General features: G+C 58.7%; 453 protein-coding genes, 9 tRNA genes and 6 pseudogenes (1 of these 468 running past the window's edge). 260 read left to right on the forward strand and 208 right to left on the reverse strand.

Translation table 11 applies throughout. The features are described 5' to 3' along the window. A protein-coding gene (locus IOD40_RS03690) for a polysaccharide biosynthesis protein (RefSeq protein WP_198474468.1) crosses the window boundary here: on the reverse strand, nt 1–35 show its 5' end (the start). Its footprint begins 1,243 nt before the window's first position; 35 of the gene's 1,278 nt are visible here — the first part of the coding sequence; its start codon is at nt 33–35; its stop codon lies off the left edge, out of view. 15 nt (nt 36–50) lie between these two features. Then, entirely contained in the window at nt 51–857 is an 807-nt protein-coding gene (locus IOD40_RS03695) for a WecB/TagA/CpsF family glycosyltransferase (protein WP_198474470.1), read from the reverse strand. Between the two features lie 177 nt (nt 858–1,034). Here IOD40_RS03695 and IOD40_RS03700 point away from each other — a divergent pair, with 177 nt between their 5' ends. Both IOD40_RS03700 and IOD40_RS03705 read left to right on the forward strand, forming a co-directional pair. Next, nucleotides 1,035–2,558: a GumC family protein gene (locus IOD40_RS03700; RefSeq protein ID WP_198474472.1), complete on the forward strand. Its 1,524-nt coding sequence runs from the start codon at nt 1,035–1,037 to the stop codon at nt 2,556–2,558. Continuing rightward, on the forward strand, nt 2,558–4,261 hold the full coding sequence (locus IOD40_RS03705) for a hypothetical protein (RefSeq protein WP_198474474.1): 1,704 nt from the start codon (nt 2,558–2,560) through the stop codon (nt 4,259–4,261). The genes IOD40_RS03700 and IOD40_RS03705 overlap by 1 nt, the downstream gene beginning before the upstream one ends. A 31-nt stretch (nt 4,262–4,292) precedes the next feature. Here IOD40_RS03705 and IOD40_RS03710 read toward each other — a convergent pair whose 3' ends face one another. The 5 genes from IOD40_RS03710 to IOD40_RS03730 are packed head-to-tail and all read right to left on the reverse strand — an operon-like array spanning nt 4,293 to nt 9,368. Next, nucleotides 4,293–5,273 (reverse strand): polysaccharide deacetylase family protein, encoded by a 981-nt coding sequence (locus IOD40_RS03710; protein ID WP_198474476.1) that lies wholly within the window; start codon nt 5,271–5,273, stop codon nt 4,293–4,295. A gap of 8 nt (nt 5,274–5,281) precedes the next feature. After that, nucleotides 5,282–5,914, reverse strand: coding sequence for a sugar transferase (locus IOD40_RS03715; RefSeq protein ID WP_198474478.1), 633 nt, complete (start codon nt 5,912–5,914; stop codon nt 5,282–5,284). After that, on the reverse strand, nt 5,911–6,321 hold the full coding sequence (locus IOD40_RS03720) for a DMT family transporter (protein WP_198474480.1): 411 nt from the start codon (nt 6,319–6,321) through the stop codon (nt 5,911–5,913). The genes IOD40_RS03715 and IOD40_RS03720 overlap by 4 nt, the downstream gene beginning before the upstream one ends. Before the next feature lie 4 nt (nt 6,322–6,325). After that, nucleotides 6,326–7,693 carry an NAD(P)/FAD-dependent oxidoreductase gene (locus IOD40_RS03725; protein WP_198474482.1) on the reverse strand — a complete coding sequence of 456 codons (1,368 nt, stop codon included), beginning with the start codon at nt 7,691–7,693 and terminating at the stop codon, nt 6,326–6,328. Next, nucleotides 7,683–9,368 (reverse strand): glycosyltransferase, encoded by a 1,686-nt coding sequence (locus tag IOD40_RS03730; protein WP_198474484.1) that lies wholly within the window; start codon nt 9,366–9,368, stop codon nt 7,683–7,685. The genes IOD40_RS03725 and IOD40_RS03730 overlap by 11 nt, the downstream gene beginning before the upstream one ends. A gap of 181 nt (nt 9,369–9,549) precedes the next feature. On the opposite strand from IOD40_RS03730, the gene IOD40_RS03735 reads away from it, so the two are divergent. Then, nucleotides 9,550–10,713 (forward strand): Gfo/Idh/MocA family protein, encoded by a 1,164-nt coding sequence (locus tag IOD40_RS03735; RefSeq protein ID WP_325099656.1) that lies wholly within the window; start codon nt 9,550–9,552, stop codon nt 10,711–10,713. Here the strand turns inward: IOD40_RS03735 and IOD40_RS03740 are convergent. The 6 genes from IOD40_RS03740 to speB all read right to left on the reverse strand — a co-directional run bounded on the left by IOD40_RS03740 (nt 10,708) and on the right by speB (nt 16,478). Beyond that, a complete protein-coding gene (locus tag IOD40_RS03740; protein ID WP_198474486.1) occupies nt 10,708–11,481 on the reverse strand; it encodes a carbon-nitrogen hydrolase family protein in 774 nt (257 codons plus the stop codon). The genes IOD40_RS03735 and IOD40_RS03740 overlap by 6 nt on opposite strands. Further along, on the reverse strand, nt 11,478–12,281 hold the full coding sequence (locus IOD40_RS03745) for an ABC transporter permease (RefSeq protein ID WP_198474488.1): 804 nt from the start codon (nt 12,279–12,281) through the stop codon (nt 11,478–11,480). The genes IOD40_RS03740 and IOD40_RS03745 overlap by 4 nt, the downstream gene beginning before the upstream one ends. After that, the gene (locus tag IOD40_RS03750; RefSeq protein ID WP_198474490.1) at nt 12,278–13,135 is read right to left on the reverse strand and encodes an ABC transporter permease; all 858 of its coding nucleotides are present in this window, start codon (nt 13,133–13,135) and stop codon (nt 12,278–12,280) included. The genes IOD40_RS03745 and IOD40_RS03750 overlap by 4 nt, the downstream gene beginning before the upstream one ends. Beyond that, nucleotides 13,132–14,157, reverse strand: a complete 1,026-nt coding sequence (locus tag IOD40_RS03755) for an ABC transporter ATP-binding protein (protein WP_198474492.1) — start codon at nt 14,155–14,157, stop codon at nt 13,132–13,134. Before IOD40_RS03755 ends, IOD40_RS03750 begins: the two co-directional genes overlap by 4 nt. A 104-nt stretch (nt 14,158–14,261) precedes the next feature. Continuing rightward, complete coding sequence (locus IOD40_RS03760) at nt 14,262–15,350, reverse strand: ABC transporter substrate-binding protein (RefSeq protein WP_198474494.1); 1,089 nt, start codon at nt 15,348–15,350, stop codon at nt 14,262–14,264. 69 nt (nt 15,351–15,419) lie between these two features. After that, nucleotides 15,420–16,478 (reverse strand): agmatinase, encoded by a 1,059-nt coding sequence (gene speB / locus IOD40_RS03765; RefSeq protein WP_198474496.1) that lies wholly within the window; start codon nt 16,476–16,478, stop codon nt 15,420–15,422. A gap of 147 nt (nt 16,479–16,625) precedes the next feature. Here speB and gcvA point away from each other — a divergent pair, with 147 nt between their 5' ends. Beyond that, nucleotides 16,626–17,609 carry a transcriptional regulator GcvA gene (gcvA, locus tag IOD40_RS03770; RefSeq protein ID WP_198474498.1) on the forward strand — a complete coding sequence of 328 codons (984 nt, stop codon included), beginning with the start codon at nt 16,626–16,628 and terminating at the stop codon, nt 17,607–17,609. A 2-nt stretch (nt 17,610–17,611) separates the two neighbouring features. After that, nucleotides 17,612–18,796, forward strand: a complete 1,185-nt coding sequence (locus tag IOD40_RS03775) for an aminotransferase (RefSeq protein WP_198474500.1) — start codon at nt 17,612–17,614, stop codon at nt 18,794–18,796. On the opposite strand, the gene lpdA is transcribed toward IOD40_RS03775, so the two are convergent. From lpdA to IOD40_RS03815, 8 genes are all read right to left on the reverse strand, one after another. Beyond that, entirely contained in the window at nt 18,793–20,190 is a 1,398-nt protein-coding gene (gene lpdA / locus IOD40_RS03780) for a dihydrolipoyl dehydrogenase (RefSeq protein ID WP_198474502.1), read from the reverse strand. The genes IOD40_RS03775 and lpdA overlap by 4 nt on opposite strands. A gap of 4 nt (nt 20,191–20,194) precedes the next feature. Next, nucleotides 20,195–21,541, reverse strand: coding sequence for a dihydrolipoamide acetyltransferase family protein (locus tag IOD40_RS03785; RefSeq protein WP_198474504.1), 1,347 nt, complete (start codon nt 21,539–21,541; stop codon nt 20,195–20,197). 3 nt (nt 21,542–21,544) lie between these two features. Continuing rightward, nucleotides 21,545–22,558 (reverse strand): alpha-ketoacid dehydrogenase subunit beta, encoded by a 1,014-nt coding sequence (locus tag IOD40_RS03790; protein ID WP_198474506.1) that lies wholly within the window; start codon nt 22,556–22,558, stop codon nt 21,545–21,547. 307 nt (nt 22,559–22,865) lie between these two features. Next, nucleotides 22,866–24,098 carry a 3-methyl-2-oxobutanoate dehydrogenase (2-methylpropanoyl-transferring) subunit alpha gene (locus IOD40_RS03795; RefSeq protein WP_198474508.1) on the reverse strand — a complete coding sequence of 411 codons (1,233 nt, stop codon included), beginning with the start codon at nt 24,096–24,098 and terminating at the stop codon, nt 22,866–22,868. A gap of 252 nt (nt 24,099–24,350) precedes the next feature. Next, complete coding sequence (locus IOD40_RS03800; RefSeq protein ID WP_198474510.1) at nt 24,351–25,436, reverse strand: sulfate/molybdate ABC transporter ATP-binding protein; 1,086 nt, start codon at nt 25,434–25,436, stop codon at nt 24,351–24,353. Nucleotides 25,437–25,446: 10 nt separating this feature from the next. Beyond that, nucleotides 25,447–26,340, reverse strand: coding sequence for a sulfate ABC transporter permease subunit CysW (gene cysW, locus IOD40_RS03805; protein WP_198474512.1), 894 nt, complete (start codon nt 26,338–26,340; stop codon nt 25,447–25,449). Continuing rightward, a complete protein-coding gene (cysT, locus tag IOD40_RS03810; RefSeq protein WP_198474514.1) occupies nt 26,333–27,172 on the reverse strand; it encodes a sulfate ABC transporter permease subunit CysT in 840 nt (279 codons plus the stop codon). The genes cysW (IOD40_RS03805) and cysT (IOD40_RS03810) overlap by 8 nt, the downstream gene beginning before the upstream one ends. 61 nt (nt 27,173–27,233) lie before the next feature. Then, nucleotides 27,234–28,253, reverse strand: coding sequence for a sulfate ABC transporter substrate-binding protein (locus tag IOD40_RS03815; RefSeq protein ID WP_198474516.1), 1,020 nt, complete (start codon nt 28,251–28,253; stop codon nt 27,234–27,236). A 367-nt stretch (nt 28,254–28,620) separates the two neighbouring features. Between IOD40_RS03815 and IOD40_RS03820 the strand changes: the two genes are divergently transcribed. The 4 genes from IOD40_RS03820 to IOD40_RS03835 all read left to right on the forward strand — a co-directional run bounded on the left by IOD40_RS03820 (nt 28,621) and on the right by IOD40_RS03835 (nt 32,441). After that, nucleotides 28,621–29,622 carry a sulfate ABC transporter substrate-binding protein gene (locus IOD40_RS03820; RefSeq protein ID WP_198474518.1) on the forward strand — a complete coding sequence of 334 codons (1,002 nt, stop codon included), beginning with the start codon at nt 28,621–28,623 and terminating at the stop codon, nt 29,620–29,622. Nucleotides 29,623–29,713: 91 nt separating this feature from the next. Continuing rightward, nucleotides 29,714–30,535, forward strand: coding sequence for a sulfate ABC transporter permease subunit CysT (cysT, locus tag IOD40_RS03825; protein WP_198474520.1), 822 nt, complete (start codon nt 29,714–29,716; stop codon nt 30,533–30,535). A 2-nt stretch (nt 30,536–30,537) separates the two neighbouring features. Then, a complete protein-coding gene (gene cysW, locus IOD40_RS03830) occupies nt 30,538–31,419 on the forward strand; it encodes a sulfate ABC transporter permease subunit CysW (RefSeq protein WP_198474522.1) in 882 nt (293 codons plus the stop codon). Beyond that, nucleotides 31,419–32,441 carry a sulfate/molybdate ABC transporter ATP-binding protein gene (locus IOD40_RS03835; protein WP_198474524.1) on the forward strand — a complete coding sequence of 341 codons (1,023 nt, stop codon included), beginning with the start codon at nt 31,419–31,421 and terminating at the stop codon, nt 32,439–32,441. Before cysW (IOD40_RS03830) ends, IOD40_RS03835 begins: the two co-directional genes overlap by 1 nt. A gap of 23 nt (nt 32,442–32,464) precedes the next feature. On the opposite strand, the gene IOD40_RS20170 is transcribed toward IOD40_RS03835, so the two are convergent. Beyond that, complete coding sequence (locus IOD40_RS20170; protein WP_267905054.1) at nt 32,465–32,590, reverse strand: hypothetical protein; 126 nt, start codon at nt 32,588–32,590, stop codon at nt 32,465–32,467. A 158-nt stretch (nt 32,591–32,748) separates the two neighbouring features. Then, entirely contained in the window at nt 32,749–33,516 is a 768-nt protein-coding gene (locus tag IOD40_RS03840) for a hydroxypyruvate isomerase family protein (RefSeq protein ID WP_198474526.1), read from the reverse strand. 99 nt (nt 33,517–33,615) lie between these two features. Between IOD40_RS03840 and IOD40_RS03845 the strand changes: the two genes are divergently transcribed. Together IOD40_RS03845 and IOD40_RS03850 are read left to right on the forward strand one after the other, a co-directional pair. Beyond that, the gene (locus tag IOD40_RS03845; protein ID WP_198474528.1) at nt 33,616–35,652 is read left to right on the forward strand and encodes an acetoacetate--CoA ligase; all 2,037 of its coding nucleotides are present in this window, start codon (nt 33,616–33,618) and stop codon (nt 35,650–35,652) included. Nucleotides 35,653–35,755: 103 nt separating this feature from the next. Then, nucleotides 35,756–37,216: an amidase gene (locus tag IOD40_RS03850; protein ID WP_198474530.1), complete on the forward strand. Its 1,461-nt coding sequence runs from the start codon at nt 35,756–35,758 to the stop codon at nt 37,214–37,216. Here the strand turns inward: IOD40_RS03850 and ggt are convergent. The 3 genes from ggt to IOD40_RS03865 form a co-directional block, all read right to left on the reverse strand. Next, nucleotides 37,213–38,952, reverse strand: coding sequence for a gamma-glutamyltransferase (gene ggt / locus IOD40_RS03855; RefSeq protein WP_198474532.1), 1,740 nt, complete (start codon nt 38,950–38,952; stop codon nt 37,213–37,215). The two genes, IOD40_RS03850 and ggt, sit on opposite strands and share 4 nt — an antisense overlap. A gap of 79 nt (nt 38,953–39,031) precedes the next feature. Next, the gene (locus IOD40_RS03860) at nt 39,032–39,910 is read right to left on the reverse strand and encodes an amidohydrolase family protein (RefSeq protein ID WP_198474534.1); all 879 of its coding nucleotides are present in this window, start codon (nt 39,908–39,910) and stop codon (nt 39,032–39,034) included. 65 nt (nt 39,911–39,975) lie between these two features. Beyond that, nucleotides 39,976–41,688, reverse strand: coding sequence for a thiamine pyrophosphate-requiring protein (locus tag IOD40_RS03865; RefSeq protein ID WP_198474536.1), 1,713 nt, complete (start codon nt 41,686–41,688; stop codon nt 39,976–39,978). Nucleotides 41,689–41,799: 111 nt separating this feature from the next. On the opposite strand from IOD40_RS03865, the gene IOD40_RS03870 reads away from it, so the two are divergent. The 12 genes from IOD40_RS03870 (at nt 41,800) to IOD40_RS03920 (ending at nt 53,280) form a co-directional block, all read left to right on the forward strand. Then, a complete protein-coding gene (locus IOD40_RS03870; RefSeq protein ID WP_198474538.1) occupies nt 41,800–42,261 on the forward strand; it encodes a DUF3237 domain-containing protein in 462 nt (153 codons plus the stop codon). A 199-nt stretch (nt 42,262–42,460) separates the two neighbouring features. Next, on the forward strand, nt 42,461–43,378 hold the full coding sequence (locus IOD40_RS03875) for a methylenetetrahydrofolate reductase (RefSeq protein WP_198474540.1): 918 nt from the start codon (nt 42,461–42,463) through the stop codon (nt 43,376–43,378). Nucleotides 43,379–43,411: 33 nt separating this feature from the next. Then, nucleotides 43,412–44,302: an NAD(P)-dependent oxidoreductase gene (locus IOD40_RS03880; RefSeq protein WP_198474541.1), complete on the forward strand. Its 891-nt coding sequence runs from the start codon at nt 43,412–43,414 to the stop codon at nt 44,300–44,302. 94 nt (nt 44,303–44,396) lie between these two features. Beyond that, the gene (locus IOD40_RS03885) at nt 44,397–45,374 is read left to right on the forward strand and encodes a VOC family protein (RefSeq protein WP_198474543.1); all 978 of its coding nucleotides are present in this window, start codon (nt 44,397–44,399) and stop codon (nt 45,372–45,374) included. 3 nt (nt 45,375–45,377) lie between these two features. Beyond that, nucleotides 45,378–46,109 carry a PIG-L deacetylase family protein gene (locus tag IOD40_RS03890; RefSeq protein WP_198474545.1) on the forward strand — a complete coding sequence of 244 codons (732 nt, stop codon included), beginning with the start codon at nt 45,378–45,380 and terminating at the stop codon, nt 46,107–46,109. Continuing rightward, the gene (ligK, locus tag IOD40_RS03895; RefSeq protein ID WP_198474547.1) at nt 46,109–46,783 is read left to right on the forward strand and encodes a 4-carboxy-4-hydroxy-2-oxoadipate aldolase/oxaloacetate decarboxylase; all 675 of its coding nucleotides are present in this window, start codon (nt 46,109–46,111) and stop codon (nt 46,781–46,783) included. Before IOD40_RS03890 ends, ligK begins: the two co-directional genes overlap by 1 nt. Next, on the forward strand, nt 46,776–47,855 hold the full coding sequence (locus tag IOD40_RS03900; RefSeq protein WP_198474549.1) for a 4-oxalomesaconate tautomerase: 1,080 nt from the start codon (nt 46,776–46,778) through the stop codon (nt 47,853–47,855). Before ligK ends, IOD40_RS03900 begins: the two co-directional genes overlap by 8 nt. Before the next feature lie 34 nt (nt 47,856–47,889). Continuing rightward, complete coding sequence (locus IOD40_RS03905) at nt 47,890–49,104, forward strand: LysR family transcriptional regulator (protein ID WP_198474551.1); 1,215 nt, start codon at nt 47,890–47,892, stop codon at nt 49,102–49,104. 177 nt (nt 49,105–49,281) lie between these two features. Continuing rightward, on the forward strand, nt 49,282–51,117 hold the full coding sequence (ilvD, locus tag IOD40_RS03910; RefSeq protein ID WP_198474552.1) for a dihydroxy-acid dehydratase: 1,836 nt from the start codon (nt 49,282–49,284) through the stop codon (nt 51,115–51,117). A 156-nt stretch (nt 51,118–51,273) separates the two neighbouring features. Then, a complete protein-coding gene (locus tag IOD40_RS03915; RefSeq protein ID WP_198474554.1) occupies nt 51,274–52,476 on the forward strand; it encodes a hybrid nucleoside-diphosphate sugar epimerase/sugar transferase in 1,203 nt (400 codons plus the stop codon). Nucleotides 52,477–52,712: 236 nt separating this feature from the next. Further along, on the forward strand, nt 52,713–53,126 hold the full coding sequence (locus IOD40_RS20395; RefSeq protein WP_456061949.1) for a DUF7657 domain-containing protein: 414 nt from the start codon (nt 52,713–52,715) through the stop codon (nt 53,124–53,126). Then, nucleotides 53,119–53,280 (forward strand): hypothetical protein, encoded by a 162-nt coding sequence (locus tag IOD40_RS03920; RefSeq protein WP_198474556.1) that lies wholly within the window; start codon nt 53,119–53,121, stop codon nt 53,278–53,280. The genes IOD40_RS20395 and IOD40_RS03920 overlap by 8 nt, the downstream gene beginning before the upstream one ends. On the opposite strand, the gene IOD40_RS03925 is transcribed toward IOD40_RS03920, so the two are convergent. From IOD40_RS03925 to IOD40_RS03950, 7 genes are all read right to left on the reverse strand, one after another. Next, a complete protein-coding gene (locus IOD40_RS03925) occupies nt 53,277–53,531 on the reverse strand; it encodes a DUF982 domain-containing protein (RefSeq protein ID WP_198474558.1) in 255 nt (84 codons plus the stop codon). The genes IOD40_RS03920 and IOD40_RS03925 overlap by 4 nt on opposite strands. A gap of 91 nt (nt 53,532–53,622) precedes the next feature. Beyond that, on the reverse strand, nt 53,623–53,898 hold the full coding sequence (locus IOD40_RS03930; RefSeq protein ID WP_198474560.1) for a hypothetical protein: 276 nt from the start codon (nt 53,896–53,898) through the stop codon (nt 53,623–53,625). A gap of 57 nt (nt 53,899–53,955) precedes the next feature. After that, a complete protein-coding gene (locus tag IOD40_RS03935) occupies nt 53,956–54,336 on the reverse strand; it encodes a DUF6481 family protein (protein ID WP_198474562.1) in 381 nt (126 codons plus the stop codon). A gap of 372 nt (nt 54,337–54,708) precedes the next feature. After that, the gene (locus IOD40_RS03940) at nt 54,709–54,918 is read right to left on the reverse strand and encodes a cold-shock protein (RefSeq protein ID WP_198474564.1); all 210 of its coding nucleotides are present in this window, start codon (nt 54,916–54,918) and stop codon (nt 54,709–54,711) included. A gap of 608 nt (nt 54,919–55,526) precedes the next feature. Next, on the reverse strand, nt 55,527–55,895 hold the full coding sequence (locus tag IOD40_RS03945; protein WP_198474566.1) for a site-specific integrase: 369 nt from the start codon (nt 55,893–55,895) through the stop codon (nt 55,527–55,529). Between the two features lie 97 nt (nt 55,896–55,992). Beyond that, nucleotides 55,993–56,127, reverse strand: coding sequence for a hypothetical protein (locus IOD40_RS20175; RefSeq protein WP_267905055.1), 135 nt, complete (start codon nt 56,125–56,127; stop codon nt 55,993–55,995). Between the two features lie 370 nt (nt 56,128–56,497). Further along, nucleotides 56,498–56,572: transfer RNA gene (locus IOD40_RS03950), tRNA-Thr, on the reverse strand. 160 nt (nt 56,573–56,732) lie between these two features. On the opposite strand from IOD40_RS03950, the gene IOD40_RS03955 reads away from it, so the two are divergent. From IOD40_RS03955 to IOD40_RS04010, 12 genes are all read left to right on the forward strand, one after another. Then, complete coding sequence (locus tag IOD40_RS03955) at nt 56,733–56,912, forward strand: hypothetical protein (protein WP_198474568.1); 180 nt, start codon at nt 56,733–56,735, stop codon at nt 56,910–56,912. Between the two features lie 140 nt (nt 56,913–57,052). Further along, a complete protein-coding gene (gene murA / locus IOD40_RS03960; RefSeq protein ID WP_198474569.1) occupies nt 57,053–58,342 on the forward strand; it encodes a UDP-N-acetylglucosamine 1-carboxyvinyltransferase in 1,290 nt (429 codons plus the stop codon). A 109-nt stretch (nt 58,343–58,451) separates the two neighbouring features. After that, nucleotides 58,452–58,889, forward strand: coding sequence for a DUF2948 family protein (locus tag IOD40_RS03965; RefSeq protein ID WP_198474571.1), 438 nt, complete (start codon nt 58,452–58,454; stop codon nt 58,887–58,889). Nucleotides 58,890–58,903: 14 nt separating this feature from the next. Continuing rightward, the gene (gene hisD / locus IOD40_RS03970) at nt 58,904–60,202 is read left to right on the forward strand and encodes a histidinol dehydrogenase (protein ID WP_198474573.1); all 1,299 of its coding nucleotides are present in this window, start codon (nt 58,904–58,906) and stop codon (nt 60,200–60,202) included. A gap of 3 nt (nt 60,203–60,205) precedes the next feature. After that, nucleotides 60,206–60,688, forward strand: a complete 483-nt coding sequence (locus IOD40_RS03975) for a UPF0262 family protein (RefSeq protein WP_198474575.1) — start codon at nt 60,206–60,208, stop codon at nt 60,686–60,688. Between the two features lie 17 nt (nt 60,689–60,705). Continuing rightward, the gene (locus tag IOD40_RS03980) at nt 60,706–61,149 is read left to right on the forward strand and encodes an arsenate-mycothiol transferase ArsC (RefSeq protein ID WP_233713834.1); all 444 of its coding nucleotides are present in this window, start codon (nt 60,706–60,708) and stop codon (nt 61,147–61,149) included. A 93-nt stretch (nt 61,150–61,242) separates the two neighbouring features. Continuing rightward, nucleotides 61,243–61,461 (forward strand): translation initiation factor IF-1, encoded by a 219-nt coding sequence (infA, locus tag IOD40_RS03985; protein ID WP_006200926.1) that lies wholly within the window; start codon nt 61,243–61,245, stop codon nt 61,459–61,461. Nucleotides 61,462–61,496: 35 nt separating this feature from the next. Beyond that, nucleotides 61,497–62,123, forward strand: a complete 627-nt coding sequence (locus tag IOD40_RS03990) for a Maf-like protein (protein ID WP_198474579.1) — start codon at nt 61,497–61,499, stop codon at nt 62,121–62,123. Between the two features lie 2 nt (nt 62,124–62,125). Next, nucleotides 62,126–62,329, forward strand: a complete 204-nt coding sequence (gene yacG / locus IOD40_RS03995; RefSeq protein ID WP_198474581.1) for a DNA gyrase inhibitor YacG — start codon at nt 62,126–62,128, stop codon at nt 62,327–62,329. A gap of 162 nt (nt 62,330–62,491) precedes the next feature. Beyond that, nucleotides 62,492–62,567, forward strand: a tRNA-Phe gene (locus IOD40_RS04000). Between the two features lie 442 nt (nt 62,568–63,009). After that, nucleotides 63,010–64,134 carry an efflux RND transporter periplasmic adaptor subunit gene (locus IOD40_RS04005; protein ID WP_198474583.1) on the forward strand — a complete coding sequence of 375 codons (1,125 nt, stop codon included), beginning with the start codon at nt 63,010–63,012 and terminating at the stop codon, nt 64,132–64,134. Continuing rightward, nucleotides 64,131–67,226: an efflux RND transporter permease subunit gene (locus IOD40_RS04010; protein WP_198474584.1), complete on the forward strand. Its 3,096-nt coding sequence runs from the start codon at nt 64,131–64,133 to the stop codon at nt 67,224–67,226. Before IOD40_RS04005 ends, IOD40_RS04010 begins: the two co-directional genes overlap by 4 nt. A gap of 345 nt (nt 67,227–67,571) precedes the next feature. On the opposite strand, the gene IOD40_RS04015 is transcribed toward IOD40_RS04010, so the two are convergent. After that, nucleotides 67,572–68,456: an SH3 domain-containing protein gene (locus IOD40_RS04015; RefSeq protein ID WP_198474586.1), complete on the reverse strand. Its 885-nt coding sequence runs from the start codon at nt 68,454–68,456 to the stop codon at nt 67,572–67,574. Nucleotides 68,457–68,722: 266 nt separating this feature from the next. Here IOD40_RS04015 and IOD40_RS04020 point away from each other — a divergent pair, with 266 nt between their 5' ends. Both IOD40_RS04020 and IOD40_RS04025 read left to right on the forward strand, forming a co-directional pair. Next, nucleotides 68,723–69,847, forward strand: coding sequence for a 5-methyltetrahydropteroyltriglutamate--homocysteine S-methyltransferase (locus tag IOD40_RS04020; protein WP_198474588.1), 1,125 nt, complete (start codon nt 68,723–68,725; stop codon nt 69,845–69,847). Nucleotides 69,848–70,150: 303 nt separating this feature from the next. After that, on the forward strand, nt 70,151–71,767 hold the full coding sequence (locus tag IOD40_RS04025; protein WP_198474590.1) for a globin-coupled sensor protein: 1,617 nt from the start codon (nt 70,151–70,153) through the stop codon (nt 71,765–71,767). A 60-nt stretch (nt 71,768–71,827) separates the two neighbouring features. On the opposite strand, the gene IOD40_RS04030 is transcribed toward IOD40_RS04025, so the two are convergent. From IOD40_RS04030 to IOD40_RS04040, 3 genes are all read right to left on the reverse strand, one after another. Then, nucleotides 71,828–72,112, reverse strand: a complete 285-nt coding sequence (locus IOD40_RS04030; RefSeq protein ID WP_198475305.1) for a PRC-barrel domain containing protein — start codon at nt 72,110–72,112, stop codon at nt 71,828–71,830. Nucleotides 72,113–72,217: 105 nt separating this feature from the next. Beyond that, a tRNA-Met gene (locus IOD40_RS04035) sits at nt 72,218–72,294 on the reverse strand. A 248-nt stretch (nt 72,295–72,542) separates the two neighbouring features. Continuing rightward, entirely contained in the window at nt 72,543–73,187 is a 645-nt protein-coding gene (locus IOD40_RS04040) for a glutathione S-transferase family protein (protein ID WP_198474592.1), read from the reverse strand. A gap of 166 nt (nt 73,188–73,353) precedes the next feature. Here IOD40_RS04040 and IOD40_RS04045 point away from each other — a divergent pair, with 166 nt between their 5' ends. Beyond that, a complete protein-coding gene (locus IOD40_RS04045; protein WP_198474594.1) occupies nt 73,354–74,307 on the forward strand; it encodes a Gfo/Idh/MocA family protein in 954 nt (317 codons plus the stop codon). A gap of 56 nt (nt 74,308–74,363) precedes the next feature. On the opposite strand, the gene mnmA is transcribed toward IOD40_RS04045, so the two are convergent. Next, complete coding sequence (gene mnmA / locus IOD40_RS04050) at nt 74,364–75,554, reverse strand: tRNA 2-thiouridine(34) synthase MnmA (RefSeq protein WP_198474596.1); 1,191 nt, start codon at nt 75,552–75,554, stop codon at nt 74,364–74,366. Nucleotides 75,555–75,820: 266 nt separating this feature from the next. Here mnmA and sciP point away from each other — a divergent pair, with 266 nt between their 5' ends. After that, complete coding sequence (gene sciP / locus IOD40_RS04055) at nt 75,821–76,096, forward strand: CtrA inhibitor SciP (protein WP_024849925.1); 276 nt, start codon at nt 75,821–75,823, stop codon at nt 76,094–76,096. A gap of 182 nt (nt 76,097–76,278) precedes the next feature. Here the strand turns inward: sciP and IOD40_RS04060 are convergent, their stop codons facing one another. Continuing rightward, nucleotides 76,279–76,656, reverse strand: coding sequence for a flagellar export protein FliJ (locus tag IOD40_RS04060; protein ID WP_198475307.1), 378 nt, complete (start codon nt 76,654–76,656; stop codon nt 76,279–76,281). Between the two features lie 432 nt (nt 76,657–77,088). Between IOD40_RS04060 and ctrA the strand changes: the two genes are divergently transcribed. Beyond that, nucleotides 77,089–77,784 carry a response regulator transcription factor CtrA gene (ctrA, locus tag IOD40_RS04065; RefSeq protein WP_198474598.1) on the forward strand — a complete coding sequence of 232 codons (696 nt, stop codon included), beginning with the start codon at nt 77,089–77,091 and terminating at the stop codon, nt 77,782–77,784. Between the two features lie 127 nt (nt 77,785–77,911). On the opposite strand, the gene IOD40_RS04070 is transcribed toward ctrA, so the two are convergent. Both IOD40_RS04070 and chpT read right to left on the reverse strand, forming a co-directional pair. Then, entirely contained in the window at nt 77,912–78,280 is a 369-nt protein-coding gene (locus tag IOD40_RS04070; protein WP_198474601.1) for a response regulator, read from the reverse strand. Between the two features lie 116 nt (nt 78,281–78,396). Continuing rightward, entirely contained in the window at nt 78,397–79,026 is a 630-nt protein-coding gene (gene chpT / locus IOD40_RS04075) for a histidine phosphotransferase ChpT (RefSeq protein ID WP_198474603.1), read from the reverse strand. A gap of 275 nt (nt 79,027–79,301) precedes the next feature. Between chpT and IOD40_RS04080 the strand changes: the two genes are divergently transcribed. Continuing rightward, on the forward strand, nt 79,302–79,889 hold the full coding sequence (locus tag IOD40_RS04080) for a DUF1134 domain-containing protein (protein ID WP_198474604.1): 588 nt from the start codon (nt 79,302–79,304) through the stop codon (nt 79,887–79,889). 122 nt (nt 79,890–80,011) lie between these two features. Next, nucleotides 80,012–81,145, forward strand: a complete 1,134-nt coding sequence (locus IOD40_RS04085; protein WP_198474606.1) for a coiled-coil domain-containing protein — start codon at nt 80,012–80,014, stop codon at nt 81,143–81,145. Between the two features lie 5 nt (nt 81,146–81,150). Here the strand turns inward: IOD40_RS04085 and IOD40_RS04090 are convergent, their stop codons facing one another. The 7 genes from IOD40_RS04090 to IOD40_RS04120 form a co-directional block, all read right to left on the reverse strand. Beyond that, on the reverse strand, nt 81,151–81,948 hold the full coding sequence (locus tag IOD40_RS04090; RefSeq protein ID WP_198475309.1) for a TrmH family RNA methyltransferase: 798 nt from the start codon (nt 81,946–81,948) through the stop codon (nt 81,151–81,153). Nucleotides 81,949–82,071: 123 nt separating this feature from the next. Further along, nucleotides 82,072–83,274, reverse strand: coding sequence for a metalloregulator ArsR/SmtB family transcription factor (locus tag IOD40_RS04095; RefSeq protein ID WP_198474608.1), 1,203 nt, complete (start codon nt 83,272–83,274; stop codon nt 82,072–82,074). A gap of 94 nt (nt 83,275–83,368) precedes the next feature. After that, the gene (locus tag IOD40_RS04100) at nt 83,369–84,130 is read right to left on the reverse strand and encodes a 3-hydroxyacyl-CoA dehydrogenase (RefSeq protein WP_198474610.1); all 762 of its coding nucleotides are present in this window, start codon (nt 84,128–84,130) and stop codon (nt 83,369–83,371) included. A gap of 112 nt (nt 84,131–84,242) precedes the next feature. After that, nucleotides 84,243–85,649: a GGDEF domain-containing protein gene (locus tag IOD40_RS04105; RefSeq protein WP_198474612.1), complete on the reverse strand. Its 1,407-nt coding sequence runs from the start codon at nt 85,647–85,649 to the stop codon at nt 84,243–84,245. 80 nt (nt 85,650–85,729) lie between these two features. Next, entirely contained in the window at nt 85,730–86,911 is a 1,182-nt protein-coding gene (gene choV / locus IOD40_RS04110; RefSeq protein ID WP_198474615.1) for a choline ABC transporter ATP-binding protein, read from the reverse strand. Further along, nucleotides 86,908–87,762 carry a choline ABC transporter permease subunit gene (gene choW / locus IOD40_RS04115; protein WP_198474617.1) on the reverse strand — a complete coding sequence of 285 codons (855 nt, stop codon included), beginning with the start codon at nt 87,760–87,762 and terminating at the stop codon, nt 86,908–86,910. Before choW ends, choV begins: the two co-directional genes overlap by 4 nt. A gap of 74 nt (nt 87,763–87,836) precedes the next feature. After that, the gene (locus tag IOD40_RS04120; protein ID WP_198474619.1) at nt 87,837–88,784 is read right to left on the reverse strand and encodes a choline ABC transporter substrate-binding protein; all 948 of its coding nucleotides are present in this window, start codon (nt 88,782–88,784) and stop codon (nt 87,837–87,839) included. Between the two features lie 199 nt (nt 88,785–88,983). Between IOD40_RS04120 and IOD40_RS04125 the strand changes: the two genes are divergently transcribed. The 17 genes from IOD40_RS04125 to IOD40_RS04205 all read left to right on the forward strand — a co-directional run bounded on the left by IOD40_RS04125 (nt 88,984) and on the right by IOD40_RS04205 (nt 109,048). Beyond that, complete coding sequence (locus tag IOD40_RS04125; RefSeq protein WP_198474621.1) at nt 88,984–89,598, forward strand: thymidine kinase; 615 nt, start codon at nt 88,984–88,986, stop codon at nt 89,596–89,598. Nucleotides 89,599–89,686: 88 nt separating this feature from the next. Continuing rightward, a complete protein-coding gene (locus IOD40_RS04130; protein ID WP_198474623.1) occupies nt 89,687–90,706 on the forward strand; it encodes a fatty acid desaturase in 1,020 nt (339 codons plus the stop codon). A gap of 108 nt (nt 90,707–90,814) precedes the next feature. Continuing rightward, nucleotides 90,815–91,903, forward strand: coding sequence for a hypothetical protein (locus IOD40_RS04135; RefSeq protein ID WP_198474625.1), 1,089 nt, complete (start codon nt 90,815–90,817; stop codon nt 91,901–91,903). A gap of 178 nt (nt 91,904–92,081) precedes the next feature. After that, complete coding sequence (locus IOD40_RS04140; RefSeq protein ID WP_198474627.1) at nt 92,082–93,224, forward strand: hypothetical protein; 1,143 nt, start codon at nt 92,082–92,084, stop codon at nt 93,222–93,224. An 11-nt stretch (nt 93,225–93,235) separates the two neighbouring features. Beyond that, nucleotides 93,236–95,146: an AAA family ATPase gene (locus IOD40_RS04145; RefSeq protein ID WP_198474629.1), complete on the forward strand. Its 1,911-nt coding sequence runs from the start codon at nt 93,236–93,238 to the stop codon at nt 95,144–95,146. A gap of 63 nt (nt 95,147–95,209) precedes the next feature. Further along, nucleotides 95,210–95,620, forward strand: a complete 411-nt coding sequence (locus IOD40_RS04150; RefSeq protein WP_198474630.1) for an endonuclease domain-containing protein — start codon at nt 95,210–95,212, stop codon at nt 95,618–95,620. A gap of 70 nt (nt 95,621–95,690) precedes the next feature. Next, complete coding sequence (locus tag IOD40_RS04155) at nt 95,691–96,983, forward strand: DUF6638 family protein (protein WP_198474632.1); 1,293 nt, start codon at nt 95,691–95,693, stop codon at nt 96,981–96,983. Nucleotides 96,984–96,986: 3 nt separating this feature from the next. Beyond that, the gene (locus IOD40_RS04160) at nt 96,987–98,102 is read left to right on the forward strand and encodes a DUF2333 family protein (protein WP_198474634.1); all 1,116 of its coding nucleotides are present in this window, start codon (nt 96,987–96,989) and stop codon (nt 98,100–98,102) included. A 302-nt stretch (nt 98,103–98,404) separates the two neighbouring features. Then, entirely contained in the window at nt 98,405–100,084 is a 1,680-nt protein-coding gene (locus IOD40_RS04165; protein ID WP_198474636.1) for a formate--tetrahydrofolate ligase, read from the forward strand. Between the two features lie 106 nt (nt 100,085–100,190). After that, nucleotides 100,191–100,901, forward strand: coding sequence for a phosphatase PAP2 family protein (locus IOD40_RS04170; protein ID WP_198474639.1), 711 nt, complete (start codon nt 100,191–100,193; stop codon nt 100,899–100,901). A 222-nt stretch (nt 100,902–101,123) separates the two neighbouring features. Then, nucleotides 101,124–103,313, forward strand: a complete 2,190-nt coding sequence (locus tag IOD40_RS04175; protein WP_198474641.1) for an anthranilate synthase — start codon at nt 101,124–101,126, stop codon at nt 103,311–103,313. 4 nt (nt 103,314–103,317) lie between these two features. Further along, on the forward strand, nt 103,318–104,226 hold the full coding sequence (locus IOD40_RS04180) for a cation diffusion facilitator family transporter (protein ID WP_198474643.1): 909 nt from the start codon (nt 103,318–103,320) through the stop codon (nt 104,224–104,226). A gap of 98 nt (nt 104,227–104,324) precedes the next feature. Continuing rightward, nucleotides 104,325–105,095: an SDR family NAD(P)-dependent oxidoreductase gene (locus IOD40_RS04185; RefSeq protein ID WP_198474645.1), complete on the forward strand. Its 771-nt coding sequence runs from the start codon at nt 104,325–104,327 to the stop codon at nt 105,093–105,095. Continuing rightward, complete coding sequence (locus tag IOD40_RS04190) at nt 105,092–105,997, forward strand: 2-dehydro-3-deoxygalactonokinase (protein WP_198474647.1); 906 nt, start codon at nt 105,092–105,094, stop codon at nt 105,995–105,997. Before IOD40_RS04185 ends, IOD40_RS04190 begins: the two co-directional genes overlap by 4 nt. A 201-nt stretch (nt 105,998–106,198) precedes the next feature. Beyond that, on the forward strand, nt 106,199–106,561 hold the full coding sequence (locus IOD40_RS04195; protein WP_198474649.1) for a GtrA family protein: 363 nt from the start codon (nt 106,199–106,201) through the stop codon (nt 106,559–106,561). Between the two features lie 3 nt (nt 106,562–106,564). Beyond that, entirely contained in the window at nt 106,565–107,512 is a 948-nt protein-coding gene (locus tag IOD40_RS04200) for a glycosyltransferase family 2 protein (RefSeq protein WP_198474651.1), read from the forward strand. A gap of 93 nt (nt 107,513–107,605) precedes the next feature. Continuing rightward, on the forward strand, nt 107,606–109,048 hold the full coding sequence (locus IOD40_RS04205) for a glucosyltransferase domain-containing protein (protein WP_198474653.1): 1,443 nt from the start codon (nt 107,606–107,608) through the stop codon (nt 109,046–109,048). 48 nt (nt 109,049–109,096) lie between these two features. Here IOD40_RS04205 and IOD40_RS04210 read toward each other — a convergent pair whose 3' ends face one another. From IOD40_RS04210 to IOD40_RS04245, 8 genes are all read right to left on the reverse strand, one after another. Next, on the reverse strand, nt 109,097–109,642 hold the full coding sequence (locus tag IOD40_RS04210) for a gluconokinase (protein ID WP_233713835.1): 546 nt from the start codon (nt 109,640–109,642) through the stop codon (nt 109,097–109,099). A gap of 6 nt (nt 109,643–109,648) precedes the next feature. Next, complete coding sequence (locus IOD40_RS04215) at nt 109,649–109,966, reverse strand: hypothetical protein (RefSeq protein WP_198474655.1); 318 nt, start codon at nt 109,964–109,966, stop codon at nt 109,649–109,651. 11 nt (nt 109,967–109,977) lie between these two features. Continuing rightward, nucleotides 109,978–110,742, reverse strand: a complete 765-nt coding sequence (locus tag IOD40_RS04220) for an amino acid ABC transporter ATP-binding protein (protein ID WP_325099662.1) — start codon at nt 110,740–110,742, stop codon at nt 109,978–109,980. 22 nt (nt 110,743–110,764) lie between these two features. Next, a complete protein-coding gene (locus tag IOD40_RS04225) occupies nt 110,765–111,565 on the reverse strand; it encodes a transporter substrate-binding domain-containing protein (protein ID WP_198474657.1) in 801 nt (266 codons plus the stop codon). Nucleotides 111,566–111,600: 35 nt separating this feature from the next. Continuing rightward, the gene (locus IOD40_RS04230; RefSeq protein ID WP_198474659.1) at nt 111,601–112,257 is read right to left on the reverse strand and encodes an amino acid ABC transporter permease; all 657 of its coding nucleotides are present in this window, start codon (nt 112,255–112,257) and stop codon (nt 111,601–111,603) included. A gap of 10 nt (nt 112,258–112,267) precedes the next feature. Beyond that, a complete protein-coding gene (locus tag IOD40_RS04235) occupies nt 112,268–112,939 on the reverse strand; it encodes an amino acid ABC transporter permease (RefSeq protein WP_198474661.1) in 672 nt (223 codons plus the stop codon). Between the two features lie 191 nt (nt 112,940–113,130). Next, nucleotides 113,131–114,150, reverse strand: a complete 1,020-nt coding sequence (locus IOD40_RS04240) for a LacI family DNA-binding transcriptional regulator (protein ID WP_198474663.1) — start codon at nt 114,148–114,150, stop codon at nt 113,131–113,133. Between the two features lie 152 nt (nt 114,151–114,302). Continuing rightward, nucleotides 114,303–116,099 carry a feruloyl-CoA synthase gene (locus IOD40_RS04245; RefSeq protein ID WP_198474665.1) on the reverse strand — a complete coding sequence of 599 codons (1,797 nt, stop codon included), beginning with the start codon at nt 116,097–116,099 and terminating at the stop codon, nt 114,303–114,305. A gap of 117 nt (nt 116,100–116,216) precedes the next feature. On the opposite strand from IOD40_RS04245, the gene IOD40_RS04250 reads away from it, so the two are divergent. Both IOD40_RS04250 and IOD40_RS04255 read left to right on the forward strand, forming a co-directional pair. Beyond that, the gene (locus IOD40_RS04250) at nt 116,217–116,987 is read left to right on the forward strand and encodes a crotonase/enoyl-CoA hydratase family protein (RefSeq protein ID WP_198474667.1); all 771 of its coding nucleotides are present in this window, start codon (nt 116,217–116,219) and stop codon (nt 116,985–116,987) included. Nucleotides 116,988–116,989: 2 nt separating this feature from the next. Then, nucleotides 116,990–117,472, forward strand: a complete 483-nt coding sequence (locus tag IOD40_RS04255) for a MarR family winged helix-turn-helix transcriptional regulator (RefSeq protein ID WP_198474669.1) — start codon at nt 116,990–116,992, stop codon at nt 117,470–117,472. Here the strand turns inward: IOD40_RS04255 and IOD40_RS04260 are convergent. Further along, entirely contained in the window at nt 117,469–118,383 is a 915-nt protein-coding gene (locus IOD40_RS04260) for a LysR family transcriptional regulator (RefSeq protein WP_198474671.1), read from the reverse strand. The genes IOD40_RS04255 and IOD40_RS04260 overlap by 4 nt on opposite strands. 124 nt (nt 118,384–118,507) lie before the next feature. On the opposite strand from IOD40_RS04260, the gene mdlC reads away from it, so the two are divergent. Further along, nucleotides 118,508–121,612: a benzoylformate decarboxylase gene (gene mdlC / locus IOD40_RS20280; RefSeq protein WP_325099663.1), complete on the forward strand. Its 3,105-nt coding sequence runs from the start codon at nt 118,508–118,510 to the stop codon at nt 121,610–121,612. A gap of 203 nt (nt 121,613–121,815) precedes the next feature. On the opposite strand, the gene IOD40_RS04275 is transcribed toward mdlC, so the two are convergent. The 4 genes from IOD40_RS04275 to IOD40_RS04290 all read right to left on the reverse strand — a co-directional run bounded on the left by IOD40_RS04275 (nt 121,816) and on the right by IOD40_RS04290 (nt 125,784). Further along, entirely contained in the window at nt 121,816–123,111 is a 1,296-nt protein-coding gene (locus IOD40_RS04275) for a TRAP transporter large permease (protein WP_198474673.1), read from the reverse strand. Further along, nucleotides 123,108–123,608, reverse strand: a complete 501-nt coding sequence (locus tag IOD40_RS04280) for a TRAP transporter small permease (protein WP_198474675.1) — start codon at nt 123,606–123,608, stop codon at nt 123,108–123,110. Before IOD40_RS04280 ends, IOD40_RS04275 begins: the two co-directional genes overlap by 4 nt. 87 nt (nt 123,609–123,695) lie before the next feature. Beyond that, nucleotides 123,696–124,712: a TRAP transporter substrate-binding protein gene (locus IOD40_RS04285; protein ID WP_198474677.1), complete on the reverse strand. Its 1,017-nt coding sequence runs from the start codon at nt 124,710–124,712 to the stop codon at nt 123,696–123,698. A 55-nt stretch (nt 124,713–124,767) separates the two neighbouring features. Further along, nucleotides 124,768–125,784: a TRAP transporter substrate-binding protein gene (locus IOD40_RS04290; protein ID WP_198474679.1), complete on the reverse strand. Its 1,017-nt coding sequence runs from the start codon at nt 125,782–125,784 to the stop codon at nt 124,768–124,770. Between the two features lie 295 nt (nt 125,785–126,079). On the opposite strand from IOD40_RS04290, the gene IOD40_RS04295 reads away from it, so the two are divergent. Together IOD40_RS04295 and IOD40_RS04300 are read left to right on the forward strand one after the other, a co-directional pair. After that, nucleotides 126,080–127,264 (forward strand): alpha-hydroxy acid oxidase, encoded by a 1,185-nt coding sequence (locus IOD40_RS04295; RefSeq protein ID WP_233713836.1) that lies wholly within the window; start codon nt 126,080–126,082, stop codon nt 127,262–127,264. Between the two features lie 134 nt (nt 127,265–127,398). Continuing rightward, complete coding sequence (locus IOD40_RS04300) at nt 127,399–128,781, forward strand: FAD-binding oxidoreductase (RefSeq protein WP_198474684.1); 1,383 nt, start codon at nt 127,399–127,401, stop codon at nt 128,779–128,781. Between the two features lie 39 nt (nt 128,782–128,820). On the opposite strand, the gene IOD40_RS04305 is transcribed toward IOD40_RS04300, so the two are convergent. Together IOD40_RS04305 and IOD40_RS04310 are read right to left on the reverse strand one after the other, a co-directional pair. Then, nucleotides 128,821–129,843 (reverse strand): LLM class flavin-dependent oxidoreductase, encoded by a 1,023-nt coding sequence (locus IOD40_RS04305; protein ID WP_198475317.1) that lies wholly within the window; start codon nt 129,841–129,843, stop codon nt 128,821–128,823. A gap of 170 nt (nt 129,844–130,013) precedes the next feature. Beyond that, nucleotides 130,014–130,652, reverse strand: coding sequence for an outer membrane protein (locus IOD40_RS04310; RefSeq protein ID WP_198474686.1), 639 nt, complete (start codon nt 130,650–130,652; stop codon nt 130,014–130,016). A 334-nt stretch (nt 130,653–130,986) separates the two neighbouring features. Between IOD40_RS04310 and IOD40_RS04315 the strand changes: the two genes are divergently transcribed. The 3 genes from IOD40_RS04315 (at nt 130,987) to IOD40_RS04325 (ending at nt 133,749) form a co-directional block, all read left to right on the forward strand. Next, the gene (locus IOD40_RS04315; protein ID WP_198474687.1) at nt 130,987–131,940 is read left to right on the forward strand and encodes an ABC transporter substrate-binding protein; all 954 of its coding nucleotides are present in this window, start codon (nt 130,987–130,989) and stop codon (nt 131,938–131,940) included. A gap of 139 nt (nt 131,941–132,079) precedes the next feature. Next, nucleotides 132,080–132,952, forward strand: a complete 873-nt coding sequence (locus IOD40_RS04320) for an ABC transporter permease (protein ID WP_198474689.1) — start codon at nt 132,080–132,082, stop codon at nt 132,950–132,952. 2 nt (nt 132,953–132,954) lie between these two features. Further along, nucleotides 132,955–133,749, forward strand: a complete 795-nt coding sequence (locus tag IOD40_RS04325; RefSeq protein ID WP_198475319.1) for an ABC transporter ATP-binding protein — start codon at nt 132,955–132,957, stop codon at nt 133,747–133,749. Nucleotides 133,750–133,815: 66 nt separating this feature from the next. On the opposite strand, the gene IOD40_RS04330 is transcribed toward IOD40_RS04325, so the two are convergent. Continuing rightward, nucleotides 133,816–134,061 (reverse strand): hypothetical protein, encoded by a 246-nt coding sequence (locus IOD40_RS04330; RefSeq protein ID WP_233713837.1) that lies wholly within the window; start codon nt 134,059–134,061, stop codon nt 133,816–133,818. A 315-nt stretch (nt 134,062–134,376) separates the two neighbouring features. On the opposite strand from IOD40_RS04330, the gene IOD40_RS04335 reads away from it, so the two are divergent. After that, nucleotides 134,377–134,571 carry a hypothetical protein gene (locus IOD40_RS04335; RefSeq protein WP_198474691.1) on the forward strand — a complete coding sequence of 65 codons (195 nt, stop codon included), beginning with the start codon at nt 134,377–134,379 and terminating at the stop codon, nt 134,569–134,571. Nucleotides 134,572–134,604: 33 nt separating this feature from the next. Here IOD40_RS04335 and IOD40_RS04340 read toward each other — a convergent pair whose 3' ends face one another. Continuing rightward, a complete protein-coding gene (locus IOD40_RS04340; protein ID WP_198474693.1) occupies nt 134,605–134,826 on the reverse strand; it encodes a hypothetical protein in 222 nt (73 codons plus the stop codon). Nucleotides 134,827–135,083: 257 nt separating this feature from the next. On the opposite strand from IOD40_RS04340, the gene IOD40_RS19975 reads away from it, so the two are divergent. Further along, on the forward strand, nt 135,084–135,587 hold the full coding sequence (locus IOD40_RS19975; RefSeq protein WP_325099666.1) for a recombinase family protein: 504 nt from the start codon (nt 135,084–135,086) through the stop codon (nt 135,585–135,587). Beyond that, complete coding sequence (locus IOD40_RS19980; protein WP_233713838.1) at nt 135,509–135,883, forward strand: hypothetical protein; 375 nt, start codon at nt 135,509–135,511, stop codon at nt 135,881–135,883. Before IOD40_RS19975 ends, IOD40_RS19980 begins: the two co-directional genes overlap by 79 nt. Nucleotides 135,884–136,045: 162 nt before the next feature. Here the strand turns inward: IOD40_RS19980 and IOD40_RS04350 are convergent. From IOD40_RS04350 to IOD40_RS04365, 4 genes are all read right to left on the reverse strand, one after another. After that, a tRNA-Arg gene (locus IOD40_RS04350) sits at nt 136,046–136,122 on the reverse strand. Nucleotides 136,123–136,321: 199 nt separating this feature from the next. Then, nucleotides 136,322–136,639, reverse strand: coding sequence for a hypothetical protein (locus IOD40_RS04355; RefSeq protein ID WP_233713839.1), 318 nt, complete (start codon nt 136,637–136,639; stop codon nt 136,322–136,324). Nucleotides 136,640–137,391: 752 nt separating this feature from the next. Continuing rightward, nucleotides 137,392–139,161 carry an SLC13 family permease gene (locus IOD40_RS04360; protein ID WP_198474695.1) on the reverse strand — a complete coding sequence of 590 codons (1,770 nt, stop codon included), beginning with the start codon at nt 139,159–139,161 and terminating at the stop codon, nt 137,392–137,394. A gap of 892 nt (nt 139,162–140,053) precedes the next feature. Continuing rightward, nucleotides 140,054–140,815 carry a sulfite exporter TauE/SafE family protein gene (locus IOD40_RS04365; protein ID WP_198474696.1) on the reverse strand — a complete coding sequence of 254 codons (762 nt, stop codon included), beginning with the start codon at nt 140,813–140,815 and terminating at the stop codon, nt 140,054–140,056. 420 nt (nt 140,816–141,235) lie between these two features. Between IOD40_RS04365 and IOD40_RS04370 the strand changes: the two genes are divergently transcribed. Next, on the forward strand, nt 141,236–142,531 hold the full coding sequence (locus tag IOD40_RS04370; protein ID WP_198474698.1) for a DUF2254 domain-containing protein: 1,296 nt from the start codon (nt 141,236–141,238) through the stop codon (nt 142,529–142,531). Nucleotides 142,532–142,658: 127 nt separating this feature from the next. Then, on the forward strand, nt 142,659–143,849 hold the full coding sequence (chrA, locus tag IOD40_RS04375; protein WP_198474700.1) for a chromate efflux transporter: 1,191 nt from the start codon (nt 142,659–142,661) through the stop codon (nt 143,847–143,849). A gap of 99 nt (nt 143,850–143,948) precedes the next feature. On the opposite strand, the gene IOD40_RS19825 is transcribed toward chrA, so the two are convergent. Beyond that, complete coding sequence (locus IOD40_RS19825; RefSeq protein ID WP_210336811.1) at nt 143,949–144,092, reverse strand: hypothetical protein; 144 nt, start codon at nt 144,090–144,092, stop codon at nt 143,949–143,951. Between IOD40_RS19825 and IOD40_RS04380 the strand changes: the two are divergent. Further along, nucleotides 144,067–144,456, forward strand: a pseudogene (locus IOD40_RS04380) (cell wall hydrolase); the annotation flags it as partial. The gene IOD40_RS19825 and the pseudogene IOD40_RS04380 sit on opposite strands and share 26 nt — an antisense overlap. A 140-nt stretch (nt 144,457–144,596) precedes the next feature. Here IOD40_RS04380 and IOD40_RS04385 read toward each other — a convergent pair. Then, complete coding sequence (locus IOD40_RS04385; RefSeq protein WP_325099667.1) at nt 144,597–145,643, reverse strand: acyltransferase family protein; 1,047 nt, start codon at nt 145,641–145,643, stop codon at nt 144,597–144,599. A 192-nt stretch (nt 145,644–145,835) separates the two neighbouring features. On the opposite strand from IOD40_RS04385, the gene IOD40_RS04390 reads away from it, so the two are divergent. Continuing rightward, entirely contained in the window at nt 145,836–146,432 is a 597-nt protein-coding gene (locus IOD40_RS04390; RefSeq protein WP_198474704.1) for an IMPACT family protein, read from the forward strand. A 22-nt stretch (nt 146,433–146,454) separates the two neighbouring features. Here IOD40_RS04390 and IOD40_RS04395 read toward each other — a convergent pair whose 3' ends face one another. Genes IOD40_RS04395 through IOD40_RS04405 form a run of 3 tightly spaced genes read right to left on the reverse strand, consistent with a single transcriptional unit; the run spans nt 146,455 to nt 148,558 of the window. After that, nucleotides 146,455–147,078: a class I SAM-dependent methyltransferase gene (locus IOD40_RS04395; RefSeq protein WP_198474706.1), complete on the reverse strand. Its 624-nt coding sequence runs from the start codon at nt 147,076–147,078 to the stop codon at nt 146,455–146,457. A gap of 8 nt (nt 147,079–147,086) precedes the next feature. After that, a complete protein-coding gene (locus tag IOD40_RS04400; RefSeq protein WP_198474708.1) occupies nt 147,087–147,755 on the reverse strand; it encodes a pseudouridine synthase in 669 nt (222 codons plus the stop codon). A gap of 59 nt (nt 147,756–147,814) precedes the next feature. Further along, on the reverse strand, nt 147,815–148,558 hold the full coding sequence (locus tag IOD40_RS04405) for a GntR family transcriptional regulator (protein ID WP_198474710.1): 744 nt from the start codon (nt 148,556–148,558) through the stop codon (nt 147,815–147,817). Nucleotides 148,559–148,754: 196 nt separating this feature from the next. Here IOD40_RS04405 and IOD40_RS04410 point away from each other — a divergent pair, with 196 nt between their 5' ends. From IOD40_RS04410 to IOD40_RS04425, 4 genes are all read left to right on the forward strand, one after another. Next, nucleotides 148,755–149,903, forward strand: a complete 1,149-nt coding sequence (locus IOD40_RS04410) for a 5-methyltetrahydropteroyltriglutamate--homocysteine S-methyltransferase (protein WP_198474712.1) — start codon at nt 148,755–148,757, stop codon at nt 149,901–149,903. Between the two features lie 430 nt (nt 149,904–150,333). Further along, nucleotides 150,334–152,001, forward strand: coding sequence for a 2-isopropylmalate synthase (gene leuA, locus IOD40_RS04415; protein ID WP_198475326.1), 1,668 nt, complete (start codon nt 150,334–150,336; stop codon nt 151,999–152,001). Between the two features lie 130 nt (nt 152,002–152,131). After that, nucleotides 152,132–152,887 (forward strand): alpha/beta fold hydrolase, encoded by a 756-nt coding sequence (locus IOD40_RS04420; protein WP_198474714.1) that lies wholly within the window; start codon nt 152,132–152,134, stop codon nt 152,885–152,887. Nucleotides 152,888–152,975: 88 nt separating this feature from the next. Further along, nucleotides 152,976–153,569, forward strand: a complete 594-nt coding sequence (locus IOD40_RS04425) for a hypothetical protein (protein WP_198474716.1) — start codon at nt 152,976–152,978, stop codon at nt 153,567–153,569. Nucleotides 153,570–153,579: 10 nt separating this feature from the next. On the opposite strand, the gene IOD40_RS04430 is transcribed toward IOD40_RS04425, so the two are convergent. After that, nucleotides 153,580–154,482 (reverse strand): metallophosphoesterase family protein, encoded by a 903-nt coding sequence (locus tag IOD40_RS04430; protein ID WP_198474718.1) that lies wholly within the window; start codon nt 154,480–154,482, stop codon nt 153,580–153,582. Between the two features lie 74 nt (nt 154,483–154,556). Between IOD40_RS04430 and IOD40_RS04435 the strand changes: the two genes are divergently transcribed. Continuing rightward, a complete protein-coding gene (locus IOD40_RS04435; protein WP_198474720.1) occupies nt 154,557–155,030 on the forward strand; it encodes an NUDIX domain-containing protein in 474 nt (157 codons plus the stop codon). Here the strand turns inward: IOD40_RS04435 and IOD40_RS04440 are convergent, their stop codons facing one another. After that, the gene (locus IOD40_RS04440; protein ID WP_198474722.1) at nt 155,031–156,020 is read right to left on the reverse strand and encodes a glutathione S-transferase family protein; all 990 of its coding nucleotides are present in this window, start codon (nt 156,018–156,020) and stop codon (nt 155,031–155,033) included. Nucleotides 156,021–156,297: 277 nt separating this feature from the next. Here IOD40_RS04440 and IOD40_RS04445 point away from each other — a divergent pair, with 277 nt between their 5' ends. Further along, on the forward strand, nt 156,298–156,834 hold the full coding sequence (locus IOD40_RS04445) for a GNAT family N-acetyltransferase (RefSeq protein ID WP_198474724.1): 537 nt from the start codon (nt 156,298–156,300) through the stop codon (nt 156,832–156,834). Between the two features lie 22 nt (nt 156,835–156,856). On the opposite strand, the gene IOD40_RS04450 is transcribed toward IOD40_RS04445, so the two are convergent. From IOD40_RS04450 to IOD40_RS04465, 4 genes are all read right to left on the reverse strand, one after another. Then, a complete protein-coding gene (locus IOD40_RS04450; protein ID WP_198474726.1) occupies nt 156,857–158,926 on the reverse strand; it encodes a hypothetical protein in 2,070 nt (689 codons plus the stop codon). A gap of 75 nt (nt 158,927–159,001) precedes the next feature. Beyond that, a complete protein-coding gene (locus IOD40_RS04455; RefSeq protein WP_198474728.1) occupies nt 159,002–161,797 on the reverse strand; it encodes a DUF4159 domain-containing protein in 2,796 nt (931 codons plus the stop codon). Then, a complete protein-coding gene (locus IOD40_RS04460) occupies nt 161,797–162,705 on the reverse strand; it encodes a DUF58 domain-containing protein (protein ID WP_198474730.1) in 909 nt (302 codons plus the stop codon). Before IOD40_RS04460 ends, IOD40_RS04455 begins: the two co-directional genes overlap by 1 nt. After that, complete coding sequence (locus IOD40_RS04465) at nt 162,705–163,715, reverse strand: AAA family ATPase (protein ID WP_198474732.1); 1,011 nt, start codon at nt 163,713–163,715, stop codon at nt 162,705–162,707. Before IOD40_RS04465 ends, IOD40_RS04460 begins: the two co-directional genes overlap by 1 nt. Nucleotides 163,716–163,829: 114 nt before the next feature. On the opposite strand from IOD40_RS04465, the gene IOD40_RS04470 reads away from it, so the two are divergent. From IOD40_RS04470 to IOD40_RS04480, 3 genes are read left to right on the forward strand one after another with little or no spacing between them, the layout of a single operon-like run. Continuing rightward, nucleotides 163,830–164,465: a DUF1285 domain-containing protein gene (locus IOD40_RS04470; protein ID WP_198474734.1), complete on the forward strand. Its 636-nt coding sequence runs from the start codon at nt 163,830–163,832 to the stop codon at nt 164,463–164,465. After that, entirely contained in the window at nt 164,462–165,094 is a 633-nt protein-coding gene (locus IOD40_RS04475) for a CoA pyrophosphatase (RefSeq protein WP_198474736.1), read from the forward strand. Before IOD40_RS04470 ends, IOD40_RS04475 begins: the two co-directional genes overlap by 4 nt. Further along, nucleotides 165,091–166,359 carry a CCA tRNA nucleotidyltransferase gene (locus tag IOD40_RS04480; protein ID WP_198474738.1) on the forward strand — a complete coding sequence of 423 codons (1,269 nt, stop codon included), beginning with the start codon at nt 165,091–165,093 and terminating at the stop codon, nt 166,357–166,359. The genes IOD40_RS04475 and IOD40_RS04480 overlap by 4 nt, the downstream gene beginning before the upstream one ends. On the opposite strand, the gene IOD40_RS04485 is transcribed toward IOD40_RS04480, so the two are convergent. From IOD40_RS04485 to hemF, 3 genes are all read right to left on the reverse strand, one after another. Beyond that, complete coding sequence (locus IOD40_RS04485; RefSeq protein ID WP_198474740.1) at nt 166,356–166,541, reverse strand: DUF1059 domain-containing protein; 186 nt, start codon at nt 166,539–166,541, stop codon at nt 166,356–166,358. The two genes, IOD40_RS04480 and IOD40_RS04485, sit on opposite strands and share 4 nt — an antisense overlap. A 147-nt stretch (nt 166,542–166,688) precedes the next feature. Next, nucleotides 166,689–167,429, reverse strand: coding sequence for an alpha/beta hydrolase (locus IOD40_RS04490; protein ID WP_233713842.1), 741 nt, complete (start codon nt 167,427–167,429; stop codon nt 166,689–166,691). A gap of 303 nt (nt 167,430–167,732) precedes the next feature. Continuing rightward, nucleotides 167,733–168,647: an oxygen-dependent coproporphyrinogen oxidase gene (gene hemF / locus IOD40_RS04495; RefSeq protein WP_198474742.1), complete on the reverse strand. Its 915-nt coding sequence runs from the start codon at nt 168,645–168,647 to the stop codon at nt 167,733–167,735. Nucleotides 168,648–168,761: 114 nt separating this feature from the next. Between hemF and IOD40_RS04500 the strand changes: the two genes are divergently transcribed. Then, complete coding sequence (locus IOD40_RS04500; RefSeq protein WP_198474744.1) at nt 168,762–169,019, forward strand: hypothetical protein; 258 nt, start codon at nt 168,762–168,764, stop codon at nt 169,017–169,019. Here IOD40_RS04500 and IOD40_RS04505 read toward each other — a convergent pair. Then, nucleotides 168,994–169,473, reverse strand: coding sequence for a tRNA (cytidine(34)-2'-O)-methyltransferase (locus IOD40_RS04505; protein ID WP_210336788.1), 480 nt, complete (start codon nt 169,471–169,473; stop codon nt 168,994–168,996). The genes IOD40_RS04500 and IOD40_RS04505 overlap by 26 nt on opposite strands. Before the next feature lie 336 nt (nt 169,474–169,809). Between IOD40_RS04505 and IOD40_RS04510 the strand changes: the two genes are divergently transcribed. From IOD40_RS04510 to IOD40_RS04545, 8 genes are all read left to right on the forward strand, one after another. Next, nucleotides 169,810–170,073 carry a hypothetical protein gene (locus tag IOD40_RS04510; protein WP_198474746.1) on the forward strand — a complete coding sequence of 88 codons (264 nt, stop codon included), beginning with the start codon at nt 169,810–169,812 and terminating at the stop codon, nt 170,071–170,073. 12 nt (nt 170,074–170,085) lie between these two features. Next, nucleotides 170,086–171,954 (forward strand): ABC transporter ATP-binding protein, encoded by a 1,869-nt coding sequence (locus IOD40_RS04515; protein ID WP_198474748.1) that lies wholly within the window; start codon nt 170,086–170,088, stop codon nt 171,952–171,954. Continuing rightward, nucleotides 171,951–173,843, forward strand: a complete 1,893-nt coding sequence (locus IOD40_RS04520; RefSeq protein WP_198474750.1) for an ABC transporter ATP-binding protein — start codon at nt 171,951–171,953, stop codon at nt 173,841–173,843. The genes IOD40_RS04515 and IOD40_RS04520 overlap by 4 nt, the downstream gene beginning before the upstream one ends. 4 nt (nt 173,844–173,847) lie before the next feature. Continuing rightward, complete coding sequence (locus tag IOD40_RS04525) at nt 173,848–174,174, forward strand: DUF6665 family protein (RefSeq protein WP_198474752.1); 327 nt, start codon at nt 173,848–173,850, stop codon at nt 174,172–174,174. A 219-nt stretch (nt 174,175–174,393) separates the two neighbouring features. Next, a complete protein-coding gene (gene petA / locus IOD40_RS04530) occupies nt 174,394–174,957 on the forward strand; it encodes a ubiquinol-cytochrome c reductase iron-sulfur subunit (RefSeq protein ID WP_325099668.1) in 564 nt (187 codons plus the stop codon). 22 nt (nt 174,958–174,979) lie between these two features. Further along, nucleotides 174,980–176,272, forward strand: a complete 1,293-nt coding sequence (locus IOD40_RS04535; RefSeq protein ID WP_198474754.1) for a cytochrome b — start codon at nt 174,980–174,982, stop codon at nt 176,270–176,272. A gap of 29 nt (nt 176,273–176,301) precedes the next feature. Continuing rightward, nucleotides 176,302–177,129 (forward strand): cytochrome c1, encoded by an 828-nt coding sequence (locus tag IOD40_RS04540; protein WP_198474755.1) that lies wholly within the window; start codon nt 176,302–176,304, stop codon nt 177,127–177,129. Between the two features lie 98 nt (nt 177,130–177,227). After that, complete coding sequence (locus IOD40_RS04545) at nt 177,228–177,773, forward strand: adenine phosphoribosyltransferase (RefSeq protein WP_198474757.1); 546 nt, start codon at nt 177,228–177,230, stop codon at nt 177,771–177,773. A 35-nt stretch (nt 177,774–177,808) separates the two neighbouring features. On the opposite strand, the gene IOD40_RS04550 is transcribed toward IOD40_RS04545, so the two are convergent. From IOD40_RS04550 to IOD40_RS04580, 7 genes are all read right to left on the reverse strand, one after another. After that, nucleotides 177,809–178,276 carry a MaoC family dehydratase gene (locus tag IOD40_RS04550; protein ID WP_198474759.1) on the reverse strand — a complete coding sequence of 156 codons (468 nt, stop codon included), beginning with the start codon at nt 178,274–178,276 and terminating at the stop codon, nt 177,809–177,811. Continuing rightward, complete coding sequence (locus tag IOD40_RS04555) at nt 178,273–178,734, reverse strand: MaoC family dehydratase (RefSeq protein WP_198474761.1); 462 nt, start codon at nt 178,732–178,734, stop codon at nt 178,273–178,275. The genes IOD40_RS04550 and IOD40_RS04555 overlap by 4 nt, the downstream gene beginning before the upstream one ends. A gap of 57 nt (nt 178,735–178,791) precedes the next feature. Then, nucleotides 178,792–179,895, reverse strand: coding sequence for a redox-regulated ATPase YchF (gene ychF, locus IOD40_RS04560; RefSeq protein ID WP_198474763.1), 1,104 nt, complete (start codon nt 179,893–179,895; stop codon nt 178,792–178,794). Between the two features lie 73 nt (nt 179,896–179,968). After that, nucleotides 179,969–180,559, reverse strand: a complete 591-nt coding sequence (locus IOD40_RS04565; RefSeq protein ID WP_198474765.1) for an exopolysaccharide biosynthesis protein — start codon at nt 180,557–180,559, stop codon at nt 179,969–179,971. 124 nt (nt 180,560–180,683) lie between these two features. Beyond that, complete coding sequence (gene pth, locus IOD40_RS04570; protein WP_198474767.1) at nt 180,684–181,403, reverse strand: aminoacyl-tRNA hydrolase; 720 nt, start codon at nt 181,401–181,403, stop codon at nt 180,684–180,686. Between the two features lie 25 nt (nt 181,404–181,428). Further along, entirely contained in the window at nt 181,429–182,040 is a 612-nt protein-coding gene (locus IOD40_RS04575; RefSeq protein WP_198474769.1) for a 50S ribosomal protein L25/general stress protein Ctc, read from the reverse strand. Between the two features lie 157 nt (nt 182,041–182,197). Then, a complete protein-coding gene (locus IOD40_RS04580; protein WP_325099669.1) occupies nt 182,198–183,418 on the reverse strand; it encodes an MFS transporter in 1,221 nt (406 codons plus the stop codon). Nucleotides 183,419–183,535: 117 nt separating this feature from the next. Between IOD40_RS04580 and IOD40_RS04585 the strand changes: the two genes are divergently transcribed. Beyond that, a complete protein-coding gene (locus IOD40_RS04585) occupies nt 183,536–184,354 on the forward strand; it encodes an AraC family transcriptional regulator (protein ID WP_198474773.1) in 819 nt (272 codons plus the stop codon). Here the strand turns inward: IOD40_RS04585 and IOD40_RS04590 are convergent. From IOD40_RS04590 to lgt, 6 genes are all read right to left on the reverse strand, one after another. Then, the gene (locus tag IOD40_RS04590; protein WP_198474775.1) at nt 184,351–185,283 is read right to left on the reverse strand and encodes a ribose-phosphate pyrophosphokinase; all 933 of its coding nucleotides are present in this window, start codon (nt 185,281–185,283) and stop codon (nt 184,351–184,353) included. The genes IOD40_RS04585 and IOD40_RS04590 overlap by 4 nt on opposite strands. A gap of 149 nt (nt 185,284–185,432) precedes the next feature. Further along, nucleotides 185,433–185,981, reverse strand: coding sequence for a hypothetical protein (locus IOD40_RS04595; protein ID WP_198474777.1), 549 nt, complete (start codon nt 185,979–185,981; stop codon nt 185,433–185,435). Between the two features lie 69 nt (nt 185,982–186,050). After that, nucleotides 186,051–187,202, reverse strand: a complete 1,152-nt coding sequence (locus tag IOD40_RS04600) for a M24 family metallopeptidase (protein ID WP_198474779.1) — start codon at nt 187,200–187,202, stop codon at nt 186,051–186,053. Then, nucleotides 187,202–187,996: a peptidoglycan editing factor PgeF gene (gene pgeF, locus IOD40_RS04605; protein ID WP_198474781.1), complete on the reverse strand. Its 795-nt coding sequence runs from the start codon at nt 187,994–187,996 to the stop codon at nt 187,202–187,204. Before pgeF ends, IOD40_RS04600 begins: the two co-directional genes overlap by 1 nt. A gap of 99 nt (nt 187,997–188,095) precedes the next feature. Further along, entirely contained in the window at nt 188,096–189,181 is a 1,086-nt protein-coding gene (locus IOD40_RS04610; protein ID WP_198474783.1) for a class I SAM-dependent methyltransferase, read from the reverse strand. Then, nucleotides 189,178–190,011, reverse strand: coding sequence for a prolipoprotein diacylglyceryl transferase (gene lgt, locus IOD40_RS04615; RefSeq protein WP_198474785.1), 834 nt, complete (start codon nt 190,009–190,011; stop codon nt 189,178–189,180). The genes IOD40_RS04610 and lgt overlap by 4 nt, the downstream gene beginning before the upstream one ends. A gap of 142 nt (nt 190,012–190,153) precedes the next feature. Between lgt and IOD40_RS04620 the strand changes: the two genes are divergently transcribed. The 3 genes from IOD40_RS04620 to IOD40_RS04630 all read left to right on the forward strand — a co-directional run bounded on the left by IOD40_RS04620 (nt 190,154) and on the right by IOD40_RS04630 (nt 191,667). Then, a complete protein-coding gene (locus IOD40_RS04620) occupies nt 190,154–190,462 on the forward strand; it encodes an accessory factor UbiK family protein (protein ID WP_198474787.1) in 309 nt (102 codons plus the stop codon). A gap of 343 nt (nt 190,463–190,805) precedes the next feature. Then, on the forward strand, nt 190,806–191,306 hold the full coding sequence (locus tag IOD40_RS04625; RefSeq protein ID WP_198474789.1) for a type III secretion system chaperone family protein: 501 nt from the start codon (nt 190,806–190,808) through the stop codon (nt 191,304–191,306). Nucleotide 191,307: 1 nt separating this feature from the next. After that, a complete protein-coding gene (locus tag IOD40_RS04630; RefSeq protein ID WP_198474791.1) occupies nt 191,308–191,667 on the forward strand; it encodes a tRNA-binding protein in 360 nt (119 codons plus the stop codon). A 21-nt stretch (nt 191,668–191,688) separates the two neighbouring features. Here the strand turns inward: IOD40_RS04630 and IOD40_RS04635 are convergent, their stop codons facing one another. The 3 genes from IOD40_RS04635 to IOD40_RS04645 all read right to left on the reverse strand — a co-directional run bounded on the left by IOD40_RS04635 (nt 191,689) and on the right by IOD40_RS04645 (nt 194,413). Continuing rightward, entirely contained in the window at nt 191,689–193,005 is a 1,317-nt protein-coding gene (locus IOD40_RS04635) for an ATP-binding protein (RefSeq protein ID WP_233713866.1), read from the reverse strand. A gap of 119 nt (nt 193,006–193,124) precedes the next feature. Beyond that, complete coding sequence (locus tag IOD40_RS04640; RefSeq protein WP_198474795.1) at nt 193,125–193,829, reverse strand: response regulator; 705 nt, start codon at nt 193,827–193,829, stop codon at nt 193,125–193,127. 56 nt (nt 193,830–193,885) lie between these two features. After that, a complete protein-coding gene (locus IOD40_RS04645) occupies nt 193,886–194,413 on the reverse strand; it encodes a MarR family winged helix-turn-helix transcriptional regulator (protein WP_198474797.1) in 528 nt (175 codons plus the stop codon). 243 nt (nt 194,414–194,656) lie between these two features. On the opposite strand from IOD40_RS04645, the gene IOD40_RS04650 reads away from it, so the two are divergent. Both IOD40_RS04650 and IOD40_RS04655 read left to right on the forward strand, forming a co-directional pair. Further along, nucleotides 194,657–195,550 (forward strand): branched-chain amino acid aminotransferase, encoded by an 894-nt coding sequence (locus IOD40_RS04650; RefSeq protein WP_198474799.1) that lies wholly within the window; start codon nt 194,657–194,659, stop codon nt 195,548–195,550. 140 nt (nt 195,551–195,690) lie between these two features. Then, a complete protein-coding gene (locus tag IOD40_RS04655) occupies nt 195,691–196,329 on the forward strand; it encodes an MBL fold metallo-hydrolase (RefSeq protein ID WP_198474801.1) in 639 nt (212 codons plus the stop codon). 83 nt (nt 196,330–196,412) lie between these two features. Here the strand turns inward: IOD40_RS04655 and IOD40_RS04660 are convergent, their stop codons facing one another. After that, nucleotides 196,413–196,625 (reverse strand): cold-shock protein, encoded by a 213-nt coding sequence (locus IOD40_RS04660; protein ID WP_024849017.1) that lies wholly within the window; start codon nt 196,623–196,625, stop codon nt 196,413–196,415. Nucleotides 196,626–197,233: 608 nt separating this feature from the next. Between IOD40_RS04660 and IOD40_RS04665 the strand changes: the two genes are divergently transcribed. The 5 genes and pseudogenes from IOD40_RS04665 (at nt 197,234) to IOD40_RS04680 (ending at nt 201,556) form a co-directional block, all read left to right on the forward strand. Beyond that, nucleotides 197,234–197,446, forward strand: a complete 213-nt coding sequence (locus tag IOD40_RS04665; RefSeq protein ID WP_198474803.1) for a cold-shock protein — start codon at nt 197,234–197,236, stop codon at nt 197,444–197,446. Nucleotides 197,447–197,658: 212 nt separating this feature from the next. Continuing rightward, nucleotides 197,659–200,230: pseudogene (uvrB, locus tag IOD40_RS04670) on the forward strand (excinuclease ABC subunit UvrB); the annotation flags it as partial. Between the two features lie 89 nt (nt 200,231–200,319). After that, a pseudogene (locus IOD40_RS20340) lies at nt 200,320–200,520 on the forward strand (hypothetical protein); the annotation flags it as partial. A 244-nt stretch (nt 200,521–200,764) separates the two neighbouring features. Beyond that, on the forward strand, nt 200,765–201,190 hold the full coding sequence (locus tag IOD40_RS04675) for a VOC family protein (protein ID WP_198474805.1): 426 nt from the start codon (nt 200,765–200,767) through the stop codon (nt 201,188–201,190). 12 nt (nt 201,191–201,202) lie between these two features. Beyond that, a complete protein-coding gene (locus tag IOD40_RS04680; RefSeq protein WP_198474806.1) occupies nt 201,203–201,556 on the forward strand; it encodes a DUF1428 domain-containing protein in 354 nt (117 codons plus the stop codon). Nucleotides 201,557–201,636: 80 nt separating this feature from the next. Here IOD40_RS04680 and IOD40_RS04685 read toward each other — a convergent pair whose 3' ends face one another. Together IOD40_RS04685 and IOD40_RS04690 are read right to left on the reverse strand one after the other, a co-directional pair. Then, on the reverse strand, nt 201,637–201,867 hold the full coding sequence (locus IOD40_RS04685; RefSeq protein WP_198474808.1) for a hypothetical protein: 231 nt from the start codon (nt 201,865–201,867) through the stop codon (nt 201,637–201,639). Between the two features lie 49 nt (nt 201,868–201,916). Continuing rightward, nucleotides 201,917–202,078: a hypothetical protein gene (locus IOD40_RS04690; RefSeq protein WP_198474810.1), complete on the reverse strand. Its 162-nt coding sequence runs from the start codon at nt 202,076–202,078 to the stop codon at nt 201,917–201,919. Nucleotides 202,079–202,183: 105 nt separating this feature from the next. On the opposite strand from IOD40_RS04690, the gene IOD40_RS20285 reads away from it, so the two are divergent. Then, entirely contained in the window at nt 202,184–203,029 is an 846-nt protein-coding gene (locus IOD40_RS20285; RefSeq protein WP_198474811.1) for an EamA family transporter, read from the forward strand. Between the two features lie 126 nt (nt 203,030–203,155). Beyond that, nucleotides 203,156–203,548 carry an acyl-CoA thioesterase gene (locus IOD40_RS04700; protein WP_198474813.1) on the forward strand — a complete coding sequence of 131 codons (393 nt, stop codon included), beginning with the start codon at nt 203,156–203,158 and terminating at the stop codon, nt 203,546–203,548. Nucleotides 203,549–203,551: 3 nt separating this feature from the next. On the opposite strand, the gene IOD40_RS04705 is transcribed toward IOD40_RS04700, so the two are convergent. Further along, nucleotides 203,552–203,917: a winged helix-turn-helix transcriptional regulator gene (locus IOD40_RS04705; RefSeq protein ID WP_233713843.1), complete on the reverse strand. Its 366-nt coding sequence runs from the start codon at nt 203,915–203,917 to the stop codon at nt 203,552–203,554. A gap of 89 nt (nt 203,918–204,006) precedes the next feature. Between IOD40_RS04705 and IOD40_RS04710 the strand changes: the two genes are divergently transcribed. Then, nucleotides 204,007–204,612, forward strand: coding sequence for an NADPH-dependent FMN reductase (locus IOD40_RS04710; protein ID WP_198474816.1), 606 nt, complete (start codon nt 204,007–204,009; stop codon nt 204,610–204,612). A 53-nt stretch (nt 204,613–204,665) separates the two neighbouring features. On the opposite strand, the gene IOD40_RS04715 is transcribed toward IOD40_RS04710, so the two are convergent. Then, entirely contained in the window at nt 204,666–205,979 is a 1,314-nt protein-coding gene (locus IOD40_RS04715) for a hemolysin family protein (protein WP_198474818.1), read from the reverse strand. A gap of 138 nt (nt 205,980–206,117) precedes the next feature. Further along, nucleotides 206,118–206,732: an extensin-like domain-containing protein gene (locus IOD40_RS04720; RefSeq protein ID WP_198474820.1), complete on the reverse strand. Its 615-nt coding sequence runs from the start codon at nt 206,730–206,732 to the stop codon at nt 206,118–206,120. On the opposite strand from IOD40_RS04720, the gene IOD40_RS19985 reads away from it, so the two are divergent. The 4 genes from IOD40_RS19985 (at nt 206,665) to IOD40_RS04740 (ending at nt 209,105) form a co-directional block, all read left to right on the forward strand. Then, on the forward strand, nt 206,665–206,940 hold the full coding sequence (locus IOD40_RS19985) for a hypothetical protein (RefSeq protein WP_198475359.1): 276 nt from the start codon (nt 206,665–206,667) through the stop codon (nt 206,938–206,940). The two genes, IOD40_RS04720 and IOD40_RS19985, sit on opposite strands and share 68 nt — an antisense overlap. 64 nt (nt 206,941–207,004) lie before the next feature. After that, complete coding sequence (locus tag IOD40_RS04730; protein WP_198474822.1) at nt 207,005–207,355, forward strand: DMT family protein; 351 nt, start codon at nt 207,005–207,007, stop codon at nt 207,353–207,355. Between the two features lie 188 nt (nt 207,356–207,543). Beyond that, on the forward strand, nt 207,544–208,017 hold the full coding sequence (greA, locus tag IOD40_RS04735; RefSeq protein WP_198474825.1) for a transcription elongation factor GreA: 474 nt from the start codon (nt 207,544–207,546) through the stop codon (nt 208,015–208,017). A gap of 5 nt (nt 208,018–208,022) precedes the next feature. Then, complete coding sequence (locus IOD40_RS04740) at nt 208,023–209,105, forward strand: glycosyltransferase family 4 protein (RefSeq protein WP_407649080.1); 1,083 nt, start codon at nt 208,023–208,025, stop codon at nt 209,103–209,105. A 41-nt stretch (nt 209,106–209,146) separates the two neighbouring features. Here the strand turns inward: IOD40_RS04740 and IOD40_RS04745 are convergent, their stop codons facing one another. After that, nucleotides 209,147–209,620, reverse strand: coding sequence for an Lrp/AsnC family transcriptional regulator (locus IOD40_RS04745; RefSeq protein WP_198474827.1), 474 nt, complete (start codon nt 209,618–209,620; stop codon nt 209,147–209,149). A gap of 249 nt (nt 209,621–209,869) precedes the next feature. Between IOD40_RS04745 and trxB the strand changes: the two genes are divergently transcribed. Next, a complete protein-coding gene (trxB, locus tag IOD40_RS04750; RefSeq protein ID WP_198474829.1) occupies nt 209,870–210,844 on the forward strand; it encodes a thioredoxin-disulfide reductase in 975 nt (324 codons plus the stop codon). 27 nt (nt 210,845–210,871) lie between these two features. After that, nucleotides 210,872–211,768 (forward strand): LysR family transcriptional regulator, encoded by an 897-nt coding sequence (locus tag IOD40_RS04755; protein ID WP_210336791.1) that lies wholly within the window; start codon nt 210,872–210,874, stop codon nt 211,766–211,768. A 262-nt stretch (nt 211,769–212,030) separates the two neighbouring features. On the opposite strand, the gene IOD40_RS04760 is transcribed toward IOD40_RS04755, so the two are convergent. Then, nucleotides 212,031–214,079, reverse strand: a complete 2,049-nt coding sequence (locus IOD40_RS04760) for an elongation factor G (RefSeq protein ID WP_198474833.1) — start codon at nt 214,077–214,079, stop codon at nt 212,031–212,033. Nucleotides 214,080–214,289: 210 nt separating this feature from the next. After that, nucleotides 214,290–215,492 (reverse strand): pyridoxal phosphate-dependent aminotransferase, encoded by a 1,203-nt coding sequence (locus IOD40_RS04765; RefSeq protein ID WP_198474835.1) that lies wholly within the window; start codon nt 215,490–215,492, stop codon nt 214,290–214,292. Between the two features lie 186 nt (nt 215,493–215,678). On the opposite strand from IOD40_RS04765, the gene IOD40_RS04770 reads away from it, so the two are divergent. Beyond that, nucleotides 215,679–216,575, forward strand: a complete 897-nt coding sequence (locus IOD40_RS04770; protein ID WP_198474838.1) for an EAL domain-containing protein — start codon at nt 215,679–215,681, stop codon at nt 216,573–216,575. Continuing rightward, entirely contained in the window at nt 216,572–217,414 is an 843-nt protein-coding gene (locus tag IOD40_RS04775) for an EAL domain-containing protein (RefSeq protein WP_198474840.1), read from the forward strand. The genes IOD40_RS04770 and IOD40_RS04775 overlap by 4 nt, the downstream gene beginning before the upstream one ends. Nucleotides 217,415–217,427: 13 nt before the next feature. Here IOD40_RS04775 and IOD40_RS04780 read toward each other — a convergent pair whose 3' ends face one another. Then, nucleotides 217,428–217,664, reverse strand: a complete 237-nt coding sequence (locus IOD40_RS04780; protein WP_198474842.1) for a hypothetical protein — start codon at nt 217,662–217,664, stop codon at nt 217,428–217,430. Between the two features lie 428 nt (nt 217,665–218,092). Here IOD40_RS04780 and IOD40_RS04785 point away from each other — a divergent pair, with 428 nt between their 5' ends. After that, complete coding sequence (locus IOD40_RS04785; RefSeq protein ID WP_198474844.1) at nt 218,093–218,782, forward strand: lytic transglycosylase domain-containing protein; 690 nt, start codon at nt 218,093–218,095, stop codon at nt 218,780–218,782. An 84-nt stretch (nt 218,783–218,866) separates the two neighbouring features. Further along, nucleotides 218,867–219,331 (forward strand): hypothetical protein, encoded by a 465-nt coding sequence (locus IOD40_RS04790; RefSeq protein ID WP_198474846.1) that lies wholly within the window; start codon nt 218,867–218,869, stop codon nt 219,329–219,331. Nucleotides 219,332–219,347: 16 nt separating this feature from the next. On the opposite strand, the gene IOD40_RS04795 is transcribed toward IOD40_RS04790, so the two are convergent. From IOD40_RS04795 to IOD40_RS04805, 3 genes are all read right to left on the reverse strand, one after another. Continuing rightward, the gene (locus IOD40_RS04795; RefSeq protein ID WP_198474848.1) at nt 219,348–219,671 is read right to left on the reverse strand and encodes a hypothetical protein; all 324 of its coding nucleotides are present in this window, start codon (nt 219,669–219,671) and stop codon (nt 219,348–219,350) included. 101 nt (nt 219,672–219,772) lie between these two features. Then, nucleotides 219,773–223,252: a carbamoyl-phosphate synthase large subunit gene (gene carB, locus IOD40_RS04800; protein ID WP_198474850.1), complete on the reverse strand. Its 3,480-nt coding sequence runs from the start codon at nt 223,250–223,252 to the stop codon at nt 219,773–219,775. Nucleotides 223,253–223,482: 230 nt separating this feature from the next. Next, nucleotides 223,483–223,710, reverse strand: a complete 228-nt coding sequence (locus IOD40_RS04805; protein ID WP_198474852.1) for a hypothetical protein — start codon at nt 223,708–223,710, stop codon at nt 223,483–223,485. A 177-nt stretch (nt 223,711–223,887) separates the two neighbouring features. Here IOD40_RS04805 and IOD40_RS04810 point away from each other — a divergent pair, with 177 nt between their 5' ends. Then, nucleotides 223,888–224,061 (forward strand): hypothetical protein, encoded by a 174-nt coding sequence (locus tag IOD40_RS04810; RefSeq protein WP_198474854.1) that lies wholly within the window; start codon nt 223,888–223,890, stop codon nt 224,059–224,061. A 97-nt stretch (nt 224,062–224,158) separates the two neighbouring features. Next, the gene (gene ypfJ / locus IOD40_RS04815; protein ID WP_198474856.1) at nt 224,159–225,070 is read left to right on the forward strand and encodes a KPN_02809 family neutral zinc metallopeptidase; all 912 of its coding nucleotides are present in this window, start codon (nt 224,159–224,161) and stop codon (nt 225,068–225,070) included. Nucleotides 225,071–225,225: 155 nt separating this feature from the next. Here ypfJ and carA read toward each other — a convergent pair whose 3' ends face one another. Further along, the gene (gene carA, locus IOD40_RS04820; RefSeq protein WP_198474858.1) at nt 225,226–226,443 is read right to left on the reverse strand and encodes a glutamine-hydrolyzing carbamoyl-phosphate synthase small subunit; all 1,218 of its coding nucleotides are present in this window, start codon (nt 226,441–226,443) and stop codon (nt 225,226–225,228) included. Nucleotides 226,444–226,631: 188 nt separating this feature from the next. Here carA and IOD40_RS04825 point away from each other — a divergent pair, with 188 nt between their 5' ends. Next, nucleotides 226,632–227,081 (forward strand): GatB/YqeY domain-containing protein, encoded by a 450-nt coding sequence (locus IOD40_RS04825; RefSeq protein WP_198474860.1) that lies wholly within the window; start codon nt 226,632–226,634, stop codon nt 227,079–227,081. A gap of 98 nt (nt 227,082–227,179) precedes the next feature. After that, a complete protein-coding gene (locus IOD40_RS04830) occupies nt 227,180–227,848 on the forward strand; it encodes a 5-formyltetrahydrofolate cyclo-ligase (protein WP_198474862.1) in 669 nt (222 codons plus the stop codon). Between the two features lie 3 nt (nt 227,849–227,851). Here IOD40_RS04830 and IOD40_RS04835 read toward each other — a convergent pair whose 3' ends face one another. Next, the gene (locus IOD40_RS04835) at nt 227,852–229,513 is read right to left on the reverse strand and encodes a Na/Pi cotransporter family protein (protein ID WP_198474864.1); all 1,662 of its coding nucleotides are present in this window, start codon (nt 229,511–229,513) and stop codon (nt 227,852–227,854) included. Nucleotides 229,514–229,757: 244 nt separating this feature from the next. Between IOD40_RS04835 and dnaG the strand changes: the two genes are divergently transcribed. The 3 genes from dnaG to IOD40_RS04850 all read left to right on the forward strand — a co-directional run bounded on the left by dnaG (nt 229,758) and on the right by IOD40_RS04850 (nt 234,856). Further along, entirely contained in the window at nt 229,758–231,716 is a 1,959-nt protein-coding gene (gene dnaG / locus IOD40_RS04840; protein WP_198474866.1) for a DNA primase, read from the forward strand. 410 nt (nt 231,717–232,126) lie between these two features. After that, nucleotides 232,127–234,136, forward strand: a complete 2,010-nt coding sequence (rpoD, locus tag IOD40_RS04845) for an RNA polymerase sigma factor RpoD (protein ID WP_198474868.1) — start codon at nt 232,127–232,129, stop codon at nt 234,134–234,136. Nucleotides 234,137–234,292: 156 nt separating this feature from the next. Next, nucleotides 234,293–234,856 carry a GNAT family N-acetyltransferase gene (locus IOD40_RS04850; protein WP_198474870.1) on the forward strand — a complete coding sequence of 188 codons (564 nt, stop codon included), beginning with the start codon at nt 234,293–234,295 and terminating at the stop codon, nt 234,854–234,856. Here the strand turns inward: IOD40_RS04850 and IOD40_RS04855 are convergent. Beyond that, a complete protein-coding gene (locus tag IOD40_RS04855) occupies nt 234,840–235,439 on the reverse strand; it encodes a TetR/AcrR family transcriptional regulator (RefSeq protein ID WP_198474872.1) in 600 nt (199 codons plus the stop codon). The genes IOD40_RS04850 and IOD40_RS04855 overlap by 17 nt on opposite strands. A 70-nt stretch (nt 235,440–235,509) precedes the next feature. On the opposite strand from IOD40_RS04855, the gene IOD40_RS04860 reads away from it, so the two are divergent. From IOD40_RS04860 to IOD40_RS04875, 4 genes and pseudogenes are all read left to right on the forward strand, one after another. After that, entirely contained in the window at nt 235,510–235,935 is a 426-nt protein-coding gene (locus IOD40_RS04860) for a VOC family protein (RefSeq protein WP_198474875.1), read from the forward strand. Between the two features lie 69 nt (nt 235,936–236,004). Continuing rightward, nucleotides 236,005–236,628, forward strand: coding sequence for a glutathione S-transferase family protein (locus IOD40_RS04865; protein WP_198474877.1), 624 nt, complete (start codon nt 236,005–236,007; stop codon nt 236,626–236,628). Between the two features lie 9 nt (nt 236,629–236,637). Next, a pseudogene (locus tag IOD40_RS04870) lies at nt 236,638–237,059 on the forward strand (secondary thiamine-phosphate synthase enzyme YjbQ). Nucleotides 237,060–237,119: 60 nt separating this feature from the next. After that, entirely contained in the window at nt 237,120–237,398 is a 279-nt protein-coding gene (locus IOD40_RS04875; RefSeq protein WP_198474879.1) for an HlyU family transcriptional regulator, read from the forward strand. A gap of 268 nt (nt 237,399–237,666) precedes the next feature. Here the strand turns inward: IOD40_RS04875 and IOD40_RS04880 are convergent, their stop codons facing one another. Further along, on the reverse strand, nt 237,667–239,679 hold the full coding sequence (locus IOD40_RS04880) for an OmpA family protein (RefSeq protein WP_198474881.1): 2,013 nt from the start codon (nt 239,677–239,679) through the stop codon (nt 237,667–237,669). A 167-nt stretch (nt 239,680–239,846) separates the two neighbouring features. Here IOD40_RS04880 and IOD40_RS04885 point away from each other — a divergent pair, with 167 nt between their 5' ends. The 4 genes from IOD40_RS04885 (at nt 239,847) to IOD40_RS04900 (ending at nt 241,857) form a co-directional block, all read left to right on the forward strand. Further along, nucleotides 239,847–240,290 (forward strand): YcgN family cysteine cluster protein, encoded by a 444-nt coding sequence (locus IOD40_RS04885; protein WP_198474883.1) that lies wholly within the window; start codon nt 239,847–239,849, stop codon nt 240,288–240,290. A gap of 72 nt (nt 240,291–240,362) precedes the next feature. Beyond that, on the forward strand, nt 240,363–240,776 hold the full coding sequence (locus tag IOD40_RS04890; protein WP_198474885.1) for a ketosteroid isomerase-related protein: 414 nt from the start codon (nt 240,363–240,365) through the stop codon (nt 240,774–240,776). A 4-nt stretch (nt 240,777–240,780) separates the two neighbouring features. Then, on the forward strand, nt 240,781–241,362 hold the full coding sequence (locus IOD40_RS04895) for a GNAT family N-acetyltransferase (RefSeq protein ID WP_198475336.1): 582 nt from the start codon (nt 240,781–240,783) through the stop codon (nt 241,360–241,362). A 120-nt stretch (nt 241,363–241,482) separates the two neighbouring features. Beyond that, nucleotides 241,483–241,857, forward strand: coding sequence for a hypothetical protein (locus tag IOD40_RS04900; RefSeq protein ID WP_198474887.1), 375 nt, complete (start codon nt 241,483–241,485; stop codon nt 241,855–241,857). Between the two features lie 106 nt (nt 241,858–241,963). Here IOD40_RS04900 and IOD40_RS04905 read toward each other — a convergent pair whose 3' ends face one another. Continuing rightward, nucleotides 241,964–242,692, reverse strand: a complete 729-nt coding sequence (locus tag IOD40_RS04905) for an SIMPL domain-containing protein (RefSeq protein WP_198474889.1) — start codon at nt 242,690–242,692, stop codon at nt 241,964–241,966. A gap of 106 nt (nt 242,693–242,798) precedes the next feature. On the opposite strand from IOD40_RS04905, the gene IOD40_RS04910 reads away from it, so the two are divergent. Further along, nucleotides 242,799–242,874, forward strand: a tRNA-Ile gene (locus IOD40_RS04910). Between the two features lie 209 nt (nt 242,875–243,083). Beyond that, nucleotides 243,084–244,397, forward strand: coding sequence for a tyrosine-type recombinase/integrase (locus IOD40_RS04915; protein ID WP_198474891.1), 1,314 nt, complete (start codon nt 243,084–243,086; stop codon nt 244,395–244,397). A gap of 57 nt (nt 244,398–244,454) precedes the next feature. On the opposite strand, the gene IOD40_RS04920 is transcribed toward IOD40_RS04915, so the two are convergent. Then, nucleotides 244,455–244,817, reverse strand: a complete 363-nt coding sequence (locus IOD40_RS04920; protein WP_210336792.1) for a hypothetical protein — start codon at nt 244,815–244,817, stop codon at nt 244,455–244,457. A gap of 494 nt (nt 244,818–245,311) precedes the next feature. Here IOD40_RS04920 and IOD40_RS04925 point away from each other — a divergent pair, with 494 nt between their 5' ends. The 30 genes from IOD40_RS04925 (at nt 245,312) to IOD40_RS05070 (ending at nt 276,589) form a co-directional block, all read left to right on the forward strand. After that, nucleotides 245,312–245,491, forward strand: a complete 180-nt coding sequence (locus IOD40_RS04925) for a helix-turn-helix transcriptional regulator (protein WP_198474895.1) — start codon at nt 245,312–245,314, stop codon at nt 245,489–245,491. Nucleotides 245,492–245,552: 61 nt separating this feature from the next. Further along, nucleotides 245,553–246,227: a DUF1441 family protein gene (locus IOD40_RS04930; RefSeq protein ID WP_198474897.1), complete on the forward strand. Its 675-nt coding sequence runs from the start codon at nt 245,553–245,555 to the stop codon at nt 246,225–246,227. After that, nucleotides 246,227–248,350 carry a terminase gpA endonuclease subunit gene (locus tag IOD40_RS04935; protein ID WP_198474899.1) on the forward strand — a complete coding sequence of 708 codons (2,124 nt, stop codon included), beginning with the start codon at nt 246,227–246,229 and terminating at the stop codon, nt 248,348–248,350. The genes IOD40_RS04930 and IOD40_RS04935 overlap by 1 nt, the downstream gene beginning before the upstream one ends. A gap of 100 nt (nt 248,351–248,450) precedes the next feature. Continuing rightward, nucleotides 248,451–248,666, forward strand: a complete 216-nt coding sequence (gene gpW, locus IOD40_RS04940; protein WP_198474900.1) for a gpW family head-tail joining protein — start codon at nt 248,451–248,453, stop codon at nt 248,664–248,666. Next, on the forward strand, nt 248,666–250,351 hold the full coding sequence (locus IOD40_RS04945; protein ID WP_198474902.1) for a phage portal protein: 1,686 nt from the start codon (nt 248,666–248,668) through the stop codon (nt 250,349–250,351). The genes gpW and IOD40_RS04945 overlap by 1 nt, the downstream gene beginning before the upstream one ends. Next, nucleotides 250,348–251,658 (forward strand): S49 family peptidase, encoded by a 1,311-nt coding sequence (locus IOD40_RS04950; protein ID WP_198474904.1) that lies wholly within the window; start codon nt 250,348–250,350, stop codon nt 251,656–251,658. Before IOD40_RS04945 ends, IOD40_RS04950 begins: the two co-directional genes overlap by 4 nt. A 25-nt stretch (nt 251,659–251,683) precedes the next feature. After that, a complete protein-coding gene (locus tag IOD40_RS04955; protein ID WP_198474906.1) occupies nt 251,684–252,130 on the forward strand; it encodes a head decoration protein in 447 nt (148 codons plus the stop codon). A gap of 36 nt (nt 252,131–252,166) precedes the next feature. Next, nucleotides 252,167–253,264 (forward strand): major capsid protein, encoded by a 1,098-nt coding sequence (locus IOD40_RS04960; protein WP_198474908.1) that lies wholly within the window; start codon nt 252,167–252,169, stop codon nt 253,262–253,264. A gap of 71 nt (nt 253,265–253,335) precedes the next feature. Further along, the gene (locus IOD40_RS04965) at nt 253,336–253,638 is read left to right on the forward strand and encodes a hypothetical protein (RefSeq protein ID WP_198474910.1); all 303 of its coding nucleotides are present in this window, start codon (nt 253,336–253,338) and stop codon (nt 253,636–253,638) included. A gap of 16 nt (nt 253,639–253,654) precedes the next feature. Continuing rightward, nucleotides 253,655–253,942: a hypothetical protein gene (locus IOD40_RS04970; RefSeq protein ID WP_198474912.1), complete on the forward strand. Its 288-nt coding sequence runs from the start codon at nt 253,655–253,657 to the stop codon at nt 253,940–253,942. A 1-nt stretch (nt 253,943) separates the two neighbouring features. After that, nucleotides 253,944–254,342, forward strand: coding sequence for a hypothetical protein (locus tag IOD40_RS04975; protein WP_198474914.1), 399 nt, complete (start codon nt 253,944–253,946; stop codon nt 254,340–254,342). Next, nucleotides 254,339–254,989: a hypothetical protein gene (locus IOD40_RS04980; protein WP_198474916.1), complete on the forward strand. Its 651-nt coding sequence runs from the start codon at nt 254,339–254,341 to the stop codon at nt 254,987–254,989. The genes IOD40_RS04975 and IOD40_RS04980 overlap by 4 nt, the downstream gene beginning before the upstream one ends. Nucleotide 254,990: 1 nt before the next feature. After that, nucleotides 254,991–255,536: a hypothetical protein gene (locus IOD40_RS04985; protein WP_198474917.1), complete on the forward strand. Its 546-nt coding sequence runs from the start codon at nt 254,991–254,993 to the stop codon at nt 255,534–255,536. 47 nt (nt 255,537–255,583) lie between these two features. Next, nucleotides 255,584–256,396 carry a phage tail tube protein gene (locus tag IOD40_RS04990; protein WP_198474919.1) on the forward strand — a complete coding sequence of 271 codons (813 nt, stop codon included), beginning with the start codon at nt 255,584–255,586 and terminating at the stop codon, nt 256,394–256,396. A 69-nt stretch (nt 256,397–256,465) separates the two neighbouring features. Then, nucleotides 256,466–256,915: a phage pre-tape measure protein gene (locus tag IOD40_RS04995; RefSeq protein ID WP_198474921.1), complete on the forward strand. Its 450-nt coding sequence runs from the start codon at nt 256,466–256,468 to the stop codon at nt 256,913–256,915. A 35-nt stretch (nt 256,916–256,950) separates the two neighbouring features. Next, nucleotides 256,951–257,259, forward strand: coding sequence for a hypothetical protein (locus IOD40_RS05000; RefSeq protein WP_198474923.1), 309 nt, complete (start codon nt 256,951–256,953; stop codon nt 257,257–257,259). Nucleotides 257,260–257,328: 69 nt separating this feature from the next. Continuing rightward, the gene (locus IOD40_RS05005) at nt 257,329–262,431 is read left to right on the forward strand and encodes a tape measure protein (RefSeq protein WP_198474925.1); all 5,103 of its coding nucleotides are present in this window, start codon (nt 257,329–257,331) and stop codon (nt 262,429–262,431) included. A gap of 65 nt (nt 262,432–262,496) precedes the next feature. Then, entirely contained in the window at nt 262,497–266,210 is a 3,714-nt protein-coding gene (locus IOD40_RS05010; RefSeq protein ID WP_198474927.1) for a hypothetical protein, read from the forward strand. Between the two features lies 1 nt (nt 266,211). Then, entirely contained in the window at nt 266,212–267,027 is an 816-nt protein-coding gene (locus IOD40_RS05015; RefSeq protein ID WP_198474929.1) for a phage BR0599 family protein, read from the forward strand. Nucleotides 267,028–267,095: 68 nt separating this feature from the next. After that, the gene (locus IOD40_RS05020; protein WP_198474931.1) at nt 267,096–267,332 is read left to right on the forward strand and encodes a hypothetical protein; all 237 of its coding nucleotides are present in this window, start codon (nt 267,096–267,098) and stop codon (nt 267,330–267,332) included. Between the two features lie 189 nt (nt 267,333–267,521). Beyond that, nucleotides 267,522–270,341 (forward strand): phage tail protein, encoded by a 2,820-nt coding sequence (locus tag IOD40_RS05025; RefSeq protein WP_198474933.1) that lies wholly within the window; start codon nt 267,522–267,524, stop codon nt 270,339–270,341. A gap of 55 nt (nt 270,342–270,396) precedes the next feature. Beyond that, complete coding sequence (locus IOD40_RS05030; RefSeq protein WP_198474935.1) at nt 270,397–271,320, forward strand: phage tail tube protein; 924 nt, start codon at nt 270,397–270,399, stop codon at nt 271,318–271,320. 17 nt (nt 271,321–271,337) lie between these two features. After that, nucleotides 271,338–273,701 (forward strand): hypothetical protein, encoded by a 2,364-nt coding sequence (locus IOD40_RS05035; protein WP_198474937.1) that lies wholly within the window; start codon nt 271,338–271,340, stop codon nt 273,699–273,701. A gap of 177 nt (nt 273,702–273,878) precedes the next feature. Beyond that, a complete protein-coding gene (locus tag IOD40_RS05040; RefSeq protein WP_198474939.1) occupies nt 273,879–274,634 on the forward strand; it encodes a hypothetical protein in 756 nt (251 codons plus the stop codon). A 1-nt stretch (nt 274,635) separates the two neighbouring features. After that, the gene (locus tag IOD40_RS05045; protein ID WP_198474941.1) at nt 274,636–274,896 is read left to right on the forward strand and encodes a hypothetical protein; all 261 of its coding nucleotides are present in this window, start codon (nt 274,636–274,638) and stop codon (nt 274,894–274,896) included. After that, nucleotides 274,896–275,258, forward strand: coding sequence for a hypothetical protein (locus IOD40_RS05050; RefSeq protein WP_198474943.1), 363 nt, complete (start codon nt 274,896–274,898; stop codon nt 275,256–275,258). Before IOD40_RS05045 ends, IOD40_RS05050 begins: the two co-directional genes overlap by 1 nt. Before the next feature lie 10 nt (nt 275,259–275,268). Further along, the gene (locus IOD40_RS05055) at nt 275,269–275,553 is read left to right on the forward strand and encodes a hypothetical protein (protein WP_198474945.1); all 285 of its coding nucleotides are present in this window, start codon (nt 275,269–275,271) and stop codon (nt 275,551–275,553) included. Beyond that, nucleotides 275,546–275,713 (forward strand): hypothetical protein, encoded by a 168-nt coding sequence (locus tag IOD40_RS05060; protein WP_198474947.1) that lies wholly within the window; start codon nt 275,546–275,548, stop codon nt 275,711–275,713. Before IOD40_RS05055 ends, IOD40_RS05060 begins: the two co-directional genes overlap by 8 nt. Nucleotides 275,714–275,796: 83 nt before the next feature. Then, nucleotides 275,797–276,129 (forward strand): hypothetical protein, encoded by a 333-nt coding sequence (locus IOD40_RS05065; protein WP_198474949.1) that lies wholly within the window; start codon nt 275,797–275,799, stop codon nt 276,127–276,129. Next, the gene (locus tag IOD40_RS05070; protein WP_198474951.1) at nt 276,122–276,589 is read left to right on the forward strand and encodes a hypothetical protein; all 468 of its coding nucleotides are present in this window, start codon (nt 276,122–276,124) and stop codon (nt 276,587–276,589) included. Before IOD40_RS05065 ends, IOD40_RS05070 begins: the two co-directional genes overlap by 8 nt. A 375-nt stretch (nt 276,590–276,964) precedes the next feature. Here IOD40_RS05070 and IOD40_RS05075 read toward each other — a convergent pair whose 3' ends face one another. From IOD40_RS05075 to IOD40_RS19830, 46 genes and pseudogenes are all read right to left on the reverse strand, one after another. Next, a complete protein-coding gene (locus IOD40_RS05075) occupies nt 276,965–277,186 on the reverse strand; it encodes a hypothetical protein (RefSeq protein ID WP_198474953.1) in 222 nt (73 codons plus the stop codon). Beyond that, a complete protein-coding gene (locus IOD40_RS05080; protein WP_198475361.1) occupies nt 277,183–277,359 on the reverse strand; it encodes a hypothetical protein in 177 nt (58 codons plus the stop codon). The genes IOD40_RS05075 and IOD40_RS05080 overlap by 4 nt, the downstream gene beginning before the upstream one ends. Continuing rightward, nucleotides 277,356–277,784, reverse strand: a complete 429-nt coding sequence (locus tag IOD40_RS05085) for a hypothetical protein (protein ID WP_198474955.1) — start codon at nt 277,782–277,784, stop codon at nt 277,356–277,358. The genes IOD40_RS05080 and IOD40_RS05085 overlap by 4 nt, the downstream gene beginning before the upstream one ends. Further along, on the reverse strand, nt 277,781–278,422 hold the full coding sequence (locus IOD40_RS05090; RefSeq protein WP_198474957.1) for a DNA methyltransferase family protein: 642 nt from the start codon (nt 278,420–278,422) through the stop codon (nt 277,781–277,783). The genes IOD40_RS05085 and IOD40_RS05090 overlap by 4 nt, the downstream gene beginning before the upstream one ends. Then, nucleotides 278,419–278,613: a hypothetical protein gene (locus IOD40_RS05095; protein ID WP_198474959.1), complete on the reverse strand. Its 195-nt coding sequence runs from the start codon at nt 278,611–278,613 to the stop codon at nt 278,419–278,421. The genes IOD40_RS05090 and IOD40_RS05095 overlap by 4 nt, the downstream gene beginning before the upstream one ends. Next, nucleotides 278,610–278,891 carry a hypothetical protein gene (locus IOD40_RS05100; protein WP_198474961.1) on the reverse strand — a complete coding sequence of 94 codons (282 nt, stop codon included), beginning with the start codon at nt 278,889–278,891 and terminating at the stop codon, nt 278,610–278,612. Before IOD40_RS05100 ends, IOD40_RS05095 begins: the two co-directional genes overlap by 4 nt. Continuing rightward, nucleotides 278,888–279,103, reverse strand: coding sequence for a hypothetical protein (locus IOD40_RS05105; protein WP_198474963.1), 216 nt, complete (start codon nt 279,101–279,103; stop codon nt 278,888–278,890). Before IOD40_RS05105 ends, IOD40_RS05100 begins: the two co-directional genes overlap by 4 nt. Next, on the reverse strand, nt 279,100–279,330 hold the full coding sequence (locus tag IOD40_RS05110; RefSeq protein WP_198474965.1) for a hypothetical protein: 231 nt from the start codon (nt 279,328–279,330) through the stop codon (nt 279,100–279,102). The genes IOD40_RS05105 and IOD40_RS05110 overlap by 4 nt, the downstream gene beginning before the upstream one ends. After that, nucleotides 279,330–279,572: pseudogene (locus IOD40_RS05115) on the reverse strand (DUF2312 domain-containing protein); the annotation flags it as partial. The gene IOD40_RS05110 and the pseudogene IOD40_RS05115, both read right to left, overlap by 1 nt. Before the next feature lie 147 nt (nt 279,573–279,719). Further along, nucleotides 279,720–280,238 (reverse strand): hypothetical protein, encoded by a 519-nt coding sequence (locus IOD40_RS05120; protein ID WP_198474969.1) that lies wholly within the window; start codon nt 280,236–280,238, stop codon nt 279,720–279,722. Further along, a complete protein-coding gene (locus IOD40_RS05125) occupies nt 280,235–280,456 on the reverse strand; it encodes a hypothetical protein (protein ID WP_198474971.1) in 222 nt (73 codons plus the stop codon). Before IOD40_RS05125 ends, IOD40_RS05120 begins: the two co-directional genes overlap by 4 nt. Further along, complete coding sequence (locus IOD40_RS05130) at nt 280,453–281,271, reverse strand: thymidylate synthase (protein ID WP_198474973.1); 819 nt, start codon at nt 281,269–281,271, stop codon at nt 280,453–280,455. Before IOD40_RS05130 ends, IOD40_RS05125 begins: the two co-directional genes overlap by 4 nt. A gap of 3 nt (nt 281,272–281,274) precedes the next feature. Beyond that, nucleotides 281,275–281,745, reverse strand: coding sequence for a dihydrofolate reductase (locus IOD40_RS05135; protein WP_198474976.1), 471 nt, complete (start codon nt 281,743–281,745; stop codon nt 281,275–281,277). Continuing rightward, on the reverse strand, nt 281,742–282,656 hold the full coding sequence (locus tag IOD40_RS05140) for a BRCT domain-containing protein (protein WP_233713844.1): 915 nt from the start codon (nt 282,654–282,656) through the stop codon (nt 281,742–281,744). Before IOD40_RS05140 ends, IOD40_RS05135 begins: the two co-directional genes overlap by 4 nt. Further along, nucleotides 282,643–282,804, reverse strand: coding sequence for a hypothetical protein (locus IOD40_RS05145; protein WP_198474980.1), 162 nt, complete (start codon nt 282,802–282,804; stop codon nt 282,643–282,645). Before IOD40_RS05145 ends, IOD40_RS05140 begins: the two co-directional genes overlap by 14 nt. 1 nt (nt 282,805) lies before the next feature. Next, nucleotides 282,806–283,012, reverse strand: coding sequence for a hypothetical protein (locus tag IOD40_RS05150; RefSeq protein ID WP_198474982.1), 207 nt, complete (start codon nt 283,010–283,012; stop codon nt 282,806–282,808). Next, nucleotides 283,009–283,434 (reverse strand): beta-sandwich lipoprotein, encoded by a 426-nt coding sequence (locus tag IOD40_RS05155; protein ID WP_198474984.1) that lies wholly within the window; start codon nt 283,432–283,434, stop codon nt 283,009–283,011. The genes IOD40_RS05150 and IOD40_RS05155 overlap by 4 nt, the downstream gene beginning before the upstream one ends. 27 nt (nt 283,435–283,461) lie before the next feature. Continuing rightward, nucleotides 283,462–284,301, reverse strand: a complete 840-nt coding sequence (locus IOD40_RS05160; protein ID WP_198474986.1) for an HAD family hydrolase — start codon at nt 284,299–284,301, stop codon at nt 283,462–283,464. A gap of 5 nt (nt 284,302–284,306) precedes the next feature. Continuing rightward, on the reverse strand, nt 284,307–284,522 hold the full coding sequence (locus IOD40_RS05165) for a hypothetical protein (protein WP_198474988.1): 216 nt from the start codon (nt 284,520–284,522) through the stop codon (nt 284,307–284,309). Further along, complete coding sequence (locus IOD40_RS05170; protein ID WP_198474990.1) at nt 284,519–284,875, reverse strand: beta barrel domain-containing protein; 357 nt, start codon at nt 284,873–284,875, stop codon at nt 284,519–284,521. The genes IOD40_RS05165 and IOD40_RS05170 overlap by 4 nt, the downstream gene beginning before the upstream one ends. Further along, the gene (locus tag IOD40_RS05175; RefSeq protein WP_198474992.1) at nt 284,872–285,228 is read right to left on the reverse strand and encodes a hypothetical protein; all 357 of its coding nucleotides are present in this window, start codon (nt 285,226–285,228) and stop codon (nt 284,872–284,874) included. Before IOD40_RS05175 ends, IOD40_RS05170 begins: the two co-directional genes overlap by 4 nt. After that, complete coding sequence (locus IOD40_RS05180) at nt 285,228–285,422, reverse strand: hypothetical protein (protein ID WP_198474994.1); 195 nt, start codon at nt 285,420–285,422, stop codon at nt 285,228–285,230. The genes IOD40_RS05175 and IOD40_RS05180 overlap by 1 nt, the downstream gene beginning before the upstream one ends. Beyond that, on the reverse strand, nt 285,419–286,000 hold the full coding sequence (locus tag IOD40_RS05185; protein WP_198474996.1) for an HNH endonuclease: 582 nt from the start codon (nt 285,998–286,000) through the stop codon (nt 285,419–285,421). Before IOD40_RS05185 ends, IOD40_RS05180 begins: the two co-directional genes overlap by 4 nt. 188 nt (nt 286,001–286,188) lie before the next feature. After that, nucleotides 286,189–286,635, reverse strand: a complete 447-nt coding sequence (dut, locus tag IOD40_RS05190; RefSeq protein WP_198474998.1) for a dUTP diphosphatase — start codon at nt 286,633–286,635, stop codon at nt 286,189–286,191. A gap of 111 nt (nt 286,636–286,746) precedes the next feature. Beyond that, a complete protein-coding gene (locus IOD40_RS05195; RefSeq protein ID WP_198475000.1) occupies nt 286,747–286,983 on the reverse strand; it encodes a glutaredoxin domain-containing protein in 237 nt (78 codons plus the stop codon). 6 nt (nt 286,984–286,989) lie between these two features. Further along, a complete protein-coding gene (gene nrdJ / locus IOD40_RS05200) occupies nt 286,990–289,002 on the reverse strand; it encodes a ribonucleoside-triphosphate reductase, adenosylcobalamin-dependent (protein ID WP_198475002.1) in 2,013 nt (670 codons plus the stop codon). A gap of 99 nt (nt 289,003–289,101) precedes the next feature. Then, a complete protein-coding gene (locus tag IOD40_RS05205) occupies nt 289,102–289,455 on the reverse strand; it encodes a hypothetical protein (RefSeq protein ID WP_198475004.1) in 354 nt (117 codons plus the stop codon). Beyond that, nucleotides 289,452–289,688: a hypothetical protein gene (locus tag IOD40_RS05210; protein ID WP_198475006.1), complete on the reverse strand. Its 237-nt coding sequence runs from the start codon at nt 289,686–289,688 to the stop codon at nt 289,452–289,454. Before IOD40_RS05210 ends, IOD40_RS05205 begins: the two co-directional genes overlap by 4 nt. Continuing rightward, the gene (locus IOD40_RS05215) at nt 289,685–289,864 is read right to left on the reverse strand and encodes a hypothetical protein (RefSeq protein ID WP_198475008.1); all 180 of its coding nucleotides are present in this window, start codon (nt 289,862–289,864) and stop codon (nt 289,685–289,687) included. The genes IOD40_RS05210 and IOD40_RS05215 overlap by 4 nt, the downstream gene beginning before the upstream one ends. Next, the gene (locus IOD40_RS05220) at nt 289,861–290,232 is read right to left on the reverse strand and encodes a Clp protease/crotonase-like domain-containing protein (RefSeq protein ID WP_198475009.1); all 372 of its coding nucleotides are present in this window, start codon (nt 290,230–290,232) and stop codon (nt 289,861–289,863) included. Before IOD40_RS05220 ends, IOD40_RS05215 begins: the two co-directional genes overlap by 4 nt. After that, nucleotides 290,232–290,516, reverse strand: coding sequence for a hypothetical protein (locus IOD40_RS05225; RefSeq protein ID WP_198475011.1), 285 nt, complete (start codon nt 290,514–290,516; stop codon nt 290,232–290,234). The genes IOD40_RS05220 and IOD40_RS05225 overlap by 1 nt, the downstream gene beginning before the upstream one ends. Next, entirely contained in the window at nt 290,513–290,746 is a 234-nt protein-coding gene (acpP, locus tag IOD40_RS05230; protein WP_198475013.1) for an acyl carrier protein, read from the reverse strand. Before acpP ends, IOD40_RS05225 begins: the two co-directional genes overlap by 4 nt. Before the next feature lie 55 nt (nt 290,747–290,801). Further along, nucleotides 290,802–291,233 (reverse strand): hypothetical protein, encoded by a 432-nt coding sequence (locus tag IOD40_RS05235; protein ID WP_198475015.1) that lies wholly within the window; start codon nt 291,231–291,233, stop codon nt 290,802–290,804. Then, nucleotides 291,233–291,469, reverse strand: coding sequence for a hypothetical protein (locus tag IOD40_RS05240; protein WP_198475017.1), 237 nt, complete (start codon nt 291,467–291,469; stop codon nt 291,233–291,235). The genes IOD40_RS05235 and IOD40_RS05240 overlap by 1 nt, the downstream gene beginning before the upstream one ends. A 60-nt stretch (nt 291,470–291,529) precedes the next feature. After that, a complete protein-coding gene (locus IOD40_RS05245) occupies nt 291,530–291,979 on the reverse strand; it encodes a hypothetical protein (RefSeq protein WP_198475019.1) in 450 nt (149 codons plus the stop codon). A gap of 290 nt (nt 291,980–292,269) precedes the next feature. Beyond that, complete coding sequence (locus IOD40_RS05250; RefSeq protein ID WP_198475021.1) at nt 292,270–292,806, reverse strand: HNH endonuclease; 537 nt, start codon at nt 292,804–292,806, stop codon at nt 292,270–292,272. Between the two features lie 750 nt (nt 292,807–293,556). After that, complete coding sequence (locus IOD40_RS05255; RefSeq protein WP_198475023.1) at nt 293,557–294,702, reverse strand: helicase HerA-like domain-containing protein; 1,146 nt, start codon at nt 294,700–294,702, stop codon at nt 293,557–293,559. Next, entirely contained in the window at nt 294,699–294,935 is a 237-nt protein-coding gene (locus IOD40_RS05260) for a hypothetical protein (RefSeq protein ID WP_198475025.1), read from the reverse strand. Before IOD40_RS05260 ends, IOD40_RS05255 begins: the two co-directional genes overlap by 4 nt. A gap of 232 nt (nt 294,936–295,167) precedes the next feature. Further along, on the reverse strand, nt 295,168–296,109 hold the full coding sequence (locus IOD40_RS05265) for a hypothetical protein (protein ID WP_198475027.1): 942 nt from the start codon (nt 296,107–296,109) through the stop codon (nt 295,168–295,170). Nucleotides 296,110–296,156: 47 nt separating this feature from the next. Then, a complete protein-coding gene (locus tag IOD40_RS05270; protein ID WP_198475029.1) occupies nt 296,157–296,816 on the reverse strand; it encodes an antirestriction protein ArdA in 660 nt (219 codons plus the stop codon). A gap of 96 nt (nt 296,817–296,912) precedes the next feature. Further along, nucleotides 296,913–297,563, reverse strand: a complete 651-nt coding sequence (locus tag IOD40_RS05275) for a hypothetical protein (protein WP_198475031.1) — start codon at nt 297,561–297,563, stop codon at nt 296,913–296,915. Nucleotides 297,564–297,773: 210 nt separating this feature from the next. Beyond that, the gene (locus IOD40_RS05280) at nt 297,774–297,935 is read right to left on the reverse strand and encodes a hypothetical protein (RefSeq protein ID WP_198475033.1); all 162 of its coding nucleotides are present in this window, start codon (nt 297,933–297,935) and stop codon (nt 297,774–297,776) included. Between the two features lie 3 nt (nt 297,936–297,938). After that, on the reverse strand, nt 297,939–298,121 hold the full coding sequence (locus IOD40_RS05285; protein ID WP_198475036.1) for a hypothetical protein: 183 nt from the start codon (nt 298,119–298,121) through the stop codon (nt 297,939–297,941). Continuing rightward, complete coding sequence (locus tag IOD40_RS05290) at nt 298,118–298,408, reverse strand: hypothetical protein (protein WP_198475038.1); 291 nt, start codon at nt 298,406–298,408, stop codon at nt 298,118–298,120. The genes IOD40_RS05285 and IOD40_RS05290 overlap by 4 nt, the downstream gene beginning before the upstream one ends. Nucleotides 298,409–298,420: 12 nt before the next feature. Continuing rightward, a complete protein-coding gene (locus IOD40_RS05295) occupies nt 298,421–298,693 on the reverse strand; it encodes a hypothetical protein (protein ID WP_198475040.1) in 273 nt (90 codons plus the stop codon). Nucleotides 298,694–299,713: 1,020 nt separating this feature from the next. Beyond that, nucleotides 299,714–300,127: a hypothetical protein gene (locus tag IOD40_RS19830; RefSeq protein WP_210336793.1), complete on the reverse strand. Its 414-nt coding sequence runs from the start codon at nt 300,125–300,127 to the stop codon at nt 299,714–299,716. Between the two features lie 54 nt (nt 300,128–300,181). Between IOD40_RS19830 and IOD40_RS19835 the strand changes: the two genes are divergently transcribed. Then, nucleotides 300,182–300,433 carry a hypothetical protein gene (locus IOD40_RS19835; RefSeq protein ID WP_210336794.1) on the forward strand — a complete coding sequence of 84 codons (252 nt, stop codon included), beginning with the start codon at nt 300,182–300,184 and terminating at the stop codon, nt 300,431–300,433. A 149-nt stretch (nt 300,434–300,582) separates the two neighbouring features. Here IOD40_RS19835 and IOD40_RS05305 read toward each other — a convergent pair whose 3' ends face one another. The 3 genes from IOD40_RS05305 to IOD40_RS05315 form a co-directional block, all read right to left on the reverse strand. Further along, nucleotides 300,583–303,051: a DUF5906 domain-containing protein gene (locus IOD40_RS05305; RefSeq protein ID WP_198475044.1), complete on the reverse strand. Its 2,469-nt coding sequence runs from the start codon at nt 303,049–303,051 to the stop codon at nt 300,583–300,585. A 281-nt stretch (nt 303,052–303,332) separates the two neighbouring features. Continuing rightward, nucleotides 303,333–303,686, reverse strand: a complete 354-nt coding sequence (locus IOD40_RS05310; protein WP_198475046.1) for a DNA ligase LigA-related protein — start codon at nt 303,684–303,686, stop codon at nt 303,333–303,335. Nucleotides 303,687–303,729: 43 nt separating this feature from the next. Continuing rightward, nucleotides 303,730–304,041, reverse strand: a complete 312-nt coding sequence (locus tag IOD40_RS05315; protein WP_198475048.1) for a helix-turn-helix domain-containing protein — start codon at nt 304,039–304,041, stop codon at nt 303,730–303,732. A gap of 140 nt (nt 304,042–304,181) precedes the next feature. Between IOD40_RS05315 and IOD40_RS05320 the strand changes: the two genes are divergently transcribed. From IOD40_RS05320 to IOD40_RS05365, 10 genes are all read left to right on the forward strand, one after another. Further along, nucleotides 304,182–304,691 carry a hypothetical protein gene (locus IOD40_RS05320; protein WP_198475050.1) on the forward strand — a complete coding sequence of 170 codons (510 nt, stop codon included), beginning with the start codon at nt 304,182–304,184 and terminating at the stop codon, nt 304,689–304,691. 74 nt (nt 304,692–304,765) lie between these two features. Continuing rightward, nucleotides 304,766–306,073, forward strand: a complete 1,308-nt coding sequence (locus IOD40_RS05325) for a DUF2800 domain-containing protein (protein WP_198475052.1) — start codon at nt 304,766–304,768, stop codon at nt 306,071–306,073. A gap of 39 nt (nt 306,074–306,112) precedes the next feature. Further along, the gene (locus IOD40_RS05330) at nt 306,113–306,781 is read left to right on the forward strand and encodes an ssDNA-binding protein (protein WP_198475054.1); all 669 of its coding nucleotides are present in this window, start codon (nt 306,113–306,115) and stop codon (nt 306,779–306,781) included. 62 nt (nt 306,782–306,843) lie between these two features. Continuing rightward, entirely contained in the window at nt 306,844–307,086 is a 243-nt protein-coding gene (locus IOD40_RS05335; protein WP_198475056.1) for a nucleoside hydrolase, read from the forward strand. Next, complete coding sequence (locus IOD40_RS05340; protein ID WP_198475058.1) at nt 307,083–307,670, forward strand: 3'-5' exonuclease; 588 nt, start codon at nt 307,083–307,085, stop codon at nt 307,668–307,670. The genes IOD40_RS05335 and IOD40_RS05340 overlap by 4 nt, the downstream gene beginning before the upstream one ends. A 72-nt stretch (nt 307,671–307,742) precedes the next feature. Then, nucleotides 307,743–309,812 (forward strand): hypothetical protein, encoded by a 2,070-nt coding sequence (locus tag IOD40_RS05345; protein ID WP_198475060.1) that lies wholly within the window; start codon nt 307,743–307,745, stop codon nt 309,810–309,812. 2 nt (nt 309,813–309,814) lie between these two features. Further along, on the forward strand, nt 309,815–310,114 hold the full coding sequence (locus IOD40_RS05350) for a VRR-NUC domain-containing protein (RefSeq protein ID WP_210336795.1): 300 nt from the start codon (nt 309,815–309,817) through the stop codon (nt 310,112–310,114). Next, a complete protein-coding gene (locus tag IOD40_RS05355) occupies nt 310,111–310,677 on the forward strand; it encodes an HNH endonuclease (RefSeq protein ID WP_198475064.1) in 567 nt (188 codons plus the stop codon). Before IOD40_RS05350 ends, IOD40_RS05355 begins: the two co-directional genes overlap by 4 nt. After that, the gene (locus IOD40_RS05360) at nt 310,674–312,164 is read left to right on the forward strand and encodes a DEAD/DEAH box helicase (RefSeq protein WP_198475066.1); all 1,491 of its coding nucleotides are present in this window, start codon (nt 310,674–310,676) and stop codon (nt 312,162–312,164) included. Before IOD40_RS05355 ends, IOD40_RS05360 begins: the two co-directional genes overlap by 4 nt. A gap of 129 nt (nt 312,165–312,293) precedes the next feature. Then, nucleotides 312,294–313,055 (forward strand): helix-turn-helix domain-containing protein, encoded by a 762-nt coding sequence (locus IOD40_RS05365; RefSeq protein ID WP_198475068.1) that lies wholly within the window; start codon nt 312,294–312,296, stop codon nt 313,053–313,055. Between the two features lie 182 nt (nt 313,056–313,237). Here IOD40_RS05365 and IOD40_RS20290 read toward each other — a convergent pair. From IOD40_RS20290 to IOD40_RS05385, 4 genes and pseudogenes are all read right to left on the reverse strand, one after another. Next, nucleotides 313,238–313,728: pseudogene (locus IOD40_RS20290) on the reverse strand (tyrosine-type recombinase/integrase). 332 nt (nt 313,729–314,060) lie between these two features. Further along, nucleotides 314,061–314,369 carry a hypothetical protein gene (locus tag IOD40_RS05375; protein ID WP_210336796.1) on the reverse strand — a complete coding sequence of 103 codons (309 nt, stop codon included), beginning with the start codon at nt 314,367–314,369 and terminating at the stop codon, nt 314,061–314,063. Between the two features lie 24 nt (nt 314,370–314,393). Then, a complete protein-coding gene (locus IOD40_RS05380; RefSeq protein ID WP_198475072.1) occupies nt 314,394–314,654 on the reverse strand; it encodes a helix-turn-helix transcriptional regulator in 261 nt (86 codons plus the stop codon). After that, nucleotides 314,654–314,974: a hypothetical protein gene (locus IOD40_RS05385; protein WP_198475074.1), complete on the reverse strand. Its 321-nt coding sequence runs from the start codon at nt 314,972–314,974 to the stop codon at nt 314,654–314,656. The genes IOD40_RS05380 and IOD40_RS05385 overlap by 1 nt, the downstream gene beginning before the upstream one ends. Before the next feature lie 140 nt (nt 314,975–315,114). Here IOD40_RS05385 and IOD40_RS05390 point away from each other — a divergent pair. The 4 genes from IOD40_RS05390 to IOD40_RS05405 all read left to right on the forward strand — a co-directional run bounded on the left by IOD40_RS05390 (nt 315,115) and on the right by IOD40_RS05405 (nt 317,166). After that, nucleotides 315,115–315,213: transfer RNA gene (locus IOD40_RS05390), tRNA-Met, on the forward strand. A 92-nt stretch (nt 315,214–315,305) separates the two neighbouring features. Then, on the forward strand, nt 315,306–315,914 hold the full coding sequence (locus IOD40_RS05395) for a hypothetical protein (protein WP_198475076.1): 609 nt from the start codon (nt 315,306–315,308) through the stop codon (nt 315,912–315,914). Beyond that, on the forward strand, nt 315,914–316,360 hold the full coding sequence (locus tag IOD40_RS05400) for a ParB N-terminal domain-containing protein (protein WP_198475078.1): 447 nt from the start codon (nt 315,914–315,916) through the stop codon (nt 316,358–316,360). The genes IOD40_RS05395 and IOD40_RS05400 overlap by 1 nt, the downstream gene beginning before the upstream one ends. Continuing rightward, entirely contained in the window at nt 316,360–317,166 is an 807-nt protein-coding gene (locus IOD40_RS05405; RefSeq protein WP_198475080.1) for a hypothetical protein, read from the forward strand. Before IOD40_RS05400 ends, IOD40_RS05405 begins: the two co-directional genes overlap by 1 nt. A gap of 318 nt (nt 317,167–317,484) precedes the next feature. Here the strand turns inward: IOD40_RS05405 and IOD40_RS05410 are convergent, their stop codons facing one another. After that, the gene (locus IOD40_RS05410; protein WP_198475083.1) at nt 317,485–318,507 is read right to left on the reverse strand and encodes an acyltransferase family protein; all 1,023 of its coding nucleotides are present in this window, start codon (nt 318,505–318,507) and stop codon (nt 317,485–317,487) included. A gap of 263 nt (nt 318,508–318,770) precedes the next feature. On the opposite strand from IOD40_RS05410, the gene IOD40_RS05415 reads away from it, so the two are divergent. Continuing rightward, nucleotides 318,771–319,580 (forward strand): glycoside hydrolase family 108 protein, encoded by an 810-nt coding sequence (locus IOD40_RS05415; protein ID WP_198475085.1) that lies wholly within the window; start codon nt 318,771–318,773, stop codon nt 319,578–319,580. Nucleotides 319,581–319,866: 286 nt separating this feature from the next. Here IOD40_RS05415 and IOD40_RS05420 read toward each other — a convergent pair whose 3' ends face one another. Together IOD40_RS05420 and IOD40_RS05425 are read right to left on the reverse strand one after the other, a co-directional pair. Continuing rightward, on the reverse strand, nt 319,867–320,676 hold the full coding sequence (locus IOD40_RS05420) for an IclR family transcriptional regulator (RefSeq protein ID WP_198475087.1): 810 nt from the start codon (nt 320,674–320,676) through the stop codon (nt 319,867–319,869). Between the two features lie 73 nt (nt 320,677–320,749). Continuing rightward, the gene (locus IOD40_RS05425; protein WP_198475089.1) at nt 320,750–322,270 is read right to left on the reverse strand and encodes an aldehyde dehydrogenase (NADP(+)); all 1,521 of its coding nucleotides are present in this window, start codon (nt 322,268–322,270) and stop codon (nt 320,750–320,752) included. Nucleotides 322,271–322,720: 450 nt separating this feature from the next. On the opposite strand from IOD40_RS05425, the gene IOD40_RS05430 reads away from it, so the two are divergent. The 10 genes from IOD40_RS05430 to IOD40_RS05475 all read left to right on the forward strand — a co-directional run bounded on the left by IOD40_RS05430 (nt 322,721) and on the right by IOD40_RS05475 (nt 331,080). Continuing rightward, the gene (locus IOD40_RS05430; protein WP_198475091.1) at nt 322,721–323,848 is read left to right on the forward strand and encodes an iron-containing alcohol dehydrogenase; all 1,128 of its coding nucleotides are present in this window, start codon (nt 322,721–322,723) and stop codon (nt 323,846–323,848) included. A gap of 29 nt (nt 323,849–323,877) precedes the next feature. Next, nucleotides 323,878–324,627: an SDR family oxidoreductase gene (locus IOD40_RS05435; protein WP_198475093.1), complete on the forward strand. Its 750-nt coding sequence runs from the start codon at nt 323,878–323,880 to the stop codon at nt 324,625–324,627. A 97-nt stretch (nt 324,628–324,724) separates the two neighbouring features. Next, on the forward strand, nt 324,725–325,690 hold the full coding sequence (locus IOD40_RS05440; RefSeq protein WP_198475095.1) for a tripartite tricarboxylate transporter substrate binding protein: 966 nt from the start codon (nt 324,725–324,727) through the stop codon (nt 325,688–325,690). 67 nt (nt 325,691–325,757) lie between these two features. Next, nucleotides 325,758–326,228, forward strand: coding sequence for a tripartite tricarboxylate transporter TctB family protein (locus IOD40_RS05445; protein WP_198475097.1), 471 nt, complete (start codon nt 325,758–325,760; stop codon nt 326,226–326,228). Nucleotides 326,229–326,237: 9 nt separating this feature from the next. Beyond that, nucleotides 326,238–327,731, forward strand: a complete 1,494-nt coding sequence (locus IOD40_RS05450) for a tripartite tricarboxylate transporter permease (RefSeq protein ID WP_198475099.1) — start codon at nt 326,238–326,240, stop codon at nt 327,729–327,731. Between the two features lie 95 nt (nt 327,732–327,826). Beyond that, nucleotides 327,827–328,762: a DUF5996 family protein gene (locus IOD40_RS05455; RefSeq protein ID WP_198475101.1), complete on the forward strand. Its 936-nt coding sequence runs from the start codon at nt 327,827–327,829 to the stop codon at nt 328,760–328,762. A 260-nt stretch (nt 328,763–329,022) separates the two neighbouring features. After that, entirely contained in the window at nt 329,023–329,457 is a 435-nt protein-coding gene (locus tag IOD40_RS05460; protein ID WP_198475102.1) for a hypothetical protein, read from the forward strand. A gap of 10 nt (nt 329,458–329,467) precedes the next feature. Then, nucleotides 329,468–329,983, forward strand: coding sequence for a hypothetical protein (locus IOD40_RS05465; RefSeq protein ID WP_198475104.1), 516 nt, complete (start codon nt 329,468–329,470; stop codon nt 329,981–329,983). 137 nt (nt 329,984–330,120) lie between these two features. Beyond that, nucleotides 330,121–330,774, forward strand: a complete 654-nt coding sequence (gene mobA / locus IOD40_RS05470; RefSeq protein ID WP_233713847.1) for a molybdenum cofactor guanylyltransferase MobA — start codon at nt 330,121–330,123, stop codon at nt 330,772–330,774. Between the two features lie 21 nt (nt 330,775–330,795). Continuing rightward, nucleotides 330,796–331,080: a hypothetical protein gene (locus tag IOD40_RS05475; RefSeq protein ID WP_198475106.1), complete on the forward strand. Its 285-nt coding sequence runs from the start codon at nt 330,796–330,798 to the stop codon at nt 331,078–331,080. On the opposite strand, the gene IOD40_RS05480 is transcribed toward IOD40_RS05475, so the two are convergent. Further along, nucleotides 331,027–331,842 (reverse strand): TrmH family RNA methyltransferase, encoded by an 816-nt coding sequence (locus IOD40_RS05480; RefSeq protein ID WP_198475108.1) that lies wholly within the window; start codon nt 331,840–331,842, stop codon nt 331,027–331,029. The genes IOD40_RS05475 and IOD40_RS05480 overlap by 54 nt on opposite strands. A gap of 171 nt (nt 331,843–332,013) precedes the next feature. On the opposite strand from IOD40_RS05480, the gene IOD40_RS05485 reads away from it, so the two are divergent. Continuing rightward, nucleotides 332,014–332,098 (forward strand) — tRNA-Tyr (locus IOD40_RS05485). Here the strand turns inward: IOD40_RS05485 and IOD40_RS05490 are convergent. Then, on the reverse strand, nt 332,077–332,496 hold the full coding sequence (locus tag IOD40_RS05490) for a hypothetical protein (RefSeq protein ID WP_198475110.1): 420 nt from the start codon (nt 332,494–332,496) through the stop codon (nt 332,077–332,079). The genes IOD40_RS05485 and IOD40_RS05490 overlap by 22 nt on opposite strands. A gap of 25 nt (nt 332,497–332,521) precedes the next feature. On the opposite strand from IOD40_RS05490, the gene IOD40_RS05495 reads away from it, so the two are divergent. Beyond that, a tRNA-Gly gene (locus IOD40_RS05495) sits at nt 332,522–332,595 on the forward strand. Nucleotides 332,596–332,668: 73 nt separating this feature from the next. On the opposite strand, the gene IOD40_RS05500 is transcribed toward IOD40_RS05495, so the two are convergent. Genes IOD40_RS05500 through IOD40_RS05535 form a run of 8 tightly spaced genes read right to left on the reverse strand, consistent with a single transcriptional unit; the run spans nt 332,669 to nt 335,874 of the window. Continuing rightward, nucleotides 332,669–333,847, reverse strand: coding sequence for a site-specific integrase (locus IOD40_RS05500; protein ID WP_198475112.1), 1,179 nt, complete (start codon nt 333,845–333,847; stop codon nt 332,669–332,671). Continuing rightward, the gene (locus IOD40_RS05505; protein WP_198475114.1) at nt 333,840–334,097 is read right to left on the reverse strand and encodes a helix-turn-helix transcriptional regulator; all 258 of its coding nucleotides are present in this window, start codon (nt 334,095–334,097) and stop codon (nt 333,840–333,842) included. Before IOD40_RS05505 ends, IOD40_RS05500 begins: the two co-directional genes overlap by 8 nt. Beyond that, a complete protein-coding gene (locus IOD40_RS05510; protein WP_198475116.1) occupies nt 334,097–334,375 on the reverse strand; it encodes a hypothetical protein in 279 nt (92 codons plus the stop codon). The genes IOD40_RS05505 and IOD40_RS05510 overlap by 1 nt, the downstream gene beginning before the upstream one ends. Beyond that, nucleotides 334,372–334,590 carry a hypothetical protein gene (locus tag IOD40_RS05515; protein ID WP_198475118.1) on the reverse strand — a complete coding sequence of 73 codons (219 nt, stop codon included), beginning with the start codon at nt 334,588–334,590 and terminating at the stop codon, nt 334,372–334,374. The genes IOD40_RS05510 and IOD40_RS05515 overlap by 4 nt, the downstream gene beginning before the upstream one ends. Next, entirely contained in the window at nt 334,587–334,802 is a 216-nt protein-coding gene (locus IOD40_RS05520; protein ID WP_198475120.1) for a helix-turn-helix domain-containing protein, read from the reverse strand. Before IOD40_RS05520 ends, IOD40_RS05515 begins: the two co-directional genes overlap by 4 nt. Next, complete coding sequence (locus IOD40_RS05525; protein ID WP_198475122.1) at nt 334,789–335,370, reverse strand: phosphohydrolase; 582 nt, start codon at nt 335,368–335,370, stop codon at nt 334,789–334,791. The genes IOD40_RS05520 and IOD40_RS05525 overlap by 14 nt, the downstream gene beginning before the upstream one ends. Continuing rightward, nucleotides 335,370–335,630: a hypothetical protein gene (locus IOD40_RS05530; RefSeq protein ID WP_198475124.1), complete on the reverse strand. Its 261-nt coding sequence runs from the start codon at nt 335,628–335,630 to the stop codon at nt 335,370–335,372. Before IOD40_RS05530 ends, IOD40_RS05525 begins: the two co-directional genes overlap by 1 nt. 4 nt (nt 335,631–335,634) lie before the next feature. Next, on the reverse strand, nt 335,635–335,874 hold the full coding sequence (locus IOD40_RS05535; RefSeq protein WP_198475126.1) for a hypothetical protein: 240 nt from the start codon (nt 335,872–335,874) through the stop codon (nt 335,635–335,637). 461 nt (nt 335,875–336,335) lie between these two features. Between IOD40_RS05535 and IOD40_RS05540 the strand changes: the two genes are divergently transcribed. Beyond that, nucleotides 336,336–336,977 carry a hypothetical protein gene (locus tag IOD40_RS05540; protein WP_198475128.1) on the forward strand — a complete coding sequence of 214 codons (642 nt, stop codon included), beginning with the start codon at nt 336,336–336,338 and terminating at the stop codon, nt 336,975–336,977. 103 nt (nt 336,978–337,080) lie between these two features. Here IOD40_RS05540 and IOD40_RS05545 read toward each other — a convergent pair whose 3' ends face one another. The 3 genes from IOD40_RS05545 to IOD40_RS05555 all read right to left on the reverse strand — a co-directional run bounded on the left by IOD40_RS05545 (nt 337,081) and on the right by IOD40_RS05555 (nt 338,437). Beyond that, a complete protein-coding gene (locus IOD40_RS05545) occupies nt 337,081–337,320 on the reverse strand; it encodes a hypothetical protein (protein WP_210336797.1) in 240 nt (79 codons plus the stop codon). Then, on the reverse strand, nt 337,320–337,610 hold the full coding sequence (locus IOD40_RS05550) for a hypothetical protein (protein ID WP_198475132.1): 291 nt from the start codon (nt 337,608–337,610) through the stop codon (nt 337,320–337,322). The genes IOD40_RS05545 and IOD40_RS05550 overlap by 1 nt, the downstream gene beginning before the upstream one ends. An 80-nt stretch (nt 337,611–337,690) precedes the next feature. Further along, complete coding sequence (locus IOD40_RS05555; RefSeq protein WP_233713848.1) at nt 337,691–338,437, reverse strand: XRE family transcriptional regulator; 747 nt, start codon at nt 338,435–338,437, stop codon at nt 337,691–337,693. Between IOD40_RS05555 and IOD40_RS05560 the strand changes: the two genes are divergently transcribed. Both IOD40_RS05560 and IOD40_RS05565 read left to right on the forward strand, forming a co-directional pair. After that, entirely contained in the window at nt 338,436–338,678 is a 243-nt protein-coding gene (locus tag IOD40_RS05560; protein WP_233713849.1) for a hypothetical protein, read from the forward strand. The two genes, IOD40_RS05555 and IOD40_RS05560, sit on opposite strands and share 2 nt — an antisense overlap. Then, on the forward strand, nt 338,675–338,947 hold the full coding sequence (locus tag IOD40_RS05565) for a hypothetical protein (RefSeq protein ID WP_198475134.1): 273 nt from the start codon (nt 338,675–338,677) through the stop codon (nt 338,945–338,947). The genes IOD40_RS05560 and IOD40_RS05565 overlap by 4 nt, the downstream gene beginning before the upstream one ends. Before the next feature lie 5 nt (nt 338,948–338,952). Here IOD40_RS05565 and IOD40_RS05570 read toward each other — a convergent pair whose 3' ends face one another. Continuing rightward, on the reverse strand, nt 338,953–339,240 hold the full coding sequence (locus tag IOD40_RS05570) for a hypothetical protein (protein WP_198475136.1): 288 nt from the start codon (nt 339,238–339,240) through the stop codon (nt 338,953–338,955). 151 nt (nt 339,241–339,391) lie between these two features. On the opposite strand from IOD40_RS05570, the gene IOD40_RS05575 reads away from it, so the two are divergent. The 14 genes from IOD40_RS05575 to nusG all read left to right on the forward strand — a co-directional run bounded on the left by IOD40_RS05575 (nt 339,392) and on the right by nusG (nt 347,588). Next, a tRNA-Met gene (locus tag IOD40_RS05575) sits at nt 339,392–339,466 on the forward strand. A gap of 200 nt (nt 339,467–339,666) precedes the next feature. Beyond that, nucleotides 339,667–340,158 carry a hypothetical protein gene (locus tag IOD40_RS05580; RefSeq protein WP_198475138.1) on the forward strand — a complete coding sequence of 164 codons (492 nt, stop codon included), beginning with the start codon at nt 339,667–339,669 and terminating at the stop codon, nt 340,156–340,158. Next, nucleotides 340,155–341,027 carry a ParB N-terminal domain-containing protein gene (locus IOD40_RS05585; protein WP_198475140.1) on the forward strand — a complete coding sequence of 291 codons (873 nt, stop codon included), beginning with the start codon at nt 340,155–340,157 and terminating at the stop codon, nt 341,025–341,027. Before IOD40_RS05580 ends, IOD40_RS05585 begins: the two co-directional genes overlap by 4 nt. Beyond that, nucleotides 341,027–341,521, forward strand: coding sequence for a GcrA family cell cycle regulator (locus IOD40_RS05590; protein ID WP_198475142.1), 495 nt, complete (start codon nt 341,027–341,029; stop codon nt 341,519–341,521). Before IOD40_RS05585 ends, IOD40_RS05590 begins: the two co-directional genes overlap by 1 nt. A 110-nt stretch (nt 341,522–341,631) precedes the next feature. Further along, nucleotides 341,632–341,859 carry a DUF2312 domain-containing protein gene (locus tag IOD40_RS20000; RefSeq protein WP_325099675.1) on the forward strand — a complete coding sequence of 76 codons (228 nt, stop codon included), beginning with the start codon at nt 341,632–341,634 and terminating at the stop codon, nt 341,857–341,859. After that, complete coding sequence (locus IOD40_RS05600; protein WP_198475146.1) at nt 341,859–343,088, forward strand: SAM-dependent methyltransferase; 1,230 nt, start codon at nt 341,859–341,861, stop codon at nt 343,086–343,088. The genes IOD40_RS20000 and IOD40_RS05600 overlap by 1 nt, the downstream gene beginning before the upstream one ends. After that, nucleotides 343,085–343,366 (forward strand): hypothetical protein, encoded by a 282-nt coding sequence (locus tag IOD40_RS05605; protein ID WP_198475148.1) that lies wholly within the window; start codon nt 343,085–343,087, stop codon nt 343,364–343,366. The genes IOD40_RS05600 and IOD40_RS05605 overlap by 4 nt, the downstream gene beginning before the upstream one ends. Next, a complete protein-coding gene (locus IOD40_RS05610) occupies nt 343,366–343,809 on the forward strand; it encodes a hypothetical protein (protein ID WP_198475150.1) in 444 nt (147 codons plus the stop codon). The genes IOD40_RS05605 and IOD40_RS05610 overlap by 1 nt, the downstream gene beginning before the upstream one ends. Beyond that, entirely contained in the window at nt 343,802–344,332 is a 531-nt protein-coding gene (locus IOD40_RS05615; protein WP_198475152.1) for a hypothetical protein, read from the forward strand. Before IOD40_RS05610 ends, IOD40_RS05615 begins: the two co-directional genes overlap by 8 nt. Beyond that, nucleotides 344,329–345,015 (forward strand): hypothetical protein, encoded by a 687-nt coding sequence (locus IOD40_RS05620; RefSeq protein WP_407649087.1) that lies wholly within the window; start codon nt 344,329–344,331, stop codon nt 345,013–345,015. The genes IOD40_RS05615 and IOD40_RS05620 overlap by 4 nt, the downstream gene beginning before the upstream one ends. Then, nucleotides 345,012–345,875, forward strand: coding sequence for a helix-turn-helix domain-containing protein (locus IOD40_RS05625; protein ID WP_198475154.1), 864 nt, complete (start codon nt 345,012–345,014; stop codon nt 345,873–345,875). The genes IOD40_RS05620 and IOD40_RS05625 overlap by 4 nt, the downstream gene beginning before the upstream one ends. After that, nucleotides 345,856–346,314, forward strand: coding sequence for a hypothetical protein (locus IOD40_RS05630; protein ID WP_210336798.1), 459 nt, complete (start codon nt 345,856–345,858; stop codon nt 346,312–346,314). Before IOD40_RS05625 ends, IOD40_RS05630 begins: the two co-directional genes overlap by 20 nt. Then, nucleotides 346,307–346,939, forward strand: coding sequence for a hypothetical protein (locus IOD40_RS05635; protein ID WP_198475158.1), 633 nt, complete (start codon nt 346,307–346,309; stop codon nt 346,937–346,939). The genes IOD40_RS05630 and IOD40_RS05635 overlap by 8 nt, the downstream gene beginning before the upstream one ends. Continuing rightward, nucleotides 346,908–347,588, forward strand: coding sequence for a transcription termination/antitermination protein NusG (gene nusG, locus IOD40_RS05640; protein ID WP_198475160.1), 681 nt, complete (start codon nt 346,908–346,910; stop codon nt 347,586–347,588). The genes IOD40_RS05635 and nusG overlap by 32 nt, the downstream gene beginning before the upstream one ends. A gap of 282 nt (nt 347,589–347,870) precedes the next feature. Here the strand turns inward: nusG and IOD40_RS05645 are convergent, their stop codons facing one another. Both IOD40_RS05645 and IOD40_RS05650 read right to left on the reverse strand, forming a co-directional pair. After that, nucleotides 347,871–348,185 (reverse strand): hypothetical protein, encoded by a 315-nt coding sequence (locus IOD40_RS05645; RefSeq protein WP_198475162.1) that lies wholly within the window; start codon nt 348,183–348,185, stop codon nt 347,871–347,873. Nucleotide 348,186: 1 nt separating this feature from the next. Continuing rightward, entirely contained in the window at nt 348,187–348,474 is a 288-nt protein-coding gene (locus IOD40_RS05650; protein ID WP_233713850.1) for a helix-turn-helix domain-containing protein, read from the reverse strand. Between the two features lie 86 nt (nt 348,475–348,560). Between IOD40_RS05650 and IOD40_RS05655 the strand changes: the two genes are divergently transcribed. The 26 genes from IOD40_RS05655 (at nt 348,561) to IOD40_RS05775 (ending at nt 372,591) form a co-directional block, all read left to right on the forward strand. Continuing rightward, nucleotides 348,561–349,127: a hypothetical protein gene (locus tag IOD40_RS05655; protein WP_198475164.1), complete on the forward strand. Its 567-nt coding sequence runs from the start codon at nt 348,561–348,563 to the stop codon at nt 349,125–349,127. 147 nt (nt 349,128–349,274) lie between these two features. Continuing rightward, complete coding sequence (locus tag IOD40_RS05660) at nt 349,275–349,910, forward strand: hypothetical protein (protein ID WP_198475166.1); 636 nt, start codon at nt 349,275–349,277, stop codon at nt 349,908–349,910. Continuing rightward, nucleotides 349,907–351,898, forward strand: a complete 1,992-nt coding sequence (locus IOD40_RS05665) for a phage terminase large subunit family protein (RefSeq protein ID WP_198475168.1) — start codon at nt 349,907–349,909, stop codon at nt 351,896–351,898. Before IOD40_RS05660 ends, IOD40_RS05665 begins: the two co-directional genes overlap by 4 nt. A gap of 9 nt (nt 351,899–351,907) precedes the next feature. After that, nucleotides 351,908–353,536, forward strand: coding sequence for a phage portal protein (locus IOD40_RS05670; RefSeq protein WP_198475170.1), 1,629 nt, complete (start codon nt 351,908–351,910; stop codon nt 353,534–353,536). Then, complete coding sequence (locus tag IOD40_RS05675) at nt 353,529–353,771, forward strand: hypothetical protein (RefSeq protein ID WP_198475172.1); 243 nt, start codon at nt 353,529–353,531, stop codon at nt 353,769–353,771. The genes IOD40_RS05670 and IOD40_RS05675 overlap by 8 nt, the downstream gene beginning before the upstream one ends. A 14-nt stretch (nt 353,772–353,785) precedes the next feature. Further along, nucleotides 353,786–354,856 (forward strand): head maturation protease, ClpP-related, encoded by a 1,071-nt coding sequence (locus IOD40_RS05680; protein ID WP_198475174.1) that lies wholly within the window; start codon nt 353,786–353,788, stop codon nt 354,854–354,856. Between the two features lie 14 nt (nt 354,857–354,870). Continuing rightward, on the forward strand, nt 354,871–355,509 hold the full coding sequence (locus IOD40_RS05685; RefSeq protein WP_198475176.1) for a head decoration protein: 639 nt from the start codon (nt 354,871–354,873) through the stop codon (nt 355,507–355,509). Nucleotides 355,510–355,524: 15 nt separating this feature from the next. Continuing rightward, on the forward strand, nt 355,525–356,550 hold the full coding sequence (locus IOD40_RS05690) for a major capsid protein (RefSeq protein ID WP_198475178.1): 1,026 nt from the start codon (nt 355,525–355,527) through the stop codon (nt 356,548–356,550). Between the two features lie 2 nt (nt 356,551–356,552). After that, on the forward strand, nt 356,553–356,936 hold the full coding sequence (locus IOD40_RS05695; protein WP_198475181.1) for a hypothetical protein: 384 nt from the start codon (nt 356,553–356,555) through the stop codon (nt 356,934–356,936). Beyond that, nucleotides 356,936–357,745: a hypothetical protein gene (locus tag IOD40_RS05700; protein WP_198475183.1), complete on the forward strand. Its 810-nt coding sequence runs from the start codon at nt 356,936–356,938 to the stop codon at nt 357,743–357,745. Before IOD40_RS05695 ends, IOD40_RS05700 begins: the two co-directional genes overlap by 1 nt. Continuing rightward, nucleotides 357,746–358,261: a baseplate assembly protein gene (locus tag IOD40_RS05705; RefSeq protein ID WP_325099672.1), complete on the forward strand. Its 516-nt coding sequence runs from the start codon at nt 357,746–357,748 to the stop codon at nt 358,259–358,261. A 27-nt stretch (nt 358,262–358,288) separates the two neighbouring features. Beyond that, nucleotides 358,289–358,684, forward strand: a complete 396-nt coding sequence (locus tag IOD40_RS05710) for a GPW/gp25 family protein (protein WP_198475185.1) — start codon at nt 358,289–358,291, stop codon at nt 358,682–358,684. Between the two features lie 17 nt (nt 358,685–358,701). Then, the gene (locus IOD40_RS05715; RefSeq protein WP_198475187.1) at nt 358,702–359,577 is read left to right on the forward strand and encodes a baseplate J/gp47 family protein; all 876 of its coding nucleotides are present in this window, start codon (nt 358,702–358,704) and stop codon (nt 359,575–359,577) included. Continuing rightward, nucleotides 359,574–360,401 (forward strand): phage tail protein, encoded by an 828-nt coding sequence (locus IOD40_RS05720; RefSeq protein WP_198475189.1) that lies wholly within the window; start codon nt 359,574–359,576, stop codon nt 360,399–360,401. The genes IOD40_RS05715 and IOD40_RS05720 overlap by 4 nt, the downstream gene beginning before the upstream one ends. After that, complete coding sequence (locus tag IOD40_RS05725; protein ID WP_198475191.1) at nt 360,398–360,904, forward strand: hypothetical protein; 507 nt, start codon at nt 360,398–360,400, stop codon at nt 360,902–360,904. Before IOD40_RS05720 ends, IOD40_RS05725 begins: the two co-directional genes overlap by 4 nt. A gap of 2 nt (nt 360,905–360,906) precedes the next feature. Then, nucleotides 360,907–364,146 (forward strand): DUF4815 domain-containing protein, encoded by a 3,240-nt coding sequence (locus tag IOD40_RS05730; RefSeq protein WP_198475192.1) that lies wholly within the window; start codon nt 360,907–360,909, stop codon nt 364,144–364,146. A 2-nt stretch (nt 364,147–364,148) separates the two neighbouring features. After that, nucleotides 364,149–364,901 (forward strand): hypothetical protein, encoded by a 753-nt coding sequence (locus tag IOD40_RS05735; protein ID WP_198475194.1) that lies wholly within the window; start codon nt 364,149–364,151, stop codon nt 364,899–364,901. 445 nt (nt 364,902–365,346) lie between these two features. Then, complete coding sequence (locus IOD40_RS05740; RefSeq protein WP_198475196.1) at nt 365,347–365,907, forward strand: DUF4376 domain-containing protein; 561 nt, start codon at nt 365,347–365,349, stop codon at nt 365,905–365,907. 111 nt (nt 365,908–366,018) lie between these two features. After that, nucleotides 366,019–367,260: a phage tail sheath family protein gene (locus tag IOD40_RS05745; RefSeq protein WP_198475198.1), complete on the forward strand. Its 1,242-nt coding sequence runs from the start codon at nt 366,019–366,021 to the stop codon at nt 367,258–367,260. 51 nt (nt 367,261–367,311) lie between these two features. After that, the gene (locus tag IOD40_RS05750) at nt 367,312–367,824 is read left to right on the forward strand and encodes a phage major tail tube protein (RefSeq protein WP_198475200.1); all 513 of its coding nucleotides are present in this window, start codon (nt 367,312–367,314) and stop codon (nt 367,822–367,824) included. 80 nt (nt 367,825–367,904) lie between these two features. Further along, nucleotides 367,905–368,201 carry a phage tail assembly protein gene (locus IOD40_RS05755; RefSeq protein ID WP_198475202.1) on the forward strand — a complete coding sequence of 99 codons (297 nt, stop codon included), beginning with the start codon at nt 367,905–367,907 and terminating at the stop codon, nt 368,199–368,201. Then, on the forward strand, nt 368,198–368,362 hold the full coding sequence (locus IOD40_RS19840; RefSeq protein WP_210336799.1) for a hypothetical protein: 165 nt from the start codon (nt 368,198–368,200) through the stop codon (nt 368,360–368,362). Before IOD40_RS05755 ends, IOD40_RS19840 begins: the two co-directional genes overlap by 4 nt. Before the next feature lie 48 nt (nt 368,363–368,410). Further along, nucleotides 368,411–370,786: a phage tail tape measure protein gene (locus IOD40_RS05760; protein ID WP_233713851.1), complete on the forward strand. Its 2,376-nt coding sequence runs from the start codon at nt 368,411–368,413 to the stop codon at nt 370,784–370,786. Continuing rightward, nucleotides 370,786–371,226: a phage tail protein gene (locus tag IOD40_RS05765; RefSeq protein ID WP_198475351.1), complete on the forward strand. Its 441-nt coding sequence runs from the start codon at nt 370,786–370,788 to the stop codon at nt 371,224–371,226. Before IOD40_RS05760 ends, IOD40_RS05765 begins: the two co-directional genes overlap by 1 nt. A 2-nt stretch (nt 371,227–371,228) precedes the next feature. Next, a complete protein-coding gene (locus tag IOD40_RS05770; protein ID WP_198475204.1) occupies nt 371,229–371,453 on the forward strand; it encodes a tail protein X in 225 nt (74 codons plus the stop codon). Between the two features lie 7 nt (nt 371,454–371,460). Then, nucleotides 371,461–372,591, forward strand: coding sequence for a phage late control D family protein (locus tag IOD40_RS05775; protein WP_198475206.1), 1,131 nt, complete (start codon nt 371,461–371,463; stop codon nt 372,589–372,591). A gap of 120 nt (nt 372,592–372,711) precedes the next feature. On the opposite strand, the gene IOD40_RS05780 is transcribed toward IOD40_RS05775, so the two are convergent. Next, a complete protein-coding gene (locus tag IOD40_RS05780) occupies nt 372,712–374,451 on the reverse strand; it encodes a hypothetical protein (protein WP_198475208.1) in 1,740 nt (579 codons plus the stop codon). A 214-nt stretch (nt 374,452–374,665) separates the two neighbouring features. After that, nucleotides 374,666–374,971, reverse strand: coding sequence for a helix-turn-helix domain-containing protein (locus tag IOD40_RS05785; RefSeq protein ID WP_198475210.1), 306 nt, complete (start codon nt 374,969–374,971; stop codon nt 374,666–374,668). Between the two features lie 1,086 nt (nt 374,972–376,057). Here IOD40_RS05785 and IOD40_RS05790 point away from each other — a divergent pair. The 4 genes from IOD40_RS05790 to IOD40_RS05805 all read left to right on the forward strand — a co-directional run bounded on the left by IOD40_RS05790 (nt 376,058) and on the right by IOD40_RS05805 (nt 379,512). Continuing rightward, nucleotides 376,058–377,509: a hypothetical protein gene (locus IOD40_RS05790; protein WP_198475212.1), complete on the forward strand. Its 1,452-nt coding sequence runs from the start codon at nt 376,058–376,060 to the stop codon at nt 377,507–377,509. Between the two features lie 443 nt (nt 377,510–377,952). Continuing rightward, nucleotides 377,953–378,762 (forward strand): glycoside hydrolase family 108 protein, encoded by an 810-nt coding sequence (locus IOD40_RS05795; RefSeq protein WP_198475214.1) that lies wholly within the window; start codon nt 377,953–377,955, stop codon nt 378,760–378,762. Continuing rightward, nucleotides 378,762–379,013: a hypothetical protein gene (locus IOD40_RS05800; protein ID WP_198475216.1), complete on the forward strand. Its 252-nt coding sequence runs from the start codon at nt 378,762–378,764 to the stop codon at nt 379,011–379,013. Before IOD40_RS05795 ends, IOD40_RS05800 begins: the two co-directional genes overlap by 1 nt. Nucleotides 379,014–379,164: 151 nt before the next feature. Beyond that, the gene (locus IOD40_RS05805; protein ID WP_198475218.1) at nt 379,165–379,512 is read left to right on the forward strand and encodes a DUF1515 family protein; all 348 of its coding nucleotides are present in this window, start codon (nt 379,165–379,167) and stop codon (nt 379,510–379,512) included. Nucleotides 379,513–379,545: 33 nt separating this feature from the next. On the opposite strand, the gene IOD40_RS05810 is transcribed toward IOD40_RS05805, so the two are convergent. Both IOD40_RS05810 and IOD40_RS05815 read right to left on the reverse strand, forming a co-directional pair. Further along, nucleotides 379,546–379,689 carry a hypothetical protein gene (locus IOD40_RS05810; protein ID WP_198475220.1) on the reverse strand — a complete coding sequence of 48 codons (144 nt, stop codon included), beginning with the start codon at nt 379,687–379,689 and terminating at the stop codon, nt 379,546–379,548. 831 nt (nt 379,690–380,520) lie between these two features. Continuing rightward, nucleotides 380,521–380,793 (reverse strand): hypothetical protein, encoded by a 273-nt coding sequence (locus IOD40_RS05815; protein ID WP_210336800.1) that lies wholly within the window; start codon nt 380,791–380,793, stop codon nt 380,521–380,523. Nucleotides 380,794–381,372: 579 nt separating this feature from the next. On the opposite strand from IOD40_RS05815, the gene IOD40_RS05820 reads away from it, so the two are divergent. Next, nucleotides 381,373–382,518 (forward strand): GGDEF domain-containing protein, encoded by a 1,146-nt coding sequence (locus tag IOD40_RS05820; RefSeq protein ID WP_198475224.1) that lies wholly within the window; start codon nt 381,373–381,375, stop codon nt 382,516–382,518. 215 nt (nt 382,519–382,733) lie between these two features. Here the strand turns inward: IOD40_RS05820 and IOD40_RS05825 are convergent, their stop codons facing one another. Further along, nucleotides 382,734–385,067, reverse strand: a complete 2,334-nt coding sequence (locus IOD40_RS05825; RefSeq protein WP_198475226.1) for a P-loop ATPase, Sll1717 family — start codon at nt 385,065–385,067, stop codon at nt 382,734–382,736. Between the two features lie 391 nt (nt 385,068–385,458). Here IOD40_RS05825 and IOD40_RS05830 point away from each other — a divergent pair, with 391 nt between their 5' ends. Beyond that, on the forward strand, nt 385,459–386,127 hold the full coding sequence (locus IOD40_RS05830; RefSeq protein ID WP_198475228.1) for a DUF1236 domain-containing protein: 669 nt from the start codon (nt 385,459–385,461) through the stop codon (nt 386,125–386,127). A 421-nt stretch (nt 386,128–386,548) separates the two neighbouring features. Here the strand turns inward: IOD40_RS05830 and IOD40_RS05835 are convergent, their stop codons facing one another. The 6 genes from IOD40_RS05835 to IOD40_RS05860 all read right to left on the reverse strand — a co-directional run bounded on the left by IOD40_RS05835 (nt 386,549) and on the right by IOD40_RS05860 (nt 392,668). Continuing rightward, nucleotides 386,549–386,770 (reverse strand): hypothetical protein, encoded by a 222-nt coding sequence (locus IOD40_RS05835; protein WP_198475231.1) that lies wholly within the window; start codon nt 386,768–386,770, stop codon nt 386,549–386,551. A gap of 769 nt (nt 386,771–387,539) precedes the next feature. Further along, complete coding sequence (locus tag IOD40_RS05840) at nt 387,540–387,989, reverse strand: pyridoxamine 5'-phosphate oxidase family protein (protein ID WP_198475233.1); 450 nt, start codon at nt 387,987–387,989, stop codon at nt 387,540–387,542. A gap of 131 nt (nt 387,990–388,120) precedes the next feature. Then, nucleotides 388,121–388,573: a MucR family transcriptional regulator gene (locus tag IOD40_RS05845; RefSeq protein ID WP_198475235.1), complete on the reverse strand. Its 453-nt coding sequence runs from the start codon at nt 388,571–388,573 to the stop codon at nt 388,121–388,123. Nucleotides 388,574–389,474: 901 nt separating this feature from the next. Next, nucleotides 389,475–390,281, reverse strand: coding sequence for a SapC family protein (locus IOD40_RS05850; RefSeq protein WP_198475237.1), 807 nt, complete (start codon nt 390,279–390,281; stop codon nt 389,475–389,477). A 94-nt stretch (nt 390,282–390,375) separates the two neighbouring features. Next, the gene (locus IOD40_RS05855) at nt 390,376–392,157 is read right to left on the reverse strand and encodes an autotransporter outer membrane beta-barrel domain-containing protein (protein WP_198475240.1); all 1,782 of its coding nucleotides are present in this window, start codon (nt 392,155–392,157) and stop codon (nt 390,376–390,378) included. Between the two features lie 241 nt (nt 392,158–392,398). Next, nucleotides 392,399–392,668: a helix-turn-helix domain-containing protein gene (locus IOD40_RS05860; protein WP_198475241.1), complete on the reverse strand. Its 270-nt coding sequence runs from the start codon at nt 392,666–392,668 to the stop codon at nt 392,399–392,401. A 349-nt stretch (nt 392,669–393,017) separates the two neighbouring features. Between IOD40_RS05860 and IOD40_RS19845 the strand changes: the two genes are divergently transcribed. Continuing rightward, entirely contained in the window at nt 393,018–393,167 is a 150-nt protein-coding gene (locus IOD40_RS19845) for a hypothetical protein (protein ID WP_210336801.1), read from the forward strand. A gap of 254 nt (nt 393,168–393,421) precedes the next feature. Here IOD40_RS19845 and IOD40_RS05865 read toward each other — a convergent pair whose 3' ends face one another. Further along, on the reverse strand, nt 393,422–394,723 hold the full coding sequence (locus tag IOD40_RS05865; RefSeq protein ID WP_198475243.1) for an NCS2 family permease: 1,302 nt from the start codon (nt 394,721–394,723) through the stop codon (nt 393,422–393,424). A 145-nt stretch (nt 394,724–394,868) separates the two neighbouring features. Beyond that, the gene (locus IOD40_RS05870) at nt 394,869–396,437 is read right to left on the reverse strand and encodes a VOC family protein (RefSeq protein WP_198475245.1); all 1,569 of its coding nucleotides are present in this window, start codon (nt 396,435–396,437) and stop codon (nt 394,869–394,871) included. A 173-nt stretch (nt 396,438–396,610) separates the two neighbouring features. Here IOD40_RS05870 and galE point away from each other — a divergent pair, with 173 nt between their 5' ends. The 4 genes from galE to IOD40_RS05890 all read left to right on the forward strand — a co-directional run bounded on the left by galE (nt 396,611) and on the right by IOD40_RS05890 (nt 401,641). Continuing rightward, nucleotides 396,611–397,657, forward strand: a complete 1,047-nt coding sequence (galE, locus tag IOD40_RS05875) for a UDP-glucose 4-epimerase GalE (protein ID WP_198475247.1) — start codon at nt 396,611–396,613, stop codon at nt 397,655–397,657. A gap of 63 nt (nt 397,658–397,720) precedes the next feature. Beyond that, nucleotides 397,721–398,191 carry a MarR family winged helix-turn-helix transcriptional regulator gene (locus IOD40_RS05880; protein ID WP_198475249.1) on the forward strand — a complete coding sequence of 157 codons (471 nt, stop codon included), beginning with the start codon at nt 397,721–397,723 and terminating at the stop codon, nt 398,189–398,191. Then, entirely contained in the window at nt 398,188–399,450 is a 1,263-nt protein-coding gene (locus tag IOD40_RS05885) for a multidrug effflux MFS transporter (protein ID WP_198475251.1), read from the forward strand. Before IOD40_RS05880 ends, IOD40_RS05885 begins: the two co-directional genes overlap by 4 nt. 295 nt (nt 399,451–399,745) lie before the next feature. Further along, a complete protein-coding gene (locus tag IOD40_RS05890; RefSeq protein WP_325099673.1) occupies nt 399,746–401,641 on the forward strand; it encodes a polysaccharide biosynthesis protein in 1,896 nt (631 codons plus the stop codon). Here the strand turns inward: IOD40_RS05890 and IOD40_RS05895 are convergent. Further along, entirely contained in the window at nt 401,638–402,768 is a 1,131-nt protein-coding gene (locus tag IOD40_RS05895) for a DUF2793 domain-containing protein (protein ID WP_198475253.1), read from the reverse strand. The genes IOD40_RS05890 and IOD40_RS05895 overlap by 4 nt on opposite strands. Nucleotides 402,769–403,084: 316 nt before the next feature. Between IOD40_RS05895 and IOD40_RS05900 the strand changes: the two genes are divergently transcribed. Together IOD40_RS05900 and IOD40_RS05905 are read left to right on the forward strand one after the other, a co-directional pair. Beyond that, nucleotides 403,085–404,734 (forward strand): thiamine pyrophosphate-binding protein, encoded by a 1,650-nt coding sequence (locus IOD40_RS05900; RefSeq protein ID WP_233713852.1) that lies wholly within the window; start codon nt 403,085–403,087, stop codon nt 404,732–404,734. 118 nt (nt 404,735–404,852) lie between these two features. Beyond that, nucleotides 404,853–405,029, forward strand: coding sequence for a hypothetical protein (locus tag IOD40_RS05905; RefSeq protein WP_198475255.1), 177 nt, complete (start codon nt 404,853–404,855; stop codon nt 405,027–405,029). 64 nt (nt 405,030–405,093) lie between these two features. Here IOD40_RS05905 and IOD40_RS05910 read toward each other — a convergent pair whose 3' ends face one another. After that, complete coding sequence (locus tag IOD40_RS05910) at nt 405,094–406,020, reverse strand: manganese catalase family protein (protein ID WP_198475257.1); 927 nt, start codon at nt 406,018–406,020, stop codon at nt 405,094–405,096. A gap of 351 nt (nt 406,021–406,371) precedes the next feature. Between IOD40_RS05910 and IOD40_RS05915 the strand changes: the two genes are divergently transcribed. Continuing rightward, nucleotides 406,372–407,562: an aminotransferase-like domain-containing protein gene (locus IOD40_RS05915; RefSeq protein ID WP_198475259.1), complete on the forward strand. Its 1,191-nt coding sequence runs from the start codon at nt 406,372–406,374 to the stop codon at nt 407,560–407,562. Between the two features lie 87 nt (nt 407,563–407,649). Here IOD40_RS05915 and IOD40_RS05920 read toward each other — a convergent pair whose 3' ends face one another. Next, nucleotides 407,650–408,627 carry a LysR substrate-binding domain-containing protein gene (locus IOD40_RS05920; protein ID WP_198475261.1) on the reverse strand — a complete coding sequence of 326 codons (978 nt, stop codon included), beginning with the start codon at nt 408,625–408,627 and terminating at the stop codon, nt 407,650–407,652. Between the two features lie 89 nt (nt 408,628–408,716). Between IOD40_RS05920 and IOD40_RS05925 the strand changes: the two genes are divergently transcribed. The 6 genes from IOD40_RS05925 (at nt 408,717) to IOD40_RS05945 (ending at nt 417,288) form a co-directional block, all read left to right on the forward strand. Beyond that, a complete protein-coding gene (locus IOD40_RS05925) occupies nt 408,717–411,089 on the forward strand; it encodes a DUF1989 domain-containing protein (protein ID WP_198475263.1) in 2,373 nt (790 codons plus the stop codon). Nucleotides 411,090–411,255: 166 nt separating this feature from the next. Beyond that, complete coding sequence (locus IOD40_RS05930; protein WP_198475265.1) at nt 411,256–412,941, forward strand: sodium:solute symporter family protein; 1,686 nt, start codon at nt 411,256–411,258, stop codon at nt 412,939–412,941. A 10-nt stretch (nt 412,942–412,951) separates the two neighbouring features. Further along, nucleotides 412,952–413,083, forward strand: a complete 132-nt coding sequence (locus tag IOD40_RS19850) for a putative transporter small subunit (protein ID WP_210336802.1) — start codon at nt 412,952–412,954, stop codon at nt 413,081–413,083. A 627-nt stretch (nt 413,084–413,710) separates the two neighbouring features. Further along, nucleotides 413,711–414,445, forward strand: coding sequence for a L,D-transpeptidase (locus IOD40_RS05935; RefSeq protein WP_233713853.1), 735 nt, complete (start codon nt 413,711–413,713; stop codon nt 414,443–414,445). A gap of 177 nt (nt 414,446–414,622) precedes the next feature. Further along, a complete protein-coding gene (locus IOD40_RS05940) occupies nt 414,623–416,137 on the forward strand; it encodes an MFS transporter (RefSeq protein ID WP_198475267.1) in 1,515 nt (504 codons plus the stop codon). Beyond that, nucleotides 416,134–417,288, forward strand: a complete 1,155-nt coding sequence (locus tag IOD40_RS05945; protein WP_198475269.1) for a M20 aminoacylase family protein — start codon at nt 416,134–416,136, stop codon at nt 417,286–417,288. The genes IOD40_RS05940 and IOD40_RS05945 overlap by 4 nt, the downstream gene beginning before the upstream one ends. 507 nt (nt 417,289–417,795) lie before the next feature. Here the strand turns inward: IOD40_RS05945 and IOD40_RS05950 are convergent. Then, nucleotides 417,796–418,764 carry a LysR family transcriptional regulator gene (locus IOD40_RS05950; RefSeq protein WP_198475271.1) on the reverse strand — a complete coding sequence of 323 codons (969 nt, stop codon included), beginning with the start codon at nt 418,762–418,764 and terminating at the stop codon, nt 417,796–417,798. A gap of 14 nt (nt 418,765–418,778) precedes the next feature. On the opposite strand from IOD40_RS05950, the gene IOD40_RS05955 reads away from it, so the two are divergent. From IOD40_RS05955 to IOD40_RS05980, 6 genes are all read left to right on the forward strand, one after another. Continuing rightward, nucleotides 418,779–419,909 (forward strand): C4-dicarboxylate TRAP transporter substrate-binding protein, encoded by a 1,131-nt coding sequence (locus IOD40_RS05955; protein ID WP_198475273.1) that lies wholly within the window; start codon nt 418,779–418,781, stop codon nt 419,907–419,909. 20 nt (nt 419,910–419,929) lie between these two features. Continuing rightward, entirely contained in the window at nt 419,930–420,454 is a 525-nt protein-coding gene (locus IOD40_RS05960) for a TRAP transporter small permease subunit (RefSeq protein WP_198475275.1), read from the forward strand. An 87-nt stretch (nt 420,455–420,541) separates the two neighbouring features. Next, nucleotides 420,542–421,867, forward strand: coding sequence for a TRAP transporter large permease (locus IOD40_RS05965; protein WP_198475277.1), 1,326 nt, complete (start codon nt 420,542–420,544; stop codon nt 421,865–421,867). Between the two features lie 26 nt (nt 421,868–421,893). Beyond that, nucleotides 421,894–422,598 (forward strand): cyclase family protein, encoded by a 705-nt coding sequence (locus IOD40_RS05970; protein WP_198475279.1) that lies wholly within the window; start codon nt 421,894–421,896, stop codon nt 422,596–422,598. 53 nt (nt 422,599–422,651) lie between these two features. Beyond that, nucleotides 422,652–424,055: an amidase family protein gene (locus IOD40_RS05975; RefSeq protein WP_198475281.1), complete on the forward strand. Its 1,404-nt coding sequence runs from the start codon at nt 422,652–422,654 to the stop codon at nt 424,053–424,055. Nucleotides 424,056–424,823: 768 nt separating this feature from the next. Further along, nucleotides 424,824–425,150 (forward strand): phosphoadenosine phosphosulfate reductase domain-containing protein, encoded by a 327-nt coding sequence (locus IOD40_RS05980; protein WP_198475283.1) that lies wholly within the window; start codon nt 424,824–424,826, stop codon nt 425,148–425,150. Nucleotides 425,151–425,380: the final 230 nt, after the last annotated feature.

The raw sequence follows: 425,380 nt of genomic DNA on the forward strand, positions 1-425,380 counted from the left end.
TTCTTGCGGGGAATGTCGAGCTGGGTGCTTGCCATATTGCGCCCGCAGACTCAGACGTAGTTCTGGCGGCCGGTGGGCGCGCGATCTTCGTCCGGTCGAAATGCGCCGGGAAAGGCCCATTGGCGGGCGATATTCCAGCAAAACAAAGGGTTCAGGAACAGATAGCGCCGCCACAGCCGTGTCGGTTCGCACAGCAGGCGAAACAGCCATTCCAGTCCTCGGTCCTGCATCCATGCTGGCGCCTGTGGCTGAGTTCCAGCATGGAAATCAAACGCCGCACCGACTGCTATCACCGGGCAGGAGAGGTCTTCGGCGTTTTCGAAAGCGAACACTTCCTGGCGTGGACAGCCGAGCCCGACGAAGACGATGCGTGCCCCGGTCTCCTTGATCGCAGCGATGACCTCGGAGTTTTCAGCGCTGTCCGCCATGCGAAAGCGCGAGGTTGCGGTCCCGACGATACGAATGCCTGCAAACTTCTCCCGCAGGTTTATCTCAAGCCGCTCCATCACCTCGGGGCGGCTGCCATAAAGGAATATCGGCACACCCTCACGTGCCGCGGCTTCGCACACCCGAAGCATCAGGTTTGGCCCGTAGACGCGATCTTTCAGTCCAGTGGCATGCAGAAGATTGAGCGCCCAACGAACCGGCTGGCCGTCAGGAACCACCATATTCAAATGATTAAGCCGGTAGCGATGGGAGGGATCTTGCACACCTGTCATCACGCCGTGGACAGCCAGGGCGGTGACAGAGAACGGCTTTCCGGAATTCGCTGCGTCCATTATACGCGTTACAGCGCCCTGATAGTCGGTGGCGTTAACCCCAACCCCGAGAATCGGCAGCTTTTCGCCACGTTTCATTGTTTAATCCTCGCGTCATGCAGAGGATTCCATGCAACGAACGTGCCAGTGCCTGGTGATCCGAATTGACACGCTGGCGGGTCGTGGCATGCGGCTTGCTGAGGGGATTTATGCAGGTGCTCCTAACCGGCCTTCAGTCGGTGGGGTGACACAATCTGGCACAGGACACATTTCGCGATGCGCAGATTCCGGCTGGACAGAGACGACATTCGGCCTCCAGAAAAGGTCGAACTGATTGACTATCGGGGCTTCGAAACCACCGAGCGATCTGAGGCACCGTTTGTCTCCGACGTTCGCGTTGTATGGTCGGCCGTTTCAACACGTGCTCGGCTGGTGGCAGCGTGCACTATCGGTGCGCTCTTTCTTGCGTTGGCCTATATCTGGATCGTGCCGCCCGTCTACGAGGCGACCGCCGATGTGTTGATCGATCCGAGACGGCGCGCCGTCTTTGACCAGGAGATTGTCCCCGGAGGCATGGGGCAGTCATCACTTGGGGCAGACACCTTCCTGCTGGACAGTCAGGTCAATGTCATGACCTCGCAGCCCATCTTGCGACAGCTGATCACCGAGCTGAATCTGCTGGATGATCCGGATGCGGTCGCAAGCTCAAGCAGTTCGATCTTTCGCGATTTCGCACGTCTGCTGTTGCGTGGGCCACGAGCCGCTTCGACTGCAGGGCTGAGCGATGAAGACAAGGCCGTGCGGGCGCTGCAAGAGGACGTTGAAGTTTACCGAAAGGGGAACACCTACGTTCTTGGCGTGACCGTCAAATCGAAGGATCCAATCCAGGCTGCTGACATCGCCAACAAGCTGACTGAACTCTATATCGCAGATCTCAGCCGTAACACGCGTTCGCAGATTTCCGAGGTGGAGGAGCAGCTTGGCGGACGTCTTGAGGAGCTTCGGGAAGCCGCGCTGGCATCGCAGCGAAAAGTTGAAGAATACCGGGCCCAAAATGGTCTGTTGAGTGCCGAACGCGTCACCGTCGTTGAGCAGCAGCTGCGTGACCTCAACCAGCAGCTCAGCGTCGTGTCGACGACCGCGAGCGCCGCGAAGTCGCGTTGGGAAGAAGTGTCTCGCATGCGCGGGCAACCGGTGGAACGGGTTCTGGCCGCAGGTTCGCTAGACTCGCCGCATCTTGATTCCTTACGCCAGCAATACTCGTCACTGACTTCACGGGAAGCCTCGCTTTCAGCCACGCTGATGCCGCGCCATCCGTCCTTGCAGGCGCTGAGAGATTCCAAGTCGACTGTTCAGGCCGATATCAAGCGCGAAGTCGATCGGTTGATCGCGCGCTACCAGGTAGAGCATGATGTTGCGGCAGCAAACGAGCGCGCAATCCGTCAGCAGATAGCACAGCTGGAGGCGGCGACCGTCGCGACCAATCAGGCGAGTGTAGAGCTGCGGGATCTCGAGCGCCAGGCCGCATCCGACGCAGCCATTTACGAGCAGTTCCTCGTGCGGTCGAAGGATGCACGCGAACAGGTCAATCTCCCGAACGATGTGGCAAGGGTGATTTCGCAAGCGAGCCCCGACTTCACGCCTAGCTGGCCGAAGCCGTTCCTGCTGCTTGGCGCGGCACTGGTTGTAGGCCTCGGTCTAGGGCTTTGCCTTGCGCTGGCAATGCAGCTTTTTGGTGGTGCGGGGCGAGCAACCTCGGATAAGCCGTCCTCCGGATCGCTTCTTGGTGGCGTACGCTAATGGCTGAGGTCGTTCGGGACTTCCGTACCAGCGACAAGTCAATGCCCGGGACCAATTTCGCTGCCGTTACGGTTCTCTGCGTCACGGCAGCAATCGCTTCTGTTCTCCTCACGCTCGTGCGCGAACTGCCGATCGGCACCTATTATTGGGACATCTACTTCTTCGCGGACGCAGCTCATCGCATCCGTGGAGGAGAGGTGCCGCATCAGGACTTCTTCCTCTCCGTCGGCGCCCTGCCGTACTACCTCTATGAATTGCTGTGGCGCGTGTGGCCCGATGGTCAACCTCTGCTTCTCGGGCAATATTCGCTGCTGATCGTCACTTTGCCGCTGATGCTTGCGGTGGTTCTTTCTGCCGGTGTTTCCGCTGGGAGGGTTGTAGCAGTCGTCCTGCCGTTTGCGTTCTTCAGCCTTGCGCCGATTAACTCCAACGAATTCGTTTCCGTGCCGTCGGTCGATGGATACGGACTCTACAATCGGCAGGCAGGGCTGCTCCTCTATGTCCTTGCATCCGCTTTGGCGCTGGTAAGGCGGCACCTGGTCCTTGGCACGATTGTCGGATTGAGCGCAGCAGCGCTGTTCTTTCTGAAGATTACCGGCTTTGTTGCGGGCGCTGGTTTCGTGGGCGTGGCCGTCCTCGCGGGGAGGCTTGGTCCCAAGGCGATCGCTGCCGGTCTCGTCGCCTTCCTGGTCCCGCTCGCGCTCGTCGAACTCGGTCTCGGCATCGTCTCGCTCTACATCGCCGATGTCTTGGCGATGCTGTCCCACAATAGCGGCGGCTTTATCGGGAGATTTTTGCGTCTGGTCTCGCATGAGCTTGACGTTCTGGCCCCGGCCGCTGTCTTGTGCGGCGCGCTCGCCTATCTGGAGCGGGGCAGGCTCGTTGCTGCACTGACGACACCTTTTCCGGAAAATGTCACGGGGCTTTTCTCGCTGACATCCGTCCAGCTCGCGTTGATGACGGGATTCGCGATCCTGTTCGAAATGCAGAACACAGGGTCCCAGGAGTTCATCTACCTGTGGCCGCTGTTATCCGGGCTTCTCATCCCGGGACATCAACTGGAGGGGCGCTGGCGGGTGGTCATCATTACGCTTGTCGCGGTCACTGCTTTGTCGTTGATCACGAAGACAGTGCACAGGCTCGGGAGAGCGCTTGCGATCATGCCGACCCAGATCAGTCTTGACCTGCCTGAGCTGGGCATACTGAACAGTGTTTCAGCTCGGGACGACTATATCCGGCGCGCGGAAAAACTGCGCGCACACTTCGCGGACAACGTCAATGGATACCGAACATTGATCAGCGAGGGCGAAGATCCTTCATTTCTGTATTACACGACGCCTGACACCCAAATTCTTTACCTCATCGATGTTGCTGAAGGCATCAAAGCGATCAGGCACCATGAAGAGGCGACCGGAAACCATTACGCCAGTCTGGCGGGATTGGATTACGTGGATCCGCTGCCCATGCTGATGGGGCGTCAGGGTGCCAAGGCGATGCCAATGGGACTTGATCCGACCCGCGGTTATCCGGCTGCTCGCCACGATGACTATCGTGCCGGTCTTGCACAGGTGGACGCAATTCTCGAACCGATCTGTCCGCTGGTTGATCAGCGAGCCGCGATCCGGGCCATTGCTGAGCCCGTCCTGGAAGGACGGCGAAAGGTTCAGATCGACCCGTGCTGGGTGCTTTACGAAAAGCCGTGATGGGCGGAGCGCTGGCGGTTCAACCTGGTCTTCAGGTCGCGAGTGTAGCACTGTCCGCTTCAAAGGATGGCGTGCGATCGTGCAGCCGACCGCGGCGCAGCTCATGTGCATGCTCCCGCATCGTCATGACGCGGTGTCCCTTGGCGAGGTCGGAGAGAACCATATCGATGATGGCGAGCTTTCGCGCCGAAGGGAGCCGCATGCCCGGAAAACGCGACAGGATGTGGAGATCGTCGCAGCCAAGAAAATCGAGCGGATGCAGCAGCACCGAGGGCTGGACACCGAAGAGGCGGCACGCAGACAATGCGGCTTTCCAGTAAGCAGTCGCAATCGCTCCTGAATGCGTTGCTAGAAACGACAGATAGGTCAGATGAAAGGGCGCACGGATCAGCGGTGTCGTGGTCACGGGAATTTCGACCATTCGTCCCGTGGACAGGTTCCATTCATACGGATTGATGGGACGAAGCCCGTCGGCCAGCGAACCGAACAGCAGGGAACGCTTCTTGCGTTCCTCCGCCGACAGATCAGAGCGCGTGAAATAATAGGCTCGGGCAAGCGGCCCCAAAAACGTCGGCAGCGTCGAGGCGTCATATTCATATCCACGCTCGCACAGTGTTTCGAGAAGTGGCGTGGACAGGCAGAAGCTCGGGCCGCGAAACCCGATAGTGCGCTGGCCCGTCGCGTCGCCGATGGCATCTTCAGCTTGCGCAATCTCGGCACTCATCGCCTCACGCGAACTTCGCGAGAGCCACGGCTCATGGTGAAACGAGTGGTTGGCGATCTCGTGGCCGGCCTCCGCGATGCGGCGAAGCGCCTGTCGGTTCTCCTTCAAGGCTGCATCCTGCCCAACGATGAAAAAGGTGATTTTCAATCCATGATGATCAAGTCGATCAAGGATGCGAGGCGTGACGAGATCCAGATAGGAGGGGAAAGTCTCCCAACCAGCGATCCCCGCCGTTTTCATATAGGTCCAGAGGTTGTCCAGATCGAGCGACAGGCTGGCGGGGCGCATAACGTTCCTCAAAAAGCGTTGCGGTAAGCGCTGGCTGCGAAAAGAGTCATCAGCAAGATACGGATGTCGAACCAGAACGACCTGCGTTGCAGATATTCAAGATCGTGGGCGACGCGGTGCTTCATTTTCTCAAGCGTGTCGGTTTCGCCACGAAATCCTTTGACCTGGGCCCACCCCGTGATGCCGGGAAGCGTATCGTAGCGATCCCAGTAGCGGTCGACACGGGGAGCAAACTGTTCATCCAGCGCGACCGGATGCGGCCGCGGACCGACCAGCGACATGTCGCCAAGAAGCACGTTGAGCAGCTGAGGCAGTTCATCAAGATTGACACGGCGGAGGATGCGACCCACCCGGGTGATCCGCTCATCGTCTCGCATCGCCTGACGAAACTCGTCGTTGTTCTCGTCTCGCATGGTGCGGAATTTGTAGATGCAAAAGCGCGTGCGCCCGACGCCATAGCGCTCCTGCCGGTAGAACACCGGCCCCGTGCTGTCGATACGGATTGCGATGGCGACGAGCGCCAAAAGCGGAGCGAACACCACGAGCGCAAGAAGCGCGCCGACGATGTCGAAAGCGCGTTTGGCAATCGGGCTGGAGCGTGGCAGTGGCCGCGCATATTCGACTGTGTGGCCTGTCCTCATCTTGCTGCTACTTCGACATGCTGAGCGCCGCTGGTCTCCTCGGCCGGAGACTCGTGATTGGCGGAGGCGATCAGGGAAACACCGGCAATAACAAGGGCAGCCCCGAAGCCAGCCTTGAGCGAAAGCGGATCTCCGAAAAAGACCACGGATGCCGTCGTTATTCCGACCATCGACAGGGAAATGACGAACACATAGGACATCATCAGGCTGAGGTCTCGCAGAGCGAGTAGATAGCACCCCAGAAGAAGGACACATGCCATGCCGCCTGCCCACAGATAGGGATTGACGGCGAAGCGCAGCAGCGTCTCGAAGGTGCGTTCCTGCGGGAACGCACCCATTGCCAGCTTGAACATGACGTTCGACGTGATGTTCGAGAGCACGGCGATGATCAGGAATATCCAGGCCATGTTTCTATTCCGCGGGGATGGCAAGAGGGGGATTGTTGTTCGCAGCGTCGGGTAAGGCCGGTGCTGCAGCCAGTCGCTGGAGCTGCGGCACGGCGCGATCAGCGAGCCCGATCGCCTCGTCCACATTGAGATTGCCGTTGATGATCTGTGCCGAATTGACGATGTGAAGGCCGGGAACAGATGTCTCCATCGGAGGCACTGCCTTTGAATAATTCAGGGCCTGAACCGCCATCACATTGCGCGCCCGCGAGACGCGGAATGCCACGACATCGTCATCGGTGATATGCGGGTACATGCGCTTCAGATTGCTGATGCAATTTTCACGCAACACTTCCTCGCTCTCATCGAAAAGCGGATGATCTGCCGGGAGGTAGTGCGGCAGGTAGACGAGGCTGAGGCCGTTGAAGGTCTCTGGATCGACCACTGCCGTCATCTCGATGACGCCCGTGAACGGTACCGTCTCGTCCGCGACATAGGTCAGGTATCGACCTCTGAGCGGCTTTTTGAGGACCACCGACGCGCAGACAACGCCTTGATATCGAAGGGCGTCGAGCCGATCGCGCTCATGCTGTGTCAGGGCGGCGCACATGCGAGCCGCATGATCGCCTGGAACGGTTACCACCACACGATCAAACGTATCGGTTCCAACTGATGTGCGAACACTGATGCCGTGCGGGGACTGCGAAATTTCGCGAACCGGCGCGCTTTCTCGGCAGATTACTCCGCGGCTTTCGAGATCAGCGACCAGCGTATCGATGATGCGCTTGTATCCGCCTGTGACGTAGCCGAACATCTCCTTCTCGATACCGGCCCGGCGCGCGCTGTAGAAGCGGTTGATCACCGACCAGATGAAAGAGGCTGAGACGATCTTGTGGTTTTCGCCGAGCTTGGCGCGCAGGAGCGGCTTCCAGATGCGCTCATAGGTGCACTCGCCAGACAGCTTTTTAAGCCAGGCAGCGACAGGTATGCTCTCAAGCGCAACGCCGTTTTTCAGGCGGGACGCGTAGAGGATTGTGAAGGCGAGCCGAGCCTTGTCGATCAGACCAAGAGGCGGAAAACGCAGGAAGTCGATCGCGTTGTTCAGTGGATGGAACCGGCTATTCTCATAGAAATCGGTCCGGGTCGTGCGCCAGTTCATATCGTCGGCCAGCCCGATATCCTTCAACAGATCGCGCATGTGCAGGTCGGACATCAGGGTGACGTGATAGTGCCGATCCCAGGTGACCGGCCCGACCGTCCACGCGTCCGCCAGCCCGCCGAAGCGGTCAGACGCTTCCAGGATTGTGATCTCTCGGTCTTGCCTTGCCAGCTTGTGCGCCAGGGCCAGCCCCAGCATTCCTCCACCGACAATGCACCAGCGTTCACGAGCCATATTGCGAACTCCCATTTGCCGGCGATGGAATGGACGTGGAGAAAGAGCTTTCGCCGCGCCGCTCAGTAACCAGACGGCGGATAAGTCCCAGATGATTGCGGATCACCCGCAAGACCTTCATCTTCGACTGACCGATCAGGCGAGTTTCCAGAACAGCCGGGAATTCGACGATGTGCGCCTTGGATTGATCCAAGCGCACGAAGATCTCCATGATGCCCATGAAGCCTTCGTCATCGAGCTTCATTCCCAGCATCTTCGAGCGGCGATAGACGCGGAAGCAGGCCGTGTAGCTTGAGAAGGCGTGATTGAGGATGCGCTGGTAGATCATGCACACGCCCTTGGAGAGGGCGAGACGCCATGCCGGCACGTTCATCACTCCGCCATTGCGGTGATAAGGAGACGCCTGAACCATGTCGACGTCTTGCTTGAGCAGCGGGATCATCTCGGCAAGCAGGTGCGGATCGAACGAGCAGTCGCAATCGATGCCGCAGACAATCTCATCCTTGGCGGCGCGAATGCCCGTCATTGTCGCTGCGGCGATGCCGCGATTGGTCTTGTGACGGATCAGTTGAACGTCGTCGCGCCTGCCGAACAGTTCGTTCAGCTTTTCCCAGGTGCCGTCCTTGCTACCGTCATCGACGAAGACGTAGGAGAACTTATAGACGTCGGCATTGTCCCGAGCGACCGACGCCAGCGTGCTCGCAAGGTAGGGGAGTGTCTCCTCCTCATTGTAGCACGGAGTGACGATAGTCACGGACTTCACGTCGCGCGCGCTGGAGTGAGTATCAATCCTGATCGGAACTGTCGTGGAGGGGACACGGGCGGGCGCCTCCTCGATAGGAAACTCCAATGTCTCGGCGATGCCGCGGAACGAGTAGCGCTCGAGCCAGGTTTCGATGCGCGCGCGCATCTCGTCCAGATTTCGGTACTGGCGCATGCGCGAAAGCCGCGTGGTAGCCGAAACGCGAGGCTGCTCGGGGTCCAGTTCCCAGGAGTGAAAATAAAAGTGCCAGGGCGCGTCATTTTTCGCGTGCCACGACGTGACGCGGTTTTCATGAAGCGAACGCGGCAGCTGGCGCATGTAATTTCCGCCCGTGACCGGATATGGCACGCCGAGCAAGGTGTCCGAGGAAAGCGGAACCTCCATGATCGACCAGCCTTCGCCCTTGATTTCATGCGTCCTGCGCAGATCAGGCCGGCTGATGAAACGCGCACCAAACGGACGCAGGCTCGAATCGTACTTGACCCCTTCCTGTGCCAGCATTCGGTAGGGTTCGACGTCATCGGCAGGTAAGGAGCCCTCGGCTATGCGATAGCCGATGATTTTCTTGCCCGTCGCATTTTCGATCACGTCACGGGAACGCCGGAAGTCATCGCGCAACTCGTTGAGGCTCATCTGGCTGAAATTGCGGTGCAGATAGCCTTTGCTCGCGACTTCATGGCCACGACGCGCGACCTCCGCCAACAAGTCCGGGTTCTGCTCCGCCAGCCAGCCGACAACGAAGAAAGTGGCCTTGGCGCCATGACGATCGAGCAGATCGAGCGTCGATAGCGCAGATTTTTCAACGCGACGCTCGAAACGGGGCCAGTAGCGGTGAGGTATCACCTGACGCATTGGCGCGACCTGGAAGTAATCTTCCAGATTCACGGAAAGAATATGTTCCTGTCGATGCATGTTGCCACTCCCATTTGCGACCAGGCTGTCGTTTGGCCTGATCGCCTTCTTGATGGTTCAAGCAAGGGTCATGCCAGTGATGGGGTGTTTCAGTTTGAGGCACGCTGATGAGGAGCAGGTTTATCTTGGTATTGAATCGGTTTAGGGATTGGGTTGGAGCTTCGCACGGAGGAGGAAAAGCGTGGCAATCGAGGGAAATTTCCGCGAGGCGGATCGCCCGATCCGTTACGGTATGGTCGGCGGCGGGCAGGGCGCATTCATAGGCGGGGTTCATCGCATTGCGGCGAGGCTAGATGGCGAGTTTGAGCTTGTTGCAGGGGCGCTCTCATCTGATCCAGAACGCGCGCGTGCTTCGGGAAGAGAGCTAGGGCTTGATCCAGAACGCTGCTACGCCTCATTCGAAGAGATGGCCAAGGCAGAGGCAGCGCGCGCCGACGGCGTTGAAGCCGTATCGATCGTGACTCCGAACCACATGCACTATCCGGCGGCGAAAGCCTTCCTGGAGGCTGGCATACATGTCATTTGCGACAAGCCGCTCACGTCGAACCTTTCCGATGCGATGAAGCTGGCGGAGTTGGTGAAGAACAGCGGACGGTTGCTGGTGCTCACCCACAATTACACCGGCTATCCGATGATCCGACACGCCAGGCAGATGATCGCGGAAGGGGCGCTGGGGACACTTCGGGTCGTTCAGGCTGAGTACCCGCAGGATTGGCTGACTGAGGCGGTCGCTTCAAAACAGGCTGATTGGCGAACCGACCCATCCAAATCCGGCGCTGGTGGAGCGCTGGGCGATATCGGAACACACGCTTACAACCTTGCGCGCTTCGTCACGGGTCTGGAGCTTGACCGGCTCTCGGCAGACCTTTCCTCATTTGTCGAGGGTCGTCAGCTTGATGACAATGCGCACGTCATGCTGCGTTTCAAGGGTGGAGCGAAGGGCATGCTCTGGGCGAGCCAGGTTGCGCCGGGCCATGAAAATGGTCTCAAGCTGCGCGTCTATGGCTCAAAGGGCGGGTTAGAGTGGGAGCAGGAGCATCCCAACCACTTGTGGTTCACTCCCTTCGGAAACGAGAAGCGCCTGATAACGCGGGGCGGAGTAGGGGCTGGCGCTGCCGCTGGCCGGGTGACCCGAATTCCAGGTGGCCATCCGGAAGGATACCTTGAGGGCTTTGCCAATATCTACGCAGAGGCGGCCCGCGCGATCCGTGCACTGCGCGAGCCGGGAAGCTCCATCCCTGACGATGTGATTTTCCCCACGGTAGCGGATGGTGTCGAAGGAGTAGCCTTCATTGAAAGCTGTGTCCGGTCTTCAAAGGAAAATGGCGCCTGGACAACCCTATAGGCGAAGATCTGCCAGATAGCTGTTCTGCTCCTTGGCCTCGACATAAGCGTCGGGGTCAAGTTGCGCGATCAGAAGCTCTTCGTTGCTCGTATCGCTTTTTGCCAGTGGCGTGCCGTCCGGCGCGGCGATGATCGACAGGCCGGCATATTCATAGGAACCATCTTCGCCTGCATGATTGGCATAGGCGACGAATATCTGGTTTTCGAATGCACGGACCGGGATCATCGAGCGCGATATGAACTTCGCGTAAGGGCTTTCTGGCAGGGCAGTGGGCACAACGACCAGATTGCAGCCTGCAAGCGCAAGCCGCCGAACATTTTCCGGGAACTCGACATCGAAGCAGATGAGCATGCCCACCTTCATTCCAGCGAGTTGGAATGTGACCGTCGACGGGTCCGCTGCCTTGCAAAGCGCTCGTTCGTAGTCACCGTACAGGTGGGATTTGCGGTAGACGACGGATTTGTTTTTTCCGTCAATGAAGATGGCGCTGTTCCAGACTGACTCGTTGTCCGCTTCGGCAAACCCTGTCACGAGCGCGGTGCCCGTCTGGGCGACGATGGAGTAAAGCCGTTTAAGCGACGGCCCATTCGCAGGCTCTGCCAGTCTGGTAATGGCATTGCCTGCGCCATAACCGGTCAGCGCAAGTTCTGGGGCAATTACGAGATCTGCGCCTTGCCGGGCTGCATCCCGAATGCCCTTTTCGATTGCCTTCAGATTGGCTTCTACATCACCCGGCGCCGCTCGCATCTGCAGAATTGCCAGCTTCATTTGTCTCCCCCCGACAAAGCGCCCAAGAGCTTTGGCAGGTCACCAAAGCGGGCGATCAGGCTGAAGATGATAGCAGCAAGAACGACGAAGAAAATAGACACCGACGCCATCGTCGGCGTGTAGCCGTAGCGCAGGGCGTTGAAAATCTTGATCGGCAGCGTTTCCATCGTGAAGCCCACGGTCATGTAGGCGATGATGTACTCGTTGAGCGACAGCACGAAAGCGAAGGCAAAGCCCGAGATCAGGTAGGGCAGGATCAGAGGCAGAACCACAGTTCGCAGGATCGTGCGGTCATTGGCACCCATTGTGGCAGCCGCTTCAACCAGCGAACGATCGATCGAGGCAAACCCGAGCGATAGCGTGACCAGCGGCAGGGTGATGAAGAAGATGGCATGGCTGATTGCAGCCGTCCAAGGTTGGCCGTAGGCACCTATTGTTGCCCAGAAGGTCAGAAAGCCCAGCGCTGTGATGACCGGCGGCAGGATGAACGGCGCAACGCCGAGAAGCCGGAATACATTGGCCCAAGGCGCAATGCGCCGCCAGAGGAACCAGGAGAGCGGCAGCGCCATCAGGACAGCCAGCGCAGCGGAGGCTGCAGCAAGCGTGACTGAGTTGATCAGGGCAGCACGCCAGCTGTCATCGGTAAAAATCTGCTGGTACCAGTTGAACGAGAAGCCTTGCGGAGGAAAAGTCAGAGCCTGCTTCTCGTTGACCGAAACCCCAGCAACGACCACCAGCGGCGCTGCAAGGAATATACCAACGAACGTGAAAATAATCCGGCGAAGGGCGGTTGCGCTCATGCTTCCGCTCCCTTGCGTGCTCCGACCAGAAGCGTGAGCCCGACGAAGGCGAGGGACATCAGGACGAGGAAAACAGCCATCGCCGCCGCAAAAGGCATGTTCGACTGGTAAATCGCCTGGTCGGTGATCAACACGGAAAGCGTCCAGTGCTGCGGGCGCCCGAGCATCTGCGGCAGAAGATATGATCCCAGCGCGAACACGAAGACCATGATCAGCGTTGCCGTAATGGTGCTCCGCATTGCTGGTACGATCACATTGAAAAACGAGCGCAGCGGTGAGGATCCAAGCGTGCGTGCGGCCTCCATCAAGGTTGGATCAAGGCGCACGATGGCGGGATAGAGAACGAGGATCGTGTATGGAAGCGCCTGATACACCATGCCTGTCAGGACCGCGCCGAAGTTCGGCATGAGAGCGTGAGGTTCGCTCATCAGGCCAAGCCAGACGAGGATGTTCGTGAGGCCCGCTGTGCGTGAAAACAGCGTCGTCCAGGCAAAGCCGATAATGACTTCCGATAGCGATAGGACCGAGAGGATCGCCACCAGCCAGACGATCTGCACTCTCCGAGACGCTTGCGAAAGTAGCCAGGTAAAGGGGAAGGCGAGGATGACGCAGATGATTGCAACGACAATCGCCAGCATGATCGAAAAGCTCAGCACTCCGCCAAAAAACGCTGACAGGAAGCGTTCGTAATTGTCGAAGATGAAATCGCGCGAGTAGAACCCGGCCGGATCGCGGCGGAAGAACGAAACCGCGATCATCGTCGAAAACGGGATCACGAAGAACACCAGCAGCATGATTGCCGGAAAGGCAATCGGCGCGTAGTCAGCGAGGCTCCGAGGCGGTTCGCGTCTCATCCCTTCAGCACCACGCAGCTTTCAACGGGAAGATGGATGCCGACATTGTCTCCGGCTACGTAAGGCGTGCGTTCCCGGGGCGTCGTGACTGCCACGATCGAAGTGCCTTCTACATCGACAAACGTCTCGATTGTTCCGCCAAGATCGCGAACGAAAGTTACGGTGCCCGTCAGAGTGCCCTGATCCGGCGATACGAGGCGAATATCTTCAGGTCGCACGGACAGATGTCCACCCCGCGGTCCGACGGCCATTCCAAGGCTCGGAAATGACCGCCCCAAAAGATCGCCATTGCCCTTCAACGGAAGGAGGTTCGTCATTCCGATGAAGTCGGCAACAAATGCATCAGAGGGCTTGCGATAAACCTGAATGGGCGACGCAGCCTGACGAATGCGGCCTTCGCCCATCACGACAACGAGGTCGGCCATGGTCATGGCTTCACGCTGGTCGTGGGTAACAACAATGGTCGTGATGCCAAGCGACTGCTGCAACTGGCGTAGTTCAACCTGCATCGCCTCGCGCAACTTGGCATCAAGCGCGGACAGCGGCTCATCGAGCAGAAACAGCTTGGGGCGAAGGGCGAGAGCGCGCGCGATCGCGACGCGCTGACGCTGGCCACCGGAGAGCTTCGCGACCGGGCGATCCGCAAGCCCGGGCAGGCGCACGAGTTCGAGCAGCTCTTCCACGCGCCTTTTCTGCTCTGCCTTGTCGACGCCGCGGATACGCAGCGGGTAGGCAATATTTTCCCCAACATTCAGATGCGGGAACAGGGCAAGGGACTGAAAGACCATCCCGAAATCGCGCTGGTGCGTCGGAACGCCGGTCATGTCCTTGTTGTCGAGCACGATCGCGCCTTCGGTAGGCTCTTCAAGGCCCGCTATCATGCGCAGAAGAGTGGTCTTTCCGCAGCCCGAAGGGCCGAGAAGACACACAAACGTGCCCTGAGGCACGGAAAGATTCACGCTGGCGACCGCGTTCACGGAGCCGAAGCGCTTGGTAAGGTCCTGTAGCTGGAGCCCCGACATGCAGTCACCCTCTCAAGGGCCGCGGGCGGCAAACAGGCCGCCCGTCAGCGTGTTCCAGATTTCCTCGTGCCATCAGCTCGAGGAAATCACAAGGAAATCCGTGATCAGCCAGCGATCATCTCGGTCCACTTCTGGTTCAGCCAGTCGGCCTTGGAAGTGTACAAATCATAGCGAGGAATGATCGGATCGATTTCCGACGATACGGCAGCGAACTCTTCGTCCGCGAGATCAAGGAGGTCACGACGGATGGTTGGCGCGGTGCCTACCTTGCGCGAAAGTTCGGCCTGGATCTGCGGCTGGCACATGTAGTCGATGAACTCGTGCGCCTCGTCGACCTTCTTCGATGCGCGTGACAGAGCCCAGCAACCGGAGTCCAGAATGCCGCCTTCCTTCGGGAAGGTCGAGCGAACCGGCTGACCGTCAGCAGCGGCAAGGCCGGTGACGTCGTGGTAGTACTGGCCCATCGGGATTTCGCCCGACTTCAGCGCCTGTTCGAACTGGGCTTCATCGCGGTACCAGAGGCGAACGTTAGGGCGCACTTCTGCGAGCTTTTCGAAGACCTTGATCTGGCCTTCCTCGGTGTCGAGCGCATTGGTGCCGCCAAAGAAGGTCTTGGCCGTCACTTCGAGCAGGAACGAGTTGGAGACCAGCGCGAGAAGCCCAATCTTGTCCTTGTTGGCCTCGTCCCAGAGTGCGGTCCAGCTTTCGGGTGCATCCTTGTAGACGTCGGTGTTGGTGACGAGCGTGATGTACCAGGCGACGGCACCGATGCCGGCGACGCGGCCGTCCGGGTATTTGTTGACGAACTGGTCGAGCAGATTGCCGGCGTTCTTCATCCTGGCGGTATCGATCGGCGTCCAGAGCTCCGTCGCCTGACCCTTGAGCATCGCAACCTGCGACATCATCGAAAGGTCGGCAGGGGCCTGACCCGCGCGCGCTGCCTGTTCGAGCTGGACAAGCCAGGCTTCGCCCGTTGGCTCAGCAATCGATTCAACCGCGATGCCGGTTGCTTCGGTGAAGCCGGGGAAGATGTGCTTGTCGAAAGAATCCTTGAAGTAGCCGCCATAGACGCCGACCTTGATCGAGCGGTCTTGGGCACGAAGGATCGTCGGCATGGCAAGCACGCCAGCTGTCGCAAGGCCAGCTCCCAGGGCCGCGCGCCGGCTGATCTTCGTTGCGAGAATATTGGTCATCCGTGTTCTCCTCTATATCGGAAGGCTAAGGGCCAACCGCTTTGTCTTATGGATAATATATTTGTCGTTTTAGCGCGACTTGCCTGCCATCGTCGGGCTGAAAACCATCAGGCTCAGAATTTCGAACAACATCTGGGCACCTGCATGAGCGGTATTGGTTGTGGAGTCGTATTGTGGCGCCACTTCAACGACGTCGCCGCCCATAATGTTCACGCCCTTCAAGCCGCGGATCAGCTCAAGAATTTCGCGGCTCGATGGCCCGCCAATTTCAGGTGTGCCAGTGCCCGGCGCGTAAGCAGGATCCAGGCTGTCAATGTCGAAGGAGAGGTAGGTCGGGCCATCGCCAACGACTTCCAGGGCCTTCTTGATGATCGCCGGGATGCCCATGGCTGGCATTTCTTCCGCGTGGATCACCGTCATGCCGGATTCGTAGGAGAACTCCCACAGATATTCGGACGAGCCGCGAATGCCGATCTGGATGGTGCGTGTGGGGTCGAGCACGCCGTCGAGCACCGCGTTGCGGAACGGGCCGCCGTGGTGGAACTTGGTGCCGTCGAACGCACCGGACGTGTCGCAATGGGCGTCGATGTGGATCATGCCGACAGGGCGATCCTTGCCAACCGCCTTCAGGATCGGATGGCTGATCGAGTGGTCACCGCCGACTGACAGCGGCATGACACCGGCGGCAACGATCTTGCCGATCCAGGCCTCAATGTCCTGATGGCTTTGCTCTAGCATGTAGCGGCTGCGGAACGGAACATCGCCTACGTCTGCGACGCGCAATTGCTGAACCGGCGCACAATCGAGCACATGATTGTAAGGTCCCACACGTTCGATGGTGCGCACGGCGCGGGGGCCGAAGCGCGAGCCGGGGCGGTTCGTGACGCCAAGGTCCATCGGCATGCCGACAATAGCGACGTCCAGATTGCTGAAATCGGGGTTCTGCGGATCGACTTGGCGGAATGGTGCGTCGAGGAACGTCGGAATGCCAGCAAACGGCGCAACGCGCGTGTTGCCCGAGAAGATGCGATCTGCGACGCGCTTGAAGCGCGGGTCATAGATGTCTCCACCACCGCCTTCGCTGTAGCGTTCGCGAAGTTTGAACAGCTCTTCTTCGTTCCAGCTCATTTCCCGACCCCGTTACTTGTCGCTGGCCTCGTCGACGACGTTCCTCACACCAGCGTGCAAAAAATAATGGTGCGTCATAAAACTTGGAAGTTCAATTGATATTGTTGTACGCTGCTGTGTGAGAAATATTCACAATCGGGGACATTTTTGGTCAAGCGACTACCGCCGCTAAATCCCTTGCGGGCTTTTGAAGCAGCTGCGAGGCTCGGTTCGCTGACGCGCGCTGCCGGCGAACTCAATGTCACCCATGGCGCTGTCAGTCATCAGATAAAAGCATTGGAAGGTGCGCTCGACGTTCGCCTCTTTGAGCGCGACGGTCAGAGATATCGATTGTCACCGCAGGGCGCAGAACTTTTGCCCGCGGTATCTGCCGCATTTGATCAGATCGCAGCAGCAACAGCGCGGATGGAGCGTCCGGTCACGGCGGGCTCGCTCTCCATAACCTGCGTGCCGGCGCTGTTGTCGCTGTGGCTCATTCCGCGCCTTGCAAGCTTCACTGCGCGCTTTCCGGAGATCAGGTTGAAGATGGAGGGGGTCAACGATGCGGCCGCCATCCGCTCGCCGGATGTCGACGTGTCGATCCTCTATGGCGATGGCACCTGGCCTGACTGCTGGGTGAAGCGCTGGTCCCATCTCGACCTTTTTCCGGTCCTCAGCCCGACCTTGATGAACTCGAAACCGGTGCGAACGGTCCGCGACCTTGGCAATCACGTTATCCTTCATGCCGACGATGGGCGGGAATGGCATCAGTGGCTGGCTGCTGCCGACGCGCTCGACCTGTCGCGCGGACCGCAGCATCATCTGAGCGATGCGAGGCTGGCAACGGAGGCTGCGCTGCACGGCCACGGCATAGCTCTTGGCGATACCATGACCGCTGCCAGCCTGTTGGCGAAAGGGCAGCTTGTAGCACCGTTCAATCTTGCGGTGCCCGCGGCTGATGCCTTCTATGTCGCCTGCAGAAGCGATCTGCGCGCTGTGCCGGTCGTCAGCGTGTTTATCGACTGGCTGTTCGCACAGCTGGAGGAAGAGGATGCACGCGCCGAGCCGCAAGGCTTGGCGTTACGAACCAAATTGCGCAGTGCAGATGGTACGCGCAGCAAGCGAAACAACAGTCCGAACGCAAAGACATGAGCATGACGTCAGCACACATCTTGAAGCCGTCCTTCAATCCGCTGGTCGAAACGCTGGCGCCACCTCCCATTCCTTCGGTTCAGGCTTGGGCGCGCAGCTATGATGGCGCCCATGGGGAACTGATTGATCTGTCACAAGCTGTCCCCGGTTACGCCCCGCATCCGGATCTGCTCAAATGGCTTGCTGAAGCAGCCGGCTCACCAGCCTGCGCCGGCTATGGCGCAATTGAAGGCGATCGTGAGTTGCGTACTGCCTATGCTGCGCACGTCTCTGCTCTCTATGACGGCAGCTTGTCCGCCGGAAACATTCATCTGACAGCGGGATGCAACCAGGCATTTGTCGCGGCAGTGACTGCCGTAGCCGGTGCCGGTGACGCGGTTCTGATGACCAATCCGTGCTATTTCAACCACGAGACCACGCTGCAGATGATGGGGATCGAACCGCGATATTTCCCATGCCATGCGGAGAACGGTTTCGTTCCGCGAGTGGAGGATATTGCGGCGGCTTTGGACGGGGTCAAGGCATTGGCGCTTGTGACGCCCAACAATCCGACCGGCGCTGTTTATCCTGCCGAGCTGATCGAGGAGATTTTCGCGCTATGCCGCGAGAAGGGTGTCTGGCTTCTCCTGGATGAGACGTATCGCGACTTCATCGAGCCGGGGGCCGGTCGGCCCCACGGCTTGTTCGATCGTGCAGATTGGCGCGACAATCTGATCCAGCTCTACAGCTTCTCGAAGTCGTTCTGCATTCCAGGCCACCGCCTCGGTGCAATCACCGCGAGCGAAGCGGTGGTGGAGCAGGTGGCAAAGGTGATGGATAATCTGCAGATCTGTGCGCCTCGAGCACCGCAATTCGCGGTAGCCAAGGGTTTGCCGGCGCTGGTCGACTGGCGCGAGGAAAACCGGCTCGAGATCGGCCGCCGCGCAGCCGCCATGCGCCAAGCGTTTGCGGGGCAGAACGGCTGGGAGTTGCAGGCGCTGGGCGCATATTTTGCATTCGTTCGCCATCCCTTAGATGACATGACATCGGCGCAGGCGGCCGAACGTCTTGCGAAGGATTATGGCATCGTGACCATCCCCGGCGCCTACTTCGGAACGGGTCTCGAGCGACATCTTCGGGTAGCGTTTGCCAATGTCGATGCCGAGCAGATCGCGGAAGTCGGCGAGCGCCTGCGCCAGATCGACTAGATGTGAAGCGCATGGCCGAGGGCTTTCAGGGCAGCTTCCTGAAAGCCTTCGCTTTGCGTTGGATGGGCGTGGATCGTGCCGGCAATGTCTTCAAGCCGCGCGCCCATCTCGATGGCGAGTGAAAATGCAGCCGACAATTCGGAAATGCCGGCTCCAACACCCTGAATGCCAAGCACCAGATGGTTGTCGGCTCGAACAATTACACGCACGAAACCGCCTTCGTTCTGAAGCGTCATCGCCCGTCCATTGGCGGCGAATGGGAACAGACCGATCTTGGTCTCGATCCCGGCGCGTTTGGCCTCATCCGGTGAAAGCCCGACGCTGACGATTTCGGGATCGGTAAAGCACACGGCGGGAATGGCGCGCTTGTCCCAGCTGCGGCGTTTGCCAGCAATGATTTCCGCCACCATCTCGCCCTGCGCCATCGCGCGATGGGCGAGCATCGGCTCGCCGGTGACATCGCCGATCGCATAGATGCCGCGCATCGAAGTGCGGCATTGATCATCAACGCGAATGAACGGGCCGCTCTTGTCGAGGTCGATCTCGTCGAGGCCCCAGCCGCTGGTGACGGGTTTGCGACCGACCGTGACGAGCACCTTGTCGGCGGGGATGGTCTGCAGGCTCTCATCCGACCGTTCGATCACGAGCCCGCTGCCGTCTGACGACAGGCCCTTTGCCTTCACATCGGTCATCACGGTGACGCCGAGTTCATCAAGGCGCTTTTGCACGGGACGCGTGAGGTCGGCGTCGTAGAGCGGCAAGATACGCGGTAGGGCTTCGACGACGGTGACTTTCGACCCGAGCTTGGCAAATGCCGTGCCAAGTTCCAGCCCGATATAGCCGCCGCCGACAACAGCCAGCGCCTTCGGGACTTCGCGTAAAGACAGCGCTTCGGTCGAGGAGATCACCTTGCCGCCAAAGGGCATGAACGGAAGTTCGACCGGGGCTGAGCCGGTGGCAATGACGATTGTTTCGGCGCGGATGACCTGAATGCCGGTTTCCGTGTCGACCTCCAGCGTCTTGCCATCGCGGAACCGTGCACGGCCGACCACAGCCTTGACGCCAGCCTTTTTCAGAAGCCCAGCGACGCCCGAATTCATCCTGCCGACAATGCCGTCCTTCCACGCAATCGTTTTGGCGAAGTCGATCGAGGGGTCGCTTACCTTGATGCCGAGCGTTGCCTTGTCCGATGCAAAATGCGTTGCGGCGAAGAATTCATCGGCGGCGTGGATGATCGCCTTGGAGGGGATGCAGCCGACATTGAGGCAGGTGCCGCCGGCCTTGACCGCTTCGATGATCACCGTGTCGACGCCGAGTTGTCCGGCGCGGATGGCGCAGATATAGCCGCCGGGGCCTGCACCGATGACGGCGAGCTTGCAGGAGATTTCCTTCATCGCCTCACTCCACGAAGATCAGGGCAGGGGTTTCCAGAAGCGCCTTGATGCGCTGGATGAAAACGGCAGCGTCCCAGCCGTCGATGACGCGATGATCAAAGGACGACGACAGGTTCATCATCTTGGCCGGCACGAATTGCGCGCCATCCCAGACGGGCCGCACCATGATCTTGTTGACGCCGATGATCGCGACTTCCGGGTAGTTGATGACGGGCGTCGTCGCGACACCGCCCATGGCACCAAGCGAGGTGATGGTGATGGTCGAGCCCGACAGTTCCTCACGTGTCGCCGTGCCGGATTTCGCAGCATCAGCGAGGCGGTTCACTTCGACGGCGCAGTCCCACAAATCGCGAGCCTCGGCATGGCGAACGACCGGCACGACGAGACCGGATGGGGTCTGCGCAGCAATGCCGATATGCACCCCGCCATGGCGGTGGATGATGCCGGCGTCATCATCATAGAGCGCATTGATCTGCGGCTGCTCGGCAATCGTCTTGACCATCGCCCGCATCAGGAATGGCAGGATCGTCAGTCTCGGGCGATCCGCACGCTTTTCCGCGTTAAGCCGGGCGCGCAGGTCTTCGAGCGCGTCGACATTGACCTCTTCGACATAGGTGATGTGCGGAATGCGCTGCTTGGACCGCGCCATCTTCTCGGCAATCTTGCGCCGAAGCCCGACGACCTTGATCTCCTCGACAGACATATCCGGCTGCTTGCCGGCTGGCGCTGACTGCTGCGGGCCGCGAGCAAAGAACTGGTCGAGATCGTCATGCGTGATGCGTCCGGCAGGACCGGAGCCGTGGACCCGGCGAAGGTCAATGCCCGCTTCCTTTGCGCGTAGGCGCACGGCAGGAGAGGCCAGTGGGCGTTCACCTTCGGGGCGATGGGCTGAGGCGTTGGCGCTTGCGGAAAGGGTGTTACCCCCACCCCTAGCCCCTCCCCACAAGGGGGAGGGGGATTCCGTTTTTGCGGTCGCTGTCTCTGCTTTCGACGGGGCAGGCGCACTCGGCGCTTCGGCAGCTACAGGCCCGACCGAAAGTTCCCCTCCCCCTTGTGGGGAGGGGTTAGGGGTGGGGGTATCGGCGCCCCCCGCCTCAACAGCAACCTCGCCCGACACATCAATCTTCACGATCGGCGATCCCACCGCGACAGTGTCGCCGATTTCGGCGCCGAGCCACGAAATTGTGCCTTCGACCGGCGATGGGATTTCGACGGTGGCCTTGTCGGTCATGACGGCGGCGAGGATGGCGTCTTCGCGGACGATATCGCCAATCTTCACGTGCCATTCGACGAGTTCGGCCTCAGCGACACCTTCGCCGACATCAGGCATCTTGATGATGAATTCGGCCATCTCTTACGCCTCCATCACCTGAATGAGCGCTTCGCCGACGCGCTTGGGGCCGGGGAAATAATCCCACTCCTGCGCATGCGGGTAGGGCGTGTCCCAGCCGGTCACGCGCACGATCGGCGCTTCGAGATTGTAAAAGCAGTGCTGCTGTACGAGCGCGGCAAGCTCTGCCCCAAAGCCGGAGGTCAGCGTTGCCTCATGCACAATCACGCAGCGCCCGGTCTTGGTGACGGAGGCGACGATGGTGTCGAGGTCGAGCGGCAAAAGCGTGCGCAGATCGATCACTTCGGCGTCGATGCCGGCATCGTCGGCGGCGGCCTGCGCGACATAGACCATGGTGCCGTAGGCAAGCAACGTGACAGCGGACCCTTCGCGGCGGATTTCTGCCTTGCCGAGCGGGACGGTGTAGTGACCATCCGGCGTTTCCGACAGCGGATGTTTTGACCATGCGGTGACGGGCCGGTCGTGATGGCCATCGAACGGGCCGTTATAGAGCCGCTTGGGTTCAAGGAAGATCACCGGGTCGGGGTCCTCGATCGCGGCGATTAGAAGACCCTTCGCGTCATAAGGGTTCGACGGCACGACAACTTTCAGGCCCGACACATGGGTGAACAGAGCTTCCGGGCTCTGGCTGTGGGTTTGGCCGCCAAAGATGCCGCCGCCGGTCGGCATGCGCACGACAAGCGGGCAGGTGAACTGGCCGTTGGAGCGATAGCGCAGACGTGCAGCTTCCGAGACGATCTGGTCATAGGCCGGATAGACATAGTCGGCGAACTGAACTTCGACGCAGGGACGCAAGCCATAGGCGGCCATGCCAATCGCTGCGCCGACAATACCGGATTCGTTGATCGGCGCGTCAAAGCACCGGCTGTTGCCGTATTTTTGCTGGAGACCTGCGGTGCAGCGGAAGACCCCGCCGAAATAGCCAACGTCCTCGCCAAAGACGACAACATTGTCATCGCGCGCCATCGACACATCCATCGCTGAGCGGATTGCCTCGATCATCGTCATGCGTGGCATGGGCGGTGCTCCGTGATCGAAGGTTGGCGCTGCCCCTCATCCGCCCTTCGGGCACCTTCTCCCCGCTGGCGGGGAAAAGGGAAAGAGGAGACGTCGCGGCAGTCGGTCCTCGCCCCGTTCACGGGGAGAGGATGCCGGCAGGCAGGTGAGGGGCTGCTGGGCGGTGTTGCCCCCTCCGTCGCTTCGCGACACCTCCCCCGCTTTGCAGGGGAGGATCCCGCTGCCGCGACGCAGATCCTCACCCGTTTACGGGGGAGGTGGTCCGAAGGACCGGACGGGGCGATGACGAATGCCAAGCTTCCCATCCTCACACCCCCGCCTGCTGGCGTTGACGCCGCAGATGCGGCGGCATTTGTTCGTAGACGCCTTCGAACATGTCGCGGGTGGAAGGCTTGCCGCCGGAATGCAAGGTGCCGTGCTGTTCGGCTTCCTTTTGTGCGGCGATGACCGTGTCGAGGATTTCGGCCTCGGTCTGTTTTTGGCGCTCGTCGGACCAGACACCGCGCACGATAAGGTGGTTTTTCAGCCGGATCACAGGATCGCCAAGCGGCCAGGCGTCGGATTCGGTTTTAGGGCGATAGGCGGACGGATCGTCCGAGGTGGAATGCGCCCCGACGCGGTAGGTGACGTATTCGATCAGCGTTGGGCCGAGATTACGCCGCGCGCGCTCGGCGGCCCATTTGGCGACGGCGTGGACGGCGAGGTAATCATTGCCGTCGACCCGCAGCGCCGGAATGCCAAAGCCAAGGCCTCGCGCAGCAAACGTGCCTGAGCCGCCCCGCGCAATGCCCTGAAAGGTCGAGATGGCCCACTGGTTGTTGACGATGTTGAGAACGACCGGCGCGCGGTAGGTCGAAGCAAAGACGAGCGCGGCGTGAAAATCGCTCTCGGCGGTCGAGCCATCGCCGATCCAGGCGGCGGCGATCTTGGTATCGTTCTTGATGGCAGACGCCATTGCCCAGCCGACCGCCTGAATGAACTGGGTGCCGAGATTGCCCGAGATCGAGAAGAAGCCGTGGTCTTTCGCCGAATACATGATCGGCAGTTGGCGGCCCTTCAGCGGGTCGGCTTCGTTGGAGTAGATCTGGTTCATCATCTCGACCATCGGATAGCCGCCGGCGATGAGGAGGCCAGCTTGCCGATAGGTCGGGAAATTCATGTCGCCGTCTTCGAGCGCCTGACGGAAGGCGCAGCTGACGGCTTCTTCGCCCATATGCTGCATGTAGAACGAGGTCTTGCCCTGGCGCTGGGCCATCTGCATGCGCGCATCAAAGGTGCGAAGCGTCATCATGTAGCGAAGACCAGCGAGCAATTCGTCGTCGGTGAGTGTGCCGGCCCAGGGACCGACCGCCTCGCCATTGCGATTTAGGACGCGAATGATCGAATAGGCGAGATCGCGAATGTCTCGCGCATCGACGTCAACAGCCGGGCGCTCAACGCTGCCTGCGCGTGGAATGGGAACGTGCGAGAAGTCGGGCGTGTCTCCGGGGCGCACCTCCGGCTCCGGCACGTGAAGGCTCAGCCTGCCTGCTTCGGCCATGATCGCTCCTCGCCTGCCGATGCGTTATCGTCAGCTAATGCAAAGATTTCGTCTTTGTCTATGAGGGGTAACTGGGCAGATGGCGGTGACAATCAAGCAAAAGCGGTCGTTTGCCGACTTCCTTTTCGAACTGTTCAATGATCGGGGAGTTGTCGTTCCCGATATTGCTGCGGACGTGCAAAGAACGAACAAATATTGCTGCAAAAAAATGCGGCCACGGGGCGTGTCCGCGAGTTGGGAGGCGAATTTTTGTCAGGCCGCGACCGGCTGCGGCAATGCCACTTCGTTCGGAGCCTCTATATCATCCTGAAACAGCTTCCACCGGCGCGGGCGGAATGCGATGCGGGAGCGCGAGGCTGCAGGATGGTCGACCGGCAGTTCGATCTCGACGCGGTGACCCGCGCCGCCGATTGCGAGTTCAACCCGTTTGGTGCCAGCAACGCGGCGGCTGACGCCTGCCGTGCCTGCAATGCAGCCGCCGCAACCATCGAGAAGCTCGATGTCGTGCGGGCGGAAATAGAGTTTGGCACTGCCGCTCGGAACGTTGTGCGCCTTGAGGCCGATACTCCGGTCTTCGAACCAGACTTCGCCGTGCTCGACACGGACCGGCAGCACGCTGGAATCGCCGATGAAGCCATAGACGAAGGGCGAGACCGGGTTGTCATAGACCTGATCGGCCGTGCCGACCTGCTCGATCTTGCCCTGGCTCATCACGACGACGCGATCAGCAAGTTCGAGCGCTTCTTCCTGATCGTGGGTGACGAAGACGGTGGTGTGGCCAGTCGCGTCGTGAATCTCGCGCAGCCACCGGCGCAGCTCGCGCCGCACCTGTGCGTCGAGTGCACCGAACGGTTCGTCGAGGAGGAGAACGCGCGGCTCAATCGCCAGCGCACGGGCGAGCGCCACACGCTGACGCTGGCCGCCAGACAGTTGGCTTGGGTAGCGGCCGGCAAGACCTGAGAGCTGGACAAGGTCGAGCAGCTCGAGCGCACGGCGCTTAATCTCGTGTTTGGGCGGGCGCGTTGCGGCGGGGCGGATGTTCAGGCCGAAGGCGACATTGTCTTCGACGGTCATATGCCGGAACAGCGCGTAGTGCTGGAAGACGAAGCCGACATTGCGCTCACCGACCGATTTCAGCGACGCATCTTCGTCGCCGAAGAAGACGTTGCCACCAGTTGGGAAATCGAGCCCGGCAATGAGGCGCAGGAGCGTTGTCTTGCCGGAGCCGGAGGGGCCGAGCAGGGCGATGAGTTCGCCGGAGCGGATGTCGAGCGAGACGTCTTTCAGCGCGGTGAAGCCGCCGAATTCCTTCTGGACGTTGCGGATGCCAAGTTCCATGGCTCTCTCCTCAATGAGTTCTGCTGCCGGTCGCGAGCTGGTCGGCAAAGCGCCACTCGAGCCAGGATTTTGCGACAAGCGTGACCAGCGCGAGGCCTGCGAGAACCGAGGCGAGGCTGAACGCGGCGACGGACATGTATTCGTTGTAGAAAAGCTCGACCTGCAGCGGCATGGTCACCGTCTCGCCGCGCAACTTGCCGGAGAGGACGGCGACAGCGCCGAACTCGCCCATGGCGCGGGCGTTGCAGAGAAGAACGCCGTAAAGCAGCGCCCATTTCACGTTGGGCAGCGTCACGTACCAGAACGCCTGCCAACCCGACGCACCAAGCGATATCGCCGCTTCCTCATCGCCATTGCCCTGATCCTGCATCAGCGGGATGAGCTCGCGAGCGATGAATGGGAAGGTGACAAAGATCGTTGCCAGCACCACGCCCGGTACCGCGAAGATGACGCGGATGCCGAAATCTTCGAGCAACCAGCCACCAACGGCGGAGTTGGAGCCGAGCAGCAGGATGTAGACAAGACCGGCGACGACCGGCGAGACCGAGAAGGGCAGGTCGATCAGCGAGATCAGGAAGGCGCGTCCGGGGAAGCGATACTTTGCGATAGCCCACGCCGCCGCGATGCCGAAGACGAGGTTGCAGGGCACGGCGATCAGCGCGATGAGCAAGGTCAGCTTGATTGCTGCCAGAGCGTCGGGATTGCTGAAGACCTCGAGATATTTGGCGATGCCAAAGCGGAAGGCTTCAACGAAGACGGCAGCGAGCGGCAAGAGCAGGAAGACCGCTAGAAGAACCAGCGTCAGCCCGATCGCGACAAGTCGGAAGTTACGCGGTTCGGTGACGGGTGAGCGGAAGGCAAGCGCGCGATCGTTTCGCGTTGCGTGAAAGACGGCGTCAGCCATTGCCGAACCTCCTCTGACTCCAAACCTGAATGAGGTTGATCGCGAGCAGGATCGCGAAAGATGCGAGCAGCATCACTGCGGCGATGGCGGCTGCGGCGGCGTAGTTGAACTCTTCCAGCCGAAAGACGATCAAAAGCGGCAGGATTTCGGTCTGGCGCGGCAGGTTTCCTGCGATGAAAATCACTGAGCCATATTCACCAACGGCACGCGCAAAGGCGAGCGAAAAGCCGGTGAGGATGGCTGGAAGCAGCGCCGGCAGGATCACGCGGCGAATTGTTTGCTCACGCGATGCGCCGAGCGTGGCGGATGCTTCCTCGATCTCCTTGGAAAAGTCCTGCAGGACTGGCTGCACCGAGCGCACCACGAAGGGCAGGCCTATGAAGACCAGTGCGATCCAGATGCCGAGCGGCGTATAGGCGATGCGCCAGCCATTGGGCGCAACGAGGCTGCCGATCCAGCCATTGGGCGAATAGATCGAGGCAAGCGCAATGCCGGCGACAGCGGTGGGCAGCGCGAAGGGCAGGTCGACCATCGCGTCCAGCGCACGCTTGCCGGGAAAGCCGTAACGCACCAGGACCCAGGCGACGAGCACGCCGATCACAGCGTTGAACGCGGCGGCAAGCAGCGATGCGCCGAAGCTGAGCCGCAACGCTGCAAGAAAGCGAGGGCCGGTGACGATCTCGGTGAAGGTCTGCCAGTCGAGTTCAAATGTTTTCAGGAACAGCCCGGCAATCGGGATGAGCACGATGATCATCAAATAGAATATCGTGAAGCCGAAGGTCAGCCGGAACCCCGGTATGATGCTTGGCTCGCGAAAGCGCAGTGTCGTCATGAACGGGGACCCCTCTCAGCTGCAGTTGAGGAGTGAGACACCCCCCAACCGCACAATCTTCCTAGTTGCTGGAATAAATCTGATCGAAGATGCCGCCGTCGGCGAAGTGCTTCTTTTGCGCTTCCGCCCAGCCCCCGAATGTGTCGTCGATCGTGACGAGCTTTAGATCTGGAAAGCGCTTCACGTCCTCTTCCGCAGCGTGTTCGGGATATTGCGGGCGGTAGTAACTGGAGGCGATGATTTTTTGACCTTCCGGGCTGTAGAGATAGTCCAGATATGCCTTCGCCAGTTCTCGGGTGCCTCGCTCATCGACATTCTTGTCAACGATGGCCACTGGCGGTTCCGCAAGGATCGAAAGGGGCGGCACGACAATTTCCACGCTGCCCGGCTCAAGTTCTTCGATGGCCAGGAAGGCCTCGTTTTCCCATGCAAGGAGGACGTCACCAAGACCGTTCTTGACGAACGTGTTCGTCGAACCTCGCGCGCCACTGTCCAGCACTGGAACGCGCGCGAAAAGTTGACCTACGAACTCTTTCGCAGCCCCTTCGTCGCCTCCGCTTCGCTCAAGTTGATAAGCCCATGCCGCCAGATAGTTCCAGCGTGCACCGCCCGAGCTTTTAGGATTTGGCGTGATGACCTCGATATCGTCCCTTATCAGGTCGTTCCAATCCTTGATGTTCTTCGGATTGCCACTGCGAACGAGAAAAACAATCGTCGAGTAATAGGGCGAAGAGTTCTTGGGAAATTCACTTTGCCATCCTTCGTCGATCAATCCTGCTTCCTGCGCGGCGAGGATATCGCTTGCGAGCGCCAGGGTAAGGACATCGGCCGGAAGGCCATCAATGACAGTGCGCACCTGAGAGCCGGACCCGCCATGCGTTGCGCTCACGGTGACGTCTTTTCCGGTTTTCTCCTGCCAGTGCTTTGCGAACGCGGCATTGTATTTGCGATAGAGTTCGCGGGTCGGATCGTATGAAACGTTGGTTAGCGCATCTTGAGCCGAAGCTGCAGAGATTGCGCCAAGCTGAGCGGAGACTGCAATTGTTGCGGCCACGATAAAGGAAGTTCGGTTGAGGCTCATGTCGTCCCTCCTGTCAGAAACATGATTACTCTAGAGGCTTCGCTTCCGTTTGCTGCGCTTCGAAACCGTTAAACTTCCCCGCCTGATTGTATTTTCTGTTCCCTGTCACGGAAGATCGCGACAACGATTTTCCGCGTTTGTGCGTAAAGATCTGGAACGCCGTCATCCTTGGATCGCAAAACGGAAGACGCCGGCCCGCTGTTCCGCGCTTTTGTCAATATTAGAATGATGTTCTACCAGCGGATGTAAACTGGAACCAAATTCCGTCGATCGTCTTCCTGCTGAATGCACATGCCTCAACCGGATAGGTGTTTGCGACTATCTTCTTTCGATACGGATCCGATCCATTCGCCCGCAGGGAGCTGTCATGAAACGTCTTCTTCTCGTTACTGCCGCGCTAGCCGCTCTGGCCTCTGCGCCTGTCCAAGCCCAGACAGCCGACAAGATTCTGAACTCTTCCTATGACATCGGGCGGGAACTGTTTGCTGCGGTCAATAAAGCCTTTGTTCCGGCTTACAAGACCTCGACCGAGCGCGACGTGACCATTGATCAGTCCCATGGCGGCTCCTCGGCGCAGGCACGAGCGATTTCCGAAGGTCTTGAAGCCGATGTTGTGACCTTCAATCAGGTTTCCGACATCGACTTTCTGGTGAAGCAGGGCTTCGTGTCAGGCGACTGGCAGAGCGAATTTCCAAACAATGCTTCGCCCTACTATTCCTTCCCATCCTTCCTCGTTCGCGCTGGAAACCCGAAGGACATCAAGGATTGGGACGATCTTGCCCGCGACGATGTGCAGGTGATCTTCCCGAACCCGAAGACGTCGGGAAATGCGCGTTACACCTATCTTGCCGCGACCGCCTATGCGCTTGAGGCTTTCGATGGCGATCAGGAGAAGGTGCGTGAGTTTATCGGCAAGATCTTCGACAACGTTCCGGTGTTCGATACGGGCGGTCGCGCTGCCACTACGACATTCGTTGAGCGCGAGATCGGCGACGTCATCATCACGTTCGAGGCAGAAACGCGCGGCATTGCCAGAGAATTCGGCGTCGACAGGTTCGACTCTGTGGTGCCTTCGGTCAGCCTGCTCGCGGAATTCCCGGTCGCGATTGTTGACAAGGTTGCAGAAAAGCGTGGGTCGACCCAGCTCGCCAACGACTATCTGAACTTTCTCTATTCCGAAGAGGGACAACGTATTCTGGCTCAGCACGGCAATCGCGTCCACGATGAGAAGGTCAAGGCCGAGTTTGCGGACCAGTTTCCTGAAATCAGGCTCGTGACTGTCGAGGACGTTTTTGGTGGCTGGGAGAAGATCGGCGAGGAGCACTTTGCCTCAGGTGCCGTACTCGACCAGATCTATGGCGAGCGCTAAGTTTCACAAATCAATGTAGTGATGACCGGTGGGGATATCCCGCCGGTTCCTTTATGATGATGACGCCACGCGCCATGGAAGGGGGCAGCTTTTGAGACGCCGCGTATTGCCCGGTTTCCCACTGTCGCTAGGAATTACGCTTTTCTACGTCACCTTGATCGTCGCATTGCCGATCGGCGCATTGATATTCAAGGCGGCGAGCCTGGGGCCAGAGGATTATTGGCGGATCATCTCGTCGGGACGTGCTGTTGCTAGCTATCGCATTACCGTGCTGAGCGCGCTTGGCGCAACCCTCGCCAATCTGATCTTCGGCCTCGCCCTGGCCTGGGTGTTGGTGCGCTACGATTTCCCGGGAAAACGTCTGGTCGACGCGATCGTGGATTTGCCATTTGCATTGCCAACTTCGGTTGCAGGCATCGCACTGACAGCAATGTTCGCGCAAAACAGCTGGCTCGGATCCGCGCTCGCGAATATCGGGATCACGGTCGTCTACACGCCTCTCGGCATCATGATAGCGATGTTCTTTACGAGCCTGCCGTTCGTCGTCCGGACTGTGCAGCCGGTTCTGGAAGATCTGGATCCTGCGCTTGAAGAGGCGGCCCAATCACTCGGCGGTTCTGACTGGAGCATTTTCCGGCGTGTGATCCTTCCTCTTCTTACGCCTGCGCTTCTGGCTGGTCTTTCGCTCTCATTTGCTCGAAGTCTTGGCGAATTCGGTGCTGTCATCTTCATCGCCGGAAATCGGCCGAACTCGACCGAAATTACCTCGCTGCTCGCCTTTATAAGGCTTGAAGAATACAACTATCAGGGAGCGGCGGCGATCGCATCCGTCATGCTCTTCGCCGCATTTGTGATGCTGGCCGTGACCAACTATTTGCAAGCGCGCGCTTTGCGCTACACGGTGAGGAGCTGAAGATGATGGTCCATCACTCCGCCAGCACACCGCCACGGGTGGGCGACCGCCCTGGTATCAGGCGCGCGCTCATCGGCTTCGTCCTCATCTTCGGGACACTTCTTGTTCTTGCGCCGCTTCTGGTGATTTTCTCGCAAGCGTTTTCGCTGGGCTTAGGTCATTTCGCGGAGACGATTTCGCATCCGGATACGCGCCATGCCATCTACCTGACCGTGGCAACGGCGCTACTTGCGGTTCCAATCAACACGGCGTTCGGTATTGCCGCGGCATGGGCGATTACGAAGTTCGACTTCTGGGGCAAGCGCTTCCTGCTGATCGTCATCGAGATACCTTTCTCGGTTTCGCCGATTGTTGCCGGTGTTGCCTATCTCTTCGTCTACGGTCTTCAGGGGCTGTTCGGACCCGCGCTGCAGGCGGCGGATGTGAAGGTTCTGTTTGCCCTGCCTGGAATTGTGCTGGCATCGATGTTCGTCACCGCACCGTTTGTGGCGCGCGAGTTGATCCCGCTGATGCAAGCCCAAGGTCGCGAACTGGAAGAAGCCGCTACGTCACTGGGCGCATCCGGATGGCGCACGTTCCTTACGGTGACGCTTCCCAATATCCGCTGGGCGTTGCTTTACGGCGTGGTGCTCTGCAACGCACGCGTTATGGGGGAGTTTGGTGCTGTCTCGGTTGTGTCGGGCAAGATACGCGGGCAGACCAACACGCTGCCCCTTCACGTTGAGTTGCTCTATCACGATTATAATACGGTGGGAGCGTTCGCCGCCGCGTCGATTCTGACAGTGCTGGCACTCTTCACCATCATCGCGAAGGTTCTGCTTGAACGACAGGGAGCAGGGCGTGCGGGCCGGCCCGCACTCGCAGCCAACAAGGTTGGAACGTAATGAAGATCGTTCTCGAGAATGTAGTCAAGGAATTCAACACGTTTCGCGCGGTGCGCGGGGTCTCGCTGGAGATCGGCAGCGGCGAATTGGTGGCGCTGCTGGGGCCTTCGGGTTCGGGCAAGACAACGATCCTTCGCATGGTGGCCGGGCTGGAATTCGCCGATCAGGGGGCGATCTATTTTGGCGATGAGGATGCTACCAACATTCCGGTCCGCGAGCGCGGTGTTGGTTTCGTGTTCCAGCACTATGCTTTGTTCCCGCACATGACAGTCGGCGAGAACATCGCCTTCGGGATGAAGGTGTCAAAGAAGGCGCGGTCGAAGCAAGAGATCACGGATCGGGTCAACGATCTGCTCCGTCTGGTCAAGCTTGAAGGTTTGAACGACCGCTTTCCGAGCCAGATTTCGGGCGGGCAGAAACAGCGCGTTGCACTTGCGCGGGCGCTCGCCGTCGATCCAAAGGTGCTGCTCCTTGACGAGCCGTTCGGCGCACTGGATGCGAATGTACGTCATGATCTTCGACGCTGGCTGCGCGAAATTCATGACGAGCTGGGCATCACGACCCTGTTCGTAACGCATGACCAGGAGGAAGCGCTCGACCTTGCTGACCGCGTCGTCATCCTCGATCAGGGGGCGATTGTTCAGGAGGGCACGCCAGAACAGGTGTGCCGTGAGCCAAACTCGGCCTTTGTCATGAAGTTTCTGGGCGACACGAACCGGATCGCAGCCACTGCGGTAAATGGTGTAGTAGATCTCCCTGGTGCGCGCCTAACCGCGCCCGGGGTGGTCGATGGACCGGTCGACATTCTTGCCCGCCCCGGCGATTTGAGCTGGTCCGCGACGGGCGAAGGAATTCCAGTTAGCGTAATCCGCGTGATCGATCGCCCGGAGGGTCGTCGTTTTCTGGTGCGGACAGAAAATGGTGAAACCCTTGAACTTGATGTGCCGGTTAGCACGCGCGCTGCGTCAGGGGATCGTGGCTTCGTGCAGGTTCTGCAAGGCAATGCCTATCCGCGTTCGTGACGCGGATAGGGAGAATTTCATTGTCAGCCAAGAAGGCCGAACACCACCGCAATTGCGAAACCAACAGCCAGTGCAAATGCAAAGTAGCTGAGGACACCAGCTGAATATGCGTGGCGAGGCAGACGTCTTGAGCTTTCAGAATGGGCCATGGGACCTCCGTTTCCAGCTCAGTCTACAAAATTGGTAGACTTTGTCGATTTCCTTTTTTCACGCTTTGCACGAGTTTTTTCGCGCGGGTTGCCGAGGCGTATGCGTCGGCATCATCCGCACTAATGCACGAAAAGTCGTTTGGTTCGGCGTGCCGCGTTCACTTCATCCAGTGAAGAGTGGATGAAGTTTCCTTGCTTGGGCGATACTCGGCACCAACCCAGCCGGTGTAGCCGGACGCATCAATGGCAGCGAATATATGCTCATAGGCTATCTCGCCTGTGCCCGGTTCGTGGCGACCGGGATTGTCTGCAAATTGTAGGTGCGCGATGCGGGGCAGGGCTGAGAGGAACCCTTCGATCAAATTCCCTTCCGTGACCTGGCGGTGATAGAAGTCGAATTGAATTGCGAGGTATGGGCGCTCTGCCAGATCAAGCAGCGCGATGGCGTGCTCGGTCCTGCTTGCCAAATAGCGCGGTACATCACGCTGGTTGCAGGGCTCCGTCATCACGGTCACTCCCATTGGCGCAAATGTATCGGCAGCCAAACGAAGGTTATGCACGAAGGTGTACTCCGCCTCCTGCTGGGTAATTTCTTCAGGCACCAGGCCCATCAGGACGTTGACGCGCTTGCAGCCAAGGATCTCGACATAGGACCTGGCCTTGGCGACCGCGTCAGCGAATTCCGCTACCCGACCCGGAACACACGCAAGTCCGTTACCGCCTTTGATAAGGTCGCCAGCCGGAACATTGATGAGGACGATCTCCACTGCCGCGCGCTGCGCCCGCTCGAAGATCTCTTCGGCAGAAAACTCATAGGGAAACTGAATGTCGACCCCTTTGAAGCCAAGATCCGCAGCGGCCTGGAACCGGTCAAGAAATGCGTGCTCCTGCAGCATCATCGAAACGTTGATCGAGAAGCGTGGCATCCTATCCTCCATTAATTTTACGGTGCCAGTGGACCGCCCCGCTGAAGGCGAGTATTACAGGCCCACGATCTGAATTGTATACATTCTGAGGAGGGGTGAATGGTCAAGGAAGGTGATTTCCTGTGGGAAGGCAGCGATGCCTTCAAGGAGGCAACGGGAGTTGCGGCATTCATCCGTTGGCTGAGAGATGAGCGGGGCCTCGATTTCGCCGACTACCGCGAATTGCAGATCTGGTCCGCCAAGGAGATCGAGGCCTTCTGGGCCGCAATCTACGACTATTTTGAGGTCATCTCCGACACGCCCTATGAGAGCGTTCTCGTCAAGCGCGAGATGCCGGGCGCGCAGTGGTTTGTCGGTGCCCGCGTCAACTACGCCGAGCACATCCTGCGTCACGAAGGCGACGATCCCGAGAAGGTGGTTGTACACCATCTGTCCGAGACGCGTGAACTGGCAGGCATGAAGTGGCGCGAGCTGGGCGACATGACCCGCAAGATCGCGACCCGGCTGCGCGCAATGGGCGTTGTGCCTGGCGATCGCGTGGTCTCCTACATGCCGAACATTCCGGAGACGATGGCAGCGATGCTGGCCGTGACGGCGGTTGGGGCAATATGGTCCTCGGCTGCGCCGGAATTTGGCGTCGGCACTGTTGCCGACCGTTTCTCGCAGATTGCGCCGAAGGTGCTGTTTGCCGCTGACGGCTACCGTTTTGCCGGCAAGGACTTTTCGCGTCGCAAGGAAGTCGCCGACATCGTTGATGGCCTCTCAAGCCTCGAGCAGGTGATCTGGCTTGACTATCTGAGCGATGAAGGCGCGCCTTCGTTCGACGGAAAGAGCGTGACGCTTTTCAGCGATGTGCTGAACGATGCAGTCGTTGCGCGCGAAGACTTCCGCTACGAGCGCGTCGCGCACGACCATCCGCTGTGGATCCTGTTCTCGTCGGGCACGACCGGTCTGCCGAAGGCGATCGTTCAGAGCCACATCGGCATCATTCTGGAACACTACAAGTCGGCGGTCTTTCACCTGAACCTCAATGCGGACTCGCGCATGTTCTTCTACTCGACCACCGGTTGGGTGATGTGGAACTCGCTGATGTGGGGCCCGCTCGTGGGCGGCAGCGTCGTTCTCTACGACGGTAGCCCGACCTATCCGGGTCCGGACCTGCTCTGGAAGCTCGCTGCCGACACCAAGACGACCTCGTTCGGTGCGAGCCCAACCTTCGTCGAGAACATGCGCAAGCATGGCATCGTGCCGAAGGAGCGTTTCGATCTCGATGCGATCGAAAGCATCATGCTGGCAGGTTCTCCCGCCACGCCGGAAAGCTTCAAGTGGCTCTACGATGCGGTGAAGGAAGACCTCTGGGTCACCTCCCAGTCGGGCGGCACCGAGTTCTGCTGTGGCCTTGTCGGCGCAACGCCGACACAGCCGGTTTACGCCGGAGAAATTCAGGCTCCATGCCTCGGCATCGACGTTCGGGTGTTTGACGACGCCGGCAATTCGATGGTCGACGAGGTAGGCGAACTGGTTGTTGCCAGCCCGATGCCGAGCATGCCGCTGTTCTTCTGGGGCGATAGCGAGTTCAAGAAGTACAAGGAAGCGTATTTCGACACCTATCCGGGTATCTGGCGTCACGGCGACTTCATGAAAATTAATAGCCGGGGCGGTTGCTTCGTCTACGGTCGTTCGGACTCGACGCTGAACCGTTTTGGCGTGCGTATCGGCTCGGCCGAGATCTACCGTACCCTTGAGGGCATGGAAGAGATCGAGGACAGCCTGATTGTCTGCATCGAGGAGCCGAATGGTGGGTTCTACATGCCGCTGTTCGTGCAGCTGAAGGAGGGCGTTGTCTTTGACGAGGCGCTCGATAAGGCGATCCGCAAGCGCCTGCGCGAAGAGCGCAGCCCGCGCCACGTGCCGGACGAAGTGCACGCCGTACCGCTGACGCCGTACACGCTGACCGGCAAGAAGATGGAAGTGCCGGTGCGCAAGATGCTGATGGGTTGGCCGGTGGCCAAGGCCTACAGCGCCGATGCGATGCGCGATCCAAAGGCGATGGAATGGTTCGTCGACTTTGCCGCCAAGCGATTGGCCGAAAAGGGCGAGAGCATGTACGGCAGCCTCGCCAACGAAACGAAGTAAGATCCTAAAATGCGCCGCAGTGAAAATTGCGGCGCATTTTTTCTGGTGTCGACCTTGCGAGGAGGCGGGGCGACGTACGGTTTTGCCTGCATGGGAGGATGATGTGGGTTTTGACGTTTTCGCCATGTCTGCACGCCAGACGGCGCAGAGGATCGCAGCTGGGGAGATTTCGAGCGTCGAGGTGCTCGATACCTATCTTGCCCGCATCGCGCGGCTGAACCTTGATCTGAACGCCCTCGTCGCCACTGATTTCGAGCGGGCGAGGGCGCGTGCGGTCGAGGCGGATGCGGCGCTGGCGCGCGGCGAGAACTGGGGGCCGCTGCACGGCGTGCCGATCACGCTCAAGGAAAGCTTTGACGTCGAAGGCCTGCCGACGACCTGGGGTGAGCCGTCGCTGCGAGACAATTATCCGAAGCAAAATTCGGCGGTGGCGAAAGCGCTGGTCGATGCCGGCGCGATCATCATGGGCAAGACCAATATTCCCTGGATGATCAGCGACTGGCAGACGTTCAATGACGTCTATGGCGAAACGAAGAATCCGTGGGATCTGTCGCGATCGCCAGGTGGTTCATCAGGTGGTGCAGCAGCGGCTGTCGCGGCGGGTTTGACAACATTTGATGTCGGCAGCGACATTGGCGGGTCGATCCGCAACCCTTCGCATTATTGCGGCATCTTTGGCCACAAGCCGAGCTTCGGTCTCGTGCCGCAGGATGGTCACGCGCCGCGCGCAGATGAGCCGGGCGTCGACATCAACGTGCTCGGTCCTTTGGCACGCAACGCCGATGATCTCGAATTCGTGCTCGACATACTGGCGCGGCCGGAGGGAGAAGATGGCACGGCGTGGAAGCTGGATCTGCCACAACCGCGCAAGATTGCGCCGTCCTCGCTGCGGGTCGCGGTGATGCTGGATTCGCCGGTATCGAAGGTTGATCAAAGCGTGGTCGACGTGTTGACCGTTGCGATTGCCAAGCTGGCCGAGCGTGGCGTCGTCTTCGATTTCGAAGCCCGTCCGGAGATCGACTTTGCGCGGGCGCATCGCCTGTTCATGCAGCTGTTGCGCAGCGCGATGGCGGCGGCAGATGACGATGCCAAGCATGTGCGCTTTCGCGAGCTGGCCGCCTCCTATGCCGACGATGACGACGGCTATGACGCGATGATGGCACGGGCTGCGGTGTGGAGCCGCCAGCAGTGGTTTCAGGCTCACAAGGAGCGCAATCTCATTCGCGCGGCGTGGAAGACGTTCTTCGAACGCTTCGACCTCATCATCATGCCGATGGCGGCAACCGCAGCCTATGTGCGCGATACGAAGACGCCGCGACAGGTGCGCAAGCTTACGGTCAACGGCGAAGAGACGTTCTTTCGCGACCAGTTCTTCTGGGCGGGGCCAGCGTCGCTGTCTTATCTTCCGGCGACGATGGCGCCGGCTGGCTTCACCGATGCCGGCTTGCCGGTCGGCATGCAAATCATCGGGTCTTATCTGCGCGACCGCGAGACGATCGCTCTTGCAAAGCTCGTCGGTCAGGTTGTTGGCGGCGCGGTGCCGCCACCTTCCTGTCGCCACTAGTCGCCCATCACCGTGCCTTCGCGGCGCTTGTCGGCGGCACCGATCAGGCCCTCGTCGGTGATCTGGATGATATGCAGGCCGGAATTGAGGTTGGCGATGGCGACCTCGTGGCCGAGCGCGGTAAGTTCGGCTGCAAGCTCTTCTGCGCCTTCGCCTTCCTCGACGCTTGTGCGGCCGTTAAGATTGGTGACATGGCGAAGGTCGATCGCCTCCTGCGGGTCCATGCCCCAATCAAGGATCGCGATCAGCGACAGCGCTGTGTAGTCGATGATCGCAGCGCCGCCAGGGCTTCCGGTCAAAAGCACCGGCTTGCCATTACGCAACACGATGGTCGGCGACATGGACGAGCGCGGGCGCTTGCCGGGTTCAACGCGGTTTGCCACCGGGGCGTCGTTGGCCTCTGGCGTAAAGGCAAAGTCGGTCAGCTCGTTGTTGAGCAGAAAGCCGCGAGTCATGACGCGGTTGCCAAAGCCGCTCTCGATGGTGGTCGTGGCCGACAGCATGTTGCCCGCCTTGTCGACGATGACGAAGTGCGAGGTACCCTTTCGCGGGCGCTCGCCATCGGGCGTCAGGTTATCGTCGCTGAGGCCGGGCGGTGTGCCGGCGTTGGCAACGCCCATCGATTTTGCCGGATCGATCAGTTTGGCTCGCTCAGTGAGATAGGCTGCGTCGAGCAGGCCGTCAGGGATATCGACAAAATCGCTGTCGGCGACATAGAGGCCGCGATCGGCGAAGGCGAGGCGAGAAGCTTCGGCGAAGAGATGGCGAAACGCTGCGCCGTCTTCCATCGCTGCGAGGTCGAAGTTGGAGAGCATGCCGAGCATCTGGCCGACGGCGAGCGCGCCCGAGCTTGGCGGGCCCATGCCGCAGACGTCATAACCGCGATAGTCGGCGCAGATCGGCTCGCGCTTGACGACCTTGTAGGACGCAAGATCCTCGGCGGTCAGGAGGGTTGGATTGATGTTGGTGGTCAGCGCCGCGACAATGTCGCGCGCAATCTCGCCTGTATAGAACGGCGCGGCGCCCTCTTTGGCGAAAAGCTCGAGCGTTTGCGCATAGGGGGGGTTCTTGAGCGTGGAACCTTCCGCGATCGGCTTGCCGCCGGGGAGAAAATAATCGGCAGTGGTTATGAAGGTGTCGAGGCCCTTGGCATCCGCGACGGCCTTGGCAAGGCGCGGGCTGACCTCAAAGCCTTCGGTCGCGGTCTGGATTGCGGGCTGCATCAGCTCGGCCCAGTCTAGGCTGCCGTGGTCGCGATGAAAGGTTTCGAGCAGCATTGGGGTGCCTAGAACGCCGGCTGAGCGTCCGCCAATGACGGCTGTTGCAAAGTCCATGGCTGTACCATCGGCATTCAGCCAATATGTGTCGGTCGCGGCCTTGGGCGCGGTTTCGCGGGCATCGTAGGTGGTGATATCGCTGGTTTCGGCGTCGAAATAGACAAAGAACGCGCCGCCGCCGAGGCCCGAGCTTTGCGGCTCGACGAGGCCGAGCATCGTCTGGACGACAACCGCAGCATCGGCCGCTGTGCCGCCGCTAGCCAGCACCGCATGTCCCGCTTCGGTGGCGAGCGGATGCGCGGTCGCGATCATGAAATCTTTGGCGGAGACGGACGATTTTTCGGCGATGGCCGTCGTCGCTTCAGGTTGCGGCCGGTCCTGCGCAACCGCGTAAGTCGCGGCGAAGGTGGCGCATAAGAGCGCGAGGCCGCTTGATCTCAGGTGAGGGAAAAAGTTCATCGCCGTCTCCTCCTGCCGCGTGGAAATCCAGCATGACAGGAGGAGTATGGCGTAGATGGCTGGCCGGAGCCAGCGCTGCTTACTTGAGGTTCAGCAGCTTGGCCGCGTTCTCCTTGAGAACCAGCGGCACGACTTCTTCACGGATTTCGAGCTGAGCGAAGTCCGAGAGCCAGCGATCCGGCGTGATTGCCGGCCAGTCGGAACCGAACAGCATCTTATGCTTGAGGATCGTGTTGATGTACTGAACGAGGATCGGTGGGAAATAGCGCGGCGACCAGCCGGAGAGGTCGATATAGACGTTCGGCTTGTGCGTTGCGACCGAGAGCGCCTCTTCCTGCCACGGGAAGGACGGGTGCGCGAGAATGATCGGCATGTCCGGGAAGTCGACGGCGACGTCGTCGAGATACATCGGGTGCGAGAACTTCAGGCGCATGCCCATGCCGCCGCGCATGCCGTTGCCAACGCCGGTCTGGCCGGTGTGGAACAGCGCGATGCAGTTTTCCTCGGCGATGGCTTCGTAGAGGTCATAGGCCATACGATCGTTCGGGTAGAAACCCTGCATGGTCGGGTGGAACTTGAAGCCCTTGATGCCGTAATCGCGGATCAGGCGACGGGCTTCGCGTGCGCCGACCTTGCCCTTTGCCGGGTCGATCGATGCGAACGGGATCAGGATGTCGCTGTTTTCAGCGGCAACTTCTGCGATCTCTTCGTTGGCGTAGCGGCGGAAGCCGACCTCACGCTCGCAGTCGACGGCGAAGATGACAGCGGCGATCTTGCGTTCGCGGTAGTAGGCTGCCGTTTCCGGGATGGTGGGCAGCATGCCCTGCGCGCCAGCCGGATTGCGGAAATACTTCGCCATCGCCGCCTGGAATTCGTCATAGCCGTCATCACGTGGACCACAGCAGGGTTCCTCTGCGTGCGTGTGAAAATCAATGGCGACGAGTTCGTCGAGGTTCATAGCGGGCTCCTCCCGTGCGGCTAGTTTTCGGTGCTGGTTGTATACAGTCGAAGGTTTGTGTCAACTCATCCGATCGTGACTTCCACGAGGGCAAGGGTGCGATTTGTCTCGATGTGGCGGATCGCTTCGGTGAAGGCCTCCGACAGCTTATCCGGTTGATCGACCTTGATGGTCCAGGCGCGGCTCGCCTGCGCAACCTTCGTAAAATCCGGGCTCGGCTGCAGCGAAGTGAGGGGCATCTGGTTTGCCTTGGCAGCGTATCCGTCGGGGTAAAGGTCGAGGACCGAATAGCGGACGGCGGCCCACTCGCTGTTGTTGACGATCACGACCAGGATCGGCAGCCCGAGCGCTTCGGCGATCTGATGGCAGACGACGGGGTTCGAGAACATGTACGAGCCGTCGCCCATCGTTGCGACGATGAGTTTGGTACGATCAGCAAGCTGCATCCCAAGAGCGGTCGGGAACGACCACCCCAAACCGCCTGCATGGGGTTCCTGATGCCATGAATTGTGACGGTCCAGATTGATCGGCGCCAAGGGGGCACCGAGTTCAGAAAGGACTGACGCACCTTTGCCGGCAATGGCGTCCGACAGGCATTTCGAGACGTAGGCCTTGCTCATCGGGTAGCTTGGAGCGGCTGACTTTTCAATCTTCGCGCGGACCTCCCTGACGCGGCTGGCAAGCAGTTCCTTACGCCGCATGCGAGCGTTGACGTGGCGGCTGAGAAGCGGGCGCATCGCCTCTTCCAGCTCGATCAGTCCGTCAGCAGTGGCGCAGCCTATCGAGACATCAGAGCGGAAGGTTCGAACAGGCGTGCGCGTGAACAGCGGGTCTGGTCCAAGGTGAACGACCTTCACGTCCTTGCGCGGCTGGTGGACATCCGGGGACCAGGGCGCAAGGCTGTCGATGACCAGGATGACGTCTGCTTCTTCAATCCAAGGCAGAGGATCGGCCCCGACGTTGCAGGGATGCTCGCTGGCGATCGCTGTGGCAACCGCCCACCACTGGCAGACTGGGATGGACCACTCTTCAGCTAGTTGAGCCAGAGCGATGAAGCCGGCGTCGCTGCCTGCACCACGTTGAGCAATGATCAGCGGTGCCTGCGCGCTGGCGAGTAGCTTTGCCGCCTCGGCAATAGAAGAGGGGTTCGGCGCAACGGAGGTTGGTTGAACTGTCGCAGGTTCACTCAAGCCTTCCGAAGACGTTGGTTCACACAGCACTTCCCGAGGAAGGCTCAGATAAACGGGACCCTTCGGCAGAGAGTTCGCGATGGCGTGGGCCCGGTCGAGCAGGGGGCCGATTTGCTCCGGGAACTTCAGCTCATAGTCCCACTTGCAGGCCTCCCGCACGAGTGCGGTCTGATCTCGCATCTCCTGTCCCCAGCCGATCGGAACCGTCCGGGCGCCGAAGCGGCCGCCTTCCATGACAGGGGTTCGGCCGGACATCAGCAGCATTGGCACCTGATCAACGGCAGCGTTGATGGCGCCGATAGATCCGTTCGCGAGGCCGACATTCGTATGAAGAATGACTGCCTGTGCCTTGCCTGTAGCAAAATAATAGCCATGGGCCATGCCCATCGCCGCGTGCTCATGCGGGATGACAATTGCTTCAGGCAGGTCGAGGTCTTTGGCTGACGCCTCGGCCAGACCCTCAATGATGGGAGGAAAATCCGTTCCGGAATTGCAGAAGACATAGTCGACGCCGAGCGCCTTCAGTCGGGTGAAAAGCGCGGCCCCCGCGGTCATCTGCGAAAGCTCTCTCGAACGATTCTGCAGCATGGTACCTCCTTTACCTGGCTACACGCGTATGAAACAGCTTTGCCGACTGGCCGCAAGGGTTGCATACAATTCATGCGCCAACTAGCGTGCTGGAATTTTACGGAGGATCAGATGCTCGTGCAGCCCAAGCTTATCCATTTCTGTGACGTTGTCGCCCAGTTAGGCAAGCCGATGGAGCTTGGCGATGGCAGGGGCGGCAAACGCCGCATCATTCCGATCATCGGCGGAACCGTCACCGGCGAGCGGGTAAACGGCAAGATTCTCAACCTGGGTGCTGACTGGCAGACCGTGTTCGCGGATGGCAGCGCGGAACTCGATACCCGATACACAATGGAGACCGACGACGGCGCACTGATCGATATTCGCAATTTCGGCTATCGGCGTGGTCCGGCTGAGGTCTTGGCGGCGGTTGGGCGCGGAGAGGACGTCGATCCGAGCCTTTACTATATGCGTACCCAGCCGCAGTTCGAGACGGGCGACGCCCGTTACCGCTGGATCAACACCACCATTTTTGTCGGTACCGGCGCGCGGGAGGCATCGAGCGTTCGCATATCCGTCTACGAAGTGGTCTGATCGGCGGGATCATTAGGATCCTTTGGAGCGGCAACGACATGGCATGTCGTCTTTCAGGGCGTCCCGTGCAGCCAAACCTGTCAAACGGTGAAAAAAGCGGTTCGCGCTGCTACGATTTCTACATCTGGCGGAATTGCAGTTGCGGCCGAATTAGTACCTATTGTATACAGGTCGCATTCAACTGACTGCGGAGGAAGCTGTGTCGTTGCTAAATATGTTCAAGCGTTCGGATGGTGGCGACAGCGGCGTCGCACCGGAAGCTGCCGGTTTCCTGTCCGGATATTCCATCGAGGTCATGCCGCGGACGGCCGCGAAGGTTGACGATTTCCGTGCGATTCTTCCCACTGGCACTCGTGTCTACATCGCACATATCGACGGAACTCCAATCGAAGAGATGGTTGCGGCCGCCAAGCGTATTACCGATGAGGGCTTTACGGTGATGCCGCATTTCCCTGCACGCATCATCAAGGGCCGCGATACGCTTGAGGACTGGATCAAGCGCTACGTTAATGATGCAGGTATCGACCAGGCTCTGCTTCTGGGTGGCGGTATCTCCACGCCTCACGGGGATTATGACAACTCCATGCAATTGATGGAGACGGGTCTTTTCGATCAGTATGGCTTCAAGCGCCTGCACATTGCCGGTCACCCGGAAGGCAATAAGGATATCGATCCGAATGGCGGTACGGCGAATGTCGATGCTGCTGTGAAGTGGAAGCAGGAGTTCTCGAAGCGCACCGACGCCGAGATGGCAATCGCAACGCAGTTCGCGTTCGAAACGCAGCCGGTGATCGAGTGGGCCGAGCGCCTCAAGGCCAACGGTGTCACGTTGCCAATCCACGTCGGTATCGCAGGTCCGACCAAGCTGCAGACGCTGATCAAGTTCGCTATTGCCTGTGGCGTCGGGCCATCGCTGCGCGTTCTGCAGCGTCGCGCGATGGACCTTACCAAGCTGATGGTTCCGTTCGAGCCTACCGACGTTCTGAACGAGATTGCGGCTTACAAGACCAAAAATCCGGATAGCCTGATCTCGCAGATCCACGTGTTCCCGCTTGGCGGCATCAAAGCCAGCGCCGAATGGTGCAATCAGAACAGTGGATCGACGCCGGTAGCTTGATCGACAGTTGAGCACGGGCGGCATAATTACATCATGAAAATAGCATTCGTCGGATTCGGCGAGGCCGCCCGCGCCTTCACGCAGTCCCTGCGTGAAGAGGGTGGTCTCGCTTTTTGTGCATACGATATCCTTTTGGGCAGCAATGCCCCGAAGGAGGCCTCGCTGCGCGAGGCTGCATCCTCGCTTGGAGTGGCGCTTTGCTCGAATGTCGAGGAAGCTGTCGCTGACGCGGACTGGGTTGTCGCGGCCGTGACGGCAGCAGACAGCCTTGATGCCGCAAAGTCAGTCGCCGGACTTCTGAAGGCCGGTCAGGTTTATATCGACATCAATTCGGTATCCGCAGGTCGCAAGATCGAATCTGCCAAACTGGTAGAAGAAGGCGGTGCCACTTATGTCGATATGGCCGTGATGGCTCCGGTCTTTCCGCGGCTTCACAAAACGCCCGTCCTTCTCGCGGGGCCGGCCTGTAATTCCCTTGCGGCAAGTTTTGCCAAGCTCAATTTCGATTTCAAGATCGCTGGCGACGAGATTGGCGCGGCGACGTCAATCAAGATGCTCCGTTCCATGTTCGTGAAGGGGCTTGAGGCAATCACCGTCCAGACGCTTCTCGCTGCACGTGCAGCCGGACGCTTCGATGAGATTTATGCCTCGCTTTCCGCCTCGTTCCCGCAGCTGGGATGGCCGGACTTTCCTCTCTACCAGCTTGAGAGGGTGACCCAGCACGGGGTGCGCCGCGCGGCTGAAATGGTCGAATCGGCAGCTACACAGGCTGAGTTGGGCTTGGCCGCAGGGCAGCAATTGGGACTGGCGATCGCATCTGTGCAGGACGTAATCGGTCAACTGGGCGTTCGTGTTGACGAGAACAAGGGCGATCTGGCGTCCGCACTTGATGATGTTCTCGGCTCACTTAAAACTCGCTTGTAGCTAAAACTTATGGGGCGGATTGGCCTTTCGATTGGCCTCCGCCGCACTTCAGGGCTAGGTCAGGATAACCAATCCGACCTTGAGGAGAAGCCGTATGAGCGGTTCCGAGCCCTGCTATGACATCGCGCATCTGGCGCATGTGGAAGTCTTCACTGACAAATTCGAGGAGAGCCTCGATTTCTTCACGCGCGTCTATGGCCTGAAGCTTTCGGGTCAGGATGAGACGAGCGCGTATCTGCGCGCTTGGGATGAATACGAATTCCACTCGATGAAGCTGACGCGATCTGACACGACGGGCATCGGTCATGTCTCGTATCGATGCTCATCGCAGGCGGCGCTAGAGCGCCGCGTCAAGGCAATCGAGGCCTCGAAGTACAAGGTGATCGGCTGGGTCGAGGGCGACATCGGCCATGGCGGCAACAAGGCCTTCCAGTTTGAAGATCCGTTCGGCCACATCTTCGAGATCTACTACGACACGCGTCGTTATGTTCCGGATGATGCCGACAAGCCGGCATTGAAGAACAATGCCAGCCGCTTCCATGCGCAGGGTGTTTCTCCGCGTCGGCTCGATCACGTCAATCTGCTGGGCGAGGATGTTCGTGAGTTCCGCGAGTTCATGGAGACCTGCCTGGGCTCGCGCGTCACCGAGATGATCCAGCTGGATAATGGTCGGCTCGGTGGTGTCTGGTTCTCCTGCAACAACAAGACCTACGACACGGTCTGCTCCGAAGAGCGCGGTGGCGGCGATGGTCGTCTGCATCATGTCACCTACGCCACGGATCAGCGCGAGGATATCCTGCGTGCTGCCGACATCTTCCTGGAGAACGGCGTCCACATCGAAACCGGTCCGCACAAGCACGCGATCCAGGGCTCGTTCTTTCTCTACGTCTGGGAGCCTGCCGGCAATCGCATCGAACTGGCGAATGCCGGTGCTCGTCTGATCCTCGCTCCCGATTGGGAGCCGGTCGTCTGGACCGAAGCCGAGCGCAAGCGCGGCCAGGCCTGGGGACTAAAAACAATTGAAACTTTCCATACTCACGGCACGCCGCCGGTTCAGAAGAAGGAGGCTTGAGCCATGTCCAAGAAGACTGCTCTTATCGTATCCGCACATTCCGCTGACTTTGTCTGGCGTTGCGGTGGTGCCATCGCACTGCACGCATCGCTTGGCTACGACGTCACAGTTGTCTGCCTGTCCTATGGCGAGCGCGGTGAAAGCGCTAAGCTCTGGAAGAACGAGGGGATGACCCTCGAGACCGTCAAGAGCGAGCGCAAGCGCGAAGCCGAGAACGCGGCAAAAGCTCTGGACGTTCATGACATTCAGTTCTTCGACCTCGGCGACTACCCGCTGGAGATGACCCGCGAGGCCAAGGATCGTCTGGTCGACGTGATGCGCGACGTTCAGCCGTCCTTCATGATGAGCCACTCGAAGTACGACCCGTACAACACCGACCACATGTATGTGTCGGAGTGGACGCTCGAGTGCCGCGCCATCGCGCAGGCATGGGGCCACAATCCGGGCCAGAAGATCCTCGGCGCACCGCAGGTCTACCTGTTCGAACCGCACCAGACCGAACAGATGAACTGGAAGCCGGATACCTTCCTCGACATTACCCCGGTTTGGGAGAAGAAGTGGGCCGCTATTCAGTGCATGGAAGGTCAGGAGCACCTCTGGCACTACTACCGCAACGTTGCCGAAAACCGCGCCAACCACTTCATGCGTAACTCTGGCGGCCAGTCGGGCGGCCGCAAGGCGAAGTACGCTGAGGGCTTCCAGTCGATCTACCCGCGCACGGTGGACGAGCTCTAATGGCAGGGATCGTCGTTCAGAACATCGAACGCGCAGATCAGTCGGTCATTGACCGGCTGGCTGCGTGCGGCGTTGCCACCGTTCACGAAGCGCAGGGCCGCAAGGGCCTGATGGCCAGCTACATGCGCCCGATCTATCGGGGCGCACGTCTTGCCGCGAGCGCGGTGACCATCTCCTCGCCTCCCGGCGACAACTGGATGCTTCACGTTGCAATCGAGCAGCTGAAGGCCGGCGACATCATGGTGCTGGCTCCGACCAGTTCGTGCGACGACGGATATTTCGGCGATCTGCTGGCAACGTCCGCACAAGCGCGGGGCTGCAAGGGCCTGATCATCGACGCTGGCGTGCGGGACATCTCCGATCTGACCGAGATGAACTTCCCGGTCTGGTCGAAGGCAGTGTTCGCGCAGGGCACCGTCAAGGAGACGCTGGGTTCGGTTAACGTGCCAATCGTCTGCGCTGGCGCCTATGTGCGTCCGGGTGACGTCATCATCGCTGACGATGACGGCGTCTGCGTCGTTGCGCGTGAGGAAGCCGAGGCTGTTGCAGCCAAGGCCGAAGCTCGCGTTGCTGCCGAAGAAGACAAGCGCAAGCGCCTTGCTGCCGGCGAGCTGGGTCTCGACATCTACAAGATGCGCGAACGCCTTGCGGAAAAAGGTCTGAAGTATGTCTGAGACACCTTCACGCGACGAGGATATGGGCATCCGCTGCATGTGGATGCGTGGCGGCACGTCCAAGGGCGGGTATTTCCTCGCGGAGGATCTGCCGCAGGACACGGCTGCGCGCGACGCCTTACTCCTGCGCGTGATGGGGTCGCCAGACCTGCGACAGATCGACGGGATGGGCGGGGCTGACCCGCTCACCTCGAAGGTCGCCGTGGTCAGGAAGTCGGAGCGCGAAGGCGTCGACGTCGATTACCTGTTCCTGCAGGTTTTCGTCGATCGCCCGATCGTCACCGACGCCCAGAACTGCGGCAACATCCTCGCCGGCGTCGGCGCGTTCGCCATCGAACGCGGGCTGGTCGACGCCAAGGACGGTGAGACCGACGTTCGAATCTTCATGGAAAACACCGGTCAGGTTGCGATTGCGACCGTGTCCACCCCGGGGGGCCGCGTCACCTATCGTGGCGAAGCCAAGATCGACGGCGTTCCCGGTACCTCGGCAGCTGTGCCGATCGAATTCATGGATACGGCAGGCTCGTCTTGCGGCGCGCTCCTGCCATCCGGCAAGGAAGTCGATGTCATTGATGGCATCGAAGTCACCATGATCGACAACGGCATGCCGTGCGTCGTCATGCGGGCTGAAGACCTTGGCGTGACTGGCTATGAGACCCCCGTGGAACTCGAAGCCAATGCCGAACTTCGCCAGAAGGTCGAGGCGATCCGTCTCAAGGCCGGCCCGATCATGAACCTTGGCGATGTGGCGGAAAAGTCCGTGCCCAAGATGACGCTGGTTGCACCGGCGCGTGAAGGTGGTGCGATCTCGACGCGCACCTTTATTCCGCATCGTGCGCATTCCTCCATCGGCGTTCTTGGTGCGGTTAGTGTCGCGACCGCTTGCCTACTGCCGAATAGCCCGGCGGCGGCTATTGCGAATGTCGGATCCGGCCAGACGCGGACGCTCGCCATCGAACATCCCACAGGCGAAATGAGCGTTGTAGCGACGCTGGATGAGGCCGGTGGTGTGAAATCCGCAGCGATCCTACGCACCTCCCGTAAGCTGTTTGACGGCATTGTTTTCGCCTGATCGCCAAACGCGTGACCTTGCGGTAGATAGGGGTATGATCGCATACCCCAATCTCCGCCATATCCGTCTGTTCGCGTTCGCAGTTGAGACCGGATCTCTGTCGAAAGCTGCGGAGGCTGTACGCGTCTCTCAACCTGCCGCATCCCAGGCGATATCGCGGCTAGAAGAGCATTTCAGCGGGGATCTTTTCGAACGACGCGGCAGCGGTGTGTTCTTGACGGAGCGTGGCAAGGTCGTTTCCGTTCGTGCCACCCGGATTATCGAGCTTTTGCGGTCCGCCAACGTAAAACTCGCCAAGCAGTCACGCATCGGTCGTGGCCTGGCGCAGGACCTTCTGGAAACCCACGCGACTATTGCTCATTTGCGTGCCCTTGCAGGCTTTGCACGCGTTGGTAGCTTTTCAGCGGCGGCGCGGATGCTCGGTCAGGCTGAACCGTCGGTGCAGCGTGCCGCGAGGGAGTTGGAACGTATTGGCGGTGTTCCGCTGTTCGACGGTCGACAGCAATCCGTTCGCCTCACCACCGCTGGCCAGATGATCGCCTCTATCGCGGGGCTGGTGCTGCGCGAGCTTGAAAGTGCCGTGGAAGAGGTTCGCGAGCTGGATGGCAGTTTTGACGGTCGTGTGGTCGTTGGTACGCTGCCCCTTGTTCGCACCTCCATCATCCCGGATGCCATTGCACGGTGCGCGGCACAGCGCCCCGGGGCGTCGTTTGAAATCCTTGACGGTTCCTACGAGGCTTTGCTTCACAGTTTGATGATCGGTGACCTTGACCTCCTTGTGGGCGCGCTACGCGATGATAAGGTCAAGCGTGGTATCACGCAGGAGGCGCTGTTCGTCGACGGCCTATCGATCGTGGCAAGAGCGGATCACCCGTTGTTCCGGCTCGAAAACATCAGCTATCAGGATCTTGTCGGATACCCTTGGGCTCTGCCTCGCCGAAGTACTCCTACCCGTGTCATTTTCGATGCTATTGCAGCGGAACATGGGTTTGGGCCGCGGGATGGTGAGGGAATTGTAGAGACCGGCTCATTAGTCGCACTACGTGGTATTCTCGTCCAGTCCGATCGCCTTACCATCCTGTCTCGGCACCAGATCCGATATGAGGAGGAGGCTGGTCTTCTAAGGGTTCTGCCGGTGGAACTGCCAGCGACCGAACGTCCGATCGGAATTGCGAGTCGGACAGGCTGGAAACCAACCGCGTTGCAGGCTGAATTCCTTGCGGCCTTACGTGACGTTTCTTCTGCGTGACGGACCGCCGAGGCAATTGGCCAAGCTGGACATTCGCCCTGGATTGAATGAATGTGGCTGTTGAGCCCTGCAGATACGGGAAAGGCTGGACATTCTTGAATTCTAGCCTCAATCAACTGATCTGGAAACGTGCGCGTCACGTTGGCGAGCTGACTAAACTCTAACCTTGGAATTGACATGCCTCCTTATCGCTCCCGCACAACTACCCACGGTCGCAACATGGCCGGCGCGCGCGGCCTTTGGCGCGCCACCGGCATGAAGGATGGCGATTTCGGGAAACCAATTATCGCGGTCGTAAACTCGTTCACTCAGTTCGTACCGGGGCACGTGCATCTGAAGGATCTGGGCCAGCTCGTAGCGCGCGAGATTGAGGCTGCAGGTGGCGTCGCCAAGGAATTTAACACCATTGCTGTCGATGACGGTATCGCAATGGGTCACGATGGCATGCTCTATTCGCTGCCTTCACGCGAGATCATTGCTGACTCCGTAGAGTATATGGTCAACGCACACTGCGCTGACGCAATGGTCTGCATCTCGAACTGCGACAAGATCACCCCGGGTATGTTGAACGCCGCAATGCGTCTCAATATCCCGGCGATCTTCGTTTCCGGCGGTCCTATGGAAGCGGGTAAGGTTGTCTTGAATGGCAAGACCCAGGCGCTCGACCTTGTCGACGCGATGGTGGCTGCTGCGGACGACGCGATGTCCGACGACGATGTCAAGGCGATTGAGCGGTCGGCTTGCCCGACCTGCGGTTCGTGCTCGGGGATGTTTACCGCAAACTCGATGAACTGCTTGACCGAAGCTCTTGGCCTTTCTCTGCCAGGTAACGGTTCGACGCTGGCAACGCACTCGGATCGCGAGCGCCTTTTCCTGGAAGCAGGACGGGTCATCGTCGACGTCTGCAAGCGCTACTACGAGCAGGATGACGAGAGCGTCTTGCCGCGCAACGTCGCGAACAAGAAGGCGTTCGAGAACGCGATGTCGCTCGACATTGCGATGGGTGGTTCAACGAATACCGTCCTGCACATTCTTGCTGCAGCGCATGAAGGCGGCATCGACTTCAACATGGAGGATATCGATCGGCTGTCGCGCCACGTTCCCTGTCTGTCGAAAGTGGCGCCGGCAAAAAGCGACGTTCACATGGAGGACGTTCACCGTGCCGGCGGCATCATGCGCATCCTTGGTGAACTGGAGCGCGGTGGTCTGATTCACCGTGACACGCCGACTGTTCATGCGCCAACGCTCGGCGATGCAATCGACCAGTGGGACATCACCCGCACCAACGACGAAAAGGTCCACGAGTTCTTCAAGGCCGCTCCTGGTGGCGTTCCGACGCAGACGGCGTTCAGCCAGTCTTCACGCTGGAAGGAACTCGATACCGACGGCAAGGATGGAGTCATTCGCTCAGTCGAGCATCCGTTCTCCAAAGATGGCGGCCTTGCCGTTCTAAAGGGCAATATCGCTCTCGACGGCTGCGTCGTGAAGACCGCTGGTGTTGACGAATCGATCCTTGTCTTCTCAGGCCCGGCGGTTGTCTATGAGAGCCAGGACGCTGCTGTTAAGGGGATCCTCAGCAACGAGGTGAAAGCGGGCGACGTCGTCGTAATCCGCTATGAAGGCCCGAAGGGCGGCCCCGGCATGCAGGAAATGCTCTATCCGACAAGCTACTTGAAGTCGAAGGGCCTCGGAGCAAGCTGTGCGCTGCTGACGGACGGCCGCTTTTCAGGTGGCACCTCAGGCTTGTCCATTGGCCATGCCTCGCCGGAAGCAGCCCAGGGCGGCGCGATCGGTCTCGTTCGCAATGGCGACATCATCGACATCGATATTCCAGGACGCAAGATCAGCTTGCGTATTTCGGACGAGGAACTAGAAGTCCGCCGCGCCGAGCAGGATCGCCTCGGCTGGAAGCCTGCAGAACAGCGCAAGCGCAACGTTACCACGGCGCTGAAGGCCTACGCTGCCTTTGCCTCGAGCGCCGATAAGGGCGCCGTTCGCGTCCTGCCAGAGTAAGCTGTCGCGCTTGAATTTCTCGCGCCGCGTCCTTCCGAGGGCGCGGCGTTTTCTTTTGGCTGGCGAACGGCGCATTGCGTCGAGCGAAAGCAATCGGCTAGTTAGCCTGAGCAAGCCATGTACGCCAAAGAGCCGCACCGGGAGCCGGGCAGACGCATGAAAATCGCTGTAACGGGTGCCACCGGTTTTGTCGGACGCAGCCTTGTGCCGCTGCTTGCAAAGCGCGCTGAGCTGCTTCTCATCGGCCGGGACATCGCACGGATCCGGATGCTCTTTCCCGGGCAGGCCGCCTGTTCCTATGACGGCCTGGCCGACCAGGCAAAGGGCTTTGACCTCCTCATTCACCTTGCGACCATCAACAGCGATTCCGACGCCGGGGAAGCGGACTTCGAAAAGGTGAATGTGGATCTTTTGCTGGAAATGGCCGAGGCGGCCCGCCGGGCGGGCGTGAAGCGCTTCGTGAACATCTCCTCGCTCCACGCTCTCGATGCAAACAACCGTTCGCCCTATGCGAGCACCAAGCGAAAGGGGGCCGAAGCGCTTCTTAACGTCGAAGGCATGGAAACGCTGACACTTTATCTGCCCGCCGTACATGGCGATGGCTGGCGGGGAAAGATGGCGTTCCTCAACCGGCTGCCGGAGGTGTTTGCCAAGCCGCTTGCTGTTCTTTCTGGCGCGCTCAAGCCCACGGTGGAGGTGACGACGCTCGCCGAGTTTATTTTGAACCGTGCCGCAACGCACGAGGATAGGGAAGTCGCGCTCTCCGAAGGCCAGGAGCACAATCCCGTCTACAATTTCGTCCGCCGAACTGTGGACCTTGCCTTTGCGCTGGTCGTCATCCTCTTCTTCTGGTGGGCACTGCTGCTGATCTGGCTGGCAGTGAAGCTCCAGTCGCCCGGCCCGGGAATCTTCGCCCAGCGACGCATCGGACAGAACGGCACGGAGTTCACCTGCTACAAGTTTCGTACGATGCGCCTTGGCACTGTCCAGGCCGCAACCAATGAGGTCTCGGCGAGTGCTGTCACAAAGCTTGGCCATTTCTTGCGTCGCACCAAGCTCGATGAGCTGCCGCAGGTCGTCAATATCCTGAGCAATGAGATCAGCCTGATTGGCCCACGGCCGTGTCTGCCCGTACAGCGGGCGTTGATCGAGGAACGACGCAAACGCGGCGTCCTGCGTTTGAAGCCGGGAATCAGCGGCCTGTCACAGGTGAATGGCATCGACATGAGTGAGCCCGTACGCCTCGCGAAACATGACGCGCGGTATCTTGCCATGCAATCGCTGCTGCTCGACCTAAAAATCGCCTTAGAAACTATACTCGGCAGGGGCGGGGGTGACCGGGTCAGAGATCGACGCTAATGGCGCGAACCACGAATGGCAGCGTAGACGCTGCCAGAGATCTACGAAGGTGGGGGCCTTTATGAAAATCGACTTTGCAAATCCGCGATGGGAAGCCGGATTTCCCTACGCATATCTCAGAGCCGTACCTGTTTGGCTTGGGCTTTGCTTGTGCGTCGCATTTATCGGATACGTTGCGTTAGCCCTGACGCCGTCTCATTACGCTCTTTGGCCTCCAGCACCTTGGCGTCGAAGATATTCGACCTTTACTCTTCGAAGCTCGAAATGTCCGATCCGATGAGTGGATCGCGTTCACGCCGCTGGTTCAGACGGCGGTAAGGGGGGGATTTGATACGGTCAATCAGGTCTCGCCCTACCATGAGACGCTCAAAGGCTTCTGGGCGCTCCCCATCCTGGATTGGTCACTGATCGTGAAGCCTCAATTATGGGGCTTTTGGCTTCTCCCGCCAGCCTATGCATATTCCTTCTATTTTGCATGCCTTTGGGCGTCGTTCCTTCTCGGTTATTCCGTACTGTTCAATCAGCTTGGCGCGCCACTTCGTATTGCGGTGGTAAGTGCAGTGGCCGTCGTCGGCGCCGGATCCTGCTTTGCCGTTGCCGACAGCCGCGGGCACGTGTACTCCTGCTTTTTAAGGAGAACTCATGGCTAGACCACCGAACTACAGTCACGAGCGAATGGAGCGAGATCGCGCCAAGGCGGCTAAGAAGGCTGAGAAGCAGGCGGCTAAGGCTAACGCTCGTAAATCCGATGAAGGTACATCGGAGAAAAATGAAGACCCTTCGGAAAGCACGCCGAGCGACTAGGCCTTTTCGTCGTAGAGAATGCCGGCCTCGCGAGCGACTGCTAGGACCGCGCGACGAGCGGCCATTGTCGTCTTGCCGCCGAGGCTGGCATCAGAACACGCTTGCAGTGCTGCGCGATATTTCTCGCTGCGCTTTGCATTCCAGCTTCCCAGAAGAAATTGGTAAGCTTCGGTGGGTGTACGCAGCGTGTGTACGGCACCTGTGGCATCTACCTTGACGGTGATGTGATTCTCAAAACGATTGCTATCCATGGCCTCAAATAGGCTATGCGCCGAACTAAGGCCAGCACCGTCTCGGTTGGTTGACACGCGATTGTCGCCGGACTTGAGTAAAGCCATAGCGTCAGGCACGATCGTAACTGAATGATGTCAGAAGCGTAGTTACGAAATTGCTCGCGCGTTCCTTGACGAGCACTTCTGTCCACTCGTCGGTACCGCGTAGCCTGAGATCAGTACGAATACTTTCTACCGCGGCTTCTTCAATTCGTTTGATATGCGTCTTGAATTCAGTTTCGCCACCAGCATGATACATATCACGTATGACCATGCGCAGAATTTCCTGAATTGCAATTTGCCAAGCCGTATTGATCGCTTGTAGCTCGTTTCTATCCGGTGCCATATATGCTCCGATCGCACGAGTTTAGGGACACTTCTGCGCGGACAGCCGACAAAAGCCCTAAGCCTGCCTGGCCTTGCGCGCCGCATATCGCCTGTCTCGTTCGGCCTTGCGTGCGGCCTCATCTTCCACCAACCGCGCAATGCGAGCGTTTTCGGCACCCTTGCGGGCCTCTGTCTCTGCCGTTGCTGCGGCTGCGGCGGTGGCTTTTTCTTCGGCAGCAACCAATTCCAACCGGGTCTGCTCTTCAAGCTTCAGCCTGTTCCTTTCGGCACGGCGTGCGTCACGAGCTTCCACCAGTGTAATTCGCTCAGCCTGTCGGGCCAGACGCGTGGGCTCGGCAATCTCCTTTGCGGTCTTATAGGCCTCAAGGAGGTGCGCCTTGGCGTCCGCAGCGGTGGAACGTCTGTCGGCGAAATCGTTGTTTCGAAGGTTTCTCAAATCTTTTCCCTTAAAGAGGCAGTTGTCGAACAGCCTGTTGTGATGAGTAGGGCCAGCAGGTGATATGAGCGTGGGTTAGCTACGGGTGCTCTTTGCGAGGGGTAACTAAGAAGTCAGGACGTCTGCGCTTCGCACGATGCTACCGCGCGCGAGGGCCCTGCCCATGCCTGAATCTGAAACGGACTTGATCCGGACTTCGCCGGGCAACTAAGCCCGCAAGCGATACTTGCTGAATGTTTCAGTCATCAGATCAGCCACGTGCGGCCATGCGGCCAAAATGAAAAGGCCAAGCGGTTTGCCTGGCCTCAGAATAATGACGTGCTTCCTGCGATGCCAGTACATCCGTGGTCAAAGAGAAGCAGCTACCTATAATTAAACGGACTGCAGATTGCAGGCCGACATCTTGCCCGACTTCACGTCGCGCTCAAGATCGAAGCCGATCTTCTGGCCTTCAATGAGTTCGCGCATCCCAGCACGTTCGACAGCCGAGATATGAACAAAGGCATCTGCGCCGCCGTTGTCAGGTTGGATAAAGCCGAAGCCCTTGGTGGAATTGAACCATTTTACTGTGCCGATGGTCATGATGAATCCTTTCAAGCTTAGATTGAGGAGCTGCGCAGCAGGCGCCGCGCAGATGAAACCGAATATTTTGAAAGAAAGGATCGCTTAAAACGCGGTGCCAGTCGCGAAGTAGACAAAACTCGGCAAGCAAAAGATCGATTTTTGTTACATACGCGCTCGCAACTACCAAGTCAACGTTTAGTTTTATGATGAGATGTTTCGCATCTACGGGATGTGTTTGCGCCGATATGGCAGCTTTGCGGAACGGTGATGTCCCGTGAGAAAGGCCCTCCGTGTCGCCTTGGATGGCCTCTCGACGTCAGATTTCGGTTCGCTTGGCTAGCTGCAGCGCGTCCTCACGACGCGCGGTACAGAGCATGGACGATATCGACATCACCCAGTTCGCCGCTCTTCTGCGAACATTCAAGCAGCATGGCCGGCAGGTGGTCATCGCAGTGCACGAACGGAGCCTATTCGACTAGCTGTCGCGCGACCTCAGTCCCGCCGGCATGCAATCGCATGTAGGTCCAAAGCCCTATCGATACACGTTAGCAGGGCGCGCAAAGCAGTCACCGCTTGTGCCGCCACCCGATGACGTTCCTCCCCCCGTTGCAGCGCGCAATTAAGCTTCAACCAAAGTCGCCTTCAAGCTGCCTAGCGATATCGTCCGGGATCACATCCGAGTAGTAGGCCTCGATCATTTTCACCGATGTCCGCATATTGATGGCAAGTGTATAGATATCCGTTCCCTTCTGTAGCTGCCGCGTCGCGTAGGTATGGCGGAAGCTATAGGCAGTGCGGGCGCGCCCGAACGGATCGGTCTTCAGCTCGGCTGCTTCCGGGAGCGCATTCAGGCCCTTTTTGAACGATTTGGCGCGCTCACCGATAGCATTGCCGAAGACTGCCTCGTCCATCCGAGGTTCGCGATCGTGAACTGCAACGTAGGCGTCCCACAAATTGATGAAGTGGTCGAGTGCATTGACGTTGGAAACCAGCACTTGCGGCTTCTCCCTCTGCCGCGTGCAGCAATACGGAAACGCTGCTTTGAAATGGGTTTCTTGCGCTCCTCTTTGAAGCCGAGAATGTGGCCCCAATTCAATTGTGCATCTCAGTGGGGCGCGTACCCGTAGCGATGCCTATGAAGCAGTCGAGTACGAGTCGCTCGTATTTAATGCGATGCTCGAGTGCAGGCTCCTCCTGCCACAGATGTGACGGACGAGGCTTTGCCATGTAGCAGGCCTTCCTCGGCGCGCCAGACTGGCCGCTGATAGTGTGGGGCCGCAAGTTTGGCCGCCTCATTTGGATCGGTTGTTTTCCGATCCTCTTCTGGCCCTGACCAGAAATAGAGAATCGCACCCAGCAGTGGGGACTGTCATTTCGAAGGAGCACCACGTAGGGCGTTTTGGACGGTGCATTCATCAGAGTCGCCACCGGTGAGTTACCTTGGTGTGCTGCTGTGCTAGGTGCGTGCTAATAAGCGCGCAGCAACGTATTCCCAATTTATTGGAAAAAGCTGTAACAGGGCAAACACGTGCTGGCGGCGTGCTAGTTCTTTCTGGATATCTTGGAATCCAGAATATCTAACAATTTCAAGGGGAAATGGTGCTGCGAGAGAGGATTGAACTCTCGACCTCTCCCTTACCAAGGGAGTGCTCTACCACTGAGCTACCGCAGCCGGTGTTTGAGTGTGGCGGCCTTCTGCCATAAGGAATCGAAGAGTGCAAGCACCCTTCTGCACCTTTTGTGGAAGAACACTCACTTTGTGCAAAAAGCGGTATCTGCTATAGGCTCGCGTCGCCAGAAGGACATAATTGATCCCTAGCGGAGAAGTAGGTTTGACCTCCCAAGACGATCACAAGCGTAAACAGACCACTGCACAGGACAGAAAGCGGCAGCGACTCGCCGAACAGTTGCGGGCGAATCTGCAGCGCCGCAAGGCACAGGCGCGCTCCCGGCGGGAGGGGGAGGCCGATTCGCGGCCCGAAGGGTTGCTGCAGGAAGATGGCGAGGCCTAACAGAGCAATGGATCAGTGCTCTGTCACAGGCCGTCTCCGTCATTTTTCCGCTTATTGTTGAACAGAACCGCCGGTCCGGTTAGACCAGCCGGCTTCAGACATGAACGGCCTGGGCTGTGCCCCGGCAAAGGGGATGACCCATGGATCGCATCAGGATTGTCGGCGGAAATCAGCTGAATGGCAGCATCCCGATTTCGGGAGCGAAGAATGCGGCGCTGCCCTTGATGATCGCCTCGCTCCTGACTGAGGAAACGCTGACGCTCGAGAACGTGCCACATCTGGCCGATGTTGAGCAGTTGATCCGGATCCTAGGCAACCACGGCGCAGATTACATGGTCAATGGCCGCCGCGAAGCGCAGCAGGCAGGCTATTCACGTACCGTAAAATTCTGCGCAAAGAACATCGTCGACACCACCGCGCCCTACGACCTTGTCTCCAAGATGAGAGCGTCATTCTGGGTTATCGGTCCCTTGCTGGCCCGCATGGGCGAAGCAAATGTCTCGCTCCCTGGTGGATGTGCAATCGGAACCCGACCGGTTGACCTGTTCATCGAGGGCCTCGCTGCGCTGGGCGCGCAGATCGAGATTGAGCAGGGTTATGTTCGCGCCCGGGCGCCAAAGGGCCTGATTGGCGCGCGTTACGCTTTTCCGAAGGTTTCGGTAGGCGCAACGCACGTCCTGATGATGGCTGCGAGCCTTGCACACGGTCAGACGATCCTTGAAAACGCGGCGCGTGAGCCGGAGGTGGTCAATCTTGCCGAATGCCTCAACGCCATGGGCGCCAAGATCCATGGCGCTGGCACCTCGACTATCACGATCGATGGTGTGACCTCGCTCTCCGGAGCGACGCATCAGGTGATTCCCGATCGTATCGAGACCGGTACCTATGCCATGGCAGTTGCGATGACCGGTGGTGATGTTGTGCTTGAAGGTGCGCGTGCGGACCTTCTGGAAAGCGCGCTTGAGGCGATCGCCGCGACGGGCGCTGAGATCACGCCACTCAATACGGGCATCCGCGTGCGGCGCAATGGTGCGGGCATCAATCCGGTCAATATTTCGACAGAACCGTTCCCCGGCTTCCCGACGGATCTGCAAGCCCAGTTTATGGGCCTGATGACGATGGCGAAGGGCCGCTCGCACATCACTGAGACGATCTTCGAAAACCGCTTCATGCATGTGCAGGAACTTGCGCGCCTTGGCGCCAAGATCTCACTTTCGGGCCAGACTGCCATTGTCGATGGCGTCGATCGACTCAAGGGTGCTCCAGTGATGGCGACCGATCTGCGCGCGTCTGTCTCGCTGGTCATTGCGGGGCTCGCCGCCGAAGGTGAGACGATCGTCAATCGTGTCTACCATCTTGATCGCGGTTTTGAGCGGCTTGAGCAAAAGCTCTCAGGTTGTGGGGCAATAATCGAGCGCATCAGCTCCTGATTTTCCGTTGGCAGAAGCGGTGGGTGGACTTGGTGGTGTTGCGCTGTCAGTAAAGACGGCCTAACACCGGGGTAGGCCCCGTGTGCAGCCATTCGGATAGTTTGCGTCCATGTCTCAACTGAAGCTTGTTGCTCTAGACACCGAGGATCTCGAGATCATTTCGGCCCACGTGCAGGACGCGGTGACCAAGGTTGGTGACCTGTCCTACACGGCGAAGGAGAAGCGCTTCCTGGTGCCGCTCAACCGTTTCGTGTGGGAAAACGGGACACGGATCTTCCGCCAGCACAATGAGCGCCGCCAGTCGGTCTTGCACTTCGATGGCGTGACAGCAGTCAAGACGGCGGGGATTTCGCGCGAAAAAGGCGAAGACGTTCTGTCATTGCTCGCGGTGCGTTTCGAGCCCGGAGCAGATGCTCCCGCGGGCGTGATTGAATTGACCTTCTCGGGCGAGGCGGCGATACGCTTGCACGTCGACTATATCGAAGCCCGCATCGCGGATCTCGGCGGCGCCTGGGAGGCGCTTGGTCGTCCGCGACACAGGGGCTGAACAGGAACTTACGAATGCCGCTTCGTCTAGACTTTACCCAGCCCGATTTTGAAACAGCGTTTTCCGCCTTTCTCGCAACCAAGCGTGAGGTATCCGAAGATGTCGACGCCATTGTGCGCGACATTATCGAGAGGGTCCGCACCGAAGGCGATGCAGCGCTCATCGATTATTCGAAGAAGTTTGATCGGCTCGACCTGGCCGAGGTCGGAATCAAGGTGACGGCTCAGGAAGTCGAAGCTGCGGCTGCCTCCGTGGATGATGAGACGCGCCAGGCACTGGAGCTCGCGCATAAGCGGATCTGGTCTCACCACGCACGCCAGATGCCTGAGGATGATCGCTATATCGATCCGATCGGCGTCGAGCTTGGCTCGCGCTGGACGGCTGTTGAGGCGGTTGGCCTCTACGTCCCCGGCGGTACGGCAAGTTATCCGAGCTCCGTGCTGATGAACGCCGTGCCGGCGAAGGTCGCCGGCGTCGAGCGCATCGTCATGGTGGTCCCCACGCCTGATGGTGTTCTAAATCCGCTGGTCCTTGCAGCAGCAAAGCTGGCAGGCGTATCGGAAATCTACCGCGTTGGCGGAGCCCAGGCTGTGGCGGCGCTCGCGTATGGAACCGAGACGATCACTCCGGTTGCGAAGATCGTGGGACCGGGAAACGCGTTTGTCGCGGCGGCGAAGCGTCGGGTATTCGGAACGGTGGGCATCGACATGATCGCCGGGCCGTCGGAAGTGCTGGTCATTGCCGATGGCGCGAATGATCCGGCATGGATCGCCGCTGACCTGATTGCCCAGGCTGAGCACGACACGGCAGCGCAGTCGATTCTGATCACGGACGATGCTGCTTTCGCGGATGCGGTGGAAAAGGAAGTCTCTCGCCAGATCGCGATATTGCCGCGGGGCGAGACCGCAGCACAGAGCTGGCGCGATTATGGTGCGATCATCCTGGTGCCGGACTTGGAAGCGGCTGTGCCACTGGCCAATCGCATTGCAGCGGAGCATCTGGAACTCGCCTTCGAGGATGCCGATGCCTATGTCGATAAGATCCGCAATGCAGGTGCGATTTTCATCGGCCGTCACACACCTGAAGTCATCGGTGACTATGTTGGCGGATCGAATCACGTTCTTCCGACTGCCCGTTCGGCCCGTTTCTCTTCGGGACTGACCGTGCTGGACTTCGTCAAGCACACGTCCCTTCTGAAGCTTGGACCCGACCAACTGCGCCAGATCGGACCGGCTGCGGTCACCTTGGCCAAGGCGGAAAACCTTGACGGCCACGCGGCCTCGGTCGCGATCAGGCTTAATCCAGAAGGCTGAGAGATGAGCAGCGACCCCCGCAACGCGAGGCTGGTCGATGTGGAGCTGGACGAATCCATTGGTCGCTCCACACCAGACGTCGAGCACGAGCGGGCGGTCGCCATCTTCGATCTGATCGAGGACAATTCCTTTCGGCCCGCGGGCGATACGGGTGAGGGGCCTTACAAGCTCAAGCTGTCGCTGGTCAGTTCAAAGCTCGTGTTCTCCGTCACGCGCGAGAACGGCGAGGCAGTCATCACCCATATTCTTTCGCTGACGCCTTTTAGGCGGGTCGTGAAGGACTATTTCCTGATTTGCGAGAGCTATTACGAGGCCATCCGATCCTCGACGCCCTCCCACATTGAGGCAATCGATATGGGCCGGCGTGGTCTGCATAATGAAGGTTCGCAGACACTCGTCGATCGGCTCGCCGGGAAGATAGAGGTCGACTTCAATACCGCGCGACGTCTCTTCACGCTCGTCTGCGTCCTGCATTGGCGGGGCTAGCGATGGAGGGCGAGGCCATGCGTCCCCGCTCCATACTGTTCCTGTGCGGCATGAATGCCATCCGCTCGCCAATGGCTGAGGCGATTGCACGGCAAGTCCTGCCGCCGAGCATATTTCTGGCCTCGGCAGGCGTGCGGGCAGGCCAGCGTGATCCCTTCGTCGACTCGGTTCTGGAAGAAAAAGGTTTGTCCCTTGGCGAGCGGCTTCCGCAACGCCTCGAGGACATGGAAGACGACTATTTCGACATCATCGTCACCCTCTCTCCTCAGGCGCATCACGCTGCACTTGAACTTACCCGCTCCATGGCGGTAGAAGTCGAGTACTGGCCTATGGCGGATCCCTCGACAGCTACAGGAACGCGGGAGCGGATCCTGGAGGCGTATCGCGATGTCCGCGATCGGCTTGAAGCGCGGATCGTCGCCAGGTTCACGGGTACGAGTGGTGAACAACCCGGGAATTAAGCGTGTTCACAAATGAGGCGCAATCGTATAGGTTCCGCCCAAAATTAAGGCTGGCTGTAGGCCGGTCCATTCATTCCAACTCAAAGGTATCGGATGCCGAAGGAAGAAGTACTCGAGTTTCCGGGTGTGGTCACTGAATTGCTGCCGAATGCGATGTTCAGGGTTAAGCTCGAAAACGAACATGAAATTATTGCCCACACCGCTGGCCGCATGCGCAAGAACCGCATCCGCGTACTGACCGGTGACAAGGTGCTGGTCGAAATGACCCCTTACGACCTGACTAAAGGTCGTATCACCTATCGCTTCAAGTAATTCGCATCTTTCTCCCGCTAGTTGACGGGCCTGTAATGACTGTTTCCCAGAAGCTGGTGTTGGCGTCTGCATCGCCAAGAAGGATTGAGCTTCTTCAGCAGGCCGGAATCGAGCCCGATCGTCTGCTGCCAGCCGAACTTGATGAGACGCCGCTACGCGCGGAACATCCTCGCTCGCTTGCGAAGCGCTTGAGCCGGGCGAAAGCTGAGACGATTCTGGAGATCCTGAAGAGTGAGGGGGGGAGCTCCTCCTTCATTCTTGCCGCGGATACCGTGGTTTCAGTTGGGCGTCGCATTCTGCCCAAGGCTGAAGTCAGCGACGAGGCGGCCTACTGCCTGCGTCTGCTCTCCGGAAGATCGCACCGTGTTTACACCGGCGTCTGCCTGATCAATCCGACCGGCAAGATTCGCCAGCGACTGGTGGAGACCCGTGTCCGTTTCAAGCGCCTTTCTAATGAGGAGATGGAGAGCTATCTCGCCTCTGGCGAATGGCGCGGCAAGGCGGGCGGGTATGCGGTGCAAGGCCTTGCAGGAAGTTTCGTCGTAAAAATCGTCGGCTCCTATACAAATATTGTGGGCCTGCCGCTTCAAGAAACGGTAGGGCTGCTTGGCGCTGATGGCTACAAGGTGCTCGCCAACTGGAGCGCGGGAGCAAGGGTGTGAGCATGACTGGCAATTCGAATACCGGCAATGTGACGCCGCTTCGGCCGAAGCTTTCGTGCCCTGAGTGCGGAAAGCCGGCCACGCGCGCCGACTATCCCTTCTGCTCACCCCGCTGCAAGGATGTCGATCTCAATCGCTGGCTTAGCGGATCCTATGTCATTCCGGCGACGGAAGAGGAGGCGGGCTCGGAAGACGAGCAAAAGTGACGCGTTTCTGCCGTGTTTGTGAGAGTTTCGACGCTTTTGAAAAAATAGCTGAAAAACCTCGCTCAAGGCGCTGGACAGGCAGAAATCTCGTGCTATAACGCACCCGATTTCGACGGACAGCCAACCCCGCCGAAACAGAAACCTCAAGGGTTTCTACAGGTTGCCCAGATAGCTCAGTTGGTAGAGCATGCGACTGAAAATCGCAGTGTCGGCGGTTCAAATCCGTCTCTGGGCACCACTTGGTTTTCCCATGTCATGCTCCCCTTATATTCCTGATTTACGTAAGCTCTTTTCGGGCTTTGGCCCGTTTGTGTGCCAGTGACATCAGGCAGGCCGTAGCGAGGGGAGTTGTGGACGCAGCCTTGATCCTCTTGGCAAGCTTTGCCGGTGCGAGTGTTTAAGTCCGCCAGGCCGGAGCGTACAAGCGCAATATAATCCTCGCCATAGCTGAATCGAAACAAAGAGATCCTGGGCTTGCGAGCCGGGCATTCATTGAGCTTCGGGATGTCCGCGATCTGGATCTGCAATATCGGCACGCAGTTGGCGTGGCAAAGACTTTGAAGGTTCCTGTTGACTTTACGTTCTGGGCAGAACACTACGCGCATCCACTTGCGTAAGGCCGAAAGAGTGTCAATCTAGGTCTTTGCTGTTCCCACCGTTTAACCAGCGAGCGTCCCCCTATGATCAAACGCCTCGTCATCGCGATCATTCTTCTTACGGTAGTTGTCGGCGGACTCGTCGGTTTCAACAGGTTTCGGGATCAGGCGATCGAGAACTTCTTCGCCAATATGCCTGTTGCGGTTGTCTCCGTTTCGACTGTCGAAGCTAAAGCCGACAAGTGGACCCCCGTCATCGAGGCGATAGGTTCAGTGCGCGCTAGCCAAGGCGTGGACTTGACCGTCGAAGCGACGGGCATCGTCACCTCGTTGAATTTCACTGCGAACCAGAAGGTGTCGCAGGGCGACATGCTCGTACAGCTTGATGATTCGATCCAGCGTGCTGATCTTGAGGCGGCCAAGGCACAGGCAAATCTGGATCGTCAGACTCTCGCCCGCACCGTCGAACTGCGCGATCGGCAGGTCGGTTCGAATGTGGCGCTGCAAGCTGCCGAAGCAGCGGCCGCCGCATCCGCCGCTCAGGTGGAGCGACTTGAAGCGGCTTTGCGCCAGAAGCAGCTCCGTGCGCCCTTCGATGGCACCATCGGCATTCCGCGCATCAATGAGGGGCAGTATCTTTCCCCGGGCGTCGCTGTGGCTACGCTGCAGGATTTGAGCCGGATGTATGCTGACTTCACGGTGCCTGAGCAGACGCTGGGATTGCTCTCAATTGGCCAGAAGATCCGTGCAACTGTCGAGGGTGAAGACGAAGAGTTTGCCGGCGAGATCATCGGTATCGATCCAAAAGTGGACCCTGCAAGCCGCCTTGTGTCGGTGCGTGCCGAAGTGGAAAACGATGGCGGCAAGCTCGTCCCCGGTCAGTTTGCGCGTGTGCATGTCATTCAGCCGGACGAAGAGAACATCATCTCTCTGCCTCAGACGGCGATTGTTACAAGCCTTTACGGCGATTACGTCTACGTTGTGCACAAAGCCGAGGGCGATGAAGAAAAGCTCGAAGCCCGTCAGGTTTTCGTCGAGGTTGGGCGTCGTTCAGGCGCCGGCGCTGAGATCCGTGAAGGTGTGAGCGAAGGCGATGTCATTGTTACGGCCGGCCAGAACCGCCTGAACAACGGTTCGGTTGTCCAGATTGATAATACGCTCAATCCTGCGAATGGCTTTTCCGGGTCCAACCAGGCGGCGCAGCAATGAGTTTCTCAAACATATTCATCCGGCGCCCGGTCTTATCGACCGTCCTGGCGCTTCTCATCCTGCTCCTCGGCTTCCAGGGCCTGTTCAATCTTCAGGTACGTCAGTACCCGGAGGTTGAGGAGACTGTGGTGACGATTACCACGGTTTATCCTGGTGCCAGCGCTGACCTGATCCAGGGTTTCATTACATCGCCGATTTCGGCCGCAGTAGCGACGACCGAGGACGTGGACTACATCACCTCGCAGAGCCGGCCTTCGGCCAGCGTGGTGACTGTGCAAATGCGCCTTGGTGCGAACCCTGACATCGCGCTCACCGAGGTGATGTCCAAGGTTCAGCAGGTTCGCAGCCAGTTGCCGTCCGAAGCGGAAGATCCGACCATCGTGAAGGGCACGGGCATGCAGTTCGCCACGATGTACCTGGCGATGCAAAATCCCAATATGACCGCCGAACAGGTCACAGAGTACCTTGAGCGCGTTATTCGACCGCGAATGTCGACGATTCCCGGCGTCGCCGAAGTCCAGATTATGGGCGCAGCGAACTATTCGATGCGCGTTTGGGTCGACCCGATAAAGCTGGCTGCCCGTGGTCTTACCGCCACAGAGGTTCTCGCCGGTATCAACGCGGCAAACTTCCTCGCGGCCCCTGGTAAGACGCGCAACGAGTATGTTGCATACTCGATCACGATGGAGTCGACGCTGCAGACGCCGGATGCGTTTGGAGCGCTGCCAGTCAAGGCGCAGGGCGATGAGGTGGTGCGGCTGCGCGACGTTGCCGAGATCGAGCTCGCGGCGGAAAATTCCGACACCATCGTCAACTTTAACGGTGAGCCCGGCACGTTCCTCGGCATCTTCCCGACGCCCGGTGCAAACCCCCTCGACACGGCTCAGGCGGTCATTGACGAGTTGCCTGCAATTCGAGCCAGCTTGCCTGACGGCATGACACTGTCGCTCGTCTACGACGCAACCGAATCCATCAGTGCGTCGATCGAGGAGGTGTTCAAGACCATCGGTGAAGCGGTGATCATCGTTATCGTCATCATTCTCCTCTTCCTCGGGTCGTTCCGATCGGTCTTGATGCCCATTGTGACGATTCCGCTGTCGCTGATCGGCGTCTGCTTCATCCTCTTCGTGCTGGGCTACTCAATCAATTTGCTCTCGCTGCTGGCGATGGTGTTGGCGATTGGCCTTGTCGTCGACGACGCGATCGTGGTGGTAGAGAACATTCACCGCCACATCGAGGACGGGCTTAGCCCCAAGCAGGCCGCGTTCGTCGGGATGCAGGAAATTACTGGTCCTGTAATCGCGATGACCATCACGCTGGCGGCAGTTTTCGCGCCGCTGGCCTTCATCGGTGGCCTGACAGGCTCCCTGTTCCGGGAATTTGCAATGACTCTTGCCGGAGCAGTAATCATTTCCGGCGTCGTCGCGCTTACGATCACGCCGATGATGTCGGCGCGCCTGTTGCGGCGCGGCAATCACAGCCGTTTCCAGAAGATCGTCGACAACACGTTCGATCGGGTCTCAGGACGCTATGAGCGGCTGGTGACTGGCTCGCTGAAATATCGGCCGGTCACCCTCCTGATGGTCATCGTGCTGGTCAGCCTGACCGGGTTCCTGTTCTTCAACACCTCGACCGAACTTGCGCCGGAAGAGGACGAGGGTGCTCTGTTCTCGCTGATCACCGCGCCGCCTTATGCGACCACGGATTACACCAAGGCGTATGTCGATCAGATGCGGGAACTGACCAAGGATCTGCCGGAGCTTGATGCCAACTTCTCGATCGTCGGGTTCGGTGGCGCGACCAATTCCGGCATCGCGGTATGGGCTTTCAAGGATTGGGGGGATCGCACCCGGTCGCAGAAGGAGATTCAGCAGGACATTCAGGGCCGTCTTGGCAAGGTTGCGGGTGTCGAAGCGCTTGTTTTTGCGCCACCATCATTGCCGGGTGCGGGCGGGGGATTGCCGATCTCGATGGTCATCCAGTCGACGGGTGAGTCCAGCCGGGTCTATGAAGTCGCAGAGCAGATCCGCCAGAAGGCACAGGAGAGCGGCCGCTTCATTGTGGTGCAGAACTCCCTGAAATTCGATGCGCAACAGGTTGTCGTCACTGTGGATCGCGATCGCGCAGCTGCGTTGAACCTGCCGGTCCGAGACATCGGAACAACCCTCAGCCTGCTTGTCGGCGGTGGTGCGATCGCACAGTTCGACCGCGATTCCAATTCCTATGACATCATCATGCAGGTGCCGCAGGAGTACCGGGATAATCCGGAGCGTCTCGGCGATTTCTTCGTTCGCAGCGTAACCGGCGAGATGGTGCCGTTGTCGGCGGTTGTCGAGATCCGGACCGGGGTGAGCGCCGCAGCAATCGAACAGTTCAACCAGCTGAACTCGGCAACTATCTCCGCGCTCCCCATGCCCGGCGTCACCACGGGTGATGGTCTGAAAGTCATTGAAGACATTGCGCGTCCACTGCTCCCGGACGGCTTTTTCATCGACTATTCCGGGCAGTCGCGACTGGAGATCGAGCAAGGCAACACGATCCTGATCGCGTTCGCCTTGGCGGTGGTTGTCATCTACCTCGTTCTCGCAGCACAGTTTGAGAGCTTCCGCGACCCGCTCATCATTTTGATGTCGGTGCCATTGTCCATCTTTGGTGCGATAGTTCCGCTGAACCTTGGTTTGGGGACGCTCAACATCTACACGCAGGTGGGCCTCATCACGCTGGTTGGGCTCATAACGAAGCACGGCATTCTGATGGTAGAATTTGCCAATCAGCAGCGTGAGGAACACGGGATGGGGCGGTTCGAGGCAATTGTGGCTTCGGCGAAGGTCCGGTTGCGCCCGATCCTGATGACTACGGCGGCGATGTCACTGGGCGTTGTCCCGCTGATCATCGCATCTGGTGCGGGAGCTGCTGCGCGATATTCGATGGGCCTTGTGATTTTCACCGGCGTTATCATCGGGACCATCTTCACGCTGTTCGTGGTGCCGATGTTCTATACGTTCATCGCGCGTAAGGAGCTCGCGCATGAAGACGATGAAGCTCCGGTTTCCCATCGTCCAAGTCAGGCGGTGGAGAGCACCCGAGCCTGATGATTTCAACCTTCGAAAAGCCCGCGGAGTGCGGGCTTTTTTTATGGCCGGCGCGAGGGCACGAAGATGCCAGGCAGGCACGCCGGTCTCGCCGCGCGGCGGGTCAATTTTATTGGAGCATGGAACGAAAAGAAAAAGGCCTGCCGAGGGAGGAGGTTCGGCAGGCCTGATCTGAAATGCAGACGGGAGGAGGTGTCTGCATTCGATACTGACTCTCTGGGAGGAGGTAGATCGTCAGTGACACTGACCTATCCTCTCGGCCTGAGGATCGCAACCTTCTAAAGTGCATGGGAGGTTTGCAAGCTGCGCATGTCCACCGAAGAGCTGCGTTTCGGCGTCTCCTGCTCAACCGCCATACGGCACGACATCGAGGATTTCAAACCGCTCGCTCTTGCCGATGCGAATGATGTTGAGCGTACCCTCTCGCGTAGCGCGCAGATCAGCTTCACCGTTCGAGCCGGTCGGCTTTCCTTCACGAAACTCGATCAGGCGGAATCCTCCATCAGGAAAGAAAACCGCTACATCCGAATTCGCGTCATCGATCTTTGCCACCGTGACCGCGCAGCTTTGCATAGGCTGGCCGGTGTAGCGGGCACAGGGCACATCGGTTGGCGCCTCGACAGGCGGAGAATAGGAAGACGCCGAATCGTCGTCCGTACCGCCCTCGCGCGGCGCGGGAATGGGAACAGCAGCGACCGTAGAGGGCAGGGGCGCTGCGTCAGGCGGGCGCAGGCGATCAGCAAGTTGCTGCACCGCCGCCACATCCTGCTCCGACCACCCGCCAGGTGTGTTCGGCTCGCTGCTGAAGCGCTCCTCAAGGCCAAGAGGAAGCATACTCTCGCCAGCGGCCTGCACGCGGTCCGTGGCTCCGTCCGTGAGGGGCTCACTTCCGCTCTGCGTTTCTTCTGTATTCTCGCTGCCAGGGATCTCAAGCGCCAAGAGGTAACGTGCCGGTGCCCATCCGGAAACCTCCGGGTTTTCGGCCGGCGTCAGGCGGCACCACTCATAACCGTTGAACATCCGGCACTCGAACAGCTCGACAAGTGAGCCGTTGGGCATGCGCGTGATGACTTTTCCGAGGGGGGATGCTTCCGCGCGAATGTTCAGCAGGTCGTCGACGGCAAGTCCGGAAATAGCTGCGGGGCCGGGACCCAGAGGTGCCTGGGCAAGCGCTGTGCTTACCAGCAGGGACGGCAATGAAGCTGCAAACAATGTCTTCAGGCGTAGCATGGTCGACCGATTTACCTAGGATGTCCCGAAGAGTGCTATCGCGCTTCAGGGCAGCAATATGGCCATTTGTGGGCTGTCCACGCAACCCTGCCGATCGTGTCTCCAAAAGAGGTTGGAAGATCGATACAGAGTTGTCGAAAAAGCATATAAACATTCCTTTATGTCATATTGACATCTGACGTTCCGCCCGCGATGAAGGCGTATCACCTGCCTGCGACATGGGAGTCGCGAACGGGTGCTCCATATTTACAAGAATGGATTCGACCATGTCTGAGCTTACTCCACCACCCTACCGCGCTGATCATGTTGGCTCGCTTCTGCGCCCTGCGAGCGTCAAGGACGCGCGTAAGCGTCTTGCGGCAAACGAGATCACTGCGGAGGAGCTGAAAGCTGTCGAAGATGACGCAATCCGCGACGCTGTGAAGCTTCAGGAGGAGGCAGGCCTCAAGATCGTCACGGATGGCGAGATCCGCCGCTCATTCTGGCACTACGATTTTATGCAAGATCTTGTCGGCTTCAAGTTCGTCGAACGTGATGCGATTACCGGCATTCACTTCAAGGGCGCCAATACCCGTCCGATCTTCCCGACGATCACCGGTCCGGTCGACTTCTCCGAAGATCATCCGATGCTGGATCACTTCAAATTCCTCGCCGCAGAAACGAAAGTCACGCCGAAGATCTCGATCCCGGGACCGAGCTGCTGCCATTTCCGCGTTGCAAAGGACGATATCAGCTATCAGCCTTACCGGGACGATCTGGAGTTGCTGCTGGCAGATCTGGCGAAGGCATACAGCAAAGCTGTGAAAGCGTTCTACGATGCTGGCTGTCGCTACCTTCAGATGGACGACATCTATTTCGCCTATCTTTGCGATCCGAACATCCGTGAGCAGAAGAAGCAGGAAGGCATCGATCCGGACTGGCTGATCGACCGTTATGCATGGATGATGAACGAGGCGATCAAGGACCGTCCGTCCGACATGCTCATCGGCATGCACATGTGCCGTGGCAACTTCAAATCGACCTGGGTTGCGGAAGGTGCGTACGATCCGGCCGCTGACGCGATCTTCAACAAGACCGGCGTCGATCTGTTCTTCATGGAGTATGACACTGATCGCGCTGGCGGGCTTGAGCCACTGCGTCTGCTCGCAAAGGGCAAGCAGCGTGTCTACCCGGGCTTCATCACGACCAAGACCGCCGAGCTCGAGGCCCTTGATGATCTCAAGCGCAAATTCGATGAAGCGTCGAAATATGCGGACCTTGACCAGCTTGGCATCGCTCCGCAGTGCGGCTTCTCTTCCACAGAGGAAGGAAATACCATCACTGAGGACGATCAGAAGCGTAAGCTGGACCTCGTTGTCCGCACCGCGGAAGCAGTATGGGGTTCCGCCTGATCTTCTGGGCACGACACTGAAGATATTTCCGAGAATGAAGCGCCCGGTTCAGCCGGGCGTCTCTTATTCCGGCGCGTGTTCGGGTAAGTAACAGGAACATACTATTTCTGGTTGTATTAGGTATTAATATTTAAGTTACCAATAAGATTAATGATTGCTCATATGCGGCAGTTGCGACTGCCAAACTCTCTGGGTGGGGGAGAGCCATATGGGCGGATTTTTTGTCGGCAAGTTTCGCTGCGCTTCCGGACATCTGGAGCTGTCTCGCAAGAATGCATCAGGATGTCTTGATCGGAGCGACTTATGAGCCAGCAGTACGATATGGGTGCCCTGCGCGAGCGCCTGCAGTTTATCGGTTTGGACCCGGCATCCCGCGACCGCCTTCGTGGCCTCAAGGGCGTCATTGACGAATCGATCGGGCCCTCGCTGGCAGTCTTTTACGAACGAGTGCGATCAACCCCGCAAACCGCCCGCTTCTTTAACGATGAACGCCATCTGCAGTCTGCGAAAGAGCGACAGGAATCGCACTGGTCGCTGATTGCCAATGCCGAGTTTGACGAGCGATACGTTGCCGGCGTGACTGCTGTCGGCAAGGCCCATGCGCGTCTTGGCCTGGAGCCTCGCTGGTATATTGGCGGTTACGCTTTGCTGGTTGAGCAGCTCGTCACGTCGGTCCTGCAGCATCGCTGGCCGACGCCCTTCGGCAGAAGCAAGGCCGCAGGGATTGCCAAGGAGGTCGGCGTCGTCATCAAGGCGGCGATGATGGATATGGACTACGCCATCTCCGTCTATCTGGATGAGCTTGCCGAAGCGAGGGCCGCAGCGGAGGCTGAAAAGCAGCGGGCGCAGGCGGATCGCCTTGCCGCTCTCGAGAAGCTGGGAGCAGCTCTCGACCAGCTCGCAGAGGGGGATCTGCAAAAGCGCCTGGCGACGGATCTTCCGCAGGAATTTGTCGGCATGGCCGACAACTTCAATCAGGCCGTCAATGCTCTCCACAATGTAATCGCAGACGTTCGCGCTACTTCGCGCGCCATCGTCGGCGGCACGGAAGAGATCGCCAACGCCGCTGAAGATCTATCGAAGCGCACGGAGCAGCAGGCCTCTAGCCTTGAAGAGAGCTCCGCGGCTTTGCATGAACTTGCCGAGAGCGTGCGCACCACCGCTGACAATGCAGCGCGGGCCGCGAATACCGTCGGCGAGACACAGTCGGAGGCACAGGAATCCGGACGTGTGGTTGCCGAAGCCGTTGATGCGATGGCGAAGATCAACTCGTCGTCGAAATCGATAGCCGCGATTGTCGGTGTCATTGACGAAATCGCATTCCAAACCAACCTCCTCGCACTTAACGCAGGCGTCGAGGCCGCGCGGGCAGGGGAGGCCGGACGAGGATTTGCAGTCGTTGCGCAGGAAGTCAGAAGCCTTGCTCAGCGATGTGCCGAATCGGCGAAGGAGATCAAGGCCTTGATCACGAACAGCGAGGAGCACGTCGCCTCTGGTGTCTCGCTGGTTGGAGCAACCGGTGAAGCGCTTGATCGAATTGTCGAGCGGATCAGCGAAATCAACGCGTTGGTAAATGGCATAGCCGGTGCTGCCGCCGAGCAGTCGCGCGGAATCGGCGAAGTCAATTCGGCAGTCGCCAACCTCGACAAGATCACGCAGCAAAACGCTGCAATGGTCGAGGAGACTTCTACTGAGTCAAAGCGGTTGAGGGCCGAGGCTGTCGAACTGTCAGGCACGCTGGAACGCTTCCGCGTTGCCGAGCGTCCGCGAGCGCAGCAAAGGCAATCGCAGGAGCCCCAAGCGTCACCGCGTGGCAGCGCAACGCGCAACCGCCCCGTTCAAGCGCTGATCCAAAGCTCCTCCCGTGCCGTACAAGAGGCTATCGACGCTGAAGAAGACGCGAACTGGGCAGAGTTCTAAGGGATCGCTTGCGGCGCGGTCCAAACGACCGCGCCATAAACTTGCCGGCTGGCTAGAGGATCAGTCGTGATGCTCTGGCATCGCCTTCAGTTCGTCCTTAGTCCAGCTTGTGACTGCATGCACGTCGCCACTTTCGTCGCGCATGAAATCAAGCTGGCCTGCCGGAACGGCAATGCGTTTTGACCCGATGCCGAGAAAGCCACCGACATCAATCGCGACACTGTTTCCGTGCAGGTGCGAAACAGACCCGATCTTCTCGTCCTCAGGGCCGTAAATCGTTGCGCCTACCAGAATGTCCTCATTGAGTTCATCCGCGCGCAGGCGTTCATGCTTGCTGTGATCCATCATTCCAGACTCCTTGGTTTCTGGAATGACCAACCCCCGGCGAGCCGAAAACGTTCCCGGAGATCTGATGCGGAAAACTATCTAAAAAAAACTCTGGCTGGAAAATGGTAGCGGAGGAGGGACTCGAACCCCCGACACAAGGATTATGATTCCTCTGCTCTAACCGACTGAGCTACTCCGCCACGGCAGGGTTGCGTGGCTGTTTGGGCCGGGGCAACCTTGAAGGTGGCGCGGATATACGGTGGGGGTGGCAGGACTGTCAAGCGCTCTCCGACGGAAGTTCCAAGATTTTCCAGCTTTTGTTGGATCGCGCAAAGAGGGGGCCGAAAAACGCGGCTCGGGGAGAGGTTGAGCGCTCCTGAAAAGGAGACGGCTGAACTGCATTCGTCAGTATGTGCGAATCGGTCGGCGCGAACATGAAACACCTGATTTACTTCAACTGTGGCATCAGCTTTTGCAGCGCTGGCACCGTCGCGGCGAGTTCTGCATCCAGTCGGTGCGCACGGGTGAGTGCTGGTCTTTCGCCAATGCGTTCAAGGTAATCGGCGAAGGCAGTGCGGTGCGGAAGGACCTTGATGACATTCATGGTGAATTCGATGCTGGATGCCAGCTGGATATCTGCGGCAGTAAAAGCGCCTCCCGCCGCATAGGGGCGCTGCTGCAGGATACGTTCGAGATAAGTGACCATGTCATCGAATGTGCCGAATGCGTGGTCGTTGCTGCTGTAGGAGAGGCCTTGGGCTCGCATGGTTATGCACGGGTCGAGCACGGCAGACAGGTAGGCTGTCATTGTCAGGTATGGGCCACGCTCAGGGGCGTCTAGTGAAGGGGCGAGTCGGGCCTTTGAAAACCTGTCAGCCAGATAGATCGAGATGGCCGCGCGTTCGGTGATGATAACGCCTTCGTGTTCAATCGCTGGTACCTTCTTGTTCGGCTGGATGCTTCGGTAGTCTTCTGGCACTCCGCTCTCCGCGCGGATGTCGATGTGAATGAGTTCGTAGTCTGCTTCCAGCTCCTCAAGGAGCCAGAGAATGCTCGATGAACGCGACCATGGTGCATGGTAGAATTTCAACATCGGATTTTCTCCCAGAATACGAGGCGAGTATGCGCCAGCCTTGCTGACAACGATCTGTCAGCATTCGCTCCGGTCGAGGCGTCGATCTTTCGGTGGTTGCCGGGGGTTGAGTTAGAGCGACCACCCGACTATGTCTCGGCGAACGAATTTGCCGGTATAAAAGCATATGAAACCGCGTATCGCAGTCCTCGGATGCGGCTATTGGGGCTCCAATCACATCCGCACGCTCAAATCGCTGGGCGCGCTTCATGCCGTCTCGGACGCCAATATCGCCCGGGCCGAAGGCTTTGCCAGCGAGCAGGACTGCCTGTTCCTGGAGCCCGAGGAGTTGTTCAAGCGCGATGATGTCGATGCTATCGTCATGGCTCTGCCGCCGCAGTTTCATGCAGAGAACGCAATCAAGGCGGTCGAGCACGGCAAGGATGTTCTGGTTGAGAAGCCTATAGCCCTAAACGTGGCGGACGCTGAGCGCGCTGTTGCGGCAGCCAAGGCCAATAACCGGATCTTCATGGTCGGCCATGTCCTGCGCTTCCACCCTGCGTTCGAGAAGCTGAAGGCGCTGATTGATGACGGCGAACTCGGCACTGTGCGATATATCCACTCGCACCGTCTGGGCCTCGGCAAGTTCCATACGGAAAGCGATGCGCTATGGGATCTGGCGCCTCATGATCTCTCGATGATTCTCGCCATTACGGAGTCTGCACCGACGGAGATTCGGGGCGAGGGGGCAGCGGTCCTCGATCATCTGTCTGACTTCGCCCATCTGCATATGCGCTTCCCGGGCGGTCTGAAGAGCCACCTCTTTGCATCCCGGCTTAATCCCTACCGCGAGCGCCGGCTCACCGTCGTCGGCACGAAGGCAATGGCGGTCTTCGATGATATGGAGCCATGGGACCGCAAGCTGGCGATCTACCGCCATGCGGTGTGGCAGGACAGCGGCCATTGGGCGTTCACGATGAACGAGCCGAATTACGCCGAGGTCGCCTCGGGCATGCCGCTGACGCGTGAGTTGGATCACTTCATCGATTGCATCGGTACGCGCGCAGAGCCGCGAACGGGCGGCGAAGAGGCCGTCAACGTCCTGCGCATTCTTACTGCAGGTTCAATCAATCACGATTGAAAAAGCAATGGCCGCCACGCGGCGGCCATCTGGCAATTCTCGGCGACGTTACGGGCTCAAGCCGTTCGGTGCATCGCCGGTGAAGCGGTCAGGCGCATCAACATCTCCTCCGCCTCAGCGCCGCGCTCGGTGCGTTCAATGAAGCCGCCACCGTAGACGCGCGCATTGTCGCCGTCGTGAGAATATAGAACGCATGCCTGTCCGGGAGCGACGCCGCTTTCGCCGTCCGCAAGCTCCACCCAGACAGTGCCACTGCGCTGGTGAACGATTGCGGGGCGGGGCGGACGGGTTGAGCGAACTTTGGCGTAAAGCTCGATCCCGCTTTCCGGGATATCGGTGATGCTGCCATCCCCAAGCCAGTTAACGTCACGCAGGTACAGCTTGTGCGTCTCCAGCGCAGTGCGCGGGCCCACAATGACGCGGGCGTTGTCGGCATCTAGGTGCACCACATAGAGTGGCTCGCCGGAAGCAATGCCGATGCCGCGCCGCTGGCCGATGGTGTAGCGCAAAATGCCTTCATGCTGGCCGAGGATGCGTCCGTCGATATGAACGATGTCGCCTGGGGTTGCAGCGGCAGGCTTCAGCTTGGCGATGATGTCGGTGTACTTGCCCTGCGGGACGAAGCAGATGTCCTGGCTGTCTTGCTTGTCGGCAACGGAAAGGCCCATCGCAAGAGCTGCTTCACGCACCTGCGGCTTGGACATGCCGCCAAGCGGAAAGCGCAGGAAATCAATCTGCTCCTGAGTGGTCGCAAAAAGGAAATAACTTTGGTCGCGATCAGCATCGACCGGGCGGTAGAGCGCGCGATGTGCGCCGTTCGGGGCCGAGCGTACATAGTGGCCAGTTGCAAGGGCATCTGCGCCAAGCTCGCGAGCCGTCGACAGAAGATCAGCGAACTTTACGGTCTGATTGCAAGCGACACAGGGGATCGGCGTTTCGCCTGCCACGTAGCTTTCCGCAAAAGGATTGATGACGGCTTCACGAAAGCGCTGTTCGTAGTCAAGGACGTAGTGCGGAATGCCAAGCGTTTCAGAAACGCGGCGCGCGTCATCAATGTCCTGGCCTGCACAGCAGGAGCCGGCGCGGTGGACCGCTGCGCCATGATCGTAAAGCTGAAGCGTCACTCCGACGACGTCATAGCCTTCCTGTTTGAGAAGGCCTGCGACGACGGATGAGTCAACGCCACCCGACATGGCAACGACAACGCGGGTGTCTTCGGGGCGTCGGGGCAGGTCTAGGCTGTTCATAATGAAACTATCCTTGACAAGGGGGCGAGGCTGCTCCTCCTTCCTGTCATGACGCTAATGACTCCGCTGGCACCATAGGTCAAGCACAGACCGGGCCTGCCAAATCAGCTGCAGCCAGCTCATTTCAATTTGTTTCAATTCCACCCCTAAAACCTAACGGGGGATTCATAAACGTTACCTATGCCTTAGCGAGCGCTTAGGCAAATTTTAAAGCCGTCGCGCTAACTTCTCCGTGATTGGGTCCTTGAGTTTGTGTAGAGAGTACCATGACCGATCTGGTTAGGCCGCGGGTCAAGTATGTCATCGGACCAGATGGCAGCCCGCTTACGATTGCTGATCTTCCTCCGTCCAATACGAGGAGATGGGTGATCCGCCGAAAGGCAGAAGTAGTTGCAGCCGTTCGCGGCGGGCTGCTCAGCCTGGAGGAAGCGTGTCAGCGCTATAAATTGACTGTGGAAGAATTCCTGTCCTGGCAGGCTTCCATTGACGAATATGGGCTTGCGGGACTGCGCACAACGCGGATCCAGCAATACCGGCACTAGCCATCTCGCGACGCCATCAACGGCAAGCTCGCGGGCTTTCAGTTCCGAAGTGGAAACACAAGGATCTGAGGAAGTGACAATCAAACCCGGCGCTCGCCGGGTTTTTTTGTGCATGCCCTGACCTGAGCCCATAAAAAAACCGGCGAGACGCCGGCTTTTTAAGAAAGATCTTCAGGGTAGGGTCAGCCGATCATTGCTGAACGATCTACCGCATCCGCCTCACGACCGCGCCCGTCACGGCTTTCCAGCATCTGGGCCCGCTCCAGCTCTGCCTCCGCTTCCTCAAGAAGAGCGCGTGCTGCTTCCTGCTGTTGACGAAGGTCTGCCTGGGAATTGAGAAGGTTGTCCCGCCGCTGGCGCGCTGCCTTGGCGAAGGTTGGGTAGGCGAAGTGGCTCTCGTCAGTGATCCCAGCCTTCTTCTCTTCCGATGCGATCTGCAGTTCTAATTCTGTGGCCATCCGATCAAAATCGGCGATCATCATATCCAATTGCGCGAGCTGCTTGCGCTTTTCATTGACTTGAAACTGCTTCAGCCGAACCAGGTTCTCACGTGACTTCATCACTCGCTACTCCTGCACGCACCGGTTGACCAAACATGGCATACCGGCCGACTCTGCCCCCTCGGACTGAAACGAGTCCGGAAACAAATTACTAAGAACTCTATCGCGCGGTAACCATTCGTTTACGCGCATTGTTAATCATACGTGAAAGGGCTTAAGGGCGGGTAAAGACGCCGAGGCCGTTCACCGTCGCAAAGTGACTCATGATGAAGAGCTTGGCGACAGATGTTAAACTAGTACGTTAGAAGTCGATCCTGGAGATTTGCCTTGGTTATCAAAGGGATGCAGCCGGTAGCTGACGCGAACGAATATCGCTTGCAAAGCTGAATCAGATTTTGTTAACCATTATGTGGCAGTATCCGATTCAGGCAATGACCGTTCCGACACCGGACGCTGGCCTAACCCGGATTCGCGGCGGGAAAGGGGACATATATGCGCGTTCTGCTCATTGAAGACGATAGTGCGACGGCACAGAGCATCGAGCTGATGCTCAAATCGGAGAGCTTCAACGTCTACACCACCGACCTCGGCGAGGAAGGGGTCGACCTTGGCAAGCTCTACGATTACGACATTATCCTGCTGGACCTTAACCTGCCGGACATGTCGGGTTACGAGGTTTTGCGCACGCTGCGTCTGTCGAAGGTCAAGACGCCGATCCTGATCCTGTCCGGTATGGCAGGTATTGAGGACAAGGTGCGTGGCCTCGGTTTTGGTGCCGACGACTACATGACGAAGCCGTTCCACAAGGACGAGCTCATTGCGCGTATTCACGCTATCGTGCGTCGCTCCAAGGGGCATGCACAGTCGGTCATCACCACTGGCGATCTGATGGTGAACCTCGACGCCAAGACTGTTGAAGTTGGCGGCCAGCGCGTGCACCTGACTGGTAAGGAATACCAGATGCTGGAGCTGCTCTCGCTGCGCAAGGGCACGACCCTGACCAAGGAAATGTTCCTCAACCACCTCTATGGCGGTATGGACGAGCCGGAATTGAAGATTATCGACGTCTTCATCTGCAAGCTGCGCAAGAAGCTCGACGCAGCATCCGGTGGACAGAACTACATCGAAACTGTTTGGGGCCGTGGCTATGTGCTGCGCGAGCCTGAGGATATGCGCGAAAGCGCCTAACCGGATCTATCGGGGCGATCGTCAACGTCCCTTGCACGATGGACGGTCGCTGAGACGAGCGTCCAGGGAATGCTTTTCAACGGGCTGCTGACCAGGTCAGTGGCCCGTTTTCGTTTCGCACAGCCGCTCAGGCCGCCGCGCTCATTTCGCGGAAGCTGGCAAGCAGTTGATTACGGTCGAATGGTTTGAGGATGTAGCCTTGCGCGCCCGCACGCTTAGCCCTCATGATCAGTCCTACATCGAATTCAATCGCGCAGATGAGGATCTGAGGGCGTTTGGGAGCTGGCATCGCCGCTATGCGTCGAATGAGCTCGATCGTATCGATATCTGGCAGGCCGTAGTCGACGACGATGATGTCCGGCAGATCTGCCGCGCAGTGTGCGAGGGCTTCGTGCCCGTCTGCAGCTTCGATGACGTGCATGTCACTGCTCGCCAGGATGCGTTTGGCGATTTTGCGGATGACGGATGAATCGTCAACGATCAAACAGCGCTTCATTAGGCACACCCCCGCGTCCTATGCCGGAGCGACCCGGCATCAGGAGAGTCTAGGCCGCTGAAGTAAACAACGACGTAAGGGGCGTGCTGAAAATGCTGTTAACGGATCAGCAGAGCCTATTCGGCTGTCAGCGTGATTTCCTCTGCCGAAGCGCGAATGTTGATGGTCATGCCGGCCTCGCGCGCAAGCAGGATCGTGTAGTAGGGCTGGATGGCGTGGGCGTCGATCGGCTCTTCAGGCTTCACCCCGGAGTGCAGCTCCAGGAAGCGAGCGGGTACACGCACCATCGGGCCATTTGCTACAAGCGTGAAACGCGGCGCGGTCTCGAGATCGTGCAACTCGACGGAGAGCTTGCCACCGCGCGGAATCGCTGCATTAGCAATCAGGATAAGGTTCAGTAGTAGCTTGACCTTATTCTTGGGCAGATATGCCCTGCCGCCGCTCCATTCGAATTCCGGCTTCTCGTTGGCAAGGAACGATTTTGCGACAGCTTCGGCATCACCTGTGTCGATCTGCATTCCGGCAGAGCCGGCAGCTCCGAAAGCCAGTCGCGCAAACTGCAGACGCGCGGAGGCGTTCTTGGCGCTGCTGCGAATGAGGCGCATTGCGTCTTCGTCCGCGCCACCCTCATCAAGCAGCTCAAGCCCGTTATTAATTGCTCCAACGGGAGAAATGATGTCGTGGCACACCCTGCTGCAGAGAAGCGCTGCAAGTTCCGGCGCGGAAAGGGTGAGAATGTCGGCCATCGAGTCAGATCCCTCTTAGCGAAGTAAATCGAAGTCCGGAGAGCGCAGCCAAATTGAACCTTGGCGAATCACCTGCCGGGCGGTCGCACATTGGTTACACAGCGCTGCTTCGGGAACAAGGAAATGGCACGACAGCGCGCGGATGAGCCTCTTAGTGAATGGTTAATGATTGGATAAGGTTTCGGCCTTAGTTTTTCCTGGTTCGGCGAGTGGGTGTAGTTGATTTGCCGACGGATTGATCCGCCGGTTCCGCCCGACAAAGGAGAATGGAAATCATGTCCTTCAGGCTTTTCCCTCGTGAGCTGTTTCGGCTGACAGTCGGAGCGTTTCTTGCGATGGTCGTTGCTGTGACGGCACCGGCATCGGCCCAGACAACAAGCGAGACCTATTCCGTTCAGGAAATTGTTGATTCAGGACATCAGTTCTTCGGGGCGACCTCCGGTGGCCTCGCCGGTGGCATCGAGCAGATATTCTCGTCCTATGGGCTGCCAAATGGCTACATTTTGGGCGAAGAGGGGTCGGGCGCCTTGATCGGAGGCCTGACCTACGGCGAAGGCACGCTTTACACGAAGAACGTTGGCGATCACGGTGTTTTCTGGCAGGGGCCATCGATCGGCTGGGATTTTGGTGGCCAGGGTTCACGCGTGATGATCCTGGTCTACAACCTTAATGGTCTGCACGATCTCTATAACCGTTACGGCGGTGTGGCTGGCTCGGCTTACGTCGTCGCCGGCGTTGGATTCAACGTTCTGAAAAACGGCAACACATTGCTTGTCCCGGTCCGCACGGGTCTCGGCGCGCGTCTTGGCGTCAATGTCGGATATCTGAAGCTGACGGATCGCCCGACCTGGAACCCATTCTAGGTCACGGTTCGGCGTAATTCGTCTGAACGCGGCGCACGGCGCTGGATTCCACATGCGCGAATGTGGCACATAGAGCGCTAGGAGCCGCGCCTGTCGGGCGTGGCATGGAGTGACGGATAATCGTGATCCAGACTGCGCTCTTCTTCATTCTGGGCTTCCTGACGGCGACCTTCATTGCAGTGCTGGTGGCGCCTGCGATCTGGAAGCGCGCGGTAGATCTCACGCGGCGCCGGATCGAGGCGTCGATGCCTCTGAAGCTCAACGAGATCAGAGCGCAAAAGGATATGGTTCGCGCCGAAGCAGCTGCGGAGATCCGTAAGCTCGAGATGACGATCAAGTCTCTCAAAGAGCGTGAGATCGAGGCTAGCCTCGAAGCCGAACGGCGCGACCAGGAGATCAGAGAATTGACCCGCGAACGTGCTGAGCGCATCGAGAAGATCGAAGAACTGGTCGCGCGCGCCAGTGAACTCGAGCAGGCTTTGTCGAGCAGGGTTCACGAGATCGAGGCCTTGGGAGAGAGGCTTGCGACACAGGAGCGCCTGATCGACGAAAAGGCGGCCGAGATCAGCAAGCTCGCAGAGATGTATGACGAAGCGAGTTTTGCTGCCTCAACCAGGCAGATTGAGCTTGTGGCGCAGGAGGCGAAGATCGAGCAGGTCCGGCAAGATCTCTCTACGGCCAAGAACGACCGCAACAAGGCTGAGCAGCAGGCGCGCGAGGCGTCCGCCGATCTGAAGGCACAGAAGGTTGAAACTGCGGAGGCGCAGAAGAAGGCGACGTCCCTGCAGAAGCAAGTTGACCGGCTGTCAAAGAATCTTGCCGAGCTCGAAGAGAAGCTTGAGCGGCGCGAGCGTGAACTGGCACGGCTCAAGGAAAAGCGGAAGAGCGATGGCAAGTCGGATCGCGCGCTGCAAATTGAGTTGCGCGAGGAGCAGGATCAGCGCGCAGCTCTGGAAGAGCGTATATCGGTGCTTACCGCGGAAAATCGTGAGATCCGCAGTGAATTGGGCAAGCTGCGCCGGGAAGGGCTCGACGTCGCTTCTGTTTCGCAGGCAAACGACCGGCTGCGCAGTCAGATAAGCGAGCTTGCGGCGGAGGTCGTTGCGCTTACGCTACGGGTCGAAGGGCCGGATTCGCCGATTTCTCGCATTCTCTCGGAAGGCGGCGCCAATGAAGGGCAGGCTAGCGGCATCAGCCTGGCCGACCGTATCCGCCTGCTTCAACAAACGCCCTCCGCAAAGCGTAAGGCGAGCTGATCGCTTTAGCCGCGCCACAGTCGATGAAGTGCGATTGCTGAGGCAGCGGCGACATTAAGGCTATCAAAGCTATCCGACATCGGGATACGGACCGTATCGAGACGCTGTATCAGATGCGGCGGCAGGCCGTCGCCCTCGCTTCCCAAGAGGAGAGCGTTTTTCTTCGCCGGGGGCAGGGAAGTGATTTCGTGCTTTCCTTTTGGTGCGAGCGCGACCTGCCGAAAGCCATGCCGATCAAGCGCTTGAGAAAGCGCTTCAGCGCTTCCTGCGTAGGCGAACGGGACCTTCAAGGCGGCACCGACGGACACACGTATGGATTTCCGATAAAGTGGATCACAGCAAGTCTGGTCCAGCAGAACCGCATCAGCATTGAAGGATGCGGCATTGCGGAAAATTGAACCGACATTGTCGTGATTGGATATTCCTACCATAGCGACGACGAGTGCATTGTCGGGAAGGTTGAGCAGCAGCTCGTCGGGTCCGATCTCGGGGCCGCGGCGGCCAAGTGCCAGTATTCCACGATGAATGTGGAAACCGGCGATTTTGTCCATGACGGCCTGCGAAGCAACGTAGACCGGAACATGCGCTGGCGCTCGCGACAGCGTCTCAGCCATGCCAGCCAGCCGGGATTCGAGTACGAGAACGGAGAAGACTTCGTAACGCTTCGCCGCGAACAGCACGTTCAGGACGACCTTGCCCTCGGCAATGAACATGCCCTGACGTCCGATGAGATCGCGCTCACGGATGGCGTGATAAGCTTCGACGCGCGGATCATCGGGGTCGACGATCGGAACTGGCTGCACAGGCATCATGTCTCAAGCGAAATTTTCACGATTGCGCACCCATAGCTGACAGTGCGCAAAGGTGAAATGCCTGACGGGTTTTCTCTGCGGCTCAAGCTCCGAGGATGACGCTAATTGTGTCGATCACGCGGCTTGCTTGTCGCCAAAAAACTGGTCGAGGGTCAGCAGGACCATCCGTACCTTCTCGCATGAGGTCGAGTAGTAGATCATCTGCCTGTCGCGCCGTGTGGTTACAATTCCCATGGCGCGTAGCTTGGCGAGGTGTTGTGACAAGGCTGACTGACTAAGCTCCACCTTCTGGGCGAGGTCGCCGACGGAGATTTCTCCCTCCAGAAGATGGCACAGGATCGCAAACCGCTTTCCGTTGCCGATAGCCGACAAGAATTGCGCCGCGGAGTCGGCGTTATGTACTAGTTCCAACGAAACCATTATTCCCCCACAATCGCACCAAGCATCAGCTACCAGGGGGGCAGTGGCGCTGATGTACGAAGAAGCGCGGGGCGAGCGCGCCGTGTATACAGATAGCGCATTTTGGCTGATATTGACAAGAGCTAATAGAGAAGCAGGCCCTCCCACCCGCACAGTGTCAGCCATATTCTCTAATTTCATTCGAAGTTCTGACGCCATGTAAACAGGTGCATCAAAGGGGATGTGAAGGACATGATCTCCCGAACATAGATTAAATCCATCCGGATCGATTCCGGTGATCTTCCAGGGCAAAGGTGACGCAGCTTTGCCGTAGTGCTGAGCGAAAAGCGCAAGCGTATCTGGATGATTCCGATTTAGCTGTTGCATGGCCTCTTCTGCTAATGCCGAAAATTCATCAAGCGCTTGCATGGCGACAATGAACTGGTCGGGGGAAATTATGTAAGCCTTGCCAAAACCACCATTTAGTTGGGCCCGAACAGGTTCGAGACGGAAGAAGGCGAAATCGGGAAAAGATGAGTAGAGCTTTGCCTTCGGGTTCTGCGACAGGAACCGGCGTCGTGCACGCGGAAGATCCGTTTCGTCAGAAATCCTTCTCGCAACGCAGCTAAGGCTCATCCGTGGATAGGCGAGGGGATCGCCCTTCTCAGGCTCCCCAACAAGGAGTGAGCAATGCGGGTCGGCGAGAAGGCCACGTGTATGCGCAGCAAGAGCTGAAATCAGGATAATGGGGGCCCCGTCTATGTCCGTCGCCATCGCGACTCGGCTGACCGACGGATGCCCGGTTTTCGGATCGAGAAATGCGAGCGCAGCATAACGGGCTGTTCTAAGCAACGTTTTCGCCAGGCGGATCGCCTGTTCGTCGACGGGTTGCAGGCGGTCATTCTTCGTATCTGTCATGATCCTTCGCTCATATTACTTTCGGGATGGATATGAGCTGTCAATCTCTAGGCGCCGGCGGCCGGTGTTTTATCACCACCGCCGGCCGAAGATTTTACCGTGGTGCCATACGGATCGCGCCGTCCAGGCGGATCACTTCGCCGTTCAGCATCTGATTTTCGACGATGTGCAGGGCGAGCGCGCCATATTCCTCTGGATCGCCCAGACGTGACGGGAACGGAACCTGCTGGCCAAGCGAGAGCTGTGCTTCTTCAGGCAGCGCTGCAAGCAGCGGCGTGCGGAAAATGCCCGGTGCAATGGTCATGACACGAATGCCTGAGCGCGACAGATCACGAGCGATCGGCAGGGTCATGCCGACAATACCACCCTTTGAGGCAGAATAGGCCGCTTGGCCGATCTGGCCGTCATATGCAGCAACGGAAGCAGTATTGACGATCACGCCACGCTCTTCTCGTTCAACCGGGTCAAGCTTCTCAGCGCGAACTGCAAACAGGCGGATCATATTGAAAGTGCCGAGGAGGTTGACCGTCACAACCTTGCGGAAGACTTCCAGCGAGTGCGCGCCTTCTTTGTTTGTGGTGCGTGCAGCCAAGCCAATACCTGCGCAATTGACAAGAATGCGGGCATCGCCAAGCTTCGAGGCTACCTCAGCAAATGCTGCTTCAGCATCGACTTCGCTGGAGACGTCGCATTTGACCGCAATGCCGCCAATGTCGCGCGCAACCGCCTCAGCTTTTTCGATAGCGACGTCGAACAATGCGACTTGGGCACCCTTGGCCGCCAGAGCGCGAGCGGTTGCCTCGCCAAGGCCCGATCCGCCACCCGTTACGACTGCTACCTGTCCCGATGGGTTCATAAAGATTCCTCCGCGGAATTGTTATAGAGAAGAACAATGTCGCATCTTAACGGCCAACGTCGCCGCGAAACAAGTGCACGCCTCATTTTGACACGTTTGCGGTTTTCCCGGATCAGGCGGCGAGTTTAATTTCAATACAATTGCGGCCGCGCTCCTTCGCCAGATAGAGCGCGTCGTCGGCACGGGACAGGAGATTGAGGAAACTCTCGGTGTTGCCGGGAGACTTCAGAGAAAGCCCAAGGCTGGCTGATGTACTGACAATGGCACCATCCGGATGGCGCACTCTCACACTTTCGATCGCCAGCCTGATCCGCTCGGCAACCGCCAATGCTTCCTCTTCTGACACACCTGGCAGGATAGCGGCGAACTCCTCACCGCCGAGTCTGCCAAACAAGTCGCCCGGCCGAGTAGCCTTCATTGCAGCATTGCCAACCTGCGCGAGAACCTGATCTCCCACGAAATGACCGTATCTGTCGTTGATGCTTTTGAAGTGATCGACGTCCAGCATCAGGACCGCGACGGAGCCGTTTGCGTTGATAAGCATCGCTTCCGCGCGCTCTAGAAATGTACCACGGGAAAGCGCCCCCGTGAGCGAATCGAAGGTTGCAGCGTGATTAAGGCGTTCGAGGAGTTCTTCACGTGCGGCGTTGACGCTGGCTACGGCCAAAGGGCCAAGCGCGATGAGCGCGATAGCGATGCGGAGCGAGATGTTTGCTGCCAGTGGGTCATCCCTCAGGGTGACGTACTGGAACCCGTGGACGAGGGCGATGATCTGGATGACGCTGAAGCAGAGCGTGAGGGTGGCCGTGGTGAAGAGGCTATAGCTCAGGGCGCACCAGATAAGTGCCGGAATCGGGTAGGCAAAGGCGCCGGGCCCGCCAATGATTTGCGAACAAAGGGTGAGCACGACCAGCGAGATGACGGGCAGCGCTTCAAAGAAGGTATAGTGACGGCGGCCTCGGAGCCAATCCGGTATCCCTTGCCACGTCAGTATTGGGGGTAGGATGATCAGCATGTTCACCAACTCGGTCGTAAACCAGCTGGTGAAGCCGACAATCAAGCTGCGCTCGAACAGCATCAATGCTGCGCCTGCGCCGACTGCGGCGGCGCTTGCTGCGGCCAGTACGGATATTGCGAGCAGGCACACGATTGAGATCGGGCGGGACAATTCGCGGTCTTCTGGCGCGAGTCGCATGAAGAGTTGATATCCGACGACCGCTCCGACGATGTTCGCAATAGTCAGCCGAAGCGAGATATCGAAATTATTACCAGTGATCAGGTCAGCTGCAATGAACGCGACAAACGCAGCGAGCCAATTGGTCAGGGTCGACAAACGCGGATTGCGAACCATCATCGCGAGGAGGATCGCATTGGCTGGCCATATTGCCGCTAGAAAGCCGACAGGGCGTGACAGGATCCCGAAAAGCGAGGCGGTGAAAACAACTGTCGCCACCAGTAAGACATCAGTCAGTGGCTTGGATAGAAATTCCACCGAATACGTCTTTGGGGACGTCTTCATTCTGCTAACTCCGTAGATCCTCAAGGCCGATCATTGTTGAGCGTTACTTGAAAAGAGTTAACTAATGAAGCCCGGATTGACTATCGGCGAAGAACCGCTCCGAGTACATCTCGCACGCCGATTGCTCCCAGAAAACGCGAAGATTCATCGAATACAGCGACGGGCGCCGTTTGTGACTGCTGCATGGCTTTCATAACCGATCGCAAAGTTGTGCCAGGTTTTGCCCAGTAAACGTGGTGGGCATCCGGCGGCAGTGCATCAAACGGATCACAAGCAGCCCAAAGCGCGGGTTTGCCATTTCGTTCAGCGTCGATAACCAAACGATTTTTGTCGAGGCGGAAGCGAGTGGTCTGGCGTCGGTCAAGCCACACCCAGCCGTCGGAATCCGTCTCCAGGTCGCGATGGTCGCGCATCACGTTCCAGGCTGTCAGCACCGAAAGCGGGTTCACGTTAGAGATGAACTCTCTGACGTAGTCGTTGGCGGGGTTGAGCACGATCTCCTCGGGCGCGCCCGTCTGAACGATCCGGCCACCTTCCATGATGGTGATGCGGTTGCCGATTTTCAACGCTTCTTCCAGATCATGGCTGACGAAAATGATCGTCTTCTGCAGTCTGCTTTGAAGCTCGATCAACTCGTCCTGCAGCTTTGTGCGGATGAGCGGGTCGAGAGCAGAGAAAGGCTCGTCCATCAAAAGAATCGGCGCTTCCGTGGCAAAGGCGCGAGCAAGCCCGACGCGCTGCTGCATCCCGCCGGACAGCTCATGGGCGTATTTCTTCGCCCACTGCGACAGGCCGACCAGCTCGAGCTGGTGCGCAACGCGCTCCTGTCGTTCAGCCAAAGGTACGCCAGACAGTTCAAGTCCAAACCCGACATTTTCTTCGACGGTACGCCAGGGAAGCAGTGCGAACTGCTGAAAAACCATGGCAACCGATTCGCGGCGTATCTTTCTAAGATCAGCCGGTCTGCACGAGGCTACATCGGTCACCTTGCCGCCGCCATGAACGAGGACTTCCCCGCGCGTGACCTGGTTGAGACCGTTCACCGCACGTAGCAATGTCGACTTTCCCGAGCCGGAAAGCCCCATGAGGACAGAAATCTCACCCTCGTTCACGGTCAGGCTGGCGTCCGCGCAACCGAGCACCGCGCCCGTCTTGGTCAGGATCTCGGCCCGTGTGGCGCCTTCGTCGATCATCTTGACCGCCGTCGCCTGCTCGTCACCGAAAACGATGTCGACGTTTCGAAATTCTACCGCGGCAGTCATTTTGTACCCGCTGGCCCGATGCGGGCAATTCGATCAAGAATGATGGCAAGGACTACGATCGCAAGACCTGCTTCAAGTCCAAGCGGAATGTTGACGGAGTTCAAGGCACGAACGACCGGGCGCCCCAGGCCATTGGCGCCGATCAGCGCGGCGATGACGACCATTGAGAGGGACAGCATGATGCATTGGGTGAGGCCGGCCATGATCGTGGGCAACGCGGATGGAAGTTCCACCTTCCAGAGCAATTGGCGTTTCGTTGCTCCAAACGCCTGTCCGGCTTCGAGCATCGGTTTCGGCACCGAGGTGATGCCGAGATAGGTGAGACGAATCGGGGCAGGGGCCGCAAAGATGATCGTCACAATCAGGCCAGGCGCTATGCCAAGGCCGAACAGGATCAAGACCGGAATCAGGTAAACGAATGTGGGCAGCGTCTGCATCAGATCGAGGATCGGCTGCAGCACACGATAGACGCGTTCATTATGTGCCGCCCAGATGCCGATAGGAACACCGATGGCCATTGAACACGCGGCAGCCGAAACGACGAGGACGAGCGTTTCGATCGTTTCCTTCCAAAGTCCCTGATTGATGATGAAGAGGAGGCCAAGAGCGATACCGATTGCAAGGGGCAGAGATCGCTTCAGGAACCAGGACAGCGCCGCGATGAGGACAACTACGATGATAGGCGGCACCCACAGCAGCACATTTACCGCCCCGTTGAGGACGGAGGACAGCACGCTGGCGAGCGAGTCGAAGAACCAGGAAAAGTTCGTCGTCAGAAAGTCGAAAAACTCTCGCCCCCAACGCCCGATCGGGATCTTCCAACTAGCGACCAGTTGCGAAATCGGGTCCACAGTCCTCTCCGGTGATGTTTCTGAACAAGTGCGGCGGCAGTTTAATGCCACCGCGTTAGCAAATTGTGCCTGTTCTAGAGACCAAGGCTCGACTTAACGGCAGCAAGGCCGTCGGACCCGTCAAAAGTTGTGACCCCGGCGAGCCACGGCTCGATAGCGGACGGGTTTGCCTTCAGCCATTCGGCGGCTGCAGTGTTGGGCTCCTTACCGTCATCCAGGATGGCGCCCATGATCTCGTTTTCCATCTGAAGGGTGAAAATGAGGTTGGTCAGGAACTTGCCGAGGTTCGGGCACTCGGTTGCCAGGCCTTTGCGGGTGTTAGTCAACACAGTGGCGCCGCCATAGTCAGGCCCGAAGACGTCGTCGCCCCCGGCAAGGTACTCCATCTCGATGTTGGAGTTCATGGGATGTGGTTCCCAGCCAAGGAACACCATATCCTGCTTGGAACGCGCGCCGCGCATCACTGCAGACAGCATGCCTGCTTCGGAACTTTCAACAAGCTCAAACTTGCCGAGAGCAAACTGATCTGCCTCGATCATGTCGAGGATCAGGCGATTGCCATCGTTGCCGGGCTCAATACCGTAGATCTTGTTGTCCAGCTTGTCGGCAAATTTCGCGATATCATCGAAAGTCTTGAGACCGGAGTCAAACGTATATTTCGGCACGGCCAGCGTGTACTTTGCGCCTTCAAGGTTTGTAACGAGCGTTTCGACCGAACCTTCTTCACGGTAGGGAGCGATGTCCGCTTCCATCGTCGGCATCCAGTTGCCGAGGAAGACGTCGATATCGCCGTTCTTCAGCGACGCGTAAGTCACCGGGACCGATAGAATTTGGACTTCCGGCTGATAGCCGAGCGCCTCAAGGATGACCGTTGCGGTTGCAGTGGTGGAGGTGATGTCAGTCCAGCCGACGTCCGAGAAGGTGATGGCCTTGCAGCTGTCCGGCTCTGCCGCCAGCGCAGCTGTCGTGCCAAGCGCGCCAGTCAAGGCGATGCTGAGCATCAGGGATTTGCAACGCGACATTTGGAGTCTCCCATTGTGATTGGCTGGCTGCGTGTGCGCCCGTGACATGATTTTCTCACATTGAGCCAAACATCATTTTTCTGCTGTTGCAAGGCGAGTGACGTTACGTTGGGCGTCGGACCGTTGCCTTGTTGCGACACATCACAGCTTTGTTGCGCCTGCGTCTCCCCACAAGCTGTCCAATTGGTTTAGTAGGCTGATGGCTAAGCTCTATTTTCATTTCTCGGCGATGAATGCCGGAAAATCGACTCTGCTGCTCCAAGCGTCCTACAACTATCGCGAACGCGGCATGGACACGATGCTGTTTACTGCCGCTCTTGATGAGCGTGCGGGTAAAGGGCTGATTGCGTCGCGGCTGGGAGTATCGGCTGAGGCGTTCACCTTTTCTGCGGATGACGATCTGTTCGAACAGGTGCGAAATTGGCTGATGGCTCATCCTCTCCATTGCGTGCTCATCGATGAAGCACAGTTCCTGACCGAAAAGCAGGTCTGGCAACTTGCAAGGGTCGCCGATCGTCTGGACGTTCCGGTGATGTGCTACGGACTTCGCACGGATTTTCAGGGCAAGCTGTTTCCGGGTTCACAGGCTCTATTGGCATTGGCTGACGAGTTGCGTGAAATACGCACGCTTTGCCGCTGTGGACGAAAGGCGACAATGGTGGTTCGGCTTGGACCGGACGGAAAGGTCCAACGACACGGTGCCCAGGTCGAAATCGGTGGGGAAGACAAATATGTGTCCCTTTGCCGTCGCCACTGGGAAGAAGAGGTGGGCCGTGTCACACCAGAAGATCTGATCGGTTTTTTGAGGCAGTAGCGTCTTACCCCTGCGGCTAAACAGCACTGTTGCCGTTCGATTAGCTGAGCTCTCTTGAGCACCGTTCTGCGGAATGCAAGGAAGCCGGATGAATATTACGTTTCCGCACCCTGCCGCCGCCTCTGACCTTCGCCGCTGGTCCAAGCTCCTCGCTGGATATCGCACGCCTGATCGTAAACGCAGCGCGTTCGAACTCGGCATCACCATGGCGGCGTTTGGCCTGCTTTGGACACTGACTTATCTTTCAGTGCGCTACGAATTCTGGCTCGGCATGGTGTTCGTTTTTCCTGCTGCGGGCTTCTTGCTGCGTCTTTTCATGATCCAGCACGACTGCGGACACGGATCATTCTTCGCGCACCGCCATCTTGACGACTGGACGGGGCGCATCATCGGCGTGCTGACTCTGACGCCGTACGGCTATTGGCGCCGCGCCCACGCGACCCATCATGCTACTGCGGGCAACCTCGATGAACGCGGGCTGGGCGATATCACTACGCTCACGCTTTCGGAATACCGTTCGCTCTCACCCTGGGGGCGGTTGGGGTATCGGCTTTATCGTCATCCGCTGGTGATGTTTGCCATTGGGCCGATCTGGGTTTTTGGGTTGAAGCAGCGACTGCCGGTCGGGCTGATGAACGACGGACGCGGACCCTGGATATCGACGATGGCCACAAATCTTGCGATCGCCCTCTTGGTTGCGGTTCTCGTCTGGCTTGTCGGGCTCGTCCCGTTCCTGCTGGTGCATCTGCCAATCGTGTTCTTCGCTGGCGTCGCAGGCATCTGGCTGTTCTACGTTCAGCACCAGTTCGAGGATACGCATTGGTCAGGTGGACAGGACTGGGACTTCCGTCATGCTGCGCTTCACGGCTCCTCTTATTATGACCTGCCGCCTGTCCTGAACTGGCTGACCGGAAATATCGGCATCCACCATGTGCATCACCTTTCAAGCAAGATACCTTGTTATCGTCTCCCAGAGGTTCTGCGGGACTTTCCGGAACTGAAAGAAATTGGCAGGATCACCGTTCGCGATAGTCTTCGCTGCGTCAAACTCGCCCTTTGGGACGAGGAGCGAAACCAGATGATTTCGTTCCGGGAAGCGCACGCCTAAGAACAACCAGAGCGTTTATCCTGGCGTTCCTTCTTTCCAACGTTGTCTGCGCCACATATATTCCGCACACGTAAACTTGAATGTCCCTTTGGGTCCGGAGCACAGCGCATGGCAACGTTGCAGAATTTTGATGCCGAGATTTCTCGTACGAAAAGCGCTGTTGAAGATATGCGCTCCAGGATCGAGCAGTCGAGCGTGGTTCTCGATAAGTTTGCCCAGGCGGATCAGACGATTGGCGCAGCCGATTTCGATATCGAGAATGCGCGAATCCAGGACGTCCTGTCCCAGCAGAAGGTGATGGAAGGCAACATCGCCGACCTCATCATCGGCCTCGAGGACGCGACCAATGTCTTCGGCGCTGAATTCGAGAGCATGAAGAGCTACACGGCGTGGGAAAATTTCGTCGGTATCTTTTCCGCGCAGAAAAAGCAGCGCATGCGTACTGAACGGGTGCGCAACATGTCGCTTGCTGGCAACCTTCAGGAGCTTCTGTCGAAGTCGGATACGATCGTCGGCATCCTTAAAAATCAGAAGAACATTCTCGACCAGCGCTACAAGACCTCGGAAGCGAGCCTTGCGCAAGTGATCGAGCGTCGCAAGCGCACGATTCAGAACCTGACGGACACCCAGCGCCGGATCGAAGAACTGAACCCGATGCTGCTCGACATCGAGAACCGCATCGCGGCCTCGACCGACCAGACCCAGCGCACGCAGCTTGAAGGTGAGCGCTCGAAGCTTGCCACCGAGTATAATGAGCGTCAGGCCAAGGAGCAGGAACTGCTCGCGGAGAGCCAGACGCTGGAGCGCTACACGTCAATGTTCCAGACCTTCGTTGACTCGCTCAATAACCAGCTCGCGGCGCAGAACACGCTGATCAACAAGCTGACCATCGACATCGAACAGCGCATCGTTCTCTACAAGGCGCTGGAAGATTCGCTGAAGACGGCCGCGCAGCAGGACGTCGCGCACAAGATCAATACGCTAGGCAGCCAGGTCGATAACACGGCCGAGCAGACGATGGCCGGAATCGGCGCAGCAGCGCAGAAGCATATCGGCGATCTACTTGAGCTTCATGAGAAGAACATGGTTGCGACGGCAGACATCCAGCGCCGCAAGAAGCTGGCTGACGAGGCTTTCGCGAGGCGTTTTGATGACGTCCTCCGCAAGCACAACGCCGCGGACTATGTGAAGCAGTAAAGCGCACGAGGCCGCTCGCGACAGTGCCAATGATGCTTCAGCGCCTAGAGCATAAAACGGGTGCCAGCCTGAGGATGGCCAGGAGACGTCTGGCGAGGTCTGAAGTTCTGAGTGGCGGATCCTGTAAAACGCAGAGGCGATGGGCGAACATGCCATTCAAGAAGATGGGATGCGCGGGATGACTGCGAATGATCCTGCCACGCGCTACTTCGATGCGATCAGCGGAGCGCTTGCGGGCCTTGACGTGTTCCTGCGTGACGACAGTTCGCGTTTCGGACGGCACGACCTCATCGCAAAAGTGATGAGCGAATATATCGGCAGGTTGGAGAATTCCTTCAGCAGCTGGCGAAACCGCCTCGGTTTCATGGAAACGTTTCGGATATCACGGGCGGAGAGCGGTTATCCGGTTTTCCAGAACGTCCTCGAGCTTGAGAACGATCGCCGAAATGCGACACAGAGGCTTGCGGCTATTCCTGAGCCGGAAGCCCTGCGGGCAGAGATGGCCGATTTCATCCTGCGTCAGAAGGCGATGCCTGATGCGCTGCGACGGGCAATGGCCGAGCGCCTCTATCTCGAACAAGTGTCATCCGGGCAGGTTTTCGCGCCATTCGCGTTGCCGAAGACGATCAGGGTTTCGGTAAATCCAAAGACGCAGCGGCCGTTCTATGTCGTTCACTGGGGCGCGTTTGATGGGAGTGCCAATCTCCCGCTCGTTTACATGGCGACCGTTGAAGACTCGTCAGACGGAATTGTGAGGCAGCTGGTTGGTTCCGATGGAAAGCTCAACACGTCGGTTCCAATCCCGCTGCCCGTAGACGGGCTTCTCAACCCTGAGCTTGCGCATCAGTTTGATGATTTCGCGGAGAAAAATTCCGCTTATTCGCTGTCTCCTACGACGATTGCCACCAATCTCGACAAGGATTTTGAGACCCTGCATCCGAAGCAGCTTCGGCGTGTCGTGCTCGGGCCGTTTTATTCGGCGGGCATCACCGAGCATAATTCTACGGTTTCTGAAGTCCTGTCGAAGGTGCGCAAGCAGGAGAATGCCTGGTTGCTGACATGGACGGTGCAGGAAGTCTTTTCCAAGGCCGAACGCCCGGCTCAGCGAGGCCTCTTCTCCCGGCAGCCCGCTCGCGAGGAATTCTACATCAATACGGATGATCTCGAGGCTGCGCGCATGGGGGTCTCATCCTACGAGAAGCACGCGCTGATTCCGCATGAGGCCTATCAGGCGCTGTACGCTGCCGGCGAGGCGCAGCAGATATTCTCCGGGTATCAGGTGCATATCATTTCTAATGGCCAAGTGATCACCGACGTCTAGAGGTTGATGAGATGGATGCTGGACTGACCACCTTGCTGGAAGCGGACATCGAAAAGCATCGTCCACTGGCGCAAAGCTTCATCACCCGGTTTGTGGTTCTGGAAGATCCTTCCGATCGCTCGACAACTGAACTCGCTGGAACTGGCCGCCGGTTTGTGTCGACGGTCTCGACCGGCACGGTGCGCAGGACCCGCGAAGTGGAACTGACCAGGACCGTCCAGGCGATCAGGCCGGACGATCAACTCCTGTCGATTGCCCAGCACACATTGCTCTATCGGGCGAGGCGGGGCCTGGCGGTTGCAATGGCCGTTGCCGATACCTTCGCCAAATCCACGGCGCTCGAAGACCTTCAGGCGAAGAATTCACGCTCACCGCTCGAGGGCGAGGACGCGTCGACCTACAAGCGGTTGCTGTCTGCAGGTGCATTCGTCGCGGCCTTCACCTTCGCATCCTACCTTCTGCAGACACTGGAAAGCGATGCCGACGCGCCGAGCGACGTGCGCGAGCCAGACTACGTGTTTGACACTCAGCAGGATGCGCTGAAGGGGCTGGTGGCGGGCCTTGATGCCGCGCTCGCCGGCGCAAAGGATGAGCATGATCTGGCGCCGCGCGCTCGGGCATACGCTACCGCGGCGATCGAAGGCCTGCTGCAGCGCAAATCGCGTTTCGATGGTCTCGGCGCGTTCGAGGCCGTTCATATCAGGGTTGAGAAAGACGACTTCACGATTGACGGTTTCGACGTTGCGCCGGGACGCAAGACCAAACCGCTGGTGATGCAGTTTCGCAAGCCGGAGGAAGTGGTCGGTAACCACATCGCCAAATATCAGGCGTTGAAATTGGCGAAAATGCTGATGGCCTACGATTTCGACCGCCAACTCAATCCATTTGTCGAGCTTGGCGGTTTTCTGTTCACCTTCATCGGTGACGGCGCGCCGGGCACGGGCAAGACGACGCTGATCCAGATGATCGCCGGCATCGTCAACGACTATGCGCAGATCGCAGGTGTTCCGTTCCACTACGAGAATTTTGGTGTCGACCAGATTTCGTCCTATCAGGGCAAATCGGGCCAGAACTGCCGTCAATTCATCAACAACGTGCTCAACCCGCGCTCGATCGGTTTTGGCACGATCGACGACATCGATCAGGTCGCGGCCAAGCGCTCGGATGACCGCGCATCGGCTGGGCAGCATGAAATCACCGGCGTTCTGATGGACGCGTTTTCGGGCGCAAGCACGGTCGTTCGCGGCAACTGCGCCTTCGGCATGTTCTCGAACTATCCGGAAAACGTCGACGATGCGCTGCGCCAGCGCGCGGGTGCGCGATGGCTGGTCGACGGGCCGCAGACGCGCGACGACTATATCGACATTTTTGTCCTTCTCGCCGGCAAGAACCACAAGATCCCGCTGGGTGAGCACGAGCTGTTTTCGGCGCAGGAGATTAAGCGTGCGGTCGAGACTGCTTACGAGCAACATTCGAAGCCGCAGGAAGAGAACCTGAAGAAGGTCTATGATCGCTTCATAGACGAGCGCGGCGAACCGAAGACTCTCGCCGACGTTGGTGATTATCTCCATCGGATCAAGGAAGCCGAGCCGCGCCTGACCGGCCGTGCGATCAAGAACGTCACCGACGCGATCAAGATGCGGGCGATGGATATCGAACTCCCCGACGAATGGTTCGAGACCCGCGAGGCATTCATGGGCAAGTCGTATGATGAGAAGATAGCGATGATCTCTGACCTGCGTCGCCCGTTCACGATGGACATGGTGATGCAGGAGATCAACCGTTACGCCGATTCCGAATTCCGCTACGCTGACAAGTCCGACGATGCGGGTGTCGAAAAGCTGATCCGCGACGCAAGACTGCGCGAGCGCGCCATCGCTGAAATTGAATCTCTCAAGGCACGGGGTTTGTGGAGAGCCTGATGATCTTTCCCTTCTCCCCGTTCACGGGGAAAAGGTGCCCGCAGGGCGGATGAGGGGGATGCAATGCGCGGAGCCAATGTTCTCAAAACCAGACGGGCGAGGCAGCTTCGCAAGATGGGCAATGAGGCTGAAGACCTTTTGTGGAGCGATCTTCGGGCGAGACGTTTAAACGGATACAAGTTTGTCAGGCAGCTGCCGATCGGCCCTTTCTTCGCCGACTTCGCCTGCAGGGATCGAAATCTGGTTGTGGAAGTTGATGGCAGCCAACATGCCGAACAGCGAACGGACCGCTTCAGGGACGATAAGATGAACAGGAATGGGTGGTCGATCTTGCGTGTTTGGCACGCCGACGTACTGGCAAACCGGCACTCAGTGCTGGAAACGATCGCTGCCGCTTTGGACGGGCGTTTGAACGAGACGATGATTTCGCTGGAAGCAAAATTCCTTCCTGCTGATCGGGAGGTCGCATCGTGATTCATATGTCGGTGCGGGCCCCCAATCCGCCCTTCGGGCACCTTCTCCCCGTTGACGGGGAGAAGGGCAAGTGAACCTACTTCTCGACAATGAGCTGATCTATGGCCGCTTGCTGCCAATTGAAGAACCGCATCTGACCGAGCGGTACAACAAGGCCTTGCGCGCGTTTGGTCTTAAGCCGACGACGCTTACGCGGATTGACATCGACCGTTCGGGTTTCTCGCCGCAAATTGCAGATGAGTTGGGAGATCCAGACTACCTTGATCCCAACGGCGTCAATCGGCGCTTCATCATCCTGACACCCCAGCAGGTCAGCCTGCCGGTGGTGCACACGGCGTTCTCGAATACATCGCAGCTTCTCTACGAGTTCATGACCGCGAACGCACGGGTCATCAACGCGTTGACCATCAAGGATGTGATCTATGGCGAGATCGAGGATTCCGTCGCCAAGGTCGAAGACATTGAAGATCTTTTGTCGGTGAACCAGGTTGAGTTCCGGGTGCTGTCGGCAGAAGACGTCACCGGAAAGGCCACAGAGCTTGCAACCCTGATCGACAGGCTAAAGCAGGAGCCCGATTTCTGGCGCGATACCGGGGCGCTGGAACACATGATTGAGTTGGCGAAGGTGACAGGCGACATCAGGCAAAATGCGCTGGTGCCCGAGCATATCGTGTTTCGTCATTCAGCCTACTGGACCAGTCATTTCGGCGGACTGTACGTTTTTGTAGACCCGAATATGACGACGGTCATCAGCGATCCTTCCGCGCCTGGCTTCCGGCGTTCCCGTCCGTGGCAGGTGAGCTATTTGTCGCTTCATGATCATGAAAGGGTGTTCCGCTTCCTGCTGGAAACGGGTCGGATCGAACTGCCGCGTGCGTCCTGGATAGATCAGTCCGGCTACCTGGAACATCGTGCCGAGATGGTTTTGCGCAAGCTGATCCACCAGTCTGATCCCTCGCGTGATCTGACACAGCTCGACAGGGTCTGGCTGCAGACCTGGATCCATTCGCATGCGGATCAGATCAACAGGGAGGGGACTTTCCCATTCCTGAACGCAATGAAGCGTGAGCTGGCACAATATGGGCAAATCAAGATCGATGAAGTGCCCGCGCAGAAGCGATTCCTTTTGGTTCGCGCAAAGCCAGATCATCCTGATGCATGGCTGACAAACCGATTGATCTCTGACTTCGTCCCATTCGACTTCATGTCGCGGTACGTATTTAACAAGCAGGGATTTTACCGCGATTACCAGGACTTTAATCCTGTGTGGCGGCGCCACGTTGTCGAGATGCTTAAAGACACGTATCTGAAGGATAAGGCGGGCTATCGCCGACGCCTTTTTGGCCTCAAGGACCGAGGGTGAGCCATGTTGGACCCGATCGTTAACTTCTTCACCCGAGTTTTCCAGGCGATTGGCAAGGGGATCGGTCTCGTCATCGCCTGGATATGCTGGCCGTTCGTCGCGGCGGGGCGCTGGTACGCCGGACGAGGCTGGATGATCAAGGGGCCGATCGGCGTGCTCTTGCTGGTTGTCGTCGGACTTTATGGCTACTTCGGGTGGGTCACGCAGCACTGGGCGAACTTCAATCCCGACTATCCGCAGCAATATGCTTCGTTCAGCCGGGCTCCCGCAGCCAGCGCCGCGATGCCGGGGGAGAACAGCGGCAGCGCCAGTTCCTGTGCACCCTCTGCAATCACCACCGTTACCGCGGATCTGATCGATTTCACGGTCAACCAGAATCCCTGGATTTCCTCGATGGTAGTTTCCAAGCTCGGCTTCTTTGGGCTTGATTGGCGCCGCACACCCTTCTTCGACAACCAGGCTGCGTTCCAGCTCGGTATCAATCAGGTGGTTCGCCGGACCACGACCGAGTTGGTGGATACGCTGGGACGCGTGCGCGGGACATCGCAAATCGACCAGAATCTGCAGGATGCGCGTACCGCGATGGCATGGAGCGAGACTGCCTGGTACGTCGGCATGCGCGGTCCGACGCGCCCGTCGCCTAGTGTCTATCGCGAAGGCATGCAGAAGCTGCGAGCGTTCAATGCAAACCTTGAGGCGTGTAACGCGACCTTCGATGCACGTGCCGACAATCTCATGCAGTTCATCGATCGCATTGCCGGTGATATCGGGTCGACATCCGACATCCTTCGTCAGCGGATCGAGGCTTCAGATGCAGGCTGGTTCGATGTGCGGGCCGACGACCGCTTCTGGTTCGCCTATGGTCAGCTTTATGCCTATTACGGCATCCTCTCGGGGGCACGCGCAGACTTTGCGTCTGTCATCGCCGAGCGCAACCTCACGGCGCTGTGGACGCGGCTGGAGACACAATTGCGGGCTTCGCTGAATGTGCAGCCGAGGATCATCTCCAACGGAAATGAATCAAGTGCATTCTTCCCGTCCCACTTGGCAACGATGGGCTTCAACCTGCTGCAGGTTCGCTCAAATCTTGTGGAACTCCGACAGGTTCTCGACAGATAGTCGCGACACCGTAACATCATACTGACAAACTTTGGCAGAACGGGCGCGGCTGCGCCTGAAACTGGTACATTTGGGGGAGTGCTGCTGACGAAAAACCAATTCTGCGCAAGCTGCCACTTGGCAGTTCCAGCCGAATTGTATACAGCTTGTTTTTAGTCATGGAGTTTGCCGTCGTGTCGCAATTTGCGCATCCGGCGGCATATTCAAGATGGCGCAGATGGGTCGCTTGAGGCTTTGATGCGCGTGAAAGGCGGGCCGTACCCAAGCGGTCCGTATAGTAACCTGGGGAGCGAGGACTTTTTATGGCCGAATTCAAATCCGACATTCAGATTGCACGCGCTGCTAACAAGAAGCCGATCATGGAGATCGGTAACAAGCTTGGCATTCCGACCGAGCACCTTCTGCCTTATGGCCATGACAAGGCAAAGGTTTCTGCCGAGTTCATCAAGTCCGTTCAGGGTAATAAGGACGGCAAGCTGATCCTCGTCACCGCGATCAACCCGACCCCTGCGGGTGAAGGCAAGACCACGACCACGGTTGGTCTGGGCGATGGCCTGAACCGCATCGGCAAGAAGGCCATGGTCTGCATTCGCGAAGCTTCGCTTGGGCCAAACTTCGGCATCAAGGGCGGCGCTGCCGGCGGCGGTTATGCGCAAGTCGTGCCGATGGAGGACATGAACCTCCACTTCACGGGCGACTTCCACGCGATCACCACTGCACACAACCTGCTCTCTGCGCTGATCGATAACCACATCTACTGGGGCAACGAGCTAGGCATCGACACCCGTCGTGTCGCATGGCGTCGCGTCATGGACATGAACGATCGCGCTCTGCGTCAGATCGTTGCTTCGCTGGGCGGTGTTGCCAACGGTTACCCGCGTGAGGCAGGCTTCGACATCACCGTGGCTTCGGAAGTCATGGCAATCCTTTGCCTTGCGACCGACCTGAAGGATCTCGAGAAGCGCCTTGGCGACATCATCGTCGCTTACCGTCGTGACAAGAGCCCGGTGTTCGCTCGCGACCTCAAGGCGGACGGCGCAATGGCGGTGCTCCTCAAGGACGCTATCCAGCCGAACCTCGTTCAGACCCTCGAGAACAACCCGGCATTCGTGCACGGCGGCCCGTTCGCCAACATCGCGCACGGCTGCAACTCGGTTGTCGCTACGACGACCGCTCTCAAGCTGGCTGACTACGTCGTCACCGAAGCGGGCTTCGGCGCTGATCTTGGCGCTGAGAAGTTCTTCGACATCAAGTGCCGCAAGGCTGGCCTCCAGCCGGCAGCAGCCGTTATCGTCGCGACTGTCCGTGCGCTCAAGATGAACGGCGGCGTTAAAAAGGACGATCTCGGCAAGGAAAACGTCGATGCAGTCATCAAGGGCTGCCCGAACCTCGGCCGTCACATCGAGAACGTGAAGCAGTTCGGCGTTCCGGCTGTTGTCGCGATCAACCACTTTGGCACCGATACCGACGCAGAAATCCAGGCTGTGAAGGACTACGTGAAGCAGCAGGGCGCTGATGCGATCCTGTGCCGTCACTGGGCTGATGGTTCGGCTGGCATCGAAGAACTTGCGCACAAGATCGTCGAGATTGCCGAGTCGGGCCAGTCGCAGTTCGCTCCGCTTTACCCGGACGACATGAAGCTGTTCGACAAGATCGACACCATCGTCAAGCGCATCTACCGCGGCTCGGAAGCTGTTGCGGACAAGAGCGTGCGCGATCAGCTTCACCAGTGGGAGCAGCAGGGTTACGGCAATCTGCCGGTTTGCATGGCCAAGACCCAGTACTCGTTCTCGACCGATCCGAACCTGCGCGGCGCGCCCACCGGCCACGTCGTTCCGGTCCGCGAAGTTCGCCTGTCGGCAGGAGCCGGCTTCGTTGTAGCGATCTGCGGTGAGATCATGACCATGCCAGGTCTGCCGAAGACGCCTGCTTCCGAGCGCATCTTCCTGAACGAAGAAGGTTTCATCGAAGGCCTCTTCTAAGCTTTCGACCTTTGCTAAGCGAAAGGCGCTGTCAGATGACGGCGCCTTTTGGTTTTTCGCCATGGCCCTCTTCAAATCGGCAGAAATGGCCTAAATCGAAGCGATGATGAATTCGAACGTAACTGACTTGGTCAGCGGAATGCGTGACGAGCGAAGGACGACCTATCCGGTCCTGGCAGTCGCAATCGTCGCAATTGCTGCATTTGTGATCCTCGCCGTCGTTGTCCGCATAAACGGGACCGTTTATCTGGACGAGAAGATTCTGCTGTTCTTTCGCGATCCGGAAAACCTTGCCGTCCCCATCGGGCCGCGATGGCTTGAGCAGACCGTTGTCGAGCTGACAACGCTTGGCGGCTATCCCGTGTTGGTGACGCTCGTGAGCGCGGTTGTCGGGTTTCTTCTGGTGTCAGGGCAGTTTGGACCGGCGATTTTCACTGTCGGGGCAATAGTGTCCGGAACGATTGTCAGCAGCATGCTGAAATATGTGATCGAGCGGCCTCGTCCAGAAGTCGTGGATCATCTGGTGCATACGTTCACTGCGAGTTTTCCGAGCGGCCACGCCACGATGAGTGCCGCCGTTTATCTGACGCTGGCCGCACTAATCATCCGCCTCGTCGACCGCTTCATTGTTCGGCTTTACGTGCTGTGTGTGGCGATACTGCTCACCTTCATCGTGGGCATGAGCCGGATTTATCTCGGCGTACATTGGCCAAGCGACGTGCTGGCTGGTTGGTCATTGGGCACGGCATGGGCCAGTTTGTCCTGGCTGGCCGTTTCCGGCCTGCGCGAGGCCAGAAGGCATGAGAAGGCTGAATGATGTTGAGCGACGGCGATACCACCTTGCTGCGCGGAACAATAATCGCTAATGAAGCTGCATGAACACGATTTCGACCGCAAACCTTTGGTGGTGGGGCTGCTAACAGCGGCCGGTTGAGCGCGTGTGCGTGAAAATGGGGATGGCCGCAACGGATTTCCGGGCGGCCATTTTGTTTTCAGGTTGGTTCGGATCCGTAACGCCGCAACGGACGGAGACAGGTGAATGACGGTCCAACTGACTGAGGACGGTGGGGAGCGATACGTAACCCAGGGGGGCGTAACGATTACCCGCCGCCGCCACGAAACCGCATATGCCGGCGCCATCGAGGCGTACATTGACGGGCTCGACTCGCGGCGCGGCTGCGTGTTTTCCTCCAATTACGAATATCCGGGCCGTTACACCCGCTGGGATACGGCGATCATCGATCCGCCGCTGGTCGTCAGCGCCCGCGGCCGGGCCATGAAGATCGAAGCGCTAAACAAGCGCGGCGAAGTCATGTTGCCGATCATCCAGAGCTCGCTTTCCGGGCAGGCGGATATTTCGATTGATGACGTGAGCGAAACCCTCATCGCTCTGACGGTTGCCGAGCCAACGCGGGTGTTTGCGGAAGAAGAGCGCTCGCGCGCACCAACTGTCTTCACCGTCTTGCGGGCTTTGGTTGATCTCTTTCGGTCGCCTGAGGACAGCAACCTCGGGCTGTACGGTTCGTTCGGCTATGACCTTGCGTTTCAGTTCGACAACATCGAGATGAAACTGAAGCGGCCGGAAAGCCAACGCGATCTGGTGCTATACCTTCCCGACGAAATTCTCGTCGTCGATCACCATCAGGCCAAAGCGTGGCATGATCGCTACGACTATTCTGGCGAAGGGTTCTCGACCGAGGGCCTGGAACGGACCGCGCAGGAGTTGCCGTTCAAGCCATCGGAGGTGGTGCCGCCTCGCGCAGATCACGAGAGGGGCGAGTATTCGCGTCTGGTCGAGCGGGCCAAGGAAAGCTTCAAGCGTGGTGACCTCTTCGAGGTCGTCCCAGGTCAGATGTTTTTCGAGCGATGCGTTTCCAAGCCGTCGCAGATCAGCCGCCGCCTGAAGAAGATCAATCCTTCGCCATACTCGTTCTTCATCAATCTCGGGGAGGGTGAGTATCTAATCGGCGCCTCGCCGGAAATGTTCGTTCGGGTCAACGGAAGGCGGGTGGAGACGTGCCCGATCTCCGGCACGATCAAGCGCGGCGACGACGCAATTGCCGACTCAGAGCAGATACTGAAGCTTCTCAACTCCAAGAAGGATGAGTCGGAGCTCACCATGTGCTCTGACGTCGACCGGAACGATAAGAGCCGGGTTTGCGAACCGGGCTCGGTACGGGTCATCGGGCGGCGTCAGATCGAGATGTATTCCCGCCTCATCCATACGGTCGATCACATTGAGGGCCGCTTACGCGAGGATATGGATGCCTTCGATGCGTTCCTGTCTCACGCCTGGGCCGTTACCGTCACCGGTGCGCCAAAACTCTGGGCCATGCGTTTCATTGAAAATCATGAGAAGAGCCCGCGTGCCTGGTACGGGGGAGCCATTGGAATGGTTCACTTCAACGGCGACATGAACACTGGCCTTACGTTGCGTACGATCCGCATCAAGGATGGAATTGCCGAAGTGCGCGCCGGTGCCACCTTGCTTTATGATTCCGATCCGGCTGAGGAAGAGGCCGAAACCGAATTGAAGGCATCTGCCATGCTGACTGCAATCCGCGAAGCATCGACCGCCCATGCTTCAGTTGCCGAAATCGAGCAGACAAAAGTGGGTGAGGGCGTCTCTATCCTGCTGGTCGATCACGAAGATTCTTTCGTTCACACGCTGGCGAACTATTTCCGCCAGACCGGCGCTACTGTTTCGACAGTTCGCTCTCCAGTGGCGGAAGAGGTGTTCGATCGCGTGAATCCGGATCTCGTCGTCCTGTCGCCGGGGCCCGGAATGCCGAAGGACTTTGACACCAAGGCGACGATTTCAAAGGCTCGCAAACGCGACCTGCCGATCTTTGGGGTCTGTCTTGGCTTGCAGGCGCTGACCGAAGCGTACGGCGGCGAATTGCGTCAGCTTTCGGTGCCGGTTCATGGCAAGCCCTCGCGTATTCGTGTGAACGAGGCAGGAACCGTGTTCAATGGTCTGCCGAAGGAGATCACGGTGGGCCGTTATCACTCGATCTTTGCCGATCCCGCTCGCCTGCCCGATGACTTCATCGTGACTGCTGAGACTGATGATGGTGTCATCATGGGCATCGAACATAAGAGCGAGCCGGTCGCGGCGGTGCAGTTCCACCCGGAGTCGATCATGACGCTCGGCCAGAACGCTGGCATGCGAATGATTGAAAACGTCGTGGCGAAAATGCCGCGCAAGGCGCGCATGAAGGCAGTCTGAGCCAATGGAAGCCAAGCGACGAGTCAGGCGTCTAGCCGGATGGTCGATCATCATCGCTTTTGCGGTGATGGGGCTGAAATTCGTCGCTTGGCGGATGACCGGTTCAGTCGCGCTCTATTCGGACGCGCTTGAATCGATCGTCAACGTTATCGCAGCAAGTGCCGCGTTCTGGGCCATTTCCGTCAGCCACAAGCCGGCGGATCAGGATCACCAGTACGGGCACCACAAGGCCGAGTATTTCTCCGCGGTCTTGGAAGGCGTCCTTATCGTCGTCGCGGCTCTGCTGATCCTGGCAGAGGTGTGGCGATCCTTCGAGGCCTACGCTCCCCTGGAGCAGGCATGGGAAGGTATCGCCGTCAACGGTCTTGCGGCCGGTATCAATGCGATCTGGGCATTCATCCTGATACGCGCCGGACATCAGCATTCCTCGCCCGCGCTGGCGGCCGATGGACGCCATATCATGACCGACGTCGTTACATCGGTCGGTGTCTTGGCAGGTTTGATAGGGGCAGTTGTGACGGGCTGGTATGCGCTGGACCCGCTGCTGGCGATGTTGGTCGCGCTGAATATTCTTTACCAGGGATGGAAGGTGATCACGTCCTCGCTCGACGGACTGATGGATCGCGCTGTAGCGGTCGAGCAGCATCTCCACATCCGGGACGTCATCTCGGCCAACTCCAAGGGGGCTCTCGAGGTTCACGATCTCAAGACTCGCATTGCAGGGCGAGCCACGTTCATCGAGTTTCATATGGTGGTTGATGCGCAGATGACCGTCGGCGAGAGCCATGCAATTTGCGACCGGATCGAGGATGCGCTGCAGCTCGAAATCCCGTCCGTGCGCGTTGTGATCCATGTGGAGCCGGAGGATGAAGCGAAGCTTCCCGTGGGCACGGCCGCCATTCCTTTCGCGTAAGTCGCAGCTTTAGATAGCCATGCAACTGGTCACGCAGCGTTACTTGCTATGACCTGCAAACCCCGTCATCTTCCCCAGCGAGGATGACGGGAGGATCCATGAAATTTTCTGCGACTTTTCACGACCTGACCGGCAAGTCAGTCTTCATTTCCGGCGGCGGGTCCGGAATTGGCGAGTTTCTGACGGAGGGCTTCATCGCTCAAGGTGCGGAAGTCGCCTTTGTTCAGAGGTCCGATTCCGCGGCGTTTTGCGACCGGCTCGAACGCACCTACGGTTCTCGCCCGCTCTTCATTCCGTGTGATGTCACGGACATTGAGGCGCTTCAGGCTGCCATCCACAAGGCGGCAGAGGTGAATGGCGACATCGAGATCCTCGTCAACAATGCCGCCTGGGACAACCGGCATCCCAATGAAGGCTTCTCAGTCGAGGACTGGGACTACATGCAGGCGGTCAATCTGCGCCACTACTTCTTCGCCATTCAGGCGGTGATCCCGGGGATGCGTCGGCAACGCGGTGGCACCATCGTGAACTACTCTTCGATCTCTTACATGATGGGCAACGGCGGTTATGCAGCCTATACAGCCGCGAAGGCAGGTGTCACCGGGCTGACGCGTGGCCTGGCGCGCGATCTCGGCAAAGACAACATTCGCGTCAACGCCCTGATGCCCGGTTGGGTGCTCACAGATCGCCAGCGCGAATTGTGGGTGGATGAGGCCTCGCTCAAAGCGCATATCGACCGACAGTGCCTCAAACTCGAGATACCCCCCGAGGCCATGGTTGAACCAACGCTGTTTCTGGCATCCGCGGCATCGACCGTGATGACCGGTCAGGCGGTCGTCGTAGATGCAGGCGTCGTGGTCACCGGATGAAGCCGTTCATCGCTGCAGTTGATTGGGGAACGTCATCGTTCCGGATTTGGCTTCTCGACAGCGCCGGACATATCCTTGCCGAGGATCGCAGTGACGAGGGGATGATGAAGGCCCGTGAGATCGGGTTCCCGACGGTGCTGGATAGACATCTGACACGGCTGTCCGCGGATCCAGAGCTGCCTGTCATGATCTGCGGTATGGCCGGCGCGAAGCAGGGCTGGCAGGAGGCGCCATATGTTGAAACGCCGGCCTCCCTTGATGATCTCGTCGGCAGATCCGTAAGAGTATCGGCGGATTATCCGATCCACATATTGCCAGGTGTCTGTCAGCGAAGCTTCGATGCTCCTGACGTCATGCGCGGTGAGGAAACGCAGCTGCTCGGCGCTTTTTCCAAAGGAGGGGCTTCAGGCATCGTCTGTTTGCCCGGCACACATACGAAATGGGTGCTGATGGAGAAGGGGATAATCCGGCGTTTCACCACCTTCATGACAGGTGAAATCTACGCCGCAATTGCCGGGCACACGATCCTAAAGCTTGCTCTGGCGGAGGGAGAGGACGCTGATCCCGAAGGAGTAGCCTTTACCAATGCTGTGTTACGGGCGGTGGAAAAACCCGCACTCGCGACCTCGCGCATCTTCGCGATCCGCTCCGCCCCGCTCTTGAATATTGCGGGCACAGAAGACGCTGCCGCGAAACTGTCTGGCGAACTGATCGGACTGGAAATCGCCGGTGCATTGGCGCAGTTCGGTGAACTTTCCAAGGTGGAATTGATCGGAAGCGGAAAGCTCGCAACCCTTTATCGCGCAGCACTGGAAGCCGCGGGGTTAAGCGTTCACCTGACCGATGCCGACCAAGCCGTCCGAGCCGGCCTCCTGACCGCAGCCAGGCGGCATAATAGCTAAGGTGGCCTATGACCAACAAGTGCCATCCGCTTTCTGAGGTTAACGTGATTAAGATTACGGAAGTGCTTGTTCGAGACACGCTGCTCGTTTAGCTAAGCGCATATGCACCACGCCGAAACGTGACTGTCGCGCATGAAGGCAGCCACACGAAGATGATAGGCGGTTCGCAGGTTAGCCACCCGGCTTGGGCTTAGTTAAGAAATGGACGCACTCGAGCAATTTCTGCGATACAGCCTGATCGGCGTAGCGAACACCATAATTCATGCATTCGTGATGGCTTTCGCGATCAAACGCATGAAGTCTGCGATTGCCATTGCGAACTCATTTGCATTCGTGACAGCAGTTACATTCAGTTATTTCGCGAACGCAACTTGGACATTTTCTGTATCTCCGTCTTGGCCAACCTATCTTCTATTTGTAATTTTCATGGGAGCTCTGGCGTACGGCATGGGGAAAGCCGGAGATAAGCATGGAATGCACCCGGTCGTTATTTTTGTTGCCTTTACATCATTAAGCTTGGCCGTTGGCTTCATCTACTCAAAACTTGTCGTATTCGGGGTCTGAAGCATGATCAGCTTGGTAGTGCCGGTGTTCAATGAGGAAGAGGCGATACCGGCTTTTTATGACGCCGTGCGTCAAGTTGTGATGCCGGACGATCTCTCTGTTGAGATAGTCTTTATTAATGACGGGAGCACTGACGGAACAGAGCAAGTCCTGGATGGTCTCGCTGCAAACGATCCGAGCGTCAAGATCCTGAATTTTACAAGGAATTTCGGCAAGGAAGCTGCCCTCTTTGCTGGCCTGGAGAATGCTAGCGGTGCCGCTGTGATCCCTATAGACGTGGATCTGCAGGATCCGATCGAGATCGTTCCTCAGCTTGTAGCCAAATGGCTGGAAGGCTACGACGTGGTTCTTGCCAAGCGCGTGGATCGCAGTTCGGATACGCTTTTGAAGCGTGGTACCGCTGAGTTGTTCTACCGGGTGCACAACGCGATCAGCAAACCTGCGATAGAGCCAAACGTCGGCGACTTCCGGTTGCTTTCGCGTGATACGGTGAATGCGACCCTGCAACTGACAGAGCGAAATCTCTTTATGAAGGGGGTGCTCTCTTGGGTCGGCGGAAAAACAGCGGTTGTTGAGTACCACAGAGCCCCGCGAGTCGCTGGAAAGACGAAATTCAATGGATGGAAGTTGTGGAACCTCGCCATTGAGGGAATGACCTCATTCTCGACTGTTCCTCTAAGAGTATGGACCTATGTGGGGTTGGCAGTCGCAAGCTTTTCTCTGGTATTCGCGATCTGGACTGTGTTTCAGACGGTGATATTTGGCAATCCAGTTGGGGGATACACCTCAATCTTCGTCTCAATTCTCTTCCTTGGTGGGGTGCAATTGATCGGGATTGGTGTTCTTGGTGAATATATCGGCAGAATTTACGCGGAGACGCAAGGAAGGCCGAGATATGTGCTGAAGAGTGTTTCCAAAAGCGACGCAGGTCATCCGGATATAGTCGATTAGCGTGATCCAGCAAGCGCGGTGGTATGAGGCTCTTGCCGATCATCCGACGAAAGAACCGCTCCCACGGTAGGACACGGGCTTCAGGGAAAAAGAATGCTTAAAATAAGCGAAGATTTGAGGTCAGGTCGCTTTCTGGCGCTCCTCGCAATTTCGTTGATTGGCTACAGCAGTATGATCGTATTGCAGGCCTTCAATGCGGACGATATCATCCAAGGCCAGCCAATATCGGGCGATACGAACACGTTCCTCGCGCAAGGGCGTTGGGGCTACTACTTCGTCTACCATGTCTTGCAAGATGCGAACCCTCTCGGACCGTTCTCTCTGATCCTCGGCGTGATTTTGCTGGCGATTAGTGCAGCGATCGGCGCGTCCACACTTCAATTCCGTAGCCGTGCGGCCTCTGATCTTTTTGTGGTTCTATCGACCATCTCGTTATACTACGCCTCAGTACTTTCCTATGACAGCACCCGTATCGCCTATCCGCTATCGACGCTGATGGCGATTGCTGGTGTCAGTCTCGTGTGGCGCGGCAAATATCTGGTTGCGATTGCGTTATTCGCTGTCTCTCCAGCGATATACCCGGCAAGCACGCAGGTCACACTTACCTTTGCTTCTGCGGTCGTGCTGATGTCGGCCTTGCGCGGGATCGATCTAAAGCGGACCTTATGGAAGACAGCAACTTTCGTTATCTGCCTCGCTTGCGGGCTAGGCCTTTACATTGCCCTCACCAAATTGAGTCCTTGGGTGTCCGGAATCCCGCTTTCGGGACGCTCCGCGATTGATCCGATTGGCGCACTTTCAGAATACCGGCGGATCGTAAAGCTATTCTTGGGGCATTCGATCCCCACAGGACATCAAATGCCCTACTTTAGTCCCGCGATGAAAGCCTTCATCTGGGCGTTGATGGCATTGTTTGCAATTACGCTGATATTAAACAGTAACAAGTTCAAAGCACCGCTTATAGCCGCATCGGCACTAGGTCTCATCCTAAGTCCGTTTGCGCTGGCATTCGCGACTCCGCTGGATGAGTTCTCGCCACGCGCCTTGGTCGCATTCTCCGTCGTTCATGCACTATTTGCTGCGGTTTGTGTCGAGTTCCTGCCCTTGAAAGGGTTCAAGACTTTAGCAAACGTGTCCGCTGTCGCAGCTTGGGGGTTCATAATCTTCAGTGCAATCCAGATAAACGGTAGCGCGTTTGATGAGTATCTGTCGTCAAGAAATGATGTTCTTGCGACGAACCGGATAATCACGAGAATAGACGAAGTCGTAGCTAATTCCGATATTCCGATGGGGGGCCCGATCCCGATTGCCGTTCGGCATGAAGCGCCAACGAATATGTCGCCACGGGGCGCTTGGGGAAACGCTCGTACCACAGCTTGGTCTAAGGAGTGGGTCTTTCGGCAAATAGACCCACGCTTTGCTCCCGTCCCGCCAGATGTTGCAGAGACGCTTCTACGAGCCGCCCCTGAAACATATTGGCCTCAGCCAAACTCGGTATATGTCCAGGATGGCGTCGTCGTCGTAATAATCAATTGAGGAACGCAGCGTCCTCTGCCCAACGTCGAGAAGGTTGAGCAGGGGGTCTCATGCTTGGGGGCAGGAGGAGAGGGGGGCGAAGTTAGACGCTAGTTCGTAGACGATCTGGTCGAGCGGCAAGGTGGCGTCCATGGTGATGGACGCTTCGTCCGCTGCCGGGGGCTCCAGGGTGGCGAACTGGCTGTCTACAAGGCTCGCCGGCATGAAATGACCTGGACGGCTGCTGACCCGGCGCCACGACTCTTCGCGGCTCAGCACAAGATGAACGAATACGAGATCTGGCGCGAAGCTGCGCAATCGATCACGGTAGATGCGTTTTAAAGACGAGCACGTCGCGACTACCAGCTCTCCAGCACGCACCTCATCTGCGATGGCACCGCCGATCGTGTTCAGCCAGCCTGCGCGATCCTCATCGTCCAGCGGTATGCCCGAGGCCATTTTCGCGACGTTCGCTTCCGGATGAAGACGGTCGCCCTCAATAAAGCGCGCGCTTAACTTCCGGGCGAGGAGAGTTCCAACCGCAGTTTTTCCGCACCCGGTGACGCCCATGACGATAAGCGGCGGAACCACGGCGGTAAATTTCACAAGCGCCATAATTTGCTAAACAACCTCGAAGACGTGGTGATGCACGCGACCTTCGAACATTGTCAGCAATTGCGCCGTCACGCCACGACTTTCAAAGCGAACCGGCGCCTCGAGCGCTGCGGCGAGCGCGGCTTCATCGTCAAAGGCCATCGACAGGACCATCGGGTATGACGGAGCGCCTTCGTCGCGTTCCCTGGCAAACAGAACGCGGACTTCGCGGACGCCGGGAAACTGTTTCCACAGCGGAACCAGATTGGCTTCTACGAAGGAGCGGAATTCCTGTTCGCGGCCAGTAAGGATCTGGCCGTCGAACAAAGCCTGTCGAATGATCATCGGTGAGCGCCTTAGGTGTGGCTGATCTGACCCAGGAAGGTGCGTGTCCGCTCCTGCTTCGGATTGGAGAAGAATTCCTCCGGCTCGCCGACTTCGACGATCTCGCCCTTATCCATGAAGATGACCCGGTCAGCTACCTTGCGGGCAAAACCCATCTCGTGGGTGACCACCATCATTGTCATGCCTTCATTGGCAAGGTCGATCATGGTGTCGAGAACTTCCTTGACCATTTCCGGATCAAGCGCCGAGGTGGGTTCATCGAACAGCATGATCTTGGGATTCATGCAAAGAGCACGAGCAATAGCGACGCGCTGCTGCTGTCCGCCGGAAAGCTGGGCCGGGTATTTGTCTGCCTGCTCGGGGATGCGAACGCGCGCCAGATATTTGCGGGCTGTCTCCTCGGCTTCAGCCTTGGAGACGCCGCGCACCTTGATCGGGGCGAGGGTGCAATTCTCCAGCACCGTCATGTGCGGAAAAAGATTGAACTGCTGGAAGACCATGCCGACGTCGCGGCGGACCTTCTCAACATTTTTCGGTCCGGCAGTCAGTTCGATACCATCGACGAAAATCGTGCCTTTTTGCACGGTCTCGAGCTGGTTCACGCAGCGGATAAGCGTCGATTTGCCGGAACCCGAAGGGCCGCAGACCACGATCTTTTCCCCGCTGGCGACGTCAAGATTGACGTTTGTCAGGGCATGGTATTCGCCATACCACTTTTCCACGCCCTTCATGCGGACAGCGGGCATGTCTGCGCTGGTGGTGTTTGTCGCGGACATACCCGCTCTCCTTATGTCTGATTTACTCGGACTTCTGCAGGAACTCTGGCAGCGGCGTCTGAACCCACTTCTCGTGGAGTTCGTTCAGCTTGCCGTTTTCCTTGTTCTTCGCCAGGAACGCGTTGATGTATTCCATCAGCTCGGTCTGGCCCGGACGGGTGGCGATGCCCTGGCTCTGCTGGCGCAGGGAGAGCTTGACGTCAAAACGGCCCGGCGCAACCGTGTCGAGCTGTGATACGACGACGTTCGACGCACCCATCAAAGGTACCTGGCCCGACAGGAGCGCCTGAACAGCGGACGCATCGTCATCGAAGCGCTGAATGTTGGTGCCCTCCGGAGCAACTGCGGTCAGCGAGGTGTCCTGTGTCGATGCGCGCGCGACTGCGACGCTCTTTCCAGCAAGATCTGCCGGATCCTTGATCTCGGTGTTGACGTCGCCATAAACGAAGATTTCTATGCCGGCATAGCCCTGCGAGAAATCGACCTGCTCGGCGCGCTCAGGCGTGATGCCCAGCGAGGCAACGAGGATGTCGACCTGGCCCGAGAGGAGGTAAGGGATGCGGTTCGGGCCGGTCACAGGAACCAGATTGACCTGGACGCCCATATCTTCGGCCAGAAGCTTGGCAACATCGGCGTCATAGCCGTCCGGCTTGCCCTGATCGTTGATGATACCGAACGGGGCGAAGTCGACGAGCATGCCGATGTTCACGGTACCGCGCGACTTGATTTCTTCAACAGACTGCGCCGAGGCAGTGGAGGCAACTGCTCCCAGGCTGAGCGCTGCGCCCAGCGCAATGCCAGCAATCTTCCCAAAAATATTCATTTCGGTTTCCTTCCCTTTAAAAACGTAGGCTCCCATCAGCGACGGGCTGTCGCTGCGAAACGGTTCTCCATCCGGCGGGCGTAGATCGACAGAGGCCAGCAGATGATGAAGTAGGTTAGCGCGACGAGGCCGAACACCTTGAAGGGTTCGAAAGTCGCGTTGTTGATGATCTGGCCGGCACGAGTGAGTTCAACAAAGCCGATGATTGATGCCAGCGACGTGCCTTTGATCAGCTGAACGAGGAAGCCAACGGTGGGGGCAACCGCGACGCGGGAAGCCTGTGGCAGCACTACGGACTTCATCCGGTCGAAGTAAGACAGGCCCAGCGCCCAGGATGCTTCCGTCTGCCCGCGTGGCACCGCCTCGATACATCCGCGCCAGATCTCTCCAAGGAAGGCAGACGCATGCAGGGTCAATGCAAATGCAGCTGCGATCCAGGGATCGATGCCAAAACCGAAGATGCTCAGCCCGAAGAACACCAGGAAAAGCTGCATCAGTAGCGGAGTGCCCTGAAACAGGCGGATGAAGCCAAGGCACAGATACCGCACCACCTTGTTGTCGGACACTCGTCCGAGTGCGATCAACAGCCCGCCAATTGCGCCGCCAGCAAAAGCGACTGCCGACAGCAGCAGGGTCCACTGTACTGCGAAGACGATGAACCAGAATTCGTTAGGCCCGAAGGGACGGATCATGATTTTCTCCCTAGCGCGCCAGCGGGTAGTTGAACGCCCAGCGCTGGATCATCGAGAAGAGACCAGAAAATGCGAGCGCGAGAACAAGGTACATTGCGGTAATGACGAGATAAACTTCGAAGGCCGCAAATGTCTGTGACTGGATGTTATTGCCTGCAGCGGCAAGATCGGTCGCTGAAATCACCGAAACCACGCTGGACGTCAGCATCAGATAGATAAACTGGCTGGTCAGCGCGGGGTAGATCGTGCGCAGCGCAGGTTTGATGATGATATAGGCGAAGATCTGGCTACGGCGCAGGCCAAGTGCGGTGCCAGCTTCGATCTGGCCGCGGTTGATCGATTCAATGCCAGCGCGGACAATCTCGGTCGCATAGGCACCGACGTTCACCGTCAGCGCGATCAAGGCGGCGACATTTGGCGACAGGCGAATGCCAAGGCTCGGCAAAGCGAAAAAGATGAAGAAGATCTGTACCAGAAACGGAGTGTTTCGGATCAGCTCGATGTAGCAATCAATGATGAAGCGAATCGGTTTCGGTCCTGCGGTCTTGCCGATCGCGCACACGACCGCGACGATGGTGCCGAGTACCATCGCGCTGAACGACAGCTGGACTGTTACGAGAGCTCCCTCGAGCAGCTGATCGAAATTGGCAAAAACTGGTGCAAACTTGAATTCGTAACCCATGACGAACCTCCCGGGACATCCGCCATGCGGAACGGCCTCGTCGCGCCATTCGTCAGCGCGTTTAGATCGATCTAAAAGAGAAGATTATTCTGAGTCAAGCAGGTAGATTGCCGGACGCAGTTTACCTTTGGTTGGTCTGGGGAGTGATATGTGAACGTCGGACCGGCCTAACTAGCGAGAATCCTTACGAATCACGCTTCGGCAAAATCCCGTACAGGGCCGCAGGAGCCGCGCTGAACAAAATACGTTGGCTCCACTCTACTGCTGTGGACAGCCTCCGGTGCAGAGATGCGGCGCAGGAAGAGTTCGGCGGCGTTTTTGCCCACGTTGAAAGGCTCGGTAGCCACGGATGCAAGGCCCGGAATCACCAGGTCCGCCTCGGCAACGTTATCAAATCCAATCAATGAAACGTCCCGGCCGGGCAACACGCCCAGATCGCACAGGCCGCGATGAAGGCCGAGAGCGAGGACGTCGTTGTGGCAAATCAGGGCGGTGGGACGTGTCCGCTTTCCCATGATCTCGGGTGCTGCCATGCGGGCGGCCTGATGGGTTGATTCAAGGTGCCGCACGAAGAGGGGCTCAATGCCTTTGGCACTCATTGCTTCGCGAAACTTGGCCAGACGCTCCTTGTGGGCGGAGTGAAACAGCGTGCTTGCCACGTAGCCAATTCTGCGATGACCGAAGTCATAGAGACAATTTACGGCTTCGTGCATGCCATCGTGCTGGTCCATGCCGGAATAGTCGGTCGAGGTGTCGGGGACAGTACGCAGTGTTTGGACGAGGGGGATCCCCCATTTCAACGCGTCTTCGATGAAGCGTTTTTCGGTTCCGGCGGCGGGGCACACGATCAGGCCATCCACCCCGTGTTCTCTTGCGCGGCCGACGAAGAGATCCTGCTTGGCAGGGCTGTCGTAGGAGTTGCCGAGGATAACTGCAAACCCGGCTTCTTCCAGCACCGTCTCGATCCCGGCCAGCAGCACTGCGAAAAACGGGTTGGTCAGGTTTGGGATGATGACGCCGACGGTGTGGCTTCGGGCGGCGCGCATGCGAGCAGCCCCAAGATTGTAGACGTATCCCAACTCGGCAATGGCATCCTCGACCGCCTTGCGGGTTGATGCGCTGACGAGGGGGCTGCCGCGAACCACAAGTGAAGCCGTTGCGCGGGAGACGCCAGCATGTTGTGCTACATCAACGAGAGTGACCCGCTTCATCGCCTGACTTTTTAGATCGATCTAATCGATTTGTAGCGAGAATTAGCCTTATCGTAAAGAGCGGGTTGTGGAGCGCTTTACCAAGAGAGGCGGACACACAAAAAAGGCGCGTGAGAAACGCCCACGCGCCTTTTCCATGAATTGTTCGAAAGTCAGATCGATAGAACCCGATCCGAGCCGGCGTAGATTTCTTCAACGAGCTGCGCCCGATTTCGGAGAACCGCGCGCTGGTTAATCGAGCCCTTGTCGGTGACTTCGCCCGCCGTCGTGGACGGAACTTCGGGGCAGATGATCATCCGAGCGATACGGTTCGAAGAGCCCGTCGACTTCGCAGCCAGCGATACGAGCTTCTCGCGCATTGCCTTACGATGTGCCTGATCTTCTGCAAGCTCGGGGTCGCGCAGAAACGCGATGGCACCGAGATACGGACGGTCAGGTCCGGCAAGGGCGACGTCTCGGATCAGATCACCGAAATGGTCGATGATCGACATGCGCAGCGCGCCGGTCGCGACCCAGGTGCCCGTGTCCAGCTTGAAGTTCTCGGCGGTGCGGCCGTCGAACTTGAAGCCCTTGGAGATGTCGTCCATGTCGATCGGGAGCAGGGCGTCTCCGAGCCGGTAGAAGCCTTCCTCATCGAATGCTTCTTCCGTCAGCTTCTGCTGGCGCCAGTAGCCAGGCGTAATGTTGTCGCCCTTGAGGCGCGCGTCATACTTGCCTTCGTACGGTACGAGCTTCAGCGTGACACCCGGAACTGGCAGGCCAACATTGCCTGCGCCTTCCTGTGGCCAGGTGCAGAACATGGCGGCTGGAGCGGTCTCGGTTGCACCGAGGCCCGTGCCGATCAGCACCCGCGTGCCGGTGGTAGCGACGGCCATACGCTCAAGAGCCTCCCAGCTATGCTGCGAGAGCGATGCTCCAGCGTACCAGAACATCCTCAGATTCTTGAAGAAGTTCTGGCGGAGAGCCTCGTCCTTCTCGAGCTCGGGTATGAGCATGTCGAAGCCGGTCGGGACGTTGAAGTACCAGGTGGGCGAAATCTCCTTGAGATTGCGCACGGTCTTGCCGATGTCGGCCCTGGTCGGGCGGCCGTCATCAAGGTACAGCGTGCCGCCATTGGTCAGGACCATGTAGAAGTCCTTGTTGCCGGCGGCCGTGTGGTTCCACGGCGCCCAGTCCAGAAGAACCGGCGGCTCGGTCTTCATGAACGAGAATGCCTCGCGGATCGCTGCCTGATTGGAGCAGATCATGCGGTGAGTGTTGATCACAGCCTTGGGCGTTCCGGTCGAACCCGATGTGAACAGGAACTTCGCGATCGTGTCGCCGGTAATGGCAGCGTTTGCCGCCTCGACAGCGTCGCTCGGTACCGAGTTCAGAAGGTCAGCGAACGGAATCGCGCCCTCAGCTGCGTCATCTGCAATGAACGGGATATCAGGCACAGCCGCGCGAATTGCAGGTGCAAATGCCTTGGCGTCCGCAGCGTAGATGAGGCCCGGTGTGATTGAAGCCAGCACGTCCTTGAGGCGCGCATAATCGCCGCCCGTCAAGGAATACTGCGGTGACAGCGGTGCGTAAGGCACGCCCACATAGACTGCCGCCAGACCGAGAGTTGCGTGCTCGATGTCGTTGCCTGACAGGACCGCGAGCGGCCTTTCCGGCGAAAGATTCTTGTCGAGCAGATACTGGCCGATACGGCGTACGTGATCCAGCATCTGGCCATATGTGATCGTGCGCCAGCCATCACCGCTCTTGCGATCTGCGATGAAAACGCGGTCGGGCGTCTCCGCCGCATATTTTACCAGAGCATCGGTAATACGTGTCGGATAGCTCGGCTGTGGCATTCGGTCGGTGACGTAGATCGTACCGTCATCCTTGACCGTCACGACCGGCGAGTAGTTGTGAAACTCTACCGGGCGCATAGGCGCGTGCTTCCAGTCCTGCGAGTCGGACATGCTGCCTCCCTGATCCTCAACCCAATTGCGCGAAATGTTGCGCCTACCCTTGCGGGTCCTGTCTGATATGTTGCATAATTGTTCACTCGGAAACAAGAGTGCATTTGGAGGAAGGTCATGGCGTTTGTGGAATACAGCATCGAGGACGGCATCGCGCGGCTGACGCTGACGCGGCCGGACAAGCGCAATGCCCTGAACGATAAGATGCTTGAAGATCTCGAAGTGGCGGTGGACCAGGCCGCAAATGAGGCGCTAGCGGTCGTCATCTGCGGCCAGGGCGAGCATTTCTGTGCCGGTCTCGATCTTGCTGAACATTCGACCAAGACGCCGATTGAGGGCATTGATGGGTCCCGCAACTGGCACCGTGTTTTCCAGAAGATACGCGGCGGGCGAATCCCGTATGTTGCGGCTCTGCACGGCGCAGTGATCGGCGGCGGGCTGGAACTCGCCTCGGTCGCGCATGTTCGCGTAGCGGATGAAACCGCATTCTTTGCGCTGCCTGAGGGGCAGCGCGGTATTTTCGTGGGCGGAGGCGGCTCGGTGCACACCTCGCGCATCATGGGCGTGCCGCTGATGACCGACATGATGCTCACCGGCCGCGTTTTGAGCGTCGATGAAGCTCGTCAGGCAAGCATCGTCACCTATGTTACCTCGGCTGGTGAGGCTCTGGAAAAGGCGACCGAGCTTGCAAAGAAAGCAGCTTCGAACGCGCCGCTGTCCAATTACGCCGTCATCAACGCGCTTCCACGCATTCGCGACAGCGGATACGATGAGGGCCTGTTCTTCGAATCGATGATTGCCGCCTTTACGCAGACCACGCCAGAGGCTCATGAGCGTTTGAAAGCGTTCCTGGAAAAACGCGCTGCCCGCATTGCTCCAAAGGATTGACCTTGGCGAAAGGCGAGTCAGATTTCGCGGCCGAAGCCGAACTGAACCTGGGGGAGTTTGAAGCCTCGGCCAGTTTCATGCTTCGGCTAGCGGAGCTGGCTTCCTACCAGGCGGTATCGTCACTTCAGACTGAAGTTGAACTGAGCTTGCCTGAACAGACCGTGCTGGTGGCGATCATGATGAACCCTGATGCTCGTCAGGGTTCGATCGCGGATCGCCTGCACATTCGCTGGCCCAACATGACCAAATTGGTTGCGCGGCTCGAGAAAAAGAAGCTGATCACCCGGAGGGTCTCGGCGGAAGATCGACGTGTCGTGACGCTTACCGCGACCAATGAGGGCGTCGAAGTGGCACGAGGCGTGCGTGAAAGGCTGATCGCATATGATAAGCGCGCACTCTCCATGCTTGATGAAAGCGAGTGCGCCCAGTTGGTTGCGTTGTTGCGCAAAGTGGTCGGCTGGCCGTCTCCCGCGGCCAAAAGCTAAGCCTCGTCGCTCGGCAAGGCCAGTTCACGAATGGCCTGAACCAGTATTTTCGCTGGCGGCGGAACGATCCCCCGTCGACGGCGATAAATCCGAAACGAGCGCTTCCATTGCATGTCAGGCGCAGCGATTCTCACCAGGCCTTCGGAAGAGGGCTGATCGGATAGCCGCGGAGCGGGCAGCCAGCACAGAAGATCCTGGCTAAGGGCTGCTGCGCGGATCACTCCGATCGATCGCGAGGCAAGCGCGGGAATACGCGGCTCGATGCCCTTGTCATGAAACCGTTGGTACCACTCCTTTGCGATCGGAGTTCCCATCGGCGGCAAAATCCAGTCCGCATTTCCCACTTCTTCCAGGCTCACATGCTCACGAGAGGCCAGGGGGTGGGAGGGGCGAGCGTAGACGTGGACGACATCCCTGAGAATATCAGGGGTCGCGAGCGTGATTTCGTCGTCGACGTAGGGATCTGGCGAGACTGCGATATCGATGACGCCGCTCTTCAGTTCCTCTAGCAGCAAATCTTCCATTTCCTCGACGATCTGGAAGCGGACTTCTGGATGGCTTTGACGCATCTTTGCAATGGCAGAGACGATGAAACTCGGGACCACGCTGGCGACGCCACCAACCCGCACGACGCCGCGGCTCGCGCCTTGCATCTGCAAGATCAGATCTTTTGCGTTGGCCACTTCGGAGACGACCAACCGCGCGTAGGGAAGCAAAGCTTCTCCGTACACCGTTGGCACCACTCCCCGAGTTGTCCGATCGAACAGGGAAACGCCGAATCCGGCTTCGAGCACCTTGAGTGTTCGGGTCAAGGCCGGCTGCGTCATGTTGAGTGCGACCGCAGCTCGGCCAAGGCTTCCGTGGCGGGCGCATTCAATCAGTATGGTGGCAGAGCGAATATCAAGGGTCATAATTTCTGATTATGACTTTGGGCGGACTCTGTAAATAGCGGAGCAGACGGTGACGTGCGATACTCGAAAGTCGGGAGGCCTGTGCAGTGATGCAAAGGCTGAAAGAGACTTGGGAGACAGCACAATGAACAAGATGAGCCAGGACTTCCTGGCGACGTCGACAGCCATACCCAACCGCACGGTTGGTGAGGTGGTTTTCGATTTTCTGCGCGCCAAGGGCATGACGACGATTTTCGGGAACCCAGGTTCAACCGAGTTGCCGATGTTTGTCGGCCTGCCCAAGGATTTTACCTATGCGCTCGGCCTGCAGGAATCCATCGCGCTTGCGATGGCCGACGCTTATGCGCAGGTGACACGCCGTCCAGCTTTCGTGAACCTGCATTCAACGGCAGGGCTCGGTCATGCGATGGGCAATCTCTACACCGCGTTTCGCAATCGGACTCCGCTGGTTATTACCACCGGCCAGCAGACCCGTGACTTGCTGCCGTACGACCCGTTCCTTGGCAATGATGCGCCGGTTGAATTTCCAAAGCCTTACGTGAAGTGGGCGATTGAGCCAGCGCGGCCGGAGGACGTCCCGGCTGCAATTGCGCGGGCTTACTACATGGCAATCCAGCCGCCTATGGGACCGGTGCTGGTCTCCGTACCCCTCAGCGACTGGGACAAACCAAGTCCTCCGCTGGTTGATCGTGAGGTCGACACGCTGATTGGGCCGAACCCGGCAGCGCTCGACCGGGTAGCTGAGGCAATCAACTCCGCTGAGGAGCCAGTGCTCGTCGTCGGTGCCGGCGTTGATATTGATGGTGGCTGGGATGCCGTCGTGCGGCTCGCCGAAACACTTCAGGCGAAGGTCTGGGTGAGCCCGCTTTCGTCACGGAGCAGCTTCCCCGAGCGGCACCCGCTGTTTGCAGGTTTCCTGCCTGCCCAGCAGCCGGATCTGTCGCGTTGCCTTGGCTCAGCCGATTATGTTCTGGTACTCGGCGCGCCGGTATTTACCTATCATTTCCCGGGCTCCGGCAAGCATCTGCCAGACGGTGCGCAGCTGTGCCTCATCAATGATGACCCGAAGCTGATTTCCGCAGCAGCGGTTGGGACCGCGTTGCTCTCAAATACCCGCTTGGCTGCAGAGGGGCTTCAAGCCCGGGTCAAACAGCGCTCACGGCGGGTTGAGCCTGCGCGGGTCATTCCAAGGTTGCCGGTGACGAAGGCGATCTCTCAACGGTTCCTGATGCAGACGCTAGCGGATGTGCGTTCGCCCGAAAGCATCATCGTTGAGGAATCGCCGACGGCGCGCGGGCCGATGCATGACCACCTGCCCATCGAGCGGCCAGGCGGCTTTTTCACGACTGCCAGCGGTGGCCTTGGCTATGGTTTGCCTGCGGCAGTTGGGGCAGCACTCACTCGCCCGGACCAGCCGGTCATCGCCATCATCGGTGACGGATCAAGCCTTTACGCGATCCAGTCCATCTGGTCCGCGGTCGAGCACGATGTCGATCTGCTGATTGTGATACTTAACAATGGAGGGTACTCAGCCCTCAAAGGTATTGCGGACAAGACTGGCGCAGATAGCGTAGACGGCGTGGATATCGGCCACATCGATTTCGTCGCGATTGCGCAGGCACAAGGGTGTAAAGCGCAGCGCTGCTCGGACGGAAACAAGCTCGAAACATGCCTCCGTGAGATGCTTTCCCAAAAGGGACCGCGCCTCCTGGAGGTTATCCTGAGAGAGGAAGAGAAACCCATGAACGTTATGACCCCGAATGTGAATTCGGATGCCGGGCAGGGCTGGCGTCCTAACACCCCCGAAAAGCTTTTCATCGGTGGAAGCTGGATCGATTCGTCCTCCGAAAACCGTCTGGACGTCATATCGCCAGTGACTGAAGAGAAGCTTTTCAGCTACCCGGAAGCGGGTCCGATGGATATCGATCGGGCAGTCTGGGCGGCTCGTGACGCTTTCGATAATGGGCCGTGGCCGCGCATGTCGCCTCAAGAGCGCGCTGTCTACCTGCGTAAGGTCGCGGATGTCATCACTCGTCGTCTCGATGATATTGCCCATTCCTGGACGCTGCAGGTCGGCGCACCGATCATGCTTACCAAGAAGCTTGTCGGCCAGAACGCAACGCTCTTCAATTATTACGCAGATCTCATCGAGACCTATGGGTTCGTGGATGAGCGCCAGCGTGATGATGGCGGCAAGGCCCGTGTGGTCCGTGAGCCGGTAGGCGTCTGCGCTGCGATCACGCCATGGAACGCGCCGATGGTTCTGCTGTCGTACAAGATCGCGGGTGGTCTTGCTGCCGGCTGCACCTTTGTTGCCAAGCCTTCCCCGGAAACCCCGCTGGAAGCCTACATTCTGGCCGAAGCGATTGAAGAAGCAGGCCTGCCGGCTGGCGTCTTCAACCTGGTCCCGGCTGGACGCGAAGGCGGCGACTATCTCGTTCGCCACAAGGGCATCGACAAGGTCGCGTTCACCGGTTCCACCGCTGCAGGCAAGCACATTGGTGCTGTGTGCGCCGAGCGTCTTGCTCGCGTCAGCCTGGAGCTGGGTGGCAAGTCGGCCGCGATTCTGCTGGATGATGCAGACTTTGCGAAGGCGCTGCCGAGCATCATGGTCTACTCCATGCCGATCACCGGTCAGGTCTGCTTCTCGCTGACCCGCATTCTGGTGCCGGAAAGCCGTAAGCAGGAGTTCATCGACCTTTACGTTGGCGCGGTGAAGAACATCAAGGTTGGCGATCCGTTTGATCCGGCAACCCAGATGGGCCCGCTGACGATGGGCCGCCAGCGCGCGCGCGTTGAAGGCTACATCGCTGCTGGCCGCGCCGAGGGCGCGAAGATCGCCTGCGGTGGCGGTCGCCCGGTGGGCCTGGACAAGGGCTTCTATGTCGAGCCGACCGTTTTCGTCGACGTCGAGTCCAACATGAAGATCGCCCAGGAGGAAATCTTCGGCCCGGTCGTTTCCATCATCACCTTCAAGGATGAGGAAGATGCGGTTCGCAAGGCCAATGATTCCGACTACGGCCTGAATGCATCGGTCTTCGCGGCGGATCCGGAGCGTGGATACGCGGTTGCCCGTCGCATTCGTTCGGGCAACGTTACGGTCAACGGCATGATCGTTGATCCGAAGCAGCCTTTCGGTGGCTTCAAGCAGTCCGGCGTCGGCCGCGAGGGCGGACCGGAAGGCCTCGACAACTACCTCGAAGTGAAGACCATCCACTTCGCCGGCTGATCGCGCATCATTTCGAGCTGAATGCCAAAGCCGTCGGAGAAATCCGGCGGCTTCTTCTTTGTGCGGCGACGCGGGCGAGGAACCGCAACGATTTGTCCGCCTGAAAGGTTGGAGCATCCATCCGCCACAGACCAAATGGTCCCGCAAAACCACAATAAAAAAACCCCCGGATTTCTCCGGGGGTCGATTTTTTGGCGGCTGCATCAGCGCATCGTCGCCGGTAGCCACATGATGATGGCCGGGAAGATCACCATCAGAGCCATGCGGATTATGTCCGCGGCAATGAATGGCATCACGCCAGAGTAGATTCGGGTCAGCTTAACTTCCTTCGCAATCGAGTTGATGACGAAGACATTGATGCCCACCGGTGGACAGATCATGCCGAGCTGGCACGAGGTGACCAGGATGATACCGAACCAGATCGGGTCGAAGCCGAGGTGGACGATCACCGGGAAGACGATCGGCACGAATAGAATGATCATCGCCATCTCGTCCATCAGCGCGCCAGCGATGAAGAACATGACGAGGATCAGGATCAGCGTGCCGTAAGCACCCAGATCAAGGCCGATCATGAACATGGTGAGCTTCTGCGGTGCCTGGGTCATCGCCAGGAAGTAGCCGAACAGGATCGCACCGATGAGGACGGTGAAAATCGCGACAGACGTGCGCAGCGATTCAACAAGGCTGTCGATGATCTGACGTGTGTTCAGGCGGCGACGCATGATGCCGATGAGCATCGTGACAAAGGCACCAACAGCTGCTGCCTCAGTTGGCGTGGCGATGCCCATGTAGATGGTGCCGAGGATCGCGATGAAGAGGACTGCGACCGCCCAAATTGGAAGCAGAGACGCAAGAGCGTCGCGCAGGTCGAATTTGCGCCCAGCTGGCAGACCCTTGCGATGTGCGACGATTACCGTCGCCATGTACATCACGGTTGCCAGGATGCCCGGTATGACGCCGGCGATGAAGAGTCGGCCCACGTCCGTTTCGGTCAGGTAGGCGTAGACAACCATCACGACCGATGGCGGGATCAGGATGCCGAGGGTGCCGCCAGCAGCAATAACGCCGGTGGAGGTGCCGTCATCGTAGCCAGCCTTGCGCATTTCCGGCAGGGCGATACGCGTCATCGTGGCTGCTGTTGCAACGGATGAGCCGCAAATCGACGAGAAGCCGGCGCAAGCCGCAACGGTCGAAAGAGCAAGGCCGCCACGGAACTGGCCAAGCCAGGCGTTACCGGTGCGGAACAGCTCGCGCGAGATGCCCGAATTGGTTGCGAACACGCCCATCAGGACGAAGAACGGCACGAGGCTGAGGTTGAAGTCGGTTATCGTGCGGATCGGCGATGTTGTAAGAAGGTTTAGTGCCGGGGTAATGCCTCGGATCGCGCCAAAGCCGACCACGCCGACGATACCCATGGCGATGCCGATCGGCACCCGCAGGCCCATCAGCACGAACATGCCAATGAAGCCCCAAACGGCTACCCAGTCTGCGTAAGTCATATGCCGTACCCCTCGGCCTGTTCTTCTTGGTCATCGCTGCGGCGGCGGAAAATGGAAAATGTCACGGTGATGGCGCTGGCAGCGCAACCGACCCAGATGAGCAGGAAAAACGGCCAGACGGGCATCCGAAGGTCGAAAGTCGACTCGTTGCTCGCATAGGCGCTGGTGACCCGGTAGAACATCATCCACGTCATGGCGATGGTGAAGACCAGCAGTCCGAACCAGGCGAACAGGTCAATGAACCGCTTTCCAGTCTTGCCTGCCATTTCGTGAACCAGATCGACGGCGATGTGGCCCCCACGGTAGCCGATAGATGCGAGACCCCACATCACGCATGCTCCGACCATCAGGCGGGAAAGGTCGAAAGAATCGGGAATAGGCCAAGAGAAGAGATAGCGTCCTGCTGTCGATGCTACGATCAGCAGCATCACTAGGGCGAGTAGAATACCGGCGATAGTATCGACTGCGCCACAGAAGCGTTCCACCTTGCGAAGCATGATTGCCCCCCGTTTGGTGTCGTTTGATGAGTTGGGCGGGCGCTGATGCGCCCGCCCGGTTAAATGCCGCCGGGTGTCCCGCCGGCGTTACTTCACCCGCGAGTCATATTTCGCGAGCGTATCTTCAAGGCGCTGCCAAATGGCATCGGCGTCGCCGCCAGCCTTGTTCACGGTCTCTTTCCACTCGTTGCGAAGCGGCGAGGCGGCTTCCATCCAGAGCTGAACTTCGTCATCGGTCGGCTTGTAGAGGGTGTGGCCCTCATCAATCATCCGCTGACGGCCTTTGGCTTCGTTTTCCACCCACTTGGCAGCCATCTTCTCGGCCGATTCCGGGTTGCAATGGTCGTCGATGACCTTGCGGTTTTCCGGTGAGAGGCCTTCGTAAACACCCTTGTTGAAAACGAACGCAAAGGTGGTGACGTAGAACGGCATGTCGAGGTGGTGCTTGGTGAGGTCCTGAGCACCGAAGGTGAAGATCGAGCCCCACGGCGAAGCCGACATTTCTGCCGCGCCGCGAGCCAGAAGCTCACGCATTTCCGCGGCGCCGGCGAAGACCGATGCTGCACCGATGTGGTTCAGCATGCGGGCCATGGTGCCGTGCGCAGGGCGAATGCTCTTGCCCTTCAGGTCATCCGGCACCTGGATCGGGCCATTTACGCCATGAAGCGTGCCTGGATCGTGCAGGTGGGTGATGCAGAAGTGCACATCCTTCATCTCGTCGGCAGCGTATTCGCGATACCACTCGTCGAATGCACGTGAGCCGGCATTCGCATTAGAGATGGTGAACGGGATTTCGCCAGCGGCGATAATAGGGAAACGGCCTGGCTGGTAGCCCGGATTGATGAACGCTATGTCCACGACGCCGTCACGGGCCATGTCATAGTGATCTGCGGCAGCTCCAAGCTGCTGGGCCGGGAAGATGGTGATCTCGATGCGTCCCTCGGACGCTTCTCTGATCGATTCTACCCATGGCTCCATGCCACCGGGCTGGAGTGGGTGCTGCGCACCCACCCAGTGTGACAGCGAAAGCTCAACTTCCGCTGCCTGGGCTGTCGTCGCCAGGGCGGCGACGGCAACCGAAGCTAGCAAGCTCTTAAGTTTCATGAATTTCTCCTCCGTGGACATGAAATTTCAGTCTGCTGATCCTCCCTCCCGAGGATCAGCCAGCGTAGGCGTCGTACTTCTTCAAAGTATCGATCAGGCTGTTCCAGATCGCATCTGCGTCGTGGCCACGGCCGCTGACAGCGGTGCGCCATTCGTCAGTCAGCGGAGCGGCTGCATCCTTCCACAGCTGAACCTGCGCAGCGGTGGGGACGTGCAGAGTGTGTGCCGAATCGGAAGCGATCTTGTCGCGGCCGGCAGCTTCTGCATCGGTCCAGCCAGAAGCAATGCGCTCAGCCCACTCCGGCGTGCAGTGGTCGTCAATCACCTTGCGGTCTTCAGCCGAGAGGCCATCAACGGTGCCCTTGTTGAAAATGAAGGCGTTGATCGAGTAGTAGAACGGCATGTCGAGGTGGTGGAACACCACGTCGTTTGCACCGAAGGTGTAGAGGGAGTTCCACGGGGACTGCGTCATGTCAGCGGTGCCGCGTGCTAGGACTTCGCGCATTTCGCCAGCCGGAACCTGAACCGACGCACCGCCCAGCATCGCTACGAAGCGTGCTTCGGTCGCGTTGGCGGGACGTACGTTCTTGCCGCGAATGTCCTCAGGAACAATGACCGGTTCCTTGGAGTGGATCGTGCCCGGGTCGTGCGAAATCGCCATGCAGAAATAGGTGTCGCCCATCTCCAGGTCGGCGTACTGGTCGTACCATTCGGTCAGAGCACGGAGGCCACCGCGCGCATCAGCGAACAGGAACGGAATTTCCGCAGCAGCCAGGATCGGGAAACGACCCGGCTGGTAGCCCGGGTTGATGAAGCCGATATCGACGATGCCGTCGCGGGCCATGTCATAGTGGTCGCCAGCGGCGCCCAACTGAGAGGCCGGGAAGATGTTGATCTGGATACGGCCATTGGACGCTTCCTTGATCGACTCAGCCCACGGCTCCATGCCGGTCACCTGCAACGGGTGCGTTCCCGGTACCCAGTGCGATAGTGTTAGCTCTACATCTGCCGCTGCAGACGGAAACGCAAAAGAAGCGGACAGCGCGAGTGCCGCCAGAGTACGTGTATACATAAATGCCTCCCTCGTGGCCAAAGGCGCGGGCAGATTTCACCCGCGTATGTAACCGAATGCAAAGCAGTAACACCACATGTGATGTCCTAAAACAAGCTGGGAGACGGGCTAGCGCTCGTTTTTTGCGCTGTTGCCCCATTTTCTCCGAGCTGTCTCTGCGGGGCGGGAAGGCGACCTTCGATGTCCTCTGGACGACATGGTGTATACACCATATAGGGCAAACGATGGGTTTCATCGCATGAATCTGGGAGGACGTGAGGTGGGAAGCAGACAATCGCGGTTGGCGAAATGGAGCATGCGCTACCCCACGGTCGCCGATCTGGTGGAGCCGGCCAGGCGGCGTATTCCTTATTTTGCGTTCGACTTCCTCAAGGGCGGGACCGGTGATGAGCTTTCCTGTGAGCGGAACTATCGCGCGATTCGCGAGGTAGAGCTTGCCCCAAGATATGGCGGTCCAATTTCTTCGGTGGATATCCGGGCAACAATGTTCGGGCGGGAATTGGCGTCCCCTGTGGTGATATCGCCTATCGGCATGGATGGAGCCATTTGGCCCGGAGCTACCCGGATCCTTGCGGCCACGGCGCGCGATCTCGGCATCGCCTACATGCCATCGACGATGGCAACCGCCTCGATCGAAGAGGTCGCTGGGATCGCACCCGATAACGCCTGGTTTCAGCTTTACGCGTTCGCCGATAACGATCACGATGTCTCGTTCGACCTTGTGCGGCGGGCCGAGAAGGCTGGCGCAGGAGTTCTCGCCTTGACGGTCGATATTCCATCTCCGCCGCGCCGCGTTCGCGACATGCGCAACGGCCTCCTGCCGAAGATGAAGCTGACGCCGGAGAAAATTCTTGCGATGCTCTCGCGCCCAGCCTGGCTTTCGGCGGTGGCGCGTGAAGGTATGCCGACTCTTGCCAATATACGGCCATACTGCACGCCGGGCGCCGGGCGAGATGAACTCGAAGCCTTCGTTAGGAACAACAAGGCCGGAGCGGGTGTGACGTGGGATACCGTTCGGCGTATCCGCGATCTGTGGAAGAAGCCTTTGCTGGTGAAGGGGATCATGCATCCCGCTGACGCGCTGGAAGCGGTAGCGGCCGGTGTAGATGGCATCGTTGTTTCCAATCACGGGGGGCGACAGTTCGACCCGTCGCCTGCAACAATAGATGTTCTGCCTGCCATTCGAGCTGCTGTTGGCGACAAGCTCACCGTGCTGATGGATAGCGGGGTCATGTCCGGGACGGATGTGGTGAAGGCAATTGCCTGTGGCGCGGACGGTGTTCTCGTCGGGCGTGCGTTTATGTACGGTCTGGCCGCGCTCGGGACCGACGGTGCCCGTCATGTAGCGCACATCCTCCATGAAGAATTGCGCGTTGCGTTGGCTCAAAGCGGAGCAGACACGCTCGAAGGAGCGCGGCAGCTTGCTGTCAGACATCCAGGAGCCTGGAGCCTGGCAGAGTTCGGCATTCAGGACGTTTGAGCGATACGTGACGTCTCACCGATCGAAACACGCCTATTGAAATAGACCAAGCTTGCGTGCGAGTTCTCGCGCGCAAGCCGTGCTGACTGCTGAGGACGCCGGCGTCTTTGCTGTTCGCACGACCAGGATCGAAAATGTCACACAACGCAGCGCAAGTTATTGAAGCTCTCAAGCCACTCCTTGGCGAGCGATTGGTTACAGCTACGGCAGTTCGTGAACACCATAGCCGTGACATGTCCAGCCATGCTGCCTCAATGCCCGATGCGGTCGTCTTCCCGCGCACAGAGCAGGAAGTGCAGGAGATTGTGCGGGCCTGTGGCAAATACGGCGTGCCCATTGTTCCTTACGGCGCGGGATCCTCGATGGAGGGGCACACCATCCCGATCCATGGCGGTATCTGTCTGAGCACGCGCGATATGAACGGCATCATTGAAATTGTTGCTGAAGACGCGCTGGCCGTCGTTCAGCCGGGTGTGACCCGCAAGCAACTCAACACCGAACTGCGCGCACTTGGGCTTACGTTCCCGGTTGATCCCGGCGCGGATGCCACGCTGGGCGGCATGGCTTCAACACGGGCCAGTGGCACCGCCGCGGTGCGCTACGGAACGATGCGTGAAAACGTCCTGGCTCTGCGGGCCGTGACTGCAGACGGCGAAGTCGTCAAAACCGGCTCGCGGGCGAAAAAGTCTTCGACCGGGTACGATCTGACTCATCTTTTTGTGGGCTCGGAGGGCACTCTCGGCGTCATCACAGAATTGACGGTCCGCCTGCATCCGGTACCGGAGCAGGTGGCCTCGGCGATTTGCGCCTTTGAAACGGTCGAGGGAGCAATCGCAACCGTTCAAGAGACGGTTCAGTACGGAATCCCGGTGGGGCGCGTTGAGTTTCTCGACACCTATTCCATCGAGAGCACGAACCTTTATTCGGGCATGGACCTGAAGGTTGCGCCAACCCTCTTTTTTGAATTTGAGGGAACGCCGGCGTGGGTGGAGGAGCAATCCACGATCGTTGCGGAGATTGCTGCAGCAAATGGCGGCTCAAATTTCCAATGGTCCACCGATGCGGAGGAGCGAGCCCGCCTTTGGCAGGCGCGTCACAATCATTATTGGGCGATCAAAGCACGACGCACCGGTTGCGAAATTTACACCAGCGATATTTGCGTTCCGATCTCGAAGCTCGCAGAAAACATCGTTGCGGGCCTGGCGGACATCGAGGCATCGCCGCTTGAAGGGCAGATCATCGCTCATGCCGGAGACGGGAATTTCCACGCGGGCTATCTGGTGGATCCAAATGATGAGGCCGAACTCGCGGAGGCAGCACGGCTTGCAGATCGATCTGCTGAGCGTGCGCTGGCCAGCGGCGGGACCGTCAGCGGCGAGCATGGCATCGGGATCGGCAAGTTGAAGTTCCTGCGCCGCGAACATGGTGATGCGGCTGTCGAGGCGATGAAGCGCATAAAGCTCGCGCTCGACCCCGCAGGTATTATGAACCCCGGAAAATTGGGGCAGGAAGGCTAGCGCCGCTGCCCCAAAATTTCCGGTAAGCCTTTGGCTTGATCAGCGCCAGCCAAGTGCTGGCGCAACGTGCTTCAAGATCGACTCCAGAACATGGGCGTTGTAGTCGACGCCGAGCTGGTTCGGAACGGTGAGAAGCAGGGTATCAGCTTCCGCAATAGCTTCATCCTGCGCCAGTTGCTTGATGAGGGCATCAGGCTCTGCCGCATAGGAGCGGCCGAAGACGGCTCGGTTGTTTTCCTCGATGAAGCCGATGGTGTCCTGCTCCTTCGTGCCATGGCCGAAATAGGCACGGTCGCGTTCGTCAACTATCGCGAAAATCGAACGGCTGACGGAGACGCGTGGCTCGTGCGCGTGACCAGCGTCCTTCCAGGCCGCACGGTAGGCGCGGATCTGCTCCGCTTGCTGAATATGAAACGGTTTGCCGCTTTCGTCCGTCTTCAGGGTGGAGCTCTGAAGGTTCATCCCCAGCTTGGCAGCCCACTCGGCGGTCGCATTGGTACCTGCGCCCCACCAGATCCGATTGCGCAGCCCTTCGGAATGGGGCTCCAAACGCAACAGACCGGGAGGATTGGGGAACATCGGACGTGGATTCGGGCGCGCGAAGCCGTTTCCTTCGATGACATTCAGAAACACTTCCGCGTGGCGCCGCGCCATGTCAGCGTCGGTCTCACCTTCGGCAGGCTCATAGCCGAAGTGGCGCCAGCCATCGATGACTTGTTCCGGCGAGCCACGGCTGATGCCAAGCTGCAGGCGGCCGCCGGCAATAAGATCAGCGGCTCCAGCGTCTTCCGCCATATAAAGCGGGTTCTCGTAACGCATGTCGATCACGCCCGTGCCGATCTCGATCCGGCTTGTGCGAGCGCCGATCGCTGCGAGGAGGGGGAATGGCGACGCCAGCTGGCGAGCAAAGTGATGGACGCGGAAGTAAGCGCCATCGACGCCAATCTCCTCAGCCGCAACGGCGAGATCGATTGATTGCAGAAGCGTGTCCGACGCGGAACGCGTTTCGGATTGAGGGGAGGGCGACCAATGGCCGAAGGAGAGAAAGCCGATTTTTTTCATGCTATTCATTTAGGCCGCGCTGGTCCTTGCGTTAAGTCACCCGTCAATGCACGCACTGTTCATGAATAGAGTTCCGTATTGCTTCACGGGATCGAGCATCGAATGGATGACCAGGCACCAAATAAAAAGGAGGCCGGAAAACCGGCCTGCAAGGTGTCCTGATTGGAGGTTCAGAACTTGTAGCTCATGCCAACCCGAACGGTGTGGTCGCTGACATCGAAATCGCCGACACCGAGCCCGAAGTCATCGCTGCCGTAATCCGAGTAGCGATACTCAAGGCGGGCGGTCCAGGTGTCGGTAAAGGCGTGCTCGATGCCTGCGCCGATCGTCCACCCGGTCAGGGTCTCGCTTTCCTCGCCAACGCCGACAACGTTTACGTAGCCATTGGCAAGTGCAAGGCCGCCCGTAGCGTAAAGCAGCGTGCGGTCCATCGCGTAGCCGAGACGCGCGCGCAGCGAACCGGACCAGTCCGTTCCCACTTCGACTGCGGTGTTGCCGAACAGGTAGTCGTTCTCGTTCCAGGTGTAGTTGATGTCGCCTTCGACACCGAAGACGATATTGCCGTTTTGCCAATTGGCGCCGACAAGCGCACCGAGCGTGCCGCCGTCAAAGTCCTCGTCGACGTCCAGCGGGTCGGTCAGAGTGGTCCAGACATACCCCCCTTGAATACCGACATAGACGCCGGTCCAGTCGTAAACAGTTGCAACCGGCGGCGTGTAAGGTGCTGGCTCTTCATAAGCTACGTCGGCGGCGAAAGCCGAAGTCGACGCAGCTGCCAAAATTGAAGCGGTGAGTGCTAACTTCTTCATTTGGTGTCCTTCTTACCAAAAGAAATCATGCCCCTCTGAAGAGCAGGATAGCATCTGCACTGTTGTTGTCTGTAACATTGTTGCAACTTACCACCGAAAGACGAGCGAAGCCCGGAAGACGGGCGGTCCATCTTGTTCCGTGAAAAGCTGGAATCGGAAGCCGGAAGCCGGAAGCCGGAAGCGGTTGCACCAACGGGCAGAACCATTCTGGAGCAAGGGTGTGTCGGCCGGCGGATTCACCCTGTCTAGTTGGGTAGAATCTGGTCCTGCGATCTTCCTTTGCCGGTGATAATGAAATAGACCTCGGTGCAGCCACTATTGGAGGGGACTTACTATGAAAGCTTTGTTTCTTGCACTGGCGGCCAGCGCTGCTCTGGTGCTTCCCGCGCAGGCCGAGGATGTAACTGTCGCGGTGACGGCGATCGTTGAGCACCCGTCGCTTGATGCGGTTCGCGATGGCGTCAAGGATGCACTGGCTGAGGCCGGCTACAAGGAAGGCGAGGGCCTGAAATTCGTTTATCAGTCGGCCCAGGGTAACCCTGCTACCGCTGCCCAGATCGCTCGGCAATTCGTTGGCGACGAGCCGAACGTGATCGTTCCGATTTCGACACCGTCCGCACAGGCGGTTGTCTCGGCAACGCGCGACATTCCGGTTGTTTTCACCGCTGTCACCGATCCGCTCGGCGCACAGCTGGTTAAGGACATGGAAAAGCCTGGCGGCAACGTCACTGGTCTTTCCGATATGTCGCCTGTGGCTGCGCATGTCGATCTGATCAAGGAGATCATGCCCGATGTGAAGACCATCGGCTATCTCTACAATTCGGGCGAGGCGAACTCGGTTTCCCTGCTTGAGATCCTCAAGGAAGCCGCCGAAGCAGCCGGAATTACCGTTGTCGAGTCCGCCGCCACTAAGACCGCAGAAGTGCAGGGTGCAACCCGTGCCCTGATCGGCCGCGCAGATGCGATCTACGTCCCGACGGATAACACGATCATTTCCGCGCTGGAGTCGGCGATCTCCGTGGCTGAGGAAGCTGGTATGCCGTTGTTCACAGCCGACACCGATTCCGTCAATCGCGGCTCGGTCGCTGCACTCGGCTTCAACTATTACGATGTCGGCAAGCAGACCGGTGAAGTTGTCGTGCGGATCCTGAAGGGCGAGAACCCGGGCGATATTTCGGTGAATGTCGCTGAGGGCACCGACCTTGTGGTCAACAAGCAGCGCGCTGCGAAGGTTGGCATCGAGCTGCCGGAAAGTGTTCTTTCCCGCGCTACCAAGATTATCGAGTAACAAGCCTTGCCGGGCGGTCCTGCGATCGCCCGGCATTTCGCAGCTTTAAGGGGCCGCCGTTGAGCCGTTGCTGCGGCTGGCCAAGCCCGCGCGGGCGGAAAGCAGTTGAGGTGAGCATGCCACGGAAAGGCAGACAATCGTGAGCCAGATCGCGCTTTGGGGCGCCGTGGAACTCGGCCTCGTCTACTCATTTGTTGCTATTGGTGTTTACCTGGCCTTCCGGGTTCTCGATTTCCCTGATCTGACGGTGGATGGTTCGTTCCCGCTCGGTGCTGCGGTGACGGCGGTTTTGATCATCGCCGGCGTCAATCCGTGGATCGCGGCGCTCTGCGCGATGGTCGCCGGTGCTGCCGCGGGCCTGGTGACCGCAGTCCTCAACGTCCGTTTCAAGATCCTGCATCTTCTTGCATCGATCCTGACCATGATCGCGCTCTTCTCGGTCAATTTGCGTGTCATGGGCCGGCCGAATGTGGCGCTGATCAATGAAGAGACCATGCTGTCTCCATTCTTCGGGCTGGGCTTGCGCGAATTCATGGTCAGGCCGATCTTCATAGCAGTGCTTGTCATCATCGCGCTCTTCGCAGTCTGGCGTTTTCTTGAAAGCGATTCCGGCCTTGCCATGCGGGCGACTGGCGCCAATCCGAAGATGGCACGTGCGCAAGGCGTCGATACATCACGGCAGATCTATCTCGGCATGGCGATTTCCAACGCTCTGGTGGCTCTTGGCGGCGCGCTGTTTGCGCAGACCAATGGCTTTGCGGACGTGACATCTGGCGTCGGCACGATCGTGGTTGGTCTGGCAGCTGTCATCATCGGCGAGACGCTGCTCGGAGCGCGTGGCATCCTGATCGCCCTGATAGGTTGCGTCATCGGCTCGATCATTTATCGCATTGCTATTCAGCTTGCGCTTTCCAGCGACGTGCTCGGCCTGCAGGCGTCAGATCTCAATCTGGTCACGGCCGTGCTCGTCACATTCGCGCTTGTTCTGCCGCGTCTGCGTCGCGGAGGTTGATGATGATTTCTCTGAAGGACATCGAGGTCGTATTCGGCAAGGGCACTCCTCTGGAGAAGCGGGCGCTGAACGGGATCAATCTCGAGATCGAGGACGGATCGTTCGTCACGGTCATCGGCTCGAACGGCGCCGGCAAATCTACATTGCTTGGTATCCTCACAGGCGACATTGCGCCAACCACTGGCAAGGTGATGATCGGCACGACCGATGTCACCCGCAAGCCGACAGTGCACCGCGCGGAAATTGTCGCGCGCGTATTCCAGGATCCGCTGGCGGGCAGCTGCGGCACGCTTACCATTGAGGAAAATCTTGCCTTGGCCGAGCGCCGCGGCAAGCGTCGCGGGCTTGCAATGGCGTTGAGCTCCAACCGGCGGGAAATGTTCCGGGAGCGGATTGCTGAGCTCAATCTGGGGCTGGAAGATCGCCTTGGCGACCGGATGGACATGTTGTCCGGTGGCCAGCGTCAGGCCGTCTCACTCGTGATGGCAACACTGACCGGCTCGCAGATGCTGCTTCTTGATGAGCATACGGCGGCTCTCGACCCCGGCATGGCGGAGTTTGTGATGAAGCTCACGGACCGCTTCGTTGAAGAGCGCAAGCTGACCACAATGATGGTGACGCACTCGATGCGCCAGGCTCTCGATTTCGGCCACCGCACGATCATGCTCCACGCGGGCGAGATCGTTCTCGACGTCAGCGGCGACGAACGCAAGGGCCTGCAGATCGAGGATCTCATCAACATGTTCCGCCAGATCCGAGGCCAAACTCTCGATGATGATGAACTGCTGATCGGCTGAATCATAGCCCCCGATCCGGAAGTAATGCGGGATCTTCATCCGCACCTCCCTTCCATCCCCATCAGCTCACGGACAATATTCATCCGCTGCCGAGCGATAAGGTCCCTTCTTGGTCACTCGTGTAACCTCTCGGCTCAACCGATTGCGGGGGACGACATTTTCGTCGCAGCCGTCGGTCGGGTTGATGAACAAGACCGCGCCCCGCGAAAAGCGGATTGCATACTCGTCCTCGATTTCATTGAGGGCCTCGAATAGGGCCTGACGCATCTCTTTGAAGCTTAGCTCGCCCAGCAATCTGATCTGCTTTGCCAATATCCATTATTAAAATCTCAGTAGTAAAAACAAAACTCCAAATATAGCTCCATTATATCGCTCTTTGCCGACAATCCGCAAATTTGAGATCCCGGAAAACCGCAGAACTCTGCGGTCTTGAGCGCTATGAAACCTGCCGCGCACTTTGCGCCATCCGCCATCGCGCAACGCTTTTGATCCACTCCGGTTATGCCGAGCATTCCCTCCCTCTTCTTCCTTCTCCAGCCCGTCCATCGGGTCCATCCCCCGATGATGTTGTGTGTCCGGGGCCGCAAGGCCCCGATGGACGGGGCCTCCGAACGAAGGAGGAATACATTGTCTCGTCTTATCACCATCGCCGATTTGCAAGGTCGCTCACTGGCGGAACTGCACGTCATGCAACATCAAGTTCAATGCGCTCTCGCGCAGGCACAGCCGGGCTCAGAGGCTCACCGCCTCACGGCTGCAAGCCTGGATGCGATCCGCCGGGTGATCCGGCAGAAGCAGCAGGCTCTTGCCCCGCGTTTCTAGGCCGGGCCCGGTGCGACAGCGCCGGGTTTGGGCTCAGTTTGCGGCATCTGGATCAGGATGCGCCTGATCCAGATGTACGGCACCGACGGCCTGATAGAGTGCCTCAAGGGAGCGTCCAGCCTCGTCGGCAAGGGCGAGCCATTCCGGATTGGCATTGACCTGGGGATGTGCGGCCAGTTCGCTGGCGACGGTGCGCGTCAGGAACGCCGCCATGTGCAGGACCTCATGCCGCCCGAATTCGTCATTTTCTGCCATCGCTGAACTCCACCGGCGTAATGTGTGTCAATCAGGTTACTGCACGTATCTGCAAGAGAAAACCTCGTTGTTTCCACGCGGATCAGGACGCGGAAGCGCCTCATATTGATCCCATCACCAATCGATGGAGATCGCAATGAAAGATCATAGAGAACATCCCCTGCTTGAACTCGACGCTTTTGTACGGGTTCAGATGCCAGAAGAGTTTGTTCTCTGGGAAACGGAATATCTGGGCACGAAAAGCACCAAGCCGATCAGTGAAAGCTGTTGCGAACTGGCTCAACGATCACGGCTACCGCACGCGTCAGGGCGCGCGATGGGGCATTGGGCCTTTACACAATCTGCTCACCAGCACCGTCTATAAGGGCGAATACCGCTTCAATTGCAAAATCTGGAAGACCAAAGAAGACAATCCCGCAGCAGAGCAGATCATGGTCCCCGTCGAGCCGATCATCGATACAACGACCTTCGACAATCTGCAGGCTGCCCTCAAGGCCAGAAACCCCAAAGCCACGCCGCCACGCACCGTAACCGGTCCCATTCTCCTGACCGGATTAGCGACTTGCGCCAGTTGCCAAGGCGGCATGAGCCTCACAACCGGCAAGTCCGGGCGCTATCGCTACTATGCCTGCGCCACCTGCGCCCAAAAGGGTAAGAGCGCCTGCAAGGCCGCTCAATGCCAATGGACAAGCTCGATACAATCGTCACCGACCGCATTACGGACCGGCTCCTGGCACCTCAACGTGTTGAAAAACTGCTGACCGGCCTGATCGAACGCCAGGCCAACCGCAGTGCCGATTACACCGACCGCGTGGCCAATCTCAGAAAGAACCTCAGCGACACAGAAGCGCGCCTAAAGCGCCTCTACGACGCCATCGAAAATGGCATCGCCGACCCCTCCGAGGAACCCCTCAAAGACCGCATCACCGCAATCAAGACGGAGCGCGATATCGCGCAGGTTACCCTTGATCGCACTCTCACAGAACTGCGGCCCGAAGCCCGGATCACGCAAGACAAGATCGCTGCCTTCACGGCCATCATGCGCGACAATATCTAGAACGGCTCAATTCCATTCCGCCGCGCCTATCTCCGCGCCATGGTCGACAATGTCGAAGTCGACGACTCCGAAGTCCGTATCCACGGGCGAAGAAGGATTCTGGAAGGACTGGTGATGGGCGGCAGAGCCTCTCCCGCAGGAGTGCCCAGTTTTGTTCGGAAATGGCGCACCCGACAGGATTCGAACCTGTGACCTCTGCCTTCGGAGGGCAGCACTCTATCCAGCTGAGCTACGGGTGCATCCGGATATAGATGCGTCTTTAGACGATCACGCGCCGGGCTTCAATGGATTAACGCGAACTATGCGTGGGAATGTGCGTATCCTGAGCGGCAGAGGTCACAAGTTCGTATCCTGTCGGGTGCGCCAGAGTTCAGGAAACAGCTGGATGGGGTGGGCCGGGTGTGGCCGGGATGTGCCGGAGCGGTGACACCTCTTTTCCTAGCGGGCGACCGTTACAACCACCGATCGCCCGACATTTCCGCGTCCGTAAATCTCGACCAACACCATTGCGCCCCCGCGGACGATGTCGCGTGCCGCTTGTGCCGAGATCGAGCCATTTCGAAGCATATTCTCAAGAGCAGCTCGGTTGTTCGCATTCCCGAAGAAGCTATCCCCTTCATCACCAGCGTCCTTAACTCCGAAGCGATGAAAGTTGGCCCGGTCCTGACGGAGGATCTGCCACGGCTCCGTTAATCGAGCGCCGTTGGAGTTAAATAGATCTCGGCGTCCGATATGGGCTACGTAGCTTTCGATCAATTCCTCCCCGGCTGGCTCAGAGCGAGTAATTGACTGTGCGACGGCGGTGTTTGTTGTCCAAGCAGTGATGACCAACAGGCATGCTAGGCGGAGTAAAGTGTTCACAGTAGTCCCCCCCTTTCGTCGAGAGTCCGAGAATACCGTTCGGCGATGAGGTGACAAGCTTGAATGACGCCACAGTTGGATGCCCGTTCGCCCAGCGTCGTATCATGCCGGTCGCGCTGGTTGTCGCAGGAGGCGCTTGGTGGCGCCGTCCGAGCGTTGTGTCTTGGAACTTTGAGCGATTGGGATTGGAGCCAGCCAGCGAGCTCCCCTGACACGCTGTTGCACCGCATTGCGCGGATGGGCGTGAGCCGCTGTGTGGAGGTCACGGTTCCGAAGCCGGTGGTGTTGCCGGGGGGGTAGTGAGGGGGAGCCAAGGATCACCATGCCTCTGCACTGGATGCACTGAGGTCGCCGACCAGGCATAAGGTCACGACAGGAGCTGATCACACGCCGTAGTGAGGGGGCGCTTCTTTAGACGCAGGGGTGAGCGCCGGCTGGCTTCGCGTCCGTTCGCGCAGAAGTTCACTGCTTCTCTCAGACGCTGCGCAACATCGTGGAACTGACGGGGTCCGAATGAGGTGGCGATGTAACAGATTCGACCCCTGTCGCCGGTGCGCGAGCAAGTATGAGTCGTGGCATAGGCTGCTCGAAGATCAAAGAAATAGCACGATCAGACATCTGCGGGGGCGTATAGAACTGGACAGGAATCAGAACGACCAGAACACAGGGATGAAGATGACGCCTAGCACCCAAAAGAGCAGATTCAGCGGAAGGCCAACCTTAACGAAGTCAGTGAACCTGTATCCACCGGCACTATAGACCATGGTGTTGGTCTGGTAGCCTACCGGCGTCGCAAAACTTGTTGAGGCAGCAAATGTGACCGCTATCAGGAAGGGGGTGCTATCCACGCCGAGCATGTCAGCGGTGGACATGCCGATAGGAGTGAGCAAAACAGCCGCGGCCGCATTACTCATGAACTCGGTTAGCAGTAGCGCCATCAAATACAAGACAGCCAACACTACCAGTGGGCCGAAGTCACTGACCATACCTATCGAGTTTGCGACGATGAACTGGGCCGCCCCGGTCTGAGACATGGCAATACCCAGAGGCAGCAATCCAGCTAGTAGGATAAGAATACGCCAGTCGATGGCATCATAGACCTCGTCGGCATCGAGGCAGCCTGCAAGGGTCATTGCCAGCGCACCAATCAGTGATGTGATCGCAATGGGCACCCAACTGAGCGCAGACAGGACTATCACTAGTGCCATCGTTATGAGGGCAAAGGGCGCGCGCCAGCCGCGAGGCCTGTCAGCTTCCCGCTGGCTGAGCACGATGACATTGGAATCTCGACGCAGTGCCTTCATCTCGGCTTCGGGAGTAAGCATCAGCAAGACATCGCCGACATTCAAAGTCACGTCTTTGAGCTGCTCACGCAACCTTTTACCTCGGCGATGAATGGCCAGCACCGTCGCATTGTGTTGCCAGCGTCGGTCAAGCAGCGCCAGCGTGCTCCCAATGACTCGTGATCGCGGGGCAATCATCACTTCGGTCAGCACCTGCTGCGTGCCTTCCTCAAGGGTCCGAGCCTTCAGCTGGAACTCGGTGTTGATCTCAAGTCCCGCCTTTGCCCTCAGCTGATCTAACTTCGACCAATCGCCCCGGGCGATCAGGATGTCGTCTTCTTTCAGTATCTGTGACCGCGGAGACCAAACTTTCCTTTCCCCACGCAGCAGTTCCAGAACGAAAACGCCAAAATCTCTGCCAAGCCGAGCTTCAGCAACAGACGTTCCGATCAACGAAGAGTCGGGCAAGACGCGCAGTTCGGTAATGTATTTTCCCAGTTCATACTGCTCGACAAGTTCATTTGCTCGCGCGTCTGGCAAGAGCCATCGACCCACGGTCAGCAGATAGAAACATCCGGCCAAAAAGCAGATTATCCCCAGCGGCGTGAACTCAAACATGCTGAACCCGGGATGGCCTAAGTCCTGTGCCATTGCGTTGACCAACAGATTGGTTGAGGTGCCAACCAAGGTGCAGACCCCCGCCATCTGCGACACGTAGGACAGCGGAATGAGCGCCTTGGATGCTGACATTCCGATGCTCGCAGCGGATGTAATGACCAGCGGCATGAAAACGGCAACGACGGCCGTGTTGTTGACGAAGGGAGCAACAACAGCCAGCACCGCGAACAAGACAAGGAGAAACAGGAATGGCGATTTTGCCTGTCCCAGCAAGCTGCCTATCCCGGACAGCGCGCCGCTGTTCTGAAGCCCTGCTGCCAGAACAAACATTGCCCCCACTGTGACGGTGGCTTGATTGCTAAAGCCGCTCAACGCCTCGCTTGGGCTGATGAGCCCAAGTATGACTAAGGAGAAGAGCACCAGAAGTGCCACCGCGTCGATCCGCAACTTCTCCGTTGCAAACAGAATGATGGCGATCAGGGCGACACCCAACACCAACATAATTTCGACTGTCATGCGTTGCTGGACCTTTGATCTGTTACGGTGAGGTTTGGTCGGTCATGTTCGTTTAACCGGTGGTGAGGAGAGAGATGGCGGTTGGTTGCAAGTAAAATGTTAATAATCAGCAAGAAACAGGCCTTCATTAACACTGATCCCGACCCTACATAGTGTTCATAACCAAATCGCGCACAGACCAACGCCGCCTATGAAGCGTCACGCTTGCGGTAAAGAAGCGGGTATTTCGCCGTTCGCGCAACGATCGGAGACTTGAAGAACATTATGCTTGATACTAACAAATTTCCCATTGGCGAAGTTCTGCTCATGAATTTAGGCCGCGATCAATGCCGCTTTCCGGTTCGCGTTGATCCGTCAGCAACGGGCGGTTACCGCTTTTGCGCCACGCAAACCTCAGCGGACCGCGTCTACTGTGATCATCATCATGGGATTGTGACTTCTGCGGAGCCCCGAGGAGTTCGTTCAAGTTTTGGTCGCGTCCAACGCCGCACTACTTAGGGTTACGCTTTGCAGCGCTCGAAAACGCCCAGCTTGGGTGTTTGTGTTCACGCGGCTGGTTGCGGCATCCCTTACAACTCGGGCGCAGTTCGGAAACTACAACGTATTGAATCTTGGTGTATTTTTAGAACGAACCTAAATCGTGCGACGTTTGCATGGTTTGAAACGAAAGCCATTCAGAGACTGAAAATAGCGTTCGAAGCAGTCTCAGAGCTTTGGTGGAAACTGATGGGTGCATTCGACTATGCTTCTCGACATTTTGCGAGTCCGTTGGCGTCACCATAGACAACGGTGACTGCTGATATACCCGCTACGTAGGTGCCCGAGGGCTTCTTCTCAGCCATCGCTCTCGCCGCAGCCATCATCTTCTGGCTGTGAGCAATGGGTCTTGAGGCTATTTAATCGGCACAAACGCCGGGAGCATCAGCACGGCGCCCGTTAATACGAGCAGCGAGACGGTGAGCATTCTGGCCGCATACGGCGAGAGTGGGGGTGGCCATCGCCGCGCCGCTTCGGTGGAGAGGATCGTTGCGGGCACGAGGATCAGGGTCGTATGGATAAGTTCAGCAGTCGGCAGGCCCGAAATGCTGGATGAAATGACGCGGGTGACGGATATTGCAGCGAAGATTGCAACCAGAGTGGCACGAATTTCTCGCTGATCGGCAAGATAACGCTGCAACGCATAGACGATAGGCGGGCCGGGGACTGCAAAGAGGCCACCCATGATCCCGCTTGCTAGCCCACTTAACGGGAAAGCAAAGGGTTGGGGCGGCGCAAGATCATCTTTCGGGATGCGCAGAAGTCGCAAGCTCGAAACGATCACGGCGACGCCGAGTGCGAATTTCAGCCAGACAGCCGAACTGGCGAGAAGACCCGGAAGAAGGAAAGCGCCGACAACCGTTCCGGCCAAAGCAAGCGGGACGATCTGAATAAATGCTCGCCGCGCCACAAACTGCCGTTCCGATGCGAGGATCATCGTGGCATTCACCAGCATCAATAAGGTCGCGATCATCGCGCCATCTTCAAAGCCGATAACGTTGGTTGTCGCGATCGCGCTCATAAATATCAACGCGAATGCAAAGCCGGTCACGGTTTGCAGGTAGGATGAGATGCACACGAAGGCGGCGAGCGCTGCGACGCTGGTCAGGTTAAGCATGTGATCCCTGGTGGAGCATGGGGCGCGTATCCACCGCCGCTTCCCTTCAAGTGGCGGGAACGTGCCGTCAGCACGTCGGTCTCAATCTGTGCGAAGCGGAAAGACTTGCTCGGCAAGTGTTTAAGTTCAAATCCGAAATGGCATTGGGCCAAGTTCGGAGGGCAGCACTCTATCCAGCTGAGCTACGGGTGCATCCGGATATAGATGCGTCTTTAGACGATGATGCCGATCGCTTCAACGGCAAAGGTGACGATGAGATGCGATTGTGCGCAGGTTATGGCTGACCGTGCCTCTTTGTAAGGTCGAGTGCCTTACTGAAGCGACGGGATGGAGTGGGTGAACGGGCAGGTGCCCCTGCGTGGACTCTGCCAGCTTAAACGCTATCATCTGACCGTTCCGGCGATAAATTCTGGCGGTTGCATGAATTACTGGACATGGTTCCTTGGACGGCTGAAGCGCCAGTTGTGGTGGCAAGCTCTGGCTTACGGCGCGTTGGGCGTCCTGACAGCCTTTGCTGCTCTTGGCGCTGAAACGTTTTTCCCGTGGCAGATTCCCTGGGACATCGACCGGGACGCGGTATCAAGTCTCCTGACCGTCATCTCCTCAAGCATGCTGGCCGTGACCACCTTCTCGCTGGGAGCTATGACGGCCGCGTTCGGGGCCGTGACGTCAAATGTTACGCCGCGCGCGACTCTGCTTCTGATGGAGGATCGCGTCACGCATAATGTGCTCTCGAGTTTTATCGGGGCGTTTATCTTCTCGATCGTCAGCACGATCGTTTTGCACACCGGTTCCTACGGAGAGCGCGGCAGGGCGGTGCTCTTCCTGATCACGATTCTGGTTATCGCTCTGGTGGTCGTCCAGCTTCTTCGCTGGATCAATCATCTGATCTCACTTGGCCGCGTCGGAGCAACGATCGAGCGGGTAGAGAAAGCGGCTGCGGCAGCGATCAAGGAGCGGCTCAGCACCCCCTATCTGGGTGCACATCCGTGGTTGCCCGATGCGCCCCACCCGAACTGTGCGACGCTTATAGCAGCCAATTCCATTGGCTGTGTGCAGTTCGTGGACATTCCAAGATTGTCGGATATCGCCGAAGAGCATCAGCTGCAGATCTACATTCCGCTGAATGCGGGTGCCTTCGTTTACGAGGATGTCGCCCTGGCCTTTGTCGAGGGCGCGGTCTCTTCGGATATCGAAGACGAGATCCGAAGCCAGTTTGTCATGGCACAGCAACGCAGCTTTGAGCAGGATCCGCGGTTCGGCCTGATTGTGATGGCCGAAATCGGATCCCGAGCGCTTTCAAGTGCGACCAACGATGCCGGGACGGCTCTCGACGTCATCGGACGTCTCACGCGGCTTTTGACGCTCTGGTCGACGGGGCGGGCGGAGGAGCCCGTGATCTATCCGCGGCTGCACCTGCGGCCTCTGGTTGACGGCGACCTCTTCGATGATGCCTTCATGATCATCGGACGTGACGGTGCACATCTGGTCGAGATTCAGGTGCGCCTCCAGAAGGCTCTTGCGGCCCTGCAAAGGGTGGGGGGCGAGAGTTTTCGAGCTTCTGCCGCAAGGCATGCAGAGCTTGCACTCGCACGGGCACAGGCATCGCAGATGATCCGGTCTGATCTGCAATACATCGCGGAGGAGATGAAACGCGTACGGCAGATCGCAGCGGTTCAGGATGCTTCCTCGCAAAGCTGCGCGCGGATCGGCTGATGTGGGAATGCGCACTCAGCCCAAACCGGCGTTCGATGCTGTGGGCTGGTGCAGAAGCTGACATATGTCGGCAACGATGACCGAGTAATCAACGATCTGATTCCGGTTCGTTCGGCAGGCAGGGAAATTGAGAGCCACTGAGAGAAGTGCAGGCGAGGTCTTCGGGACCTTCCTCAAGCTGGGACTGACCAGTTTCGGCGGTCCCATTGCGCATCTGGCCTATTTTCGCGATGAGCTCGTCGTTCGCAGAAAGTGGCTGGATGACCGTGAATATGCGGATCTGGTCGCCCTTTGCCAGTTTTTGCCAGGGCCTGCGTCAAGTCAGGTCGGCTTCGCATTGGGTTTGATGCGTGCGGGCTGGGCCGGTGGGCTAATGGCCTTCCTGGCATTCACTGTTCCTTCCGCATGTCTGCTGATCCTGTTCGCCACCCTTGCGGTCAACCTCACGGGTCCGATCGGTATCGGCGTACTCAGTGGCTTGAAGATCGTCGCGGTTGCGATCGTCGCGCAGGCTGTCCTGGGGATGGCGAGGAGCCTTTGCCCCGACAAGGAGCGCGTGAGCATCGCGGTAGCCGCGCTTGCGTCGGTCTCCCTGCTGGAGGGAGCGACCGGCATGCTGGCGGCTATCGTTATTGGTGCGGTCGCGGGGCTTATGTTCAATCGTGGTACGGCATCGTCAGAGCGGGGGCAGCTCTCAACTGGAGTTAACCAAAGGACAGCGAGCGCATCCCTGGCGATTTTCGTGACCTTGATGATTGCTCTTCCTCTTCTGGCCCAACAGAACTCGTATCTTGCGGTCGTCGATGGGTTCTATCGTGCAGGATCGCTGGTTTTCGGGGGAGGGCACGTGGTTCTGCCTCTTCTGGAAGCAGAAACGGTTGGCACGGGCTGGGTAACCCCGGAACAATTCGTGGCGGGTTATGGAGCGGCGCAGGCAGTTCCGGGCCCGCTATTCACCTTCGCGGCTTACCTCGGTGCGGTCAAAAGCGGCGTGCCGAACGGACTGGGCGGCGCTTTTATTGCCCTCCTGGCAATATTCCTGCCTGGGTTTTTGCTGCTCGTGGGCGCTCTGCCGTTCTGGGATCGTCTGCGTAGGGAAGCCAGCGCTCAATCCCTGATGCAGGGGACAAATGCTGCGGTGGTGGGGGTGCTTGGAGCAGCGCTCTATTCGCCGGTATTCACGAGTGCCATCCACGATGTCAGAGCGTTCGCGCTGGCGGTGATCTGCCTTCTGCTTCTGATGTCGTGGAAGATCGCGCCCGTCCTAGCCGTGGTGTTCGCCTCTGTTGGAGGCGTGGCTCTTCAACTGGTCCATTAGCGAGCGGAAGGGGGCTGCCGCGTTTTTGCCCCAATAGCCCTTTTGATAGCTCTTGTACGGCGGGGGCTGTCAGGAGAGGCTCACCGTGCTCTATCCGCTTCAGGCCGCAGCGGCGGCCGTCACCGTCTCGCTTGCCCTTTCAGCATGCACCTCGACGTCCAGTCTGCTGGACGACATGACGACCTCTTCGATCAGACCAAATGCGCATTCGGCAAAGGAACGCGAGTGTCTCGCGCGAGCCATGTTTTTCGAGTCGCATCGATCCAGTCGCGAAGGACTCGTTGCGGTGGGTACCGTGGTTATGAATCGTGTCGCTGCAGATGAGTATCCGAATGGCATCTGCGGTGTCGTCGGTCAGAAGAACCAGTTTGCACCGGGCGTGATGACGCGAAAGATGAACTCCAAAGCCATGCCAGACGTCATGGCCGCCGCTGATGCGGTTCTAAAAGGCGAGCGGCACCCGAAGGTCAAGAACGCCAAGTTCTTCCATCAGGCCGGCCTGAAGTTCCCCTATAAGAACATGCACTACGTCCTCGTCGCCGGCGGCAACGCCTTTTATGAAAAACGCAGCCGAGCAGAACGCCTGGATGGTCCCCTCCGAAAGCAAAGCGAGCTTGCTGCAGCTGGTCTCGTGGAAAACAAACCGGTGGCCATTGCAGCCGGAACCGAGGAGCTCGAAGCGATGACCCTCTCGTACGGCGCTGAATGAAGGATACGGAACAGGTTTGGCTTGAATATGAAACGCGCTCAACCGGCAGCTTGGGGCACTCGGACGTAGTTAACCCGAAGCTTCAGGAATGGAACCTCCACGTATCTGAAGCTTAGCCTAGCGAGGGGTACGAGCGTCAGGAAGCATATCAGTGACGCAAACGTTGCAATGTAAAAATTATTGAGTGCCACGACCCGAGTGTGGATCAAATCGGCTATCCAGAAAACGAAGAAGAAATGGAGAAGGTATAGGGAGTAAGAGCACTCGCCAATTTTCGCTAGGAGATTGGCCCAAGGGTTTTCCGAGGTCCATTGGTAACTTCTGTCGTAGTACGCAATCAAGGCACCGTATGCTGCTCCCTCTACGGTTGGGATGATCAGCCAGATGGCGTTGGATGAGGGATAGCTCCCTATTTGGTAGAAGCCCCCCAAGGCGTCGAAGTACCAATAGAATCCGCTGAATAAGACCGCTGCCAGCAGTGCGAGTACATGCTGTTGCTGCATAACGCGGCCGAAATGGAAAAATATCATTCCCAGGATGAACTGGTCCATTCTCCCGATTATCGTCCAGTAGGAGAACCATTGTATGCTTCCATCCCGTGCGTACATGTAGCATCGGAGAGCGAGGAACGCGGCGAGTATTGCGAACAATAGAAGCGGTCTTCGTCGTGAGAACGCGAGAAGAAACGGAAGAATTATATAGAAATGAAACTCTACTGTGATTGACCAGCCGCCATTCGGTATCGTCGGCGCGTAAAGCCCGGAGGCAACCATACGAACGTATTCAGTTACGTTTCCGCCATGTAACCAGTGCTGCACGCCGACGATAAAAACCACCAACGCAAGTAGGGGGATCAAGCGCAGAGCGCGGTTGAAAATGAAAGGAAAGTAGAGAATATCTCTTCCGTGCAGTATTTTTGCGAACAAATAACCGCTTATTGTCATGAATAGGGCGACACCAGTATGGCCCTCGTCGATAGTGGACATGAAAAATATTCTCGGGGCGCCCTCAAAAGGCACTGGATATCCAGATCCAGCGTGAATGAAGTGCCAGCTGAAAACCATAAATGCAGCAATGGCACGCACGTGATCTAGCGTTGGATAGTAATGTCCCGAAGAGGATCTCATGTCGACTTACGTGGGAGGCGGGAGTAGCTGAAAAAATCAAAGACGTATCAGTTATACTATCTCAGCTGCTTGGGGCAGTCTATCGACAATGAATTGGCAAGATATATCGTGAAGCGATACACCCAACGTCATTCGCGTTAAGAGAGGCGTATGACGGATCGATTCATACTCGTGGAGGTTTCGAGCTTCCGCCAGGAGATAAAGAAGAGCCGCTTTCTCGCTCTTGCGGCGCCGATTGTGGATGAGAATGAGGCAAGGGGTTTTCTTGCTCAGCATTCTGAACCGGCGGCGAACCACAATTGCTGGGCGTGGCGGCTCGGGCAGAGCTACCGGTTCAATGATGACGGCGAGCCGAGCGGAACTGCGGGTAAGCCAATCCTGCAAGCGATCGACGGGCAGGCACTCGACAATGTCGTTATACTCGTCATTCGCTGGTTCGGAGGGGTGCTGCTGGGCAGCGGCGGCCTTATCCGCGCCTATGGCGGCACTGCCGCAGCGTGCCTTCGTGAAGCGGAAAAACGCCCGCTGGTTCACCTGACAAATATCTCAATCATGTGCACTTTCAGTGACGCAGCGTTGCTTCGTGCCCGCATTGAGGCACTAGACGGAGTTGCCGTCGGCGGGCAGGAGTTCCTTCCGGATGGGGTGGTTCACCATGTACGATTGCCCGCGGAAATGGAGCCGAAGGTGCGGGAGGTGGCGGCCGATGTCACGAGCGGACGCGCGCAAATCGTGAGTGGCGTTTAGTTAAATCTTTGACGCACCGTCATCATGCTGTCGGAAGTTTCGACTTCACAAAGACGTCGTATCGTGTGCTTTTGCCGACGATCTGATGAGACGGCTTCCGAATGCCTTCCATTGGAGGCGCCCGAAGCGGCCATTTGAGAACGACCCGGTATTGAGCGTGCTCCAATGCACAGCGCATAAGTTCTTCGGCGTCCGGATCGCTGCCTACGATCTCGCGTATCTGGCGCATTTCCTTCTTAACCAGCGCGGAGTTTCCGCGCGGCGGGTGCATTGGATCGACGAGAACGACTTCGGGGGCGAGCTGGGGCAATAACTCCCGAGAATCGCCGTGCAAAAGCGTCATTCGGGCGATCGTTTCGGCGTATTCGCTGCTTTCCCGGGCCGCCCGCTCCAGACCCGCGGCGAGAAGGTCATGCATGCGCGCTGATCGCTCGATGAGCGTGACCTTTGATCCTAGCGAAGCGAGCAAAAATGCATCGCGTCCAAGCCCTGCGGTAGCGTCGACGATTTCCGGCCGGGCGCCCTTTACCAGGCCAGCGGCCTTTGCAAGCGCGTGACCACGCGCACCGCCGCTCCGAAACTGATGACCGACGGGCCCGTCGACGAAATCTACGATCGGTTCCGGATTATCTCTTTCGTGCGCCATGCTGTGCCTCAGAAGGGGCAGGGGGCCGTGAATGTGACGTCGTTGCCGTCCGGATGGCAGAAGGTTAGCGTCTCTGCGTGGAGGAGGAGGCGGCTTGCAGCGTTCAGGGCCTCGCCATCTGCATAGAACTCGTCTCCGAGAATGACATGACCAATCGCTTTCATATGAACGCGCAGTTGATGCGTTCGACCGGTCAGAGGCAATAGCTTTACACGGGTCCTTTCGCCAAGACGCTCAACGACGTGCCAATTGGTCTGCGCCGCCTTTCCTCCCACCATATCAACGCGATGGCGCGGCTTGTTTTCTGGGTCGATCGAGAGCGGCAAGTCGATGGAGCCCTGATCTTCGGCGATGTTGCCCCACACGACAGCTGTGTAAAGCTTTTGCACCGTTCGTGCTTCGAACTGCGCCGCTATCCTGGCATGTGCCATGCGGTTGAGTGACATAAGGACGAGGCCAGATGTGTCCTTGTCGAGACGATTGATCATCTGCGCGTTCGGGTAGTCCTCCTGAACGCGCGAGGCCAAGCTATCCTTGAGCGCAGGATGGCGTGCGGGTACCGAAAGCAGACCGCTTGGCTTGTCCAAAACAAGCAGATCCTCGTCTCGATGAATGACCGAGACATAGGGCTCAAGAGGCGGGTTGTAGATGGGGCAGTTGTCAGCGGGCACGTTCATCTGCCCCCCTTACATCTTTGCTGCGTCAAGGGGTAGTGCGTGGAGCGTGGGCTTGCCAGCTACCCGGTGACCAGGACCAGCCCCGGTACCCGATCGATCAGTGATTTATCCTTCATCACACGGTCGAGGTTGATACGAGCCAGGCGCGCGTGCTCGCGTGCCACGGCCTCGGCGCGGGAGCCTTCGCGCATTTCGATCGCGTGGGCGATGGCACGGTGCTGTGCCTGGCCGACGATCAACGATGTGCGGAACGCCGGCACGCTCATCTGTGCTTCGAGGAATGCGCTGGGGCTAGCAAAGGGAAGATGTAGCACACGTTCGAGCTCACGCTGGATAATGCGGCTTCCCGATAGCTCGGTCAGCATTTCGTGGAACTCGGCGTTGAGGCTCATATAGCCATCGAGGTCGATGTCATTGACGCCCGTTTCGACAACGTCATCGAGCCGCGCAACGAGCGCCTTGAGGGCGTTGATCTTCGTTGGCGTGGCGCCACGTTCAGCGGCAAGGCGAGCGGCTGTTCCCTCTAGGACACCGCGGATCTCGATCGCGTCTGCCACATCGCCAATGGAGAACAGACGGACGGAATAGCCGCCCGAAGGGATCGCTTCGAGGATACCTTCCTGCTCAAGACGCGCGAGGGCGGCACGAACCGGGGTTCGCGACAGTCCAAGCTTGGCGCTGACGTTGATTTCCGACAGTCTCTCGCCCGGCGCTACTGTGCCAGAAAAAACGAGATCACGGATCCCGATCACCGCCTTGAGAGTCTGTGACGCGCCTTTGTCTGTTCGTGCGCTGCGGGCCATGTAGGATACCTTTGCATCTTTGCGTTGCCTAAGGGGGCCACTCCTACCCATCCTGAAGATGATGTTCAGTATGTGTACAGGTCAAAGTCAAGAGCGCGAGCGTGCGGTTGGCAAGGTAACGCAGCGTATGCTAGCGAGCCGCGAGGAAATTCCACAGCAAAACCAGGCCGTGCCGGTACGGCTGAAGGAGGACAGAATGACCGACACCAACGCCCCCGCGGCTCATGTAGCACGCCCGCCTTACCGCGCCGATCACGTCGGCAGCCTGCTGCGTCCGAAGACGGTAAAGGACGCGCGCAAGCGCTACTTCGACGAAAAATCCATTGCTGCCGAGGAGCTCCGGGCAGCTGAGGATGAGGCGATCATTGCCGCTGTAAAGGCGCAGCAGGATGTGGGAATGCCTGTCGTGACCGACGGTGAAATCCGTCGTACGTACTGGCACTATGACTTCCTCGACCAGATGATCGGCATCGACCTGGAGCATCGGGAAAAGGAAGCGATCCAGTTCCACGGCATCGCGTTGAAGCCGGAGTTCCTGACCATCAACGAAAAGGTCGACTTTCCGGACGACCATCCCATGCTTGAGCACTATAAATTCGTGGCAGGTGTCACCAATGTGATGCCCAAGATCGCGATCCCTGGCCCGAGCTGCGCCCACTTCCGGACTGATCCTGAAGATATCCGTCATGCGCCCTACAAGGATCTCGAAGTCCTGTTTGCCGATCTTGCAAAGGCCTACGAGAAGGCGGTCAACGCGTTCTATGCCGCCGGCTGCCGCTATCTTCAGATCGACGACATCTTCTTCGCCTATCTGTGCGATCCAAAGCACCGCGCCGCAAAGGCTGCGCTTGGTCAGGATCCCGATTGGCTGATCGAACAATATGCCTGGATGATGAACGAGGCGATCAAGAGCCGTCCCTCGGACATGGTCATCGGCATGCATATGTGCCGCGGCAACTTCCAGTCCCACCACGCGGCGGAAGGTGCCTACGATCTGTGCGCAGATGCGATCTTCAACAAGACCGATGTCGATATCTATTTCATGGAATATGACACCGAGCGGGCGGGTGGTCTTGAGGCGTTGCGTTTGCTGCCGAAGGGCAAGAAGCGTGTCATGCCAGGTTTCATCACCACCAAGACCGGTGATCTGGAAGACCTTGATGATCTTAAGCGCAAGTTTGAGGCGGTATCCAAGATTGCCGATCTGGACCAGTTCGGCATCGCACCGCAGTGCGGCTTCTCCTCAACCGAAGAGGGGAACAAGGTGACCGAGGACGACCAGAAGCGGAAGCTGGAATTGGTGGTTAAAACCGCCGAAGCGATCTGGGGCGGTGTCGAGGGATAGTATCCCACGAAATTATGATTAACAGACCCCGGAACGCAGCTGCGCTTCCGGGGTTGTTTGTTTGCGAACGGCATTCCACGTCTTTCCCGCAGCTCCGCCTTGCTTCTGCGACAGCTTTCTAGTATCAGACCGGCATGTCTTCTCGTCGCGCAAAAAAATTCCAGCATCCGGTCCGTTTCATGGGCCAGGCTGCGCGTGCGATGCTCTCCACCGTCCTTCTACTCGGCCTTAGCGGCGATCGCCGGGCTCGTTGAAGGAGCACCCGGCGGTCGAACTGCCGGACACGGCGACAAGCTCCTTGCCGAAATTTCCCAGTAGAGATTGAAAATGTGCGCAGCGTCGTGCCATTGAGGGCGCGGTCCGCACTGGAGTGAAGACGATGAACGAACAGAGCCGCGTTGATGCTGTAGCTGCCTCTCGCAAGAAGGGCATGCCGGATGCCGCAATCAAGTATCAGCCATATCCACTGATCGACCTCAAGGATCGGACCTGGCCAAGCAAGCGTATCGAGAAGGCACCAATCTGGTGCTCGGTTGACCTGCGTGACGGCAACCAGGCCCTCGTGGATCCGATGGGTCATGATCGCAAGGCGCGTATGTTCAATCTGCTCATCGATATGGGCTTCAAGGAAATCGAGATAGGCTTCCCGTCTGCGTCGCAAACGGATTTCGATTTCGCGCGCTGGTGTGTCGAAGAAGCAAATGTTCCGGACGACGTGGATCTGCAGGTGCTGGTTCAGTGCCGGCCCGAGCTGATCACGCGCACGTTCGAAGCGCTGGATGGCGCGAAGTCGCCGATCATCCACTTCTACAATTCGACCAGCGAGCTGCAGCGCCGCGTGGTATTCGCCAAGGACGTGGCGGGCATCAAGCAGATTGCCACTGACGCTGCCAAGATGATCATGGACATGGCCGCCAAGGCCGGCGGTGGCTACCGTTTCCAGTACTCTCCCGAGAGCTTCACCGGCACCGAGCTGGAAGTGGCGCTGGAAATCTGCAACGCGGTAACCGAGATCGTCAAGCCGACGCCAGACAACAAGCTGATCCTGAACCTGCCGTCGACGGTCGAGATGTCTACGCCAAACATCTACGCCGACCAGATCGAGTGGATGTGCCGCAATCTCGACAATCGCGAGAGCCTGATCATCTCCCTGCATCCTCACAATGATCGCGGCACCGGAATTGCCGCGACGGAGCTGGGCCTGATGGCAGGCGCAGATCGCGTCGAGGGCACGTTGTTCGGCAACGGCGAGCGCACTGGCAATGTCGATGTCGTGACACTGGCGCTGAACATGTACACGCAGGGCCTTGATCCCGAGCTGGATTGCTCCGACATCAATCGGATGAAGGAAGTCTACGAATATTCGAACCAGATGCAGATCGGTGAGCGTCATCCGTATGTCGGTGAACTGGTCTACACCGCGTTCTCCGGTTCGCACCAGGATGCGATCAACAAGGGCATGAAGGCGCTTAAGGTCGCCAATAAGCCTCATTGGGAAGTGCCATATCTGCCAATCGACCCGCAGGACGTTGGCCGCAGCTACGAGGCGATCATTCGGATCAACTCGCAGTCGGGCAAGGGCGGTATCGCCTATGTTCTGCAGGCAGATTACGGCCTGAACCTGCCGCGCAACCTGCAAATCGAGTTCAGCCAGGATATCCAGCAGATCACCGATTCCGAAGGCAAGGAAGTGCCGGCGAAGCGGATCTATGAGCGCTTCCTTGAGATGTATGTCGACCAGCCCGGTGCCCGGTTGAAGTTCGTGGATCATCACACGACGCCGGACCCGGTACATCGTGGCCGCCGGATCCTTGAAGCCGTCATCGTGGATAACGGCCAGGAAGTGACGATCACCGGCAGCGGGACTGGTCCTATTGACGGGTTCGTCGATGCGCTGTCACGGCATATTGGCGTCGACCTGTCGGTTCTGGATTACTCCGAGCATTCGATGCAGCGCGGATCGAATGCTGCCGCGATCAGCTATGTTGAGGTTGAGCATCCGGGCGGACGCCTGTTCGGCTCGGGAATCAACACGAACATCGTGGCCGCTTCCCTCGAGGCGATCGTGTCGGCGGCAAACCGGATCGTCAGCGCGTAAACATCAAAACTCCGGCGTGAGAAACACTTGCGCCGGAGTTTTCAATTTTTGCCGATGGGGTGCCAATCGCCTTTCTCTTTACCGCCACTATCCCGCATGCCAACTTCCGCACGTTGCGGAGGAACAGCGTATGAGATTGCACGCAGTAGAGGTTGGTGACGGCAGCACTCCGATCGTCTTGCTTCACGGCTTTGGCGCAGATCACACTGCGTGGCGTCGCATCCAGCCTGAACTGGCGAAGGCGACACTGGCGGTCGCTTATGATCTGCCCGGACATGGCGGGTCGCTTGATTTCGCAGGGGCGGGCCCCGCAAAAAATGCGGCGGTGGCAGTCATCAACGACTTGAAGGGTCGCGCGATCGAACGTGTCCACCTGGTTGGACACTCGATGGGCGGCGCGGTTGCATGTCTGGTTGCGCTCTTCGAGCCTTCACTCGTCGCAAGCCTGACGCTACTCTCGCCAGGCGGTTTCGGTCCCGACATCAATCATCGGTTGCTGACGCGCTATGCTGCAGCCGACAGTGAGGAGCAGATCACATTCTGCCTCGAGGCGATGACCGGCTGGTATTCTGGGGTTGATCCGGAAGTCGTACGCCATCTGGTGAAGGTGAGGGCTCGAGCGGAGCAGCGTCTCAAGCTCATCGAAATAGCCGAGGGCCTCGCGAAAGATGGTCGACAGGGGCAGCTGCCATTGGACAAGCTTGGCGCCCTGAGAATTGTAACAAGCGTTGTTTGGGGCGAACTGGATAATGTACTGCCAGTCAAGCAGCTTCAGGGACTGCCGGATTCTTTTAAAGTTCACCGCTGTTCCGAATTGGGACACATGCTTCCAGATGAAGCTCCAGGCGAGATGACGCGGATCATTCTCGAGACCTGTGGATTTTAACGATAGTTTTGTCGACGCAAGACAGCACCGTGATTTTGTCAACCGCATATGTTAATCGTCGGTTAACCTAATCATTTGGAGGCCGCCTGTGAGTGAGCCGCTGGAACATCGAACTGAAGCAACGACCTCCCGGCTTGCGAGCGCAATTCGTGAGGTAAAGAACGCTGTCGCGGATCGCGACGATGTTGTGGTCGACATCCGCGAGGCTCAGCTTACACGTCTTGAACTGCTGGCAGAGGATCTGGCCCCGGTCTTTGAAGACGTCCCCAAAGACGACGACCGTTTTGATTTCGCCATTTCAAAGGGCATTCAGCCACGCCTGTGGATCGACGCGGTAACTCACGTGACGATGGGTCGTGATCGGCGCACCTACCGGTTCCTGCGCGATACAAGGCTTGGCCGCGTCGTGTTGGCAGAGAGTGCCGACATCAAGACCGCTGCGGACCAGGTTACGCGCTACATCGCTGAGCGGCTGATCGAGAGGCAGCGAATCGTCGAAGGCGATGTCGCCTATATCGGTATGGATACGGTCGTAGGTAGCGACGCCTCAGAGGCAAGCGCTCCGAAGGGCGCGCCATCTGGCCTCATCAAGGGGTTGGGAATTGCGGTGCTGGGCGGCATTCTCGGGATTGCTGCCTTCCTGCTGTTCGCTTGGGATCGCATCGCGCCTTCCGCGTTCTGATCGATAAGGATCAGCTGGTCAGGACCGTTTGCTCCATGGTCCCGATTTCCAGGCCGTTCCCGTTCAATCCGCGCCGGGTGAGGGAGATCCGCCAGTTGCCCGGCTCTCCACCGATTTCAAGAATGTTGTACTGCGCGGCAGGCTTTCGGCCTCCGAGTGCCTGACCCGCTGCGGCGACGCCTACCACTGGAACGCTGCCATCCTCGCCGTCGATATCGTATCGCGTTGGCAGATGCGTGTGGCCGTGCAAAACGAGCTCGGCACCGTGGCGCTCGATGACCTTCTGGAAGCGGCCTATCCCAAGCAGACGCTTGTGTGCAGCGGCCGCGCCGCGAACCGGGGGATGGTGGATCGCGACAACGCGACAGTGGCCGTTGTCGCGAGCAGAGTCGAGCATTGCGCCGAGGCGCTTAGCCTGGCCGTCGCCAAAAAAGCCACTCGCCATGAACGGACCAGTCGCCCGGGCGGACGAAACCCCGATAATGGCAATTCCGCCGCGGACGCGCATGAACGGGAAATGGCCGATCCGCGCCGGTTCCTTTTCGCCGTCGCCGTGCATCCAGGGTCCCCAGGACCTGCAAGCACGATCCAGAGCGCCAGGGACATAGGCGTCATGGTTTCCCGGCACCACGGATACATCTTGCGGCAATCCGAGGGCTTCGAGCCAAAGGCGAGACAGTTCGACCTCGCCATCCAGCGCGAGATTCATCAGATCGCCTGAGACGATCACGTGGTCGGGAATAGCTGCCTTCAAATCGGCCACTATTGCGTCGATGACGCCTTCATGAAGATTTGCGGCGCGGTTGCGGCGCCAGTTGATGTAGCCCGTTATCCGTTTGGAGATGAGGTCGCGGTAAGCTACGGCTGGCAGTGGGCCAAGATGGATATCCGAAAGATGCGCAAGCCTGAACATGCAACACCCATAGGGCGGCAGGCTGCCCTTGCCAACAGAAAGTCCGACTTTTGAGTGCGCCTGAACCATCTTTCATGCGTAAGGTATGGTGGCGCCGGCTACGTGGGCGCGCTTTCCATACCTGGTTTTTGCTTAGCCGACCGATGACTTTGGGGGTGAGAGGCCTCGTCTACGACAAGGCAAACCATTCCGTCTTCCTGATACGCCACACCTACGTGCCAGGGTGGCAGTTTCCAGGTGGTGGGGTCGAGCGGGGCGAAACGGCTGTCGTCTCGCTGTCGCGGGAATTGCTTGAAGAGGGGAATATTGAGCTACGACGCGCGCCGGAGCTCAAATCCTTCCATTACAACCGTCGACAAAGCGCACGCGACCATGTCGCGTTCTATCTGATCACCGACTTCGAGCAGAAAGGGCCCAAGAAACCCGATGTCGAGATTGCGGAGACAGGCTTTTTTCCGCTCGATGCCCTGCCACACGAGACGACGCCCGCCACGCGCCGCCGCCTGTCCGAGGTATTCGAGGGTGTACCTGTCGATCCTTATTGGTGATCAGGCTGGCTCGCTTAGCCGCTCGCGATCATGCGGAGCCGCGAAGTCGAGATCGGGACCGACGGGGACGACACCGGTAGGGTTGATGGTGGCGTGGCTGCCGTAATAGTGCGCCTTGATGTGCAGCATATCGACGGTTTCGGCGATGCCTTCGATCTGGAGGATATCGCGAACATAGTTCGACATGTTTCGGTAATCCGAAATCCGTCGCTGGTTGCACTTGAAGTGCGAATAATAAACGGCGTCAAAACGGATCAGCGTGGTGAAGAGGCGGATGTCCGCCTCAGTTAGTTGGTCGCCGAGCAGATAGCGCGAAACCGAAAGCCGGGCCTCGATCTCGTCCAAAGCCTGAAAAAGCTCGTTGTAAGCTTCCTCATACGCTGATTGTGTGGTGGCAAACCCCGCGCGATACACCCCGTTGTTGATCGAAGGATAAATCCGCTCGTTCAACGCGTCGATGTCGGAGAGCAGATGTGCCGGAGATAAATCAACGCTCCGGTCAGCCCACTCATCAAACGCGGAATTGAGCATGCGGATAATTTCTGACGACTCGTTCGAGACGATCGTCTCCGTCTGCTTGTCCCAGAGGATAGGCACAGTAACCCGGCCCGAATATTTTGGGTCTGCGCGCGTGTAGATCTGGTGCAGGAAGTCACTGCCGTACAGACTGTCGCCTGTGGCGCCGTCCTCCTTCAGAAAGGTCCAGCCATCCTTGCCCATGTAATGGTGAACGACGTCAACCGAGATCACCTCTTCCAGCTTCTTCAACTGGCGGTAGATCAGGGTTCTGTGTGCCCAGGGGCAGGCCAGCGAGACGTAAAGGTGGTAGCGTCCCGGTTCAGCCTGGAAGCTGCGCTCGCGGCCAGGTGCGGGTTGACCGTTGACTGTTACCCAATCGCGAAACTGCGACACGGAGCGTTCAAACCGTCCGCCGCTTTTGCTCGTGTCGTACCATTGGTCGTGCCAAACGCCGTCTACGAGGAGACCCATGCTCAACTCCTTTGCTTTCTGTTTACTTAGAGAGGCGGCAGGGGCGGGGGAACGCTGTTTCCTATGAACAGTTCGTCACCCCAAACGCAAATCATCGTTGCTCGCTGCACAATTTGATGATAGCGGGACTTTAGCTGGCAAGGGTGTTGGCGGAGGCTTTGACGTGTTCACCGTGGGTTTTCAGCGACGACGATTGGGCTGACGCGCTCCATTGAGGGGCGCCGGCGGCGTTTGCCGCGAACTCGACCTGTCTTCGCTTACACCACGGAATTTGCTCATGAGCCCCGCTGACGTCGTCTACGTGACGGAAACCGCCGCGCACGATCTCGAAATCGAAGAAATCAACGCTGAGGCATTCGGTCCCGGTCGCTTTACGCGTGCTGCCTATGCGATCCGCGAAGGCGGGCCTCATCGCCGTGAACTGTCGTTCGTTGCACTCGTAGATGGACGGGTCGTCGGCTCGGTACGCATGACGCCGATCGCGGCGGGGGCAGGGCGCGCGCTATTGCTCGGGCCGCTCGCCGTGAGGCCCGACTACAAGAATCTGGGCATCGGTCGCAAGCTGGTGGCCCTGGCATTGGAGGCCGCGCGCAAGGATAGCTGGCAATTGGCGATCCTCGTTGGAGACGCGCCTTACTATATGCCGCTGGGCTTCTCGATCGTGATTCCGCGCGGGCAGGCGATCATGCCACGTCCGGTTGATCCGGCACGGTTTCTTGCCTGCGAGTTCGTGCCTGGTGCTCTTGCGAGCTTCACCGGTAACGTGGTGCACGCCGATCTGGCGAGAGACACAATCGCTATCGCTGCCGAGTAGGGAGGCCAGCGAAGACCACTGCTTAGCGGCCTTCTCGATACCACATGGCGCCGAAGGCGAGCAGCAGAGCTGCAAGTCCGAAGAAGCCCGCAAACAGCGGTACCCGGCTGACCGATTTCAAGACGCTGTCGCTGGTGGTGCGCAGGCCGATCCAGTCACGCCCTGATGTGACTGCGCCCTCACGGACGGGGACAATTCCAGGAACGCTGACATTCCCGGTGAGGGTCTTGGCGAGCCGACGTGTGCCGCCACCGGTGGCGTTTGCGGTCGGCTGCAGTACCTCCGTCGTGGAAACGGTATCCTGGAACTCAGGGGCATTGACCGGGCCAACATGCGCCAACGCGGTCAGGTCGCCATTGGCAATCTGATAAAGGCCAATTTCGTCTACCTCTAGCGAGCCGGTGAACTGCCCGGGACCAACCGATGAAAGATTTACGTCGATGCGTTTTCCAGACGGAGAAAGTACCGCTGCTCGGCCCGGATCATCACTCATCGTCTGTCGAACAATGTCCAGAGTCATCCCGCGCCCGGACGCAGTGAGACGCTCTTCTTCCAGTTCCGGCTCCTTCATCAGCCAGTGGGCAATCCGACGGTACAATGAAACATGCGGACCACCACCTTCGAAACCGCGCGCCCAGAGCCAGCCCTGATCCGACAGGAGCATGCCGACACGGCCATCTCCCTTTCGGTCCAGAACCATCAGAGGTCGGTCGGCACCTTCCATGACGACGTGACCCTCAGGCTGATCGATGTCGACCAGCCGGAACCAGCGGCTCCATTGCGGCGGCTCCGAATCAGAACCTTCAAGCCCGCGTGTGACGGGATGCCGTTTGCCAGCTTTGGTGAGACGCGGATGAAAACCTTCTTCGATTACCGAGCCCGTCGGCAGCGCTGGAAGCGCGGAGATGAGCGGTGTTCGAGCGATCGACTGGTTCCCTGCATATTCGGGACCGGCTGCAATCAGCAGCGCGCCACCGTTTTCCACATACTCCGCAATGTAGTCGTAGTAGAGGATCGGCAGAACGTCCCGGTGCTGGTACCGGTCGAAGATGATGAGGTCGAAATCGTTGACCCGCTCGACGAACAGCTCGCGCGTCGGGAAAGCTATCAGCGACAATTCGTGGATCGGCGTGCCGTCCTGCTTTTCCGGCGGTCGCAAGATGGTGAAGTGGACGAGGTCGACCGAGGCGTCTGACTTGAGAAGATTGCGCCAGGTGCGCTCGCCCGCATGGGGCTCGCCAGAGACGAGCAGCACGCGCAAGTTTTCGCGAATGCCATCGAGGACCGCGACTGCGCGGTTGTTGCTGTCAGTCAGTTCTCCCTCTGCCTTCGGGATCGTCAGCTCAACGATGTTCTTACCGGCGTTGGGAACGACGATGCTCATCGTCATCGGTTCCCCAATGACCGCTTGTCGGTTGACGACGAACTTGCCGTTGATCCGCACCTCGACGGGCACAGTGCCGCTCTGGCCGTCAGTTGAAATGACACGGTAGGTCATCTCGACAGGCTTGCCGACTATGCCGAAGCGCGGTGCTTTCTCGAAGCGAATTCGGCGATCGAACTCGCCTTCTTCACCTGTCACAAGCACATGCAGCGGTCCGTGCAGGTTTTGTGCATCGGTCGGAACGTCGTGGACCTGGCCGTCGGTGACCATGATTGCGCCGGCAACACGCGACGGTGGCACATCGCGCAGTGCAGAATCGAGCTCGCGGAAGAGACGGGTCTGTGTACGTTCATCCGCCGCTTCGGCGCTGGCCGCTTCTACCACCCGCACCTCAAACTGCGAAAAACGAGCAAGACGGGCGCGCAGTTCTTCAACCGCTGCATCAGTTGTTGCCATTCGGTCGCCGATATCCTGGCTCTGGCTGCGGTCGACAACCAAGGCCACGACGCTCTGCAGCGGTTCGCGCTCTTCGTCGAGAAGTACCGGATTGACCAGCGCGATACCGAGGGCGGCGAGGGCTGCCACCCGGAGCGCCGCGCCGCGCATTCGCAGAATGAGCGAAAGGAGCACCAGCAGTGCGACCGGCGTCATGAGGGCGACGATCCAGAACCAAGACAGCAATGGCTCGAAGGAAAGCGACCAGTTCATCAATCGCGCTCTCCGCTGAAACACTCAGAAGAGCGAGGGGGTTGCAGTTTCCGTTCGAGGTCAGGGTACTGCATATTACTGTCCCAGCCGTTCGAGCAGCGCCGGCACGTGCACCTGATCGGATTTATAGTTGCCGGTCAGCATGTACATCATGATGTTGACGCCGCCGCGATAGGCATAAACGCGCTGCATCGGATCGTTTGGCACCGTTGGATAGAGCGGCGTGCCGCTGTCATCGATCGCCCAGGCGCCTGCGAGGTCATTTGCCGTGATCATGATGGGCGTGACGCCATCGCCGGTACGCACGGGGCGGTTTTCGACATTGGCGGCATCCAGCGATGCTTCGACCCAAAGCGGGCTTCCGGAATATCTGCCAGGGAACTCCGGCATGATGAAAAAGGTCTTCGTCAGCACGTGATCGATAGGCACGGGCTCGAGCGGCGGCACATTCATGGTTGACAGAATATCGCGCAGACGCCGGGTTGTCGGACTCGCCGAGCCGGAATCGAGGCCAGACGAAAACTGATCACGCGTGTCGAAGAGCACCGTACCGCCCTCACGCATATAGGCGTCGACCCGCGCGAGAGCAGCTTCCGACGGCAGCGGGGAGTTTTCGTCAATCGGCCAGTAGATCAACGGATAGAAGGCGAGTTCGTCGGCCTCGATATCGACCCCCGCAGGCTCGCCAGGCTCCAAAGCGGTCTTCTCGATCAAATACTGCGACAGTCCGGTCAACCCGGCGCGGCTCACTGCATCGATCGAACTGTTTCCCGTAAGGACGTAGGCGATGCGTGTTTCCGAGATCGCGGCGATTGCGTCAGCGTCACTAATCAGTTCCTGAGCCACCGAGGGCGATGGCGTGGGAAGAGTGAGACCAATAGCGAGCAGTAGTGCAGCTCTAGCGGGCAGCCCGCGTCGTGTGAGCTTGCCGCCAATCCACAGGACGGCGAGCGTGTCGAGCAGCAGCAGCAGCAGCGCGGCCGCAAACAGCGGGCCTTTCAGGTCGATCGATTGATCATATGCGTATGAAGATTCGGCAACAGGAATGTCCATCGCAGGCCGCGAAATTGGACGCAGCGTCGCGTCTGACTTCAAGAGATTGTGGGCGACGACGCCTTCATCGCTGCCGTAAAAGCCCGGTGGGTTCTCAATCGTCACGGCAGCCGCAGAGGTCGCTATAAGCGGCCGCGCATCGGGGCCAGGCGGTACGAGCGTCCCTTCAGGGCTGATCATGCGATAAGGTGGAAGGCTTGCGGGGGCGCAGTCAGCTGCGGCGTCGATGCGGCCCTGGTTACGGGACAGCTGAACAATCCGTCGCAGCATCTCTACGAAGGTGCCCGAGATCGGCAGGTTTGACCACGTCGCTTCTGGCGTTGTGTGGAAGAGTACGAGCGTACCGGCTCCTCGCGGCGCGCCAGTTACGAGCGGTGTGCCGTCTGCAAGGTTGGCCCATGTGCGCTCAACGATATCCGACGTTGGCTCCGCCAAGACCTGCCGAGATACCGTAACTTCTGAAGGGGGAGGCAAGTCCGCGAAGGGGCTGCCCGTCGAAAATTCCGCCAGGGCCTGAGGCTCCGTCCAGGACAATGCTCCGCCCAATGCACGTTCGCCAAGTCGCAGGCGCACCGGCAGAAGCTCTTCGTCATTGCCTGCAGCAGCGAGGCGAGAGCCGGCAAAGCGAACAAGCGTCCCGCCGTCATTCAACCATTCAATCAACTGGGCACGTGCAGTCTCGGGGAGTGTTCCCACATCTGCCATGACGATCATGGCGGGGCGTTGTTCCAGAAGCTGCGGGATGGCCTCCGCAAGGTCAGTGCTCTGGGGCTGCACCAGCTCGGCGAATGGCTCCAGCGCACGACGAATGTAATAGAGCGGGGACAGAAGCGGCTGCGCCTGGTCGGCCTCAGACTGCGAGATAAGTCCGACACGCCGGCGCCGAGAATTTTCGTCCAGCAAATGTACCGCGCCGGCATGTGTCTGTCCGTCAAGCGACAGGGCCACGAAGTCGTTGCGAAGTTCGAACGGCACACGAAACTCACCGGTCGTGGTAGCCTCGTTCACGGCAAATGATACGGTGGTCTCGGCAATCCGCCGCCCGCGTTCATCCAACGCCACTGCCCGCGCGTCGCGTGCTGCGGTCTCCGTAGAGGGGCGGATGGTGGTGAAGCTAAAGTTTTCAGCCGTGTTGGCGCTTGCGCTGATGCCCAGCATTTCGAGCCGATTTGGCGCGACCCAAATGAGCTTGGCCGCGTTTTCGGATACGAGTTCCGCCAACGCTTCTTCATCTCCGGGAGCTTCAAGGCCGTCAGAGAGCACAGCAACGGTCGCAGCCGTCATCGTCGCCATCGCATCGGCCACACGCGCATAGACTGATGGTCGATCAACCGGGACCGGTCTTGGCTCCGCAGCAGCAAGACGCTCGCGCGCAGCGGATGCGTCGAACGGACCGATCTCGGCGTTCGGAAGTTCCGCAGTCAGAGCAAGGATGATGGGCTGCCCTTCCGCATCGTCTATCAGGCGCTCAGCCGTTGCAACGCGAACATCCCAGTCAGGTGCACTTGCCCAGCCATTGTCGATAACCAGTGCAAGAGAGTTTCCCCCGACTGCGGTAGCTTCGCGTGGATTGAGGACAGGCTGCGCAAGTGCAAAAATCACCAGCGCGGCCAAGAGCAAGCGCAACATTGTGAGCCACCAAGGGCTCTGGTGCGGCGTCTCCTCACTGCGAAGAACCCGCGCGAGGATACGCAGAGGCGGGAAGATTTCTTCCTGAGGTCGAGGCGGCGTGAGGCGCAACAGCCACCAGATGGCTGGCAGGGTAAGCAGTCCCAGCAATATGGCAGGGGCGCCGAATGAGAAGGGGAGTAAGCCCATCAGCGTCCCCCGTATCCGACGTCGGCGCTAAGAGCCATGTGCACCTTTACGATGGCATCGGATGCCTGACGATCAGTATGGTTGACCGTGTAGCTCCAGCCAAGTTTTCTGCACCATGAGGCAAGTTCCTCACGCCGCGCCGTGTAAACGCGGCGGTAGTCTTCCGCGACCGTTTCCGCGCGGCCTGCTATCAGTTTCTCACCGGTTTCCGGATCACGAAATTCGGTGCGGCCCGAATAGGGGAACGTCTCTTCGGCGGGATCCGAGATTTCGATCAAATGAGCGCGTACGCCCCGTCGTGCGAGGGTATCGAGCCATTCCTGCGTCTCTTCTACCGGGTCGAGGAAGTCGCTTGCGATGATGATGTCACTGAACCGCCGCAACTGGTTGAGATCGGGACGAGGGGTGAACTGCGTCGCATGCATCAAGCGTGAGGCCACACGCTCCGCGCCATTGCGAGCGCTGATGGGGTCAGACAATCCGGGCCAGCCGATACGCTCGCCGCTGCGCGACAAAAGTTCTGCCAGAGCAAGGATCAACACCAGCGATCGCGCTTCTTTCGAAACGGTCGCGTGCCTGGATTTGTAGAGCATTGACGGTGAGGGATCTGCCCACAGCCAGATCGTGTGGGCGGCTTCCCATTCCTTGTCACGCACATAGATATGGTCGTCGCGCGCGGAGCGGCGCCAATCGATGCGCGACAACGACTCTCCGTCGACATAGGGCCGAAACTGCCAGAAATTTTCACCGATGCCCCGGCGTCGGCGACCATGCCAACCCGAGATGACGGTGTTGGTCACACGCTGAGCTTCCACCAGCAAATCTGGAATAAGCGCGGCGCGTTGGCGGGCGCGGGCAAGCGCGTCGCGTATGGCGACCGGTGCTTGTGCCTCGCCGATCCCTGCCATCAGCCCGACGCTTTCACCAATTGTGCAATGACGTTGCGAACGCTGATGCCTTCGGCGCGAGCTGCGAAGGTGAGTGCCATGCGATGCTGCAGAACCGGCTCGGCCAGCGCCTTCACGTCATCGATGGAGGGAGCGAGGCGTCCGTCGTAAAGAGCGCGAGCCCGGGCGCAAAGGGTCAATGCCTGGCTGGCGCGGGGGCCCGGTCCCCATGCAACATGGCGATCCGTCTCTTTATTGCCCTGGCCCGGGCGCGCCGAACGAACAAGGGTGAGGATCGCATCCACAACGCTGTCCGGAACCGGCATGCGGCGGATCAGCGACTGGATTTCCCGGAGGCGCTCGGCGGTCAGGACGTTCTCGGCGCGGGCATCCGATGCCCCGGTTGTTTCAAGCAAGATCCGCCGCTCGGCCTCGATGTCAGGGTAGAGGATGTCGACCTGCATCAGGAAGCGATCGAGCTGGGCTTCGGGCAGCGGGTAGGTGCCTTCCTGCTCAAGCGGGTTCTGCGTCGCGAGCACGTGGAACGGGGAGGGCAGGTCATGACGTTCGCCAGCGACGGTGACGTGGTATTCCTGCATGGATTGAAGAAGTGCTGATTGCGTGCGCGGGGAGGCACGGTTGATCTCGTCCGCCATCAGCAATTGCGCAAAGATCGGCCCTTTGATGAAACGGAACGAACGCTTGCCTGCCGCGTCCTGCTCCATCACTTCCGAACCGAGAATGTCGGAGGGCATAAGGTCCGGAGTGAACTGGATGCGCCGTCCGTCGAGGCCGAGAACGACGCCGAGCGTCTCTACAAGCTTGGTCTTGGCAAGACCCGGAACGCCGACCAGCAGCGCATGACCGCCCGCCAGTATTGCGACCAGGGTACGCTCAATGACATCCTGCTGCCCGAATACCACCTTTCCGACCGCGTCGCGGACGCGCGAGATGTCTGCAAGGGCAGCCTCTGCCTGAGCGATCATGTCCTTTTCGGCAGGCGCGGCGGTGGCCTGGGGAGAAGCGTTCATGGAAACAGTTCCTCGTCAGTTTCGACATGGAGGCGCGGCTGGCGGTCCAGGCAGGTTCAACTTAAAACACGCAACTAGGCTGACAAGCGCAATAACAGTGACTATTTCGTGACGATGGCAATGCACACAGATACTAATCAGACCGGTCTGGGTAAAGCTTCTGACTCCGCAGGGCTGGAAGCGCTGATTTCGCGCGCGGCGCGGGCCGGAAAGGGGCTGCCGCCGGTGGAACGTTGGAATCCGGAGTTTTGCGGCGATCTCGATATAGAGATTCGCGCGGATGGTACGTGGTTCTACATGGGAACACCGATTGGCCGCCCTGCGCTGATACAGTTGTTCTCCTCCGTCCTTCGCAAGGATGAAGACGGCAAAACCTATCTTGTAACACCCGTCGAGAAGGTCGGCATTCGGGTCGAGGATGCGCATTTCATCGCAGTTGAAGTCAATCGAAACGATGCGGGTGTGGATCAGGTTCTGACTTTCCGGACCAATGTTGGCGATGTGATCGAGGCAGGACCGGAAAACCCGCTTCGCTTTGTGGACGAGGATGGCACAGGGGGAATGAAGCCATATCTTCTGGTGCGCGGACGGCTCGAAGCGCTCGTCTCCCGCGCCGTCATGTACGAGCTTGTTTCCTACGGGGACGAAATCGACATCGACGGGACGAAGATGTTTGCCGTTCGCTCGAAGGGCAGCGTTTTCCCGATGATGCCGGTCGACAAGCTGGAGGCACTCAGCGCCAGTTCATGATCACAAGCACCGTCAATCATTACACCGTTTCGGATTTCCGCCGTCGTGCTGCCGCTCATCGCCTGCCCCCGCGCGCGGACGATTATGGAGATCACCGTCTCAATCCTGAGCTGGCGCAAATGTTTGTCCACGACCGGCTGAAAGAGGCGGCGGTGCTGGTTCCGGTTGTGGATCGCCCTGGAGAAGCCAGTGTGATCCTCACCCAGAGGTCTGGAAAGCTTCGTTCCCACTCTGGAGAAATCTCATTCCCAGGTGGAAGGCTCGATCCTACCGACCCGACGGCAGAGTTTGCTGCCTTGCGAGAGACGGAGGAGGAGATCGGCCTGACGTCGGATTTCATCGAGGTTGTGGGTCGCTTGCCTGATTACGTGACGGGCTCAGGCTTTCGCATTGTCCCGGTTCTTTCCGTTGTTAAGCCAGACTTCATGCTGACGATTAACGAGGATGAGGTCGAGGACGCCTTTGAGGTGCCTCTGGGGTTCTTGATGGACCCCGCGAACCACACGCGAAACAGCCGTATCTGGAACAATCGCGAGCGGTTTTTCTACACGATGCCATTTGGCGATCGCTACATCTGGGGGATCACCGCCGGCATCATCCGTGTCGTTTATGAAAGGCTTTATGCGTGAGTGGAGTTTCCATTGCAGCCCAGGCGGAGTGGCTGGCTGATGCCGGGTTGCAGCGCGTGCTGAAAGCCTTGTCGGCCGACGGGGAAGAGGCGCGGATAGCAGGTGGTGCAGTGCGCAATGCGGTCCTTGGCGAGCGGGTTACGGACATCGACATCGCGACCACGAATGTTCCGGATGAGACCGAGCGGCGCGCGCGCGAGGCCGGGTTCCGGACCGTCCCGACCGGGAAGGAACATGGCACGATCACCGTGATCGCCGAGGGGCGCGCATACGAGGTGACCACGCTTCGAGCCGACATCGAGACAGATGGCCGCCATGCGCGTGTCGTATTCGGCAAGGACTGGAAGCGCGACGCTGAGCGCCGCGATTTTACGATCAACGCACTCTATGCGAAAGCCGATGGCGAGGTGGTCGATCTGGTCGGCGGGCTGGCGGATCTCGAGAGCCGCACGCTGCGCTTCATCGGCGATGCGGACGCGCGGATCCGTGAAGATTATCTGCGTATCCTTCGCTTTTTCCGATTTTTTGCCTGGTACGGGAAAGGCCGTCCCGATGCGGACGGCATTCGTGCCTCGGCGCGGCTGAAAGATGGTCTGGAGCGGTTGTCGGCAGAGCGTGTATGGGCCGAGTTGAAACGGCTGTTGTCTGCGCCAGACCCTTCGCGCGCATTGCTTTGGATGCGCCAGGCCGGAGTGCTCACCAAGATCCTGCCCGAGAGCGAGAAATGGGGCATCGACGCGATCCACGGGCTGGTGGCAGCTGAAACGGATCTTGCCTGGCCACAGGACCCGATGCTGCGGCTCGCTTCAATCCTTCCCCCTGACAGGGCCAAGCTGCAAGGTCTCGCCGAGCGTCTACGCATGTCAAAGGCCGACGCAGCTCGGCTGGAAGGCTGGGCCGTTGCTACACCTGTCGCACCTGCGACAAGCGAACTTGCCCTCTCGAAACAGCTCTACGGCACGGATGTGGGGGGGGTGGCTTATCGGCTGAAACTCGCCCTCGCATCGGCGCGAGTTCGAGCGCAGCAAGAAGATTCCGCCCTGATCGAAGCAGGAGGTTTTTCCCGTCAGCTCAAATATCTGGAGAACTGGGAAAAGCCGATATTCCCGGTTGGTGGAACTGATCTGTTGGAACTGGGCGCCCAGCCCGGAAAGGCGCTTGGCGACGTGCTCAAATCGATCGAGAAGGAATGGATCGACAGCGGTTTTCGAACAGGCCGCGACGACCTGCTTAAGCGCGCCGCGGAACTGATCAGGCAAAGCTAGGCTGAAGCGCTTGCATTGGTGATGCGTGAGCGGATCGCTTCGATCATTGTCTCGCGTATGGTCGCTTCTCCGTGAGCGGTGCGAAGATGTTCGACCGCTCGCCGCATTACCTCGGCCTCTTCATTGTGGCGCGTATGCCAGTCACAGCCGGGTACCAACGACCCGCAATGAAATGTCTTCATTGGTCTTCTCCCTGTAGGGGCCGACGCTGGAGCGAAACCAGATTGGCGATAGTTCCAGCGTCCGGTCCTCAAGACATACTATATCGAGAAGTGGCTGTTCCCGTAAGAATGAAGAAGAATTTGACGGCGCTCTGAAAGAGCTGCGCCCTAGCGGTTCGCTTGACCCAGCCAATCGGCAACGATGCGCACATCCTCTTCGCCAAGGCCGTGACCTGTGTCGATGACGCGCGCATCGACCGATGCACCACAGGATGCCAGCATCTTGTGGAGCCTGTCAGCAAATGGATAGTAGAGCTTGTCGTCCTCTCCCGCGATGGTGAGGAATTTCGAGTCGCTCAAATCAACCTGTGGCGCGTTCGCGAGCACAGGCATCGGGCGCAGGAGCACCGCCTTTCGCACGGTTCCTGGGTAGAGCTGAGTGAGCGCTGCAATGAGGTTGGCTCCATTCGAGTATCCGAGGAACGTCGCCTTGGACAAATCGAGCTTCAGCTCTTCGGCCTTCTCACGCATGAAGGCTACGAACGCTGTAGCTTCATCGCGCACGTCTTGCTGGTCGAATTCCGTAGGCGTCAGGCGCTTGTACCACCGCTTGATGCCGTCCTGCACGACCCGGCCGCGGACACCGATCAATGTCGCATCCGGAGCTATCCTGGACGCAAGGTCAAGCAACGTCGTCTCATCGCCGCCCGAGCCGTGCATAAGCACCATGATCCGGCCACTCGCCTGCTTCGGCTTGATGAGTTGGTAGGCAAACGTCGCCTCCCGACTGACGGATTCGGCTGAAGCAATCATCTTCGTTTCCGACACGAGGCCGTTCGCGGCAGACACAGGTAGTGCTGCAGCCAGCAGAAGAAAAGGTGTCAGCAAAAGAGAGGGTAGGGACGCCATAACGCGATCCTGAAGCTTAAAACTTTACCAATCAGTTACCAAACCCCGAGATGTGATCAGGCACTGAAAGGACCGCCAAGGGGGAAGTCGACGGTCGCCCTCAATCGACCGTCATCCCAAGCCCGAGATCGCCTCTATTCGAGATGTTTCCGCTTGTCACGTGTCGTGACACATTGAATTTTCCGACGCCAAAGCAAATGAGGCCCGTTCCGGGCCTCATTTGCTGAAATTAGCGAAGAATTTCTGGGTCCTAGCAGTTGGTGTTGCTCTGGTGCATCACCAGATGCTTTCTGTTTGCTTACGTTACGGCCACTTCACCTCAGGAGGCAGGCTAGACAGAATCGAGTTTACGTTTCCGCCCGTCTTCAGTCCAAAAATGGTCCCCCGATCGTACAGGAGATTGAACTCGACATAGCGGCCACGGCGGATCAGCTGCTCTTCGCGATCTGCCTCGGTCCAGTTCTCGTTGAAGTTCTTGCGGACAAGGTGGTTGTAGACGATCTGGAAGGTGCGGCCGACGTCCTGCGCGAAGCGGAAATCTGCTTCCCAACCGCCCATTTCCTCCGTCGTCTTCAGCCAATCGTAAAAGATCCCGCCAATACCGCGCGCTTCGTTGCGGTGGGGAAGGTAGAAGTACTCGTCGCACCACTGTTTGAAACGCGGGTAATCCGCGACCTCGGGATGCTTGTCGCAGACGAACTTCATCGCCTTGTGGAAGGCAATTGTGTCCGGGTCTTCCTGCGTACGGCGGCGATCCAGAACTGGGGTGAGATCTGCGCCACCACCGAACCACTGGCGGGTCGTGACGACCATGCGCGTGTTCATGTGAACCGCGGGCACGTTCGGATTGTGAGGATGCGCGATCAGCGAGATGCCGGAAGCCCAGAAACGAGGGTCTTCCTCAGCGCCCGGGATTTGCTTGCGAAACTCCGGTGAGAACTCGCCGTAGACCGTGGAGCAGTGAACGCCGACCTTCTCGAAAACGCGGCCGTACATCATCGACATGACGCCGCCACCTCCAGCACCGCCATCGCGCTCCCAAGGGGTGCGCTCAAAGCGGCCAGGCACCCAGCTCGACAGAGGGCCGGCGACGTCGTCCTCGATCTTCTCGAAGCAATCGCAAATGCGATCTCGCAGTTCTTCGAACCACGCCTTCGCGATTTGCTTCTTTTCCTCGATGTCTTCCGGCAGCCCGGCCGGCAACTCTGGACGCTGCATCCACGCTCTCCTACGGCTCCCGGAAACGCCGGAAGACGAATTGACTCGCAAAATTCAAGCCCGATCCCTAATCTCTTGTCGGCAAGGGTCAAGGCAATTTCAGGAGATACGTGTATGCGTGTACCTCCCAGGCCTCCACTCGAAGGCCTCAGGCGTAGCCTTGAACGAGGCCGCTCAGACGGTCCGCGCAAGGTCAAGGACGGCTTTGTGCGTGAGACCTTCACTTTGCCTCGAACTGCCGCACGCGAAAAAGCGCGCGAGTGGTTCGATCGTTGGCCAAAGCAGGCCTATTGGACCGAAATCGAAAGCTGGTTTGAACAGCCCGATGATGTGATCCAATTTACGATCAGGCGCCTGCCGACGGCAGATTGATCTGCCGCAGAGCTTCTCCCGCTGCCATCGCAGTGCAGATTGCAAGGTTCAGGCTGCGTGCCTGGGGACGCATGGTGATATTGAGTTCCGCCTCTGCCGCTTGATGCACGATTTCGGGAGCACCTGCAGATTCTCGACCGAAGAGGAGAATGTCTCCCGCCTGATACTGGAAATTTGTATATGGGCGGTCGGACCTGGTCGTGAACAGCAGGAGGCGCTGACCCTCGCCTGCCTGCCAGTCACGAAAAGCGTCCCAGGATACGTGGCGGGTGAGAGTAGCCATTTCGAGATAATCCATCCCCGCGCGCTTCAAGGCGCGATCGGACATGTCGAAGCCGGCGGGCTCAATAATGTCGACGCTAAGACCGAGGCAAGCCGCCATCCGCAGGATGGTGCCGGTGTTGCCAGGAATGTCGGGCTGATAGAGCGCGATGCGGATGGGGGGCTGTATCATGGTTACTTTGTGCAAGGTCAGAGCGCTGTGATGCCAGCGCGTATTCGTTCAAGCAAGCATCTTTGCAATCTGTGGCTTAATGGACACAATATCGTTTTTCGAGCGGACGTTGGGTCATGTCCGGTGGTCAATATTCCGGACTGGGTGTATAAAGCGCATCTTCTCCATTCGAACCGCAGAGGAGGCGTCGATGGACCACGATCTCAGCTTCGTCATCGCTTGGCGCCTGCGCAGCCTGCGCATCGTCTGACGGCGGCATCGGTTCGACCTACTAAAATGTTCTATTAGGCACGGTCACGATACCGCCGAACGTTAATCTCGTTCGAGGATAAATCCATGCCATCCGGTATCAAGAAGCCAGAGCGATCGGCTCCATTGGCGGGTGCGGGTATTGTCGCGCCCCTTACCGCTCCTGACACTGCCTTGTCACCAGCTTTCCGTAACGTCCTTGGTTCTTCCGCGCCGAGGCCCCATCTTCCGGCTTCCGCGTTGACCGGGGGGCAGGAAATGGCAAAGCAGGCCAAGACGAAAAAACTCGCCGGCAGTCTGAAGGGTGGCTTGCGGGGCACGCCGGTCAGACCTCGCAGCGGCCACAAATAGACGAGAAATTCTATGTATCGCTGGTTCGAAAACCTGCTCAATCCGTTCCCGGTCGAGGAGCCGGTTGAGCCACCAGGGAGACTTTTGGCTTTCTGCATGCATTACACCAAGGGTGCGTGGCCGATCATCATAGTTTCTGCAATCATGACCGCGGCCATCGCACTCGCGGAAGTCTGGCTGTTCGGGTTTCTCGGCAATATCGTTGACTGGCTCTCGGTGCAGAGCAGGGAAACCTTCCTTCAAAACGAAGGGTGGAAGCTCGCAGGCATGGCCTTCGTCGTGCTTGTGGTGCTGCCATCGCTGACGCTGTTCAACTCGCTGACCGAGCATCAGTCGCTGTTCGGCAATTTTCCGATGCGCATTCGCTGGCAGGTCCATAGGTACCTGCTGAAGCAATCGATGACCTACTATCAGGACGAGTTTGCCGGGCGGATTTCCACCAAGCTCATGCAAACTGCCCTCGCAGTGCGCGAATGCGTCGTCAAGCTGATAGACGTGATGAATTATGTCGTCGTCTATTTCCTGGGGATGCTCTGGCTTGTTGCGTCGGCGGACTGGCGGCTGGCTATGCCCCTATGCGTATGGCTGGTCTCCTATGCGCTGTTGCTCCGATACTTTGTCCCGCGGCTGGGGAAGGTCTCGCAGGAGCAAGCTGATGCACGATCAGTGATGACCGGCCGGGTGGTGGACAGCTATGCCAACATCCAGACGGTCAAGCTGTTCAGCCATGCGAAGCGAGAGGCGTCGTTTGCGCGTGAGGGGATGGAGGATTTTCTTACCACCGTTCACCGCATGATGCGTCTGGTGACGAACCTCTACACGCTTCTCATCCTGTCCAACTCGATCTTGCTGGCTGTTGTCGGCTACATTTCCATCCAGCTTTGGCTTGCGGGGGCAGTCACCGTCGGTGCGGTGGCGATCGCAATCGGCCTCGTGCTCCGCTTGTGGGGAATGTCGCAGTGGATCATGTGGGAAGTGTCCGGCCTGTTCGAGAATGTGGGCACGGTTCAAGACGGGATACGCTCGATCTCGCTGCCGCACCTGGTTGAGGACAAGCCGAACGCGAAGGAACTGGTCGTCCATGATGGGGAGATCATGTTCGACAATGTCCGGTTCGACTACGGCAAGAAGAAGAGCGTCCTGAACGGCTTGTCGCTCAAAATCCGGCCGGGCGAAAAGGTTGGTATCGTCGGGCGCTCGGGTGCCGGGAAGTCGACACTCGTGAACATCCTGCTCCGCTTCTACGACATTGAGGGCGGCAAGGTGACGATTGATGGCCAGGATATCACGGACGTCACCCAGGACTCCCTGAGAGCGCATATTGGTGTTGTTACGCAGGATACATCTCTTCTGCACCGCTCGGTGCGCGACAACATCCGCTATGGCCGTCCGGATGCGACCGATGAATTGGTTCTGGAAGCAGCCCGAAAGGCAGAAGCGCTCGACTTTATCGCGGGTCTGTCCGACCCGCATGAGCGCAGGGGGCTAGATGCGCATGTAGGCGAGCGCGGCGTCAAACTTTCGGGTGGTCAGCGCCAGCGTATCGCGATCGCGCGCGTTATGTTGAAAGACGCGCCGATCCTGATCCTCGATGAGGCAACTTCTGCGCTCGATTCGGAGGTTGAGGAGGCGATACAGCAGAACCTTTACCGTCTGATGGAGGGCAAGACGGTGATCGCGATTGCGCATCGTCTTTCCACCATCGCCGCGATGGATCGGTTGATCATTCTGGATAAGGGCGAAGTGATCGAGGAAGGCACTCACGACCAACTCATTGCCAAAGGCGGTCTTTATGCCCAGCTATGGCAGAGACAGTCCGGTGGTTTCCTTCTTCACGAGGAGGCCTCTGACGAGACAGAGAAAGAGATTGCCGCCGAGTGAGACAAACCGGGACCGACGATCGCAAGGATGACGGATTCGCCGAACGTATATGGCGAAGGGCTGAGGGCGTCATCGAGCCCTTTGGTGATACCGAGCAGGACGTTCTGCCGCGCGATGCGTGGCAGTTCATCCTCTTCTTCGCCAGGCAGGCGCGGGGGCCGTTTATTCTTCTTCTGATCGTCGGCGGCATGTCGGGGGCCGTCGAGGCAGCGATGTATTGGTCTATTGGCTGGATCATCGATCTGCTGGAGCACTCAACGCCCTCGCAACTCCTTGCAGATCATTGGCTGTCGCTTGCGGGCTTTCTTCTGCTGGTGCTTGTGGTGCGCGCTGGGGTGATGATCGCGAACACCGTGGTTGAGCAGCAAGTCATTGTCCCGTCATTCTACCAACTCGTTCGTTGGCAGTCCTTCCGTAGAGTCATCGAGCAGCCATACGCTTTTTATCAGAATGACTTCGCCGGACGAATTGCGACAAAGATTCTACAAGGCGGCGAAGCGACCGGCGACTTCATTGTCTCGTCGCTCCAGTCCCTTTGGAGCTTCCTGTCGTTCGTCGTTCTGACGACGACGATCCTCATGCTTCTGGACCCGATGCTGGGCGTCGTACTGCTTCTCTGGGGTGCCGCCTACGGGGTAACAGCGTGGAGGTTGCTGCCGCCACTGCGCGCTGCCGGGCGGCGAAGCGCTGACGAGCGTTCGATTATGAATGGCCGTCTGGTGGATGCCTTTACCAACATCATGGCGGTGAAGCTCTTCGATAGCGGCCGCCGCGAGAATGATTTCGTGCGCGACAGCATGGAAGGCTACCTCGACGCCGTGCGGGGACTTACGCGGGCGATCACGCGGGTGCGCTCCGGGGTCGCTGTCCTGAACGGGATAATGATGGCCGCGGTGTTCGTGTTTGCCATCCGCGGCTGGATGTCGGGCACGGCAACGACCGGCGAAATCGCCGCCGCGATGGGCCTCGTCTTCAGGCTGAACCAGATGTCCGGCCATATGATGTTCAATCTCAATGGCTTGATCCGCTCTTTTGCCACGGTGCAGGATGCGACCGGGACGATCTCGGTAAAGCCGGAGATTGCCGACGCGCCCGGTGCAGTCCCGATGCCGCGCGCAAAGGGCGATATTGTATTCGACAATGTCTCTTTCCACTACGGTCAGGGCGGTGGCGTCATCGAGAACTTCAGCCTGCACATTCGGCCTGGCGAGCGAGTCGCGTTGATCGGTCCGTCGGGAGCCGGAAAAACGACAATCGTCAATCTGGCACTGCGCCTGTTCGATGTTGAGGCGGGCCGGATTCTTGTTGATGGCGTGGATATACGCGGTGTGACCCAGGCGTCGCTGCGGGCTCAGTTCGGCGTCGTGGCGCAAGACCCGATGTTGATGCACCGCTCCATCCGCGACAACATCGCCTATAGCAAGCCAGGTGCAGCCGATGATGAGGTCTTCGAAGCAGCCCGCCGCGCGGCAGCACACGACTTTATCGTTGGAGTGACAGATCCGAAGGGGCGCGTCGGTTATGACGCCCATGTAGGCGAGCGGGGAGTGAAGCTGTCAGGCGGCCAGCGGCAGCGCATTGCGCTGGCACGGATGATGCTCAAGAACGCCCCGATCCTCATACTCGATGAAGCCACCTCGGCACTGGATTCAGAAGTGGAGGCGGCGATCCAGGAAAACCTCACCGAGCTCATGATGGGCAAGACCGTTATCGCGGTGGCCCATCGGCTTTCCACCATCGCCGCCCTTGATCGTCTGGTCGTGGTAGATCGTGGGCGTATCGTGGAAGAAGGCACTCATGAGGGGCTGATCCAGCGCGATGGGCTCTATGCCCAGTTGTGGAAGCGGCAGTCGGGCGGCTTCCTGGCTTCTCGTCTAGCCGCGGAGTAGCGAGATGGCCCTTCGACCACCATCCCGGTATCAGTCCAGTGCGATCGGAGTGTCTTCAGCATCAGGTGTGCTCAATACGCTCGATCATGAGATCCTTGGTGAGAAGGCTGCAGCGCTGGGCCGGGCAGGGGAGAAGGTTCAGTCCGCTCTTGGTCGGCTGGGCGTGGAGCCTGCCGACTCACCGAGACGCGAGAAGTTGGTGAAACAGGCGGCGGATGCCGTCTACGCCTACTTCATCCAGCGCGAATTATGTGGATTACGGCGCCATCATGATGTGATCCGCGAATACAGCATTCCGGCGGAGGTCTTGCTGCGCTTGGGCGCGTCCTGATAACGGTAGATACCCCGCGACAATCTGCCCACGAAGGTTCGTAATGCTGGACAATTGTGCGTTGCGCGCATAGAAACCTTCGCAAAATGCAAGGGGGAATCCGCTCGCCACATCCTGTCGCCTGATCTCAGGGGGTTGGAGGTGGCAGGCAATATGTGCGTCAGGGTGACGACGGCAGGGTTCCTTCGGGCAAAAATAAGGCGAAAGGACCCAGTGCCCGTGAGCGCGAACGAAGCGACCGATCATAACCGCCGCGATTTTCTTTACATCGCTACCGGCATGGCTGGCGTAGTGGCTGTCGGCGGTGCCGCCTGGCCGTTTATCGACCAGATGCGCCCTGATGCATCTACGCTGGCTTTGGCAACCATCGACGTTGATGTCTCGGCGATTGAGCCCGGCATGTCGGTGACTGCCAAGTGGCGTGGCAAGCCGATCTTCATCCGTAACCGTACGGAGCAGGAGATCGAAGAAGCCCGTCAGGTGCCGCTCGCCGATCTTAAGGATCCAGTCGCTCGCAACGACAATATCGATGCGAACGCAGAGGCGACCGACCTGGCGCGCTCGGCAGGTGAGGGCAAAGAGAACTGGATCGTCATGATCGGTTCGTGCACCCATCTGGGTTGTGTGCCGCTCGGCCAGGCTGGTGATTTTGGTGGCTGGTTCTGCCCGTGCCACGGCTCCCACTACGACACCGCGGGACGTATCCGCGTCGGACCTGCGCCTACCAACCTTCCGGTTCCGACTTTTCAATTCATTTCCGACACGGTCATCCGGATCGGTTGAGGCATCAAGAGAGCAATAGACCATGAGCGGTGGACACTCGACCTATTCGCCCCAGACAGGCATTGAACGTTGGTTCGATGCCCGTATGCCGCTTCCGCGGCTGATCCATGATTCGTTTGTTTCTTACCCGGTACCGCGCAATCTGAACTACGCGTACACCTTCGGCGGTATTCTCTCGCTGATGCTCGTCGTTCAGATCGTCACCGGTATCGTGTTGGCGATGCACTACGCCGCCCACACGGGCGCTGCCTTCGACTCCGTCGAAAAGATCATGCGCGACGTGAACTCCGGCTGGCTGATCCGCTATCTGCACGCCAACGGCGCGTCGATGTTCTTCATCGCCGTCTACATCCACATCTTCCGTGGCCTCTACTACGGCTCCTACAAGGCTCCTCGCGAGCTGCTGTGGATCCTCGGCGTGATCATCTACCTCCTGATGATGGCAACCGCCTTCATGGGCTACGTTCTGCCTTGGGGGCAGATGTCCTTCTGGGGCGCAACGGTCATCACCGGCTTCTTCACGGCAATTCCGTTGGTTGGTGAGTGGGTCCAGCAGCTGTTGCTGGGTGGCTTCGCGGTGGATAACCCGACGCTGAACCGCTTCTTCTCGCTGCACTACCTGCTGCCGTTCATGATTGCTGGCGTTGTTGTCCTGCACGTCTGGGCGCTGCACGTGACCGGTCAGACCAACCCGACGGGTATCGAAGTGAAGTCGAAGACCGACACGCTTCCGTTCACCCCTTACGCGACCATCAAGGACGCGTTCGGCATGGTCCTGTTCCTGGTGATGTTCGCGTATTTCGTGTTCTACATCCCGAACTACCTCGGTCACGCTGACAACTACATTCCTGCTGATCCGCTGAAGACGCCTGCGCACATCGTTCCGGAATGGTACTTCCTGCCGTTCTACGCGATCCTGCGTGCGATCACCTTCAACATCGGGCCGATCGACTCCAAGCTGGGCGGCGTCCTTGCAATGTTCGGTGCAATCGCGGTGCTGTTCTTCGTTCCGTGGCTCGACACTTCGAAGGTCCGTTCGGCAGTCTACCGTCCTTGGTACAAGCTGTTCTTCTGGCTCTTCGCGATCAACGCCGTGTTCCTCGGATGGCTGGGCGCCATGCCTGCGGAAGGCATCTACATTCCGCTGATGCAGGCCTCGACCCTCTTCTACTTCGCGTTCTTCCTCATCATCATGCCGGTCCTTGGCCTGCTGGAAAAGCCGCGTCGCCTGCCCAACTCGATCACCGAGGCGGTGCTTGAGAAGAATAAGGCGTCCGCACCTCTTCCTGCGGCGTCCACGGAAACCACGAGCTGATCGATCCGGTGCAGACAGGAACAACAACCATGAAAACTTTCCTCAAGGCACTGACGGTAGCTGGCATCGCGGTCGGGACGGCTGGTGCCGCCCAGGCCGCGGAATACCCGCTCGTCAAGCCGGTCGAATTGGACTGGTCTTTCGCTGGCCCGTTCGGCACCTATGACAAGGGCCAGCTCCAGCGCGGTCTCAAGGTCTATCGTGAGGCTTGCGCCGCCTGCCACGGCCTGGAGCGCGTTGCCTTCCGCAACCTGCAGGATCTCGGCTACACCGACGCACAGGTCCGTGCTCTGGCTGCTGAGTACGAAGTTGAAGATGGTCCGGACGCCTCGGGTGACATGTTCACCCGTCCGGCGATCCCGTCAGATACTTTCCCGTCACCTTTCGCAAACCCGGAAGCAGCAGCTGCCGCAAACAACGGTGCTGCTCCTCCGGACCTGTCGCTGATCGCCAAGGCCCGTGCGGTCACTCGAGGCTTCCCCACCTTCGTGTTTGACATCTTCACGCAGTATGCGGAAAGCGGTCCGGACTACATCCATAGCCTCCTGGTAGGCTATCAGGATGCGCCGGAAGGCGAGGAAGTTCAGCCGGGTACCTACTACAACCCGCACTTCATCGCCGGTACGGCATTGTCGATGCCGCCTCCGTTGAGCGAGGGACAGGTCACCTACGACGATGGTGCTCCGGAGACCCTCGATCAATACGCCCGTGATATCTCGGCGTTCCTGATGTGGGCTGCCGAGCCGAAGCTCGAAGCGCGGAAGCAGATGGGCTTCAACGTCATGGTCTTCTTGCTGCTTTTTGCGGGCCTGATCTACCTGACGAAGCGCAAGGTCTGGTCCACGGTCGAGCACTAAGCGGATCGACTTTTCCGATTGAACGGGGCGGCAGCTGCCGCCCTTTTCTTTTGCCGCCGTTCAAGGCAAATCATGTCCGGTAATCTAGGGAACCGCCGATGTCTACATCCGTAGAGAAAACGCTCCTCTCCGTCCTGCGTACGATCCCAGACTACCCAAAGCCTGGCGTTCAGTTCAGGGACATCACGACGCTGCTTGGGGATGCCAGTGCGTTCCGGCGGGCAGTCGACGAGCTCGTACACCCATATGCGGGTCAGAAGATCGACAAGGTTGCCGGCATTGAAGCCCGTGGCTTCATCCTGGGCGGGGCAATGGCGCATCAGCTTTCGGCTGGCTTTGTGCCGATCCGAAAGAAGGGCAAGCTTCCCTATGACACGGTCCGCGTCGCCTATAGCCTAGAATATGGCATTGACGAGATGGAGATGCACCGCGATGCGGTAACACCGGGACAGCGAGTTATGCTGGTGGACGACCTTATCGCCACCGGCGGCACGGCAGAGGCGGCAGTCAAGTTGCTGCGCCAGATGGGCGCCGACATCGTCGCAGCTTGCTTCGTCATCGATCTTCCGGACCTTGGCGGCAGAAAGAAGCTGGAGGCGCTCGACGTTCCGGTGCGTACCCTCATTTCCTTCGAGGGTGATTGATCTGAAAATAACAGGCGGCTCCGAGCCGCCTTTTTCTATTCCTTGACCAGAACCACATTCTCGAAGCTCAGCACCTTGGTGCCGTCTTCGTTGAACGCTTCTCCTTCGAGGCTGAGCAGACGCCATCCGGGGCGCGACGCGAGCGGGCGATGTCTCACGGCTTTCCTGGTGAAGGTAATGGTCTCCCCCGCAAAGACGGGACGGAGCCATTGAAGGTTCTCGAAGCCGGGTGAGGGCCCGAATTCGGGTTCCGCCTCATGCGCCCAGCGTCCTGCCGCGCGCTCAGATTCCTGATGGCGCAGATTGTACTTCATCCATGTTGCGCAGGTGTGCCAACCGGAAGCACACAAGCTTCCGAAGACGCTGTTATAGGCGGCTTCCTCATCGACATGGAAGGGTTGCGGGTCATACTTCGCCGCAAAAGCCTTGATCTCGTCAGCAGTGAATGTGTGCGAGCCGAGTATGACTGTCTCGCCGAGGCGAAACCGGTGATCGAGGGTCATGCGGCCACCTCGCGCTTGAGGAACATACCGGTGTGCTTCACCTGCATGACGATCTCGGACTTCTGGTTCGACATTTCATGACGGACGGTTACGAAGCCTAGATCCGGGCGCGACGTCGAGCTCCGTGTCGCCAGCACCGTCGTCCTGACCTTGATGGTATCGCCAGCGAGCACCGGCCGCATCCAGCGCACGTAGTCGATGCCAGGGGCTCCCTGAGAGGTGGAATCGAGGAGGAAGGCATCGCACATCATTCGCATCAGCATGGCGCAGCTGTGCCAGCCAGAGGCGGCCAGTCCGCCGAGTATGCTTGCCTTGCCAGCGTCTTCATCCAGATGCATCGGCTGGGCGTCGAACTCGGACGCGAACTCGATGATCTCCTGCGCGGTCACGAGTTTTTCGCCAAGTTGGAGCGTCATACCCTCTTGGAAATCTTCGAACGCCCAACGTTTTTCAGTCATCGGCTCATCCAATGGATATTCACTAAGAAGGCGGCTCGAAAGCCGCCTTCGTTGATCTCAGACGTTGAACTTGAAGAGCAGGACATCGCCATCCTGCACTACATATTCTTTACCCTCGTCGCGGGCCTTGCCGACTTCCTTGGCGCCGGATTCACCGCCTAGTGTGACATAGTCGTTGTAGGCAATCGTCTGCGCACGAATAAAGCCGCGCTCGAAATCGGTATGAATGACGCCAGCCGCCTGGGGAGCCTTCGTGCCCTTCACGATGGTCCAGGCGCGAGTCTCTTTCGGGCCTGCCGTGAAGTATGTGATCAGGTCAAGCAACTCGTAGCCGGCACGGATGAGGCGGTCGAGACCCGGCTCCTCCAGTCCCATTTCGTCAAGGAATTCCTTGGCTTCTTCGTCGGGGAGCTGCGCAACCTCTGCTTCGATGGCGGCTGAGATAATGACCGTATGCGCGCCCTGAGTTGCAGCCATTTCTGCGACCTTGGCGGTGTGGTCATTGCCGGTTGCTGCATCGGCTTCAGCGACGTTGCAGACATAGAGTACGGGCTTGGAGGTAAGGAGGTTGAGGCCTTTAAGGATGATCAGATCCTCAGCCGCAATGCCTTCCAGCATGACGCGTACCGGCTTGCCATTCTGAAGCAGTGACAAGGCCTGCTCCATAACCGGCAGAAGCGTCGTCGCTTCCTTGTCCTTGCCGGTCGCGCGCTTGCGGATCTGGACGATGCGGCGCTCGAGGCTGTCGAGGTCAGCGAGCATCAACTCGGTCTCTACCGTGTCAGCGTCTGCGACCGGGTCGATCTTGCCTTCGACGTGCGTGATATCATCGTCTTCGAAGCAGCGGAGGACGTGGACGATTGCGTCGACCTCGCGGATGTTCGCAAGGAACTGGTTTCCGAGGCCTTCACCCTTGGATGCACCGCGAACCAGCCCGGCAATATCAACGAAGGAGATGCGCGTCGGGATGATTTCCTTGGAGCCTGCAATTTTGGCGACTTCCTGCATGCGGGGATCGGGTACCGCGACCTCGCCTGTGTTCGGTTCGATGGTGCAGAATGGATAGTTCGCCGCCTGCGCTGCTGCCGTACGTGTCAGCGCATTGAACAGCGTCGACTTGCCGACATTGGGCAGCCCGACGATGCCGCATTTGAAGCCCATGATCTGGTCCTGTCAGGTGATGGATTATTGACTGAGGCTATGGGCGAAAGGGAGGCTGATCGTCAACCCCTCGTCAGGTCACAACGCTCCATACGAGCCATCCGGCCCCGCCGAGGACCAGCAGCCCAACAAGGGCCAAAAGGCCGTCGCGCGCCAGCATGGCAAGTGCAAACAATGAGATTGCCGCCGCGACGATCGTCGCTGATAAAGGCACCAGCTCAAGCGCCGGTACTACCAGGGCGAGGAGAAGGCAGAGCAGCGCCCACAGGCGGTCGAATGGGGATGCCACGAGTGTCGTGAGGCGGCGGTCGATGACGCCATCAACGACGCGGGCAGGGCGTTCAAGCCAGGCAATGATACGGTTGATCTTTTGGCTCGAAATATCCGCGCGCAGGATGAATTTTGGTAGCCATAGTTTCTCGCGGGCCATGATCATCTGAATTGAGGCGAGCGCAATCGCCACTGCACAAACCGTTGCGACGCCAAAGATCGCAGTGAGCGGCGAAACCATCAAGAGTGCCGGCAAAAGGATAAGCGGCGGAAACGCATCACCACCGATCCGATCGATAACGGCTTCTACGGTGACGCGGTCGGTGCCCTGCGCAGCGTCCTCAACGCAATCGAGCACTTCGGCAACAGATTCTGGTCCGCATCCATCATTCATGACCGACAAAGCCTTCAATCACGCGATGGTTCCCGTGCTGCGCCGGTCTGGACACATCAATGTCGATCAAATATGCAAGGCTTGGCGGGCTGCCGTTCGGGCCGCCCCGAGAGCGATGGGAAAACTAATCTTTATTCCCGAACAGCTTGCGCAGCATGTCGGCCATAGGCCCCTTTTCGGGAGTTTTCACGGCCGACTTTTGCTGGCGGGCTTGCCGAATATGGCTCTGCGCCTTCGGCGCAGGCTTGTCGGTGTTTTTTCCAGGAACGGGATCGCTGCCACGTGTGGCGATGGCCAACTTGCTCATGAAGCCGCTGTCATCACCGGCAATGAGCTTGTCCGCATTGTCTGCCATTGCGTCGAGCAGTGGCTCAAGCCACTCATGGTCGGCCTTCGAAAAATCACCCAGCACGTGGTGGGTGACCATCTCCTTGATGCCCGGATGGCCAATGCCGATCCGAACTCGTCGATATTCTTTTCCGCAGTGCGCGTCGATCGACCGGATGCCATTATGGCCACCAGCGCCACCGCCCACTTTCACGCGGACTTTGGCAGGTGCAAGGTCAAGCTCGTCATAAAGGACGATTAGGCCCGCTGGATCTATCTTGTGAAAGCGCATGGCTTCCCCGACCGACTGGCCGGAGAGGTTCATGAATGTCTGTGGCTTGAGAAGGAGTACCCGCTCATCACCGATGCGGCCATCGGCAACCAGGCCTTGAAATTTCTTTGACCATGGCGAGAAAGAGTGGCGGCGGGCGATAGCGCCCACCGCCATGAACCCGACATTGTGTCGGTTGTTCTCGTATTTCGGGCCGGGATTGCCGAGGCCTGCAATGAGCAGCATGACGGGTTCTCCCGGCTCGGGAGCCTTAGGCTTCGCCTTCGGCCGCTGCTTCGTCTACCTCAGACTTGAGGCCAGCCGGTGCAGCGATCGTGGCAACAGTGAAGTCGCGGTCGGTGATGGTCGGCTTCACGTCTTCCGGCAGCTTGACGGAGGAGATGTGAATGGTGTCGCCCAAATCGGTGCCTTCGAGGTCGATCTCGATAGCGTCCGGAATCTGGTTGGCAGGGCACTGCGCTTCGATCTCGTGGCGAACGATGTTCAGGACACCGCCACGCTTGAGGCCAGCCGACTTCTCTTCGTTGATGAAGCGAACCGGGATCTGGACGGTGACCAGCGTGTTCTTGCTGACGCGCAGGAGGTCCACGTGGACCGGGAAGTCACGAATCGGGTCAAGCTGGTAGGCCTTGGGGAGGACCTGAATCTTCTGGCCGTCGACTTCGATCGTAGCAACGGTGGTCATGAAGCCGCCGCCGTGGATCTTGTAGTAGACATCCTTGTAGCTCAGCGCGATTGAAAGCGGAGCCTGTTTGTCGCCGTAGATTACAGCGGGAACCTTGCCGTTGCGACGCAGTTCGCGGGCGGACCCCTTACCAACCCGTTCGCGCGTCTCGGCCTTGAGCACGTAGTTCTGGCTCATGGCATTTCCTTTCGTTTTAAAACTGGAGTGTTCCCGGCGTACCAAGAACGCCAAACCGACTGCGCAAGCGCAAAGCCGATCCGCCCCGTGCTGCCTCCAAGGGTGTCGACACAGGTGGCGGTCCTATAACCGAAGCCGGGTTCCGGCGCAACAAGAGTCAGGCAATGTGACGGTTTGCGCGCAGTTCTTTCATCGATGGCAGCAAGATCGTCAGCAGGCCGATCATGGGCAGGAAGGAACAAACTGAATAGACCCAGTCAATACCATTAGCATCGGCGAGGAAGCCAAGGGCGGCAGCGCCGAGACCGCCCATTCCAAAGGAGAGGCCGAAGAAGATGCCCGCGACCAGGCCCACCCGGCCAGGAACCAGTTCCTGTGCGAAGACGACGATGGCAGGAAAAGCAGAGGCCAATACGAGGCCGATGATCACCGACAGTACGCCACTCCAGAAAAGATCGGCATAGGGTAACGCCAGCGTGAACGGCAATACACCGAGGATCGAGAACCAGATGACCGTCTTGGTGCCAACGCGATCGCCGATCGGGCCGCCAAGGATGGTGCCTGTTGCGACTGCGCCAAGGAACAGGAACAGCATCATCTGGGCCTGCTGCACCTCCAGGCCGAATTTTTCGATCACAAAGAAGGTATAGTAGCTGCTGATGCTGGCGAGATAGACGTTCTTGCTGAATACGAGCAGCGTCAGGATCACCAGAGCCTGTATGACCCGTTTCTTCGCTACGGGCAGCTTCTTGCTTGGTTGCGGCCTTTGGGAATTCGCACGCTGATATCGGCCGTACCAGCCGCCCACCTGTCGAAGGACCAGCATTGAAATGAGCGCGAGTATCGTGAACCAGGCGACGCTTGTCTGGCCGCGCGGGACAACGATGAATGCGGCGAGGAGCGGCCCCAGGGCAGTACCCATATTTCCGCCCACCTGAAACACGGACTGTGCCAAGCCGAAGCGCCCACCCGAGGCCATGCGAGCCACGCGCGAAGCTTCCGGATGGAAAATTGCAGATCCGATTCCAATAAGCCCCGCGCCTACGATCAACATTGGATAGGACGTCGAGAAAGCGAGCACGAAGAGGCCGCACGTCGTCGCGGCGCTGCTGACGGGAAGAGATTGAGGCATCGGCTTCTTGTCTGTGTAGAGGCCGATCATCGGCTGCAGCAGTGAAGCTGTGCACTGGAAGGTTAGCGTCAAGAGACCGATCTGCCAGAAATCGAGCCCATAATCGGCTTTCAACATCGGGTAGATGGCCGAGAGGAGCGACTGCATGACATCATTGATGAAATGGCACAGGCACACGGCCAGCAGGACGGGATAAACGGTGCTTTCGGCACGCGGCGCGGGCGCCCCAGCGGCAATATCAGTCAAATTCGCGATCCTTGAAGCTTTTGGCATAGATTTAGGCCGATTGTTGGGGAGCGTCTTTCGTGGTTTGATCGAATAGCTTCGCGAGTGGGCCGGGGCGGTGCATGGGAGGGCAAGGCAATGCTGGCTGAGATCAGGTCGCCTGATCCGTCCAATCTGGAATGGATCGAGCGGTCACGCAGCGCGGTGATCGCGATCCCGGGCGACTACCCGGATGGTCACACGGTTCTGAGGCACCAGCACGGTAAGGCCCAGTTGCTCCACGCCTTGACGGGGGTGGTTATGGTTTCAACGGCGGAGGGACGCTGGATGGTGCCGCCTGATCACGCCATGTGGATCCCCGCCGGTGAGGAGCATTCGGTAGAAATGCTAGGCTTTGTACGTATGCGCTCTGCCTACATCTCACCGGATGTTCACGATGGACTTCCGACCGGGCTGTGTGTGCTGGCGATGACTGACCTGATGCGCAGCCTCATCATCGAGGCAGTCGATATCAAGGAGGCCGACGCCAGTGACGAGCGAGGCAGGGCCGTTATGGACCTGATCCTTTTGGAGATCCCGCGTATGCCGATCCGCCCGTTCGGGCTGCCATTTCCTGCTGATGCGAGGCTGGCCAGGTTGTGCCGGGCCTTTGTGGTGTCACCAACTCCCCGAGCGACAATTGACGACTGGGCGCGCGAGGCGGGAATGAGCCGCCGCAGCTTTACGCGAGCGTTTCTGGCAGAGACAGGGCTCAGCCTGTCGATGTGGCGTCAGCAGGCGACCTTGTTCGCTGCTCTGCCACGGCTTGCCGAAGGTGTGTCGATAACGGAATTGGCGCTTGATCTGGGATATGAGAGCGCGCCGGCATTCACGACGATGTTTCGTCGGATGCTGGGCGCGTCCCCGCGTGACTATTTACGTCGTAGAAGCGGGGACGGCCGATCTGATCAGGCTTAGTCGAACAGGCTGGAGACAGACTGCTCGCTAGCCGTACGCGAGATCGCTTCGCCGATGAGGTCGGCGATAGTGATGACGCGAATGTTGTGTGCAGCCTCGACGGCTGAAGTCGGCTGGATCGAGTCGGTGATCACCAGTTCTTTCAGTTGCGAAGAGGTGATACGAGCCACTGCGCCGCCGGAAAGAACACCGTGGGTGATATAGGCGGTGACGCTCGTTGCGCCGTTTGCCAGCAATGCGTCGGCCGCATTGCAGAGCGTTCCGCCCGAGTCGACGATATCGTCGATGAGGAGGCAATCTTTGCCGCGAACATCGCCGATGATGTTCATCACCTCGGACTCGCCCGGCTTCTCGCGGCGCTTGTCGACAATTGCCAGAAGCGCATCGAGGCGCTTGGCCAGAGAGCGGGCGCGAACGACACCACCAACGTCAGGCGACACCACCGTGACGTTCGGCAGTTCGTAGTTCCGCTTGACGTCGCGTGCGAGAACCGGAACTGCGAACAGATTGTCCGTCGGGATGTCAAAGAAGCCCTGGATCTGACCGGCGTGCAGATCCAGTGTCAGCACACGGTCGGCACCAGCCTGCGTGATCAGGTTTGCAACGAGCTTTGCCGAGATCGGAGTACGGCCGGAAGCGCGACGATCCTGACGGGCGTAGCCGAAATAAGGGACCACTGCGGTGATACGGCGAGCAGATGACCGGCGGAACGCATCGATCATGATGAGCAGTTCCATCAGGTGGTCATTTGCAGGATACGAGGTCGACTGAAGAACAAAGACGTCTTCGCCGCGCACGTTTTCCTGGATCTCTACGAAGATCTCCTGGTCAGCAAAACGGCGTACCGTCGCTTTGCCCATGGGTATGTTGAGATAGCGGGAGACGGCTTCTGCCAAGACCCGATTGGAGTTGCCAGCGAAGAGTTTCATGAATTTTCCCCGGGGAAGGATATGGGCGGGCTTTTAAAGCGGTGGGCGGGTATTGCAAGTGTTGAGGGCGAAGTTCCTCCGCTTTTCATCATCTGACCGGCCAAACGTAAGGTAAATTTGCCGGCTATGGCCTTTTTCCTGCCCATTTATCAGCTTTGACGTGACGCCAGCCACCCGGCGAGTTCGTCGAGAGTCTGGTCAGCGATCTTTTCCATCGTAGGTACCTGCACCGAGGCCCAGCCTTCCACGCCGTCCGTACGATTTGTTCCTTTGCCCTGAATACGGTGAACGCGTGTGCCACTCGGATCCAGAACGTCCCAGACGTAGATGACGGTCGTGTCGCCGCGCTCGGTGATCGCCGAAAAATATCCTTTGAGGATGAGTGTTGCCGTTCCATCACTCGCCGAGACCAGTCTGAGACCACGTGTGGAGGCTTGACTGTTAAGGCGGGAGGCAAGTGGCGCCGACGCTGCCTCGGTGGCGCCTATGACTGGCTCCAGTCTGATCCTTGCGCTGGAAACTTGAGCCGCCATTTCAGCAGACGACGACTGTTCAGAGGCGGGCGGGAATTGAGAAGCACTGGAGGCTGCCCCATTGCCGCCCAACAGTGCTGAGGGGTCGAGCACGTCCTGCGTGCTCGTGCATCCTGCTATCAGAAGTGCGGCGCAGATCACGGCCGAAAGGTGCGGGATCTTCACCAGCTTTTTCCCTCCTGCGACATGCGTCTGGATATCCAAAGTTTGGCACCGGTAGTGTGGCATTGCAAATTACTGAACAATCAGGTCGAGGTTGCGCCGCGATAGCGGACGAGGTTCATCTTCCGTAGTGACATAGGTGCGCCCGAGGGTCATCGCCGTCTCGCTGTCGGAATCCATGATGATGATATGTGCGAACAACGTCATGCCGGGAGCAATCGGCTCGCTGTTGCCGGCGTAGAACATCGGTCTATCCATCCACGAAGGCGAGAAGCGCGCTCCGACCGAGTAGCCACACGCATTCAGGCGGTGTCGGGTAAGACCTCCAGCCTCGAGAACTCGTGCGTGCGCATCGAACACGTCGCCGAATGTGCGGCCCGGTACCATGGCTTTTTCCACCGCCTGCAGCGAGGCAAGGGCGGCATCGTAAAGCTCCTGATGCCGTCTCGATACCTTTCCGGTCAGCACCGTGCGCATCATGGGGGCGTGATAATGGTGGAATACGCCGGCCCATTCCAGCGTCAGCTGGTCGTTCTTGTTGAGCTTTCGACGGCCGGCCTTGTAGCGGCAGAGGAGGGCGTCAGACCCTGAGCCGATTATGAACTCGTTGGCCGGGTAATCGCCGCCGCCCGCGAAGATCGCCCCCTGCATCGCTGCGAGGATCGCGCCTTCATCTCCACCTTGCTTGATGAGTGGGAGGGCCGCGTCCAGCGCATCATCACCGAGAGCGGCTGCCTTCTCGACCTTGGCGATCTCTGCGGCACTCTTGAAGACGCGCAGATGCGGAATGATTGTGGAGGCGTCTTCGGTGGTGGCGAAGGTTTTCATCTCTTCATCAAGCAGGCGACCGCTTCTGGCAGTGAGGCCATGCGTGTCATATTCGATGCCAATACGGCAGCCGAGCAGGTCCAGATCGTTGAGGAGGTTACGCAACTCGGACGCTGGGTTCGCGCCCTCGCGATCAGTCCAGACAACGATGTTGTCAAGGATCGACGTGTGGCGCGCCTGACGCAGATCTGCTGAGCGCGTCATGAGGATCATCGAGCCATCAGCCTTCACGACCAGGCATTGGAAGAAGCAAAAGCCGAACGTGTCGTATCCCGTCAGCCAGTACATGCTCTCCTGCGAGAATACGAGCAGTGCATCGAGCTTGCGGTCAGCCATCTCGATGATCAGCCTGTCGCGGCGTGAGTCAAATTCAGTTCTGTCGAAATGCAGCGCCATTAGCTGGCCTCCAATGCAATCGTCGAAATCTGGCGTCCGTAGTCCGGCTCGTTGCGATGGGTCGTGCGCCGGTAGGAATAGAAGAGGTCTTCCTCGGCGTAGGTGCAGCGGCCAAGCTGGCTGGCGCGCACACCTGCGCGGGATAGTCGGTCTACCGTATATCCGTTCAAGTCGAACATGGCATGGCCGTCATTCTGGGAAGGTTTGAACCACTTTTCATTGGCCGGCGCGGCCTCCACGAAGCGGGCGATAAATTCCGGGCCAACCTCGTAGTTGGCGGCGCTGATCGAGGGGCCGAGGACAGCCACAATATGTTCGCGCGCGGCTCCCAACTCTTCCATCGCCGCGATGGTCGCCTCGAGAACGCCGGTGAACGCACCTTTCCAGCCAGCATGTGCGGCACCGATAATTCGTGTCTCCGGATCAGCGAAAAGGATCGGACCACAATCGGCGGTCAGAACCCCAAGAGCGATGCCGGGCTGATCAGTCACCATGGCATCCGCTTTGGGGCGATCACCGGTAATCGGTTCGCGAACCAGCAGTACGTCTGCCGAGTGTACCTGGTACAGCGTAGCCAGTGCATCGGGTCGCACGCCCATCCATTCGGAAATGCGTGCGCGATTTTCCTTCACGTCTTCTTGCCTGTCGTTCGACCCGGAACCCGCATTTAGCCCACGGTAGATGCCCTCTGACACGCCGCCCTTGCGGGTGAAGAAGCCATGTCTGATACCGTTCGCATTGAAATCATCAAGCTCGGGAGACCGGAGGGGATCCGGTCGAACAGCTTCCAGCATATGCCGTCCTTATCGCTTCAAGCCCGCTGCGAGGCTTGCGTTGTTTGTTTTCGGCTGCAGAATTGCGGCGCGGATCGTGGGGCAGGGGGCGGGTGAAAGTCAATCCATCCTGTCAAAGCCGGGAAGCATGACACTCTTCGGCGCGACTGCCATCACCTTGAAGAGCGTGCCCATCTGGTCCGGTCCCGCAAGGCGCTCAACCTCGCTGCGCAGCTGCTCTTTCACGGTATTGTCCGCCTGACTGCCAAGAGCGCCCGCACGCTCCAGCAGACCCATCCGCAACAAGAAGTCGCCCTGGGTCGAAAGCTGTGGGTGAAGATTATGCGCTGTCGCTACAGCTGCCAAAACCTCGAAATCGACATGGCTCGTCAGGTCCGCTTCACCGGGATTTTCCAGCACATCGTCATAAGCATGCGCCTTCATGGCTTGCAGCGTGTCGCCAAAGCCTGATTTCAGGTGACCATAGTCGAGGAATATGCCGGCGCCGCCCTTGGATGAGATCCGCGCGGAGATTTCGGCCATGATCGCAGAGCGGGCCGGTGCCGCTTCGAATATCGCGCCGGGTTCCGACGGCACCTCGGGCAGCAGCACAGGGTCAATCGCACCCATCCCCACCGCGAAACAAAGTTCGCCTGCGTCATCCAGCGCTACCACCCGCTCACGCCAGCCTTGCTCGGTGTTAACGAACTGACGAACCGGAATAGCGTCAAACAGCTCGTTGGCGATGACAATGAGAGGGATATCCGGAAGGTCCGATACTTGTGTGACCCAACGGGGCTTTGCCCGGCCAGCGGTCGCAAATTTCTGCTTCTGGATCTCGCTCAGTCGGGGGCTTGCCTCCACCATCGCGATCCGGGAGACGGCCGTGAACCCTGGGTCGAGGCGATCGATGGTGCGCAGCATGTCGACCATCAACGTGCCGCGGCCAGGACCGATCTCAACAAGCGCGAAGGGGATGGGCTTTCCAGCGGCAATCCAGGCCGAATAGGCCCAAACCCCGAGAAGTTCGCCGAACATCTGACTGATCTCCGGCGCGGTGATAAAATCGCCCGAAGCACCGAAAGGCTCGCGCGTGGTGTAGTAACCATCTTGAGGGTCAAACAGGCATGTCGCCATAAATTCAGCGACGGAGATCGGCCCCGTGGCGGCGATCAATTGCTTGAGCCGGGTCTTCAATGCCGTCATCTGGACCGTGCGCTTGTCATTGCCCAGATGCCGAGAAGCACCATCGGTGTGGAGAGGATCATTCCCATGGTAAGCCAGCCACCCGCCAGATAGCCGATATGCGCGTCAGGTTGGCGGAAGAACTCCACGAAGATGCGCGAAAGCCCATAGCCGGCAATCATTGCACCAGCCACAAATCCCGGCTGTCTCAGCTTGAACGCAGAATGTGTGAGAATGCGCAGAACGACGAACAGGACGAGGCCTTCAAGAGCGGCTTCGTAGAGCTGGCTCGGATGGCGTGGCTCAGGTCCGCCGTTCGGGAAGACGAAAGCCCACGGCACATCTGTAGGGCGACCCCACAGCTCCGAGTTGATGAAGTTTGTCACGCGCACGAGGCCAAAGCCGACCGGAGCGCTCGCGGCGATGACGTCGAAAAGGCTCCATGCGCTGAAGCCGCGTCTACGCGCAAAGATGATCATTGCGATGGTGACGCCGGCAAGCCCGCCGTGGAAAGACATGCCACCTTCCCAGACAGCGAATATCCCCGCCGGATTAGCAGCGTATTTGGCAAAATCGTAGAACAGTATGTAGCCGAGGCGTCCGCCAAGAACCACGCCAGCAGCTGCCCATAGCAGGAAGTCATCAATGTCGACGGCTGAAATGGGAGAGCCTGACGGCCCCCAGAGGCGATCGTCGCTGACCATGCGCTTGGCATACCACCAGGCGAACAGCAGGCCGACGACGTAGCCCAGGCCATACCAGTGGATCGCGAGCGGTCCTAATTGTACAATGACCGGGTCAATCTGGGGGAAAGGCAGGGCTGCGAGAGGCAGGAGAAGATAGTTGCTCAAATCGAGATTCCCGGCCAGTTGCGCTCGCCTCATATGATCGCGCGGCCAGACGAGGTCAAGGCAACCCGATGCTCCATTCGCCTTGCATTCATGATTGCGCGGCACTACTTCCCATCAGGTTATCTCTAGCGAGGCTACAGCCATGACCACCGGACCAAACCGCATTCTCGATGAATTCGCAAAGCTGATGACTGACGCAGCGGGTGCGGCGCAGGGCGTACGCCGCGAGGTCGAGACGGCTTTTCGCGGGCAGGCAGAGCGGGTTCTGAACTCGATGGATGTGGTCCAGCGCGAGGAGTTTGAGGTCCTGCGTGACATGCTCCTCAACGTTCGTGCCGAGAACGAAAAACTCGCAAAGCGGGTGACGGAACTCGAAGGTCAGCTCAGCGCAGCGGCATCCGGGAGCGCCGATAGCGCTAAATCCGACGCGGCGGCGAAAAAATCTTCCTGATCCGGGAGGTTTCTTATTCACATCCCGTAAGGTGAAAAAAGCGTTACGCCAGAGTCGCTTAGACTCGGCCTTTGAATCAGGTTCTGAATCTCTATCCACACCCGGTTCGCCGGTTCCCCCAAAAAGGGGCTGGTAACCCGACTCTGCATCAATAGACTGAATTTGTTGCATGATTCGAAGCAGTTGATTTGGCTGCTTCGAGGCGACGGGTGGCATGGGTCCGGCAGAGCAGTGTGTGCGTAGCTCGCCTCCGGCCTTCCTCTGTACCGGTGTTTCATCGCGTGTGCGTTCGTTCGGGGCGCATGCGGCGCCCTTACTTTTGCCTGTGGGAAGAGACTTCTTCATGAGCCTGCTTGAACTGGACCTTGCCCGTGATCTCCACCCCGTGGACGTCATTGAGCATGTGGCCAACATGAACGACTGGTCCTTCGAACGCACCGGGGACGACGAGATCTCGATCTCGGTGATCGGAAACTGGACCGACTATCACGTCTCCTTTTCCTGGATGGAAGATTTCGAGGCGCTGCACCTTGCGTGCGCCTTTGATCTGAAGGTGCCGTCAAACCGGACGCTTGAGGTGATGCGGCTCCTGTCATTGATCAACGAGCAGATGCTGTTCGGCCATTTTGACCTGTGGGAGCAGGAAGGCGCGATCATGTTCCGCCAGTCTCTGTTGCTGGCAGGCGGTGCCGAGCCAACGAGCCAGCAGGTAGAGGTTCTTCTCTCATCCGCGCTCGAGGCATGTGAATGCTATTTTCAGGCGTTCCAGTTCGTCGTCTGGTCTGGATCAACTGCGCGGGATGCACTGTCGAACGTGCTCTTCGAGACCCAGGGCAATTGCTGACATGAGCGGCAGCGATATCATTCGTCCGCATATCGAATATGCCGATTTTGATCGGGTAGATATTCGGGCCGGGACGATTGTTGTTGCCGAGCCATTTCCGGAGGCTCGCAAGCCCGCCTACAAACTCTGGATCGATTTCGGGCCGGAGATCGGTGAGAAGAAGACCTCCGCGCAGATCACAAGACACTACACGCCAGAGACACTTATCGGACGCCAGGTGATAGCCGTCGTGAATTTTCCGCCGCGGCAGATCGGCAAGTTCATGTCCGAAGTTTTGACGCTCGGATTCCCGGACGAAGACGGTGAAGTGGTTCTTGCTGCGATCGAGCGGCGCGTCCCCAACGGCGGGAAGCTCTTCTAGATCCTCTCGCTGAGAGTTTTCCTAAGCCGGTATTCGAACGACCGCACGCAGGCCGCCAAGCGGACTGTCGTCAAGCGTGATGTCACCGCCGTGGCTGCGGGCGATATCCCGGGCGATCGACAATCCCAGACCCGTACCGCTCGCATCGAGGTTTCGCGCTGTGTCGAGGCGCAGGAACGGCTTGAAGACATCCTCCCGCTTTTCCGTAGGGATGCCCGGACCATCGTCATCCACGATCAAGAGCAGCGAGCCGCGCGAGTGTGAGGCCTTCACCTCGATATTCTTTGAATAACGCATTGCGTTGCCGACCAGATTGGACAGCAGGCGTGAGAACGCATTGGGGCGGACATGGATTTCAGGGTTACCTGACAGGGAAGTGGTCAGGTTGCGTTTGCGAAGTTCTCCCTCCTCGACGAGCTTGGCGAGGAACGTCGCCAGATCAAATACGCCAGGATCTTCGGCAGCCTCTCCGCGTGCGAAGGCGAGGTAGCCTTCGAGCATTGACTGCATGTCGTTGATGTCCTGATCCAGAGCTTCCCGGTCTGGTTTGGTGCCGCCGAGTGCAAGCTGAAGCTTGAAGCGAGTGAGGATGGTCCGTAAATCGTGGCTGACGCCGGTCAGCATCGCCGTTCGTTGCTCGATCTGACGTTCGATGCGCTCGCGCATCTGTATGAAGGCCGCGCCCGCACGCCTTACCTCTTCCGCGCCCCGGGGGCGGAAATCCGATGGCATTGGTCGCCCCTTGCCGAAGCTTTCTGCTGCTTCTGCAAGTTGCAGAATGGGACGGATCTGGTTACGCAAAAATGCCACCGCAATCGCAAGAAGCACCAGCGAGGTTCCTGCCATCCAAAGCAGGAAGATATGCGTGTTGGATGCATAGGTATGGCTGCGACGGGCGAAGACGCGCAGCACCTTGTCTTCAAGGCGGATGCGGATTTCCACGATATTGGAGTTGCCGACCGTGTCGAGCCAGAAGGGGCGGTTGATCTGCTGGGTGATCTGCTCGCTGAGGGTCTGATCCAGGATGGAGAAGAACGGCTTGGGGCCCGGCGGAGGCAACGGATCAGGGGGTAGCAGATCGATCCTCATCAGCATGCGCTCCTGTGCGATGCGAATGATCTGCGAATGGTCTTCGTCCGATGGCCACGTTTCGATCATGTCGATCAGGGCCGCAATGTCGCGCGTCACAGCCGTCGAAAGGCGCACTGTGACGGTCTGCCAGTGGCGCTCCATGAACACGAAGGCCACCAGCGACTGGAACAGGATCATCGGAGCGATGACAATAATGAGAGAGCGCGCGTAAAGCCGCTTCGGCAAAAAACGTGCGAAGTTCGGCATCAGGCGTCGCAGACGCCGCCAAATGGTGCGTAGTCGCAGTTCGGCACGCGATCCGGCACCGCGGGGCTCCGTGGTTTCGGAACGTGCCATGTTGCCCTTCCTACGTTTCCTGACCTTGTCTATTCGACGCTCAGGCGATAGCCTACACCTCGGACCGTCTGCAACCATACCGGGTTGGACGGGTCGCGCTCGATCTTGCGGCGCAGGCGATTGATCTGGACGTCAATCGTCCGCTCGCCGACTTCCGCATCCGCCCCGACCAGTTCGTGGCGCGGGATCGTTTCTCCGGCACGCTCAGCGAAGATTACAAGGATTTCCTGCTCCCGGTCCGTCAGCTTTAACGGCTCACCGCCCTTTTTCAGCTCGCGTTTCGCGATCTGGAACGTGTAGGGGCCAAACACGATCTGCTCCAGTTTCGGGATCGGTTGCGGCCCGCCACGGCGCAGTATGCTGCTGAGGCGCAGAAGCAGCTCGCGCGGATCAAACGGCTTGGCGAGATAATCGTCCGCGCCAGCTTCGAGCCCTTCGACGCGGTTATCCGTCTCTGACAGCGCCGTCAGCATCAGGATAGGAACGTCCTTCTCTTGCCGCAGAGCATGAGTGAGTTCGACACCGGTCTCGCCGGGCATCATCACGTCGAGCACGATGAGGTCGAATTCGAGACCGATCAGCTTGCGTCTTGCTTCGGCTGCGCTGCCCGCAATTGTGACGCGATATCCATTTTCCGTGAGGAACTGCTTCAAAAGCGTGCGGATTCGGGTGTCGTCGTCGACGACCAGAAGGTGGGGCGCATCATCGCCCGGAACGTCAGAATCATTCGCCATTGCTGGTTCGTCCTCGCCCCTAACTCTTTAACACAATGTCAGACGCTCCAGATGGTTCAGCCTTTCTCCACTGCCGTCCGATCCGTCGGGACCGCTGCGACCTGGGCGCGTGAGTCAGGGTTCATCATATCCATCAGGAACTGTTCAATCACCTCACGTTCGCGAGGTGACGTACCCGCAAGTGCCCGTGCAATGCGGCGTGACTGGGGCGTCGCAAGATCCAAAGCGAGCATGCGCCCTTTCTCAGTAGGGTGCAATTCCCGCTGCCGGCGATCGCGTGGCCCCGGAACCTGGACAATGTAGCCACCGTCGATCAACTGCTTGAGGACCCGGGCGAGGCTCTGCTTGGTGATCTTCAATAGCTCAAGGAGCTCGGCCACGGTCAGTCCGGGGCGACGGTTGACGAAGTGCACGATCCGATGGTGCGCGCGGCCGAAGCCATACTGGGTAAGCAGGTGGTCGGGATCAGACGTAAAATCGCGATAAGCGAAGAAAATCTGCTCGATGATCGAGAAATCTATCTCCGTCGCAGGAGCGTCCTGCTCATGCTCAGGGAAAGCCGGTTTGGCTCGCTCGCTCGTCATAAATCCTCAGCCATGTTGATGGGTGAATACGTCAGTGTTGTTGACATAAATTGGGTCGGCTGATAATTTTTGTCAACGTTTGGCATCCAGGACGAACAAAATGGAAAGATCCAAATAGGGTTCAGGAGCTTCCATTAATCGTCGGTAGCCAGCCACAGCACTTGCAAATTCCACATTTTGGGTTAGCGAAGTGCGCGGCTCACGTCCAACGAAAACATACCTCCGGCACCTAGGGAGATTATCATGGCATCCGTTCCTTTCGACCAGCTTGACGGTCATATCTGGATGAACGGCGAATTCGTCAGATGGGCGGACGCCAAGCTGCACGTGCTGACCCACGGTCTCCATTACGCCAGCTCTGTCTTCGAGGGCGAGCGCGCCTATGGTGGCGAAATCTTCAAGCTGACGGAACATACGGAGCGCTTGATCGAGTCTGGTCGGATTCTCGGGTTCGAGATCCCGTACACCGTTGAAGAGATCAACCAGGCGTGCCGGGATCTTCTTGTGAAGCAGGGCTTCACGGATGCGTATGTTCGTCCGATCGCATGGCGCGGTTCGGAGTCGCTGGGTGTGTCGGCACAGAACAACCGCATTAACGTCGCCATCGCGATCTGGCAGTGGCCGAGCTATTTCGACCCGGCAACCAAGATGAAAGGCATCCGCCTCGACATCGCCGAGTATTGCCGTCCGGACCCGCGCACGGCTCCGTCGCGCGCAAAGGCCGCCGGCCTCTACATGATCTGCACGCTGTCCAAGCATGCTGCAGAAGCCAAGGGTTATGCGGACGCGTTGATGCTCGACTGGCGCGGCCAGATCGCTGAGGCAACCGGCGCAAATATCTTCTTCGTCAAGGACGGCAAGCTGCACACGCCCACCCCCGATTGCTTCCTCGACGGTATTACCCGTCGCACTGTGATCGGCCTCGCCAGGGACCTCGGCATCGAGGTGATCGAGCGTGCCATCATGCCGGAAGAAATGGCAGGCTTTGAGGAAGCGTTCCTGTGCGGAACGGCTGCAGAAGTCACCCCGATTTCCGAGATCGCGCAGTACCGCTTTACTCCGGGCGCGCTGAGCAAGAAGCTGATCGACGCCTATGAGGCGGAGGTTCAGCCAAAGCAGGCGCAGGCAGCCGAGTAGGCTGGTCTCAAGTCAGTCTTTCCATCCCCCGCTTCGGCGGGGGATTTTGTTTGAGAGGAAAGACGGAAGTGAACTGCGCCGAAAGTCGCTTCGCCTTTTCGTTCAACTTGCTCTAAGTCAGGCGAAAAGAGGAGATGAAGATGGGCCAACTTCGCGCGGGCATCGTTCCTGTCACCCCGTTCCAGCAGAACTGTACCATCCTGTTTGATGACGAGACGAAGCAGGGTGTGGTCGTTGATCCGGGTGGTGATGTCGATCAAATCGTGGCAGCGATCCAGGAAAACGGAATCAAGATCGAAGCGATCTGGATAACGCATGGGCATATCGACCATGCAGGCGGCGCAATGGAGCTCAAGGAAAAGCTGGGCGTCGACATAGTGGGCCCTCATGAGGCGGACCGCGTTCTTCTGGACAATATCGAGCTGTCCGCAACCAACTATCGCATTTCCGGCGTGCGGAACTGCACCCCGGACCGCTACCTCAACGAAGGTGAGGTTGTCTCGTTCGCCGGGCATGATTTCGAGGTTCTGCATTGTCCCGGCCATGCGCCTGGGCACGTGGTCTACTACAACCGGGACGCAAAGTTCGCCCATGTCGGTGATGTCCTGTTCCAGGGATCTGTCGGGCGTACCGACCTTCCGGGCGGAGATCACGACGCGCTGATCCGCTCGATCAAGGAGAAGCTGCTGCCGCTCGGCGACGAGATAGGCTTCATCTGCGGTCACGGTCCTGGCGGTCGATTTGGAGACGAGCGCCGCTCAAACCCGTTCCTGCGATAAACAGGATCCTATACAAAAGAACACGCGTCTCACTGAAGTGACGCGTGTTCATCTGTTTGCTGGCGGAGCTGCCGCCCCGTGGGTTAAAGGACGGTCAAATTGACAGCCTTCGGGCCCTTTCCACGCTTGTCCGGTTCAGTCTCGAAGGTGACCTTCTGACCGTCTTCCAGACCGGGTAGGCCTGACGCCTGAACCGCTGAAATATGGACGAACACGTCCTTGTCACCGCCCTCGGGCGTGATGAAGCCAAACCCCTTGGCATGATTGAAGAATTTAACCGTTCCACTCTGAGGCATTTTGGGATGCTCCTTATCTCCCGCTCCTAGTCCCTGCGGGCAACACCCGCGTTGTTCTGGCATCACTGGGGGAGAAGAAGAGGCATCCGTCGCGCCGGGGTCTAGCCGAAACCCTCTCATTTCGCGGTCGACCGGTACAATCTTGCAATTTACCCATTTCCTGCGGTGGGAGTTGCACCAGTGTATCCTATTCCAGTCTCCGGGCCGGCAAATGCCCGAACGGAAGAATTTGTCGTTCATTTTCCAGTTACGAGCAAGCAAAAGATTCGGATAGATGCTTACTACAATGAAAACAACAATGTACGCGTCCGCTTTGCTGTAATTTTCACGTTGCTGCGCCAACTCCGCTCGCGGGAATGAGGCGAGCGAAGGTGTACAGTCTGCATATGAAGCACGCCTGGTGCCGCTTTTCAGATCATGAATCGTGCCGTTTCTGCCTTCTTGCAGACGATCAGAAATCGTGCCATTCTGATGACGTTCGGGCATTTGCATCCCGGAGACTGGACCGTTTTGGACGACCTTTCCCCGACTTCGTGAACTCTCGACACACGCGACCCTGCACACGTCGTGCAGACGCAGCTTACCAAAGGGAACAGGAGCTTTCCCCTATGGCCCAGACCGGCACCGTTAAATTCTTCAATGCAACCAAAGGCTTCGGCTTCATTACGCCTGATGGCGGTGCGAAGGACGTTTTCGTCCACATCTCCGCTGTTGAAGCATCGGGTCTGCGTACCCTGGTAGATGGCCAGAAGGTCACCTTCGACACCGAGCCGGATCGTATGGGCAAGGGTCCGAAGGCTGTGAACCTTTCGGCAGAATAATCCCGCAAGAGTTTGGAAAGGCGGTGCGAGCGATCGCGCCGCCTTTTTCGTTTCAGGGGCCAAGTAAGAGCAGAGAACTACTTGTACGCCCGGACATCGCTGCTGCGTCGCATGACGGATCCTGACAACCTCCTGTCAGGATCACGTGAATTGATCGAGGCGTGGGGGCCGCAGGCCTTTCCATTTGATGTGGCACCGACCATATTCCCGCCATGGCACGATCTCCAGACATGAAGCGCGGCGCGGCCGCAAAGGCCGGAAACGCGCGCAAAGGCCCCCTGACAGAGTTTCTTGACGCTTCCGAGCGCGTGGATGCGCCAGAAGGGTTTGATGAGGCACCTCAGGCAGCGATCGAAGGCGTGCCGCTGAGCGGCTCGATTTCAGATTGGGCTCGGGAGATCTCGGAGCAGGCGGAAAGGCCTGCCGCCAAGCCGAAGAAGAAGGTCGCTGAGCGCTCGAGCGCGCCCACGCGTTCTTCGCGCGGCACGTCGATGGGCGGCGCGGCGTCGCCGAAGGAGCGGGCTGCGGCCGGTCTCAATCCTGTCGCTGGTCTGGATATTGCGCTCGAGGACGTCGATACACTCGCTTCTTCGGGTGTGACAGCCACGGTCGCGGCGCTCTCCAAGCTGATCGAAGGCGGCGACCCGAACCTGCGCGACGAAAAATGGGTGCCGCACCGCCCCGAACGGCCGAACAAGTCTGAGGGCGGCATCGCACTCAAGATGGACACGGAATTCAAGCCGTCGGGCGATCAGCCGACAGCGATCCGTGATCTTGTCGCCGGCGTTGCCGAGAAGGAGCGCACGCAGGTGCTGCTCGGCGTTACCGGTTCGGGCAAGACGTTTACGATGGCGAAGGTAATCGAGGAAACGCAGCGCCCGGCGCTGATCCTCGCGCCCAACAAGACGCTGGCGGCGCAGCTTTATGGCGAGTTCAGAAGCTTTTTCCCCAACAACGCGGTCGAATATTTCGTCTCGTATTACGACTACTACCAGCCGGAAGCCTACGTTCCGCGCACCGACACCTATATCGAGAAGGAATCCTCGATCAACGAGCAGATCGACCGCATGCGCCACTCGGCGACGCGCTCGCTGCTGGAGCGTGATGACGTCATCATCGTCGCGTCGGTGTCGTGCATCTACGGTATCGGCTCGGTCGAAACCTATACGGCGATGACCTTCCAGATGGAGGTGGGCGACCGGCTCGACCAGCGGCAGTTGCTCGCCGACCTCGTGGCGCAGCAATACAAGCGTCAGGACATCAATTTCACGCGCGGCTCATTTCGCGTGCGGGGCGACACGATCGAGCTGTTCCCTGCCCACTTGGAAGACCGCGCCTGGCGCATTTCGATGTGGGGCGACGAGATCGAGACGATCACCGAGTTCGACCCGCTGACGGGTCAGAAAACCGGCGACCTCAAGAGCGTCAAGATCTATGCGAATTCGCACTATGTGACGCCGCGCCCAACGCTGAACCAGGCGATCAAGTCGATCAAGGAAGAGCTGAAGCATCGGCTGGCCGAGCTCGAGCGGGCAGGGCGTCTGCTCGAAGCCCAGCGCCTCGAGCAGCGCACCCGGTTCGACCTTGAAATGCTTGAAGCAACCGGCTCCTGCGCCGGCATCGAAAACTATTCGCGCTACCTCACCGGCCGCCGCCCCGGCGATCCACCGCCGACCCTGTTCGAGTACGTGCCGGACAACGCCATCGTTTTCATCGACGAGAGCCATGTGACGGTGCCGCAGATCGGCGCGATGTATCGCGGCGACTTTCGGCGCAAGGCAACGCTTGCCGAATACGGTTTCCGCCTGCCTTCATGCATGGACAACCGTCCGCTGCGCTTCGAGGAGTGGGACGCGATGCGCCCTCTCACGGTCGCCGTGTCGGCTACGCCCAGCAGCTGGGAGATGGAAGAGGCCGGCGGCGTCTTCGCCGAGCAGGTCATTCGCCCGACCGGTCTGATCGATCCGCCGGTCGAGGTGCGTCCGGCCAAGAGCCAGGTCGACGACGTTCTGGGCGAGATCCGCGAGACGACGGCCAAGGGCTATCGCACGCTTTGCACTGTTCTGACCAAGCGCATGGCGGAAGACCTTACCGAATATCTGCACGAGCAAGGCGTTCGCGTGCGCTACATGCACTCGGACATCGACACGCTGGAGCGCATCGAAATTTTGCGCGACCTGCGCCTTGGCGCGTTCGACGTGCTCATCGGCATCAACCTTCTGCGCGAAGGTCTCGACATTCCCGAATGCGGGTTCGTTGCGATCCTCGATGCCGACAAGGAAGGCTTTCTGCGGTCGGAAACATCGCTCATCCAGACGATCGGCCGTGCGGCGCGTAACGTCGACGGCAAGGTCATTCTCTATGCCGACCAGATCACCGGCTCGATGGAGCGGGCGATGGCGGAGACCAATCGCCGCCGCGAAAAGCAGATGGCCTACAACGAGGCCAACGGCATCACGCCGGAGAGCGTGAAGAAGAATATCGGCGACATTCTCGACTCGGTCTACGAACGCGATCACGTGCGCGCCGACATTTCCGGCTTCACAAAGGACGGCAAGGACAACCTCGTCGGCAACAATCTTAAGTCGCATCTCGACTATCTCGAGAAGGAGATGCGCAATGCGGCAGCCGATCTCGACTTCGAGAAGGCCGCGCGACTGCGCGACGAGATCAAGCGCCTGCGTGAAACCGAGCTTGCGATCTCCGACGACCCGATGGCCCGCGAGGCCGATCTGATCAGCCCGGCCTCGGGCCGCGAAAAGGGCAAGCACAACAAGGGCATCGCCAAGCACAAGACGGCGGAAGAGCTGGAGCGTATCCAGAAGTACCGCGAAGCGCAGGCCGCCGAAGAAGCCGCCAAAGCCGCACGCCCCAACCTCTTCCGCAAGAACACCCTCGACGAAATGACCGTCGGCCGCACCGAAAAGCCAGTCCAAGGCAAGCTGCCGGTCAAGCCGGAGAACGACGCCAAAGCGGTCAAACGCGAACGCGCCGGAATCGGGTCTTATGAAGACCCGGCCGATGTGCGGAAGGAAACGAGGCGGTCACGGAAGACGGGGCGGCCGGGGAGGTGATTGGGGGGCTGAGAAAGGGGGCCGTCGGGAATTCGGCTTAGGGCCGGCACCGATGGTTGAGGCGCGTCTCTTCCAGTGGATGGCCGTTACCAGCCCTTGAGTTTGCGTGGCTCCCAATTGCCGCCATCACCCCATCCCTTCACCCCCACAAATAATCCCATAAAAAATATTCGTTTCCCCCTCGCGCCCTTCGCGATCATCATTCCGCCCTTCGCATGCATCCTGCGATCAGGGAGGACTAGACATGACCCACGAAAAATTTCCGCCGATGCCGCCGGCTAAGGGCGGGTTGATTGCGTATTTGGAAGTTGATGGCGCGCTGAAGGCGTCGGAGTTTTATGGTAAGGCTTTTGGGGCGGAGACGGCTTTAGTGGTGCCGCCGGACGAGAAGGGGCGGACGATGCATGTGCATCTTTACGTCAACGGCTCGTCACTGATGCTGGGCGATCCGTTTCCCGAGCATGGCCACCCGCATATGCCGGCGCAGGGCTATTCGCTGCAACTGATCCTGAGCAATGACGAGATCGACAGCTGGTGGCAGCGCGCGATTGATGCTGGCTGTGAGGTCGTCACGCCGCTCGATGTGATGTTCTGGGGCGACAGATGGGGAAGCCTGCGCGATCCTTTCGGTGTATCCTGGGCGATGAACGCATCGGTGAAACCGAGCTAGGGAGGAAAGCAGATGGCGTATGTCGATGGCTTTGTCGTCGCGGTTCCGACCGCGAACCTGGAGCAATACAAACAGCTGGCGACCCATGCCTGCAACGTATGGATCGAGCACGGCGCACTTTCTTATGTCGAAGCGTATGCGGATGACGTGCCCTACGGTGAGCTGACATCTTTCCCGCGCGCGGTGCAGGCAAAGGACGATGAGACGGTGATATTCGCCTGGATCACCTATTCGTCGCGCGAGAGCCGCGACGAGATCAATCAAAGGGTGATGGGCGATGAGCGCATGAAGAGCGAAGCCTGGAAGGGCGTATTCGATGCGCAGCGCATGATCTACGGTGGCCTCAAGACATTCGTGGAGGCCTGAGGATCCACATAATTGAGGATCTCATGGCCGCTGGACCTGATTGCAGGTCAAGCGACACTGGCGTGCCATAAGCCAGTCAATTAAGGGCAGGCACTATCGGTCAGTCCTGCGCTGACCATGTTGAGCGGCAGGCGGTTTCCGCGCGCATAAGCACTGAACACGCGATCGGCTATGATTTCCCGCCGCGCATGATTATGCGCAGGGATACCCAGCTCATTGCTGACAGCCTCTATGATGGACTGCATTTGAGCGAGGTCTGGCGGGGCCACAAGGACGCCGTCGAATGTGGTGGGAGTCTCGGGGGCGGGCATACTCATACTCCTTAATGCCAGGCGCGTGTGCGCCATTCTTCATAAGAGACTATCCTTTTGCAGGATTGCCGGAATCTTTTGTTGCGGCAAATGCAAAATTGAAAATGTGTCCTCTTGTGGCAGCAGTGAAACATTTGTTGATCGGTTTTCCGCCAAATGGCGCTGGGAAGAGGGGTGCAGCGCCGATTTGATCGCGGCTGGCTTTGGCCATTGTCGATCGCCCGTGCTATTGGCAGATCGTTTCTGAAATTCGGCGTTACGAAATGCCTGCCAGCCCTTCCGCCTGCAAAACTGATAGTGTCACGGTGGCGACATCGTGAGCATTGGTGTCTTCTTCGCCGTACTGGCCGCGGCACTGATGCATGCATCGTGGAACGCGCTGCTCAAGGTTCGTCTCGACCGCTTCGCGTCCATCTCTCTGATGAGCTTCGGAACCGGTTTGGTTGCAGCGCCGCTGTTGCCGTTTGTTTCGGTGCCAAATGGGGTCACCTGGGGCTGGATCGCTCTCTCGCTGTTTTTCCATACAGGCTACAAATACTACCTGACCCGAGCCTATGAGCACGGCGACCTGACACTGGCTTATCCGCTCGCTCGTGGGACAGCTCCTCTCCTTACGACGATTGGCGGTGCCATCTTGCTCGGCGAGGCGCCGGGGCCGGTGACGCTGGCAGGGATCGTTCTTTTGTGCGGCGGCGTATTCCTGATGTCTTATCGCGGTGGCGCGAGCGCTGATGCGTTTCGCGCCCGCGCCGTATTCTATGCGCTCCTGACCTCTGTCTTCATTGCAGGGTACACCATCAGCGATGGCTCGGGTGCACGCTCCTCCGTGGACGCAACGAGTTATGCTGTCTGGTTGTTCGTGTTCGAAGGCATCTGGTCGATGCTCTTCTGCATCATGCTGCGCGGGCCGCGGGTCATCCGCGTCATGATCCCTGAGTGGAAGATCGGATTGCTGGGCGGTCTCCTCAGTGGCATCGCCTACTGGATTGCGATGTGGGCAATGACGAAGGCACCGATCGCAGCCGTCGCCGCCCTGCGCGAAAGCTCGATCTTGTTCGCAATGCTGATTTCGGTCGTGATGCTGGGCGAGGCGGTCTCGCGGTGGCGGGTTTTAGCGGCCCTGCTGATCGTAAGCGGCGTGGTCGCACTGCGGCTTGCCTGAGGTGCGGGATCGTCCACAGCTGAGGCCCAAACCTGTAATATTTGTCCGCAACGTCATGGTGGCAGGCTACTTGTTCGCTCCGGAAGACGCAGGTAGGGCTTCTATAGACCTTGCAGTGAGGGGAACATGAACAGGACAGATGTAAAGCCCGTGGGCGAGCTGACCTTGCGCACGCTTGCCATGCCAGCCGACGCAAACGCCGCAGGCGATATTTTTGGCGGTTGGGTCATGGCCCAGATGGACCTGGCCTGCGGTATCCGCGCAGCCGAGCGCGCCAGGGGCAGGGTGGTCACTGCTGCAGTCAAGGAAATGTCCTTTGCCAAACCTATGAAGGTTGGCGATACGCTTTGCGTTTACATCGACATCACGAAGGTGGGCACGACTTCGCTGACGCTCCGCGTCGAGGCTTGGGCACAGCGATATCTTTCCGATTTGATGGAACGCGTAACCCACGCTGATTTTGTCATGGTAGCAGTCGACGCGGATGGGAAGCCGACACCCGTGCCGCAGGAAAGCTGACGATTAGTCTCTCTCCGCATCGAAAACTCGCCGTGCATCGTTGATGCGATCGATGTTCGCGCGGGCCCAATCGCTGAGCGCTTTTACAGGCTCGTGAAGTCCGCGGCCGAGAGTTGTCAGCTCATAATCGACCCGCGGCGGGATCGTGGGGTAGACTGTGCGCGTCACGAGTCCGTCCCGCTCGAGGCCCCTTAGCGTCGTCGTCAGCATTTTTTGCGAAATGTTGCCGATACTGCGCTGAAGTTCCGTGAAGCGCAGTGGTCCATTGCACAGCAGTTCCACGACCAAAACCGCCCATTTGTCACCTACTCGTGCAAGCACATCGCTGATTGCGCGGCAGGCGGTTGGGTTGTGGTGACTGAGTGTCAACAAAGTCGCTCCTTGCGGACAGCCTCATTAGTTACATATCTAGCGTTAGTATCATTCTGATACCGAGTTAACGCTAGAAGGACTTTACCATGGCCAAACCTAAAATCGGAGTGATCATCGGTTCTACCCGTCAGGGTCGCTTCGGTGACAAGCCTGCAGAATGGATTGCCGAACTGGCCAGGGCGACGGGAGACTTCGAAGTCGAGATCGTCGATCTGCGCGATTTCCCGCTGCCGTTCTTCGAAGAGCCGGCATCACCGGCATGGGCTCCGTCCCAGTCTGAAGTGGCGCGTAAGTGGCAGGAGAAGGTTGCGAGCTTCGACGGCTACATCATGACCGCAGCCGAGTACAACCACAGCCCGACCGGTGTTCTCAAGAATGCGCTCGACTACGCCTACAATGAGTGGGCCAACAAGCCGGTGGCGTTCGTCGGCTACGGCGGTGTCGGCGGTGCACGTGCGGTCGAGCACCTTCGCCTTATCGCAATTGAGCTGCAGATGGCACCGATCCGCACTGGCGTTCACATCGTGTGGGCTGACTACGCGCAGATCGCTTCTGGCGACAAGAAGGTTGCCGACTTCCCGCACCTTGTGCAGTCCGGCAGCGACATGCTCTCACAGTTTGCCTGGTGGGTGAACGCGCTCAAGTCCGCGCGCGACGCTTCTTTGGAAGCTGACAAGGCCGCTGCCGAGTAGGATTGAGCGGAACATCAAAATGAAAAGGCCGGCTTGTGTTGCCGGCCTTTGTCTTATGCGGGAAGCATCCCGCGATGGGTCTTGATGCTGCGCGTTGCAAGAATTTTGTCGATGCGCCGACCGTCCAGGTCAACCACTTCAAAGCGCCAGCCCAGGGCATCTACATATTCGCCAATTTCTGGCAGTTTGTGCATGTGTGACAGGACAAATCCCGCGAGCGTTTCATAATCCCGTTTCTCTGGCAGTTCGATGTGGAGGATTTCGGCCATTTCGTCCGTCGGCAGATAGCCGGCGAGAAGCCAGGAGCCGTCCTCGCGTTCGATTGCTGAAGGCTCCTCTTCATCGTCGAGGTCCGAACGGAAAGCACCAACGATCGTCTCGAGAATGTCCGCAGGCGTTACGACGCCTTCGAAGTTGCCATACTCGTCATGGACGAGAGCCATGGGCGTTTCCGCCTCTTTGAGCGTCGTCAGGACATCAAGTGCGTCCGTGTTGTCGTGTACAATCGGTGCCGGCTGGATCAGTTCTGACAGTTCAAAGGGCTTGCGCTCGATCAGCATTGCAAGCACTTCGCGAGCGCGAATGACGCCGACCATCTGGTCCACGCTGCCATCACCAACTGGCAGGATGGAACGTGGCGTTTCAACCAGCTTTCGGCGAAGCGTGGTCTTGTTGTCGTGCAGATCGATCCAATCGATTTCGGTACGGGGAGTCATGAGTGCACGAACGCTGCGATCTGCAAGGCGCATCACGCCTGCGATCATCTTGCGTTCGTCGCTTTCCACCACGCCATGGCTTTCGGCCTCAGCAATAAGGCTGGCGATCTCTTCGTCGGTGACCTTTGTCGTGCCTTCTTCGGATTGCCCCAGCAGCTTGAGGACCGCCTTGCCCGAAATATCGAGAAGCCAAACCAGGGGAGCAGCGACGATGGAAAGGATACGCATGCCGCCAGCAACGCGCGAAGCGACCGCTTCCGGGTTGCGAAGGGCGATCTGCTTTGGAACGAGCTCGCCAATAATGAGCGAGCCGTAGGTGATCAGCGCCACGACAAGGCCGACGCCCAGCGTGCCTGCAACGCCTTCCGGTACTCCAACGGAGATCATCCAGTTTGAAAGCCGCAGGCCGAGCGTCGCTCCCGAAAATGCACCGGAAAGGACGCCCACGAGGGTGATGCCGATCTGGACGGTCGAAAGAAAACGCCCCGGGTCAGATGCGAGCTTGTTGGCGATAGCCGCGCCGGTGTTTCCCTTTTCGCCCATTGCCGACAGGCGGGATGGGCGGGAAGAGACGACGGCCAACTCGGACATGGCCAGAAGCCCGTTGACGCAGATGAGAACGACGACGACAGCGATTTCAATGTACAGCATCGGTTCCAGATAGCACTAGGCGCCAATTATGGCGACAGCATTTTTCAGGGGTAGCGATTATCTCCGCAAAGGACAGGGTACAGCGGCGGTTTCTCGTCGAAATTGTCGCCGCATCTGTCGGTTGATAAGCTCATCTTGTTATTGGCAGAAGGTTGAACCATTGCGCCGTTGAGCGAGGTCAAGATGCAGATGGTCGGAGTGGTCCGCGTCACTGCCGGGTCCCAAAACAGATTTAAACGGTCCGCACGCGGCCGTCCTAATACGCTGCAAAAGGCTGGCCTCTTTCGCCTCCTTCTTGCCATAGGCGCGAATATCGAACCGTGTTTCATCCTTGAATATTAAGGCAGAGACGTCGAGCGCGTTGGCGAAAGCGTGTTCGGATAGCTTCTGAGTGCCATTTCTGGGGCGGCAGACATAAGCGGACGCCTGATTGATCGCAGCCAGTTCTTGGCCCAGTTCGTCGCGTACGGCTCTTATCAGCGCGTTATCCACGAACTTTGCGGTGGCGAGCGCCATGGGGCAGGAGAGCGTTGCCGCAGGTCGGAGTTCAACCCCGCCGGGCAAGAGGCCGACCTCGACCGGATGGTCGGCTCTACAACCTCCATCCCGTAGTGCGTCTGCGGCCGTGAACCCGACGCCTAGCTTCTTGAGTCGCTCCCTGCAGAGGCGCTCGCTTTCGGGAAGAGTGCGGATTACTGACGTTTTCTCGGCTTCCGGTTCAATGGTTGCGGGCTTTGCAGGTGGCGGCTGCATTGTCGCGGGCAACTCCACTGCATTTGTTGGCGCGACAATTAAGCAGACCAGCGCGATCACGGCTGGTTTGTTGATGAAGCTCATGAGGTTGAAACTGGTGCACGGCGCCGAATTCGACAACCACCGCACGATCACATGCGGTAACGCGCTGTCTCGAATCTCATCGCGGAGCTATGCAGGTGACGGGAACGCGCGGTTCAAACTGTGAATCCCGTTGAAAATCGGGCAAGAAGTGACGCCCACCGTTTGCTAACCCTTTTTGCGGAAACACCATGTCGCTGCTTCTGTCCCCGAAGATATTGCCGATACTTCTTCTTGTGGCGTCGAACGTTTTCATGACGTTCGCCTGGTATGGTCATCTCAAGTTCAAGACAGCACCACTTTATGCAGCGGTGATGTTCAGCTGGATGATTGCCTTTGTCGAGTACTGGTTCGCTGTTCCTGCCAACCGTATTGGTCATCAGGTCTACTCGGCAGCAGAGTTGAAGACGATGCAGGAAGTAATAACGCTTGCAGTCTTCGTGGTTTTCTCAGTCTTCTACCTGAAAGAAGCTATTACGTGGAACCATGTCGCGGGGTTTGCACTCATCGCAGCAGGCGCCGCCGTCATCTTCCGCGCGTAAGCCTTTTGTGGAAGTGGCGAATTTGCCGCTGCTTTGTGCGAAATTGTTCGTGAAAACTGCCTCAGACTTGCTATATTTGGCGCTGAATATGCGATGAACGGTTCGTTGGCCGAGGCTGCCGAGCCGTTTTATTTTTGTCTTTGCCCCCGGCGAGCGGGGCAGTGGATGTGCAGGAAAGGTCGACTGAGATGAACAAGGTCCCGATGACGGTCCGCGGATTCGAGGCGCTTAAGGAGGAACTGCGCTGGCGCCAGCAAGAAGAGCGTCCGCGCATCATTGAGGCTATCTCCGAGGCCCGCGCACATGGTGACCTGTCCGAGAACGCGGAATACCATTCCGCTAAAGAGGCACAGAGTCTCAATGAAGGCCGCGTCAACGAGCTCGAGGATCTGATCGCCCGCGCTGAAGTCATCGACGTGGCGAAGCTTTCCGGCGAGACCATCAAGTTCGGCGCCACGGTCGTCCTCGTTGATGATGAAACCGAGGAAGAGAAGACGTACCAGATCGTTGGCGATCAGGAAGCTGATGTGAAGGCTGGCCGCATCTCGATTTCATCCCCGATTGCGCGCGCACTTATCGGCAAGAGCGTCGGCGACGAAATCGAGGTGAATGCGCCGGGCGGTGCCCGCGGCTACGAGATCGTCGAGCTGCGCTGGGTTTAGGTTTGGTGATTTCCGATAAGGAAAATAAGAGCACCCGCGTCGACCCGGCACGGGTGCTCGTCATTGTGCCTAACTTCAAGCGTCGGCTCTCAGGGGTGACGAGCACGATTATCCAACTCGTTCCTCTGCAAGCAAAGCGTATCGGTCTTGCAACGCTTGGCCCGGGACTGCCGGAACATCTGCCCAAATTGAAATGGTGGCAGCTTCCTCGCCTGTTGCGCCGGCCGCAGGGCAAAAAGGTCCGCGTGTGGCATGCGCGTCGCAATGTTGAGATGATCGGTGGTCTTCTTCTGCGCGACCTGTTTCGCGCGCCTATGAAGATCGTCTTCACATCAGCGTCGCAGCGTCATCACAAGAGCTTCACGCGCTTTCTGATCAACCAGATGGATGCGGTGATTGCGACCAGTAGCAAGACGGCGGGCTATCTCAAGGTGCCCAACACCGTGGTCATGCATGGCATCGATGTCGACCGTTTCAGCCCGCCTCAAAGCCGTGCCGAAGCGTCGGCAGAGCTTGGACTTGATCCCGCGAGATTATACGCAGGTTGCTTCGGTCGCGTCCGTCACCAGAAGGGCACGGACGTCTTCGTCGACGCGATGATTGCGCTCCTTCCCAAGCATCCTCAATGGTCCGCGATTGTTGCGGGCAGGGCGACGTCGCAGCACAAAGAGTTCGAAGATGGTCTGAAGGAGAAGGTTGCGCAAGCAGGCCTCTCAGATCGAATCCTGTTCGTTGGCGAGCACACCGACATTGATCGTTGGTACCGCGCATTGTCGCTCTATGTAGCGCCGCAGCGCTGGGAAGGCTTTGGCCTTACACCGCTTGAGGCGATGGCAAGCGGTGTTCCTGTGGTGGCAACTGATGTCGGCGCATTTTCCGAGCTGGTGCCGGCGCACGCCGGTGTGATCGTCCCGCCCGGAAGCGGTGATGCTATGATCGCGGCGGTCGAACCTTACCTTGCTGATGATCAGATGCGTGAGCGGCAGGGTGAAGCTGCCATGGCTCACGTGCTGGAAAACTTTCAGCTGTCGGGCGAGGCGAACAAGCTGATCGCACTCTATGAGGAGTTGATGGCCTCGGCACGCTGAATCCGAGGCTCATCTTCTGTCCAGTTGGTATTCGTGTGAAGTCAGTCGATCGCGACGGCGCCTTCGTCCTTTACGGATCGAATTGTCAGTGCGGTGCGGACGGTGCCGACATTTGGTGCCGATGTCAGCGCCTCGATGACAAAGTTCTGAAACGTCGCAAGGTCGCTCGCGACGCAGTACAGCATGAAATCGGATTCTCCGGATACCATCCATGCCTGCCGGACGATCGGCCAGGACCTGGTGCGTTCAGCAAATGCCTTCAGCTCGGTCTCTGACTGATTGTTGAGGCCCACTGAGCAGAACGCAACCACATCAAACCCGAGCTGGGGAGTGTCGAGAATCGCGCGATAGCCGCGGATGATCCCGGCGTCCTCAAGGCGTTTGACACGGCGCAGACAGGGGGGAGCGGAGATGCCAACACGCCTCGACAATTCGACATTCGTCATCCGGCCATCTTCCTGAAGCTCCTTCAGGATTTTCCAGTCGATATTGTCTAGTTCGGCCTTAAGCGGCATGGTCGGGTTCCAGATAGCTGTTTTGTGGACAGATTGGGGTCGACGCTATAGCGAGAATCGCGGCAGGTCCAAGGCAATAAAGTGATTGTGCCTCCGGGGTGGTAAGGTCGGCAAACCTATCCCCAGACATTGTTGCGACGCAACAAATCGTCACCTTGCAAGCATATCGTGCGAGCACCTAGATTAGGCGCTACTAACCAGTAAATTTTAGCCGCGCTGATCACTGCGAGGCGGGAGAAGGTAAAGAGTATGACCGCGACACACGCGCCCGTTCTGATCATCGGGTCCGGCCCGGCAGGTTACACCGCCGCGATATACGCAGCGCGGGCGCTGCTCAAGCCGGTGCTGATTGCCGGGCTGCAGCAGGGTGGACAGCTGACGATCACTACGGATGTCGAAAACTACCCGGGTTTTGCCGATCCGATCCAGGGACCCTGGCTGATGGAGCAGATGCGGGGCCAAGCCGAGCATGTCGGCGCCACCATCGTCTCCGACATGGTCACCGAGGTCAATCTGGACGTTCGTCCCTTCGTCATTTCGACGGATTCCGGCGCGACCTACACCTGCGACGCGTTGATTATCGCGACCGGGGCGCAGGCGAAGTGGCTTGGGCTTCCGTCCGAGCAGACGTTCATGGGCTTCGGTGTCTCGGCCTGTGCGACCTGCGACGGGTTCTTCTATCGCAACAAGGACGTTGTGGTCGTCGGCGGTGGCAACACGGCGGTTGAGGAAGCGCTTTACCTTTCCAATATCGCAAAGAGCGTGACTGTCGTTCACCGGCGCAATGAGTTCCGTGCAGAACGCATCTTGCGGGAGCGGCTGGCACAGCGGGAAAATGTGAAGGTTCTTTGGGACCACGAAGTAGACGAGATTGTTGGCGAGCCGGGCAAGGCTCCGATGCCGCCATCGGTAAATGGCCTGAGGGTGCGCAACGTCTACACCGGCGAGGTCACAGAACTCGATACCCACGGCGTCTTCGTCGCCATCGGCCATGCGCCTGCCGTTGAACTGTTCAAGGGCAAGCTCAAGCTGAAAGCGAATGGCTACCTCTGGACGGCGCCAGACTCCACGGCGACAGACGTTCCAGGCGTGTTTGCAGCGGGCGACGTTACGGACGACATTTATCGTCAGGCGGTAACCGCTGCCGGAATGGGCTGCATGGCAGCGCTCGAATCCGAGCGCTATATCGCTGAACTAGAAATGCACCGCGAAGCTGCGGAATAATCCTCCAATCTAGAAGGATCTGTGAATATGGCACTCGACTGGGACAAGCTGCGCGTTTTCCACGCGGCCGCCGAAGCCGGGTCTTTCACACATGCTGCGGAGGCGTTGCGCCTCTCGCAGTCCGCTATCTCTCGCCAGGTGGGCGCTCTGGAGCAGGATGTTGGTGTGCCGCTCTTCCACCGCCACGCACGTGGTCTGGTGCTGACCGAGCAAGGCGAAATCCTCTATCAGACCGCACATGAAGTGCTGATGAAGCTGGAAACTGTGCGGATGCGGCTGACGGAAGCCAAGGACCGTCCGTCGGGCCCGCTGCGTGTGACCACGACGGTGGGTCTCGGCTCTGGCTGGCTCACCGAGCGCGTGCAGGAGTTCCTGGATCTCTACCCGGAGATTCAGCTGCAGCTGCTGCTTGCCAATGAGGAGCTGGATCTGACGATGCGTCAGGCGGATTGCGCTATCCGGCTTCGCCAGCCGCAGCAGCCAGACCTCATCCAGCGCAAGCTGTTTACCGTCCATTTCCACGTATATGCGGCGCCGTCCTACATCAACAAGTTCGGCAAGCCGCGGTCGATGGCAGATCTGGACGAGCACCGTATTGTCACTTTCGGCGAGCCGGTGCCGGCGCATCTTGCCGACATGAACTGGCTGGAGACGGCCGGGCTTCCGGAAGGCCAGCGACGTACGGCTGCCCTCCAGATCAACAATATCATGTCGTTGAAGATCGCAGTTCAACGCGGGGCGGGAGTGGCGATTCTTCCCGATTACATGGTGGACAAGGAATCAGGCCTGTTGCAGCTCATGCCCGAGACCGAGGTGCCGTCTTTCGACACTTATTTCTGTTATCCGGATGCCATGAAGCATCAGGTCAAGTTGCATGTTTTCCGCGATTTCCTGCTCGCGAAGGCGCGTAGCTGGGCTTATTGAGGGCAAACGATTGCGCTTTGTGCAGGCGCATTGCTCCGCGGTGCAGCTATGCACTGCCGCATAGGTGCAATGCGTCAGCAGCTGCTTGCAATTTAATCAGCAACCGCCCATATGACAGCCATCTCCCGGGCGCGTTCCTCCTCCCATTAGCGCCCGCGAGTGTTCCCCTCTGGAGGTTTAGCCTAACGGCACTTCCATAAACTCAGCCGGGTCTTTCAGATCCGGCTTTTTTTCTGCCTGTACCCAGCTGGCCTCCTTCGCATCAGGCGGCCTTGCTCGCCTGGGCCTGCATTACAGCCTCCGCCAGCCGGCCTGTCAGTTCAGACAAATGATCAAACTTTGCGCGGTAGGACGCAGAGCCGGATGTGGCCGATCGCAACTCGATAATGAGGTCGCCGATTTCTGCTTGGGGAATGGTTGCCTCGACGACATCCCAGCCTTCCCAACCCGGTCGCGTATCATAACCCAGGATCTGGCCTCGGCGCTGAGGGACAAGACCGGTGATCTTTGCGGTGGCATCTGACGGCGTGTAGATCTCGACCTTGAGGATCGGCTCCAGCAGGACGGGCGAACACTCGGCCATCCCCTCGCGCATTGCCAGGCGCGCCGCCAGCTGGAACGCCATGTCCGATGAATCGACGCTGTGATAGGAGCCGTCGGCAAGATTTACCGCGACATCGACAACCGGAAACCCGAGCGCGCCGCATTTCAGAAAATCCCGGACACCGGCTTCAACCGAGGGAATGTACTGCTTGGGAACAACGCCGCCGGTGATCGTATCAGTGAACTCGAAACCCGTGCCGCGGGGCAGCGGTTTGATGTCGAGCACCACGTCTCCAAACTGTCCGTGACCTCCGGACTGTTTCTTGTGGCGTCCGCGCTGGGTTGTACCTTTGCGGATCGTTTCCCGGTAGGGAACCCGAAGCGGGTGGCGATCTATCGGAATCTGATACTTTCCCTCCAGTCGCTCAACTGTGACCCGCATGTGCATCTCGCCGTGACCGGAGACGATCGTCTCGCCGCTATCCTGGTTCTGGTCCATTCGGAGGGAAGGGTCCTCCTGCAACAGCCGTTGAAGTGCAGTGTGGAGCCGCACATCATCCTTACGCTCTCTTGGGCGCAGGACGGTTGCATAGACATGAGTGGGAAACTCTATCTCGACTAGCTTGTCGATCGACCGCTCGAGAGACAGCGTGTCGCCTGTTTCAATGTCTTCGAGCTTGCCAAGGGCGACGGTTGCGCCTTCCTCCGCGACGGGCACCTTCTTTTGTTCATTGGCGAGCAAGGCATAAATGCCCGAAATTTTCCCGGACTTGCCGCGAGATGAGAAAGCCTCTGAGCCATCGGGAAACTTGCCGCCAAGTATGCGGCACACGGAGAGCTTGCCGCCATGGGGGGTATGCACCGTCTTCATGACCTGAAGTGCGGATTTTTCAGCCGGCACTCCAAGCCGTTTCCGCGTTTCCTCCACATCCGGCGCATCGTGGCGGATCGCCTTGAGCAATCGAAGGGCGCCGTTTCCTTTCTCAGCTGTTCCGATGAGTACGGGTGTAACGTTGCCAGCCCGCAGATCTGCAGAAAGGTCGTCGAAAACCGCGTCCTTGGGTGGGTCAATCTCTTCGAGAAGTTGCTCCATGAGCGCGTCGTCGTGATCGGCGAGCGTCTCCAGCATGGAAAAGCGTGCTTCCATTTCTCGCGCCTTATCGTCGTCGGGAATGGTAGCCGTTTCAGAGGGTTGATGCTCGCGATAGATATAGGCGCGCTCTAGTGCCAGGTCGATCGAGCCAATGATCGTGTCACCGTGGCGCAGCGGGATCTGACGCAGGAGGAGGGGAGTGGAGCTGGCTGGCTGTAGCAGTTTCAGCAGGTCTCGGACGCTTCCGCTGGCCTTGTCGATCTTGTTCAGGAACAGCATCCGGGGAATGCCAAGATCATCCAGCTGGCGCATGATCAGTTGGAGCGCGGGTATCTTCTTTTCATCCGGCTCGGCAACCACCACCGCCATGTCACACCCTGCCAGAACGGGCTGTGCTTCAAAGGCGAATTCGATCGACCCCGGGCAGTCAACGAAGGTGATGCTCTCGCCCATGAACTCGGTCGTGACGAACGATGCCTCAACGCTCATCAGATGACTACGTGCTTCAGGAGAGCTGTCGCCGACGGTATTTCCTGATGAAACCTGGTTCTGGCGCGGGATACTGCCTGTCCGCGCCAAAATTGCTTCAAGAAGCGTTGTTTTGCCGCTGCTGAAGGGACCAACGATGGCTATGCATTTTGGTCCCTTGCATCGGTCTCCTGCTCTAGTGCCCATGACGACCTACCTCCCTCTCCTGTGTTCCTCATGAGCGGCGGCCGGCCTTCGACCGTCGCATGGCGGCATCGGCACGCGGCCTAGCTGGCCATCGCTTATGCAAACACGGAGAGAAGTAGAGAGCAAGGGGCGGCTTCCCTTTGGACGCCAGGGTGCCAGAGCCACAAAGAAAAAACGCGGTCCGAAGACCGCGTTTCCAATTATTACTGCCTAGCGCAGCGAACCAGCGAAACGCTGGATGCGGGTGCAAGCGTCTTCGAGGGTCGCGTCCGACGTCGCGTAGGAAATGCGGAAGTTCGGTCCAAGACCGAATGCGGTGCCGTGAACGACAGCGACGCCCTCAGCTTCAAGCAGCTCGAGCGCGAAGTCTTCGTCCGTCTCAATCAGCTTGCCCGAAGGTGCGGTTTTGCCGATGAGGCCAGCGACCGACGGGTAGACGTAGAAAGCACCTTCCGGCGTCGGGCAGGTGATGCCGTTTGCCTGGTTAAGCATGCCGACGACCAGGTCGCGGCGGCCCTGGAAGATCGCCTTGTTCTTGGCGATGAAGTCCTGCGGACCGTTAAGCGCTTCAACCGAGGCCCACTGTGCGATCGAGCATGCACCAGAGGTCTGCTGGCCCTGGATCATGTCCATCGCCTTGATAAGCGCGAGCGGGCCAGCGGCGTAGCCGATGCGCCAACCGGTCATCGCGTAGGCCTTGGATACGCCGTTCATGGTCAGCGTACGCTCGTAGAGCGCCGGCTCTACCTCTGCGATCGTCTTGAACACGAAGTCGCCGTAGGTCAGGTGCTCATACATGTCGTCGGTGAGCGTCCAGACATGCGGGTGCTTCATCAGCACGGCAGCGATCTCCTTGAGCTCTGCTTCCGTGTAGGCAGCGCCTGACGGGTTCGACGGCGAGTTCATGATCAGCCACTTGGTCTTCGGCGTGATTACGCGCTCAAGTGCCTCGGCAGTCAGTTTGAAGCCGTTGTCGATCGAGGTTTCAGCGAAGACCGACGTGCCACCGCAGATCGCGACCATTTCGGGGTACGACACCCAGTATGGACGCGGGATAATGACTTCATCACCCGGATTCAGCGTCGCCATGAAGGCGTTGAACAGGATCTGCTTGCCGCCGGTACCGACGATCGTCTGCTCTGGGGTGTAGTCGAGATTGTTCTCGCGCTTGAACTTGGCCGCGATAGCTTCACGCAGCGGGATGATGCCGGCGACCGGCGTATATTTGGTCTCACCACGGCGGATTGCTTCGATGGCGGCGTTCTTGACGTTGTCCGGCGTGTCGAAGTCGGGTTCGCCAGCGGCCAGCGAGATCACGTCGCGGCCTTTCGCCTTCAAGTCGCGCGCTTTCTGCGTGAACGCGATGGTCGCGGACGGCTTAACGCGTGAAAGGATATCGGCGAGGAAGGCCATGGACAAATCTCCAACGGATGATGAACGCCGCTTCTTGCGGCGCTCGCTTCATGTCTGATCCTGCGAAGAATCTCAAGTAAAATGCCGAATTGGGAGGAGGATGGCAGCAGCTTTAACGAAATGATAAACTGCAATATGCATGCTTCGTAACGGAGCGTCGCAGCGGGGCGGCATGGAGTAGGGTGCTTGTCGCGCAGCACGATATACGCACATATAGATCGACGGGAAACCGGGGTCGCGACAGCGGCTTGGGCGGGATATGTGCTGCACACTGCCTTCCAGCCGATCTATACACTGCACGGCGGTAAACCCGTTATTGAAGCGTATGAGGGCCTCTTGAGGCCATTCCGCGACGGCGAGGCCATTCCTCCAATCCAATTTTTCAGGAACGTGCCTGCGCAAGATCGTCTTGGCGTAGAGACATTGACGAGAACGCTTCACCTCCTGAATGCCGGCCGCTTTCTCGATCGCTCGAGCCTCATCTTCGTGAATTTTGATCCGTCGATTTTCAGCGACCGCAAGATCATCGAGGATTCACTGCGCGACATGCGGCTCGTGCTTCATGAGGCCGACATCGATCCGAGCCGCATTGTGTGCGAAGTGACAGAGAAAAAGGCGATATCGCAGTCAACGCTTGCATCATTCGTTACTGCGTTGCGCGAACACGGTTTCATGATCGCAGTCGATGACTACGGAGCAGAAGATTCCGACATGGCGCGGGTCAGCGCGCTCAAGCCGGATATTGTGAAATTTGACGCTCAGTGGACGGCGCGGTTGATGGACACCAGCCCGGGTGTCGCTCTCTTGTCGCTGATGGTTCAAGAGTTCGCCGCCAATGGCATGAAAACGGTCTTCGAAGGCATCGAAGAGACCTGGCAGCTGGAAATTGCCGAGAATTCGGGTGCCCATATGGTCCAAGGCTTCGCGCTTTCGCGGCCTGAACTTGCCCCGTCTAGTTTTGCAATTGCCACGCCTGAGGAAAGTGGCACTCCGCCGGGGCAGGTCGCCCCAGACAAAGGTGTGACGCGTGTGTCAGCGCGCAGATTGTCACCCAAACTATTCGGCAAGCGTCCCTTATCATGAGCCTGAGCAAGCAAATCGAAGATGCGATTTCGTTCGACGAGATCGGTATCGCCACTGCGCGTCACGGTAGTCTGGTGCTGCGCAGCGCCTTTCAGTTGATCTATGCACTTGAGGGCGAGGAGCTGCGCGCTGCAAGTGTTCAGGGGTACGTTCGGCCCAATTTTCGCGGTTCGGAAACGGATGCATCCGCATTCTTTAACGGGCAGCACGGGGCGGACCGTTCTTTTGCTGAAAACCTTGCGGTCAGCCTGCATCTCTTCAACCATCAGCATGTCGAGATCGAAGGTCTTGATCACCTGATCGCCGTCGGCTCGGCGTCAGCCGTCCATCCCGCAACTGCCGAATGTATCAAAGAGCAGGCTCTCGAAGCGGCGGCACACTCCATGACCGAGCCTCGGATTATCTGCAGTCTTGTCGATGATGGCGACGGAGCAGCTGCAGGCATCGCAGAAGCCTTGGCGCTTCGCGGGTTCGAGCTCGCGATAGGTTCTGCCGATGCCTGCCAACCGCCTGTCCATACGCTCAAGCAGTTTAATCCGGCCATAGCCCGCTTCGATGGAAGATGGTTTCAGCGCATTGCGGCAGATGAGGGGGCGTCGCGCCTTTTGACCCATCTGGTGGCCGATCTCCACGATCGGCGCATCGCCGTTTTGATTGACAGGATCGAGACACCCGAAGTCCTGTTTGCCGCGATTGATGTGGGTGCTGACTATTTCAAGGGGTATCTGCTATCGCGTCCTCAATTGGCAGGCGTTCCCGTCGCGGATCAGGAGACGCTGTTGCTGGAAGACTTTCGGACTCGCTCGGCTGCCATCCTCCCGTTCATGACGGCTCGATGAGTGGAGCCACCGCTCAGGCAACCTTGCTTAGGGCTTCAGGCAGAGTGGCTCTTGGCGTGTTTGGCGATCTACGGGACAGTGCATCGACGACCTCGTTCAGGAGGTCGATGTCGACATAATAATGTCGGGAAAGTTTCACGCCAATGTCTTCAGGGCGCACGCCGTGAAGAAGCATAAGCCGCGCGGCGACCAACAAGTCAGCCTTTTCCGTCAGGCGCCGCTTGAGATCGTCAGCTTGTCCGTCAGACACGATCGCCATCCTCGCGTTCAATTTATGTATCAACGCACTGCAACCCGTGATCGCAACTTACAGGCCTTCTGGGAAAAGCATCAGCCGAAATTGCCCGACTCGTTAAGATGAGTATGAACCCATTCGCATCTGTTGCAAGAACACAGTCGATGGAGGGAAGGGATATCCATATCCGATTGAGGTCTGTCAAAGCACGGTGTGTGATGTATTAGGTGTATTCCTTTGTCGACTTACGCCCGGGCGGGATAATGGCGGAGGCTGTACTGTGGGCGATCTCAAACCTGTTAGGCCACATCGGATGCAGAATTTGGTGTTTGCGCGGCTGCGCCCGAATGAGCTGCGTGCGCTTTACATCCGCGGGTTGCGGTAGCCGGATCCGTCCTGTATTTCATCGCCGGGATGGGACTGTTGATTAGTTGAAGAGCGCCATGCCTCGTTTCCTTCCCAATGTCGCGCTGAGCGCCATGCTTTCCGCGGGGTTCTTGTCGGCCTGCTCCACCTCAGGTGGCTTAGAGGCTATCGCGCCAACGTCGGCATCGGTCATTGAAGATGGCGATCCGTTGCTCCCCGATGAAGTGGCAGAAGTTCCGACCCCGTCTCAGCTGTCGGCTGTCGCAGCGATCGATGCCGTGACCGAGGGAACGGAAGGTCTCGATGCCGCTGTCGTGACTGCTGCATATGCTGGTCCTACCGTTGAGAACGCAGCTGCAGCTGCCATCCGTACAAACAACGTACGCGCACGCAGCCCGGAACTTGACGCGTTGATCGAACGCTACGCCGCTTACCACGAAATTCCGGTCGATCTCCTGCGTCGCGTTGTCAAACGCGAGAGTACGTTCAATCCGGCTGCGCGCAACGGTCCGTACTGGGGGCTGATGCAGGTTTTGCCGGCTACAGCCCGCTCGATGGGCTATCAAGGCTCTCCGTCGGGCCTGCTCGATGCAGAGACCAACCTGAAATATGCCGGGAAGTATCTAAAGGGTGCTTATTTGGTGGCGGACGGGGACCATGATCTGGCAGTGCGGTACTACTCGCGCGGCTATTATTATGATGCCAAGCGTAGGGGAATGCTAGGCATCACCGGTCTTGGAAAAGACCGCAAGCGCATGCGTCCATAAGTTTTCCGTAAACGCGAATTATTTCATGATCTTGGCGGCGACGGTTACGCGTCTTTAAGGGACGCGTTTTAGGTTCGCGGGATCATGAGTAAAGTTCCTGCCAAGTCTGCCGCTGCCAAACCCACATCTGCTTCACCTCGCTTTCGCAAGAAGATCGCGGTGTTTGCGCTTTTTCCGGTGATCGCGCTGGCCGCTGGCGGCTATGCGGGCTGGAGTTATTACGAAAGCGCAGCAAATGCTGCCGCGCATGATCTGCCCGACCCGATTTCAGTATCGACGATTCCGACCGAGCTCGCAGCGGAAACGTCATTCACCCATTCCTACGCGCTTGCCTCAATCATCGCCAATCAGTGCGGTCGCATGAAGATCGACGCGCTAAAGAAAGCCAGCGACACTGAGGCGCGTATGGATGGCGTTCTGGTCAATATGTCCTGGGCCGCCGCCGCGCGCCGCGTCTATCTGCTGGACGAGCGCCAATGCCGCCTGTTCCTGCGCGAAATCCGCGCTGCCAACGCGAAGGCAGAAGAAAAGGCCGCTGGCACGAGCTGAGGGGCTCGACAAAAGCTTACCTACTCTTGCCCATTCTCTCCTTGATGCCCATGGCCCATTGCCAGCCTTCGTCGCCGCCCCAGAGTAGCCAGGCGATGCGGCCGGCAGAGGGGTTTTCGTCGTTGAAGAAGTTCTTGCCGCGCTTGTCGACTTCGTGGCGGGCGAAGTAGCTCACCATCCGGCGGATTGTTTCCGGTGAAAGATCACGCCGGGAGACGAGCTCGCGTGCGCGGGCTACACCTATTTCCGTTCCGCCACGCCCAAAGCGCTCGCGCCATGCGAGGCCCTGCGCTGCATTTTGTGCGACGATCTCTGGTGGGGTGAAATCGATAATGTCCAAAAGAAAAAGCTCCCTGCCGGTGAGGGCAGGGAGCTTGCTTGACGATTGTGTCAACGCGGGGACTGAACGCCCAGAGGGCGACTGGTCCTCGACTTCAGGCCTTACAGGTAGTCCTGCAATGGGCGAACTTCCAGCGAGCCCGCCTTGAGCGCCGCGATGGCTTCGGTTGCGGCAGCGGCGCCAGCCATCGTCGTGTAGTAAGGCACCTTGTGCATCAGCGTTGCGCGGCGCAGGGACTTGGAGTCCGACACCGCCTTCTGGCTGTCCGTGGTGTTGAAGACCAGCTGGACCTGACGATTGCGGATCGCGTCCTCGATATGCGGACGGCCTTCGAGAACCTTGTTGATCTTCTCGGCTGCGACGCCGTTTTCGGCGAGGAAGCGCTGCGTGCCACCGGTTGCCAGCACCTTGAAGCCGAGCTCGACAAGACGCTGCACGGATGGCAGCACCTTGACCTTGTCGTCATCGCGCACCGAGACGAACAATGTGCCCGACCGCGGCAGGTCCACACCCGCGCCAAGCTGGCCCTTGGCAAAAGCAAGGGCAAAGTCGGAGTCGAGGCCCATGACCTCGCCGGTGGACTTCATCTCCGGCCCAAGCAAGGTGTCGACGCCCGGGAAGCGAGCGAACGGGAACACGGCTTCCTTGACCGCAACGTGGTTGAGCTCGTTGAGGTTAGGCTTTGAGCCGTAATGGGCGAATGCCTCATCCAGCGTCTCGCCAGCCATGATGTGGGCGGCGATCTTGGCGATCGGACGGCCGACGGTCTTCGCCACGAAAGGCACGGTACGCGATGCGCGCGGGTTGACCTCGAGGACGAAGATCTCGCCGTTCTTGATCGCGTACTGGACGTTCATCAGGCCGCCGACATTAAGACCCTTGGCCAAAGCCGCTGTCTGACGCTCAAGTTCGGCGACCATCTCCGGCGTGATCAGGCGAACCGGCAGCGAGCAAGCGGAGTCGCCGGAGTGAATGCCAGCCTCCTCGATGTGCTCCATGATGCCGGAGACATAGACGTTCTCGCCGTCGCACAGGGCGTCAACGTCGATCTCGATCGCTTCAGACAGGTAGGTGTCGAACAGTAGCGGGTTCTTGCCGAGCAGCGTGTTGATCTGGCCGGTCTTGTCGTTCGGATACTTCTGCTTGATGTCTTCCGGTACGAGTTCCGGAACGACGTCGAGCAGGTAGGACTGCAACTGATTTTCCTGGAAGATGATCTGCATCGCACGGCCGCCCAGGACGTAGGACGGGCGGACCACGAGCGGGAAGCCAAGTTCCGACGCGACGGTACGGGCCTGTTCAACCGAGAAGGCGATGCCGTTCTTGGGCTGCTTGAGGTTCAGCTTCTTGAGCAGCTTCTGGAACCGATCACGGTCTTCGGCGAGGTCGATCATGTCCGGTGCGGTGCCGAGGATCGTGATGCCAGCCTCTTCCAGAGCTTCGGCGAGCTTCAGCGGGGTCTGTCCGCCAAACTGGACGATCACGCCGTGCAGCGTGCCGGCTTTTTGTTCCACGCGCAGGATCTCGAGGACATCTTCAGCTGTCAGCGGCTCGAAATAGAGCCGGTCCGAGGTATCGTAGTCGGTTGAGACTGTCTCAGGGTTGCAGTTGACCATGATGGTCTCATAGCCCGCATCCGACAATGCGAAGCATGCATGGCAGCAGCAATAGTCGAATTCGATGCCCTGGCCGATGCGGTTCGGACCGCCACCGAGGATGACGACCTTCTTCCGGTCCGAAACATGCGCTTCGTCAACGGTGGCGCCAGCGAAGGGCGTCTCGTAGGTGGAGTACATGTAGGCGGTGGGGGAGGTAAACTCTGCCGCGCAGGTGTCGATGCGCTTGAAGACTGGAAGAACGTCAAGCTTTTCGCGCAGGCCTGCGACTTCCGAGGCTTCCTTACTGGTAATCGAGGCGAGGCGCGCGTCGGAGAAGCCCATCGCCTTGAGCATGCGAAGATTGTCGGCATCTTCCGGCAGCCCATGCTCACGCACGCGCGCTTCCATCTGGATGATGCCGTTGATCTGCTCGAGGAACCACGGATCGATCTTGCACATCTCGTGCACGTCTTCGAGCGACGTGCCCATGCGGATCGCCTGGGCGACCATACGCAGACGGTCCGGGGTCGGGGTGCCGAGCGCTGCGCGGATCGCATTGCGGTCGTCACCTTGGCCAAGGCCGGGGATTTCGATCTCATCGAGGCCGGTCAGGCCGGTCTCAAGACCGCGAAGGGCCTTCTGAAGCGATTCCTGGAACGTGCGGCCAATAGCCATGACCTCACCGACCGACTTCATCGCAGTGGTCAGCGTAGGCTCGGAGCCCGGGAACTTCTCGAATGCGAAGCGCGGGATCTTCGTGACGACGTAGTCGATCGACGGCTCAAAGGCGGCGGGAGTTGCGCCGCCGGTGATGTCGTTATCCAGTTCGTCCAAGGTGTAGCCGACCGCCAGCTTCGCTGCGACCTTGGCGATCGGGAAGCCGGTGGCCTTGGAAGCCAGGGCTGACGAGCGCGAAACGCGCGGGTTCATTTCGATGACGACGAGGCGGCCATCAGCCGGATTGACAGCGAACTGAACGTTCGAACCGCCGGTCTCAACGCCGATCTCACGCAGCACCGCAATCGAGGCGTTGCGCATGATCTGGTATTCCTTGTCCGTCAGCGTCACAGCTGGGGCGACTGTGATCGAGTCGCCGGTGTGAACGCCCATCGGATCGAGGTTTTCGATCGAGCAGATGATGATGCAGTTATCCGCCTTGTCGCGAACGACTTCCATCTCATACTCTTTCCAGCCAAGCACGGATTCTTCGATCAGAACTTCCGTGGTCGGGGAGGCGTCGAGGCCCGAGTTGATGATGTCGAAGAATTCAGCGCGGTTGTAAGCAATGCCGCCGCCGGTGCCACCCATGGTGAAGGAAGGGCGAATGATGGCAGGCAGGCCGACATGGTCGAGCGCCTGCGCAGCAATTCCCATAGCGTGTGAGATGTAGCGCTGCTTGCGGTCACCTTCGCCGAGGTTCCACTCGGTCTCGAGCGCGTCCAGCGCAGCGTCGAGATCTGGCGGATTGGAGGCCTTGAGCGCTTCACGGCGTGCTTCATGCGCCTTGCGGTCTGCCTCCTTGACCTCCGTCGCATTGGCCAACATCGAGCGCGGGGTCTCCAGGCCGATCTTGGCCATCGCTTCGCGGAACAGGGCGCGGTCTTCGGCCTTGTCGATTGCCTCGGCATTCGCGCCGATCATCTCGACATTGTAGCGGTCAAGCACGCCCATACGGCGAAGCGACAGTGCCGTGTTCAGCGCGGTCTGACCGCCCATGGTGGGCAGAAGGGCGTCCGGACGCTCCTTGGCGATGATCTTGGCGACGACCTCAGGGGTGATCGGCTCGATGTACGTTGCGTCCGCCAACTCCGGATCGGTCATGATCGTTGCCGGGTTGGAGTTGACCAGGATGATGCGGTAGCCCTCGGCTTTCAGTGCCTTGCAGGCCTGCGTGCCGGAATAATCGAACTCGCATGCCTGCCCGATGACAATAGGGCCCGCGCCGATGATGAGGATCGATTTGATATCGGTGCGTTTCGGCATGGGGAGGATCCGTCTTTTGGGCTTGCACAAACACCGGACGCGGATTCCCCATTTTGAGCGCATCTGCGCCAGGGGAGGCCTCGGCCGGTTGTGACTAGTTTTAAATCTGTCAGGCTAAGCGGGCCTTATAGGGTAAGGATCGGGGTGTGGGAACCCCGGAAATGAAGCTTACCCAGCTGTTCCTTTGACACGGTTGTTTTTCTGTCGCGGGAATTTGCTGCGTGCTTCTCTCACTGGCCAGGTCGCGCGTAACTCTGCTGCGGCGAAGGCACCTCGCGGAGTGAGCAGACGATGCGCTCCTTTGCTTTCGCGTGGACGCCCAGCGGACTTAATCCCCATCCGGCCTGAGGCTGGCCTTGCTGGCGAAGCGTTCCGGCCAGATAGCCCTGGCCCGCTCGGAAGAAGAGATCCAGACTCCTCTGCTGGGCAAGTTCAATCAGTGGAACGAGGGAACTCATAAGTGGAAATGGCCTGGCAATTAGCAATTCCGGCACGCTATCGGTGCAGGCTTAACGGCTGATTAACGATAAATATCGACACCGATCTAGGACCCGCGACATGGAAGATGGCGCCGCGGGAACGACGGCAGTCGTGGGACGTTGTTCCAGTTCAACATCCGCCAGGAGGAGTGGAGTATGGGCAAGGAAAACGCACCCACCGAGAAGGGCAAGAAGTCATCTGAGGGGCTGCACGAAGCGACCCGTGAGGAAGAACGTGAGGTCGAGCAGGAAAAGGGCTCGGACCTCAAGAAGGGCGCCGACCGTTTCATCGAGCGCGCAAAGAGCGCCGGCGGCGACGCTAAAGGCTGAACTTTTCCCCGCGTTGGAGAGGCGCGGGCTTCTCATCTGACTTTGAACAAGGGAATCGTTCGTTTAAGCTCGGGCGATCATTAATGGGACATGTGACATGCTCTGGAAGGGTCGTCGTCAAAGCAGTAATATTGAGGACAGGCGCGGACGCTCGGGCATGCCGGGTGGTCGCCTCGGTGGGGGCGGCCCAATCAGGCTGCCGATTGGACGTGGTGCGGGCGGTGGCGGCCTTTCAGGCATCATCATTCTCGTCGTCATCTTCTTCGCCCTTCGTGCCTGCGGTATCGATCCGATGCAGATCCTTGAGGGCGGTAGCGGCGCGGGCAGCCAGCAGATCAGCTTTGACCGTTCGGAAGGATCGAGCCAGGTCAGCGACGAAGAGGCTCAGTTCGTTTCGGTGGTTCTTGCTGAGACGGAAGACGTGTGGAACGGTATCTTCCAATCTCAAGGCCAAAATTATACCGAGCCGCGGCTTGTTCTGTTCACGAACCAGATCCAGTCAGCTTGCGGCTACGCGTCTTCAGCCTCAGGTCCGTTCTATTGTCCGGGTGACTCACGCGTTTACATTGATCTCGGGTTCTTCCGAGAACTGGCTCAGCGCTTTGCAGCCTCAGGCGACTTTGCTCAGGCCTATGTCATCGCGCATGAGGTGGGGCACCACGTGCAAAATCTGATCGGTGTGCTGCCGGAGTTCAACCGTCAGCGCCAGCGCATGAGCCAGCTCGAGGCCAATCAGATGTCTACGCGGGTCGAACTGCAGGCGGACTGCTTTGCCGGGATCTGGGCGCATTTCACTGCGCAGAAAGGCCTTCTCGAAGATGGGGACATAGAAGAAGCGCTGAATGCGGCCCATCAGATCGGGGACGACACCTTGCAGAAGCGGACGCAAGGCTACGTCGTGCCGGAGAGCTTCAACCACGGAACATCGGAACAGCGGATGACCTGGTTTGCAAACGGCCTGCGCAACGGCCGTCTCGAAGATTGCGATACGTTCAACAATCCCGTGTGAGGCATTTGGCAACGGTGCGAAGGCGGGCGTCCGGCCCGCCTTTTTTGATCACGGCGTGTGCGCGTTCCTTCCTGATTAATGTCATTGAGGGACGAGCATAAAAAATGGCGGCCATGGCCGCCATTTCTTGAACATCTGTGCTGGATCTTGCCGTCTTAGCGATCAGCGACGACTGGCTCGCTCTTGCGCTCGTGGATCATGTCCACGAAGCGCTGGAAGAGATAGTGCGAGTCCTGCGAGCCGGGCGATGCTTCCGGATGGTGCTGCACCGAGAACACCGGCTTTCCGGTTAGGGCAATGCCACAGTTGGAATTGTCAAAGAGAGAGATGTGAGTCTCAACAACACCGTCCGGCAGAGACTTGGAGTCGACTGCGAAGCCGTGGTTCATCGACACGATCTCAACCTTGCCGGTCGTATGATCCTTGACCGGATGGTTGGCGCCGTGATGCCCCTGATGCATCTTCTCTGTCTTTGCGCCGAGAGCGAGCGCGAGGATCTGGTGTCCCAGGCAGATGCCGAAGATTGGCAGCTCGGACTTCAGAAGCTGCTGAACGATCGGAACGGCATACTCGCCCGTCGCGGCCGGATCTCCAGGCCCGTTTGAAAGGAAGATGCCATCCGGGTTCATGGCAAGAATCTCTTCAGCAGAGGTCTTGGCCGGAACCACGGTAATCTTCGCGCCGAGGCCGGAGAGCAACCGAAGTATGTTGCGCTTTACACCGTAGTCGATGGCGACAACGTGCATGGCCGGCGTGTCGAGTTCGCCGTAGCCTTCGTCCCAGACCCAAGGTGTCTCGGTCCAGGTTGAAGACTGCCCGGAGGTGACGACATCAGCCAGATCGCGTCCGACGACGCCCGACCATTCGCGCGCTTCCTTCTTGAGAGCTTCGATATCGAAGATGCCGTCCGGATTGTGCGCAATGACCGCATTCAGTGCGCCCTGTTCGCGGATCAGCGCAGTCAGAGCGCGCGTGTCCAGACCGCACATGGCGATGACGCCCCGGCGCCTGAGCCAGGTGTCGAGGCCCTCGCTGTTGCGATAGTTGGAGGGGCTGGTAATCTCCGCCTTGAAGATAGCGCCTACGGGACCGTGCTTGGCGGCAGGGGCGAGACCCTCAATATCTTCCTCGTTGGTTCCGGAATTTCCGATGTGGGGGAACGTGAAGGTGACGATCTGGCTGACATAGGAAGGATCGGTGAGGATCTCTTGGTAGCCGGTCAGTGCGGTGTTGAAGCAGACTTCGCCAGCCACATGGCCGGTTGCGCCGACGCCGGTACCTTCAATCACCGTTCCGTCGGCCAGCACCAGCAATGCGGTGGGCTTTTTCGTCTGCCAAGGTTGTGTCGAGGCGGTCGTACCAGTCATGGCCATTCTCCGTTTGTGGCAGGCCGTGCATGAACTTGTCCTGCTTGCAGGACGTATCGCGCAGGCGTATGCGCGGCGGGGAGCCGTTTGCCTCTGTCGCGCAACATTGTGATAGTTTCGCCCGGTCCATAGGTGAAGCCATCGGCGCGGTCAATCATCGGTGAGAGCCGACCCAAAGAAGAAGGTAAAAAAATATGCGCGAGACCATCACCAAAGCCCTCAGGGATGCACAGAAGTCACAAGACAGGGAGCGCACGTCGACCTTGCGCATGGTGAACGCAGCGATCCAGGACAGAGATATCGCAAATCGCGGCACCGGCAAGGACGCTGCCGGAAATGACGAGGTCCTGCAAATCCTCACCAAGCTGGTGAAGCAGCGCGAGGAATCAGCCAAGGCTTACGAGGAGGGCGGTCGCGCGGAACTCGCAGCAAAGGAGCGCAGCGAGATCGCTATCATCCGCGAGTTCCTGCCACGGCAGATGGATGAGGCAGAGACACGCAAGGTGATCGCAGATGCGGTTGCCGAAACCGGTGCCGCCAGCATCAAGGACATGGGCAAGGTGATGGCCATCCTCAAGGAACGCTATACCGGGCAGATCGACTTTTCGAAGGCGAGCGGAATCATCAAGGAAGCGCTTAGCTGAGGTGATCTATCCGTCTGCGACGGTTTTTCCGTCTCTCCGTCGCAGACGCGCGCGTAGTCTGGGCATGCATTTGCAAAGCTGGCTCGAGGAGCAAAGCCATGACCGAAAATGAGGAGAAGGCTGCGACAGGCCAGCAATATGCATCACCGCCTTGTTTCATGCATGAGCTCGATGGGGAGCAAGCTGCTTTCACTCCCAGTGATGCAACTGCGGCCGCGGATTTGCGGCGTTGGCGAAAATCGGAGCGCGAACGCCTGATTGCCGCGCGGTTGGAGCTACCCGCCGATACCCGTGCTTCACACGCCAAAATCATTTGCGAGAAGATTGACAAGCTAGTCGGCGATTACGCCGGAAAAAGTGTCTCGATCTACTGGCCGTTCCGTGGCGAACCCGACTTGCGCGAGTGGGCGCAGCTGGTGATCGACGGGGGCGGGCGGGTCGCCTTGCCTGTGGTGATCGCGAAGGCGACGCCGCTCATTTTTCGCGCCTGGACGCCCGGTGACAAGCTGGAGAAGGGCGTGTGGAACATTCCGATTCCGGTCGAGGATGTCAGAATTGTTCCGGACGTTGTCATTTCGCCGGTCGTTGGTTTCGATGCACACAGCTACCGCCTCGGATATGGCGGTGGTTTCTATGACCGGACGTTGGCCTCGTTGCCGCGCAAGCCCGTGGTAATTGGCATTGGCTATGCACAGCAACGGATAACAACCATCTACCCGCAACCGTACGACATTCCGATGGATGTCATCTTCACGGAAGCGGAGTAGGGGTCATTCTGCAGCTGGGGCGAGGCGCGAGCCCCGCAGTAATCCATGCTCTTCCAGCACCGGATAGGCGATCGAGGCCAGCAGCGAGTTGATCTGCTTGAGGTCGCGGATCGTGTCGAGATGGATAGAACTCGTTTCCAGGCTCTTCTTGGTGCCGACCCGAAGCCGTTCAAAGTGGCGTTCGCTGGTCTCGCGCTCTAGATCGCGCATGCGATCCTTTTCGCGCACCAGGGCCTGAGCCGTGCCCGGATCCCGGGAAATCACTACGTTGAACGCAAGTCGAGCGTTGTTCAGGACGGTCGCATGGAGGTTTGACAATTCGCGCCAGCCTTCCGGCGTAAAGGTCAGCCCACGGTCGAGTTTCTTTTTCACATGCACCAGCATGTTGCGGGTGATGATGTCGCCCACCTGCTCCAGCTTGACGCATGCGTCCAGGAGCTCGCGGGTACGTTGCACGTCATGCTCGTCCATCTGCTCGGGAGGGATACGTGCAAGATAAAGCTTGATCGCCGCGTGCTTGCGATCGACGCGGTCATCGAGGGATGCGAGCTCCGCCATCCGTTCACGATCGGGCTCTTCGTAAAGCTCCATGATGTTCTTGAGCATGACCTCCACGGTCTCGCAGACACCGACAACAGCGCGCGTGACATTGGCAAGGGCACGGGAGGGGATCGAGAGCGCCGATGGGTCGAGGGCGCTGGCTTCGCGATCTTCGAGCGTCGCTGCTGCAGGACCAGACGGGCTCACATTCTCCAAGATCCGCGTGACGAGGCCCGCGATCGGCATTCCGACGATGACGAGCGCAATGTTGAACACGATGTGGGCATGGATGATCTGGAGAGGTGCGGTGGCGCCCAGATATTCAAGCGGTGGTTTGAAAATTGTGAGGGCAGCCAGCGCTATCACCGCGCCAATTCCGCGTATCGCCAAGTTCCCGAAGGGGACCACACGGCTTGCCGGGGCCATGGTGCGGGACAGGAGCCCGGCGATAAGCCCGCCACCGAGGTTCGCGCCAAGTGCCAGAACGACCCCCAGCTCAGCCGGAATCAATCCCCGGCTGGCAAGGGCAACGACGAGAAGGATAAAGGCAATGCTTGAGTGGAAAAGCCACGTCATCAACGCCGCGAGCAGGAAGGCAGTTACCACGTCGCCCGAAAGATAATTTATAACGATTGGCAGGAGATCACTGTGGCGCAGCGGTTCGGAAGCGTTACCGATGAGCTGCAGCGACAGCAGAAGCAGGCCTACACCGACGAGGATGCGGCCAAATTGTCGCCATGCGCGCCGTTCAGTCGCGAGGAATATTGCCGTGCCGCTGAAGATGAGGATTGGGACAAGCAAGGACAGATCGAACGAGAGCAGCTTTACGACGAAGGCCGAGCCAAGATCCGCGCCGAGAACTGCGATCAGGCCAGACGCGGCGCCAACGATGCCGGAACCGACAAATGATCCGACCAGCAGGGACACGGCGGTCGAGCTTTGAAATGCAATCGCAAGAAGCGCGCCAGCAGCAACGGCCGCCAGCGGGTTCTTGAGGGTTCCGCGCAATTTGCGGCGCAAGATGTCGCCATAAGCTCTCTCCACTCCCGTCCGCACCGTTCGGGTTGCCCAAAGAAGAAGTGCCACCGCACCCGCAAGATGGATGAGTACAACAGAGCCGCTCATTCGCCTGCTCGCATGAAACGCGCGCCGCGTTCAAAAGAATAAAGGATAATCATCCCTCTAATGTAGCAAAAACCTAGCGCATTCCAAGGGATATGAAATTAGCCGGTTAAATGAATTTAGGCTCTTCTCCGTGGAGGTTGGAGCGGTCGCTACCATATGAATCTCGGTGATTGCTCTTGCTAGGCGGTCGCTTCTTGACGAACGAGGTCGTATATAGGGTTCCCGTAGTCAGTCCGGTTGCCCGATGCGTTTTCCGCCATCCTTTCTCGATGAGGTCCGTGACCGAGTGCCGATTTCGGCCCTCGTGGGCACTCGTGTGACCTGGGACAAGCGCAAGACCAATGTTCAGCGCGGCGATTACTGGGCCTGTTGCCCCTTTCACGGCGAGAAATCCCCCTCCTTCCATTGCGAGGATCGTAAGGGACGTTACCACTGCTTTGGTTGCGGCGCGTCAGGCGATCACTTCAAGTTCCTGACCGAGCTTGATGGCATGAGCTTTCCCGAGGCAGTGGAACGGGTCGCCGAGATGGCAGGCGTTGCCCTGCCGGTTCGTGACGCCCAGGCCGAGCGGCGGGAGCAAGAGCGCGCAACTCTGACGGACGTGATGGAGCTTGCCGCGAAGTTCTTTCAGGAGCGGTTGCACGCCTCCGATGGCGCGAAAGCGCGTGCCTATCTGCGTGACCGAGGCCTCTCGTCCGCTACGCAACAGACATTCAGGCTCGGCTACGCACCCGACAGCAGGAACGCGCTGAAAGAGTTTCTCGCCAGCAAGGGGGTGGCGAGGGATCAGATCGAGGCCGTCGGGCTGGTCGTTCACGGACCGGATATCGCCGTGTCCTATGACCGCTTCCGTGATCGGGTCATGTTCCCCATCGAGGATTCGCGCGGGCGGGTCATCGCCTTCGGTGGGCGCGCTCTTTCAAGTGATGCTCCTGCAAAGTACCTCAATTCCAACGACACAGAGCTCTTTCACAAGGGCAGCGTTCTCTACAATTTTGCACGCGCCCGCCGGGCTCAGCAAAAGGCCGGGACGGTCATTGCCGTCGAGGGTTACATGGACACGATAGCTCTGGCCCAGGCCGGCTTCGAGCATGTTGTGGCCCCACTTGGCACTGCGCTGACCGATAATCAGCTTGAGCTGCTATGGCGGATGACAGGAGAGCCGATCCTTTGCTTCGACGGCGACCAGGCGGGGCTCAAGGCCGCCTGGCGGGCCGCCGATATGGCCCTTCCGTTTATCGAGGCCGGAAAGACCCTCCGCTTCGCGCTGTTGCCTGAAGGTCAGGACCCCGACGATCTGGTCAAGGATGGCGGTCCCGAAGCGTTTCGGGCTGTGCTTGATCAAGCAAGGCCCTTGGCTGAGTTGTTGTGGCAGCGGGAAACCTCAGGAGGCGTCTTCGACACTCCGGAGCGCCGGGCGGAGCTGGAGAAGAATCTTAGAGAGCTCACCGGTCGTATTCGCGACGAGAGCCTGCGCCGTCACTACCAGCAGGACATGCGCGATCGGGTGCAAAGCTTCTTCGGTCGCGAGCGCTCCCAGCAAGGCGGACGTTTCCAACAAGGCGGGCGTTTCCAGAACGCGCGCGGTTTTCCGGGCGGGCGTGGCGGAAAAACTGGCCAAATCGTAGCAGGGCGTCTGGCCGTCAGCGAGAGCTTGACCCGCTCAGCGTTGGTCCGTTCGAGCGGGGGCACGCTTCCACTACGTGAGACCGCGATGCTCGTCGCCATGATCAACCATCCCGAGCTTATCGACGAGCATTTCGAAGAATTCGCGGAAATGGACCTGCCGCATCCGGAACTCCGAAAGCTCCATGGGGCAGTATTGGATGCGCTGGCCCACGGCGTGGAGCATGCTCGCAAGCCGCTGATTGATGCCTTGTCCCAAGACGGGTTGGAAGAGGCATGGTTGAGGGCGGTCGCGCTCGTTCGCAAGGCGCGGATGTGGCCGGCGCTCGAGGATGCCGCGATTGAGGATGTGCGTGAGGCATTCAGTCAGGCGGCAGCGTTGCAAACGCGCGCAAGAGAACTGAGGCGGCAACGGACAAGTGTTCAGGCTGCGCTCGCGGAGGCAGTAGAGCGGGGTGAGGAGCAAGCGTGCGAGCATCTTCTGAATGTCTTGAACACTCTCAGCGTAGACATTGCGAATGTCGAGCAGCTTGAAGCGCTGGTGGACGGTTTTGGGGTTTCATCTGGCAGGGGATAGCCAAGAGTTTCCATTGCAAAATGGACGCCACTTGCAGAAATTGTTATGCATCCTACATAGGCATCACGATCGGGCGCTGGCATGGCCCGAAGCCGTACGTCGTGCAATTGATTCGCTTTTTTGTCGCGAATCAGGTTTCTGACGCTTGACCTTCCGCAATGATGGCGGAATCAGGATCAATAGAAATCTGCCGTGAGCCGGGGAAAAATTCAAAAGCGCCTACAATTGTGATCGTATTGGCGGCTGGTCGGATCCATGGCGATGTCTATATGCCGAATGTGACAGGGTTAATCGAGCATTAAGGCAGAAGCAGGTATCGCGATTCGCGGGCTTAAATCAGATGATTGGCCACATACGTTGGGGTCTTAAAGGCCTCGATTGAAGCTTCAGCCTCTTGGAGAAGAGACGATATGGCGACGAAAGAGACGGACGAGGTCGAGAACGAACGCGAGGGCACGACCGACGGTCCTCTGCTCGACCTTTCCGACGACGCCGTCAAGAAGATGATAAAGCTCGCAAAGAAGCGCGGCTTTGTCACGATGGACGACCTGAATGCGGTGCTTCCTTCCGAGGAAGTGACGTCGGAGCAGATCGAAGACACGATGGCGATGCTGTCCGACATGGGCATCAACGTTGTCGAGGACGATGAGGCTGGCGAGGAAGCTGAAGCAGAGGGTGATGGCGAGGAAGAAGCCACCGAACTCGCGGAAGCGACTGGCACTGCGGTTGTAGCTGCTCCTGCGAAGAAGGAGCCGACGGACCGGACCGACGATCCAGTGCGCATGTATCTGCGCGAGATGGGTTCGGTGGAGCTACTGTCGCGCGAAGGCGAAATCGCAATTGCGAAACGCATCGAGGCCGGACGCGAAACGATGATCGCCGGGCTTTGCGAAAGCCCGCTCACCTTCCAGGCAATTATCATCTGGCGTGACGAACTCAACGAAGGAAAAATCCTTCTGCGCGAGATCATCGACCTCGAAGCGACCTATGCTGGCCCAGAAGCCAAGCAGGCTCCGATCGTCGAGCGCACCGAAGAAGAGACCAAGCCCAAGGACGATAAGACCCGTCGTGGCCGTGAGGACGATGACGTCACCAATGTCGGTGGCGACAATCGCGGTGAAGAGGACGATGAGGAAGAAGACGAGGTCAACCTGTCGCTCGCCGCGATGGAGGCCGAACTGCGTCCTCAAGTCATGGAAACGCTTGACCTCATCGCTGGGACCTACAAGAAGCTGCGCAAGCTCCAGGACCAGTTGGTCGAGCAGCGCCTTGCAGCAGCCGGCAGCCTGTCGACGAGCCAAGAGCGTTCCTACAAGCAGCTGAAGGATCAGCTGGTTACGGCAGTGAAGTCGCTGTCGCTCAACCAGGCCCGTATCGAGGCACTGGTCGAGCAGCTGTACGACATCAACAAGCGCCTGGTTCAGAACGAAGGCAAGCTGCTGCGTCTGGCTGAAAGCTATGGCGTTCGCCGCGAGGACTTCCTCAAGGAATATCAAGGCTCCGAACTTGATCCGAACTGGATGAAGTCGATTGCCAACCTCTCCAGCCGTGGCTGGAAGGAATTCTACCAGAACGAGAAAGACACGATCCGCGACATTCGCGGTGAAATCCAGAATCTCGCGACCGAGACCGCGATTTCGATCCTCGAGTTCCGCAAGATCGTCAGCCAGGTCCAGAAGGGCGAGCGCGAAGCTGCAATCGCCAAGAAGGAAATGGTTGAGGCGAATTTGCGTCTCGTGATATCGATCGCCAAGAAGTACACCAACCGCGGCCTGCAGTTCCTCGACCTCATTCAGGAAGGCAATATCGGCCTGATGAAGGCGGTCGATAAGTTCGAGTACCGTCGTGGTTACAAGTTCTCGACCTACGCAACGTGGTGGATCCGTCAGGCAATCACCCGTTCGATCGCGGACCAGGCGCGTACGATCCGTATTCCGGTGCACATGATCGAGACGATCAACAAGATCGTTCGTACCTCGCGCCAGATGCTGCACGAGATCGGCCGCGAGCCGACCCCGGAAGAGCTGGCCGAAAAGCTGGCGATGCCGCTTGAAAAGGTCCGCAAGGTCCTGAAGATTGCCAAGGAACCGATCTCGCTCGAAACCCCGGTGGGCGACGAGGAAGATTCACACCTCGGCGATTTCATCGAGGACAAGATGGCGATCCTGCCGATCGACGCTGCGATCCAGGCGAACCTGCGCGAGACCACCACGCGCGTTCTGGCTTCGTTGACGCCGCGTGAAGAGCGCGTCCTGCGCATGCGTTTCGGCATCGGCATGAATACCGACCACACTCTGGAAGAAGTCGGTCAGCAGTTCTCGGTGACGCGTGAGCGTATCCGTCAGATCGAGGCGAAGGCGCTGCGCAAGCTAAAGCACCCGTCGCGCTCGCGCAAACTGCGCTCGTTCCTCGACAGCTGATTGAGCTTTCCGGGCCAAGTGCCTGAATTTGGAATCGAAACGGCCCGCTCACAAGGCGGGCCGTTTTTTGTGCGGCTTCGGTGGCGTAGCATATTGAGGGCTGGGCTGAACGGCGTATAGAATTGCAATCCGTAGCGAACGATACCCCGGACCCCAATGCCCCACCGCAACACCCTGCCGACTGTGCGTGACAGCACGGTCGATGACATGGCCGCCGTGCACGCGATCTATGCGCATCACGTGCTTTACGGTAGCGCCACCTTTGAAGAAGTCCCGCCGTCGCTGGAAGAAATGCTCACCCGTCGCGAGGCGGTGCTTGGCAGCGGCTTGCCGTATATCGTTGCCGAGGTGGAGGGCGTCGTGCAGGGCTATGCCTATGCCGGCATGTTCCGCCCGCGTATCGCCTATCGCTACACGATCGAAAATTCCGTCTATCTCGCGCCCGATATGGGCGGGCGAGGGCTTGGCAAGGCGCTTTTGATCGAGTTGATCGCCCGCTGCGAGAAGGGTCCGTGGCGGCAGATGATTGCGGTCATCGGTGACAGCGAAAATCACGGCTCGATTGGCCTTCATCGCAGCCTTGGCTTTCACCACACCGGCACGCTCACCTCGACCGGCTTCAAATTCGGCCGCTGGGTCGACACGGTGATGATGCAGCGTTCGCTGGGCGACGGCGATGCTTCCCTGCCCGAACAGCCGACAATCAAGTCCTCGAAATAAACAAGCTCTCGATCACCGCGGCGATGACAGTACGGTGATCCTCGGCGCTCGCGCCGGCCTCAATGGCTAGAGCAGCGCGATCGCTCATCGCAGAGAGCTGCGTTGCCAGCGCATCAGTGGGCAGGGGGCACATCTCGCCCGCTTCAATAGCAGCTGCTAGGCCCTCACGCAGAGTTCGCCCACCGTGGCGCTGATCAATCTCATCCAACGTTTTGGGGCCAAGCACCGCGGGTCCATCAAGAAGCAATAGGCGCGTGCGACCGAGCACAGCCATTGCCGCGAAAAACGCATCCATCCCTGATAGCAGGCTTTGCTTGGTGGAAAGCGGTGCTGCGGTTGCAGCGTCGATCTCGGCCGCGACAGCTTGCGCCTCTGCTTCAACGACGCCCGCAAACAGCGCCTGCTTGTCCGCAAAGTGGTGATAAAGCGCGCCGCGTGTGACGCCGGCTGCGGCGACGATCTCCGGCGTGCCGGTTTCCGCATAGGATTTTTCGACGAACAACGTGCGCGCTGCCGCCAGCAGTGCGGCGCGGGTTGCTTCGGTCCGTTCGCGGTTCGAGCGGCGAGGTGGCGCTTCTTGCATGCATGCAGCCTGTATGTTATTCATAAGATACATGCGGAATGTATGTTAGTGATGAGCGGAAGGGAAGGCCATGAAGGCGACCAGCTACTACCCTGTGATCATGACTGGCGATGTTGCCGGGACCGCCCGCTTCTGGGTCGAGCATTTCGACTTCGTCCAGGCATTCGAAAGCGACTGGTATGTCCATCTCACCTCGAGCGCGGACGAGGCGATCAACCTCGCGATCCTGGACGGAGAACATGAGACCATTCCGCCAGAAGGGCGAGGGCGGATAAGCGGTCTGCTGATCAACTTCGAGGTCGACGATGTGGACGCCATTCACGACAGGCTGGCTGCAGCAGGATTGCCAATTCTGCGCTCGCTGCGCGACGAGGCATTTGGGCAACGACATTTCATCACCAGCGATCCAAATGGCGTCCTGATTGACATTATCAAGCCGATCCCACCCACGGGCGAATATGCGGATCAGTATACGGACGCGTACCGCCCAGTCTGATAGAGGCATATTTGCAATCACCGCCAAAGAGGTTCAGCCTGCCGCCTTTCAAGATTCGTGGAGGCCTTAATGCTGACGCTCTATTTCGCCCCCGGTGGTTGCTCGCTCGCACCGCACATTGCGCTTGAGGAGGCAGGTGCGGAATATGAGGCGCGCAAGGTAGATTTCGCGGCCAATGAGCAGCGTTCGGCTGAGTATCTGGCGATAAACCCGAAGGGACGTGTTCCGGCACTGGTCACCCCGCGCGGGATCCTGACCGAAACGCCTGCCATACTCGCTTATATCGCCCAGTCCTTTCCCGGGGCCGCGCTGGCGCCGGTGGCAGATTTTTATGAGTTCGCCGAGATGCAGGCGTTTAACGCCTATTTGAGCTCAACGCTGCACGTAGCGCATGCCCATGGTGTCCGGGGAACGCGCTGGGCCGATGCGCCGGAAGCCATCGACGATATGAAGCGGAAAATGCCGGAAGTCGTCACATCCTGCTTCGAGATGGTGGAGCAAAAAATGCTGCGCGGGCCGTGGGTTATGGGTAAGCGCTACACGGTCGCGGATGCCTATCTCTTCACAGTCGCGCAGTGGATCGAGAAGGACCAGGTCGATACTTCCGTGATCCCGCGGGTGCTGGAGCATCGCGAGCGGATGAAGCAGCGGCCGGCGGTCGCCAAGGTGTTGGCGCGCGAAGCGGCCGCCTAGGCAAGCGAGATGGTCCAGTCAGTTCTGACGATATCAACGCAAGGGCAGGGCTCTACGAGTTCACGGATGAGGTGTCTGCCTTCGTACGTGAGGCCGATGTTGAAGCCGGTCTTATTGCGGTTTTCGTGCGCCATACATCGTGCTCGCTGATCATACAGGAGAACGCAGACCCGGACGTACAACGCGACCTCAACGAGTTTTTCCGCAGGCTGGTGCCCCCTTCGAGTGATCCCTCGATGCGTTGGGTGACACACACATCCGAGGGGCCGGATGACATGCCGGCTCATATCAAGGCCGCGCTGAATGCTGTGTCCATTTCGATCCCGGTAATGGGCGGGCGCCTTGCTTTGGGAACATGGCAGGGCATCTATCTGTTCGAGCATCGCGACCGGCCGCATAGGCGCGAAGTTGTGCTGCATCTTGCCCGGTGAACGGTTTTCTTTCCTGTCTCGCTGCGGCATAGACAAGAGCAGTGAGCGACGGAGACGAATATGTCATTTTGGAAAAAGCTGTTTGGCGGAGGCTCCCCGACTGCGGAAGCTCCGGGAGAGCCAGTCGAGCATAAAGGCTACACCATTCTGCCGACCCCGTTCCTCGAAGGAGGCCAGTTTCAGACCTGCGGCGTGATCTCCAAGGAGATCAATGGCGAGGTCAAGGAACACCGGTTCATTCGTGCCGATCGCTTCAGTTCGAAAGAAGATGCCGTCGAAGTCACGATCCGCAAGGCGCAGCAAGTGATTGATGAGCAGGGAGACCGGATTTTCGGGTAGTGCGATGCGCTTGATGCTCAGCCTTCTGCTTTTAAGCGCGCTGTCCGGATGCGCCGCCTATGGAGGCATTGCGACGGCGCGGGTTAGTGAAGACCGAATTGTAGCTTCGGGCAATAGCGTAAGCGTAGCGCCGTCCGGCATCACCACGCGATCAGAGCGATCCGAGATTCGCTACTGAGCGCGCAATTTACCCTGCTCAGCCACCGCGTTGAAAAAAATCCGACTGGGTGACCAGCCGGATTTTCTACTCGTCTGTGAGAGACGGGAACTATCGAGAGCTTGCGACGGGTGCCACCAGTGGCGTGATGCGTCGGATCGCAACGCGGCGGTTCTCGCGTTCCGGAGATTCCGTGTTCACCTTCAGGTAGTTCTCGCCGTAGCCCTGGGTGACCAGATTCTCCGGCGGAATGCCGAATACGTTGGTCAGAGCGGTTGCAACGCCTTCAGCACGGCGGTCAGAAAGGGCGAGGTTTGCTTCGTCTGATCCCACAGCATCCGTATGCCCTTCAATCAGGAATACCTCGCCTGGGTTATCTTCAAGTAGACGATTAATCGCGTTCGCCACGCCCTCGAGGCGCGGAACGGCATCCTCAGAGATGTTGGGTGAACCAAATTCGAAGTTGATCGTGTCCAGTTCAACCCGCCGGACGCTGTCGCGCACGCGCGCCGAATAACGCACCTCGTCTACAGAGTAGAGACGGCGGACCGGCTCAACGGGGGGCTGCTCAAGGAACTCGTAGTAGATATCATCATCCTGGACGGTTCCAGCGTCGAGGATGTACTCGTTCGCCGGGATCGTCAGACGTAGAGGCGGAAGATCACGGCCTGGATCGCGCCAAGCACGACGTTCGTCCCGATCTCGACGCCCGCCATCGGAATAGACCAGGACATACTCACGACCATCGGGCGAAAAGCGCGAGCGCTCAACGACATCGCCATAACGATCATAAACCGTCACGACCTGAACGCCGTTACGACGGACGACGGTCTCGCGATAGCGACCGCGCGGAAGCTCTTCGTAATAGACCTCCTCGGCATCGCGTCCGATACGACCGCGGTCGTCGCTGCGCACGAACGTCTGGTTGTTGAACTGAAGGATGGTACGATCGCCCAGCTCCCTGACAGGTTCAAAACCTTCCCAACGCTCGCGACGACCTTCGTAGTTCTCGATTCGGCGGCCTTCTTCCGAGCGGAGTGAACGGAACTCGACTGGCTGCTCGAGCTGCTGTGCTTCGACATCAGAGGTAGGAGGTGGACCTGCCGGAGTTGCTGGTGCAGGCGCGGGTTGTGCCGCCTGAGGAGCCTGGCCACCATCAGGGGCCTGTTCGGGAGCCGGAGCCTCCTTTGCGCTATCCAGAAGCGGGGCCTGATCGCCGATAGCCTCGCTGGCTCCTTCTGTGACGGGTGGTTGCCCTTCTGCAGGAGCAGTCTCGGTCTGAGGGGCCGGCTGTGCCGGCTGCTGCTCAGCAGGTGCGGCTGGCTCGACAGGCTCGGCAGGCTCGGCAGGCGCAGCATCCGTGGGCGCCTCTTGAACCGGGGGTGTCGGAGCCTCGTCTTCAGGCGCTGCTGGTTCCTCCGGGGCTGGAGCGGGGGTAGGCGCTTCTCCGGTCGGAGGAGTCGGTGCCTCAGGTGCGTCAGTCGGCGTTGGAGCGTCCTGCGGCGTCTCAGCCGGTGCCGCTTCCTGTTCACCCGCTGGCTGCTCACTTTCCGCTTCCGGTGAGGGAGTGGGCGTGGGAGCTTCCTCAGGTGGCGGAGTAGCCTGCTCGGGTGCACTCTCCTGCGTTGGAGCCGCCGGTTCCTCGGCAGGAGCCGGGGAGGTGGGCTCTTCAACCGGAGGGGCCTCTGCTGGCGGCTCTTCTGCTGGTGGAGGAGGGGCTGCCGGCTCCTCCACTGGTGCAGGAGGAGGAGCCTCGTCTGCTGGCTGAGGCGCTTCAGGTGCAGGCGGTGGCGCCTCTTCGCCGGGGGCAGGCGCTTCCTCTACAGGGGCCGGTGTCTCTTCCGCTGGAGGAGGCGGAGGTGCCTCTTCCGCAGGAGCAGGCACTTCCTCAGCTGGCTGCTGTCCTTCAGCATCCTCGCGAGCTCGGCGGGCCTCTTCCTCGGCCCGACGTCGCAATTCTTCTTCGCTTAGCCCCTCTTCGGCCTGGGCAACCATGAAGGACGCGCCGTCGCTTTCGGTAGACAGCAGCGTATCCGCAATTGCGGACTGAGCCGCGGGTGCCTGTCCGGCAAGCATCACCAATGCCAGCGCGGTGCCCGTTAGAATTTTGGATCGGGTTCGCATCTTCGAAGTCTCCTGTCCGGGTCGTCCCAACTCATCGCAACATCATTTGCGGCGTTTGGTTCCTTTGACGGATGATGTTGGGTGAAGAACTGGCAATCGCACGGCAAAACCATTGCTGGGAGGCGCAGCCCTTGACGCCACGTGCCGTAGCGCCCAAGGGGGGACCCATGGAACAGTTTTGGATTGAAAAGTCGCTCGAGGAGATGAGCCCGCAAGAGTGGGAACAGCTTTGTGACGGTTGCGGAAAATGCTGCCTGTCAAAGCTCGAGGACGAAGACACAGGCGATATCTACTGGACGAGTGTCGGTTGTCGCCTGTTCGACGATGAATCGTGCAGCTGCAGCGATTACGAAAACCGCCAGGCCAAGGTGCCTGACTGTGTTCGTTTGACGCCTGCAAAGGTACGTACCATCACCTGGCTCCCATCGACCTGCGCCTATCGTCTCCTCGCACAAGGACAGCCACTCTATTGGTGGCACCACCTTGTGTCCGGCAGCAGGCAGACGGTGCATGACGCAGGCATATCCATCAAGGGCTGCGTAACCGCGAGCGAGGATGACCTCGTGGCCCCGGAAGATTACTTCGCGCACATGCTGGCTGATGAGCCATAGACCTTTGGCCACTTGGCAGAATTAATCCGCGCATTAAGGTCCCGATGGAATCACATTGCGAGGAAACTACCCATGAGTGAAGCCAACACGATCGCCCTCATCGAGCGCTATATCGCCGCGTTCAACGCAGGAGATAGCGAAGGCATGCTGGCATGCCTGACGGATGATGTCGCCCACGACATCAATGAAGGCGGCCGCGAAATCGGCAAAGAGCAGTTCCGTTGGTTCAACGGAATGATGAAGAAGCATTACCGGGAGGAGCTGACCGACGTTGTCGTCATGGTCAGCCAGGGCGGTGGCCGCGCAGCCGCGGAATTCACCGTAAACGGTACCTACCTTGTGACAGCCGAGGGACTGCCTGAGGCGAAGGGCCAGAAGTACGTTCTTCCGGCAGGTATCTTTTTCGAGATCGACAATGAGCTGATCTCGCGGGTGACAACCTACTACAATCTCGAGGATTGGACCGCTCAGGTCTCCAAGGGGTGAGATGATGGAAGTCAGGCGGCTTTCCCGGTCGGAGGCGGAAGCCGCCTTCGACGAACTCGCACGATTGCGTATCGTCGTTTTCCGAGATTTTCCATATCTCTACGAGGGAGATCTCGACTATGAGCGCGATTACCTTTCGACGTTCCTGAAATCGCCGGGCGCCGTCGTCATCGGCGCGATAGACGGCTCAAAGCTCGTTGGCGCTGCGACTGCCTCGCCGCTGGCTGATCACTTCGACGAGTTCGGCAAGCCATTCATCGAGCGCGGCCTGGATCCTGCCAGTTATTTCTACTTCAGCGAATCGGTGCTGGAGAAAGAATATCGCGGGCAGGGCGTAGGCGTTCGCTTCTTCGAAGAGCGGGAGAAAGCTGCCCGCGAGCAAGGCTTCCCCTCTTGCGTGTTCTCGTCTGTCGTTAGACCCGAGGGGCATCCAATGCTACCAGCTGGGTATCAACCGCTGGACGCCTTCTGGACCAAGCGGGGATATTCCAAGATTGACGGTCTTGTGAGCGAGTTTTCCTGGAAAGACATTGGCGAAGCTGAAGAGACGGCGAAGCCGATGCAGTTCTGGGCCCGCACGTTCTGATCGAGGCATGATAGCCGCAAATGAACGGTAGATGAACGGCTGGTTCGAAAGCCGTTCAGGAGCCACGCTCCATGATACGAACATCAAATCCCGGCCCAGAAGTCCGACAGGAGAATCCCGATGTTCAAGTTTGCCAAGACTGCCGCCCTTTCCGCTCTGCTCGGCCTCGGAGCGATTGCGGCCATCCCGACAGCTGCCCAGGCGCAAAGCGGTGGCGTCTATCTCGGCTTCGGTCAGGGACCGAGCGTTGGTTTTCACTTTGTTGATCGTGGCCGCCATGATCTCCGTGGCCGCGACCGTCATCCGCCTCGCGCTCATCACCGCGGCCACTGCTCGCCACGTGAAGCAGTTCGCAAGGCCTCGCGTATGGGCCTGCGCGATGTTCGGGTGGTCCGTGATGGCCGCCGTGTGGTCGAGGTCGAGGGCCGCCGTCACGGCAAGCGCTATTTCACGGTCGCCTTTGCCAATGAGCGCGGCTGCCCGACCCTTCGCTGATCCCGGCCTGCCGCCAAAGAAAAAGCCCGGCTTGAACCCGGGCTTTCTCTATTCAGATTCTGATTCCGGAGACGGGCCTAAGTGCCTGTTTCCGAAACCAGACGGGTCATTGAGGCTGGATGCCGAAAGTGACGCTCACCTGCACACGGTAGACATTTTCACCGGCCTCGAGCGGCACAGCGTCGGCTGACGCAGCTTCCATCCGCACCATCTTGGCGCTGAGCGGCATCGGCGGAGGGGTCATCGATTGTTCGGAAATTTCGAGGACAGGTCCGAGCCCGACACCGGCCGCTTCCGCAAGCGTCTTCGCCCGTTCCATCGCGTCCTTCACCGCCCGTTTGCGCGCCTCGGTAACGGTCGCTGACAAATCGTCGTTGGTAAAGGAGATGCTGCCGCCCTGGTTCACGCCAAGCGTGACGGACTCATCGATGATCGCGCCTAGCTTTTCGATGTCGCGCACGCGCACTGTCAGCGTGTTCGAAACTTGGTAGCCCTGGATGCGGGGTGCTTCACCTGAATTGTCCTGCGGATAAACGTAGCGCGGATTGATCTGCAGACCCGAAGTCTGAAGATCGCGCCCCTCAATGCCGGCTTCCTTGAGAGCGGCAATGACAGCGCTGATCGCCTCATTGTTTTGATCCAGTGCCTGGCGAGCCGTCTCCGCCTCGCGCATCACTGCCAGGCTGACGATCGCCATATCCGGCGCGACCGACGCTTCGCCTTCGCCAACGACGAGAATGCGATTGTGGTGCGGTGGGTGTAGCTGCTGCGCTGCGGCGAGCGACGGTATAAACAGGGCGGCGGCGAGAAGGAGGGGCAGGTATCTGCGGTTCATGTCGGTCTCCGGATGAATGCCTACCAAGGCGGATAGTCATTCATTATGTGGGGAATGCGGCGAAGACCTTGTGCCGCAACGAAAAACCATTTAGGTCAGCCTCGTGGGGCCTGTAGCTCAATGGTTAGAGCCGGCGGCTCATAACCGCTTGGTTGGGGGTTCGAGTCCCTCCGGGCCCACCATTTTCTTCCAGAAACCCCTGCAATTCCGCCACTTTCTCTGCTAGATTAACCTGCAAATGCAATGACTTAGCTTCCGCTACAGTTCTTTTGCGTTCGCGTTAGTTCACCTACAGCCGCGCGATTTGACGGTATCGAAAACCCCTCCGATACCGTCTTTCAAAAAGCCAAAATACCGTCGCGCGGTATCGAGCAGGAGAAATACCGTCACCATGGCACTCAGCGACATCGCAATCCGCGCCCTCAAGCCACGCGACAAATCCTACAAGACCGCCGACAAAAATGGCCTCTACATGATGGTCTCAACGACCGGGGCAAAGCTCTGGCGCATGGACTATCGCTTCCAAGGGGCGCGCAAGACGCTCGCCCTCGGCAGCTACCCCTCCATCACCTTGGTCGAGGCCCGACGCCTGTGCGACGACACCAAGACACTTCTGGCGCAGGGCGTCGATCCGGCCCACGAAAAGAAGGTCGAGAAGATGGAGCGCAATCACGCCTCCACCCTTTTCAAGGACGTGGGTGAGAACTGGTACGCGCTGAACCTGTCTAGCTGGAAGCCGAGCTACGCCGTTCGCCTGCGTGCCCGCCTCGTCGATGATGTCTATCCCCAGATCGGGAACCTGCCCATCCGCGCGATCCGGCCCCAAGAGATCGTCCAGTGCGTGCGCAAGATCGAGGAGCGCGGTGCCATCGAAATGGCGCGCCGGGTCCACGACATGATCCGCAACATCTGTGCGCTGGCCGTGGCCGAGGGCATCATGGATTTGAACCCGGCCCGCGACACCGCGACCGCGCTCGCCCCGCCGCCGCCCGTCAAGCACCGCACCGCGATCAAGGCGGTCGAGCTTCCCGAACTCATGGGCAAGCTGACTGAGCGCGCCGAGGGCAATGACGCGGTGACCATCTGCGCCCTGCAAATGACCGTCCACACCTTCGTCCGCACCAACGAAATCCGCTTTGCCGAATGGCACGAGTTCGAGGACCTTGGTGGCAAGAAGCCCCTCTGGCGCATCCCGCAGCACCGCATGAAGGTCAAATCCAACAAGACCCAGCCGCGCGGCGATCATCTGGTGCCGCTCACCCCGGCCACGGTCGCGATCATCGAGCGGGTGCGCAAGATCAACGGCGACAGCAAATACGTCTTCCGCTCGCCCACCACCAAAGCCGATCAGCCCATCTCGGAAAACGCCATGCTGTTCTACTTGTACCGAATTGGATACAGCGGGCGCGCCACGGTCCATGGCTTCCGCTCGACCGCCTCGACGGTGCTGAACGAGCATGAGTTCAATCCCGACTGGATCGAGATGCAGCTTGCCCACATCGACGCTTCGATCCGTGGCGTCTACAACGCCGCTCTCTATCTCAACCAGCGCCGCGAGATGATGCTGTGGTGGTCGCGGTTTGTTGAGACCGGCGAGACCGACCGGCAGGTGAAGCCTGCGCCCGAGCCTGCGCCCGAGGGTAAATCCAAGGTCAAGGCGCGCATCGTGATTGAGGTGCATGACGACATCGACGAACTGCTCTGACGAAAAAGGCCCCGGCGATGAACCGGGGCCTTCTCAATTCAGGGGCTCATCTGAGCCTTATGCGGGCATCGGATAGCCGACCAGCGCCGCGATCTGGCGCAGGTGGTAGTCGAGGAAGCCAGTTTTGTCTGCCGCCCACTGGACGGTGCCTTCCATCGAGTCAACACGGATGGTCAGCGCATCGACCTTGCCATCTGCGGCAGCGGCCTGCCCTGCGGCTGCGGGCACACTGGTGTCGAAGGCATCGAGGCGGGTGTTGGCCTGATTGGCATTGTACGAGGCTGCGCCCACTTCATCGGCAGCATATTGCGCTTTGCCGTAAATGGTGCCGAGCACGGTTTGCAGATCGTTGGCGGGGATGTCGTCGATGGCGGCGACGGTAACGGAGGTGGCTGCGACCATGATGGTCCTCACTTTCATTGATAGGTGTTTGGTTTCCGTAGGAAAATGATCCTCTATCCAGACACGCGAATCAACAGAAAGTGGTGCAGCCACGCAAAAAGAAACCCCGCCGAAGCGGGGCTAGTTTCTGAGGTTCTGAGACAGTGTGTCCACGGCAGTGAACGGGTTGAGCGCTTGCCTATCGTTGCAGGCTGACTAGGCCCGCTATTGTCGGCTGGCGTTTGAGGCTGTCCCACGCTCCGGTCAAGGAGCAGAATGACCGCCTTACTACCGCGCTCAGGAGGATAATGCGGGGCGATGGGCCCTATCGCCTTTATAAGGTCAGTGCCGTGAGGCTACTTGCATTATCCTCCTGAGCGCGGTTGGCGTGAGAGTTGTTCCAGTGCCGGTGTGACTGTCACAAGCTGCAACCCGTCAGTGGCTCTCACGAATCCCTTCCTAAAGGCACCGGGGTTGCCAGTCAACCAATTATTGAGTAGAAGGGAGAAAGTTGAAACGGAAACCCCTGACTCATGAACGCACCACGTCTCATCCGTCTCCCAGAACTCACCTCGCACCTCGGCATCGGTAAGACCAAGCTCTACGCGATGATCAAGACCGGCGATTTCCCCGCACCCGTCAAAATCGGCAAGGTCTCTGCGTGGCGCGCCGACCGGGTGGAGAAGTGGGTGGAATCACTGCCCAAGTCTTGAGTTGCTGTTCAACTATCTATTGAATAGACTATCCGTCAAAGCGCCCTGACGGATACTCACCATGGACGATGATTTTGACGATCTGCTCGGGACACCCGCGCCCGCGCAAGATGATGATTTCGACGACCTGTTCGATGATGACGAACCCGAGGTCGAATATGCCCGTGGCATCGGGAGCAAAGGCTTCAACAAGAGTCTGACTGCGGCCCATGTGGATCGAGCGCTCAAAGGTGCGCCACCGATCTGGTTCGCAAAGCTGCTGAATATTGGCCGCACCACGGTGCAGCGTAAGCTCGAACACCTGACCCCGCGCGTCGTCGGAAATGGCACCAAGCTCTACGATCCGCGCGAGGCGCTGCCTTTCCTCGTTCAGCCCCATGACCTGAAAAAGCACATCGCGCAGATGAACCCTCGCGATCTGCCTGAGCGGCTGCGCAAGGAATACTGGACCGCCCGCAAGGTGGAGCAGCAGGTGCGCCGGGAAAGCGGCGACCTCTGGCACAGCGTTGATGTGGCGAAATCCCATGGCGACATCCTCAAGCTGGTAAAGGACACGGTGATCCTTTGGGCCGACACCATTGACGAGTCCGTGGGCCTGACTTCGCCACAGATAGCTCTTCTCGACGACCTTGTGCGCGACCTGCTCACACAGCTTGCTGACAAGGTGGAGCAATACGCCAACAACGACATGACCCTCAGCCACGAGGCCGAATATGCCGATGACGAGGACCTGTGATGAAAACCCTCGGCGGCATTATCAAATCGACCCTCTCGGTCGTTCGCCCTTCTGAGAAGCTGACCATTTCCCAATGGGCGGCGAAGCGGCGCTATATCAACGTCCCCGGCGCGCACGTTGGCCTGTGGAGCGCAGACAAGACCCCATATCTGCCTGAACCCTTGGACACGCTGGGAAGCCTCGACTTCACCGCGATGGTGTTCGTCGGGCCCGCGCGGACGGGTAAGACCGACATGATGTTCAACTGGATGGGGTACACCGCCGACAACGATCCAGCCGACATGCTGATCTATGGCATGACGCAGAGCCGCGCCGAGGAAATCGGCAAGAGCGAGTGGAACAAATTCGTCGCGGCCAAGCGCCCTGACGAAGAGCGCTCGATCATTCAGCGCCTTCTGCGCCCCGGCAAACAGAACGTCCTCGACAAGTATTGGCTCAACGGCACCGAGACGATGTTCCGCTGGCCCTCGATCACCGAGCTTTCGGGTAAGACCAAGCCGCGCGTCTGGATCGAGGACTATGACCGTATCCAGCCTGATCCTGACGACATCGACAAACAGGGCACCGCGTTCGACCTCGCGCGCAAGCGGACGACCACCTTCAAACGCTTCGCCATGACCGGCATCGAGGCGTCACCCGGCTTCGAGGTCTCCGACCCAAACTGGATCGCAGCGACACCTCATGAGGCCCCGCCAACCAAAGGCATCCTCGGCATTTACAACCGTGGTGACCGCCGCCGCTGGTATTGGCGCTGCCCGCACTGCAATGAGGCGTTCATCCCGCAGTTCAAGCTCTTGGCTTGGCCCGATGAGGGCGAGAACCTTGAGCGCTCCGAGCAGGTCTACATGGTCTGCCCGCAGAATGGCTGCGTCATCACCCCCGATCAGAAGTTCGAGTTGAACAAGAATGGCCGGTGGATCAAGGAAGGTCAGACGTGGAACGAGGATGGCTCGATCACCGGCAAGGCGCGGCGCAGCGAGATCGCATCCTTCTGGATGGAAGGACCCGCCGCTGGTTTCCAGACATGGCAGGGCTTGGTCCTGAACTATCTCGACGCCATGGACGAATACCGGCGCTCGGGCTCTGAGGGTCCGCTCAAAAAGACCATGAACACCGACCAAGGTGTGCCCTACGAAAAGCCCAAGGACGAGAACGCGCGCCTGCCCGAAGTGCTCAAGGCCCGCGCCGAGGACTGGGGTGCAGGTCATTCCTTCGAGAGCAAAGAGCCGACTGTGCCCGAGTGGGTGCGCTTCCTCGTTGCGACCGTCGATATTCAGGCGCGCAGTTTCGTGGTGCAGGTCACCGGCTTTGGCGAATATGGCGAGATGACCCTCGTGGACATGTTCAAAATCCGCATGTCGAACCGCGTGGATGAGAAGGACGCCCGCCGCCCGCTGCTGCCGATTGACCCTGCCGCGCACGCCGAGGACTGGGACATGCTCATCCCCGAGGTGATCGAGAAGACCTATCCGCTGGCCGATGGCTCCGGTCGCCGGATGCCGATCAAGATCAGCGGCTCGGACTCTGCCGGTAAGGACGGCTTCACCACCAACGCGGTCGCCTTCTGGCAACGCCTGCGCGACGATCCCGAGGGGCGCAACTATCACCGCCGCTTCCACCTCCTCAAGGGTGACCACCCGCGCGACGGGCAATGGCTTCGCTTGCAGTCGTTCTATGACAGCAACACCAATGGCAACATGGCCTTCCTGCGCGGTAAGATTCCCTATCAGCGCCTCAACTCGAACGCGCTCAAGGACCGGCTGAACGTCATCCTGATGCGCTCCGATCCGGGCGGCGCGCGCTTCCGCTTCCCCACATGGGCCCCGAACTTCTTCTACACCCAGCTTTGCGCTGAGAACCGGGTGTCGGGTAAGGGCTGGGTCGCCCCGAGCGGCAAGCGCAACGAGGCATTTGACCTTAGCTACTACAGCATCGCCCTTTGCCTCATGCCCGAGATCGCGCTCGACCGCATCAAATGGGATGAGCCGGATCGGGTGCCGGGTTGGGCGAAGCCGTGGGCTGAGAATGATTTCATCATCCAGCCGGATGGCGAGGTAATCTTCATGCAGAAACCGCCGGTGGATCGTAAGCAACTCGAAGACGCCGCAAGTGAGTGGGTCTAATCAACATTTGGTTGATACTAATACAGCCGATCAACAACTTGTTGCATGGTAAACTAAAACTGGGTTATACGGGCAAGTAACCCATGGAGTTAATGCTCGTATGACCACCTATGTCACTCAGGAGATGCTGAACGAGGCGCGCCAAGCCCGTCATCGCCTGCTCACTGGCGGCGGGGTCTATCAGTTCCGTGATCAGAACGGCGAACAGGTCTCCTACGCGAAAACCGATCTCCCCAAACTCGACGCCTACATCCGCTGGCTCGAAACCGAACTTGGCGTCGGCATCCCCGTGCCTGTGATGAAGGTGTGGATGTGATGACGGTCAAGCTCGATAAAGAATCCGAAGAATTGCTCGGCACGCACACTGCCGACAATCCCCCCGTGGTTGATGGTTTCAGGGTGCCTGCGACCACGGGGCGCGAATTGGCTATCGCCGGTGACGCCTATGAAGGTGCGTCCCGCTTTAGCACGGAGCTTGGCTCCTACCAGCCCGCCACCCGCTCGGCGGATCAGGACATCGCCCCTGCCAAACGTCTGGCGGATGCTCGCTCCCGCGATCTGACGCGCAATGACGCCTATATCCGTGGCGGCGTCACCCTGCGCAAAGACAACATTGTCGGCTCTTACTTCATGCTGAACGCTCAGCCCAACAGCTTCCAGCTTTTCGGCAAGGAAGATGCAAAGTGGGAAGAGGAGTTTCAGGAAGAGGTCGAGGAGAAGTTCGCGGCCTATGTCGAGAGCCCGCGCAACTGGCTTGACGCGAGCGGTCACAGCACGCTGACCCAGATGGTCCGCATGGCCATCGAGCAGCACACCGTTCATGGCGAGGTGCTTGCCTCGGTCGAATGGCTGCGCGCCGGTCGCCGCCCGTTCCACACTGCGATCCAGATGATCGACGTGGACCGCCTGAGCACGCCGCCCGAGCAGAGCGGCAACCCGAACATCGTGATGGGCGTCGAACTGGGCCCAGTCTGGCATGAGCCGGTGGCCTATCACTTCCGCAAGGCGCATCCGTCCGACTGGTCCACGCCGAACTCGTTCCAGTGGCGTCGTCAGCCTAAGGAACTGCCGTGGGGTCGTCTTCAGATGATCCACCTTTTCGAGCAGTTCCGACCGGCCCAGACGCGCGGCATCGGCACGATGATCACGGCCATCCCAGAGATGAAGATGAGCCGCCAGTTCCGCGACGTGGTGCTGCAAAACGCCATCGTCAACGCGACCTATGCCGCGACCATCGAGTCCGACAGCTTCGACGCCAGCACGATCTTCGCCCAGTTGGGCGGCACCGACTTCCCGCCCGAGAAGGTGATGGAAGCGATGATGGCGATGTCCAAGGGCTACTACGAGATGGTCGCCTCGACGGTCGGCAAGTCCAAGAACCTGCAAATCGGGGGCGTCAAAATCCCGTGGCTCCCACCGGGCTCGAAGCTGAACCTTCAGGGTGCAGGTCAAGGTGGCCCGCTTGGCACCGACTTTGAATCCTCGCTGCACCGCGCAATGGCAACGGCCTTCGGCGTCTCTTATGAGCAGTGGTCCAAGGATTATTCCAAGACCAACTACTCGTCCTACAAGGGCGCGATGACCGAGACCTACAAAGCGATGGCCTCGATCAAGAAGGCCGTGGCCGACACATTCGCCTCGTGGGTCTATCGCCTCTGGCTCGAAGAGGCCCTGAACCAAGGTCAGATCACCTCGATCCGCCGCAACATGCCCTCGTGGTACGAGGGGCAGAACGAGGAATGGTACTCCGATTGCGACTGGGTTGGTGCTTCGCGCGGTCAGGTTGACGAGGTGAAGGAAACCGAAGCTGCGATCCTGCGCATCGACAATGGCTTGTCTGATCTCAAGACCGAGAACGCCCGCCTTGGCCGCGACTGGCGTAAAGGTCTGCGTCAGATGAAGCGCGAGATGGAGTGGAAAGAGTTCTACGGCGTCATGCAGGAAGAGAAGATGAAGGAAGCCGCTTCCACGACCGCCGCCAAAAAGGATGCCAAGAAATGAACAACCCATTCCTCGCCACCTTCGAGAACCAGCCAGCGATGATCAGTCTCGGGACCGAGGCTCGGTTTAAGGCATTCCTCGACAAGGCCGTCTCGACGCTGGACACCATTGAGGCCAACACCTCGCCGGTGACGATGCAGGACGAGTTCTGGCCGACCGCCGATAGCTGGATGTCAGCCTACCGCCCGTATGTGGTGAAGAGCGGCATCCTGATGATCCCCGTCAAAGGCGTGCTGCTGAACGACTTCGGCTACGCGCTCGGGAACTGGGCGACAGGCTATACCTACATCGCCAAGGCGTTCGACCGAGGACTTGCTGACCCCGAGGTGAAGGGTATTGCGTTCGTCATCGACTCGGGCGGCGGTGCTGTCGCTGGCAACTTCGATCTGGTGGACCGCATCTACGGTGCGCGCGGCCAGAAACCGACCCGCGCATTTGCTTCTGAGCACGCCTATTCGGCTGCTTATTCAATTGCAAGTGCCGCAGACAACATTGTAGTGTCCAGAACTGGTGGGGTTGGTTCCATCGGTGTGGTCACCTCCCACTTTGACATGTCAAAGCGCGTTGAGGCTGAGGGCTACAAGGTCACCTTCATCCACTTCGGAAAGCACAAGGTTGACGGCAACTCGTATGAGGCGCTGCCCCCCGAAGTGAAGGAACGCATCCAAGGGCGCATCGACACCCTTGGGCAAGTCTTCGTGTCCACCGTGGCACGGAACCGAGGCATGAAAGAGAAGGCCGTTCGGGACACCGAGGCTCTTACCTTCACTGCCGACGAAGCCCTGTCCAATGGCTTGGCCGACTCCATCGGCTCGCTTGAGGACGCAATCGTAGCGTTCGCTACTGACCTGTCCAAAACGGAGGACGACAACATGTTTACTCAGGAACAGTTGGACGCTGCTGTTGCAACGGCAACCGCATCGGCCAAGGAAGAAGGTAAGAATGAAGGTATGAACGCAGGTGTCGCTCAAGAGCGTGCTCGCGTCTCGGCCATCGTGACCTCGGAAGCGGGTGCTGCCCGTCCGAAGGCTGCAATGAAAATGGCGCTGAACGAAAAGTTCGCCGCTCTGGACGCTGACGCCATCGTCGAACTTCTGGCTGAACTGCCGGAAGAAAAGGCCGAAGCTCCTGCCCCCGCTGCCGCCGAAGTCCCCAAAGGCAAAGATGGTGCTGCGGCTGACTTCAAGACCGCCATGGACAAAGCCGAGCATCCGCAAGCAGGCGCTCCCGGCGAGAAGCAACCCGACAAGTCGAGTGCCCGTGCCGCCGCCGCTCTCGGTGCCATCGGCGTGAACTACAAGCAATAACCAACCGGCCTGAAGGAGAAGCCAAATGGCTATCAACACCCCCTACCTCGCCCATCTGGCCGGTTTTCCGGGCCAGTGGTCTGACGAGATCAACCCCGTTCGCGAGGGCCTGATCCTGAACAACCCCGATGTCGTCACGGTGGACATGACCATCGCGGCCTCGCAGACCATCGCGGAATACACCCCGGTCGGCCTCAACGCCGCTGGCGATCTGGTTCCGGCTGTCTGGGCCGCTGATGAGACCGCAGTGAAACCTGTTGGCATCACGCTGTTCCCGATCACCACTCCGGCAGGGACGCCGCTGAAAGGCGTGCCGATCCTGATCCAAGGTGGTCTGAACGTGGACATGATCAAATGGCCTGTATCGTTCGACACCTTTGAGAAGAAGCTCGAAGCGTTCCGTGGCGCTCCGACGCCGACCAATATCGTGGTCAAGAAAGCGTACCTCGGCGCAACCGTGGCCCAACCGTAAGCCGCTCGACGGCCCGATTTTTACAGGAGATACCAAATGGCTATCGAGCTTTGGACCCCCAATGATCTCTACGCGCTGCGGCGCGATGATCGCATGGACGATGTTCCGTCCTACTGGCTGGACGAGCATTTCAATGCCGACCACTATGCTGAGGACGGCGAAGTCCGCTTCGGTGATCTGGAAGAATCGACCCGCTTCCTCGCACCGTTCGTCCTGCCCTATGAGCAGGGCAAGGCCATGCAGCACATGGAGCCCGAGAGCGTCGAGGCGTTCCGCGTGCCGTACATCAAGCTGAAGAACGCTGTTCGCCCGGAAGATGCCAAGAACATCAAGCCGAGCGACATCTTCCGCAACGGTGGTCAGCCGCCGAGCCTCGAAACGCGCTTCGACGCCCGCGTTGCTGAACTGGATCGTCGCCATCGCCGCGCGATCCGTATGCGTGAAGCATGGATGGCCGCTCGTGCGATCATCGACGGTAAAGTCCAGATCGACTTCGAGCGCGATCAGGGCGCAGCCAGCCCGTCCGTTCTGCTGGACTTCGGGCGCGATGCTTCGCTGAACGTGGTCAAGACCGCAGACTTCTGGAACGACCCCGACACCCCGATCCTCGACGATCTGGAATCGTGGCTGAACCGCATGTACCTGATCCACGGTGGCGGCTCGGGCTCCCGCCTGACTGTCGGCGCTCAGGTGGCCGGTGTGTTCCGCAAGAACAAGCAGGTCCTCGACATGCTGGACACCAAATACTACGGCGCGCCGGAAGGCGTCTCGATCAACCGTGGTATCAACCGCATCTCGCAGCCGCGCACCTACATCGGTCGTCTGGAATCGGGCCTTGAAGTCTGGTCCTACAAGGACACCATCGACGTTCCGACCGTTGGTGGCGGCAAGCAGCGCGTCGATCTCTTCAACGAGAAAGACATTCTGCTCGAAGCTCCCGGCGCAACCGGCGTCCGCGTCCGTGGCCCGATCTTCGACACCAAGGCCATCGAGTCTGGTCAGGTCGCGGCTGAGGTCTTTGCAAAGATGTGGGAGACCGAGGACCCCGGCGAGAAGTGGCTGATGCACCAAGCATCGTTCCTGCCGGTGCCGCTCTACCCGAACCGCACCCTCAAGGCGCGCGTTCTCGCTTGATGAACCGATTGGCCCACTGTTATGGTGGGCCAATCAACCTTTTGTAGATCAGGCATGGAAGGATCACCCCAATGTTGATCAAAGCACTCACCTCCATCGAAGGTTCGCGCAAGTCGCAGAACCCCGTCATCAACCCGAACTCCGTGTTCGAGGCCGATGACAAGACCGCCAAGCGTCTGCTCGATATGGGCGCTGCTCGTGAGGCCACCAAAGAGGACATCGCTCTGGCGAAGGTCCATGGCCTGATGATCGAGACCGCCGACAAGCCCGCGCCCGACACTGGCAAGGCTGACACCAAACCCGCCGCCGCAAAGGGCGCTGACAAGCCCAAAACCGATGCGAAGCCGGACGCCAAGTCCGACGATCCGCTCTGATCCATAGGAGATCGTAATGGCTAAGATGTACGCCCTTCACCAGATCATCCTCGAAGATGACAAGGTGGTTCCCCGTCACACCGTCTTTGACGCCACGCCTGCACAGGCCAAGCAGTTCGATGCGCTGAAAGCCGCACGTCCTGCGACCGCTGAAGAAGTTGCTGAGGCCAAGGAAGCTGCCGCGAAAGCGGATGGCAGTGCCTTTGCTGAAGGCCCGTCGCCCAATGATCCGTCGCCTGCTGACAACCTGAAGCCCGCCTCGGGCGCGCCGGGTGATCCGCAGTCGCCGCCGAAGGGTAAGTAAGATGAGCATCCGCGACATCCGCAGGACCGCGCGCAGGCAACTGCACGACGCCTTCAAGGTCGCGGTGCTCTATATCCCGCGTGTGGGTAGCCCTGCGCTTCTCCATGCGCGGGATCACACCAAATTCCGCGTGAACGCAATCGAGGGCGCTGTGCGATCCGGCAACGGCCAAATGGTCGGTCGTCAGGAGATGGAGCCTTCCATTATCTTCATGCGCGATGAGCTTGCCGCCAATGGCGTGACGCTCATCCGTGGTGGCGTGATCTCCATCGAACGGGGAGAAGCCTATACGCTCGACAACGCAGAAGCTCCCGACGACATCACCGTCAAATGGTTCGTCACGGCCATCAGCAATGAGCGGGAGTTGGCTGAACTACCTGTGCCCGAGGACCTGTCATGAGAGACACGTTCGCACTGGTGATTGAAGGGTTGACCCACATCAAGTCTCTTGAGGACCTGCCGCAGGACATTATCCGCGCGGCGCGCATCGCCGTAAACGATGCTGCAACCCGTGGCCGCACGGCCATGGCTAAGGAGGTTCTGCATCAAGTCAATCTGCCGAGGGATTATGTCTCCCCCAGCGGCAAGCGCCTGCACGTCTCTGATAAGGCCACCAACAAAAACCTCGAAGCAGTGGTTTCGGCCCGCGTTCGTCCCACATCGCTGGCACGCTTTGCTCAAGGCGGCGCGACCCGTGGACAGCGTAACGTGCGCGTTGAGGTGAAACATGGCGCTGTTCGGCAGGTTCCGGGTGAGAAGCGGATGGATCAAGGCTACAGCGCCTTCCTGATCAAACTGCGCGCGGGTTCCGCCGACCTCGACACCAAGAACAACCTTGGTCTGGCGCTCCGAGTCCCATCCGGCAAAAAGCCGAGCCGTGCTTACCAACCAAAAGCCCTCGGCAAAAACCTGTTCCTTTTGTACGGGCCCTCGGTCGCACAGCTTCTTTTGCCCGTGCGCAATTCCAGAGGCGGCGTGGCCGAGCAACTGACCCCCGACATTCAGCAGATGCTGTCGGATGAGTTCTGGCGGCAGATGGAGCTTTGAGATGCCAATCACCAACATCCCACCCCGCCTGAAAATCCTGCTGGCGCTCACCGATGTGCTGAAGGAGATCAACCCGGCCAATGGCTATGAGTTTGATCTGACTGATGATGAACACGCCCGCCCGCGCGTGGTCCGTGGTCGCCTCGTGATTGGTGATGACGAGCCTCTGCCCATGGTGAGCATCCTTGAGCAACCCATGGCCGATGAGCCCATCCGCACCGAGCATCAGCGCGACAACACGATCAACGCTGGTAAGTGGTCCCTCATCGTTCAGGGTTGGGCTGAGGGTGACAAGCATAACCCCAGCGACATCGCATACCAGCTTGAAGCTGAGGTGCGTAAACGCTTCGCGCTCGAAAAGAAACGCCCTTCGGCGCGCCCCGGTCGCGGCGAGACCCGTAACTACTTCGGTCTCGGCGGGCTGATCTACAACTTCACAATCGGTCAACCTGTGGTTCGACCTGCGGAAGGTATCTCGCCTCACGGGACCTTCTATTTCAATCTGACGCTAGAAATAGCGGAGGACATGGCAACTGACTTAGGTTAAGTTGCCGATCAACTACTTGGTGATCAATCAACTACGGAGTGGACCAAATGGCCTTCGAGAACAACTATACCCTTGGTCGCGGCGAGGTCTACTTCGCCCGTCGCGATCCGATTACCGGACTGCTGGGCGGTGAGCGCTACATCGGCAACACCCCCGAGTTCAACCTGACCGCCGAAGAAGAGAAGCTGGAACACTTCTCCTCGGATCGCGGTATCCGGGTGAAAGACGCGACGGTGACCCTTCAGGTGAACTACACCGGCACCATCTCGTGCGACAACATCGACGCCGAGAACATCGCGCTGTTCTTCCTTGGTGAGAACCAGCAACTGACCGTGGCTCAGGCCACCGTCACGGACGAACAGGTCGGCGTGACCGGCGTGGGCGTCGAGAAGGGCATGTTCTATCAGCTTGGTGCATCGCCTGCGAACCCCTCGGGCGCGCGCGGCGTGATCTTCCCCGGCACGGCAGGCACGGCCTTCTCGCTGAAGAAGGGCTCGGTCGAACTGGTCTCGGGCGTGGACTTCGTGGTCAATGCTCAACTTGGTCGGATCGAAATCCTCGACACCTCGACCACCGTTGAGGATGGCGACATCCTGACCGCGACCTACACCGTGGCGGCTTCGACCCGCGAGCGTGTGATCTCGGGCTCGACCGCCATCGAGGGTGAACTGCGCTACATCTCGTACAACCCGAAAGGCGAGCAGCGCGACTTCTTCATGGCCGCAGCAACGCTGTCCCCGAACGGCGACTTCCCGCTCAAAGCCGACGAGTGGCAGGTCATCCCGTTCAACGTGGAAGTGACCAAGAAGAACGACCAGACCCCTGCGATCATCGCAGACGGTCGCCCGTTCACCGCCTGATCAACAAACAGTGGAGCGGGCAAGTCTCGCTCCACTTATCCCTGACACCCTGACTTCGGAGAAACCCCTGTGGCACTTAAATACACCGTGAAAACCAAGGACGTGAAAGACGGCGATGAAGTCGTTGGCTCCGTCCACGGCCTGTCCTTCAATGCCATCGTTGGCCTGATCAATCTCAACCGCGAAGTGGTCGAGACGCTGTTCAACAAGTTCAGCGGGCGCGAGGCTGAATCCATCACCGACACCGAGATCAGCGCAGTCGGCATGGAAATGCTGGAAACCGCACCGCTCTTCGTGGCGCAGGTAATCGCTGAAGCGACCGATGCCTTCGACGGTTACGACCCGAAAGACGAGAACGCGGTCAATCCGCTCGACACCATCATGTCGATGCCGCTCGGCCTGCAACTCGCCTTCCTGCAAGAGATCATGCCGCTGACCTTCAATGCCGGGGGCGGCGTAAAAAAAATGCTCGCTCTGGCCCTCAAGGCGAGTCAGGGCGCAAGCCAGAGCGGAAACTAACCCTCGACGACTGGCTATGGAACATCCGGGGGCAAGTGAGTGAACTCGTTTCGGAGGGACACAATGAAGCCCCGGATTATCCAATCGCTTTCGTATGGGAGGAAGTTCAGATCGTTGCTGACCGGAAGAATAGAATACTGGCGAGCGAAGCAACGATCCTTCAGCGTGCAATCAACACCGGGGTTGCTTTGGCGGTCGCCAAGGACGGCGGTAAGAAAGCGAGTGCTGACTTCCGAAAATTGGTGAAGTCACTGCTTGGTGACGACATAGTAAGTGAAGAGGCGCTGCCACCAACCCCGGCTCAGGAGCGCCTGAGAAAGCGGAGAGAGCGGCGAAATACTTGATGTAGCCATCGGCCACTGCTGTGTTATACCGAACAACAAATGGTGGAGCACACCACATGGAGTTGACTGATGGCACGCAAGGACATTGAGGTACGCATCAAGGCGCGGGACGAAGCCTCCCGCAATGCCAAGAAGGTCGCAGACGCCCTCAAGCAACTCAGCACTACCGGCAACAACCTTGGCACCACTGGCACAAAAGTCGGTGGTGCCATGTCTGCTATTGGGGACGGCCTTGGTAAGCTGCAAGGCAAGCTCGGCGGGATCGACAATCTCGGCAAGCTGGTCACGGAACTCAACAAGACCACCAGCGTGGTGGATCGCCTTGAGAAAGAGCTTTCCGACAGCAAGCGCGTCCTCGAAGAGCAGTCCCAGAAGACCCGCGCCGCCGCCCAGACCTCAGCCGAATTGAAGGCCCGTCTCGAAGCCGAGACTGCTGCTCAGAAACAGCGCTCCGACCGGCTGAAGGAACTCACCAATACCCGGAACAAGGACACCAAGTCAGTTCTGGATGCCGCGCGTGCCGCAGAGAAACTTCAGAGCATTATCGACACCGGCAAGGGTGGCTTCTCGGGCCCCCGTTATCAGCGCAAGGGCGTTGGTATTGAGGCGGGTGCTCCGTTCAAATCCGCCCGTGAATCGTTCGGCGCATTCCTTCAGCCCGAGATCGAAGCTGGTCTCGGCGGCAAGGCCGCGCTGACGGCAGAAGTCAATGCGCTCAAGGCTGCAAACGATGCGTCCAAGACCTCGATCAGCGCGCTGCGCGGCGAGATCAAAGCCGCCTCGGCTGAGGAGCGTCAATTCGCAGCCGACACCGAGAAGGCCGCAGATCAGGTCACCAAGCTCAACGAGAAGGTGCTCGCGGCCACCGGCACATGGTCCAAGCTCGATGATGAGGCTACAAAAGCCTCGAAGGAACTCGGCGGCATCGCGATCTCGCAGGAAGCCGTGGCTGCGGCGACCGCAAAGGCTGAAGACGAACTGCGCAAGCAGGCTGCAACCCTTGCCGCCTACGAGCGCCTTGCGGCCAAGAAGCTGGTCGGCGGTGGCACCATCGGTGATCCGACCCAGCGTGATCAGGCCCGCGCTCAGGCCGATGCCCTGCGCCAAGCTCGCGAGGAGGTGAAGCTCCTGCGCGATGAGCAGGCACGCCTCGACGCCGCCATGCGCTCGGGCAGCGGCAACGTCAGCGCTCAGGTGGATGCCTATGACCGCATGACCCGCGCCGTGAAGCTGGCTGAGGAGCAGGTTCGCAAGCTGGAAATCCAGCAGCGCCTCGCTCAGAACACCGGCGCGAGCGGCTTTGCCAAATGGGCCAAGGTCTACAACCCGATCACCACCGGCGCTGAGGCAGCTGTCCAATCGCAGGAGCGGCTGAACCAGAGCACCCGTCGCACCGTGGCTGAGGCCGGTAAGATCGCGCCGATGGCGCAGCGGAACACCGGCGCTCTGCGCAACCAGTCTGCCGCGACCGACAAAGCCTCGACCTCGATTGTGAAGCTCGGGCGCGACACGCGCACCACCCTGTCGTTCATGCAGCGTATGCGCGGTGAACTGCTCGCCATGACCTCTGGTTTCCTCGGCTTCTATGCGGCCATCAACCGTGGCCAGCAGGCTATGGAAGCCTTCATGAACGTCCAGAAGGCCGAGAACCGGCTGGGCGTGGCCTTTCAAGGTGACACCCAGAAGGTCGCCCGTGAAATCGGTTTCCTCAACGAGCAGGCTGACCGTCTCGGCTTCACTTTCGGCACACTGGCAGACGGCTACGGCAAAATCTCGATTGCAGCCTCAAATGCCGGTTTCGCGGTGGCCGATACCCGCGAACTTTTCCTCTCTGTTGCTGAAGCGGCCCGTGTCAACGGCTCGTCCATGGATGAGATGAATGGCGTACTTCGTGCGCTAGATCAGATGCTTAGCAAGGGGAAGATTCAGGCCGAGGAACTTCGCGGCCAGCTTGGCGACCGTATGAGCGGCGCGTTCAAGATGTTCGCGGATGGTCTGGGGATGACCACTGCTCAGCTTGATGAGGCGATGAAGAAGGGTGAGGTCTACGCGGATCGTGAGACCATGCTCAAATTCGCCCGCCGCCTGCAACAAGCATATGGCTCGCAGGTCCCCAAGGCGATGCAAACCCTTGCCGCCTCGCTCGGCACCTTCGAGCGCGACATGGAAAAGGCAAATGTCGCAATGGCCGAGGGGTTTGTCCCGGCTCTGCAAGAGGCGTTGAAAGCCTTCAATGAGTTTGCCAACAGCGCTGAGGGTCAAGCGACCTTCCGTGGCATCGGTGAGGCCGCTGGCAGCGTGATCTCGGTTCTGGCCCTTATCCCGCAGAACCTCGACCTGATCGTCTTTGGTCTCAAGGCCATCGCTGCGGTCGGTGTGGCCCGCGTCTTCGCCAGCTTGGTGGGTACGCTCAAAACCACTGCCAACGACTTCATGACCTTCTCGGCCAACGCGGCTACGGCGACGGCGGCGACCACGCGCTTCGGTGCGGCGCAACTGCGCGCCACCGGCATGATCCGCCAGACCGCATTCGCGCTGACCTTCTATGAGGCCCGCCTGCGTGGCAGCACCTCGTCAACCGCGCTCGCCCGCGCCGGGACTCTCGGCCTTGCCACTACTATCGGTGCGCTGCGCACGGTCATGCTCACGACCGCTGGTGCTGCGCGGGCCCTCTGGCTGGCGGTCGGTGGGCCGATTGGCGCTGCCGTTCTCGCCATCTCGGCGGTGATCGCTGGCTGGGGTAGCAACGCAGATGCGGCGACCAAGGCTCTCGATACCCACGAGAAGCATCTTCAGGCAGTTCGCACGGCCTATGCTGAGGTTGGTGAAGGGGTCGATAACTGGGCTGACAAGATCAAGGGCTTGACGCTCCTTGATGCGATGAACACCGCCGACGAACTGGAAAAGCTCTACCTAGAGTCGATTCGCTCGATTGAGAGTGCTGCAACTCGACTCCAGCGGATGCTGAACCGTCAACTCGCAATCACCGGGGACTTTGGTGCAGGCTCCTATCGTGACGAACTGACCGCGCTCAACGAACTCATCAACGGGTTCATTGAAGGTAGTGTTGAGGTGAAGGCGCTCAAGGATGGTTTGAGCGATCTGGCGTTGAATGCTGAGAGTGAGGGTATCAGGCAGTGGGCCAAAGAACTCAATGACCTCGTGAACGCCACCGACGCTTCCGGTAAGTCGGTCGTTGACTACGCCGATGGGATGAAAAAAGCGCAAGCTATCATGCGCGTGCTGAATGGCACTGCGACCGAGGCAGATAAAGTCCTACTCGGCCTCGCCAAGGCGGTGGATGAGGTCAACACCTCTGTCGGCAAGAACAAGCTGATCGAAGCCTATGGTGAGGCCCTTGATGAACTGAAGAGCAAAATCCCCTCGCTCACTGAGGAGATGAAAAAGCTCAAGGACATCACCGACCTCAACGCCGCAGCTTGGAAAGCGCTGACGGCAGCATGGAAGACCGGCGACTTCTCCAAAATCGGTGAGGTTCTGAAGCTCTGGGGTCAGGGTGGTTATGATCTGGCCCAGAAAAACGCTCTCGGCATCTTCGACGGATCGAGCGGTGCCGGTGGCGGGACTGCCGCGCTGATCAAGAAGTTCGAGGGCTTCCGCTCTGAACCGTATTGGGATGTCAATGCGTATCGCGCAGGTTACGGGTCGGACACGGTGACCCTCGCTGACGGTAGCATCCAGAAGGTCGTTCAGGGCATCACCGTCTCGCGGGCCGACGCCGAACGCGATCTCGCGCGGCGGATCGTCGAGTTCCAGAACACCGTCAAGAGCCAGATCGGTGAGGGGCGCTTCTCGGCGTTCGACGACAAGCAGCAGGCTGTCCTGACCTCCATCGCCTATAACTATGGGTCACTGCCTGAGCGCATCCTTGACGCTGTGCGCAATGGCAGCGCGGAGGAAATCTCGAACGCGATTATGCGCCTCTCGGGCGACAACGGTGGCGTCAATGCCGAGCGCCGCACCCAAGAGGCCATGATCTTCAGCGCCGGTGGCGATGCCAACATTGGCACCATGGTCGAGGCCGAGCAGGAACGCCTCAAGCTCCTCAACGAGCAGAACGAGGCGACCAAGAAGCGTATCGCTGATCTGGACCACCAGATCGCGCAGCAGGGCCTCATCAACAACGGCAAGGAGCGTGAGGCCGCTATCGAGGATGCGATCCGCGCCGCGAAAGCCGAGAATCCGAACCTCAATGAGCAGGAGATTCAGGCGATCCGTGACCGCACTGCCGCCCTCTGGGAGCAGCAGAACGTCAATCGTGAGATCGAGCTTCAGGAAGAGCGGATCAACCAGCTTCAGTCGCTCCGTCAGGCTCTCATGGAGCAGATGGATCAGGCCCGCGCCGCTGGTGATCAGGGTCAGTTGACTGCGCTGCAAACTGAACTGGATGGTGTGAACCAGCGTCTTCAGGAAGCCATCGCCAATGGCATCAAGATGTGGGAAGCGGTCGGCGGCGTCGAGGCTGAGGCCAAGATCGCCAACCTCAAGACCATGCAGGGCGCGATCTCAGCCAGCAAGCAGGAGTTCGGTCTGTTCGGCCTCTCGATGCAGACTTGGCAGGGTGTATTCGACAGCGCCGTCAACGGGCTCGTCGGGGCGTTCGATGCTATGGCTCAGGCCATTGCGAATGGCGAGAATGCGTTTGAAGCCTTCGGCAAGGCTGTCCTGCAAACCCTCGCTCAGGTGCTTCAGCAGATCGCGGTCGCCATCATCCGTATGCAAATCCTGAAGATGCTTCAGGGCTTCGGCGGCAGCATCGGTGGCTTTGCGACGGCGGCACTCGGCGGCATGACCGGCCACACGGGTGGCATTGTGGGCTCCATGGCTATCGGCACCGGCAACTCGATCCGCAGCGCCGGGTGGGTGCAAAGCGCACTGACCTACCACACTGGCGGCATCGCCGGTCTGCGGCCCGACGAGGTGAGCGCGACTCTCAAGAAGGGTGAGGAAATCCTGACCGAGGAAGACCCGCGCCATCGCAACAATCTCGGCGGCGAAAGCACTGGCTCTCAAGGCACGCGCCTCACGCAGGTACTTGCAATCGGGGACAATGAGATCGCAAATGCCATGAAGGGTAAGAGCGGCCAAGACGTGACCCTCACGCACATCAAGAGCAACGCGCCGACCATCAAGCGCATGTTAGGACTTTGACTTGCTAATCAACCAAATGTTGATTAAGCAGGAATGACACTGCCCCATCCACCGGGAGATTTTGAATGCCCCTGAAAAACTTGCCGGTCTGGCCCTTTGAACCGAACTGGACTTCGAGCGTGGGAGAAACGCTCGAATGGAAGACTGACATCCTTCAGTCGCCCAGCGGTTCAGAGCAGCGCCGTTCGCTTCGTGTGCTGCCCCGCCGCATTCTGGATTTCAGCGTTGCCGCCGAAGGTCCTGAGCGCTCACTCTTGGATAACCTGCTCAACAGCTTCAGTGCTCAGGATTGGTATCTGCCCATCTGGTATGACGTGCGGATCACCACGGCAGCGGCCACGGCGACATTCATCCCCTGCCGCACTGAGGGTTTTGTCGTCGGCAACGCGATCTTCGTGGCCGGGAATAGCGTCTACGACTACCAGATCACCGAGATCACCGCGATCAGTGGTGCCGGGATCACCGTATCGCCTGCGCTCGTTGTGCCGCCTCCCGTGGGCTCACGTATCTACCCCATGGATGAGGGGCGCTTGCTGGAAGAGCCTGATCAGACCGCGATCACGGATTCGATCACAACCGCCGAGCCGCAGTTCCTGATCACCAACTATCCCGATGTGATCCCGCCGCCGCCCCGTGATGCGGGCCCGCTGATCCTGAATGGCCTCATCACCAACGCCTACCACCCCGAGGTCGGGCGCGGTGGGTATTTCCATGAGAACTCGGGCACCTCGGAAGGCCAGTTCATCTTCATCTACGCGCTCTTCCAAGCCTATGAGCAACTGATCACCGGCACGGCTGAAGAGCAGATCACGGGCCGCTATTACAAGATGCTCGCGCAGCAGATGCTCGATGCCATGGGACCGGGCGATGGTTATGTGGGGCCAATGCTTCGCCAGCCGATCCCGACTGACGTGAACACGATCACCCTCATGCACTGGCTCTTTGCCGGTCGTGGCGACATTCCCGGTCAGGAAATCATCCTGTCCTACGAGATCGCGCCAAGTGCCGGTCGCCTGCGCATCCCGGTGAGCGCCGGTGGCAACAGGGTGTTCAAGGTCTGGCAAATCTATCCCGGTTCAAGTGACCTGCTCTACGACAGCCCGGTCAGCCCCGCGTTCGATGCAGCCAATCCCACGGTCGAGACGCAAATCCTCATCAACGAAAGCGACTGGACGATCAGCGGCAATGACGCGGTGATCACCATTCCGGCTGGCGCACCGTCGAGTGCGACGTGGAAAGTCGTCTACGGCTTCAACACCGAGCGCATCATCCCGCAGGGCCACGGCTTCGAGGCGTATCCGAACTGGACCCCGATTGAACCGGGCTACTCGGCTTGCGCGCCCGACACCTTCCGCTGGTTCGAGCAGGCCATGCAGAAGGCCATCCAGTATGATGATCGTCCCGGTATGGCCGCACGCTGGCAGGCCCTTCAACTCGCCATGCGCCGCACCGCCGTGCGCGGTCAGGCCATCAGCGATTTGCGCGAGGTGCTGCAACTGATGCCGGGGTTCGATCCGATCCCAACCACTGGCGCTCCTGACGGGATGTATTGCTTCTCCGATCACCCGGCAGCGCAAGGCCCGACTGGCGGTGGCAACCCGAATTGGAAGGGTTACAATTTCTGGTCCCGCACGGCCACCGGCGCGATCCGTGGTGAAATACCTGATGATGGCGGTCGCGTGCGTCAGGTCCAGATCGGGCGTGGCTTCACCGACACTTGGCGCACGGCCACGGCTTACCAAGAGGCCGACCAGTATCTCTTCGTGCAGGTCTCAGCCTCGAAGAAGCCCGATGCAGGCGAGAATGAACTTTTCCTCGTCTATGTCTCAAGCACCATGGCCTATGACCCGAACACCCGCTGGTTCGCTGATGTCGGCGCGCTGCCGGGGTTCACGCCAACCTCGTCCGGTCTGCACTCCTTCTATCTGCCGCGCTCGGCCTTCCGCAAACGTGACTGGGGCCCCGGTGGCGAGCCGGTCTGGGGCGACACTCTCCCTGCTGGCACCGAGCTTCAGAACTTTGGCGTGTCGTCCGAGATGGGCGGTGCCTACAGCATGATGATCGGTGAGATGCGACTTGTCACCGACAACACCGCTGAGGCCACCAAGGGCGCGAAGATGCCTTACTTCCCCGGCGCGCTTCCCTTCGCGATCAACGCCGACCTGCGCCGCCAGATGTTTGTGGGCTGGAACGGCTCGCCTTTCCACGGCTATCAGCTTCCTGACTTCTGGTGGTGGCTCGGGAATGACGCCAATGCGGTTCACCCGACGCTGACCGTGGCCGACCTGCCGATTCCGAACGCTGCCGGGGCGCTGACCTTCCCGATCACACCAACGGTCGGCGGCGTGACCAAACCCAAGCACGCGCTCCTGATGGAACAGCAACTTCTCTTCCTGCGCGATGCTCAGGCCAAATACGCGGCTGACGGCGGGCCGAACGGCTTCTTCGCCCATACCTTCGTGCTCAACACCCCGGCGCGCGCCAGCCTCGGCAATCCGCGCCCGCACTCGTGGGTCTATGTCAACGACGATCCCAACACCCGCTGGGTCGGCTACCAGACGCGGATTGTCGAGAGCCTTGCTGAACTGATGCTGCTGACCAATGGCGCGGCGGGCTTTGCTGAGTGCCGGTCGCTCGCGCTGAGCATGTGCGAGGCATGGCTGACCCGGCTCAACGCGATCTGGCCCGATCTCAATGGAAAGGTGGTCAACGGCGTTCGCATTTACGGGATGCCGACCGACTATCCTGATCCACGCATCTCGGGTCCGCAGACGCTTTACGAGGAGCCGCACGCCGCCGCCCACATCCTGCGGGCCTGCCTGACCCTGCGTAAAGCCGGTGTCGGCAATGCCTCGCTGCATAACACGTTGATCGCGCGCTGCTGGAATTATATGGAGATGCTGTGGCGCACCAGTGGTGAGATGCGCTTTACTTGGTCGCCCGACCCTGCCGCAAAGCAATGGTACGGCTTCTGGCACGGCGATATTCTGACCGCTCTCGCTCTTATGCTTGAAAACCCCTCGCTCCTTCCGGCAGGCATTTCGCGCACTACTGTGGCCGAGCGCTTGGTGCAGACGCGCGAATGGATTGAGACTTGGGGAGTCGGAACTTTGTCGATGAATGCTGCCGCTGGCCTTACGGATGAATACAGGGGCTTCCATGTCCTGACACAACAATCGGACTGGTCTGATCGCGGGGAGCGCGGCCAACAGCGCCTGCTCGATACCTTCGACACCGGCAACGGCACGCCCGATCAGTTCGACACCGCCATGCGCCCGTTCCCGACCCAACAATACCACTGGGTTCTCGACGGCTATCCCGATCACGCGCGCTTCTACAATCTCCTGCACGCTCTGCGCGGGCGGGCTGTGCCGGTCTGGGTGCCGACTTGGATGGACGACATGCGGCCTGTCGCGCCGATCACTGGCGGGGCCACCTCGATCCAGATCGCACGCTGCGGCTTTACTGTCGCCGGTGGCCCTCGGCCCGAGCGGGAGGACATCATGATCGAGACCGTGGATGGGCGGCGCTACTATCGCCGGATCACCGGCTCGGCCTCTGGTTCGACCACCGAGTTGATCCACCTCGACAACGCGCTCGGCGTGACTCTGAACCCCGACGAGATCATCCGCATCTCGTTCGTGTCGCTGATGCGCCTCGACCACGACAGCATCGAGATCGAGCACATCACTGATGCAGAAGGCGTGTCCGAAGTGAGCGTCACCTTCCGCGCAGCCCCCAACACCCGCGTCCCTGACGCCGCCTTCTACGAGGTCTGATATGAGCTTCGACCAAATCGAACGGTCCAATTATGACGGCAAGCCGATCCTGCTTTACGAGTTCGTTCACGGGAGCACGGTCTGGCGCTACAACGGCGGTCAGAAAGACCTCACTCTGAATGGCGTGCTCTATGAGGCGATCCCCGTGTCACACGAGGGATACAGTATGTCGGGCAACCCCACATCGGACGACATCACCATCAGCATCAGTATGCGGGCTGGCGTTACCGACCTGTTCAACGGCACCCCGCCGTCGCGCTCGATTCAGGTCTCGATCAGGACCCTGCATTTCGGGGACAAAGAGGCTCCGGTGGTCTGGTCGGGGATCATCAAGTCGATGCGCCGCGCGTCCACCGTTGAGGCTAAGTTCAACTGCAACTCGCTGCTCTCGACCCTCAATCGAAACGGCCTGCGCCTGTCGTGGCAGCGCGGTTGCCCCCATGCGCTCTATGACAACCTGTGCCGCGTGAACCCCGCCGACTATGGCACGGCGGTGCAGGTCAACGCGGTGATCGGAGACCACGTTGAAGCCGCTGGCGCAACAGGTCTGCCGAACGGCTATCTGAACGGTGGCTACCTCAGCTTCACCACGGCGCACGGCACCACCGAGACGCGGGCCATTGAGGAGCACTGGCAGAACCGCATTCGTCTGCTCGGCGCTGCCGATGGCATGACGGTCGGCCAGTGGATCATCGTCTATCCCGGCTGCGACCGCACCTCTGGCACCTGCATCAACAAGTTCAACAACCTCTCGAACTATGGGGGTTTCCCCCACCTGCCGAATAAGTCTCCGTTCGACGGCGATCCTGTCTTCTAAATCAACATTTGGTTGCTCAGACTACCGCATGTTGTTAAACCTGACCGAAGTGTAGCAGAGGTGCGATCATGAACTTCCTTTGGGCCATCGGGATGCTGGTCGCCAGCTACTTCATCCAAGTGGCTTTGGCACCCAAGCCGGAAGTGCCCAAACCCGTTTCCCTTGAGGACTTCGATTTTCCTCAGGTGGACGAGGGCACGCCGCAGTCCGTGGTCTTCGGTGATGTCTGGATTTCTGACTGGCACGTCCTTTGGTACGGCAACATGCGGGTCTCTGAAGTGAAAAGCGGCTCGGGGAAAAAATAATGATCGTTTGCAGGATTCATCACATCAGGGCCGCAGACCTCTGCATGAGCGGGGCTCGTGCTTGGTTCGCGAAGCACAATCTCTCTTGGTCCGACTTCTTGGAGAATGGTCTGCCTGTTGAGCAAGTCGAAGCTCTGGGTGACGCCATGGGTGATCGGGTAGCCGAGGCTGCGCGCAAGGAGGCTGAACATGGGCGGCGGGGGTAAGGGTGGTAATCAGACGATTGGCTTCCGCTATTACATGAGCCTGCACATGGGCTTGTGCCGGGGGCCGGTTGACGAGATCGTTCAGATTAAAGTCGGGGATATGCGTGCGTGGCCCTTCCCGGAGAAAGTGGCACCAGATGGCACCGGAATCATTGGGCTCATCACAAACGCAATCCTTCGGCAGAACGGCAAGTCGAAAGTCGATGACACGATGACCGCCGCCCTCGGGCCAAACGGTAACGCCGTGGTTACGATGCTGAATGGCGAGATTTACACCCTGCCGCCAGAGAACATCAGGACATGGCGGCACACAGGTCAGGCTCGCATTGACGCCCCAGTGCTCTTCGGTGGCGACAAGAAAGAAGGTGGCGTCGCTGGTAGTGTCGAAGTGCTCATGGGCGCTCGCAACCAGATTGTGCCCGGTTGGATCAAGAACCTGATGGGCGGGCGCGTCCCCGACTTCAGGGGTGTCGTTACGCTGTTCTTCGACGGCCTGCTCACAAGCATGAACCCCTATCCGAAGAAGTGGGAGTTCCGCGTCCGTCGAACGGAAAGCGGCTGGGACGGTGCGGTCTGGCAACCGTCGCTGGTGACCATCTGGATGCGCGAAGGGTCCATCAAAGCGATGAACCCTGCTCACATCATTTACGAGTGCCTGACCAACCGGGAATGGGGGCGAGGGATGTCCCGTGATCTCCTGCTCGAAAGCGAGTGGGTGAAGGCGGCACAGACCCTCTACAACGAGAACTTCGGACTCTGCCTGCGCTACACCCGCCAGTCGGAACTCAGTTCGTTCGTGCAGGACGTGCTCAACCACATCGGCGGCTCGATCTACCCGGATCGCTCGACAGGCCGTCTGGCGCTTTCGCTGATCCGTGGTGACTACGACATCGACGTGCTACCGCTCTTCACCTACGACACCGGCCTGATCTCGCTTGAGGACGATGAGACTGCATCGCAGGACGATGTGGTCAACGAGTGTATCGTCAAATGGGTCGATCCCATCGGTAAGGAAGAGCGCTCAGCCCGCATTCAGAACATCGCGTCCCGTCAGGCCACCGGCGCGATCAACTCGACCACCACCAACTACACCGGCGTTCCCACGGTCGATCTGGCCCTGCGGCTGGCGCAGCGCGACCTGAAGGCTGGTGCCACTTCGCTCAAGCGGTTCAAGGTGGTGCTGGACCGGCGCGCATGGCGCATCGTGCCGGGTGACGCCTTCCGCATCTCGGTGCCGCAGAAGGGCATTTACAACGCGATCCTGCGCGCCGGGAAAGTGAGCGAGGGCGGTCACGAGGATGGGCGGATCACCGTTGAAGCGGTGCTCGATGTCTTCGGCCTGCCGTCGAGCAGCTTCATCACGCCTGAGCAAGGAGCTTGGACCCCGCCTGACCGCACGGTGAGCGTGCCTGAGAAGCGGATCGTCCGCGAGGCCACCTATGTCGAGGTGTTCTATGCGCTCGATCCGGCGAACCTTCAGCTTCTCTCGCCAGAGGCAGGGACTATCGCCACCATCGTTGGTCGCCCATCGTCCCTGACACAAGCCTATGACCTCGAAGTGCTGGCCGGTGGTGAGACGAATCCCCGGCGCGGCATCGGTGCCTTTGCGCCCTACGTCATCAGCAGCGCGATCATTCCCGTCGAGGCTGGCCCCACGATCATCCCGTTTGAATCCGCGAGCGATGTGGGCCTGATTGAGATTGGGTCCATGGTGCAGGTCGGCGCTGAGATTTGCCGCCTCGACGCCATCACGGCAGACCCCGGTGGGTATTCCGGCACGATCACCGTGGCGCGCGGCTGTGTGGACACCATCCCGCAAGAGCATCCCCTTGGTAGCACGATCTACTTCGTCACCGGCGATGAGGTGGGCGGCGACGGGCGGGAATATGCTGCGGGGGAAGTCGTGAATGTGAAGGTCCTGCCCTACAGTTCGAGCGCCAAGCTCGACCCGGAACTGGCGACGACCGATGTGGTCAACATCATGGGCCGTCAGGGTCGCCCCTATCCCCCGGCGAACCTGAAGGTGAACGACACGCCTTACGCTGAGGTCGAGAGTGTCAGCGGGCTGATCAAGCTGACTTGGGCCCACCGGGATCGCGTCATTCAGCAGGACCGGCTTGTGGACCACACCGAAGCGTCCATTGGCCCCGAGGCCGACACCTCCTATCGGGTGCTCGTGTTCAAGGGTGACACCTACACGCCTGTTCGCACGGTGAATGGCATCACTGATCCCGAGTTCACCTATACCCCGTCCATGGCGACCGAGGACGAGATCACCGACAGCATTTGGTTCGAGCTTGATACCATCCGCAGCAGTCTGGCTTCGCGCCAGAAATACCGCTTCGGCTTCGAGAGCGACTTCCCGTCTGGTCCGGTCATCACGCCGCTGCTGCAAGTGAGCAACCCCGGTGGTTCTGCGTTCAACGGCAATGCCTTCACGCGGATTCCGTTCTACACGCCGACGCTCAATGTCGGCGGCGCGTTCACCACCAACAACAAGTGGACCGTGCCCGCCACCGGCACCTACCGCATCCGCCTTGATGTGGGCTTTGCGGGCGCTACTACCCCGCTGCTGAGCGGCGAGACGTGGGACCTGAAGATCGACAACTTCACCGGGCCGACGACCGCGCCGGTGGCAGGTCAGAGTTCGGCAGGCACCTTCGACGGCACCGCACCGGCCTCGCTGGATGTCACCGTCGAGCTTACGGCTGGGCAAGTCCTGAGCGCCTATCTTCGCACCAATCACACGCCCCATATCACCGTTGCCTCGGCCATGTGGCGTATTGAGCAGGTAATCAACTAACAGTGGCGCAGCACACCTTTTGTGGTATGTTGCGCCAAAGTCCTGAGGATATGGTATGTCCCGAGAAGCCACTAAACTTGTACTGGGTCGCGGCGAGGTTTACTTCGACCGCTTCCTTCCCGGCACGCGCCGGGGAGAGGGTGAGCGGTATCTCGGGAACACCACGTCCTTCCGCATCCAGCGGGAAGTGGAGCGCCTGAAGCGCGCGACCTCGTACCGGGGCCGCAGGATCGCCACGGCTGGCGCTGTGATCGCGGAGTCGCACGAGGTCAACTTCACCACCGACAACGTGGATGACGAGAACGTCGCCCTCTGGTTTGGCGGCAGTGTGCCTACCCCGAGCGGCGGGCCGGTCAATGAAATCTCGGAGACCTTCCCCGTCCTTCAGGGTCGCTTCTATCAACTCGGCAAGACGCTCAGCCCGATAGTTGGTGTGCGCAACGTGGCTTACGTCAGTGTCCGTCGCGGTGGCACGCCCGTGCGGATGACCGGCAACTATGAAGTTGATCCCGGTCACGGGCGCATTGAGATTTTGGACGGCGCACCGGACATCCCTGATGGCACAGCCATCACAGTCAGCTTTCAGGTCGCTGCCAGTGATGAGGTGATGCTGAACGGCGAGCCCGATGGCGTCTACGGCGCACTGCGCTTTGTCTCGTTCAACAAGAGCCCCGGTGGCATCAGCGTACAAAACGACCTCTATTTCCCTTATGTGCGGATCACACCACGCGGTCAGGTTGAGTTGAAGTCTGATGAGTGGCAGCAGTGGACTTTCGACGCTGAGGTCATGAATCTCTCGCCCGCGCACTCACAGGTCTATGTCACGCGCGGCGCAACCACTGTCTCCATCTCACCCGATGAGCGCGCGATCTACGACGAGCTAGGTGACCTCGTGCCGTTCCCAATGTGGGAAGACGAGCTTCATGTCGTCACCAATGAAGAATGGCCCCCTGCGTTGGTCATCCCCCCAATCCTCTAACCTTCAAGGAGTGCAAAATGGCACGTCTCCCTCTCGACCAAGGCATTCCTCGCTTTAAGGCGAACGAGGAACGCATCGACCTCATGACCAATGGCGACGAGAACGCCACTTGGCGCACTGCCGATGGGACCGATGTGCCGTCTGTCCGCAAGATGTTCAAGGACATCAACACTGCGGGTGAAGGGTGGCTGGCGCTGGCCGGTGAAGAGGCTGATCGCGCTGAAACTGCGGCAATAGCGGCTGCGCTTTATGATGGGCCGTGGGTTCATGATGTTGATAGCCTTAAAGCCAACACAAGCATGACCCTCACCCCCGGTCAGGCTGGCACGGTTACCCGAGGGCAGATCGTGCGGACGCGGAAGGAGGGCTACGCCTACCTGATCCCTCTGGCGGGCAACGGACATCGCCAGACGGCAGGGGGCGTGCCCCTTGAATACATGCCAAACAGCGTGGCCTATGCAGCAGCCCTTTGGCCAGATGCGAGCAGTCAAACCGATTGCACCTATGTTATCACCATTCTTGAAGCCAGCGGCGCTTCTACTGTCGATCTGGGCGGTGTCGATCTTCCGGTCCGGTTGTTCTGGGAAGCGGCAGACGGGCTTGATCTGCGGAAAAATTATATCAACGGACGGATCATCAGCGGCGGGGTGAAACGTGTCGTAAACTTCGCGGACGGTGCGGCACAGGCCCCTGCCGTGCTTGCAACATTTGCATCCCCGGCCACGTGGAAGAAAATGGGGGTCCGGCGCAACTCGGCAAATAGCTATGAAATTTTCCGTCCTCTTGGGGGTAATATCTGGCAGCGTTACGAGGTCGGTCGCAGCGGCGCGGGCATCCCCCAAAACTGGCGGGAGGACTGGCTGACCCGCTTCTTGGGCTACCAGACCGTTGATGACGTGGGTTTCACGATGGATGGCACTTGGACCTCCGTCAACTCTGCTTCGGCAAGCCTGCATGTGAATGGGCGCAGTCGTCAGGCTGGATGGACGCCTGCTTCGCCGCCCAGCCCTATGCCATATATTGAATTTGAGTGGGATGGGGATGGCGACCTGTATCTACTCTACACGGGGCGGACTTCGGGCACGTATGCAGAGGTGACGATCAACGGAAGTGCTGATTTGGTTAGCCTCCCGATCAACGCGGCGGGAAAGGCGTGGTTCGACAGTTACACCCCTGTCGATAACCAATACAAGCAAGCAGTTAAGATCGCATCCTCACTTGCACGTGGCACGTATACTGTCCGGGTCACGCCTATGAATGAGCGTAATCCCGCAGCCTCCGGGGCGACGTATAATTTTCAGGTGAACTGTCTGGCATTTGACGGCCCCTCGTTTGGTCCGTGGGACAGGAGGGCTTCAGCCAAAACTTGGGCATCGGGGGAGGCGGTATACCTTAACCAAGAGCGGCAGTACAATGGCCGATGGTATCGCGCCACGGAGGATGGAACGACAGGGGGCACTCCCCCGACACACACTTCTGGCAGCGTCTCAGACGGCGGCGTAACGTGGGCATATCGCACGGCAGACCCCACGGCGTCGTCCTACGGGCAGGTCCGTCAGCGATTGCAGGGGCCGGGTTCTCAGGTGGAATATGCCTATAACATCCTGCCGGAAGGCGCGACGACACGCGAAGATGTGGGTGGAGCAGCGCACGGGAATGAAGTGCAGACCGCAGAGCAATGGTATGTGGACGGTGCGCCGGTAACTATGAGCGATGGTCAGTGGTTGACTGGTGAAAAAATTGAAATCCGGGAAGCTATTGATGCAGTTCACAGTGAAATCAACAGCGGCAACACGCCGATTGTCAGCACGGTGTTGCGTCGATCATTTGATGTGAAAACCGGGGTCACGATCTGGCACGATCATACTTTCCTGCATGATGCCTCCGTTGGTTGGTTCTACTCGGGAATGCGCCCCTTTGTGCATTATAATAACGCATCCGGGGCGTACAAAAACGCAGTGGACCGTTGGGATGTCCCAGGTTACGGCCCGGTCAACGCCACAGACTGGTACTATAACCCTGCTGACCCGCCATACTACCACAATGCAGTTGTGCAGACGAAAGACCTCCTCGCTGTGGCATCTGGTTATGCGCTCCTGCCTGACGGCACGTCTGCTTCTCCGTCTCGCGGATCAACTCTGATCCGGTTTAAAAGTTGGATGGCTACCACACCGGAGAGTGTTGAGGATTACAAACATTCCCGTACCCACTTCTCCATCGAGGTCAATACGTCAGACCGTGATCCGCTCTCCGATCCTAATCAGTCCATGATTATGAAAGGGCGTTTTATGCGGTATGACGGTATTCGCCCGGTCGAAAAGAAGGCAGGGGATCACATCACAAACCGGGTCATTTATGGCCTGATCATTGAAGCTGCATAAGGAGCGCACAACATGGCAAATCCAAATTCTTCAGCACAACGCTCCTTTGCAGCGGAGCCTTATGACAGCGTGGCGGCGGTGCTGGCCAGCAAGTAGATTATACAGTAATTCAACCAATACTTTCTCAGTCAACTGAAAGTGTGATAGGCTCCCTCAAACCCAGAGGGAGCCTTTTTCATGGACCGCAAACTATTCTTCGCAGAACTTCGCAAGTCGCTGGGCTCTTTCAGCACCCTTCAGGTCGAGGGCATTGAGGCGATCCTCGACGGCGGCAAGCACTTGCCGATCAGCCACATGGCCTATGTGCTCGCGAGTGCTTGGCACGAGACTGGCACCAAGATGCAGCCGGTCACCGAGAACCTGAACTACAGCGTCGAGGGGCTGCTCAAGACCTTCGGTCGGCATCGGATCACCGAGGCGCAGGCACGCCGGTATGGCCGCACCAACAACCAGCCCGCCAATCAGGAAGCCATTGCCAACATCATCTACGGCGGCGAGTGGGGTCTGAAGAACCTCGGCAACACCAAGCCCGGTGACGGCTGGCGTTATCGCGGGCGCGGGCTCCCCCAGATCACCGGGCGGTCGAACTACACCAAGTTCGGCATTGCCGACACGCCCGAGAAGGCCGGTGAGATGAAGACCGCAGTGCGCCTGCTGATCGACGGTAGCGTCAATGGCACCTACACCGGCAAGCGGCTGAGCGACTTCCTCCCCGGCGACTATGTGGGCGCTCGGGCGGTGATCAATGCTGATGTGAAGAAGAATGGCCCGCTCGTCGCGGGATACGCCCGCAAGTTCGAGAATGCTTTGCGCGCCGGTGGCTGGAATGCTATTCAACCGAAAGTACCGCAGCCAATCGAGACAACAAAGGCACCCCAAGGTTGGTCAGCGCTGCTGGCAAGTATCCTGAACCTTTTCAAGAGGACCACCTGACATGTATCCGCGCCCCATCTTCTTCGCGGCCACCAAGAGCTTCTGGCTCACCGTGGTCGGCATCCTGCTCCTGATCTTCGAGGCACCCTCCGAGGTCCTGTACGGCCTTGCTGAGCCTCTGGCGCTCATCCTGCCGTGGACGCCCACCCAGATCGGTGACAGCCTCACCCGGATCGCGCCTGCTGTCCTGTGGGCCTTTGCCATCCAGCAGCGCGCTGGTGCCGCTCGGCCCTACACCGTTGATCCGAAGGCGACCACCTGATGCTGGGCTGGCTCGCAAAGCTGTTGGGTGGGAACATCCTTGATCGCGTGCTCTCGACCGTGGACAAGCACGTCGAGTCCCAGACGGATCGGGAGCGCATCAAGGCCAACCTGATAGCTGAACACCTGCGCACCCGAGCAGACTTCATGCGGGCCGGTGGTTTCTGGCTGATGCTGATCTTCGCACTGCCGCTCGCCGTATGGTGGGCGGCAGTTATTCTTTATTCGATCCTGTGGTGCGCTCGCTGCGCGTATCCGCAGGTATGGTCCATCGCCGCGCTTCCGCAGCCTCTCAACGAATGGGCTGGTCTGATGGTCGTGGCGATCTTTGGCGTCGTCGGAATTTCAAACCTTCGCAAATGAGGAGCCCATCATGGCACGAAACGCAATCGTCACTCTCGAAGCTGGTGAGTGGACCGAACTTACCAGTGGCGATGTCACAGCCATCCGGGTTCAAAGCCTGACCGGCGCGCCGGTGCGCCTCACTGCCGCTGGTGAAACGGCCCCTGAGGTGTTCGAGGGCTACATCGAACTGAACAGCCGCGAGATCATCTCGGCCAACTACACCCTCGCTGACCTCTGGCCGGGTGAGGAAGGCGCAACCCGCGTCTGGGCGTGGTGCAGCATCGGCGGGAAGGTCTCGGTCAGCCATGCGTGAGGTCAAGACGCCATTCCTGATCAAGGGTCGCCGTGAGGTGACCGACCTTGAGATGATCGCCCGCGAGATGCGTGAGACTGAAGAGTTCCCGCCCGCAGAAGAGGATGTGGATACGCTGGTGAACGTATCTTTGCCTCAGGCACTCACACCATCGAAATAAAGCTAAAGAATAGCGGCCAGTGAAACCTTGTCGCTATTCAACCCCTTGTGGTACAGCTTCTTAAACAATCCCGAGGGGCAGCGATGTCGAACGATCCAAATATGTGGGAGCGCATTGCGAGCGGAAGAACGCCGGAAGTGTGGATCGCACTCGTTGCCGGGACGTTATACGTCTATCGGAAATCAGAAAACACCAGTAAAATCACGCGAGTAATTGAGGCCGGGATTAGCGGTATGCTCGGCTATTCAGTAGGACCAGATGCCGCAAGCTGGGCGGGGATCAATGACGCGATAGCAGTGGTCATGATTTCCTCGCTAGGGTACTTAATGTTGGATGTGCTCACTTCAGTTGTGGCAGACCGCGCGGTGATCAAAGACATCATCGTCAGGCGATTAGGAGGCGGAAAGAATGAGTGAGATGTCGAACTTGCGCGCCACGGTGCGGCGACAAAGCACCCCCGGCTCACTCGTCCTGCTCATCTGCACCGCGCTGGTATTCGGCCCCCGCGTCTGGGACTACATCATCGGTGAGCCATGGATCGACAACCAGTTGATGATCGTCGAGAACAGTTCGCACGAGATTATCGTCGAGGACCTGACCTACACCAAAGAGCCCGTCCATGGGCTCAGAGTGAATACTGTCGAAGCTGACGATGGTGACATTCTCTGCTCCACTGAGCACCACAACTCTTGGCACGGGGAGCGCAAGCGCTTCTGGCGACTTGGGGCATTCACGGGCTGCGCGCCGCAGCAGGAGAGCTTCCGAGTGTGCTCCCGCTTTTCTGTTTCCAGTGGTAGCGGGCGCACACGGTTGTTCGGGCCGTTCTGCTCGCCTTACATGGCGGCGTCGGAAGTCTCAGATTCCTCTTCCAAATAACCGTGGTTCTTGGCAAGAGCACTCCTGATGGTGTCTGACCCGACAACCTCCATGCCGATCAGTTGAAAGAATCCTACCTCCACGCCGCTCCAAGCACCGTGTCCAACCATGGCTTTGACAACGTGGTGTAGGAACGGAATGTGGCCGGTTCTGCGAAGATAAATGACAGTTTCTCTCGCGTAAGCGTGTCCCTGTGCCACGTCCTTCGACCAATCATTTGTCACAACTGGCGACCACAGATCGAGTTTGCGAGGGCTCGCTCGAACGAAGGATGGGTATTCCTTACTACTCATCATAACTCCTGCACAGAATGAAACATAGAGAGAACAAAGTGCGGCGATTTTGTGGCATGACGCCGCACTTTGCCTCAGTCGATCATCCTAACCCGAAGAGTTGGCGGGTCCGCGTTAACGCCGAAGTATCCTTAACGCATTGTAAACACTCATGATGCCACTGGCCCTCAGGCCGCGTGATCCGCCAACCTTCGGCCTTCATTTCGGCAATGGTGGCGTTGAAGTCAGCGCCGTCGAGTGGCACTTCGGTAACATCGCAAGAATCACAGACAATTTTCTCAGCGCCGTATTCCTTAACGATCATTGGACCGGCTCCCGCTTCCACAGCACGTTACCCTCGGCGTCCTCGATAGACAGGACGTGTGGGTTGAGTTTGCCGTGGGTCTCAGGCTTGCAGAACTCACTGGGCTGGATCGGGTAGAATCCGTCCTTCACGCGCATGATCCAGACGGTCGGGAGGAGCTTGGCTTCGGTCACAGGCTCATCTCCCTCTGCCGCTCAGTGATCTGAGGGCCTTTCCGCGCTTCCGCACGGATGCGGTCAGCGAGACTGGGCAACCCATTCGGATAGAGCGCGCCCTCGGCCATCCGCACGACGCGGCGCAGCGAACCATTGCACTTGCGACCTTCGATCTTGCCTTCACCGGCGCGGATGATCTGATCCAGACCCTCGCTCATGCGGGTGTTGTCGTCCGAGAGCTTGTTGATGCGGTTTTCCTTCTCGATCAGAGCCCGCTCTGCGCTGCGGAGATGTTGCTCAGTGGCGTCGAGCAAGTGTTCGACCGCCCCAACCTTCGCGCTCATCTCCTGATAGCGCTCTTCCCAGTGGGTCGCGGCTTTGCACGCGGCGAGGTAGCCGCCCTTGGTCAGCCAGTTTGCCAGTTTCAGACGAAGAAGTTTCACAGCAGGTCCTCCAATTCAGGGTCTAGGGTGCTTTTGGTTGAATAATCGGGTAAGCGTTCGGGCCGCGTCAGCAGGCGATAGCGGGCATCGTGCTGCCCTTCCTGCCATACGACCCACATCACGTTCATCATGGGGCTCTTGCCGCGTTCCTTCTCAAGGAAGGCCGGTCGCCAGAGCAGAGGGAGAACCCATGCAGGCGGGTGATCGTCGAAGAGGCGCTTCCGCGTGGCAGCGTGCCAGTATTGGTTGCTCAGCAGCATCGCGACGTTGGGCGTGATCGACAGCGATTTGCGGATGAACGCCTCGGCCAGATTGAACGGCGGGTTGGTGATGATCCAGTCGGGCCCATCCCCCTCAGCGACATCGGCGGTCAGGAAGTTCGCGCCACCCGTTCCGTAGATCGAGGGGTCGTCGCGGAGGTCGGTCGAGGTGACATGGCAGTGATAGGCTTCCAGTACGCGGGCCATCGCGCCGTCGCCACACGCAGGCTCCCAGATTCGGCTACCCCAATGCAGCGCAAGGAACTCTACCAACGCCACCGTCACATCAGGCGGTGTCGGGTAGAAATCAGCCGCCTTTCGCTTGTGCGCCTTCTGCGCCTTCACCAGCGCAGTGGCGATTGTATGCTCACCGCTCATTTGGATTCCGCCCGATGACGCAGGTTTCCAGTGAGCATTATCAAGTCAGCTTTGCGGTGCTTTGATCCGATCCAGCCGCGCACAGTCACTGTGAACCAGCCGCCCTTGTAGGTTACGATGGGTCGAGAACCATTCGCCGCTTGGTAGGCGGCAATGTAGTCCTCGATCACCTTTTTAATTTCTTCAGTCACAATAGGTCCTCGTCATCATCGACCGGCGCTGCCACTGGCTTGGGCGCTGGGCGCGCTCGGGTCTTTTTGGGTGGCGGTGGAGGCGGCGGGGGCTTCTTGCCGCTCAGCGCCGCAATCAGGGCTTCTACGGGGTCAGGGTGATCGACGAGGCGCTTGTCTGCGTCAGACACCCCGCGATAGCTCGCGCCCCACTGCCCGTTGTTCAGGAATCCGAGGCTGAGGTGGTTCAGGCGACCGGATTTGGCGAGCGAGCGGATGAGGTCTTCAAGCTGGCTCACAGCAGGTCCTCGTCATCGTCTGCGGCCACCGGCGCGGCGGCGAAGAGCTTGATCAGCGCATCCGAGATCGTGTCGCCCCACTGGTGCTGACTGACGAATGCTGGTGCGAAGCTACCGCTCGCCAGCGCCTTGCCGTTTGAGCTAATGCTCAGGGTCAGAGAGCCAGCGCGCTTGGACTTGATGGCGTCTTGGAGATCGCTCAGGGTTTTCAAAGAAGGTCCTCCCATTCATCTGAGGGCGGTGGCGGCTCGGGCTTCTTCAGCTTCTCGATCAGCGGGGCGAGTTCGACCATCAGCTTGTTGACGGCGCTGTCGATGGCCTCGGTGGGGGTAGACGCGATCTCGCCTACCGCCCACCGGGCCCCGTTGCGCGCCTCAGCGATGAAGGACGTGTGCAGGTTTCGCACAATCACTCGCTCGACGAAGCGCCACTGGTCCATCAGTTCATGCCCAATGCAGCTTTGTAGATTTCGAGGATCGCTTCTTCCTCTGCGACCTCATCGGCCTTGCGTTTGCGCAGAGCGATCACCTTGTTCATCACCTTGGTGTCGTAGCCACGGCCTTTGGCTTCAGCTTTGACCTCTTTGATCTGCTCAGCCACGTCCTTCTTCTCAGCCTCAAGCTGCTCAATGCGCTCGATGAACTGGCGAAGCTCGTCTGCCGTCACCGCATAGGCATCGTTCGGGTGGTTGCCCTTGTCGTTCGGGCGCGGCTTGCCGTCACTGGTATGCGCTTCAGCGCCGGTTTCCTCGTCGTCGAAGTCGTCGTCAAAATCGGACATGGGATGATTCCTTTGTGTTGCTCAGTCAACATTAAGTTGATTAGTAGATCAGATCAAGCGAAGTCTGAGCAGAAGCTCGAAACATTCCTGATCCAGTTCTGCCAGCGTGCCGTTGTTGTAGAGCCGGTGGTCGTATTCGCCGGTGGCGACATTGGCGTCTGACGGGTTGTTCTGCACATCCTCGGCCCGGTTGGACTCGACGAACACGCGCTCAAACCGCCAGCCGTAGCTCAGGCATTCCTGCCGCAGCAGTTCGATCAGATCAGGCTCGCGGATGTGCAGGAAGAACACCGAGCCATCACGCATGGCGTGCATCTGGCCGAGGGCGGCGTTGGTGCGGAACTGGCTGTGCTCCTGAAGGGCATCACCCACCACGCTCAGCAGCTTCCGGTCGGCGGGTGTCTTGGCGCTCAGGTCCGCCACCGGGGCCAGCAGGTCCTTGATCGGCTGGATGCTGCTGAAGGACGTGGTGTGAATCTGCTGATCCCAGAGGATGCAGCGCATCATCTCGACGGCAGTGTCCTTCCCGGCGCGCGGCTTGCCGTTCACAACGATGATCGTTTTCATACTCGCCTCTCGATGATGAGGGATGTCGGGTAAGCCTCGACGATCTCAATCGGATCGTCGCCGCATTCGAGGTCGTCGCGCAGGACCGCCCGCAGGGATTTCCCGAGGTTGCTCGGGTTCTTGCCGAGGCGAGCGGCGGTGCGCGAGAGGTTCATTCCTGAGCACATCAGCCTCAATGCGCTCAGGATCGTCTCGTCGTGTTGGCGGGTGGCGGTCATACTGCCACCGGCGCTTTGATCGTCGGCCACGGGTTGTAGCCTTCGAGGGTGATGTCGTTCATCTTAAAATCGAAGATCGACTTGACCTCAGGGTTCAAGCTCACGGTCGGCAGCGGGCGCGGCGAGCGGGCCATCTGCTCCTGCACGGCGTCCATGTGGTTCAGGTAGATGTGAGCGTCACCGATGGTGTGGATGAACTCACCAGCCTCATAACCAGTGACATGCGCCAGCATCATCAAAAGTAGACTGTACGACGCAATGTTGAATGGCACACCGAGGAACATGTCAGCGCTGCGCTGGTGAAGCTGAAGGTGCATCTTGCCGTCGAGGATCACGACCTGCCACATCGTATGGCACGGCGGCAGAGCCATGTCCTCGATCTCGAAGATGTTCCAAGCGTTGACGATCAGGCGGCGGCTGTCAGGCGTATCCTGAATCTGCTTGATGAGGCGCGCGATCTGGTCAATGCCAACCACGCAAGACGAGTCTCCTGCCAAGCGCCACTGGGCCCCGTAGACCGGCCCAAGGTCACCATCTTGGTCAGCCCATTCATCCCAGATCGTCGCGTTCTGGCCGATGGTGCCGAAGGTGATCTCTTCCAGCCGGTTGCGGTTGGTCGAGCCTTCGAGGAACCACAGAAGCTCGCCCACCACAGCCTTCCAGAATACGCGCTTGGTGGTCAGCAGCGGGAAGCCGTCAGCGAGGTTGTAGCGGGTCTGCATTCCGAACACGCGGCGGGTGCCGGTGCCGGTGCGGTCGGTGGAATCCGTGCCGTTCATCAGGATGTGCGCGAGGGCGTCTTTGTAAGCTCGCATGGGTCAATTCCTCAGATATTCATGGACCGTTGCGCGGTCGGAGAGCTTGATGGTGCGGCCCTCACCAAAGAGGGGTAGCGGCGGGAGATAGGTGTCACCCTCGAACTCGCCTTTGATCCGCGTGAGCAGGATGCGATCCACCTCAGGCAACCCCTGCTCGAAGATCGAGACGCCGCCGATCAGATAGATGCGGCTGTGCTCCTCACGGGCGCGCCGGATCGCGGCATCAAGATTGGCGAACTTGGCGAAGTACGGCTCCACCCAAGCATCGAGCATGGACTTGCTGACGATCAGAGCTTTCCGATCACCAAAGGCGCTGGGCCTCATGCTCTCGAAGGTCTTGCGGCCCATGATCATCGCGCCGCCGAGGGTTTCCTTCTTGAAAAACTTCAGGTCCTCAGGGCAATGCCACGGCAGCGCGCCCTTGTTGCCGATCACGCCGTTGTCCGAGACGGCTGCAATGAGGGTGATCATTTGAGGGCCCCACCGACGAAGGTAAAGCGCGTGCCGAAAGCCATCTCTTCGATGCTGCGGGCGAACTTCACGCGGTTATGGAAGGTGCTGCCGATGGGCGTGTATTCGACGCACACCGCCATGTCGGACTCGCGGTGATGGACGCCGACGATCCGGTAACGCCCGCCGCTCTTGACATGCTGGATTTCAGAGCCGTGGTAGCGGTCGGACGCAGCCTGAAGCTCATCGGCCAGTTGGTCGTATGTCTTGCGCTCAGATCGTTGCACAGCCTCAGCTACAGCAGCTAGGAACTGCTGCTCGCTGATCACCCGGATACCGAGTGCGTTAGCCTTATCAAGTTTGGAGCCCGCGCCGGGCCCAACCACAAGCAGGGTCACTTTAGTGCTGACTGATCCGACAACCTTTGCGCCAGCGCGCTCAGCCATATGCTTTGCATCTTCGCGCTCTATACTCGTAAAGGCACCCGAGAACGCAACGGTGTGGCCGTCCAATAAGACGGGCTTGGCTTTTTTACTCGCCGTGCGCAGCAGGTTCAGCAACCCGTCGCGCGTGAAGGCGCAGATCGCCATGTTGCCGTCGATGTGCTTCATGCCGCCGATCTGGTCAGCAGCTTCAAGCAGAAAGCCATCGGCCTCGGTGATTGGACCATCCTCGGCGTCAGGGAACGGGTTCGGGACATATGCGTCCGAGGTCTCAGCCCACATCTGGGTGGTCGGCATGAAGGTGTTGTTCACCCCGTCGAGGCGGCACATCGCGGTCGCGAGGTCGGCCTGCTCGTTGGTGAGGTGGACGATCTGGTTGTCTAGTGAGACAATGTGCGCGATGGAGGCCGTGCGCTCATTGGACCGGCGTGTGAGCGCGGTTGTGACAACTTGGTGGCGGTTCGAGAGCAGTTCCTTAGCCTTTTGCATGACTGGCTTCCTTCTTGATCTCGGGGTCATGCGCTTCCAGCTTCATTAGGATTTTGGATGCGCGGCGTTTCTCGCCCAGCCGGTCCAGCATCACCTCCTCGCGCACCAAGGCGCTGAGGACGGTGAACTGCCGGGGCGTCAGGTCCATTTCAATTTTCATAGATCAGGTTGCGTTTGGGGCGCGGGCTGAACTCCGGCGCGGTGGTCTCGATCAGCGTGTGGCACACGGCGTCGTGGATGATGTATTCCAGCGTGTCGCCGCACTTCTTCGCGTCAGGGAACTGGCCGATTTCCAGAGGCCGCGCGCTGTCCGCTGAGGCGAAGATCGACATGATGGTGACGAGGACGGGGATCACTGCATCGCCTCACTGGTGTTGGTGGTCAGTTCGCCAGCGTCACCCCGGAAGTCGATGTCAGGCAGGATCGACTGCGGCTTGAAGGTCACGCGGTAGTGGTAGGCGCTGACCGTGGCGGCATCCATCTGCTCGACGAAGGCACTGGTGTTGTCCGAGAGAACCAGCGTGTGCCGCTTGTATTCCTTCGGGCCCACCTTGCAGATCACGTTGAAGGCCGTGCCGCTGCTGTTCAGGTCCATCGAGCACAGGCCCTCGACCGTGAGCATGTAGCTGTCGGTGATGCCGTTGTAGAAGACCACACGCCGGTTGATCTCAAAGTTGTCTGCCGCCTTCGACAGGTTGGCAGTGGCGATCTTCGCATCATCTTCGGTGCAGGCGGTCAGGGTCAGCAGCGCGGCGGCTGCGAGAAGCAGTTTCTTCATCAGGGTGATCCTTCAACAAAAGGTTGATTAGTAGGAGCCGGTGCAGACGGGGCAGTTGGACACTTCCTCGCGCTCTTCGTAGCGGGTGACGGGCATAAAGCCGTTTGGATGCGTGTCGAGATCAACAATCTCGTTCTTCGTCACCGGCACTTGCACGACCTCGACGCGAAGGGCGCAGCCGCAACGCTGGCATTTGTGATCGCTCATGATTCTCTCCTCGGTTGCTTCATCAATATTTGGTTGAATAGAAGGGATGAAGTCAAGACGGATTGCGTCCAGATCGTCGATCCAGATCACGCCTGTCGCAGTATCGCCAGCTTCGTGTAGCCGGTTGTGCGACCGGCGCAGGCAATAGGACCTGATGCCATTGATCCACCCTGCTTGCGCGTGCTCAAAGTTGTCTTCGACGAAGACCACATCGCCCGGATCGCGGTTGCGCGTGAACTCGTAGAGATAGGTGAACTTGGAGCCGCCGAGCGGGAGCATGGTGATCTGGTTGAATACCTCGCTCAGCGCATCTTCAACGCCCAGCGGGAACTCATTCAGTAGATTCTGCACTCGCGCCCGCTGGACCGCACGATTGTCGCCACAGGCGGTAAGCACGCTGATCGTGTGGCCCGCATTGCGCAGGCCCCAGATAAGCTCCCGCGCGCCGGGACGGGCTTTCAACTGGCCGAAGCGTTCGCTTGCGTTGAACTCGCGGACCCACATGGCGGCTTCCATCTGCGAGCAGTGCAGCCATTCGGCAAGGCACCATGACTTCGGGCCCGCGCGGTCGATCTTGGTGCCATCGGGGTCGAGCCAGTTGAGGAAACCGGCCTCCCAATCGAGCAGCACGTCATCGCAGTCGAAGATGAAATGGGTCATGGTATTCACTTCTTTGGGGGCGGCGGCAGGCGCTTGGCCGAGGTGGTGAACTCCTTCGTGCAGGTCGGGCACGGGATGCTCAGATAGTCGCCGTCCCGCTGATCGGGGACGTACCGGGCGTCAGCGCGCAGGAAGGTGAACTGGCAGTCGCAGTTGCGGCAGGTGGCCGTGTAAGCCCGCTCTTCCGGTAGCGTGCCGGGGCGGATGATCTGGACAGTCATTTTGGCAGCACCTCTGCATGGATCGCCTTGATGCGATCAAGGGTCAAATGGTCGGGCGGCTGGTAACCTATGCGACCGCGCAGGTCGGCCCAGAGCTTGTTGCGCTCAAGGGTTTCCTCATACTCAGCCATTGAGGGATAGACGCGCCCCGGCGAGCCGTATTGCCCGCCGTCGATCCGCATTGTGTCAGCGTCAAAGCGGTTCTCGGCCCAGCCCGCCGAGTGCCTGAAGGTAATCCACCGGCGACCGATCTTTGTGATGGTCCCGTTACGCACGTCCGCTTCACGCCGCTCGGTGAGAACGATAATGACCTCCATGCCGACCTGCCAGCCGTTTGGGTGTGGTCCGCTCATACCTGATCCTCCGGTCGGATCAGAACTTTGTCGGTACTTGCACCTGACGGGGCGTTACTCGGGGTGCCGTCCTTCTTGATCTTCGCCAGATGGTATTTGGGGTCCGTGCCGTAGTGCGGTTTCTCCCAGCCCATCACAAAATATGGTCCGCTCGTGTTAAAGGCGAGGCGAGCATGTGCGATGCGCACCCGCGTGACCCCGACCACGCCGCCCATGTCAGCGAAGGTTCTCATGAGGAGTTCACCTTTGGCCGCGATCACCCGATCTTTGGCTTCGCGGAGGTCCCGCTCAGCGGCGGTGTGGCGGCTTTTGGCCTGCTCAAGCTGGCGTTCCAATTCTTTGATATTGTGCATCAGTAATACTTCTCTCTGAGACGCTTGTGTTCAGCGCAGTGCTGGGCCGCGCCGGTTGCTTGGCACATGATGCGCTCGTGGTTCATCAGCGCTTTGGTCGCGGCGCTGGGCCCCTTGCTGGTGTGCTGGTAGGCGAGGAAGGCACCAATCGCAGCCAGCAGTGCGAGGATCATCCAACCTTGTTCTTTGGTCATTTTACAAACTCACTTAGATTGAGCGCTCGAATGATGATCTGCGCCATTGGATTGTCGAACGGATCGTGCCAGCGGTAGCCCATCAGGACACTTTCCAAATTGCTCTCTGAGTAACCACCCATTTCACGCAATTCCCGACCTTGATCGACCACGTTCTGTTTCAGCAGGAACTCAGCGCGAGGCGGATCGTCCGACCACCGTGAAAGGGTCATCAGATCGACGTTGCCACGCATAAACGCTATCAGCGGCGCAACTCCGAATTGCTTGTGCAACCATTTGTGGTCCCACTCGGTAAACAGAGCCAGATTTTCAGCATCATTATTCAGAGCGTCGCAGTCGCGATGATGTACGTGGGTTGCCTTTGGGAGCGACGTGATTCCCAATTCTATGAATGCGACCGCATGGTGCATCTTGATGCTTTTGCGGAAACCGAGGTCGATACCCGACGCCCCCGGAACATAGATGCGGTATCCGTCTGTATCGGTGTTCCGCCCACGGTAATTGGGATTCCCTACGCCAGCGAAATACACCGAGCGCATCGCGCTTGAGCAGGCATAACTGCATGTCTCGGTGCGCACCTTGATCGACTGAGATACCTTCCGGTGGAAGAGTGAGCCGCAATTCTTGCACCGGACCAGACGTTTGGGGCGAGGGTGTTTATCGGCGCACGCGCGTGAACAGAACTTCGCTGTCTTTGCTCGACCGTTAATGACCGAGAACTCTGCTGCGCACTGAGCACAATGCAGTTTGACTCGACCCGGCCTGCTCATTTCAAACCCGTACTACCGAAGCCACCACGACCGTTGGACTCGATTTCAAATGCTTCCTCGACAAGCATTTGCACGCAGGCTGCGATCACAATCTGAGCAATTCGATCTCCATTCTGCACAGTGAATGGTTCATCACCTTGGTTCACAAGGATAACGCCCAGTTCCTGCTTGTAGTCGTTGTCGATTGTGCCGGGGCTGTTGAGAACCGTGATGCCGTGCTTCAGCGCGAGCCCCGAACGGGGGCGCACTTGGATTTCGTATCCACTGGGGATGTCCATAGCCAAGCCAGTTTTGATCAACTTGCGGCTCTTGGGTGCGATAACCAGAGATTGCTCCCCGTGAAGACAGGCGCGAATGTCAGCACCAGCGGCACCACTGGTTTCATATGCCGGAAGCTGTGCTGAGGGATGCAGGCGCTTCACTTTGACGGTGGGTTGGGTCATGTCAGGGCGATTCCTTTTGCTTATCTCTAATCAACATTATGTTGAATGAGAAAGGGCGGCAAGATGATTCCTGCCGCCCAGTCAATAAAAAGTTGATTACGTCGCCGTGCCTCAGAAGAGCATGTGCGTCTTGCTCAGGCGCGCGTGAAGCTCGGTGTAGCCGCCGACATAGTTGGGCCCGTAGAAAATCTGCGGGACCGTTTCATAGCCGCGCTCCTTGGCCTCGGCCATGGTGATCACCTCCTCGTCGTAGGCGAGCTTGCACTCGTTGAGGAGGTTCTTCGCCGCCACGCAATACCGGCAGTCTGCGGTGCCGATGACGAGATAGCTAAGTGGTTGCTTTTGCATGATAAATCACCTAACCGGACATGCGCCGGTCGCGCAATCGCCCATGTCCAGCAGGTCAATGCTGTTGTCGGTCGAGAGGTCGAGCGGGAGCAAGGTGGCCGCGTATTCGTCGTACATGCGCTTGGACACCGTTTCTTGGGGGAGATATGAAAACCCGAGGTCGGCGGCGGTCTTGGTCGGATCGTTGCGCTTGAGGAAGCTCACGCCCACATAGTCGTCCCAGTTCGCCATGAACCAGTCGGCCATATCGTCGATCTCATCCTCGTCGAACGAGACGGTGATCGAGCAGTTGTGGTCCACATAGTAGCGCATCAGGTTCGCATAGCGATCCAGTTGGCTAACCGCCGTTTCCGCGTTGATCTCGACGTATTCCTCTTGGCCGTCGATCACCATGGTCGTCTTGGTGAACAGCGGTGAGGCCGGGTATTCCACCGGGATCGTCACGAGCATCGAGGCCGGGTCGAACGGGTGCGGCTGCACACGGTAGTTGGCAGCACGCAGAGCATCGAGCAGCGGCTCACCGACCGACACACCGATGTTGTTGAAGACCCAGCGGGACAGCGCGAGGTGCGCGCCTTCATGGACTTCATCACCCTCAAGGCCGAGGTGCTTCGACGAGGTGCCACCCGGCTGGACCTGAGTGACGCGGCGCGGGCGCGGCGTGCCAAGCTCATCAGCCATCGAGTTCGCGCCGTTGATCGCAGCATCGCGGACCTGCTCAAGCATGACGCGGCTGTCCATGCCTTCCCACGAGACATAGCCCAGCGGGGCCACGCCGCAGAGGCGCAGGAGGTGCTGGTTGTTGTCCCATGCGAGTTGCAGCACGCCGTCCTTCATGTCCACGCAGGTCTGGCGGTAGTTCGCGCGACCGGCGATGTACTGGGCCCGCAGCAGACCCTTCAGGTTGCCGTTGAAGCGGTGCCAGACGACCTGCACGAGGTTGCAGAAGCCCTTGGACGGCAGCAGAATCTCGGCGCAGGGATTGGAGCCCTCGAAGTCAGGCGCGCGGCGCTTGGCCTCTGCCCCGTTGATGAAACCCGGCTCGCCGCCTTCGAGGATGGTGGTGAGCAAATCGACGATGCGCGAGCGCTCGGGCTTCTGCCAGAACACAAGGCTGTTGTTCGACTGCTCACGGTGCTCATTGCCATTCTCGTAACGACCGATCTTGGCAGTAACAAAAGCATCCTCGTTCGGGGCCCCGACATCATGCAGCCAGATTTGGGCCGACCGGCGCGACGACAGAACGGTGCCGAGGTGGTTCACGATGTCACCGATCTCGATGGCGTTCAGAATGCGCCCGCCTGCCGCGATCATCAGTTTCGCAATTCGGGTGTACGCCTTTTCCAGCGGCTTCCAGCCCGACGAGAGCCAGCCGTAGCCCTTCAGGCGCTTGCCAGCGGGGCGAAGCTGCGAGAGGTCGATGACGATCTTGTGCGCCGGGTATTTGCCCGCCATCAGCTTGCCGAGCGACTTGGCCCACGACTTCGCGCTGTCGCCCACGGTGATGGTCCAGACGCCATCCTCGAAGGTCTCGCTGGTGTGTTCCTGACCACCCTTCTCAGTCCTGACCGAGGGGATGATTTCAATCTCTTGGACAGCGGGGTTGAAACCTTCCAGCAGGCCGGGGACCGGCTTGAATCCGACGCCGCAGCCTTGCAGCAGGAGCCAGAACACGTCCACCAGATCAGCGGGGTTCTCGACCTTGGTGAACGAGCAGTTGAATGCTGCCGACGAGCGCTCTTTCACGAGGTCCGTGCCGCCCATCCACTTCACGCGGCCCGACATGGTGACGAGGCTGCGATCCATCAGGTCGCGCAGTTCGGCCAGTTCGGCTTCCTCGGTGACGCTCAGTGTGCGCTTCAACTGGTTTTCCCAGAGCCAGCGTTGGTGGGAAATGACGCGATCCTTCATGTCGGAAGGCGTCTCGAAGACCGTGCCGTCTTCATTCAGTGGTCGCAGATATGTGCGGCGCTCGACAATGCGTGCGCGCGGCGACATGTGGGTGTTGGAAAGCCCCATGGCGTGTCCCTCATGTGGTGAATTGGAGATTAGGATAGCGCCAATGTAGCGGGTACTCCCGGTTGACGCTACCACATTTAGTTGAATAGGACCGCAGGCTTAGAGCAGGTCGTCATCTTCGTCGAGCGGGGCGTCGAGTGCTTCAGCCTCTTCGTCGAGGTCCAGATCATCTTCCGGCCCATGGATTGCATCCTGCGCAGCATCGAAGTCATCGTTCGGCTCGCCGGTCTTTTCGCTGATCCCCACAAAGCCATCGACCGTCAGCAGGTTGGTCTCAGGGTCATAGCTCAGGCCAGTCTCGGCGGTGCGCTCGTCGTTGAATGCCTTACCAAGCTCTTCGAGGAGCGGGGTCTTCTGGAAGGCGATGGTCATCGGCACGCCGTTGCCGAGGTCAACCACCATGGTCGGGTTGCCGGGTTTGCGGAGCAGGCCGCGAAGGGTCATCAGGTTCATTTCGTTGTTCCTTCATTGGGGTTGTCGATCAGGGTAAGGATTTTGCGCCGAACTTCTGCCGGGTGTTCCCATGCCTGAACTAGTTCCGCAGCCTCTTTCAGCGCATCGGAGCGGGCTGCTGACCACCCCGCGAGGAAAGCGGACTTCGCAGTGGCATTTAGCCAAAGATGTCCGTTCGCCCCTTTTTGCAGGTGCTGCTGATAGAAAATCTCGTATGCCTCATCGGCGCTCATTGGATCACAAACTCATGGGCCGGGAAGATCGTGCGCAGGCGTGCCGCCAGACGCTCAAGATCAGCCGGGGTTTCGGCGTCGGTCTGCTCGTGGTACTCAGCCCAGTTCGGGTTGTCCGAGTTGGGGCAGCGCTGCATGATCTTGCGCTTGCGGGGGCGGAAGGATGTAACGCTCATGCTTGCCCCCACTCGCTGTTGATCAGCGCCATCGGTGCCCGTTCGATCAGGGTCGCGCTCTCCCGAAGGAAGGCTGCGTGCCCGTTGATCGTGCGATAGGTCGGCACCTCGATCCGATAGAGGTCATAGCCAATGCTGTGGAGCCGCTTTAGGTCGCTGAGGCTGAACCAGTTGCTCATGTCAGCGAGGTTGTCACAGGCGCTGAACCAGTTGCCTTCCGTCAGGAATTGAGGATCAAAGTCCATGGGGACATCGTGGCACAGGGCGTCACCGAACTGCCGGATGAAGCCATTGTAACGGGCATAGCGGTCATACCAGAGGCCCTGCATGGTGTGCGGATTCTCGACGCGATAGAGGGTCCGAGTCATCACCGCTTCCCCCGGCGCTGCGCAGCCGCCGCGCGGCGGGCTTTGCGGTTGCCCTCGGGATGGACGGGGTTGAGCGCGGCAGCGGTGCGCCGGTTGGCCGTCTCGTTGATCTCGCGGATCATCGCGTTGATCTCGATCTGTTTGGCCTGCGCATCCTCAACGCCATCGAAGTCGATGCCAACGGCTGCACCCATGATCTGATGCTCGACAAGGCGGGCGACGATGGTGCTGACCGGCAGCTTGCCGTCGATCACGATGGTGCGGATTTGGCTTTCCGGGTTCATGCGAGCAGCCTTTCCACGAGATCAACCGCATCCCCGAAGGTCTTCACGGTGGCCCATTGGTCGTCACTGATCTCGATGCCGAACTCTTCTTCGGTCGCCATCACCAGTTCGACCATATCGAGGCTGTCGGCCCCGAGGTCTTTGAGAAAGCGGTTCTCACGGGCAGGTTCGCATTGCGGGTCGAGAAGATTGACGACCACCTTGCGCAGACGCTCTTCGGTGTTGTTCATGGCAGGGTTCCTTTTAGGTGTTATAGTCAACATTCGGTTGAACAGGCAAGCGCGATCAGACTGACTGCGCCGAGGATTTCAATGCGAGGATACCGGGGATTTCATCCTCGATCTTCTTCGCTGGAAGCTCGTTACCGGAGCTACGCCAGTCATCGACAGCCATTTGGAGTGCCGCAGCAGCCTCGTCCAGTGCCGCATCACGCGCACCGGCCACCTGAGCCTTCAGCGCCATGATCTCGGCATCCCGCTTGTCGAGGGCGCGCTTGAGACCTTCGATCTCCTGCTGGTGGCCGCGCTGGATTTGCAGGAGGGATTTGACACGCTTCTCGACTTCGGCTGTGCCAAGGGAGGCTCGATTGTAGCGGGCAGAGAGCGTTTCGATCTCATCCGCTGCCTCGCTCATAATCTGACAGGCGATGCTGTTACCGGGGCCAACCGGCCATTCGGTGCGCAGCTTACGCACCAGAGCGACTTGCGCATCAGTCATCACAGCATCACCCACAGGAAGAGGCCGATGGCACCGGCCAGTGCTGCGAAGATCGTCCATGCGCGCACGCCGGGGCTGACCTGAATGGTCTCATGGTACTCAATGCCGGTGTCGAGCAGGTGGCGGGGCGCTTCCTTCAGGTCGGGGATGCGGCGATCACGCAGACCGGCGCGGAGGAGCGCTGAATCTGCCATCTGATCTACACTGGGGCGCGGGGGAATTTCATTGTTGGACATGGTTGGTTTCCTGACCGGGCCAGAAATTTCAAATTCCTGACCGCGTGAAAAATTTCAATCTCAGCAGGCGGCGGCGCAGTGGTTCGGCGGGTAGACCGCCTCGTGCGCGTCGGCCAGATCGGTGAGTTGCTTGGCGAGGGCGCGCAGCGCCTTGGGCGTGTAGGTTGCAGGCACAGTACGCAGCACCACAGAGTCAGCCTTGACTTCGGTGATGACGAAATGGCCGTAGTTGCCGCGTTTGATCTCACGCTCAATGCGCTCGACGATGAACGGATTGGTGGGCTGCTCGGGCGGCGCGCAGGGCTGCTTGGCAACATCATCGTCGTGCCACTGGTCGATCAGTTCCATGAGTTCGACGACATGTTGGGGTGATGTGATTTCATCGAGGTTATTGAGCTTTCGATTAAGCAACCAGTCGCCCAGATCTCTGAGATGACGGTAACCTGTGAGGTCTTTTCTGCGGACGTAAGGTCGAACAGCATCAACCAGTTTCTGTTTCCAGTCTTCCATGATTCGTCTCCAACTCAGGGTGTCCCTAAGTGTTAATCAACATTCGGTTGACTGACAATGACAAACTGGAACAGGACTTGAATATAGTTTCGGGTTGTTGTCAGATGATCTTGTGCTCGCACAACCGAAAGGCGGTGATCCTGCATCTGGGTAAGCCCTCTGGTCTTCGTGACGGAGGGCTTATTCTGTGGCGGGGCTGGCGAATACTCTCGCGCAGGGGACTGGACAGCTTGCCGAAGCACCGGGGAACTGGACAGCTTGCCGAAGCACCGGGGAACTGGACAGCTTTTTCAAGCGGCCAATCGGAGGATGGTCTCCCAAAGACTGACCGGCTCAGAAATTTCAATCTCGGCGGGACTGACCGCTCCGAAAATTTCAATATCCGGGCCCCATCCACAGTAGACCAACGGGAGCGGCGCATCGCGTTCAATGCACCAGATCACATACTCGTCGTGGGTGAGTGCGAGCTTCTGGGTGTTGTGGGGTCCGCAGAGCCACTGGACGTTGCGAAGTTCGTGTGTGCCATCCCGAGAGATAGGGATGATGTGATCGAGGTGGAGGTTGTCGGTCGTGCCGCAATACGCGCACCCATGTTTGCGCTGCGCAGCGAGAAGTCGCTTCTCATCCGCACTGATAGGCTTCTTTGCGCTTTTACGGGCGAGGTGTTTACGCTCGCGCCGAGCACCATCGTAAAATACGGCGAGGTCAGACCGTCTTGCGCGAGCCTCTGCTTTCCTTAGCGTGTAACGTTCAGGGTCAGCGGCCTTGTATCGCATTTTACGTTTGTGTCGCTCCACCGGATCAAGAGGCGGTCGTTTCTTAGCCATTTCCGAAACATGCTCGCGGTTCCGGTTATACCAGTCTTTCTGCATCTGCTTATGACGTTCACGGTTTTTAACTCGCCACTCGTTCCGCATTCTAGCGTGGCATGAGTAACAGTATTTGATGGAAACCAAGCGGTCTGTTGATCCACAGATATTACACGGTTTACCTAAGTATCGCTTGTGGCCTGCAATGAGAGCATCATCGTAAGGTAGTGTTGCGGGAGGAGATTTTCTTGCCATGTCTCACCTGAAAACTGGACAACTATTTGAAGTAATAGAAATCCGGCTGAAGAACTCAAGTAAACAAACCGTTGGCTCGATGACTATTTGAAGTAAGCTCGATCTGTACAATTTTGGAAAGTCAAGTAACGGATCGAGGGTGCTCCCGGCCAGTGGTGTGCCGACCACCTGCCCCGGCCTGATCAGCAGCATGATTCATAGACGACCGGGCGGGTCGTGATAGCGCTAACATGGCCCCCGCCACCCGCGCCGCCCCGGCTGGCCCCTGAGGGCAAGAGCGCGCCCCGGCTGGCCCCTGAGGCAAGAGCGCGCCCCCGGCTGGCCCCTGAGGGCATGAGCGCGCCCCGGCTGGCCCCTTAGGGCAAGAGCGCGCCCCCGGCTGGCCTTAGATCACGCGACTAGCGCCGCCCCGGCTGGCCTTAGATCACGCGACTAGCGCCGCGCGACGTAAACGCAAAAAGCCCCGCGCTAGGCGGGGCGGATAGGTCGCAAGAGGGGAAGCGGCGGCGGGGCTTAACCCGCGCCTAGCCAATAGCCAAGGGCAAGCAATGCCGCGCCCGCAATGCCTAGAAAGGCATAGCCCGCCGAGTCCATGTTATCGGCAATCTGAGGGGCGGCGGACGGCGGCGGGGCGCGCTTATGGGCGCGCATGGCTTGCCGGATCACTGGCGGCGGGCTGGCGGGCTTGGCGGGTTGCTCAGGCGGCGGGGCGCGCATGGCCTCAGGCAACGCGGGGCGGATCATGCGGGGCGCGGTTGCGTTGCCGCTCGAGTCCAGCGTCGAGAAAAGGCAATTCCCAACGCCATGGGCGCGGGCGTGCTCAATACGAGTCGCGCATTGCGCCCGGATCACGGCGGGCAAGTCATCGGGCGATTGACTGGCAAAAACAAGCGCGACTCCCTTTGACCGGATCAGGCGCGCGGTTGCCTCAATAGACCTGAGCAAGGCGGGGCTGGCCTCATGGAAAAGGCAATGTGACTCGTCAATAACAAGCGCTAGGCGGGGCTTGTCTAAATCGCCCGTTTCAGGAAAGCGCGTTGCCAGCTCTCGCAATAGCCAAAGCATGAAAGCCCCGTAAAGGCGGGGGCTATGGTAAAGCGCGCTTGCGTCAATAATTGAGACAAGCCCCGAGTCCATGGCGGCGGCAATGTCAAAAGCGGGCGCGCCGAAAATCCCGGCTTGCCCGCCCTTTTCGATCCTGAGCAAAGCCCGCTGAATCGTGCCAATGCTGGCCCTTGTCACATAGCCAATATGCGCGACCATATCGGGCGCGGCGGAAAGGCTTGCTAACAGGTCGCGCAAGTCGCCTAGCGTATCAAGCGGCGCGGCGGTCTCTTCCGCATAGCTGAAAGCAATTTCAAGCGCGCCCGCTTGCGCCTCAGTCAATTCTAAGGCGCGGCTGATCAGGTCAGCCCCCATGGCCCATAGGGGAACACAAAGCCCCGCGCCGGGGGCTAGAACTTGCGCGGGGCATGAGTTGCCAAGGGGCGGTAAATCCCCTTTGACATCGGGCGCGATAACGGGAGTCCCGGCTTGGCTCAATGCCTCAATAAGGCGCATGATTGACACAGTTTTTCCCGTGCCGGTTGGGCCGGTAACAAGCGCGTGCCGATTCATGTAATGGGCAGGGATTCCCGCCGTGGCGTTTAGCTTAATCATGCAAGCAATTCCCGCGCCATGCGCTTTGCATCTGCAAACTTTGCGGTTTCCGTGATCCGTTGCCCATAGTGGCGAGTCGCAATGTCAACTTGCCAAGTTCCGCGCCGAGTCTTGCTGATATATCCCGCGATATATTGGTTTCCGGGCGCAAGGTGACGCCATACAGCATAGGTCGCGCCGCCATTTTCGCGGGGCAGATTGTGCGAAGAAAAGCGCGTTTTCGGATAAGCCATTGTCCGACTCCTATTATCTGAGATTAGGAAGGGCGCGCCCGGAAACGCGCCTAACCAAATTTCAGACCGCGCCCGCGATTAGGTTATGCGCGCCGTTTAACAGTTGCTCAGGGGCGGGCTTGCCTTCAGCCCTGAAAGCCTCAATGCGGGCTTGTATGGCGTTATATGCGGCGGCAAGTTGTGGCGTTACGGTTGCGCCATTCCAAAGTTTTTCGCCGGGGGTAAGCATGGCTCAATTCCCCGCGAAAAGGTCAGGAGTCAGCGGGCAACGGTACGCAATGCCCGCAAGGTCAAACTCTGCAAATTCATCCGCATTGTTCAGGATGAGGGAGTCAGACAGTTCCCCATTGTTCCCAATCCAAGCCCGCGCCGCCTCAGGGTCAGACTCCAGCCAATCGCGCATAAGCTCGACTCGCTTTTCGTTCCGCTTTTCGTCAAAGCGCGCCCAATCAACCGCCGACTCCCATGCCTGATAATCGGACTCGGATTCCGTGGTCGCGTAATAAATGGCAAGGTCAGAGTCTTCCCAGTCAAAGCGCTCGACTTCACAAGCCGCAATCAAGAGGGTTTCGAGTTGATTGTGATCCCAGTCGGCAAGCGCTCCCCAATCCCGCCAGTCGGAACGATAGCCGGAAATAAACCCGTCGCGGCTTGAATGGCGTTCCTTGGCAACGCGAGTCAGCGTGTCAAAGGAGTCAGCCTTCACAATGGCCCATAGCTTGCGCACAACGCTAACCGGGATATTTGCGAAAATTCTGTCTGTGCCGAAATTGTATTCGCGCGGGCTCGACATGTCGGCAAAGGTCAGGCGCAAGCTCGACACAATTTCGCGCCGCGTTTTATAGCCCTTGGCTTCCCAATCGTAAAACTTCACTTGCTCAGGCGCGCTGATTCCGAGTCCATCCCCGGCCAGTTGCGAAAAGGCGTCAACATATGCGCGCGCCAGTTTGTCATAAGCGGCTGAATAATCCGTCACATCGAAAAGGATAGACGCAAGGTCGCTGGCCTCAATGCGCAACTCTTCCGGCCAGTTCAGTTCCGAGTCGTCGCCCTCTTCCGTGGCCCGGTACTCGACGAAAGACTCCTCTTGCGAGTCAATCGCGCCCGAATAAAGGGACTCGTAAAAGCCGCTAAAGGGCAGTTTGATTTCAACGGTTTTCAGATTGCGTGCCATGGGTTCAGTTCCTCAGATTAGGGGCCAGAGTCTTTTTAGTTGATTGGTTATTGATGAAAAACCGCAACGCCGTCGCTCAGATCAAGCGCCGTCATTTCGTGGCTCAGGTCGCGGGCATAGGACTCATAATCAAAGTAATTGATGAGAAATTGCGGGGCTTTCCCGTCTGCACTATGGCAGGCGATTACCTCGTCTGCGGACTCGTCGGCATATTCGCGGAACGAGTCATAAACCCCGCAAAAATTATCAAGCTCAGAGCGCGCCGAGTCTATGTCGTGCCAGTTGTCGAGCATGGCGCGGGCAAGCTCTTCAGCCTCTTCCCCGTCGCGCCCGGTTGCCTCTTCAACCTCTTCCACAAACTCGACATAATCCGCGATTGCCTGAAGCCCGCAAAATTCGCCAAAGGAACGCGGCAAGCCTTCCGAGTCGTGAATTGCAAACTCTTCCGCGCTAGGGACTTTGCACGCGCCTTTGCAGGTCTCACAAACTGGCACGCGGCCTTGCGCATCAAGCGCGGGCGCGGGTTCGACTCCATCCCCGCCGCAATCGACACAATCAACAGTCACGTTAGGAAAGCGCGACTTGCGCAACATGGCGTTGACTTGCTCTTGCATGGCGTCAACGTCTGACTCCGCGTCAATCCATGCGCCATGCAAAACGCCGTTGTTATAGGATGCAAGGCAGGCGGCATAAAAGCGAATAGCCATTTTCTCAGTTCCTCAGATAGGCGGGGCGGTTGATCCGCTTCCCTTGTGTGATTCTGACCTTAGGTTTTTGTCCCTAGCTAGTCAACTGTTTGTTGATTAGGCGGCGCGGCATTGCGGCGCAATCATGCCCGCCGCAAGCTCTTCTGCGACTTCCCAAAGGTAGGAGTCAGCGTCGGACTCAATGCCCCAAAGGGAAGCGGTTTCCCCGGTCTCTTCCCCGTCGCGGTCAATGGCAGTGACCACAACGCCGCACCACGTCCATTCATTGCGGCACCAGTCGCGCAAGCGGTCAAAGTCAGCACGGGCGGCGGCGGCGGCATAGGCCCGCGCGCTAGGGAAGGTTGCCCGGTGCATGGCGTAAAGGGCCGTTGTGGCTTCCTGAGGGGTTTTCCCGTATGCGGTAAGCTCAGATGTGCCGCCCTGCACATAAGCCCGGAACTTGCGCCGCCCGCTATGGGCAAAGCGGTCAATGATGAGCTTACCGGGCAGGAAGCCCCAACCGTCGCGGCGCGCAATGCGGCAAGCCTCGGCAAAGTCATAGATCAGAGTCCGGCCCCGCCCGCGATTTTCGGAAAGGATCAAGCCCCCCGGCCCCTTGTTTTCCGTATAGTCTTCACTCACTGGCCCGTGGCCCTCGTGCTCTTCCCATGGCGCGCCCATATCGGAGTCTTGCTCAATCGTGACACGGAAACGCTGGCCGCACATTTTGAAAGTTTCGGTTTCGCCAATGTAAAGATTCGGTTTCATAGCGGATTCCTCAGGGCTGGCGGGGCGGGCTGATCCGCGCCCCTCTTGTGATTCTGACTATGCCGGGTTGTCCCTAGCTAGTCAACTGTTTGTTGATTAGTAGCCAAAGCCAAAGGCCAGAAAAGCAAAGGCGGCGGGGATAGCGAAAACACAAAGGGCGGCGGCAAGGTCACCCAGAAAGGCGCGGATAAGGCCGGGGCGGGGCATAGCTCAGGACTCCTTGTGTTTGGCGATTGCCTGATCAATGCGGGCGTTAAGTTCCGCCTGCTTTTCGATATATGCCGCGCTGATATAAGCCGCGCCCCGGTGAAAGGTCAGACCAAGGGCTTGCGCCTCTTTCAGTAGGGCCAGCAATTCGGCATTGTTCGGCATAGCTCAGGACTCCTTGGCTTTCAGGGCGGCGCGATATGCGCGCTTGCGGGCGGTTGCGGTTGCCTTGTCATAATGGCGGGCGGATTCAGCGCGGGCGCAAGTGACGCATTTATAATTGGCCTTGTAACGGGTTGAGCCGTGGCCGTGCTGGCATGGCTTCCCCTCATAGGTCGCGGGCTTGCTCATGCGCTCAGCCGCCCGTTTTCCAAGTTCTGAATAAAGACGTGACGGCGGACGGTTGAAACCCAATCCATGCCCGCCAGATGAGCGACGAAATCGGCGTTTTCCGCGCGCTTGGCTTTGGCGGCGGCGCGGGCTTCCGCCAGTGTCGGGAACGTCGAGTCCATCACAATGCGCCCGTCTGACTTAGACACAACGCGGAAGCCCTTATGGGCGGGAATGTCATCAAAGGCGGGGCGGATTGCCGGGGCGGCGGGCTTGCGGGCGAACATGGCGCGGATGGTGGCGAACATGGCGGGCTTTCCTCAGTGACGGTTGAAACGATATGCGACAAAGCGGGCGGCGTTCATTGCCGTTACGGTTGCGTCAAAACTAACCGGGCGGCTCATGATCCAATCGTAATGCGCCAGTGCGGCTGCAATGGCTTCAGGGCTGTAAGAGCGACCCAATGCGCGGCCCATATCGGAAAGGCGGGCGGCGGCGTTATCGGCGCGGGCGGCTTTGATTGCCTGAATGTTATTGCCGCAAGCGCTGATTGCGTCGGGCAGGCTCAGGGCGGGGCGGATGGTGGCGAACATGGCGGGCTTTCCTCAGATAGGCGGGCGGCTTGATTGCCTTCCCCTGTTGTGATTCTGACTATGCCGGGTTGTCCCTAGCTAGTCAACCGATTGTTGATTAGGCAAAGCGATAGAGGCCAGCCGATCAGGCTTCGGCGTGCCAGCGATAGAGGCCAGCCGATCAGGCTTCGGCGTGCCAGCGATAGAGGCCAGCCGGTGGCGCGGGGATATGGCGCGGGGATATGGCGCGGGATATGGGGCAGCGGGCTTGCGCGGTCTCTGTCTCATCCGTTGCGCCTGCTATCCGCTGGCCCGTCTGACTGAGGCGGAAGGGGCGCGGGCTTGCGTGGTCTGTGTCTCATCCGGCTTGCGTGGTCTGTGTCTCATCCGCTCGACGGCGGGGCGGGATTGCGTGGGATACAGACCATTTCGCGGGTCCCTCTCGGGTAGGTGCGTGCCTCGGGGGTGGCTCTGAGGCCCGCAAGATCGGGTTTTTATGGTTTTTAATTCTGAGGGCACGGGGATTGCGTGAGATACAGGCCATCGGAGCGCGGTTTTGCGGCGTTTCGGGAGCGCGGGTAGCAGGAGTTAATCAACTTTTCCCGCTACCCCTTAGACCTATTAGACAAAATGGGGGGTGCTATTAGACAGGTTTTTCTCTTTGGAAACAAAGACTTAATGCGGTCTGTCTATATTGTCTAAGGAGTCTAATAGGGTTTAACCCATGGAATTACCCCCTCCTGCCGAAAACAGTCTCCCCCGCACTCACATGGAAAAAAGAGTCCAAAATATTAAAGGAATTTTTCCTATATAGACACCTCAGACAGCCTAGTCAGGACCCTCTAAACCGTTGTTTTGATTATCAAAAAACGTGTCTAATAGGGGGTCGATTTTGTCTAAGGTGTCTAAGGACTAAGCGATTTGGTTGATTGGCTAGGGACAAAGTGCCCTCATATCACACGAAAAAACCCCGCTCAGATGGCGGGGCTCCTCGGATGGGCTGTATCCCATTATGGTCTGTATCTCATCCGTTGGTCACCCTCATTTACGGCTCGCTGCAATGGCAACGCCAATTTCCTCGGCTGTCATCATCCGCAATTCCGTGTGTCCATCGAACTTCCGATACTCTGGCACATCAGGCTTCAGCTTAAAGCGACGTAGCAATGAGCGTTCGATACGAGTGGCACTCTTATTGCGTTCGTAGAGTACGACAACTGGTTTCTCAAAATGACGGAAACCCTGTCGTACTCTGAACTCGCCACGGTCAAAAGTCGTGTGACCGATCTTCACTAGGTAATGCTCCCCCTCGGGCAACTCCTCACGGATGATATACAGACCATCCTTTACCGATCCGCTCATGAACCAGCAGATGTCATTCAACCAGTCCTTCTCTCGCGCGATTGCATAAGCGCTAGGGCTCTGCGCCCGGAACGCTGTGCGGGTCTCGTATTTCATGGCCTCCTTCTCGCAAGCCTCGAAGGTCCATGGTGACGATCTCCCGCAGGTCATGTGGGCGCAGATTTCGTCGAGCCATCCATTCTTGCGAGCGGCGCTATGCGCAGCTTCATTCGCCGCCTTGAAGTCTTCCCGCTTAGTGAAGGCACTCGCCAATTCAGCACACCGCGTTTTGGTCCAGTGGTTCCGCCGCTTTACCTGCCGCTCGATGTGAGGGCAGATTTCATCCAGCCAGCCGCGATCACGGGCCGACCTGTAGGCCCCGCGACACTCGATCTCGAACTCCTTGAGAGTGCTGTATTTTAACGCCTCCTCGCGGCAGCGTTCCTTGGGCCAAACCAATGGCGACTTTGCCATTCTCTTCAGTTCCTCTGACAAACGAATCCCGAAAAGCCGGGAATCTGTTTCCAGACTTTCCCAGCTTTCAGTTTCTCAGTCAACCAAATGTTGATTAGTTATCCGAGATCATCGACCTCGATCTCCTCGACAACATCATCCTCGGGCCACGGGATGTCCGATCCCAGATATTTCTCGAACTCCTCGCGCGCCTGCCAGAGCGGTGGCAGGAAGTAAGCCATGTGGCGGGACTTCCCATTGCGCACCTGCTTGCCCGCCGCCGAAGGGCAGAGCCGCTTGAGACGCTGGCCGAACTCGATCTCGCTAACCTCTTCGCCGTCATAGCGCCGACCCCGCATCCACCGGCTGTAGTTCTCGCGGAACTCGCCCTTGTCGATCTGCACCGTGCGCGCCGACCACACCGCATTGTCCACGCCGTCTTCACGGTTCTGGATGCCGTCAATCTTGCCGCGCTGAAGGGTATCGAGCCACCAGCGTTCGACGTTCTTGAGCCCCTGCACCTTCTGCTCTGCCAGCGCACTGGTGTCAGGCACGGCGCGCACTTGGAACTGCGAGATGTCGTACTGCTGAAGATAGGCCAGCAGGCACGCGGGCCCGTCACCTTCCATCTCCTCACGCAGAGCCGCGAAGTAGACGTGATCGTTGCGCCTCTTGTCGCTGACGTTGAGCATCAGGAAGCGGCCCTCGTCCTCGGTCGCCGGGATGACCCAGTTCTCGTTCGACGAGATGAACAGGCGCAGCACCGAGGGGATCGGGAATGCGTTCATGCCCTTCGGCTCGATCATCACCTGCGTCGAGGTGATCAGGTATTTCAGCATACCCTCAGCCTGCTTGTTCCCGGCCCAGAAGCCTTCCTGCATGTGCAGCAGCAAAGCCTTCTCTTGGTGAGCGTTGAACTTGCCGAGCATCTGGTCTTGGTTGGCGACCGTGATGTAGTGGTGCTTGATCAGCTTGCCGACATACTCGAACACGGTGTCCTTACCGATCCGCTTCTTCCCCTTATAGACCACGGCGACACCGGGCTTTTCCTCGGGCTTCTGGATCATGTGGGCCAGCCACGCGAGGTGGTAGCGATAGATGTCCTCCTTGCCTGAGCAGGCGACCTCGAAGAGGTGTTTGAGGAACAGCTTGCAACCACGCGACGGGTCTTTGTCCTTCGACGCCTCGACCGAGAAGCCCTGCCAATGGTTATAGGCCCCCGGCACCTCGCGGTTCGGCGCGAAGACAATCCCTTTGTAGCTGCGGCGCTGCGGGTGTTGGAGCCAGAGTTTTGAGACCGGCACGGTGGTGTCGTCCTTCGGCTTCCGGTCGTTCTCATAGTAGTTGTGCAGGTCGGTGACGTTGCCATAGCTCACCCGCCCGTCATCCTCGAAGTCCATGATCACGGTCTTGCCCGACACACGGGCAACTGCATGGAGCTTGTTCAGGCGCTTGACCCACTTCGGCGCTTCGGCCCCCAGAGCGGCCTCGACCTTGGCTTTAGCAACCCGCGTCTGCGATTTGTTCGGCTTTTTGGGCGTGCCGAGCAGGTCGTCTTCGTCGCTCGATTCGTCAGGCTCATCCCCATAGTCCTCAAACTCGGGCTCAGCGGCCTTGCCGAGGTCATCCTCGTCACCATAGTCCTCGATGTCGTTCAGCAGGCGGATGTCGTTGGCGACCGCGTTGAGCGATGCCATGCGGAACGGCTTGCCGTCGCGCTTGCCGAACGAGTTCCAGACGCGCTTGCTGTCCTTCAGATCGAACTTGGGTGAGCGCTTGGAGAACTCGCACCAAAGGTCGAAACCTTCTTTCGAGCCCGAGGTCTCGTGGTGGACGGCCATGCCGGTGCGGAACCAGCCGTCGCGATCCTCGAACCAATCCTCGAACGGCAGGGTCTCAAGGGTCTCGCGCACCTGAGCCATGGTCATGCCGATGGGCTTGAGGCGTTCAGGGTCAACGTCTGCCCCGTCACCTTCCTCATAGCCAATCAGGCGCTCAATGGCCTCAGCCGGGATGGCGTCGATCAGGCCAAGGGCGACATCATCCCAGTCGAACTCGCGCTCCCAGACATAGGGCTTGCCGGTATCCGGGTGAATGGACGGCGGGATCGCCGCCTGCGCGCCGGTGCCGAGCAGGTGCAGTTCCCAGTCCCACTTCTTCACGTCGCGCTGCTTGGCGTCGTCCCAGACCATCTGGAAGGACGGGCTATGGGCGAACTTGCGCGGCGGGAACGGCTTGCTGGTCAGGATATAGACGTGACGGCTCTCGCCGCCCGAGCCCGAGACCACGATGGCGGTGGAGGCCGCATCCATTTCCGGCAGCAGTTCGCGCAGCTTCTTCCACGCCGCGTCTTTGAACTCGGCGCTGCGGATGTCGATGTCGATGATGTGCAGGTAAAGGCCATCGACCTTTGACCACTTCCCGGTGCGGACACCGAGGTTGTTGCCTTTGGCATAGGTGCGTTGCAGCTTTTCGGATGACGCCACCGGCTGCTCAGCCCATTTGTTGCCAATCGGCCTCTTGGACTTAGGGTGCAGCCAGTGTACGGCGAGGCCATGGCTCGCCAGTTTCAGGGCATTCTTGAGCATGGGTTACTCCAAGGCGAGTTTTCGCGCCTCGGCGCGGATGAGCATTTCGACCACAGCCGTCCGCTTGACACCATGATACTCGGCCAGTTTGCCAAGCAACTCGTCCGCTCGCTCTGAGATACTGAAAGAAGTCGCCTTCTTTTTGGGGGCTGGCATAGGGTGCCTCTACTTACCGATATTTAGGTAATACTATTCGACTGCTTGGGGCGGCTACAACTCAAAACTCGTGTCCGCTTCAACTTAATTCTCTGGACACAACATTTAGTTGACTGGTGAGAGGCTTAACCCAACACCCGCCCAATGATGATCTCCCAGAGCGTCTGTCCCTCGGGCTCCGCGCGCCGGGAATTGCTAAGGCTCTGATAAAGTGCCTCGATCCTGTCGCGCTCCGGGTGGTTCATCACCCACATGCCCGTGTGCGGATTGAAGTTCTCGCGGAACCACTCGTCGAGATCGGGCCGCGCGGTGGACTTGCGCACGTCGATGCTCAGCGCCAGCCGGTCGAACTCGTCATCGCTCATGATGGAATCGGCATGAACCTCATAAGCCCATGCCGCCAAGGTCAGTCTGATTCGGTTGCGGGTCTCGGGGCAATGATCCATCACCGCCCCGCCCGTGGGCTCAGCTTGAGCCATACCTGATCGAGGAACAGGGAAAATCTCCAATCAGGTATGAGCTTCATCCGAGGAACCCCATGAAGTCGTCAGCCGTGAGGGGTTGGAAGTCCTCGGGGCGCGCCTTGCTTTCCGCCGACAGCTTGACCAGCGCGGGGATGCGCTTGGGCGGAATACGGTTTCGGTCGAACCACTTATAGGCGGCTTGGTAGCTCACGCCGAGGTATTTCGCGAGGTCATAGGTGCGCAGAATACCATCGTCGTCCAGCCAATCCGGCAGGCCGCGAATCAACAGGTTGTTGAGCTTGCCGAGGTCTTTGGCCTTGCGCGGGTTCTTCGGCTCGGGTCGGTCGATCTCGTGATTTGCGAGGTCCACAATAGCGTCTCCTGAATCTGTGTCATTGCCTGCACCCTACATGAGCGCAAATTTCCATTCAACTACTTGTTGACTGCTCAACCGAATCCCCATAAGACTGGCCTCACGGAAATCGAAACACCCTGACACGGAGATGCCCAATGGCTCTTGAGATCGAGATCACCAAACTGACCGCCGCTGTCGAGAAGCAGAACACCCTGCTCGAAAAGCTGCTTACGGCTGGCGCGAAGAACACCGCTGCCGCCGCGACCGCCTCGGCTGACAAGGCTGAAGCCGCTGCCCCGGCTGCTGAAGACAAGCCGAAGACCACCAAGGCGAAGACCGAAAAGCCCGCCGCTGAAACCAAGGCTGAGACCAAAGCCGAGGCCCCCGAGATCACCGTCGAAACCCTCGACGCGAAGTTCCGTCCGTGGCTGGCTGAGTTCGAGAAGGGCCACCCCGAGCGCGTTGCCCGCCAAGCCAAGTTCAAGGAAATCCTCGGCAAGCTCGGCGCTGAGAAGATGTCGGCCATCGAAGATGCCAGTAAGCTCGCCAAGCTCGACAACTGGTTCGAGACCAAGGCGAAGACGTGGGATGAAGGGCACGGCGTTGGCCGCTTCGCCGCTGATCCCGAAGAAGGTGGTGACGAAGGCGGCGATGACGACCTCTGAGCCCTTCTGACTGCCACCAACCCCTCGGCGCACTCCCCCTGCGCCGAGGGGTTTTTGCTTTTGAGGGTGTGAAAATGCTTCACGAAATCACCAAGGCCCCGCTGAGGCTGATGCCGAAAGACGAGTTCGACGAACTCCTCGGCTTCAAGAGCCCGCACTATCGGGGCTTCATCCGTCGCCCATCTGACGCGGCCCGCTGGCTGCGCTGCCACGCCTCACTGCGCTTCACCGCCAGCTATCCCAAGGACGAGTCGAGTGAGTGGGCCGACGAGGGCACCGCCGCCCACGCCGTTCGCGAGGAATGCCTCTACTGGGGTTATGACGCCTATCACTTCATCGGCAGCAAGCAGCACATCAACGGGCGCACCTTTGAGGTCGATGCCGACATGGCCGATCACCTTCAGCAGGGCATCGACGAGATCAGGCAATTCTCAGGCCGGATGGTCGTCGAGTACCGCGTCGATACGACGAACTGGGTCGGCTATGACGAGCACGGCAAGCCGCAGGGCGGCACCGTGGACTGCGCCGTCATCGGTCAGGAACTCGTGGTGCTGAGCGACCTGAAATACGGCTTCGATCCGGTGAGCCCGGTCGAGAACGAGCAGCAGATGCTCTATGCGCTGGCCTTCTATCATCAGGTGGTCAAGCACATCTCGAAGGCCACCAAGTTCCTGATCATCATCGACCAGCCCCGCATCCCGCACGGCGGCGGCTACTGGTATGTCGAGCTTGCCGATCTGGAAGCGTTCGGGGAGCGCGTGAAGGACGCGGCCTACAAGACCGAGCAGGAAGACGCCGCGTTCAACCCGTGTGTCGAGGCGTGCAAATGGTGTCCTGCGGCCAATGTCCCCGGTCGCCCCGGTGGCTGTGAGGCGCACGCGAACTCGAACATCGCCCACCTCGATCTCAGCGTGGACAAGCTCGATGTTGAGCCCGGTGAGCCGCTGCCGCTGCCGCCCGTCGAATCGCTGACGCCCGAGCGACTGCTGACGATCCACGAGAACCGGAAAGCCATCGAGAAATTCCTCGACTATTGCTCGTTCATGGCGCTTCAGCACGTTCTTCAAAATGGCCCTACGGCGGGAAAAAAGGCCGTTTTGGGCAAGGGTGGTAACCGCAAATGGCGCTCGGAAGGGGCTGCTGAAGCCTTTATTCGAGAACAACTTCCTTCTTCCTCGCCATTCAACATGAAGTTGAAAAGCCCCTCGCAAGTTGAGAAAGAAGTTGGTAAGAAGTATCAGGTCCCCGGCGCACTCGTCGAGCGGAGCGAACCAAAGCCGATCTTAGTGCCGGTGGAGGACGCCCGCGAAGCCATCACCCCTCTGAACGATGAGTTCGAGGATTACGGCGACGACGAGTTCGAGGACTACGGCGATCTCTGATCGCCTTTCAAACGCGAAACCTTAAAACGGAGAGACGACATGTCCTTCAAACCTTCCTTCGACCCCAAGACTGGCCGCATCAAGACGCTCGTTCGCCTGAGCTTCTTCAAGGGCTTCGAGAAGACCGCCTCGTTCGAGAACGGCGCTCTCAAGTACCGGACCAACGGCCTGATCTACAAGAACACCGATGAGGGGAAAGCCCAAGTCAAGGTGATCAACGAGGCGATCAAGCACTTCATGGCGTCCCCTGCGGGCTGGCCGGGTAAAGACCCCGCCAAGTTCAAAGAGGCCCTGAGCGACGGCCCGAAAGGCCGCTGGCCGCTGTTCGACGGCGACAAATATGTCAACGACGATGGTGACGTGCGCGACGGCTATGCGGACACCCGCTACCTCAAGCTCACCAACGACAAGAAGATCAAATACCGCGACCGTCGCGGTCAGGAGATCGACGACCGGGAAGTTCTCGAAGAACTGTTCCAGTCGGGCCACTGGGCGATTGCCTACTGGCACCTCTTCGGCATCAAGGACCAGAAAAAGGGCGGCAACGGGATGTTCGCAACCTGTGACGCGCTTCAGTTCTGGAAACGTGATGAGGTCTTCGCCGGTGGCGGTATCTCGGATGACGAGATCGAGGACTACGGTGACGACGAGGATGATGATCTGGGCGGCGGCTCCTCGTCTTCGGACGATGATGACGACGATCTCTGATCGCGTGAGGGGCGGGCTTCGGCTCGCCCTTTCATTCAACAATTAGTTGATTGGACCTCAACATGAGCAAGAAATTTCCCGTCACGCACTCCATCGTGCAGGTCGTCTTCAATGACGGCGAGGTCAAGGAATACGTCATCTCGGCGGGCCCGAGCATCGGCGGCTATCTGACCCGCGAGGCCGGGGAGACCGGCATCCTCAATCTCTACAATGCCGATGAGAGCTACGCGATCCCGCTCGCCAACATCCGCGAGTGGACGATCATTCACCGGCCCGACCCTGCTCAGGAAGGTGATGCGCAATGAACCACCTGATGATCGACATCGAGACCCTTGGCACGCGGCCCAACGCCCCGATCCTCTCGATTGGCGCTGTGGTCTTTGACCCCAACACCGGCAAGCAGGGCGCAACCTTCTACCGCGCCATCGACCCGGCCAACGCCTTCCTGCATGGCGTGCCTGACGGCGACACCTTCAAATGGTGGATGGAGCAGTCCGACGCCGCCCGAAAAGCCGCTGTCGCTGGCAATACGCTGCTCGCGGACGCGCTAACCGATCTGACCAAGATGCCGGTGGTCTGGAAAGACGTGCAGGTCTGGGCGAACGACCCTGACTTCGACGTGACGATCCTGAACTACGCCTTCCACAAGGTCCTCGGCCAACTGGCCCCGTGGCGCTTCTGGAACACCCGGTCCTGTCGCACCATCGCAGAGGTCGCAGGCAAGCGCCCGCCCAAGCCGCAGGGCGTCCACCACAACGCGCTCGACGACGCCAAGCATCAGGCTAAGTGGGTCAGCGACATGTGGCAGGGGCTCCGTGGCAAGAAGGCCACGCCCGCCACCAAGCCCGCCGCGCCCGCGCCGGTCGCCGCTGACGACGATCTCCTCTGAACTGACACCGGGAGCCTTCGGGCTCCCCCTCGCAAATGGCCCTCCTTTGTCTGGGGGCTGCATGAGGCACCTATGGCTACGCATATTTTTGACTGTGAGGTCGCCCCCAACGCCTTTGGCTTGGGGATCAAACGTATCGAGGATGGACGCAAGGTCTGGTTCGAGTTCAGCGAGTGGGAAGATTTCGACCGCGATCTCGTGCGCCGCGCGCTCAAGAAGAACCTCAATGTGGGCTTCAACTCGGCATCGTTCGATCTGCCGCTGATCTACATGGCGCTCGATGGCGCGTCGAACCAAGACCTCATGGACGCTGCGACCCGGATCATCCAAGAGCGGATTCCGGCATGGCGCGCGGACCAAGAGTTCGGCATCCACATCCCCAAGATCGACCACATTGACCTCTTCGACACCAACCCCAGCGTTAAGAACGGCCTGAAGGCGCTCGCCGGTCGGATGCACGTCAAGCTGCTGCAAGACCTGCCGTTCAAGCCCAACACGCCGCTGACGCGCGAGGAATGGCTCGAAGGCCGGGACTACTGCCTCAACGGCGACCTCGAAGCGACCCACGCCCTGTTCGACCGGATGCGCGAGCCGATCCAGCTTCGCGAGGTGATGCGCCAGCGCTACGACACCATCGACCTGCGCTCGAAGTCCGACGCTCAGGTGGGTGAGACGATCATCAAGACCGAGGTGGAGCGCAAGACAGGCAACCGCCTGAAAAAAGCTGTGATCGCTGAGGGGACCGCCTTCCGCTACGAGGTGCCTGAGTGGATGCGCTTCAAGACGCCCATGATGCAGCAGGTGCTTGAGACCATCCGCAACACGGACATCGTGGTCGGCAAGGGCGGCAAGACCCAACTGCCAAAGTCGTTCTCCGAGTTCGAGATCGTCTTCGATGGTCTGGGCTACACGCTCGGCATCGGCGGCATTCACTCGACCGAGGCCAACCGCTCGGTCCATTCCGACAACCAGTATGTGCTGATCGACGCGGACGTGGCCTCGCAATACCCCTCGATCATCATGAAGCTCGGGCTGTTCCCCAAGGCCACGGGCCGAGAGTTCCTGCCGGTCTACAAATCCATCATCGACGCCCGCCTTGAGGCCAAGCGCGCCAAGGACAAGATCACCGACAAGGGCCTGAAGATCGCCATCAATGGCTCGTATGGCAAGCTCGGCTCAGCCTATTCGACGCTGTTCGCGCCGCATCTGATGGTCGCCGTCACCCTGACCGGCCAGTTGTCCCTGCTGATGCTGATCGAGGAAGCCCACCTGCGCGGCATCCCCGTGGTCAGCGCCAACACCGATGGCGTGGTGTTCAAATGCCCGCGTGACCTGTGGAACGGCTTTGTCATGCGCGACGGCAAGCCGACTGACCGACTGGCCCCGAGCCCGATCCAAGACATCATCGAGTGGTGGGAAGGCGTCACCTCCTTCAACCTCGAATTTGCCGAGTACCGCTCGATCTACAACCTCTCGGTCAACACCTACATGGCGATCAAGCCCGATGGCTCGTTCAAGCGCAAAGGCGCGATTGCGAACCACTGGCGCGAGGACCTGCCGTGGGGCGGCAAGAACACCGACTATGACCCGATCCGCTCGGGCCTGATGAAGAACCCGCAGATGACGATCTGTGCCGACGCGGTGCTCGGCTTCCTGCTGCACGACATCCCGATTGAGAAGACCATCCGCGAGTGCCGGGACGTGCGCGAGTTCATCACCGTGGTCAATGCCGATGGTGGCGCGACTTGGGGCACCGGCGATCCGATCTACGAGACCCGCGAGCGTGTCGATAACAAGGGCAAGACCATCAAGAGCGAAATCCTCGTCGGCGTCGAAGGCGAGCAGTATCTCGGCAAGGTGGTGCGCTATTACTGGTCCAAGGCCGGGGCTCCGATCCTCAAGGTCAAGGGTCACCACGCCACCGGCTCGCGGCCCAAGGTGTCCAAGACCGATGGGTGCCGCCCGATCATGGTGCTGCCCGACGATCACGCTGTCCCCGATGACCTCGATTACAGCCGATACATCAGTGAAGCCAATCAGATACTCAGGGAGATAGGCTTTTACGACCGCGAGGAGGCCCCCGCCGCAGCGAGCCCGTGGGAGGCATTCCTTTGCCAAGCTATTCAACAAAAGGTTGATTAATGATGAGTGTCAGGGAAATCCCCGGCGTTGAGAAGCCGGTCGTTCGCTATGCCTTGGCGCGCGGCTGGAAGCTCGGCTGGAAGCTGCGGATCGACGGTCGCAATGGTTCGCCGGATCGGTGGTTCCTGCGCAACGGCGTCTGGCTCGTGATCGAGTTCAAGCGCCCCGGTGGCAAGCTGCGCCCGCAGCAGGTTCTCAGGATCAAGGAACTGCGTGAGAACGGCCAGCCGGTCCATGTGATCGACAACGCCGACGTGGGGCGCGCCCTGATCGACAGCTTTGATCAGGAGGACCTACTGTGAGCAAGCGCCTTCCAACAAAAGCAGAGCTTTGTCTATCGGTCGAATCTCTGCGTGATCTCCTGACATACGATTCACTCAGCGGCGAACTGCTCTGGAAGCATCGCGCTCAAGCACGCACCGAGTGGAATAACCGCTACGCAAACACTGTCGCAGGAACCATCGTCCACGGTGAGGCTATTCAGGTTCGCATTACCGTGGACGGGAAACCTAAGTATTTCCGAGCGCACAGAATCGCATGGGCGCTAATCAACGGCGCGTGGCCTGATCACATCGTAGACCACGAAAATTGCGATCCATCCGATAACCGCTGGGTCAATCTCAGGGCTGCGTCGATCAGCGAAAATAACACCAACCGCAGTGTCTTGGCCGGTGAGGTTCCCTTCAAGGGTGTCTACCGCATCCGCAAATCTGGGCGTTACGGCGCTCAGATCAAAAAGAACAGGCAGCACACATGGTTGGGTCTGTTCGACACGCCCGAGGAAGCCGCTCGCGCCTATGACCGCGCTGCTATTCAACTTCATGGTGAATACGCCAAGACCAATTCAAGTTTGGGCCTGCTATGACACTCTGGGAACTGATTCTTCGTAACGCCCTTGGCTCAACCGCGCTGACCCCGACCTCGGGCAAGCGCCCTGAGTCGATGATGCGTTCCTATCAGCGCTTTCTAGCTGACAGCATCACCGAACTCCCTAACGTCCTTGCTGCGGCAGAAATGGGAATGGGCAAGACGGGTGCAACCCTGACCGGCGTGCGCCGCGTGCTGCGTGCGAACCCCGGCTGGCGCTGCCTGATCGTCGCGCCGCTTGAGGTCAGCCGCAATACTTGGCCTGACGAGGTGCATGAGTGGGAGCATCTTGAAGACCTGACCTATACCGTGGTCTGCGGCACCGAGAAGGAACGGCTCGCAGCGCTCGCGGTCGATGCCGACCTGACCATGATCAACCGCGAAAATTTGTTGTGGCTCTGGAAGACGATCAAGGGCAAGGCGGGCTGGCGCTGGCAGGTCTTGGCCTATGACGAATCCTCGCGCCTCAAAGGCTTCACCGTCCGCACCAAGGGCAGCGAAAAGACCAAGCCGCAACTGTCCGAGTTCGGCGTGCTGGTGCAGGCGCGCCCGCTGATCAAGAAGGTGATTGAGCTTTCCGGCACCCCGGCTCCGAACGGCGTCTGGGACCTCGGCGGGCAGGCGCGCATCCTGTTCGGCCATTCCAGCCCGCTGGGCGAGAACAAGAACCGCTTCAAGGCGCGCTATTTTGACGAGAACCAATACACCTATGCCCTGACACCCAAGCCGGGGGCGGTGGACGAGATCATGGGGCACATGAAGCCGGTGATGATCGGCCTGCGCTCGCAGGATTACATCGACCTGCCGCCGCTCTACTTCAACCCGGTCTACGTCAAGCTCAGCCCCAAGCTGATGACGCAATACCGCGAGTTCGAGGAGACGCTTTACAATCAGGAGCACGACATCGAGGCCGTCAACAAGGGCGTGCTGACCAACAAGCTCCTGCAACTGGCGAATGGCGGGCTCTACAAGGAGCTTCCGCCCGATCCCGACGACCCTGACGCCAAGCCCAAGCGCGAGGTGATCTTCGTCCACGACCTCAAGCTCAAGGCGCTCGAAAGCATCATTGCCGAGGCGGCTGGCAAGCCGGTGCTGATCGCCTATAGTTTCAAGTTCGATAAGGCCCAGATCAAGAAGCGCTTCAAGGATGCGGTGTTCTTCGACGAGGAGCCCAATTTCGTCAAGAAATGGAACAAGGGTGAGATCAAGATCGGGGTCTCGCACCCGGCCTCGATTGGGCATGGCCTCAACCTGCAACATGGCGGGCACATCCAAGTTTGGTTCGGCCTTAGTTGGTCTTTGGAGCTTTGGGATCAGTTCAACCGGCGACTGGCGCGCCCCGGCCAGAAGGCTCCAACGGTGTTCGTCCATGTGATCATGGCGAAGGGGACGGTGGATGAGCGCCAATACGAGTCCTTGCAAACCAAGGGGATCACGCAGGACGACATCACCGAGCGCATCCGCGTCCGCTCAATCCCCACCTGAGCTATTCAACTATGTCTTGGAAATTTCGGGGGTGAGACCCCGAAATTCCTATTTCTAATCAACTGACGCTTGACAGGAGTGAATCTAAGGCGCATTCAATCAACCAGATGTTGATAGAAAGAGTCGGAAATGCCTAAGACAGCGACTAAGGTTGAGCAGGAAGACATCATCAAACCGCGCGTCATACGCGACAAGGCGTTTGCCAAGCGCCTCGAAGTGGCCTGTGAAGGACACCCGCATTGCCCCACGGATCAGTACCGTGGCAAGCAGAAGTGGCTCTATGAGGGGCTTGAATCCGAGTTCGGCGTCAAGGTCTCGGCAGAGGCCGTGCGCAAGTGGTTCTCGGGCGAGAGCCGTCCGCGCCCCAAGGTCATGAGCTACATCGCCCGTTTGCTGGAAGTCGATGAGGCATGGCTCTCGCTCGGCATCACCCCCGACCTGACCCCGCGCGAGCAGAAGCAGCGCAATGCGATTGCCGATGGCGCGGTCAACCTCGTCGCCGGGATGATCCAGATGGGCGGCGGGCACATTGCCTTCCCCGAGGATGACGCGGCTGACATCTACGCGATAATCGCGGGCAAGCAGGTCAGTCTCGACGTGGTTCTGCCCTTTGCCCTTGGCAAGGATCAGTTCCGCCTGACCATCGCTGACAAGCTCGACAAGAAGCTGATCATCGCCGTGATGCCCCAGCACGAGTTCTATTTCCGCGTCTTGATGATCACGCCCGAAATCGTTAAGACTGAAGGCCAACGGCGCGGTGATTTTTGGGAACTGATCATCGAGCAGCGCGGCGTGAAGTGGAAGGCTGGCGACCACCAGATCAATGAGGTCGAAGCGATCCGCGAACTGGTGCAAGACGCGCCTCAGCCGCCACCAGCCGCCAGCTCCTAGTCTGGGAGAGTGGCGGTATCCGCGACGGTATCGGGAAAACGGGCCCTCCTAGATCATTGAAATCATTAGATAAATTGATCCAGTAGGGCCCACCAGTTTTGCGCTAAGTAATTGATTTTATTCAATTAATTACTTGGGTTTTGTGGGTTGCCCAACGGGGTTGCCCAACAGGGTTGCCCAACCTACCGGCGAACGAGCTTGACGACCTTCTCCATGCCCGTGTGGGCGAGCCGCTTCTGGCTGGCTGACCGAGAGTAGAGCTCAGCGTGCTCAATGTCGTCGTGACCCAAAATGCCCATCAGTTGACGGGTCGTTGCTTCACCGTCCGCCAGCATGCCGCCCAAGGTCTTGCGAAGGCCGTGCAAAGTGAAGCCGGGGGGATTCCCCGCGAGCTTGTTCCAATGAGCCATATTACCAGTCAGCGACTTGGCGGAGAACGGTTGCCATAGGTGGTGACCAGAACTGTCTCTGTTGAGCGATCGAGGGGTTCAAGGATCTCGCGCAGCATCGGTGTGATCGGGATGAACAGCCTCTTGCCTCCGCTCCGGTTCCGGTTCTTCTGCTGGGTGAAGTCGAAACCCTCGACGTCCTTAACTTCGCCGTCCACCGCGACCCGGTGCGTAACGAGATCGGCCCAGCGTAGGGAGGCGACATCTCCACGCCGATTGCCCAACCAAAGGGCGAGGCCATAGCAGGTGCGTGCGCCCGAACCGATCGGCCATCGATCCTCGAACTTCTTCATTGCCTCGGGCGTCCAAGCCTTCCAGCCTTTGTAGTGGAGTGGCTCGTCGAGCCGAATGGTCGGGTCGTCCTCGATCCATTCCTTGTCGAATGCGATCTTGATCAGCTTGCGGATCGCGACCAGCATGTGCTTGCGCTTTGCTGGCTTCTCTTCGTACCTGTTCAGAAAATCCTTGAGATAGTTGCGTTTTGTGGCAGGGATCGGTGCTTCCCGCCAGGTGGTAGGCACTTCCTCAACGATGCGCGATTCAAGAAACTCCTCGATCAATCGCAGGTTCTTCGACTGTGTTGCCGGATCGTAGCGCTTCCACCAAACGGTCTGCTCCAGTTCGCGGGCGGCATGGCCAAAGGTTTTGGCAGGGCAGCGCCTGGCATCTTCTTGACCACGCCGGAGACCGGCTTGATGCCTTGGACCGCAGCGGCGTAAGCGGCTTCAAATGCGGCCTCGCCCGGATCCCCAGGAAGGTTGATCTGCTTTGCGCCGCGGCCCTTGCCTCTGTAGCGCCACCGCTTCTTGCCATGGCGGTCTGTGAACGACGAGACCCCGGGGTATTCTTCCATGTTCATCGCCATCGATCCGATTTACCGGAACAATGCCTAGCTGGCCTTTCGCTTGTCAAACAGGTCCTCAAAGAACCTTTCATGGCCGGAGTTCTCGTCCGGGAGGGCGTTGAACGCCATGTCCAGTGCGACGCGGTCCCAGACCACGCGGCCGCCGAGGCGCTTGGGTCGTGGCATGCAGTTGTCGGCGACCATCTGATCAAACTTCGACGCGCTCACGCCAATGTACCGCGCAGCTTCGTCGCGGCTCAGACCACGGGGCGGATAGTGAAGACTGTCGACGATACGAGCGGACATTAGAACAAGCCTCCTGTCTCGATCGGGTTGGCGCAGCTCGGGCAGGTGTGGGTGAAGCGTTCGGCCGCTGGCTTGCCGGCGATGCGTGGCGTGCTGGCGAACAGATCCTGGGGGCTGGCGTCGGCAGAGGCAGAGGCAGAGGCAGAGGCAGAGGCAGAGGCTGAGGCAGAGGCTGGGCCTGCCTTCTGGATGATCCAGCCGCCAGTCTTGGCGTCAGCGACCATCACCGCGAAATCTTCCGCGGCGTAGGTGTTCGGGTAGCTGGCGGGGCACGTGTCGCAGCAAACCTGCAGCTTGTCGTTCTCGCGCGCGATGCTCATGGCTTCACCTTCCGGATGGCGTTGCCGCTGGTGATCATGCGGAAGCCATCTCCAAACTCGACCAGGATCGAGTTGAAGCGAACCGCACGCATGGGTCCGAAGGCGAGGCGCGGCGTTTCAATGTCTCGTATGATCCGTGAGCGGGAGAGAACGCGGCACGGCTGATCGAAACGCTGCGCGATGACGCGCATCGCGTGGCTCATAACCACGAGGTCGCCAGTTCGAGTCTGGCCTCTGCAACCAATCTTGTCTGTGCGTGTGCCCGCGTTGTGGGCCGGGAGGGCAACTCCCCCGCCCTCCCGGAGCCACAGGGACCGCCATGATGTGATGTGTGCGCGGGGGTTCTTCATCCTCGCAGTCTGACTCAACCGACCAATTCCCACCACGGGAAACGCCGCAGGGCTTTCCCGCAACGGGAAGGCTTTGCCTTGGGGAGCGAGGATCAAGGACCGAATATACCGAGCGCTGGCACCTTCGTTTTCGCGGTGCGCAAAGGGATCTGATCGATTCGTGCGGCGGGATCGAGCGTGTCGCGGAGCTTACCAGCTACGGCAAGAGCACGGTCGGACGACGGCGAAGCCCGGGTGACCGGGACGAGATGCCTTACCGGGTGGCCCTGATCCTCGAGGATGATTGCGGCCGCCCGCTTCTGACGCGGCTGATGGCCGAGTTTAACGGGCGTGAGCTGAGCGAGCAGACCGAAGCCGGCCGCGAGGTCAACGAACTTTCGGCGCAAGTGGCGGAGCTTGTCGAGCAGGCGGGGAAGCTGGTCGTCGAAACGGTGCGCGCAAAAGCCGATGGCATTGTCACGCCAAACGAGGCGGACGGGCTTCGCTCCATCAACGCCGTCATTGCACGTCTCAACGAGGAGATCGCCAGCGTATTGGCCGGGGTGAAGGCGGATGGCGGCCTGAAGGTCGTTGGCGGAGGGCAGGGCTGATGCGGTCGATCGACGTCACCAAGCTCAAGCGCCCCGCCAATGTTGATTCCGGGCCCGCACCAATGCTGCAGTGGATCCGGATCGAGCAGCTGGTCGTCGATGACAGCTATCAGCGTGATCTGAAGGCAGGCAACTGGAAGACGATCCAGCGGATCGCCGAGGCGTTCCGCTGGTCGCGCTTTTCGCCAGTCTTCGTCGCCCCGGTCGAGGGTGGGCGCTTTGCCATCATCGATGGGCAGCACCGGACCCACGCGGCGGCAATCTGCGGCTTTGCGGAGGTGCCGTGCCAGGTGGTGCAGATGAGCCTGGAAGAGCAGGCCGCAAGCTTTGCGGCGGTCAACGGTCTCGTGACCAAGGTGACGTTGCAGCAGATCTTCAAGGCGGCACTGACCGCTGGCGAGACTTGGGCCATCGAATGCGACCGGATATGCCGGGATGCCGGCTGATGACGTATCTCGCGACTACCGACGCCAAGAAGCCGGGCGAGATCTACGCGCTTGCCTTGATCCGCAACTATCAAGAGCGGGGTAAGGGCGCACTCATCGGCTTTGCCCTGAAAGCACTGCGCGATTCCGAGGGCGGGCAGGACGCCGTTATGTGGAGCAATGACGTGCTCAAGGCGCTGCTTTCGGCAGTCGTCGATCCGCAGCTTGATGGTGAGGGGAAGCGGATCCTCGCAACTGGCCTCGATGGATGGTTGCCGGTTGTTCAGGCAGAGATTGTCGGCGCAGACGATCTCCTGAACATTCTCGCTTGGAATGATCCGGCGGACTGGCTGGTCGAGCAGGATCGTGTGGTGCAGACCTACACGATTATTCCGCGCCCTCTTGTAGAGGTGAAAGGGCGGGCAGCGAGTTTGATCGACAGCATGGCAGACGGCGCGCGAAGCAACTTCGTGACGCAAGGCGGGCCGGGTCAGGCGCTAGAATATGACGAGACACGTCGCGAGCTCGATCTTTGGAATGCCGCGACGGACCCAGACATTGATGACTACCCGATGCTTCGGGCAGAATACCGCGCGCGCCTCGTCGCAGAGCCGACCATCTCGGTCGAGGACGTGATCGCAGACACAGCCGCAGAACTCGCCATCTGGCGCGTTGCTGGCTCAGCGATCAAGGAAATCCGCCGTACTGCCAAGGTGGCAATTGAGGTTGCCGAAGATGGTTCTCGCGTCCGTCAGATCGTGGACTGGGCAAGTGCAGCGTTGCAGAGCGCGGCGATGACTGGTGGATTCGAGCCGCTCGGGGCGTAAGCGCCTAATCCAGCCTTCGCTCTTCATCGTGAAGGATCAGTCCGCCCTCATAGGGCTCAGCATTGTCGATCTCGGTACGATGTCTTCGTCCCTCCGCAACTCGGAATGAAGCATCGCTGTAATGATCGCAGTAGCGACTGCGCCCAGGCTAAAGCCGATCAGCAGTGAAAACAGGTCCATCCAAGGGCCCTTCCGACATCATTGTCATCTCCATTATGAAGTTGGAAGGACAGCAATGGCTACCGCTTACTCAGTTGGTGGAACAGGAGACATTGCTGCCGAACTGCTTGTCGACGGCGCAAGGGGAGGTCGGGCAGGTCAAGTCAAACTGGGCGCTCCAGCACGGTGAGGTCTTTGTCTGGCAAGGCGCAAGGCAGGTTTCTCGACTATGTGCCAAGAGAAGTACGCAGCACAGAACGCCAGGGGAAGTGCTGCAGCAGTTAGTAGATCTGGCGTGAGAACCGACCCTAAAGAACTGAAAATAAGAGCCTGCTGTAGCGGAAATCCATAAAGATAAATTCCGTAGGAGAGATCGCCCGGCCAGGCCTGCAGACTGATTGTCCACGGAAGGCCAACAGCTACGTAGATGGTCAGGTAGGAAAGGCCGATATAGAAAGCCGGGATTTTCCAAGGCGTGAATGGACCGATTATCAGTAACAGTACTGCGCTGATCGCAAACGGCGTGGACATGGGAATGTCGTCTCTATGAACCCACATTGTGCAGCCGACCATAAAGAACAGCGCGTTCTTTAGGGTGGAATAGTAGGGGAGGCCGGCGAAGATCAGGCCCCCCTGATTATCCCAACCAAGACCGGACAGCTTTGCCATCATGTACAGAACAGCAAGAGCGGCTAATGGAGCGAGTATAAAAAATCGTCTGAGCAAAAAGAGCAGACTTAGGATCGGAAGCAGCAAGTAGCAAGCGAACTCGATCGGTAAGGTCCAAATGGTCCCGTTAACCGGACCACCACCGAAAACACCGGGCAGCCCGGTATGTTGTTGAAACACGCTGACGCTCATCAAATGAGCGAGAGCTTCCTGGGACCGGAAGTAATCCGAAAAAGAGAAGTCGGTGAAAAGCGGCCCAATAATGAGTACGTCAAATACGAGCAGCACCGCCAGCGCTGGAATGATCCGCATAATGCGGGATAACAAATACACGAAAATCGGGCGTTGCAAACAAGAGCGCGCTATCAAGAAGCCGGATATGACAAAGAAGATAGATACTGCCCATCCGCCTCCTGTGTCATAGCCGCCGAGCCAATAAGCGATAGGCTCGGGCGCGCCAAGCAAAGCAAAGCTGTGACTGTAAATAACAAGGCAGGCGGCAAGTAGCCTCAAAATATCGAAGTTGTTCTTCTTGGGGTTGAATGCCCGCCCTACTGACCATGCTAATCCTCAGCCGTTCAGGCCTTTGTGTTTCGAACGGACGTATATAATCCTGAAAAATTTGAGCAAGCTAAAAGCGGTGTTGGCGCCAGGGATAGTGCGGCGCGGCAGGTCCGCAGTTCCGTCTGCGCTATAGGCGACATTCGCCACCCGGCCCTCCCAACAACATCCCATCATGAAACCAGCCAGCCGGCAACGGCGGGAAGGAGAACAACATGGACCGCAATTTCCAGCGGGCGCTTCCGCTCGTTCTGAAACATGAAGGTGGCTTTGTGAACCATTCGGCAGATCCGGGTGGCGCGACCAACAAGGGCGTGACGCTCGCAACGTTCCGCGCCTATGTGAAGCCGAACGGCACGGTTGATGATCTGACGGCCATCACCGATGCGCAGGTCGCCACGGTCTACTACCGGCATTACTGGTCGGCTGTGAATGCGCAGGCGCTTCCTTCTGGCATCGACTATGCGGTGTTCGACTTTGCCGTGAACAGCGGCCCGGCTCGCGCGGCCAAATATCTCCAGGCGGTGCTGGGTGTGGCGCAGGACGGGCGGGTGGGGCCTCAGACGATTGCAGCGGCCGAGAAGGCGAATGCGCGCGATGTGATTGATGCGCTCTGTGACGAGCGGCTCGCCTTTCTCAAGCGCATCAAGAACAAGGGCAAGCTGATGTGGGAGGCCTTTGGCAAGGGCTGGTCGCGTCGGGTTGAGGATGTGCGCACGGCCGCCCAGCTGATGGTGGGCCATCCTGCCGACGTCAAAGAAGTGGTGCGGGAAGTTTCCGTTCCTGTCGACAAGCCGGTGGTTCCCGTCACGGTCGAGCAGGAGGTCAAGCAGAAGACAGGGCTGTGGTCCTGGATCACTGGCCTGTTCTCGTCCGGCGCGCTCGGCCTTGGCTGGCTCGCTGGCATGGACTGGCAGGCGATTGTGGCGATCGGCGGTGTGGTGCTCGTCTTCCTTGCCGTCATCTTCCTGATGCGCCGGCAGATCATCGCCGGGGTCAAGGAGATCCGCGAGGGGCTTGCGTGATGTTCGGTCTTCTCGACTGGCTCAAGCTCGCCGCGCTGTGCTGGGTGCCGCGGTGATTGCGGTGCCTGTCTATCTCTACGGCAAGGCGGAAGGTCGACAGATCGAACGCGCCGCCTCTCTCTCCCGTTCTGTTGAAGCTCTGCGCGAAAGGAATGCGACAGATGACAGGATTAACCTATTGAAATCTCTAAGCAATGCGTCGCGAATGGGCCCGCCAATTTCCTAGCATCCCCAAGTCTATCCGATGCCGTGCCGGCTTTCGATCCGCCAGTCGATGCAGGCGGGGCTAGGGGACGATCAGCGCGAGCGCGTTGGTGATGGACGCGGCGGTGGTTCGGATCAGGTTCGCGAATTCGTCGTGGCGGTCGTCTGAATAGCGGTAGAGCGGGATGCTGATGCTCACGCAGGCGACCGGCTGGCCGGAGCGGTCGTAGATCATGCTGCCGAAGCAGCGAATGTCCGGCTCGTTCTCTTCGTGGTCGTAGGAATATCCGCGTGCGCGGGTCTTGCAGATCTCGTCGTAAAAGGCGTTAGCTTCGGTGAAGGTGTGGTCCGTGAAGCGCGGCAGCGCCAGCGTTGCGATGATCTGCTTTGCCTCGTCGTCGGGCAGGGCGGCTAGATAGGCCTTGCCAACGGATGTCGAGTGAAACTCGACGCGCGCGCCAATGCGGGTCATCATGCGCACAGCGTTGGGGCTTTCGAGCTTGTCGATATAGGCCATGCCATCGCCGCTGGGCACGGCCAGGTGCACCGTTTCATTGGTTGCGTTTCGAAGTGCCTCGATAAACGGACGGGCGGTGGTCCGCAGATCCGATTGCTCCCACGTTCGTGAGGCGAGCATGATCAGGCGGTTCCCCAGCGCGAAGGTTCCGGCATCGCCATCTTGCGTCACCAGCCCCTCCGCCATGAGGCCGGCGACGATGCGGTATGTGGTTGCGCGCGGGAACTGCACCTGACGGGTCAGCTTGCCAATGTCGAGCTGACCCGGATTGTCGGCAATTGCCTGAAGCACGGTCATGAACTTCGAAAAAGCAGCGGTCCCCTGAACAGCACCGGACGCGGCCTTCCCCTTTGAAGCGGGTGCATGCTGGTTCATGATACGCGTACCCTCCTGACGCTAGGCGCGCCCGCTCCCTAGCGGGATTGGCGTGGCGCGTCCACGCTTGTCGTCACGCGCGAGCTTCGAGTTCAGCGACAAGCGCGTCAGGCAGGTTCTGATAGCTCACCGGGCGCAGGAAACGGCGTATCGACATGGTGCCGACGGAGGTGGCGCCGAAATTGGTAGAGGCAGGGTAGGGCCCACCATGCACCATGGCATCGCACACCTCGACGCCGGTCGGGAAGCCATTGGCAAGAACCCTGCCAGCCTTCCGTTCGAGGATCGGCAAGAGGCAGGCTGCAAGGGGCGTGTCCTCGCTGTCGAGATGAAGCGTTGCGGTAAGCTGCCCTTCAAACGCCCGTGCCAGCTCCAGCATTTCTTCCTCATCGCGGACGATGACCGCAATGCCGAACGGACCAAATACCTCATGTGCCAGATTTTCGTTGCTGCGCCATGTGTCTGCGTCAACCTTGATGAACGCAGGTGCCGCGCTGCGGCCGTCGCTGTCACTACTCACGAGGATGTCCGCCTGCGCGGTCTCCAGGGCGGCGGCTACACCGCGCTGATAGGATGAAGCGATGTCATCCGTCAGCATGGTCTGCGTGGCGGTCGCGCGCAGCTTTTCAGATGCGGCGTCAAGAAGGCTGTCGACGCCAGCGCCATCGATGACGAAAGCAACGCCCGGGTTGGTGCAGAACTGGCCCGCGCCCATAGAAAGGGAGTCGGCCCAGGCAGAGCCGATTGCCGCCCCGCGTGAGGCGACCGCATTCGGCAGAAGGAACATAGGATTGATCGAGCCAAGTTCGCCGAAAAACGGGATGGGTTCGGGCCGCGCGGCGCATAGATCGAACAGCGCGCGACCGCCGCGAAGTGATCCGGTAAACCCGACCGCCTTGATAAGCGGGTGCTGGACGAGCGCCGAGCCGACTTCCCGGTTCCCGCCTTGAACGAAAGAGAAAACACCGGGATGGAGGTTAAGTTTCCGCCGGGCTGCGTCAATGGCCTCTGCCACGATCTCTCCGGTTCCGGGATGGGCGGAATGCCCTTTCACGACCACCGGGCAACCTGCAGCCAACGCTGCAGCGGTGTCGCCCCCTGCGGTTGAGAAAGCGAGTGGAAAGTTCGATGCGCCGAAGACCGCCACGGGTCCGATGGGGCGCTGCATCAACCGAATGTCCGGTCGTGCCAAGGGTTTGCGATCCGGCATCGCCGCGTCATGACGACGGTCCAGATGCTGGCCGGAAAGGATGTGCTGCGCAAAAAGACGCAACTGGCCAACTGTGCGTCCGCGTTCGCCGATCAGACGCGCTTCAGGAAGGCCGGTTTCTTCGGTGCCGATCTGTGTAATCTGATCAGCACGCGCTTCAATTTCATCAGCAATGGCATTGAGGAATTCGGCGCGGGCGGTGGACGGCAAATAGCCGTAAGTCTCGAAGGCGCTTTCCGCTGCGCGACAGGCGTCATCAATATCCGCGACGGTGCCCACGCTGAACGCATGTGAGGAACCTGAAGACGGAGACGACTGGAATTTTGCATCGCCGGCTCGCCAGTTTCCCGCGATCAGATGCTTACCGTGCGGCGTGTATGACATGAATTCCTCCTCCAGTCGTATCCAGTATTGCGACGCAGTAGAGAGTATTTATCTGCGTCCGGCGTGCCCACAGTGTGGTCACGCGATCCATATACTGATTGGCATCGAGGTTGGTCCCTGTCAACCGGGGAAAGCCAAGTCGGATTCAGCCGAAAAATGCGCTGTTGACATAAACTCAAACCTCGGCAACGATCATTTGGGCAGCGCGTCCACATTGTGGGCATTGCATGGTGCAAGTATTGAGGTTGCTTGTGCTGTCATGCTGCGATTGGGAGGACAGATGCTTATGACATATATGACGCCAGCCGATGTTTCATCTGGCTCTAAGGTGCGCGCCGTCTAGCCAGACGTTGCCCTGACGAAATTTTGTTGGATTGAAACTGCCGTACGATGATCGTGCGGAGATCGAAATGGTGCGCCCAAAATGCGGGGCGGCACCGCGGAGGGGACATGGATCTCATCAATTATCTGACGAGCATCAATTTCGGCGTCGGCGCGATTTCGTCGCTCACTCAGTCGATGAATGAACTGGCGATTACGAAGCCGCTGATTATCAGCGACCATGGGATCAAGACCGCAGGGTTGCTGGATCATCCGCAGCTCTCTTCCCTGGCCTCAGCACCAAGGTTCCTCGACGTGCCAACGAACCCGACAGAATCCGCAGTGCAGGAAGCGCTCGCCCTATATCGTGCGCATGGATGTAACGGGGTGATCGCTATCGGTGGAGGCTCGCCGATTGATCTGGCGAAAGGCGTAGCGCTCCTCGCAACTCACCCGGGCGAATTGGAACAATATGCTGCCATTTTAGGCGGTATTCCGAAGATCACGAGCGCGGTCGCGCCGCTTATTGCGGTGCCAACGACCGCTGGAACCGGATCCGAAGTCGGGCGCGCCGCATTGATCACTCTCGACGACGGACGCAAGCTCGGCTTCATCAGCGGCTACCTCATTCCGCGTTGCGCGATCTGCGATCCTGATCTGACGCTTGGGCTGCCTCCCTTCCTGACCGCAGCTACAGGTCTGGACGCATTGTCCCACTGCATCGAGACATATCTTTCGCCGCGATATAACCCGCCGGCAGAGGCAATTGCGGTCGATGGTTTCGCACGGATCTGGACGGCGTTGCCGATTGCGTTCCAGGATGGCTCGAACATCGAGGCCCGCAAGGAGCTGATGATGGGCGCATTGCAGGGCGGGCTCACCTTCCAGAAGGGCCTCGGAGCAGTGCATGCGCTGAGCCATGCCCTTGGCGGGCTGAAGGAGCTGAAGCTCCACCATGGCACGCTCAACGCGATCCTCATGCCACCCGTCCTGCGGGTCAATTCGGATGATCCCGTGGCGGCCACCAAGATTGCACGGCTTGAGGAGGTGGCGGGCCTTGGGACGTCGTCGCTTGCCGATGCCCTTGATGAGTTGAATGCGAAACTCGGTATCCCGAACAAGCTGTCATCACTTGGGGTGACTCGCGACGTCTTCCAGTGGACCTGCGAGCGCGCGCTGGCGGATCATAGCCATCAAACCAACCCGAAGCCGCTGAGCGAGCAAGACTACGCGGCGATCCTCGAAAGCGTGATGTAGGCGTGGAAAAGCGCGGTGGAACGTCAGCCATGACCAGACCTGTCGCACTCATTACCGGCGCAAGCCACGGCATTGGAGCTGCAACCGCAAGGATGCTCGCAGCGGAAGGCTTCGACATCTGTGTGAACTATCGAAGCGACCATCAGGCCGCGGAAAATGTTGTCGCGGACTGCGAGGCGCTGGGTGTCCGCGCGGCGTCCGTATCGGCAAATGTTGGGGACCCTGATGACGTTCAGCGCCTGTTTGCGGAATGCGACGCCGAGTTGGGACCAGTAACCTGCCTCGTGAACAATGCGGGGATCATCGGCTCGGCGTGCAGGCTTGAGGAATTATCCCCGGAACTGCTCGCGAGCACATTCGCGATCAACACGTTCGGCGTCTTCTATTGCACGCAGCAGGCAGCACTACGGATGTCGACACGTCATGGAGGAGCTGGCGGGTCGATCATCAACATGTCTTCGATCGCGGCGATGCTTGGAAGCCCCAATGAATATGTCCATTACGCAGCATCAAAGGGGGCGGTCGAAAGTCTGACGGCGGGGAGCGGAAAAGAACTGGCGCCAGAGGGTATTCGCGTCAACGCGATCCGTGTTGGTACCACGAACACCCGTATTCATAGCGAAGGGGGCAACCCGGCACGCCCGGCAAAGATAGCTGCTCTCACCCCCATGGGGCGCATTGCGGAACCAGAAGATATCGCCCGTGCCGTCGTGTGGCTGGCCTCGCCCGGTGCAGGCTTTGTGACAGGTACCACGATCACGGTATCTGGCGGCTTTTGATCTTGGGCTCACGCCGACAGTTAGGGAGGAAGCGAACGCGAGACTGAATATAACTACGGAACTCAGTCAGTCGACAACATCTCGGGAGGAGAACAACATGAAACTGACGAAGAGCATTCTTGCAGCGATATTGCTGTCGTCCGCTGCCGTGCCAGCGCTTGCCGACTATCCGGATCGGCCGATCACCCTCTATGTGGCCTGGGGCGCAGGCGGGGGGACTGACGCCGTTGCCCGCGTCATTGGTGTCGGCCTCGAAAAAGAACTGGGACAGCCAGTCAACGTGGTGAACCGTACGGGTGGCTCAGGTGTCGTTGGACATTCGGCCATGGCGGATGCTGAGCCGGACGGGTACACGATTGGGCTGGCCACGACTGAGGTAAACCTCATGCACTGGCTCGGCCTTACCGAGCTGAACTATCAGGTTTATACGCCGCTGGCGCTTATGAATACTGACCCTGCCGGCGTTCAGGTCTCCGCGGATTCCGAATTCAAGACGGTCGGCGAGTTGCTTCAGGCGATCAAAGACTCACCTGCAGCAACGTTCAGTGCGACTGGCAGTGGTCAGGGCTCCAGCTGGCATGTCGCGATCGCCGGAATGCTGAATGCCGAAGGGATCGATGCGTCCAAGGTCACCTGGGTGCCGAGCGACGGCGCGGCCAGTGGATTGCAGGAGTTGCTGGCAGGCGGAACTGACATCGTTCCATCGTCGCTCGTAGAAGCGCGTGCTCTTATCGAAGCAGGCCGCGTCAAATCGCTCGCCTATATGAGCGATGAGCGCTCCAAGCTCTTCGAAGACGTACCTACGCTCAAGGAGGAGACGGGCTCTGATTGGGAGTTCGGGGCATGGCGCGGGATCGTGGCACCCAAAGGCCTGCCGGATGACATTCGTGATCGCCTCATCTCAGCGCTCGATGCCATCTACAAGAGTGAGGACTATCACAAGTTCATGGGCGCACAGGGGTTTGGCGCGCGTTTCCTTCCCGGGGAAGAGTTCGGAAACTTCATGGCTACTAACGACGTGAACTTCGGCGAAACGATGAAGGCCATCGGCCTCGCAAAGTAAACACCAGTCCTGAATTGCAGGCCCTCCGCAAGGTGGGCCTGCCGTGTTACCGTCGACGAGGTTCACCATGCGATTCAGCGACCAGATGCTGGGAGCGATATTCCTTTTAGCCGGCCTGGCGCTTGGCTGGTATTCCTATCACCTTCCCGCGATCCCTGGTCAGCAATACGGCGCCGCGACCTTCCCGCTGCTTATCGCCCTCGGCATGGTCGTGTGTTCTGCAAAGCTGATCTTCACGGGCATCCGCAGCGGAACGGGGCCGTTGATCGAATTTCCCGACGAGATGCGAAACCCGCGGGCCCTCGCAGGAGTGGCGGCGACCATTCTCCTGATCCTCTTCTACATTTTCTTTTCGCGTAGCCTCGGCTTCATCCCCACAGCGATCGTCGTTTCACTTTCGATGTTCCTTATCCTGAAGGTTCATCCGGGCAAGGCAGCGATGTTGGCAGTCGTCGCCGCGTTTGCATGCGATTTCATTTTTCGGACGATGCTGATGGTGCCATTGCCATCCGGCATCATGCCGCGATTGCCCTGGTAGGAGGCCTGCATGGACGTGATTTTTCAAGCGTTCGGACTGGTTGCTACGTGGGACGTTGTCCTTACGGTTCTGGCCGCCTCCATATTTGGTCTGTTTGTAGGGGCTGTTCCGGGCCTGACGGCTACCATGGCGACCGCGATGCTGGTGCCGCTTACGTTCTTCATGGAGCCAGTTGCGGCGGTCGGCGCGATGGTTGCCTGCTCCGCCATGGCGATTTTCGCCGGCGATATTCCCGGTGCCTTGCTGCGCATCCCAGGCACCCCCGCGTCCGCTGCTTATGTCGAAGATACGTACCGCCTCACCCAACGCGGCAAGGCCGAGCTCGGTCTCGGCGCGTGCGTACTTTTCTCTGCGATAGGCGGGCTTTTCGGCACGCTCGTGTTGATTTTCGCCGCACCCTCTCTCGCCGAATTCGCGATGAAGTTCTCGTCGCAGGAATATTTCTGGATGGCGCTTCTGGGGCTCACCTGCGCCGTGTTCATGGGGACGTCGAGCCCGGCGAGAGGTCTTCTGAGCCTCTTCATCGGGCTCACCATCGCCTCGGTCGGCCTCAACAATCCGGCAGGCGTGCCGCGCCTGACGTTCGGATCTACCGAGATGCTTGCAGGCATTGATTTTATCCCGGTGATGATCGGCATCTTTGCGATCTCGGAAGTCATTCGCACCGTGTTGAGTGGCGGGGGAGGATGGGATCAGGCACCCAAGACCGTCGGCAATATCTTCAAGGACTGGGGATATATGCTGAAGACGTTCTGGCGTCAGTCCTTCCGTGGCAACATTACCGGCACTGCTATCGGGATCTTGCCCGGTGCTGGCGCAGACGTCGCGGCTTACGTCAGTTATGCAGTCAGCCGGCGCTTCTCGAAGACACCGGAGAAATACGGCGAAGGTCACGTCGAAGGCGTGATCGAGGCATCAGCCGCAAACAATGCGTCATTGTCGAGTGCATGGGTGCCTGCACTCGTCTTCGGCATTCCCGGAGATACGATCACCGCAATTGTCATCGGTGTGCTTTATGTGAAGGGCATGAACCCGGGGCCGACCCTGTTTCTGTTCAATCCGCAGACAATCTATGCCGTCTTCCTCATTTTCATCCTCGCCAACGTGATAATGATCCCACTTGGCTGGGGCCTCATAAAATTTTCCAAGAACATTCTGCGGATATCGAAGCAGGTGCTGATGCCGTTGATCCTCATCTTCTGCATCGTTGGTGCCTTTGCATCGAACAACGCCGTCTACGGCGTGACGATAATGTTGATCTTCGGTGTCGCAGGTTACCTGATGGAGGAGAACGGGATCCCGATTGCACCGTGTGTCCTGGGCATCGTCATCGGTCCGATCCTCGAGAAGAACTTGATCTCCACCCTGATCAAGTCGCAGGGCGATCTCATCGCGTTCGTGAACAGACCGGTCGCTTTCGCGATCTTCGCACTGTTCTGCGCGATCTGGATTTCGATCGTTTACTCGTGGGTCAGACCCAAAAGAGCTGCTGAGTTGAACTGACATTGTTCGGTCGCTTATGCGAAAGGCGTAGTCAAAGATCACGTAAAGAAGATCGCTGAGGTCGATCTTCTTTACGCGAGGTGCTACAAGAACGAATGGTTCAGTGGCCCTCCATCAACTATTCTGAATGGCGCGAGACTTGCACCGCTCTGCACTTGTGGTCGCAGGTCATCGGCAAATATCGGCTCGCGCATACTCCGTGGGTTAACCATTCCTGGCACGCGACCCTCTACGCCACTCCCCGCGGGATAACTACGGGACCGGTGCCTGACGGGAACTCGCTGGTCACGCTGACGCTCGATTTCTGCGATCATCAGTTTGTCGCCGAGGCCGAAGGCGGGGTGCGCTCGACGTTCAAGCTCGAAGCGATGAGCATCGCAAATTTCTTCGGACAGGCCAGCAAGGCGATACAAGCCGTTGGTGGCGCAGCGCTGATACATGGAACCCCCAGCGAGATAGCTGACGCCGTTCCCTTCCGCGAGGATGTGGCTCAGCGCCCATACGATGGCGAGGCAGTTCGAAGATTTCACCGGGCCCTGGTGCTGGTTGCGCGGGTGTTTGAACACTTCAGGACCGGATTCATTGGCAAGGTTTCACCGGTTCATCTGTTCTGGGGATCGTTCGACCTGGCAGTAACGCGCTTCTCCGGCCGAACGGCGGTTCCGCATCCTGGAGGCGTTCCTGGACTGCCTGACAGCGTGACCCGTGAAGCCTACAGCCACGAAGTATCGTCCGCTGGCTTCTGGCCAGGTGGCGCGGGGGTGGAGGAGGCAATGTTCTACTCTTACGCCTATCCCGCGCCTGAAGGCTTCAAGGACCGACATGCAGAGCCTTCAGACGCGTGGTTCGATGAAACGCTTGGCGAGTTCCTCCTGCCCTATGAGGCGGTGCGTACCAGTGCAAATCCTGAGAAGACCTTGATGGAATTCCTGCAGGCGACGTACGTAGCTGCGGCTGACACCGGCGGCTGGGACCGCTCAGCACTCGAATGTGCGCCAGGCGTACCGAGGGTGCCGCGCGATATCACCTGAGCGGTGCCAAGGGGCCAAATTAATCGCCAAAAACTCAACTAGAACTGACGCATCGTAAACGCCCGATGCGCGGAATCTGGTTGGGTCGTCCCAAATTCTGCCGTAAAGACCCCGAACCCGCAGCTATCTGCGCGGGATATTGTCAAGCGACAAATTTGTGGGTTCGTTCTGGTTCCGAAAGCCCGGAACGTTCGCATCGGCAGTTGCGAGTGCATCATCCTCCCAAGACACTCGCATTCGCCCAAGAAAAGGAGTTGGACTTGTCTGGGTCCCGCACAATATCAGAGCGTACGCTCTACATAATTTCGCTCGTCGTAGCGGCGCTTTTCCTTTGCAACATCTATTACCAGTTGCACGTGGCTCCCAACTGGCAGTGGGGCCCGGCGCTGGACAAGATGCCGAAGCACATGCTGACGGACTTCCGCGCCGAGGTCTACGACAATGGCAAGGGCGGTTACGCAGCCGGCGAGTACATCGCCGCTGACGCCAAGTTCGACAAGGCGCTATTCCCCGAGTTCACCGATGGTGCCGACGTCAAGTCCGAGTTGGTCCAGCCTCTGATCGGCGATGGCCGGACCGTCGTGGCTGTCCAAACGCTCACGACCAACGGTGTCGAGCAAAAGGTTGTCGACGTCTACCACATCGGCCCGCGTGGCGGCCGCATCGACAACATCCAGCGTTACATCGCGCAGTAAGGGGGCAACCATGTCGAAACAGATTTCCTACGACTGGAACCTTGGCACCATCGTCAAGATCCTGCTGACCTGCGGCCGCCTTTATCTCGGTGGCTGGATGCTTGTGTCGGGTACGTCTTACTGGCTGACGCAGCTTGGCCTTCCGCCAGTCTTCCCGCAGCCGGTCGGCAACTCGCCGCTGTCATCGCAGATGCTGGTCACGATGATTGAAGTCGGCCTCTTCGATATTGTGAAGACGCTGGAGATCGTCTGCGGGCTGATGCTCATTTTCAACCGCTTCGTCCCGCTCGGGCTGGTGATCGCGATGCCGATCTCGGCTGTCGTCTGGTACAATGCCATCATCTTGAACGGCCGCACCGATCGCCTGTTCAACCCGACTTACATGGGCGTGATGTGCTTCTACCTGTCGATCATCCTGATGTTCGCCTATCTGCGCTTCTACGCACCGTTGCTGACCTGGAAGGCAAAGATGGGGGGCCTTGGCGACGTCAAGAAGCTGGTTGATGCTGCGAAAAGCGAAGCCTGATTCATCTGACGATTGAAATTTTCGACCCGGCGGGCTTGCTCGCCGGGTTTTTTATTGCTCAGTTCTGCAGCAGGATGCTTGGATTTTAATCTGGTTCTGGCAAACGGATCACCATGAGATCCGGCCTGAGGAAGCTGATGGCCACCGACGACAAGGCGATGCCACAACGCAAGGACATTCCGGTACTGATCCTTGCAGGAGGACAGGCAACGCGGATGGGCGGTGGCGACAAGGCACTGTTGAAGCTGGGCAAAGAAACCCTGCTCGATCACATCCTGACGAGATTGCGGCCTCAGACCAGCGTGATCCTTCTGAACGCGAACGGGGATGCGCAACGCTTCAAGGAATACGGACTGGATGTCATTCCTGACACGGTAGAGGATTGGCCGGGGCCGCTGGCGGGCGTTCTTGCAGGTCTCGAATGGGCGTTCGCACATGGGCATGAGAAGCTGATATCCGTCGCCGCGGATACGCCCTTCGTGCCCGATGATCTCGTTGAAAGTCTGGAGCAAGCCGCGCAGAGCCAGATGGTGCCGGTTGCACTCGCTGCCTCGAGGGACGAAAACGGCTCGCTACGCCGCCATCCCACATTTGGCTTGTGGCCTGTCTCGATACGCGCTGACCTGCGTGCGCAGCTCGAAGCGGGGCAGCGGCGTGTTGGTGCTTTTGCCGACCGGCATGGAGCGGCATGCGCGCTTTTCGAAGGAGACGAGGGCGATCCGTTTTTCAACGTGAATACACCGGATGATCTTGAGATCGCCACGCAGCGGCTGGAACGCGTGCCGTCTTAAGTTTCGCGACGGGGAGGTCGTATGCTTCGGATCTTGCTGGTCTGCGTGCTGGTCGCCGCGACCGCTTATTTCGCCATTAGACTGGTCCGCGAGGTGCAGAAGGCCGACATTGACTGGCGAGGTGTCGGCGTGTCGGCAGGTATTCCTGCTCGTCGCCCTTTACCTCAGTTACCTCACCGGGATCGGTGGGCTGATCGCGGCCTGATCGGGCAAAAGCGCGGGTTTTTGGTCGCCGCGCGCTTTTTGCCGATCCTAACGCGTCAGGTGGAGGCGAGCGGCGTAAAGGGCGATCGCCGCAGCGTTTGACACGTTGAGCGAGCGGATCGCGCCAGGCATGTCGAGGCGGGCGAGGGCGGTGACGGTCTCGCGCGTCTTCTGCCTCAAGCCCTTGCCCTCGGCGCCAAGTACCAGCGCGATCTTCGCGCCCGAAAAGGTGTTTTCAAGTTCGGCAGGGCCTTCCGAATCGAGCCCGATCGTCTCGAAGCCGGCATCGTGCAGCTCTCCGAGCGCGTCGGCCAGATTGCGGACCTCGATATGGTCGATGTGCTCCAGCGCGCCGGATGCCGATTTTGCAAGGACGCCTGTCTCTGCAGGACTGTGGCGGGCAGTGGTGATGAGGGCACCTGCGCCAAACGCCACCGCCGAGCGCATGATCGCGCCGACATTGTGCGGATCGGTCACCTGGTCGAGGACCAGAACCAGCTTCGTGTCGGTGAGGGCGGACAGGCGCTTTGGTGTCAGCGTCTCTGCCTCCAGCAGCACGCCTTGATGCACGGCGTCGTCACTCAGCTCCCGATCAATCGCCCGCGGCTCGACGATTTCCACCGGGAACGGAAGATCGAGCGGCTCGGAGAGCTCCAGGCGCGCAAGCGCGTTTCGCGTCACCAGCATGCGCGTGATCTTGCGTGCCGGATTGTCGAGCGCTGCACGCACCGTGTGCAGGCCGTAGAGGCGCACGAGGCGATCGTTCGGCTTGCTTGCATCCTTTTGCGTGCGGTCGCGATATTCGCGGCGCAGGCGCGCGTAGTGGCTGTCCTTGGGTGTGGGTGATTTCGGGTCTCTTGTCATGGGTGTTCTATAGCGGTGTGGCGATGCGTTGGATACTGTTGAAAAATGCTTCTCAGACCAGTTGACAGTCGCGTCCGCGGACGCCATAAGGCCCACGCAACTTCGAACGAAGCACCTCGCTTCCCCGCCGAAGTTGTTCGAAAGCCTCTTCGCATGGCTCCGACGTAGTACGGAGGAATGCCCGAGTGGTTAAAGGGGACGGACTGTAAATCCGTTGGCTATGCCTACGTTGGTTCAAATCCAACTTCCTCCACCACTACGATCCGGATGCCGCGAAGATCGGGTGCTTTCAGCCCTTGGGGCGAGTTTCAAGAAAATCTCCCGTTTGATCTCGATGTAACGGCGTTGCGGCCTGCGTTCTTTTGTTTCTTGCAGGCAAGACGACACCGATTCGCCAGCGCCGCTTTGGTTTGTGCAGCTTGAACCGTGTTGCGGCTCTCGATACGCCGCTCGATCAAAAATTCCAGGGATTTCATACTGCTTTGCCAGATGGTGCGCGTGGCCTTGCAGGGCCGGCGAATATGCCCCGGGCGCTGCTTTCAGCCGGCCAGCCGCATCGCTGACAATCGCGCTGGAAGCCGTTGGAAGAGGAGCGGGACAACGAAGATCCACAATCTTCGGAAACCGGGTGCAGATCGTCTTGACGAGTGCCAAGGAGTTCACTAGTAGCACATGTGTCGCGGGTATAGCTCAATGGTAGAGCAGCAGCCTTCCAAGCTGAATACGCGGGTTCGATTCCCGCTACCCGCTCCAAGCAACCCCTTGTAATCGTTAAGTAAAATTGCTCGCGGGTGGGTGGTCGTGTCACTGGCGTGTCACAGCCGTTTCACTTCCTCAGGCTGGCACGTGCGGCGGCGACTCGGCGATTGTTCTTCAGGTCGCCATTTCGGACGTAGCCAAGGGTCGTCTTGATGTTGGTGTGACCGGCAAGTTTGCGGGCGGCGTCGATGTTGTCGGTTGCCTCTTCGGCCTCCGAAATTGCTCCGGCTCGCGTGTCCATCGATTGAACCTCGTCCGGCACCCCGGCCGCTCGTGCGACCTCCCGCCACTTGGTGGCGTAGTAGTTTTCCCGCCATGGCAGCCCGGTGTCTTCGCTCACAATAAGCGGGCCGACATTTGGCAGTTTTACTTTCTGACGAACCTCACTGACCAGCGGGCAGACCGAAAGGTCGTGCCGAACGGCGATCTTGCGTTCGCTGGTGTAGGGCGGGGTGAAGATCATCCCCTCATCAATGTCGCTGGCTGTAGGCCCGCGCCACTTGGTCTTGCCGCGGATGATACCGCCAGCATCGCCAGCCTGGACTGGTAGCCATTCGCCGATGATGTGGATCCGTCTCAGCGCCGTGTCCCACTGGATCGCCTGCGTCAATGCAACCGACGGATAACCCATCTCGATTGCCTTCCCGCATATGGAACGGGCGTGCTCGTAGGTGAGCATGATGGTGCGGGTCGCTGGCTGCCTGAATCGGATCAGCGAGAGGATCTCTCGGGCTTGGGCGCAGCCTGGCAGGCGTTGCTCAACACCGAACGAAAGCACCGAGCGCAATTTGCGGATGGCACCATGTCCGCGCCGTTCCCGACCCCTGGAGCTCCATTGGGTAAACCAGCGGCGGAAATCACTGCCGCCAAGTTTCGCAATCGCGCGATCACCAACGGTTTTCACGATCAACCGGAGCGACGGTTCGTAGTCGCGAATGCGCGTCGAGTGCTTGAGGTCGTGATATGGCGAGTCCGGATGTGTCCGGTAGAGCCTGACAAGCGACTCGATCCGGCCGTCATAGACCGGGCCTTGCTCTATCGTGTCGAGATCAGCCAGCAGCTCGTCGGTCCACATGCGGCACAGGCGCGAGATCTCCTCGTCGTCGGTCCCCGTCGGGATCGGACGAACCGGAAGGCCATCCGGTGATCTTTTGCTCGCGCGTTTGGGGTTCCAGTAGTGGGCCAGGGTTCCATCCGCTCGTTTGCGGTACTGGTAGCCAGGCCTGTCTTTTCGCAGCCTAGTCATCGAAGTTCTCTTCTCCATCAATTGCGGCGACGGGAATGTCGCCGCTGGCAGAAGAAACGATCCCGGCTCTGCGGTCAAAATATAGATCAACGGCCCTTCGGTCGGTCCGGTTGGTCAGCTTATCCTTTCGGGGGAAGGTGGGCGTGCAGCGCAGCCGGTTGAGCGCTCGTTCCGACAGTCCGAAATAGGCGCGCAACTCCGTGTCGTTCATGAAGCGCGGAGGCACCGAAAAACGGACATGCTGGTTCATCAGAACAAGCCTCCTGTCTCAATCGGGTTGGCGCAGCTCGGGCAGGTGTGGGTGAAGCGCTCGGCGGGTGGCTTGCCGGCGATGCGTGGCGTGCTGCCGAACAGGTCTTCGGTGCTGGCGTCGGCGGAGGCTGGGCCTGCCTTCTGGATGATCCAGCCGCCAGTCCTGGCGTCTGCGATCATAACCGCAAAATCTTCGGCGGCGTAGGTGTTCGGGTAGCTGGCGGGGCAGCTGTCGCAGCAGACCTGCAGCTTGCCGTTCTCGCGCGCGATGCTCATGGCTTCACCTTTCGGATGGCGTTGCCGCTGGTGGTCATGCGATAACCGTCTGCGAACTCGACCAGGATGGTGTTGAAGCGTGCCGCGCGCAGCGGCCCGAAGGCGAGGCGCGGCGTTTCAATGGCACGTATGAATCGTGAGCGGGAGAGAACGCGGCATGGCTGATCTTTGCGGCCTTGCCGGTTCCAGCGGTAGATGTAGGGAAGGGATGTCATACCCGTTCGGGCTCCTTGCGCAGCATATAGCCAAGACCTGCCGCGCCATCTATGCGAAAGCCGTGCTTCCGCAGAATGGTGATGTCATGGTAGATCGTGCGGGGACAGACACCGAATTGCGCGGCCATCTGGTCTGACGTCGCCATGCCTTTGCGAAGTTGATCGACCACAGCTTTTCGCCGGTTGCGGGCGGTGTTCTCACGAACGCTCATGGCGGAGGTCCTCCAGTCTTTGGAACTCGCTGAGGAAGAGGTTCTTGGCGACGGTTTGCGGGAAGCAGTTGATCGTTATGCCGAGTGGTTCACGCATGCCGCTCCACGGTGCGGGCGGGGTGCACATGTTCTGGGCGGCCTCGTCGCTGAGGATCCGCCGGTCAGCATCCTTCACCGCTTCCGGCATCGTGTCGGTCGGCAGATCAAAGCACTGCGCGATGACGCGCATCAGGCGACCCTCTGCTTCCCGGTAGTCAGGCATCGAGATCTTGATCGGCCTTGGTAGGTCGACGAGGTAGGCTTCAGTCGCATCATGCAGCAAGCCCCACAGGCGCACGATCACCGGCGCGCCCTGGCTCTCAAGGTAGCGGGCGATGTAGAAGGAATGTTCCGCGACCGAATAGAAGCGGTTGCAGTGACCGGCGAAGCGGCATTGCATCGACAGTGCATGAGCGATGTCCTCGATGTCGATATCCGCCGCATCCGGATCCAGAGGCCAGAACTGACGGCCGGTGAAAGTCTGGATCCAGTCGCCTTGGCGGTGATGGTGGGTGGGAATGGCGTTCATCAGTGCGACCTTTCGATTGCAACGCCGTGGTTTCCGAAAATGTCGGGCCGTTCCCGCACTGCGCGCGCGGCTTGTGCTGCGAATAGCTCGGCCTGTTCCGCGACTTGAGCGGGGGTGAGCTCGATGATTGCTGCGGCCATCATGGCGGCGGACATCAGCCGGGAGTAGGCAGCGACCGGGTCTTGCTCATGATCATGGACCGTTGCGACGAGCATGAGCGTTTCGCGATCAAGCGGACGAAAATTGATCGTAACCTTCATGGCTTCATACTCCCGCGCAGTGCTTGAGCAACTGCTCGTATTTCGAGAGCTGGTTCCAGAGGACAGAGATGAAGAGCCCGGCACTGCCGAGGCAGGCGAGGACGGTGACGACTTGGGCGGCAAGGCAGCGCATGGCGAGCGCGGCCTTTTCGGCGTTGATCTCGCGCTGAAGCGCTTCCCCGTCGAGCGGCCCGAAGCCAGGATAGCGGTATTGCGGTTCGGCAACACGCGTGCGGACGTCCATCAATTTATCTCCTGGCGCTGGAAATAAAGAACAAGGAAGATCTGAATTAATGGAGCAAAGTGGAAGGAATCCTCGGAGCCGATCTGTGAATCTAGGTGGTTGCGAAGAATTCCCGTAGCGGGAAGACACGAATCATCTTTGTAATGTTGGTGCTGACGCGCGCTCCAACGCGCGTCAGCACCTATCACCAACTCATCATAGGAGAGAAACATGAGCGGTGAATACGAAAAGAGGTCATTAGGAACGCGGCAGCCGAACAGAGCTCCGGACCGTAGATGGCTTGAGCCGCTCGCCAAAGAAACTGGAAAGTAATGTTGTAGATTACGAGTAATAGATCTGGAATAATAATCTGCATGTCGCAAAAATGATGAGTTGCGGGCTCGCCCATAGGAGTGAGCGAGCCCGCTTAACCCCTCGAACCGGAATTTAAGCCGAGGAGTATTCAAGATGAAAGAAAGTCCATGGCGCGCCAGCAAGGATCCAAAACCCCCAGCATCGCCTCCGAAGCCTCGACCCCCGTCCGGGGGGGGCGCAAGGTCGGATACCAACTTCGCTCCGCCTCCGCCGCCCCCGCGCAGGACGAAGTGAACAGCGGGCATGAGGTCCGGTTCGACCTCACAGCAAACATTGCCTACCACGCGATCCGTGAGCAGTTTTTCGTCCGCATGTATCGACTGCTTACTGGTCTTCAGATCCTCCTCGGGACCAGCGCCGTCGCCACACTCGTGCAGCAATGGCCTCGGGCGTCTATTCTTCTCTTGCTTGTCTCCGCGTTTGCGGGCGTCGTGCTTTTGGTCATCGACCCGTCCGGTTCCGCGCGGGATCACCGAATGTTCCGCACTCGCTTGCACGCAGTTCTTGCCACTCTGGAAGAGGTTGGTGAGAGCGTTGAACAATTGCGGAAGGCCAAAGCCGAGGCGACGCGCATCGCGGGCGAGGCGCCGCCCGCTTTTCGCGCGGTGGCCGCCATAGCTTACAACACGGCCGTGAACGCCACATACCGGGAGGAGGAAGCCGCTGCCTATCGATACAAAGTCGGGTTCTGGCAGCGTTTCTTCGCCAACATCTTTCCGATGCGCGGCACCAATTTCAGGAAGCCGTAGCTTCGCTGTTGCCGACTCCTTCTGGCGAGGGAGGATGGGGTGAGGTCGGGTGAATGTCACTGTCACCCATGGATTTCCTTGCAAGGGCAACTGTTCCCCCATCTCACACCCCTGCACACTGCTTGAGCAACTGCTCGTATTTCGAGAGCTGGTTCCAGAGGACAGAGATGAACAGGCCGGCGCTGGCGAGGCAGGCGATGACGGTTATCACCTGGGCGGCAAGGCAGCGCATGGCAAGCGCGGCCTTTTCGGCATTGATCTCGCGTTGAAGCGCTTCCCCGTCGAACGGGCCGAAGCCGGGGTAACGAAACACTGGTTCCGCAGTGGGGGAGTGCGCGGCCATCACGCGACCTGCCGGACCATCTTCGCGTTGCCGTAGTTGCGGGCCTTGCGAAGGTTTTCTTCGGTGAGTTCGTCCTCGGTGAAGCCGCGAAGGGCGAGCGCTTCGCGATCGACGGTCTGGCCGGCGGCTGCAATGTCCAGCATCGCATCACCCAGGCGCATATGAGCAGGGCGAGGATCTGCAGCTTGCCTGATGCTGGCAATGCGCAGGCGGTTGTAACGCGCCAGATGCGCGTTCACGCGCTCCGTTGCGGCAGGGTCATTGGCGAAGGTGAATTCGGAACGTGGCATGAGGCTCTCCCGTGGAAATCGAGAGAGTTATATCGGTAAAAATACCGAATATCAATCAAATTCGGTAAATTAACCGAATCTCACATTGCAAGAATCGTTTTTCGAACCCGGCCAATGATGTCGGGCTCGACCCCATGTGGTAGCACAAAGGGTTGGTGCTGTGGGTTGGTGGATACCGGCTCCCACGTGTTCGGTGGGCGAAATCTCTTGTATGTAGCGCCGCCTTCACCATCTCCGATGATGTAGCAGGCATTTGGCACCAATCTTTTGTCTTTGCGGTTCACGAATATGATGCTGTCGTGCGGAGAGATGCGATTCATCGAGTCTCCGTCGACGCGCAGTGCGATCCAGTCGCCTGCAGGGTCCAGATCGGGTGCGTATACAGTGGGTGCGTATTCCAGTTCGTCGTCGTGTGCTTGCTCTGGCAGTGATAGCGCGCCTGCGCTGACCCATGAAATCAATTTGGCAGGAACGAAGGAGTGATCGACGACATTGCCTTCGACGATCTCCGGCCCAGCTTCTTCAAGTAGCCATGCGACCGAAGTTTTGAGGGTGGGTGCTAGTTTGGCCAGGGTGCTGCTTGTTACTCCGCCCGTCTTGTGAGGGTCCTTTTCCACGGCGCGGCGGATATTTCGGATTGCCGAGTCGCTGAGCCCTGATTTTTTTGCGGCTGCTGACTCGCTCAGGCCTAGCGCCCGCAGGCGCTTATCTATCCGAGATAAAACATCTTTTAGCATTCCGGTATTTTTACCGAACGAACTGGAAAGTTGTATCGGTAAGATAACCGTTGACGAAATCGGTAAATTAACCGAATGTCTGGTCGACATGATCTCGATCTCCCACCTCCTAAGACTGGTTGATGCTTATGCCGCCGCGACGAGGCTGCCTGATGTAACAATCAGCCACCGCCTTTTCGGCGACAGCAAAAAGCTCGCGGCCCTAAGAGCCGGGGCGGACATCACTGTCACCCGTTTTAACGGGGCGGTTCGCTGGTTCTCGGCCAACTGGCCGCTGGATGTTGAGTGGCCCGATTGCGTGGAGCGTCCTGAGCTGGAGGCCGCGGAATGACCGCATTCAGCACTGATAAGTTGCTCTCCTTCCACTGCGCGGGGCCACGCGCGGTGGACGGGCATCCTGCGCCGGAGGCGTCGCCCGCCTCCCAAGCCCAAGCCCCCCAAAGGGCAGCCTTCGGCGCGGGACCTTCCTTTTCGGATGAGGGCGATCTGATCGCCGTTCCGCATTTCAAGCGCTTCGCGCATCTCCGGTTCGATGACGCCGACAAAGGGCTGAAGACGAAAGCGCTGCTTTCTCATGAAGGGCAGGGGAGGTGTAGATGAGCGCACTACTTTCCCAGGCGTCGCCTTGCTTCGATGCGCGCATATTCCATGCGAGCCTTGGCGGCGGGGTTTGTTCCACGGGAGGCACACCAGTCGCAGAAGCCAGCCGGGTTCAGCATGACACGGACGACTTTGACGCCATTGTCTTGCTGGCTTTTCTCCAGCTGCACAGCGTTTCGGAACCATTCGAAATAGGTCGGTGGCAGAGAATCGCCGTCGATCATGACGCGCCGGATTTCGGCGTAGTCGCTCTCGCGGTACCAGGGAATACCGAGGAATTCGGGGTAAAACACAGCTCTCTCCAGAAGTGTCTGGTTTCATCATTCCCCTATCCTCGAACAGTTGCAACCAGATGTGTTGGTGCTCAAGCGATAACCTGCGAGCCGAGCATGGGGCGGGAAGGCATGCCTTTGGGTGCCTTTCCGCCGCCGCAGGTTTCTCATCTGCAGAGTAGAGCAGCGGTAGCTCGCCGGTCTCATAAGCCGGAGGTCGCCAGTTCGAGTCTGGCCCCCGCAACCAGTTTTGTCAGTGCGCGTGCCCGCGTTGTGGGCCGGGAGGGCGGGTCGCAAGCTCTCCCGGAACCACAGGGGCCGCCATGATCTGATGTGTGCGCGGGCGTTATCCATGCCTGCACTCTGAATCAATCCAACCCATCCCTTAACGGGAAAAAACGTCGGGATTTCCCGGCGCGGGAAAGCTTTTGCCTAACGAGGACCAGCATGGACAGCACCGAACCTCGCGAATTCTCAGAACGTTGGCGCATGCGGCTTCTGGCTGCGCAGACTGATCTGATCGACGCCTATGGCGGCTGCAAGCGCGTGGTCGAGAAGCTGTCGGTTTCGAAGAGCCAGGTCGGGCGCTGGTATGGCGGCGTGGATCGCGACACGATGCCAACGCCGATCGTCATGGCGCTGGAAGGTTATGTCGGCCGCCCGATCGTCACGGCGATCATGATCGAGTTCCTCGGTTTTGAGCTTACTGGAAACGCGGCTGCGCGGGAGCGCGAATTCTGCCTGTCCATGCTCAATGCCGACCTCGTCGAAGCCGCTGGCAACATGATGGTCGAGACGGTGCGCGCAAAGGCGGACGGCATCATCACGCCAGCCGAGGCGATCGCGCTGCGCAACCAGTCGCGCCAGATCGGCAAGCTTCAAGCTCAAATCGATGATCTTTTGGCGGCGACCGTCGCCCGCGAAGGCGGGGGGGCATGATGCGCTCGATCGATGTCTCCAAACTCAAGCGGCCAGCCAATGTTAATCCGGGCCCTGCGCCGATGCTGCAGTGGATCCGGATCGAGCATCTTGTCGTAGATGACAGCTATCAGCGCGATTTGAAGGCGGGCAACTGGAAGGCGATCCAGCGGATCGCGGACGGATTCCGCTGGTCGCGTTTTTCGCCGGTCTTCGTCGCCCCTGTCGAGGGTGGTCGCTTTGCCGTCATCGATGGGCAGCACCGGACACATGCAGCGGCGATCTGCGGCTTTGCCGAAGTGCCGTGTCAGGTGGTGCAGATGAGCCTGGAAGAACAGGCCGCCAGCTTTGCTGCTGTCAACGGCCTCGTGACCAAGGTGACGCTGCAGCAGATCTTCAAGGCGGCACTGACCGCTGGCGAAAATTGGGCCGTCGAGTGCGACAGGATTTGCCGGGACGCCGGATCCAGGCTGATGACGTATCTCGCGACGACCGACGCGAAGAAGCCGGGCGAGATTTACGCGATCGCGCTGATCCGCAGCTATCAGGAGCGCGGTAAAGGGCAACTCGTCACCTTTGCCTTGAAATCCTTGCGCGACTCCGAGGGTGGGCAGGACGCGGTGATGTGGAGCAATGACGTGCTGAAGGCGTTGCTTTCGGCAGTCGTCGATCGGCCCTGGCTGCACAAGCAGAACGTCAATCTTGCCGGCTTCCTCGATCGCTTCGACATTTTTGCTGCGATTGATCGGGCGGAGGATTTTGCGCGGCAAAAGCGGCGCCAGGGTCATGTCGGCATCTCCCGCTGGGACATTGCCGCGGCTGAGATCGGCGAAGGCCTCGACAAGGCCTTTCCGCAGCGCATCGCGCTGCCGAAGGCGGAGGTGGCGTGATGTCGGCATCTGTTATCACAACGCCGGCGCCCTGGTCTGATGATGAAATTGCACTTGCCGCGCGCCTTTGGGGCAAGGATGGCCGCTCCGCAACAGAAATTGCAGCCGTGCTTAGCCGGCGCTTCGGCACGAACCGCCGTGATGTCCACGTGCTGCGTCTGGCGAACCGGCTGCGCAATCTGTTTCCGCCGCGCGGTGAGGGGCACCGCTCGCTCAGCCGGGTCTTCGACCGGCTCGGCAAGGCCAGCGACTATGTTGAGCGCCCGAGCAAGGGCGAGGCAGCTGCCTATGACGCTGCCAGCCGCAAGCTGACGCTCGTCCAGCTGGGTTCGTGCCAGTGCCGGTTCCCAGTCGAATCATCCGGCACCACACATCTTTTCTGCGGCGCGCGGACCGAGCCGCTGCGTCCCTACTGCCAGCATCACGAGATCCGTGCCTCCGCGCGCGGGCTGATGCAGGGCGCGATTCAAGCCAGCCAGGAGGAAGGTGTCTGATGGTCGAGGATTTTTACGATCCCACCGCGACGGCGGCGAATTTCAAAGAGCGGCCGGGAAAACAACTCAGGCCTGAGACCGTCGATGAAGAAACTGGCGGCTCCAACACGATCGCGGCTGGGCATCTGCGGGCCTTCATCGAGCGCATCGAGCGGCTTGAGGAAGAGAAGGCGGCAATCTCCGACGACATCAAGCAGGTCTTTGCCGAGGCCAAGGGCAACGGCTTCGATACGAAGACGATGCGCACAATCATCCGCCTGCGCAAGAAGGATCAGGCGGAGCGCGAAGAGGAAGAGGCGATGCTGGACCTCTATATGTCGGCGCTGGGAATGGTGTGATGAACACCCCGATTGTCCTTCCTGATGCTTCCGACATTGCTGCGGTCGTGCTGCGCGCCCGTGCGTTGCTCGATGACGGCGACGTGATGGCGGCACGCTTGCTGGCCGCTGGCGCTTACGACCAGGCGAAAGCGGCGGCCGGTTATGCGCAGCGCTTTGGTGCGGCAGAGCGGCTGCTTGGCAAGGCGCGGCAGCTGCAAGGGGAAGCCCTGCTGATCGAGGCGCAGGCGAAAGTGCGCCTCGCTGACGAATATGATGCCGCCCAGGCAGCGGGCGAAGTCGCATCCAGAGGGCGCCCGAAAAACGTTCCAGACGGGAACATTATTACGGCGGCGGACGCTGGTCTTTCCCGCAAGGAGATTCACGAGGCGCGGAGCCTGCGCGACGCTGAGCGTGAAACTCCCGGCATCGTCGAGCGCGCCATTGCCGCACGGCTGGAAGCAGGACTTGAGCCGAGCCGCGCCAGCTTGCGTGCCAACATCGGTACAAAAAGTGCCACCAGAGAAGAGCGCGGTCACAACCTCTATGAAACCCCGATTGAGGCCATGCGCACGTTGCTGGCGTTGGAGCGGTTTCACGCTGTACCCGGGATTCTCGAGCCTGCCTGCGGTAAGGGCGCGATCCTTCGCCCGCTGGAGGAGACCGGCTATGACGTCGCTATTGCCGACCTTATCGACTACGGCACGGTGACTCGCGACGGTGAGTGCCAGTTGGTTGGCGACTTCCTTAAAACGAGCGAATCTACAGGCCGCGATATCGTCGGCAACCCGCCCTATGGCGATGTGCTCAACCGCTTCATTGCCCATGCGCTGCGTGTTCATCGCCCGCGCAAGATGGCGCTGCTCTTAAACCTCAACTTCCTGTGCGGCTTTGACGATCCGGAGCGTTGCTTTGCAATGGATGAGAACCCGCCAGCGCGGGTGCATGTGTTCTCACGCCGGCTGCCGATGATGCATCGCGACGGATGGGAGGGGCCGCATGCTTCCAGCAGCATGAACACAGGCTGGTTTGTGTGGGAGCTCGACCGGCATGGGCGCTACGGCGGGCCAACCGAGCTTCGCCGGGTTGACTGGAAAGATTATCAGGAACGGCCGGCGTTGCCGCCGCTGAACGAAAGGCTGAAGAGCTCCGCTAGCATGGCACTGGCGGACAAGCTGATTGCGGTCGAGGCGGCTCGTGTTGCTGCGCACTCTTCCCGCTCGCGCACCCAAGCAGGAGCGGACGCATGAGCACGCTGCTGCCCATCATCGAGCAGATGTATCAGGCGGAAGATGATCGCGCGCGGGCGCGGATCTTGCTGCAATGCCCGGACATCATCCTTCTCAAATATCGCGAGCTGTTCGAGGCTGCCTGCCGGCGGGCGGGGTTTGATCTTGGTCTGGAGTTTATCGAGCTTCGCCGGGTCGGCTGGCACGAAGTGCGCGGACCTGATGGCCGTCGCAAGGGTGGCGAGCATGAGCTGGCGCGCGAAGCGTTTGCGCGATTCTCCTGCGGGGAGATTGGCTGATGTCTGCCTCCCTTTATACCCAGCCCTTTATTCAGCAGGCCCATGCAAAGCGGGTGCTTGCGGAACTGCAGCGCCGAATTCGAGAAGCGCAGGAACACGAGCGACAGCTTGAGGCTGCGGCGCGCGCCAAGGCGGATGCCATCCTCGAGGACGCCTATCAGGAAGCGCGCATCATCATGCGGCGTGCTGCTGACGAGGCGAAAGTGCCGAAACGGCTGGTGATCGAAATCATCGCAGAGGTTGCAAAACAGCACGGTTTTGCGGCGACGGCGCTCCGTGGGAAGCAGGTGACCGCACTTGCTGCACGCCGGGCAAGGCGCGAGGCGATACGCGCTGTCGCGGCGGAGCGCAAGGACCTCAGCTACGCGGAAATTGCGAGGCGGTTCGGCGTCGGTCCACGCCTGGTACATGAGGCCGTGAACCCGAGGCGCAGCCATGGATAAGGCAGCGGAGGCGGCGATGCTGGCGAAGATCCGCGCGCTTGTTGCTGCGCATGACGGGCACGGATGGGAGCTTGGCAGCGAAGGCGACGGGATGATCCTTGCTGCCGCCGGACGGGATGGCTCCAACGTCATCGTCGCCCGCTTCTCGCCTCATGCAACGATTGACGAGATGCAGCTGTCATCCGGCGCGCTCGACTATTGCCGGTTCCTGCTGTCCCTCGTCGATCGGGCGATCGTGGCGATGAAGGCGGCAGAGCAGCGGGAGCCGGAACCAGAAGCTCGCCGCGCGCCGAATTATTCCGCGGAAGCGGCGATGCTGTGCGGCTCGCCCGCCTTCAAGAAATTTCTGATGGAGCGGCACGGGCTGGAAAGCCCTGCAACGGATGAGCGCGTGGCCCAGAAGCTGCGCAGCCTCCTTAGGGTCACCAGCCGCCGCGAAATCAACGAAAGCGATGCTGTGCGCGACCGCTGGGTCCGCCTGCGCGCTGACTTCAACTTCTGGAAGGGGAGGGACGTGGTTTGAGCCTGCGTGTCCTTATTGGCTGCGAGTATTCCGGGATCTTCCGGCGCGCTTTTGCCGCGCAAGGGCATGATGTCTGGTCATGCGATCTGCTACCCGCAGAAGATGGCAGCAACAGGCATATTCGCGGCGATGTCCGTGAGATCCTCGACGAGGGCTGGGACCTGCTGGTCGTTGCTCATCCGCCTTGCACACGGCTTTGCCGATCGGGTCGGCGCTGGCTTTCCGGGCCGGGCAATATGACGCCGCCAAAAAAGCTGCCGCGCGGCCGCACCTGGCAGAGCATGATCGACGAATTCGAGGCCGGGCTTGATCTCTTCATCGCGTGCTGGCGCGCCCCGGTGCCGCGTGTCGCGATCGAGAACCCCGAGATGCACGACATTGCGCGGGCGCGTATGCCCGCCGATCTGCCGAGACCACAAATCGTCCAGCCATTCTGGTTCGGGCATCCCGAATACAAGGCAACCGGCTGGTATCTGCGCGGACTTCCCGAGCTTGTCGACACCAGCCGGCTTCCAGAGCCGCCGCGCGGCAGTGACGAGTGGAAGGCGTGGAACCGGGTCTGGCGGATGCCCCGCAGTCCGCAGCGGGCGCATGAGCGGTCACGTTCTTTCCCTGGCATGGCCGAAGCAGCCGCCGAGCAATGGGGTGGCCATGCCCTTGCCGAAATCAGGGAGGCGGCATGATGAGTGGCGTTCGCTACAGCATCATTCCGGCTGCCGCCGTGGTCGATGAGCGTGTTTCGGATCTGCATCTGCGGATTTTGGCGATCTTCGGCAAGGCCTCGGACGCCAATGGCTGGCTGCGGGCCAATCAGACCGCGCTTGCGCGCCAGATGGGCCGGGCGCGCGAGACGATCAACCGTGCGATCGCGGACCTCGTAGAGTGGGGCTATTTGCGCAAGCAGGCCCGATACAGCGGCAGCGACGGTCGCCAGCTGATCAATGATTATCAGGTGGTGATGGATCGGCCTCATCCTCAGGAGGAAGAGGCTTCGGAACCAGTCAAACCGGCTCCCCCCTGTGATCCCCAGATCACCCCCCCCTGTGACGTACAGATCACAGGGGGTGTGACGTCTAGAGATCACACCATAGATACGACCCCTTTTCTTCATCTCCCGATGAAGAGGGGCCCCCGCTCGCAAAAAGCGCCGGCCTGTCGGTTGCCTGAAGATTTCGAGCCAGATCTCGACTGGGCGGTGAAAGCAGGCATGCCAGCCGACGTCGCACGGCGGGAACGCGACAAGTTCCGGGACTACTGGCGGGCAAGAGCCGGGAAAGACGCGCTCAAGGCCGATTGGCCTGCGACATGGCGGAACTGGATCCGCCGATCGCTCGAAAGTCCGCCCGGAAGACAGGCCAAGCCGCCACCGGGACGAGACAACCTTGCCGACTACCTCAACCGCAATTTCGCACCGATGGAGAATTTCCATGACAGCGATTTCCCAGCAGGACCCACGATTGACGCCAGCCCGTCCCGAGGAAGTGCTCACAGCGCTCAGGCTTCTCTGCAACTCGCTGCGCCCGATGGAAGGCAGCGACATTGAGATGACGCTTGCCGGCTACCGGGTTGCACTTGAAGGATGCCCGGCCTGGGCAATCGCCAATGCGGTGCGGCGCTTCCTGCAGGGCAAGGTTCCACATCAGAGCAAGGTGTTCTGCCCAAAGCCGCCGGAGCTGCGGGAAGCGGTTGATGCAGTGATGGCTCCGGTGCTGAGGCAGATCGAAGACGAAAAGCGGCGGGGCCGGCTACGGGAAGAAGCCGCACGCTTTGCCTCACCAGTTGTGCGCACCGACGGCGAGAAGGCACGGGCAGCGCAGCTTTATGCCGAGTTTTGCCGAAAACATGCCGAGACTGCTTCAGCGGGGCACATCAGCGAGCCAGAGCGGGCAACGCTTGATCCGGAAAAGCTGGCGATGATCCCGGATGCGCCCACAACCTTCGAGCGTCTCGCCTGGATCAGCCGGGGAGGCCAGCATGGCTAACTCACGCGAGATGGAACGCCTGTTTCGCCGGACCTGGTCTTCCTGGCCAACGTTCCTGACCGACAGCCACGGGGCTGCATGGAAGGCATGGCAGGGGCTAACGCAGGAAGAACGGAATGAAGCTGCCGAGCGTAGCGGAGATTATGTGAGCACGGTGCGTGATGCTGGTGGCAGCGTCTGCACCTTCGGGGTCTACCTCGCGGAAAAGCGCTGGCAGGGACTGCCGAGGCAGGAAGTGCCGTTCGATGAGTTTGCCACGCCCTTCTCCAAGGCGTGGTGCGCATGGATCCTCGCACATCTCCTGACATCCGCCGATCAGGCCGGGGAAGGATGGCCGCTCGTTGCAGCCTTGTTTGCAGCCGCGAGACGAAGGAAGGGCGCACGTTTTGCCCGCCGCTGGCACGAGCTTGGCGCAGGTTTTGAGCCGGTGCCGGTTCGCTCGACCATCTTTGAGGCTTGGCAGGCGTTCTTCAAGGAAAAGGGTTGGCCGTGGTTTCCAGATCCCGGCCAGCAGCCAGTCTTGTTCTTTCCGAAAGGCGGGCCGGAAGGACTGACAGCATTTGAACTAGCAATACTAGGCGAGGAACGGGTCGATGATGGCGGTGAATGTGAAGCAGCTGAGTGATGCGCAGCATGCGTGGCTGGATGATGAGGGGAATGCCATCAACATCGATCGCGCTTGGAAAAAGAGCGACAAGGTGATGGCCGAGCGTCGCCTTGAACAAGGGCTTCTTGCGGCGGCAAGGAAGGATGTTCCTGGCGAGCGTCGCTGGTTTGCGCTGAGGACACTCGGCGTCGGTGAGATTGAACTATGTAGTCAGCTGATCGATTCGGGTGTGGATGCTGTGGTGCCAGTTAAGAAGGTGCAGGTGAAAAGGCGCTTCCAACCACGCTCCTGTCGCACTATCCACAGGCCGGTTTTGAGGGGCCTTGTGTTCGTCAATCTCGTATCGAGCACAGAAGCATTTGCTGGCCTGTTGCGGGTAAAGGGCGTCGCCGCCTTCGTTGGGAAGGAGGGGCGACCGCATCCGATAGGCGAGCATGAGATGAGGAAATTCATGGACTTGGCGCAGGAAGGCGCGTTCGACGAACGTTACGCTCCGACCGGCCTGGTGGTAGGCGAGAAGGTGAAAATCGGCGTCGGTCCGTTCGTTGCTTTCGAAGGAATTCTGACCGGCTATGGCAAAGGGCGAACCGCGCGCGTGATGACCTGGCTGTTCGGTCGTGAGCACCTCGTCGAAGTGAAGCTTGCGAATCTGGAAAAACTTGGGTAGCGATTCTTCCACTGGATGACCGGGGACCGTGAGGCACTTGCCTCCAAACAGCGTAGCCATCACCAACTGGTGAAAGTAGCTCCTCCCGGCCCAGCCCTGACAGAGCGATTTCGCTCATCGATTCAGGGCCAGTGCGTAAGCTATGCCTGAATTTCTGTAGGCCTCACCACCTCCACCCGATCCCGGCTAGGGTTATAATCGCTGTTCGTGCCTTGGAAGCTACCGTGTGAGGCGACGGCGTTGCCGTTAAGTTAGCGGTGAAGCAGCGATGCCGGGAAGTGTTTAATTTCGTTTCCTTCGTTGACAGCAGCTGATGCGTATCGCGATTTCTTCGTCGTCAAATTCAGCCGCTAGTTGGCCGCGATACTCACACCACCAGTCAACATCGAGCTTGGCGGCCATCACTTTGATGGTGGCGACCTGATCAGCCCACACTGCGTGCCCATCTTTCCAATCTTTGGTGAGGCGACCAATCGTGAGAGACGATGAGCCGCCAAACTTTTCAGCAAGCACTGCTGCGATTTTTTCGATAGAAAGATGCGTTACCGGCTTCCTTTCGCTCGTTTCGAGCGGAAGAAAGATCTCGATGGTGTACACCTCAAGGTATCGCGTCCTTGCCCGAAAGGCCTCCCTCATTGACGAGGTGCTGTAGTCGATCAGTCACCGATCGACTGAACTTCAGCCGAACGCCCGCGCCGTTAGATCCGCTTTCCGGGATGAAGACAGCGCCGAGATCTTCAAGCGCATCCTTCAGTGCGGTGACAGTGTTTGCATCTGGTGAGCCGATACCGCGCTCGAAATGCTCGATCACGTCGCGTGAAACGCCTGCATTGTTGGCAAGTTTCGTTCTCGTAACCTGCACCAGTGACCGTGCCGCTTTGCACATTGGACCAGTTAGCATCATCCCCTCCCGCCAGAATTGAGCGGTCCAGACTCTCATGGAACGGCCTACTCTTCAAGGTTCGGCTTGATATGACGACAATCACCGTTCGATGGGCGGACGATCATCTCAAGCGCTATGGGCGCAAGATAAACGAGCTGAACCGCCGCTTCCCGAAAGTTCTGCCGCGCGTCATCAACCAGGTTGGCAATCGGGCAAAGACGCAGGTCATTCGCAACCTGACAAAACAGACGGGGCTCCAGCGGCGGGTGATCGTCGAGGCGGTCAAAGTGACGATGGCGGGCGGAAAACGCCTTTCCTACGACATGGTGACGAGAGGCGGGAACATCCGCCTCAAATATTTACGGCCGAGGGAAACCGAAGAGGGCGTTGTGGCGCGGCCATTCGGCAAGCCGACGCTTTATCCGAAAACGTTCATGATGGGCGGAGCGTTTCCTGACCGAAAGAGCGTCGAGAAGTTCAACGGTCACGTGATGTTCCGCAACCGATCCAAGGGTCGGCACTACACCTTCGCGCGCTCGGGGGTCTTCATCCCGAACGAGATGACGACAGGGGCGACCAAAGGCGCCTTCGAGCGCACTGCCGCACCGCTTCTTCAAGAGCGGGTCGAGAAGGTGCTGATCAAGCTGATTGGATGACGGCCCGAGATCGCAGCCCCCCGGGTTCAGGGACCGTACCGGTGGCTCCATCTCCCGCGGGAGAGCGCGACTGCCGGATTTGCCCAGTCTGACATCAATTTCATAGCCTAAAGTTGGGGCTAAAGACGAGCCTAAAGAAGGCTAAAGATGCTGGTTGTTTCTAAGGGTGAGTTTGCACGCATGGTGCAGGTCTCTCCTGGCCGCGTCAGCCAGTGGATCGCGGAAGGAAAGATCGGACCTGACGCGCTGCAAGGTGAAGGCCGCCTGGCCAAAATCATTGTCGACCGGGCGATGGCGCAAGTGCGCCTTCGTCGCGATCCGGGGCAGGTCGTAGGCAACGGGATCGCCACCCGGCTCTTCGATGAGCCCGAGTCGGTCGCAGCGGATCAGGAGCGGCTCCCACGAGAACCCTTGGCACTGCCGATCGATCGCAGCGATGATGTTGCGCTGCAGATTCAGCAGGAGCGGCTTGAAAGCGAAAAGCGCAAGAACCGGCTTGCCAGCATCGATGAGGCGGTCAAGCTCGGCAAGCTTGTACCCGCCGATGATGTACGAGCCGAGATGATGCGACTTGCGCGCCAGGTCGACGACGAAAACGCCGCAATGTTGGCGGATTTTGCTAGCGCCATTGCCGGTCGCTTTGCGGTTCAACAGCGCGATGTGCTTCATTTGTTGCGCGAGATCCGCAACGAGAAGAAGGCAGCGTCGGCTCGACGCGCCTCCGCTCTCGTCGAGGACGTCCCCGAAACCGTTGAGGTCCAAGTTGAGGTGGGATCTTCATGACCTCGATGATTGTCAGCGTTGCCAATGCAAGGCGGATCTCGGCGGAAGTCTTTGCAGCGGTGATGATGCCGCCGCCGCCAGTCGATTATCTTTCATGGGCCGAGCGAAACATCGTCTTTTCGGAACGCGAAAGTCCGCTGCCTGGGCCCTATAACCGAGACCTTTTTTTCTACTTCGACGAGATCTTGCGCGCGCTTTCACCCAGTGACCCGTGCCGGATCGTAACGCTCAAAAAGTCGGCGCAGCTTGGCGGGACCGTTCTTGCCAACATTTTTTGCGGCGGCTCGATGGATATGGATCCGGGCGACTTTCTTTACGTCCATCCGACCGATTCCAATGCGCAACGCTGGTCGAAGATGAAGCTGGCGCCGATGCTGAAGGGAACGACGTCGCTAGCGCGGCTCTTTCCGATGCGTTCGCGCGACGGCCTGGACAGTGTTTTGTACAAGGAGCGGGTCGACGGGCGCGGGGCGATCCAGATCTCGGGGGCCAACTCGCCGGCCTCGCTCAGCCAGGTGACAATGCGCCGGCAGGTGCAGGATGACCTTGCCAAATGGGAAATGAACTCGGCCGGTGATCCGGAGACGCAGGCCGACAGCCGCTCGCGAGCACATGAGTTTGCCAAGGTCTTCAAGATCTCGACGCCCCTTGTCGAGCCTGGATGCCGGATCACGCGCAATTATGAAGATGGCAGCCAGGAGCAGCTTTATCTCCCATGCCCACATTGCGGCCTGCCGCAGGTTCTGGAATGGGAGAACTTTCTCCAGTCGATCGACGAAGAGCATCCGGAGCGCGCGCACTTTACCTGCGTTGATCCTGAATGCGGCGGGGTGATTGAAGAATATCACCGCCCGCAAATGTTCAGAGAGGCGCGTGAGCTCGAGGCGAAAGGCGAGCCTGCTTGGCGGCCAAGACAGCCGCAGATGAAGCGGGTGCATCGCTCCTTTGATTTGTGGTCGGCGTACTCGTTGTTGCAGAGCTTTGAGCGGATTGCTCGCGAATGGTTATCAGCCAAGGGCGATCCCGCTTCCGAGCAGACTTTCTTCAACGACACAATCGGCCGTGCATATCGCACCCTTGGTGAAGCGCCAGCATGGGAACTCTTGCGCGATAGAGGGGCGGAGGCAGAGCGGCCAAGGGGCGCGATCCCGGCGGGCTATGTGATCGTCACGATCGGAATCGACTGTCAAAAGGATCGGGTCGAATGGCAGGTGGTTGCCTGGGGCCGTGATTATCGCCGCGCGATCGTCGAATATGGGATTTTCCCGGGGCATATCAGTGAGGAGAAGACCCGCAAGCTTCTCGATGGGCTGATGGTGCAGACATGGAAGAATCCGCACGGCAGACCGCTTGCCGCAGATATGATCGCGATCGATGGCAATGCCTGGACAGAAGATGTCTGGGATTGGGTCAGGAAGCACCCGACTTCACGGCTGATAATGGTGCGCGGCGTTCCATCTGAATCGGCACCATTGCTTGCTGCAGTCAAGCGCGAGCGGGATGCAAAAACCGGCAAGGTGAAGCGCTATTCACGCCGGTTTTATAATTTTGCGACGTCGGTTCTGAAGATGGGGTTATACCGCAATCTTGCAAAGGACGATCCGCTGCAACGTGGCTTTGTCGATCTACCTCGCGGGCTTGAAGATGAGTTTTACAAGCAGCTGACGGCAGAAAGCCGCAAGGCCAAGCGCACAAAGACCGGCTTCATCAAATATGAATGGGTCAAGGATCCCTCGCAGGCAAATGAGGGTCTGGATACGCATCTTCAGGCGGAAGCAGCAGCGATCAAGTTTGGTGTGAGGTCGATGCCAGACCAGGCTTGGGATCGCTATGAGGGAGAACGCGAATGCCCGCTCCCAGAAGCCCAGCTTGATTTCGAAGACGGGCTCTTTGCGCAAGTAGCAACGCCTCCATCTGAAGGATCTGCTCCTGTCGTGTCCGATCCGGCGCCTTCATCGCGGCGACGTCGCTGGAACGCCTACAAATAGGTTTTGACGATGAACGCTCTGACCAATTGGCTGCGCGGTAGCAAGCAGCCGCGGCAGGCTCTCGCACCGTCGCACAATCAGATCAGCATGCGCTATCTCCGCCCGGACCGGTCAGGTCTTCTTGCGATGCGCAAGGCTATCACGCGCGATGCAAGGCTTGATGTCTTGGAAGCTGCGGAACGCGCATCGGCGCTTGCGCTCGATTTCATGCATAATTCGGGCTGGATCGCGGGGGCAGCCAGCCAGATTATTGCCGATACGATCGGCGTCGAACTGAAGCTGAATGCGCGCCCAGATCTTTCACGCCTTGGGTATGACAGCAAGGAGGAGGCCGCGTGGTCACGTCTTGTTGAAGGTGAATGGCGACGCTGGGCGTGGAACCCTGCCGAATGCGATCTTGCAGGCAAGATGACGGTTCCCGAGATGCTGGATGCCGTCATGCGCGGCTATCTGGTTGCTGGCGAGGCATTTGGCGTTCTCGACTTCATGTCGACCGGCCGCCGTGCGCATTACGGGCTCGAGACCGGAACCAAGGTCTCATTGGTTGCCTCACATCGGCTCCCACGCACAACGCGCGAATACGAAGGTCTCGATCAGGGTATATTCCACGACGGCTTGGGGCGCGCTCAGGTCTATCGCTTCAAAGCACGAGAAGGCGGGATCGAGGTTGATCGCGACATTGCCGCTCAAAGCGTCATCCATGTGATGGACCGGGGCGATAACCCCAACAGCCCGCGCGGGATCTCGGTGATTGCGCCCGCGTTGAAGGTTCTGGCTCAATATGACCAGCTCGCGGATGCAACGCTCGCGACGGCGCTGATGCAGACGATCTTTGCTGCAACGATCAAGAGCCCCGAGCCGAGCGAAGAAGCGTTCCAGGCGCTGCGCACGCTTGCCGATGATTTTGAAGGGTTCGACGGCGCCAAAGATATTGCGCAGGATCTGATAGACGTCTGGGGAATGCGGATTGACGCCTTGAAGGAAAAGGGCGTCTCGATGACGGATCATGCGAGGATCAACCATCTTGGTCCTGGCGAAGAGTTTCAGATGCACACGGCCTCAACGCCGGGAAGCCAGTATTTGCCGTTCTCGCAGAACCTTCAGCGCGAAATGGCAAGATGCCTTGGCATCACCATGGAAAGTTTTTCCATGGATCATTCCAACGCAACCTATTCCTCAACGAGAATGGCTTCATCATCGATCTGGCCGATCGTGGTTCGGCGTCGTGAGCGGATTGCAGCGCCGTTTGCGCAAGGCGTTTATGAAGCCTGGCTTGAAGAGGCGATTGCCGAAGGCCGAATTCCGCTTAAAGGCGGCTATCGTGCCTTCCTTGCGAACCGCCAGCGGGTGGTCTGGACGGAATGGCGCGGGCCAGCGATGCCGACGGCTGATCCTTACAAGGATGCGCTTGCCAACAAGGTTGCCCTTGAGACGGGCGCGACCAACCTTCAGCGGATCTATGCGGAGAAAGGCCTCGACTGGGAAGAGGAAGTCGCTCAGGCCGGCAAGGAAATCGAGAAGCTGCACGAGATCGGCATGGCAATCCCGCACGGCCGTAGTCAGGGCGGAAACGGTGGTCCGCTGGGCGGAGCTGCGGATGGCATGCGTGAGCCATCACGGGAGCGGCAGGATGCCTGATCAAATCGATTGGTGCGTGCGCGCCACGAAACTTCGCGAAGTTGAAATGGCCCTTCTTACCGGGGAGATGGTGACTGAAGCGCGCTTTGGCACCGACATGACACGCTTTGCCAATGCCTCGATTGGTGAAGTGCGCCGCGCGCTCGATGAAGCGATCCGCAACTGTCAGATCAGCCGAGGCGAGATCCCGTCGCGCCGGCGCTTTGCGGTGCGTGGAATAGCACGCCCCTACTAAAGGACCAGTTTGAAATGGCTGCGATACTTGAAGACGGCAAGCTTCGGCTGACCGGCTATGTCGGCGACTATTATTTTGAAGACGGCTTTACCTCCGCTGATGTTGTCATGGCGCTTGCCGAAATCGACGATGAGGCTGACCTTGCCGTCCACATCAACTCTGGCGGCGGGATTGCGACGGAAGGCGCGGCAATCCATGCGCTTCTTTCTGCCCGCCCAGGGAAGACGGATATCGTGGTTGAGGGGATTGCCGCCTCTGCCGCTTCCCTGATTGCCATGGCCGGGAACACGGTGACGATGTCGGCCGGCGCGATCATGATGATCCATGATCCGAGCGGTTATACCTTTGGAACGTCCGCCGAGCACAGCAAGACGGTGGAAACCCTTGAGGCGCTCGCAACCGCGTATGCCCGGGTTTATGCCGCAAAAAGCGGCAAGAGCCCTGAAGAATGCCGTCAGATCATGAAGGCTGAATGGTGGCTGACGCCGGAGCGCGCCGTCGAGGAAGGCTTTGCCGACAAGACGACCGAGGCGATTGCCGATCCTGTCGCTGCCTTCGATTACCGGCTTTACGCACATGCCCCAAAGCGCCTCGTAGCGCTCGCGGCCAAAAAAGATTGGCGTCATGGCGATGCCAATGTGCCGGCGGCGTCCGCCGCAAAACCCAGTCAACCAAGGGAGCTACCCAGCATGACTGACAAGGAACGGGCGGACCAGCTTGCCGCCGAATTGACCGAACTGAAGGTGAAGGCCGAAACAAATGCGAAGGAGCTGGCTGAGCTTCGGGCCGAAAAGGAAGATCGCGAGCGCCAGGATGCAATCATGGCGCTGCCAGAAGCCAAGGGGCGCGAAGCGCAGGCAAAGACGCTGGCTGCAACCAAGGGCATAACTGCCGATGCTGCAAAAGCAATTCTTGCTGCAGCCCCTTTAGCACCTGGCGGTGAGGAAGAAGATGACCTTGCCACTTTCGAGGCAAGACGGATGAACGGCGAGGGTTTGAGCGCAAGTGGAGCGGGACGTCCACGCGCCAAAGGCGACAAGTCCGTTCTTGCTGAAGCTGTGGCCCGCGCCAACAAGCGCCGCTGACTGGAGATTCCATCATGACAATCCTTACCGAAGACCGCTTCGCCGGAGCGGCGCATTATCTTGTCTCGGAAGCTCATGGCTATCGCTCGCGCGAACAGGCGGTGATTATCGCAGGCTCCGGGGTTCTGAAGCCGGGAACCGTCCTTGGCAAGATCGCGACCGGCACGGCAACGGCCGTTGCCAACCAGGGCAATACAGGAGATGCAACCATCTCCGAAATTGCCTTGAAGTCCGGCGCCAAGGCAGGGACCTACAGCGTCACCTTCACCTCGGCCACCAAGTTCGACGTTCATGATCCGGACGGGTTCAAAATCAAGTCGGGGACGGCCGGAGCGGCCTACTCGGACGACATCGGCTTTACGATCACGGCCGGCGGCACCGCCATGGCCGCTGGTGATGGTTTTGCGATTTCGGTCGCACCTGGCACCGACAAATATGCGCCGTTTGATCCCTCAAAGAGTGACGGCAGCGAGGTTGCAGCGGCCATTCTCTATGAAGGCTGCAATGCCAGCGACAAGGATGTGCGTCGCACCGTCTCTGTCCGTGATTGCGAGGTTCATGCGCACGTTCTTGTCTGGGGTGAGGAGGTAAATCCTTCTCAGAAATCGACCGCGCTCGCCGCCTTGGCGAAGTCCGGCATTGTCGGCCGCTAAGGAGGGCTGAGCAAAATGGCACTTGTAACCGACATCTTTACCCAAAACGGCTGGGGCGTCGTCGACTTTCACGAAGAGATCGTTGAACGCACCGAGTTCAGGCCTCAGCTTCTGGGTTCGCTTGGAATCTTCGAGCCCGTCTATTCGCGCTCGCGCACGATTGCGATTGCAGATCGTGACCGCACGCTCTCGCTGATCCCAACCTCGGAAATGGGCGCACCGCCTGCCGAGCTCATCCCACAGGGTGCGAAGGTGCGCCCGTTCAACACGACGCGCCTTGCCAAGGGATCGACCATCTATGCGGCAGAGCTTGCCGGGGTAACGGCGTTACCTTTCGATATCCAGACAAAGGATGTTGCGGCGGAGCTTGCCGACCGCACCCAGCAGATCATGAATGATCTGGAACTGACCTGGGAGCACATGCGCTTTGGCGCTATCCAGGGCAAGGTTCTTGATGCGGATGGTTCTGTTCTCATCGACTGGTTTGAAGAATGGGGCGTTGACGAGCCTGACGAGATCGATTTTGCCCTTGATGATGAGACCACTGACGTTCGCAAGAAGTGCCGGGACGTCAAGCGTGCCATGGTCAAAGCCTCAAAGGGTATCTGGACCCCTTCGACTCGCGTTGCTGCGCTTGTCGGCGATACGTTCTATGATCTTCTCGTCAATCACAAGCAGATCAAGGAAACGAAGCTCGGCACCGAGCGCGCGTCCCTTCTTGAAGATATTGAGGGCTTTTCCGCGATCGAGATCGAAGGGATTACCTTCATCAATTATCGCGGCACCGATGACGATTCCACGATCGCGATCGACACTGACAGGGCAAAGTTCTTCCCCGTCGGCGCGCGAGGTGCCTTCAAGGTGGGCTTCTCGCCAGCAAACGAGTTCAAGCCATATCTCAATCAACGGGCTCGCGAATATTATGGCTTGATGCTGGCCGATACGTCCGGGCGCGAAGCCTGGGACCGGGTCGAGATCTATAGCTACCCGCTCTTCATCTGTACACGCCCGGAGATGATCCAGACCGGCAAGGCAAAATAACCATGCCTGTGGCTGCCCGCTTTCACACACTTCGCGACCGTGTCGTTGCCGCGGTCGACAAGACCTTCGCTGAACCGGTGAAACTTTCGTTCCTTAAAAAGGAGGAGGTGGATCCGGCACGGCCATCCGTCGAGATCGAAGCGGTGCTGAGGGTGGGCGGCGGCGAGGAGACGGGAATGAATGGCGGCTATGGTGCCACGTGGCGCACCCGGCTTGCGGCAGAAAAGGCCGAGCTTCACATCGATCGCGCGAGCTATCGCGGACCATTGCCGGAAAGGGGCGACCGCGTACAGACGCTTTCGCGTCATGGCAAGCCCTGGTTTGAGGTGCTTCGGGTTGATGATCGTGGTGAAGCCAGGCTTGTTCTTGAACTTGGGATTATATGATGAGCCTTGCCCGCATCGCCCTTCGCATTGCCGCCGTCGAAGCCATCAAGGGCCGAACTCTTGTAGGCGACAACGTTCTTGACAGTCCAAACGGGGCGCTTGATGTCCAGGCGGACGGATCGCTGCGCAGCGAGGAAGAAAAGCCGTTTATCAGCATCTACACCGACTCCGGCAAAGTTGAGAATGTCGCGTCGCGCCAGCTTAACGAAAACGGAATCTGCGACATCGTTTTCGAGATGGGGATCTCGCAGGCGATGACCGACCTGGATCGGGAGACTGGCGTCACGAGCCTTGTCGGCATTGGCGTTCCCGCATCCGACCGTGCGTTCGAGTTCTTCCTTGATGTCGTTCAGCGGCAGATGTTCGATGCCCTGAACGATCCTGAAGATCCATGGGCGGAAATCTATCGCGGCCTGCAGTACGGAATTCGCAAGATAGAATATGCAGGTGCCCGTAACACCGATGATGGACAAAAGCTCGCCGGGCATCAGGTGAGGATCACGCTTGATCTGATTGATGATCCGGTCAGGGGCGAGGTGCTTGATGATGAGGCGCCGTTTCAAAAGTTTCTCAAGCAGCTCGAGGCGTCAAGTGATCCAGTCTACCGCAAGCAGGGGGCCACGATACGAAGCCTGATCACTGCAGAAGAAGAGTCCTGGCAGCAGATCCAGCGTCGCCAAGGCATGACGGCGGACGAGCTTCTTGCTCTTGGGCTTGGCCCAGTTGCAGGCGACGACGAGCGGGCAACGCCAGAATTTGCGCAAGGCCATCTTGAGCTTCCACATCGCGCGAACGTCGTGGAGGAATAAGTGGACAGCATCATTGCCCTCAAGATCGACCTGGAGATGCTCAAAACCGCCTTCGCCAATTCTCTGAAGGTCGGTCCGGTCGAGATGATCGACGCACAAAAAGGATATCGGCTCCGCCTTGGCGGTTCGGACGAAAAGCCGTTTCTCTCTCCCTGGTACCCGCATCCAGAAACTGGAAAAACCTCCGTTCCGCTCAAGAAGGGGCAGATCGTCGGCGTCATCAACCCCAGCGGAGATCCGCGACAGGGCATCCTGATACGCGGCGGCTATTCGAACGAGCACTCAAGCCCGAACACCGACATGAACGCCAATGTGTTCGAAGATGCAGGAGTGCGGGTAACGATTGCAGATGGGGCGCTCCAGGTGAGTGTCGCCGCCGTTACCTTGACGATCAGCAGTTCCGGGCTTTCGATCTCCGGGGGCCGCGTCGAACATGACGGCAAGAATATCGGCTCGGATCATGTTCATGGTGGCGTCGTGCCGGGCGGGGCTAACACGGACGTTCCTGCGAACTAGCAGCATCGATGAGCAAGGGGCGCAAAAATGGCAGGCATTGATCGGCGCACGGGTAAGGTGATCGATAATCTGAGCTCCGCCTATCAGGGCGTCGAAGTAACGCTGGCGACCAGGATCGGCAGCCGGATCATGCGGCGTGAGTTCGGTGGCGGTGTTGTCGAACTTCTGGGGCGTGCGGTGGTGCCGTCTCTGTTTGCTGCCTGGCAGCAGCTGGTGGCAACGGCAATCGATCTTTGGGAGCCACGGTTCGCGGTGCGCAGGATCGTTCCCACCGGCTCGGTCGATCAGCTTCGCCTGGGCCAGGCTGGCCTCAGGATCGAGGCAGATTTCCGGCCGCGCGGCCATCTTGGCGACTTCACCGTGGAGCGCATGGTGAGCTTCACGCTCTTCTTTGGCGGCGGACGCGTCTCCGCGCTCGGCTAAACCAGCGGATAAACATCATGACCCGGTTCTCGACCGACGGCCTGCCACGGCCCGTCGTCATCCAGCCTGTCAGCTTCGATCATGCATTTGAGCGCCGCCTTGGTGAGTTCGTCGACCTGATGCGTGCTGCTGGCATCGATTACGATGTCGAAGATCTTGAAACAGATCCTGCCGTTATTGCGGCGCAGGCGGCCGCATATGGCGACATGTATTTTGTTGCAGCGCTTAACGATGCGGCGCGGGTGATCCTCCTTCCTTCCTTTGCCGAAGGTACAGATCTTGATCTTCAGGCGATGCGAGCCGGGCTGGGTGACAGGCCACGGCTTGAGGGAGAAAGTGATGCGTCCCTTCGAGAGCGGATCCGTCTTGCCTGGAAGGGCAAAAGTGCAGCTGGACCTGATGATTATTACAAGTCGGCAGCCCGCAATTTTTCTGGCCTCGTCAAGGATGTCGCGATCACCGCCGAAACGCGCAACTTCTCCGACCGGATCCTGATCGTTTCGGTTCTGACCAGCGAGGAGGGTGGTGTCCTGTCAGATGAGCTGCGCGACGGACTTTCGGTTGCGCTCAATGACCCCTCGTTTCGCTCCAGGAATGTGAGCGTTGAAGTTGTTCCTGCGGTCATCAGCACCAAGAACGTCAATGCGCATATCTATCTTTATCCAGAAACGCCTTCGAGCGTGATAGACCAAGCGCGCGAGGCGCTGATCGAGGCCATGGCAAAGGACCAGCGGCTCGGCTTTGATCTCACGCGCTCCTACGTCGAAAAGCATCTCCATCGTCCGGGCGTCCAGCGGGTTGAGCTTCAGGGGTGGACCAATGCCTACGCCGGGTTCAACCAGGCGATCCGCCTTGGTGCGATCAATCTGACGATGTTCCGGGTGACGCTGTGAGCGAAGCACTCCTGCCGCCAGATAGCGGCGCGGCAACGTCCGGCTATGCCAGGATCTGGGCCATATGGAGCGAGCTTGGTCCGCTGATCGGGACCATCAAGTCCTATGGCATCGCTCACGTTCCTGATGATTGGGTGCCCTGGTTCATCTGGGATCTCGGGCTTGAAGATGTCGTTCCTTATGTGCGCGATTATCGGCGTGCTCTTGCCGAGGGACCCGAATGGCAGCGAACCCGCGGTACCGACCGCGGCATTGAGATTGGCATTGGCTGGGTTGAGTCTGCCGGCAAGGTAGCAGCGCCCGATCAGCGCCACTCCTGGTGGGAATTCCAGGTCGGCTTTGATGTTCCTGCCTCCGACATCGAGCAACTGCAGCAGCTGTTCGGCATCATCAATCTTTCCAAGGCTGCCGAGGATGAACTCTTTCGGATGTTCTCGCCGGGAGCGGATTACCGTCCGGTGAGGATGGATCTTCATCGTTTCGATGAAGGTCAGATGGATGGATATTCCGGCGAGCGCCTCTGGGAAGGCGGCCCGATCATCTCGATGGGCTGGGTGGGTGCCTATGCCACTTCTACCGACACGAGCTCTGAATTTGCGATGCAGCGTAGCGACGCGAGCGCAGTTTGCTGGTTCGAGGGTCTTCGCCTTGATGCCGATCGCATGGGCGAAACAAGTCCCGCAACGCTGAACTCCGTCGCGGTCCTCGCGCTCGCAAATGACGACTATCTTTTCGACGACGATGTCTGGCCGCTGCGGTGGCCGCAAAGCTGGGAAGAGGCGGCAGAGCCTCATTCAGCCTCGACTTCATGGGGAGACATATGAGCGCCTATGTTCTGACGAGCCTTGGCCGCGCGGTCATGGCTGAAGCGCTTGCTGCGCTGCCCTTTGTGGTAGCGCTTTCAGCTGGTGATCCTGATTGGGATGATGCCTGGGGCGAGGTGAACCCGCCAACACCGTCGCTTGGGGCCAACGGGATTCTCGCCCTTGTCGGCTATGTGCGTCCTACCATCGTTGGCTTCGTCGTCGAAGACCCGGAAGGAATCATCGTCACCGATGAGGGGACGAAGTACTCGACCAGTGAAGCCCGCACCCGCAATTTGCGCATTCGCATCCAGATTCCGGCCGGAAGCTGGACCGGTGCCACCATTCGCGAGATCGGGGTCTTTGCCAATGCAAGTTTTGACGCCGGCATGCCCGCCGGCAAGACGGTTCTTGATGAAGGCGACGTGATCGCAGCTGGCGATCTTCTCCATCTTTCGTGGTTGCGACCGCAATTCCTTTCCGCCGGCACCAGCCTGATCCGCGACTTCATCCTGAGGGTCTGACGATGACGATCTCGAATGTTTACAACCGGCGCGAAAAGCCGGGCCACAAGGAGAAGCGCTACGCCGAGACCGTCTTTCGCGGGCGTCAGTTCGTCGAGTCTGCCGAGCTCAACGAAACGCAGGACCTGGTCTATGACCGCATGCGTGAAGTGGGGGATGCCTCGCTTGGGCAGATCTCGCTCCGGGAAGGTGGCACCATCGTCGTTGATCAGGCCGGTGGCATCGTTCGCCTTGGCTCAGCCAAGGTCTGGGCAGGCGGCTACATGCACAGCGTGCCTTCGGCTGTTCTGGAAGGCGTGCCGATGGTGGGCACGGTTGCCATCGGCATCGCCGTTGAAAAGGTTTTCGTTACCGAAGTCGAGGACCCGGATCTTGCAGGCATCGTTCCCGATACGGCTTCCCATGGCAGCGCACTCGGCGCCCGCGTTCGCTATGATGCAGTCTGGGCAACCGGCGGCGATACGTTCTACCCGATCTACACCCTGATTGACGGTCACCTCCCGAACGAGGTTGTGGCCCCTCACGACACCTCGGCCGAGCGCGCTGTTGAACGGCACATTGACGAGACGCATGGCAGTCATATCGTCGACGGCTTCGAAGTAACCGCAGGCGGGTTCGCCGACGGTCGCCAGACCTTCATCATCGGGGCGGGTGCACTTCGCGCTGCCGGCAAGAGCGTGCGCCGCGTGGCGGATCAGCGCTTCGTGCGTGCCGAAGATCCGGATCTCGTCCAGGTCAATGGAGAGCCTCAGGTCTATCCCGCGGGCGGCGTCGTCAACTTGAACAACGGGCCGATCGACAGCGTCCAGACCGTGACGGTGATCAAGGAAGTCACGCGCACGATCACCCACCAGATCGCAGGCGGATCTGACAACCTCCCGGAAACCCCGGTGTTCGCCATCGTCAGCGTCTCGCAGGGCGGCACCACTTACGTTGAGAACGCGGACTACAAGCTGACGAGCGATCGTGTGGACTGGTCGCCGGGTGGCGCTGAGCCATCACCCGGTTCGACCTATTCCGTGACCTATCGCTATGTGGCGACAGTCACGCCGAACGCGACCGACCGTTTCTCGATCACACTTGGCGAGGCGGTGGTTGGCCTGCCGGTCTCGATCTCCTATCGGTACAAGCTGAGGCGTATCGACGTGATTGCGATCGACCAGGCGGGCAATGTGGTCTATTTGAAAGGCGTCTCCACAAAGTACACGCCGGTTCCGCCGACCGTGCCTGCGCCTCTCGCGCCTCTGGTTCGCGTAGAGAATATGTGGGGCATTCCGCCGATCCTCAGTGACCTCGGGCAACGCAAGCTCACCGAAGCTGAAGTTCAGTCGATGCTGCGCACGATCCTGACCATGTATGACCAGATCTCGCTGGTCTCGATGGAGCGGGATATTCAGGAACGCGATCCTGCTTCACGCCGGGGCTCGTTCGTGGACCCGTTCCGCGATGACAGCCAGCGGGACATGGGCATTGCCCAGGACGCGGCGATTATCGACGGGGTGGTGACGCTGCCGATCGACGTGATCACGCTGATGTCGGACCTTGGTGATCAGCCAATCATGCTTCCTTACGTTACCGAGCCTGTGCTTTCGCAGCCGTACCGGACTGCCTCGCGTAAGATCAATGAGTATATGGCGTTCGATCCTCTGCCGGCAGCACTGTCATTGAAGCCTGCGGTTGACCGATGGAACCAGAGGCAGTCGACGTCGACCAGCAGCGAAACCGAATCCATGGTGAAGGTTGGCGTTTACCGGCCTGACCTTCTGGATACGCCCCTCTACGGGACCTCCAGCTTCGAGACGACGGTGACACGCAACGTCACCTCGAGGAGCAGCACCCGGGACTTGCCGAACCTTCGCTCGATCTCGGTGGAATTCCGGGCCGAACGCATGGGCCCGGGCGAGCAGCTCGATGCAGTCACCTTCGATGGGATTGACGTCACGGCGTCGGTCACCGGAACAAAGGTGGCAGATGCGCAAGGCGTGTTGACGGGGAGCTTCATGATCCCGTCGGGCGTGCGCGCTGGCACCAAGCAGGTGATCGTCACCGGCAAGGGTGGAACGCGCGGTCAGACCACCTTCACCGGCCAGGGCACGTTGACGGTCACGCAATACCACACCACGACGCATACTCACACGGTGGAGTCTGTCATCGACCCGGTCGCGCAATCCTTCGCGCTGCCGGTAACGAGGCAGATCACTGGCGTCAAGGTCGAGTTCACCAAGCGCGGCAACGCCAGCAATCCGGTGGTCCTAGAAATGCGGCCGATGGCCGATGGTGGCCTTCCGGGACTTGAGACGCTGGCAGAAGGCATCATCAGCGGCGGAGCGTTCAACGTCTCAAACCCGGATGTTGACCAGCCGTCCAACTGGACAGAGATCAGCTACCGCTTCCCGGTGGTGACACGTGCCAACGAGTTCCGCTGGTTTGCGTTGCTGACGTCTGATGCTGAGCATTCCGTTGCGGTTGCCCAGCTGGGCGACCAGAGCGATCCGAATGCACCGCGCGGCTACGATGCTCGTAAGCAGGAGTGGATCCGTCAGAACCTTCTGAATGGCGATGCTGCAGACGGGTCGAACGGTGTCTCGTGGAAGCTGCTTCCCGATACCGACCTCACCTGCCAGATCATGGCTGCCCGATATACGGCAACCAGCCGGACTGTCGTAATCGGTGAGTTCGACCTCGAGGAGATCAACGAGGACGGTATCTCCGACATTCTCGTTCTGCTGATTGTCGACCAGCCGTCGGAAGACTGCCGGGTGACGCTCGAGATGGAGCGCGAAAGCGGTGAAGTCGTCCGCTTCGAGCCGGGGGTTGCCCTTCACCTGACCGAGTACCTGAAGGAGACTGTCGAGATCCGGATGGTGCTGGCCGGAACAGCAACGCTGTCGCCTGTGGTCATGCCCGAATGCCAGATCATGTTCGGCCGCCTCAAAGAGGCTGCCACCTATGTGAGCGAAGCCATTGAGCTTCGCCAGGTCGGCAGCGGCCTCAAGGTGCGCTCGGTCATGGAGGTGCTCACGCCTGGCTCTTCAGGTGTAACGGTGGAGCTTGGCGACGATGGCGACTGGACCTCAATGGGCTCGCCCATTGCCGATGATCTCGGGGATGGCTGGGTCGAGCGCGAGTACCTAGCCACCGGCGTCACTGATCTTGAAACCCGTCAGAAAATCACTCTAACCGGCTCGCCTGCGGCCCGACCTGCGGTTCGACGGTTGCGAGTCCGTGCAACGGAGATCTGATCATGGCACTTGAAGACACCCCGCATCTGGGGCTGCCTCTGCCTCATCCTGACAATAGTCCGAGGACCGTCGATGTGCCGCGTTTGCGCGCGGCACTCACGGCGATCGATGGGCATCTGAAGGATCTTCAGGACGCGGCCTCTGCGCTCGAAGATGACAAGGCGGACAAGGCCCGGGTCGCGATAGACATCGCGACGGCCGTTTCACAGGCGATCTCGGATCTCCTTAATGGAGCGCCAGAAGCCTACGACACGCTGAAGGAGATCGCTGACAAGCTTGCGGATACTGACGATGTGGTCAGCGGCATCATCGCTACAATAGCCACGAAAGCTGCAGCATCATCTGTCTACACCAAGGCTGAAATAGATCATGAGCTTTCCGGAAAGGCCAACTCGTCAGCGCTCGGTGGGAAGGCGAATCTTTCCGGAGGAAACGCCTTTACCGGACCGCAGCGAGTGGCATTCACGTCGCACTCGGTTGGCGCTGCGATCCTGACGCTCGACCTCGAAGCCAATAACGGCTTCGCCATCACGATGACTGGAAATCCGACCATCGCCAATCCGTCGAACATCGCCAGTGCGATCGGGCAGGAAGTTTTAATCGTCTTTAGGGGCGCGTACCAGCCGAGTTTCGGCAGTTTCTGGAAGTTTCCCAAAGGTGAGGCTCCCAGCTTTGAAGGGGGCTTAAACGCCATCGGCGGCACGGTACTTTCATCGACGGAAATTCTCGTCCATGGCGCAGCGGGGTATGCGTGATGTTTGGATTTAGTCCTATTGCGATGGGAAGTGGTGGAAAATCACCGTTCAATTTCTCTGGAACATTCTCAAGTGACCTAGAAGGATGGGTCACAGGGGCTCAAGCAAGATGGGACGGAGGCGATAGCAGTCGGGCCCGGACACTACCTGGATGTCTGTTAATGGTTGCTTATAACTTTAACTCCAATTGGGCCGAGTATACGATACCAGCTGAAATAGCTGGAGGGATGCAGATTACAGCATCTGTATGGACTCGCACATTTGATTCAGAAACTAATAATAATAGACGTATTCGATATAAGATCGGCGCTGGTTCCTTTTCAGTGCTTGCAAACGTACGGGGCGATGAACGTCCCTACAGACTTCTATCTGGAACGTTCTCTAATCCTACTGAATCCAGCGTCACCATTCGTCTAGATTGCAACGCGTATGGAGCGTTCGATGATTGGGCGATTTCCGGAGTCTTGTTGTAATGCAATACAAACATCCGAATCTACCTGGGTTTATCAGTCCCGCACCCTTCAAACTCGGGGAAGGTGACGAAACAATTTCTTACGCCCGAGCATGGTGGGATAAAGCGACAGAACAGGAAATTGCTGATCTCGGCTTTGTTGAGTACCGCGCGCCGGAGTCACTCCCACCAACGCCAACCCCCGAAGCGATTGACGCCGAACGCGACCGACGCATTGCGGCGGGCTTCATCTTTGAAGAAAAGCTCTACCAGTCGCGCCCGGAAGATCGGGAGAACATGGCGGGGGCATCGGTCGCTGCACTAGCCGCGATGGTCAGCGGATCGGAGCCTGGCGACTACCGCTGGCACAGCGGCGACAGCGACTTTGTCTGGATCGCGGAAGACAACAGCCTGACGCTGATGGACGCGCAGACGATGTTCGCGCTTGGTCAAACCGCAATGGCGCACAAGCAGGCGCATATCTTCGCGGCCCGCGCCTTGAAAGACGCCGATCCTATCCCGGCGGATTACACCGACGACGCCTACTGGCCGTAGCTGCCTGCGTCCGAGCGCGCGCCAGCAACTTTCTTCACATCCTGAACATCCATCACCACCGGCTTTTGTGCCTGGCGGCGACATACCCTTTTGCCCAATGGAGATGATCCAATGACCAGTCCGCATTTCGGCATGACTTTTTCACGTCCGCAGGACGAGCCGGTACCAACGCTTGGCGCCGACTTTTCCAAGGTGCTCCTGATCGAAATATCGAATGATGCAGATCCAGAAGTTTTCGCGCTCGATGAACCGGTGCGTTTTTCGTCAAGTGATCCGCGCTACACGTCCAAGCTGGGCACCGGCCCGCTGGCTGATGCGGTGCGCGCGATCAATTCGCAGCTGTCCGGTCTGAATGCGGGTGCGGATGTGACCGTGGTGCGCGTTGCTGAAGGGACAAGCGAGAACCCGCGGGATGCGCTCGAGGAAACAAGCGCCAACATCATGGAGGCGCTGGAAAACGTTTCGTCGATCCCAAGCCATGTCAACGCAACGCCGCGGCTCGTGTGGGCCGGGCGAACCGCCTGGCGTCCTGATGCAAACACTGCCAATCCGGTTGTTGCTGCGCTTCCTGCGGCTTTGGAAAAGCTGCTTGCGGTCGCGGCTGTCGATGTCGATGACAGTTCGGCTGAGGAAGCGATCGACGCGCGCGAGACGATGAATTCCCAGCGGCTTATTCCGATCGGCATTGCCGGACGGGTTTTTGAGGGCACCGATCTCGTCACCCGTCCGATGGGACCCCGTATTGCCGGTTTGTTCATCCGCACGGACAATGATCATGGTGGCAAGCCGTTCAACCCGATTGCGAACCGGCCGATCCAGGGGTTGGCCGGCCTGTCGCGCAAGCTGCCGTTCTCGCTGCTTGATGGATCAACCGAAGGTCAGCAGATGCTGGAGGCCAATGTCTCGATCGTTGCAGAAGGCGAAGTGGGGGTCGATGGATCGATTGCCGATGGCGGCTTCGTCTTCATCGGCACCGACAACACCGAGACGGGCGAGCTTTGGCGGCAAATTCACCAGGTGCGCGGGGCTGATTATCTCACCGTCAAGATGATGCAGATCACCCGCCAGTTCCTTGGTCGCAAGATCACTGCGGATCTGACCGAAGCATGGCTTAACTCCCTGAAGTTCATGCTGCGCGATCACAAGGCGGCGGATGACATTCTTGGTTATGACGTTGGCTTCCGCCGCGACAGGAACAGCCCCGAGCAGATCCGGCTTGGTCATCTGACGGTCAATCTCGGGATTGAGCCGGCACCTGCCTTTAAACTCGCCAATCACGAGATCCGCCGCTACCGCCCTGCAGTTGAGGGGCTGGTGCAGGAGATCATCGCCCGCCTCAACGCCGCCGTCTGAGCCAGTCAGCCGCATCCAGTTTCACCACAGGTTCCTTGAAGGGAGCACCTTATGCAGCCGCTTTACCTTTTGACTGCCGTGGACGTACGCCGCGCCGAAGAAGCAGATAGTTCACGCGCGACAACGATTGCGAGCCTCACCATCCCCTCGATCACTTTCATGACCGCCAACCACAATCCGGGCGGCGGGGTGATGAGTGTCGATTTTGCCTTGCCTCGTATCGAGCCGGTTGAACCGGCGATGACCGTGAAGGGCTTTGATACCGACATCTTCCGGGGTCTGGGTGTTGTCGATCGCTGGACCTTTGCCGGGGCCGTGCGCGACAAGAAAACGGGACGTGCTGTTCCCGCACGCGCGATCATTGAAGGTGCGATTGTCGAATGGGAGCCGGATGAGGCGAGCCCGGAAGAGTTTGTCGGCTGCACCCATGGTTTCAAGGAAGTTACGCATTACGAGTTTACGCTTGATGGCGATGAGCTCTGGTACGTCGATTTCTGGGAGCGCGTCATCCGGCGCAAGGGTGATGACCTCTTCCGGGAAGATCGCCTGGCGCTTGGAGCCTGACACCTCAGCTTTGCGCATTCCCTCTCGGATGTCTGACACCGAAGAGTGGAAATCATGAATCGAATTCTAAAGGAAACAATATGAGCGAGAAGCTGAGAAGCGCGACCGTGACGCTGGACTATCCTGTCCAGCATGAGGGCCGGGATATCCAAAGCCTCACCTTTAGGCGGATGAAAGCCAAGGATGCTCTTTTGGCCGAGGGCGAGGAGAACAAGGCCCGGGCTGGCTATCTTCTGTTTGCCGCGCTTGCCGGGGTCGATCTTGCCGTCATCGAGGAGCTCGACATCGAGGATCTCGAAAAGATCGGGGAGGCGGTCGTTCCTCTGATGGGAAAGTCGGCGGAAGCTCTGATCGACAAGGCCAAACAGGCGCAGTGAAGGTTATGTGGCGGGACATTATTACCCAATTGGCCCGCCATTTGAACACTGCCGTAGATATCGTCGAGGAATGGGACATCGACAAGTTCGCTGCTTACCAGGCGTCGCTTGGCCGCGTCCTGAAGGCTGAGGCGCCAAGATCGCCTCGCTCGGGTCGATAGGGCCCCCCGTCCGATCCCTTCTTCCCTCATCATAAGCAGAGCAGATCCATGACCACATTGACTTCGCAGTTGATCGTGTCGCTGCTTGACCGTGTTTCTGCGCCGGCAAAAGGCGTGGCGGCAGCCGTCAATAATATGCAGAGCCGGATCGATGCCAACAATCGGCGCATGGAGGCGATGCGCGGACGCATGGTCGAGGCGGCTGCTGTTGCCTATGGACTTGCCCGGGCAATGGCGTCGCCATTGAAAGCGGCAACCGAGTTCGAGACAACGCTTGAGGATATCGGCCAGAAGCTCGACGAGCCGGTGGCAAAGCTGCCGAAGCTTGGAAAGGAAATTCGGGACGTGGCGCGGCAGACGACCCAGTCTGCCGCGCAAATTGCAACGGGCATGGATGTTCTTGCCGGCATGGGTGCAAGTCGTGGCGATGCGCTTGGCCTTCTGATGCCGATCGGCAAGGCTGCTACCGCGTATAATGCCAGCATCGCGGATCTTTCGCAGGCAGGGTATGCGGCGCTCGACAATCTGAAAGTTCCTGCCAATGAGTTTGGCAAGGCACTGGATGCCATGGCGCAGGCCGGCAAGGCCGGTGCCTTCGAACTGAAGGACATGGCGCAATATTTTCCCTCGCTGGGAGCTGCCTATCAGGGGCTGGGGCAAACGGGCGTCTCTTCGGTCGCGGATCTGGCGGCTGCTCTCCAGGTGGTGCGAAAGGGCACAGGCGACAGTGCGGAGGCTGCCACCAACCTGTCGAACATCCTGCAGAAGGTTTACGCGCCGCAGACGATCAAGGCATTCAAGAAGATCGGCATTGATCTTCGAAAGGAAATGGATCGGGCTGCTAAAGCCGGGATGACGCCAATTGAGGCAATTGCCGAGATCACCCGCAAGGCGCTGAAGGGAGATCTCAGCCGCCTCGGTGATCTCTTTACCGATGCCCAGGTGCAAAAGGGGCTGCGCCCCCTGATCCAGAACCTTGATCTTTACCGGCAGATCCGCGCCGAGGCGATGTCCGCGCAAGGCGTCGTCGAGGAAGATTATCAGCGGCGACTGGTAACAGGGCAGCTTGCGACCCAGCGGATCCAGATCGCCATGGAGAACCTCAACCTCGCCATCGGCTCAGCCCTTCTTCCAGCTCTTGCCAATCTTGGCGATGTGATCGTGCCGATAATCACCAAGATGGCAGAGTGGGCAGAAGCCAACCCTGCTTTGACGCAGGCGATTGTTGCGTTGAGCGCCGGGCTTGTCGGTCTTCGTGTTGCAGCCATTGCTGCGCAGTTCAGCCTTCTATGGATGAAGGGGGGGCTTTTGGCCGCCGGACTTGCCGGAATGAAGGGCCTGGCCGCTGCGCTGAGGATTGCCGGGCTAGCCTTCATGCCCTTTGGGGCTGGGGCGCGCGCGGCCCGAAGCGCCATGATCGGCTTTACAGCCGCAGCGTCTGTTGGCGGAACGGGATCCGCCCTTAAAATCATGGGCTCAAGCCTGCTTGGGCTCCTCAGTCCGATGCGGCTGGTCACGTCCGCTCTCAAGGTGTTGCGGCTTGCGGTAATCGGAACCGGAATCGGGGCAGCGCTTGTGGGCATAGCTGCGGCAGGAACCTGGATCTACAACAACTGGCAGGGGATCGGCGTTGCCTTTGAAGCTTTCAAGGGCGCTTTCATGCGGGCGATCGAGCCGGTCATGCCCGCCCTGGAGCCGGTCATCGACGGGGTTTCCAGCCTGTTTGACTGGATTGGCGATCTCTTGGGACCAATCGATGAAATGAATGGCAGCTGGGCTGCCTGGGGGATCGCTGCCGGAAATGCTGTCGGTGAAATTGTTGCGGCAGTGGTTGGCCTTCCGGGCAAAATCATCGCGTTTTCCGAAGATATGCTCGATGCAGGTCGAGAACTCGCCCAGGCGATGTGGGACGGCGTCAAGGAGATGATTGCCCAAATGGTTGACTGGTTTCGGGAATTGCCGGGGCGGATCATCGAGGCGATCGGCTCGATCGACCTGACCAGCATCATCAGCTGGCCATCACCGCCTTCCTGGTGGACCAACCGCCCTTCCTGGCTGGGTGGAGGTGGTGGTGAGAGCGCAGGGATTGCAGGTGCACGTGCGGCGGGCGGGCCGATCGCTGCAGGTCGGACCTATCTGGTTGGTGAAGAAGGTCCGGAGCTGATCACCCCGTCCCGTTCTGGCTACGTCCATTCTGCGGATGAAACAGCAGCAATGGCACATGGCGGCTCGCGGAATACAGGAAGTGGCAGTGCGGGTTCATCCGTCCTGTCCCTCGGATCGCTCATTGGCGAACTTCATGTGCATCCGGCTCCTGGGATGGATGAGGAAGCTTTGGCGCAAAAAGCAGCGCGACTGATTGGCCAGGCGGTGCGTGAGGCGCTTTCCGGCATCCAATCCGACAGCGAATGGGCTATTGCGTGATGCTTTATATGCTTGGAGCACTCATCGTCGACACTAGGCCGTTCTCGGCGGAGGATGTGCGCCGCACCGCCTCGGCCGATATTGTCGCAAAGCCCCTGATGCAGGCTTTCCCCTCCAAGGAGTTCATGGGTGAGGGGGAAGATGACCTCATCCTTTCCGGGCAGCTCCTGCCGGCAAAGATTGGCGGGCTTTCCGAACTTGAGATTGCGCATGAGATGCGGCGGAGCGGGACCCGCTTTCCGTTGCTACGCGGCGACGGGCAGCGCCTTGGCTGGTATGCGATCACTCAGATCAACGAACAGCATTCGCATCTGATGCGCAATGGCATCGGCTTTATTGTCCGTCATTCGATCACGATGACCAAGGTCGAGCCTGACCAGGGTGCGGGCCAGCAATTGATCGCCGGTCTTCTTTCTCTCTTCGATGCAATGGCGGGTTGAAGATGGCCGAGATGGTAACGATCAGGGGCGAGAACATCACGCTCGATCTCTTGCTTTGGCGGCGCCATGGTGTCCGCGGGCAGGGGCTGGTGGAGGAAACGCTGGCGCTCAATCCAAACCTTGCTTCGCTCGGGCCAATCATACCGCTCGGCACCGTGGTTAGGCTGCCTGACCTTCCGGTAAGGCAAGAGCCTGCACCGCGCAAGGTCGTGAGCTTGTTTGGGTAAGGTCACGATGAGCTGGAAAGTTGCGTGGAAGGTTTTTGTCGAAGGGCGGGACGTGACGAGCGCGATGCGGCCATACCTCATCGACATTGAGGTTCAGGACAAGGCGGGTTCCGTCTCCGACAGCTGCAGCCTGACCTTTGATGACCGCGATGGTCAGACGCTGCTGCCGCGAGACGGTGCATTTGTCAGCGTGCATCTTCAAGGTGTGCTGGTCTTTGAAGGAACGGTGGACAGCTGCCGCTCTTCCGGCTCGCGCGGTGGAGGTGGCATCCTCAAGATCGGGGCCAAGGGCTTTGACAGCCGCGGCAAGGTTAAGCAGCCGCAGAATCTCCACAAGGATGAAGCAACCCTTGGCGACTTCTTGAACGATGCCGCCAAGGGAGCTGGTTTGAGCGAGATCCACATCGATCCCGATCTTGCAAACATCAGCCGCAATTACTGGGCAGCTGAGGCGGAGAGTTTTCTTCATCTCGGCCAGCGGCTTGCCCGCGAATATCACGCCACCTTCAAGATTAGGGGCAAGACGGCCGTTCTGGTCAAACGTGGCAAGGAGCAAGGCCTGCCGACGATTCAGGGCAAGGTTGGGGAGAATGTCATCTCCTGGGACATTGCTCCCTACACGGGGCGTAAAGTCTTCACCAAGGCGAAGGTCAGCTGGTTCGATCGCGATGATGCGAGTTTCAAGCAGGAAGAAATTGAGTTTGCCCTCAACCGCGAGCTGCCAGAGGCCGAAAACATCATCCGCTCATTTGCCGCCGACGAAGACCAGGCAAAATCCATTGGCGAGGCGCGCAAGGCTGAGGCAGAGCGTGAAGGCGGTGAAGGAAGCGTCGAGCTTGACCTCACCGTAGAAGCGCAGGCGGAGGGTATGTTCATCTTAACGGGTGCAAGAGCCGGCGTCGACGGGAGTTACCGGATCGAGAGCGTGCGCCATAAGGCGTCAAGGTCGGGCGGATCGACCACGATGCTGGAGCTCAAGCAGCCGGGAAGTGGAGTAGGTCGGGATGATCGTAAGTCTAGCGCGAAAGGTGCTGAAGAGGCGGGCCAGGGCGCTAGGACCGGAGCTGCAGCGTCGGCTGTTGGTTCAGGGGGAGGCACCGGCTTTGAAGGTTCGCCCGAACTGCCCGGGCAGAGGTAGCAACTATGAACCTCTGGATTCCGTAGAGACTGCCAGTGCAATAGGTCGGCCACATGTAAAAAGAGCCCCAGCACGAGGCTAGGGCTCTCATAGTTTGTATACAAGGGCAGCTTGATACGGTCAGGCGACTGAGCTGTTGACCGAGACGTAACCGTTCGAGAACGACACGTCATCTGCATTAACGCCTACCAACGTGATGGTTTCGCCCGCCCAGGTGCCATTGGCATGGCCGTCGTAAGTGTCGAGTTCGACATAGACGACCGTGTCGTCCGCCACCTGCTTAATGAAGACGTCGAAACCGGTGAGGGAACCGAAGTCGGCGTTGCCGTCCAAGCTAGCATCGCTCGGAATCGTGGATGCAGTATAACCGTTGCCGATGAAGAGCAGATCACCTGCTTCAAAACCGATTATTGATTCGTCCGTCGCCTTTGCGCCGGCAAACAAGAAGATATCGTTCTGATCGGCTTGAGCGTTGACCGCGTCTTCAACAAATACAGGCTCCGCATATCCGAGTGCTTCGATCGCTTCAACGGCAGAGGCGACGTTCTCTTGCAGGACTTCCAGTGCGTCGACGAGCGCTTGGGCTTCGCCAATTTCCGACCGCAGATCTCCGCGTTCCTGAACGAGTGCCTGAACCTGCACTAGTATAGCCTGTGCGTCTAGAAGATCTTCATACAGGCCGACTGCAGTCTCTGCTCCGACAGCAGGAGCTTCAAACAACGCGATTTCTAGTTCCCCAGTGAATTCGTTGTAGAAATCGTTGAGGTCGCCATCGAAGCTGTCGAGGACGAAGTCTGGATTGGCAGCGAGGATGAAATTGTGGATTGCTTCCTCGAATGCTTCACGTGCGGCTGCGTAGGCGACAGCGGCGTCAAACGCTGTCTGGGCATCTTCTAGAAGTTGAGAGGCACCCAGCAGTGTTGCCGGATCAAACTCGCCGTCCGCGTCAGCAAATCCGAGCTGACCGTTTTCTCCTACGATCAAAATATCACGGCCGCCCACTGCCAAGATAACCGTTCCCGGCTCCAGACCTGCAAGATCTCCCCAGCTTACATCAGGAAAGAGGTCGTCTTCATTGGGATCATAAGAAAGGCTGTTGATTTGAGCGAAGCTGGCAACCTCCGCTTGCAGCGCGATCATCGCTGGCATGCCCGCAGCAGCGGCCGCTACGTAACCCTCTTGCGCGGTAGTCAAGGCTTCTGAGGCATCCGCAAGGCCTTCTACCTCGGCAATCTCGTCCTGAATATCGCTGATGCCAGCGTTTGCCAGCGCGATCCTTGCTTCGAGCTGTGCGTCCGAACCGTTGGTATCAATATGATTTGCCAACTCAGTCTCAAGAGCGGTTAGTGCACCCGCAACATCCCCGTTCTCCTCTGCGAAGTCAGCAACAGCTTGCTCCGCTGCCTGAAGATTCGCCAAGGCTGTCTTAAGCTGAAACTCTGCACTGTCCGGAGCGCCAGGACGGCTCTCATTCCAGCCGTAGGTGATGTAATGGTCGTAAGCTGCGGCCGCAGTGTTAATACCGGCCGCCTGAAGGTCAGTGTTGGCGTTGACGTATGCTTCCCAATCGAATTCCGCGAGAGCCGGGAATGACGAGTTTGGAGCGCGGCCTTCAGCTTGACCGTAGGTATTGTAGTGCTCGAACGGGTTTACACCAGCTGCAGCTACGTCCGGGTTGTCGGCCAGATACTCATCGGTGATGAAGGCCTGGTTCGGGTTGAACCCTTCCTTCCAGCCGAAGGTGTTGTAGTGGTTCAGGGCGAACTCATAGCCTGAAACCGACATGTCGGAGCTCAGGAACGCCCGGAGGACGTCGGGGCGGCTTGTGTAGTAATAAACAGCGTCGAATGTTAGAGCCATAAGATCCATCTCCGTAGTCGTGGCTTCTTGACGTCAAGCATAGCGGCCGAAAGGGACCCCCGTTTAGCCGCTATGTTCCACTGGAGGAGCATGCAATTCCAGTGGAATGGTGGATCTGCAAGGTGACCGATCAATCCCTCGATTTTTCGCGAGGTATAGATTTAAGTCGTCTCTGCAGATTGTTCGGTAAAAATTCTGGTGGGGTAAAAAAAGGTTAATCTTCCCCAAAGATCATTTTGAAGGCTACGGGATCATATCCTTCAAGCATCTTCATCGCGAAGATACGAGGATGGACGTTGAGCGTTTCGGCCCAAATTTCCCAGCGCTCCGGTATAATCTTACCCTGGCCAAGCTCAATCTGGGAAATGTAGGTGTAATAAAGCGAGCCAACTTTCTCAGCGAGTTCTCGCTGTGTCAGTCCAGCTGCTTCCCGTTGCTGCCTCAGCCAGCGCCCGACTTCGGCGCGGTTGTCGGATCTGTCAACACCGTGCAAATCCGGACTCGTCCTTCCTCTGGCCATGCAAAGCTCCAACCCGTCCTGTAAACCCAATGGCCATAGGAAAAGCATAGATGTTTTTACTTGTCTACTGAGATTCTTACTGAAAAAAATGACTATATACGATCACTGGAATTCGGGTGGTTATTTGGTGTGCTAGGTTGGCTGAGTCGTTTGCAGGTAATATATGTCGAAAGGACTGCATACTGTCACAAAAGACGACCTGAAATCGTGAAATTGGTGCGTCATTTTCTAATATACTTTGAGGAATGCTACATTAGGCAAGCCTAATAAGCGTCAGCTTAACGATTAGAAATAAACGATAAAAATGCGTGATCAGCTTTGCAGGCGTGGGTTGGTTGAGATGTGCCCTGATGTGAAAGCGCATGTCGCGGATTTGCTTGTCGGCGGGGTGCCGAGGCAGCCTCGCGCCGAGGTCAATCGACCGCTGAAAAACCAGTAAACACTGGAGAGAAAATTTCCGCTGGGTGAGCCACGAAGGCCGCGAGCAGCGTTGCACAGCGACAAGGCGGTCGATTCTTGCTGAACTGAAGGCTCGAAATGGAGGGCCGCGTCCGGAATCAAAGCCCTTGTTTCGTCTTACGGGCAGGGTGGGCCGGAGTGATTTCGTACCGTGGGTGGCGATGGAGAATTCAGGGATCCGGTGTCGTCCTCCGTGGGCTCCTGGCTCCAAGGCGAAAGGGCAGCGCTGCAGGCGCGTAAGGTGCTGCTGCCACTGCGCTCCAGATGGGTGGATCATCAACGGCTTAAACAATTGCGCTGCACAGCTATGTCGACGCTTGCTCGCGGGGAACATTGAAGAGCCGCCATATCGTCCACGCGGCAATGAGGAAGTTCAGTCAATCCGTCGGTTTTCCGGCGGTCCTATGCGTAGAGAGACCGGCAAGATCTACGGCCGAAAGCAACCTGCGGATCATGAGTTCAGGAAAAGAATTAGTTCCTGATCGACAATTTTCACGGTGGGCACGGAGTGCTTCCACATAAGTATGCTGGAAGCGATTTTATCTCGGCTTTCCGGCTTCTCCCATTCGTTAAACGAACAAACCAGCCCCTCCTTCGTTGGGAGGTCCCCCAAAGAAGGAGGAAGCAGTGTTTAACGAGACCTACTATTTGCGGATGAACCCCGATGTGGCTGTGGCAGTTGAGCAAGGCCGCTTCACCGCTCAGCAGCACTTCGAGTTGTACGGAAAATTCGAGAACAGATCTCCGTCACCGTTTTTCGATCCAGTGATGTACCTTCAGGCGAATCCTGATGTCGCCGCGGCGGCCCAGAGCGGTCTGATCAACCCGTTTGATCACTTCATGACCTACGGCCAGAATGAGGGGCGCAGCCCATCTCTGTTTTTCAATGAGGCGGTTTATCTCGCATCAAGCCCCGATGTCGCAGCGGCGGTTGAGGCCGGCCTGTTCTCGTCGCCTTTCGAGCACTTCCTGCTACACGGCCAGAACGAAGCACGGAATATCTCGCCGTTCTTTGACTTGGCCGGTTACCTCGATGCGAACCCTGACGTGGCCGACGCTGTTCGGGCTGGGTCGACGACCGCCTTTGACCATTTCATAAATCATGGTTTTGAAGAGGGCAGGGACCTGGGCAACGGCGTTTCACTCGCGCGATTTGCCAATGATCCGCAGGCACTTGAGGCGATAGAAGCAGGAGACGTTACCGCCCTGATGGGGCGCGTTGCCGAGATTGCGCCATTCCTTCCCACCTTTACACCGCCGGAAGGCTACGAAATACCGGCTGATACGCCGATCCCAACTGACTTTGTTCCCGTAGGGGATGAAAAGCTCGTGATCCCGCCGGGAATTGAGGCGCCCGATGAGCTGCCGCCTTATTTCGAAGATCAGCCGGATCCAGACCCGGAGCCCGAACCAGAGCCTGATCCCGTCTATGATGTTGTAAATCTGCACAATGTCCCGCTTGATGACGTGGCGCTGCAGCCGGGGGGAACGATGTGGGTTGGATCGAGCAACCCCGGGAGTAATTTTCAGGTTACGCGCATCGATCACGATCAGGACGGCGAGCATGATCTGGAAATTGCATTGGGTGGCCAAGGGCGGTTCGGTCCAGAGATCTACGTTCCTGAGGTCGACGGAACCATAAACGTTCCCGCGGGAAATGACCCCGTGTTCAAGTTCTCCGTGGCAAGCCTCAATGAGGATGTAGATTTGGGGGCGCTGCTGGCAACGTATGACATCAGGCTTCAGGTCGATACGTTGGGAAGTGAAGAGACCAGTTTCATCACCCTGAAAGCGGAGGCGGATTCAGACGGGTCATCTGGTGCGCTCGACTGGGGCTTCCTTCCCTCCAGTCTCTACACGGGAGACCATGAGCTGTCTGATGATCAGGGGACGGATTTCGTTTCCCAGAATATTCAGCGTCTTTCCTGGTATCAGCCGCAAGATGGTGAACTCTTCCACGGCGAAGCCGTCCAGGGAGGAGCCTACACCGTCCGACTTGAAGTGCTCGAGAAAGGCACGGTCAACGTTGTCGGCGCCTCTGAGGTGGTCTTCAATGTGCCGTCGGCAGATGTCGTCTAAGGGTCGCCGCCTGAACCTGCCGTAAGAATAGCTGCCGGTAGAAGGGTTAGCTACCCGAAATTGAAAAGGCCGCGCCGAGCGGCCTTTTTGCAGTTCATCGGGCCAGATCCCTTGAGCGCCGCCGTCGGACAGTCTCTGGCCGAAGAGTTTCACCGGCCGTCTCCACTGGCGGCCGAGGCGCGCATAGTCATTCTTAATCCAGAAATTGTTGGCTCGAGCTTCGTGCGGACCTGGCACGGTCAGCCGGTCTTCGCTGACTCTCTTACAGCGTCGATCACACTGGTGGCGGGCTTTGTGCTCCGGCGGGGCTGGATGCTAGCCGAAAAAAAATGCCGGCGGGAGCCGGCTGAATTTGCTGCTAGGCATGCTCGCGTGGAAACGCGTTGAACACAAGCTCTAATCACAGAGCTCCCCACTTGTTCCCTCATAGAAAGGAATAATTTATGGACCGCAATTTTCAGCGGGCGCTTCCGCACGTCCTCAAACATGAAGGCGGCTTCGTGAACCTCGTCGCCGATCCGGGTGGCGCGACCAACAAGGGGGTGACGCTGGCGTCGTTCCGCGCTTATGTGAAGCCGAACGGAACGGTTGATGATCTCAAGGCCATCACCGATGCGCAGGTCGCGACCGTCTATTACCGGCACTATTGGTCAGCGGTGAATGCGCAGGCGCTTCCTTCCGGGATCGACTACGCCGTCTTTGACTTTGCGGTGAACAGTGGACCGGCAAGAGCTGCCAAGTATCTGCAGGCGGCTCTCGGTGTGGCGCAGGACGGGCGGGTCGGGCCACAAACAATTGCTGCGGCCGAGAAGGCGAATGCGCGTGATGTGATCGATGCGCTTTGTGACAACCGGCTCGCCTTCCTCAAGCGCATCAAGAACAAGGGCAAGCTGATGTGGGACACGTTTGGCAAGGGCTGGTCGCGCCGGGTCGAAGATGTGCGCAAGACCGCTCAGCTGATGGTGGGCCATCCAGCGGACATCAAAGAGGTGGTGCGGGAGGTCCCTGTTTCGGTCGACAAGCCCACGGTTCCCGTCGCGGTTGAGAACGAGGTCAAGCAGAAGACCGGGCTGTGGTCGTGGATCACTGGTCTCTTCTCGTCCGGCGCGCTCGGCCTTGGCTGGCTCGCTGGCATGGACTGGCAGGCGATTGTTGCGATCGGCGGCGTGGTCCTCGTCTTCCTTGTCGTCATCTTCCTGATGCGCCGGCAGATCATCGCCGGGGTCAAGGAGATCCGCGAGGGGCTGGCGTGATGGGCGGCCTTCTCGACTGGCTCAAGCTCGCCTTGGGCGCTGTGCTGGGTGCCGCGGTGATTTCGGCTCCCGTCTATCTCTACGGCAAGGCAGAAGGGCGGCAGATCGAACGCGCCGCCTCGCTCTCTCGCTCCGTTGAAGCTCTTCGTGAAAGGAATGCGACCGATGACCAGGTTCGCAAGATGGATGGTGTTGCCCTGTGCCGCGCTCTTGGCGGGATGCCAGACGAATGCGCCAGCCTCGGTCTGTGATGGCTGGCGCAAGCTGAGCCCATCTTCCGAGACGAGGGCGTTCATCATCGAGCGTGACCGGCCCTTCGCGGAAGAGGTCGCGTCTCACAACGGGTTCGGCACCCAGCGCGGTTGCTGGTAGCGTTTAACAGGGGCTGGGGCATTGGCGCCAATGAACGAACTCAACCGGGCGATCGGTGAACTGACGGCAGAAGTGCGCGGGCTTCGCCGTGACGTTCAGGAAGACCGGCAGACGTCTGCCAATCATCGACAAGGTGTGCGCGAGGAACTGGCCAACATCGTCCTGCGGCAGACGCACCTCGAGGCGGATCTCTCCTCGCTGAAGCACAAGGTCGATGCGCATGAGCAGGTGACCGTCGAGATCAAGACGCTGCGCACCAAGGCAGAAGGGGCGGGGACAGTCGGACGGTGGCTGATCCGGTTTGGGATCGGGGTTGTGACGTTGGCGGGCTGGATCGTGGGAGGCTACACGTGGCTGACGGGAAGGCCGCCGCCGTGAGCAATCAACCAAGAAAATCATATTTCTTGAGGCTCATTTAGAAAAACGGGCCCCCTGGGCCTTGAAGTCAGTCACTTCTTCGACATCACGCAGGGCCAGCATCGCATCGGCAAGCCTTGCCAATACCAGCAGATAAGCCGAGATCAATTCGTTATCGTTATCGTGGTGTCGTGCCATGCGCCCCGAACAGGAGGGGCAGTCTGAAGTTCCGCGGGGACACTAGGCGAAAAAGCCCCACGTCCGTGGGCAGACAGACGTGAGGCCCTCTGACCGCAGGGGTTTGGGACTTAGGTGCGCCAGTTCCCAGTATGGATAATCAAGCTTGAGTGAGGCTGGCAAAAGAAAACCCACCAAAGTGCCGGGGGCATTACGTCTCGCTCGTCAGCTGTTAGGACTGATGGTGGTCTCCATCGCCTATCCGGCCATGATCCGGATCAGGACAGCAACGACGACCATGACCAACATAGCTGCAACGATGATCTTCGTCGGATATTCCATTCCAACCCCATTCCACGTGGGCACTCACGCCTCACCTCCCTAGTTGAGCGTGAGCCTCGATGCTCGTCTACCCCGCAATGATGTTGGCTTGTCTGCCTCTAACGCTATATGAACGGTGGCCAGGGCATGGATCCAGGCGGCTGCGTCAGGTGGTATCTCATCAAGACCAAGCGCCCATGCCTCGATCAAGCTTTCATCGCATTCAAAGGCCTCTGCCAGTTGGCCATTGGACCAACGCAAGGCCTTCATGCACTTCAATAAGCGCTCTGGTGTCATAGCTGGCCCCCAGCTAGATTTTCAGCCAGCAATCATTGCGACTTATCTACCCCCTCGGCAAGCCACGTCCACAAAAGAAACCCCGCGCCTTTGCGGAGGGTGGCGGGGCTTCTACAACGCGCTGAGGTGACGCACATGCTGATCGTGCTCTTGCGTGGTTGCTAAATCGTTAAAGCAGCCAGGTCAGCTCTGGCTCGTGCAGAAGCAGTGGGTTCTTACTGATGCGAACGGGCTCTAGTGGATCTTGTCGTCGTGAGCGTCGCGACGCCTTTGAATGTCAATGAGACGTTCCTGGATGGAGCCTCTCAGTGCATTCCATCTTTCCTCCATTCGCTCCGCAGCGTCGATCACGTCATCGGTAACACCCGCGGTTTCCAGCGCGTCCATCAAGCGCTCCACCTCTGCCGAATGCTGATCGATGGCTTCAATCATACGCTTCGCATGATCGAACGTGATCGCCGGATCCCCAAGAACAGTGGGGATTTCTCGCTCCAAACGTTTCGCCATCGCCTCATTTTGGCGGATCCGCTGCAGCCAGTTTGTGTGCATCGTGATCAATCTCCTGCTCGTGACAGAGCGTGACAAAGCAAATCGAGATGTCGCAGCGTTTGCTAAAACCCCGCCCTGCGGATCTGAGCAGAGCGGGGCTGGTCTTCCCCGTGGTGCGGGGGCATATTGCACCACATGAGAAGTCTGACTGCAGGTGGTCCTTCCGTCAAGAATGAGCGCCTTATCATTTCGGATGAACCTTGAAGGGGCCCTCAATACCCGTCCGGATGCGGCGTAACCGTCAGGTAGCGCCGATACAGCAATCCTCGGAGGGCGAGCAGCCGTAGAGTTTAACCTCAAAGTAACAGGCTCGTCTCTAGCTCGACTCGCAGAAGTACCAGGTGTTCATCTGGCAACGGAAATTGCGATGAACTTGCGACCTTCCAGACGCGCGGAGCCCAAAGCATCCGCGCCACCATAACAGAAGTGGCGGAATCCATTCAAAATCTGGCGCCTTAACGTCATGGCAAGTCAATCTTGAGAAGCACCCCTGAAACCTGAGTGCTCAACCCAACGGTTCGGGAGAAACGAGTTCAAATGCAGGACCTGGGTCGCGTTTCTCTGTTGCTCATTGCTCCAGGCACAATAGCTGTTTTTGCAGGTGCCTTCCTCTGGGCATGGGTGATCGAAAGGAAACGCCATTATCTGCTGATGTTGAGTGGAGCGTGCCTGCTTTTTTGCGCCGGTGCGTTAAGCCAGTTGTTCTACATGCCGCCCGACCTTGGGCTCAACGCTATTTCATCCAACTTGCTCTACACGTCCGCGGTTCTGATGGTCGCGGAGGGTCTTCTGCACCGCTCCGGCAAACGCTTCGGATTGACGATTGATCTCGTCCTTATCATCAGCTTCAGCTGCCTGATCTGGTACTTTTTCTATGTTGACCGCAATCTGGTCGCCAGAGTGTACATTCAAAATTTCGGCTTCGGCGCGATCTTGCTTGTCACAACACTTCGACTGACAAAGCTTGCGAGCGGACGAGTTGTGGATCGAGTGCTGTTCTGGGTGTTGCTCATTTTCAGCGTTCAGTTCTTTCCCCGCACGATACTGACATTCGGGCTAGCTGCGCCGGCTGGGGAAGCTCCTTTTGGGGAGACTTTCTTCTGGCAGGCGCTTCATCTTTCGATTGCTGTGCTTGGTGCGGGGCTCGCAATCACGATCCTTGCTGCGGCCGTGACTGATGTGATGGATGATCTGCGTTATGAGAGAGACATTGATCAACTGACCGGAGTGTTCAACCGGCGTGGGTTTGAAGAGCGCGCTGAACGTATTCTCAGCCAGCACTACCGCGTGGCGTTACTCCTGTGCGACCTCGATCATTTCAAGAAGATCAACGACACATATGGCCACAGCGCCGGGGATCAGGTGCTTCGAAGTTTTGGTGCGCTCTTAAGCAAGAACTCAAGGGAAGGGGATCTTGTTGGCAGGATTGGAGGTGAAGAGTTCGCGGTTCTCATGCGCGACGCAGATGTGCGAGCTGCAAAACTCATGGCCGACAGGCTACGAGAGGCGCTGGATGAAATGCCTCTTCCTGGGCGGCTTTCGGGTGCGCGCATAACCGTAAGCATCGGAGTTGCCGTATTGCAGCCGACCGAGAGGTTGGGCCCCTTGGCAGAGCGAGCGGATCTGGCTCTTTATAATGCCAAAAACGCTGGGCGCGATCGCGTTGCTCTTGCTGATAGCTAAAGTTGGGTGAAAGAGGCGCTGCAATTCGGCAAGAGAAAGAACGCCATACATCCGCCAATCATCGACCAATTAGCACGACGTAGTTTTATGCCGAAGCTGGGCTTTTCATCGAACCCGATCGATGGTAAGTTTGGCTACGCTCAGTGAAGTAAACTGGTCGCTGCCCAGGAGGCTATCATGTAAGCTCGGTACCAAAAGGCCCGTTGGGGCCTTTTTCATTGATGCAGCGCCACATGCAGTGCCGGGTTTATGACGTAAATGGCTTCATCCCCAAGTAGACGCATTTCCGCTTGCAGCCGTTTGAACATGTAGTCGTAATCGTAAATGTACTTCGGTTCGCCTTTGGCATTCAGAATCCCGATCAATCCGTACCATAGTAGCAGTTCGAAGGCCTCTTCTGCTTGGGGGCTTAGCAGACCAAACTTTTCTAAGCGATCGAGCACGTCCGGGGCCAGGACCTGCTGCTCCAATCCTATAAATGCAAACAGAAGATCCGCTGAATGTCCTGAGGTATCTCGAATTTCGTAGCCGAAGTCGCTGACCAAGTAATTGGAATGTTGCGTGACTGCGTCGACTAAATCTTCTTCACGGACGGTTTCATGGCCTCGGTTGATCGCGTTAGCGATTGAATTCTCAATAATCGTCAGTAGAAAGCGGGGCCTCATGAGGCAATGGTCGATGCAATATTCGAAGGACGGTCTTCCTCCAACATGGCTCGTGAATATGTCAGTCCATATCGCTTCGAATGATGCGTCGCGACGGTTCAACGAAGATTGTAGCCTCCTGTAGATCACTTGACGCAGTTTCGCTCGATCGTTCCAATCAATCCGTATCTGTCCCGCTTTGCCCCGATCCGGAGTGTCATCCACAAGCCGTTCGTAAATATCATTTCGGAGGAACACGACGCTCGAGAACTTTCGGTCAGCAGCGTCGAAATCACGTCGTATTTTATCTAAAGCTTCAATAAGCAAACGGACTAGGCGAACATCGAACTGCTCAACGCCATTCGTTGGCCAGCCTTTGTCCAGATTGTCAAACAAGATCACGTGTTCAGTTTTCGGGTCGGAGTGTTTGATCAGAAGCTCTTTGAGCTTCATGATCCCACCCCTAAATACGATGTTGGTTATGCGCTCGGGTGATAGAGCGCGGCCCTTACGTCGCTCGCTTTGCATCTCATCGATCACCGAGCGACTCAGGCGGTTAATGCGGGAGGTAAAGTCGCCGCTCTCCAAAACCTCAAATTCCGACAACACCTTTTCGATTTCATTTAACGCTTCTAGGGCACGCTGATCTCGTTTAGCGAGATACGCATATTCGCGGCGTACGGTATTCAATGACTCCGATAAAATGAGGAAGTACCAGAATGCCGCCAGCGTATGGTCGAAAACTCCGAGATCTACCAGCTTTAGTAGCTCTTGTCTGAAGAGGCTGAGCTGATGCGACTCAGGTTTCAGGTCTGTGACGTAGGTGTTCTTCTTCACCCGCGTGTTGTTACGAACCATGAAAAAGATAGCAGTCTTGCCCGAGCCCTTCCGACCCGCGACCACTCCTACTTCGCCTCGTAACGTACGAACGTATTCGGAAGTTTCGACGAAGTAGTCATCCAGTGTGCGGAACTCATTTTCGGCCGCGGAAGCTCCTAAGGTGAGCTGTTGTAGCCGAGTGGCGCTTCGCTTGCGTGCGGGCCGCGTGCCTTGAATTGCAATCAGCGCCTCGTGGGCAAACTGCTTTACCTTTTCGGATATTTCCATCTCGCTTGACGCCGTGACGACGAGATCTCGATAGTCTAAGGGGTCGGCAGCTGGCCCTTGTCTAATCAGGAGGGTTTGCCGCGACAGGCCGTGGCTCAAGCCCGCTAGGAAGGAAGCGCGCAGGTTGTGAAGGCGCGCACCATCTATATGCTCAGCCAAGATCGGGATCACAGTTCCAGACGATGCAGTGACTTCTGAAATGATCTGCACCATGCTGAACCGCGGAGATTCGACAGGATCGAAGCTTCGGTAGTGCGCTTTCCCTTCTTTTACAGCAGAGACAATTGCGTTCCTGAAGTCAGTCTTCCTGTACGTATCGAGTATGAAGACGGGCTGGGTGGTATTCAACGGTTTCGCATAAAGCTGCGACAAAGCGGAGTTGGGAAGATTTCCAAGAATATCAGCAAGCTGCTCGGCGTTCTCGTACCTACCATACCCGATGATATCGAATAGACCATCTTCACGAAGAATCCGCTCAGCATCGACAAATGAAACGTTCACTACGGGTGCAATGGATTTGCCCCGCCCAATTGCGTAGCCGATCTCGTAATAAACGTTTTGGTTAGGTTTAGTTACATCACATACTAGAACGTCGACCGGATCGATGTTCTGCCGTACTTCGTCCGCGATATTTTGTCCTAAGATATCCATCTGGGGCCAAGGTTTGACCCTCAATGCACGGCCTGTAGCGTTTGCTTGTGCGCAGGCAGCGTCGATCGAGTTAAGAAGCTCCCGATGCGAGGCTGGGTAAGCAAAAAATGCCTGCCGAAAACCCACGCTTGTCGCAGATACCGTCAACCCCGTCTCCTCCCTGTGCTGATCTGTACAGCTTGCTTCGACTATTTCGGGAAGGCAAGCAGAGTTGTTGCTTTCGAATCTTAGATAATCGTATCGCGGAGGAGGAATATGACGGATACAGCCATTCATCTTCTGCCGAGAAGATTTCGGCATGTCTAGCACTCTCTGCAGGAGCGCCCGGTCGGCGCGGCATGGACCGCATGTTCCGGAGCCATTCGGGGCACTATCGATCTGCGGCACGGCGTCACCGCATGCTGCAATTCCTGCCGCACTATAAGGAGCTCGATCTCGCCCACGTTCTTCGGCACAGATATAGGCTGCCCCATCTCAGCGTGAGTCGGGAACAATCTCATTGGATTGAGGTTCCGCAACTGCAACGGAGACCTTGATCATGAAGAAGATTATCTCAGTCACTGTATTTGTGCTTGGCCTCACCATGCCCGCCTTTGCGCAAACCACGGTCACCGCTACAACGGACTTGAACGTTCGAACCGGCCCAGGTCCCCAATATCCAGTAACGGGGGTCATCCCGTCGGGGGAATCTGCGCAGCTCCACGGCTGTATTGAAGGAAGCAAATGGTGCTCGGTTGCCACTCAAGCAGGCGACGGTTGGGCCTATTCTGAATATTTGTCGGGCGATTTCGGCGGCGACGTAGTGATCCTTAGCGAACGGCCTGCCGAAGCTCAGATTGCTGTCGTTCCTGCTCCAGAGGCGCCCAGCGGTGGCGAAACCGGTGCCGTGGTTGGTGGAGTGGCCGGTGCAGTAACAGGCGCACTGATTGGCGGTCCCGTAGGAGCTGCAATTGGCGGTGCCACCGGCGCGGTGGCAGGGGGAACGACCGGGAATCTGGTAGACCCGCCCGAGCGTGTTCGCGAGTATGTGACCAGCAACCAAATTGATCCCGTGTATCTCGAAGGTGAGGTGGTTGTAGGTGCTGGTCTTCCTGAGACGGTGACGTTGCAGGAAATCCCGGATTATGAGTACCGGTATGTTTATGTGAACGGTCAGCCAGTCCTGGTCGATTCTGCATCGCGTAGGATCGTTTATGTGGTCCGGTAATACAACGCTGCGATCCTAAATCTGGGCGTGCTGAGCTGCTATCAAGCGTGTAAAAGAAGGTCGGGGTCCTCCCGGCCTTTTTTCGTGCGTTGCGACCAATTGTTTGAGTAAATCGCGTCCGGATCAAAGGACCAAACCAGCTGCCTCCTGCAGGGGCGAAGGAAAAGGTTCCGCTGGCGCGTGGAGAGGGCAGAAAGCCCCGCCGAGCTTGGGGAGGCGACGGGGCTTTCAGGCTGCCGTTGAAAAGAGACGCCCGGGTGGACTGGATGGACGCCGGTGCGTCATCAACCTAAGCGCCGACCCCAAGAATTGTTCCACCTTCCACGATCTATAATTGTCGCAACCAACCCGCTGAAGAACCAAATCGTCATATTGTGGGGGGCGTTGAAGCGCCCTGTGATGCGAGAGCGGAATTTACCGCTCAGAGATCGTCAGCATTCTTGTCAAATTCGACCGCCAATCCCATGCGCGTAGCGCCGGCAACGATTGCTTCAACCAGATGTCGATCTGAGGTCTCAGGTGAGGGGTGGCTTTTCCTCACTTTGTCAACAATCACTGAGACCGGTATCGCGGCGGCGTGGTTGCGCTTGAGCGCATCGTGGATGGCCGCCCGCAAGGCAGGTGACATGACTCTGCGTGTCATGGCTCTCTCCTTCAGCCGGAAGTCCCAACGATACGGATGTCCTATCAGTTGCACAAGCCGCCATGGCTCAACAAATCTCGTGCGTCCAGCTTCAGACGGATGAGGTGGCCAAGAGCTCTTTGGACGATGCGGCTTCGCGGGGGTACGGAATATTGAAGGGATGCCGCGTCTTGCCGAAGTCCTGCAAAAGCAGCCGTTGATAGAAGGAAGGGCCCGATGCCCCCCTCGGCTTCGGACCCTTCGGTTCACTCAGGCCCTGGAGAGGTTAATTGAATGAACGGTTGTTGATAACATATTGTTAAATAGTTTTTCAAGGGCGTACGGTCTGACCTAAGGCTCGCTGCTTGGTGTTCGATATTGTTGTCTATGGCTCCCTCACAACCAGGGCGGATACCTTCGTGGAGGTCACCCCTCTGCCGATTAGCTGCCGATCACGAACCGCCGTGAAGGGAGCGTTCCATTCCCGCTGTGCTCGATTAACACAATGTGAGTTTCACCGATCCATACACCGCGTATTCGCGGCTGCTGCATTTCGAGCTTCTTCCAGGGTGCGGAACGGGCCGTGCTTCAGTTTATCCCCGTGGAAAAGGCCGAAGCGTCCGTCAATGACAAGGATGTCCCATCCGTGCAGGCCGATTTCTACAATTGGTCGTCGCTCGTTTCCCATGTGCTTGCTCCATTTCTGGTGCTGTACATGCTTAAATGGGCTGGTAAGAGATTGGGCCAGCCGCCTTGCGGGCACCTCAGGATCTGGCTCCAGAGCTGCTACTTATACGTCGATCGCCTGTCGGCCGGTCATGGTCTTGATGATGATGCGGTAGAATAGGTGCGAGGAAATCTCGGCAGGCGGCGGCACGATCGGCTTGAGACTGCCAGGCTCCCACCAGTTCGGGTGTTGACTGAGAAGCGACCAGGCCCGCTCCCGCTCGTGTTTGAAGCCAATCTTTTCAGGCAGCTCCTCATAGGTCCCATAGACCACCACGCTCTTCCACTCCCGTCCATGGGTGAATTCGTCAACCTGAACGCAGACCTTGGGGTTGGAGCGCATCCAGTCGATCTTCTGGCCCAGCATCGAGAGGCTGTATAAATAGACGCCAGAGTAGGAGAAGGTGATTGGCACGACGTAGGGCTGGTCATCCTGGGTGCAAGCCAGGCGCCCCAGCCTGTTGTTCGCAAGAAGCGCTTGGACCTGCGCTGTATCCAGTTCCGTGACGATCATTTCATCGGCCTCGCCGTGACCAGGAAGATCATGAGGGACTGAATCGAAGTCGTCAATCGACGGTCGGACGAGGTAACTTTTGGCGTTACCAAGTCCTCAACGGCCACCAACTAACTCGGGACTGTGCTTCTTCAGGCTTTACGTTTTTTGGGAGAGTCTTTCGATCTGGATTTTGGCGTATGGCCAAGACCATGTTCAAGCGCCAATTGTGTGCGCCTTTCTGAATAGGTCGGCGCAACCATCGGGTAATCGATCGGCAAATTCCACTTTGTGCGGTACTCTTCGGGCGTCATCCCGTGATGTGTCATGAGGTGACGCTTCAAGGATTTGAATTTCTTGCCATCTTCAAGGCAGATCAGAAAGTCTTGATGTACGGACTTCTTCGGGCTGACCGCTGGCTCCTGCAGTGCACAATCAATTTCCTGCACGCTGTTATTGCTTTGAGTCAGCGCCGAACGGACATTCAGAATAAATTTTCCGATAGAATCATGCGGTATTGTGTTGGCCGATACATAAGCGGAGACAATTTCTGCCGTCAGTATCATCGACAGGCTCTCTTCTTCTCTATCTTTCTCTGAGCCCATTATTTATCCCTTCGGCAACTTAAGATTCTCTCCAAGAAGCTTACAGTAAAAAATATAAGTTCATTCTGCAACGGTGTCTGTGTGTCGCGTTGTAATACTTTTTGCTCTTATCAGGGCGCAGCGTTTTTCGTCTTCGGATTAGCAGGCGTCGAGATTGTTGATGACGAGCAGGGCGCTATTCTTCCGACTGCGCTAAACGCGTCCCGGGTGGGGTTGAGCGTCGATACGATGACTGGGAGAGGGGAGGCTCCAGGAGCCGAAGACCTAGCCTACGGGTGCGGGAGGTATCTGCTTGATCGGTGCCGTCTGGAGGGTCAGTTCGCACCTTCGACCCACGACTTCGTCCGGTATCGGTCACGCGCAGCAGGGATGCCTCAGCATGGGGTGCCCAACCTCTATGGAACAAATTGGGAATCGACGTTGGGTAACCTCCCGAAAAAGGCAATAAAAACAATGTTTCAGGCGCTCCCTCCGGGCCCATCAATTCTATTGTGTCGCTGCGTTGGGGGGGGGCTGGTGAGTGGTTAGATCCCCGCCGGGGGGACATGAAACTGCAGGAACAAAACGGGCGCTGCCAGCGCCCGTTTCAGTTGCGTGAGTGACACGCCTGTTTGAAATCATTCGGCTTCTAGCTGCCTTCCAAGCTGAATACGCGGGTTCGATTCCCGCTACCCGCTTCAAATTTCCAGCAAAAAACAGTATAAAAATCAACGACTTGCTCGAAGGCGAGTGTCGTTGGCGGTGTTTGTGAAGGATCGGGCGCACGGCTTGGGGCGCAGATAGGGCGCAGCACTGGTAGCTGTGGAATCGCGCAGCTGTGGCGCGCTTGTGGTTCGCGTTCTGGAAATGACGCTTTTTATGAAGCGGACGGCCGCAGATATGACAATCAGGGAGCGATGCCTCAGTTGTTGAAAATGCGGCTCCAGTCGATGGTTCCGTTATCGCCGCCATTGGGCTGGAACAGGCGCTGGTGTTCCGCATTGGCGGCATCCTGCCGTTTCTGGATCTCTCCATGGACCTGCTCCAGCTGGGCCAGAACGCCGATATTGGCGGAGGAGAGAAGCTGGGCATACGCTACCTGGAGACCACCAACCTTGCGCAAGGCCAAGAACGCTTGATCGTCCAAGCCGTTCAATGACTGCTCGTTAACCCGCAGCAAGCCGGTCACATCCCGTTCCTTATCGCCATCCTTGATCTTGATCGGCCAAGGCTCGAGAACACCGGCTTGAGATAGCGCTGTTGCAGCTTGGGAGAGCGCTTCCTGGCCCTTGGTCGTCTGGACGAGGAGCTGCATCACCTGCTGGACGGTTTCGGTGGGGGTTGCGTCGTCGTTGAACAGAGCTTCGCCTTGGTCGCGCTCCACCAGAAGACCGCTTGTTGTGTCGATGCAGAGGGCGAAATTGTTGTCACCTGACCGGGCGAGCTTGAACGGATAGCCACGGAACACGGCTGGTACATAGGCACCAAGCCAGCGCCCGTCGGGGGCGATGAAGAGGTTTTGCTCTGGGAGAAGGCCGCACACGGCGACAAGGGATACAGCCTCACCCACCTGCATGAACGCCAACGGCATCGAAAGAGCAGCTTTGGAAATTTCCGGTGCAGCAAGCTGCGCGACCGGTATTCCCCGGGCGAACTGGTAACCGGTAAAGCGCTTCCACGCCTTCTCGCCATGCGCGTCGTGGTGGATCAGCTCGAATGTGCCGCTCATGAAAACCCCGGTTGTTGATGCCTCAAGAGGCAAGTTCGATCAGAAAGAAACGGGGGACCCGAAGGCCCCCGTAAATGTACAATCCGAGGATTGATTAGGCGAAGATGACAGCGTCGGCAGTGACAGCCGTCTGGCTAATGCCGGTCAACTGGATAACGGTGTCGACGGTGGCGGTGTCGATGAACACGTAAGCATCACCACCGAAGTCGAACTTGAATGCGTCGCCGCCTGCGAGGTCAGCGTGGTTCGAAATCTCAGACAAGACCTGAACCAGCGTCGCGTCTGCGTTGTTGTTCACAAAATTCTGAACAACGGTGTTGACTGCGTTCTGAGTAAACCATGCCTTAGCAATGCTGCCGGCCAGATTAAGAACGTCATCACCATTACCGAAGTCGGTGATGGAGACAAGGTTGGCTTGCAGGAGGGCCTCTGCTGCAGCATCGGTTGCGCTAGTCGCGTCGATGCTCGCGTTGCCGCCCGTGAACGCGAAGATGTCGCCACCTGCACCACCGGTGATAGCAACGGTTGTTGCATCAGCCAATGCAGTTTCTACGTTCAGCCCAAGCTTTACGGTATCATTTCCGGCGCCCAGATCAAGCGTAGCAGCCTTTTCTTTCAGGCTTGTCTGCTTGAGCTGAATGTAGTCTGCGCCGGAGCCAAACGATGCGGTCTTCAATGCGGCAAGTGCATTGGCGTCGCCGGGGCCAGTACCGGAAGCATCCAGCCAGATGCCTGCAGTCGAGTCTGACGCGTTAAGTGTGACGAGCTTGTCGGGAACCGCACCCGCGCCTGCCGGGGTGCTGTTGGTGTCGTAGACCGACAGGTTAACGTTTTCGCCTTCAAGTGCGAGGTCGAGCGTCTTTACGCTGCCGTCGAGGTGTAGCGTCAGGCCGGTCTTGTAGCCAGCGGCTGGCGCGCCAGTGCCTGTTGCTGTGCCCTTGGCAACACTGCCTTCAACCGACACGGTCGCAACCTTGCTGGTGCCGGCCGATGTGAACGTGAAGTGTGAGCTTTCTACAACCTTATCCAGTGCAACGTTGATTTCAGTTGCGCCGGCTGCTGCTTCTACAGTCGCACCGGATGTACCCTTGAAACCAGCCGTCTGACCGTTCTTAAGGCCGCTGATATTGCCAGCATTACCGGACTGCCAGATTGCCTTAGCACCCTCGAAGCCGCTGACGTCGACAGTGTTAGCAGTGGAATCATTGAGAACGTTAACCGTCTGGAAGTTCTTGACGGTCGCGCCGAGAGGAACTTCCACATTTTCCTTAGCGATGATGTTGAGGGTATTTTCGCCGCCGCCGCCGTCAATTGCGTCGAACGAGTTCAGCGTTGATTTCCCGCTTTCAAGGATCGCGTTGGCAACATCATTGAGTGCGGAACCAGTCCAATTGTCGATGCCAGTCGTGAGATTGAAGGTCTCACCCTTGTTTGCACCGTTGTCGACAACAGGAGCACCCTTACGGTTTTCGAACTGGCCGTGCATCACGAAGTGAGCATAGGCAGCTTCGGGTGTTTCGATACCAGCTTCGCCAAGGTCAGAGTTGGCGGCGAGATAGGCCTCGGCGTCGAAGCCGTCACCCAGCTTCGGGAAGGAAGCGTTCGGAGCGCGGCCTTCGTTAACGCCGTGGGTGAGATAGTGCACGAACGGGTTCACGCCAGCGTTGAGGACGTCCTCATTGGCAGCAAGGTACTCGCTGGTGTTGAAGATGGCGTTCGGGTTGTAGCCCTCTTTCCAGCCGTGGTTGTCGCAGTGCTGTGCGGCATAGGCAGGCCAGGTAAGGCCGGTGCCGCCCTCAGCTCCCGAATTCACAAATGCGGTCAGAACGTCCGGGCGGGCGTTCATGTAGTAAGCAGCATCAAATTGCATCGACATAAGTCTCTCTCCGTAGTCGTGGTCTCTTGACGTCAAGCGCAGTGGCTGTTGTGAAACCCATTCACTGGCCACCACGGTTTCACTGAACTGCATGCAAAGTCAGTGAAATTCTTCGGGGTTCGATCTGCATAATTGCTTTCGAACCATGTAAACTTCTCAATTTCAGTGCAGGTTGCTGGGAAGTTTTCAGTAAAGCGATGCTTGTTCAGTCATCGCCAAAGATCATCCTGTAGGCGACAGGCTAGTATCCTTCGAGCATCTTCATCGCGAAGACGCGCGGATGGATGTTGAGAGTATTCGCCCAGAGCTCCCATCGCTCCGGAATGATCCGGCCCTGTCCATGCTCGATCTGGGAGATGTAGGTGAAGTAGAGGGAGCCCACCTTTTCTGCGAGTTCCCGCTGAGTGAGGCCAGCTGCTTCGCGCTGTTGGCTAAGCCAGCGGCCCACCTCGGCACGATTTTCTGTGCGGACGACGTCGCGCAAATCGGCACTTGTCCTTCCCCTCGCCATTACTTCCTCCAGCCCGTCCTATACCTGACGGCGTTAGAAGAAACACAGAATCTACTTAGAGTCCACTAAGAAAACTACCAGATTGGCGGGCTATATATGAGTGTTGTAGTTGCGTGCGCTAGAATTCGTAACCATGAGGCAATCGGCTGAAAAGAAAATCCCGACACACAGTTCTTTTTGTAGCGCATCCAGTGCCGAAATTTATACTTTTCGTTAGGAAATAGTGATTTGGAACTACAGCAATTGCTGGAGGCAATTTGGAAAAAAAAGCTGAGAAAAGCTTGGTAGTCCATGGTGTCGGGTATTTCAGATGTATGGAAAATGCTGTAGTCGGCGGCGAAGGGAAAAAATGTCGCTGCGCTTCACGCGAAGCCTGGAAAAGCAGGTGGCTCTACTTGAGCGCTTGCTTAAGGAGGAAAGTAAAACTACAGCGAATGCTGTACAGGATTTTCCGCTTTTGACCGGAATTTTGGACCCGGCGCTCGCGCTCAGGCGTTAACGATCACCAAATTTTACAGTCCGACAGAGTCGTGAGGCGCTCAGATCGGTCGGCGATTCCAGAACTGCACATAGAGGCGGGATTGGTTTTCGAGGCGAAGCAGGGCGGATTTCGCCTCGCGTCCGGACGTGCCGGAGTGCGCAGGGGAGGCGCAAAAGAGGCGCTGCGCGGTCTTCGTTGCGACGTGTACCGGGCAGCAAAAAGCCCCCGGCACGTGGTGTCGGGGGCTTTTTCAGGTTGAGGCTGTCTGGCTGTTATTCGCTCAGGAAGGCGAAGCGGATGATGAAGAGGGCCGCTACCAGCCAGGTTGCCGCGTGGACTTCGCGGGCGCGGCCGCTGACGGTCTTGAGGACCGCGTAGCTGATGAAGCCGATCGCAAGGCCGTTGGCGATGGAGTAGGTGAACGGCATGATGATTGCCGTCAGCACCGCCGGGGCGGTCTCGGTGACGTCAGCCCAGTCGATATCGACCAGCTCGCGCGCCATCAGCACCGCGACGTAGAGCAGTGCAGGAGCGGTTGCATAGGCAGGGACCGAGCCGGCAAGTGGCGCAAAGAACAGCGCCAGGAGGAAGAGCGCGCCAACGACCAGCGCGGTCAGGCCCGTGCGGCCGCCTGCCTGAACACCCGATGCACTCTCGACATAGGCGGTGGTCGATGAGGTTCCGAGCATTGAGCCGCCGGTGATGGCGATGCTGTCCGCCATCAGGGCCTTGCCGAGGCGCTTGTTCTCGTGGGTCGGTCCGTCGGCCAGAAGACCCGCGCGCTTGGCAACGCCGATCAGCGTTCCGGTGGCGTCGAAGACTTCGACGAGCACGAAGACCAGCACGACCTGCAGCAGGCCGAGGCCGATCGCGCCCATGATGTCGAGCTGCATGAAGGTCGGCATCAGGCTTGGCGGTGCGGACACGAGGCCGCCAAAGCTGTTGACGCCGAGGATCATCGAGATGACCGTGATCGCCAGGATGCCGATCAGGATCGCGCCGCGAATCTTCAGTGCATCAAGGCCGGCAATGATGAAGAAGCCGAGGATCGCAAGCAGGGTCGGTGTCTGGGTCAGATCGCCGAGGCCGACGAGGGTCGCCGGGTTGTCAACGACGATGCCCGAGCCCTGAAGCGCGATGATGCCGAGGAAAAGGCCGATACCGGCAGCAATCGCGCTGCGCATCGAGGTCGGGATGCCTTCGATCAGCCAGCGGCGGACGCCGGTGACGGTCAGGATCAGGAAGATGATGCCCGAGATGAAGACGGCGCCGAGTGCCTGCTGCCAGGTAAAGCCCATAGCGCCGACGACAGTGAAGGCGAAGAAGGCGTTGAGGCCCATGCCGGGGGCCATCGCGACCGGCCAGTTGGCCATCAGCGCCATGATCAGGCTGCCAATCGCTGCGGCAAGGCAGGTGGCGACGAAAACCGCACCGTGATCCATCCCCGTGGTCGCGAGGATCTGCGGGTTAACGAAGATGATGTAGGCCATCGTCAGGAAGGTCGTCAAACCTGCGACGATTTCGGTGCGCACGGTCGTGCCGTGAGCCTTCAGGTCAAAGAACTTTTCCAGCATGCCGTATCCCCCGGGTTTGCTGTACCCTTGTGTCATTCAGGCGCATCGCCCGATCTATACCATTGCACGGACACAACAGTTCTCTAACGGGCCAAATGACGGCGAGTGGATAATCCACAACTTCAAGCTTGAAATTGTGCCACGACTACCTAACAGCAAAAGGGGAGGGGGGGCTGTACTGCTGGTGCCAGGCTTTCGCCGCCGCGGTATCAGCTTCCGTGAGGCTGTGGCCGCCCTCCAGTTGATGCTGCTCGAGCGCGGCACCACGTTCCCGCAGCCAGTTGGCGAGGGCTGGCGCGTTGCGGGCGAATGGGTCATCGATCCCGTCGAGCAGCAAGACCTGTGCGCCGGAAAGATCGACATCTGGCAAGCTGTCCAGAACAGGGATTGCGCGAAGCAGGATGGCTCGACGGATCAGGTCTGGATACAGCGCCATCACCGCTGCGGCGAAATTTGCCCCGTTCGAAAGTCCTATAAAAGTGATCCGCTCCGGGTCGAGCCGGTAGCCTGAAACCGCGCCCTGGATGAACGCGTTGAACGCCTCCGCCTCCGAATGGATGTCGTTCTGGTCAAAGCTGTTCAGCGTAAAGCGCCTGAACCACCTGGCAGAACCTTCTTCGGTCGCGCGGCCACGAACACCAAGGATCGACGCGTGCGGCGACACGCGATGCGCAAAGGGCATCAGATCCGCCTCATTGCCACCAGATCCGTGCAAGACGATGATGGTGTCATCATTGGGTTCATCGGGCGTGTAGAAACGATGGACGAAGGGCAGGTCGCGCCGGGGCGGACGGGGCTCGCCCGGTCTGCCAAATTGAGGAAGCATGACCTTTATGTCGGCGGCTCTACCGGTTTCATAAGGGGGAACGAGGAGGGTTTCACCGAGGTGATCCGCGTCTTCGTCCACGGTGAATCCGGGACCATCAGTGGCGAGTTCAATGAGCGTCCCGCCTGGCTCCCGCACATAAAGTGAGGAAAAATACTTGCGGTCGTGGAAGTTCGTTGGTGAAGAATTGAGGCTGGCCAACGATGCTTCAACCTGCCGGACGGCGTCTTCGTCGGCGGCGCGAAATGCGATGTGATCAGCCGTGCCGGTTCCGGGAATGCCGGGCACATAGCCAGTCACGTCGCGCACATCCACGACGTCTGTATCCGACATGAGGCGCATGATGGAGCCATCGGTTGCTAACGGACGATATCCGAAGCGCGAAATGAAGGCCGCCGTTTCATCGCCGCTGTCCGTCAGGAGGGTCACCGCCCGGATCCTGCGGATCGCGGTTGTTTCGTCTCCCCAAGGTGCAGGCGCAGGCTGGTCAGAGCCGACGAGTTTTACGATAAATCCGTCGGGGTCCTTGAGGCGCAGAACGGGCTCGCCAAATTCTCGGGAGGGGCGCTCCATAGGGACGCCGGCAGTCAGCGCCCGCGTCATCCACTCGCCGATTGAATCTTGCGGAACAGCGAAAGCGATCTCTGAGACCTGCCCGGTCCCGACACGCCCGGGAGCTCCATCTTGCCAGACGAAGAAGGTGACAACCGTGCCCGGCGATCCCAGCCTGTCACCATAAAACAGATGCAACTGAAGGCTGTCTTCGTAGCCGCCCGTCTGCTTCACAAGGCGTAGTCCGAGAAACCCTGCGTAAAAATCGACATTTGCCTGAACGTTACGGGTGATCAGGGTGACATGATGGATGCCGCTCTGGGCGCTTGTGGTCATTTCGCAGGCTCCTCAGCGACATTCTTCCTGAACAGAATTGATCGCATTTTAATGGCGATAAAATCCAGCCGTTTACTGTCTCCAAAGGTAGTCGTCACAGCTTTCGAGCTTGATAACTCATTCGCCCGTAGCGTCGTCGGCAATTAAAAGAGGCGGACCAGGGTCAGGCAACAATGACGGTTCTCGTTACCGGCGGGGCGGGGTATATCGGCAGTCACATGGTCTGGGCGCTGCTCGACGCTGGCGAGCGCGTAGTCGTACTTGATAGGCTAACGACGGGTTTCGAGTGGGCAGTAGCTCCTCAGGCCAAGCTGATCGTCGGCGACGTCGGTGATCCAAATCTCGTGGAAGCTGTCATCGAGCAGTACGAGATCGAGGCCGTTTTCCATTTCGCCGGTTCAGTCGTCGTGCCTGAATCCGTCAGCGATCCCCTTGGCTACTATCACAACAACACATCCAACACGCGGACACTGATCGAAGCGGCTGTTCGCCAGGGTGTGCGGCATCTCATCTTTTCCTCTACCGCTGCTGTTTACGGCGCGACGGGCAGTGAGCCTGTCAGTGAGGACGCACCGTTGCGGCCTGAAACCCCCTACGGCATGTCGAAACTGATGAGCGAAATGATGCTGCGGGACGCGGCGGCGGCTCATGGCTTTACCTACACCTGCCTGAGATATTTCAACGTATCGGGAGCAGATCCGCTCGGCCGCACCGGTCAGTCCACGCAAGGCGCGACGCATCTTCTAAAGGTTGCGTGCGAGGCTGCGTTGGGAAAGCGGGCTTCCATCTCGGTCTTCGGTACCGACTATCCGACCCGAGATGGCACGTGCATCCGCGACTTCATGCATGTTACAGACCTTGTAGATGCTCACCTCCTTGCTCTGGCGAGGTTGCGGAGCGGTGGGGTTAGCCTGACCGTAAATTGTGGATATGGCCGAGGCTTTTCTGTCCTTGAGCTGATCGACTCCGTCCGGCGCATCTCGGGGATGGACTTCAAGGTCGAGCTTTGCGAGCCCCGGTCGGGTGACATGCCGTCTGTGATTGCTGATCCGACGCGAGCCCATGAGGAGCTCGGCTGGAAACCGGTACACGACAATCTCGACAAGATCGTCGCGGACGCCCTTTCCTGGGAAGCGGCACTCGCTCGGCGCGATCTCCGCGAAACGCTTAAGCGAAGCCGGGAAAGAGACAGCATTGCTGGTCGTCTCAGTGCTTCTTAACCGCAGAAGTTGACGCTGGCGCGGCACAGACATAAGTAAGCCATATAATAAGGTCTGCTTACGATGTTGACGAAGCCTGATCCCGACGCGCTCGGGTTCCTCTTAACTGACGTTTCTCGCCTGCTGCGGGCTGAACTTGAGCGCCGAATTGTTGCTGTCGGCATCGACCTGACGCCGGCCGAAGCGCGTACGCTGCTGCATGCAGCCCATGCGGGGGCAACACGTCAGTCCTTGATTGCCGAGCGGATGGGCGTCGAAGCGATGACGCTCTCATCTTACCTTGATCGCCTCGAGGCACGTGCGCTGATCAGACGTGAACCTGATCCGAATGACCGTCGCGCCAAGATCGTGCAGCTGACAGAAGATGCTGAACCGGTGCTGGCTGAGATCATGCGAATAACAAGCGAAATGCGCAATGACATTACCGAGCAGTTTCCGGCGCCAGAATTGCAGATCTTTCGTCAGGGCTTGAAGCGCCTTCAGAGGACCCTCACGGACATGCGTCCGGAGTGCCGGAAGGGGAACTCCGCATGAATATCCAGTCCCCCAAGCTGCCGGCACCATTGATGAGCGAGCGGCGCGTCAGTCTCATTTGCGCGTTGATCGTCGTGCTGGGGCCCTCATCCCTCGTGCTTTTCACCCCTGCGATGCCGGAACTTGCAACCGTGTTTGGGGTGTCGGAGTCGGCCGTCAAGATGACGCTGATCTCCTACTTTGTCGGCTTTGCGATGACGCAGCTTGTCTGTGGTCCCGTCTCGGACGGGCTTGGGCGCAAGCCGGTTATCCTGTTCTTTGTCATCATTTATGCACTGGGTTCCTGCGCCTCCTTGTTCGCGCCGACTATGGAATGGCTCATTGCAGCCAGGTTCTTGCAGGGCATAGGCGCGTCCGCCGGAATCGCGATATCGCGGGCGATCGTTCGAGACATGTTCACCGGCGAGTCGTCAGCGCGCATCATGAACACGATCGGCATGATCATGGGTGTTGCGCCGGCGCTGGCCCCGACCTTTGGCGGCATCATCCTGGAGTTGTTCGGCTGGCAGGCGGTGTTTTTCGTGATGCTGGTCCTCGGAATTATCGTCGCCGTGTCGGTGAAGATTTTTCTGGTAGAAACCGTGACACGGGATCTGTCGCGCATCCGTCCCAAATCGTTGTTCCGCTCCTACAATTCCCTGCTGCGGCATGCGTATTTCATGTCATCGTCCATGGTGCTCGCAGGCAGCATGGGGGCCTTCTTTACGATGACGACGATCTTGCCGTTCGTGCTGATGAATAGAGTCGGCCTCTCGCCCACCGAGTTTGGTATCGGCATGCTGGCGCATTCGCTGAGTTTTTTCACCGGTACGATCGTTGTGCGCTACGCGCTGAAGAAGTTCAGCGCCGCTTCGCTCGTGCCTGTGGGGCTCGTCTCGGTGTCAATTGGCTGCATCATGCTTGCGGTTGGGCTACTTTTTGCGGAGCCAACCTACATTTCAGTAATGGCACCTGTCGGGTTTTACGTGTTCGGCGCGGCATTCATTATGCCAGCAATGTCGACGGCGTCACTTGCAGGTTTCCCTCACATGGCGGGAGCAGCCAGCGCATTGGCTGGCTTCCTGCAGATCGGCGGCGGTCTGGCGGGCGGGGTCATGGCGGTTCTGGTCGGTGACCCGGTAGTGGCTCTTGCCACGGTCGTGCCTGGCATGGGGTTGGTGTCGGCGGTCAGTTGGCTGATTTGGCGGCGTCTCCCGGAGCCGGTATTTGCCAAGGTTCTTCCGATGGACGAGACCCCGGCACCGCCGCCGGGGGCGTGAAGAACCCCAGTTTCTGGTTTACATAGCGAGCGGGCTAAGGCATGGCTAAGCCATGTTTTTGCCAAGCTCGTTGGCTTGAACGTGCGCCTTTGCGGCCCGATCTTGGGAGCGCAGACCGCGCTCCGCTGCTTAGGTGCATGAATTGTGAAATTTATTTGCTGCCGCAGTACAATCGGGGCCTGATCGTCGACAGGTATCTGACGGCGGATAAATCGAATCCACTTGAGGGACAGGAAGACAACTGGCCGTGAAGCCGTTCTTAAGAGCATTTAGATCACGTCCCATCTTCCGTGATGTGGCCAGTCTGGCGTTCGATCTCGGTGTGGCGGTGTTCTCGATCTACGCCGCGTTCCTCACGGCCTATGGCTATCCGCGCATCCTGTACGTGCCGGCGCAGACCGAGAAGATGCTAGGCTTCGCCATCGCGGCGTTCGCGGCCTTCATGATCTTCAAGCCCTATCGTGGTTCATGGCGCTATGTATCGATCCCGGACCTGATCACGATTGCCAAGGCTGCTCTGCTGGCGGTCGTGATCTTCACAGTCGGATCGTTCCTCCTCACACGCGGCGAGCACCTGCCACGGTCCGTCCCGATTCTCACCTTCATCTATATTGTCGCACTGTTCTGCAGTTCGCGGCTGATTTATCGCCTGCTGGTTGAGGGGTCGTTTCAGCTTCCGGGCATCTTGTCCCCGAGATCAGCAAGCCAGCGGATTGTCATCCTCTGCGGTTATACGGACAAGGCCGAGAACTTCTTGAGAGCTGCCAAGCTGGGCGGAAACTTCGCGGTGCCCGGTATCCTGGACGACACCGAACGCGCTTTCGGACGTACGATGCGCGGCGTTCCGGTTTTGGGAAAGCTCGACAACCTTCCTGATGTGCTCGCGCGGATCAATCGGCCCGGCGTTGAGGTCCGGGAACTGGTTGTGACGGAGGAAAATCCGTCGCGTCAGCGTTTGTCGCAAATCCTGGAGATCGCGAACGACAATGGTCTGAAGGTTTCGCTTCTGCCCGACGTGATGGCCGTGTCTGAGGTTACCAGTAACTTCCTCCTCGATCCCAAGCCGATCGAGATTGAGGATCTTCTGGAGCGGCCTGAAGTCAAAGCGGATCTCGAGCAGGTCGCTGAACTCATCAGAGACCGTGTGGTCATGGTGACCGGAGCAGGCGGTTCCATCGGATCTGAGCTTAGCCGGCAGATAGCTGCGATCGGACCCAGCATGCTGGCGGTGACCGACAGCTCAGAGTTCATGCTCTATACACTTGAGTCCGAACTCAAGCACAAATGCGTGGGCGAAAAGCTCGTTGCGCGAATTCTCGACGTCCGGGATCAGCCGCGCGTTATCCAGTTGATCCGGGACCTCAAGCCCGATGTGATCTTCCACGCAGCGGCATTGAAGCATGTGCCGATGATGGAGGAGAACCCGCTCGAAGCCATCAAGACAAATGTGCTCGGTACCCGCAATGTGGCAGATGCTGCGCTGGCACAAGGCGTCGAGACATTCGTGATGATCTCGACTGACAAGGTCGTGAACCCGACCAGCATCATGGGTGCCACCAAGCGTGCGGCGGAGGCTTATTGTCAGGCGCTGGATATTCAATCGACCACGACCCGCTTTCGCACCGTGCGTTTCGGCAATGTGCTCGGCTCCAACGGTTCTGTTGTCCCGCGTTTTCGCGAGCAGATTGCAGCGGGCGGCCCGGTAACGGTGACGCATCCTGAAATCGTCAGGTTCTTCATGACGATCCCCGAGGCGGTGCGCCTTGTTCTCCACGCGTCGGCGCACGCCATGGTAACGGGTAACGGTCGCGGGAAGATCATGGTTCTGGACATGGGGAATCCAGTCCGGATTGCCGACCTCGCCGAACGGATGATCCGCCTCGCAGGCTTCAGGCCGCGGGTCGATATCGATATCGTCTACACGGGACTGCGCCCGGGTGAAAAACTCTACGAAGAGCTATTCGATGCCTCCGAACTTCCGGATGAGCGCACGGAAGAAGGCTACGTCATCGCTTCGCCGCGCGTCATTGATCGGGAGTTGCTCGATCGGACACTGACCGAGATCAGCGTTTGTAGCGAACACGAGGACGCGACGGGCGCCCTCGAGCTGCTTTGGCACATTGTTCCGGAATATAACGACGGTCCGCGGCAGCAAACGACCGCGCCATCCGAGAACCTGGCTCAAGTCTAGAACCATCTTCCAAAAGCAAGCAGGGTAGCCGGACGTTCGGCAACCGGAGCCGATCCCGGCTGCATATGGTACCAGACGCCAGCGGACTCACTGGTCGCGGCGGCCTGCACGGAATGTGAGACTGCTCCTGCGCTTGCCTGCATCGCTATTTCATCGGTGCTTCCAGCAGCAAACGCTGCAGGGAAGGTCCAGTTCTGCGGGTCCGAGCGATAGCCACCGCCAAATGCGGTGTCGATTGATATATGTGCGGCCGCGCGGTGGTGGCAAATTTGGGTTCCGTCGGCGAACCTGATGCAGGCGCCATTGCCGTTGGATATCCGCTCAATAATCGATCCGGTTGGGACCCCGCCGATCTGAGCCACCTCGCCGACGACAGGTCGCATAATTGCTTCGTCCGCTTCATTGAACAGGACGAAGTTTCCGGGCGCTCCAGACATTGGGCTCAGCGCATTGAGTGCCGGTGTGCTCGGAAAGCTAACGCGCCCGCTATCATTCGATACGCGCAACGCTTCGACCCACGTATCCCCATCGGCGGAAACGCTGCAGGTAAGATCATTATCCCCCACCAGGCCAAGTTCTGCCCTGCCGGCCCAGTTGGACTGCATCAGCAGTGAGAGTACGTTACCCGCGCTCTCCTTGTTCATGGTGTAGCGCAGGTCCCCGTCGCCCCCTTCGGATGCGGCCAGTGCGGACCAAAGCGCCTTGTTCAGCTTCGCCGCGAATGGGTTCTCAGCGTCCGGCGACGTGCCGATCCCCAGCGCCTTCAGGTTACGGAGTTCCCGAAATGTGTGTTCCACTTCCGTCCACTGGAAGCCGTCGAACACTGACAGGACGTCTTCGTCGGCAATCCATGCCAGCCACCCGGTTGTGGGAGTGAACCGACGCCACCCGCCATCGAGGCTAAGGGTGATGGAATGATCCCACCCAGACCAGTCGCCTGTTGCGCCCGCCGCGACCAGATACCGGTCCCCGTCGCCTGTTGCTTCCGGAGGGGTCTCGAACTGGCGAGACTTGACCGAGAGCTGGACCATCGCGTCCAGCAATACGAGCGCCTCATTATGTGTCACATGCTTTTGTGCTTGCGACGGCATGATGAAGGGGAGGGAGAGATTTCTTGTTTCTTCCATGGTCCGCTGTTCCTGTTGATTGAGACAAGCCTAGAACGGGTGCGAGGGTGGTGGATAAGTATTGCATGTGCCTGCCTCAGCCGTCGGACAGGAGATGGCCGCCGTGATGAGAGCGAACAGATGCGGATCGCTTTCATGCGCTTTCCATCGCGTGGTTATCCAACGCGTATAGTCAGTCACTGCAATTAAACGGAGCGGATGTCTGTCGAGGGGTGCAGATCCAGACAAGGATAACTCGTTTGCCGATTGGCAGGGGCTCGGATAAGCGGTTGTTGCGCTCAATGCGAGCGCAAGAAATTGCATGCGGAGGGGACAAATGCAGGTAGGCCAGAACGAGAAAATGACGGTGTTCGCCGCATTGGCTCGAGCGCTTGGAGATCTTGGCGTAGACACGATGTTCGGTCTGATCGGAGACGCGAACCTCTTCTTCGCAGACGCTTTCGTCCGCGAACAAGGCGGAAGATATGTGTCAGCCACACATGAAAACAGCGCGGTCTTGATGGCGCTAGGCTATGCGCAGGTTACCGGCAAAGTGGGAGTGGCCACTGTCACGCACGGGCCAGGCCTGACGAATACCATAACCGCTCTGGTCGAAGGCGTGAAAGGCACCACGCCAATGGTGCTTATCGCAGGCGACACTGCCATCATCGATAAAGACAACTTCCAGAACGTGCCGCAGCGCGAGCACGTGCATGCTACCGGTGCTGGCTTTGAGCAGCTGCGTGCCCCGGAAACCTTCGCCGAGGATCTGTCTACAGCCTTCCGCAGAGCGGAACTTGAAAGAAGGCCGATTGTCTTCAACATGCCTTCGGACTTCCAGTGGCAGGAGGTGGCTTACAGCCGTCCAACTGTGAGGCTTTCAGAACATCGCGGCGTCGTGCCTGAGAGCGAAGATCTCGACAACGCAGTGGGCATCATCGCTTCTTCGCGCGCGCCGATCATACTGGCCGGACGTGGTGCGGGTGATAAGCGCTCCAAAGAAGCTCTCATTCGTTTGGCCGAACGCATTGGCGCGCCGCTTGCCACCACCTTGAAGGCGAGGGGGCTGTTTAGCGGACATCCCTTTAATCTTGGGGTGTTCGGCACGCTCTCCACTGATGTTGCCGCTGAAACCATTGGCCAGGCGGATTGCATCATCGCTTTTGGGTCTGGCCTCAACAAATACACGGCCGGTCACGGCGCCTATCTTGAAGGCAAGCGCGTCATTCAGATCAACCTGGAGCGCAGCGAGGTTGGTCGCAGTCGCACGGTTGATGCCGGCGTGGTCGGAGATCCCGCGCTTACAGCGGAACGTTTTATCGAACTCCTCGATATGGCTGAGATTCCGGCATCAGCTTTTTGCAGCGATGATCTGCGCGAGAGGATCGCGGCAGACAAGATCCGTCCCTACCTGACGCGCGATCTAGCACCAGGGACTGTCGATATCCGCGCAGCACTTCTGCGCCTCGCGGAAGCAATTCCCGAAGATCGGGTTGTGGTGCAGGATGGCGGCCGGTTCATGGTGGAGGGCTGGAAGACGATCCACGCGCCAGATCCAAGATCATATGTCCATACGGTGAATTCTGCTTGCATCGGCCTTGGCATGGGCGAGGCGATCGGCGCTGCAGTTGCAGCCAAGGGACGCCCGACCGTGCTCATCGCAGGAGATGGTGGATTCATGATCGGCGGGCTGGTGGAGTTCGCTACAGCCGTTCGCGAAAAGCTGGACCTGATCGTCATCGTCTGTAACGACGACGGATATGGCGCGGAGTACATTCAGTTCAGACGCAAGGACATGGATCCTTCGCTCTCGCTGCTGAACTGGCCGGACCTGGCACCGGTTGCGACTGCTCTGGGCGGGCACGGGGTCACAGTACGTAGCGAGGAGGACCTTGATGCGGCGGTTGATGCGGTCGCATCGCGTCAGGGGCCACTCCTGATAGATCTCAAGCTCGACCCGGAAAGTCTTTCGGCGATCACGCTTTAGGTCAGCGAAGATATCAGACCGGGTGGCCTTGCCGCCCGGTCACGAATGTGAAGCAAAAGAGGTATGGAAACCTAGGAACCCATCAGCGCAGCCCGCGTTCGGATTGACGGAGTTGCACATGGCCCATTTCCACGCTGACAATCTGTCCCGCCTCGAAGACGTCGAAAGCCTTCTGCTTACCGCGCAGGCTATTGCTGCACGCCTCAGTGACGAGGAGTTGGATGAAGCAAAACGCTGTATCCGTCATGCGCTGGAAGAAGTGCGTAATGCCAAAAGTACACTGGCGCTCCGCTGACCTTGAATGATGTTGGCCGCGAAGCGCAGTCTGGCACTAGAGCGGATGGGTAAGGATCGAGTGCCTAGCGAGATTTCTTGTACAGTTTCTCAGCGATCTCGAACATTTCTTCGGGGGCATAGTCAGGGGTGAAGGCGCAAGGCTCTCCCACCAATTCATGGATCTTGCCGCCGTCGGGCATTCCTTCAACGACTTCCAGCTCGCCCGGTGGATCATCGGGGAGGGCCATCTCGCCGTTACCCCACACACCGGCGATCTCCCGGTAGTCCTCGGGGCTGAACGTGTAAAGACATCGGTGCGAGCCCTCTGCAAGGTACTTCTGACACTCTGGAATGTTGCCGAGCGGAATGTTCGGCGTGGGCAGCATCTTTTCAATCTCGACGCCGGTGATTTTCTTCAAGGCGAGAGCATATGCATGTGCATGGACTGAGCCCCGAACCAGAAGATAGCCGCAGACTTCCCGGCCTGTCGGATCAGTGAGGGACTCATAGACTCTCAGCTTGTGAAGGCGCGCGCCGCATTCCAGATGGAAATTATGAAGGAGGTCAAAGATGACGTTGCCGGTTGTGGTGACGAAATCCTTGTTCCAGCTCAAACCGTTGGAATCTACTGGCACGGCCCCGCCGCCATGGGAGAAGAAAGCCGCCGCAAGTCGCGCATCTTTCATCGTCTCGTAAGGCGCATCGGAGATATCGTCGGGACCGGCAACATCGCGGTCTGGCTCGTCAGGGCCGTTTGCAAGCATCGCTACGCCGTTGCTCACCAGTTCCACGTGACCCAGTTCCTCGGCCGTAATGGCGGCCACCAGGCTGTAAAATGGTTTCAACTTGCTTTTTGACCGGAAGTTGAAGCTTTGGAAAAGGTAGTTTCCGAGGGTGGACATCTCCCCGTATTTTCCCCCGAGAAGTTCCTGGAGGGCAGAAGCAGCATTCGGATCCTGTCGCATGGGTGGGGGAAGCTCGATCTGGAGCTTGTCGACACGCAAAAACATGAGGTGAAATCCTCTCTTTGACGCCCGCCACCCTTCCGTCCAACATCACTAAGCGACGATAGTTCCATCTCGACGAACCTGCGGACGACAAGCCGGAATTACTGGCGTTCGACGGTGGAGGAGATTTAATCGCGATGCCGCAGATTCTCGCTTGCTACGGCTGCGCAAGCGGATATCTTGGACAGCAGTACTGACCTATCCTGGCGAGATGCGCGGTTGGAAGTGCAGAATGCCGAACTTCCTTTCCTGCATAGATCGCGGCATGCATGCCAAGAGCGTAGGGCACACGAGAATTCATTCACCGGGACGTAGCCACAGCGGCTATTTCTTCGATCCGATCTGGACATTCAAATGACTGAAAAATTGGAAGAACTAAATATTTCTCGTCGTGCCTCGCGGATGCGGGCGTCCGAAATCCGCGAACTGCTCAAGTTGCTCGACCGGCCTGGCATGATTTCGTTTGCCGGTGGCATCCCGGATCCTGCACTCTTCAATCAGGCCGCGTATCGTGAAGCCTATGCCGAAGCGCTAAGCGACGATGGCAGGTCTCTGCAATATTCGACGACCGAGGGGCATCCGCAACTTCGTCGCTGGATTGCCGACTATATGCGCGAGCGCGGCGTCGCATGCGACGAGAGCCACATTCTGATCACGCACGGTTCACAGCAGGCTCTAGACCTCATCGGCAAGCTGCTGATTGATCCCGGCAGCGAGGTCATCACCTTGGCTCCAACCTACCTAGGTGCTCTGCAGTCCTTCTCTGCTTACGAGCCAGAATATTACCCGGTTCGTTTTCAGAATGGTGTTGCGGAGACCAACGTGACTTCCGCGCGGGTGCTGTATCTCGTGCCCGACTTCGCGAACCCGACCGGTGTGACGCTCTCGCTCGAGGATCGCAAGGCGGCGCTGGAGCTTGCGAGGCGGACCGACTCAGTGATCGTTGAAGATGCGGCCTACACGGAACTTCGTTTCGAAGGCGAGCGCGTGCCGCTGATCGCGGCGCTCGACATTGCGGAGGCCGGGTCGATCGATGAGTCACGAACACTCTTCTGTGGCACGTTCTCAAAGACGCTCGCGCCGGGACTGCGTGTCGGCTGGATCTGCGGACCGACAGCGCTGATCCAGAAGCTGACGCTAATCAAGCAGGCTTCTGACCTACATACCTCGACCATCAACCAGGATGTAACATACCGGGTCGCCAGCAAGCACTTCAACGAGACCGTGGAGAAGGCGCTAGTGGTCTACAAGTCGCGGCGGGAAGCAATGCTGCGGGCGCTCGATGCATATGCACCTGAGGGGATGAGCTGGTCGACGCCCTCTGGCGGCCTCTTCGTGTGGGTCACCTTGCCGGCGCAACTCGATGCGGCACGCATGCTCGAGATCGCCGTCGAACGCAACTTTGCATTCGTACCTGGTGGTGCCTTCTATCCGGATGGCTCGGGCAACAACCATTTGCGTCTGAGCTACTCACTCCTGCCGGACGACCTTATTGATCAGGGCATCAAGGGGCTTTGTGACCTGGTGCGTGAACAGCTCGCCTGAGGCTGCCGCAAGCAACCGTAATATATAATCGCTAACCGCGGAGCTGTGCTCCGCGGTAGCCGCTCAATTCCGCTTCCCGCGAGCAGCTTAATTGCTCGAGGAATTTTCGGGTCCAGGTTGAGCAGGAGCTGGCTCTGGCAGGGTGCTCAATTCAGGAACCGGTGAGGTCCCTGCCTCCTCAAACAGCCAGTTACGAACCGCTTCAGTGGCGTCGCTGAGGGGGCGGTTTTGTGGCTGGAGCAGGAAATAGCCCGACCTCGTGCGGATGCTGTTGGGTAGCGGTCTAACCAGCGTTCCCTGTGCCAAATGCCCGTCCACGAGATAGCGCCAGCCAAGCGCCACGCCCAGACTGTCAATCGCGGCCTGAACCGCCAATGCATAGGTGTTGAAGGTCAAGCTCGCAGCACCGGACGTTTCACGAAGATTGCTGGCGGCCAGCCAGCGCGCCCAATCCGTCCACTCCGTGTGGTGGCTGGCTACATTAATTAATGTGCAATCTAGAAGCGCTTCCAGGCGATGGAGACCCATCTGCTCAGCGTAGTCCGGAGCGCAGACCGGGAAAATCTCCTCGTCCAGAAGTCGCTCTGACGAGAACTTCTCCCATGTCCCTTCGCCACGCAGGATTATCAGATCGTGCTCACTCGTCAGTGCTTCGCGATCGAGGTCGGTCGACACCAGGCGGATGTCGATATCGGGGTGGTCGAGCCGCAGACGGGGAAGTCTGGGCATCAACCAGAGAGTGGCGATCGATTGAGTCGCGGCCAGCGACACGCGGGCTCGGCGGGCTCGATCATGCAGTCCCTCAACGCCTTTTTCCACTGCGTCCAGTGCTTCGGTAACGTATCGCAGGAAACTCTTTCCCTCCGGTGTCAGCTGTACCGAGCGGTGCCCTCGCTGGAACAACGACACGCCCAGATGTTCCTCGAGCAGCTTGATCTGTCTGCTGATCGCTGCCTGAGTCAGGTTGATTTGTTCGCCTGCCGCCGTGAACCCGCCAAGGCGCGCTGCGGCTTCAAATGCCACAAGATAATCCAGTGGCGGCAGTCTGCGTCGACGTCCTTGCATTAAATTTCCTTAGCCTCAGCCTCAGACAATGCAGCTTTACGTAACTGTTCTGTCAATACCCAATAGCGCTGACGAAGGGAGGACGTCAGATGGGAATTATCCAACAGTTCGAGAGACCTGCGACCGTCGGCAAGGTCTTGGTGCCGGGCATGCCTGTGCTTCCGCTCGGTGTCGAACGCCATCCGGTCCCGGGTGGTGGGACACGTGCGGTAGCCATCGAGGAAGGTGACGTCATCACCGTAGTAGACCGCGCCGGTCTACAGCTTTGCGAGCTTGTCTTTTTTGATCCCGAAGGAAAGTCGGATCCGGCAAGGCTCGGATCTGGTGCGTCGGATGAGCCGTCTGGCACGCGAAAGATTTTGGGTTCGGAGGAAGCGTCTGCAAAGCGCGTGCGCGAGGCTCTTGCGAAATCCGGTTTTGACCTTGGAATTGCGCGCTGTATCCGCCTTTTTGGCGACGGCTCGCGTGCTGGAAACAGCGCCAGCTTCACGGCCCAAGGGCCGGGACTGCTGATCGTAGCCGCACCGGGCGAGGCTATGGCGGTCGATGAGCAGAACGCTCCAACCGAGATCGTACTCTACGTCAAGCGGGCAAATCCGGTGTCCGGAAAGCAGCGCCGACAGGCTCCCGAACCGCTCGCAAAGCCGCTGATCGACAAGAATATTCTTCCCGGCGAAGCCTTCGTCTACGAGGTCAAAAAAGGTCAATACATTCAGGTTCTCGACGTACAGGGCCGAGAGTGTTCCGACTTTCAAGCGCTTGATATGCGCGCAGTCGAACAAGGTCGTATCGCCGCTATTGATCCGACCACGACGCGTAGTCTGAGCGGAGAGCTATATCCAAAGCCAGGGCTCTTCGCGCGGTATTATTCCGTCGACATGCAGCCCTTGATCGAACTCGTCCAGGATACATGCGGCCGGCACGATACGTTCGGTCTTGCATGCACGGCGCGCTATTACGAGGACATGGGCTATCCGGGCCACGTGAACTGCACGGATAACATCAACCGGGAGCTTGCACGGTTCGGCTTGCCCGCCCAAGGTGGATGGCCAGCCATCAACTTCTTTTTCAATACCATGCTCGACGACGCGAATGCGATCAGCATGGACGATCCCTGGTCTCGCCCCGGCGATTACGTGCTGATGCGTGCTCTGACAGATGTTCTCTGCATCTCGACTGCATGCCCGTGTGACATCGACCCGGCCAATGGCTGGGAACCGACCGACATCCAGGTGCGCGTCTACGACGAGCACGAAGAATTTCCAAGATCCATAGGTTTCCGAATGACTGTCGACGCTGACGTGCAGCCGACCAAGAAGACTGCCTTCCACGATTGCTTTGCACAGCACACCCGCGATTTCGTGGAATACAATGGCTACTGGTTGCCCAATAAGTTCAACGGGCATGGGACGATCGCCGAATATTGGGCCTGCCGTGAAAAGGCAGTGATCATGGATCTGAGCCCGCTGCGGAAATACGAGATCACCGGTCCTGATGCAGAAGCGCTGATGCAGCTTTGTGTGACGCGCAACATGAAGAAGTTGAGCGTCGGGCAGGTCGTCTACACCGCCATGTGCTACGACCATGGTGGCATGGTGGACGACGGCACCGTCTTCCGTCTCGACCAGAACAATTTCCGCTGGGTTGGCGGTTGCGGGACTTCCGGCCTGTGGATGCAGGAGCAGGCGGAAAAGCGCGGAATGAACGTTTGGGTTCGCTCCTCGACCGATCAGCTTCATAATGTTGCTGTTCAGGGACCGCGCAGCCGAGACATCCTTAGCAAGATCATCTGGACCAAGCCCGATCGTCAAACGGTTGATGAGCTTGGCGTATTCCGCTTCACCGTCGGACGGATCGGCGACTTCCACGGGCCTGCGGTCATTGTTTCGCGCACCGGCTATACGGGCGAGCTTGGCTACGAGGTATTCTGTCATCCGAACGATGCGAAGGCGGTCTTCGATGCGATTTGGGAAGCTGGACAGCCTTACGGGATGATCCCGTTTGGTCTCGCGGCCCTCGACATGGTGCGCATCGAAGCCGGCCTGATCTTCGCTGGGTACGAGTTCACCGACCAAACAAACCCCTTCGAGGCGGGCATCGGCTTTACCGTGCCGCTCAAATCCAAGGAGGATGATTTTATCGGACGTGCGGTGCTGGAGGAGCGCAATGCACATCCGACCCGGAAGCTTGTCGGCCTGAACCTGGAGGGCAATGAAGTCCCGTCCAAGGGAGATTGCGTCCGGATCGGGCGCGCGCAGGTTGGCGAAATTACATCGGCTGTCCGTTCGCCGATCTTGGGCAGGGTCATTGCCCTGTGCCGGATGGATGCCGCGCACGCGGAGATCGGCACCAATGTTGAGGTGGGACAGCTTGATGGGTTCCAGAAACGGATTCCTGCGGAGGTTGTAAGAGCTCCGCATTTCGATCCGACCAAGGAACGCGTGAAAGGCAATTACGCCTGACAGAGTGCCCCGGGGGAGTTCCAACTCACCTCGGGGCCTGTCTTTTTGGCTCCGGTGGAATTGGCTAGGGCCTAGACCGCCCATCGGAAGCAGCCAGCTTCGGAGGACCTGGAGCCGATTCAGCGCTCGTTAATACGAGCAAACCTTTAGGGAGGGGTTCGAGGATATGGCAGAACCATATTATCAATTTACCACTACAACTACTTTGATTTTGCTGCTGGCGTTTTATGGCGGCACGTTTCTCATGTCCCTTCTGGTGCGACAGAAAAACGAGAATGTTGACGGCTACATGGTGTCGAGCGGTGAGGTCGGGTTCGGCGTTTCCGCGGCCAGCATGACCGCCACGTGGATCTGGGCGGCCTCTTTTTACGCCGCTGCAAGTTCCGCCTACACCTACGGACTTTCAGGCGCCATTCACTACGGGTTCTGGGGCGCGCTGATGATCCTTTTCATTTACCCCTTTGGGCAGCGGTTCCGGAAGCTGGCGCCTAACGCGCATACACTCGGTGAGTTGATGCACGCGCGTCACGGCTCATCGAGCCAGCTGATCCTCGCCATGTCCAACGTTCTTGGCAGCTCCATCAGCCTGATGGTGAACTTCACCGCAGCGGGCGCGGTGGTGTCGATCCTCTCGCCGCTATCCTTCGTCCACGGCGTTGTTATTGCCGGGTTCGGGACGCTTGCCTACACGCTGTGGTCGGGCTTCCGCGCATCGATCCTGACGGACGTGGCCCAATTGATCGCCTTGATGGGGGTTGCGGTCGTGATCATCCCATGGGTGATGTTCAGTGCCGGCGGCCCGGAAGTCATGGCTCAAGGCCTTGAGCGCTTGACTGCGGAGCAGGCGGACTTCTTCTCGACGACTGCTATCCTTGAGCAGGGAGCTCCGTTCTTCGTCGCCGTTCTGGCATACGCCATTGGCAATCAGACCATCGCGCAGCGGCTCTTTGCAGTGCGTCAGGATCTGATCAAGCCGACCTTCCTGACCGCGACTCTGGGTTACGGTGCGGTCGTTATCGGTCTTGGTATGATCGGTCTGATGGCATTGCTGCTTGGCATTCAGCCAGATGGTGGGGACCTTAACAACCTCATCCCGCAGATGGCCTCAACCTATCTGCCGCCGTTCATGATCGGTTTGTTCTTCGTCCTCGTCGTTGCATCCTTGTCTTCGACCGCGGACGCAGATCTGACCGCCTTGTCGGCAATCATGATGACCGACGTCTATGCCAAGAACATCGTCAAAGGTCAGCCTGACCCGCGCAAGATGCTTCTTGTCGGGCGTATGACAATGATCATCGCAACCATGGTTGGATTGATCCTGGCAAGCCTTGCGTTGGATATTCTGGTCATGCTGGTCTTCGTTGGCGCGCTCTGGGGCACCATCGTTTTCCCGGTCATTGCCAGCTGCTACTGGCCGCGCGTTACCAACCAGGCGTTCACCTGGGCGGTTCTGGGCGGCATGGTGCTCTTCACCATCGTGCGCTTTGAGTTCGTTCCGATGAACGGTTTCTTCGGCTTCGGTTTCGAACTGATCGCAGGGGTTGGTGCAGGCGTTGTGGCGGGGCTGATGTGCTTCGGGTTCTTCGGGCGGACAGTGGGTCTGGCAGCGGGCGTCATCGTTGCGCTCATCAGTTCCTATTACTTCTCGGGTTTCCTGCGGGACTACACCGTATTGCTCGCCTCGCTTGTCGCTTACGGCGCCAGCACGATCATCTGTGTCGTCCTTAGCCTGATGCGACAGGAGCACTTTGATTTCGATCTTATTGCTCAGAGGGTCCAGCGTTTCCAGGAGACGGACACGAAAGCAGGTCATGGAACCGTTCCGGCAGCCCATCCGGCTCCGGCGGAATAGGAGGATCAACATGACAACTTTTTGGCTGGCCTTCTACATTCTGATTTGGCCGACCTTATCCGCTGCGGTGCTCTTCGTGATCGTGCGTGGGTTCTTCCGCGATCTCGGTGAAGCTCGGCGTACAGGGCACGACATCGTATAAATAAAGCAGGACATCCGCCCATCGGCGGGTGTCCTTTCCTGATTTGATGGGCATCCGTCATGCTACCCAAGGGCTGAGCCTTCGTGATGTCTGCTTCGCCCCGATCGTCCAAGCTCATTGCGAGCGTCCCCTCGGCGTTCAAGAGCATGGCTCCTTGGCAGGCAAGCCGCCTTGCAATCCCGCGGTATCGACGGTCGGCAAAATGTGGCCATGTTTCGCGATTAGGTCGTGGCATGCTCCGGTTCCGTACGATGCTAGTCAGTTTCTTTTGCGTGCTGCTGCTCTGCACTCAGGCGGTGGCGGTCACGTCAGTTGGCGAACCCAAGTGCGGCTACCAAACAAAATATCAGGTCGGTCCGAACGAACCCGGCGCGAGCCCGCTGGCCGACGATAGTGCATTATCGAAATGTTCTGGCGGTGCTTGGCTTGCGCCTAATGACCGCAATGCATCATTCACATCCAGCGCCGACCAGCAGCTTCACTGGCCTCACTCCAGGCTCAGGATCGAGAAGCGACCCGGAAATCTCGAGCGTCCTCCGCGGTCGTAGAACTGATCGAAAGAAAATCCGCTTTTCGATGTTTCTCAGTCGCGGCCCTTAATGCCGCGCATATGATCTATGAGCAGTGATGTCTGACACATATATGAAGCGTGCGCGTTCTCGTGCGCCGGCTTTCGATCGACGTTTATTTCTGATGGGCGCTGGCTCTCTTGTATTGGGGGGCTGTGTCGCCAGCCCTAAGCCTCAACCGGCCAAGGTTTTAGCGGCTCCGCCAGCGGTGACGCGCCCTGCCATGTACGAAGCTGTTCCGGACGAGAAGTTCGAGGTTGGAGCCGTTGATGTAACCCAGATGGCTCCGAAATGGTGGCGACGGGAAGTCGATTACGAGACCGATGAGAAACCCGGAACGCTCATCGTCGAGACGGGCGAAAGATACCTGTATCATGTGCGTCCCGGCGGACGCGCCATGCGCTACGGGATAGGCGTCGGCCGAGACGGCTTTTCCTGGCAGGGACGCGCCATCGTGGCGTACAAGAGGATCTGGCCACGATGGACACCCCCGGATTCGATGGTGGCCCGACAGCCAGAGCTCGAGCCCTACTCAATTGCGAACGGCGGCATGGATCCGGGGCCGACCAATCCAATGGGAGCAAGAGGGCTGTACATTCATCAAAATGGCCGCGACACGCTCTATCGCTTGCACGGAACGTATCAGCCCTGGTCCATCGGGCGTTCTATCTCGTCAGGCTGTATTCGGTTGATCAACCAGGACGTCATACACCTTCACGACAATGTCCGGGACGGCAGTGTTATTGTGGTCCGCCACGCTACCGCGCCAGATCTCAAGCAGGTAACTGGCTGACCAGCTTCAGTTCCGCTGCAGGTGGAGCAGAGGCGTTTTGAGCGCCTCTGCCGCTTAAACGTAGCGCCGCTCGGCGTCGACTTCCAATCGATCGACGCTTGCTACTCCCTTATTCGTGATGATCGTTATCCAGTGTTTCATGCTAATCGATCCTTGGAAACGGATCGAGGATGGACAATGAACCGCTCCACGGTCGAGACCTATCGCGGTAATGACCGCCTGCTCTACGGCATAATACTCGTGGTCCTCGCCTTCTGGCTGTTTGCTCAGACGACGCTGAATATCGCGCCAGACATGGCTGCGGACCTCCAGGTTGAACAGTCCTTCATGAACATCGCGGTGTCGATCACCGCGCTTTTCTCCGGCATCTTCATCGTGGTCATGGGGGGACTGGCGGACCGCCTGGGTCGCGTCAGGATCCTCCAGTATGGATTCATCTTCTCGATCGTCGGATCCCTTCTGGTCGGCTTGGCCCCGTCCGGTGCCCTTGGCGGCACGTTCCTCATGCTTGGGCGTATCTGCCAAGGGCTGTCCGCTGCGTTCATCATGCCCTCATCTCTCGCCTTGGTGAAAGCTTATTGGGAAGGTGCGGAGCGCCAGCGCGCGATCTCACTGTGGTCGATGGGCTCGTGGGGCGGATCCGGCTTTGCCGCGCTCTTCGGCGGATTGATGGCGCAGAATGTCGGTTGGCGCTGGATATTCATCATCGCCGCCATTGTATCGGTTGTCGGCATGCTCATGGTGCGTGGTACGCCCGAGAGCAAGGCACCCCAGAAAGCAGACTACAAGTTCGATCTGGCTGGCGTGGTGACGTTCATGATCGCCATGGTCGCTTTGCAGATCTTTGCCACGCAGGGCGGCGCATGGGGCTGGACCAGTCTTGCATCGCTTGGCCTGCTGGCCGTCGCGGTGATCGTCAGCATCTTGTTCTATCGCATCGAAACCAACAATCCGAATGCATTCGTCCAGTTCCGCTTGTTCAAGAACCTGACCTATACAGGCGCTACGATTTCGAACCTGCTGCTGAACGCTACCGCTGGCATCATCATGGTGGCCATGCTGGTGCTGCAGCAGGGCGGGGCGATGACCGCACAGAAGGCAGGACTTCTCACCATCGGCTATGCCGTGACCATTCTCGCCTTCATCCGCTATGGGGAGAAGCTCCTGCAGCGTCATGGCCCGCGTAAGCCAATGCTTTGGGGCTGCTATATCGTTGGCGTGTCGGTTGCCTTGCTAATGCCGACCAATTTGATGCTCGGCACCTATACCATTCTGGCGCTCATCGCGTTCTCGCTGTTCGGGATCGGCCTTGCCTTCTACGCCACACCATCCACTGACGCGGCATTGTCCAACCTGCCCGAGGATCAGGCAGGTGCGGGGGCTGGTATCTACAAGATGGCCTCCTCACTTGGCGCATCATTCGGCGTTGCCATATCGGCCACGATCTACACGGCGATCGCGGGGAACCCGCAAGGGGTCGAGTGGATCGAGGGGGTGATTACCTTCGCAGGTAACCAGGAAAACCTCGCCTCGCGCGAAGCGGCATTTTTCGCTTTTCTGGCTAATCTTGTGATGGTGGCAGCAGCGGTCGTCTCCATCGTTTTGACCGTGCCAAAAGGCAAATCAGTTGAGCGCGTCGAGCCGGTCGCCCTCAAGCAAACCGATCCGAAAATTTCGGGAGAAGTGACATGAACGCCATCGCCATGCAGGTTGATACGGAGGCGATGCGGCAGTGGTTCGAGCACATGCACAGGCATCCCGAACTTTCGATGCAAGAAACAAATACTGCAGAGTTCATCGCGCAAACGTTGCGCAGCATCGGTGGCTATGAGATCGACACAGGCATCGGAAAAAATGGCATCGTGGCCTCGCTCTCGGTCGGTGACAGCGACAAGGCGATTGGCCTGCGAGCCGATTTCGACGCGTTGCCCATTCAGGAAGTAAACGATTTTCCATACAAGTCGACGACCGAAGGCGTTTCCCATCTTTGCGGCCATGACGGGCATACGGCGATGCTGCTCGGTGCCGCCAAGTATCTGGCAGAGACCCGCAACTTCAATGGCACGGTCCGTCTGATCTTCCAGCCAGGCGAAGAGACTATGGAGGGCGGCCCGGCGATGATTGCCGACGGCCTTTTCGCGCGTTTCCCGGTAGACGCTGTTTTTGGCATGCACAACATTCCCGGCCTTGAGGAAGGGAAGTTCTACTTCCATCCCGGCGAGATGATGTCCGCGGTCGACAATTGGGAGGTCGAGATTGCAGGCAAGGGCGGCCATGGCGGCATCCCCGAACTCACTATCGACCCCGTGGTTGCCGGATCGTCCATCGTCATGGCGATTCAGAGCATCGTTTCTCGCAACGTCGCACCGGCGAACCGCGCGGTCGTCACGATCGGCGCGTTTCTGGCGGGCAATGCTGGCAACGTCGTCGCCGGCAACGCGATCCTGCGCTTTTCGATCCGATCAACGACGCCCGAAGACCGCGAGATGATTCTCGGGAATATCCGCCGCATCGTGGCGCATCAGGCGCAGTCGTTTGGCTGCACGTCGGAAATCCGTGAAGGCGTCCCAGGTGCCGTCTTGGTGAACGACGCGGAGGAAACCGACAGGGCCGCCAAAATTGCACAGGCGGCTTTCGGCAACGACCAGGTAATCTATCCGGGCCCGTCATTCCTCGCCTCAGAGGACTTTGCTTTCATGCTGCAGAAGAAGAGGGGCAGTTACTGTTTTCTGGGCGCAGGCCCCGGCAAGATGGTCCACCACCCCGAGTACTTCTTCAATCAAAACATCCTGCCGCTCGGCGCAGCCTATTGGGCGGCGCTAACCGAAGGCTACCTGCGCTGAGCCGATCAACTCGCTCGCTGATACGAGCCCGATCGTAGTCAGACGTTCGGATGCTTGGGAGGCAGCATAAGATGCATAGAGGTTGGCTGGGGAACCTGGATTCCAAGACAGAATAAATTGGTTCTCCAGCTATCTGTTTGAGATCGCTAGAAATTTAGGTCTTTCGAGGTGGTCTCGCCACAATTTGGGCATCACCTGTGTGCCCAGATCCGGGTGCGACGTCAAGTTACAAAAAAGAGCAGGTTTGCATGTGTAAAACGGCGCTTGCGGCATCCGGTTGCGAAACGGCCAGTTTTAAGCCATCCGGTCGGAAGCAGAGAAGGTCAAACGGCGTATCAAATTGCGCCCATTGGACCATCGATCTCAAGCCTACTAAATCAAAAAACTGACGGACCGGATCTCCAGACTTTCAAGCGCCGAGCTATTCTAAATCATTGGTTGGCCGACATGCACGACTGTCGGTTTCCCATAGTGGCTCCAGTTAGACGTTGGTTGATGGCGTAGCGCTCACAAGCACAATGAACCAGGCCAGCGACCTTCTTTTACCATGCGGTGGCATGTTTCGGTTAAGAGCTGAGCAATCGCCAGATTAGCTCGTGGTCGGTTGGAGTCATATCGGGACGCGAGGTGGGCAGTCCATTCAAGATGCGGGCGGATTATTTCAATATTCTTTATACGTCCATGCTTTATGTCAGTACTGCAGCGAAAAGTTGGAAGAATCGTCATAAATCCTCCGGCAACCATATTTATTAGTCCGGGTAGGGAGTCGATATCGGCCGTCACATTCGGGGTTAGTCCCTCAGTCTGGAATGAGTGTTCAATAAACCGCCTGATGGAATGCTTGACGCTGGGTAAGACCATAGGCTGAGTTATTTCAGACAATCTCACGGTCTGTTTTGAAGCTAGGGGATGATTGGTTGGTACCAGCAGGTCCAGCCGTTCTCTGATCAGTGGCTTGCTTCTCAAACCGGCCATTGGCTCGCTGTCGTAGATGACCGCAAGGTCGAGATGCCCCATCTGTACTTGTTCGTTGAGAACACCAGTCATCGCTTCGAGAGCATAAACTTTGATTTTCGGGTATCGATCTCGGATCTGTGGCATCAACTCGGGAAGGAGGCCACCTGCAACTGTGGTTGGGAGGCCAATTCGCACGGTTCCCGAAGCTTCTTGGGAAAAATTTTGAGCCGCGGCAGAGATTTCAGTCATCTCTCTCACCACACCATAGGCCCTCTCAACGACCATTCGGCCTTCTTCGGTCAGCGAGACTCCACGAGAATGGCGCTGGACAAGCTTCAAGGAAAGTTCGGCCTCGAGCCGCCTCAAGGTTGAGCTAAGTGCAGGTTGGGTAAGGTGAAGTTTCTTCGCGGCGGCTGAAAGGCTCCCTGCTTCCGCAATTCCTATTAGCGCTCTCAGGTCTCTCACATCCACGGCGTCCCCTCCCGAGATATAAATCCCGTTTATGGGTGCTATACTCATTTTCCCGATTGTCAATGCAGCACTTGCCGGAGAAGGTTCCTCAACAAAGGTTGAAAAACAAACCAAATGGGGAAGTCAAAATGCGTAAAATTGCACTGTCTGCCTGTGTTTCAGCAATTGCTCTTGGACATTTAATGGGATCTGCGAGCGCTGATACAATCTCGCTTCGAGTTGGTTCAGGTCACCCGATCGGTCTCCTCGCCTATACCGAAACCGCCAATAAATGGTGGGTTCCGGAGCTCAAAAAGCGAATTGAAGAGCGCACGGACCACACAATCAACATTCAGGAATTCCACGCAGGCCAAGTTGCAAAGGTGACCGAGGTTCTCGAGTCGACCGAAACCGGAATTCTCGACGTTGGCTTTACAAGCCTAATTTTCTACCCATCCAAGGGTGTTTTCCAGAATTTCACGCTTTATTTGCCGTTCTCGTCGCCGTCCGCGGTAAAAACCGTCGAGGCATATCACGCGACGATCGAGAAATTCCCAGAGCTACTGCAGGAATTTCAAGACAAGCATAACCAGATCGTTCTCGGCGGTACCTGCGCCGAAAATTACGGTATCGGCACGAAGTTTGGGTGGTCTGAGTTTTCTGATCTTCAGGGCCATAAAATTGCAGGCGCTGGTACCAATCTCGAGTGGATTAAAGGCGCAACGCCAGTCGCTTCGAACCTGAATGAAGCTTACCAGTCGATCCAGTCAGGTGTGTATGAGGGCTATCTCAGCGCTTCATCCTGGTGGCACATGTTCAAGCTGAACGAAGTTGCTCCGCATTTCACGAAAGCGGACTTCGGCGCGCAGTTCATCCACTACGTCACAGTGAATATGGACGTGTGGAACCGTCTCCCTGACGACGTGAAAGAAATTATGCGTGAGGTGAGTGAGGAGTGGGCGCTCGTCACGGCTGAAACCTGTGACAGGAACGATGCTGAGGGCCTTGCGAAACTCGCCGAACTCGGCGTCGAGGTGAAAGACATCTCCCCAGAGGCCAAGAAGGCTTGGTCTGAAGCCTTGAAGGACTTCCCACAGCGGATGGCAGATGACTTGAAATCCAAGGGCTACCCTGGTGCAGAGGTCATGAACTTCTACATGGATAAGCTGGAAGAACTCGGTCACGAGTGGCCCACCCGTTACGTGATCAACTGAGATCGGTGGGGAACTGATCCATGTCCGCAATTGAAGTCCTAGACAGACTTCTAGCGATCGTCAGCCAGGCGTTGAAATACCTGGCTGCGGCACTGCTAGTCGGTGTGTCGATCCTCATTTGTGCCGACGTTGTGATGCGATTTATCTTGAACAGCCCAATCCTGGGTGTCGCGGAAATCGTTGCCAACGGCATTGTCATTATCGCATTCCTCCAGCTTACATACGCAGTTCGACAGAACAGCATGCTGAAATCTGAGCTCATTTTGAATTTGATGGGCGAAAAGGGGAAATTGGCCTCCGATACGATAAATGCACTTTTAGGAGCGCTTTTATTCGGTCTGGTCGCTTGGGCGTCTTGGCATCCGCTCGTTCGGTCAATCACCACAGGCGAATTTGTGGGATATTCTTCGTTTCAACTACCTGTCTGGCCAGTACGTCTCGTGATTGAAAGCTGTTCGATCCTCGCGATTATTGCATACCTTATACATGCGATTAAGGCGGGAATTTTCGGAATTAGAACCGACGAAGTTTCAGCCGCTCACTGATCTAAATTGATCATTTCCTCCCTTTCCGCGTCATTCTTGAGGTGAAGCTCCCTCAAGTGACGTCGAAAATCCTCATGGAGAATTCCAATGGGCGGTCCTGAATTCGCCTTCATAATTATCTCGGCGCTTATAGGGCTCATTCTACTGAGCGTTCCGGTGGTAATTGCTCTTGGTCTGTGCAGCTTTTTTGGGCTGGCTTACCTGACTGGCTCGTTCAACGTGCCAGGGTCTCTCCTTGCCAGTACGGCCTACGAAGCGCTCAGAGATTACGTTTTCGCGGTCATTCCGCTTTTCATCTTGATGGGCGAACTGATCTCCCGATCAGGCGCAGCGAAAGACCTATACTCGATGATCAACCGAGGCCTAAAGCGCCTACCGGGACGACTTGCTTTGGCAACTGTCGCTGGCAATGCGGTTTTCGGTTCGGTGACAGGAGTGAGTATTGCTTCTGCGGCGGCCTTCTCTCGAATTGCCTATCCGCAGATGAAGCAACACGGTTACGATAAGTCCGTTGCTCTTGGTTGTATCGCAGGCAGTGCGTCTCTCGGTATGCTCCTGCCTCCGAGCGTCCTTATGATTGTTTGGGGCGTCATTTCCCAGCAGTCGATCGGCAAGTTGTTCGTTGCGGGCATCATCCCTGGGATCTTGCTCACGGTCATGTTGTCGATCTTTATCCTGATCTACGCTTCTCTAAGCCCTGCAAAATTCGGCGGCGGCCGAGAAGCGGAAGCAGCTTTTGATGATCAATCCTCTGAAGAACGCCGTAGCGAAATGATCGGCAGCTTCGGTGTCTGCGCTCTCATTATGGTTGTGCTCGGTGGAATTTGGCTGGGTGCATTCACTCCTACCGAAGCAGCAGGCGTCGGTGTCCTCTTCGCGGTTGTCCTGGCGATAGTCAAAGGAGTTGGAACGAAGGGCCTTGGTGAAGCTGTCCTTGATACCGGACGTATTTCGGCACCGTTGCTTTTCCTTCTGATCACGGCACAGATGTACTCTAGGCTTCTCGCACTGGGCGGCATCAATGACGTCATTCAGGACACCCTACTAGGCGTCGGCGACTCCCCTCTGATGATCTTGATGATCATGATCATCATCTGGTTCATCCTTGGGATGTTCATTGATGCGACCTCGATAATCCTGCTGACAGTCCCGATCTTTGCTCCGTTGGCCATGGTCATTGGTTATGACCCCATCGCATTCGCGATTATCGGCATCATCACCATCGAAGCAGGTCTCGTAACTCCGCCGCTCGGTTTGTGTGTCTTCACCGTAAAGGCAGCAATACGTGAGCCAGATGTATCGCTAGCAACGATTTTTCGAGGGTCGATACCATACTGGTTCATCCTTCTCATCTTGGTCGCGATCATCGCAACCTTCCCTCAGGTCGCCACATGGCTTCCATCCCTGATGTAAACCTTCAAAACGTGAAAGGACTTATTATGGCACAGCGAATTATCGATCTCAGCATGGCCATCGTCGACAACATGCCGTCGCACAAGATGTTCCAGAGCCCGGTCTATCTGAAGGCTCTGACCCATGAGACGACCGAGTCGTTTGGTCTGGGTGTCGACGGTGATCGCATGACATTCCAGACGAACTTCATCAGCATGCTGGATCACGTTGGCACTCACGTTGACGCCTTCCTGCACGTTAACCCCAAGGGCGCACCGATTGATGAGATGCCGCTCGATATGTTTATGGGCAAGGCCGTTTGCTTTGATCTCCAGCATATCAGCGATCTCGAAGACATCACGGCCGAGCATATGGAAGAGGCTGAAAAGAAGGCAGGCGTAAAGGTCGATGGACACATCGTTCTTCTCTGCACTGGTTTCCATAAGCGCAACCTCGACAACCCGAAGCAGCTTGTATGGGGCAATCCTGGTCTTACCGTTGAAGCTACTCGTTGGCTCCATGAGCGCGGTTCGCGCGTGCATGGCGTCGAAGGTCCGTCGACCGACAAGCCGACCGATAATATCTTTGCTCAGCATCGCCTCTGCCGTGATCTTGGCATCACGCACTACGAGTGGCTCGTCAACCTTGAAGAAGTCGTCGGAAAAGGGGAATTCCAGTTCGTCGGTCTTCCGATTAAATTCAAAGGCGGTTCTGGCTCGCCAGTTCGCGCAATAGCGATCATCGAAGAATAATTCCAAAGGGGGACGAGGCTAAAATCTCGTCCCCCTTTTACAGGGGTTTTCACATGGCTTCCGGACTTGCGTTTAAGACCATTCGAGAATTACGGGCAGACCTTTCGAAAAAGGAGATCTCCCCGACCGAACTTCTCGATGATGTAATTTCTCGCTACGAGAAATTAGAACCTGAGCTGAATATGTTTGCGCATGTCGATTTTGACAGTGCTCGCAAACAGGCAAAGGACTCCGAGGATCGCCTGATGAAGGGCGAGATCCTCGGTCCTTTGGATGGAATCCCTACGTCGGTTAAAGACCTGATCGCTGTTGAAGGCATGCCCCAGCGGTTTGGCTCATTGGCCACGTCTGACGCACCGATGCCCGCAGACGCTCCATCAGTTGAGAGATTGCGGTTGGCTGGTGCCGTTATCCTTGGGAAATCCACCACGAGCGAGTTTGGCTGTAAGGCGGTTGGTGATAGCCCGCAAACTGGTATTACCCGTAACCCATGGAACACAGCTAAGACGCCAGGGGGATCAAGCTGCGGCGCAGCTGCAATGGTCGCTGCTGGTCTTGTCCCATATGCTTTGGGTACCGATGGCGGTGGCTCGATCCGAATTCCTGCATCGCTGTGCAACCTCTTCGGGATCAAGGCGAACTTCGGTCGAGTAGCCGTCTATCCTACTTCCGCCACACCTACCCTTGCGCATGTCGGCCCACTGACGCGTTCCGTGGAAGATGCCGCAATTGCACTGTCGGTCATCGGCGGGACTGATTGGCGCGACCCATTCACTATTGCGGGATCACAGCCTGACTATAGCTCTGCAGTGAACTCCAAACGTCGTTTGAGGATCGCATGGAGCCCTACGCTTGGGTACGGTCGGGTCGACCCGGAAGTCGCCGCGGTCACTGAGAAAGCCGTCGAACTTATTTCCTCCCTCGGCTACCAAGTTGAGCTCGTTGAAAAGATTATGGAGGATCCGATTGATCTTTGGATGGCCGAGTTCTACGCAGGTGTCGGTACGCGCCTACGCGAAACCATTGAGACGAAGCCAGACATCATCGACCCTGCCGTTCTGGTTGTCCTCAAGGATGCCATCAACCAGGATATGAAGTCCTACTATCAGACGGTCTTTCAGCGATATGAGTTCCGGGAGAAGATGCGCCGTCTATTCTCGGACTACGACATTCTGCTCACGCCAACTCTTCCTGTGGCCGGTTTTGACGTTGGGCTGAATGTGCCCCCAGGATACGAAGACAAGACGATTGTCTCTTGGGCTACCTTTACCTACCCGTTCAATCTGAGCGGCCAACCAGCAGCATCGATTCCGGTTGGGTTCAGCAAAGACGGCCTGCCCATTGGTCTGCAGGCTGTAGCCGCGAACCATGACGAGCTTTCCATCGTTGCGCTTGCGGGATCGATTGAAGCTGCCCTTCCCGGGATTCCGGAACGTCGGCCGGTTGTCGGCAGATGAAAATCTATGATCTCATAAAAAACTGGTCTGGAAGCTACTTCTGGTTCCTAGATCAGAAAACAACGTGTTTCTTGGGGCCGCGAAATGCAAGCGGACCAACGTGATATCAGTAGGCGAAGCGCTTCAACCGGTCTCGTCTTGGCGATCTGACGCAGCAGGGCTTTGACGCGCGGGCAACTGAAGAGGTTCTCGATGCACTCGTCGAGAAATACCGCCGGGGCTGGGATTTTCTGCGCAAGCGGCATCTGGAAGTTGCCGGGCCAAGTGACAAAGCGGATCTTGATGGTGACCGCTGACTTGTCAGCTTAGGCGACAAGATGTGCGTTGTTCTGGCGACCGTCTGACAAACGGGGTTTTCAATCAAATTGCCTGTTCTCCCCATTACTTCATGTAACGGCGTTTGCAATTGAATCGCTTGATTGCCCCCCCACACACACGGAGGCAAAGCCACGCCGAGGCAAGGAATCCGGTGCTTCCCGGTGGCGTTAGAAAGTTGGGAAAAGTTTTCCCAACTTGTTTCGACCCGCATGACGCCCGCGGTGCGACGGTACATTTGTGGCGGAAGATGATCTATTTAAGGTACGGACGAGCCATCGCGGGAGCTGCGCTCAATCTAATATTTTTTGAAGTAGCGATCGCAAATCTATTTGAAAAAAGAGGCGCGAAGTTACGAGTTGTCGTCAGACTTCCATTTCATCTACGTACCGCAGTAGCACTTAATTAATTTAGCCGTGGTGGTCTCTTCAAAACTTGGAGGGGGAGGGGCTGATGGGTGGAAGAAGGCGAGCGGCGACCAAACCAGCCAGCATCCGATTGGAACGTCCTGCGCTCGTTTCGTTCAGCGGCGGCAGAACCTCAGGCTACATGCTCTACCTTTTGATCCAGGCGCATGAAGGAAAGCTCCCCTCCGATGCCCACGTCGTATTTGCCAATACGGGCAAGGAGCGATCCGAAACTCTCGATTTCGTTCACGAATGCGGAAGACGCTGGGGTGTTGATATCCACTGGCTCGAACGCAGCGAAGCGGCGCCGGGATTTACGGAAGTCACTTACGAGACCGCGTCGCGCAGCGGCGAGCCATTAGGCCCTCATTGACCGCAAGAAGAGGCTTCCGAACTGGCGAGAACGCTGGTGCACACAGTTCCTCAAGGTTCAGCCGATGATCGATTTCATGGCATCCAAGGGCCATGGTCTAGGACAGGCCTTCGCACGTCCGCTTAGCGCCCCCATGCACGAACCCGCTTCGCGGGAGGGGTGCCACGGCCTGAGATGGCATAGTATTCTCAGCCTTTGAGCGGTAGCGGCGGTCGAGCCGACCGTGGAGT

Source organism: Aquamicrobium zhengzhouense, from assembly GCF_016124105.1.
GTDB classification, from domain to species: Bacteria; Pseudomonadota; Alphaproteobacteria; order Rhizobiales; family Rhizobiaceae; genus Aerobium; species Aerobium zhengzhouense.

What these genes read in the sequence shown, in the direction of transcription:
- IOD40_RS03695 (WP_198474470.1), bottom strand. Translation starts at nt 857, where the DNA reads ATGAAACGTGGCGAAAAGCTGCCGATTCTCGGGGTTGGGGTTAACGCC.
- IOD40_RS03700 (WP_198474472.1), top strand. Translation starts at nt 1,035, where the DNA reads ATGCGCAGATTCCGGCTGGACAGAGACGACATTCGGCCTCCAGAAAAG.
- IOD40_RS03705 (WP_198474474.1), top strand. Translation starts at nt 2,558, where the DNA reads ATGGCTGAGGTCGTTCGGGACTTCCGTACCAGCGACAAGTCAATGCCC.
- IOD40_RS03710 (WP_198474476.1), bottom strand. Translation starts at nt 5,273, where the DNA reads ATGCGCCCCGCCAGCCTGTCGCTCGATCTGGACAACCTCTGGACCTAT.
- IOD40_RS03715 (WP_198474478.1), bottom strand. Translation starts at nt 5,914, where the DNA reads ATGAGGACAGGCCACACAGTCGAATATGCGCGGCCACTGCCACGCTCC.
- IOD40_RS03720 (WP_198474480.1), bottom strand. Translation starts at nt 6,321, where the DNA reads ATGGCCTGGATATTCCTGATCATCGCCGTGCTCTCGAACATCACGTCG.
- IOD40_RS03725 (WP_198474482.1), bottom strand. Translation starts at nt 7,693, where the DNA reads ATGGCTCGTGAACGCTGGTGCATTGTCGGTGGAGGAATGCTGGGGCTG.
- IOD40_RS03730 (WP_198474484.1), bottom strand. Translation starts at nt 9,368, where the DNA reads ATGCATCGACAGGAACATATTCTTTCCGTGAATCTGGAAGATTACTTC.
- IOD40_RS03740 (WP_198474486.1), bottom strand. Translation starts at nt 11,481, where the DNA reads ATGAAGCTGGCAATTCTGCAGATGCGAGCGGCGCCGGGTGATGTAGAA.
- IOD40_RS03745 (WP_198474488.1), bottom strand. Translation starts at nt 12,281, where the DNA reads ATGAGCGCAACCGCCCTTCGCCGGATTATTTTCACGTTCGTTGGTATA.
- IOD40_RS03750 (WP_198474490.1), bottom strand. Translation starts at nt 13,135, where the DNA reads ATGAGACGCGAACCGCCTCGGAGCCTCGCTGACTACGCGCCGATTGCC.
- IOD40_RS03755 (WP_198474492.1), bottom strand. Translation starts at nt 14,157, where the DNA reads ATGTCGGGGCTCCAGCTACAGGACCTTACCAAGCGCTTCGGCTCCGTG.
- IOD40_RS03760 (WP_198474494.1), bottom strand. Translation starts at nt 15,350, where the DNA reads ATGACCAATATTCTCGCAACGAAGATCAGCCGGCGCGCGGCCCTGGGA.
- speB (WP_198474496.1), bottom strand. Translation starts at nt 16,478, where the DNA reads ATGAGCTGGAACGAAGAAGAGCTGTTCAAACTTCGCGAACGCTACAGC.
- IOD40_RS03775 (WP_198474500.1), top strand. Translation starts at nt 17,612, where the DNA reads ATGACGTCAGCACACATCTTGAAGCCGTCCTTCAATCCGCTGGTCGAA.
- lpdA (WP_198474502.1), bottom strand. Translation starts at nt 20,190, where the DNA reads ATGAAGGAAATCTCCTGCAAGCTCGCCGTCATCGGTGCAGGCCCCGGC.
- IOD40_RS03785 (WP_198474504.1), bottom strand. Translation starts at nt 21,541, where the DNA reads ATGGCCGAATTCATCATCAAGATGCCTGATGTCGGCGAAGGTGTCGCT.
- IOD40_RS03790 (WP_198474506.1), bottom strand. Translation starts at nt 22,558, where the DNA reads ATGCCACGCATGACGATGATCGAGGCAATCCGCTCAGCGATGGATGTG.
- IOD40_RS03795 (WP_198474508.1), bottom strand. Translation starts at nt 24,098, where the DNA reads ATGGCCGAAGCAGGCAGGCTGAGCCTTCACGTGCCGGAGCCGGAGGTG.
- IOD40_RS03800 (WP_198474510.1), bottom strand. Translation starts at nt 25,436, where the DNA reads ATGGAACTTGGCATCCGCAACGTCCAGAAGGAATTCGGCGGCTTCACC.
- cysW (WP_198474512.1), bottom strand. Translation starts at nt 26,340, where the DNA reads ATGGCTGACGCCGTCTTTCACGCAACGCGAAACGATCGCGCGCTTGCC.
- cysT (WP_198474514.1), bottom strand. Translation starts at nt 27,172, where the DNA reads ATGACGACACTGCGCTTTCGCGAGCCAAGCATCATACCGGGGTTCCGG.
- IOD40_RS03815 (WP_198474516.1), bottom strand. Translation starts at nt 28,253, where the DNA reads ATGAGCCTCAACCGAACTTCCTTTATCGTGGCCGCAACAATTGCAGTC.
- IOD40_RS03820 (WP_198474518.1), top strand. Translation starts at nt 28,621, where the DNA reads ATGAAACGTCTTCTTCTCGTTACTGCCGCGCTAGCCGCTCTGGCCTCT.
- cysW (WP_198474522.1), top strand. Translation starts at nt 30,538, where the DNA reads ATGATGGTCCATCACTCCGCCAGCACACCGCCACGGGTGGGCGACCGC.
- IOD40_RS03835 (WP_198474524.1), top strand. Translation starts at nt 31,419, where the DNA reads ATGAAGATCGTTCTCGAGAATGTAGTCAAGGAATTCAACACGTTTCGC.
- IOD40_RS20170 (WP_267905054.1), bottom strand. Translation starts at nt 32,590, where the DNA reads ATGGCCCATTCTGAAAGCTCAAGACGTCTGCCTCGCCACGCATATTCA.
- IOD40_RS03840 (WP_198474526.1), bottom strand. Translation starts at nt 33,516, where the DNA reads ATGCCACGCTTCTCGATCAACGTTTCGATGATGCTGCAGGAGCACGCA.
- IOD40_RS03845 (WP_198474528.1), top strand. Translation starts at nt 33,616, where the DNA reads ATGGTCAAGGAAGGTGATTTCCTGTGGGAAGGCAGCGATGCCTTCAAG.
- ggt (WP_198474532.1), bottom strand. Translation starts at nt 38,952, where the DNA reads ATGAACTTTTTCCCTCACCTGAGATCAAGCGGCCTCGCGCTCTTATGC.
- IOD40_RS03860 (WP_198474534.1), bottom strand. Translation starts at nt 39,910, where the DNA reads ATGAACCTCGACGAACTCGTCGCCATTGATTTTCACACGCACGCAGAG.
- IOD40_RS03865 (WP_198474536.1), bottom strand. Translation starts at nt 41,688, where the DNA reads ATGCTGCAGAATCGTTCGAGAGAGCTTTCGCAGATGACCGCGGGGGCC.
- IOD40_RS03870 (WP_198474538.1), top strand. Translation starts at nt 41,800, where the DNA reads ATGCTCGTGCAGCCCAAGCTTATCCATTTCTGTGACGTTGTCGCCCAG.
- IOD40_RS03880 (WP_198474541.1), top strand. Translation starts at nt 43,412, where the DNA reads ATGAAAATAGCATTCGTCGGATTCGGCGAGGCCGCCCGCGCCTTCACG.
- IOD40_RS03885 (WP_198474543.1), top strand. Translation starts at nt 44,397, where the DNA reads ATGAGCGGTTCCGAGCCCTGCTATGACATCGCGCATCTGGCGCATGTG.
- IOD40_RS03890 (WP_198474545.1), top strand. Translation starts at nt 45,378, where the DNA reads ATGTCCAAGAAGACTGCTCTTATCGTATCCGCACATTCCGCTGACTTT.
- ligK (WP_198474547.1), top strand. Translation starts at nt 46,109, where the DNA reads ATGGCAGGGATCGTCGTTCAGAACATCGAACGCGCAGATCAGTCGGTC.
- IOD40_RS03900 (WP_198474549.1), top strand. Translation starts at nt 46,776, where the DNA reads ATGTCTGAGACACCTTCACGCGACGAGGATATGGGCATCCGCTGCATG.
- IOD40_RS03905 (WP_198474551.1), top strand. Translation starts at nt 47,890, where the DNA reads ATGATCGCATACCCCAATCTCCGCCATATCCGTCTGTTCGCGTTCGCA.
- ilvD (WP_198474552.1), top strand. Translation starts at nt 49,282, where the DNA reads ATGCCTCCTTATCGCTCCCGCACAACTACCCACGGTCGCAACATGGCC.
- IOD40_RS03915 (WP_198474554.1), top strand. Translation starts at nt 51,274, where the DNA reads ATGAAAATCGCTGTAACGGGTGCCACCGGTTTTGTCGGACGCAGCCTT.
- IOD40_RS03920 (WP_198474556.1), top strand. Translation starts at nt 53,119, where the DNA reads ATGGCTAGACCACCGAACTACAGTCACGAGCGAATGGAGCGAGATCGC.
- IOD40_RS03925 (WP_198474558.1), bottom strand. Translation starts at nt 53,531, where the DNA reads ATGGATAGCAATCGTTTTGAGAATCACATCACCGTCAAGGTAGATGCC.
- IOD40_RS03930 (WP_198474560.1), bottom strand. Translation starts at nt 53,898, where the DNA reads ATGGCACCGGATAGAAACGAGCTACAAGCGATCAATACGGCTTGGCAA.
- IOD40_RS03940 (WP_198474564.1), bottom strand. Translation starts at nt 54,918, where the DNA reads ATGACCATCGGCACAGTAAAATGGTTCAATTCCACCAAGGGCTTCGGC.
- IOD40_RS20175 (WP_267905055.1), bottom strand. Translation starts at nt 56,127, where the DNA reads ATGGCAAAGCCTCGTCCGTCACATCTGTGGCAGGAGGAGCCTGCACTC.
- murA (WP_198474569.1), top strand. Translation starts at nt 57,053, where the DNA reads ATGGATCGCATCAGGATTGTCGGCGGAAATCAGCTGAATGGCAGCATC.
- IOD40_RS03965 (WP_198474571.1), top strand. Translation starts at nt 58,452, where the DNA reads ATGTCTCAACTGAAGCTTGTTGCTCTAGACACCGAGGATCTCGAGATC.
- hisD (WP_198474573.1), top strand. Translation starts at nt 58,904, where the DNA reads ATGCCGCTTCGTCTAGACTTTACCCAGCCCGATTTTGAAACAGCGTTT.
- IOD40_RS03975 (WP_198474575.1), top strand. Translation starts at nt 60,206, where the DNA reads ATGAGCAGCGACCCCCGCAACGCGAGGCTGGTCGATGTGGAGCTGGAC.
- IOD40_RS03980 (WP_233713834.1), top strand. Translation starts at nt 60,706, where the DNA reads ATGCGTCCCCGCTCCATACTGTTCCTGTGCGGCATGAATGCCATCCGC.
- infA (WP_006200926.1), top strand. Translation starts at nt 61,243, where the DNA reads ATGCCGAAGGAAGAAGTACTCGAGTTTCCGGGTGTGGTCACTGAATTG.
- IOD40_RS03990 (WP_198474579.1), top strand. Translation starts at nt 61,497, where the DNA reads ATGACTGTTTCCCAGAAGCTGGTGTTGGCGTCTGCATCGCCAAGAAGG.
- yacG (WP_198474581.1), top strand. Translation starts at nt 62,126, where the DNA reads ATGACTGGCAATTCGAATACCGGCAATGTGACGCCGCTTCGGCCGAAG.
- IOD40_RS04005 (WP_198474583.1), top strand. Translation starts at nt 63,010, where the DNA reads ATGATCAAACGCCTCGTCATCGCGATCATTCTTCTTACGGTAGTTGTC.
- IOD40_RS04010 (WP_198474584.1), top strand. Translation starts at nt 64,131, where the DNA reads ATGAGTTTCTCAAACATATTCATCCGGCGCCCGGTCTTATCGACCGTC.
- IOD40_RS04015 (WP_198474586.1), bottom strand. Translation starts at nt 68,456, where the DNA reads ATGCTACGCCTGAAGACATTGTTTGCAGCTTCATTGCCGTCCCTGCTG.
- IOD40_RS04020 (WP_198474588.1), top strand. Translation starts at nt 68,723, where the DNA reads ATGTCTGAGCTTACTCCACCACCCTACCGCGCTGATCATGTTGGCTCG.
- IOD40_RS04025 (WP_198474590.1), top strand. Translation starts at nt 70,151, where the DNA reads ATGAGCCAGCAGTACGATATGGGTGCCCTGCGCGAGCGCCTGCAGTTT.
- IOD40_RS04030 (WP_198475305.1), bottom strand. Translation starts at nt 72,112, where the DNA reads ATGGATCACAGCAAGCATGAACGCCTGCGCGCGGATGAACTCAATGAG.
- IOD40_RS04040 (WP_198474592.1), bottom strand. Translation starts at nt 73,187, where the DNA reads ATGTTGAAATTCTACCATGCACCATGGTCGCGTTCATCGAGCATTCTC.
- IOD40_RS04045 (WP_198474594.1), top strand. Translation starts at nt 73,354, where the DNA reads ATGAAACCGCGTATCGCAGTCCTCGGATGCGGCTATTGGGGCTCCAAT.
- mnmA (WP_198474596.1), bottom strand. Translation starts at nt 75,554, where the DNA reads ATGAACAGCCTAGACCTGCCCCGACGCCCCGAAGACACCCGCGTTGTC.
- sciP (WP_024849925.1), top strand. Translation starts at nt 75,821, where the DNA reads ATGACCGATCTGGTTAGGCCGCGGGTCAAGTATGTCATCGGACCAGAT.
- IOD40_RS04060 (WP_198475307.1), bottom strand. Translation starts at nt 76,656, where the DNA reads ATGAAGTCACGTGAGAACCTGGTTCGGCTGAAGCAGTTTCAAGTCAAT.
- ctrA (WP_198474598.1), top strand. Translation starts at nt 77,089, where the DNA reads ATGCGCGTTCTGCTCATTGAAGACGATAGTGCGACGGCACAGAGCATC.
- IOD40_RS04070 (WP_198474601.1), bottom strand. Translation starts at nt 78,280, where the DNA reads ATGAAGCGCTGTTTGATCGTTGACGATTCATCCGTCATCCGCAAAATC.
- chpT (WP_198474603.1), bottom strand. Translation starts at nt 79,026, where the DNA reads ATGGCCGACATTCTCACCCTTTCCGCGCCGGAACTTGCAGCGCTTCTC.
- IOD40_RS04080 (WP_198474604.1), top strand. Translation starts at nt 79,302, where the DNA reads ATGTCCTTCAGGCTTTTCCCTCGTGAGCTGTTTCGGCTGACAGTCGGA.
- IOD40_RS04095 (WP_198474608.1), bottom strand. Translation starts at nt 83,274, where the DNA reads ATGACAGATACGAAGAATGACCGCCTGCAACCCGTCGACGAACAGGCG.
- IOD40_RS04100 (WP_198474610.1), bottom strand. Translation starts at nt 84,130, where the DNA reads ATGAACCCATCGGGACAGGTAGCAGTCGTAACGGGTGGCGGATCGGGC.
- IOD40_RS04105 (WP_198474612.1), bottom strand. Translation starts at nt 85,649, where the DNA reads ATGAAGACGTCCCCAAAGACGTATTCGGTGGAATTTCTATCCAAGCCA.
- choV (WP_198474615.1), bottom strand. Translation starts at nt 86,911, where the DNA reads ATGACTGCCGCGGTAGAATTTCGAAACGTCGACATCGTTTTCGGTGAC.
- IOD40_RS04120 (WP_198474619.1), bottom strand. Translation starts at nt 88,784, where the DNA reads ATGTCGCGTTGCAAATCCCTGATGCTCAGCATCGCCTTGACTGGCGCG.
- IOD40_RS04125 (WP_198474621.1), top strand. Translation starts at nt 88,984, where the DNA reads ATGGCTAAGCTCTATTTTCATTTCTCGGCGATGAATGCCGGAAAATCG.
- IOD40_RS04130 (WP_198474623.1), top strand. Translation starts at nt 89,687, where the DNA reads ATGAATATTACGTTTCCGCACCCTGCCGCCGCCTCTGACCTTCGCCGC.
- IOD40_RS04135 (WP_198474625.1), top strand. Translation starts at nt 90,815, where the DNA reads ATGGCAACGTTGCAGAATTTTGATGCCGAGATTTCTCGTACGAAAAGC.
- IOD40_RS04140 (WP_198474627.1), top strand. Translation starts at nt 92,082, where the DNA reads ATGACTGCGAATGATCCTGCCACGCGCTACTTCGATGCGATCAGCGGA.
- IOD40_RS04145 (WP_198474629.1), top strand. Translation starts at nt 93,236, where the DNA reads ATGGATGCTGGACTGACCACCTTGCTGGAAGCGGACATCGAAAAGCAT.
- IOD40_RS04150 (WP_198474630.1), top strand. Translation starts at nt 95,210, where the DNA reads ATGCGCGGAGCCAATGTTCTCAAAACCAGACGGGCGAGGCAGCTTCGC.
- IOD40_RS04160 (WP_198474634.1), top strand. Translation starts at nt 96,987, where the DNA reads ATGTTGGACCCGATCGTTAACTTCTTCACCCGAGTTTTCCAGGCGATT.
- IOD40_RS04165 (WP_198474636.1), top strand. Translation starts at nt 98,405, where the DNA reads ATGGCCGAATTCAAATCCGACATTCAGATTGCACGCGCTGCTAACAAG.
- IOD40_RS04170 (WP_198474639.1), top strand. Translation starts at nt 100,191, where the DNA reads ATGAATTCGAACGTAACTGACTTGGTCAGCGGAATGCGTGACGAGCGA.
- IOD40_RS04175 (WP_198474641.1), top strand. Translation starts at nt 101,124, where the DNA reads ATGACGGTCCAACTGACTGAGGACGGTGGGGAGCGATACGTAACCCAG.
- IOD40_RS04180 (WP_198474643.1), top strand. Translation starts at nt 103,318, where the DNA reads ATGGAAGCCAAGCGACGAGTCAGGCGTCTAGCCGGATGGTCGATCATC.
- IOD40_RS04185 (WP_198474645.1), top strand. Translation starts at nt 104,325, where the DNA reads ATGAAATTTTCTGCGACTTTTCACGACCTGACCGGCAAGTCAGTCTTC.
- IOD40_RS04190 (WP_198474647.1), top strand. Translation starts at nt 105,092, where the DNA reads ATGAAGCCGTTCATCGCTGCAGTTGATTGGGGAACGTCATCGTTCCGG.
- IOD40_RS04195 (WP_198474649.1), top strand. Translation starts at nt 106,199, where the DNA reads ATGGACGCACTCGAGCAATTTCTGCGATACAGCCTGATCGGCGTAGCG.
- IOD40_RS04200 (WP_198474651.1), top strand. Translation starts at nt 106,565, where the DNA reads ATGATCAGCTTGGTAGTGCCGGTGTTCAATGAGGAAGAGGCGATACCG.
- IOD40_RS04205 (WP_198474653.1), top strand. Translation starts at nt 107,606, where the DNA reads ATGCTTAAAATAAGCGAAGATTTGAGGTCAGGTCGCTTTCTGGCGCTC.
- IOD40_RS04210 (WP_233713835.1), bottom strand. Translation starts at nt 109,642, where the DNA reads ATGGCGCTTGTGAAATTTACCGCCGTGGTTCCGCCGCTTATCGTCATG.
- IOD40_RS04215 (WP_198474655.1), bottom strand. Translation starts at nt 109,966, where the DNA reads ATGATCATTCGACAGGCTTTGTTCGACGGCCAGATCCTTACTGGCCGC.
- IOD40_RS04220 (WP_325099662.1), bottom strand. Translation starts at nt 110,742, where the DNA reads ATGTCCGCGACAAACACCACCAGCGCAGACATGCCCGCTGTCCGCATG.
- IOD40_RS04225 (WP_198474657.1), bottom strand. Translation starts at nt 111,565, where the DNA reads ATGAATATTTTTGGGAAGATTGCTGGCATTGCGCTGGGCGCAGCGCTC.
- IOD40_RS04230 (WP_198474659.1), bottom strand. Translation starts at nt 112,257, where the DNA reads ATGATCCGTCCCTTCGGGCCTAACGAATTCTGGTTCATCGTCTTCGCA.
- IOD40_RS04235 (WP_198474661.1), bottom strand. Translation starts at nt 112,939, where the DNA reads ATGGGTTACGAATTCAAGTTTGCACCAGTTTTTGCCAATTTCGATCAG.
- IOD40_RS04240 (WP_198474663.1), bottom strand. Translation starts at nt 114,150, where the DNA reads ATGAAGCGGGTCACTCTCGTTGATGTAGCACAACATGCTGGCGTCTCC.
- IOD40_RS04245 (WP_198474665.1), bottom strand. Translation starts at nt 116,099, where the DNA reads ATGTCCGACTCGCAGGACTGGAAGCACGCGCCTATGCGCCCGGTAGAG.
- IOD40_RS04250 (WP_198474667.1), top strand. Translation starts at nt 116,217, where the DNA reads ATGGCGTTTGTGGAATACAGCATCGAGGACGGCATCGCGCGGCTGACG.
- IOD40_RS04260 (WP_198474671.1), bottom strand. Translation starts at nt 118,383, where the DNA reads ATGACCCTTGATATTCGCTCTGCCACCATACTGATTGAATGCGCCCGC.
- mdlC (WP_325099663.1), top strand. Translation starts at nt 118,508, where the DNA reads ATGAACAAGATGAGCCAGGACTTCCTGGCGACGTCGACAGCCATACCC.
- IOD40_RS04275 (WP_198474673.1), bottom strand. Translation starts at nt 123,111, where the DNA reads ATGACTTACGCAGACTGGGTAGCCGTTTGGGGCTTCATTGGCATGTTC.
- IOD40_RS04280 (WP_198474675.1), bottom strand. Translation starts at nt 123,608, where the DNA reads ATGCTTCGCAAGGTGGAACGCTTCTGTGGCGCAGTCGATACTATCGCC.
- IOD40_RS04285 (WP_198474677.1), bottom strand. Translation starts at nt 124,712, where the DNA reads ATGAAACTTAAGAGCTTGCTAGCTTCGGTTGCCGTCGCCGCCCTGGCG.
- IOD40_RS04290 (WP_198474679.1), bottom strand. Translation starts at nt 125,784, where the DNA reads ATGTATACACGTACTCTGGCGGCACTCGCGCTGTCCGCTTCTTTTGCG.
- IOD40_RS04295 (WP_233713836.1), top strand. Translation starts at nt 126,080, where the DNA reads ATGCGCTACCCCACGGTCGCCGATCTGGTGGAGCCGGCCAGGCGGCGT.
- IOD40_RS04300 (WP_198474684.1), top strand. Translation starts at nt 127,399, where the DNA reads ATGTCACACAACGCAGCGCAAGTTATTGAAGCTCTCAAGCCACTCCTT.
- IOD40_RS04305 (WP_198475317.1), bottom strand. Translation starts at nt 129,843, where the DNA reads ATGAAAAAAATCGGCTTTCTCTCCTTCGGCCATTGGTCGCCCTCCCCT.
- IOD40_RS04310 (WP_198474686.1), bottom strand. Translation starts at nt 130,652, where the DNA reads ATGAAGAAGTTAGCACTCACCGCTTCAATTTTGGCAGCTGCGTCGACT.
- IOD40_RS04315 (WP_198474687.1), top strand. Translation starts at nt 130,987, where the DNA reads ATGAAAGCTTTGTTTCTTGCACTGGCGGCCAGCGCTGCTCTGGTGCTT.
- IOD40_RS04325 (WP_198475319.1), top strand. Translation starts at nt 132,955, where the DNA reads ATGATTTCTCTGAAGGACATCGAGGTCGTATTCGGCAAGGGCACTCCT.
- IOD40_RS04340 (WP_198474693.1), bottom strand. Translation starts at nt 134,826, where the DNA reads ATGGCAGAAAATGACGAATTCGGGCGGCATGAGGTCCTGCACATGGCG.
- IOD40_RS19980 (WP_233713838.1), top strand. Translation starts at nt 135,509, where the DNA reads ATGGACAAGCTCGATACAATCGTCACCGACCGCATTACGGACCGGCTC.
- IOD40_RS04360 (WP_198474695.1), bottom strand. Translation starts at nt 139,161, where the DNA reads ATGACAGTCGAAATTATGTTGGTGTTGGGTGTCGCCCTGATCGCCATC.
- IOD40_RS04365 (WP_198474696.1), bottom strand. Translation starts at nt 140,815, where the DNA reads ATGCTTAACCTGACCAGCGTCGCAGCGCTCGCCGCCTTCGTGTGCATC.
- IOD40_RS04370 (WP_198474698.1), top strand. Translation starts at nt 141,236, where the DNA reads ATGAATTACTGGACATGGTTCCTTGGACGGCTGAAGCGCCAGTTGTGG.
- IOD40_RS19825 (WP_210336811.1), bottom strand. Translation starts at nt 144,092, where the DNA reads ATGGCTCGCGCGAGACACTCGCGTTCCTTTGCCGAATGCGCATTTGGT.
- IOD40_RS04390 (WP_198474704.1), top strand. Translation starts at nt 145,836, where the DNA reads ATGACGGATCGATTCATACTCGTGGAGGTTTCGAGCTTCCGCCAGGAG.
- IOD40_RS04395 (WP_198474706.1), bottom strand. Translation starts at nt 147,078, where the DNA reads ATGGCGCACGAAAGAGATAATCCGGAACCGATCGTAGATTTCGTCGAC.
- IOD40_RS04400 (WP_198474708.1), bottom strand. Translation starts at nt 147,755, where the DNA reads ATGAACGTGCCCGCTGACAACTGCCCCATCTACAACCCGCCTCTTGAG.
- IOD40_RS04405 (WP_198474710.1), bottom strand. Translation starts at nt 148,558, where the DNA reads ATGGCCCGCAGCGCACGAACAGACAAAGGCGCGTCACAGACTCTCAAG.
- IOD40_RS04410 (WP_198474712.1), top strand. Translation starts at nt 148,755, where the DNA reads ATGACCGACACCAACGCCCCCGCGGCTCATGTAGCACGCCCGCCTTAC.
- leuA (WP_198475326.1), top strand. Translation starts at nt 150,334, where the DNA reads ATGCCGGATGCCGCAATCAAGTATCAGCCATATCCACTGATCGACCTC.
- IOD40_RS04420 (WP_198474714.1), top strand. Translation starts at nt 152,132, where the DNA reads ATGAGATTGCACGCAGTAGAGGTTGGTGACGGCAGCACTCCGATCGTC.
- IOD40_RS04430 (WP_198474718.1), bottom strand. Translation starts at nt 154,482, where the DNA reads ATGTTCAGGCTTGCGCATCTTTCGGATATCCATCTTGGCCCACTGCCA.
- IOD40_RS04435 (WP_198474720.1), top strand. Translation starts at nt 154,557, where the DNA reads ATGCGTAAGGTATGGTGGCGCCGGCTACGTGGGCGCGCTTTCCATACC.
- IOD40_RS04440 (WP_198474722.1), bottom strand. Translation starts at nt 156,020, where the DNA reads ATGGGTCTCCTCGTAGACGGCGTTTGGCACGACCAATGGTACGACACG.
- IOD40_RS04445 (WP_198474724.1), top strand. Translation starts at nt 156,298, where the DNA reads ATGAGCCCCGCTGACGTCGTCTACGTGACGGAAACCGCCGCGCACGAT.
- IOD40_RS04450 (WP_198474726.1), bottom strand. Translation starts at nt 158,926, where the DNA reads ATGAACTGGTCGCTTTCCTTCGAGCCATTGCTGTCTTGGTTCTGGATC.
- IOD40_RS04455 (WP_198474728.1), bottom strand. Translation starts at nt 161,797, where the DNA reads ATGGGCTTACTCCCCTTCTCATTCGGCGCCCCTGCCATATTGCTGGGA.
- IOD40_RS04460 (WP_198474730.1), bottom strand. Translation starts at nt 162,705, where the DNA reads ATGGCAGGGATCGGCGAGGCACAAGCACCGGTCGCCATACGCGACGCG.
- IOD40_RS04465 (WP_198474732.1), bottom strand. Translation starts at nt 163,715, where the DNA reads ATGAACGCTTCTCCCCAGGCCACCGCCGCGCCTGCCGAAAAGGACATG.
- IOD40_RS04470 (WP_198474734.1), top strand. Translation starts at nt 163,830, where the DNA reads ATGGCAATGCACACAGATACTAATCAGACCGGTCTGGGTAAAGCTTCT.
- IOD40_RS04475 (WP_198474736.1), top strand. Translation starts at nt 164,462, where the DNA reads ATGATCACAAGCACCGTCAATCATTACACCGTTTCGGATTTCCGCCGT.
- IOD40_RS04485 (WP_198474740.1), bottom strand. Translation starts at nt 166,541, where the DNA reads ATGAAGACATTTCATTGCGGGTCGTTGGTACCCGGCTGTGACTGGCAT.
- IOD40_RS04490 (WP_233713842.1), bottom strand. Translation starts at nt 167,429, where the DNA reads ATGGCGTCCCTACCCTCTCTTTTGCTGACACCTTTTCTTCTGCTGGCT.
- hemF (WP_198474742.1), bottom strand. Translation starts at nt 168,647, where the DNA reads ATGCAGCGTCCAGAGTTGCCGGCCGGGCTGCCGGAAGACATCGAGGAA.
- IOD40_RS04500 (WP_198474744.1), top strand. Translation starts at nt 168,762, where the DNA reads ATGCGTGTACCTCCCAGGCCTCCACTCGAAGGCCTCAGGCGTAGCCTT.
- IOD40_RS04505 (WP_210336788.1), bottom strand. Translation starts at nt 169,473, where the DNA reads ATGATACAGCCCCCCATCCGCATCGCGCTCTATCAGCCCGACATTCCT.
- IOD40_RS04510 (WP_198474746.1), top strand. Translation starts at nt 169,810, where the DNA reads ATGCCATCCGGTATCAAGAAGCCAGAGCGATCGGCTCCATTGGCGGGT.
- IOD40_RS04515 (WP_198474748.1), top strand. Translation starts at nt 170,086, where the DNA reads ATGTATCGCTGGTTCGAAAACCTGCTCAATCCGTTCCCGGTCGAGGAG.
- IOD40_RS04525 (WP_198474752.1), top strand. Translation starts at nt 173,848, where the DNA reads ATGGCCCTTCGACCACCATCCCGGTATCAGTCCAGTGCGATCGGAGTG.
- IOD40_RS04535 (WP_198474754.1), top strand. Translation starts at nt 174,980, where the DNA reads ATGAGCGGTGGACACTCGACCTATTCGCCCCAGACAGGCATTGAACGT.
- IOD40_RS04540 (WP_198474755.1), top strand. Translation starts at nt 176,302, where the DNA reads ATGAAAACTTTCCTCAAGGCACTGACGGTAGCTGGCATCGCGGTCGGG.
- IOD40_RS04545 (WP_198474757.1), top strand. Translation starts at nt 177,228, where the DNA reads ATGTCTACATCCGTAGAGAAAACGCTCCTCTCCGTCCTGCGTACGATC.
- IOD40_RS04550 (WP_198474759.1), bottom strand. Translation starts at nt 178,276, where the DNA reads ATGACCCTCGATCACCGGTTTCGCCTCGGCGAGACAGTCATACTCGGC.
- IOD40_RS04555 (WP_198474761.1), bottom strand. Translation starts at nt 178,734, where the DNA reads ATGACTGAAAAACGTTGGGCGTTCGAAGATTTCCAAGAGGGTATGACG.
- ychF (WP_198474763.1), bottom strand. Translation starts at nt 179,895, where the DNA reads ATGGGCTTCAAATGCGGCATCGTCGGGCTGCCCAATGTCGGCAAGTCG.
- IOD40_RS04565 (WP_198474765.1), bottom strand. Translation starts at nt 180,559, where the DNA reads ATGAATGATGGATGCGGACCAGAATCTGTTGCCGAAGTGCTCGATTGC.
- pth (WP_198474767.1), bottom strand. Translation starts at nt 181,403, where the DNA reads ATGCTGCTCATTGCAGGCCTCGGCAATCCCGGCCCGAAATACGAGAAC.
- IOD40_RS04575 (WP_198474769.1), bottom strand. Translation starts at nt 182,040, where the DNA reads ATGAGCCAGAACTACGTGCTCAAGGCCGAGACGCGCGAACGGGTTGGT.
- IOD40_RS04585 (WP_198474773.1), top strand. Translation starts at nt 183,536, where the DNA reads ATGCTGGCTGAGATCAGGTCGCCTGATCCGTCCAATCTGGAATGGATC.
- IOD40_RS04590 (WP_198474775.1), bottom strand. Translation starts at nt 185,283, where the DNA reads ATGAAACTCTTCGCTGGCAACTCCAATCGGGTCTTGGCAGAAGCCGTC.
- IOD40_RS04600 (WP_198474779.1), bottom strand. Translation starts at nt 187,202, where the DNA reads ATGGCGCTGCATTTCGACAGAACTGAATTTGACTCACGCCGCGACAGG.
- pgeF (WP_198474781.1), bottom strand. Translation starts at nt 187,996, where the DNA reads ATGCTGGAAGCTGTTCGACCGGATCCCCTCCGGTCTCCCGAGCTTGAT.
- IOD40_RS04610 (WP_198474783.1), bottom strand. Translation starts at nt 189,181, where the DNA reads ATGACGGCATTGAAGACCCGGCTCAAGCAATTGATCGCCGCCACGGGG.
- IOD40_RS04620 (WP_198474787.1), top strand. Translation starts at nt 190,154, where the DNA reads ATGACCACCGGACCAAACCGCATTCTCGATGAATTCGCAAAGCTGATG.
- IOD40_RS04625 (WP_198474789.1), top strand. Translation starts at nt 190,806, where the DNA reads ATGAGCCTGCTTGAACTGGACCTTGCCCGTGATCTCCACCCCGTGGAC.
- IOD40_RS04630 (WP_198474791.1), top strand. Translation starts at nt 191,308, where the DNA reads ATGAGCGGCAGCGATATCATTCGTCCGCATATCGAATATGCCGATTTT.
- IOD40_RS04635 (WP_233713866.1), bottom strand. Translation starts at nt 193,005, where the DNA reads ATGCCGAACTTCGCACGTTTTTTGCCGAAGCGGCTTTACGCGCGCTCT.
- IOD40_RS04640 (WP_198474795.1), bottom strand. Translation starts at nt 193,829, where the DNA reads ATGGCGAATGATTCTGACGTTCCGGGCGATGATGCGCCCCACCTTCTG.
- IOD40_RS04645 (WP_198474797.1), bottom strand. Translation starts at nt 194,413, where the DNA reads ATGACGAGCGAGCGAGCCAAACCGGCTTTCCCTGAGCATGAGCAGGAC.
- IOD40_RS04650 (WP_198474799.1), top strand. Translation starts at nt 194,657, where the DNA reads ATGGCATCCGTTCCTTTCGACCAGCTTGACGGTCATATCTGGATGAAC.
- IOD40_RS04655 (WP_198474801.1), top strand. Translation starts at nt 195,691, where the DNA reads ATGGGCCAACTTCGCGCGGGCATCGTTCCTGTCACCCCGTTCCAGCAG.
- IOD40_RS04660 (WP_024849017.1), bottom strand. Translation starts at nt 196,625, where the DNA reads ATGCCTCAGAGTGGAACGGTTAAATTCTTCAATCATGCCAAGGGGTTT.
- IOD40_RS04665 (WP_198474803.1), top strand. Translation starts at nt 197,234, where the DNA reads ATGGCCCAGACCGGCACCGTTAAATTCTTCAATGCAACCAAAGGCTTC.
- IOD40_RS04675 (WP_198474805.1), top strand. Translation starts at nt 200,765, where the DNA reads ATGACCCACGAAAAATTTCCGCCGATGCCGCCGGCTAAGGGCGGGTTG.
- IOD40_RS04680 (WP_198474806.1), top strand. Translation starts at nt 201,203, where the DNA reads ATGGCGTATGTCGATGGCTTTGTCGTCGCGGTTCCGACCGCGAACCTG.
- IOD40_RS04685 (WP_198474808.1), bottom strand. Translation starts at nt 201,867, where the DNA reads ATGCCCGCCCCCGAGACTCCCACCACATTCGACGGCGTCCTTGTGGCC.
- IOD40_RS04690 (WP_198474810.1), bottom strand. Translation starts at nt 202,078, where the DNA reads ATGGCCAAAGCCAGCCGCGATCAAATCGGCGCTGCACCCCTCTTCCCA.
- IOD40_RS04700 (WP_198474813.1), top strand. Translation starts at nt 203,156, where the DNA reads ATGAACAGGACAGATGTAAAGCCCGTGGGCGAGCTGACCTTGCGCACG.
- IOD40_RS04710 (WP_198474816.1), top strand. Translation starts at nt 204,007, where the DNA reads ATGGCCAAACCTAAAATCGGAGTGATCATCGGTTCTACCCGTCAGGGT.
- IOD40_RS04715 (WP_198474818.1), bottom strand. Translation starts at nt 205,979, where the DNA reads ATGCTGTACATTGAAATCGCTGTCGTCGTCGTTCTCATCTGCGTCAAC.
- IOD40_RS04720 (WP_198474820.1), bottom strand. Translation starts at nt 206,732, where the DNA reads ATGCAGCCGCCACCTGCAAAGCCCGCAACCATTGAACCGGAAGCCGAG.
- IOD40_RS04730 (WP_198474822.1), top strand. Translation starts at nt 207,005, where the DNA reads ATGTCGCTGCTTCTGTCCCCGAAGATATTGCCGATACTTCTTCTTGTG.
- greA (WP_198474825.1), top strand. Translation starts at nt 207,544, where the DNA reads ATGAACAAGGTCCCGATGACGGTCCGCGGATTCGAGGCGCTTAAGGAG.
- IOD40_RS04745 (WP_198474827.1), bottom strand. Translation starts at nt 209,620, where the DNA reads ATGCCGCTTAAGGCCGAACTAGACAATATCGACTGGAAAATCCTGAAG.
- trxB (WP_198474829.1), top strand. Translation starts at nt 209,870, where the DNA reads ATGACCGCGACACACGCGCCCGTTCTGATCATCGGGTCCGGCCCGGCA.
- IOD40_RS04755 (WP_210336791.1), top strand. Translation starts at nt 210,872, where the DNA reads ATGGCACTCGACTGGGACAAGCTGCGCGTTTTCCACGCGGCCGCCGAA.
- IOD40_RS04760 (WP_198474833.1), bottom strand. Translation starts at nt 214,079, where the DNA reads ATGGGCACTAGAGCAGGAGACCGATGCAAGGGACCAAAATGCATAGCC.
- IOD40_RS04765 (WP_198474835.1), bottom strand. Translation starts at nt 215,492, where the DNA reads ATGGCCTTCCTCGCCGATATCCTTTCACGCGTTAAGCCGTCCGCGACC.
- IOD40_RS04775 (WP_198474840.1), top strand. Translation starts at nt 216,572, where the DNA reads ATGAGCCTGAGCAAGCAAATCGAAGATGCGATTTCGTTCGACGAGATC.
- IOD40_RS04785 (WP_198474844.1), top strand. Translation starts at nt 218,093, where the DNA reads ATGCCTCGTTTCCTTCCCAATGTCGCGCTGAGCGCCATGCTTTCCGCG.
- IOD40_RS04790 (WP_198474846.1), top strand. Translation starts at nt 218,867, where the DNA reads ATGAGTAAAGTTCCTGCCAAGTCTGCCGCTGCCAAACCCACATCTGCT.
- carB (WP_198474850.1), bottom strand. Translation starts at nt 223,252, where the DNA reads ATGCCGAAACGCACCGATATCAAATCGATCCTCATCATCGGCGCGGGC.
- IOD40_RS04805 (WP_198474852.1), bottom strand. Translation starts at nt 223,710, where the DNA reads ATGAGTTCCCTCGTTCCACTGATTGAACTTGCCCAGCAGAGGAGTCTG.
- IOD40_RS04810 (WP_198474854.1), top strand. Translation starts at nt 223,888, where the DNA reads ATGGGCAAGGAAAACGCACCCACCGAGAAGGGCAAGAAGTCATCTGAG.
- ypfJ (WP_198474856.1), top strand. Translation starts at nt 224,159, where the DNA reads ATGCTCTGGAAGGGTCGTCGTCAAAGCAGTAATATTGAGGACAGGCGC.
- carA (WP_198474858.1), bottom strand. Translation starts at nt 226,443, where the DNA reads ATGGCCATGACTGGTACGACCGCCTCGACACAACCTTGGCAGACGAAA.
- IOD40_RS04825 (WP_198474860.1), top strand. Translation starts at nt 226,632, where the DNA reads ATGCGCGAGACCATCACCAAAGCCCTCAGGGATGCACAGAAGTCACAA.
- IOD40_RS04830 (WP_198474862.1), top strand. Translation starts at nt 227,180, where the DNA reads ATGACCGAAAATGAGGAGAAGGCTGCGACAGGCCAGCAATATGCATCA.
- IOD40_RS04835 (WP_198474864.1), bottom strand. Translation starts at nt 229,513, where the DNA reads ATGAGCGGCTCTGTTGTACTCATCCATCTTGCGGGTGCGGTGGCACTT.
- dnaG (WP_198474866.1), top strand. Translation starts at nt 229,758, where the DNA reads ATGCGTTTTCCGCCATCCTTTCTCGATGAGGTCCGTGACCGAGTGCCG.
- rpoD (WP_198474868.1), top strand. Translation starts at nt 232,127, where the DNA reads ATGGCGACGAAAGAGACGGACGAGGTCGAGAACGAACGCGAGGGCACG.
- IOD40_RS04850 (WP_198474870.1), top strand. Translation starts at nt 234,293, where the DNA reads ATGCCCCACCGCAACACCCTGCCGACTGTGCGTGACAGCACGGTCGAT.
- IOD40_RS04855 (WP_198474872.1), bottom strand. Translation starts at nt 235,439, where the DNA reads ATGCAAGAAGCGCCACCTCGCCGCTCGAACCGCGAACGGACCGAAGCA.
- IOD40_RS04860 (WP_198474875.1), top strand. Translation starts at nt 235,510, where the DNA reads ATGAAGGCGACCAGCTACTACCCTGTGATCATGACTGGCGATGTTGCC.
- IOD40_RS04865 (WP_198474877.1), top strand. Translation starts at nt 236,005, where the DNA reads ATGCTGACGCTCTATTTCGCCCCCGGTGGTTGCTCGCTCGCACCGCAC.
- IOD40_RS04875 (WP_198474879.1), top strand. Translation starts at nt 237,120, where the DNA reads ATGTCATTTTGGAAAAAGCTGTTTGGCGGAGGCTCCCCGACTGCGGAA.
- IOD40_RS04880 (WP_198474881.1), bottom strand. Translation starts at nt 239,679, where the DNA reads ATGCGAACCCGATCCAAAATTCTAACGGGCACCGCGCTGGCATTGGTG.
- IOD40_RS04885 (WP_198474883.1), top strand. Translation starts at nt 239,847, where the DNA reads ATGGAACAGTTTTGGATTGAAAAGTCGCTCGAGGAGATGAGCCCGCAA.
- IOD40_RS04890 (WP_198474885.1), top strand. Translation starts at nt 240,363, where the DNA reads ATGAGTGAAGCCAACACGATCGCCCTCATCGAGCGCTATATCGCCGCG.
- IOD40_RS04895 (WP_198475336.1), top strand. Translation starts at nt 240,781, where the DNA reads ATGGAAGTCAGGCGGCTTTCCCGGTCGGAGGCGGAAGCCGCCTTCGAC.
- IOD40_RS04900 (WP_198474887.1), top strand. Translation starts at nt 241,483, where the DNA reads ATGTTCAAGTTTGCCAAGACTGCCGCCCTTTCCGCTCTGCTCGGCCTC.
- IOD40_RS04905 (WP_198474889.1), bottom strand. Translation starts at nt 242,692, where the DNA reads ATGAACCGCAGATACCTGCCCCTCCTTCTCGCCGCCGCCCTGTTTATA.
- IOD40_RS04915 (WP_198474891.1), top strand. Translation starts at nt 243,084, where the DNA reads ATGGCACTCAGCGACATCGCAATCCGCGCCCTCAAGCCACGCGACAAA.
- IOD40_RS04920 (WP_210336792.1), bottom strand. Translation starts at nt 244,817, where the DNA reads ATGAAAGTGAGGACCATCATGGTCGCAGCCACCTCCGTTACCGTCGCC.
- IOD40_RS04925 (WP_198474895.1), top strand. Translation starts at nt 245,312, where the DNA reads ATGAACGCACCACGTCTCATCCGTCTCCCAGAACTCACCTCGCACCTC.
- IOD40_RS04930 (WP_198474897.1), top strand. Translation starts at nt 245,553, where the DNA reads ATGGACGATGATTTTGACGATCTGCTCGGGACACCCGCGCCCGCGCAA.
- IOD40_RS04935 (WP_198474899.1), top strand. Translation starts at nt 246,227, where the DNA reads ATGAAAACCCTCGGCGGCATTATCAAATCGACCCTCTCGGTCGTTCGC.
- gpW (WP_198474900.1), top strand. Translation starts at nt 248,451, where the DNA reads ATGACCACCTATGTCACTCAGGAGATGCTGAACGAGGCGCGCCAAGCC.
- IOD40_RS04945 (WP_198474902.1), top strand. Translation starts at nt 248,666, where the DNA reads ATGACGGTCAAGCTCGATAAAGAATCCGAAGAATTGCTCGGCACGCAC.
- IOD40_RS04950 (WP_198474904.1), top strand. Translation starts at nt 250,348, where the DNA reads ATGAACAACCCATTCCTCGCCACCTTCGAGAACCAGCCAGCGATGATC.
- IOD40_RS04955 (WP_198474906.1), top strand. Translation starts at nt 251,684, where the DNA reads ATGGCTATCAACACCCCCTACCTCGCCCATCTGGCCGGTTTTCCGGGC.
- IOD40_RS04960 (WP_198474908.1), top strand. Translation starts at nt 252,167, where the DNA reads ATGGCTATCGAGCTTTGGACCCCCAATGATCTCTACGCGCTGCGGCGC.
- IOD40_RS04965 (WP_198474910.1), top strand. Translation starts at nt 253,336, where the DNA reads ATGTTGATCAAAGCACTCACCTCCATCGAAGGTTCGCGCAAGTCGCAG.
- IOD40_RS04970 (WP_198474912.1), top strand. Translation starts at nt 253,655, where the DNA reads ATGGCTAAGATGTACGCCCTTCACCAGATCATCCTCGAAGATGACAAG.
- IOD40_RS04975 (WP_198474914.1), top strand. Translation starts at nt 253,944, where the DNA reads ATGAGCATCCGCGACATCCGCAGGACCGCGCGCAGGCAACTGCACGAC.
- IOD40_RS04980 (WP_198474916.1), top strand. Translation starts at nt 254,339, where the DNA reads ATGAGAGACACGTTCGCACTGGTGATTGAAGGGTTGACCCACATCAAG.
- IOD40_RS04985 (WP_198474917.1), top strand. Translation starts at nt 254,991, where the DNA reads ATGCCAATCACCAACATCCCACCCCGCCTGAAAATCCTGCTGGCGCTC.
- IOD40_RS04990 (WP_198474919.1), top strand. Translation starts at nt 255,584, where the DNA reads ATGGCCTTCGAGAACAACTATACCCTTGGTCGCGGCGAGGTCTACTTC.
- IOD40_RS05005 (WP_198474925.1), top strand. Translation starts at nt 257,329, where the DNA reads ATGGCACGCAAGGACATTGAGGTACGCATCAAGGCGCGGGACGAAGCC.
- IOD40_RS05010 (WP_198474927.1), top strand. Translation starts at nt 262,497, where the DNA reads ATGCCCCTGAAAAACTTGCCGGTCTGGCCCTTTGAACCGAACTGGACT.
- IOD40_RS05015 (WP_198474929.1), top strand. Translation starts at nt 266,212, where the DNA reads ATGAGCTTCGACCAAATCGAACGGTCCAATTATGACGGCAAGCCGATC.
- IOD40_RS05020 (WP_198474931.1), top strand. Translation starts at nt 267,096, where the DNA reads ATGAACTTCCTTTGGGCCATCGGGATGCTGGTCGCCAGCTACTTCATC.
- IOD40_RS05025 (WP_198474933.1), top strand. Translation starts at nt 267,522, where the DNA reads ATGGGCGGCGGGGGTAAGGGTGGTAATCAGACGATTGGCTTCCGCTAT.
- IOD40_RS05030 (WP_198474935.1), top strand. Translation starts at nt 270,397, where the DNA reads ATGTCCCGAGAAGCCACTAAACTTGTACTGGGTCGCGGCGAGGTTTAC.
- IOD40_RS05035 (WP_198474937.1), top strand. Translation starts at nt 271,338, where the DNA reads ATGGCACGTCTCCCTCTCGACCAAGGCATTCCTCGCTTTAAGGCGAAC.
- IOD40_RS05040 (WP_198474939.1), top strand. Translation starts at nt 273,879, where the DNA reads ATGGACCGCAAACTATTCTTCGCAGAACTTCGCAAGTCGCTGGGCTCT.
- IOD40_RS05045 (WP_198474941.1), top strand. Translation starts at nt 274,636, where the DNA reads ATGTATCCGCGCCCCATCTTCTTCGCGGCCACCAAGAGCTTCTGGCTC.
- IOD40_RS05050 (WP_198474943.1), top strand. Translation starts at nt 274,896, where the DNA reads ATGCTGGGCTGGCTCGCAAAGCTGTTGGGTGGGAACATCCTTGATCGC.
- IOD40_RS05055 (WP_198474945.1), top strand. Translation starts at nt 275,269, where the DNA reads ATGGCACGAAACGCAATCGTCACTCTCGAAGCTGGTGAGTGGACCGAA.
- IOD40_RS05060 (WP_198474947.1), top strand. Translation starts at nt 275,546, where the DNA reads ATGCGTGAGGTCAAGACGCCATTCCTGATCAAGGGTCGCCGTGAGGTG.
- IOD40_RS05065 (WP_198474949.1), top strand. Translation starts at nt 275,797, where the DNA reads ATGTCGAACGATCCAAATATGTGGGAGCGCATTGCGAGCGGAAGAACG.
- IOD40_RS05070 (WP_198474951.1), top strand. Translation starts at nt 276,122, where the DNA reads ATGAGTGAGATGTCGAACTTGCGCGCCACGGTGCGGCGACAAAGCACC.
- IOD40_RS05075 (WP_198474953.1), bottom strand. Translation starts at nt 277,186, where the DNA reads ATGATCGTTAAGGAATACGGCGCTGAGAAAATTGTCTGTGATTCTTGC.
- IOD40_RS05090 (WP_198474957.1), bottom strand. Translation starts at nt 278,422, where the DNA reads ATGAGCGGTGAGCATACAATCGCCACTGCGCTGGTGAAGGCGCAGAAG.
- IOD40_RS05110 (WP_198474965.1), bottom strand. Translation starts at nt 279,330, where the DNA reads ATGGACCAGTGGCGCTTCGTCGAGCGAGTGATTGTGCGAAACCTGCAC.
- IOD40_RS05120 (WP_198474969.1), bottom strand. Translation starts at nt 280,238, where the DNA reads ATGAAAACGATCATCGTTGTGAACGGCAAGCCGCGCGCCGGGAAGGAC.
- IOD40_RS05125 (WP_198474971.1), bottom strand. Translation starts at nt 280,456, where the DNA reads ATGACCGCCACCCGCCAACACGACGAGACGATCCTGAGCGCATTGAGG.
- IOD40_RS05130 (WP_198474973.1), bottom strand. Translation starts at nt 281,271, where the DNA reads ATGCGAGCTTACAAAGACGCCCTCGCGCACATCCTGATGAACGGCACG.
- IOD40_RS05135 (WP_198474976.1), bottom strand. Translation starts at nt 281,745, where the DNA reads ATGATCACCCTCATTGCAGCCGTCTCGGACAACGGCGTGATCGGCAAC.
- IOD40_RS05140 (WP_233713844.1), bottom strand. Translation starts at nt 282,656, where the DNA reads ATGCAAAAGGCTAAGGAACTGCTCTCGAACCGCCACCAAGTTGTCACA.
- IOD40_RS05145 (WP_198474980.1), bottom strand. Translation starts at nt 282,804, where the DNA reads ATGGACCTGACGCCCCGGCAGTTCACCGTCCTCAGCGCCTTGGTGCGC.
- IOD40_RS05155 (WP_198474984.1), bottom strand. Translation starts at nt 283,434, where the DNA reads ATGAAGAAACTGCTTCTCGCAGCCGCCGCGCTGCTGACCCTGACCGCC.
- IOD40_RS05160 (WP_198474986.1), bottom strand. Translation starts at nt 284,301, where the DNA reads ATGACCCATTTCATCTTCGACTGCGATGACGTGCTGCTCGATTGGGAG.
- IOD40_RS05165 (WP_198474988.1), bottom strand. Translation starts at nt 284,522, where the DNA reads ATGACTGTCCAGATCATCCGCCCCGGCACGCTACCGGAAGAGCGGGCT.
- IOD40_RS05170 (WP_198474990.1), bottom strand. Translation starts at nt 284,875, where the DNA reads ATGAGCGGACCACACCCAAACGGCTGGCAGGTCGGCATGGAGGTCATT.
- IOD40_RS05175 (WP_198474992.1), bottom strand. Translation starts at nt 285,228, where the DNA reads ATGCACAATATCAAAGAATTGGAACGCCAGCTTGAGCAGGCCAAAAGC.
- IOD40_RS05180 (WP_198474994.1), bottom strand. Translation starts at nt 285,422, where the DNA reads ATGACCAAAGAACAAGGTTGGATGATCCTCGCACTGCTGGCTGCGATT.
- dut (WP_198474998.1), bottom strand. Translation starts at nt 286,635, where the DNA reads ATGACCCAACCCACCGTCAAAGTGAAGCGCCTGCATCCCTCAGCACAG.
- IOD40_RS05195 (WP_198475000.1), bottom strand. Translation starts at nt 286,983, where the DNA reads ATGCAAAAGCAACCACTTAGCTATCTCGTCATCGGCACCGCAGACTGC.
- nrdJ (WP_198475002.1), bottom strand. Translation starts at nt 289,002, where the DNA reads ATGGGGCTTTCCAACACCCACATGTCGCCGCGCGCACGCATTGTCGAG.
- IOD40_RS05205 (WP_198475004.1), bottom strand. Translation starts at nt 289,455, where the DNA reads ATGAACCTGATGACCCTTCGCGGCCTGCTCCGCAAACCCGGCAACCCG.
- IOD40_RS05210 (WP_198475006.1), bottom strand. Translation starts at nt 289,688, where the DNA reads ATGAGCGCCGATGAGGCATACGAGATTTTCTATCAGCAGCACCTGCAA.
- IOD40_RS05215 (WP_198475008.1), bottom strand. Translation starts at nt 289,864, where the DNA reads ATGAGCGTTACATCCTTCCGCCCCCGCAAGCGCAAGATCATGCAGCGC.
- IOD40_RS05220 (WP_198475009.1), bottom strand. Translation starts at nt 290,232, where the DNA reads ATGACTCGGACCCTCTATCGCGTCGAGAATCCGCACACCATGCAGGGC.
- IOD40_RS05225 (WP_198475011.1), bottom strand. Translation starts at nt 290,516, where the DNA reads ATGAACCCGGAAAGCCAAATCCGCACCATCGTGATCGACGGCAAGCTG.
- acpP (WP_198475013.1), bottom strand. Translation starts at nt 290,746, where the DNA reads ATGAACAACACCGAAGAGCGTCTGCGCAAGGTGGTCGTCAATCTTCTC.
- IOD40_RS05235 (WP_198475015.1), bottom strand. Translation starts at nt 291,233, where the DNA reads ATGACTGATGCGCAAGTCGCTCTGGTGCGTAAGCTGCGCACCGAATGG.
- IOD40_RS05240 (WP_198475017.1), bottom strand. Translation starts at nt 291,469, where the DNA reads ATGTCCAACAATGAAATTCCCCCGCGCCCCAGTGTAGATCAGATGGCA.
- IOD40_RS05245 (WP_198475019.1), bottom strand. Translation starts at nt 291,979, where the DNA reads ATGGAAGACTGGAAACAGAAACTGGTTGATGCTGTTCGACCTTACGTC.
- IOD40_RS05250 (WP_198475021.1), bottom strand. Translation starts at nt 292,806, where the DNA reads ATGGCTAAGAAACGACCGCCTCTTGATCCGGTGGAGCGACACAAACGT.
- IOD40_RS05255 (WP_198475023.1), bottom strand. Translation starts at nt 294,702, where the DNA reads ATGATTAAGCTAAACGCCACGGCGGGAATCCCTGCCCATTACATGAAT.
- IOD40_RS05260 (WP_198475025.1), bottom strand. Translation starts at nt 294,935, where the DNA reads ATGGCTTATCCGAAAACGCGCTTTTCTTCGCACAATCTGCCCCGCGAA.
- IOD40_RS05265 (WP_198475027.1), bottom strand. Translation starts at nt 296,109, where the DNA reads ATGGCACGCAATCTGAAAACCGTTGAAATCAAACTGCCCTTTAGCGGC.
- IOD40_RS05270 (WP_198475029.1), bottom strand. Translation starts at nt 296,816, where the DNA reads ATGGCTATTCGCTTTTATGCCGCCTGCCTTGCATCCTATAACAACGGC.
- IOD40_RS05275 (WP_198475031.1), bottom strand. Translation starts at nt 297,563, where the DNA reads ATGAAACCGAATCTTTACATTGGCGAAACCGAAACTTTCAAAATGTGC.
- IOD40_RS05280 (WP_198475033.1), bottom strand. Translation starts at nt 297,935, where the DNA reads ATGCCGAACAATGCCGAATTGCTGGCCCTACTGAAAGAGGCGCAAGCC.
- IOD40_RS05285 (WP_198475036.1), bottom strand. Translation starts at nt 298,121, where the DNA reads ATGAGCAAGCCCGCGACCTATGAGGGGAAGCCATGCCAGCACGGCCAC.
- IOD40_RS05290 (WP_198475038.1), bottom strand. Translation starts at nt 298,408, where the DNA reads ATGTTCGCCACCATCCGCGCCATGTTCGCCCGCAAGCCCGCCGCCCCG.
- IOD40_RS05295 (WP_198475040.1), bottom strand. Translation starts at nt 298,693, where the DNA reads ATGTTCGCCACCATCCGCCCCGCCCTGAGCCTGCCCGACGCAATCAGC.
- IOD40_RS19830 (WP_210336793.1), bottom strand. Translation starts at nt 300,127, where the DNA reads ATGAAATACGAGACCCGCACAGCGTTCCGGGCGCAGAGCCCTAGCGCT.
- IOD40_RS05305 (WP_198475044.1), bottom strand. Translation starts at nt 303,051, where the DNA reads ATGCTCAAGAATGCCCTGAAACTGGCGAGCCATGGCCTCGCCGTACAC.
- IOD40_RS05310 (WP_198475046.1), bottom strand. Translation starts at nt 303,686, where the DNA reads ATGGCTCAAGCTGAGCCCACGGGCGGGGCGGTGATGGATCATTGCCCC.
- IOD40_RS05320 (WP_198475050.1), top strand. Translation starts at nt 304,182, where the DNA reads ATGGCTCTTGAGATCGAGATCACCAAACTGACCGCCGCTGTCGAGAAG.
- IOD40_RS05325 (WP_198475052.1), top strand. Translation starts at nt 304,766, where the DNA reads ATGCTTCACGAAATCACCAAGGCCCCGCTGAGGCTGATGCCGAAAGAC.
- IOD40_RS05330 (WP_198475054.1), top strand. Translation starts at nt 306,113, where the DNA reads ATGTCCTTCAAACCTTCCTTCGACCCCAAGACTGGCCGCATCAAGACG.
- IOD40_RS05335 (WP_198475056.1), top strand. Translation starts at nt 306,844, where the DNA reads ATGAGCAAGAAATTTCCCGTCACGCACTCCATCGTGCAGGTCGTCTTC.
- IOD40_RS05340 (WP_198475058.1), top strand. Translation starts at nt 307,083, where the DNA reads ATGAACCACCTGATGATCGACATCGAGACCCTTGGCACGCGGCCCAAC.
- IOD40_RS05345 (WP_198475060.1), top strand. Translation starts at nt 307,743, where the DNA reads ATGGCTACGCATATTTTTGACTGTGAGGTCGCCCCCAACGCCTTTGGC.
- IOD40_RS05350 (WP_210336795.1), top strand. Translation starts at nt 309,815, where the DNA reads ATGAGTGTCAGGGAAATCCCCGGCGTTGAGAAGCCGGTCGTTCGCTAT.
- IOD40_RS05360 (WP_198475066.1), top strand. Translation starts at nt 310,674, where the DNA reads ATGACACTCTGGGAACTGATTCTTCGTAACGCCCTTGGCTCAACCGCG.
- IOD40_RS05365 (WP_198475068.1), top strand. Translation starts at nt 312,294, where the DNA reads ATGCCTAAGACAGCGACTAAGGTTGAGCAGGAAGACATCATCAAACCG.
- IOD40_RS05375 (WP_210336796.1), bottom strand. Translation starts at nt 314,369, where the DNA reads ATGGCGATGAACATGGAAGAATACCCCGGGGTCTCGTCGTTCACAGAC.
- IOD40_RS05380 (WP_198475072.1), bottom strand. Translation starts at nt 314,654, where the DNA reads ATGTCCGCTCGTATCGTCGACAGTCTTCACTATCCGCCCCGTGGTCTG.
- IOD40_RS05385 (WP_198475074.1), bottom strand. Translation starts at nt 314,974, where the DNA reads ATGAGCATCGCGCGCGAGAACGACAAGCTGCAGGTTTGCTGCGACACG.
- IOD40_RS05400 (WP_198475078.1), top strand. Translation starts at nt 315,914, where the DNA reads ATGCGGTCGATCGACGTCACCAAGCTCAAGCGCCCCGCCAATGTTGAT.
- IOD40_RS05405 (WP_198475080.1), top strand. Translation starts at nt 316,360, where the DNA reads ATGACGTATCTCGCGACTACCGACGCCAAGAAGCCGGGCGAGATCTAC.
- IOD40_RS05415 (WP_198475085.1), top strand. Translation starts at nt 318,771, where the DNA reads ATGGACCGCAATTTCCAGCGGGCGCTTCCGCTCGTTCTGAAACATGAA.
- IOD40_RS05420 (WP_198475087.1), bottom strand. Translation starts at nt 320,676, where the DNA reads ATGAACCAGCATGCACCCGCTTCAAAGGGGAAGGCCGCGTCCGGTGCT.
- IOD40_RS05425 (WP_198475089.1), bottom strand. Translation starts at nt 322,270, where the DNA reads ATGTCATACACGCCGCACGGTAAGCATCTGATCGCGGGAAACTGGCGA.
- IOD40_RS05430 (WP_198475091.1), top strand. Translation starts at nt 322,721, where the DNA reads ATGGATCTCATCAATTATCTGACGAGCATCAATTTCGGCGTCGGCGCG.
- IOD40_RS05435 (WP_198475093.1), top strand. Translation starts at nt 323,878, where the DNA reads ATGACCAGACCTGTCGCACTCATTACCGGCGCAAGCCACGGCATTGGA.
- IOD40_RS05440 (WP_198475095.1), top strand. Translation starts at nt 324,725, where the DNA reads ATGAAACTGACGAAGAGCATTCTTGCAGCGATATTGCTGTCGTCCGCT.
- IOD40_RS05445 (WP_198475097.1), top strand. Translation starts at nt 325,758, where the DNA reads ATGCGATTCAGCGACCAGATGCTGGGAGCGATATTCCTTTTAGCCGGC.
- IOD40_RS05450 (WP_198475099.1), top strand. Translation starts at nt 326,238, where the DNA reads ATGGACGTGATTTTTCAAGCGTTCGGACTGGTTGCTACGTGGGACGTT.
- IOD40_RS05455 (WP_198475101.1), top strand. Translation starts at nt 327,827, where the DNA reads ATGGTTCAGTGGCCCTCCATCAACTATTCTGAATGGCGCGAGACTTGC.
- IOD40_RS05465 (WP_198475104.1), top strand. Translation starts at nt 329,468, where the DNA reads ATGTCGAAACAGATTTCCTACGACTGGAACCTTGGCACCATCGTCAAG.
- mobA (WP_233713847.1), top strand. Translation starts at nt 330,121, where the DNA reads ATGGCCACCGACGACAAGGCGATGCCACAACGCAAGGACATTCCGGTA.
- IOD40_RS05475 (WP_198475106.1), top strand. Translation starts at nt 330,796, where the DNA reads ATGCTTCGGATCTTGCTGGTCTGCGTGCTGGTCGCCGCGACCGCTTAT.
- IOD40_RS05480 (WP_198475108.1), bottom strand. Translation starts at nt 331,842, where the DNA reads ATGACAAGAGACCCGAAATCACCCACACCCAAGGACAGCCACTACGCG.
- IOD40_RS05500 (WP_198475112.1), bottom strand. Translation starts at nt 333,847, where the DNA reads ATGACTAGGCTGCGAAAAGACAGGCCTGGCTACCAGTACCGCAAACGA.
- IOD40_RS05505 (WP_198475114.1), bottom strand. Translation starts at nt 334,097, where the DNA reads ATGAACCAGCATGTCCGTTTTTCGGTGCCTCCGCGCTTCATGAACGAC.
- IOD40_RS05510 (WP_198475116.1), bottom strand. Translation starts at nt 334,375, where the DNA reads ATGAGCATCGCGCGCGAGAACGGCAAGCTGCAGGTCTGCTGCGACAGC.
- IOD40_RS05515 (WP_198475118.1), bottom strand. Translation starts at nt 334,590, where the DNA reads ATGACATCCCTTCCCTACATCTACCGCTGGAACCGGCAAGGCCGCAAA.
- IOD40_RS05520 (WP_198475120.1), bottom strand. Translation starts at nt 334,802, where the DNA reads ATGAGCGTTCGTGAGAACACCGCCCGCAACCGGCGAAAAGCTGTGGTC.
- IOD40_RS05525 (WP_198475122.1), bottom strand. Translation starts at nt 335,370, where the DNA reads ATGAACGCCATTCCCACCCACCATCACCGCCAAGGCGACTGGATCCAG.
- IOD40_RS05530 (WP_198475124.1), bottom strand. Translation starts at nt 335,630, where the DNA reads ATGAAGGTTACGATCAATTTTCGTCCGCTTGATCGCGAAACGCTCATG.
- IOD40_RS05535 (WP_198475126.1), bottom strand. Translation starts at nt 335,874, where the DNA reads ATGGACGTCCGCACGCGTGTTGCCGAACCGCAATACCGCTATCCTGGC.
- IOD40_RS05540 (WP_198475128.1), top strand. Translation starts at nt 336,336, where the DNA reads ATGGCGCGCCAGCAAGGATCCAAAACCCCCAGCATCGCCTCCGAAGCC.
- IOD40_RS05545 (WP_210336797.1), bottom strand. Translation starts at nt 337,320, where the DNA reads ATGGCCGCGCACTCCCCCACTGCGGAACCAGTGTTTCGTTACCCCGGC.
- IOD40_RS05550 (WP_198475132.1), bottom strand. Translation starts at nt 337,610, where the DNA reads ATGCCACGTTCCGAATTCACCTTCGCCAATGACCCTGCCGCAACGGAG.
- IOD40_RS05560 (WP_233713849.1), top strand. Translation starts at nt 338,436, where the DNA reads ATGATCTCGATCTCCCACCTCCTAAGACTGGTTGATGCTTATGCCGCC.
- IOD40_RS05555 (WP_233713848.1), bottom strand. Translation starts at nt 338,437, where the DNA reads ATGTCGACCAGACATTCGGTTAATTTACCGATTTCGTCAACGGTTATC.
- IOD40_RS05565 (WP_198475134.1), top strand. Translation starts at nt 338,675, where the DNA reads ATGACCGCATTCAGCACTGATAAGTTGCTCTCCTTCCACTGCGCGGGG.
- IOD40_RS05580 (WP_198475138.1), top strand. Translation starts at nt 339,667, where the DNA reads ATGGACAGCACCGAACCTCGCGAATTCTCAGAACGTTGGCGCATGCGG.
- IOD40_RS05585 (WP_198475140.1), top strand. Translation starts at nt 340,155, where the DNA reads ATGATGCGCTCGATCGATGTCTCCAAACTCAAGCGGCCAGCCAATGTT.
- IOD40_RS05590 (WP_198475142.1), top strand. Translation starts at nt 341,027, where the DNA reads ATGTCGGCATCTGTTATCACAACGCCGGCGCCCTGGTCTGATGATGAA.
- IOD40_RS05600 (WP_198475146.1), top strand. Translation starts at nt 341,859, where the DNA reads ATGAACACCCCGATTGTCCTTCCTGATGCTTCCGACATTGCTGCGGTC.
- IOD40_RS05605 (WP_198475148.1), top strand. Translation starts at nt 343,085, where the DNA reads ATGAGCACGCTGCTGCCCATCATCGAGCAGATGTATCAGGCGGAAGAT.
- IOD40_RS05610 (WP_198475150.1), top strand. Translation starts at nt 343,366, where the DNA reads ATGTCTGCCTCCCTTTATACCCAGCCCTTTATTCAGCAGGCCCATGCA.
- IOD40_RS05615 (WP_198475152.1), top strand. Translation starts at nt 343,802, where the DNA reads ATGGATAAGGCAGCGGAGGCGGCGATGCTGGCGAAGATCCGCGCGCTT.
- IOD40_RS05625 (WP_198475154.1), top strand. Translation starts at nt 345,012, where the DNA reads ATGATGAGTGGCGTTCGCTACAGCATCATTCCGGCTGCCGCCGTGGTC.
- IOD40_RS05630 (WP_210336798.1), top strand. Translation starts at nt 345,856, where the DNA reads ATGGAAGGCAGCGACATTGAGATGACGCTTGCCGGCTACCGGGTTGCA.
- IOD40_RS05635 (WP_198475158.1), top strand. Translation starts at nt 346,307, where the DNA reads ATGGCTAACTCACGCGAGATGGAACGCCTGTTTCGCCGGACCTGGTCT.
- nusG (WP_198475160.1), top strand. Translation starts at nt 346,908, where the DNA reads ATGATGGCGGTGAATGTGAAGCAGCTGAGTGATGCGCAGCATGCGTGG.
- IOD40_RS05650 (WP_233713850.1), bottom strand. Translation starts at nt 348,474, where the DNA reads ATGTGCAAAGCGGCACGGTCACTGGTGCAGGTTACGAGAACGAAACTT.
- IOD40_RS05655 (WP_198475164.1), top strand. Translation starts at nt 348,561, where the DNA reads ATGACGACAATCACCGTTCGATGGGCGGACGATCATCTCAAGCGCTAT.
- IOD40_RS05660 (WP_198475166.1), top strand. Translation starts at nt 349,275, where the DNA reads ATGCTGGTTGTTTCTAAGGGTGAGTTTGCACGCATGGTGCAGGTCTCT.
- IOD40_RS05665 (WP_198475168.1), top strand. Translation starts at nt 349,907, where the DNA reads ATGACCTCGATGATTGTCAGCGTTGCCAATGCAAGGCGGATCTCGGCG.
- IOD40_RS05670 (WP_198475170.1), top strand. Translation starts at nt 351,908, where the DNA reads ATGAACGCTCTGACCAATTGGCTGCGCGGTAGCAAGCAGCCGCGGCAG.
- IOD40_RS05675 (WP_198475172.1), top strand. Translation starts at nt 353,529, where the DNA reads ATGCCTGATCAAATCGATTGGTGCGTGCGCGCCACGAAACTTCGCGAA.
- IOD40_RS05680 (WP_198475174.1), top strand. Translation starts at nt 353,786, where the DNA reads ATGGCTGCGATACTTGAAGACGGCAAGCTTCGGCTGACCGGCTATGTC.
- IOD40_RS05685 (WP_198475176.1), top strand. Translation starts at nt 354,871, where the DNA reads ATGACAATCCTTACCGAAGACCGCTTCGCCGGAGCGGCGCATTATCTT.
- IOD40_RS05690 (WP_198475178.1), top strand. Translation starts at nt 355,525, where the DNA reads ATGGCACTTGTAACCGACATCTTTACCCAAAACGGCTGGGGCGTCGTC.
- IOD40_RS05695 (WP_198475181.1), top strand. Translation starts at nt 356,553, where the DNA reads ATGCCTGTGGCTGCCCGCTTTCACACACTTCGCGACCGTGTCGTTGCC.
- IOD40_RS05700 (WP_198475183.1), top strand. Translation starts at nt 356,936, where the DNA reads ATGAGCCTTGCCCGCATCGCCCTTCGCATTGCCGCCGTCGAAGCCATC.
- IOD40_RS05710 (WP_198475185.1), top strand. Translation starts at nt 358,289, where the DNA reads ATGGCAGGCATTGATCGGCGCACGGGTAAGGTGATCGATAATCTGAGC.
- IOD40_RS05715 (WP_198475187.1), top strand. Translation starts at nt 358,702, where the DNA reads ATGACCCGGTTCTCGACCGACGGCCTGCCACGGCCCGTCGTCATCCAG.
- IOD40_RS05725 (WP_198475191.1), top strand. Translation starts at nt 360,398, where the DNA reads ATGAGCGCCTATGTTCTGACGAGCCTTGGCCGCGCGGTCATGGCTGAA.
- IOD40_RS05730 (WP_198475192.1), top strand. Translation starts at nt 360,907, where the DNA reads ATGACGATCTCGAATGTTTACAACCGGCGCGAAAAGCCGGGCCACAAG.
- IOD40_RS05735 (WP_198475194.1), top strand. Translation starts at nt 364,149, where the DNA reads ATGGCACTTGAAGACACCCCGCATCTGGGGCTGCCTCTGCCTCATCCT.
- IOD40_RS05745 (WP_198475198.1), top strand. Translation starts at nt 366,019, where the DNA reads ATGACCAGTCCGCATTTCGGCATGACTTTTTCACGTCCGCAGGACGAG.
- IOD40_RS05750 (WP_198475200.1), top strand. Translation starts at nt 367,312, where the DNA reads ATGCAGCCGCTTTACCTTTTGACTGCCGTGGACGTACGCCGCGCCGAA.
- IOD40_RS05755 (WP_198475202.1), top strand. Translation starts at nt 367,905, where the DNA reads ATGAGCGAGAAGCTGAGAAGCGCGACCGTGACGCTGGACTATCCTGTC.
- IOD40_RS05760 (WP_233713851.1), top strand. Translation starts at nt 368,411, where the DNA reads ATGACCACATTGACTTCGCAGTTGATCGTGTCGCTGCTTGACCGTGTT.
- IOD40_RS05765 (WP_198475351.1), top strand. Translation starts at nt 370,786, where the DNA reads ATGCTTTATATGCTTGGAGCACTCATCGTCGACACTAGGCCGTTCTCG.
- IOD40_RS05770 (WP_198475204.1), top strand. Translation starts at nt 371,229, where the DNA reads ATGGCCGAGATGGTAACGATCAGGGGCGAGAACATCACGCTCGATCTC.
- IOD40_RS05775 (WP_198475206.1), top strand. Translation starts at nt 371,461, where the DNA reads ATGAGCTGGAAAGTTGCGTGGAAGGTTTTTGTCGAAGGGCGGGACGTG.
- IOD40_RS05780 (WP_198475208.1), bottom strand. Translation starts at nt 374,451, where the DNA reads ATGGCTCTAACATTCGACGCTGTTTATTACTACACAAGCCGCCCCGAC.
- IOD40_RS05785 (WP_198475210.1), bottom strand. Translation starts at nt 374,971, where the DNA reads ATGGCCAGAGGAAGGACGAGTCCGGATTTGCACGGTGTTGACAGATCC.
- IOD40_RS05795 (WP_198475214.1), top strand. Translation starts at nt 377,953, where the DNA reads ATGGACCGCAATTTTCAGCGGGCGCTTCCGCACGTCCTCAAACATGAA.
- IOD40_RS05800 (WP_198475216.1), top strand. Translation starts at nt 378,762, where the DNA reads ATGGGCGGCCTTCTCGACTGGCTCAAGCTCGCCTTGGGCGCTGTGCTG.
- IOD40_RS05805 (WP_198475218.1), top strand. Translation starts at nt 379,165, where the DNA reads ATGAACGAACTCAACCGGGCGATCGGTGAACTGACGGCAGAAGTGCGC.
- IOD40_RS05810 (WP_198475220.1), bottom strand. Translation starts at nt 379,689, where the DNA reads ATGGCACGACACCACGATAACGATAACGAATTGATCTCGGCTTATCTG.
- IOD40_RS05815 (WP_210336800.1), bottom strand. Translation starts at nt 380,793, where the DNA reads ATGGCGAAACGTTTGGAGCGAGAAATCCCCACTGTTCTTGGGGATCCG.
- IOD40_RS05820 (WP_198475224.1), top strand. Translation starts at nt 381,373, where the DNA reads ATGCAGGACCTGGGTCGCGTTTCTCTGTTGCTCATTGCTCCAGGCACA.
- IOD40_RS05830 (WP_198475228.1), top strand. Translation starts at nt 385,459, where the DNA reads ATGAAGAAGATTATCTCAGTCACTGTATTTGTGCTTGGCCTCACCATG.
- IOD40_RS05835 (WP_198475231.1), bottom strand. Translation starts at nt 386,770, where the DNA reads ATGACACGCAGAGTCATGTCACCTGCCTTGCGGGCGGCCATCCACGAT.
- IOD40_RS05840 (WP_198475233.1), bottom strand. Translation starts at nt 387,989, where the DNA reads ATGATCGTCACGGAACTGGATACAGCGCAGGTCCAAGCGCTTCTTGCG.
- IOD40_RS05845 (WP_198475235.1), bottom strand. Translation starts at nt 388,573, where the DNA reads ATGGGCTCAGAGAAAGATAGAGAAGAAGAGAGCCTGTCGATGATACTG.
- IOD40_RS05850 (WP_198475237.1), bottom strand. Translation starts at nt 390,281, where the DNA reads ATGAGCGGCACATTCGAGCTGATCCACCACGACGCGCATGGCGAGAAG.
- IOD40_RS05855 (WP_198475240.1), bottom strand. Translation starts at nt 392,157, where the DNA reads ATGTCGATGCAATTTGATGCTGCTTACTACATGAACGCCCGCCCGGAC.
- IOD40_RS05860 (WP_198475241.1), bottom strand. Translation starts at nt 392,668, where the DNA reads ATGGCGAGGGGAAGGACAAGTGCCGATTTGCGCGACGTCGTCCGCACA.
- IOD40_RS19845 (WP_210336801.1), top strand. Translation starts at nt 393,018, where the DNA reads ATGTCGCTGCGCTTCACGCGAAGCCTGGAAAAGCAGGTGGCTCTACTT.
- IOD40_RS05865 (WP_198475243.1), bottom strand. Translation starts at nt 394,723, where the DNA reads ATGCTGGAAAAGTTCTTTGACCTGAAGGCTCACGGCACGACCGTGCGC.
- IOD40_RS05870 (WP_198475245.1), bottom strand. Translation starts at nt 396,437, where the DNA reads ATGACCACAAGCGCCCAGAGCGGCATCCATCATGTCACCCTGATCACC.
- galE (WP_198475247.1), top strand. Translation starts at nt 396,611, where the DNA reads ATGACGGTTCTCGTTACCGGCGGGGCGGGGTATATCGGCAGTCACATG.
- IOD40_RS05880 (WP_198475249.1), top strand. Translation starts at nt 397,721, where the DNA reads ATGTTGACGAAGCCTGATCCCGACGCGCTCGGGTTCCTCTTAACTGAC.
- IOD40_RS05885 (WP_198475251.1), top strand. Translation starts at nt 398,188, where the DNA reads ATGAATATCCAGTCCCCCAAGCTGCCGGCACCATTGATGAGCGAGCGG.
- IOD40_RS05895 (WP_198475253.1), bottom strand. Translation starts at nt 402,768, where the DNA reads ATGGAAGAAACAAGAAATCTCTCCCTCCCCTTCATCATGCCGTCGCAA.
- IOD40_RS05900 (WP_233713852.1), top strand. Translation starts at nt 403,085, where the DNA reads ATGCAGGTAGGCCAGAACGAGAAAATGACGGTGTTCGCCGCATTGGCT.
- IOD40_RS05905 (WP_198475255.1), top strand. Translation starts at nt 404,853, where the DNA reads ATGGCCCATTTCCACGCTGACAATCTGTCCCGCCTCGAAGACGTCGAA.
- IOD40_RS05910 (WP_198475257.1), bottom strand. Translation starts at nt 406,020, where the DNA reads ATGTTTTTGCGTGTCGACAAGCTCCAGATCGAGCTTCCCCCACCCATG.
- IOD40_RS05915 (WP_198475259.1), top strand. Translation starts at nt 406,372, where the DNA reads ATGACTGAAAAATTGGAAGAACTAAATATTTCTCGTCGTGCCTCGCGG.
- IOD40_RS05920 (WP_198475261.1), bottom strand. Translation starts at nt 408,627, where the DNA reads ATGCAAGGACGTCGACGCAGACTGCCGCCACTGGATTATCTTGTGGCA.
- IOD40_RS05925 (WP_198475263.1), top strand. Translation starts at nt 408,717, where the DNA reads ATGGGAATTATCCAACAGTTCGAGAGACCTGCGACCGTCGGCAAGGTC.
- IOD40_RS05930 (WP_198475265.1), top strand. Translation starts at nt 411,256, where the DNA reads ATGGCAGAACCATATTATCAATTTACCACTACAACTACTTTGATTTTG.
- IOD40_RS19850 (WP_210336802.1), top strand. Translation starts at nt 412,952, where the DNA reads ATGACAACTTTTTGGCTGGCCTTCTACATTCTGATTTGGCCGACCTTA.
- IOD40_RS05935 (WP_233713853.1), top strand. Translation starts at nt 413,711, where the DNA reads ATGTCTGACACATATATGAAGCGTGCGCGTTCTCGTGCGCCGGCTTTC.
- IOD40_RS05940 (WP_198475267.1), top strand. Translation starts at nt 414,623, where the DNA reads ATGAACCGCTCCACGGTCGAGACCTATCGCGGTAATGACCGCCTGCTC.
- IOD40_RS05945 (WP_198475269.1), top strand. Translation starts at nt 416,134, where the DNA reads ATGAACGCCATCGCCATGCAGGTTGATACGGAGGCGATGCGGCAGTGG.
- IOD40_RS05950 (WP_198475271.1), bottom strand. Translation starts at nt 418,764, where the DNA reads ATGAGTATAGCACCCATAAACGGGATTTATATCTCGGGAGGGGACGCC.
- IOD40_RS05955 (WP_198475273.1), top strand. Translation starts at nt 418,779, where the DNA reads ATGCAGCACTTGCCGGAGAAGGTTCCTCAACAAAGGTTGAAAAACAAA.
- IOD40_RS05960 (WP_198475275.1), top strand. Translation starts at nt 419,930, where the DNA reads ATGTCCGCAATTGAAGTCCTAGACAGACTTCTAGCGATCGTCAGCCAG.
- IOD40_RS05965 (WP_198475277.1), top strand. Translation starts at nt 420,542, where the DNA reads ATGGGCGGTCCTGAATTCGCCTTCATAATTATCTCGGCGCTTATAGGG.
- IOD40_RS05970 (WP_198475279.1), top strand. Translation starts at nt 421,894, where the DNA reads ATGGCACAGCGAATTATCGATCTCAGCATGGCCATCGTCGACAACATG.
- IOD40_RS05975 (WP_198475281.1), top strand. Translation starts at nt 422,652, where the DNA reads ATGGCTTCCGGACTTGCGTTTAAGACCATTCGAGAATTACGGGCAGAC.
- IOD40_RS05980 (WP_198475283.1), top strand. Translation starts at nt 424,824, where the DNA reads ATGGGTGGAAGAAGGCGAGCGGCGACCAAACCAGCCAGCATCCGATTG.